Source organism: Arthrobacter sp. StoSoilB22, from assembly GCF_019977315.1.
Lineage (GTDB): Bacteria > Actinomycetota > Actinomycetes > Actinomycetales > Micrococcaceae > Arthrobacter.
Genome location: NZ_AP024652.1, coordinates 112,383 through 566,420, shown reverse-complemented (window position 1 = coordinate 566,420; position 454,038 = coordinate 112,383). Strand labels below are relative to the sequence as shown.

427 protein-coding genes, 5 tRNA genes, 6 rRNA genes, 1 pseudogene and 1 riboswitch (2 of these 440 running past the window's edge) are annotated in these 454,038 nt (G+C 62.5%); of the genes and pseudogenes, 197 read left to right on the top strand and 242 right to left on the bottom strand.

Features of this window, described 5'->3' with window-relative positions:
- The 28 genes from LDN70_RS02740 to LDN70_RS02605 form a co-directional block, all read right to left on the bottom strand.
- On the bottom strand, positions 1-32 hold the beginning of the coding sequence (locus LDN70_RS02740) for a phosphotransferase family protein (protein ID WP_223941659.1). 847 nt of this gene lie to the left of the window's left edge; 32 of the gene's 879 nt are visible here — the first part of the coding sequence; its start codon is at positions 30-32; the stop codon falls past the left edge of the window.
- Positions 29-667, bottom strand: coding sequence for a flavoprotein (locus LDN70_RS02735; protein ID WP_223941658.1), 639 nt, complete (start codon positions 665-667; stop codon positions 29-31). Before LDN70_RS02735 ends, LDN70_RS02740 begins: the two co-directional genes overlap by 4 nt.
- A gap of 109 nt (positions 668-776) precedes the next feature.
- Positions 777-950 (bottom strand): hypothetical protein, encoded by a 174-nt coding sequence (locus LDN70_RS02730; protein ID WP_165450137.1) that lies wholly within the window; start codon positions 948-950, stop codon positions 777-779.
- A 92-nt stretch (positions 951-1,042) separates the two neighbouring features.
- A complete protein-coding gene (locus LDN70_RS02725; protein WP_165450138.1) occupies positions 1,043-1,216 on the bottom strand; it encodes a hypothetical protein in 174 nt (57 codons plus the stop codon).
- A 112-nt stretch (positions 1,217-1,328) separates the two neighbouring features.
- On the bottom strand, positions 1,329-2,330 hold the full coding sequence (locus LDN70_RS02720) for a T3SS effector HopA1 family protein (protein ID WP_223941657.1): 1,002 nt from the start codon (positions 2,328-2,330) through the stop codon (positions 1,329-1,331).
- A complete protein-coding gene (gene lxmK, locus LDN70_RS02715; RefSeq protein WP_223941656.1) occupies positions 2,327-3,436 on the bottom strand; it encodes a class V lanthionine synthetase subunit LxmK in 1,110 nt (369 codons plus the stop codon). Before lxmK ends, LDN70_RS02720 begins: the two co-directional genes overlap by 4 nt.
- A gap of 187 nt (positions 3,437-3,623) precedes the next feature.
- Complete coding sequence (locus LDN70_RS02710) at positions 3,624-4,538, bottom strand: ABC transporter permease (RefSeq protein WP_223941655.1); 915 nt, start codon at positions 4,536-4,538, stop codon at positions 3,624-3,626.
- Positions 4,535-5,509, bottom strand: a complete 975-nt coding sequence (locus LDN70_RS02705; RefSeq protein WP_223941654.1) for an ABC transporter ATP-binding protein — start codon at positions 5,507-5,509, stop codon at positions 4,535-4,537. The genes LDN70_RS02710 and LDN70_RS02705 overlap by 4 nt, the downstream gene beginning before the upstream one ends.
- 109 nt (positions 5,510-5,618) lie before the next feature.
- Positions 5,619-6,743, bottom strand: a complete 1,125-nt coding sequence (locus LDN70_RS02700; RefSeq protein WP_142936836.1) for a thioesterase domain-containing protein — start codon at positions 6,741-6,743, stop codon at positions 5,619-5,621.
- Positions 6,744-6,758: 15 nt separating this feature from the next.
- Complete coding sequence (pyrE, locus tag LDN70_RS02695; RefSeq protein ID WP_166841239.1) at positions 6,759-7,331, bottom strand: orotate phosphoribosyltransferase; 573 nt, start codon at positions 7,329-7,331, stop codon at positions 6,759-6,761.
- Between the two features lie 5 nt (positions 7,332-7,336).
- Positions 7,337-8,320, bottom strand: coding sequence for a LacI family DNA-binding transcriptional regulator (locus tag LDN70_RS02690; RefSeq protein ID WP_223942580.1), 984 nt, complete (start codon positions 8,318-8,320; stop codon positions 7,337-7,339).
- A 39-nt stretch (positions 8,321-8,359) separates the two neighbouring features.
- Positions 8,360-9,643 (bottom strand): multiple monosaccharide ABC transporter permease, encoded by a 1,284-nt coding sequence (gene mmsB / locus LDN70_RS02685; protein WP_223941653.1) that lies wholly within the window; start codon positions 9,641-9,643, stop codon positions 8,360-8,362.
- A gap of 5 nt (positions 9,644-9,648) precedes the next feature.
- Entirely contained in the window at positions 9,649-11,178 is a 1,530-nt protein-coding gene (mmsA, locus tag LDN70_RS02680; RefSeq protein WP_142936839.1) for a multiple monosaccharide ABC transporter ATP-binding protein, read from the bottom strand.
- A gap of 129 nt (positions 11,179-11,307) precedes the next feature.
- Positions 11,308-12,432 (bottom strand): multiple monosaccharide ABC transporter substrate-binding protein, encoded by a 1,125-nt coding sequence (chvE, locus tag LDN70_RS02675; RefSeq protein ID WP_347877617.1) that lies wholly within the window; start codon positions 12,430-12,432, stop codon positions 11,308-11,310.
- 313 nt (positions 12,433-12,745) lie between these two features.
- Positions 12,746-15,016 (bottom strand): gluconokinase, GntK/IdnK-type, encoded by a 2,271-nt coding sequence (locus LDN70_RS02670; protein WP_223941652.1) that lies wholly within the window; start codon positions 15,014-15,016, stop codon positions 12,746-12,748.
- A 7-nt stretch (positions 15,017-15,023) separates the two neighbouring features.
- Positions 15,024-16,253 (bottom strand): D-mannonate dehydratase ManD, encoded by a 1,230-nt coding sequence (manD, locus tag LDN70_RS02665; RefSeq protein WP_142936842.1) that lies wholly within the window; start codon positions 16,251-16,253, stop codon positions 15,024-15,026.
- A 78-nt stretch (positions 16,254-16,331) separates the two neighbouring features.
- Positions 16,332-17,690 carry a glucuronide transporter gene (gene uidB, locus LDN70_RS02660; RefSeq protein WP_223941651.1) on the bottom strand — a complete coding sequence of 453 codons (1,359 nt, stop codon included), beginning with the start codon at positions 17,688-17,690 and terminating at the stop codon, positions 16,332-16,334.
- A 332-nt stretch (positions 17,691-18,022) separates the two neighbouring features.
- Positions 18,023-19,387 (bottom strand): mannitol dehydrogenase family protein, encoded by a 1,365-nt coding sequence (locus tag LDN70_RS02655; RefSeq protein ID WP_223941650.1) that lies wholly within the window; start codon positions 19,385-19,387, stop codon positions 18,023-18,025.
- Positions 19,384-20,790, bottom strand: a complete 1,407-nt coding sequence (gene uxaC / locus LDN70_RS02650; RefSeq protein WP_223941649.1) for a glucuronate isomerase — start codon at positions 20,788-20,790, stop codon at positions 19,384-19,386. The genes LDN70_RS02655 and uxaC overlap by 4 nt, the downstream gene beginning before the upstream one ends.
- A 92-nt stretch (positions 20,791-20,882) precedes the next feature.
- The gene (locus LDN70_RS02645) at positions 20,883-21,929 is read right to left on the bottom strand and encodes a LacI family DNA-binding transcriptional regulator (protein ID WP_223941648.1); all 1,047 of its coding nucleotides are present in this window, start codon (positions 21,927-21,929) and stop codon (positions 20,883-20,885) included.
- Between the two features lie 78 nt (positions 21,930-22,007).
- The gene (locus LDN70_RS02640; RefSeq protein ID WP_223941647.1) at positions 22,008-23,174 is read right to left on the bottom strand and encodes a Gfo/Idh/MocA family protein; all 1,167 of its coding nucleotides are present in this window, start codon (positions 23,172-23,174) and stop codon (positions 22,008-22,010) included.
- A gap of 42 nt (positions 23,175-23,216) precedes the next feature.
- Positions 23,217-24,077: a sugar phosphate isomerase/epimerase family protein gene (locus LDN70_RS02635; RefSeq protein ID WP_223941646.1), complete on the bottom strand. Its 861-nt coding sequence runs from the start codon at positions 24,075-24,077 to the stop codon at positions 23,217-23,219.
- A gap of 63 nt (positions 24,078-24,140) precedes the next feature.
- A complete protein-coding gene (locus LDN70_RS02630; protein ID WP_223941645.1) occupies positions 24,141-25,028 on the bottom strand; it encodes an ATP-binding cassette domain-containing protein in 888 nt (295 codons plus the stop codon).
- Complete coding sequence (locus LDN70_RS02625; RefSeq protein ID WP_223941644.1) at positions 25,025-26,941, bottom strand: dipeptide/oligopeptide/nickel ABC transporter permease/ATP-binding protein; 1,917 nt, start codon at positions 26,939-26,941, stop codon at positions 25,025-25,027. Before LDN70_RS02625 ends, LDN70_RS02630 begins: the two co-directional genes overlap by 4 nt.
- The gene (locus tag LDN70_RS02620) at positions 26,938-27,879 is read right to left on the bottom strand and encodes an ABC transporter permease (protein WP_166841229.1); all 942 of its coding nucleotides are present in this window, start codon (positions 27,877-27,879) and stop codon (positions 26,938-26,940) included. Before LDN70_RS02620 ends, LDN70_RS02625 begins: the two co-directional genes overlap by 4 nt.
- Positions 27,880-27,885: 6 nt before the next feature.
- Positions 27,886-29,424, bottom strand: coding sequence for an ABC transporter substrate-binding protein (locus LDN70_RS02615; protein WP_223941643.1), 1,539 nt, complete (start codon positions 29,422-29,424; stop codon positions 27,886-27,888).
- A gap of 167 nt (positions 29,425-29,591) precedes the next feature.
- A complete protein-coding gene (locus tag LDN70_RS02610; protein ID WP_166841227.1) occupies positions 29,592-30,599 on the bottom strand; it encodes a Gfo/Idh/MocA family protein in 1,008 nt (335 codons plus the stop codon).
- Positions 30,600-30,647: 48 nt separating this feature from the next.
- Positions 30,648-31,493, bottom strand: a complete 846-nt coding sequence (locus LDN70_RS02605) for a sugar phosphate isomerase/epimerase family protein (protein ID WP_223941642.1) — start codon at positions 31,491-31,493, stop codon at positions 30,648-30,650.
- 226 nt (positions 31,494-31,719) lie between these two features.
- On the opposite strand from LDN70_RS02605, the gene LDN70_RS02600 reads away from it, so the two are divergent.
- From LDN70_RS02600 to LDN70_RS02535, 14 genes are all read left to right on the top strand, one after another.
- Entirely contained in the window at positions 31,720-32,739 is a 1,020-nt protein-coding gene (locus LDN70_RS02600; protein ID WP_166841225.1) for a LacI family DNA-binding transcriptional regulator, read from the top strand.
- Between the two features lie 68 nt (positions 32,740-32,807).
- Positions 32,808-33,629, top strand: coding sequence for an NAD(+) synthase (nadE, locus tag LDN70_RS02595; RefSeq protein ID WP_166841224.1), 822 nt, complete (start codon positions 32,808-32,810; stop codon positions 33,627-33,629).
- Positions 33,630-33,851: 222 nt separating this feature from the next.
- Entirely contained in the window at positions 33,852-34,490 is a 639-nt protein-coding gene (locus tag LDN70_RS02590; RefSeq protein WP_223941641.1) for a PadR family transcriptional regulator, read from the top strand.
- A 77-nt stretch (positions 34,491-34,567) separates the two neighbouring features.
- Positions 34,568-35,326 (top strand): MerR family transcriptional regulator, encoded by a 759-nt coding sequence (locus tag LDN70_RS02585; RefSeq protein WP_223941640.1) that lies wholly within the window; start codon positions 34,568-34,570, stop codon positions 35,324-35,326.
- Between the two features lie 234 nt (positions 35,327-35,560).
- Entirely contained in the window at positions 35,561-35,698 is a 138-nt protein-coding gene (locus LDN70_RS02580) for a hypothetical protein (RefSeq protein WP_160147613.1), read from the top strand.
- 49 nt (positions 35,699-35,747) lie between these two features.
- Positions 35,748-36,719 carry a ThiF family adenylyltransferase gene (locus LDN70_RS02575; protein ID WP_142936854.1) on the top strand — a complete coding sequence of 324 codons (972 nt, stop codon included), beginning with the start codon at positions 35,748-35,750 and terminating at the stop codon, positions 36,717-36,719.
- Positions 36,709-37,818, top strand: coding sequence for a hypothetical protein (locus LDN70_RS02570; RefSeq protein WP_166841220.1), 1,110 nt, complete (start codon positions 36,709-36,711; stop codon positions 37,816-37,818). The genes LDN70_RS02575 and LDN70_RS02570 overlap by 11 nt, the downstream gene beginning before the upstream one ends.
- A 56-nt stretch (positions 37,819-37,874) precedes the next feature.
- Positions 37,875-38,939, top strand: coding sequence for a SagB/ThcOx family dehydrogenase (locus LDN70_RS02565; RefSeq protein ID WP_166841219.1), 1,065 nt, complete (start codon positions 37,875-37,877; stop codon positions 38,937-38,939).
- The gene (locus LDN70_RS02560) at positions 38,936-40,189 is read left to right on the top strand and encodes a hypothetical protein (protein ID WP_223941639.1); all 1,254 of its coding nucleotides are present in this window, start codon (positions 38,936-38,938) and stop codon (positions 40,187-40,189) included. Before LDN70_RS02565 ends, LDN70_RS02560 begins: the two co-directional genes overlap by 4 nt.
- 4 nt (positions 40,190-40,193) lie before the next feature.
- Positions 40,194-41,549, top strand: coding sequence for an MFS transporter (locus LDN70_RS02555; protein WP_166841217.1), 1,356 nt, complete (start codon positions 40,194-40,196; stop codon positions 41,547-41,549).
- Between the two features lie 135 nt (positions 41,550-41,684).
- The gene (locus LDN70_RS02550; RefSeq protein ID WP_223941638.1) at positions 41,685-42,272 is read left to right on the top strand and encodes a TetR/AcrR family transcriptional regulator; all 588 of its coding nucleotides are present in this window, start codon (positions 41,685-41,687) and stop codon (positions 42,270-42,272) included.
- An 89-nt stretch (positions 42,273-42,361) separates the two neighbouring features.
- A complete protein-coding gene (locus LDN70_RS02545) occupies positions 42,362-42,697 on the top strand; it encodes a hypothetical protein (RefSeq protein WP_105693734.1) in 336 nt (111 codons plus the stop codon).
- Between the two features lie 11 nt (positions 42,698-42,708).
- The gene (locus LDN70_RS02540; protein ID WP_223941637.1) at positions 42,709-43,629 is read left to right on the top strand and encodes a hypothetical protein; all 921 of its coding nucleotides are present in this window, start codon (positions 42,709-42,711) and stop codon (positions 43,627-43,629) included.
- A 273-nt stretch (positions 43,630-43,902) separates the two neighbouring features.
- On the top strand, positions 43,903-44,775 hold the full coding sequence (locus tag LDN70_RS02535; protein WP_223941636.1) for a VanW family protein: 873 nt from the start codon (positions 43,903-43,905) through the stop codon (positions 44,773-44,775).
- Positions 44,776-44,894: 119 nt separating this feature from the next.
- Here the strand turns inward: LDN70_RS02535 and LDN70_RS02530 are convergent, their stop codons facing one another.
- Positions 44,895-46,481: a molybdopterin-dependent oxidoreductase gene (locus LDN70_RS02530; RefSeq protein ID WP_223941635.1), complete on the bottom strand. Its 1,587-nt coding sequence runs from the start codon at positions 46,479-46,481 to the stop codon at positions 44,895-44,897.
- Positions 46,482-46,607: 126 nt separating this feature from the next.
- Here LDN70_RS02530 and LDN70_RS02525 point away from each other — a divergent pair, with 126 nt between their 5' ends.
- From LDN70_RS02525 to LDN70_RS02515, 3 genes are all read left to right on the top strand, one after another.
- A complete protein-coding gene (locus LDN70_RS02525) occupies positions 46,608-48,119 on the top strand; it encodes an aldehyde dehydrogenase family protein (protein WP_223941634.1) in 1,512 nt (503 codons plus the stop codon).
- Positions 48,120-49,772, top strand: a complete 1,653-nt coding sequence (locus LDN70_RS02520; protein ID WP_223941633.1) for a GMC family oxidoreductase — start codon at positions 48,120-48,122, stop codon at positions 49,770-49,772. It abuts the gene before it with no gap.
- Positions 49,773-49,916: 144 nt separating this feature from the next.
- Entirely contained in the window at positions 49,917-51,479 is a 1,563-nt protein-coding gene (locus LDN70_RS02515) for an APC family permease (RefSeq protein WP_223941632.1), read from the top strand.
- A gap of 36 nt (positions 51,480-51,515) precedes the next feature.
- Here LDN70_RS02515 and LDN70_RS02510 read toward each other — a convergent pair whose 3' ends face one another.
- The 3 genes from LDN70_RS02510 to LDN70_RS02500 form a co-directional block, all read right to left on the bottom strand.
- Entirely contained in the window at positions 51,516-52,802 is a 1,287-nt protein-coding gene (locus LDN70_RS02510) for a glycosyltransferase (RefSeq protein WP_223941631.1), read from the bottom strand.
- Between the two features lie 4 nt (positions 52,803-52,806).
- Complete coding sequence (locus LDN70_RS02505) at positions 52,807-53,436, bottom strand: TetR/AcrR family transcriptional regulator (protein ID WP_223941630.1); 630 nt, start codon at positions 53,434-53,436, stop codon at positions 52,807-52,809.
- Between the two features lie 62 nt (positions 53,437-53,498).
- Complete coding sequence (locus LDN70_RS02500) at positions 53,499-54,716, bottom strand: acyl-CoA dehydrogenase family protein (protein ID WP_223941629.1); 1,218 nt, start codon at positions 54,714-54,716, stop codon at positions 53,499-53,501.
- Positions 54,717-54,849: 133 nt separating this feature from the next.
- Here LDN70_RS02500 and LDN70_RS02495 point away from each other — a divergent pair, with 133 nt between their 5' ends.
- Complete coding sequence (locus tag LDN70_RS02495; RefSeq protein WP_223941628.1) at positions 54,850-56,568, top strand: AMP-binding protein; 1,719 nt, start codon at positions 54,850-54,852, stop codon at positions 56,566-56,568.
- A 42-nt stretch (positions 56,569-56,610) separates the two neighbouring features.
- Positions 56,611-57,120 carry a MarR family winged helix-turn-helix transcriptional regulator gene (locus LDN70_RS02490; RefSeq protein WP_024819327.1) on the top strand — a complete coding sequence of 170 codons (510 nt, stop codon included), beginning with the start codon at positions 56,611-56,613 and terminating at the stop codon, positions 57,118-57,120.
- Between the two features lie 23 nt (positions 57,121-57,143).
- On the opposite strand, the gene LDN70_RS02485 is transcribed toward LDN70_RS02490, so the two are convergent.
- Positions 57,144-58,532, bottom strand: coding sequence for an HNH endonuclease (locus LDN70_RS02485; protein ID WP_223941627.1), 1,389 nt, complete (start codon positions 58,530-58,532; stop codon positions 57,144-57,146).
- A gap of 182 nt (positions 58,533-58,714) precedes the next feature.
- Between LDN70_RS02485 and LDN70_RS02480 the strand changes: the two genes are divergently transcribed.
- Entirely contained in the window at positions 58,715-59,911 is a 1,197-nt protein-coding gene (locus LDN70_RS02480; RefSeq protein WP_223941626.1) for an MFS transporter, read from the top strand.
- Positions 59,908-60,417 (top strand): cyclophilin-like fold protein, encoded by a 510-nt coding sequence (locus LDN70_RS02475; RefSeq protein ID WP_223941625.1) that lies wholly within the window; start codon positions 59,908-59,910, stop codon positions 60,415-60,417. The genes LDN70_RS02480 and LDN70_RS02475 overlap by 4 nt, the downstream gene beginning before the upstream one ends.
- 42 nt (positions 60,418-60,459) lie before the next feature.
- Here the strand turns inward: LDN70_RS02475 and LDN70_RS02470 are convergent, their stop codons facing one another.
- Both LDN70_RS02470 and LDN70_RS02465 read right to left on the bottom strand, forming a co-directional pair.
- Positions 60,460-61,356: a helix-turn-helix transcriptional regulator gene (locus tag LDN70_RS02470; RefSeq protein WP_142936882.1), complete on the bottom strand. Its 897-nt coding sequence runs from the start codon at positions 61,354-61,356 to the stop codon at positions 60,460-60,462.
- Positions 61,357-61,451: 95 nt separating this feature from the next.
- Positions 61,452-62,327 (bottom strand): universal stress protein, encoded by an 876-nt coding sequence (locus LDN70_RS02465; protein WP_166841199.1) that lies wholly within the window; start codon positions 62,325-62,327, stop codon positions 61,452-61,454.
- Between the two features lie 106 nt (positions 62,328-62,433).
- Between LDN70_RS02465 and LDN70_RS02460 the strand changes: the two genes are divergently transcribed.
- Entirely contained in the window at positions 62,434-63,099 is a 666-nt protein-coding gene (locus LDN70_RS02460; protein ID WP_223941624.1) for a TenA family protein, read from the top strand.
- Here LDN70_RS02460 and LDN70_RS02455 read toward each other — a convergent pair.
- On the bottom strand, positions 63,096-63,452 hold the full coding sequence (locus tag LDN70_RS02455; RefSeq protein ID WP_223941623.1) for a dihydrofolate reductase family protein: 357 nt from the start codon (positions 63,450-63,452) through the stop codon (positions 63,096-63,098). The two genes, LDN70_RS02460 and LDN70_RS02455, sit on opposite strands and share 4 nt — an antisense overlap.
- Positions 63,453-63,514: 62 nt before the next feature.
- Here LDN70_RS02455 and LDN70_RS02450 point away from each other — a divergent pair, with 62 nt between their 5' ends.
- Entirely contained in the window at positions 63,515-66,142 is a 2,628-nt protein-coding gene (locus tag LDN70_RS02450; RefSeq protein ID WP_223941622.1) for a GH32 C-terminal domain-containing protein, read from the top strand.
- A gap of 69 nt (positions 66,143-66,211) precedes the next feature.
- On the opposite strand, the gene LDN70_RS02445 is transcribed toward LDN70_RS02450, so the two are convergent.
- Positions 66,212-66,505, bottom strand: a complete 294-nt coding sequence (locus LDN70_RS02445) for a putative quinol monooxygenase (RefSeq protein WP_223941621.1) — start codon at positions 66,503-66,505, stop codon at positions 66,212-66,214.
- A 50-nt stretch (positions 66,506-66,555) separates the two neighbouring features.
- Entirely contained in the window at positions 66,556-67,554 is a 999-nt protein-coding gene (locus LDN70_RS02440) for a LacI family DNA-binding transcriptional regulator (RefSeq protein WP_223941620.1), read from the bottom strand.
- 171 nt (positions 67,555-67,725) lie between these two features.
- Between LDN70_RS02440 and LDN70_RS02435 the strand changes: the two genes are divergently transcribed.
- The 4 genes from LDN70_RS02435 to LDN70_RS02420 all read left to right on the top strand — a co-directional run bounded on the left by LDN70_RS02435 (position 67,726) and on the right by LDN70_RS02420 (position 71,855).
- Positions 67,726-68,835 (top strand): substrate-binding domain-containing protein, encoded by a 1,110-nt coding sequence (locus LDN70_RS02435; RefSeq protein WP_223941619.1) that lies wholly within the window; start codon positions 67,726-67,728, stop codon positions 68,833-68,835.
- An 86-nt stretch (positions 68,836-68,921) separates the two neighbouring features.
- The gene (locus LDN70_RS02430; RefSeq protein WP_223941618.1) at positions 68,922-69,968 is read left to right on the top strand and encodes an ABC transporter permease; all 1,047 of its coding nucleotides are present in this window, start codon (positions 68,922-68,924) and stop codon (positions 69,966-69,968) included.
- Positions 69,965-70,759, top strand: coding sequence for an ATP-binding cassette domain-containing protein (locus LDN70_RS02425; protein ID WP_223941617.1), 795 nt, complete (start codon positions 69,965-69,967; stop codon positions 70,757-70,759). The genes LDN70_RS02430 and LDN70_RS02425 overlap by 4 nt, the downstream gene beginning before the upstream one ends.
- Positions 70,760-70,898: 139 nt before the next feature.
- Entirely contained in the window at positions 70,899-71,855 is a 957-nt protein-coding gene (locus LDN70_RS02420; RefSeq protein ID WP_223941616.1) for a carbohydrate kinase family protein, read from the top strand.
- Positions 71,856-71,911: 56 nt separating this feature from the next.
- Here LDN70_RS02420 and LDN70_RS02415 read toward each other — a convergent pair whose 3' ends face one another.
- From LDN70_RS02415 to LDN70_RS02380, 8 genes are all read right to left on the bottom strand, one after another.
- Positions 71,912-72,691, bottom strand: a complete 780-nt coding sequence (locus tag LDN70_RS02415; RefSeq protein ID WP_142936886.1) for an enoyl-CoA hydratase — start codon at positions 72,689-72,691, stop codon at positions 71,912-71,914.
- Between the two features lie 42 nt (positions 72,692-72,733).
- Positions 72,734-73,654 (bottom strand): 3-hydroxyisobutyrate dehydrogenase, encoded by a 921-nt coding sequence (gene mmsB / locus LDN70_RS02410; RefSeq protein WP_223941615.1) that lies wholly within the window; start codon positions 73,652-73,654, stop codon positions 72,734-72,736.
- An 11-nt stretch (positions 73,655-73,665) separates the two neighbouring features.
- Positions 73,666-74,730 (bottom strand): enoyl-CoA hydratase/isomerase family protein, encoded by a 1,065-nt coding sequence (locus tag LDN70_RS02405; protein ID WP_223941614.1) that lies wholly within the window; start codon positions 74,728-74,730, stop codon positions 73,666-73,668.
- Positions 74,730-76,229, bottom strand: a complete 1,500-nt coding sequence (locus tag LDN70_RS02400) for a CoA-acylating methylmalonate-semialdehyde dehydrogenase (RefSeq protein WP_223941613.1) — start codon at positions 76,227-76,229, stop codon at positions 74,730-74,732. The genes LDN70_RS02405 and LDN70_RS02400 overlap by 1 nt, the downstream gene beginning before the upstream one ends.
- Positions 76,230-76,369: 140 nt before the next feature.
- Positions 76,370-77,764, bottom strand: coding sequence for a cryptochrome/photolyase family protein (locus LDN70_RS02395; RefSeq protein ID WP_223941612.1), 1,395 nt, complete (start codon positions 77,762-77,764; stop codon positions 76,370-76,372).
- A gap of 93 nt (positions 77,765-77,857) precedes the next feature.
- The gene (locus tag LDN70_RS02390; RefSeq protein ID WP_142936891.1) at positions 77,858-78,196 is read right to left on the bottom strand and encodes a hypothetical protein; all 339 of its coding nucleotides are present in this window, start codon (positions 78,194-78,196) and stop codon (positions 77,858-77,860) included.
- 171 nt (positions 78,197-78,367) lie between these two features.
- Complete coding sequence (locus tag LDN70_RS02385) at positions 78,368-79,777, bottom strand: ferredoxin reductase (RefSeq protein WP_223941611.1); 1,410 nt, start codon at positions 79,775-79,777, stop codon at positions 78,368-78,370.
- Complete coding sequence (locus LDN70_RS02380; protein ID WP_142936893.1) at positions 79,774-81,075, bottom strand: aromatic ring-hydroxylating oxygenase subunit alpha; 1,302 nt, start codon at positions 81,073-81,075, stop codon at positions 79,774-79,776. The genes LDN70_RS02385 and LDN70_RS02380 overlap by 4 nt, the downstream gene beginning before the upstream one ends.
- A gap of 162 nt (positions 81,076-81,237) precedes the next feature.
- Between LDN70_RS02380 and LDN70_RS02375 the strand changes: the two genes are divergently transcribed.
- Positions 81,238-82,170 (top strand): LysR family transcriptional regulator, encoded by a 933-nt coding sequence (locus LDN70_RS02375; RefSeq protein ID WP_166841191.1) that lies wholly within the window; start codon positions 81,238-81,240, stop codon positions 82,168-82,170.
- A gap of 28 nt (positions 82,171-82,198) precedes the next feature.
- Here the strand turns inward: LDN70_RS02375 and LDN70_RS02370 are convergent, their stop codons facing one another.
- Positions 82,199-82,879: a GntR family transcriptional regulator gene (locus LDN70_RS02370; protein ID WP_223941610.1), complete on the bottom strand. Its 681-nt coding sequence runs from the start codon at positions 82,877-82,879 to the stop codon at positions 82,199-82,201.
- A 117-nt stretch (positions 82,880-82,996) separates the two neighbouring features.
- Between LDN70_RS02370 and purU the strand changes: the two genes are divergently transcribed.
- From purU to LDN70_RS02325, 9 genes are all read left to right on the top strand, one after another.
- Entirely contained in the window at positions 82,997-83,911 is a 915-nt protein-coding gene (gene purU, locus LDN70_RS02365; RefSeq protein WP_223941609.1) for a formyltetrahydrofolate deformylase, read from the top strand.
- A 57-nt stretch (positions 83,912-83,968) separates the two neighbouring features.
- Positions 83,969-86,461 carry a GcvT family protein gene (locus LDN70_RS02360; protein WP_223941608.1) on the top strand — a complete coding sequence of 831 codons (2,493 nt, stop codon included), beginning with the start codon at positions 83,969-83,971 and terminating at the stop codon, positions 86,459-86,461.
- Between the two features lie 3 nt (positions 86,462-86,464).
- Positions 86,465-87,091 (top strand): cyclodeaminase/cyclohydrolase family protein, encoded by a 627-nt coding sequence (locus tag LDN70_RS02355; RefSeq protein WP_223941607.1) that lies wholly within the window; start codon positions 86,465-86,467, stop codon positions 87,089-87,091.
- Positions 87,088-87,987 (top strand): bifunctional 5,10-methylenetetrahydrofolate dehydrogenase/5,10-methenyltetrahydrofolate cyclohydrolase, encoded by a 900-nt coding sequence (locus LDN70_RS02350; RefSeq protein ID WP_223941606.1) that lies wholly within the window; start codon positions 87,088-87,090, stop codon positions 87,985-87,987. Before LDN70_RS02355 ends, LDN70_RS02350 begins: the two co-directional genes overlap by 4 nt.
- 10 nt (positions 87,988-87,997) lie before the next feature.
- Positions 87,998-90,316: an FdhF/YdeP family oxidoreductase gene (locus LDN70_RS02345; RefSeq protein WP_223941605.1), complete on the top strand. Its 2,319-nt coding sequence runs from the start codon at positions 87,998-88,000 to the stop codon at positions 90,314-90,316.
- A gap of 159 nt (positions 90,317-90,475) precedes the next feature.
- Positions 90,476-91,693, top strand: a complete 1,218-nt coding sequence (gene fdhA, locus LDN70_RS02340; RefSeq protein WP_166841187.1) for a formaldehyde dehydrogenase, glutathione-independent — start codon at positions 90,476-90,478, stop codon at positions 91,691-91,693.
- Between the two features lie 112 nt (positions 91,694-91,805).
- Positions 91,806-93,035, top strand: coding sequence for a molybdopterin molybdotransferase MoeA (locus LDN70_RS02335; RefSeq protein WP_223941604.1), 1,230 nt, complete (start codon positions 91,806-91,808; stop codon positions 93,033-93,035).
- A gap of 164 nt (positions 93,036-93,199) precedes the next feature.
- Entirely contained in the window at positions 93,200-94,006 is an 807-nt protein-coding gene (locus LDN70_RS02330) for an IclR family transcriptional regulator (RefSeq protein ID WP_166841185.1), read from the top strand.
- Between the two features lie 309 nt (positions 94,007-94,315).
- The gene (locus LDN70_RS02325) at positions 94,316-96,256 is read left to right on the top strand and encodes a BCCT family transporter (protein WP_223941603.1); all 1,941 of its coding nucleotides are present in this window, start codon (positions 94,316-94,318) and stop codon (positions 96,254-96,256) included.
- An 88-nt stretch (positions 96,257-96,344) separates the two neighbouring features.
- Here LDN70_RS02325 and LDN70_RS02320 read toward each other — a convergent pair whose 3' ends face one another.
- A complete protein-coding gene (locus LDN70_RS02320; RefSeq protein WP_142936905.1) occupies positions 96,345-97,025 on the bottom strand; it encodes a fasciclin domain-containing protein in 681 nt (226 codons plus the stop codon).
- Positions 97,026-97,233: 208 nt separating this feature from the next.
- Here LDN70_RS02320 and LDN70_RS02315 point away from each other — a divergent pair, with 208 nt between their 5' ends.
- On the top strand, positions 97,234-97,824 hold the full coding sequence (locus tag LDN70_RS02315) for a GNAT family N-acetyltransferase (RefSeq protein ID WP_142936906.1): 591 nt from the start codon (positions 97,234-97,236) through the stop codon (positions 97,822-97,824).
- 44 nt (positions 97,825-97,868) lie between these two features.
- Here LDN70_RS02315 and LDN70_RS02310 read toward each other — a convergent pair whose 3' ends face one another.
- A complete protein-coding gene (locus LDN70_RS02310; RefSeq protein WP_223941602.1) occupies positions 97,869-98,642 on the bottom strand; it encodes an IclR family transcriptional regulator in 774 nt (257 codons plus the stop codon).
- Between the two features lie 180 nt (positions 98,643-98,822).
- Between LDN70_RS02310 and LDN70_RS02305 the strand changes: the two genes are divergently transcribed.
- From LDN70_RS02305 to LDN70_RS02295, 3 genes are read left to right on the top strand one after another with little or no spacing between them, the layout of a single operon-like run.
- Entirely contained in the window at positions 98,823-99,554 is a 732-nt protein-coding gene (locus LDN70_RS02305) for a CoA transferase subunit A (protein ID WP_223941601.1), read from the top strand.
- Between the two features lie 19 nt (positions 99,555-99,573).
- Positions 99,574-100,284, top strand: a complete 711-nt coding sequence (locus tag LDN70_RS02300; protein WP_223941600.1) for a CoA transferase subunit B — start codon at positions 99,574-99,576, stop codon at positions 100,282-100,284.
- Positions 100,281-101,495, top strand: coding sequence for an acetyl-CoA acetyltransferase (locus LDN70_RS02295; protein WP_223941599.1), 1,215 nt, complete (start codon positions 100,281-100,283; stop codon positions 101,493-101,495). Before LDN70_RS02300 ends, LDN70_RS02295 begins: the two co-directional genes overlap by 4 nt.
- Here LDN70_RS02295 and LDN70_RS02290 read toward each other — a convergent pair whose 3' ends face one another.
- Complete coding sequence (locus LDN70_RS02290; protein ID WP_223942579.1) at positions 101,496-102,239, bottom strand: ankyrin repeat domain-containing protein; 744 nt, start codon at positions 102,237-102,239, stop codon at positions 101,496-101,498.
- 32 nt (positions 102,240-102,271) lie between these two features.
- Positions 102,272-102,844, bottom strand: coding sequence for a GlcG/HbpS family heme-binding protein (locus tag LDN70_RS02285; RefSeq protein WP_223941598.1), 573 nt, complete (start codon positions 102,842-102,844; stop codon positions 102,272-102,274).
- Positions 102,845-103,039: 195 nt separating this feature from the next.
- Here LDN70_RS02285 and LDN70_RS02280 point away from each other — a divergent pair, with 195 nt between their 5' ends.
- The 5 genes from LDN70_RS02280 (at position 103,040) to LDN70_RS02260 (ending at position 107,299) form a co-directional block, all read left to right on the top strand.
- A complete protein-coding gene (locus LDN70_RS02280; protein ID WP_223941597.1) occupies positions 103,040-104,290 on the top strand; it encodes a sensor histidine kinase in 1,251 nt (416 codons plus the stop codon).
- Positions 104,287-104,913 (top strand): response regulator, encoded by a 627-nt coding sequence (locus LDN70_RS02275; RefSeq protein ID WP_142936911.1) that lies wholly within the window; start codon positions 104,287-104,289, stop codon positions 104,911-104,913. The genes LDN70_RS02280 and LDN70_RS02275 overlap by 4 nt, the downstream gene beginning before the upstream one ends.
- A 28-nt stretch (positions 104,914-104,941) precedes the next feature.
- Complete coding sequence (locus LDN70_RS02270) at positions 104,942-105,508, top strand: HdeD family acid-resistance protein (protein ID WP_223941596.1); 567 nt, start codon at positions 104,942-104,944, stop codon at positions 105,506-105,508.
- A gap of 62 nt (positions 105,509-105,570) precedes the next feature.
- Positions 105,571-106,377, top strand: a complete 807-nt coding sequence (locus LDN70_RS02265; RefSeq protein WP_223941595.1) for an exodeoxyribonuclease III — start codon at positions 105,571-105,573, stop codon at positions 106,375-106,377.
- A 34-nt stretch (positions 106,378-106,411) separates the two neighbouring features.
- Complete coding sequence (locus LDN70_RS02260; RefSeq protein WP_142936914.1) at positions 106,412-107,299, top strand: DUF8083 family protein; 888 nt, start codon at positions 106,412-106,414, stop codon at positions 107,297-107,299.
- 32 nt (positions 107,300-107,331) lie between these two features.
- Here the strand turns inward: LDN70_RS02260 and LDN70_RS02255 are convergent, their stop codons facing one another.
- The 4 genes from LDN70_RS02255 to LDN70_RS02240 all read right to left on the bottom strand — a co-directional run bounded on the left by LDN70_RS02255 (position 107,332) and on the right by LDN70_RS02240 (position 111,862).
- Positions 107,332-108,381 (bottom strand): LacI family DNA-binding transcriptional regulator, encoded by a 1,050-nt coding sequence (locus LDN70_RS02255; RefSeq protein WP_142936915.1) that lies wholly within the window; start codon positions 108,379-108,381, stop codon positions 107,332-107,334.
- 113 nt (positions 108,382-108,494) lie between these two features.
- A complete protein-coding gene (locus LDN70_RS02250) occupies positions 108,495-109,457 on the bottom strand; it encodes a carbohydrate ABC transporter permease (RefSeq protein WP_142936916.1) in 963 nt (320 codons plus the stop codon).
- A complete protein-coding gene (locus LDN70_RS02245) occupies positions 109,454-110,419 on the bottom strand; it encodes a carbohydrate ABC transporter permease (RefSeq protein ID WP_142936917.1) in 966 nt (321 codons plus the stop codon). Before LDN70_RS02245 ends, LDN70_RS02250 begins: the two co-directional genes overlap by 4 nt.
- A gap of 96 nt (positions 110,420-110,515) precedes the next feature.
- Complete coding sequence (locus LDN70_RS02240; RefSeq protein WP_223941594.1) at positions 110,516-111,862, bottom strand: ABC transporter substrate-binding protein; 1,347 nt, start codon at positions 111,860-111,862, stop codon at positions 110,516-110,518.
- A 260-nt stretch (positions 111,863-112,122) separates the two neighbouring features.
- On the opposite strand from LDN70_RS02240, the gene LDN70_RS02235 reads away from it, so the two are divergent.
- On the top strand, positions 112,123-112,524 hold the full coding sequence (locus LDN70_RS02235; RefSeq protein ID WP_024819271.1) for a helix-turn-helix domain-containing protein: 402 nt from the start codon (positions 112,123-112,125) through the stop codon (positions 112,522-112,524).
- Between the two features lie 9 nt (positions 112,525-112,533).
- Here LDN70_RS02235 and LDN70_RS02230 read toward each other — a convergent pair whose 3' ends face one another.
- The 11 genes from LDN70_RS02230 to LDN70_RS02180 form a co-directional block, all read right to left on the bottom strand.
- Positions 112,534-113,175: a DNA alkylation repair protein gene (locus tag LDN70_RS02230; protein ID WP_223942578.1), complete on the bottom strand. Its 642-nt coding sequence runs from the start codon at positions 113,173-113,175 to the stop codon at positions 112,534-112,536.
- A 148-nt stretch (positions 113,176-113,323) separates the two neighbouring features.
- Positions 113,324-114,151: an anti-sigma factor domain-containing protein gene (locus tag LDN70_RS02225; RefSeq protein WP_223941593.1), complete on the bottom strand. Its 828-nt coding sequence runs from the start codon at positions 114,149-114,151 to the stop codon at positions 113,324-113,326.
- On the bottom strand, positions 114,138-114,752 hold the full coding sequence (locus tag LDN70_RS02220) for an RNA polymerase sigma factor (protein WP_142937113.1): 615 nt from the start codon (positions 114,750-114,752) through the stop codon (positions 114,138-114,140). The genes LDN70_RS02225 and LDN70_RS02220 overlap by 14 nt, the downstream gene beginning before the upstream one ends.
- Before the next feature lie 16 nt (positions 114,753-114,768).
- Positions 114,769-115,464, bottom strand: coding sequence for a class F sortase (locus LDN70_RS02215; RefSeq protein ID WP_223941592.1), 696 nt, complete (start codon positions 115,462-115,464; stop codon positions 114,769-114,771).
- Positions 115,465-115,601: 137 nt separating this feature from the next.
- Complete coding sequence (locus tag LDN70_RS02210) at positions 115,602-116,468, bottom strand: DUF4397 domain-containing protein (protein ID WP_142936921.1); 867 nt, start codon at positions 116,466-116,468, stop codon at positions 115,602-115,604.
- Between the two features lie 109 nt (positions 116,469-116,577).
- Positions 116,578-117,189 (bottom strand): hypothetical protein, encoded by a 612-nt coding sequence (locus LDN70_RS02205; protein ID WP_223941591.1) that lies wholly within the window; start codon positions 117,187-117,189, stop codon positions 116,578-116,580.
- Positions 117,186-117,833 (bottom strand): DUF6286 domain-containing protein, encoded by a 648-nt coding sequence (locus LDN70_RS02200; RefSeq protein WP_223941590.1) that lies wholly within the window; start codon positions 117,831-117,833, stop codon positions 117,186-117,188. Before LDN70_RS02200 ends, LDN70_RS02205 begins: the two co-directional genes overlap by 4 nt.
- Complete coding sequence (locus LDN70_RS02195; protein ID WP_142936924.1) at positions 117,830-118,210, bottom strand: hypothetical protein; 381 nt, start codon at positions 118,208-118,210, stop codon at positions 117,830-117,832. The genes LDN70_RS02200 and LDN70_RS02195 overlap by 4 nt, the downstream gene beginning before the upstream one ends.
- Positions 118,207-118,398 carry a hypothetical protein gene (locus tag LDN70_RS02190; RefSeq protein WP_142936925.1) on the bottom strand — a complete coding sequence of 64 codons (192 nt, stop codon included), beginning with the start codon at positions 118,396-118,398 and terminating at the stop codon, positions 118,207-118,209. Before LDN70_RS02190 ends, LDN70_RS02195 begins: the two co-directional genes overlap by 4 nt.
- On the bottom strand, positions 118,395-118,841 hold the full coding sequence (locus tag LDN70_RS02185; protein WP_142936926.1) for an Asp23/Gls24 family envelope stress response protein: 447 nt from the start codon (positions 118,839-118,841) through the stop codon (positions 118,395-118,397). Before LDN70_RS02185 ends, LDN70_RS02190 begins: the two co-directional genes overlap by 4 nt.
- A gap of 92 nt (positions 118,842-118,933) precedes the next feature.
- Positions 118,934-119,077, bottom strand: coding sequence for a hypothetical protein (locus LDN70_RS02180; protein ID WP_223941589.1), 144 nt, complete (start codon positions 119,075-119,077; stop codon positions 118,934-118,936).
- 468 nt (positions 119,078-119,545) lie between these two features.
- Here LDN70_RS02180 and LDN70_RS02175 point away from each other — a divergent pair, with 468 nt between their 5' ends.
- Both LDN70_RS02175 and LDN70_RS02170 read left to right on the top strand, forming a co-directional pair.
- The gene (locus tag LDN70_RS02175; RefSeq protein ID WP_223941588.1) at positions 119,546-120,013 is read left to right on the top strand and encodes a DUF6318 family protein; all 468 of its coding nucleotides are present in this window, start codon (positions 119,546-119,548) and stop codon (positions 120,011-120,013) included.
- A gap of 235 nt (positions 120,014-120,248) precedes the next feature.
- Positions 120,249-120,974: a PKD domain-containing protein gene (locus LDN70_RS02170; RefSeq protein WP_223941587.1), complete on the top strand. Its 726-nt coding sequence runs from the start codon at positions 120,249-120,251 to the stop codon at positions 120,972-120,974.
- Positions 120,975-120,991: 17 nt separating this feature from the next.
- Here the strand turns inward: LDN70_RS02170 and LDN70_RS02165 are convergent, their stop codons facing one another.
- The 10 genes from LDN70_RS02165 to LDN70_RS02120 form a co-directional block, all read right to left on the bottom strand.
- Positions 120,992-121,828, bottom strand: coding sequence for a carbohydrate ABC transporter permease (locus LDN70_RS02165; protein ID WP_142936929.1), 837 nt, complete (start codon positions 121,826-121,828; stop codon positions 120,992-120,994).
- The gene (locus LDN70_RS02160; protein ID WP_223941586.1) at positions 121,822-122,793 is read right to left on the bottom strand and encodes a carbohydrate ABC transporter permease; all 972 of its coding nucleotides are present in this window, start codon (positions 122,791-122,793) and stop codon (positions 121,822-121,824) included. Before LDN70_RS02160 ends, LDN70_RS02165 begins: the two co-directional genes overlap by 7 nt.
- An 11-nt stretch (positions 122,794-122,804) precedes the next feature.
- Positions 122,805-124,130 (bottom strand): ABC transporter substrate-binding protein, encoded by a 1,326-nt coding sequence (locus tag LDN70_RS02155; protein WP_223941585.1) that lies wholly within the window; start codon positions 124,128-124,130, stop codon positions 122,805-122,807.
- Between the two features lie 210 nt (positions 124,131-124,340).
- Entirely contained in the window at positions 124,341-125,450 is a 1,110-nt protein-coding gene (locus LDN70_RS02150) for a LacI family DNA-binding transcriptional regulator (protein ID WP_166841170.1), read from the bottom strand.
- A gap of 67 nt (positions 125,451-125,517) precedes the next feature.
- Entirely contained in the window at positions 125,518-126,408 is an 891-nt protein-coding gene (locus LDN70_RS02145) for a PfkB family carbohydrate kinase (protein ID WP_223941584.1), read from the bottom strand.
- An 84-nt stretch (positions 126,409-126,492) separates the two neighbouring features.
- The gene (locus tag LDN70_RS02140; protein WP_223941583.1) at positions 126,493-127,494 is read right to left on the bottom strand and encodes an SIS domain-containing protein; all 1,002 of its coding nucleotides are present in this window, start codon (positions 127,492-127,494) and stop codon (positions 126,493-126,495) included.
- A gap of 243 nt (positions 127,495-127,737) precedes the next feature.
- Complete coding sequence (locus LDN70_RS02135; protein WP_223941582.1) at positions 127,738-128,526, bottom strand: hypothetical protein; 789 nt, start codon at positions 128,524-128,526, stop codon at positions 127,738-127,740.
- Positions 128,527-128,746: 220 nt separating this feature from the next.
- Positions 128,747-128,822, bottom strand: a tRNA-Phe gene (locus LDN70_RS02130).
- A gap of 46 nt (positions 128,823-128,868) precedes the next feature.
- Positions 128,869-128,942, bottom strand: a tRNA-Asp gene (locus tag LDN70_RS02125).
- Between the two features lie 84 nt (positions 128,943-129,026).
- A tRNA-Glu gene (locus LDN70_RS02120) sits at positions 129,027-129,099 on the bottom strand.
- 316 nt (positions 129,100-129,415) lie between these two features.
- Between LDN70_RS02120 and LDN70_RS02115 the strand changes: the two genes are divergently transcribed.
- A complete protein-coding gene (locus LDN70_RS02115) occupies positions 129,416-130,378 on the top strand; it encodes a DMT family transporter (protein WP_223941581.1) in 963 nt (320 codons plus the stop codon).
- Here LDN70_RS02115 and LDN70_RS02110 read toward each other — a convergent pair.
- A complete protein-coding gene (locus tag LDN70_RS02110; RefSeq protein ID WP_142936936.1) occupies positions 130,375-131,298 on the bottom strand; it encodes a carbohydrate kinase family protein in 924 nt (307 codons plus the stop codon). The genes LDN70_RS02115 and LDN70_RS02110 overlap by 4 nt on opposite strands.
- A 91-nt stretch (positions 131,299-131,389) precedes the next feature.
- Here LDN70_RS02110 and LDN70_RS02105 point away from each other — a divergent pair, with 91 nt between their 5' ends.
- The 9 genes from LDN70_RS02105 to LDN70_RS02065 all read left to right on the top strand — a co-directional run bounded on the left by LDN70_RS02105 (position 131,390) and on the right by LDN70_RS02065 (position 147,463).
- The gene (locus LDN70_RS02105; protein ID WP_223941580.1) at positions 131,390-131,884 is read left to right on the top strand and encodes a metallopeptidase family protein; all 495 of its coding nucleotides are present in this window, start codon (positions 131,390-131,392) and stop codon (positions 131,882-131,884) included.
- Positions 131,885-131,894: 10 nt separating this feature from the next.
- Positions 131,895-132,815 carry a cation diffusion facilitator family transporter gene (locus tag LDN70_RS02100; RefSeq protein ID WP_142936938.1) on the top strand — a complete coding sequence of 307 codons (921 nt, stop codon included), beginning with the start codon at positions 131,895-131,897 and terminating at the stop codon, positions 132,813-132,815.
- A gap of 156 nt (positions 132,816-132,971) precedes the next feature.
- Entirely contained in the window at positions 132,972-133,247 is a 276-nt protein-coding gene (locus tag LDN70_RS02095; protein WP_142936939.1) for a hypothetical protein, read from the top strand.
- 81 nt (positions 133,248-133,328) lie between these two features.
- On the top strand, positions 133,329-143,843 hold the full coding sequence (locus LDN70_RS02090; RefSeq protein ID WP_223941579.1) for a non-ribosomal peptide synthetase: 10,515 nt from the start codon (positions 133,329-133,331) through the stop codon (positions 143,841-143,843).
- Between the two features lie 72 nt (positions 143,844-143,915).
- On the top strand, positions 143,916-144,128 hold the full coding sequence (locus tag LDN70_RS02085) for an MbtH family protein (RefSeq protein WP_142936941.1): 213 nt from the start codon (positions 143,916-143,918) through the stop codon (positions 144,126-144,128).
- Positions 144,125-145,105, top strand: coding sequence for an ATP-binding cassette domain-containing protein (locus tag LDN70_RS02080; protein ID WP_142936942.1), 981 nt, complete (start codon positions 144,125-144,127; stop codon positions 145,103-145,105). Before LDN70_RS02085 ends, LDN70_RS02080 begins: the two co-directional genes overlap by 4 nt.
- The gene (locus tag LDN70_RS02075; protein ID WP_223941578.1) at positions 145,102-145,902 is read left to right on the top strand and encodes an ABC transporter permease; all 801 of its coding nucleotides are present in this window, start codon (positions 145,102-145,104) and stop codon (positions 145,900-145,902) included. Before LDN70_RS02080 ends, LDN70_RS02075 begins: the two co-directional genes overlap by 4 nt.
- A complete protein-coding gene (locus tag LDN70_RS02070; RefSeq protein WP_223941577.1) occupies positions 145,899-146,672 on the top strand; it encodes a 4'-phosphopantetheinyl transferase family protein in 774 nt (257 codons plus the stop codon). The genes LDN70_RS02075 and LDN70_RS02070 overlap by 4 nt, the downstream gene beginning before the upstream one ends.
- A gap of 23 nt (positions 146,673-146,695) precedes the next feature.
- Positions 146,696-147,463 (top strand): type 1 glutamine amidotransferase domain-containing protein, encoded by a 768-nt coding sequence (locus tag LDN70_RS02065; protein ID WP_223941576.1) that lies wholly within the window; start codon positions 146,696-146,698, stop codon positions 147,461-147,463.
- 313 nt (positions 147,464-147,776) lie between these two features.
- Here LDN70_RS02065 and LDN70_RS02060 read toward each other — a convergent pair whose 3' ends face one another.
- Positions 147,777-148,814 carry a universal stress protein gene (locus LDN70_RS02060; protein ID WP_223941575.1) on the bottom strand — a complete coding sequence of 346 codons (1,038 nt, stop codon included), beginning with the start codon at positions 148,812-148,814 and terminating at the stop codon, positions 147,777-147,779.
- Between the two features lie 418 nt (positions 148,815-149,232).
- Here LDN70_RS02060 and LDN70_RS02055 point away from each other — a divergent pair, with 418 nt between their 5' ends.
- Positions 149,233-149,925, top strand: coding sequence for an NAD(P)/FAD-dependent oxidoreductase (locus LDN70_RS02055; protein ID WP_223941574.1), 693 nt, complete (start codon positions 149,233-149,235; stop codon positions 149,923-149,925).
- A 162-nt stretch (positions 149,926-150,087) separates the two neighbouring features.
- Here the strand turns inward: LDN70_RS02055 and LDN70_RS02050 are convergent, their stop codons facing one another.
- Both LDN70_RS02050 and LDN70_RS02045 read right to left on the bottom strand, forming a co-directional pair.
- Positions 150,088-150,885, bottom strand: coding sequence for an NlpC/P60 family protein (locus LDN70_RS02050; RefSeq protein ID WP_142936948.1), 798 nt, complete (start codon positions 150,883-150,885; stop codon positions 150,088-150,090).
- Between the two features lie 3 nt (positions 150,886-150,888).
- Positions 150,889-151,056, bottom strand: a riboswitch (cyclic di-AMP (ydaO/yuaA leader).
- 174 nt (positions 151,057-151,230) lie between these two features.
- Positions 151,231-151,866 (bottom strand): copper resistance CopC family protein, encoded by a 636-nt coding sequence (locus LDN70_RS02045; RefSeq protein ID WP_223941573.1) that lies wholly within the window; start codon positions 151,864-151,866, stop codon positions 151,231-151,233.
- Positions 151,867-151,981: 115 nt separating this feature from the next.
- On the opposite strand from LDN70_RS02045, the gene LDN70_RS02040 reads away from it, so the two are divergent.
- The 5 genes from LDN70_RS02040 (at position 151,982) to LDN70_RS02020 (ending at position 155,646) form a co-directional block, all read left to right on the top strand.
- Entirely contained in the window at positions 151,982-153,424 is a 1,443-nt protein-coding gene (locus LDN70_RS02040) for an NCS2 family permease (RefSeq protein WP_142936950.1), read from the top strand.
- A 74-nt stretch (positions 153,425-153,498) separates the two neighbouring features.
- The gene (hutG, locus tag LDN70_RS02035) at positions 153,499-154,446 is read left to right on the top strand and encodes a formimidoylglutamase (protein WP_223941572.1); all 948 of its coding nucleotides are present in this window, start codon (positions 153,499-153,501) and stop codon (positions 154,444-154,446) included.
- Positions 154,447-154,509: 63 nt separating this feature from the next.
- The gene (locus LDN70_RS02030) at positions 154,510-154,974 is read left to right on the top strand and encodes a hypothetical protein (protein WP_223941571.1); all 465 of its coding nucleotides are present in this window, start codon (positions 154,510-154,512) and stop codon (positions 154,972-154,974) included.
- A gap of 217 nt (positions 154,975-155,191) precedes the next feature.
- A tRNA-Cys gene (locus tag LDN70_RS02025) sits at positions 155,192-155,265 on the top strand.
- 159 nt (positions 155,266-155,424) lie between these two features.
- Entirely contained in the window at positions 155,425-155,646 is a 222-nt protein-coding gene (locus LDN70_RS02020; RefSeq protein WP_223941570.1) for a hypothetical protein, read from the top strand.
- A gap of 126 nt (positions 155,647-155,772) precedes the next feature.
- On the opposite strand, the gene LDN70_RS02015 is transcribed toward LDN70_RS02020, so the two are convergent.
- The 3 genes from LDN70_RS02015 to hutU all read right to left on the bottom strand — a co-directional run bounded on the left by LDN70_RS02015 (position 155,773) and on the right by hutU (position 159,543).
- Entirely contained in the window at positions 155,773-156,021 is a 249-nt protein-coding gene (locus tag LDN70_RS02015) for a hypothetical protein (protein WP_142936953.1), read from the bottom strand.
- A 198-nt stretch (positions 156,022-156,219) separates the two neighbouring features.
- Positions 156,220-157,812 (bottom strand): histidine ammonia-lyase, encoded by a 1,593-nt coding sequence (gene hutH / locus LDN70_RS02010; RefSeq protein ID WP_223941569.1) that lies wholly within the window; start codon positions 157,810-157,812, stop codon positions 156,220-156,222.
- Positions 157,813-159,543: a urocanate hydratase gene (gene hutU / locus LDN70_RS02005; protein ID WP_223941568.1), complete on the bottom strand. Its 1,731-nt coding sequence runs from the start codon at positions 159,541-159,543 to the stop codon at positions 157,813-157,815. It lies immediately after the preceding gene.
- A gap of 162 nt (positions 159,544-159,705) precedes the next feature.
- Here hutU and LDN70_RS02000 point away from each other — a divergent pair, with 162 nt between their 5' ends.
- Positions 159,706-160,143: an SRPBCC family protein gene (locus LDN70_RS02000; protein ID WP_223941567.1), complete on the top strand. Its 438-nt coding sequence runs from the start codon at positions 159,706-159,708 to the stop codon at positions 160,141-160,143.
- 7 nt (positions 160,144-160,150) lie between these two features.
- On the opposite strand, the gene LDN70_RS01995 is transcribed toward LDN70_RS02000, so the two are convergent.
- Positions 160,151-160,957, bottom strand: coding sequence for an IclR family transcriptional regulator (locus tag LDN70_RS01995; protein ID WP_142936957.1), 807 nt, complete (start codon positions 160,955-160,957; stop codon positions 160,151-160,153).
- Positions 160,958-161,140: 183 nt separating this feature from the next.
- Positions 161,141-163,198, bottom strand: a complete 2,058-nt coding sequence (locus LDN70_RS01990) for an ALF repeat-containing protein (protein WP_223941566.1) — start codon at positions 163,196-163,198, stop codon at positions 161,141-161,143.
- A 268-nt stretch (positions 163,199-163,466) separates the two neighbouring features.
- Here LDN70_RS01990 and LDN70_RS01985 point away from each other — a divergent pair, with 268 nt between their 5' ends.
- Positions 163,467-164,927, top strand: a complete 1,461-nt coding sequence (locus LDN70_RS01985) for an amino acid permease (protein ID WP_223941565.1) — start codon at positions 163,467-163,469, stop codon at positions 164,925-164,927.
- A gap of 70 nt (positions 164,928-164,997) precedes the next feature.
- On the opposite strand, the gene LDN70_RS01980 is transcribed toward LDN70_RS01985, so the two are convergent.
- Together LDN70_RS01980 and LDN70_RS01975 are read right to left on the bottom strand one after the other, a co-directional pair.
- Positions 164,998-166,443, bottom strand: coding sequence for an HNH endonuclease (locus LDN70_RS01980; protein ID WP_223941564.1), 1,446 nt, complete (start codon positions 166,441-166,443; stop codon positions 164,998-165,000).
- 94 nt (positions 166,444-166,537) lie between these two features.
- Complete coding sequence (locus tag LDN70_RS01975) at positions 166,538-167,401, bottom strand: SDR family oxidoreductase (protein WP_223941563.1); 864 nt, start codon at positions 167,399-167,401, stop codon at positions 166,538-166,540.
- A gap of 105 nt (positions 167,402-167,506) precedes the next feature.
- Here LDN70_RS01975 and LDN70_RS01970 point away from each other — a divergent pair, with 105 nt between their 5' ends.
- Positions 167,507-167,884, top strand: coding sequence for a winged helix-turn-helix transcriptional regulator (locus tag LDN70_RS01970; RefSeq protein WP_142936962.1), 378 nt, complete (start codon positions 167,507-167,509; stop codon positions 167,882-167,884).
- A gap of 12 nt (positions 167,885-167,896) precedes the next feature.
- On the opposite strand, the gene LDN70_RS01965 is transcribed toward LDN70_RS01970, so the two are convergent.
- Both LDN70_RS01965 and LDN70_RS01960 read right to left on the bottom strand, forming a co-directional pair.
- Positions 167,897-168,646: a 3-hydroxybutyrate dehydrogenase gene (locus LDN70_RS01965; protein WP_223941562.1), complete on the bottom strand. Its 750-nt coding sequence runs from the start codon at positions 168,644-168,646 to the stop codon at positions 167,897-167,899.
- 4 nt (positions 168,647-168,650) lie between these two features.
- Positions 168,651-170,042, bottom strand: a complete 1,392-nt coding sequence (locus LDN70_RS01960) for an MFS transporter (RefSeq protein WP_166841149.1) — start codon at positions 170,040-170,042, stop codon at positions 168,651-168,653.
- A gap of 137 nt (positions 170,043-170,179) precedes the next feature.
- Here LDN70_RS01960 and LDN70_RS01955 point away from each other — a divergent pair, with 137 nt between their 5' ends.
- From LDN70_RS01955 to LDN70_RS01945, 3 genes are all read left to right on the top strand, one after another.
- Positions 170,180-171,076, top strand: coding sequence for a LysR family transcriptional regulator (locus tag LDN70_RS01955; RefSeq protein WP_223941561.1), 897 nt, complete (start codon positions 170,180-170,182; stop codon positions 171,074-171,076).
- 71 nt (positions 171,077-171,147) lie between these two features.
- Positions 171,148-172,935: an ABC transporter ATP-binding protein gene (locus LDN70_RS01950; protein WP_223941560.1), complete on the top strand. Its 1,788-nt coding sequence runs from the start codon at positions 171,148-171,150 to the stop codon at positions 172,933-172,935.
- Positions 172,932-174,686 carry an ABC transporter ATP-binding protein gene (locus LDN70_RS01945; RefSeq protein WP_223941559.1) on the top strand — a complete coding sequence of 585 codons (1,755 nt, stop codon included), beginning with the start codon at positions 172,932-172,934 and terminating at the stop codon, positions 174,684-174,686. The genes LDN70_RS01950 and LDN70_RS01945 overlap by 4 nt, the downstream gene beginning before the upstream one ends.
- Here the strand turns inward: LDN70_RS01945 and LDN70_RS01940 are convergent.
- Positions 174,669-175,595, bottom strand: a complete 927-nt coding sequence (locus LDN70_RS01940; protein WP_223941558.1) for a spermidine synthase — start codon at positions 175,593-175,595, stop codon at positions 174,669-174,671. The genes LDN70_RS01945 and LDN70_RS01940 overlap by 18 nt on opposite strands.
- 117 nt (positions 175,596-175,712) lie before the next feature.
- Here LDN70_RS01940 and LDN70_RS01935 point away from each other — a divergent pair, with 117 nt between their 5' ends.
- Positions 175,713-175,898: a hypothetical protein gene (locus LDN70_RS01935; RefSeq protein ID WP_142936968.1), complete on the top strand. Its 186-nt coding sequence runs from the start codon at positions 175,713-175,715 to the stop codon at positions 175,896-175,898.
- 69 nt (positions 175,899-175,967) lie between these two features.
- Here LDN70_RS01935 and LDN70_RS01930 read toward each other — a convergent pair whose 3' ends face one another.
- A complete protein-coding gene (locus LDN70_RS01930; RefSeq protein ID WP_223942577.1) occupies positions 175,968-176,873 on the bottom strand; it encodes a ferredoxin family protein in 906 nt (301 codons plus the stop codon).
- Between the two features lie 44 nt (positions 176,874-176,917).
- Complete coding sequence (locus tag LDN70_RS01925) at positions 176,918-178,123, bottom strand: cupin domain-containing protein (protein ID WP_223941557.1); 1,206 nt, start codon at positions 178,121-178,123, stop codon at positions 176,918-176,920.
- Between the two features lie 14 nt (positions 178,124-178,137).
- Here LDN70_RS01925 and LDN70_RS21110 point away from each other — a divergent pair, with 14 nt between their 5' ends.
- Positions 178,138-178,686, top strand: coding sequence for a hypothetical protein (locus tag LDN70_RS21110; protein WP_286198875.1), 549 nt, complete (start codon positions 178,138-178,140; stop codon positions 178,684-178,686).
- Positions 178,687-178,692: 6 nt separating this feature from the next.
- Here the strand turns inward: LDN70_RS21110 and LDN70_RS01915 are convergent, their stop codons facing one another.
- Genes LDN70_RS01915 through LDN70_RS01905 form a run of 3 tightly spaced genes read right to left on the bottom strand, consistent with a single transcriptional unit; the run spans position 178,693 to position 180,244 of the window.
- Positions 178,693-179,196: a GNAT family N-acetyltransferase gene (locus LDN70_RS01915; RefSeq protein WP_223941556.1), complete on the bottom strand. Its 504-nt coding sequence runs from the start codon at positions 179,194-179,196 to the stop codon at positions 178,693-178,695.
- A gap of 3 nt (positions 179,197-179,199) precedes the next feature.
- Entirely contained in the window at positions 179,200-179,871 is a 672-nt protein-coding gene (locus tag LDN70_RS01910; RefSeq protein WP_142936971.1) for an O-methyltransferase, read from the bottom strand.
- A gap of 40 nt (positions 179,872-179,911) precedes the next feature.
- On the bottom strand, positions 179,912-180,244 hold the full coding sequence (locus LDN70_RS01905; RefSeq protein ID WP_223941555.1) for a thiamine-binding protein: 333 nt from the start codon (positions 180,242-180,244) through the stop codon (positions 179,912-179,914).
- Positions 180,245-180,336: 92 nt separating this feature from the next.
- On the opposite strand from LDN70_RS01905, the gene LDN70_RS01900 reads away from it, so the two are divergent.
- Positions 180,337-180,966 (top strand): TetR/AcrR family transcriptional regulator, encoded by a 630-nt coding sequence (locus LDN70_RS01900; protein ID WP_142936973.1) that lies wholly within the window; start codon positions 180,337-180,339, stop codon positions 180,964-180,966.
- Positions 180,967-180,973: 7 nt separating this feature from the next.
- Here LDN70_RS01900 and LDN70_RS01895 read toward each other — a convergent pair whose 3' ends face one another.
- The 4 genes from LDN70_RS01895 to LDN70_RS01880 all read right to left on the bottom strand — a co-directional run bounded on the left by LDN70_RS01895 (position 180,974) and on the right by LDN70_RS01880 (position 183,451).
- A complete protein-coding gene (locus tag LDN70_RS01895) occupies positions 180,974-181,285 on the bottom strand; it encodes an AzlD domain-containing protein (RefSeq protein WP_142936974.1) in 312 nt (103 codons plus the stop codon).
- Positions 181,282-182,034: an AzlC family ABC transporter permease gene (locus LDN70_RS01890; protein ID WP_223941554.1), complete on the bottom strand. Its 753-nt coding sequence runs from the start codon at positions 182,032-182,034 to the stop codon at positions 181,282-181,284. The genes LDN70_RS01895 and LDN70_RS01890 overlap by 4 nt, the downstream gene beginning before the upstream one ends.
- Positions 182,031-182,465, bottom strand: coding sequence for a DoxX family protein (locus LDN70_RS01885; protein ID WP_142936976.1), 435 nt, complete (start codon positions 182,463-182,465; stop codon positions 182,031-182,033). The genes LDN70_RS01890 and LDN70_RS01885 overlap by 4 nt, the downstream gene beginning before the upstream one ends.
- Positions 182,466-182,563: 98 nt before the next feature.
- Complete coding sequence (locus tag LDN70_RS01880; RefSeq protein WP_223941553.1) at positions 182,564-183,451, bottom strand: glycerophosphodiester phosphodiesterase family protein; 888 nt, start codon at positions 183,449-183,451, stop codon at positions 182,564-182,566.
- A 50-nt stretch (positions 183,452-183,501) separates the two neighbouring features.
- On the opposite strand from LDN70_RS01880, the gene LDN70_RS01875 reads away from it, so the two are divergent.
- The gene (locus tag LDN70_RS01875; RefSeq protein ID WP_223941552.1) at positions 183,502-184,848 is read left to right on the top strand and encodes a DUF445 domain-containing protein; all 1,347 of its coding nucleotides are present in this window, start codon (positions 183,502-183,504) and stop codon (positions 184,846-184,848) included.
- A gap of 40 nt (positions 184,849-184,888) precedes the next feature.
- Positions 184,889-185,317, top strand: coding sequence for a VOC family protein (locus LDN70_RS01870; RefSeq protein WP_142936979.1), 429 nt, complete (start codon positions 184,889-184,891; stop codon positions 185,315-185,317).
- Positions 185,318-185,407: 90 nt separating this feature from the next.
- Here LDN70_RS01870 and LDN70_RS01865 read toward each other — a convergent pair whose 3' ends face one another.
- The 3 genes from LDN70_RS01865 to LDN70_RS01855 are packed head-to-tail and all read right to left on the bottom strand — an operon-like array spanning position 185,408 to position 187,804.
- Entirely contained in the window at positions 185,408-186,217 is an 810-nt protein-coding gene (locus LDN70_RS01865; protein WP_223941551.1) for a 5-oxoprolinase subunit C family protein, read from the bottom strand.
- A 35-nt stretch (positions 186,218-186,252) separates the two neighbouring features.
- Entirely contained in the window at positions 186,253-187,002 is a 750-nt protein-coding gene (locus LDN70_RS01860) for a LamB/YcsF family protein (protein WP_223941550.1), read from the bottom strand.
- The gene (locus LDN70_RS01855; RefSeq protein WP_166841135.1) at positions 186,986-187,804 is read right to left on the bottom strand and encodes a hypothetical protein; all 819 of its coding nucleotides are present in this window, start codon (positions 187,802-187,804) and stop codon (positions 186,986-186,988) included. Before LDN70_RS01855 ends, LDN70_RS01860 begins: the two co-directional genes overlap by 17 nt.
- A 199-nt stretch (positions 187,805-188,003) precedes the next feature.
- Here LDN70_RS01855 and LDN70_RS01850 point away from each other — a divergent pair, with 199 nt between their 5' ends.
- Complete coding sequence (locus tag LDN70_RS01850) at positions 188,004-188,171, top strand: hypothetical protein (protein WP_165450140.1); 168 nt, start codon at positions 188,004-188,006, stop codon at positions 188,169-188,171.
- A gap of 78 nt (positions 188,172-188,249) precedes the next feature.
- Complete coding sequence (locus tag LDN70_RS01845) at positions 188,250-189,566, top strand: MFS transporter (protein ID WP_223941549.1); 1,317 nt, start codon at positions 188,250-188,252, stop codon at positions 189,564-189,566.
- 31 nt (positions 189,567-189,597) lie between these two features.
- Here LDN70_RS01845 and LDN70_RS01840 read toward each other — a convergent pair whose 3' ends face one another.
- Positions 189,598-189,978: an META domain-containing protein gene (locus LDN70_RS01840; protein WP_223941548.1), complete on the bottom strand. Its 381-nt coding sequence runs from the start codon at positions 189,976-189,978 to the stop codon at positions 189,598-189,600.
- A gap of 368 nt (positions 189,979-190,346) precedes the next feature.
- Here LDN70_RS01840 and LDN70_RS01835 point away from each other — a divergent pair, with 368 nt between their 5' ends.
- Positions 190,347-190,640, top strand: a complete 294-nt coding sequence (locus LDN70_RS01835; protein WP_142936985.1) for a hypothetical protein — start codon at positions 190,347-190,349, stop codon at positions 190,638-190,640.
- Positions 190,641-190,654: 14 nt separating this feature from the next.
- Here LDN70_RS01835 and LDN70_RS01830 read toward each other — a convergent pair whose 3' ends face one another.
- Positions 190,655-191,392, bottom strand: coding sequence for a GAF and ANTAR domain-containing protein (locus tag LDN70_RS01830; protein ID WP_142936986.1), 738 nt, complete (start codon positions 191,390-191,392; stop codon positions 190,655-190,657).
- A 135-nt stretch (positions 191,393-191,527) separates the two neighbouring features.
- Here LDN70_RS01830 and LDN70_RS01825 point away from each other — a divergent pair, with 135 nt between their 5' ends.
- Positions 191,528-191,737 (top strand): hypothetical protein, encoded by a 210-nt coding sequence (locus tag LDN70_RS01825; RefSeq protein ID WP_142936987.1) that lies wholly within the window; start codon positions 191,528-191,530, stop codon positions 191,735-191,737.
- A gap of 70 nt (positions 191,738-191,807) precedes the next feature.
- Here LDN70_RS01825 and LDN70_RS01820 read toward each other — a convergent pair whose 3' ends face one another.
- Entirely contained in the window at positions 191,808-192,029 is a 222-nt protein-coding gene (locus LDN70_RS01820) for a hypothetical protein (protein ID WP_142936988.1), read from the bottom strand.
- A 248-nt stretch (positions 192,030-192,277) separates the two neighbouring features.
- Positions 192,278-193,540: a helix-turn-helix transcriptional regulator gene (locus LDN70_RS01815; protein WP_223941547.1), complete on the bottom strand. Its 1,263-nt coding sequence runs from the start codon at positions 193,538-193,540 to the stop codon at positions 192,278-192,280.
- 138 nt (positions 193,541-193,678) lie between these two features.
- On the opposite strand from LDN70_RS01815, the gene hxlB reads away from it, so the two are divergent.
- Complete coding sequence (gene hxlB, locus LDN70_RS01810; RefSeq protein ID WP_223941546.1) at positions 193,679-194,275, top strand: 6-phospho-3-hexuloisomerase; 597 nt, start codon at positions 193,679-193,681, stop codon at positions 194,273-194,275.
- 75 nt (positions 194,276-194,350) lie between these two features.
- Positions 194,351-194,974, top strand: coding sequence for a 3-hexulose-6-phosphate synthase (gene hxlA / locus LDN70_RS01805; protein WP_142936991.1), 624 nt, complete (start codon positions 194,351-194,353; stop codon positions 194,972-194,974).
- 128 nt (positions 194,975-195,102) lie between these two features.
- Here the strand turns inward: hxlA and ilvD are convergent, their stop codons facing one another.
- Complete coding sequence (ilvD, locus tag LDN70_RS01800; RefSeq protein ID WP_223941545.1) at positions 195,103-196,965, bottom strand: dihydroxy-acid dehydratase; 1,863 nt, start codon at positions 196,963-196,965, stop codon at positions 195,103-195,105.
- Positions 196,966-197,051: 86 nt separating this feature from the next.
- Here ilvD and LDN70_RS01795 point away from each other — a divergent pair, with 86 nt between their 5' ends.
- Entirely contained in the window at positions 197,052-197,885 is an 834-nt protein-coding gene (locus LDN70_RS01795; RefSeq protein WP_223941544.1) for a helix-turn-helix transcriptional regulator, read from the top strand.
- Positions 197,886-197,907: 22 nt separating this feature from the next.
- Here the strand turns inward: LDN70_RS01795 and LDN70_RS01790 are convergent, their stop codons facing one another.
- Both LDN70_RS01790 and LDN70_RS01785 read right to left on the bottom strand, forming a co-directional pair.
- Positions 197,908-199,455, bottom strand: a complete 1,548-nt coding sequence (locus tag LDN70_RS01790) for a family 43 glycosylhydrolase (protein ID WP_223941543.1) — start codon at positions 199,453-199,455, stop codon at positions 197,908-197,910.
- 165 nt (positions 199,456-199,620) lie between these two features.
- Positions 199,621-199,776, bottom strand: a complete 156-nt coding sequence (locus LDN70_RS01785) for a hypothetical protein (protein WP_223941542.1) — start codon at positions 199,774-199,776, stop codon at positions 199,621-199,623.
- 195 nt (positions 199,777-199,971) lie between these two features.
- Between LDN70_RS01785 and LDN70_RS01780 the strand changes: the two genes are divergently transcribed.
- From LDN70_RS01780 to mptB, 14 genes are all read left to right on the top strand, one after another.
- Positions 199,972-201,231 (top strand): ROK family transcriptional regulator, encoded by a 1,260-nt coding sequence (locus LDN70_RS01780; protein ID WP_223941541.1) that lies wholly within the window; start codon positions 199,972-199,974, stop codon positions 201,229-201,231.
- A 314-nt stretch (positions 201,232-201,545) separates the two neighbouring features.
- Positions 201,546-203,063 carry an ABC transporter substrate-binding protein gene (locus LDN70_RS01775; RefSeq protein ID WP_223941540.1) on the top strand — a complete coding sequence of 506 codons (1,518 nt, stop codon included), beginning with the start codon at positions 201,546-201,548 and terminating at the stop codon, positions 203,061-203,063.
- 81 nt (positions 203,064-203,144) lie between these two features.
- The gene (locus LDN70_RS01770) at positions 203,145-204,080 is read left to right on the top strand and encodes an ABC transporter permease (RefSeq protein WP_223942576.1); all 936 of its coding nucleotides are present in this window, start codon (positions 203,145-203,147) and stop codon (positions 204,078-204,080) included.
- On the top strand, positions 204,077-205,912 hold the full coding sequence (locus LDN70_RS01765; protein WP_223941539.1) for a dipeptide/oligopeptide/nickel ABC transporter permease/ATP-binding protein: 1,836 nt from the start codon (positions 204,077-204,079) through the stop codon (positions 205,910-205,912). Before LDN70_RS01770 ends, LDN70_RS01765 begins: the two co-directional genes overlap by 4 nt.
- Positions 205,909-206,796, top strand: coding sequence for an ATP-binding cassette domain-containing protein (locus LDN70_RS01760; RefSeq protein ID WP_223941538.1), 888 nt, complete (start codon positions 205,909-205,911; stop codon positions 206,794-206,796). Before LDN70_RS01765 ends, LDN70_RS01760 begins: the two co-directional genes overlap by 4 nt.
- Before the next feature lie 52 nt (positions 206,797-206,848).
- Positions 206,849-208,402 carry a GMC oxidoreductase gene (locus tag LDN70_RS01755; protein WP_223941537.1) on the top strand — a complete coding sequence of 518 codons (1,554 nt, stop codon included), beginning with the start codon at positions 206,849-206,851 and terminating at the stop codon, positions 208,400-208,402.
- Positions 208,403-208,409: 7 nt separating this feature from the next.
- Positions 208,410-208,814, top strand: coding sequence for a C-glycoside deglycosidase beta subunit domain-containing protein (locus tag LDN70_RS01750; RefSeq protein WP_223941536.1), 405 nt, complete (start codon positions 208,410-208,412; stop codon positions 208,812-208,814).
- Complete coding sequence (locus LDN70_RS01745; RefSeq protein WP_223941535.1) at positions 208,811-209,704, top strand: sugar phosphate isomerase/epimerase family protein; 894 nt, start codon at positions 208,811-208,813, stop codon at positions 209,702-209,704. The genes LDN70_RS01750 and LDN70_RS01745 overlap by 4 nt, the downstream gene beginning before the upstream one ends.
- Positions 209,701-211,242, top strand: a complete 1,542-nt coding sequence (locus tag LDN70_RS01740; RefSeq protein WP_223941534.1) for an MFS transporter — start codon at positions 209,701-209,703, stop codon at positions 211,240-211,242. The genes LDN70_RS01745 and LDN70_RS01740 overlap by 4 nt, the downstream gene beginning before the upstream one ends.
- Before the next feature lies 1 nt (position 211,243).
- Positions 211,244-212,272, top strand: a complete 1,029-nt coding sequence (locus LDN70_RS01735) for a Gfo/Idh/MocA family protein (RefSeq protein ID WP_223941533.1) — start codon at positions 211,244-211,246, stop codon at positions 212,270-212,272.
- Positions 212,273-212,431: 159 nt separating this feature from the next.
- A complete protein-coding gene (locus LDN70_RS01730) occupies positions 212,432-214,069 on the top strand; it encodes a GH35 family beta-galactosidase (protein WP_223941532.1) in 1,638 nt (545 codons plus the stop codon).
- A 25-nt stretch (positions 214,070-214,094) separates the two neighbouring features.
- Positions 214,095-215,057 carry an alpha/beta hydrolase gene (locus LDN70_RS01725; protein WP_223941531.1) on the top strand — a complete coding sequence of 321 codons (963 nt, stop codon included), beginning with the start codon at positions 214,095-214,097 and terminating at the stop codon, positions 215,055-215,057.
- Between the two features lie 50 nt (positions 215,058-215,107).
- On the top strand, positions 215,108-215,995 hold the full coding sequence (locus LDN70_RS01720; RefSeq protein ID WP_142936994.1) for an SGNH/GDSL hydrolase family protein: 888 nt from the start codon (positions 215,108-215,110) through the stop codon (positions 215,993-215,995).
- 186 nt (positions 215,996-216,181) lie between these two features.
- The gene (gene mptB / locus LDN70_RS01715; protein ID WP_166841131.1) at positions 216,182-217,789 is read left to right on the top strand and encodes a polyprenol phosphomannose-dependent alpha 1,6 mannosyltransferase MptB; all 1,608 of its coding nucleotides are present in this window, start codon (positions 216,182-216,184) and stop codon (positions 217,787-217,789) included.
- On the opposite strand, the gene LDN70_RS01710 is transcribed toward mptB, so the two are convergent.
- From LDN70_RS01710 to LDN70_RS01700, 3 genes are all read right to left on the bottom strand, one after another.
- On the bottom strand, positions 217,786-219,018 hold the full coding sequence (locus LDN70_RS01710; RefSeq protein WP_223941530.1) for a glycosyltransferase 87 family protein: 1,233 nt from the start codon (positions 219,016-219,018) through the stop codon (positions 217,786-217,788). The genes mptB and LDN70_RS01710 overlap by 4 nt on opposite strands.
- Before the next feature lie 64 nt (positions 219,019-219,082).
- The gene (locus tag LDN70_RS01705; RefSeq protein ID WP_223941529.1) at positions 219,083-220,387 is read right to left on the bottom strand and encodes a glycosyltransferase family 87 protein; all 1,305 of its coding nucleotides are present in this window, start codon (positions 220,385-220,387) and stop codon (positions 219,083-219,085) included.
- 114 nt (positions 220,388-220,501) lie between these two features.
- On the bottom strand, positions 220,502-221,602 hold the full coding sequence (locus tag LDN70_RS01700) for an EAL domain-containing protein (RefSeq protein WP_223941528.1): 1,101 nt from the start codon (positions 221,600-221,602) through the stop codon (positions 220,502-220,504).
- A 188-nt stretch (positions 221,603-221,790) separates the two neighbouring features.
- Between LDN70_RS01700 and LDN70_RS01695 the strand changes: the two genes are divergently transcribed.
- On the top strand, positions 221,791-222,594 hold the full coding sequence (locus LDN70_RS01695) for a CPBP family intramembrane glutamic endopeptidase (RefSeq protein WP_223942575.1): 804 nt from the start codon (positions 221,791-221,793) through the stop codon (positions 222,592-222,594).
- A gap of 42 nt (positions 222,595-222,636) precedes the next feature.
- On the opposite strand, the gene LDN70_RS01690 is transcribed toward LDN70_RS01695, so the two are convergent.
- Positions 222,637-223,236, bottom strand: coding sequence for a MarR family winged helix-turn-helix transcriptional regulator (locus tag LDN70_RS01690; protein WP_142937000.1), 600 nt, complete (start codon positions 223,234-223,236; stop codon positions 222,637-222,639).
- 103 nt (positions 223,237-223,339) lie between these two features.
- On the opposite strand from LDN70_RS01690, the gene idi reads away from it, so the two are divergent.
- Genes idi through LDN70_RS01660 form a run of 6 tightly spaced genes read left to right on the top strand, consistent with a single transcriptional unit; the run spans position 223,340 to position 229,166 of the window.
- Positions 223,340-223,894 (top strand): isopentenyl-diphosphate Delta-isomerase, encoded by a 555-nt coding sequence (idi, locus tag LDN70_RS01685; RefSeq protein ID WP_166841126.1) that lies wholly within the window; start codon positions 223,340-223,342, stop codon positions 223,892-223,894.
- On the top strand, positions 223,891-225,027 hold the full coding sequence (locus LDN70_RS01680; RefSeq protein ID WP_223941527.1) for a polyprenyl synthetase family protein: 1,137 nt from the start codon (positions 223,891-223,893) through the stop codon (positions 225,025-225,027). Before idi ends, LDN70_RS01680 begins: the two co-directional genes overlap by 4 nt.
- Complete coding sequence (locus LDN70_RS01675; protein WP_166841125.1) at positions 225,024-225,959, top strand: phytoene/squalene synthase family protein; 936 nt, start codon at positions 225,024-225,026, stop codon at positions 225,957-225,959. Before LDN70_RS01680 ends, LDN70_RS01675 begins: the two co-directional genes overlap by 4 nt.
- Complete coding sequence (crtI, locus tag LDN70_RS01670; protein ID WP_223941526.1) at positions 225,956-227,608, top strand: phytoene desaturase family protein; 1,653 nt, start codon at positions 225,956-225,958, stop codon at positions 227,606-227,608. The genes LDN70_RS01675 and crtI overlap by 4 nt, the downstream gene beginning before the upstream one ends.
- The gene (locus tag LDN70_RS01665; protein WP_223941525.1) at positions 227,608-227,964 is read left to right on the top strand and encodes a lycopene cyclase domain-containing protein; all 357 of its coding nucleotides are present in this window, start codon (positions 227,608-227,610) and stop codon (positions 227,962-227,964) included. The genes crtI and LDN70_RS01665 overlap by 1 nt, the downstream gene beginning before the upstream one ends.
- Entirely contained in the window at positions 227,961-229,166 is a 1,206-nt protein-coding gene (locus LDN70_RS01660) for a prenyltransferase (RefSeq protein WP_223941524.1), read from the top strand. Before LDN70_RS01665 ends, LDN70_RS01660 begins: the two co-directional genes overlap by 4 nt.
- On the opposite strand, the gene LDN70_RS01655 is transcribed toward LDN70_RS01660, so the two are convergent.
- On the bottom strand, positions 229,161-229,700 hold the full coding sequence (locus tag LDN70_RS01655; RefSeq protein ID WP_208096357.1) for a MarR family winged helix-turn-helix transcriptional regulator: 540 nt from the start codon (positions 229,698-229,700) through the stop codon (positions 229,161-229,163). The two genes, LDN70_RS01660 and LDN70_RS01655, sit on opposite strands and share 6 nt — an antisense overlap.
- Before the next feature lie 124 nt (positions 229,701-229,824).
- On the opposite strand from LDN70_RS01655, the gene LDN70_RS01650 reads away from it, so the two are divergent.
- A complete protein-coding gene (locus LDN70_RS01650; protein WP_223941523.1) occupies positions 229,825-230,640 on the top strand; it encodes a TspO-related membrane protein in 816 nt (271 codons plus the stop codon).
- A gap of 151 nt (positions 230,641-230,791) precedes the next feature.
- Positions 230,792-232,338 (top strand): annotated as a pseudogene (locus LDN70_RS01645) (HNH endonuclease).
- A gap of 41 nt (positions 232,339-232,379) precedes the next feature.
- Here the strand turns inward: LDN70_RS01645 and LDN70_RS01640 are convergent.
- Positions 232,380-232,715, bottom strand: coding sequence for a hypothetical protein (locus tag LDN70_RS01640; protein ID WP_166841119.1), 336 nt, complete (start codon positions 232,713-232,715; stop codon positions 232,380-232,382).
- Between the two features lie 75 nt (positions 232,716-232,790).
- Between LDN70_RS01640 and LDN70_RS01635 the strand changes: the two genes are divergently transcribed.
- From LDN70_RS01635 to LDN70_RS01615, 5 genes are all read left to right on the top strand, one after another.
- Positions 232,791-233,186, top strand: coding sequence for a hypothetical protein (locus LDN70_RS01635; protein ID WP_166841118.1), 396 nt, complete (start codon positions 232,791-232,793; stop codon positions 233,184-233,186).
- A 63-nt stretch (positions 233,187-233,249) separates the two neighbouring features.
- Entirely contained in the window at positions 233,250-233,738 is a 489-nt protein-coding gene (locus tag LDN70_RS01630; protein WP_166841117.1) for a MarR family winged helix-turn-helix transcriptional regulator, read from the top strand.
- Between the two features lie 85 nt (positions 233,739-233,823).
- On the top strand, positions 233,824-235,293 hold the full coding sequence (locus tag LDN70_RS01625) for an MFS transporter (RefSeq protein WP_223941522.1): 1,470 nt from the start codon (positions 233,824-233,826) through the stop codon (positions 235,291-235,293).
- A gap of 65 nt (positions 235,294-235,358) precedes the next feature.
- Positions 235,359-235,679: a hypothetical protein gene (locus LDN70_RS01620; protein WP_142937014.1), complete on the top strand. Its 321-nt coding sequence runs from the start codon at positions 235,359-235,361 to the stop codon at positions 235,677-235,679.
- Positions 235,680-235,844: 165 nt separating this feature from the next.
- Complete coding sequence (locus LDN70_RS01615) at positions 235,845-236,252, top strand: hypothetical protein (RefSeq protein WP_223941521.1); 408 nt, start codon at positions 235,845-235,847, stop codon at positions 236,250-236,252.
- 44 nt (positions 236,253-236,296) lie between these two features.
- Here the strand turns inward: LDN70_RS01615 and LDN70_RS01610 are convergent, their stop codons facing one another.
- The 5 genes from LDN70_RS01610 to LDN70_RS01590 are packed head-to-tail and all read right to left on the bottom strand — an operon-like array spanning position 236,297 to position 240,659.
- Positions 236,297-236,677: a RidA family protein gene (locus LDN70_RS01610; protein WP_223941520.1), complete on the bottom strand. Its 381-nt coding sequence runs from the start codon at positions 236,675-236,677 to the stop codon at positions 236,297-236,299.
- 47 nt (positions 236,678-236,724) lie between these two features.
- Positions 236,725-237,489 carry an amino acid ABC transporter ATP-binding protein gene (locus LDN70_RS01605; protein ID WP_284705371.1) on the bottom strand — a complete coding sequence of 255 codons (765 nt, stop codon included), beginning with the start codon at positions 237,487-237,489 and terminating at the stop codon, positions 236,725-236,727.
- A complete protein-coding gene (locus tag LDN70_RS01600; RefSeq protein WP_223941519.1) occupies positions 237,489-238,412 on the bottom strand; it encodes an amino acid ABC transporter permease in 924 nt (307 codons plus the stop codon). The genes LDN70_RS01605 and LDN70_RS01600 overlap by 1 nt, the downstream gene beginning before the upstream one ends.
- 17 nt (positions 238,413-238,429) lie before the next feature.
- The gene (locus tag LDN70_RS01595) at positions 238,430-239,371 is read right to left on the bottom strand and encodes an ABC transporter substrate-binding protein (protein WP_223941518.1); all 942 of its coding nucleotides are present in this window, start codon (positions 239,369-239,371) and stop codon (positions 238,430-238,432) included.
- Between the two features lie 10 nt (positions 239,372-239,381).
- On the bottom strand, positions 239,382-240,659 hold the full coding sequence (locus tag LDN70_RS01590; protein WP_223941517.1) for an alpha-hydroxy acid oxidase: 1,278 nt from the start codon (positions 240,657-240,659) through the stop codon (positions 239,382-239,384).
- Between the two features lie 127 nt (positions 240,660-240,786).
- Between LDN70_RS01590 and LDN70_RS01585 the strand changes: the two genes are divergently transcribed.
- A complete protein-coding gene (locus tag LDN70_RS01585) occupies positions 240,787-242,481 on the top strand; it encodes a PucR family transcriptional regulator (RefSeq protein ID WP_223941516.1) in 1,695 nt (564 codons plus the stop codon).
- Between the two features lie 17 nt (positions 242,482-242,498).
- Here the strand turns inward: LDN70_RS01585 and LDN70_RS01580 are convergent, their stop codons facing one another.
- The 4 genes from LDN70_RS01580 to LDN70_RS01565 all read right to left on the bottom strand — a co-directional run bounded on the left by LDN70_RS01580 (position 242,499) and on the right by LDN70_RS01565 (position 247,485).
- Complete coding sequence (locus tag LDN70_RS01580) at positions 242,499-244,853, bottom strand: glycoside hydrolase family 65 protein (RefSeq protein WP_223941515.1); 2,355 nt, start codon at positions 244,851-244,853, stop codon at positions 242,499-242,501.
- Between the two features lie 31 nt (positions 244,854-244,884).
- Entirely contained in the window at positions 244,885-245,616 is a 732-nt protein-coding gene (locus LDN70_RS01575; protein WP_223941514.1) for an HAD family hydrolase, read from the bottom strand.
- A gap of 8 nt (positions 245,617-245,624) precedes the next feature.
- Positions 245,625-246,626 carry a LacI family DNA-binding transcriptional regulator gene (locus LDN70_RS01570; protein ID WP_223941513.1) on the bottom strand — a complete coding sequence of 334 codons (1,002 nt, stop codon included), beginning with the start codon at positions 246,624-246,626 and terminating at the stop codon, positions 245,625-245,627.
- Positions 246,627-246,858: 232 nt separating this feature from the next.
- The gene (locus tag LDN70_RS01565; RefSeq protein ID WP_166841113.1) at positions 246,859-247,485 is read right to left on the bottom strand and encodes an alpha/beta hydrolase; all 627 of its coding nucleotides are present in this window, start codon (positions 247,483-247,485) and stop codon (positions 246,859-246,861) included.
- A 47-nt stretch (positions 247,486-247,532) separates the two neighbouring features.
- On the opposite strand from LDN70_RS01565, the gene LDN70_RS01560 reads away from it, so the two are divergent.
- Positions 247,533-247,973: a helix-turn-helix transcriptional regulator gene (locus LDN70_RS01560; protein WP_223941512.1), complete on the top strand. Its 441-nt coding sequence runs from the start codon at positions 247,533-247,535 to the stop codon at positions 247,971-247,973.
- Positions 247,974-247,992: 19 nt separating this feature from the next.
- Positions 247,993-248,394: a VOC family protein gene (locus LDN70_RS01555; protein WP_142937022.1), complete on the top strand. Its 402-nt coding sequence runs from the start codon at positions 247,993-247,995 to the stop codon at positions 248,392-248,394.
- 79 nt (positions 248,395-248,473) lie between these two features.
- Here the strand turns inward: LDN70_RS01555 and LDN70_RS01550 are convergent, their stop codons facing one another.
- The 3 genes from LDN70_RS01550 to LDN70_RS01540 all read right to left on the bottom strand — a co-directional run bounded on the left by LDN70_RS01550 (position 248,474) and on the right by LDN70_RS01540 (position 251,104).
- Entirely contained in the window at positions 248,474-249,613 is a 1,140-nt protein-coding gene (locus LDN70_RS01550) for a glutamate--cysteine ligase 2 (RefSeq protein WP_223941511.1), read from the bottom strand.
- 38 nt (positions 249,614-249,651) lie between these two features.
- Entirely contained in the window at positions 249,652-250,110 is a 459-nt protein-coding gene (locus LDN70_RS01545) for a hypothetical protein (protein ID WP_223941510.1), read from the bottom strand.
- Between the two features lie 220 nt (positions 250,111-250,330).
- Positions 250,331-251,104: a GAF and ANTAR domain-containing protein gene (locus tag LDN70_RS01540; protein ID WP_166841111.1), complete on the bottom strand. Its 774-nt coding sequence runs from the start codon at positions 251,102-251,104 to the stop codon at positions 250,331-250,333.
- Positions 251,105-251,792: 688 nt separating this feature from the next.
- Here LDN70_RS01540 and LDN70_RS01535 point away from each other — a divergent pair.
- Complete coding sequence (locus tag LDN70_RS01535) at positions 251,793-252,020, top strand: hypothetical protein (RefSeq protein WP_223941509.1); 228 nt, start codon at positions 251,793-251,795, stop codon at positions 252,018-252,020.
- 215 nt (positions 252,021-252,235) lie between these two features.
- On the opposite strand, the gene LDN70_RS01530 is transcribed toward LDN70_RS01535, so the two are convergent.
- The gene (locus tag LDN70_RS01530) at positions 252,236-252,376 is read right to left on the bottom strand and encodes a hypothetical protein (RefSeq protein ID WP_223941508.1); all 141 of its coding nucleotides are present in this window, start codon (positions 252,374-252,376) and stop codon (positions 252,236-252,238) included.
- A 69-nt stretch (positions 252,377-252,445) separates the two neighbouring features.
- Between LDN70_RS01530 and LDN70_RS01525 the strand changes: the two genes are divergently transcribed.
- The 4 genes from LDN70_RS01525 to LDN70_RS01510 all read left to right on the top strand — a co-directional run bounded on the left by LDN70_RS01525 (position 252,446) and on the right by LDN70_RS01510 (position 256,616).
- Positions 252,446-253,237 carry a DeoR/GlpR family DNA-binding transcription regulator gene (locus LDN70_RS01525; RefSeq protein ID WP_142937027.1) on the top strand — a complete coding sequence of 264 codons (792 nt, stop codon included), beginning with the start codon at positions 252,446-252,448 and terminating at the stop codon, positions 253,235-253,237.
- A complete protein-coding gene (locus LDN70_RS01520; protein WP_223941507.1) occupies positions 253,234-254,226 on the top strand; it encodes a 1-phosphofructokinase family hexose kinase in 993 nt (330 codons plus the stop codon). The genes LDN70_RS01525 and LDN70_RS01520 overlap by 4 nt, the downstream gene beginning before the upstream one ends.
- Complete coding sequence (locus LDN70_RS01515) at positions 254,223-256,256, top strand: PTS fructose transporter subunit IIABC (RefSeq protein ID WP_223941506.1); 2,034 nt, start codon at positions 254,223-254,225, stop codon at positions 256,254-256,256. The genes LDN70_RS01520 and LDN70_RS01515 overlap by 4 nt, the downstream gene beginning before the upstream one ends.
- Before the next feature lie 84 nt (positions 256,257-256,340).
- Positions 256,341-256,616: an HPr family phosphocarrier protein gene (locus LDN70_RS01510; RefSeq protein WP_014920471.1), complete on the top strand. Its 276-nt coding sequence runs from the start codon at positions 256,341-256,343 to the stop codon at positions 256,614-256,616.
- An 82-nt stretch (positions 256,617-256,698) separates the two neighbouring features.
- Here LDN70_RS01510 and LDN70_RS01505 read toward each other — a convergent pair whose 3' ends face one another.
- The 4 genes from LDN70_RS01505 to LDN70_RS01490 form a co-directional block, all read right to left on the bottom strand.
- Positions 256,699-257,286: a TetR/AcrR family transcriptional regulator gene (locus tag LDN70_RS01505; protein WP_142937030.1), complete on the bottom strand. Its 588-nt coding sequence runs from the start codon at positions 257,284-257,286 to the stop codon at positions 256,699-256,701.
- Positions 257,287-257,295: 9 nt separating this feature from the next.
- Positions 257,296-257,847 (bottom strand): hypothetical protein, encoded by a 552-nt coding sequence (locus LDN70_RS01500; protein ID WP_223941505.1) that lies wholly within the window; start codon positions 257,845-257,847, stop codon positions 257,296-257,298.
- 79 nt (positions 257,848-257,926) lie between these two features.
- Entirely contained in the window at positions 257,927-258,886 is a 960-nt protein-coding gene (locus tag LDN70_RS01495) for a DNA topoisomerase IB (protein WP_223941504.1), read from the bottom strand.
- A gap of 42 nt (positions 258,887-258,928) precedes the next feature.
- Positions 258,929-259,408, bottom strand: coding sequence for a Dps family protein (locus LDN70_RS01490; protein WP_024819119.1), 480 nt, complete (start codon positions 259,406-259,408; stop codon positions 258,929-258,931).
- Positions 259,409-259,716: 308 nt separating this feature from the next.
- On the opposite strand from LDN70_RS01490, the gene LDN70_RS01485 reads away from it, so the two are divergent.
- Entirely contained in the window at positions 259,717-259,887 is a 171-nt protein-coding gene (locus LDN70_RS01485; protein ID WP_018778938.1) for a hypothetical protein, read from the top strand.
- Between the two features lie 62 nt (positions 259,888-259,949).
- Here the strand turns inward: LDN70_RS01485 and LDN70_RS01480 are convergent, their stop codons facing one another.
- Positions 259,950-260,171 (bottom strand): hypothetical protein, encoded by a 222-nt coding sequence (locus LDN70_RS01480; protein WP_223941503.1) that lies wholly within the window; start codon positions 260,169-260,171, stop codon positions 259,950-259,952.
- 116 nt (positions 260,172-260,287) lie between these two features.
- On the opposite strand from LDN70_RS01480, the gene LDN70_RS01475 reads away from it, so the two are divergent.
- Together LDN70_RS01475 and LDN70_RS01470 are read left to right on the top strand one after the other, a co-directional pair.
- Positions 260,288-260,809 carry a DUF6328 family protein gene (locus LDN70_RS01475; protein WP_142937035.1) on the top strand — a complete coding sequence of 174 codons (522 nt, stop codon included), beginning with the start codon at positions 260,288-260,290 and terminating at the stop codon, positions 260,807-260,809.
- A gap of 17 nt (positions 260,810-260,826) precedes the next feature.
- A complete protein-coding gene (locus tag LDN70_RS01470; protein ID WP_223941502.1) occupies positions 260,827-261,528 on the top strand; it encodes a DUF6766 family protein in 702 nt (233 codons plus the stop codon).
- 23 nt (positions 261,529-261,551) lie between these two features.
- Here the strand turns inward: LDN70_RS01470 and ku are convergent, their stop codons facing one another.
- Positions 261,552-262,418: a non-homologous end joining protein Ku gene (gene ku / locus LDN70_RS01465; RefSeq protein ID WP_166841101.1), complete on the bottom strand. Its 867-nt coding sequence runs from the start codon at positions 262,416-262,418 to the stop codon at positions 261,552-261,554.
- 38 nt (positions 262,419-262,456) lie between these two features.
- Here ku and LDN70_RS01460 point away from each other — a divergent pair, with 38 nt between their 5' ends.
- The gene (locus tag LDN70_RS01460) at positions 262,457-265,003 is read left to right on the top strand and encodes an ATP-dependent DNA ligase (RefSeq protein ID WP_223941501.1); all 2,547 of its coding nucleotides are present in this window, start codon (positions 262,457-262,459) and stop codon (positions 265,001-265,003) included.
- Positions 265,004-265,113: 110 nt separating this feature from the next.
- Here LDN70_RS01460 and LDN70_RS01455 read toward each other — a convergent pair whose 3' ends face one another.
- Together LDN70_RS01455 and LDN70_RS01450 are read right to left on the bottom strand one after the other, a co-directional pair.
- Positions 265,114-265,362, bottom strand: coding sequence for a hypothetical protein (locus LDN70_RS01455; protein ID WP_142937039.1), 249 nt, complete (start codon positions 265,360-265,362; stop codon positions 265,114-265,116).
- A gap of 49 nt (positions 265,363-265,411) precedes the next feature.
- Entirely contained in the window at positions 265,412-265,612 is a 201-nt protein-coding gene (locus LDN70_RS01450) for a hypothetical protein (RefSeq protein WP_142937040.1), read from the bottom strand.
- Positions 265,613-265,900: 288 nt separating this feature from the next.
- Here LDN70_RS01450 and LDN70_RS01445 point away from each other — a divergent pair, with 288 nt between their 5' ends.
- Positions 265,901-266,734 (top strand): putative protein N(5)-glutamine methyltransferase, encoded by an 834-nt coding sequence (locus LDN70_RS01445; protein WP_502773757.1) that lies wholly within the window; start codon positions 265,901-265,903, stop codon positions 266,732-266,734.
- A 229-nt stretch (positions 266,735-266,963) separates the two neighbouring features.
- The gene (locus LDN70_RS01440) at positions 266,964-268,592 is read left to right on the top strand and encodes an MFS transporter (RefSeq protein ID WP_142937042.1); all 1,629 of its coding nucleotides are present in this window, start codon (positions 266,964-266,966) and stop codon (positions 268,590-268,592) included.
- Positions 268,593-268,704: 112 nt separating this feature from the next.
- Here LDN70_RS01440 and LDN70_RS01435 read toward each other — a convergent pair whose 3' ends face one another.
- Positions 268,705-269,064 (bottom strand): hypothetical protein, encoded by a 360-nt coding sequence (locus LDN70_RS01435; RefSeq protein ID WP_223941499.1) that lies wholly within the window; start codon positions 269,062-269,064, stop codon positions 268,705-268,707.
- Positions 269,065-269,178: 114 nt separating this feature from the next.
- On the opposite strand from LDN70_RS01435, the gene LDN70_RS01430 reads away from it, so the two are divergent.
- Both LDN70_RS01430 and LDN70_RS01425 read left to right on the top strand, forming a co-directional pair.
- Positions 269,179-269,397, top strand: a complete 219-nt coding sequence (locus LDN70_RS01430; RefSeq protein WP_223941498.1) for a VOC family protein — start codon at positions 269,179-269,181, stop codon at positions 269,395-269,397.
- Between the two features lie 63 nt (positions 269,398-269,460).
- Positions 269,461-269,637: a hypothetical protein gene (locus tag LDN70_RS01425; protein ID WP_223941497.1), complete on the top strand. Its 177-nt coding sequence runs from the start codon at positions 269,461-269,463 to the stop codon at positions 269,635-269,637.
- 87 nt (positions 269,638-269,724) lie between these two features.
- Here LDN70_RS01425 and LDN70_RS01420 read toward each other — a convergent pair whose 3' ends face one another.
- Entirely contained in the window at positions 269,725-271,140 is a 1,416-nt protein-coding gene (locus LDN70_RS01420; RefSeq protein ID WP_223941496.1) for an aminotransferase-like domain-containing protein, read from the bottom strand.
- On the opposite strand from LDN70_RS01420, the gene LDN70_RS01415 reads away from it, so the two are divergent.
- Genes LDN70_RS01415 through LDN70_RS01405 form a run of 3 tightly spaced genes read left to right on the top strand, consistent with a single transcriptional unit; the run spans position 271,139 to position 273,143 of the window.
- The gene (locus LDN70_RS01415) at positions 271,139-272,071 is read left to right on the top strand and encodes a DMT family transporter (RefSeq protein WP_223941495.1); all 933 of its coding nucleotides are present in this window, start codon (positions 271,139-271,141) and stop codon (positions 272,069-272,071) included. The two genes, LDN70_RS01420 and LDN70_RS01415, sit on opposite strands and share 2 nt — an antisense overlap.
- 28 nt (positions 272,072-272,099) lie before the next feature.
- On the top strand, positions 272,100-272,723 hold the full coding sequence (locus LDN70_RS01410) for an FMN-binding negative transcriptional regulator (protein WP_223941494.1): 624 nt from the start codon (positions 272,100-272,102) through the stop codon (positions 272,721-272,723).
- 18 nt (positions 272,724-272,741) lie between these two features.
- Positions 272,742-273,143: a VOC family protein gene (locus LDN70_RS01405; protein WP_142937125.1), complete on the top strand. Its 402-nt coding sequence runs from the start codon at positions 272,742-272,744 to the stop codon at positions 273,141-273,143.
- Here the strand turns inward: LDN70_RS01405 and LDN70_RS01400 are convergent.
- Complete coding sequence (locus LDN70_RS01400) at positions 273,140-273,658, bottom strand: GNAT family N-acetyltransferase (RefSeq protein ID WP_223941493.1); 519 nt, start codon at positions 273,656-273,658, stop codon at positions 273,140-273,142. The genes LDN70_RS01405 and LDN70_RS01400 overlap by 4 nt on opposite strands.
- Positions 273,655-274,140, bottom strand: a complete 486-nt coding sequence (locus LDN70_RS01395) for an SRPBCC family protein (protein WP_223941492.1) — start codon at positions 274,138-274,140, stop codon at positions 273,655-273,657. Before LDN70_RS01395 ends, LDN70_RS01400 begins: the two co-directional genes overlap by 4 nt.
- 74 nt (positions 274,141-274,214) lie before the next feature.
- Between LDN70_RS01395 and LDN70_RS01390 the strand changes: the two genes are divergently transcribed.
- On the top strand, positions 274,215-275,342 hold the full coding sequence (locus tag LDN70_RS01390) for an FUSC family protein (RefSeq protein ID WP_223942573.1): 1,128 nt from the start codon (positions 274,215-274,217) through the stop codon (positions 275,340-275,342).
- On the opposite strand, the gene LDN70_RS01385 is transcribed toward LDN70_RS01390, so the two are convergent.
- The 3 genes from LDN70_RS01385 to LDN70_RS01375 all read right to left on the bottom strand — a co-directional run bounded on the left by LDN70_RS01385 (position 275,339) and on the right by LDN70_RS01375 (position 278,568).
- Positions 275,339-275,770, bottom strand: a complete 432-nt coding sequence (locus LDN70_RS01385) for a hypothetical protein (RefSeq protein WP_142937050.1) — start codon at positions 275,768-275,770, stop codon at positions 275,339-275,341. The genes LDN70_RS01390 and LDN70_RS01385 overlap by 4 nt on opposite strands.
- 68 nt (positions 275,771-275,838) lie before the next feature.
- Positions 275,839-277,587, bottom strand: a complete 1,749-nt coding sequence (locus LDN70_RS01380; protein ID WP_223941491.1) for a sigma-70 family RNA polymerase sigma factor — start codon at positions 277,585-277,587, stop codon at positions 275,839-275,841.
- Between the two features lie 201 nt (positions 277,588-277,788).
- The gene (locus LDN70_RS01375) at positions 277,789-278,568 is read right to left on the bottom strand and encodes an SDR family NAD(P)-dependent oxidoreductase (RefSeq protein WP_223941490.1); all 780 of its coding nucleotides are present in this window, start codon (positions 278,566-278,568) and stop codon (positions 277,789-277,791) included.
- A 58-nt stretch (positions 278,569-278,626) separates the two neighbouring features.
- Between LDN70_RS01375 and LDN70_RS01370 the strand changes: the two genes are divergently transcribed.
- Positions 278,627-279,931 carry a BNR-4 repeat-containing protein gene (locus LDN70_RS01370; protein ID WP_223941489.1) on the top strand — a complete coding sequence of 435 codons (1,305 nt, stop codon included), beginning with the start codon at positions 278,627-278,629 and terminating at the stop codon, positions 279,929-279,931.
- On the opposite strand, the gene LDN70_RS01365 is transcribed toward LDN70_RS01370, so the two are convergent.
- The 7 genes from LDN70_RS01365 to LDN70_RS01335 form a co-directional block, all read right to left on the bottom strand.
- Positions 279,928-280,704, bottom strand: a complete 777-nt coding sequence (locus tag LDN70_RS01365) for an NUDIX hydrolase (RefSeq protein WP_223941488.1) — start codon at positions 280,702-280,704, stop codon at positions 279,928-279,930. The two genes, LDN70_RS01370 and LDN70_RS01365, sit on opposite strands and share 4 nt — an antisense overlap.
- On the bottom strand, positions 280,701-281,840 hold the full coding sequence (locus LDN70_RS01360; RefSeq protein ID WP_223941487.1) for an AAA family ATPase: 1,140 nt from the start codon (positions 281,838-281,840) through the stop codon (positions 280,701-280,703). The genes LDN70_RS01365 and LDN70_RS01360 overlap by 4 nt, the downstream gene beginning before the upstream one ends.
- A gap of 1 nt (position 281,841) precedes the next feature.
- Entirely contained in the window at positions 281,842-282,507 is a 666-nt protein-coding gene (gene pnuC, locus LDN70_RS01355; protein WP_223941486.1) for a nicotinamide riboside transporter PnuC, read from the bottom strand.
- A 162-nt stretch (positions 282,508-282,669) separates the two neighbouring features.
- On the bottom strand, positions 282,670-284,514 hold the full coding sequence (locus LDN70_RS01350) for an IucA/IucC family protein (RefSeq protein ID WP_223941485.1): 1,845 nt from the start codon (positions 284,512-284,514) through the stop codon (positions 282,670-282,672).
- Positions 284,511-285,101, bottom strand: a complete 591-nt coding sequence (locus LDN70_RS01345) for a GNAT family N-acetyltransferase (RefSeq protein WP_223941484.1) — start codon at positions 285,099-285,101, stop codon at positions 284,511-284,513. The genes LDN70_RS01350 and LDN70_RS01345 overlap by 4 nt, the downstream gene beginning before the upstream one ends.
- Complete coding sequence (locus tag LDN70_RS01340) at positions 285,098-286,441, bottom strand: lysine N(6)-hydroxylase/L-ornithine N(5)-oxygenase family protein (protein WP_223941483.1); 1,344 nt, start codon at positions 286,439-286,441, stop codon at positions 285,098-285,100. The genes LDN70_RS01345 and LDN70_RS01340 overlap by 4 nt, the downstream gene beginning before the upstream one ends.
- Positions 286,438-288,000, bottom strand: a complete 1,563-nt coding sequence (locus tag LDN70_RS01335) for a pyridoxal phosphate-dependent decarboxylase family protein (RefSeq protein ID WP_286198874.1) — start codon at positions 287,998-288,000, stop codon at positions 286,438-286,440. The genes LDN70_RS01340 and LDN70_RS01335 overlap by 4 nt, the downstream gene beginning before the upstream one ends.
- A 288-nt stretch (positions 288,001-288,288) precedes the next feature.
- Here LDN70_RS01335 and LDN70_RS01330 point away from each other — a divergent pair, with 288 nt between their 5' ends.
- Complete coding sequence (locus LDN70_RS01330; RefSeq protein WP_142937061.1) at positions 288,289-288,660, top strand: hypothetical protein; 372 nt, start codon at positions 288,289-288,291, stop codon at positions 288,658-288,660.
- 61 nt (positions 288,661-288,721) lie between these two features.
- Here the strand turns inward: LDN70_RS01330 and LDN70_RS01325 are convergent, their stop codons facing one another.
- Both LDN70_RS01325 and LDN70_RS01320 read right to left on the bottom strand, forming a co-directional pair.
- Positions 288,722-291,679, bottom strand: coding sequence for a CLIPPER-2 domain-containing protein (locus tag LDN70_RS01325; RefSeq protein WP_223941482.1), 2,958 nt, complete (start codon positions 291,677-291,679; stop codon positions 288,722-288,724).
- A gap of 205 nt (positions 291,680-291,884) precedes the next feature.
- Positions 291,885-293,504, bottom strand: a complete 1,620-nt coding sequence (locus LDN70_RS01320; protein ID WP_223941481.1) for a sigma-70 family RNA polymerase sigma factor — start codon at positions 293,502-293,504, stop codon at positions 291,885-291,887.
- Between the two features lie 118 nt (positions 293,505-293,622).
- Between LDN70_RS01320 and LDN70_RS01315 the strand changes: the two genes are divergently transcribed.
- Complete coding sequence (locus tag LDN70_RS01315; protein WP_223941480.1) at positions 293,623-294,201, top strand: hypothetical protein; 579 nt, start codon at positions 293,623-293,625, stop codon at positions 294,199-294,201.
- Between the two features lie 4 nt (positions 294,202-294,205).
- Here the strand turns inward: LDN70_RS01315 and LDN70_RS01310 are convergent, their stop codons facing one another.
- Positions 294,206-294,562: a GNAT family N-acetyltransferase gene (locus LDN70_RS01310; RefSeq protein ID WP_142937065.1), complete on the bottom strand. Its 357-nt coding sequence runs from the start codon at positions 294,560-294,562 to the stop codon at positions 294,206-294,208.
- A complete protein-coding gene (locus LDN70_RS01305; protein WP_142937066.1) occupies positions 294,559-295,914 on the bottom strand; it encodes an acyltransferase family protein in 1,356 nt (451 codons plus the stop codon). The genes LDN70_RS01310 and LDN70_RS01305 overlap by 4 nt, the downstream gene beginning before the upstream one ends.
- 155 nt (positions 295,915-296,069) lie before the next feature.
- Between LDN70_RS01305 and LDN70_RS01300 the strand changes: the two genes are divergently transcribed.
- A complete protein-coding gene (locus LDN70_RS01300; RefSeq protein WP_223941479.1) occupies positions 296,070-296,489 on the top strand; it encodes a VOC family protein in 420 nt (139 codons plus the stop codon).
- 67 nt (positions 296,490-296,556) lie between these two features.
- On the opposite strand, the gene LDN70_RS01295 is transcribed toward LDN70_RS01300, so the two are convergent.
- The 5 genes from LDN70_RS01295 to LDN70_RS01275 all read right to left on the bottom strand — a co-directional run bounded on the left by LDN70_RS01295 (position 296,557) and on the right by LDN70_RS01275 (position 301,931).
- A complete protein-coding gene (locus tag LDN70_RS01295) occupies positions 296,557-296,949 on the bottom strand; it encodes a DUF1304 domain-containing protein (protein WP_142937068.1) in 393 nt (130 codons plus the stop codon).
- A gap of 38 nt (positions 296,950-296,987) precedes the next feature.
- Positions 296,988-297,863, bottom strand: a complete 876-nt coding sequence (locus LDN70_RS01290) for a class II fructose-bisphosphate aldolase (RefSeq protein ID WP_223941478.1) — start codon at positions 297,861-297,863, stop codon at positions 296,988-296,990.
- Entirely contained in the window at positions 297,863-299,329 is a 1,467-nt protein-coding gene (locus LDN70_RS01285) for a GntP family transporter (RefSeq protein ID WP_223941477.1), read from the bottom strand. Before LDN70_RS01285 ends, LDN70_RS01290 begins: the two co-directional genes overlap by 1 nt.
- Positions 299,330-299,500: 171 nt before the next feature.
- A complete protein-coding gene (locus tag LDN70_RS01280; RefSeq protein ID WP_223941476.1) occupies positions 299,501-300,403 on the bottom strand; it encodes an NAD(P)-dependent oxidoreductase in 903 nt (300 codons plus the stop codon).
- 25 nt (positions 300,404-300,428) lie between these two features.
- On the bottom strand, positions 300,429-301,931 hold the full coding sequence (locus LDN70_RS01275; RefSeq protein ID WP_223941475.1) for a four-carbon acid sugar kinase family protein: 1,503 nt from the start codon (positions 301,929-301,931) through the stop codon (positions 300,429-300,431).
- A gap of 129 nt (positions 301,932-302,060) precedes the next feature.
- Between LDN70_RS01275 and LDN70_RS01270 the strand changes: the two genes are divergently transcribed.
- From LDN70_RS01270 to LDN70_RS01255, 4 genes are all read left to right on the top strand, one after another.
- Positions 302,061-302,864 (top strand): alpha/beta fold hydrolase, encoded by an 804-nt coding sequence (locus LDN70_RS01270; RefSeq protein ID WP_223941474.1) that lies wholly within the window; start codon positions 302,061-302,063, stop codon positions 302,862-302,864.
- A gap of 75 nt (positions 302,865-302,939) precedes the next feature.
- A complete protein-coding gene (locus LDN70_RS01265; protein WP_223941473.1) occupies positions 302,940-303,641 on the top strand; it encodes a FadR/GntR family transcriptional regulator in 702 nt (233 codons plus the stop codon).
- Between the two features lie 71 nt (positions 303,642-303,712).
- Positions 303,713-304,330 carry a nucleotidyltransferase domain-containing protein gene (locus tag LDN70_RS01260; protein ID WP_223941472.1) on the top strand — a complete coding sequence of 206 codons (618 nt, stop codon included), beginning with the start codon at positions 303,713-303,715 and terminating at the stop codon, positions 304,328-304,330.
- Between the two features lie 42 nt (positions 304,331-304,372).
- Positions 304,373-304,714 (top strand): hypothetical protein, encoded by a 342-nt coding sequence (locus tag LDN70_RS01255; RefSeq protein ID WP_223941471.1) that lies wholly within the window; start codon positions 304,373-304,375, stop codon positions 304,712-304,714.
- Positions 304,715-304,721: 7 nt separating this feature from the next.
- Here the strand turns inward: LDN70_RS01255 and LDN70_RS01250 are convergent, their stop codons facing one another.
- Positions 304,722-305,645, bottom strand: a complete 924-nt coding sequence (locus tag LDN70_RS01250; RefSeq protein ID WP_223941470.1) for an AraC family transcriptional regulator — start codon at positions 305,643-305,645, stop codon at positions 304,722-304,724.
- 206 nt (positions 305,646-305,851) lie between these two features.
- Between LDN70_RS01250 and LDN70_RS01245 the strand changes: the two genes are divergently transcribed.
- From LDN70_RS01245 to LDN70_RS01215, 7 genes are all read left to right on the top strand, one after another.
- Entirely contained in the window at positions 305,852-306,001 is a 150-nt protein-coding gene (locus LDN70_RS01245) for a hypothetical protein (protein WP_223941469.1), read from the top strand.
- A gap of 124 nt (positions 306,002-306,125) precedes the next feature.
- A complete protein-coding gene (locus LDN70_RS01240) occupies positions 306,126-306,914 on the top strand; it encodes an SDR family oxidoreductase (protein ID WP_166841045.1) in 789 nt (262 codons plus the stop codon).
- Positions 306,915-306,958: 44 nt separating this feature from the next.
- A complete protein-coding gene (locus LDN70_RS01235; protein WP_223941468.1) occupies positions 306,959-308,200 on the top strand; it encodes a styrene monooxygenase/indole monooxygenase family protein in 1,242 nt (413 codons plus the stop codon).
- Between the two features lie 27 nt (positions 308,201-308,227).
- On the top strand, positions 308,228-309,982 hold the full coding sequence (locus LDN70_RS01230) for a flavin reductase (protein ID WP_223941467.1): 1,755 nt from the start codon (positions 308,228-308,230) through the stop codon (positions 309,980-309,982).
- A 25-nt stretch (positions 309,983-310,007) separates the two neighbouring features.
- Complete coding sequence (locus tag LDN70_RS01225; protein WP_223941466.1) at positions 310,008-311,654, top strand: phytoene desaturase family protein; 1,647 nt, start codon at positions 310,008-310,010, stop codon at positions 311,652-311,654.
- 7 nt (positions 311,655-311,661) lie between these two features.
- The gene (locus LDN70_RS01220; RefSeq protein ID WP_166841037.1) at positions 311,662-312,453 is read left to right on the top strand and encodes a cyclase family protein; all 792 of its coding nucleotides are present in this window, start codon (positions 311,662-311,664) and stop codon (positions 312,451-312,453) included.
- On the top strand, positions 312,450-314,126 hold the full coding sequence (locus LDN70_RS01215; RefSeq protein ID WP_223941465.1) for a thiamine pyrophosphate-binding protein: 1,677 nt from the start codon (positions 312,450-312,452) through the stop codon (positions 314,124-314,126). The genes LDN70_RS01220 and LDN70_RS01215 overlap by 4 nt, the downstream gene beginning before the upstream one ends.
- Before the next feature lie 68 nt (positions 314,127-314,194).
- On the opposite strand, the gene LDN70_RS01210 is transcribed toward LDN70_RS01215, so the two are convergent.
- The 3 genes from LDN70_RS01210 to LDN70_RS01200 are packed head-to-tail and all read right to left on the bottom strand — an operon-like array spanning position 314,195 to position 317,657.
- Positions 314,195-315,202 carry a LacI family DNA-binding transcriptional regulator gene (locus tag LDN70_RS01210; RefSeq protein WP_223941464.1) on the bottom strand — a complete coding sequence of 336 codons (1,008 nt, stop codon included), beginning with the start codon at positions 315,200-315,202 and terminating at the stop codon, positions 314,195-314,197.
- Between the two features lie 17 nt (positions 315,203-315,219).
- Positions 315,220-316,800, bottom strand: coding sequence for a glycoside hydrolase family 43 protein (locus LDN70_RS01205; protein ID WP_223941463.1), 1,581 nt, complete (start codon positions 316,798-316,800; stop codon positions 315,220-315,222).
- Positions 316,797-317,657, bottom strand: a complete 861-nt coding sequence (locus tag LDN70_RS01200; RefSeq protein ID WP_223941462.1) for a DUF6807 domain-containing protein — start codon at positions 317,655-317,657, stop codon at positions 316,797-316,799. The genes LDN70_RS01205 and LDN70_RS01200 overlap by 4 nt, the downstream gene beginning before the upstream one ends.
- A 298-nt stretch (positions 317,658-317,955) precedes the next feature.
- Between LDN70_RS01200 and LDN70_RS01195 the strand changes: the two genes are divergently transcribed.
- The 5 genes from LDN70_RS01195 to LDN70_RS01175 are packed head-to-tail and all read left to right on the top strand — an operon-like array spanning position 317,956 to position 324,652.
- A complete protein-coding gene (locus LDN70_RS01195) occupies positions 317,956-319,266 on the top strand; it encodes an ABC transporter substrate-binding protein (protein ID WP_223941461.1) in 1,311 nt (436 codons plus the stop codon).
- 33 nt (positions 319,267-319,299) lie between these two features.
- Complete coding sequence (locus LDN70_RS01190; RefSeq protein WP_166841027.1) at positions 319,300-320,250, top strand: carbohydrate ABC transporter permease; 951 nt, start codon at positions 319,300-319,302, stop codon at positions 320,248-320,250.
- 9 nt (positions 320,251-320,259) lie between these two features.
- Positions 320,260-321,156: a carbohydrate ABC transporter permease gene (locus tag LDN70_RS01185; protein WP_062070981.1), complete on the top strand. Its 897-nt coding sequence runs from the start codon at positions 320,260-320,262 to the stop codon at positions 321,154-321,156.
- Positions 321,157-321,204: 48 nt separating this feature from the next.
- A complete protein-coding gene (locus LDN70_RS01180) occupies positions 321,205-323,187 on the top strand; it encodes a pectinesterase family protein (protein ID WP_223941460.1) in 1,983 nt (660 codons plus the stop codon).
- A gap of 1 nt (position 323,188) precedes the next feature.
- Positions 323,189-324,652, top strand: coding sequence for a pectate lyase family protein (locus tag LDN70_RS01175; RefSeq protein ID WP_166841023.1), 1,464 nt, complete (start codon positions 323,189-323,191; stop codon positions 324,650-324,652).
- 60 nt (positions 324,653-324,712) lie between these two features.
- On the opposite strand, the gene LDN70_RS01170 is transcribed toward LDN70_RS01175, so the two are convergent.
- Positions 324,713-325,144, bottom strand: coding sequence for a universal stress protein (locus LDN70_RS01170; RefSeq protein ID WP_011773004.1), 432 nt, complete (start codon positions 325,142-325,144; stop codon positions 324,713-324,715).
- Between the two features lie 160 nt (positions 325,145-325,304).
- On the opposite strand from LDN70_RS01170, the gene LDN70_RS01165 reads away from it, so the two are divergent.
- Both LDN70_RS01165 and LDN70_RS01160 read left to right on the top strand, forming a co-directional pair.
- A complete protein-coding gene (locus tag LDN70_RS01165; protein WP_223941459.1) occupies positions 325,305-326,111 on the top strand; it encodes an SDR family oxidoreductase in 807 nt (268 codons plus the stop codon).
- Between the two features lie 109 nt (positions 326,112-326,220).
- A complete protein-coding gene (locus LDN70_RS01160) occupies positions 326,221-326,430 on the top strand; it encodes a dodecin (protein ID WP_011773002.1) in 210 nt (69 codons plus the stop codon).
- A gap of 62 nt (positions 326,431-326,492) precedes the next feature.
- On the opposite strand, the gene LDN70_RS01155 is transcribed toward LDN70_RS01160, so the two are convergent.
- The gene (locus LDN70_RS01155) at positions 326,493-327,374 is read right to left on the bottom strand and encodes a helix-turn-helix transcriptional regulator (RefSeq protein ID WP_166841019.1); all 882 of its coding nucleotides are present in this window, start codon (positions 327,372-327,374) and stop codon (positions 326,493-326,495) included.
- 186 nt (positions 327,375-327,560) lie between these two features.
- On the opposite strand from LDN70_RS01155, the gene LDN70_RS01150 reads away from it, so the two are divergent.
- The 5 genes from LDN70_RS01150 to LDN70_RS01130 are packed head-to-tail and all read left to right on the top strand — an operon-like array spanning position 327,561 to position 332,293.
- Positions 327,561-328,382 carry an aldo/keto reductase gene (locus LDN70_RS01150; RefSeq protein WP_223941458.1) on the top strand — a complete coding sequence of 274 codons (822 nt, stop codon included), beginning with the start codon at positions 327,561-327,563 and terminating at the stop codon, positions 328,380-328,382.
- Positions 328,383-328,414: 32 nt separating this feature from the next.
- Positions 328,415-329,386 carry an aldo/keto reductase gene (locus LDN70_RS01145; RefSeq protein WP_223941457.1) on the top strand — a complete coding sequence of 324 codons (972 nt, stop codon included), beginning with the start codon at positions 328,415-328,417 and terminating at the stop codon, positions 329,384-329,386.
- Positions 329,383-330,420: an NAD-dependent epimerase/dehydratase family protein gene (locus tag LDN70_RS01140; protein WP_223941456.1), complete on the top strand. Its 1,038-nt coding sequence runs from the start codon at positions 329,383-329,385 to the stop codon at positions 330,418-330,420. The genes LDN70_RS01145 and LDN70_RS01140 overlap by 4 nt, the downstream gene beginning before the upstream one ends.
- Positions 330,417-331,247 (top strand): aldo/keto reductase, encoded by an 831-nt coding sequence (locus tag LDN70_RS01135; RefSeq protein ID WP_223941455.1) that lies wholly within the window; start codon positions 330,417-330,419, stop codon positions 331,245-331,247. The genes LDN70_RS01140 and LDN70_RS01135 overlap by 4 nt, the downstream gene beginning before the upstream one ends.
- A gap of 2 nt (positions 331,248-331,249) precedes the next feature.
- Positions 331,250-332,293, top strand: coding sequence for a lactonase family protein (locus LDN70_RS01130; RefSeq protein ID WP_187697069.1), 1,044 nt, complete (start codon positions 331,250-331,252; stop codon positions 332,291-332,293).
- Between the two features lie 74 nt (positions 332,294-332,367).
- On the opposite strand, the gene LDN70_RS01125 is transcribed toward LDN70_RS01130, so the two are convergent.
- Together LDN70_RS01125 and LDN70_RS01120 are read right to left on the bottom strand one after the other, a co-directional pair.
- Positions 332,368-332,598, bottom strand: a complete 231-nt coding sequence (locus LDN70_RS01125; protein WP_142937095.1) for a hypothetical protein — start codon at positions 332,596-332,598, stop codon at positions 332,368-332,370.
- Complete coding sequence (locus tag LDN70_RS01120) at positions 332,595-332,792, bottom strand: hypothetical protein (protein ID WP_142937096.1); 198 nt, start codon at positions 332,790-332,792, stop codon at positions 332,595-332,597. Before LDN70_RS01120 ends, LDN70_RS01125 begins: the two co-directional genes overlap by 4 nt.
- Positions 332,793-333,183: 391 nt before the next feature.
- Here LDN70_RS01120 and LDN70_RS01115 point away from each other — a divergent pair, with 391 nt between their 5' ends.
- The gene (locus tag LDN70_RS01115; RefSeq protein ID WP_223942571.1) at positions 333,184-335,901 is read left to right on the top strand and encodes an alpha-amylase family glycosyl hydrolase; all 2,718 of its coding nucleotides are present in this window, start codon (positions 333,184-333,186) and stop codon (positions 335,899-335,901) included.
- A gap of 82 nt (positions 335,902-335,983) precedes the next feature.
- Here the strand turns inward: LDN70_RS01115 and LDN70_RS01110 are convergent, their stop codons facing one another.
- Both LDN70_RS01110 and LDN70_RS01105 read right to left on the bottom strand, forming a co-directional pair.
- Positions 335,984-337,024 (bottom strand): hypothetical protein, encoded by a 1,041-nt coding sequence (locus LDN70_RS01110; protein WP_223941454.1) that lies wholly within the window; start codon positions 337,022-337,024, stop codon positions 335,984-335,986.
- Positions 337,025-337,029: 5 nt separating this feature from the next.
- Positions 337,030-337,539 carry an RNA polymerase sigma factor gene (locus tag LDN70_RS01105; protein ID WP_142937099.1) on the bottom strand — a complete coding sequence of 170 codons (510 nt, stop codon included), beginning with the start codon at positions 337,537-337,539 and terminating at the stop codon, positions 337,030-337,032.
- 155 nt (positions 337,540-337,694) lie between these two features.
- Between LDN70_RS01105 and LDN70_RS01100 the strand changes: the two genes are divergently transcribed.
- Positions 337,695-338,672, top strand: coding sequence for a serine hydrolase domain-containing protein (locus LDN70_RS01100; RefSeq protein ID WP_223941453.1), 978 nt, complete (start codon positions 337,695-337,697; stop codon positions 338,670-338,672).
- Here LDN70_RS01100 and LDN70_RS01095 read toward each other — a convergent pair.
- The 8 genes from LDN70_RS01095 to LDN70_RS01060 all read right to left on the bottom strand — a co-directional run bounded on the left by LDN70_RS01095 (position 338,650) and on the right by LDN70_RS01060 (position 345,126).
- On the bottom strand, positions 338,650-339,684 hold the full coding sequence (locus LDN70_RS01095) for a HoxN/HupN/NixA family nickel/cobalt transporter (RefSeq protein ID WP_223941452.1): 1,035 nt from the start codon (positions 339,682-339,684) through the stop codon (positions 338,650-338,652). The two genes, LDN70_RS01100 and LDN70_RS01095, sit on opposite strands and share 23 nt — an antisense overlap.
- Positions 339,684-340,604 (bottom strand): urease accessory protein UreD, encoded by a 921-nt coding sequence (locus LDN70_RS01090; RefSeq protein WP_502773756.1) that lies wholly within the window; start codon positions 340,602-340,604, stop codon positions 339,684-339,686. Before LDN70_RS01090 ends, LDN70_RS01095 begins: the two co-directional genes overlap by 1 nt.
- Positions 340,605-340,728: 124 nt before the next feature.
- Positions 340,729-341,346 (bottom strand): urease accessory protein UreG, encoded by a 618-nt coding sequence (ureG, locus tag LDN70_RS01085; protein WP_223941451.1) that lies wholly within the window; start codon positions 341,344-341,346, stop codon positions 340,729-340,731.
- A 21-nt stretch (positions 341,347-341,367) separates the two neighbouring features.
- A complete protein-coding gene (locus LDN70_RS01080) occupies positions 341,368-342,039 on the bottom strand; it encodes an urease accessory protein UreF (RefSeq protein WP_223941450.1) in 672 nt (223 codons plus the stop codon).
- Between the two features lie 198 nt (positions 342,040-342,237).
- Positions 342,238-342,711, bottom strand: a complete 474-nt coding sequence (ureE, locus tag LDN70_RS01075) for an urease accessory protein UreE (protein ID WP_223941449.1) — start codon at positions 342,709-342,711, stop codon at positions 342,238-342,240.
- Positions 342,712-342,719: 8 nt separating this feature from the next.
- A complete protein-coding gene (gene ureC, locus LDN70_RS01070; protein WP_223941448.1) occupies positions 342,720-344,450 on the bottom strand; it encodes an urease subunit alpha in 1,731 nt (576 codons plus the stop codon).
- On the bottom strand, positions 344,447-344,815 hold the full coding sequence (locus LDN70_RS01065; RefSeq protein WP_142937135.1) for an urease subunit beta: 369 nt from the start codon (positions 344,813-344,815) through the stop codon (positions 344,447-344,449). The genes ureC and LDN70_RS01065 overlap by 4 nt, the downstream gene beginning before the upstream one ends.
- A gap of 8 nt (positions 344,816-344,823) precedes the next feature.
- Positions 344,824-345,126: an urease subunit gamma gene (locus tag LDN70_RS01060; protein ID WP_142937136.1), complete on the bottom strand. Its 303-nt coding sequence runs from the start codon at positions 345,124-345,126 to the stop codon at positions 344,824-344,826.
- Between the two features lie 194 nt (positions 345,127-345,320).
- Between LDN70_RS01060 and LDN70_RS01055 the strand changes: the two genes are divergently transcribed.
- A complete protein-coding gene (locus tag LDN70_RS01055; RefSeq protein WP_223941447.1) occupies positions 345,321-345,842 on the top strand; it encodes a flavin reductase family protein in 522 nt (173 codons plus the stop codon).
- 45 nt (positions 345,843-345,887) lie between these two features.
- Here the strand turns inward: LDN70_RS01055 and LDN70_RS01050 are convergent, their stop codons facing one another.
- From LDN70_RS01050 to LDN70_RS01040, 3 genes are all read right to left on the bottom strand, one after another.
- Positions 345,888-347,708, bottom strand: coding sequence for a glycoside hydrolase family 2 protein (locus tag LDN70_RS01050; RefSeq protein ID WP_223942569.1), 1,821 nt, complete (start codon positions 347,706-347,708; stop codon positions 345,888-345,890).
- Positions 347,709-347,840: 132 nt separating this feature from the next.
- Positions 347,841-348,941: a D-TA family PLP-dependent enzyme gene (locus LDN70_RS01045; RefSeq protein WP_223941446.1), complete on the bottom strand. Its 1,101-nt coding sequence runs from the start codon at positions 348,939-348,941 to the stop codon at positions 347,841-347,843.
- A gap of 32 nt (positions 348,942-348,973) precedes the next feature.
- A complete protein-coding gene (locus tag LDN70_RS01040) occupies positions 348,974-349,978 on the bottom strand; it encodes a LacI family DNA-binding transcriptional regulator (RefSeq protein ID WP_223941445.1) in 1,005 nt (334 codons plus the stop codon).
- Between the two features lie 173 nt (positions 349,979-350,151).
- Here LDN70_RS01040 and LDN70_RS01035 point away from each other — a divergent pair, with 173 nt between their 5' ends.
- Positions 350,152-350,526: a hypothetical protein gene (locus LDN70_RS01035; protein WP_142937140.1), complete on the top strand. Its 375-nt coding sequence runs from the start codon at positions 350,152-350,154 to the stop codon at positions 350,524-350,526.
- Between the two features lie 16 nt (positions 350,527-350,542).
- Here LDN70_RS01035 and arfA read toward each other — a convergent pair whose 3' ends face one another.
- On the bottom strand, positions 350,543-352,069 hold the full coding sequence (gene arfA, locus LDN70_RS01030; protein WP_223941444.1) for an arabinosylfuranosidase ArfA: 1,527 nt from the start codon (positions 352,067-352,069) through the stop codon (positions 350,543-350,545).
- Between the two features lie 234 nt (positions 352,070-352,303).
- Positions 352,304-352,376: transfer RNA gene (locus LDN70_RS01025), tRNA-Lys, on the bottom strand.
- 230 nt (positions 352,377-352,606) lie between these two features.
- On the opposite strand from LDN70_RS01025, the gene LDN70_RS01020 reads away from it, so the two are divergent.
- Positions 352,607-353,266, top strand: a complete 660-nt coding sequence (locus LDN70_RS01020; protein WP_142937142.1) for a hypothetical protein — start codon at positions 352,607-352,609, stop codon at positions 353,264-353,266.
- Between the two features lie 234 nt (positions 353,267-353,500).
- Here the strand turns inward: LDN70_RS01020 and LDN70_RS01015 are convergent, their stop codons facing one another.
- On the bottom strand, positions 353,501-354,235 hold the full coding sequence (locus tag LDN70_RS01015) for a hypothetical protein (protein ID WP_223941443.1): 735 nt from the start codon (positions 354,233-354,235) through the stop codon (positions 353,501-353,503).
- A gap of 194 nt (positions 354,236-354,429) precedes the next feature.
- Here LDN70_RS01015 and LDN70_RS01010 point away from each other — a divergent pair, with 194 nt between their 5' ends.
- Both LDN70_RS01010 and LDN70_RS01005 read left to right on the top strand, forming a co-directional pair.
- On the top strand, positions 354,430-355,047 hold the full coding sequence (locus LDN70_RS01010) for a DUF47 domain-containing protein (RefSeq protein WP_043469600.1): 618 nt from the start codon (positions 354,430-354,432) through the stop codon (positions 355,045-355,047).
- Between the two features lies 1 nt (position 355,048).
- Positions 355,049-356,065 carry an inorganic phosphate transporter gene (locus LDN70_RS01005; RefSeq protein WP_223941442.1) on the top strand — a complete coding sequence of 339 codons (1,017 nt, stop codon included), beginning with the start codon at positions 355,049-355,051 and terminating at the stop codon, positions 356,063-356,065.
- 117 nt (positions 356,066-356,182) lie between these two features.
- Here the strand turns inward: LDN70_RS01005 and pstB are convergent, their stop codons facing one another.
- The 4 genes from pstB to pstS all read right to left on the bottom strand — a co-directional run bounded on the left by pstB (position 356,183) and on the right by pstS (position 360,326).
- Positions 356,183-356,962: a phosphate ABC transporter ATP-binding protein PstB gene (gene pstB, locus LDN70_RS01000; protein ID WP_223941441.1), complete on the bottom strand. Its 780-nt coding sequence runs from the start codon at positions 356,960-356,962 to the stop codon at positions 356,183-356,185.
- 67 nt (positions 356,963-357,029) lie between these two features.
- Complete coding sequence (pstA, locus tag LDN70_RS00995) at positions 357,030-358,133, bottom strand: phosphate ABC transporter permease PstA (RefSeq protein WP_166840987.1); 1,104 nt, start codon at positions 358,131-358,133, stop codon at positions 357,030-357,032.
- Positions 358,134-359,066, bottom strand: a complete 933-nt coding sequence (pstC, locus tag LDN70_RS00990; protein ID WP_024819033.1) for a phosphate ABC transporter permease subunit PstC — start codon at positions 359,064-359,066, stop codon at positions 358,134-358,136.
- Positions 359,067-359,204: 138 nt separating this feature from the next.
- Positions 359,205-360,326 carry a phosphate ABC transporter substrate-binding protein PstS gene (gene pstS / locus LDN70_RS00985; protein WP_223941440.1) on the bottom strand — a complete coding sequence of 374 codons (1,122 nt, stop codon included), beginning with the start codon at positions 360,324-360,326 and terminating at the stop codon, positions 359,205-359,207.
- Positions 360,327-360,575: 249 nt separating this feature from the next.
- Between pstS and LDN70_RS00980 the strand changes: the two genes are divergently transcribed.
- From LDN70_RS00980 to LDN70_RS00960, 5 genes are all read left to right on the top strand, one after another.
- Positions 360,576-361,703, top strand: a complete 1,128-nt coding sequence (locus LDN70_RS00980) for an FUSC family protein (RefSeq protein ID WP_142937147.1) — start codon at positions 360,576-360,578, stop codon at positions 361,701-361,703.
- A gap of 50 nt (positions 361,704-361,753) precedes the next feature.
- Positions 361,754-363,127 (top strand): DNA repair protein RadA, encoded by a 1,374-nt coding sequence (gene radA / locus LDN70_RS00975; protein ID WP_223941439.1) that lies wholly within the window; start codon positions 361,754-361,756, stop codon positions 363,125-363,127.
- 56 nt (positions 363,128-363,183) lie between these two features.
- Positions 363,184-363,807 carry a Pr6Pr family membrane protein gene (locus tag LDN70_RS00970; protein WP_142937149.1) on the top strand — a complete coding sequence of 208 codons (624 nt, stop codon included), beginning with the start codon at positions 363,184-363,186 and terminating at the stop codon, positions 363,805-363,807.
- A 133-nt stretch (positions 363,808-363,940) separates the two neighbouring features.
- Positions 363,941-364,468, top strand: coding sequence for a hypothetical protein (locus LDN70_RS00965; RefSeq protein WP_223941438.1), 528 nt, complete (start codon positions 363,941-363,943; stop codon positions 364,466-364,468).
- Positions 364,392-365,300, top strand: a complete 909-nt coding sequence (locus tag LDN70_RS00960; protein WP_160147618.1) for a zeta toxin family protein — start codon at positions 364,392-364,394, stop codon at positions 365,298-365,300. Before LDN70_RS00965 ends, LDN70_RS00960 begins: the two co-directional genes overlap by 77 nt.
- Here the strand turns inward: LDN70_RS00960 and LDN70_RS00955 are convergent.
- The gene (locus tag LDN70_RS00955) at positions 365,297-365,998 is read right to left on the bottom strand and encodes a TetR/AcrR family transcriptional regulator (protein ID WP_223941437.1); all 702 of its coding nucleotides are present in this window, start codon (positions 365,996-365,998) and stop codon (positions 365,297-365,299) included. The two genes, LDN70_RS00960 and LDN70_RS00955, sit on opposite strands and share 4 nt — an antisense overlap.
- Before the next feature lie 227 nt (positions 365,999-366,225).
- Here LDN70_RS00955 and LDN70_RS00950 point away from each other — a divergent pair, with 227 nt between their 5' ends.
- From LDN70_RS00950 to disA, 6 genes are all read left to right on the top strand, one after another.
- Positions 366,226-367,767 carry an amino acid permease gene (locus LDN70_RS00950; RefSeq protein WP_223941436.1) on the top strand — a complete coding sequence of 514 codons (1,542 nt, stop codon included), beginning with the start codon at positions 366,226-366,228 and terminating at the stop codon, positions 367,765-367,767.
- Positions 367,768-367,821: 54 nt separating this feature from the next.
- Positions 367,822-368,715, top strand: coding sequence for an urea amidolyase associated protein UAAP1 (locus LDN70_RS00945; protein ID WP_353618859.1), 894 nt, complete (start codon positions 367,822-367,824; stop codon positions 368,713-368,715).
- Positions 368,712-369,368: an urea amidolyase associated protein UAAP2 gene (locus LDN70_RS00940; protein ID WP_223941434.1), complete on the top strand. Its 657-nt coding sequence runs from the start codon at positions 368,712-368,714 to the stop codon at positions 369,366-369,368. Before LDN70_RS00945 ends, LDN70_RS00940 begins: the two co-directional genes overlap by 4 nt.
- Positions 369,365-373,039: an urea carboxylase gene (gene uca, locus LDN70_RS00935; protein ID WP_223941433.1), complete on the top strand. Its 3,675-nt coding sequence runs from the start codon at positions 369,365-369,367 to the stop codon at positions 373,037-373,039. Before LDN70_RS00940 ends, uca begins: the two co-directional genes overlap by 4 nt.
- On the top strand, positions 373,036-374,892 hold the full coding sequence (atzF, locus tag LDN70_RS00930) for an allophanate hydrolase (protein WP_223941432.1): 1,857 nt from the start codon (positions 373,036-373,038) through the stop codon (positions 374,890-374,892). Before uca ends, atzF begins: the two co-directional genes overlap by 4 nt.
- 234 nt (positions 374,893-375,126) lie before the next feature.
- A complete protein-coding gene (disA, locus tag LDN70_RS00925; protein WP_011772955.1) occupies positions 375,127-376,203 on the top strand; it encodes a DNA integrity scanning diadenylate cyclase DisA in 1,077 nt (358 codons plus the stop codon).
- A gap of 39 nt (positions 376,204-376,242) precedes the next feature.
- Here disA and LDN70_RS00920 read toward each other — a convergent pair whose 3' ends face one another.
- Positions 376,243-376,926, bottom strand: a complete 684-nt coding sequence (locus tag LDN70_RS00920) for a hypothetical protein (protein ID WP_223941431.1) — start codon at positions 376,924-376,926, stop codon at positions 376,243-376,245.
- Between the two features lie 135 nt (positions 376,927-377,061).
- Between LDN70_RS00920 and LDN70_RS00915 the strand changes: the two genes are divergently transcribed.
- Both LDN70_RS00915 and LDN70_RS00910 read left to right on the top strand, forming a co-directional pair.
- Positions 377,062-378,012 (top strand): iron-sulfur binding domain-containing protein, encoded by a 951-nt coding sequence (locus LDN70_RS00915; protein WP_223941430.1) that lies wholly within the window; start codon positions 377,062-377,064, stop codon positions 378,010-378,012.
- 123 nt (positions 378,013-378,135) lie between these two features.
- The gene (locus LDN70_RS00910; protein ID WP_166840972.1) at positions 378,136-378,618 is read left to right on the top strand and encodes a hypothetical protein; all 483 of its coding nucleotides are present in this window, start codon (positions 378,136-378,138) and stop codon (positions 378,616-378,618) included.
- A gap of 139 nt (positions 378,619-378,757) precedes the next feature.
- On the opposite strand, the gene LDN70_RS00905 is transcribed toward LDN70_RS00910, so the two are convergent.
- On the bottom strand, positions 378,758-379,570 hold the full coding sequence (locus LDN70_RS00905) for an AraC family transcriptional regulator (RefSeq protein ID WP_166840971.1): 813 nt from the start codon (positions 379,568-379,570) through the stop codon (positions 378,758-378,760).
- 78 nt (positions 379,571-379,648) lie between these two features.
- Between LDN70_RS00905 and LDN70_RS00900 the strand changes: the two genes are divergently transcribed.
- Positions 379,649-380,161, top strand: coding sequence for a VOC family protein (locus tag LDN70_RS00900; protein ID WP_142937162.1), 513 nt, complete (start codon positions 379,649-379,651; stop codon positions 380,159-380,161).
- 29 nt (positions 380,162-380,190) lie between these two features.
- Here LDN70_RS00900 and LDN70_RS00895 read toward each other — a convergent pair whose 3' ends face one another.
- The 8 genes from LDN70_RS00895 to LDN70_RS00860 all read right to left on the bottom strand — a co-directional run bounded on the left by LDN70_RS00895 (position 380,191) and on the right by LDN70_RS00860 (position 386,045).
- Complete coding sequence (locus tag LDN70_RS00895; protein ID WP_166840969.1) at positions 380,191-380,550, bottom strand: VOC family protein; 360 nt, start codon at positions 380,548-380,550, stop codon at positions 380,191-380,193.
- Positions 380,551-380,553: 3 nt separating this feature from the next.
- Positions 380,554-380,814 carry a DUF4235 domain-containing protein gene (locus LDN70_RS00890; RefSeq protein ID WP_142937164.1) on the bottom strand — a complete coding sequence of 87 codons (261 nt, stop codon included), beginning with the start codon at positions 380,812-380,814 and terminating at the stop codon, positions 380,554-380,556.
- A 104-nt stretch (positions 380,815-380,918) separates the two neighbouring features.
- Positions 380,919-381,095, bottom strand: a complete 177-nt coding sequence (locus LDN70_RS00885; protein ID WP_035760998.1) for a CsbD family protein — start codon at positions 381,093-381,095, stop codon at positions 380,919-380,921.
- A 90-nt stretch (positions 381,096-381,185) separates the two neighbouring features.
- The gene (gene dhaM / locus LDN70_RS00880; RefSeq protein WP_223941429.1) at positions 381,186-381,878 is read right to left on the bottom strand and encodes a dihydroxyacetone kinase phosphoryl donor subunit DhaM; all 693 of its coding nucleotides are present in this window, start codon (positions 381,876-381,878) and stop codon (positions 381,186-381,188) included.
- Entirely contained in the window at positions 381,875-382,537 is a 663-nt protein-coding gene (gene dhaL, locus LDN70_RS00875; protein ID WP_223941428.1) for a dihydroxyacetone kinase subunit DhaL, read from the bottom strand. The genes dhaM and dhaL overlap by 4 nt, the downstream gene beginning before the upstream one ends.
- A 2-nt stretch (positions 382,538-382,539) precedes the next feature.
- Positions 382,540-383,541 carry a dihydroxyacetone kinase subunit DhaK gene (dhaK, locus tag LDN70_RS00870; RefSeq protein ID WP_142937167.1) on the bottom strand — a complete coding sequence of 334 codons (1,002 nt, stop codon included), beginning with the start codon at positions 383,539-383,541 and terminating at the stop codon, positions 382,540-382,542.
- A gap of 376 nt (positions 383,542-383,917) precedes the next feature.
- Positions 383,918-385,366, bottom strand: coding sequence for an FAD-binding oxidoreductase (locus LDN70_RS00865; protein ID WP_223941427.1), 1,449 nt, complete (start codon positions 385,364-385,366; stop codon positions 383,918-383,920).
- Between the two features lie 169 nt (positions 385,367-385,535).
- On the bottom strand, positions 385,536-386,045 hold the full coding sequence (locus LDN70_RS00860; RefSeq protein ID WP_223941426.1) for an amino-acid N-acetyltransferase: 510 nt from the start codon (positions 386,043-386,045) through the stop codon (positions 385,536-385,538).
- Between the two features lie 147 nt (positions 386,046-386,192).
- On the opposite strand from LDN70_RS00860, the gene LDN70_RS00855 reads away from it, so the two are divergent.
- Positions 386,193-387,059 carry a hypothetical protein gene (locus LDN70_RS00855; protein WP_142937171.1) on the top strand — a complete coding sequence of 289 codons (867 nt, stop codon included), beginning with the start codon at positions 386,193-386,195 and terminating at the stop codon, positions 387,057-387,059.
- Positions 387,060-387,110: 51 nt separating this feature from the next.
- On the opposite strand, the gene LDN70_RS00850 is transcribed toward LDN70_RS00855, so the two are convergent.
- From LDN70_RS00850 to lysS, 6 genes are all read right to left on the bottom strand, one after another.
- Positions 387,111-389,213 carry a S9 family peptidase gene (locus LDN70_RS00850; protein ID WP_223941425.1) on the bottom strand — a complete coding sequence of 701 codons (2,103 nt, stop codon included), beginning with the start codon at positions 389,211-389,213 and terminating at the stop codon, positions 387,111-387,113.
- Between the two features lie 129 nt (positions 389,214-389,342).
- Entirely contained in the window at positions 389,343-390,560 is a 1,218-nt protein-coding gene (locus tag LDN70_RS00845) for a glycosyltransferase (RefSeq protein WP_223941424.1), read from the bottom strand.
- Positions 390,561-390,716: 156 nt separating this feature from the next.
- The gene (locus LDN70_RS00840) at positions 390,717-393,209 is read right to left on the bottom strand and encodes an ATP-dependent Clp protease ATP-binding subunit (protein WP_026541632.1); all 2,493 of its coding nucleotides are present in this window, start codon (positions 393,207-393,209) and stop codon (positions 390,717-390,719) included.
- Between the two features lie 363 nt (positions 393,210-393,572).
- Positions 393,573-393,899 carry a histone-like nucleoid-structuring protein Lsr2 gene (locus LDN70_RS00835; protein ID WP_014920382.1) on the bottom strand — a complete coding sequence of 109 codons (327 nt, stop codon included), beginning with the start codon at positions 393,897-393,899 and terminating at the stop codon, positions 393,573-393,575.
- Positions 393,900-394,027: 128 nt separating this feature from the next.
- Complete coding sequence (locus LDN70_RS00830) at positions 394,028-394,201, bottom strand: hypothetical protein (RefSeq protein ID WP_223941423.1); 174 nt, start codon at positions 394,199-394,201, stop codon at positions 394,028-394,030.
- Between the two features lie 2 nt (positions 394,202-394,203).
- On the bottom strand, positions 394,204-395,733 hold the full coding sequence (gene lysS / locus LDN70_RS00825; protein WP_223941422.1) for a lysine--tRNA ligase: 1,530 nt from the start codon (positions 395,731-395,733) through the stop codon (positions 394,204-394,206).
- A gap of 75 nt (positions 395,734-395,808) precedes the next feature.
- Between lysS and LDN70_RS00820 the strand changes: the two genes are divergently transcribed.
- The 4 genes from LDN70_RS00820 to LDN70_RS00805 all read left to right on the top strand — a co-directional run bounded on the left by LDN70_RS00820 (position 395,809) and on the right by LDN70_RS00805 (position 399,562).
- Positions 395,809-396,720, top strand: coding sequence for an alpha/beta fold hydrolase (locus LDN70_RS00820; RefSeq protein WP_223941421.1), 912 nt, complete (start codon positions 395,809-395,811; stop codon positions 396,718-396,720).
- Positions 396,721-396,729: 9 nt separating this feature from the next.
- The gene (locus LDN70_RS00815; protein ID WP_223941420.1) at positions 396,730-397,584 is read left to right on the top strand and encodes an alpha/beta fold hydrolase; all 855 of its coding nucleotides are present in this window, start codon (positions 396,730-396,732) and stop codon (positions 397,582-397,584) included.
- Positions 397,585-397,655: 71 nt separating this feature from the next.
- Positions 397,656-398,489 (top strand): alpha/beta fold hydrolase, encoded by an 834-nt coding sequence (locus LDN70_RS00810; RefSeq protein WP_142937177.1) that lies wholly within the window; start codon positions 397,656-397,658, stop codon positions 398,487-398,489.
- A gap of 179 nt (positions 398,490-398,668) precedes the next feature.
- Positions 398,669-399,562, top strand: coding sequence for a glucose 1-dehydrogenase (locus LDN70_RS00805; RefSeq protein WP_223941419.1), 894 nt, complete (start codon positions 398,669-398,671; stop codon positions 399,560-399,562).
- A 160-nt stretch (positions 399,563-399,722) separates the two neighbouring features.
- Here the strand turns inward: LDN70_RS00805 and rrf (LDN70_RS00800) are convergent.
- The 3 genes from rrf (LDN70_RS00800) to LDN70_RS00790 all read right to left on the bottom strand — a co-directional run bounded on the left by rrf (LDN70_RS00800) (position 399,723) and on the right by LDN70_RS00790 (position 405,248).
- A 5S ribosomal RNA gene (rrf, locus tag LDN70_RS00800) occupies positions 399,723-399,839 on the bottom strand.
- A gap of 157 nt (positions 399,840-399,996) precedes the next feature.
- A 23S ribosomal RNA gene (locus LDN70_RS00795) occupies positions 399,997-403,137 on the bottom strand.
- Positions 403,138-403,727: 590 nt separating this feature from the next.
- Positions 403,728-405,248: ribosomal RNA gene (locus tag LDN70_RS00790) — 16S ribosomal RNA — on the bottom strand.
- A gap of 511 nt (positions 405,249-405,759) precedes the next feature.
- Between LDN70_RS00790 and LDN70_RS00785 the strand changes: the two genes are divergently transcribed.
- On the top strand, positions 405,760-406,353 hold the full coding sequence (locus LDN70_RS00785) for an HhH-GPD-type base excision DNA repair protein (protein WP_223941418.1): 594 nt from the start codon (positions 405,760-405,762) through the stop codon (positions 406,351-406,353).
- 201 nt (positions 406,354-406,554) lie between these two features.
- Here LDN70_RS00785 and rrf (LDN70_RS00780) read toward each other — a convergent pair.
- The 14 genes from rrf (LDN70_RS00780) to ftsH form a co-directional block, all read right to left on the bottom strand.
- A 5S ribosomal RNA gene (gene rrf / locus LDN70_RS00780) occupies positions 406,555-406,671 on the bottom strand.
- A gap of 157 nt (positions 406,672-406,828) precedes the next feature.
- Positions 406,829-409,969, bottom strand: a 23S ribosomal RNA gene (locus tag LDN70_RS00775).
- 593 nt (positions 409,970-410,562) lie between these two features.
- Positions 410,563-412,083 (bottom strand): 16S ribosomal RNA (locus LDN70_RS00770).
- Together the 16S, 23S and 5S rRNA genes form the textbook arrangement of a ribosomal RNA operon.
- Before the next feature lie 930 nt (positions 412,084-413,013).
- Positions 413,014-414,531 (bottom strand): DHA2 family efflux MFS transporter permease subunit, encoded by a 1,518-nt coding sequence (locus tag LDN70_RS00765; protein ID WP_223941417.1) that lies wholly within the window; start codon positions 414,529-414,531, stop codon positions 413,014-413,016.
- A 106-nt stretch (positions 414,532-414,637) separates the two neighbouring features.
- Positions 414,638-415,540 (bottom strand): pantoate--beta-alanine ligase, encoded by a 903-nt coding sequence (panC, locus tag LDN70_RS00760; protein WP_223941416.1) that lies wholly within the window; start codon positions 415,538-415,540, stop codon positions 414,638-414,640.
- 5 nt (positions 415,541-415,545) lie between these two features.
- Positions 415,546-416,454, bottom strand: a complete 909-nt coding sequence (locus LDN70_RS00755) for a Rossmann-like and DUF2520 domain-containing protein (RefSeq protein ID WP_223941415.1) — start codon at positions 416,452-416,454, stop codon at positions 415,546-415,548.
- Entirely contained in the window at positions 416,447-418,015 is a 1,569-nt protein-coding gene (locus tag LDN70_RS00750) for a PH domain-containing protein (protein WP_223941414.1), read from the bottom strand. Before LDN70_RS00750 ends, LDN70_RS00755 begins: the two co-directional genes overlap by 8 nt.
- Entirely contained in the window at positions 418,012-418,524 is a 513-nt protein-coding gene (locus tag LDN70_RS00745) for a PH domain-containing protein (protein WP_166842697.1), read from the bottom strand. The genes LDN70_RS00750 and LDN70_RS00745 overlap by 4 nt, the downstream gene beginning before the upstream one ends.
- Positions 418,505-419,026 carry a DUF3180 domain-containing protein gene (locus LDN70_RS00740; protein WP_142937185.1) on the bottom strand — a complete coding sequence of 174 codons (522 nt, stop codon included), beginning with the start codon at positions 419,024-419,026 and terminating at the stop codon, positions 418,505-418,507. The genes LDN70_RS00745 and LDN70_RS00740 overlap by 20 nt, the downstream gene beginning before the upstream one ends.
- Complete coding sequence (folK, locus tag LDN70_RS00735; RefSeq protein ID WP_223941413.1) at positions 419,023-419,568, bottom strand: 2-amino-4-hydroxy-6-hydroxymethyldihydropteridine diphosphokinase; 546 nt, start codon at positions 419,566-419,568, stop codon at positions 419,023-419,025. Before folK ends, LDN70_RS00740 begins: the two co-directional genes overlap by 4 nt.
- The gene (gene folB / locus LDN70_RS00730) at positions 419,565-419,924 is read right to left on the bottom strand and encodes a dihydroneopterin aldolase (protein ID WP_142937187.1); all 360 of its coding nucleotides are present in this window, start codon (positions 419,922-419,924) and stop codon (positions 419,565-419,567) included. The genes folK and folB overlap by 4 nt, the downstream gene beginning before the upstream one ends.
- 12 nt (positions 419,925-419,936) lie before the next feature.
- Positions 419,937-420,842 carry a dihydropteroate synthase gene (folP, locus tag LDN70_RS00725; RefSeq protein WP_166842696.1) on the bottom strand — a complete coding sequence of 302 codons (906 nt, stop codon included), beginning with the start codon at positions 420,840-420,842 and terminating at the stop codon, positions 419,937-419,939.
- A gap of 5 nt (positions 420,843-420,847) precedes the next feature.
- Positions 420,848-421,483: a GTP cyclohydrolase I FolE gene (folE, locus tag LDN70_RS00720; RefSeq protein WP_026005412.1), complete on the bottom strand. Its 636-nt coding sequence runs from the start codon at positions 421,481-421,483 to the stop codon at positions 420,848-420,850.
- Between the two features lie 9 nt (positions 421,484-421,492).
- Entirely contained in the window at positions 421,493-423,562 is a 2,070-nt protein-coding gene (gene ftsH / locus LDN70_RS00715; RefSeq protein ID WP_223941412.1) for an ATP-dependent zinc metalloprotease FtsH, read from the bottom strand.
- A gap of 539 nt (positions 423,563-424,101) precedes the next feature.
- Here ftsH and LDN70_RS00710 point away from each other — a divergent pair.
- Positions 424,102-425,079, top strand: coding sequence for a type IV toxin-antitoxin system AbiEi family antitoxin domain-containing protein (locus tag LDN70_RS00710; protein ID WP_223941411.1), 978 nt, complete (start codon positions 424,102-424,104; stop codon positions 425,077-425,079).
- A gap of 13 nt (positions 425,080-425,092) precedes the next feature.
- On the opposite strand, the gene LDN70_RS00705 is transcribed toward LDN70_RS00710, so the two are convergent.
- The 5 genes from LDN70_RS00705 to dacB form a co-directional block, all read right to left on the bottom strand.
- Entirely contained in the window at positions 425,093-425,920 is an 828-nt protein-coding gene (locus LDN70_RS00705) for a hypothetical protein (protein WP_223941410.1), read from the bottom strand.
- Positions 425,921-426,122: 202 nt separating this feature from the next.
- Positions 426,123-426,674 carry a hypoxanthine phosphoribosyltransferase gene (gene hpt, locus LDN70_RS00700; protein ID WP_011772910.1) on the bottom strand — a complete coding sequence of 184 codons (552 nt, stop codon included), beginning with the start codon at positions 426,672-426,674 and terminating at the stop codon, positions 426,123-426,125.
- A 31-nt stretch (positions 426,675-426,705) separates the two neighbouring features.
- A complete protein-coding gene (gene tilS, locus LDN70_RS00695) occupies positions 426,706-427,776 on the bottom strand; it encodes a tRNA lysidine(34) synthetase TilS (RefSeq protein ID WP_353618942.1) in 1,071 nt (356 codons plus the stop codon).
- A gap of 113 nt (positions 427,777-427,889) precedes the next feature.
- Positions 427,890-429,011 carry an Rv3626c family coenzyme F420 biosynthesis-associated protein gene (locus LDN70_RS00690; RefSeq protein WP_142937192.1) on the bottom strand — a complete coding sequence of 374 codons (1,122 nt, stop codon included), beginning with the start codon at positions 429,009-429,011 and terminating at the stop codon, positions 427,890-427,892.
- Between the two features lie 60 nt (positions 429,012-429,071).
- Positions 429,072-430,517 carry a D-alanyl-D-alanine carboxypeptidase/D-alanyl-D-alanine endopeptidase gene (gene dacB / locus LDN70_RS00685; protein WP_223942707.1) on the bottom strand — a complete coding sequence of 482 codons (1,446 nt, stop codon included), beginning with the start codon at positions 430,515-430,517 and terminating at the stop codon, positions 429,072-429,074.
- 147 nt (positions 430,518-430,664) lie between these two features.
- On the opposite strand from dacB, the gene LDN70_RS00680 reads away from it, so the two are divergent.
- From LDN70_RS00680 to LDN70_RS00650, 7 genes are all read left to right on the top strand, one after another.
- Positions 430,665-431,156: an inorganic diphosphatase gene (locus LDN70_RS00680; protein ID WP_039239147.1), complete on the top strand. Its 492-nt coding sequence runs from the start codon at positions 430,665-430,667 to the stop codon at positions 431,154-431,156.
- Between the two features lie 223 nt (positions 431,157-431,379).
- Positions 431,380-432,360: a hypothetical protein gene (locus LDN70_RS00675; RefSeq protein ID WP_166842693.1), complete on the top strand. Its 981-nt coding sequence runs from the start codon at positions 431,380-431,382 to the stop codon at positions 432,358-432,360.
- A complete protein-coding gene (locus LDN70_RS00670; RefSeq protein ID WP_223941409.1) occupies positions 432,357-433,163 on the top strand; it encodes a hypothetical protein in 807 nt (268 codons plus the stop codon). The genes LDN70_RS00675 and LDN70_RS00670 overlap by 4 nt, the downstream gene beginning before the upstream one ends.
- 74 nt (positions 433,164-433,237) lie before the next feature.
- Entirely contained in the window at positions 433,238-433,873 is a 636-nt protein-coding gene (locus tag LDN70_RS00665; RefSeq protein WP_223941408.1) for a hypothetical protein, read from the top strand.
- Positions 433,860-434,495, top strand: coding sequence for a hypothetical protein (locus LDN70_RS00660; protein ID WP_223941407.1), 636 nt, complete (start codon positions 433,860-433,862; stop codon positions 434,493-434,495). The genes LDN70_RS00665 and LDN70_RS00660 overlap by 14 nt, the downstream gene beginning before the upstream one ends.
- A 71-nt stretch (positions 434,496-434,566) precedes the next feature.
- Complete coding sequence (locus LDN70_RS00655) at positions 434,567-435,166, top strand: hypothetical protein (RefSeq protein ID WP_142937197.1); 600 nt, start codon at positions 434,567-434,569, stop codon at positions 435,164-435,166.
- 16 nt (positions 435,167-435,182) lie between these two features.
- Positions 435,183-435,659: a DUF8821 family protein gene (locus LDN70_RS00650; protein WP_142937198.1), complete on the top strand. Its 477-nt coding sequence runs from the start codon at positions 435,183-435,185 to the stop codon at positions 435,657-435,659.
- Positions 435,660-435,738: 79 nt separating this feature from the next.
- On the opposite strand, the gene LDN70_RS00645 is transcribed toward LDN70_RS00650, so the two are convergent.
- The 3 genes from LDN70_RS00645 to LDN70_RS00635 are packed head-to-tail and all read right to left on the bottom strand — an operon-like array spanning position 435,739 to position 437,701.
- Entirely contained in the window at positions 435,739-436,335 is a 597-nt protein-coding gene (locus LDN70_RS00645; protein ID WP_142937199.1) for a DUF3618 domain-containing protein, read from the bottom strand.
- Positions 436,332-436,763, bottom strand: a complete 432-nt coding sequence (locus LDN70_RS00640; protein ID WP_142937200.1) for a phage holin family protein — start codon at positions 436,761-436,763, stop codon at positions 436,332-436,334. The genes LDN70_RS00645 and LDN70_RS00640 overlap by 4 nt, the downstream gene beginning before the upstream one ends.
- Positions 436,760-437,701, bottom strand: coding sequence for a hypothetical protein (locus LDN70_RS00635; protein WP_223941406.1), 942 nt, complete (start codon positions 437,699-437,701; stop codon positions 436,760-436,762). Before LDN70_RS00635 ends, LDN70_RS00640 begins: the two co-directional genes overlap by 4 nt.
- A 183-nt stretch (positions 437,702-437,884) precedes the next feature.
- Between LDN70_RS00635 and LDN70_RS00630 the strand changes: the two genes are divergently transcribed.
- Positions 437,885-438,967 (top strand): FUSC family protein, encoded by a 1,083-nt coding sequence (locus LDN70_RS00630; RefSeq protein ID WP_223941405.1) that lies wholly within the window; start codon positions 437,885-437,887, stop codon positions 438,965-438,967.
- Positions 438,968-438,969: 2 nt separating this feature from the next.
- Here the strand turns inward: LDN70_RS00630 and LDN70_RS00625 are convergent, their stop codons facing one another.
- Together LDN70_RS00625 and rfaE2 are read right to left on the bottom strand one after the other, a co-directional pair.
- Complete coding sequence (locus LDN70_RS00625; protein WP_223941404.1) at positions 438,970-440,004, bottom strand: NAD-dependent epimerase/dehydratase family protein; 1,035 nt, start codon at positions 440,002-440,004, stop codon at positions 438,970-438,972.
- A 13-nt stretch (positions 440,005-440,017) separates the two neighbouring features.
- Positions 440,018-441,595 (bottom strand): D-glycero-beta-D-manno-heptose 1-phosphate adenylyltransferase, encoded by a 1,578-nt coding sequence (rfaE2, locus tag LDN70_RS00620; protein ID WP_223941403.1) that lies wholly within the window; start codon positions 441,593-441,595, stop codon positions 440,018-440,020.
- Between the two features lie 158 nt (positions 441,596-441,753).
- Here rfaE2 and LDN70_RS00615 point away from each other — a divergent pair, with 158 nt between their 5' ends.
- Positions 441,754-442,929, top strand: coding sequence for a glycosyltransferase family 9 protein (locus LDN70_RS00615; RefSeq protein ID WP_223941402.1), 1,176 nt, complete (start codon positions 441,754-441,756; stop codon positions 442,927-442,929).
- Here LDN70_RS00615 and LDN70_RS00610 read toward each other — a convergent pair.
- The 7 genes from LDN70_RS00610 to LDN70_RS00580 are packed head-to-tail and all read right to left on the bottom strand — an operon-like array spanning position 442,895 to position 449,706.
- Positions 442,895-443,590: an SDR family oxidoreductase gene (locus LDN70_RS00610; RefSeq protein WP_011772894.1), complete on the bottom strand. Its 696-nt coding sequence runs from the start codon at positions 443,588-443,590 to the stop codon at positions 442,895-442,897. The genes LDN70_RS00615 and LDN70_RS00610 overlap by 35 nt on opposite strands.
- A gap of 28 nt (positions 443,591-443,618) precedes the next feature.
- Positions 443,619-445,046, bottom strand: coding sequence for a PfkB family carbohydrate kinase (locus LDN70_RS00605; RefSeq protein WP_223941401.1), 1,428 nt, complete (start codon positions 445,044-445,046; stop codon positions 443,619-443,621).
- Positions 445,043-445,729, bottom strand: coding sequence for a D-sedoheptulose-7-phosphate isomerase (locus LDN70_RS00600; RefSeq protein ID WP_223942706.1), 687 nt, complete (start codon positions 445,727-445,729; stop codon positions 445,043-445,045). The genes LDN70_RS00605 and LDN70_RS00600 overlap by 4 nt, the downstream gene beginning before the upstream one ends.
- Positions 445,730-445,743: 14 nt before the next feature.
- Positions 445,744-447,012 carry a glycosyltransferase gene (locus tag LDN70_RS00595; protein WP_223941400.1) on the bottom strand — a complete coding sequence of 423 codons (1,269 nt, stop codon included), beginning with the start codon at positions 447,010-447,012 and terminating at the stop codon, positions 445,744-445,746.
- Positions 447,009-448,022: a glycosyltransferase gene (locus LDN70_RS00590; protein WP_223941399.1), complete on the bottom strand. Its 1,014-nt coding sequence runs from the start codon at positions 448,020-448,022 to the stop codon at positions 447,009-447,011. The genes LDN70_RS00595 and LDN70_RS00590 overlap by 4 nt, the downstream gene beginning before the upstream one ends.
- Entirely contained in the window at positions 448,019-449,107 is a 1,089-nt protein-coding gene (locus tag LDN70_RS00585) for a glycosyltransferase family 9 protein (protein WP_223941398.1), read from the bottom strand. The genes LDN70_RS00590 and LDN70_RS00585 overlap by 4 nt, the downstream gene beginning before the upstream one ends.
- Entirely contained in the window at positions 449,104-449,706 is a 603-nt protein-coding gene (locus LDN70_RS00580; RefSeq protein WP_223941397.1) for a D-glycero-alpha-D-manno-heptose-1,7-bisphosphate 7-phosphatase, read from the bottom strand. Before LDN70_RS00580 ends, LDN70_RS00585 begins: the two co-directional genes overlap by 4 nt.
- An 86-nt stretch (positions 449,707-449,792) precedes the next feature.
- Here LDN70_RS00580 and LDN70_RS00575 point away from each other — a divergent pair, with 86 nt between their 5' ends.
- Positions 449,793-450,755: a glycosyltransferase family 9 protein gene (locus LDN70_RS00575; RefSeq protein ID WP_223941396.1), complete on the top strand. Its 963-nt coding sequence runs from the start codon at positions 449,793-449,795 to the stop codon at positions 450,753-450,755.
- 42 nt (positions 450,756-450,797) lie between these two features.
- Here LDN70_RS00575 and LDN70_RS00570 read toward each other — a convergent pair whose 3' ends face one another.
- Positions 450,798-451,574 carry a sigma-70 family RNA polymerase sigma factor gene (locus LDN70_RS00570; protein ID WP_223941395.1) on the bottom strand — a complete coding sequence of 259 codons (777 nt, stop codon included), beginning with the start codon at positions 451,572-451,574 and terminating at the stop codon, positions 450,798-450,800.
- A gap of 141 nt (positions 451,575-451,715) precedes the next feature.
- On the opposite strand from LDN70_RS00570, the gene LDN70_RS00565 reads away from it, so the two are divergent.
- On the top strand, positions 451,716-452,456 hold the full coding sequence (locus LDN70_RS00565) for a GAF and ANTAR domain-containing protein (protein ID WP_223941394.1): 741 nt from the start codon (positions 451,716-451,718) through the stop codon (positions 452,454-452,456).
- A 30-nt stretch (positions 452,457-452,486) separates the two neighbouring features.
- Here the strand turns inward: LDN70_RS00565 and LDN70_RS00560 are convergent, their stop codons facing one another.
- The 3 genes from LDN70_RS00560 to LDN70_RS00550 all read right to left on the bottom strand — a co-directional run.
- Positions 452,487-452,882 (bottom strand): DUF1761 domain-containing protein, encoded by a 396-nt coding sequence (locus tag LDN70_RS00560; RefSeq protein ID WP_142937211.1) that lies wholly within the window; start codon positions 452,880-452,882, stop codon positions 452,487-452,489.
- Positions 452,883-452,962: 80 nt separating this feature from the next.
- Positions 452,963-453,844 carry a helix-turn-helix domain-containing protein gene (locus LDN70_RS00555; protein ID WP_223941393.1) on the bottom strand — a complete coding sequence of 294 codons (882 nt, stop codon included), beginning with the start codon at positions 453,842-453,844 and terminating at the stop codon, positions 452,963-452,965.
- Between the two features lie 128 nt (positions 453,845-453,972).
- Positions 453,973-454,038: the 3' end of an HAD family hydrolase gene (locus tag LDN70_RS00550; RefSeq protein ID WP_142937213.1), read on the bottom strand. Its footprint extends 780 nt past the window's final position; the window shows 66 of its 846 coding nt (coding positions 781-846); the start codon falls outside the window, past its right edge; the stop codon is at positions 453,973-453,975.

Below are 454,038 nucleotides of genomic sequence, written 5' to 3'. Positions count from 1 at the left end.
GATTTCTGCCGGGAATCCATCGCGGCGCTCATACAGTAGCCGCCTCTTTGGTCATCCCCGCACGGAGGAGCCGTTCCTCTTCCAGCCGGCGCAGCACGGATGGGAACGACGGCGGCACCCAAGCCAGGGCGACGTCGCTGGACTCGCTGGGGCCAGGGACGGGGTCAATGACCAGGAAGTTTTCCGGCATGCGCAGTTTCCCGAGGGTCTCGGCGACGATAGGGCTCGCCAAGGCACGGGGCGGCAAGGCCGGAGCGATGCAGACCTGGGCTTCCGTTGTCATTGCTGCCAGCAAGGACGGCGAATCGGCTATGCCGTGAGCCAGGCGCGATGAGTAGTCAAGGGTTGCCGGGTAGACCAGGATCAGGTCCGCCCACTCTGCCAAATCGATGTGTGCAGCAATGAGCTCTTCCCCCCAGATATCGGCCTGTACACGGGATTTCAAGCGGGACTCAATGCTGTGACGGGTGATGAAACGCTGTGCGGAATCCCGCATGACCACCTTGAATTCCGTTTCCGGCGCCGCTGAAACCGCCCACTCAATCCAGAACGGCATAACTTGGGTGACTGCCGAGCCTGTGAGAATCAGGGCAACCTTGGAGTATCCGAAGGCTTCGAGGGTGAGGTCCGCCCATATTGGACGAGGACTGCTGTCAGTGGTTGTCATGGCAGGTCTCAGCATTCACGAGGGGTGGGTGGGTCAGTTATGGGTCAGGAGGCGCCGGCGTGATGATGTTTCCACCACCTCGCCGGCGCCTTCCCCGTGTTTGAGTTGCCTAGCAGCCCATGGTCAGGGTTGCGCCGATGATCACCCCAGCACAGAACGGCGTGGTGGCCGGCGCGTCGGTGGCAGCGTCGCCGCCGAGCTCGTCAGCAGCCGTGAAGGTGCTGTGCGCACGGGCCAGGTCCGTGAGGTCGGCCTGCGGGATGTTGGTGATGGCGTGAGTCATGCTGGTGTCTCCTTTTGATGGCACCACGTGGTTGGGTGCGTCCGGGGTTGCTACTGGGTGAAAGCTTTTGTTGCGGTGGTGCCAGGGGTGACTTAGCAGCCGGCACCGAGGGTGGCGCCAACAATGATGCCGATGCACAGCGGTGAGGTTGCCGGAGCTTCGGTGGCAGCGTCGCCGCCGAGCTCGTCGGCAGCCGCGAAGGTGCTGTGGGCGCGTGCCAGATCGGTCAGGTTGGCCTGGTGGAAGTTAACAACTGCGTTGGACATGGTGTCTCCTGTTTTCTTTGCTTCCCACTCAGTGGGAATGGGTTTTTTCTTTTTGGGTTCCTCATGGGAGGTTTTTGGGTGCCGGGCAGCGGCGGGCCGCTGCCCGGTTTCATCACTGGCCGGCGTTGTATCCGGGCTGGTGAGGGTTGATGCAGGCCGCCTGGGCTTCCAGAACCCAGGCGGCTTGGAGGTCGGTCTTTTCCACAGACGCACGGAGTAGCGCGTCCGTCAGTACCCGCGAGCGGTGTTGTCCGAAGCTGAGCCCCCGGTACCCCGGCCGCGGATCGTTTGGTTCCATGGCAAGTGCCAGGCGGTCGTGGACGCTATGGGTGAAAACCGAGGCAGGGGCGTCCCGCCCGGACAAGGACCTCAGGGCAGGACGAACAAGGGAAGCCACGGCGTCCGCATGTTTGGCTGACATGTAAATGACCATCGCGTCACTGCGGGGGAAAGCAAGGGACGAGGAGAGGGTCTTGACCTGATGGCCTAGCCCGCTGGCGGCAAGGGCTCCAAGAATCTTCGGCCACATTTCAAGAGCTTCTGCTGCCGTGGAACAGGACAGATAGAGCCTTGAAGCGGCCGCAGGGTTCACGGATCCGTGGGCACCGAGCGCAAGGAGGAATCCGGGGGTGGTGCGGCTTCGCCAACTGGGAACACGCACCCCCACGATCTCATCCAGGGGGTTGCGTATCAGGGCCTCCTCGGGAAAGAGGACCTTCACTCCGGATAGCTCCACCACCTGGTGCGGAATGCCTTGGACCGAAGTCCCCAACTTCGTCCTCTTCGACGCTGCCTGAACGGATGCCTGTCCTGTCGCTGCCTGAACAACCGTGCGGTGCTGGATGCCTGCAATCAGCGCCGCGGCCAGGTCCTGGTGGCCTGTACCCGGCACGGTCTCGATCCCTGGGTGCCCGATGTGCAGATGGGTGTAGATCGCTCCGGCCAGTTGCGAGCGCAGCTCGGTGTGGCTGGTGGCTCTGAGTCTGGTGGCGTCTATGGTGGCGGTGAGCTCGCGAACATCGATGGAAATCCGGTGTTTCAGGACCTGCAGTACCTGTTCGAATGAGACCTGCTCGAATGTAGTCTGTGTGGGAGCGTTGAGCATGACCGTCATCGAGGTGTCCTTTCGAAACCGAGGGCTTTGACATAGTGGCCAGGTGTTAGCAGTGCCTCGCGCCCAACACCCGCAGCAGCCCGTTCGATGCCAGGGAGCCGTGAGACCATCGGGGCCCGGGTGATGGTTCGGTCCACCAGATGCCATCCCAGGTGGGCGGTAGCCCGAACCGGCAGGTCCGGGTCGTCATAGTTGGCATGATCGGAATAGGAGGTCCACATCCGACGGATTGAGGGAACAATGGCTGCCATCCGCTCGGCGATGCGTGCCGAGGCGCTCTCGTCGTCGAACCTGGCAGGGGGTGCGGAGGCTCCTCCGCGGGTGGTGACCGTGTCCAGGACCGCCCGGTAGATCCATTCGCCTGCCAGCATTCCCAGGTCCCGGGCGGGATCGCCGAGTCCGAATTCTTCCCAGTCGAGGACGCATAGCTCTCCGTTGTGGAAGTGGAACTGGTCAAGTCGCAGGTCGCCATGGATGGGACGTTCCTGGTGTTTCCGTTCCGTGGCCCTTAGCAGCCCCGCAGCGGCGACCAGTTCCCGATCGTTCTGCAGTTCAGCCCAGAGGGCCATCTCCGCCATGGTGAAGTCGAGGTAGCGAGCGTGCGGAACGCCTACTGCGAGCATTTCCACCGGCGGGCTGGGAGGTGCGGAGCGCTCCAATCCGACTGCGGGCCCGGAGTGGAGCCGGGCGAGCAACGCGCCGGCTTCCTCCGGGAAGCTGTCCGGCATGGTCTCCTCCACCAGCAGCTGCGCCAGGCTGGTTCCTGGGCAGTGCTCAAAAACCAGGAGGCCGTTCCCGGTGTCGCTGCCAATGAGCTGTGGCGTTGCCGGCGCGAAGTGGGGGGACTGCTCTGCAAAGGCGGCGAAGGCTACCGAGCGGTCAAAGGCCGCCGGGCCGGAGGCCTGTGCGGAGATCTGCTTGACGAAGACCTTTTCCCCACTCCGCAGCTTCATGTTCCAGGTGCCGTTGCGGCCTGCAAAGGCGGCCGGGGTAATCTCTTCCACTGCCTCCCTGCCGTGGCGTGCAAGGACGGTGGTGGCCACATCGGCCGCGCGGAGGGCGGCCGGCGTGATGGACTGCGGGTGCGGGGCTGTGTCAATCATCATGAGGGTCTCCTTCAGAGCAGCAGGGCGGTTACCGCGTATGCGGCCAGGACACCGATCAACAGAAGGGCCACGTTGCGGAGAAGCTTTTTGGTGGCCAGTGACTGGTTGCGCTTGTTGTCAGACATGGTTTTTCCTATCTGGAGAGACCCAATGATTCGGGCTTGTGGACTAAGTGACGGGGTGGGGGCTAGGCCATCTCGTCGGAGGTCAGGGATTGCTGGAGCGAGACACGGGAGCCGGTGCGCAGGGCGTTGTTCCGGTAAATCACGGTTGCCAACCAGAACAGGGCAGGTATCGCTGCCACCGATACGCCGGCGGCAAGCACCATCTCCCAGGTGGACACGTCTTCCAGTGCGAAGCGCATCGGCATGAGGTAGGAGGAGAACAGCGGCACGAAGGACAGTCCTTCCAGCCACGGGTTCCCCATGTTCATGGGCAGGACGTAAAGGGAGACCACCAAGAGCACCATCTGCAGGACGGACAGCGGCATGACCGCCGTGCCCAGGTCTTCTTGCCGGGACACAGTAGAAGCCAGCGTGGTGTTCAAAGCTGCGAATATCACGTAGCCCAGGAGGAACCAGAGGAGGAACCACAGCAGGCTCGGGCCTACGGCGACGTTGATCAGGGACCAGCCCCCCACCACGCTGAACCCCACCACGGCGGTTCCGCCGATCGCCAGCAGCTGGACAAGGGTGACCAGCCCTATGCCGATCATCTTTCCGGCCAGCAACGGGACAATGCCGATCTTGGTGAGGAGGATCTCCACGATCCTGGATGACTTCTCCTCTACCACCCCGGAGGTCAGGCTCGATGCCGAGTAGACCAGGGAGGCCAGCAATGCGCTGATCATGGCGGTGGCGAAGATGGCCCGAGGATCAAAGTCCATTGCTCCAGCCCCACCCAGCGAATCCACCAGGAACCATCCGCCGATCCCGGCAGCCGCGCCGGCGAAAAGTGCCAGGAGTCCTGTTGCCGTGAGTATTGTGCGGTTACCCAGCCTGGTGAGGACCTCGCGCCGTATGATCAGGCGCGTCTCGCGTAGCCCACTGCCGGACGAGGGAGCGGCGCTGCGGGTGGTGCGATCAAATGTTGTTGTGCTCATTGCGATACTCCAACTTTGTCGAGGGAGCGCTCCGCCCCCGGGGTGGTACCTGGATGGGACAGCATGAATTTGCCGGCAAGCAGATCTGCCAAAGACCTCTGCGCGGACACGATGCTCTTCAGCCCGCCGTGCCGTTGCGCTGCTGCGAGGATTTCGCCGGGCACATCCCGCCCTGAGCCGCCCACGGAGACGAGCACCGTAGTACGGTCGGCCGCAGAGATCTCCACGTTGACGCCGCGGGCCATGGACACTTCGGCGGCGAATGAATCTGCCGCCCGGGAGAAACCGAGTTTCCAGCGGCTCTTTCCGTCATCCTGCAGCTCTACGACGCTGCCGCTTGCCGTCACTCGACCGCGGTCCAGAATGCATACTTTGTCGCACAGGCGCTCTACGAGCTCCAGTTGGTGCGAGGAGAACAGAACTCCGACGCCCCGGTCTGCTTGCTCCCGGATAAGGCGGGACATCGTTTCGACGGCGAGGGGATCCAGTCCCGAGAATGGCTCGTCAAGCACCAGCAGGGCCGGGTTACCAACCAGGGCGACCGCCAGCTGGACGCGCTGCTGATTTCCCAAGGAGAGGTCCTGAACCAGTGCCTGCTCACGGCCTTGGAGGCCAAGGGAGGCTATGAGTTCGTCTGCAACCCCACGCGCGGCTTCGGGTTGGTGCCCTTCCAGCAAGGCGAAGTGAATGATCTGATCCCTCACCGGCATCTGGGGGTAGAGGCCGCGTTCCTCGGGCATGTACCCGATGCGCCTCCGGTCCCTGGCCGTGATGGGCAAGCCCTCCCAGGTGACTTCGCCGTGGTCCGGGGTCAGCAGACCAAGGATCACGCGCATGGTGGTGGTCTTACCTGCACCGTTGCCGCCGATGAATCCCACGATCTCCCCGCGATGGACCGTGAGGTCCACATCGTGGAGGACCCTGCGGTCACCGAAGCTGCGGCTGATGCCCGTGAGCTGTAGGCCGTTCATACTTCGCTCCTCGAAATTCGTTCTTATTTCCTGTCAAGAACGACGCTACGGAGGATCGGGTATATCCACCCTGTACTCGAGTACAGAGCTCACTTGTACAAAAGTTCACCTAGGCCGGGCGGATGACCTTGCCATTCGGTTCTTGGTATGACGGTTCCCGGGGCTCAGGCGGGAGCGGCTGGAGCTCATCCTGGACGCGTTCCAGCAGTGGCCGGTAGATGCCCCCGTTCCACTGCGGGCTGGCGTGGGCGGGCCGGGCGCCTTCCGTACTGAGCGTGGGCATCACCATGTTTGGCCCGAAGACCTTGCTCCACCCCGCACGCGCCGACTCATAATCCACGGTGGCGTCCTTGGCATTGCCAATGAAGGCCATCTTGGCGCCACCGATTTTTCCTGCCAGCCGGAGGCCGTCAAAGTGGTAGATGTACGCCGATTCCGTCTGTATCAGCACGCTGGAGGGGGCGATCGGCGAGAGCTGCTCCAAGGATTGATCGAGGATTTGCCGCCACGTCCGCTCATCCTTATGCGCCACGCGCTCCCCCAGTTCATAGCCGCCGCGCAGGACCGATGGGATGCGGAAGCCATTCTCGTAAAGAAACACCACGCCGTCGAACCAGCTCTGGTCCAGGACGTCGGCGCGGCTGAAGGGACTCGAATCCAGGACGATCAATTGCGTCTCGACGCCGTGCAGCTCCAGCAGGCGGGCAGCTACCTGGGTGGCGAGCATGCCGCCAAAACTGTGGCCGTAAAAGTACAGCTTCTCCAGTTTCAGCTCACGGACGTGCAGGATGATTTCGCGGACAATTTCGTCCACGTCCAGTCCCAGGTTGGAATATCCGACGGCGGCAAGGCGGCCCCGCTGATGCAGGGCGGGGCGCAGCGAGTTGAGGATCCATTGAGCCTCTTCCCAACTGGTTTTGTACCCCGGGAAGAGGATCCAGCTGGCTTTGGGAAAGTAAACGTCCGAGTACGGATCCGGCACACGGAGGATCTTGGTGGCTCGCCGCTCGGCCTGCACACGACGGGTGAAAAGCATGTCCGCGGCGAGCGCCCCCGACGCCCCGGCGGTGATGAGGAAGTTACGGCGGGACGTTTTCTTCAACCGGGCAGCGTAGGGAAGGATCCGGGCCCATGAGCCCGGATCCGCTGCCTTCTCCGGTTCCTCGCTCACCGGTGCGGGGAGGTTTTCAGTCACCTCCGGCGGCGCCGGGAGCTTCCCTACCTGAACGTCCACGCAGCAAGCATAGGCTTAGTCGAGGCCCAGTTCATCCTTGCCGAAGGCGAAGAGGTACGGCACTCCGGTTTCGGCTTCAATCTTCTCTTTGGCGCCGGTGTTGCGGTCAACGATTACCGCTACAGCTACTACGTTGCCGCCCGCCTTGCGGACACCTTCGACGGCGGTCAGTGCGGACCCGCCGGTGGTGGATGTGTCCTCGAGGACCACTACGTTGCGGCCTTCAACCGAGGGACCTTCCACTTGGCGGCCCATGCCGTAGGACTTCTGGGCCTTGCGGACAACGAAGGCGTCCACGGCACGGCCGGCGTCGGCAGCAGCGTGCATCACGGCGGTACCCACGGGGTCGGCACCCATGGTGAGCCCGCCGGCGCACTCAACTGAAACGCCGGCGTCGTCGATCATGTCCAACATGACCTGACCCACCAGCTTGGAGGCTTCGTGGTGCAGGGTGATGCGGCGGAGGTCGATGTAGTAGTCCGCTTCCTTGCCGCTGGAGAGGATCACCTTGCCGCGGACCACCGCCAGTTCTTTGATGAGTTCAAGAAGGCGGGCGCGGGCTGCAGCAGTATCAGGCGTGGAAGTCATGGCTCCTAGTTTAGTGGGGCCGCCGTAGTTGCGCGGATCACTAAGCGGGGGTTGACGATCTGGTCGCCCGCTCCCCCGTCCCCGTCCAGTTGCTGCAGCACGGCCTCCATGCATCGGCGGCCGAGTTCCTCGAAGTCCTGTTTGATGGTGGTGAGCGGCGGCATGAAGAACTCAGCCTCGGGTTGGTCGTCGTAGCCCACCACGCTGAGGTGTCCCGGGATATGAAGGCCGGCTTCCTGGACGGCGCGGAGTACACCCACCGCCATCTGGTCGTTGGCGACGAACACGGCAGTGACGGGGTGCTGCTGTATGAGCTCAAGGCCGGCGCGGTAGCCGGAGGCCGCATCCCAGCCACCCCGCAGCAGGACGTCGGCGTGCAAACCGGCATTTTTCAGCGACTCCTGCCATCCCGTGATGCGCTCGGCGGCGTCGATCCAGTGGGGCGGGCCGGAAATGTGCGCAATACGGCGGTGGCCCAGGCCGATCAGGTGATCAACCGCGAGGCGGGCTCCCAGCCGCTGGTTCAGGGACGCCCCCGTCAACTGGTTTCCGGCACCGGCCCCGACGGCCACAATCGGCACGGAAAAGGAAACATCGCGCAGGGCAGCGAGGACGTCCGGGTGTGGGACCAGAATGACAATCCCGTCCACGGACTGGTTCCTGAAGTGCGCGATGGCGTCGTTGACGCTCTCGTCGGTCACTTCCCGGAGGTTCGCAATGCTGACGAAGTAGCCCGCTTCCCGACCCGCTTGTTCCACCCCCAGGAGCGTGTTCGCGGGTCCGAACTGGCCCGTCTCGCAGGCAAGCACCCCGATGGTCCGGGAGCGCCGGGTCACCAGACTGCGGGCTGCGGTGTTCCGGCGGTACCCGAGCTGCGCGATGGCCGATTCCACGCGCTGCTTGGTCCGGACACTGACGTTGGGATGGTTGTTCAGGACACGGGAAACGGTTTGGTGCGAGACTCCCGCCATCCTGGCAACATCACCCATGACGGGAGCTCGCGCCGCTCCCCCTGTGGACATGTGCGGCTACTTCGCGTCGACCGCGACGGGTTCAGCCTTTGCCGGCGTGGAGGTCTCGGTTGCCGGCGGGGTGGTCTTCCATTTGAACCGGCGGCCCATGGTGGAGCCTCCACCGGAACCGGTGCGGTTCTTGTTGAAGATGTCGAAGCCGACGGCGAGCAGCAGCACCAGGCCCTTGATGAGCTGCTGGTAATCGGTGCCCAGGCCAAGGATGGACATGCCGTTGTTGAGGACGCCCATGATCAGGCCGCCAATCATGGCTCCGGCTACTGTTCCGATGCCACCCTGCACTGCGGCGCCACCAATGAAGGCCGCAGCGATGGAGTCGAGTTCGAACCCGGTACCACCTGCGGGCTGCGCCGAGTTCAGGCGGGCCGTGAAGACCAGCCCGGCCAAGGCCGCGAGGACACCCATGTTGACGAAGAGGCGGAAGGTGACCTTCTTGGTCTTGATGCCCGAGAGCTCGGCTGCGTGGAGGTTGCCGCCGATCGCGTAAGTGTGGCGGCCAAAGATGCTGTTGTTCATCAGTGCCGAGTACACGATCACCAGGACAGCAAGGACGATCAGGACGATCGGGGTGCCACGGTAGCTGGCCAGGAGGAAGGTGATGATGAGCATCAGGACTGCGATGAACCCGTTCTTGACGGCAAACCAAGCCATCGGTTCATTTTCAAGGTTGAACTTGCGGCGAACCCGGCGTTCCTTGAGGGCCTGGAAAAGAATGGCTGCAGTACCGCCGACGCCCAGGATCACTGTCAGCCATTCCAGGACGGACGTGCCGCCGGAGATGTCAGGCAGGAAGCCGCCGCCCAGGGCACGCAACTCGTTCGGGAACGGGGTGATCTGCTGGTTTTTGAGGGTAATGAGGGTCAGGCCGCGGAAGATCAGCATGCCTGCAAGGGTGACGATGAAGGCCGGGATACCTACATAGGCAATCCAGTAGCCTTGCCACGCACCCACCAACGCACCCACCAGGAGGCAGGCCGGGATGGCGAGCCACCACGCCCAGCCCCAATGGACGATCATCACGCCAGCAACAGCGCCGATGAAGCCTGCGATGGAACCGACGGAGAGGTCGATGTGCCCGGCGATAATGACCATCACCATGCCGATGGCCAGGATCAGGATGTAGCTGTTTTGGACCACCAGGTTGGTGACGTTCTGCGGCTGGAGCAGGATGCCGTCCGTAAGCACCTGGAAGAGGATGACGATCAGGATCAGGGCGACGAAGATGCCAACCTGGCGGAGGCGGCTTGTGAGGAAGCCAAGGGATTCTCGTAGGGCGGACATGTTCGCTATTCCTTCTCTTGGGTCATGAAGTGCATGAGGGTTTCCTGGGTGGCTTCAGCGATGGGGACTTCGCCGGTGATGTGGCCTGCGGACAGGGTGTAGATCCTGTCGCAAATGCCCAGGAGCTCCGGAAGCTCAGAGGAGATCACTATGACGGCTTTTCCTGCCGCTGCAAGCTCCGCGATGATGGTGTAAATCTCAAATTTGGCGCCGACGTCGATTCCACGGGTTGGCTCGTCGAGGATGAGGACGTCGGGGTCTGAGAACATCCATTTGCTCAGCACCACCTTTTGCTGGTTTCCGCCTGAGAGCTTGCCGGTGATGGCAGCAACGGAAGGAGCCTTGATGTTCATGCTCTTCCGGTAATGGTTGGCGACGGTGGTCTCTTTGTTGCCGTCCACCCAACCTCGTTTGGCCAGCTTGTTCAGTGCAGCCATGGAGATATTCCGTTTGATGTCTTCGATCAGGTTCAGGCCATAGTGCTTCCGGTCCTCGGTGGCATAGGCGATCCCGTGGTCGATTGCGTCAGAGACAGTGGAGGTGTCGATTTCCTGGCCGTACTTGTAGACCTTGCCCGATACTGCCCGCCCGTAAGTCCGGCCGAAGACGCTCATGGCCAGCTCGGTCCGGCCGGCGCCCATGAGGCCGGCCAGGCCAACCACTTCACCCTTGCGGACGTTGAGGCTGGCGTTGTTCACCACCATGCGGGAATGGTCCTGGGGGTGCTGGACGGTCCAGTCTTCTATGCGGAGGACTTCCTCGCCGATGTTGGGGTTCCGGTCCGGGTACAGGCTCTCCAGGTCGCGTCCCACCATGCCCCGGATGATGCGTTCCTGGGTGATCTGGCCTTGGTCCAGGCGCAGTGTCTCAATGGATTTGCCATCGCGGATAATGGTGACGGCATCAGCCACCTTGCGGATCTCATTGAGCTTGTGGCTGATGATAATGCTGGTGACGCCCTGGCCCTTGAGGTGCAGGATGAGGTCCAGCAAGTGGTCCGAGTCTTCGTCGTTCAACGCAGCGGTGGGCTCGTCCAGGATGAGGAGCTTCACCTCTTTGGACAGCGCCTTGGCGATTTCCACCAGTTGCTGCTTGCCCACGCTGATGTGCTGGATGGGGGTGACCGGGTTTTCACTGAGGCCAACACGTGCCAGCAGTTTGGCGGCTTCAAGGTTGGTCTTCCGCCAGTCCACCCAGCCGTTCCTGGCAAGCTCATTCCCGAGGTAGATGTTCTCGGCAATCGACAGGTACGGGCTCAGGGCCAGTTCCTGGTGGATGATCACGATGCCGCGCTTCTCGCTATCGGTGATGCTCGAAAATTCGCAGGGTTCGTTCTCAAAGAGGATGTCGCCGTCGAAGGTGTTGTGGGCGTAGACCCCGGACAACACTTTCATGAGGGTGGACTTCCCTGCTCCGTTCTCGCCGCAAATGGCATGAACCTCACCACGGTTGACGTCCAGGGTGACGTCCTGAAGGGCTTTTACCCCGGGGAAGGTCTTGGTGATTCCTCGCATTTGAAGAATGGGTACGTTCATCGTCAATTCCCGCTGACTGGTTGGAACTTGGCCCGGGCCGAGGACTCGGGCAGGCTCTATGGGAGGCTGTGGCCCCGCCGCACTGCGTACAGCAACACAGAGGTTTGGGGCCACAGACCGGGGACGTGATTACTTGACGTCGGCTTCCTTGTAGTAGCCCGAGTCGATCAGTTCCTTTTGGAAGTTGTCCTTGGTGATGATGACGGACTTCAGGAGGAAGGCCGGGACAACCTTGACCTTGTTGTTGTAGGTCTTGGTGTCGTTGGTCTCCGGTTCGGTGCCCTTGAGGACGGCGTCAACCATCTTCACGGCCTGTGCGCCGAGCTGGCGGGTGTCCTTGAAGATGGTGGAGTACTGCTCGCCGGCGATGATGGACTTCACGGAGCCCTTCTCCGCATCCTGGCCGGTGACTACCGGCAGGTTGCCGGTGGAGTAGCCGCCGGTGCTGGTCAGCGCGGAAATGATGCCGATGGACAGGCCGTCATACGGGGAAAGCACACCGTCCAGCTTGGTTCCGGAGCTGTAAGCGGAGGTGAGGATATCTTCCATGCGCTTCTGGGCAACAGGTGCCTGCCAGCGCAGGATGGCTGCCTGCTCGAACTTGGTCTGGCCGCTGGGAACCTTCAAGGTGCCTGCATCCATGTAGGGCTTCAGGGTGTCCATGGCGCCGGTCCAGAAGAAGTTGGCGTTGTTGTCATCCGGGCTGCCCGCAAAGAGTTCAACGTTGAACGGGCCCTTGCCTTCAACTTTGTTGCCGCTGGCGTCAACCAGGCCCAGGCCGGTCAGCAAGGAAGTGGCCTGCTGAACACCCACGGTGTAGTTGTCGAAGGTGGTGTAGTAGTCAACGTTCGGCGTTCCGTTGATGAGGCGATCGTACGCGATCACCTTGACGTTCTGCTCTTTGGCCTTGGCCAGGACGTCTGTCAGGGTGGTGCCGTCGATCGCTGCGATGATGAGCGCTTTGGCGCCCTTCGTCAGCATGTTCTCGATCTGCGAAACCTGTGTGGGAATGTCATCGTTGGCGAACTGGAGGTCCGTCTTGTAGCCAAGGTCCTTCAGGGACTTCTCAACGTTGGCGCCATCGGCGATCCAACGCTCGGACGTCTGGGTGGGCATCGAAATGCCAACCAGCGAATCGCTGGGATTTGCACTACTGGTGGACTCGGCCGAGCCCCCGCGACTACCGCAGCCAGTGGCTCCAACAGTCAAGGTAAGGACAACCGCTACGGCGCCCAGGAGTTTCTTCAATCTCACGATGCTCTCCTTCCGCGGCAGCATTGCCGCGAACTCTGATGCAGCCGGAGCATCTGCGCGTCCGGCACGGTGAAGCGATATATGGTCTGCGGCCAGTTGAATGCCGCATGCCACGAATATGTAATGCGAATGCCATTGTGAACGCTAACAATACCGCTGGTCAAGTGCCGTGGATCACAAAATGATTGCAGACTAGAACCGCTCCCAAGACTCTTGACATGAAACGTTGTTAGCGTTCACAATTGGCGGTTTCACCGAGTAACGCAAAAAGCCCGGCACCGCCTTGTGGGCAGTACCGGGCTAACGCCTGCTGTCAGAGGCGGGTGTCGAACGAATCGCAGAACACGTTCTGGTTGAACGTCCCCTGGAATCCGGACTCACCCTGGATCTTTTGGATCGTTGCGCGAATGGCCTCGCGTGTTGCTGCGTGGGCGTGAATGGCGGTCTTGACCATAGGCACATCGATCAAGTGGTTCGGCTGGTTCAGTGAGACAAACACCGTGGGAACCTCCGTGGCGTACCAAGGGATCTCGGCGGCCATGGGCGAGGACCACTTGATCCGGATGGAGGCCTCCTGCGCGAAGCCCTTCACATTGGCAAAGACGAAGGCGGCGTCGTATCGCTCCGCATAGTCGCCGGTGGCTTCCTCGGACAGGACCCGCATGAAGTTCATGCCGGCCTCTCCCGCGGCCTCACGCTGCTCAGCGGTCTGGAAGACGCTGACCTCAAAACCTGCGGCTTCCAGTTCTTCCCGGACGGTATCCAGGTAAGCCAGAGGATCTGCGCGGGTGAAGTCGGCGCCCCCGGAGATGCCGTAGAGACGGATTCGCGGATGGGTCCGAGGCGTGATCGGCAGGTTGCGGGCAGTGTCCTTCACCAGCGTGACGGTCTTGTCAGCGATGTCAGCAGCTATGGCCCGGTGGGCCTCGCTGCCGATAACAGCCAAGGCTTCGGCCGCCGGAACCAACCGTTCCCGCGAAACGAGATGCAAGCCCAGGCTCGCCTTCAGGCCAAGGATCCGCCGCAGGGCATCCTGCAAACGTCCCTCGCTGATGACACCGGACTTGTAGCCATCCAGCATGTACCCGAAGTCCTCCTCGGGGTTCCGGAAGAACAGGAACATGTCGCAGCCCGCTGCGATGGTGGCAGGAACCAGGTCCTTGCGCTTCATGGTCTGAGTCAGGCCCACCATCAGGGACGCATCCGTGAGGACCAGCCCGTTGAACCCGAGTTCCCCACGCAAGAGGTCCTGCAACAACTCCGGCGCCAGCGTGGCAGGCAGGATGTCAGCGTCCGACAAGCCTGGCCGGAAATGCCGGGACACCTCGGGAGCACCAATGTGACCCACCATGATGGACTGCACGCCATGCCCGATCATTTCGCGGTACACGTGCCCGTAGCTGGCGTTCCACTCGTCGTAGCCCAGGGTGTTGTAGGACGTGACCACATGCTGGTCCCGCTCATCAATACCGTCACCGGGGAAGTGCTTCATGGCGCAGACGGTGGGTGATTCGCTGATGCCGTCGAAGTACTCTTTTGCCCGTTCCACCACTATGTCCGGGGTGTTTCCAAAGGCCCGCGTGGAGATGACCGTGTTCCGCCAGTTGTAGTGAATGTCCACGATTGGCGCGAAGGCCCAGTTGCAGCCCAGCGCAGCAGTTTCGACGCCGGCCACCTGGCCCATCTGCCGCGCAATGGTCTTGTCCGGGTGCGAGCCTGCCTGCAGGTGCGTGGAAACGAACGTGCCGTCGTCGCAACTGCCGGAGCCCCCCATTTCCGGATTGGAGGCGATCAGCAGCGGAATGCGGGTTTTGGACTGGGCGTAGCGGATGTGTTCCTGCACGGCTGCAGAGGGCCCCGGCCGGTACCGCATGCCGCCTACGTGGAAGTTCTCCAGCACGCCGTCGAGGTACTCCGGGGAGTAATCGTTGTTGTGGTTGATGAAGAGCTGGCCGATTTTCTCTTCCAGCGTCATGGAACCGATGGTGCTCTCCACCCACTCCACCGCGGCGTCGTCCAGGTTGTAGGGAGCAGCCGTCAAGTCCACCAGGTGCGGCCCGGCAGACGCAGCGGACTTGCCTGCCAGTGCGGCATGTACGTCATTCACGATGTCCTCCACAGGCAGTGCGATGTCCACAACGATCCCGGCTTCGTCGTCCTCGAGCGGTTCCAGCGTAGCCAGCTGTGAGTCCAGCAGCGAGGCCGGCATGAAGTGCCCGGGACGGGCAGTCATGCGGGCATTTAGCAACTCCCGGGTGCCGTGCAGGTGCACGAACACCACGGATGGATCGGCGCTGCGGATGATGTCCCGGTAGGAGCGCTTGAGCGCGCTGCACGCGATGACAAGAGCAGAGTTCGACGCCGGGAATCGCCTGCCGATTTCGGCCAGCCACGGTGCGCGGTCGTCGTCGTTCAGCGGAATACCCGAGGCCATCTTGCTGATGTTCGCCTGGGGGTGCAGCGAATCGCCGTCGAGGAATCCAGCACCAAGCCGCTCGGCCAAGGCGGCACCTATAGTGCTTTTGCCGCAGCCGGCCACCCCCATGACCACAATGTGGTGGCGGGGTTGCGCTATATCAGTCATGACCTCTCTACCAGTCATGAACCGTGCCATCCACGAGGCGGTTGTACGGCAGGTAGGCCTGCTGGTACGGGAACGCGGCGGCGGCTTCTTCGTTGAATTCGACGCCGATGCCGGGTTCGTCGCCGGGGTGCAGGTAGCCGTCCTTGAAGGTCATGGACTGCTGGAAGACCTCGTTGGTCTTGTCCGAGTGCTGCATGTATTCCTGGATGCCGTAGTTATGGATGGCCAGGCCCACGTGGAGCTGGGCGGCGAAACCTACGGGCGAAATATCGGTGGGGCCGTGGAAGCCTGACTTGATCTGGTACTGGGCCGCGAAGTCCATGACCTTTTTCAGCGGTGAAATGCCGCCGAAGTGGGTGGATGCAGCACGAACGTAGTCGATCAGCTGTTCTTTGATGAGGGTTTGGAAGTCGAACACGGTGTTGAAGATTTCACCGATGGCCAGCGGCGTGGTGGTGTGCTGGCGGACCAGGCGCAAGCCTTCCTGGTTCTCGGCCGGGGTGCAGTCCTCCAGCCAGAAGAGGTCGTAAGGCTCCAGGGCTTTGCCGAGCTTGGCGGCTTGGATGGGCGTCATACGGTGGTGGCCATCGTGAAGCAGCGGGATTTCCGGGCCGAACTCGTTCCGGACGGCTTCAAACACGGTGGGCAGGTGGCGCAGGTAGGCGCGGGTGTCCCAGTCCTCTTCCTGCGGGAACGCGCCACGGCCGGCGGGCTCGTAGTCATAGCGTTCGCCCGAGGCCTGCGCCTGTGCGGCCACACCGTATACGGCTTTGATGCCGGGGATGGCGGTCTGGATGCGGATGGACTTGTAGCCCAGTTCCAGGTGCTCACGAACGGAGTCGAACAGCGAGGGAATGTCAGCGCCGGACGCGTGGCCGTAGGCCCGCAAACCGTTGCGGGAAGCGCCACCCAGCAGCTGGTACACCGGCATCCCGGCGATCTTGCCCTTGATGTCCCACAGCGCCATGTCGACGGCGGCAATCGCCGCCATGGTCACGGGGCCGCGGCGCCAGTATGAGCTGCGGTAGAGGAACTGCCAGGTGTCCTCGATCCGGTGCGGATCCTTGCCGATGAGCAGCTGCGCCACGTGTTCCTTGAGGTACGCTGCTACGGCCAGTTCACGGCCGTTGAGCGTGGCGTCACCGATGCCGGTGACACCGTCCTCCGTGGTGATGCGCAAAGTAACAAAATTACGGGACGGGCTGGTCACAAAGACTTCAGCGGCAATGATTTTCACAGCTTTTCCTTTCGGGATGTGGCTGGTTGAGATTAAGTACGATTTTAGGTTGGATTGCATCCAGTGGCAACCGGTTGCCTAGCTTTTTTGGCTGAGCTGCAAGGCCTCCTCGGAACGGCGAGCGCGGATCTCCCCCACAATCTGCGCATGCACTGCGTCCGTGAGCTTGTATTTGGCCATCACCGCTATCGCCAGGATGGTCATGATGGCCGGCAGCGCTCCGGCGGCGAATTGGATTCCCTGCATGGCTTCCGCACTCTGAGCCGCCCCCGACTTGTACCCGCCCACGGCGAGGCAATAGGCGGCCAGGGCGCCGCCCACGGCTTGGCCGGTCTTACGGGTGAAGGAAAACAGCGCGTAGGTGATTCCCTCGGTGCGGACTCCGGTTTTCCACTCGCCATACTCAACGGTGTCGGCCTCCAGGGCCCACACCACGATATTCACTGCCATCACGCCCATCAGGCTGACTACCAGCCCGGTGAATCCAACCCAGACCATGGAGGGAGGAGAGAAGAAAACAATAGCTCCGCCCACCATGGAGAGCGCTCCGGCAACGATGTACACGTTTTTCTTGCCCAGCTTGCGGACCATCCGCGGCATCAGGGGTGCCATGGCCAGGGTCATGACAAGCTGCACGATGGCCAGCACGGGGTAGAGATCCAAGCGACCCAGGACATCACGCAGGTAGTAGAGCTGCACGGAAGACAACGCCATATAGCCGGTCAGGAAGAGGAGGGAACTGAGGCACAACATCAGCAGCGGGCGGCTGGTCTTCAGGGTGTCCATGCTCTGTTTAAAGGAAACGTTGGGCACCGAGCGGTGAACACGTTCCTTGGCGGTGAGCACGGTGAAGAAGTACAGCGCCGCGCCAACCACCACAAAGACCAGCGTGATGGTGGTGAAAGTGGCTTGGAGGTCAGCCCCCGGCTTGATCAATGGAGCAACGAAGATGCCCAGAGCGGAACCCACCAACAGTGCACCCACCGTGCGGGCGGAGCCCAGCTTGGCGCGGTCCCCCGGGTCCTGCGTCATGGCCCCGGCCAGCGAGCCATACGGGATGTTGACCAGGGAGTACGCCAACCCCAGGGCCGCGTAGCTCACATAGGCGTAGAGCAAGGTGCCCGCCTCACCCCACTGCGGCACGGAGAACGTGGCCACGCTGAGGAGCAGGAGCGGAATGGAGCCGAACATAATGAACGGCCGGAATTTCCCAAAGCGTTTGCTGTAGGAGCGGTCAACCATACGTCCGGCGAAGACGTCGGCGAACGCGTCAAAGATCCTCACCACCAGGAGCAGTGTGCCGGCTGCGGCCGCCGAAATTCCTGCGACGTCCGTGTAGTACACCAGCAGGAACATCGTGGCGGTGGTGAAGGCAAGATTGTTGGCGGCATCGCCGGCACCATAGCCGGCGATGCTGAGTTTGCTGAGCTTTTTCAATGCGGGCTCCTTTACCCTTCGCGTCATTGCGGTCCGAGCCGACTCGACAGTGGATGGAACCTCTGGGACCGGCTTGTGCAGCTGATGTAACTCTAGTCACCTTGGCAAGCGTTTGGCAATCGGTTGCCGCCATATTTCATTGAAAGTTACACCAAATCTCTTCCCTTGTAAGGCCCGCTCTGCGCCCCAAGATCGCGTCGAGGCACGCAGAGTGGGCCCCACAACGCATGGGTTTGCGGTGTTGGACGCTAAGGGTGCCAGTCGACCACGTTAAACGACCGTGGCCCGGGCACCTGAAACCTCAGGGCCCGGACCACCTCGCATATAGATTCCTACGCCGCAGTACCAGCGTTAGCTGAAACTTCGGGCGCAAAGCTACTGCCGAGCTGATGAATGAGCTCAACTACCAAGGAGTCCCGGGCGAGCTCAGCATCCAGCAACGCCACCAGGGCAGCAAGGCGGTCGAGACCGGAAAGCTGGTTAGCCACGGCCACTGCCTCCGACTGCGGGTCCTGCAGCCCGGGGTTCGACTCCACGTAGGCAGCCCACACGGCGATCATCCTTGCCGCAGCCTCGCCGGTTCGCCCTGCTGCGCGTTCGGCGCGGAGTACAGGGACGGCCCTCATGCGCAGCTTGGTGCTGGCATCCATGGCGATCTGGGCCAAGTGGTGCGCAATCCGGGAGTTGCCAAAGCGATCCAGCAATGCCGCCCTGTACTCAGGAATGCCCAAGTCGTCGCCGGCAAGGTGGCGGGATGCTTCATCCCAGAACTCCTCCACAGCTTGCAAGCACACGGGATCAGCCAGGGCTTCGGCAACGGTTGTGTGCCCGCGAAGCTGTCCGGCATAGGCCAGGATGGAGTGCGCACCATTGAGAAGCCAGAGCTTCCGGTTCTCGTAAGGCTCTATGTGGTCCACGAAGAGCGCGCCGGCGTCCTCCCAACAGGGGCGCCCGGCGGGGAAGTCGCCGCTGAGCACCCAGTTGCGGAAGGGCTCGGCCACAACCGGCGCTTCATCCCGGTAGCCGCACTCGCGGGCTACCAGTTGAATGTCATCGGGGGTGGTGCGCGGAGTGATCCTGTCCACTGAGGTGCTCACGAAACTGACGTTGGCCTCAATCCAGTCCGCCAGAGCGACGTCGAACTCCCGGGCAAGGTTCGCTACCGCTTGGCGCGCTACGTTTCCGTTGTCCGAGAGGTTGTCACAGGAAACGACGGCCAGAGGGCCGGCGTCGGCGTCCCTGCGCGCGGCGAGTCCCAAAACCAAGCGGCCCAACGGCGTCGTGGGCTTTGCCCCGGAAACCAGCAGCGGGGCGTCGTCGGTGCCAAGGCCGTACGCCGCTTCCGTGATGGTGAGGGTGACCACAGCGGTCTGGGGCGCGGCGAGCAGTTCAACCAGCCGGCCCACGTTGGCGCCATCTACGGCTTCGACGATGCTGCCCACTACCTCGAAGGAATCGCCCGCGTCGGATCGCTCCACCACTGTGAACAGCCCATCCTGTGCAGCGAGGACTTCCGCGGCGTCAGGACGGCGGCCGGTGAACGAAGCGATGCCCCACTCCCCCGCGTCGCCGGCATGCTGCGTGTACCAGGCTTGGTGGGAGCGGTGAAACGCCCCGAGGCCCAGATGCACAATCCTGATCGGTGCTTGGCCGGCAGGCGAAACAGCGCGGCTAAGGCGCGGCAGTTCGGCGGTCATAGCTTGAACACCCTGCGTGGCGAGGAATCGACGACGTCGAGGATCAACTCGTGCGCGCGGTCTTCAGTAACGCGGTGCTCGGCCACAAGGCGCGCGAGGAAGGAGGCTTCGATCCTGCGGGAGGCGTCATGGCGTGCGGGGATGGAGCAGAAGGCGCGGGTGTCATCGATGAAGCCCGAGGACCGCGAGAAACCGGCGGTCTCCGTAACTGCTGAGCGGAAGCGCAACATGGCATCCGGCGCATCGAGGAACCACCACGGTGCGCCGATGTAGACGGATGGGTAAAAGCCGGCCAGGGGCGCGAGTTCACGGGAGAAGACAGTCTCGTCGAGGGTGAAGAGCACCAGGTGGAAATCCTTGGCCGTGCCGAAGTCCTGCAGCAACGGACGGATGGCCTCGGTGTAGTTCACGGCGAACGGAATGTCGTGGCCGGTGTCTGCCCCGAAGGACTTGAAGGTGGGCTCATGGTGGTTCCGGTAGGAGCCCGGGTGAATGGTCATGACCAAACCGTCGGCCACCGACATGCGCGCCATCTGGTACATCATGTGGGCCTCGAACGCGTCGCGGTCCTGGGCAGTTGCCTTTCCGGCCCGCGCCTTTTCGAAGAGCGCTTCCGCATCCGCGGCATCAAGTTTGAGGGTGGCCGGGGTGCGGACGCCATGGTCCGCCGATACCGCCCCATGCTCCACAAAATACCGACGGCGGTTCTCAAGCGCCGCAATATAGCCCGCGTAGCCTGTGGCACCATCGCCTGCAGTTTCGATCAAACGGTCAACATTGCTGCTCCACTGCGGATGCGCCACGTTCAGGTAGGCATCCGGGCGGAATGTGGGGAGCACGCGGCCGTTGAAGCTGGGATCCTCGGTGAGGGCCTTGTGGCTGGCAAGGTTGTCCAAGGGATCGTCCGTGGTGGCCAGGACCTCAATGTTGAAGTCCTTGAAAAGCTGCCTGGGACGGAAGTCCGGCTCCACCAACTTCGCGGCAATCGCGTCATAGCTGGCGTCTGCCGGCATCTCGCTGAGGTCTGCGCCGAGTTTGAAAACGTCGTTGAACTGGGTGCGCAGCCAGTACCCGGAGGCCGTGCCCTCGAACAGCGGCCATGACTGGACAAACTGCCTCCAGATCTCCCGGGACTCCGGCGCAGAGGCCGTCCCGGCCAGCAACTGATCCATCGGAACACCGTTGGCGTGGATCAGGCGTGTGACGTAGTGGTCCGGGCTGACCAGAAGTGCTGCGGGGTCGGGAAACGGCGTGTTTTGCTCGATGACTGCGGCGTCAACGTGGCCGTGCGGGGAAATGATGGGCAGGTCCTGGACGCGCTCCAACAAAGAGCGCGCGATGCTGCGCGTCCCGGGATCTGCGGGCAGGAGCCTGTCAGGGTGTGCGGCGATGGACTGTGACATAGGTCAATCTTGCGTTCCGGTTCGGCACTTTGTCAACCGGTTGCCAAAAATTGCCACTCTGTTGCATCCCGTTGCGCAGCGGCGTACTGAGCCTAGGCGAGGAGCCGTCCGCTGGACCCTCGCACCACGAGTTCCGTCTCCACCCGGACCGCTTCGTCCGGGGCCTCCTGGCCCTGCAGCATATCCAGCAGGATGGTGACGGCGCGGGTGCCGCACTCCCCCAAGGGTGAGCGCACGGTGGTCAACGCGGGGGTGGTGAAATCGGCTCCAAAAATGTCGTCAAAGCCAACAATGCTGATCTGGTCCGGGACTCTCATCCCGCCGGCCTGCAGCTCCTGCATCAAGCCAATGGCGAGGAGGTCGTTGTAGGTGATCACCGCCGTCGCCCCGCTTTCCAGGACGTCGCGCGCTACTTGCCTGCCGCCGTCGACGGTTGGTTTGGAGGTCTCCAGGCGGACCGCGCTGAGCTTGGACCATTCCGCGGCAGATTTGACGCCTTCCCATCGGCGGGCGGTCATCCATGACTGCTTGGGGCCGGCGACGTAGGCGAGCTTCTCATGGCCGTTGGCGGCCAGGCTGCGCACGGCCTCGCTGATGCCCTTGTTGACGTCCGGCACCACGCACGGAACCCCGGTGATCTCACGGTTAATAACGGCAACCGGCTTGTCCGCAGCCAAAGCCCGGATCTGGTCATCGTCCATGCGGGGACTGGCCAGGATGAGACCGTCCACGGTGCTCAACAGACGCCGGGCCGCTGTTACTTCGGTTTCCGGTGACTCAGCGGACTCGGCCAGAACCAGCGTGTAATCGCGGGCCGATCCCGTGGTTTCCGCGCCGCGGATGATGTCAAAGAACGTGGGGTTGGTGATGTCCGCCACGATCAACCCGATGGTCTGGGTACGGCCGGTAGGGAGGGCGCGAGCGAAGGGATTCACTTGATAGTTCAGCTCCGCCGCCGCGTCCTCAATGATCTTCTGCGTCTTGGCACTCACGCGGCCCGGTTTACTCAGGGCGCGGGACACTGTAGAGGGATTCACGCCCGCGAGCTTTGCGATGTCGTAAATCGTGGCAGAGGACTTCTCACCCCGGCCTCGTTTGGTGGGGGTGGTTGCTGCTCCAGTGCTCGTCAGGTCAGTCACCGCTCCATCGTAGACCGCATGGCAACAAAACAAGCCGGTTGCCAAAAGAATGTTGACAACCGGCCCGCTTCGAAGGGGCTAGGAACGCTCGGGGAACTTGCCCTCTTCAGCGATGCGCTTGTTTAGCTCCTGCAGGAATTCATCCTCATCAAAGTCCAAGGACACTTCCTTGCCGGTCCAGCTGGAAAGGTGGATGGCGTTGGCCAGGCGAACACCGTTGATACCGTCCGAACCCGGAGCCAGTAGAGGAGTTCCGTCCAAAATGTTGGCCGCAAAGTTCTCCAGGACGCCGGCATGCTGGCCACCCCACGCAGACTCGAACTCGATGACCTCGCTGCTGTACAACTCTTCGCGGTTCAGCTGGCCCATGAAGAGCTTGCGGACGCCATCCATATCCATCGAATCACTGATTTCCCGCTCAGGTTTGACCAACCGGGTGACCGTGGCAACCTTGCTGTCCTCCACCACGATTTTGCCGAGGTCGCCAAGGATTTCGAACCTGTCGGTTCCCACGATGTCGTGGGTTGCTGTCACGAAAACGCCCGTGGCGCCGTCGCCATAATCCACCACTGCAGTGACTTCATCCTCGACGGCGATGTCCCGGCGGAAGCCGTACGCCACCTTGGAGTACACGGACTGCGGGACGCCACAGATCCACTGCCACAGGTCCAGCTGGTGCGGTGCCTGGTTGACCAGGACGCCACCGCCCTCGCCGCCCCAGGTAGCACGCCACTCGCTGGAGTTGTAGTACCCCTGCGGGCGCCACCAATTGGTGATGATCCAGTTGGAGCGGCGGATCTTGCCGATCTCGCCGTTATCGACGATTTCCTTCAGCTTCTTGTACAGCGGGTTGTTGCGCTGATTGAACATGATGCCGAAGGAAAGCTCCGGCTTGGAGGCGGCGAACTCGTTCAGTTCCTTGACCTGCTTGGTGTAGACGCCGGCGGGCTTCTCCACGAGCGCGTGGATGTTGCGCTTGAGTGTTTCGATGCCCATCTCCGGGTGCAGGAAGTGCGGCACGCAGGTGACAATCGCGTCTACGGATCCGCTCTCAAGCAGGGTGATGTAGTCGTCGTAGAACGGGACATCCGGATACTGCGAGGCTGCGAGTTCCTTCTTGGCGGGATCAACATCGCAGATTGCGCCGATCTCCATATTGGGCACCAGGCCGTCCGTGATGAACTTGGCGTAGGCGCCGCCTTGCTGGCCCAGGCCGATGATGCCGAGGCGTACTTTCTTGCTCATGAATGCAATCTCCTGTGTTGAAAACCGGGAAGTGGCTGAAATCTAGAAAAGGTCGGCGTGGCCCATGGCCACCAAGTTGTCGTACGAGGTCTGGAGCGCATCCCACACGGTCCGCCCATAGAGTTCGTCCTGCTCCACCAAGAGGTAACGGGCTCCTGCGGCGACGGCGGCCGGAATGATGGAGGGGAAGTCCAGGTTGCCCTCGCCCACTTCGGCGAACTGCACCACGTTGCGGAACTCGGCCATGAACCCGGGGAAGTCGCCCTTCTCCAGGAGCCCGAAGGACGATTCCGGCATCTGGCCGATCCTGTAATCCTTCAGGTGCACCATGGCAGTATTGCCGGCGTACTTTTCCAGGGTCCGCACGGGATCGAGGCCGCCGCGCTGCACCCAGTGGACGTCGATTTCCATGCCCATGGCCGGGGAGTTTTCGGCGATGATGTCCAGCATGTACTTGCCGTCAAACTTCGCGAACTCGATGTGGTGATTGTGGTAATACAGGCTGATGCCGTGTTCCTGGAGCCGTTCGGCGTAACCGTTGGCTTGCTTGGCGAATTCAACCACCGAGTCCAGTGACTTCATGGCCCCGAACGGAAGCATCCCGATGCGCAGCAGCGAGCTGTCCAGCCGCTTGGCGTCGTCCACGATCTTGTCGAAATTGTCCGCCAGTGATTCCACGGGCATGCCTTTGCGGCCTTCAATGTTGACCGAAAGCGCGGCGATGTCCATGCCCAGCTCCGAGCGGGAGCGGTCCAGCTCGTCCACGTTCTCCGGCGTCATGGGGATCTGCGAAATTTCGACGGCGTTATAGCCGATCGCACTGACCTTGCGGAGCGTTTCGAACGCTCCAAAGTCAGCAAAACTGTCCTTCAGCATCATGGCTTGGACGCCTATTGTGGCCACTTTTTCCTCCGGGGGTTTCCGGGCCCTTCCGGACCCTGGATGTTCTGTGTGATGCCTGGCTGTTCAGGCCACGGCACCTTGCTGTTCGATTTGGTTGTGCTGGTTTGCGAGTAGGCGGTGGCGGTCTGCCCGGCGTTGTTCCTGCCGGTCAGGGTCGGGCACCGGCGAGGCAAGCAGCAGCCGCTGGGTGTAGGGGTGTTCGGGATCGCGGGTGACAACTTCGGCGGGGCCTTGCTCCACGATTTCACCGTGATACATGACGGCCACACGGTGGCTGATGTGCCGCACGACGTCGAGGTCGTGTGAGACGAACAAGTACGAAACGCCGGTGTCCTTCTGGATCTGCAGGAACAGGTCCAGCACGCGGGCCTGGGTGGAGAGGTCCAGTGCGCTGACGGGTTCGTCGCAGACAATCAGCTTCGGGGACAAGGCAAGTGCCCGCGCGATCGCAACGCGTTGGCGCTGCCCGCCGCTGAATTCGCGCGGCAAACGGTGGATCGCGTCCGTCGGCAAGCCCACCTGGTCCAGCAGTTCCTTGACTCTTTTCTTGGCCGCAGCAGGCTCCATCCCCTGCACGCCGAGGGGCTCGGCAAGGATGTCACCAATCTCCAGCGCAGGGTTCAACGAGGTGTAGGGGTCCTGGAAGACCACCTGCAGGTCCCGGCTCAGGGTACGGCGTTCCTTCCGCGAAGCGTTGCTGATGTCGTTGCCTTCAAAGATCACCTTTCCTGCGGTGACCGGGGCAAGGCCCAGGACGGCGCGGCCAAGAGTGGTCTTGCCGGAACCGGACTCCCCCACCAGGCCCAAGGTCTCGCCTTGGCCGATGGTGATGTTGATGTCCGTCAGCGCCCGGAAGGGCTTCGCCCGGAACCGCTTGCTGGGGTATTCCACCACCAGGTTCTCCACTGAAAGGAGCGGAGACTTCTGCGATGAATCAAGAGAGGTGCTCATGCCACCGGCTCCTTCTGTGCTGCTGATCCGGACTGTGCTGCCGATCCAGGCTTGGATACAAGCATGGTCATGGGCGTCTTTCCTTCGAGCATGGACCCCAGCAGGGTCTGTGTGTAAGGCTCTTTCGGGTTCCGGAGAATGTCCCGGACGGTCCCTTCTTCCACCAGCCGGCCGTTCTGCATCACGGCCACGCGGTCGCAAAGGTCGGCCACGACACCGAAGTTGTGGGTCACCAGGATGACCCCGATGTTGAGGCGCTGCTGCAGTTCACGCAGCAGGTCCAGCACATCGGCCTGCACGGTGACGTCCAGGGCGGTGGTGGGTTCGTCCGCGATCACCAGGTCCGGTTCGCAGCTGATGGCACCGGCGATCAGCACGCGTTGGGCCATTCCGCCGGAGACCTCATGCGGGTAAGCATTGAAGGTGAGTTCCGGGTTGGCAATTCCGACGTCGGTAAGCAGCTTGAGGGCGCGTGTGCGGGCTTCAGCCTTGGAGATTCCAAGGACTCGAACCATGGGTGTGACCAGCTGGTAGCCGATGGTAAACGCCGGGTCCAGGTTGCTCATGGGCTCCTGGGGGATGTAGGAAATCCGTTTGCCGCGTAGTTTGGACAACCTCTCCTGGCTGACGCGGTCTTCACCGGGGGCCACCGTGTAGTTGCCATCAAACTGGATGGAACCACCCACAATCCGCGCGTTGTCCGGCAGCAGGCCCAGGATGGAAAACGCGGTTTGGGACTTGCCCGAACCTGACTCGCCCACGATGCCCAGGATTTCGCCGCGGTCCACGTGGAAGGAAACGTCATCCACTACCTTTTTGATGGACCCGTCAGCCTGCGGATAGCCGACCCCCAGGTTGGTCACCTTGACCAGGTGGTGCTCGGTTCCGGCGTCGACGGCGGCCACAAACTTCCGTGACTGGCGCGCCTTGGCGGGGTCCGGCGTCGTGCTTGCAGAAGAACTTGTGCTTTCGGCTGTTGCAGCCGCACGCTTCTTGCGGTGTTTGATCTTTTCGCCGTCTTCCAAGGCGTCGCGGATGGCGTTGCCCAGCAGGACGAGTCCGCCGATGGTGAGCGCCATGGCCAGTGCCGGCCAGAGCAGCAGAATCGGGGTCAGGTAGACGTTCTTGAAGCCTTCGGAGAGCATGACGCCCCAGGTGGCCTTGGTGGGATCGCCCAGGCCAAGGAACTCAAGCCCGGACTGAATGGCGATGGCAACACCGGCGATTGCGGCGGTTTGGATGATGATGGGTGCGCGGACCACGGAGAAAATGTGGCGGGCAATAATGCTTAGATCGGACAGGCCCGAAACCCGGGCAGCGTCCACGTAGAGCTCGTTCCGGACCGACTGCACCGCGGTGCGGGTGAGCCGGAAGTAGGAAGGACTGATCAGCACACCGAAAGCGATCATGGAGATCCATACGGACGGGCCGAACGCTGCACGGATGGTGAGCAGGACGATCAGGCCGGGCAGGCTCATGAGGATGCTGACCACCCAGTTGGAGACTGCTTCGAATTTACCTCCGTAGTAGCCGGCAATCAGGCCTGCCGGAAGTCCGATGGCAATCGCGACGCCTGCGCACAGCAGCGCGGACAAGAGGGTGAGCTGCGCACCAAAGAGCAGGCGGCTCCAGGTATCGCGCCCTGCGCTGTCCGTGCCCATGATGTTGACTGAATCCGGAGCGGCCAGGGTCTTGGAAATGTTGGCGAAGTTCTCTTCGAAAGGGGCGATCACCGGCGCCAGGATGGCCAGCACAGCGATCGTCAGGAGGATCACCAGCGAGGCGATGCCCATGGGGTTCTTCAGGAGGCGGCGCATCACGGTGGACCGGACCACCGTGCCGCTCTGGCCTGTTTTTGCCGCGACGCCCATGGAGTCTGCGGATACTGCTGCTGAATCTACGGAGTCGCTCATGAGACACGTACTTTCGGGTTGAGCCAACCATTGAGGATGTCCACCAGGAGGTTCACGACGATGACCACCACCACGGTGTACATCACCACTCCCATGACCACGGGAAGATCGGTTTGGGTGGTTGCTGCCACAGCCAGCGGACCCATTCCAGGAAGGGCGAAGATCTGCTCGATGATCACCACGCCGCCCAGCATGCCGATCAGTTGCAGGCTCAAGACGGTCAAACCTGCAGGTGCGGCGCTGCGGAGCACATGCTTGAAGAGGATTTCGCGTTCTCCGATGCCACGGCTGCGCAGCGTCCGGACGTAGTCCCGTTCAAGCTGCTTGATGACGGCGGAACGGATCTGCTGCGCACCGCCGGTCACACCGTTGATCAGCAACGCGATCACCGGAAGGGTCATGGAGTAGACCCAGGCCTCCGGGCCCACCTCCGGGGAGATGGTGCTGGTGGCGGGGAAGAAACCCAGCTGGATGGCCAGGATGGTTACCAGGAACACGCCGATCACATACCCGGGGATGGAGTCCCCCACGATCGCGCCGATCTGGACCACCCTGTCCACCCAGCCGCGCTTCACGGCTGCGGCAACACCGATCAGTGCTGCGCAGATGGCGATCAGGATCATTGCGGTGAAGACCATGGTCATGGTGACCGGGATGCGGGTGGCCAGGGAGCTGGCTACCGGCTCCGAGGTGAACCAGGAGGCACCGAGGTTACCTGTGAGGGCATCGCCCAACCACGCGAAGTAGCGGACGAAGAGTGGCTGGTCGAGTCCCAGTTCCTGTTCCTTCAGAGCAACCTGTTCAGGTGTTGCCTGATCCCCCAAAATGTTCTGGGCGATACTTCCGCTGGAGGTGTACAGCAGGGTGAAGGTGAGGACCGAGACGACGAACAACACCACCAGACCACTGCCCAGTCTTTTCGCAATGAACTTGATCATGGGTTCCTACTTGGCGGGCGAGTAGTTGTAGATGGACGGAACGGCCTGCTGGACCTGCGGGGTGACGTTCACTTTGTCGTTGTGGTAGTACATCTGGTTCACGCGGAACAGCGGGGCGAACCAGGCTTGCTCCACCACGTATTTGTTGACTTCCTGGGCCAGCTTGCCGGCGTCGGCGCCACCGGTGCGCACGGCCGCGATCTTGGCTTCAAGCTCAGGGGTGGTGGTCTTGAACGGGTTGTACAGGGCCTTGGTGGAAACGATCTGGTCGATTGCCACGGTGGGCTGGCCTTGGAAGAGGTTGAAGAACAGGGCCGGGTACTTCTGCGCGGCAACGTCCGCGGTGAAGGTGTTGGTGATGGCCGCACCCGGGTTCAGCGTGATTCCCACATCTGCGAGCTGCTGCTTCATGACCGAGATGAGGGTTTCAGCACCGGGAAGTGTGGGAACGTCAATGCTGACTTTGCCTTCAAAGCCGGAATCCTTCAGGAGCTGCTTGGCTTTCTCGGGATCGTAGCTGTAGTAGTTCTCCAGTTCCTCGCTCCAAGCGCCGCTGTCCTTGCCGAAGGGCTGCGTGGTGGGAGTGCCCTGGCCCAGCATGACCTGGTCCAGGATGGTCTTGCGGTCAAAGGCATGGTTGATGGCCTGGCGGACCTTGACGTTTGCCAGGGCCGGGTTCTTGGTGCCGTCACGGTCCAGCAGGAGCAGTCCGGACCAGTCAACCTGGTTGGTTTCGAGCTTCATCTTGGCGCCCTCGGCCTGCTTGCCGTTCTTGGGATCCAGCAGGGTTGCGTCAATCTGGCCGGAGACCAGTGCGTTGGTGCGGGCGGTGGGGTCCAGGAGGACCTTGAGGGTGAGCTTCTTGTACTTCTGGAGGTCCTTGTTCCAGTAACCCTCGCGAGCGTTGAAGACCGTCTGGGAGTCCTTGACGGAGGCGGCTTTGTCCATCACATAAGGACCGGAACCTACGGGCACGGTCTTGATGGCGTCCGTGCCCAGTGCTGCGGGGCTTCCCATCAGGCCTGCGGCCTGGCTGAGGAAGTATTCGAGGGCCGGTTCCGGTGCGCTGAGGTTGATGTCGATCGTGTCGGCATCCACTACTGCGACGTCGGAAACTGACCCCAGCTGGGCCATTTGCGGGCCGTTGGCCTTCTTGAAGTGGTCCATGTTCGCCTTGGCGGCAGCGGCGTCGAACTTGGCTCCGTCGCTGAAGGTGACATCCGTGCGGAGGTCCACGGTGAGCTTGGTGTTGGTGTCGTTGTACTTCCACGCGGTTGCCAGCATGGGGCTGAGCTTGCCGTCCGGTTCGCGGAGGATCAGGGAGTCGTAGGCTGCCTGATACGGCTGGAGCGCGTGGCCTACGTGAGCCTGTGCCGGGTCCCATGAGGTGAGGTCCCGGAGGGTGCCCAGCGTCAGTGCGGTGACTGTCTTAGCTCCTGAAGTGGAACCCGCTCCGGCGCCGGCATTCCCGCCGCCACATGCGGTGAGCGCCAGGGAGGCGCTAAGTACGATGGCGGCTGCTGCCGCCTTGGGACCTAACTTCATTGTTGGCTCCTACTGAGTCATAGCCTGATGCGAGTCAGAGCTTGAGTGTGTGGCCTGCGCCACACTTTTCTTGGGTGTGAGATTTACAGTACGGAATTTGCGTGATCTTGGCAACCGATTGTCAAAAGTTTCTTAGATTGTTGCCAAGATGGCATAACAGGCGCCGATCAACCCACCCGGTCAGCCATCTCCGGGTAGCTTTGCGCGTAGATATCCTTGATGATCCTCAAGGATTTTCCGGCCTCGGCAGGGTTGATCCAGAAAGGCCCGGCATCCTGCAGCTTGTTGTAGAAATCCGCGATTAGAAGCTCATGGGACACGCCCCAGTAGGACCTGCCACCACTCTCAGCCACCCTCTCCGGGATGACGTCCACCGTGCCGTCGGCGTAGCTCACCGTGAGGTCGCCACGCAGGCTGAGCGTCGCCTTCTCTGTGACGATATCCAGGGTCACCGGCGCATTCACCGCGTTGGCCAGCGTTGAATAGAAGACGCTGCGCGCGCCGTTGACGTGCTCGGCAACGAACTCCGCGGTGTCCTCCACCTCTATCACGCCGCCCAGGGAACGGGTGGACGCATGGCCCTCCACCTTGGCAACATCGCCCACCAACCACTGCAGCAGGTCCACGGTATGGATGGCCTGGTTCATCATCAGCCCACCCCCGCCTTCCGCCCAGGTCCCCCGCCATGGGCGGTTGCGGTAGTAGCTGGCGTCCCGGTGCCACATGACAGTTGCCGAGGCGCCGATCACCTGGCCCAGCGTGCCGCCGTCGAGCAGTTCATGCATGGCTTGCGAGGTCGCGTTGTACCGGTTCTGGAAGCAGACAGCGATCTTCGCTTCGCTCCGCTCCGCCACCTCAATCAACCGCTGCCCCTCGGCCAGGGTGTGGGCCAGCGGCTTCTCGACGATCACGTTGACGCCGCGCTCCAGGCAGTCAGCGGCAACGGAGGCGTGGAGGTGGTGCGGCGTACAAACATGCACGACGTCGGGACGCACCTTCTGGAGCATGTCCAGGTAGTCCGCGTAGCCAGGGACGCCGTGGGCGGCTTCCGCCGCTTGCAACCTGTCCGGATCGGTATCGCAAACCGCCACCAATTCGGCATTGTCCATGGTGGCCAAGGCCGCGAAGTGGATGGTCGAGATGTCGCCGCAACCAATAACTGCTGCTGTAGGCATACCTGCTCCTTCGAAGGTTAATGCTGGGGTTGTCTTGGTGCCGCGCTTTTAGACCAGGTCCACGCCATTCTTGGCGGCAAGGCCCGCAAAGGCCCGGGCCGCGATTCCGAAAGCAACCGGGCCGGAGTAACCGCCGAGCTCGTGGGCACTGGCCAGGTGCGGCTCAAGTGAGGCGAAGCCGGTGTAGCCATCGGCAGCGAGGGCGCTGATGGTGGCATCCAGTTCACCGTCTCCTTCACCGGCGGGAACTACTTCACCGGTTGTGGCGATGGCATCTTTAACCTGAAGGTATTCGAGGTATGGACGCAGGATGGCATATCCCTCGGTGTAGGGCTTGACGCCTACCTGGACGAAGTTGGCGTTGTCCCATGCCACCCGGAGCGCCGGCGAGTTGACTGTCTCCATAATGTCCAGGACGCGATCCGGAGTATCACCGTAGATGCCCTTCTCGTTTTCATGCAGCAGGACAATGCCATGAGCTGCGGCTTCCGCAGCAAGAGCGGACATGCGCTCCATGACTGCCTCCCGGATCTCCTCCTGCTCTTGGCCTTCGCCGCGGTAGAAGGAGAAGATACGGACGTACTTTGTGTCCAGGGCCTTCGCCACAGAGATGATCTGACGAAGCCGGGTCACCTCATGCTCCACGGGGAGGCTGACATCCACTTTGCCAATGGGGCTGGCAACAGCTGAAACCTTGAGGCCTTTGTCGTCCAGGATGGCTTTGAGCCTCACCACAGCGTCGTGCTCAAGTTCTGAAACGTTGGTCCCCCACGCGCTGCGGACTTCGATGTGGCTCGCACCAAGGGCCAGCAGCACGGCGGCCTGGACGGCGGGATCGGGGTCTACTTCGTCGCCGAAACCGGACAGGCTCCACACGGCACTGGGTTGAGTCACGAAATCTCCTAGGTAGTCCTGTTGCGGCACCCGAGGGTCGCGGTGACGCACTTCACAGGCGAGTCTTGTCCCTTGAGTTTAGCCAGCTTGGCACGCAGTTGACAACCGATTGCCATTCCCTGCCATCCTGTGTCATCCTTATTCAACGGTGTGGCAGTAGTCACAGCCGGATGATCTTGTCGTTCCGGGAGGAACGCCCATGTTTGCTGTTCAGAGAGGAACGCCCATGGCGACGCAACCCATGGCAACAGGCCGGCCTGCCACCATCCATGACATCGCTGCGCACTGCGGCGTCGCAGCGTCCACCGTTTCGAGGGCCCTCGCCAATCCGGAGCGCGTCAATATCCGCACCCGCGAGCGGATCCAGGCCGCCGCCGTCGAGCTTAATTACACGCCCAACTCCCAGGCGAAAGCATTGAGCTCCGGCCGGACAGGTGCCGTGGGCGTCCTGGTTCCGGACATTACCAACCCCTTCTATTTCGACCTCATCCGGGGGACACAGCTTCAACTGAAGGCGGCCGGCTACACGCAGCTGCTGGTTGATACGGAGGAATCGGACGAGGTTGAGGCCAGCACGCTGGAGCAGCTGCGCAAAAGTGCCGACGGCGTCATTGTGGCGGCGTCCCGCCTCAACGACGAAGCACTTGCCGCTGCCGCGGCCAGGATGCCCATGGTCACCGTTAACCGCGACGTCGACGGCGTTCCTGCGGTTCTCATCGACACCCCCTCAGCCATGCCGCAGGCTTTGGACCACCTGATTTCCTTGGGCCACACGTCAGTTGCGTACGTCTCAGGTCCCGCCGTTTCGCAGTCCAGTGCCCGGCGGTGGACTGCCTTGTCCGAAGCCGCCGAGGAACGCGGAGTCGATGTCCGCAGAATCGGACCCTTCGCACCCAAAACCCAATCCGGCGCAGCCGCAGCAGACGCAGCCGTGCACAGCGGGGTCACTGCGTGCATCGTCTTCAACGACCTCATTGCAATCGGCATGCTGCAACGGCTCCGTGAACGCGGCCTGCGGGTGCCGGAGGACATGAGCATCGTGGGCTGTGACGATATCTTTGGCGCGGACTTCTGCAACCCACCCCTGACCACCATGAGCTCGCCCATTGAACAGGCCGGACGCGTGGCCGTGTCCATGTTGCTGGCCCAGCTGAATCCCCTCGCCGGCGGCGGAAACCGCAGCCGCTCAGTCATGCCGACCCACCTCACCGTCCGCGGCTCCACAGGTCCGGTGCCCTCTAAATAACTGACACGTGGGCTGGAAGTCCGCAATATGGTTGAGCGTCCGCAGCCGGGCTGACTAGTGTGGAATACATGCGCGAACTCCAGGCCAAGATCATTGAAGAAATGGGCGTCCAGCCCCGGATCAACCCCGCAGAGGAGGTCCGCAAGCGCGTCGCTTTCCTGAAGGACTACCTGAAGGCGACCAACACCAAAGGATTCGTTCTTGGCATCTCCGGAGGCATCGATTCCTCCCTTGCCGGCCGCCTCGCCCAGTTGGCCGTTGAGGAACTGGAAGCCGAGGGCGTGGACGCAAACTTTGTAGCCGTCCGCCTCCCCTACGGCATCCAGCACGATGAAGACGACGCTCAGGCAGCCCTCGACTTCATCAAGGCCAAGACCGAGTGGACCTACAACATTTCCCAGGCTGTGGACGGCTTCGAGGACGAGTTCGAGAAGACCACCGGCGCTCCCATCTCCGATTTCCACAAGGGCAATACCAAAGCACGCGCGCGCATGATCGCCCAGTACGCCCTGGCCGGTGAACACAACTACCTGGTGATCGGCACGGACCACGGCGCCGAGTCCGTGACGGGCTTCTTCACGAAATTCGGCGACGGCGGCGCGGACATCCTGCCGCTGTTCGGCCTGAACAAACGCCAGAACCGCGCACTCCTGGCAGAGCTTGGCGCACCATCAAGGGTTTGGGAGAAGGTTCCCACCGCCGACCTCCTGGACAACAAGCCCGGCCGTACCGACGAAGACGAGCTCGGTATCACCTACGACACCATCGACGACTACCTCGAAGGCCGCGACGTTCCCGAGGACGCGGCAGAGCTGCTGGAACAGAAGTACCTGCGCACGCGTCACAAGCGCACCGTTCCGGTCACCATCTTCGATACCTGGTGGAAATAGCTACGTCGCTTTAGACCATTCACGACGGTGGGTGCCGGCTTCCCTACGGAAGCTGCCACCCGCCGTCGTGCTTTAACAACGCTCTCTCACATCCCCCGGGCTTTTCGGCGTCGCTCTCTCACATCCCGATTTCGGGTCTTGACGTCTCGATAGTTACCGATATATCGTTAACTATCGCCGATACTCCTTCGGCGTAACAACAACCGAAAGGACGATGCTGTTATGAAAGGCATCAACGAAAACAACAACTCATTCCCCGAGCACGATCACGGACATCCCGAACACGGACAGGGCCGAGGCCGTTTCAACCGAGGCAAGGGCCGGCGCGGGCCGGGCGGACACGGCGGCGGCGGATTTGGTCCCGGTGGCTTCGGCCCAGGCTTCGGACCCGGATTTGGGCCTCGGGGCTTCGGTCCCGGTGGAACACGCAGGGCCAACCGCGGCGACGTCCGGGCAGCAATTCTCTCGCTCCTGGCCGAAGCCCCGTCCAACGGCTACGGCCTGATCAAGACCATCGCCGAGAAGACGTCCGGTGCATGGCGTCCCAGCCCCGGCTCGGTCTACCCGACACTGCAGCAGCTGGTGGATGAGGAACTCATCGTGGCTGTTGGCGAAGGACGCCGCACCGAGTTCACCCTTACGGATGACGGCAAGGCATATGTCGCCGAACACGAGGAAGAACTCGCCAACGCCTGGAACACAGAGGCTGATGGAACCGGTGCAGCATTCCACCAAAGCGTCGGCAAGCTCATGGGCGTCATCCACCAGTTCCGTGCAGCCGCTACCGACGAACAGCGTCAAGCTGCCATCGAGAAACTGGACGAAACCCGCCGGGCGCTCTACCTGATCCTGGCCGACTAAGTGCTTGCCACCATCCCCTTGACCTTGACGTAACGTCAACCTCTACTGTCGAAGAACAAGCACAGGACGGAGGACGTATGGACTGGTCAATTCAGGAGATCGCCAAGATCGCAGGCACCACCAGCCGCACGCTGCGTCACTACGACGACATCGGGTTGCTGAAACCAAGCCGGACCGGTCATAACGGCTACCGCTACTATGACGGTCCGGCCCTGGTTCAGCTCCAACGCATCCTCCTGCTCCGGGAGCTAGGGCTGGGCCTTCCGGCCATCGCCGAAGTTCTTGACCGCGAGACCGATACCGTCAAAGCGCTGAGCAGCCATCTGGAATGGCTTGCCCAGGAGCAAGACAGGCTGACCCGGCAGATCGCCTCCGTTCGGCAAACCATCGACACAATGAAAGGGGATGGAAAGTACATGGCACAGAACATGTTTGACGGCTTCGACCACACTCAGTACAAGGACGAGGTGGAGGAGCGCTGGGGCAAGGATGCCTACGCCGCCGGTGATTCGTGGTGGCGCGGGATGAGCGCCGACGAAAAGCAGCAGTGGAAGGACCGCGTCCGGAAATTGGGCACGGATTGGATCGCCGCCTCAGAATCCGGGGTTTCACCTGACAGTGCTGAAGCGCAGGACCTCGCGCAGCGCCACGTCGAGTGGCTCCGCGGCGTCCCGGGAACCCCGACGGCGGCACCTGGCGGAGACGCCAAGGGTTACGTCACGGGGCTCGGAGAGATGTACGTCGCTGACCCGCGGTTCGCAGCCAATTACGGCGGCGAATCAGGGGCCACCTTCGTCAGGGATGCCCTGCGGATCTACGCAGAGAAGAACCTCTAGCTGCCCAAACCAGCTGTACGGCTTGACTTTTATTTCGCAAACTCATGTGCAAGAATACGCGACCATTTGTTCATAATGGCCGCATTCTGAATGAATGATGATTTTATTGACACAGGATTCAAATAAATTGATAAATTCTGTCATTTTGCTCTAGCCTCACCAGCGGAGTTGCCCTAGGCTCATGCTCGGGGATGCAGAAAGCATTTTCCGTCCGATAACGAACGGGAGCATATTATGCAGAATCTTGAAGTGGCAACTGAAGCCGGAGCGCTCGAAGCGCTCGAGAATGGTTTGAAGGGCATCGAGTTTGACGAGTTCTTCGAGACAACCACAAGCTTTGATCCCAGCGAATTCGTGATGCGCCGCTGCTGATCGAAGAAGACAGGGAGCGGCGGGTGCCTTCGGGCGCCCGCCGCATCTTATGTTCCACTACGAATTTCACCCCGCAAAAGCCGTCGCATTCGACGAGGAAACCCTGACCATCGAGGACGAGTACAGCCGCCGGACAGTGGCTCTACTTCAACACGACGCCACTGCGAGTCTGCTCCATGCAGCAATGGCGGATCCGTCCACAGCGAACGCCGCAATGCGCAAACTGCTCAACGCGCTCGTGGAGCGCCACGTCATCATTGAACGCCATCCTCACGTTGAAGTGGACGAGCGTCAGAGTCGATCCCTCGGATATCTGGCCACGCGTTCAAAGGCTCCACAGCTTGCGCAGCAGCAGATCGGTGATCAGCGCGTCCTGGTACTCGGCGTCGGCGGAACAGGAACGGTCCTGATCCAGCACTTGGTCGCAGCAGGCGTACGCCGCTTCGTCCTGGTCGATCACGACGCCGTAGAGCTCTCCAACTTCAACCGTCAATTCCTTTGGCGGACGTCCGACGTTGGTGCCGCCAAACTGGACACGACGAAGGCTTGGATCTCGGAGCGAGTGGAGGACGCTGACATCCAAACCGTCGATCGCCGGATTTCCAGTGAGAGCGACGTGGCACTATTACTCGGCGAATATCCGTCAGTCACCGTCGTGGCGTCGTGCATCGACTCACCGGCTGGGATTGAACAGCAAGTGGTTACTGCGTGCCTGTCCGCTGGCTTACCAGTGATGACCGGCGCCGTGGGCGTCGACCTTGGCCATGTGGGCCCCTTCTTCAGTCCCCGCCAAACAGTATGTTTGGCGTGCTGGTACGGGTCCCGGGCTGCGAAGCAAGCCGTGACCCCGTGGTCCCATGGAGTCACCAATACTTTGGTGGGTGCCCTCATGGCACAACGTGTCCTTGACTGGGCCGTGGCCCCGGACACCGATAGCGAGCCGACCCGAATGACTCTTGAGTTCGATTCGTTGACAATTCACCGCTCACTCGCCCGGGACTGTGCGCACCATGATGCTTAGTGCCGAAGCTGAACTTCCGCTGCGGCGGGTGACCTTCCCCCCACACCTTGACCATGCCTGGGCCTTCACCACATCAGCTGTCCACGCCCGCCCTTTTCTCCTCCGCCCCAACGGATCGATCGTTCCCCAAGGAGCCTGTCTTGAACAGGTCGAAGAGAACGTGACCGCACTGTTTCCCGCCGAAGACACGACGTGGACGGATGGCCACAGAGTAACCGTCGCGGAACTCGAGCGCTGCGTCGCACGCGGCCTCGCAGTAACGGCAAGTCAGCGCTCAGGGAATGTCGAGCGCCAAACGGACAGGCTGCTGGTAAACAGTCCCCTTCCGGTTGAACGCCTACAGACACTCCTCGCCACCGCAGCATTTTCACTGACTCCCTGTATCCGGGACAGCGCGACGCGGCACACGAGCGGACCCTATGTCATCGATGACATCGGCGCTGGCGGCAGGACAGTCAACCTGCGGCGTCGCCGAGGTTCGAAAAGTCAGGGAGTGGACAGCATCAGCATCATTTCCACTGAATCCGTTGACGAGGGAGAGGCGATGTTTAGGCGAGGTGAACTGGACCTGACCAGAGTGTTGGGCGGCCGCCCGTTCCGTAGGGACAAAGACCTAAACCGCAGCGTTGATCTGGTGATGGGGCTGAGGTTTGCGCGGGGGTCAACGGTTTCCCAAGGGTTCGCGGCGAGCCTCGATCCCTTGGAACTGGCCGCCGTGACTGGGGGGACGTACACGGAACTGCCCGCTGCTCACACAACAATGACTGGCAATGGCGGATTCGGGACGATAACCATCCAATACACCGATTTCCATCCGAACAAAACAGTCGCCACGAATATCAAGCAGCAGCTATCCCGGCAGAGTATTTCCTGCCATCTGCATTCAGTGGACTACAACGAATACTTGCGGGGAGATGCTCCCTTACATGGTGCACAACTGGAGATTATTGACACGGCATTCGGAGTCGGACATGGATTTGTGCCACTCTTACGGGCAGTTTCGACTCTCAGCAGCAGTGGCCGCATTAGAGTGGACCGGCCCGTTGTGAACGCCAGGGCTGAAGTTGATTGGGAACAAATTCAATGGGGAGAAGAATGAACGCCAGGGTCCGTACTGCCCACCGGTTGACCTTTCGGTTTCGTGATGGGAGTGTGGTGGGCGCCAACCCATCGAACGGCGCCGTCCGCCGAATTCCGCAGCCGATCTGGAACATCCTGCGGCAGAGCACCGAATGGACGGAGTCGGACCGGATCCGCAGGCAGCTTGATGACGGCGTGGGCGACAACCAACGGGCAGATGAAATCCTGAACGCGCTGGTGTCGGATGGATTCCTCCTGGAAGAAGGCTCCGAGGCAGAACAGGCAGAAGCCACTTTCAGCAGCAACTGGCCCTTTGGCGAAACCACGGCAGACCACCACCTGGTCACTCGAAGCCTCCGATTCAGCGATGATCGAACCGAAGCGATGGACTTCGGCCGGGCTCTCCGCGATCATGCCGGAGACGACCTCGCCCCCGGGGTGCCGGAGGGTGCAACGGCCGTGGGTCTGCCTACCGGTTCCCTGGGTTCTGGACTCACGTCATCACTTGAACGACGTCGGAGCCGGCGCGATTTCATCCAAGAAGCAGTGAGCCTCCAGGACCTCAGCAGTGTGCTCTGGGCAACTGCTGGAATCCAAAGCTACCGGAAAGCCCCCATGCGTCCGCCCCTGCCACTTTCATTTGCACCCAGCGCCGGTGGTCTTAACGGCGCCGATTGCTATGTCATCGTCCAGAATGTCGAAGGAATATCGCAGGGCGTATACCGCTACCGGCCAACATCCAATGCCCTTGAAGTGGTGTCCGTTGATATCCGCACCAATGCGATGCGACTGCTCGGGAACCAACGGTGGGCGGACACCGCGGCCGCGATCATCGTCATAGTTGGGGCGGTGTCTCGTACCGCGTGGAAGTACAACGCCGCGTCCGGCTTCAACGCTCTGTTGCTTCAGGCCGGGCACATGTCCCAGAACGCCTTGCTCGCTGCTGCGGACAAGGGACTGGGAGCCGTGCCGTCAAATGCCATCCATGCCGCAGAGATGGAGGCGGCACTTAACCTGTCACCCGGTGAACAGATTGTCCTGACCAGCGTCAGCATCGGGCATATCAATGGTGCCACGTCGAGTTATCAGGAGTACGGTGACCAGCATCTGGACCTCCTGCAGAAAGCGGCCTCGAAGTGACCGCCTGGGAGGCCCCACCGGTCACTGGCGGGTCCTTGGTGCCAGCGGTCATCGACGCCTTCTTCGAGGACGCCCACTACGTCTGGAGTGCCATACCCCCGCTGAACATTCAGATCGGGGCCGGCATCACTTTCATCACCGGCCCCAGTGGCTGCGGTAAGTCTGCGATTCTGCGGCAGGTCCAATCTGTTGACCCCTCGTGGAGCCTTCTCCCTGACCTCGCACCGGATGTGCCGCTGATCGATCAGTTCACAGGAAGCCTTGGCACCCGCATTGCGCTCCTTGCGCGGTTTGGTCTTGGTGATGCCCAGGTTGTCATCAGACCGGCATCGTGGCTCTCGGATGGGCAGCATTTCCGTGCCCGTCTCGCCGCGGCGATTGCTGGCGGCTCCCGCAGGATACTGGTGGACGAGTTCCTGTCCACTGTTGACCGGACGGCGGCATCAGTTGTCGCTTTCAACCTGCAGCGGACCTGCCGAAAGCGCAACATCGATCTCTTGGTTGCTACTGCCCACGATGACATCGAAACCGCGTTGGCACCGGACCGCACTATCCGCGTCCGTGCCAACGACTCTCCGAGGGTTCTAGAGCATAGTGGCGCCCGGTCATGGCCGCTTGGCGAGAAGATCGACGTCGGGCATGGCACCTTTCCCGACTACGCCGCCCTGCAGCGCTTTCACTATTATCCCAAGCTCGATTTCGATCCGGAGCAGCGTGAAGTCAGCATCGTGGCAGCGAAGCTAGACGATGAGCCGGTTGCCGCGCGTCTCTACTGCGCCCCTTACCCCACAGCGTGGGCTGATGCGATGGAGGAGTTCGCAGACGTTAACAGCTCCCTCACCCTCGGCCAACGCCTGGTGGTGCACCCTGTCTATCGAGGGATCGGACTGGCCCGGAAAGTGACCGCACCTCAGTGGGCGCCCCGCGACCTGGTTTACACCAGATCGGTCATGAGCCGGTATACCGACATGCACACCTCGCTCGGATACCAGCGTCATGACCCTTTGACAAACAAGCTCCCCCAGCAGCGAACAGGTACCCTTCGCGAGGACGCCCTCCGGACCCTCGTGACGGAATACGCGGACTATAAGTTGGTCATAGGCTCCCCCGCCAGTGAGCAACAAATTGCTGCTGTGGCTTCCTGGTTCGCCCGGACGCTGGGCCGGCTCCCCGAAGATCAGCTTGCGGCCAGCACCACCACTACGCTCATGGGCGGCTACGTCCTCAGGAAACACAGCACACAGGAGTGACCTCTTGGTCGAAACAACATCAACAGACGCCACCGACGAACAACAGGCGCAGCAGAACCACAGTCTTGCCCGCACCGGCTTCTACCGGCTGTGGGTAGGCGACTTCGTGTCGAATGCCGGATCAGCCATGATGGCCTTCGCCGTGCCGGTGATCGGCGTTACTGTCCTTGGGCTGGACGCCACCCAGGTCAGCTGGGTGGTGGCTGCCGGACTGTCGGCTCCGCTGTTCATTTCGCTGTCTGCAGGTGTCATAGCGGACCGCTCCCGGCGCCACGTCCTGCTGCATGTTTGCAACAGTGGCAGGTTCATTGTGTTCGCCGTGGTTCTTGCCCTGATGCTGGCGGGTTCCCTGAATTGGCAGATTCTTGCCATTGCACTCTTTTCGGTAGGCGTCCTGACTTTGCTGTACGAGAGCGCCATGGCTGCAGCGATCCCTTCGGTGGTTCCGCGAAAGCTCCTTATCCGCGCAAATTCGTGGATCGAAGGGGGGATGTCTGTCACTGAGTCAGGCGGCGCAGCTGTTGCTGGAATCATCATCAGCACCCTCGGGGCGCCCTTTATTGTTGCCATCAATGCCGTCACTTATGTCTTCAGCTCGTTGATGCTCATCAAGCTTCCGCTCGACCGCTCATCAAGGGAAGCGGAGGATCATGACGTCGCGCAACAAAACGCTGTTCGCGGGCATCTTCGCGAAATCCGGTTGGGCTTCAGCCTGTTATGGAAGCAGACGCCGCAAAGGGTGGTGTTACTCGCTGCCACGGCGTACAACTTTTTCGACTCGTGGATTCTGGCGGTGTTCTCCGTCTACGCGCTCACAGTGCTTGGCATGAATCCGGCACTCCTGGGGCTGGTGTTCGTTATACCTGCTGTCGTTGGAATCATCGGATCGGCCTTGACGGACCGAATCACGCAGCGGGCACGTCTGGGACAGGTTCTCACTGTCTCCTTCAGCATTATTGCCCTTGCCGGGCTCTGCCTTCCCTTGACTGCGGCTACACACGGGGTAAGCGCCGCCGTGATTACGTCGATTGTTTTCGCCGTTTTTGAATTGTGCATCGTCGTCAACATGATCATTGGGCGCTCGATGCGACAAGCGCTCTTTCCAGAACGCCACCTGTCCAAGGTTGCCGGAACGGCACGCTTCGTCTCTTGGGGCGTTGATCCCATCGGCGCCCTCATGGGTGGTGCAGTTGCTGCCATCGCAGGGGTTCAAGCATCGGTAGTAGTGGGTAGCTGCGGGTTCGTGGTCGGCGCGCTGATCTGCCTCTGCAGCCGTCAGCTGCGCAGCTTTACCAGATTGCCCGTACATGACGGCCTGGACGAACCGCCGTCAGGGCCCGTTCAGCCAGCGAAGGCCTGACAAACGCAGAATAGCCCGTCGCTGCACCGGCGAATCAGTGGCCATCTTCGTCAGGGATGCCCTGCGGATCTACGCAGAAAAGAACCTGTAGACGGTCAGGATGCGTTGATCAGGCTGAGGCAATAGTCTGGCCGGATGGGTACAAGCACCGTAAAGTCCGGCGAACAGGTCGATAGGCAGAAACGCATTCTCGACGCGGCCTTGGAACTGCTCTCCCGCCACGGCATTTCAGGCATTAACATGCGGGCTGTGGCGCGTGAAGCCGGCGTCGCGCTGGGGCTTGTGAACTACTACTACGAAGACAAATCGAGCCTGATCCGAGCGGTACTCCACCAGATCGAAGAGCACGACCTCCTGCTGGTGGAGCCGAAGGCTACCTCAACCCCGGACGAGCAACTCCGGGAGTCGCTGCGACGCGTTGCGGATCCCGGTCTTCTGACCACACCATACCTATCCCTCCGACTTCATTTGTGGGCCCTCGCCCAGGCGGATGAGGACTTTGCACGCATCAATGCCGCAGCCTTTGAGAGGTATCTTCAAGGGCTCGCGGCCTTGATCGGCAACGCCGTTCCCGGGCTGTCTCCTGAGGAATGTCGGGACCGAGCGGCCGACGTTGTTGTGGTGCAGAACGGAATGTGGCTCACCACGCTCTTGGGAATCGACAAGGCGGCCATCCAGCGCGGCATTGCCCGCACGGAAGAGATCGCTTTCGCCTCTCGCTGAGCACAACACGTGGGTAGTTCGCCCCATAGCGCGAGGACCGGGCGTGCCCGAGTATCAAGGGACTACCTAACCGACCCCGGGGGAACACCATGAAGATTGCTAAAAAAATTCTTGCTGCCAGCGCTGCCCTTGCCTTCATGGGAGGGGCATTGCTCACGGCTCAACCTGCGTTGGCTAACGATGGCTATGCGAACTGCAACGTCTGGATCCACTACGAATACAGTGTGGGAGGCAGTTGCAATTCCGATGCGCCGGGCACTGAGTATCAGGTTGCGGGCAAGTGCCGTCATGTCCCCACCGGTCATGAGGCTATCGTGACCGGGCCCTGGAGGTGGCAGATGCCTGCCTCACAAGGCTTCAACACCTCCTACGCCAACTGCCCGGCAGGCACCAGGGCCGTTCAGGTTTGGCGCAACGTCCGATGAGCAGTCCGCATATGAAACTCACCACTAAGCTGTTCGGGTGCCTCGCCGCCTGCGCACTGGCACTCTCCGGCGCCGCTCCCGCCAGCGCTGCCACGGCTTACCCCACTCCCACCCCGACGCCCGCCGACTGCTTTGGCGGCCTGCTGAGCGTCGAACCGAACGGGAATCTCGGTGCCATCTTCCTCAGCGGCGGCAAGCTCCGCTGGGAGAACAAGAGCTGGTCCTCGCCTGTACCGTTCGATGCGACTTACCTGACGCAAACCGGCGGGATGGGTGACGAGACGTTCGGCAAGTTCTCCTACTTCGGCACCTCCTCTGACGGCAAAGCGAAGTTCTACAACCAGCGGCAGGACCTCCAGGCGGACGGCACCTGGAAGCACTCCATAGACGGACCGGTGACCACCATCGGGAACGGCTGGTTCCAAAAGTCCATCACCACCGCCTACAGCGGAACAGCGGACGTCCGGGGCCAGCAGTTCATTTTCCGGCTCACCAGCGGCGGCGAACTCTACCGCTACAACCTCGACACGAACGCCCGAACCATCACCGGCACGGTCAAGGTGTTCGGCGGAGGCGCCTCCATCACATCCATCGGCTCAGCGCCTTCAATCGCCATCAACGGCAAGCCCGTTGCCGTGTTGATGGCCACCCTCTCCACCGGCGAACTGCGCCAGTACATCATCCCGGACGCCACCCCCACCCAGTGGAGCTCCAAGACCATCCGCCCGGCGGCGGGGAACGGCTGGCAGAACTTCACGGCCATCACCGCCAGGAACTGCGATAGCAAGGGGCAGATAGTGCTCGGATACATCAAGCAGCGCTTGGTCGCCGCCTACTACGACCCCACCGGCCTGACCGCCAACGACAAGGACCTCGGCGGCGGAGCCTCCTCCATGCCCGCGATGCCTGAAGGCACCCGGGTGTTCGGCTAGCGCCCACTCACTGACTGGATGAGGAGGCCGACGACGGCGGCAGCACCCGCCGTCGTCGGCCTCCTACCGTGGCGCGATTGTCAGCATCCCTGGCGAGAGTGACTCCCCTAGAGGGACATTGGTGTCCTCCTTGGCTGGAGGAGTACGGCCTTGGGGCCTGACATCCAGAAACTCATGATTTCGGATTTTCTCCAACGTCTGTAAAGATATGTCCCGACACCGATCCTTCCGGGCGTCAGGCTGCCCGTTGGTGGGCTCGTTATTGGGGAAACAATGCCACGAAGACTGTTCTGTGAAATCTCGCCGTTGACCTACCGTCTGTCGGTTCAGCGAATGATCGTCACCCGCAAAGTCCGCGACTTCTTCTCGCCTACTGCATTCGCCAAACGACAACCTCATGAGGTCCTGCCCGAGGTGGTCTACCGCCACAATTCGCTCATCAGACGGAAACTCGGCAACGTCGATCTGCACCTGCAGGAAAATAAGGCCGTCAGCCTGGGAATCGCCGCACCCTTGGTCAACTCGGTGATGATTCGTCCCGGGGAGACGTTCTCTTTCTGGAAGCTGGTGGGCAGCTGCACGGAGGCCAAGGGCTATTGCGAAGGCTTGGTCATCAACCACGGACGGCCCGACTCAGGAATCGGCGGAGGCCTATGCCAGTTCACCAACCTGCTGCATTGGATGGTCCTGCACAGTGAACTTACGGTGGTGGAACACCATCACCACGGAGACCTAGATCTGTTCCCGGACTTCAACCGCCAGATCCCCTTCGGCTCAGGTACATCGATCATCTACAACTACCTGGACTACAGGGTCCGCAACGACACCAACCAGCCATACCAGTTCCTTGTCAGCACCACCGAGGAACACTTGCGCGGTGAACTCCGCGCAGAAAGAGTCCCCGACAAGAAGTTCCACATCCGCGAGGAAGACGCCTACTTCCACGAAGCGGACGGTAAAATCTATCGCCACAACAAAGTGGTTCGCCTGACCCGCGACAAGCGGACGGGACTCGTGACATCCAAGGAACAGATCATCGAGAACAACGCCCTGGTGGTCTACGACCGCTCGCTGATCAACGCACCCATCCTCTCAGAGCGTCCGCTTCAGGGAACCGACGATCGCCTCGCGGGAGCAACCGCCTAGAGACAATCACCGATGCCGCACCTCGGCCGAAGGACCGAAATTTCCGGAGAATCGACGCCTCCGAGGTGAACGTGAGCATCCGCCCGGAAGCCGGTCCCAGAACGAGCCAGGCCGGTCAGTTACTCCACCGTCACTGCCACCGACTGCCAGCCCGAGGCCCCGTCAGGTACGGGATCGGCGCGCTTGTCTGTCTGAACTTCCCCGGTGCTGTCGGTTGCGCGGGCCTTGACGTAGTGCATGCCGGGCGTGGCATCCCATTCGTAGGACCACTGGCGCCATGTGATGGTGGATGCTTCGGTGGAAAGCGTTGCTTCCACCCAGTCGCCGTCGTCGATCTGTACTTCCACCTTGGTGATTCCGCGGGTCTGCGCCCATGCGGTGCCACCCACGGCCACTTTTCCTGCCTTCAATTTCGCGAAGGACCCGGGCACGTCTACACGTGCCATGGTCTTGATGGGGCCGCGCTCTGACCAGCCGCGTTCCGTCCAGTAGGCCTTGCTGTCCGCGAAGCGAGTGACTTCCAGGTCCACTACCCATTTGGTGGCGGAGACGAATCCGTAGAGTCCCGGAACCACCATCCGTACGGGGTATCCGTGCTCGATGGGAAGGGGCTCCCCGTTCATGCCGATGGCCAGCATGGCATCGCGGTCATCTTGCAGGACCTCCAGAGGTGTGGAGGCACTGAACCCGTCGATGGATGTTGAGAGCACCATGTCCGCGCCATCTTTTGGTTTGGCCATGGCCAGGACTTCGCGGATGGGCATTCCCAGCCATTTGGCGTTTCCGGCGAGCTTTCCGCCCACCGGGTTGGAGACGCAGGTGAGGGTGACGTGCGATTCGATGAGATCGGCGTCGAGCAGGTCCTGGAAGGTGAGGGTCACTTCCTTCTCAACCATTCCGTGCACCCGCAGTACCCAATCTTCGACGTTGATTTCCGGGACGCTCAGGGCGGTATCAATGCGGTAGAAATCGTTGTTCGGTGTCAGCCATGAGGAGACTCCTGCCACCGGGGACTGGACGCCGGCTGGAACAGGGGGCGCTGCCTTCAAAGGCGACGGCAGCGTGAGAGCATCACGGGCCTGAGCTATGTTGTTGCGCGCGGCTCCGAGCAGCCGCCCACCGGTCGCCGCGATTCCGGCAGCTACCGCGGTGATACCGGCAGCAGCGAAGAAACGACGGCGGCTGGTGCCGGCGCCGCCAACCTGGCTGTCGGCGTCGGCTGCTACGTCAGCGGGGGCTTCCGGCCACGACTTCATTCCCCACAACGGCTTGATGAGGAGGCGCAGGACGAAGAGGCCTGCGATGGCGCCCACGATTGAGGGGATGGCGTCGGCGGGTCCAACGCCGGCCCGGGTCAGGACGCTGGCCACAATCACGGCGCCCATGAACAGCACACCCAGGACGCCAAGCGCCCACTTCTTGTAGGCCACAACGCCCAGAACGCAGGCAAGCAGGGCGATGGTGACCCCCATCCCCACAAACAGTGCGGCTTTGTCGTTCGTACCGAACGTGGCGATCGCAAAGTCCTTCATCCATGACGGCGTGAAGTCGATGAAGGTGGATCCCAGCGCGAACACCGGGGTTGCCCTGGCGGTGAAGAACGCGCCGATCAGCTCGGCTACGGCCAGCACGACGGCGGCAGACACCACGCCTGCCAGCGCTGCCATGGTTTCGGGGCCTTTGGTCCGGAGTCCGAGCTTTTTCATGTGAGGAGTTCGTAGCGGGCGGGACCGGGGATGGGTGAGAGTATCCGGCCGACACACAAGCCCACTTTGAACATTTGTTCACATTTTTCCTTGAACAGATGTTCAAAGTGCACTAGCCTGCCTCGTATGACCCAAGCCACATTTTCCGATTCCGCCTCCACACTTTTCATCAACGGCGTGTGGGAACCGGCCTCTTCCGGCGCGGTGCGCGAGATCCGCAACCCGGCCGACGGCGAACTGGTCGCCACCGTCTCCGAAGCCGGCCGCGAGGATGCCGAGCGAGCCATTTCCGCCGCCCGCAATGCCTTCGATTCCGGCGTGTGGGCAAACGTCCCCGCTCCCGAGCGCGGCGCTTTCCTGCTCAAGGTCGCCGCGGAACTGCGCGAGCGCCGGGAAAAGTTCGCCCGCGCCGAATCCCTGGACACCGGCAAGCGAATCATCGAAAGCCGCATCGACATGGATGACATCGCCGCCTGCTTCGAATACTTCGGAAGGCTCGCCGGGCAGTCGGCGGGCCGCGTAGTGGACGCCGGGGACCCCGCCGTCGTGAGCAAAATCGTGTACGAGCCCGTGGGCGTCTGCGGCTTGATCACGCCGTGGAACTACCCGCTGCTGCAGGCAGCCTGGAAGATCGCGCCGGCACTCGCGGCTGGTTGCACGTTCGTCCTGAAGCCTGCCGAGCTGACCCCGTCCACCGCGATCCTGACCATGCAGTTGCTGCAGGACCTGGGTCTCCCGGACGGTGTCGCAAACCTGGTGACCGGCGCCGGCCCGCAGGCAGGCGCACCACTTTCTGAGCACCCGGACATTGACTTGGTTTCCTTCACCGGTGGCCTGGAAACCGGCAAGCGCATCGCCGCGGCCGCAGCCGGCACGGTGAAAAAGGTGGCATTGGAACTCGGCGGCAAGAACCCCAACGTCGTGTTCGCTGACGCTGACTTTGATGCCGCCGTCGACAACGCATTAAATGGCGCTTTTGTGCACTCAGGCCAGGTCTGCTCCGCCGGTGCGCGGCTGGTGGTGGAGGAATCCATCGCGGAGCGCTTCGTGGACGAGCTGGTCCGCAAGGCTCAGGGCATCCGCATCGGAGGCCCGTTCGATGAGTCCGCCGAAACCGGGCCGCTGATTTCCGCTGCCCACCGGGAGAAAGTGGACGCTTACGTTCAGCGTGGCGTGGCTGAGGGCGCGCGGCTGCGGTGCGGCGGCGCCGCCCCTGAGGGCGAAAAGTTCGACGCCGGGTTCTACTACCAGCCCACCGTTCTGGACCGCGTGACCCGGGGAATGTCGGTAGTGGTCGACGAAGCCTTTGGCCCGGTAGTAACAGTGGAAACGTTCCGCACGGAAGACGAAGCCGTAGCCACCGCCAATGACACCATCTACGGACTGGCGGGCGCGGTCTGGACCCAGGATGCCGGAAAGGCCCAGCGGGTTGCGGGCCGTTTGCGCCACGGCACGGTGTGGATCAACGACTACCACCCCTACCTTCCGCAGGCCGAGTGGGGCGGTTTCGGCCAGTCCGGCGTAGGCCGCGAACTCGGCCCCACGGGACTGGGCGAATACCAGGAAGCCAAGCACATCTACCAGAACACCAGCCCGCAGGTCACCGGCTGGTTCGCAGACCACGGCAAGGAGAAATAGATGCACGTTGACAACATCCAGAACCTCAGCGAGCGCGGGTTCGATTACGTCGTCATCGGTGGAGGATCTGCCGGAGCTGCCGTCGCTGCACGGCTCAGCGAGGACCCTGCCGTCACCGTTGCCCTGGTGGAGGCGGGTCCGGACGACCGCAACCTGCCCGAGATCTTGCAGCTGGACCGCTGGATGGAGTTGCTGGAATCGGGGTACGACTGGGACTACCCGGTTGAACCGCAGGAAAACGGCAATTCCTTCATGCGCCATGCGCGCGCCAAAGTCATGGGTGGCTGCTCCAGCCACAACTCCTGTATCGCTTTCTGGGCTCCCCGCGAAGACTTGGACGAGTGGGAGTCAAAGTACGGTGCCACCGGCTGGAATGCTGCTGCCGCCTGGCCTTTGTACCAGCGCCTGGAAAGCAACGAGGACGCGGGTCCGGACGCTCCCCACCACGGCCACGACGGCCCAGTGCACTTAATGAACGTGCCCCCGGCAGATCCAGCGGGCGTCGCGCTCCTGGATGCTTGCGAACAGACCGGTATCCCCCGGGCGAAGTTCAATGACGGCACCACTGTGGTCAACGGCGCCAATTTCTTCCAGATCAACCGCCGCTCGGACGGGACACGATCTTCGAGTTCCGTCTCCTACATCCACCCCATCATCGATCGCGAAAACTTCACGCTGCTGACCGGCTTGCGGGCCCGGCAACTGGTGTTCGACGCGGACAAGCGCTGCACCGGCGTCGATGTTGTGGACTCGGCCTTCGGCCGGACGCACAGGCTGAACGCGCATCGCGAAGTCATTCTGTCCACCGGCGCCATTGATTCCCCCAAGCTCCTTATGCTCTCCGGCATCGGTCCGGCCGCGCACCTCAAGCAGCATGGCATCGAGGTTCTGGTGGATTCCCCCGGTGTGGGCGAGCACCTGCAGGACCACCCGGAAGGCGTGGTGCAGTTCGAGGCCAGGCAGCCCATGGTGCAGACGTCCACCCAGTGGTGGGAAATCGGCATCTTCACCCCCACTGAAGAGGGCCTGGACCGGCCGGACCTCATGATGCATTACGGCTCCGTGCCCTTCGACATGAACACCCTGCGCTACGGCTACCCCACCACGGAGAACGGCTTCAGCCTGACTCCGAACGTCACCCACGCCCGTTCCCGCGGGACGGTTCGCCTGCGCAGCCGGGACTTCCGCGACAAACCCATGGTGGACCCCCGCTACTTCACCGATCCCGAGGGGCACGACATGCGCGTCATGGTGGCAGGCATCCGCAAGGCCCGGGAAATCGCGGCTCAACCAGCCATGGCCGAGTGGACCGGGCGGGAACTCTCCCCCGGCATCGAGGCCCAGAGCAACGAGGAGCTGCAGGACTACATCCGCAAAACACACAACACTGTCTACCACCCCGTTGGCACCGTCCGCATGGGGCCTGCGGACGACGAGATGTCGCCCCTTGATCCTGAACTGCGGGTCAAGGGCGTGACAGGACTCCGCGTGGCCGATGCTTCGGTCATGCCGGAACACGTCACCGTGAACCCCAACATCACCGTGATGATGATCGGCGAGCGCTGCGCAGATCTCATCAAGGCCCGCCTCAGTGCCCACCGGACGGAGGAAACCACGACGGCGGAAGCCGGCTTTAGCTTGTCCCACGCCTAAGAAGGCGCCTGCTTTTAGACCAACGCAACAAAAAATGGGGGAAACGGCCGTACGCACACCGTGGTGCCCGGCTTTTGATATCCACTGCGTCCAATGGCGGCCGCGGGCTATCACCATTCATGCATGTCTGAATTAGGAGTTCGAATGTTAGAACCCAGCAAAATAGGACCCTGCAAGAGCGATGCAAGCGGTATGGACGAGTTTGGCTACGCCCAAACCCTTGACCGCAGCATCGGAAAGTTTGCCAGCTTCGCCGCCGGCGTCAGTTACATCTCCATCCTCACCGGCGTTTTTCAACTGTTTTACTTCGGATTTTCGACGGCGGGACCCGCCTACGCGTGGTCGTGGCCCATTGTTTTCGTAGGCCAGCTCATGGTGGCCCTGTGTTTTGCGGAACTGGCCGGACGATACCCTGTGGCCGGATCGGTTTATAACTGGGCCAAAAGGCTTTCCACGGGAACGTGGGCCTGGTTGGCGGGCTGGTTACTACTGCTCTCCTCCATCATGGCGTTGGGATCTGTTGCCTTGGCCCTCCAAATCACGTTGCCGCAGATTTGGAGTGGCTTCCAGCTGGTGGGCGATGGCACCGGCCCCTACGACTTTGCGGTCAACGGAGTCATCCTGGCTAGCATCATGATCGGCATTTCCACGCTCATCAATGCCTTCGGCGTAAAGCTCATGACCATGATCAATAGTGTGGGCGTTTTTGTGGAACTGGTTGCCGCTGTTCTGCTCATTGCGGCGCTCATGTGGCACTCGGTGCGGGGACCTGAAGTCCTCCTCGATACCGCTGGATTCGGCCAAGAACATCCGATGGGCTTCTTCGGAGTATTCCTCATCGCCGCCATGGCTTCCGGTTATGTCATGTACGGATTCGACACCGCCAGTTCCTTGGGTGAAGAAACCAAGGACCCCAAGAAAACCGCACCCCGCGCCATTCTCCGCGCTGTCACGGCATCCTTCCTCCTGGGAGGTTTGCTCCTGCTGGGCGGAATCCTGGCGGCCCCCGATCTTTCCGATCCCAAGCTTGGAGCGGCCGATGGCGGGCTGCAGTACATTGTGCTGTCAGTGCTGGGTGGCCCCTTCGGCAAGGCGTTCCTGGCGTGCATCGTGGTAGCTGTTGTGGTCTGCACGTTGGCCGTGCACGCGGCAGCTATCCGGATGATGTTTGCCATGGCCAGGGACAACAACCTTCCCTTCAGCCGTCAGCTCAGCAAGGTGCATCCCACCCGCAAAACCCCCACGGTGGCTGCAATCGTCATCGGTGTAGTGGCAGTGATTCCCCTGATCGTCAACATCTCCCAGCCAGCCATCTTCACCATTCTGTCCAGCATTAGCATCGTCCTGATCTATCTGTCCTACCTCCTGGTGACCGTGCCCATGCTGCGGCAAAGGTTCCTGAAAAAGTGGCCCCTGAAGGACGACGAGACAGAACCGGGATTCAGCCTCGGCAAATGGGGTGTCCCCGTCAACATCCTGGCCGTGCTGTGGGGTGGCGCCATGACGCTGAACCTGGTCTGGCCTCGACCGGAGATCTACAACTCAGTGCCGCCGTTTGAGTGGTATCTGCAATGGGGCGGCGTCATGTTCGTTGCCGCGGTGATCATCGGCGGAACCCTGCTCTACCGTCTCCGCATCAGGCACCACACCGGAGTTCTGGCCGAGCATGCGGCGGCTGGACCACGCATCTTGACTCGCGTGCAATGAGGAGGCCGGCGTTGGCTCCTGCGCTTGGTGAAACTCCTAGGAGCGCTGGCGTGGCTGGTTCGGCTTGCTTGCCAGGGACCCAAGTTCTTCCACCAGCCGGCTGGACGCAAGCTCGGCAGTAATGGACGAGGAAAGTTGGGCAGCCGCGAGCCGGTAGCTGTCCCGTTCCAGCACTTCCGCCACTGCACGCCGGATTTTCTCCGCCGACGCGTTGGGAGCCAGCCGTACGCCGGCACCGTGGTGGACGATCCTGGCTGCTGTGTCGTCTTGGTCCCGTCCCATGGGCAGGCAGACCATGGGCACGCCAGCGGCAAGGGCTTTCAGGGCAGTGCCGTGCCCGCAGTGCGTCACCACCAAGGCAGCTTTTTCCATGATGGGTCCGTGGGGCACCGCACGCACCACGCTCACGTTGCTGTTTGCTGTCAGCGCATCAGGGTCGATCATCGGTCCGGTGGTCACCACCGCACGTACAGGCATGGTGGAGAGGGCATCGATAATGCGTTGCAGCAAGTCTCCCTGGTTCTGGAACGTCGAACTGAGGCCCACAAGAATCAGGGGCCGAGCGTCATCCTCTGACCAGGGCGGGACCCATGGCACTGCCCACTGAGGTTCGTCGAGCACCGGCCCGGCGTAGCTCACATTCGCCGGCACAAACGGCGATGCGTAATCAAAGGTGGAACTGGAGAGCACAAAAATACGATCGACACCCAGGACCTGATCATAAAAGGACTGAAGGGGCCGCAGCCCGTGGCGGTCGCGCACCTGGTTGAGGGCCGGCAATCCCTTGGCGAAAACCCGGTTTACGAGGGCGATGAGCATGGCGTCGCGGACACGTCCGGGAACGCCCTGCGCCAAGGGGAAACCGGCGGCGATCGGCGGAACGCCGCGCACGGGCAGCGCCCAGATATTGGGCATCACAGCGGCTACTGGCAGCCCGGCTCCTTGCGCCGCGATCATAGCGCCAAACATGAAGTAGTCCGCCATGAGCGCGTCTGGTGAATAGTCGCCAATCTGCTCGGCCGTCTCGCTCGCCACAAGCTCCGCGGGTCCGCCAATGAGCCTGTCACGCATTCTTCGCAGGCCTTCGAAGGGCGTCCGCACCTCCCAATCCTTCACCACGTCCCCGGACGGATCGTTTGAAGTGCGATGGGGAGCCCGAACCCATGGACTGAACGTGGCACCCACCGCGGCCACCTGGGCGCGCAGGGTTGGGTCGGCCAGAACCCTTACCTGATGGCCATTCTCAATGAGTCGCCTGGCAACTCCGAGCTCCGGCGCCACGGCTCCTCCCCCGTCCCAGATAGCGAACAGATAGCGGCTCATGTTCCTAATCCTTTCCGGCTGAACTTTCGGATGAACGTTTCTCCGGACTCCCACCCAACACTCCGTGGACCAGCCGGAGGATCGTTGCTTCAGTCTCCGTCCTGGACTGCCCAAGGTCGCGGCGCAGAAGCTTCCAGAGGGTGACGTCGGTGGCAGCATAGAGCGCCAGGACCAGCCTTTCATCGCCGGTCACACCGGGGATCAGCGTGCGTTCGATCCACTCACGGTGACCTGCCCGGGAGATAGTGAGCAAGTGGTCGATCGCAGGCACTCGACCTTCGAGTTCAAGCATGCGAATGTTGGCGTTGCCCATGGTCTCGTAGCGGTCCAGAAGCTTGGCGATTGCTCCGTCAGCATCTCCGGGCGTAGCTTCGCGGAGGGCGTCCTCACCGGGTTTCTGCCAGTCGGCTACCGCGAACGCGAGTTCGTCCTTGGTTCCGAAGTGGCGGATGACAGTCTGCCTGGACACTCCCGCGATTTTGGAGACGGCATCAATGGAAACCTGGTCGTAAGGACTCTCCAGCCACAGCTCGTAGGCGGCGGACAGTATCCGCTCACGGGTTGCGGCAACGGCTTCCTGCCTTGCGTTCATCCGATAAGCACGCGGCCCCGACTCCCGATCAGGCGCTTTCATGTTACATATTGTAACACCAATAGGATCTGCCCAGTGGGTGAGAAAGCACCGCCGGCGGATCCCTAAACGAACGCCGACTTCCCCGTCACCGCGCGGGCCACGATCATGGAGTTGATCTCGTAGCTGCCCTCGTAGGTGTAGAGGATTTCGGCGTCGCCAAAGAGCTTGCCCATCTCGTAGTCCGTGGTGATTCCGTTCCCGCCCAGCAAGGAACGGCCCATCGCCACGGACGAGCGAGCCAGCCGGGTAGTGGTGGCCTTGCACATGGCGGCCTGCACCATTTCGAGTTTCCCGGCCTGCTGGATCCGGGCTAGCTCCACCATCATGGACAGCGAAGCGTTGGCATTGCCCAGAATGTCGGCAAGCTGCTGCTGGACAAGCTGGAAGCGTGCCAGTTCCTTGCCGAATTGTTTGCGCTGCAACGCGTAGGAACGGGCTATGTCAAAGGCTGCCAATTGGATCCCCGCGGCCTGCCATCCCACCCAGGCACGGGAATCGCGCAAGAGATCATTGGCGCGGGAGAACTCAGTGGCGCCGGGCAGGAGGTTCTCCGAAGGAATGCGGACCTCGTCCAACACGATGTCCGCATTCTGCATGATGCGCAGGCCGATCTTGTTCGAAATCTTGGTGGCCGCATACCCGGGGCGGTCGGTCTCCACGATGAAACCCTTGATGTGCCCGTCGGATTCATCACGAGCCCAAACCAAGGCGAAGTCGGCAATCGTCCCTGCCCCTATCCAGCGCTTGGCACCGCTGATGACCCATTCGCCGCCGTCGCGCCGCGCCGTCGTCGAGAGCCCTCCGGCGATGTCCGAGCCGTGGTCCGGTTCGGTGAGCGCGAAAGCGCCCAGCTGGGTGAAAGCCTCAAGCCCGGGCAACCACTTGCGCTTCTGCTCGGGGGAACCTAGCTCATCAATCATGCCGACAATGAGCTCGTTGTGGATCCCCACCAGCGCTGAAAGAGACACGTCCGCGCGGGCCACCTCGGTGTACATGAGGCCCTTGAACAGCTTTGAGGAACCGTCGGTTTGAAGCCCGCCCAGCCCGAACTTAGCCATGTCCGCCAGCAGCCCGAACGGGAATTCCTCCCGGTTCCAGTAGTCGATGCTCGCAGCCCGGATCCGCGCCTGCAGGAACTCCCTGATCTCCAAGTACCGGGCACGCTCCTCCGGGGGGAGCAGGTCAATAACATGCATCAAGTCCGCCTCCGGGTAAGGAGGCAGGATGCGTTCTGATGCCGCACCGTTGGTAACGGTGCCGGCAGCTTTTTCGTCGAGCATTAGACCCCTTCGTCATGTCCCGCATAGGCTCTTCCAAACCCTTGGATGTCCTAGTATATTGCAAGGTGATGTGGATCACTAGGCGGGATGCTTCGGCGAAGGTGCCAGGGAACCCGAAAGCGAAAGGTGGACTATGACAGTCACAGACGACTTCCGTGCGGCCCGGGACAGGCTGCTGGAACTGCGCGAAGACTACAAACTGGCTCACGCCGAGTTCCAGTGGCCACGCTTTGAGGAATTTAACTTCGCCCTCGACTGGTTCGACCAGATCGCGGCAGACGAGACCAGAGGCAACAAGCCCGCGCTGGTGATCGTGGAACAGGACGGCAGCTCCACGCGCCGCACGTTCAAGGACCTCTCGCAGCGCTCCTCCCAACTCGCCAGCTGGCTGCGCGACCAAGGCGTCAAACGCGGCGACCACATGATCATCATGCTCGGCAACCAGGTTGAGCTGTGGGAACTCATGCTGGCAGGCATCAAGCTGGGCATTGTCATGATCCCCACCACCACCCTCATGGGCGCCCGCGATCTTCAGGACCGGGTGGAGCGCGGCGGTGCCACCTGGGTGGCGGTCGGGAGCGCAAACATCGGCAAGTTCGCCGACGTCGAGGGCGGCTACACGCTGATCGAGGTCGGATCCGAGAGAACCACCGCCGAGGCAAGACAGTACGCAGACTCATACGACGCCGGCACGGAATTTACGCCCGACGCCCCCACCCTCGCTGATGACACATTACTCCTCTACTTCACCTCCGGAACCACCTCGCGCGCCAAGCTGGTGGAACACACGCACACGTCCTATCCGGTGGGTCACCTGTCCACCATGTACTGGATTGGGCTGGAGCCTGGCGACGTCCACCTGAACGTCGCCTCTCCCGGCTGGGCGAAGCACGCTTGGTCCAACGTCTTCACACCGTGGATCGCCGAGGCCACCGTCTTCATCTACAACTACCAGCGCTTCGACGCCGCCGCCCTCATGAACCAGATGGGCAAAGAAGGCGTCTCAAGTTTCTGTGCCCCGCCCACCGTCTGGCGCATGCTCATCCAAGCCGACCTCACCCAGCTCACTCACCCTCCGCTTAAGGTGGTCTCTGCCGGTGAGCCACTCAACGCGGAAGTGATCGGCCAGGTGGAAAAGGCCTGGGGCGTCACCATCCGCGACGGATTCGGTCAGACCGAGTCAACGGTCCAGATCGCCAACACGCCTACGCAGCCGGTCAAAATCGGTTCCATGGGACGGCCGCTCCCCGGATACGACGTCGTCCTGGTGGACCCGGTCACCGGGGAGGAAGCCGACGACGGCGAACTCTGCTTGCGCTTGGACCCCCGGCCCGTGGGGCTCATGAAGAGCTATTTCGGAGACGAAGCCAAGACGGCCGAAGCATTCCGGGATGGTTACTATCACACGGGCGATATGGCCAGCCTGGATGCCGACGGCGTCATCACCTATGTGGGGCGGGATGACGACGTTTTCAAGTCCTCCGACTACCGTTTGTCTCCCTTCGAACTCGAAAGCGTCCTGATCGAACACCCCGCAGTGGCCGAAGCCGCCGTCGTTCCTTCGCCTGATGCCGTGAAGCTGTCTGTGCCCAAGGCGTTCGTCGTGTTGGCCGCGGGCTATGAAGCCGGACCGGCGGTGGCCGAGGACATTCTTCGCTATTGCCGGGAGCACCTCGCGCCGTTCAAACGGATCCGGCGGCTGGAATTCGGCGAACTTCCCAAGACGATTTCCGGCAAAATCAGGCGCGTGGAACTGCGCGGAACCGAGGTCGCCCGGCACGGCGACGGCCCGCTGCCCTCCGGATTGGGCGTGGAATACACGGAGGAAGAGTTTCCGAACCTGAGAGACTAGCCACCCGGGACACTAGGCCGATCATGTAACCGAAGGAGGCCCATGGGCACCCCTCTCCCCCGCGACCCCATCGCCGACGCCCAGCGCAACTGGGAACGGCATGGCTGGGGCGATGTCGCCGCGCCCATGGCCGCCATCACTGCGATCATGCGCACGCAACAGATTCTGCTCGCGCGCATCGAAACAGTTCTGAAACCGTTCGGGCTGACGTTCGCGCGCTACGAACTGCTGGCGCTGCTGAGTTTCGCCCGCAGCGGCGCACTTCCCATGAACAAGGCCAGCGCGCTGCTGCAGGTCCATCCCACGTCGGTAACCAACGCCGTGGACCGCTTGGAAAAAGCCGCCTTGGTGGCTCGTTCCCCGCACCCAACAGACGGCCGCACCACCCTGATCGAGCTCACCGCAGAGGGCCGCACCTTGGCGAAGAAAGCGACGGCGGCGCTTAACGCCGAGGTTTTCGGCAAGTCCGGCTTTGGGCCCGACGACGTCGATCACCTTATCCGCGTCCTGGGCACCTTCCGCAGGGATGCCGGGGATTTCACGGAGGAATAGAGGGTTCACACCCTCGAAGCGTTTTACGTCCTGGAGGGCTGATGCCCTGGAAGGGGTGGGGCTTTGGATTGATAGGTGTGACCGGTGGGGGTGCGGATTTCCAGGGTGTGCACGCTGTAGTTTTCGCCGGGCAGGGATGTAGTGCTCCAACCGGGGTGTTCCTTGGTGTGATTGCACGCCTCGCACAACCCCGCGGCGTTGCTAAGGTTCGTTTTCCCTCCTGAACGCCACGGAACCACATGGTCGATATGCCGGATGGGCGCATCACAGTAGGGCGTCCGGCAGGTATCGTCGCGAGTCTCAACGAACCGCCGTAACCTGCCGGTGAAGAGCCGGGCCTTGGAATCGGTGGCAAGGAGTTCTCCCGTGGACGGTGCTGTGTAAAGCCGGCGAAGCCACACAGCGAACTCTGTGTCCGGCGGTGGCTGTGCTGCCTGTCCTGCCCGTGCCTGTGGTTCGTCCACTGCCCGCCCGGAACCGGGCCGCGGACTTGGGCTTCCGGCCGGTCCCAACCCCAGCAGTTCCCTCCCCCACTCTGCCGGGACGATTCCGTACCCCTTGAGCCGGGCCGGTTCACTGTCCCCTTGAAAGAGCGTCCGGTCGGTCATGACAAGATCCAGGTTGATCCCAGAAAACCCACCCGGCGTGCCGGTAACCCGTTCAACCAATGTGTCCGCCATGACCTGGCCACGGGTCGGGGCTACTCCACCAGACCCGACACCCCCACCAGTACCAGCACCACCTGTGGAACGGGCAGTATCAGCAGCCCGGGACAACGCAGCATAAACCGCCACCCCCTGAGCCACCGGCAACAGCGCCGTCAAATACGTCATGGTATCCGGCGCCGGACGCAGACTCACCGTCCGCTCAGCAGCGGCGCGACTGGCACGACCCGCCACCGAGCGCGGATCACGCCGATACGCAGCAGCCTTCACCGCCGCAACAATGGCCCTGTCGCCCTTGCCATCAAAGGTTCCGGTGTCCGCAGCCAACTCCTCGTCCACCGCAGTCCGGTCCTCAACAGACAAACACGCAGTTTCCTTCACAAGGAGAGTGGCCCGCCATTCATTCAAGAGCCCGGCCCGCAACGCAGCCAAAGTGTGGGGCATCTCCACCACCAACGCCTTTGCAAAGCCAAGCAACCTGGACCCGCGGTTCGGGGACTCCCGCCTCGCCAACGCCACCTGAGCACCCACCCCCTGACCACGCTCGGACGCAGGAACACCAGCTTCGGCCTGCTCGGCGCGCTGGGCAAGATCAAAAGCCACAGCAACCCGCGCCTGCAACGCGGTGATCGCCGACTTCATCTCCTCCAACACCCGCAACTGTTCGATCAAATCACCACTGACGGTGCTGGACGGAGCCGCGTGCTGAACGTTCGCAGGGGAGATAGGAACAAGGGCACGAGACATCCCTGCCGCCACTCGACTTTCCCCAATCCGTTCCATGAACCAACCATGTCAGGAGGCACCGACAATATAACGTCGTTGATCGCCCGGGCGCCCTAGTTGGGGCAGCTCACCGAGGGAGTCCCTCAGAGGACCTCCCTTAAGCGGGACTCCCTAAAACCCCGTAGACCTGATGTTCTGAAGTCATGACCACCACCATTTCCACCGTCAAGACCCGGCGTCTGCCACTGGTGACGTACGTTCTGGCTGCGGGTGTGTTCCTGATGGGAACCACCGAGTTCATTGTGGCGGGGATCCTGCCTGAGATTGCGGGCGACCTTGGGGTGTCCGTAGCCAACGCCGGCCTCATGATCACGGTCTTCGCCGTAGGCATGATCGTTGGAACGCCCACCATGTCAATCCTTACGCTTAAGCTGCCACGACGCCTGACGCTAAGCCTTGCACTGCTGGTCTTTGCGGCTGGCCACGTCGTGGTGGCGCTCACGTCTGACTTCACACTCATTCTTGGCGCACGTTTCCTCACGGCTTTGGCGACGGGCGCTTTCTGGGCGGTAGCCGCCGTCGTGGGTGCTAAAGCCGCAGGTGCGGCGTCAGCTTCTCGGGCGTTGGGCGTGGTGTTGGGCGGTGGGATGCTGGCAAATGTTGTTGGCGTACCGCTGGGTGCTTTCGCAGGTCAGGTGATTGGCTGGCGAGGCCCTTTCTGGGGTCTGGCACTTCTTGCGCTGGCGGGGGCTGTTGTGGTGTACCGGCTAGTCCCGGTGGGGCCGGAATCCGGGCCCATACCGTCCGTTCGCGCTGAGCTCGCCAGCATGCGCGACACGAGGGTTTGGCTTGTCCTGGCCGGCTGCGCGATCGTTTGCGGCTCGTCCCTGGCTGCCTACAGCTTCATTTCGCCACTGCTTACTGAGAACACCGGAATGGCCGCCTCGGTGGTGCCGCTGGTTCTGGTGGCGTACGGTGTGGGAGCCTTCATTGGCTCCAATCTGGGAGGTCATTTCGGCTCTCACCGCCCCTATCCGGCGCTGTTCGTCGCGGCAGGTATGACCTTCCTGGTGTTGGGTGCCCTTTCCTTCCTCTCCCATAACGCCGTGGTGACAGTGGTCCTGATCTTCCTGCTGGGGCTCTTCGGCATGGCCACCAATCCGATTCTGATCGGCAAAGCCGTAGGTTACGCGGGGCACGCACCCACGCTGGCTTCAGCTCTCAGCACCTCAGCGTTCAACCTCGGCACAGCCGTGGGATCGTGGATGGCCGGTTACGCCTTGGAATCCGCACTTGGTGCCACAGGCCCCGTGCTGGTGGGAACAGGAATCGCCGCGCTCTACTTCGTCCCACTTACGCTATTGATGCTCAAGGACCGGAAGGAAGGTTCCCAGTCATGAAGCCCCCCATCGCCGGAATACTGCTGCTGGTGGCGTTGGCACTAGTCAGCTGCAGCCCATCCCCCGCCGTGGAGACGACACCGGGTTCGGCCAGAGGGACCTCAAAACCCAGTGAGGCAACCACCTCCGCCGCCCACAACGTAGTAGGTACCGTGGTGCACTTCAGCGCCGGTTCGGCGTCACTGGACGTCACCATTGGGGAGGATAATCCCGCCACCCGGGACTTCCTGAGCATGCTGCCGCTCACCCTCAGCATGGAAGAGTTCGCCGGCCGGGAGAAGATCGCGGACCTGCCCAGGCCCCTCCACTATGAAGGGTCACCTGGGTCCGACCCCGAGGACGGTGACCTGATCTACTACGTCCCCTGGGGAAACCTCGGTTTTTACTACAACGCGTCAGGCATCGAATACTCAGACCAAACCATTCATTTGGGACGATCCAAAGCCACCCGGGAAGAGCTTGCGCGCTTCGAAGGCCAGGAAGTCCGCGTAGAAGTCAATTGCTGACCGTCTGCCATCGGCGGTAGCGCGCGGCAGCACCGCCGGCGGTCAGCTGTCCGTTCGGGTCTTCTCCGACGCCGGGCGAACGCCTTGGGCGTATTCGCTCGCCGCCCAGGAGGCCAACAGTTGGAGGCGCTCGGCCGACGGCGACCCGGGTTCAGCTGCGTAAATGGTCAGGGTCAATCCTGGTTCTGCGGCCATTTCCAAGCCCTCGAAGGCGAGCGTCATTTCGCCCACCACCGGGTGATTGAACGTCTTGAAACCCGTGCCGTGGTGCCGGACGTTATGTGCGCCCCAGCGAGTGCGGAATTCCTCGCTGCGGGTGCTGAGCTCACCAATGAGATCGTGCAATTCCTTGTTGTGCGGGTCCCGTCCGGCCTCCGTGCGGAGAATGGAAACCGTTATTTCCGCAAAAGCGTCCCAGTCCGGGTAGAACTCGTGGGCACGCTGGTCCAGGAACGTGAACCTGGCGATGTTGGGCGTCTGGCCCGGCATGTCGTAACAGTCCTTGTAAAACGCCCGGGCCAAGGGGTTCACGGCCAAGAGGTCCATCCGGCCGTTCCGGACAAACGCGGGTCCGGCCGTGACAGCATCCAACGCCCACTGCAGGCTCTGGTGGGGCACATAGGATTTCGAGTTCCGGCGCCGTGGCGGCCGGGCAACTGGACTGGCGGCATGCGCAAGGTCGAACAGGTGTGCGCGTTCAGCGTCGTCCAAGTTCAGCGCGCGGGCGATGCTCTCAAGAACCTGCGGGGAGGCGCCGCTAATGGCGCCGCGTTCCAAGCGGGTGTAGTACTCAACGCTTAAGCCGGCAAGGGTGGCCACTTCGCTACGGCGCAGACCCTTAACCCGCCGGTTGGATCCCGCGGGCAGCCCCACCTGCTCCGGGGCCACGTGGGCACGCCGGGAGATCAAAAATTCGCGAACTTCCGCCCGATTATCCATGCCCTCCACCATAAGTCCGGTTCATCGCCGGAGGGAGTCCCTGTGAGGGCCTCCGACGACCAACCAGCTCTGCGGTCTCCAGGGAAGACTGAGCCCTAAGAAGCTTCGGAGCCTGCCTTGCGACGGGAGACCAACACGGGACTATGGGCGTGGTGGAGTACTGCGTGTGCCGTTGAACCTATGGTGCCCTTGATCAGTCCATGTCCTTTGGTCCCCACCACTGTGATGCGTGCCGCTTGTGAGGCCTTGACCACGGCACGGGAGAATGAAGCATCCACCAGCAGCTCTCCGCTCACCGCGCTCCCGGGAGCTTTGTGGCGGGCCCGGCTCAGCACGGCATCGAGCATCGCTTCTGCCTCGGGATAGGCTTCCACCGGCTCTCGCAACCGCCGGTATCCTTCGGGTTCGTGCAGGACGTGAATGATCCTGAGCTCGGCACCCGTTGCGGCCGCGAAAAGGCAGGCGTCGTCCAGGGCTGCCGGTGATCCAGAGTCATCAACAGCCAGCAGCACTGGACCCTCAGGGTGGTCATCGGCACGAATCACTGCGACGGGGCACTCTGCGGTTGCCGCCATCTCCAAACTCACGGACCCCACCAGCAAGCCCATGAACCCACCAAGGCCGCGGCTTCCAAGGACCAACATCTCCGCGCCGGCCGAAACGTGCGCAAGATGATCGCGCGGCATTCCGTGAAGCAAAGTGGCGTGGACCTCCAGATCGGGCACGGCCTCCTTTGCGAGCGCCGTCCCTTCTTCAAGGACTTTCTGGGCGGCCCGCTCCAAACCACTATCGGCGATGCCAGGAACGGGGCCCCTGTTTTGGGATAGCAAGACCCACAGGGAACAGTGCACAACGTGCAGTGAGCAGTTCCGCAGGATGGCGTGATGTGCGGCCCATTGGACGGCCCGGTGTGATTCTTCGGATCCGTCATAGCCAACCACGATCGTCTTCGAAGCGTGCTCGTTCGTCATGGCCAGAGCCTACGCTGGCGCCGGGACCGGCACCAGAGCGTAACCCCCGCCGGTAGGGCGCAATACGCTGCTAGGCTCCGATGCTGACACCTCAGGAGGAAACACCGTGGGCTTTGCCGAAGAACTCAAGAACCAGTGCGCCGAGGATTGGGACGCCGCCGTCAACCATCCTTTTGTGGACCAGCTGCTGGACGGGTCCCTTTCCGATGACCACCTGCGCCGCTACCTTGTTCAGGATTACCAGTTCTGCGATGCCTTCACAGCACTCCTCGGGCAAGCCGTCGCATCGGCGCCTTCGCTGCCTTCGCGTCTGGTGTTTGCCGCGGTTCTTGGGGCTTTCGCTTCGGACGAGAATACGTACTTCCAGGATTGCTTCAACGATCTCGATGTTCCGGAGGCGGACCGAACCGCACCCGCGCTGGGACCAGCAACCAGCAACTTCGACCACCTGATGCGGAGCGCCCTCGCTACCCGTTCCTACCCGAAAGTCCTGGCAGTGCTGCTGGTTGCCGAGTGGCTCTACGGAGACTGGGCTGCCCGCGCTGGCGATCCCGCCAGCTGGCCGGCGCACGCTAAGCATTCCGAGTGGATCCGCCTCCACAACAACCCCGAGTACAACGCATGGGTGACGTGGCTACGCGAGGAGTTTAACGCCGTCGAGCCTGTTGACGCCGCGGAACGACAGGGTGTTGCCGCGACCTTCGCGGAGGCCGTGCGGCTGGAGCGGGCTTTCTTTGACGCTGCCTTGGTGCCCGCGGGCGCTTCGGTTTAGGGGCGTTTCCGGACTGTGTAGCTCAGCTCCACCAAGCCTTGGTCGTAGCTGTTCACTTCCTGCAGTTTCAGCAGTGCGGGGTTGTGTCCTGCCGGGAACACGCCCCTGCCTGAGCCTTGGCCTCCGAGCGTCACTACCAGCCGGACGGCGTCCTTCGCGGACTGCCGCTTGATGCGACGGATCGCCTCTATCGCGTCGCCGGATTCAAGGTTCGACGGCGGGAAGTCACCCCAGGGGGCTGCCTTCAGGCGGCGCGAAGACAACGATGTCCATTCAGCCGAGCTCGCGGAATTGTGTTCAAGGGCGTCGCTAAAACCGTTGACTTGTCCACTGGACTTATCGTAGCTTTTCAACCACTGACAACGTTGTCTAAATGGGGATGGGCACGCGCAATGAAGTGCGAACGAGGAGAACAATGACGAAATCCACTATGAACAGAATGCGGGCGGCGACGTCTGCGTTGACGCTGGCTGGCCTGACACTTTCGGGAATCATGGGCGGCATTGCGCCGGCCTCTGCTGCGCCTGAGGTAGGAAGCGAGGACTTTCGACCTGCCTACCATTACACGCCAGCAAAGAATTGGATGAACGATCCCAACGGGATGGTCTTCCATAAGGGCGTCTACCACCTGTTCTACCAGCACAATCCCTCCGGCAACACGTGGGGAAACATGTCCTGGGGTCATGCAACGTCCAAGGACTTGGTCCATTGGCAAGAGCAGCCGTTGGCCCTGTCCACCGATGCGCAGGAAGATGTGTTCTCCGGCAGCATTGTGGTTGATAAGGACAACACCACGGGCTTCGGAACCAAGGAAAATCCGCCGCTGGTGGCCATCTACACCAGCGCCTACAAGGAACCATCCCCGTACCGGGGCCTGCAGGCGCAGTCCTTGGCATACAGCTTGGACGACGGAAAGACCTGGACCAAATACTCAGGAAACCCTGTGCTGAACCGCAATTCAGCCAACTTCCGGGACCCAAAGGTCTTCTGGTACGACAACCCGGCGGGCGGTGGTTACTGGGTCATGACCGCAGTGGAGTCCCAGGATCACAAGGTTCTCCTGTACAAGTCCAGCAACCTTAAGGATTGGACTGCACTCAGCGAATTCGGACCCGCCAACGCGACCGGCGGCCAGTGGGAATGTCCTGACTTGTTTCCCCTCGCAGTGGATGGGGACAAGAACAACGTCAAGTGGGTCATGGTAGTCAATATCAACCCCGGCGGCGTCGCGGGGGGCTCGGCCGGACAGTACTTCGTGGGTGACTTCGACGGCACCACTTTCACCTCGGAAACCACCGAACCAGCAGCCCAAGCGCCGGCCGGCACTGTCCTGGCAGGCTTCAACGACGGCAGCTATAACGGCTGGGCCGTGAACAACGAACCAGGAAACTGGAAAAATGGTCCGTTCGGCGACACCCCGGCCGCCGGCTCCCTGCCCGGCCAGAGTCCCGTCGCCGGATTCGGCGGACCAGGACTGATCAATTCATTCAACGACGGCGACTGGCCGCTGGGTTCCATGCAGTCGCCAACCTTTACTGTGACTGACGACTACCTGAATTTCCTCGTCGGCGGCGGCAAGCACCCCCGCGTCTCTGACAAGCTGGACAACACCCCGCCTCCGGGCGAGCTGAAGTTTGACGGCTTCGAAGTTCCGGAAGGCACATCATTGGCCAATGCAGGCTGGACAGGGACAGGAGACCTGACCCCCAATTACCAGCCGGCTACCAGCGGTGGGGACTTCTACATTGGTGCCAAACGCATCAACACCTTTGAAACCGGCACCGTGCCCGGCGATGACCGCCAGGGCACCCTGACTTCCCCGGGGTTCCCGATCACAAAGAACTTCATGTCCATGCTGGTGGGCGGCGGCAACCGCGCAGCGGACTCCGGCCAGACCTTGGCCGTCCAGTTGCTTGTCAACGGCAACGTGGTCCGCTCGCTGGCCGGTGACAACGCCGGCTTGTTGAACTGGAAGGGCTGGGATGTCTCGGAGTTCGCGGGACAGAACGCACAGTTGCGGATCGTTGACGAAGCCACAGGCGGGTGGGGCCACCTCACGCTCGATCACGTCATGCTCACTGACACAGCCGCCGTCCCCAGGTCCGATGAAGAAACGGTGAACTTGGTGGTCAACGGGAAAGTGGTCCGCACAGCCACCGGCAACGACAGTGAAACCCTGGATTGGACCTCCTGGGATGTCAAGGAATTCGTTGGCCAGCAGGCACACATCAAGGTTGTCGATAACAACAGATTCGGCTGGGGACACATCCTCGCAGATGAGTTCACGGCGAGCTCCACGGCAGCACAGTCCCGGCTGGAGGCCTATGACTGGCTGGACTATGGACGCGATTACTACGCGGCCGTTTCGTTTGCGAACATGCCCGATAACAAGCGGGTCATGCTGGGTTGGATGAACAACTGGGACTACGCCAACAACATCCCCACCAGCCCTTGGCGCAGCGCCATGTCCCTGCCCCGCGAGGTGAAGCTGACGCAGACTCCGGACGGACCTCGCCTTGCCCAAAGCGTGGTCAAGCAAGTGGACAAGCTCGCGAAGAAGCCCAGCTACACGGACAAGAAGGGCGGCATTATCAAGGCTGGAACAACACCGCTGCCCGCGGCTGCTTCAGGGCAGGTCCAGCGAGTGGATATCACGTTCGCACCCGGCACGGCGACAAAATCAGGCATCACCGTACTGGGCGACGGCAACTCTTCCACCGTCATTGGCTATGACTCCACCACAGGCAAGGTCTTCGTTGACCGCACAAACTCCGGTAACACCACGTTCCACCCGGCATTCGCCTCCGTTGAGGACGCCCCGGTTACACTGGACAAGAAGGGCAATGTCACCTTGCAGGTGTATGTGGACCGCTCATCAGTGGAAGTATTCACCGCCGACGGTCTCCGGACTATCACGGATCAGGTATTCCCCAATGCCGGCGCTGACAAGATCGCCCTCTTCGCGGAGGGTGGAACCGCACAACTGAAGTCCCTCACAGTAACCCCCATGGAAGGATCGATGTTCCTTCCCGGGAAGAAGTAGGCAACCATTGACTAACAGGGACGGCGGCCGGCTTTCGCCGGCCGCCGTCCCTGGGGTTTTAGTGCGTGGTTACATCAATGGTTTCAGCCAGGTCAGGACTGAACCATCGCCTTCAATGTGATCGGCAAGTTCGGCGTTGAACTCCCGGCCGTAGTCTGCGCCGATGTGATCCTGAAAAGCCTGCTCGTCCCGGTATACCTCGAAGACGAAGTACTCACGGGGGTTACTTTCCCGCGTATAGGGCAGGAACATTACGTTCCCCGGTTCGTTACGGACGTGCTCGGTAAGGGTTGCCATCATTTCCGCGACGCGGGTTTCGCTGCCTTCTTTGACGGTGAACTCTGCATACAGTGTTTTGCTCAAGGCCAGTCCTTTGCTCAGTTGGTTTCGGGTTGCACTGCTGTTTGTACGGATTAGCTGGAGGGCCGGATTTCGCCGGAACCCCGCTGGATAAGTTCGGTTGGGATGACATAGGTTCGGGCGGGGTTATCGTCGCCGTCGATCCTTGCAAGGATCCGCTCAGCCGCCAGCTTGCCGATGCGTTCAGGGTGCTGGGCGATCACCGTGATCCCGGGGTCCATCATGTCCGCCAGAGTGAAATCATCGAACCCAATGAGGGCGATCTTTTGATGGAGGCCGAGGGCTTTCAGGGCACGCATGGCGCCAAACGTCACGAGGTTTTGACTGGAAAAGATTGCCGTTGGCGGGTTCTCTGAGGTGAGCAGTTCGTGAGCCGCCCGAGCTGCGGTTTCCTCATCGTGCAGGTTCTCACGGATGGCGACATCAGAGGTGGAAATGCCTGCCCGTCCAATGCCGTCCAGGAACCCTGCCCGGCGTCTTGCGGCAGTCTGGATATCAGTGCGGTCACCAAGGTAAGCCAGGCGGGTGTGTCCATGCTCAATGAGGTGGGCCGCTGCCCGTGCCGCGCCAACTTCGTTGTCAGTGACCACCGCGTCAGCCTCAATACCCGCAGGCTCACGGTCAATGAACACCAGCGGCAGATCGCGGGAGTGCTCCGGAATCATGTAAGCCTGGCTCTTGGCGATGGTCGTCAGCACAAGGCCGTCCACGCGGCGCCCAAGGAAAGCTGAAATGAGCTTCCGCTCCCTGTCGGGATCGTCATCCAGGCTTGCCGCGAAGACCGCAATTCCACGCAGGGCCAAGGCATCTTCCATGGCTCTGTGGATCTCCCCGCTGAACGGGTTGGATACGCTCGGGAGCAGCAAGCCGATGGACTGGGTTTTGCGTCCGGAACGCTTCAGGCTGCCCGCTGTGATGTCCAGTTGGTACTGCAGTTGTTCCGTAGCCCGCATTACCCGTTGCCGGGTGGCCTCGGAAACCCCCGGCTCGTCGTTTACCACTCGAGAGACTGTTTTAATCCCAACCCCTGCAAGATCAGCCACGTTTTTCATTGTCGGGCGCTTACGGGGCTCGGACTGGTAACGATTAGACATCGTTGTCAACTTGCTGCTCCTCACTCGAATTAGTACTTGACTCTATCGTGTGAGCTTGCTTACATGTTACCTGACAACGTTGTCAGTCGCAGAAATGCACCGCCAACAGCCACAAAAACAGGAGTTTCAATGTTGAGTTCCAAAGTCACGCGGTCCACCCGGACCCGCATTCTTGCCGCCGGTGCAGTCCTCACCCTCGGCGCACTTAGCCTGACAGCCTGCGGAGGCAGCTCCTCCCCTTCATCCAGCGGTGCTGAAGAGAAGATCGGTGTTTCGCTGATCGTCAAGACCACCTCCAACCCGTTCTTCGTCTCCATGCAGGATGGCGCGAAGAAGGCCGCCGAAGCGGACGGCGTCGATCTGAAGCTTGCGGCCGGCAAGGCCGACGGCGACGAGGACACCCAGATCCAGGCCATTGAAAACGCAATCTCCAAGGGCGACAAAGGCATTCTGATCACCCCCAACGGTCCCTCAGTGGTGGACGCCCTGAAGAAGGCCAAGGATGCCGGGTTGTTTGTCATTGCCCTGGACACACCGCCGGACCCGGCTGATGCAGCTGACATCACGTTCGCTACCGACAACTTCAACGCCGGCGAACTGATCGGCAAGTGGACAGCCCAGCAACTGGCGGGCAAGAAGGCCGTCATCGCCCTCATCGACCTCTTTGACGACAAGGTTGTCTCGGTGGACTACAACCGCGACCAAGGCTTCCTGACCGGCCTCGGCATCGATACCGCGGACAAGAAGAAGAACGGCGACGAGGCCAAGTCGGGAACCTACACCGGCGGCAAGGGCGGCGACTACGAAATTGTCGGCAGCCAGGCTTCCCAGGGCGCTGAAGACGGTGGACGAACCGCTATGGAGACACTTCTGGCCAAGAACCCTAATGTCAACGTTGTCTACACCATCAACGAGCCCGCAGCCGCAGGTGCCTTCGAAGCTCTGAAGTCCGCAGGCAAGGAAAAGGACGTCCTGATCGTCTCCGTCGACGGCGGCTGCACAGGCGTGAACAACGTCAAGTCCGGTGTCATCGGCGCAACGGCACAGCAGTACCCGGTCAAAATGGCTGAGATGGGCGTAAAGGCCATTGTTGACCTGGCAAAGACCGGCAAAAAGCCCGCCAACTCCGAGGGCCTGGACTTCTTCAACACCGGCGTGGAGCTCGTCACTGACAAGCCCGCTGACGGCGTAAAGAGCATCACCACCACCGAAGCATCCCAGGTCTGCTGGGGCAAATAGGACCTCACCGAACGCGGGGAGACGAGCCAAGCAGCGTCTCCCCGCGCCCAGCAGTTACAGAACATGGAAGTTCAGGAGCAATCTAAGTGACCCAGCAACAGACCGCCGGCCCCCCGAGCGCCGCGCATGCTGACCTGGCCGAGGAATTCCTCGACCGCCAGACTCCCCTCAGCAGAATCCGCAATATTCTCCACCGATACCCAGCCCTCAGCCCGGCCATCGTCCTGCTGATCGCAGTGGTGGTCTTCGGACTCCTCAACGATCGGTTTCTGCGCGTTGAGAATCTGTCTCTGATTACCCAGCAGGTGGCCGTGGTGGGCACCCTGGCAATCGCCCAGACCCTGATCATCCTGACCGCCGGAATTGACCTGTCCGTCGGTGCAGTGATGATCCTGTCCTCAATGGTGATCGCGCAGCTCGCGGTCAGCAACGGAATTCCAGGGCCGATCGCGCTGATTGCCGGTCTCGCTGTCGGATTGGGATCCGGTGCTCTGAACGGCTTCCTCGTCACAAGATTCCGGCTCCCACCGTTCATCGTCACACTGGGAACCCTGAACATTTTCATCGCCCTGACGCTCTTGTACTCCGGTGGAAGCACCGTGCGTGGCTCCGCTATGCCGGACATGCTCACTTGGCTTGGCAGCACCTTCCCGATCGGACCTGTCCGGATCTCCACCGGCGTGGTCATGATGCTCCTCCTCTACGTTGCCATGGCCTACATTCTGGGCAAGACCGCTTGGGGACGGCACGTCTACGCTGTGGGAGATGACAAAGAAGCTGCCAGACTTGCCGGTATTCCCGTCAACCGTGTCCTGATGAGCGTCTATCTTGCCGCCGGTGCCGTCCTCGCCATCGGTGCGTGGATCCAGATCGGCCGCACCAACGCCGCCAGCCCCAACGCCGGCGTCGATTTGAACCTGGACTCCATCACCGCCGTCGTGATTGGCGGCACCAGCCTCTTCGGCGGCCGTGGCTCGATCTGGGGTTCGCTGCTCGGAGCACTGATTGTTGGTGTCTTCCGCAACGGTCTCTCGCTCGCCGGCTTGGACGTGCTCTATCAGACCCTCGCCGTAGGCATCCTGATCATCATTGCCGTGTCCGTCGATCAATGGATCCGAAAGGTCAAGTCATGACCACCACAGAATTTGAAGCCCCCGGAACCGAAACCCGCGAGCCCATCCTTAAAGCCAGGAACCTCGTAAAGACCTTTGGCCGCGTTGTTGGTCTGGACGGCGTCAGCCTGGACCTCTACCCCGGCGAGGTTCTGGCTGTCATCGGCGACAACGGCGCCGGTAAGTCCACGCTTATCAAATGCCTCACCGGTGCTGAAATTCCCGACACCGGCGAACTCTTCGTCTCCGGACAGCAAGTGCACTTCAAACGGCCGCAGGATGCCCGCGTCCACGGCATAGAAACCGTCTACCAGAATCTTGCCGTTTCGCCGGCCTTGGATGTCGCCTCCAACCTGTTCCTCGGCCGCGAAGAGCGTCTCCCCGGACCTTTGGGAAGCCTTTTCAGAATGCTCGACACCAAAGGCATGCGCAGGAAAGCCAAGGAAGAGCTGAGCAGGCTGGGCATCTCCACGCTCCAGGACGTCACCGTGCCGGTGGAGAATCTCTCCGGCGGCCAGCGCCAAGCCGTCGCGGTGGCCCGTGCAGCGGCTTTCGGTTCCAAGGTGGTGGTTCTCGACGAACCAACAGCCGCTTTGGGAGTACGCGAGTCCAACCAAGTACTTCAGCTGGTCCGGGACCTCCGCGACCGAGGCCTGCCGGTGATCCTGATCAGCCACAACATGCCGCACGTATTTGACGTCGCAGACCGCATCCACATCCAGCGCTTGGGCAAATGCGCGGCGACTATCACCCCGCAATCGCACACCATGACCGATGCTGTCGCCATCATGACAGGTGCGGCCAAAGCCTAAGGGCCGCGCCGGATCTACCGTTCCATTCGGACCCCACGAACCCCGTCCGCGGACCTGCCCACAGGTCCGCGGACGGACCCATACCTCTGCCGCCGCACAAAGCCACACAAATAGGCGGCAACCTGACGAAAGTACCAAGATGCACAACCTTCACCCGGGCAGCTCCGCCCACGACCAACTCGACGTTCTTGTGATCGGCGAAGCCTTGGTGGACATTGTGAACACCCGGGAAGGAAGCATCAGCTACCCCGGCGGTTCCCCTGCGAACGTGGCTTACGGCTTGGGCCGTCTGGGAGTACCCACCGGGCTGCTCACGGCAATCGGCGACGACGAACACGGCACCTCCATCGCCGCTCACCTTCACAGCGCAGGCGTCCGGCTGCTTCCAGGATCACAGTCCCTCGAGCGCACCGCCACCGCCACCGCCACACTCGCCACGGACGGTTCGGCCAGCTACGAGTTCGACATCCGCTGGGACCTCGCACCCGTAGCACCGGCCTTGATCCCGAAAGTCCTCCACACCGGATCCATCGCCACGTTCCTGGCACCGGGAGCTGCCACCGTGCGTAGCCTCCTCGAACAAGGCCACAACTCCTGCCTGGTTACCTACGACCCCAACATTCGCCCGGCCCTGCTTGGCAGCCACGCCGAAGCATTGCAGATCTTCGAAGATCTGATTCCCCTCACTGACGTCATCAAGCTCAGTGACGAAGACGCTCATTGGCTTTATCCCACGTTGTCGCCGGACGACGTCGCATTCAGGCTCCTCAAACAGGGAGCACGGCTGGCAGTTATCACCCGGGGCGGCGAAGGCGCGCTCCTTGCAATCCCCGGTACACGCCTTAGCGTCCCCTCAGCGAAGACCAACGTTGCAGACACCATCGGTGCCGGCGACTCATACATGGCCGCCCTCATCTTCGAGCTACTGGCCAGAGGTGAGAACGCATTTGCGGCATCGGCCCTTGAGATGATTGGACAGACCGCAGCCCTTGCTGCCGCAATCACCGTCAGTCGGCCCGGTGCCAACCCTCCCACCTCGGCAGAGCTTCAAACGCGGCTGGACGAACACCAACAGGCGCCTCTCGCCGCTGTGTAGTTCGGCCGGCAAAGGGAACGAACAGCACGACGGAGGCCTGTTTTTCGCGAAACCAGCTACCTGTGCTTGAACTCCGGCTGGCGCTTCTCGCTGAACGCTGCCATGCCTTCCTTCTGGTCCTCCGTGGCGAACAGGGAGTGGAACACACGGCGCTCAAACAGCACACCCTGTGACAGGCCCATCTCGAAGGCTGCGTTCACGGCTTCCTTGGCCACCATCGCGGCGGGCTTGGACTTGGAGGCAATGACCTCGGCGGCCTTGATGGCCTCATCAACCACCTCAGCGGCAGGAACCACACGGGACACCAGGCCGGAGCGTTCGGCTTCTTCGGCGTCCATGAACCGGCCGGTCAGGATCATGTCCATTGCCTTGGCTTTGCCCACGGCGCGGGTGAGCCGTTGCGAACCGCCCATTCCGGGAATCACTCCGAGGTTGATCTCGGGCTGGCCGAACTTTGCGTTGTCGCCGGCAATGATGATGTCGGCCATCATGGCCAGTTCGCAGCCGCCGCCCAATGCAAAACCGGACACTGCCGCGATTACGGGTATGCGCAGCCGGGTGAGGTCCTCCCAGTGCCGGAACCAGTCCGCTGCGTACATGTCCATGTAGGTGTTGGAGGACATCTCCTTGATATCGGCGCCGGCAGCAAATGCTTTGGCCGATCCCGTGATCACCACAGCCCCAACGTCCGGATCAGTGTCCATCAAAGAAACAGCGTCCACGAGTTCGTTCATGAGTGCAGTGTTGAGCGCGTTCAGCGCCTCAGGCCGGTTCAACGTCACCAAGCCCACGCGTCCCCGACGTTCCACCACAATGTTCTGGTACTGCTCCGTCATGCTTTCCCTCTCGTAAAAACGCTCAAGTACACGGACAATCTGTCACACCGACTTATCGCGGATCTCCGTGATGATCCCCGAGAAGTCCCTCCCGGCACCTTCCCCGGCGGCGAAAGCGTCGTAAATCCGCGAGGCCAAGGGACCCATTTGGGCAGCAACCCCCGTGCTTTCCAACGCGTTCAGAGCCAGGCGCAGGTCCTTGGCCATCAACGCACCGGCGAAGCCAGGCTGATAGTCGCGGTTAGCGGGGCTGGTGGGAACCGGACCCGGAACTGGGCAGTTGGTGGTCAGCGCCCAGCATTGGCCGGACGCGTTGGATGCGACGTCGAACAGTGCCTGGTGCGTGAGCCCCAGCTTCTCACCTAGAACAAACGCTTCGGCAACGGCGATCATGGACACACCCAGGATCATGTTGTTGCAAACCTTCGCGGCCTGACCGGCCCCATGATCACCGCAGTGAACGATCCTCTTGCCCATGAGCTCCAGAACGGGCCTCACGGTCTCGAAATCCTGCGGCAAGGCACCCACCATGAAGGTCAAGGTTCCGGCCTCAGCCCCCACAACACCACCGGACACGGGAGCGTCCACAGATCGGTGACCGGCATCCACAGCAAGAGCGGCCGCCTCGCGGGCTTCATCCACGTTGATGGTGGAACAGTCCAGGAACAGCGTGTTCGGTTTGGCGATAGACAGCAGCCCCGGCCCGTCCACGCCGCGGTAAGCGTCCAGCACGTGCTTGCCGCTGGGCAGCATGGTCAACACCACTGCGGCCTCCGCCGCAGCCTCATGCGCCGTGGAAGCCATGGGAATTCCGTGGGCCAAAGCAGCCTCTACGGCCGCTGGAACGGGGTCGTAGCCAATCACATCGTGCCCGGCCTTGATCAGGTTAGCCGCCATGGGGCCACCCATATGCCCCAGCCCAAGGAAGGCGATGAGTCCCGTTGCCGCTGCGTTTTCTGTCATGATCGTCTCCTTCAATTCGCTTGGACTGGACTGGCTGAAAGCCCCAGCTCCCGTTCGCCGAGCGGCGCAAAGTAGCCCTCGACGTCGGACTCCCGGACTTCGGCCAGGGTGGCCGGCTTCCATTGCGGGTTGCGGTCCTTGTCCACCACTTGCGCGCGGATGCCCTCCCTGAAATCCGGCCCGGCCCGGCATCGCAAGCCCACGCGGTATTCCTGGTCCAGGGCTTCCTCCAGAGAGAGCCCGCGGACGCGTCTCAGGGATTCCAGGGTGACTTTGACCGATGTGGGCGACTTCGCCTCGATGGTCTCGGCTGCCTCAACGGCTTCACCCGGGCCGGTGCGCAGGCTTCGGACGATCTCCTCGGCATCGTCATGCGCATAGGCTGCGTCAATCCAGTCCCGCTGTGCCGCAAGTGCCGAGTCCGGCGCCGCTTGGGCAAAGTGCTCGACGGCGGCCTCCGCCGTCGAGCTTTCCAGCGCTTCCGCCAACGCGGGGAGGCTTTCGGACGGGACGAAGTGGTCCGCGAGCCCCAGGAACAGGGCGTCCGCGCCAGACAGGTGCGCCCCGGTGAGGGCTGCGTGCGTGCCCGCCTCCCCCGGTGAGCGTGAGAGAAGAAGGGTGCCGCCGACGTCGGGAACGAAGCCGATGGTGGTTTCCGGCATGCCGGTCCGCGTCCTTTCGGTAACCACGCGAACGGAGCCGTGCGCCGAAACGCCCACCCCGCCGCCCAGCACCAGTCCGTCCATGAACGCGACGTAAGGCTTGGGGTAATGCGAGATCAGTGCGTTCAGCCGGTATTCGTCAGCCCAGAACTCGGCTGTCTCCGTGCCACCGTGCAACATGTCCTTGTAAATCGCCACGATGTCGCCACCGGCGCACAGCCCACGGTCGCCCGCACCACGCACCAATACGGTGGCAACGGCGTCGTCGTCAGCCCAAACGGTCAACTGACGGAGCATGGCTTTGACCATTCCCACGTTCAACGCATTGACTGCCTTGGGGCGGTTGAGGGTCACGATGCCGAGGTGGCCGCGACGCTCAAACAGGACTTCTTCCTCTACCTCTTCAGACCCCATCAGCTGCCAGCCGGCATCACGAAGCTTGCACCTTGGCGAATGCCGGAGGGCCACCGCGACGTCACGGTTTTGGTCTTGGTGTAGAAGCGGAAAGCGTCGGCGCCGTGCTGGTTGAGGTCGCCGAAACCGGACGCCTTCCAGCCGCCGAACGTGTAGTAAGCGATGGGCACGGGGATGGGGACGTTGATGCCCACCATGCCTACCTCCACGCGGCTGGCAAAGTCCCGGGCGGAGTCGCCGTCGCGGGTGAAAATTGCGACGCCGTTGCCGAACTCGTGCTCGCTGCAGAGCCTGAGCGCTTCGTCATAGTCAGCCGCACGCAGAACGCTGAGGACGGGACCGAAGATCTCTTCCGTGTAGATCTTCATGTCCTTGGTGACGTTGTCGAAGAGGGTGGGGCCCACCCAGAAGCCGCCGTCGTATCCATCCACGGAGAGGCCACGACCATCGGTGACCAGCGTTGCGCCCTCGTCCACGCCGGACTGGATGTAACCCTCGATCCTCTCCTTGGCAGAAGCAGCCACCACGGGTCCGAAGTCCGAATCCTTGTCCAGGCTGTGGCCAACTTTCAGGTCCTTGACGCGTTCGGTCAGCTTGGCCACCAGCGCGTCAGCGGTTTCCTGCCCCACCGGCACGGCAACGGAGATCGCCATGCAGCGTTCGCCGGCGGAACCGTACCCGGCACCAATCAGGGCGTCGGCTGCCATGTCCAGATCGGCGTCGGGCATGATCACCATATGGTTCTTCGCACCGCCGAAGCACTGCGCACGCTTGCCGTGTGCTGCAGCAGTTGCGTAGATGTACTGGGCGATGGGCGTGGAGCCCACAAATCCAATGGCTTTGACCCGCGGATCTTCCAGCAGCGCATCCACGGCTTCCTTGTCGCCGTTGATCACGTTGAAGACGCCGTTGGGCACGCCGGCCTCGCTGTACAGTTCCGCAAGGCGCAGGGGAACTGACGGGTCCCGCTCGGAGGGCTTGAGGATGAACGCGTTGCCGGCTGCGAGCGCCGGGCCGGACTTCCACAGCGGGATCATGGCCGGGAAGTTGAAGGGAGTGATGCCTGCGACCACGCCCAGCGGCTGGCGGAGCGAATGGACATCGATCCCCTGCCCGGCGTTGTCCGAGAATTCGCCCTTGAGCAGGTGCGGCGCCCCGGCCGAGAACTCCACTACCTCGATGCCGCGCTGGATATCGCCCTTGGCGTCCGCGAAGGTCTTGCCGTGCTCGGAGGACAAGAGCTTGGCAAGTTCGTCCATGTTCTGGTTAACCAGGTCCACGAACTTCAGGAGGATGCGTCCCCGGCGTTGCGGGTTCATGGCCGCCCATTCGAGCTGGCCCTTTTCTGCATTTGCGACGGCGTTGCGAACCTCGTCCGCGCTGGCCAGCGGAAGCCGTGCCTGAACTTCGCCCGTGCAGGGATCGTAGACATCACTGAACCGGCCGGACGTGCCGTCGATCCTCTGGCCGTCTACGTAGTGGGAAAGCTCGCGCACCATGGTGAAATGCTCCTTTGCATCGGTGAATGACTGCCGTGCCGCCGGGTGCTGTGACCGTTGCCGAACACGTGACCAACTGTGATCCAGGTCATCTCTGAATCCGAATATACTCGGACTTCCTACTAATTTCCAGAGGGGTACTAGTGGACCTCCCTCATCTCCTTGTACGCCTCCAGCGCTTCGGCCCGCGTGGTTTTGAGGTCCACGATTTCCTCTGCGTACTCCGGTGTCCCGAACTCCGGAATCCAGCGGGCGATGTACTTCCCTTGAGGATCGAATTTGACGCGCTGAGCCTCCGGATTGAAGATCCTGAAGAACGGTGAAGCATCCGCGCCGGAGCCGGCTACCCACTGCCAGTTGGCGGGATTCGATGCAGGATCCGCATCCACCAGGGTGTCCCAGAACCACTGCTCCCCCAGCTGCCAATGGATGCCGAGGTTCTTCACCAGGAAGCTGGCGGCAACCATGCGGACGCGGTTGTGCATCCAGCCCGTATGCCACAGCTGCCGCTGCCCCGCGTCCACCATGGGGAAACCGGTGCGGCCCTGCTGCCAGGCCCGGAACTCCTCGGGTGCCGACTCGTGGCCGGGATGCTTGTTACTGCCATTTTTGTCGCTACCCGGCCACGCCCACGGGAAGCGATCAAACTCAGTGCGAAGGTTGGCCGTTGCCAACTCCGGGTTGTGGAAGTACTGGTGCCAGCAGAACTCACGCCAGCCCAACTCGGAAGCATAAATAGAGGCGCTTTCGGAGCGTCTGGACCCCAGGGCATGCCACACCTCGAACGGGCTGAGCTCACCCCAGCGAAGGTAGGGCGAGAGACAACTGCTGCCATCGGTATCGGGGCGGTTGCGGCCCTCGCTGTAGTTGGACAGGCCGTCATCCACGAACTTGGCGAGCCGCTTGTGCCCGGCAGCAGCTCCCGGCGTCCACATCTCGGCCAGCCCACCTGACCAGTCCGGCGTTGTGGGCAGCAGATGCCACGAATCCAGCTGCTCGTAGGCGGGCAGCTTTCCCGTGAATCCGTGGCCCGCTTGGGGGACAGCCAAGGGCTCGCGGAAATCCTGCGCAGAAACGGTCCGCCAGAAAGGGGTAAAGACCTTGTACTGTCCGCCTGTTTTGGTGGTGACTTCCCACGGCTCATGAAGAAGGGAGGCCTGGAAACTCGAGACGTGCAGTCCCGCCTCGCCCGCCCAAGCCTTAATGCCGGCGTCCACCGTCCGCTCAGCGGAACCGTACCGCCGGTTCCAGTACAGCCCGCCGGCACCAATCGCCGTCGTGGTCTTCTGCACGATGTCCGCCGCCGGGCCACGGCGGAGGAGTAATGGAACACCGAGCTTGTCCAGCTCCTCACGGAGGCTGGTCAGCGAGTGGTGGAGCCACCACCGCGAGGCCCCGCCGTGAGGGCGGATGCCCGGCGATTCTTCGTCAAGGACGTAGAGGGCAACGGCCGCACCGTCGTCGACGGCGGCACGCAAGGCCGGGTTGTCGGCGACCCGCAGATCGTCGCGAAACCAAACAATGGACGGCTTCATGAGTACCTTTCAGCGAAAACCCTGGGAAACAGGAACAGCCCATGCCCCCTAAGAAATCCTAGGGGCATGGGCTGAGAGCTCGCTGGTATGAAATCAGGCGATGGATGCCAAGGCTTGCTGGCGGATCTCGGAAACCGGGATGTCGGTGGCAGTTTCGGTCCACATCGGGACACTATTTACCACGTAGTCCCTGGCGGCCGGCCCAACCATGGTCATGCCCGGGTAAATCCGCCGGCCATTTTCCTTTACGGGCTTGTGGCCCTCGAGTTCCAGAGCGGTCTTGAAGGCGGAGTCGGGAATGGGGATTTTGCGTCCGAGGACGCACCAGCTGATGTACAAGCCATAGAACGTGTCAAAGTCCAAGCCGTTGTCAGTGTCGTCCTCAAACACCACACAGTCGCGAATAAAGCTACCAATTTGGGTGTCGGTCATTACGGGGCCTCCGGCGTCGGAAGAAATATCGGGCCGCCGGTCTGCATCAGCGAATGTCCTGTTCCCTCACTATAGACCCGTTCCGGGGGTCTGAACGAGGAAATGAGGTTAACTCTGGGTTGCACACGGCCAAATGCCCGTGCTAATGCGGGAAAACAGGGATGATTAGGACTAAGCGTCAATCACCATATCGGTCCGCGCGGTGGAGCAGCAGGGAAGGAACTTGCCTGCATCAATCTCACGTGCCCGGATTCCGCCTTGGTGGTTCATCTCCACTTCACCCGAAAGTTTCACCACCTTGCAGGAGCCACACATGCCCTCTTTGCAGTTGGCACCGATCCTGACGCCGGCACGCTGGGCAGGGCCCAGGATGTGCTCAGTGGGATCCACGCGCACGTTGATCCCCGTGCGCATGAAGGACAAGGTGAGGCTTCCCGTGCCTACTGTCTCGAAACTCGAAGCATCGGGAGTTGAGACCTCCGCCCCCGCATCCGAACCGTCGTCAGAAGCTTCAGGTGCATCCGGGTCAACCGTTTCCAGCGGCATCCCCGTGGCCTGCAGGGTCCCCTCGGCGTCGTAGCCGGGCTCGTAGAGCCCGAACGCTGCGGGCTGGCCCTCATAGTAGTCCTCCGCGGAATCCGCGATTTCCTCTGCGATCTCCTCAGCAATGTCCACCGCAAGGGCCAGCTCTGCCTGATACTCAAGGATGGTCTGGCGGTCCCCGGTGAAGAACTCCATATGGATGGAGGTGTCATCCACTCCCACGTTCCCCAACAGTTCGGTGGCCGTGTTCAGGTAGCCCTCGGGGCCACATGCGTAGACCTGCCGCCCGTTGGCGTCCGGCGCAACCTCGTTCAGCATGGCCGCCGTCAGCCGTCCGCTCAGCCCTTCCCAATCCGCGGGTTTGGCGCGGTCGCCCAAGGAGTAGAAGACCCTAATGCGCGAGTCCACCGAGGCGATGTAGGCGAGCTCCTTATTAAAGGCAAAACCCTCGTCCGCCGCCCCGTGGTACAGCACAACCACATCGGCCTGTCCGGGCAGCGAGTGGATGGTCCGCACCATGGACATGATCGGCGTGATGCCGGCGCCGGCGGCCAGCAGGAGGTAGCGTGCCCGCCGGTCAGCGTCGGGCAGGTGGAAGGCACCCACGGGTCCCAACATCTCAAGGACAGTGCCGGGCTTGATGTTCTGGTGCACCCACGGCGAAACCAGTCCTGTGGGATCGCGTTTGACCGTGATGTCGAAAGTCCACGGCTTGGTGGGTGCGCTGGACAACGAGTAGCTTCGGTCCGCCGGATCCTGGTCCTCGCCGTTCACGGGGAAGGCAACGTTCACGTACTGGCCGGCCCGGAACGCCAGGGGCGCACCGTCGCAGCGGCGGAACACGAAAGTCATCATTCCACCCACTTCGGGAACGATTTCCACGCATTCGGCCATGAACTCCTGCGGATGCCAGGGACCCAGGGCGCGGGCTGCGCTGGCGGGTCCCTCGGTGCTGCCCATCACCCTGTTCCACGGCATTTCAAGACCGCGAATGCGATGTGGCTCCTGGACGATGGTCTCAGTGAGGAGTTCGGTCATGCCAGGTGCTCCTGGACACGCTGCACGTACCAGTTGATGAATGCCTCCACCTGGTATTCGCTCTTCATGTACGGGCCGGGCTCGTAGGCAGGGCTGCCGGCTCCGGTCTGGCACAGTTCCACGAACGCTTTGTCCTGCAGGTTGGTCTGCTTCCAGGTGTAGGTGAGTTTCTCCAGGTCGTAGTCCACGCCTTCCACTGCGTCGTCAGCTACCAGCCAGGTGGTGCGAACCAAGGACTGGTGTTCGTTGATGGGGAAGACACCGAACGTGATGACGTGATCGCTCTGGAAGTGGAACCAGCTGTTGGGCTGCAGGTGCATCGAGCAGCGGCCAAGGCGGAAGTCCGGCAGATCACCAAGCAGTTTCTTGGAAAGCCTGCGCCCGTCGGCCGAGAACGATTCGCCCTCACCGTCGAGGGATTCACGTGAAATACGGATTCCTGCAATGCGGGTGTCCAGCTCCTCCACCACCTCGTAGGGAAGGCCATAGCGGCGGCAACGCTCCTCAAGCGAGGATTGTGCTTCCTTGTTGCGGTCCCACACTTCCTCGAGGTGGGCCGGGATCAGGCCCTCCGTCAGTCCCCACGTGGGAAACAGCGAACAGGCGAGCTCCGGGTGGCCGTCGCAGTGGTAGCACTCACGGTTGTTCTCCATGACGAGCTTCCAGTTGCCCTCCTCGATGATGTTCTGCTGGTAGGCAATCTTCGTCTTGGACAGATCGTGGGGCGCAAGGTACGGCTCAAAGATCCTTGAGGTTTCGTCAAAATCGGTGGGCGGCTCATCGGCAATGCAGACGAAGATGAGCCCGGCAACCTCGCGGCCGTGTGCCCGCTTCAGGGCGAAGCAATTCTTGTCGAACTTGGCCTCGCCGGGAGCGGAGGCATGGATCAGGTTGCCCTCGGGGGAATAGGTCCAGGAGTGGTAGCCGCACACCAGGTTTCCAGTGGCCCCTGCAGCCTCGGTGAGGACCCGTGCGCCGCGGTGGCGGCAGACGTTGTGCAGGACGTTCACGCCGCCGTCGTCATTGCGCAGAACGATCAGGGAGTAAGGACCGTAGTCAACCGTGATGTAGTCGCCCGGCTCCGGTAGCTCGGCGACGCTGCCGGCAAAGATCCAGTGCTGGCCAAAAATGGCTTCCATGTCCATCTTGAAGATCGTGGCATCGGTGTAGAAGGGCGCGTCGAGGGAATAACCCTTGCGCCGGAACTCGAACAACGCGCTGATCTCTGCCAGCTGCTCTGCAGGCAAAGAAGAGGCGAGTTTTCCGCGTGAGTTGAGGGGCAAGACTGGAGCAGACATATGTTTTCCTCCCGGGAGGCGTGGGTCAGAGTGTGTTTCGTGGGGAGCACTGCTGCTTGGGGGGCGAGCGGCGATGTCGAAAACCTTGTAATCATGAGATTAGGGATCATTGAACCACAACAAAAGCGCAAGATTCAGAAGATAACCGTGCACAATAGGTGCATGATCGATGCGAGGCTCATCACACTCCGGGTGTTTGCCCGCTGCGGCACCATTGGCGCCACCGCGGAGCTCACCGGATACTCTCCTTCCGCCGTCTCCGCTCAGCTGCGGGAGCTCCAGCGCATGCTGGGAATGCAGCTACTGACCAAGGACGGCCGGGGCGTGCGGCTGACCGCCACGGGCCGCTTTCTGGTGGCCGGTTCGGACACCCTCATTGCCGAATGGGAGAGCCTGCGCGCAGCGGCGATGGAGGCCGGCGATCAGGTGCAGTCACGTTTTGGGCTCGGCGGCTTCTCGACGGCGGCCGCCCAGTTGCTGGCGCCGCTGGCCGCCACCCTTCGCTCCACGCGTCCCCTGCTGGAGGTGCAGGTGCTGGAAGCAAATCCGGCCCGCTGCTTCGATTTGCTGGTGGCCGAGCGAATAGACCTTGCAGTGATTGTTGCCATGCAGTCAGACACCTACGTGGAGGACGATCCCCGGTTCGAACAGACCGTCTTGCTGGACGATCCCCTGGACGTCATCATTCCCGGTACCCACCGGCTGGCATCACGGGAAACTGTGACCCTTGAAGAACTGGCTGCAGAACCATGGATCACAGAAGCCGCCGGATCCACGTACCACGCCCTCTTTACAGCGGCCTTTACGGCTGTAGGTGTAACACCGCGAGTAGCTCATGAGGCCGTTGAATGGGAAACCCAAATCGCTTTCGTGGGCGCAGGGCTGGGCGTTGGCCTGCTGCCGCGACTCGCACCCCTGCATAATGCCGAGAACGTGGTCCGGCTACGCATTACCGGTAAAGGCAAGCCCGCACGCCGAATTGTGGCAGCGGTGCGCAGGGGCAGCATCGCGTCGCCTTTGATCCAGGAATCGCTGGGCATCCTGCAGGAGAGCGCACAGAGGATCCTCACGGCCCGGCCGGAAGACGACCGCTGACAATCCGGCGCGAGGCTGCAGACGGTAACTACGCCGCGAAAAGGGCCTGACGTACAGCATGCTCAAAGCCACTGACGTGCACGCGGGCCAGCTCTGCAGCCTTGTCCTCTTCACCGTCAAGGACAGCCTTCAGCAGATCCAGGTGCTCACGCACGTGGTGCTCAAGATCCGGCAAACGATCCAGGACCATGCACCAGATCCGGGTTGCCAGATTGTCGTAGCGAATCAGGATGTCTTCGAGGTGCGGGTTCGCGGCCGCCGCGTAGATTCCCCGGTGAACGCTGGCGTCGAGCCGCAAAGTTTCGACCACCGACGCAGCATCGACGTCAAAGTCCTCCACTGCGCGCATCACTTCACGAAGATGTTCTTTGGTGGCAGCGGATGCAACGCGAGCCGCCCTCGCAGCAGCGAGGGGTTCCAATTGTGCCCGGATCTCGGAAATAAAGGCCAGGTCAGTCACATCCACGCGCGTGGCAAACGTCCCCCGCCTTGGATAGGTAATCACCAGCCGGTCCAGCTCCAGGCGTTTCAATGCTTCCCGCACCGGAGTCCGACCTACCTCCAGGTCTTTGGCCAGCTGATCGTCGTTGAGGAGGTCGCCGGGCTTGATGTCCAACATCAGGAGCCGGTCCCGGAGGCGTTCATAGGCGATGTCGGCCAGGGATTTCTTCGTGTCGTCACCGGCGATTGCCAGAGTTCCAAAAGTCACGGCGCCTTCTCCTTCCAACCAAAAGAAATCTATTGACCTGCCTGAATGACCAGTATACGCTGAATCCAATCCTAATATATCAGTTCGGGACTCAGGAATATATCTAAAGGAGGCGACATGACCCTCATGGCGACAGACTCACCCGTAAGCACACTGCCCAAGCCGGAAGCGCTCAAAGACGAGCAGGCACAGAAGTTCGTACTCACATTGTCGTGCGTCGAACGGGCCGGGATCGTTCAGGCAGTCACCACCTTCCTGTTCGAGCGCGGTTTCAACATTGAAGAACACCAGCAGTTCGACGACGGCCTCCGCCAGACGCTGCACCTGCGGACCGCTTTCTCCGGACCACTGTCCTACTCGCCGGAGCGGCTCGAAGAAGAATTTTGCGCAATTGCCGACCGCTTCGAGATGAAGTTCAGCTTCCACGACCAAACCAAGAAGCGGGTCCTGGTGATGGTGTCCAAGTTCGGGCACTGCCTGAACGATCTCATCTTCCGTTGGCGGGGCGGCAGCCTCGGCGGTGACCTGGTGGTGGTTGCCTCAAACCATGAGACCCACCGCGCCATGGCAGAAGCCGCCGGCCTGCCCTTCGTCTACATTCCCGTCACGCCTGACACCAAGGCTGAAGCCGAGCAGCAGCTCCTGGACCTGGTGGAGGAGTACAACGTGGACCTCGTAGTACTGGCTCGCTACATGCAGGTACTCTCGGACGACTTGTGCCGCGCCCTCGAGGGACGCGCCATCAACATCCACCACTCCTTCCTGCCGGGATTCAAGGGCGCCCGCCCCTACCACCAGGCCTACGACCGTGGCGTGAAGCTGGTGGGTGCAACCGCCCACTACGTCACCGCGGACCTGGACGAGGGACCCATCATCGAGCAGGAAGTCATCCGCGTCGATCACAGCTACGGCCCCACCACCCTCTCCACCGTGGGCCAGGACGCCGAAGCCCTGGCGTTGTCCCGCGCCGTGAAGTGGCATTGCGAACACCGCGTGCTGCTGGACCAGACCAGCACAGTGGTTTTCCGCTAAACCACGCCCCAGAACACCAGCAGACTCACCCCTTTTTAACTTCAGCAGGAGAACCCCATGGCATCCACGCCTCGCATTGTCATCATTGGAGCTGGGATTGTTGGCACCAACCTCGCCGACGAACTGGTCACCCGCGGTTGGAACAACATCACTGTCCTGGACCAAGGACCCCTGAACATGCCCGGTGGCTCCACGTCCCACGCACCGGGCCTGGTTTTCCAGACCAACCCGTCCAAGTCCATGGCACTGTTCGCCAAGTACACGGTGGAAAAGCTCCTGTCCCTCACGGAGGATGGCCAGAGCTGCTTCAACCAGGTGGGTGGACTGGAAGTAGCCACCACGGAGACCCGCCTGGCTGACCTGAAGCGCAAGCTCGGCTACGCACTGTCATGGGGCATCGACGGCAAGATCCTCTCCCGCGAGGAGTGCAAGGCGCTCTACCCGCTGATCAACGAGGAAGACATCCTCGGTGGCCTGCACGTCCCCACCGATGGCCTGGCGCTTGCAGCCCGTGCCGTGCAGCTGCTGATCAAGCGCACCGAAGCTGCCGGGGTGAAGTACATCGGCAACACCGAGGTCACCGGAATTGAGCAGACCAACCGCCGCGTGACCGGCGTCGAAACCGCCGACGGCGTGATCCCCGCGGACATCGTGGTTTCCTGCGCCGGTTTCTGGGGCGCCAAGGTGGGCGAGCTGATCGGAATGTCCGTTCCGCTCCTCCCGCTGGCTCACCAGTATGTAAAAACGACGCCGGTTCCCGCCCAGAAGGGCAAGAACGAACTGCCCAACGGCGCCCAGCTGCCCATCCTGCGTCACCAGGACCAGGACCTTTACTACCGCGAGCACGGCGAGCGCTACGGCATTGGCTCTTACGCTCACCGCCCCATGCCCGTGGACCTTGACGAGCTGGGTAGCTACGAGCCCAGCAGCATCAGCGAACACAATATGCCCTCCCGCCTGGACTTCACGCTGGAGGACTTCCTTCCTGCGTGGGAGGCCACCAAGCAGATCCTGCCGGCACTGCGCGAAAGTGAAATCGAGGATGGTTTCAACGGCATCTTCTCCTTCACCCCGGACGGTGGCTCACTGGTGGGCGAGTCCAAGGAAGTGGACGGGTTCTTCGTTGCAGAGGCCGTGTGGGTGACCCACTCCGCCGGCATTGCCCGCGCTGTGGCCGAACTGCTGGTGGACGGAAAGTCTCAGATTGATCTGGGAGACTGCGACATCCACCGTTTCGAAGAGGTTCAGCTGACCCCCGAATATGTCAGCGAAACGTCCCAGCAGAACTTCGTGGAAATCTACGATGTGATGCATCCGCTCCAGCCCAAGCTCTCCCCCCGCAATCTTCGCGTCAGCCCCTTCCACGCCCGCCACAAGCAGCTGGGCGGCTACTTCCTGGAAGGCGCCGGCTGGGAACGTCCGTACTGGTTCGAAGCCAACGCTGAACTCCTCAAGGAAATGCCGGACGATTGGCAGCCCCCGGCCCGTGACGCCTGGTCCGGAATGTTCAGCTCGCCCATTGCCGCAGCTGAAGCCTGGAAAACCCGCACAGCCGTTGCCATGTATGACATGACGCCACTGAAGCGCCTCGAGATCTCCGGCCCGGGAGCCGTGAAGTTGCTACAGGAACTGACCACCGGTGACATGTCCAAGAAGCCCGGCGCGGTCACGTACACGCTCCTTCTGGACGAGGCCGGCGGCATTCGAAGTGACATCACGGTGGCCCGCCTCAGCGAAGACACCTTCCAGCTGGGCGCCAACGGCAACATGGACACCGCCTACTTCGAGCGGGCAGCACGGCACCAAACGGAGAACGGCGACGCCGGCGACTGGGTCCAGGTGCGTGACACCACTGGCGGCACCTGCTGCATCGGCCTGTGGGGTCCGTTGGCCCGCGACCTCATCAGCACCGTCAGCAGCGACGACTTCAGCAACGACGGCCTGAAGTACTTCCGTTCCAAGAAGGTCACCATCGGAGGGGTCACCGTCACTGCGATGCGCCTTTCCTACGTGGGCGAACTCGGCTGGGAGCTCTACACCAGCGCAGACAACGGGCAGCGCCTCTGGGACGCCCTGTGGAAGGCCGGCCAGCCGTTCGGCGTCATTGCCGCAGGCCGTGCCGCGTTCAGCTCGCTGCGACTGGAAAAGGGCTACCGTTCCTGGGGCTCGGACATGACCACCGAGCACGATCCTTACGAAGCGGGCCTCGGGTTTGCCGTAAAAATGACCAAGGAAAACTTCGTCGGTAAGGCCGCTTTGGAAGGCCGCACCGAGGAAGGCTCAGCCCGCCGCTTGCGCTGCTTGACCGTCGACGACGGCAGGAGCCTGGTGCTGGGCAAGGAACCGGTGTTCTACAAGGACCAGGCCGTGGGTTATGTGACCAGCGCCGCCTACGGCTACTCGGTCCGCAAGCCGATCGCCTACGCCTACCTGCCCTCTGCAGTGTCCTTGGGGGACTCCGTGGAAATCGAATACTTCGGCCGCCGCATCCAGGCAACCGTCACCGAAGATCCGCTGTACGACCCCACCATGAGCCGGCTCCGGGGCTAATCCATGATCAGTTCAGAAGCCATCAACGATTACCTCTCCAGGCTTGCCTCACGCCAGCCCACCCCCGGTGGGGGCGCGGCCGCAGCCCTGCATGCCGCCCAAGGTGCCGCTTTGGTAGCCATGGTGGCCAGATACACCACCGGCGCAAAGTATGAGGAACACGCCGCTCTGGTCAACCGGATCACCAGCGCCGCCGACCACCTGATGGTGGAGTCCTTGCGCCTGGCGGACGCCGATGAGCACGCTTTCCAGTCCGTCATCGACTCCTACAAGCTCGCGTCAGACAGCGATGAACTTAAGGCAATAAAGTCTGCTGCCATCCAGGAAGCGCTGGTCCAGGCGGCCCACACTCCCGCGCAGTTGATCAACGTTGCCGGTGAAGTGGTGGACCTTGCCACCGAACTCTTTGATGTGGCCAACCCCAACGTCATCAGCGACGTCGCGGCTGCCGCGGACGCAGCACGCGCAGCTGCAACCACGGCCCGGGTCAACATCGACATCAACGTCGTGGCCATTAAACACGGCCAAGCCCGCTCCCGCCTGGCAGAACAGACGGACGGGATTGAGGAAAAGGTGGTGCTGGCGGCAGATGCCTTGGCGAAGCGCGTCCGCGAAAGGATCCTCTCATGACCGCAGTGCAAGGGAACACCGAAGTACTTTCCGGCAAGCCGCTCGCTGCCCTCATCCAGCAGCGGGCCCAGCAGGAGTCAACCCTCCTGGACGATGAGGGCCTCCACCCGGTGCTGGCTGTTGTTGTGGCAACGGACGATGAGTCCACACACTGGTACGTTCGGTCCATTGAACGTGCAGCCGGGCGGGCAGGCATCGGCTGCAGGATAGTCGATCTTGGCCACGACGCCACCGAGCAGGTCCTGGCCAATGTCCTTACGGACCTCAGCGCCGAACCCACCGTTCACGGCATCATCCTGCAGACTCCCCTGCCCGCTGCCGTGCGACCTGACCGGCTGGTGGGGCTCATCGCCCCGGATAAAGATATCGACGGCGCCAATCCCCTCAGTCTCGGTCGCTTGGCTGTGGGACAGCCCGCCTTCGCCCCCGCTACCGCCCGGGCAGTGGTGGAACTGCTGGACCACTTCCAGATCCCGGTAGCGGGACGGAACGTGGCCGTCGTCGGGCGTTCCGCCGTGGTGGGCAAGCCGCTGTCTTTGCTGCTCCTCGCGAAAGACGCGACCGTCACCGTCTGCCATTCCAAATCCGGGGCGCTGGAACACTACACCCGGCCCGCCGACGTCGTGGTTGTTGCTGCTGGGCGGACCGGGCTCTTGACCGGGAATCACGTCTCGGAGAAGACTGTGGTGATCGACGTCGGCACGAACGTCCTGGCCGACGGTTCCCTGGTGGGAGACGTTGACGAGGCCAGTGTCACCGGCGTGGCGGCCGGGCTGAGTCCGGTCCCGGGCGGGGTGGGATCAGTGACCACCGCGCTCCTGCTCCTGCACACTGTGGAAGCCGCCCGGCAGCAGTCCCACAGCGGGTTGCTGGCCGCTTCCACTTCCCGGATCTGAAGGGGTTCCCATGCATTCCAAAGCTCCACGCGAGAACATTGACGAGTCAAAGCTGACCGTCACCAAACCCAAGACCAAGGCCGTTGGCATCCCAGCTGTTGCCAACGCCCTGAAAATTTCGCTGGAACAGATGGGACCGCTGCGAAGCGTTCAGACCCTTCTAGCTGTGAATCAGCTGGACGGGTTCGACTGCATGGGATGCGCCTGGCCCGAGCATGAAAAGCGTAATGCGGCAGAGTTCTGCGAGAACGGCGCCAAGGCAGTGGCTGAGGAAGGCACCCGCCGCCGCGTCACGCCGGAGTTCTTTGCCCACCATTCCGTTGCTGAGCTCAAAACCCGCGATGATTTCTGGCTGGGCCAGCAAGGCCGGATCACCCACCCGATGTTCCTCGATGAAGGCGCTACTCACTACAGGACCATTGAGTGGGAAGATGCCTATGACCTCATGGCCGAAGAGTTGCGGGCCATGGAACACCCGGACGAAGCGGTTTTCTACACCTCCGGCCGGACCTCCAATGAAGCCGCGTTCGTGTACCAGCTCTTGGTTCGCGGCCTGGGCACCAACAACCTCCCGGACTGCTCCAACATGTGCCACGAATCCTCCGGCTCCGCACTGGTGGAAACCATTGGCATCGGCAAGGGTTCCGTCAGCCTGACGGACCTGGAGACGGCGTCACTGATCTTCGTCGCTGGACAGAACCCCGGCACCAACCACCCGCGCATGCTCAGCGCCTTGGAAAAGGCCAAGAAGAACGGCGCGATCATCGTGTCCGTCAACCCGCTTCCCGAAGCCGGGCTCCTGCACTTTGAAAACCCCCAGCACCTGGCCGGAATGATTCAAGGGACCCAGCTGACGGACGACTTCCTGCAGATCCGTGCCGGTGGAGACCAAGCCCTGTTCCAAGGACTGGGCAAATACCTTCTGGAGGCCGAAGCTGCGGGACGGAACACTCCGGGCCTGGACACCGTGCTGGATCACCACTTCATCAACAACCACACCGTGGGTCTCGATGACTACCTGCGCTACCTGGAGAAGGTGGAGTGGGATGACATTGTGGAGGCAACCGGCCTGACCCTGGAGCAGATCCATGCGACGGGTGAGCGCTTGCTCGCCTCCAGCGCCACCATCGTGTGCTGGGCCATGGGACTGACCCAGCACAAACATTCCGTCCCCACCCTCCGCGATGTGGTCAACGTTCTCCTGCTCCAGGGCAATATCGGCAAGCCCGGCGCCGGCGTGTGCCCCGTGCGCGGGCACTCGAACGTTCAAGGCGACCGCACCATGGGCATCTTCGAGAAGATGCCTCCGACGTTCCATGACCGGCTGGACCAGGAATTCGGGTTCCGCTCTCCCCGGGAGCATGGCTACGACACCGTGGCAGCCATCCGCGCCATGCGCGACGGGAAAGTCCGTTTCTTCATGGGGATGGGCGGCAACTTCGTGCGGGCCGCCCCCGATTCAGAGGTTACCGAGCAGGCCCTGGCCAACACTGGCCTGAGCGTGCAGATCTCCACCAAGCTGAATCACTCACACCTGTCCACGGGTCGGCGGGCTTTGATCCTGCCCACCCTCGGCCGCACCGAGAAGGACACGCAACGCACGGGCGACCAGCGGGTCACCGTGGAGGACTCCATGAGCGCCGTCCACGCCTCACGGGGACGCCTCAAACCTGCAAGCGACCACCTCCACTCGGAAGTGGCGATCGTCTGCAATCTCGCGGACAGGTTGTTTACGGACGGTCACGGGCACCTGCCCAACACGCCCCAGGCATCCTGGCTGGCCATGCGGGACGACTACACCCTGATCCGGAAGCACATTGAGGCCGTCTTCGATGGTTTTGAGGACTTTGAAGCACGCATCCAGCACCCCGGCGGCTTCGTGCTGCCACACCCACCGCGCGACGCCAGGAAGTTCCACACCGCATCCGGGAAAGCACACTTCACGGGCAACGAGCTGGAGTTCATCAAGATCCCGCCCGGCCGGCTGGTCCTGCAGACCCTGCGCTCACATGACCAGTACAACACCACCATCTACGGCAAGGACGACCGCTACCGCGGCATCCATGGTGGCCGGCGCGTGGTGCTCATCAACGCCGACGACATCACCGAGCTGGGATTCTCCGACGGCGACATGGTCCACCTGATTTCCGAGTTCCAAGGGACGGACCGGCGGGCCGAGAACTTCCGCATCGTGTCCTATTCGACGCCGAAAGGGTGCGCCGCCGCCTACTACCCGGAAACAAACGTCCTGGTGCCCTTGGATTCCGTGGCCGATACCAGTGGAACACCCACCTCGAAGTCGGTGATCATCCGGCTGGAGAAAGCGTAGATCCAGAGCAGATTTTCCACTTGTCAGTTTTTTACCCGTCCGGTGGGCCGTAATTGGTGCTTCGGTGCCTGAAACCTGGGGAGGTATTTCCTCATCGAAGCACCGTTTTCGGTCCATTGGGCAGCAATGTCAGTAACAGCCAAAGAATAGGGAGTGACCATGTCAGGAAACAGAGCAGTCGCCTACAAGGAACCCGGTGTCGTTGAGATCATCGACACTGACTACCCAACGTTTGAGCTCAAAGACGGACCAGGCGTCAACCCTGCCAACGTCGGAAGGAAAGTACCGCACGGCGCGATCCTCCGGACGGTGACCACCAACATCTGCGGTTCGGACCAGCACATGGTCCGCGGCCGCACCACGGCTCCGAAGGACCTGGTCCTCGGCCACGAAATCACCGGCGAGGTGGTGGAGGTGGGACCCGACGTCGAGTTCATCAAGGTAGGCGACATCGTCTCCGTGCCGTTCAACATCTCCTGTGGCCGCTGCCGGAACTGTAAGGAACAGAAGACCGGCATTTGCCTCAACGTCAACCCCGACCGCCCCGGCAGCGCCTACGGCTACGTTGACATGGGCGGATGGGTAGGCGGACAAGCAGAGTTCGTGCTGGTTCCCTACGCTGACTGGAACCTGCTGCGCTTCCCGGACCGCGATCAGGCCCTGGAAAAGATCATGGACTTGACCATGCTCTCGGACATTTTCCCCACCGGCTTCCACGGCGCGGTTACTGCCGGCGTGGGCGTAGGATCCACGGTTTACATCGCTGGTGCCGGGCCTGTGGGCCTTGCCGCCGCCGTCGGCGCCCAGTTGCTTGGCGCCGCCGTCGTGATTGTGGGCGACATGAACGAGGACCGGCTGGCGCAGGCGCGATCCTTCGGCTGCGAAACCGTCAACGTCTCCAACGGCGATCCCAAGGAGCAGATCGCACAGATCCTTGGAGTTCCGGAAGTGGATTGCGGCGTGGACGCTGTTGGTTTCGAAGCCCGCGGCCACGGCAAGGATGCCTCCCACGAGGCTCCGGCGACCGTGCTGAACTCCCTCATGGACATCACCGCCGCCGGCGGCTCCCTGGGCATCCCGGGCCTCTACGTCACTGGCGATCCGGGTGGAATCGACGAGGCAGCCAAGCACGGCTCCCTCTCACTGTCCCTCGGTACCGGCTGGGCAAAGTCCCTGTCCTTCACCACCGGCCAGTGCCCCGTCATGAAGTACAACCGCCAGCTGATGATGGCCATCCTCCATGACAAGGTCCAGATCGCCAAGGCCGTCAACGCCAAGGCCATCCCGCTCGAGGACGCTCCGCGCGGCTACGCCGAGTTCGACGCCGGATCGGCAACAAAGTTCGTGCTGAACCCCAACGGCTACGTGAAGGGTTAATACAGTACGCATCAACTGATACCGGGGACTGCGCGGCACGCATTACGGGAAGGCCGTGCAGTCCCCGGTATCTGCGTTGGAACAGCAGCACTACCCCAGGAAGCGAAGAACCATGCTCACCCAAGAAAGAGTCGCCCCCGGCACCACCCATGTCCGGCGGCATGCGCCTACCTGGGCCGAAGCGCGGCAGCTGTCCTACACATGCGCCACGCCGCTACCCTCCGTGGCAGTTACCCTCCGCGAAGCAATCGGCGGCACGCTCACCAGCCCCGTCACCGCGCCACGAAATCTCCCGCACTATGCCTCATCTGCCATGGACGGTTGGGCCATTAACGGCGGCGGCCCATGGAAGTTAACCACGCCGGGTGGGCCGCTCGCCGCAGGGCAAGCCAGCGCTATCGCCACCGGAGGGCTCGTCCCCGCAGGTGCCACGTCCATCCTGCGTAAGGAGAGCGGCCGCGTCTCCGACGCCGGGCACCTCACCCTCAGGCCCGATTCAACGCCCGACGAAACACTCCCCGGCCGTCACATTCGTCCGGCCGGAGAAGAAGCCACCACCGGCGACGTCCTCATACACGCCGGCACCCTCCTCAACCCGGCACACATCGCCCTGGCCGCTGTAGCAGGCCACGATCACGTCCGGATACAACGCAAGCCGAGGGTCGCCGTCGTGCTTACCGGCTCCGAAGTAGTCACCTCAGGTGAGCCTGCACCGGGACAGGTCCGCGACGCCTTCGGTCCTCAATTGGATACTGTCATTTCGCAACTGGGCGGGGAGCCTCGCGGACAGCAAAGAATCGGCGACTCGTATGACGAGTGGATGGCGGCACTGAGCGGCGCTCCTGAAGGCTCAGTTCCCGACGCCGAGCGGCCGGACGTCACGATTACCACCGGCGGAACAGGGAAATCAGGCACGGACCATTTCCGCGACGCCGTTGCGGCGCTGGGCGGCAGGCTCTTACTGGACGGGATAGCCATGCGCCCGGGACATCCGGCAGTGCTGGCGGAACTTCCTGATGGTCGGTTCATCATCGGGCTTCCGGGGAACCCGCTGGCGGCCATGATGGCGCTGATGACCCTTGGCGAACCCCTGCTGGCTGCGCTGGGAAACAGGCCCCTCACTGAAGCCAGCCCCATGACGTCCGGGGCTGACATTGAACCGGACCCACGGCGAACACGGCTAATTCCTTGCACCGTAGTTCATGACCTGGTGTTCCCGGCCTCCCACACGGGTCCGGGAATGATGCGTGGGCTTGCCTGGGCACATGGATACATGGCAGTGCCTCCTGAAGGCGTGGCAGCCGGAGCGCCCGTGCCGGTGCTGCCGCTGCCCTGGACTTAGCCGTTCGCTGCCCATGGTGTGAGTCGAGGCCCGTGGTGTGAATGGGTCCGTGGTCCGAGTCGAGGCCCGTGGAAAACTCCGTCTAGGATGAGGAAAGACGAGGGTGCAGGCCGAACATGGCTACCGGCTTACGGCGGCCTGCTTGGACAATGACACGAGGCACCATGGCCGCAAACAACAACCCGGACCCTGACAAGGACGTGGACGCCCCAAATGGCGGCGTGCAATCGGTGGACCGTGCGCTCCAGATCCTGGAAATCCTGGCCCGCGAAGGCGATGCCGGAGTGAGTGAAATCGCCGAGGAAATGGGCATCCACAAATCCACGGTGTCCCGGTTGGTGGGGTCCTTGGTCAGCCGTGAGATCGTCCGGCAGAACAGTGAACGCGGCAAGTATCAGCTGGGTTTCGGAATCCTCCGCCTCGCATCGTCCATTCCTGGCAGGCTCAGCGTGGTGCACGAGGCACGCCAGGTTTTGGAGTCGCTGGCCGCCGAATACAAGGAGACGGTCAACCTCGCCGTCCTGCGGTCAAACTACGCCGTCAACGTGGATCAGGCCATGGGGCCCTCAACGCTGGCCACGTACGACTGGGTGGGAAGCCTGACGCCGCTGCACGCCACCTCCAGCGGCAAAGTCCTTCTTGCGGCTTTGACCGCCGATGAACGAGCCCAGGTTTTCAAGGCAGTGGGCCTGCCCGCACGGACGCCTCGAACTGTCACAAACCGCGGCGAGCTGGAGAAGCAGCTGCTGGACGTGGCCCGGAACGGGTACGCCACAGTCCACGAAGAGTTTGAAATCGGCCTTACTGCCATTGCCGTGCCGATCTTCAACCACGCTGGCAGCGTCATAGCCGCCGTCAGCATTTCCGGGCCGTCGTTCCGCTTTTCTCCGGAGGAACAGCCCGGACTCATTGAGGGCCTTCGGGAGGCCGGACTGACCATCAGCGCCCGCATGGGTTACAGGTACCGCTAGCCCTTCGGCCATAACCTCACCACCGTCCGGGAAGACTGCTTACCTCGGCGCCTTTTCCGATGCGCAATTCGCAACGGAGCCCATGATACGCAACATACTTACTTTCAGCCAATTGATATATCAATCTGCTGTTAAAGAGCGAAAATCCCTTGACTTTGCATGTGACCGAGCGCACTCTGTTGCATAGCGCGGATGTTGTTGATTCCTGCGGAACACTCCGCGAAGCACCCCCCACCTCCCCATCCAATCCATTAACCAAGGCCCCGTAAGAAACGCAGCCTCATGACACGCCGAGCAAAGGACCCGCTCATGGCTATAAACAGTGACACAAAACCGCTGACACCCGAGGAATTACCTACCGACCCCGAAACCACCTTGGCCGCGCTCAACGCTGAGGACGGAGGCGCAGAGGCACTTCCTGATTCCGCAGAACACGAACAGATCATGGAGGAGCTGCGCCACGCCAAGACCGAGCAGGCTGTTTCAGCCCGCCGGAACCGCAAACTTACCCTGGACAAAGTCACCTTCGGGATCACGGGCGCCATCGCCGTCGCCTTCGTGATCTGGGGCTTTGTGGGACGCGACAGCCTCTCCGATACCTCCAAAGGTGCCCTGAACTGGGTCATGGAGTACACAGGCTGGCTCTTCATGGTCCTCGCCTCCTTGTTCGTCGTCTTCGTCCTGTGGCTCGCCCTGGGCAAGTTCGGCAACATCCCACTGGGCAAGGATGGTGAGAAGCCCGAGTTCCGAACCGTCTCCTGGGTGGCCATGATGTTCGCCGCCGGCATGGGAATCGGACTCATGTTCTATGGTGTGGCCGAGCCGCTCTACCACTACATTTCGCCACCGCCGGGAACAGTGGACGGCCGCACACCGGCCGCAATCCAGACTGCGATGGCCACATCCATCTTCCACTGGACCCTGCACCCCTGGGCCATGTACGCAGTAGTCGGCATCGCCATGGCATACGGCACCTACCGGCTGGGACGCAAGCAACTGGTCTCCGCAGCCTTCACCTCACTCTTTGGCATTCGCATGGTGGAAGGCCCGCTGGGCAAGTTCATCAACATCCTGGCCATCTTCGCCACGCTCTTCGGTACCGCCGCCTCACTGGGCCTCGGTGCCCTGCAGATCGGCAGCGGCATGACCTCCAACGGCTGGCTGGGTGAAATCGGCACCCCCGTGCTGGTGGTCATCGTTGCCATCCTGACGTTCTGCTTTGTGGCATCAGCAGTATCAGGCATCAGCCGCGGCATCCAGTGGCTGTCCAACATCAACATGGTGCTGGCGGTAGTCCTGGCCCTCATTGTGTTTGTTGCAGGCCCCACCCTGTTTATCCTCAACCTGATTCCCTCGGCCGTTGGTGACTATGCCCGCGATCTGGCTGAAATGTCCTCACGCACCGAAGCCGTGGGAGACGACTCCCTGCGCAGCTGGATGACCAGCTGGACCATCTTCTACTGGGCATGGTGGATCTCCTGGACGCCCTTCGTAGGAATGTTCATCGCCCGCATCAGCCGTGGACGCACCATCCGCCAGTTCGTCACCGGCGTGCTGCTGGTGCCCAGCGTAGTTAGCGTGATCTGGTTCGGTATCTTCGGCGGCGCTGCCTTCCACGTTCAGCAGGAAGCGGACAAGGCCGGCACTCCCGGGCTGGTGACCATGGTGGACGGCGCTCCCTCCATCAACTTCGACGGCGCTCTCTTCGACCTCGTGAAGAACCTGGGGATGCCTGGCTGGCTGACCGCAGCCGTGATCGTCCTGGCCATGGTCCTGGTGGCGATCTTCTTCGTCACCGGCGCAGACGCTGCCTCCATTGTGATGGGATCCCTTAGCTCCAACGGTGCTGAGCACCCGCGGCGCGGAGTGGTGATCTTCTGGGGAAGCCTCACCGGCGCCGTGGCAGCAGTCATGCTGCTTGCCGGCGGCGACAAACCCTCGGAAGCATTGTCAGGCCTTCAACGAGTGACCATTGTGGCTGCCCTGCCATTCATCATCGTCATGCTGCTGCTCTGTTTCGCGCTGGTCAAGGACCTTCGGCGCGACCCCCTGCAGTTGCACAAGCGCTTGGCCACCTCGGTGGTGGAACGAGCCATTCGGACAGGCGTTGAGCAGCACGGCGGCGTTCAGTTCGACCTCGTCACCAGGCACGAGTGCGCTGAAAAGTGCACTGAGACCGAATGCGTCGGAGGAACAGGTACGGGCACCATCCCCTTGGTTGGCAAACCTGAGCAAGACACCAACAGATAGTCCCCGACACAACAAAGCAGGCGCCGGATTCCGGCGCCTGCTTTGTTGTTGGTATTGCTTTGTTGCTTGTGTTGCTAAGCCCTATGGCTTATTTGGGCATCAGCACCGAGTCGATCAGGTAAACCGTGGCGTTGGCGGTCTTTACGCCACCGCAGATCACGTTGGAAGCTCCGTCAACCGTGAGGGCATCCTTGGTGCCGGCAACCGTCACTTCGCCACCCTGGACAGTCTTGTGGGTGCCGACGATCTGGTCCGGGCTCAGCTGACCGGGGACTACGTGGTAGGTGAGAATCTTGCTCAGCAGGGCATCGTCCGTCTTGAGCGTCTCGATTGTTGCGGGGTCGATCTTCGCGAAAGCATCGTCAACGGGTGCGAAGACCGTGAATTCGCTGCCATTCAGGGTGGAAACAAGATCAACCTTGGGGTTGAGCTTGCCGGAAACAGCGGAGGTCAGTGTCTTGAGGAGCGGGTTGTTCGACGCTGCCACGGCTACCGGATCCAAGGCCATGCCGGCTACCGAACCGGCACCGTCCGGAACCTGTGCGGCGTAGCCGGCGCAGCCGGGGCCCACCAGGTTAGCGGCCGGATCCATGGCTGCGCTGCTCATGGGGGAGGAGGACGGCGACGGTGCCGCCATGGAGGTTTCCGGAGCAGCAGAGGAAGCTGCCGGGGTGCTGGTGGTGCTTGAACCACCACAGGCAGTAAGTCCGAGAAGGGCGGCTGCAGTGAGGCCAACGAAGGCGAGGGCGGGGCGCTTTGTGGACAACATGTCATTCTCCTTGTTTTTGGAACCAGGGCGTTGGATCCATTGGTTGGTGGGACGCGGGTTGCAGGTGCTGCTTTTGCTTCACCTGCGGTTTGTGTCTCACCAGCTATTCGGAGGGTGGGACGGGGTGGATGGGTCCGGATTGAAAAAGTTTTGAAATTTGTTCGGATAGGCAGAACGCAGGCCCACCGCGGGTGACAGGATGGTCCGCATGGCTATCGAGGTTCGCCCCGCAACGGTGTTCGATGACGTGAAGACGATGGTGGGGCCCAAGAGCCCCGATTCCAACGTGTGCTGGTGCCTGAGCTACAGGATCCCGTCGAAACTGAACCAGGAGCTCCAGAAACAGGAGCGCGGGAAGTTCGTGAAGAAGCTGGTGGCCGAGGATCCTCCTCCCGGCGTTTTGGCGTACGACGGCGACCAAGTAGTGGGGTGGGCAGCGGTCCACCCTCGCGCGGACACCACTTTCGCGAAGAACCGAAAGATCCCCCACGTGGACGAAACCAACGTGTGGTCCGTGTGGTGCATTCGGGTGCGCCCCGGACATCGAGGCAGAGGGATCTCTCACGAGCTGCTTCGCGGGGCAATCGACTTCGCCAAGAGCCACGGCGCGCCCGCCATTGAGGGTTATCCCGTGGATAACAAGGGCTCCAAAGTGGACCTGACCATGGCCTACGTGGGCACCCGCAGATTATTCGAGAAGGCTGGCTTCAAGAAGGTGACCGAGACGACGTCGGTCCTTAATGGCTTCCCACGAGTCCTGATGCGCCTGGACCTCACCCAACCCACCCCAACCAGGTAGCAGCACAGCGCGTTTTGAGCGCTCAAAACGCGCACAAATGCGACTCAGTTGGGTCCGGTGGCCTGCAACCGCGCGCTCATTCGGTGTGCTTCCTCGAGCAGAAGCTTGCCAAGGAAATCCTGGCGGTCCGGGCGGAACCTGGGTTCGATTCCCGTCAAGGACAAAGCCCACGCCGGCCGTCCCTGCTGGTCGAATACGGCAGCACCCATGCCCCAGCTACCTTCAAGGATTAGCCCGGGATTGACGGAGTAACCGGTCAGCCGGGTCTGTTCCAGGTTTCGCCGCACCACCTCTGCAGGATGTCCCACGGCGAACTCCCCGGCATGCGCTGGCCACTCCCCCAATAGGAGTTCCTGCTCATCGGGAGGCAGGAAAGCCATGATCGCCGTCCCCGCTGATGCCACACCCAACGGAAAGCGCACGCCTTCGTGCAGCACGAAGGACCGTACCGGGAAAGAACCTTCCTCGCGCAGCACGCACACTGTTTCGTTTCCACGTCGGATGGAAAAGAAGGCACTCTCCCCTGTCTCGGCAGCCAACCGGCGCAGCGACGGCCGAGCAATGTCCTCCATGGGGAAACGCGCAGCAGCCACCGAACCCAGCAGAAAGATCTCCGGCCCCAGAACCCACTTTCCAGAGCCCGAGTCGTGTTCCAGCAATCCCTCAGCAGCCAGCGACGTCAGCAGCCGGTGCACTGTTGGCCGGGTCAACCCGGACTCGCGTACCAAGCCTGCCAATGACGTGCCTTCGGGCTTCCGTCCCACCAGCCGCAGCAGCAGGGCTACCCGGCCCACCACCTGCGCTCCCTGAACCACCATGAGACCCCCTCAAGAAGAAATCATCCACAATATGGACAGCTTTCAGTGTACCGTCCATACCCTGAGTCTCCTTCCACGGTGAAGATTGACCGTCCTGCTAAGCAAAACTAGGCTCCTTCTCAAGAGACAGCACAGTCCACAAAGTGGATCACCTGAAACGAACTCAAAGAGGAGCCCAGCATGGCCAAGATCCAACAAAGCGCAGCCCAAGCGCTCCATGACCTGATGGCAGACGGCCTCACCATCGCCGTCGGCGGTTTTGGCCTGAGCGGCATCCCCGCAGACTTGATCGACGCCGTCCGGGAATCGGGCGCCAAGGACCTCACCATCGTGTCCAACAACATGGGCGTGGACGGCAAGGGTCTTGGAGTCCTGATTGAGGCGGGCCAGGTCCGCAAAGTCATTGCTTCCTACGTGGGCGAGAACAAGCTCTTCGCTGAGCAATACCTGGCTGGCCAACTCGAAGTCGAGTTCACCCCGCAGGGCACGCTGGCCGAACGCCTCCGCGCGGGCGGTGCCGGCATTCCCGCTTTCTACACGCGCACCGGGGTGGGCACCTTGGTTGCCGAAGGCAAGCCGCTGGAAGAGTTCGACGGCGTAACTTACGTCCGCGAGCGCGCCATCACCGCCGACGTCGCGCTGGTTCATGCGCACACCGCGGACACGGACGGGAACCTGATCTACCGCTACACCGCGCGGAACTTCAACCCTGTGGTGGCCACGGCAGGCACAGTGACCATCGCCGAGGCGGAGGTCATTGTGCAGCCGGGCGAGCTGGACCCCAACCACATCGTCACCCCGGGCGTCTACGTCCAGCGGCTTGTCCAGGCAACCAACCGGGTCAAGGACATCGAGCAGCGAACCGTCCGCCAACGCCCGGAAGCACAGCGCGCTGAAGCACTGACGGTCTAAAGCAAAGGAGCACATCACCATGGCATGGACACGTGACCAGATGGCCGCCATCGCGGCCGAAGAATTGAACGACGGCGACTACGTCAACCTCGGCATCGGCATCCCCACGCTGGTGGCCAACAACCTGCCCCACGGCGTGCGGGTGGTCCTCCAGAGCGAGAACGGCCTGCTTGGAATGGGCCCCTTTCCCTATGAGGGCGAAGAAGACGCGGACCTCATCAACGCCGGCAAGCAGACTGTGACCATCACCCCCGGCGGCAGCATTTTCGACTCCGCTACCTCGTTCGGCATGATCCGCGGCGGGCACGTGAAGGTGGCCATCCTGGGCGCCATGCAGGTGTCCGGCAGCGGCGACCTTGCCAACTGGACCATCCCCGGCAAGATGGTCAAGGGTATGGGCGGCGCCATGGATTTGGTGGCCGGGACACCGCGGGTGGTGGTCCTCACCGAGCACAATGCCAAGGACGGTTCGGCCAAGATCGTCACCGAATGCACGCTGCCCCTCACGGGACTGCGCTGCGTGGACCGGATCATCACGGACCTGGCCGTTTTCGACATCGTGCCTGACGCTGAAACGCACGACGGCGGCACGCGCCTGCTGCTGACACGCCTGGCACCGGGCGTCACGACAGAAGAAATCCGTAGCAAGACCGAGGCCGAGTTTGCGCTGGCGCTTGCCTCTGAAGAACCCACCTCTGAGGAACACACGCTTGAAGGAGCCAACGCATGAGCCTGAAAGACCAGTTCGGCAAAGACATCCTGCTCACCGGCTGGGGGCACAGCAAGTTTGGGAAACTGAGCGATGAGACGTTGGAGTCGCTGATCGTCCAGGTTGCCGGCGAAGCCATCAGCAACTCCGGCCTGGACCCCAAGGACATCGACGAGATCTACCTTGGACAGTTCAACTCCGGCATGCAGCCTCTGGGATTCACGTCCTCTTTGGCGCTTCAGTTGTCCGCGGACCTGGCCAACGTCCCGTCCACGCGTACCGAGAATGCGTGCGCCTCCGGATCGGCCGCCTTCCAGCAGGGAGTCAAGGCCGTCCTCGCCGGAACTGCCCGCAACGTCCTGGTGATCGGGGCCGAGAAAATGACCGACGCCGGCGCGGACGTCGTGGGAGCAGCCCTCCTTGGTGCTTCGTACGAGATGGCCGGCAAAGCGTCCTCCACCGGGTTCACGGGCCTGTTCGCAGAGGTGGCCAAGCACTACGGCAAGCGTTTCGGGGCAGGAATCAGCGGCACGGGCTTTGAAGGCGGCCTCGGCGACGTCCTCGGCTCCATCGCCGCCAAGAACCACCACAACGGCATGGACAACCCTTACGCCCAAATGCACCGGGATTTCGGCGAAGAGTTCTGCCGCACTATCTCCGAGAAGAACCCCATGGTGGCCGAGCCCCTGCGCCGCACTGACTGTTCGCCGGTCTCGGACGGCGCTGCCGCCGTCGTGCTTTCAACGTCGGCTACCGGCGGCGCAACTGCACCTGTGCGTCTTGCTGGTTTCGGTCATGCCAACGACTTTTTCCCGGCGGAGAAGCGCGACCCCACCGAGTTCGCCGCCACCCGAGCCTCGTGGGAGCGCGCCTTCACCATGGCGGGCGTGGGCATTGAGGATCTGGACTTCGCCGAGGTGCACGACTGCTTCACCATCGCCGAGCTCATCATGTACGAGGCCATGGGTCTCACTCCGCGCGGCGAGGGCGCGCGTGCCATCCAGGAAGGCTGGGTTTATAAGGACGGCAAGCTTCCCGTCAACGTCTCCGGCGGACTCAAGGCGAAGGGGCATCCGGTGGGTGCCACTGGCGTGTCGCAGCACGTTATTGCCGCGATGCAGCTCAGCGGGACCGCGGGCGACATGCAACTAGCGAACGCCCGCCGCGGAGCTGTGCAGAACATGGGCGGCGTGGGCATCGCCAACTACGTGAGCGTGCTGGAAGCGCTGTAGCTAGCGCGCCCGGATCAGCGCCGCGATCTCCGTGAATCCGAGCCGCTCTGCGTTCTGCAGGGCGGTTCGGCCTTGGGGGTCGCGGATGTCCGGGTTGGCTCCGGCTGCCAGGAGTTGCCGGACCACGTCCTGCTGATTCGGACCGCCATTGTTGAGCAGGATGGCTTCCTGCATGGCGGTCCAGCCCAGGTTGTTGACGTGGTCCACGGGCACGCCCGCTGCGATAAGGATCCGCACAGTGTCCGTATGCCCATGCTCGCTCGCCGGGATCAGGGCCGTGCCGCCGTACCTGTTGATGCTGCGAACGTCCGCTCCCGCAGCCAGCGTCAGTTGCAGGACCTCGTTGAAGCCCTCAGCACCGGCATAGAGGAACGCGGAGTCCTGGATGTCGTCCTTGGCGTTGACGTTGCCGCCAGCCGCGATCAGTTCGCGCACCCTCGCAGCGTCGTTGGCTTTCGCGGCAAGGATCAGGAGTCGGTCAGTTTCCAGTTGGGCCTCCGGTGACAGTTCCGTTGATTGTTGAGCCGGTACAGCAGCCGACGACGACGGGACGGGACTTACGCTCGACGGCGCGGCTTGGGTGGGGGCTGATTGAGTCGGCGCCGGGCTGGAAGGCGCAGCCGGGCTGGAAGGCGGGGACGCCGCCGTCGTACATCCGGACAGCAGCCCGAGCACCAGCACGCCCGCCCCCACCACCCGCGTTTTTGTACAGATAACGCCCCTAAAACGCTCCCATAAGGGCATCATCTGTACAAAAACTCCAAGGGGGTTCATGGCTACTTCGCTGCCACGGCCAAGGCATCAGCGCCAGCGGTTGCACAGGCTTCGTCGAGGGCGCCGTCGGGAGCACCGCCCACACCGATCCCTGCAACGGAAACGCCGTTGACCTTCAGCGGAACGCCGCCGGACAGGAACAAGGTGCCCGGGAGGTCGGCGATGGAGGGGCCGTTACCGTTGATGCGCTTGGCCAGCTCGCTGGTGGGAGCACCGAAAGCTGCGGCTGTGTAGGCCTTCTGCTTGGCGGCTTCGATGGTGTGCTCGGCGGCGTTGTCACCGCGGAGCAGGGCCTGAACGGTGCCGAAACGGTCAACCAGGGCAACAGTCACGAACGGCAGCTTGTCTGCCTGGCACTTGGCGAGCGCGGCGTTGACGGCTGCGCTTGAGGCGCCCACGGAGATGCGGTTCTGGGCTACAACGTTCTCCGGTGCCGGCTGAACTTCTGCGGCAACTTTCACGGGCGCGGCGGGTGCGGCGGCTGGTGACACGGCGTTGGCCACAGCAGTGACACCGCCGGTGAGCAGCAATGCTCCGGCAGCGGCGGCGGCAATCATCTTGTTGGACTTCTTCACAAGGTTCTCCTGGTAGTTGGCATCGGGTACATCTCCATGCTTTCGCGAGCGCCCCCACGCCGCATCGGCCGGGCGCCGCTCCCGGTCTCAGCCTTTCCGCCACCTGCATCAGCCAAAAGGTGGAGAGACCAATGACTGCGTGGGATCTAGCATGGAAAGAACGCCTTCCACCCAAACCCGGAACGGGAACCACCCATGCCAACTGCTCATCCAAGGCTCGAACCTGGCAACCAGCTCAGCAGCCGGATTGATGGCCGCATTGATGCTGTGGTGCACTTGGGCTTCGCCGTCCTGATGGTGGCCTCCGCAGTCCGGTACGTTATGCGACACTCCCCCGCGGACAACCTGTGGACCGTTGCTTTGGCCGTGGCCGTGTGCGCGCTGTATGCGGTGACCGCGGTGCTGGCTCACCGCCAACCACTGGCTCACCGGCAGCCGCCGGGTCAACGCACTCACCGGTTGTGGATCCCCTGGATGGTGGCGTTGGTGGCTGCGTGGGCCGCGTTGGTGGTGGTCGCTCCGAGCTTCGCCTGGTGTTCCTTCGCCATTTTCTTCCTCACGCGCACGGCCTTCCGCGGTTGGGCCGGCTACGTGGCGGGAGGCGCTACGGCGGCCGCTACCGCCGTCGGGCTCTTCCGCATGAGCGGCTGGACGGACATCGCCATGCTGCTGGGGCCTCTCGCGGCGGGCGCCCTGCTCACGCTGATCTACGACAAGATTGAGCGCGATGCGGCACTGCAACGCAGGCTCTTCAACGACGTCACCCAAGCCCAGGAGCAACTCGCCTCCAAGCAACGTGAAGCCGGAATCGCCACCGAGCGCGAGCGGGTTTCCCGTGAAATCCACGACACCGTCACCCAAGGCCTGGCCAGCAGCCTGCTCCTCCTTGAGGCCGCCCAACGCTCCTGGCCAGCCGAAACCGCCCACCATGACGTCCGCAAAGCAACAGATTTGCTCAGGCGCAACCTCGCAGACACCCGCAGCCTGGTGCACGAGCTCTCCGCTCCCGGCCTTGAGACCGGGCCGCTCCCGGAAGCCCTGGAACATGCGGCACGGCAATACTTTGAGACCGTCAGCATCCACGTCACCGGTGAGCCGCGGACCCTTCCATCCGAGGTGCGTCATGCCCTGCTCCGCGTCACCCAAAGCGCCGTGGCCAACATCAAACTCCATGCCCGCGCGGACCATGCCAGCGTGACGCTCGGTTACCTTCCGGATGCGGTCACCTTGGACGTGTTCGACGACGGTCGCGGCTTTGATCCTGCATCGGTACCTCCGGCGTCGGCCAACGGAGGGTACGGCCTCCGTGCCATGCGGCAGCGTGTTGAGCAGTTGGGCGGAGAATTGTCCGTGGAAAGCTCGCCCGGCGAAGGCACCATCATCGCGGCGCAGTTCCCACTGACCCAGCCAGCTGATCCGGCCCATGCTTTGAAGGAGGCCCTGTGAACACTATCTCGGTGCTCCTCGTGGACGACCATACGGTAGTTCGGAGCGGACTCAAGGCGCTGCTGGGCACCCAAGGTGACATCGCCGTCGTCGCGGAGGCGTCCTCCGGCGAGGAAGCCCTGAAAGCCACCCAAGAGCATTCACCCGCAGTAATCCTCATGGACCTGGCAATGGGCGCTGGAATGGATGGCATTGAAGCCACCAAACAGCTGCGACAGCGGAACCCGAAGCAAGCCATCATCGTGTTCACCACCTACGATTCGGACGCTGACATTGTGCGGGCCGTGGACGCCGGTGCCATGGGCTATTTACTCAAGGATGCTGCGCCGGAAGAAATTTTCGCAGCCGTTCGTGGCGCGGTGCAGGGGAAAAGCGTGATGAGTGCGCCGGTAGCTTCCCGCCTGTTCCAACAATTACGGAATCCGGACGAAATTCTCACGCCCCGCGAAGCCGAACTGCTCAGCCTCCTAACCCAGGGCCTCAGCAACCGTGATCTCGGGAAAAGACTGTTCATTTCCGAAGCGACAGTCAAAACCCACCTCGCTCATATCTACGCCAAACTCGGCGTCGAAACCCGTGCCGCAGCAATTGCCACAGCTATCCGGCGTGAGGGGATGCGGTAAAGGTACGCGGTTGGTTACGCTGAGCCGTATGGACGATGCAGCGGATCGCAAAATGTTCAAAAACCCGGGAACTGCTTTGCTGGTCCGGGGAGCCCTTTCCATAGTTTTTGGCCTCTTGATCTTTGTTGTGCCCAGTGCCACCGCTTTGGTGGTGGTTGTCATGTTCGGTGTTTTTGCGATCATTGACGGCATTACCAGCGTGGCCCATTATTTCTACGACCCCGCCGGCCGATCCCGCTGGACCATAGTTGGTGGGCTCATCTCCATAGCAGCCGGCATTGTGGCCATTGCGTTGCCGGGAATTACCGCGGCAGCAATCGGTGTGCTGATCGGATTGTGGGCCCTTGTTCTTGGCCTTTCCCAAATTATCCTTTCGCTGGCCGCGAGGACCTTCATCCGAAGCTGGGGCGTCTGGTTCCTTACCGGCCTGATCACCACGGTGTTCGGGATTGTGGTGCTGGTGAATCCGGGGCTGGGCCTCCTGGGCCTGGTGTGGATGTTGGCCGGATTCGCGATCGTTACCGGGTTGCTCCTAATCGCATCGGGCATCGGGCTCCGCAAACTCACATCCTCCTCCGCACTTTACGCCCGCTAGTTCGTCAAGGTAAAAACCCGTCAGGGGATGCGCTCAGCCCCAAGTTCGGTAAGTTAGTGGCTGTGAAGATAGCTACCTGGAATGTGAACTCCCTCCGCGCCCGTGCCGACCGCGTTGAGGCCTGGCTTGAGCGCAGCGACTGCGATGTCCTGGCCATCCAGGAGACCAAGTGCAAGGACGAGAACTTCCCGTGGGAGCTCTTTGAGCGCATGGGTTACGAGGTTGCGCACTTCGGCGTGAACCAGTGGAATGGTGTAGCCATCGCTTCGCGCGTGGGTTTGGAAGATGTGCAGCGCACCTTCCTGGACCAGCCCGCGTTCGGTAAGGCCGGCAAGGATCCTGCTCAGGAAGCCCGGGCCATCGCTGCCACCTGTGGCGGCGTCCGTATCTGGAGCCTGTACGTTCCCAACGGCCGCTCGCTGGACGACGAACACATGCCGTACAAGATCAAGTGGCTGGACGTCCTGCAGGGCCACGCGGCTGAATGGGTCAAGTCCGAGCCCACCGCCCAGATCGCCCTCATGGGTGACTGGAACATCGCACCGTTCGATGAGGACGTTTGGGACATCGAGCTGTTCCGCAACAACAACTACACCCACGTCAGCGAACCCGAGCGCGCCGCCTTCCACGCCTTCGAAACCGCCGGGTTCACCGACGTCGTCCGTCCCTACACCCCGGGCCCCGGCGTCTACACCTACTGGGACTACACACAACTGCGCTTCCCCAAGAAGGAAGGCATGCGCATCGACTTCTGTCTCGCCTCCCCTGCCCTGGCATCACGGGTCACAGGCGCCTCCATCGACCGCGAGGAACGCAAGGGCAAAGGCGCTTCGGACCACGCTCCGGTCATTGTGGAGCTGGCGGACTAAGTACAAGGCTCACTGACGAAAAGGGGCGGTTGATATGACTGGAAACCTGTATCGGGGCCAGGCGGGTCTGCCGTTCTCTTCGTCACTGCGCATTTACGAGCCCATCGAGGCGTTCCCGCCCGAACAGCAACGCCAGCTCGTGGCGGAAGGCACCAAGAACGGTTCCCGGGCCGCCGTCGAAAATGCGGAGCTCCAAGCCTCCCTGGGACGCATCACGCGTTCCGGCGGCGACCCTTTCCCCACCGGCCGAACGGACTTGGTACGCATGACGCGCGTGCCCACCGGACGGCACGCTGCGGCCCAGGATACGGAAGATCACGACGCCGGGCGGCTGCTTTTCTGCCCCAGCCAACTGGTGATTCGGGCTGGCTTGGCGGCCAACGCGCTCATGGATGGCGTGCACAGTCCGCTGGCCGATCTTCTCATCCCGGTCTCGCAGCGTGACAAGCACCAAGCCAGGATCGATCGCATCAACGCCGGGGAGGCCGCAAAACGGGTGCACACCCGGGCTTCAACGTGGGGCATTCCGTTTAGCTGGTTCTCCCTTTTCAGTGAGTCGGACCGCAAGGACGTGGTGGAGTCCGAGGGGCGCATCCTCACCGTCCGGGTATGGACACCCATTACTGAAGCCTTGGATAGGGCCCGCTTCGCCGTGGCCCATTTGGCTTTGGCTGCGCCTGATTTGGACATGCTGGATGACCTGACACAGCTCACGGAGTGGCTGGAACTATTCCACGTCCAGTCCATGGTGGAGCTGGATTATGGTGCCGTGGCTGACAAGGTGTATCCGGACGAGTCCCCCATGGATGTCCGGCTCGGCATCGAGTGCCTGGCTGAAGGGGACATGACCGGAGCGGCCGCCGCCTACCGCAGGCTCGCCTCGCGGTGGATTCCCATCCGGCAACTGGCGCGGGCCTCCTAGCTGGGCTCGTGCTGTTAGCTGGGCTCGTGCCTTTAGCTGGGCGGGGCCGTTGTCTCGCGGACAATCAGCTTGTGGGGGGCCACCTCTGAATGAACCGCTCCCGGGTTGCCATCCAATTCGTCCAGCAGCATCTTGGTAGCCAGCTCTGCCTGGTTGTCGGGCCGCTGGCCCACGGTGGTCAGGCCAATGGATGACGAGAAGTCGTGGTCGTCAATCCCGATGACGGAAAGGTCTTCCGGCACCCTGACGCCATGACGGCCCGCCTCAAAAATGACGCCCATAGCCATCTCGTCCGAGGAGCAGAAGATGGCTGTTGGTTTGCGGCCGGGTTGGCTCCAGAGCCGGTTAAACGCCTGCTGTCCGCTGGCGACAGTGAAGTCACCCCACTGGTCCCACTCGGGGCGGACTTCCAGGCCGGCGTCGGTCATGACTTCCTGGAAGGCGCGGATACGCACGCGGGGAACGTCGAAGTTCAGGTCCGTTTCGTCGTCGCCATGGAGCAATGCGATGTCCTTGTGGCCCAGGTCCAGCAGATGCCGCACGGCGGTGGACGCGGCGTCGTAATCGTTGATGCCGATGTACGCGCAGTCCTCAACGTGGCCACCCACCACAACCAGCGGGATGTCGATTTTGTGGAGGTGTTCCAGCTCTTCCTCTGTCAGGGACATACAGAGCACCAACAGTGCGTCGATTTGTTTGTAGACCATGGTGGAGCTGAAGAGCCGCTCACGGTTGCTGCCGTGGCCGCCCAGGTTGAAGAGGGAGAGGTTGTACTTGCGTGAATGGAGTTCCCGGTCCGCGCCCTCTATGGCTTTGGAGAAGAACCACCGGCTCACAAAAGGTGCCAGGACTCCGATGGTGCGGGTGCGGCCCGTCGCCAAGCCTGATGCCGATGACGACGCAACATATCCCAGTGAACTGGCAACTTCGAGGATTTTCTCGCGGGTGGCGGGAGACACCCGCGGTAGTCCCCGCACGGCGCGTGAAACGGTGGCCGTGGAAACTCCGGCGGCTGCAGCTACGTCCTCAATACTGACGCCGGTATGGCCGCCGCGTTGGGATCTACCCGTTGTTTTTGACACAGGCTCCCCTCTCCGGCCGCCGTTGCTCCGCCTTCAAACCCTAAATGTGTATTTGTAGATTGCCGCCTCGGTTACGCAGGCGCGTAATGCGCTGCGTAACCGAGGCCGCAGTCCTAGCCCTTGAGGCCGCCGGACAGCAGGCCGCGCACAAAGTAGCGCTGCAATCCGAAGAACACCAGGAGCGGGACGATGATGGAGACGAACGCTGCTGCCGGGTTCAGGTAGTCCCTGGCACCGCGGGTACCGGAGATCTCAGCCAGACGCTGCGTAATGGGTGCAACGTCTGCCGTTCCACCGGAGAACACCAACGCCACCAGCAGGTCATTCCAAACCCACAGGAACTGGAAGATCGCCAGCGAGGCGAGTGCCGGTACCGACAGCGGCAGGATGATCCGCCAGAAGATGGTGCTGTGTCCGGCGCCGTCCACCCTTGCCGCCTCAATGACTTCACCGGGAATTTCGGAGATGAAGTTATGCAGCAGGAAGATGCCCAGCGGAAGGCCGAACATGGTGTGGGCAATCCACAGCTGGGCGTACGAACCCGCCGGGAGCTGCAGGGTCTGCGTAAAGAACTGCAGCAGCGGAATCAGGGCCATCTGGAGCGGGATGATCTGCAGGGCAAAGACGAAGATGAAGAGAGCGTCACGGCCCTTGAACTTGCCCCACGCGAAAACGTACGCAGCCATGGACGCCAGGACCAGCACGAAGATGGTGACCGGGATGACGATCGCGATGGAGTTGACGAAGTATTGCGAGAGGTTGGCGGATTGCGACCCCGCCGGGGTGAGGACATCCGCGTAGTTCTTGAACGTGAACTGCCAGTCGACGAACGCATTCCACCAGCCGTCGGACCGGGGACCTACCTGCTTGGCGGCAGGACGGAACGAGGTAACAAAGAGCCCGAACGTCGGCACGGACCATACGACGGCGATGATGATCGCTGCCGCTGTTGCCCACTTGGAAGTGAGCTTGGTCTTGACGCGGCGCATGATGGGCTGGGCGTCCTCCGTGGGGTCGGATCCAGGACGCTGCCGGGTGGCCTTCGAGGCCTCTTTCGGGGCTGGCGTGGCTGTCAATGGATCTCCCTTTGCTTGCGAAGGACTCGAGCGTTGTACACGACGATCGGCAGCACCATGAGGAACAGGATCAGGGCCAACGCGGCACCCCGTCCGGGCTCACCGGCGCGGAAAGCCTGCGTGTACATTTCGTTGGCGACCACGGAAGTGTCGTAGTTGCCGGCGGTCATGGTTCTCACGATGTCGAAGACCTTCAGCGTTGCGATGGTAATGGTGGTCAGGACCACCACCAGGGCTCCACGGATGCCGGGGACTGTGACGTTGCGGAACTGCTGCCAAGCGTTGGCACCGTCCAGGCGGGCCGCCTCGATGAGTTCCACAGGGACACCCTTGATGGCCGCAGACAGGATCACCATGGCGAAGCCGGTCTGGATCCAAACCATCACGATGATGAGGAAGATGGTGTTTTCCGGGGCATCCAGCAGGAACTGCTTGGGATCCATCCCCAGGGCGACCCTGAAGAAGTTGATGACACCGGTCTGCTCGATGTTGGGGCCACGGTAGTCGTAGACGAGCTTCCAGATGATGCCGGCGCCCACAAAGGAGATGGCCATCGGCATGAAGACCAGCGATTTGAGAACCCGCTCGCCGCGGGCCTTATCAATGAAGACTGCGTAGGCGAGGCCGAAGCTCGTCGACAGCAGTGGAACCAGGACGGTCCAAATGACGGTGTTCCGCAGCGTGGTCAATGCCTCAGGCTGCGTGAACATCCACACGAAGTTATCAAAGCCGTTGCCATTGCCGCTGGCATCCGTGAAGGCCAGCATTGACGTGCGGATGGCCGGATAAACCAGACCCACCAGCATCAGGATTGCCGCAGGAGCAAGGAATCCTGCCACCGTGACTTTGTCTTTGACTGACTTAGGCGCCCTGTCCACCAGCAACATGATGAGGCCGATGACCGCTGCGAATATCGCAAGGGCTATCACTACTTGTAGGAGTTTTTCTCCAATAAATTCCATACCCAACCTCCGGGGCGTGAGTGAATCACTAAGTTCCGGGAAAAGCACTGCCTCCCCGGCTGGGTCAACCAGTCAGGGGAGGCAGCACTCTGGGAGTTAGCTCTTAGGCCAGCTGGATTCGATGCTGTTGGCAACATCCTGGGAGGACGTGCCGTTGATCCACTGCACGATGCCCTTCCAGAAGGAGTTGGAACCAACTGCGCTCGGCATGAGGTCCGAACCGTCAAAGCGGAACACGGTTTCCTTGTCCTGGAGGATCTGGACGGTCAGCTTGTCCAGGTCAGACTGTGCGTTGTTGGGGTCCAAGCCCTTGTTGGCACTGACCACGCCGCCAAGCTTCACGCGGTTGTTGGCGAAGTCGGCGCTGGCCAGGTATGCCAGGAACGACTGAACTTCAGCGGTGTCCTTGTAAGCACCAACCATCTCGCCACCACCGGTGACTGCCTTGCCCTTGCTTTCGTCAATCGGCGGGGTGATGAAGGCCCAGACGTCGCCGTCTTCAGCCACGTTGGTTCCTGCAGGCCAGTTGGCGGCCTGGAAGTTGGCCTGGTGGTGCATGGCGCAGGTGCCGTCGAGGACCGGCTGGCCGGCCTGGGCGAACCCGGTGCTGAGGATGGAGCGAACGTCACCGAAGCCGCCGTTCACCATGTCCGAGTTGAGCAGGATGTCGCCGGCCTTGTCGAAGGAATCAACAATCTTGGGGTCATTGAACGGAATCTGGTGAGCCACCCACTGGTCGTAGACCTCGGGGCCGTGGGCGCGCAGGACAACGTCTTCGATCCAGTCCGTGCCGGGCCAGCCCGTTGCTTCTCCGGACTCGAATCCGGCACACCACGGCTTCATGTTCTTGTCATCCGCGGCGATCTTCTTGGACAGCTCGATCATTTCGTCCCACGTCTTGGGGACTTCCCAGCCTTTGTCCTTGAAGGTCTTGGGCGCGTACCAAACAAAGCCCTTGACGTTCGCGAGCATCGGAGCGGCGTAGAACTTACCGTCCACCGTGCCGTACTTCTTCCAGTCCGGGGACCAGTTCTTGTCCACAAGGTCGGACACGGTCTGCGGTGCGGGCTTCAGGTAACCGGCCCGTGCCTGGGTGGCCAGAAGGCCGGGCTGCGGGAAGATCGCAACGTCCGGGGCGGTGCCGGACTGGGCACGCACGCCGATCTGCGTTTCGAATTCCTTGCTGCCCTCGTACTTAATGGTGATGCCGGTGCAGGATTCGAACTGCTTCCAGGATTCCTCGAGATTGGTTGCCTCGACGTCGACGATGGTGGAGTAGACGGAGACGGTCTTCCCGTCATGCTTGCCATAGCTTTCGTAGGCGGAGCAATCATCCGAGCCGGCGGTGGATCCCCCACCGCCACCATCTCCGCTACAGGCGGAAAGGGTAAGTGCCAGAACACCGGCGGCTGCGACCGGTAGCAGGTACTTGGTTTTCTTCATGCTAAAGACTCCTCGCTGAGTACAAAGATTCGGCGGCGCAATTGATGTGGTGACGCTCACACTAGCCATGATTCGCCAGTCAATGCAAGCGCTTACACATAACGTGATCGCATTGATACCAAGCAGCCTGCGCTTCTCCGCGGGCGGCGGTCCTCGAGCGCTCGGTGAGCTGGTTGACGGCCTGCTCCGCGCTACTCCACGCGGCCTGACGAGCCTCGCTGATTTGATTGCCTACTATTGCCTATGGAAAAGTAGGAATCGTGGATGAACTTGAAGCACTGCAAACCATAGGCCGCCTGATCAAAGAAGAACGCTTGGCACAAGGGCTGAGCCAGGTTCAGCTGGCCAAGCAGGCAGGTACTGCCATCAAGACGGTCCGCACACTGGAATCCGGGACCCGGCGAACGCAGGAGATCAACCAACGCAAGCTTGAGCACGCCTTGGGCTGGAGGGCAGGTTCGGTGTCCGAAGTCCTCAAAGGTAAATCGAACTTCGCTCCGGAAATGATCACCCCCGACGACATGCGCTCAGGCGACGAATCACGGCAGGGACCTCCCCGGGTTACCGTTCCCAGCGCTCCCATTGCCCGGGCCTCGCACCTCTCCGATGAAGAGCTGCTCGCCGAGCTCACCTACCGGATGATGCACCGCAACCGAGGCTGATCGGCCACACTACAGTGCCTGGCGACGCACCATCTCATTGATCCAGGCCGGCGCGAACGGCGACGTGCAATTGGGCGGTGTGGGATAGTCCTTCAGCACTTCCAACCGCTCTCCGATGTCCAAGGCCCTGGTCCTTTGCTCCGGGAATTCAATCCCGATTTGCGCCAGGCAGTGGTTCATGGCCCACTGAAGGCGGTCCGGGGCTTCCTTCATGTGGCTTTCAATAACGTCCAGCAGTTGCACAAGATCCAGGCCTTCGGGCTTCTTGACGACACGCTCGGAGGTCAGCGCCCAGCCAGCGCTTGCCACCACGGGATCGGAGTCAGCGAACCAGGTAACCCGCAATTCTTCGGAATGCGGGCTTTTCTTGACGACGTAGTTGACAAGCCAGTCCTGGACTTTGGGGGTCCGTGCTTCCCGCAACATGCTGTCCAGTTCGTCCCGGTCAAAGGCCTTGGGCCGGCATATCAGGAGCGCCAGCAATCTGGCTGCGGTGTCACCGGTGTTCCACAGCTCGCGGGAGAGCTCCTGCTGGGTCTTCAACCTCTTCGCGATGGCACGCAGCTTGCTGAGGTTTACCCCGTGGTCATCGCCGTGTTTCTCGTTCACTTCGCGGGCCCGGGGCTCTTCCAATGCCGCAAGTTCCGCCATGAGACCGGACACCGTCGCTTCGAGCGTCAACTCTTGGGCCGCCGTCGTTTGAGCCACCGTGGCCTCCTTTCCTTCGGGTGTGGGATTCAGGCTACCCGTTGCTGAATGCGAGGGCAGCGCACGGCTGCGCATCAACCGCTTGGACGGCTCAGGAACTTAGCGAACCCCTCACGATGCTCACACTGGAGTGGCCGGGATTTCCATCCAGCGGTTCATCAGAGACGTCGACGATAGGAAAATCGTCCAAATTCAGATCTGACGGAAGCGGGAAGGTCCCTGAATCCGAGCTCATGATTCCCAGACTGATCAGCCGTTTAAGGTCCGTGCCGATGAGCCAGACCTCCTGGTAGCCCTGTGCTTCATCTTTGCTCAGCTTCACTTCCAGGTTTCGTGATCCGTCCGCGGACTCAAGGACTGTCGCTGATCCTGTGGCAGTGTGCTGTGCGAGTGGGGACAACTCTGCCCGCGCCAATGGCGTTGCCGCTTGATTGAGGTTCCACAGCGTTCCACCCGCGATGACCAAGGCCCCCGCCGCAGCAACTGCCAACCAGGTCCCACGGCGTTGCCACCCCAAGGGACGCTTCTTGACGGAACGTATGTCTGTGGGTGGCGCCGGGGGGTGCCCTGGTTCGGGCGGATCGGTGTGGCCGGCTTTGCTGGTTTCAGTCCCAGTTGCAGAGCCAGCTGCAGATCCCGTTGCGGAGCCCGTTGCGGAGCCCGTTACGGAGCCTAGGGGGTCCGCCCGGGTTGCATCGGACAGACTCAGTTCCCGGTGAATCCCGCTCCACACGTTGGGGCCGGGCACCTCAAAGCTTGTGCTGTCCGGTGTGGTTTTCATGGCGTCCACGGCGCGGCGCAATGCGGCGTACTCCGCCGAGCAGGCATCGCAGCTATTGAGATGCCGTAGGCCCTCCTCATCGAGCCAAGCACCGTACAGCGCCAGGAGGCTCAACTCTTCCGGATCAATGTGCGGCACGGTCAACCTCCAGTCTGCTTCTTAGGTGGATCAAGCTGCGTCGAATGTGGCTCTTGACGGTACCAAGGGGTAGTTCAAGCCTGCGGGAAATCTGCTCATGCGTCAGGTCCTCGTAGAACGCTAATTTCATGATGGCGCCCTGCGGTTCACCAAGCCGGTCCAGTTCTCCGTCCAGAAGCAGCCTGTCGGCCACTACCTCAACCGCTTCCCCTGTTGGAGATGCCCCGCCAGTGTCCTGGACCTGGGCGACGGCAAGGATTCTGCGAACTTCCCGGTTAGAGGCAGAATGGGCGTCCGCAATGGCGTGGCGTGCAATGCCCACTATCCAGGCCGGCAGTCGCGAGACCTCCGGGTGGAAGGTGTCGCGGTGTCGCCAGACCCTAATGAAGACCTCTTGCGTGACGTCGTCGGCTGCCGAACGGTCTCTCAAAGACCTCAAGGCGAGCGTGTGCACCAGCGGGGCGAACTCCCTGTAAGCGGCCACAAGTGCGGACTCATCCCCCGCCATAAATGAAGTGGTCAAAGCATCGTCCCACGCGGATGAAACCTCGTTTGGGGATACCAAAGGAGACTCCTTCCCGGCGTCAGCGACGAGGACCACGGCCGGGTTGGGGTACTTATTCAAGGACCGCGGTGACAATGACATTGTCGCTGTAGTCCATTCGTTCGTCCAGCCACCTGCCCCCGCACGTGACAACCTTGAGTTCGTGCGGACCCGTGCGACGGAACAAAGATTCGCCGTCGAAGGCGTCCTTGGCCATCAACGTGACGGAAACAACCCGATAGTTGAGTGCGGGAGCACCCTCCCGTCCTACGGTGATCAAGGTTCCGGCCGGCAAGGATTTCAACTGGGAGAACGGTGCTTGGTCGGAGGTGGTGTCGATGTGTCCGGCAAGCACAGCCGAGCCTTCCGCGGCTCCGGGCGCTGGCCCGAACCGATACCAGCCTGCCTCATAGAAGGTTTCCGGTATCTCCATAGCACCACCGGGCGCGACCCCCACGGGTACTACGCCCATATCAATGGACGTACCAGCCACTTGGAGTGACACAGGAGGGGGAGTCGCCGCGGGCTGCGTTGGAGTTGTGCCCCGCAGCTTGACTTCGACAGGTGGCGCAGAAGGCTCGGCGGGAGGCATCGACGGTTGAGTCTGCTGCACGCTGGGGATCGAGTCGTTTGCCTCACTGGAGGCACTCGGTGCCGTGGACGGCGTCGGGGTCCCGCAGGCCGTCAGAAAGAGCACAGCTACGGCGGCCAGCGCTCCCATCCATTGGTGCGCACTGCGACGGCGGCCTGTACCGCTTTGGAGGCGCATAGGGCGACTTTGGTGTGGCTCACTTGATGTCATCACGCGTTTTCCTGGGGGTCTCCGGCTAGATGCTGCGGCTGCCGTTGTTGATGCGGGGCACGCCCTGGCCATCGCTGCGGACGGCCAGGACGTGTTCCAAGGACTTAGGACTTGATCCCGGAGGTGACAGCACGAGCCCTACGAATCCCCAGAGCGATCAGCAGCAGCGTTGCCGCAGCGAGGCCACCGCCCAGCATCAGCTGTTCTGTGGAGACATCACCTGCCGAGGCACCTGGAGACAAAGCGCCCGATGAGCCGTCCAGTGCGCCGGGTACCGATCCTGGTGCCGAATGCAGTCCGTCAATGGTCTGCACCGCCAATTGAAGATTCTTGTCGGTGAGACTTCCCCACGCGTAGACGATGGTGTGCGTTCCTTCGGTCACTGTCACATCCGCAGGGCCAATGACAGGTGCCGTGGTGCCCGCTGCAGCCACTGCGGCTGAGACCGTACCGGGGTCCAGTGTGAGTGTTTGCTCGTTAGGGTTGGCCAGATTGCTCACAACGGCCGTGCCGCCGGCCAGCACATCCACAGCAGGTGCCGCTGCAGTGTGTCGGACGGTCAGCTTGCCTTTGCCTGCATCGATGCGCGAGACGTCGTTCGTGAAGAAGTTCGCTGTTGGCTTTCCTGCCGCATCGAGGTTGGCGACGGCGGTGTAGTTGCCGTTTGCAGCCAAAGTCACCGTCACGGGCCCAATAACAGGGGCAGAGGCATCGGCGGCGTCCGAGGCAGTAATTGCGAGATCGTACGCTCCCGGCGGAAGTGCCAACGGGCCGGCCAGTGTGCCTGGAGTGAAGTCGTCCAAGGTTCGTGCTCCGTTGACCCAAACGTCAACGGTCAACCCAGGCACACCGTGAAGTACAGACAAATGTGCGTCGCCCTCCGCCGCTTGCGCGGGGACAGCCAAAACGATTGCTGCTGCCAGTGCCGCGGCACTGGCTCCTGCTCCTGCCGTAAGTATTCTGCTGCGCATGTCCTTCTCCTCGATCGGCCCGACGTGCGGGGTTTTTGCTGATACCCCTACTACCGACATGAGGATGGTTATGGATGCGGATGCACTCGATTTTTTGAGGGTGTGTTTCTCAGCGGACCCTCTCGGCCTTGGTAAACCTTGCCCGGGCACCGGAAACCATGTGCACCAGGACGGGGGTCTTCTGACCGATGACCAGGTCCAACGCTTCAACCAGCTGAGACACTTCCGCAGCCAGGATATGCGGCGCCACACCCTGCCGTGGTTGGATGCGGATGCGCAGTCCGGGCTGGCCCTTCACTTCGAGTGTGGCAACGGAGGCGCCGGCGAGGTCCGTCCTTTCAGCCAGGGCGGACCTGAGCGCCTGCTCGGCCACGCCACCACCGATCCGGACTTCGCCGTCAACCGCGCTGTCATCGCCGCTCGCCACCAGAAGGTTGGCGCGGCCTTTTCCTTGCTGGGAAACCCAGGCGATCATCCCAATGATGATGGCCACCAGGACGACGCCGGCCACAATCCACAGCCAGCTCTCTTCACGTCCGGGGAGGTGAGTCTGCCTGAAGGCATTCTCAGCGCCCGCCCATACTGAAGCAGACCAACCGTGCCACCATGTGGCCACTGCAGGCACGGTGGCCAACAGCACGAGAAGCAGCCCGATGGCCAGCAGCTTCACACCAATGATGAAAAGAAGTATGCGGTTAAGGGTCCGCGGTGTTCCGTTCACGCTCCGATCACCCCCGAGGACGCCAGATTTACCCTGACAGCTGGCATAGGCACCGGCGACATTTCCTCAAGTTCGGCCTGGACGGCAGTTAATACTGCTTCTTCGCTGACACGGCTGCCGGACGTTGGCCGCACGTTCACCACCACCAGTTGCCGTGAGACCACCACCATGACCTGTTCCTGGGTGACGTTCGCGGCAGTTCGTGCCCGACGTGCCAGTGCCGAGGCCAGGACCTCGTCATCAACCACGACGGCGGTGCGCGGGTCCCTGAGCAAGTGGCGGGCGCGCCTGCCCGGCAGGACGGCGTGCAGCAGGAAGAACAGCCCCACCATGGCGATTACCACACCACTGGCCCCAAGCAGCAGCGGTGAGATGCCTTCCGGGAGGGCGATAATGCGCTCCGCGGCCGTGGTGGGATCGATAAGCCATGGCGGCTGCCCTATGGCGCGAACTCCTGATTCGAGCAAAGCGTAACCGCAGAGCACGATCACCAGAACGGCCGCGATCACGGACGCTCCCGCGCGGGACGAATGCGTCTCACGGCGCAGGATACGGCTCATGCTCGGGTCTTCCCCGGCCACCGGGCTTGCTCCCCTGTTCGGATCCGCTGCGTTCACTGGCTGTGTTTCCTGATCCTGGGTCACTGGACGCGGCCTCCCTCAGTGACGTGAGCTCCGCTGATTCTGATATCCACCCTGCTCAGTTGGGATCCGCTGAGCTGGGTCACGGTTTCAAGAACGAACGCCTTGGCTGCCACGGCGCGGTCCCAGATGGAGCCTCCAAAGCCTTGGACCCGCTGCGGATCACGCAACACCTCTGTCAAAGCCGGGACGCTGATAGGTGCCACGATGGACAAAGCCAACAGGCCGTCGTCGTCCGCCCAATCAGCGCGGATGTGGCTGGCGTCAACGCCGAGCGCCTGCGCTGCAGCGGCCCGAGCCAACGATGTCAATGCCTGGGTACTGATCCGGTTATGGCCGGCCAGGCTGGTGGTGTTCTCCACAGCCTCAGCCACGCTCATGACGAAGAGCGCCGGCCCGTAATGGCGTCCAGCACACTGCGAAGATCCAGTTTGCCCTCAGCCGCGCGGCCGAGCAGGGCGCCTATGCCCATGAAAAGCAGGGAGATCAGGAAACCCCATAGCCCGAACGAGAAGGACATGAAAGCCACGAAAGCGCCGATACCAATTCCCACCACGGTCATGCTCATTGGAGTGCCTCCCTTTCCACTACCACTGCCTTGCTTCCGGCGGGTTTCGCCGGCGGTGCAATGAAAACATCAGTGATTTCGATATTGACCTCAATCACTTGAAGACCAACCAATTCCTCCACGGCGCGGTATACAGCGGCGCGGACTTGGTTGGCGACGCCGTGCAGGGGATGACCGTAGAGCGCAACCAAGGTGATGTCCACCGCCACTTGGGTTTCCCCCACCTCGGCGCGAACCCCTGCTGCATGGTCCGAGCTGCCGACGGCGTCGCGAATAGCGCCCAGCGCTCGGGACGGAGCGGAGCCCAAGGAGTAGACGCCAGGCACTGTGCGGGCAGCGATACCCGCAACTTTGGCGACGGCGGCCTCGGAGATGATGGTGCGTCCGGTGCCAGGGATTTCGCCCCCGGGCACGGGATCAAGCTGCACATTCTGGTCTTCCATGGAGCACTCCCCTTCTCTTGATTACCACCCTAGCGTCTAGCTCCGACGCTTTGGGAGAAGCGTCGGAGGGAAGGGAACGCGCCCGGCTCCCGCTACGTGCAGTTCTTATCGATCCTGTCCTGGACGGGCTTCATAAGTTCCTCAAACTGCCCGTCACCGTACTTCCTGAAGTCCGAGCCGGCGGACTCCCTGAAAGCACGAAGTTCCTCGGAGGCTGGCTTCAGTTCTCCGGGCATTTTGCCCTCCATTTGCGACAATTCCTGCTCCCGTGGATGCACTCGGGTTCACGCTGGGATTCACGCCTAAGTCTGCATTCGAGGACACTTCTGCTGCGCGCGCCTGCCATGCCAGCGACGCAAGAATGCGCCGGTGACCTTTGCGGCGATCATAGGAAAGTTATCCACAAGCGAGAATTTCCGGCTGGGTTGCCAATGTTTGACCCACCTAGACTGACGCACAGATCACCGAAACAGCTGCTGGGGAGCCGCACCATGCCACGCCAAACGTTTATGTCCTTTCCTTCTGTCCGCGTCCGGCAGGCAGTAGCGGCTCTCGCCTTCGCAGTGCTTCTATGCGGTTGCCAAGGCAGTATCACGCCCGGCAGCCCAGCCTCCCCAACAGGCACGACGACGGCGACACCCACCTCGAGCGCTTCGTCACCGATTGCTCTGCCAGGGAGCGCGACCACAGAGACGGCGCCTGCCTTGTACAAACCCGCCGATGCCAAGGGGAAAGCACAGAACGTGCCCGTTCCCGTCATGCCCGACCTGGCGAAGGAGAACTCGAAGGCCGGACTGGAGGCGTTCATTGGGTACTGGTACGCGCAACAGAACTACGCTGCGGAGACCGGCGATCAATCTATGTGGTCCCAACTCAGCGCACCCGAGTGCCAGACCTGCAAGCGGATAGAGAAAGGCATCAGTGATAGCCACATCCATGGTCGGTGGTCGGTCGGCGGCAGCATCTCTATCCCGGCCATTGAGTCCCTGTGGTTAGACGGAGCAAGGAACCAACAAGCGAAGGTCCAAGTCATCCAAGAGCAGATCGACTACTTCAACGCTGATGGGACTCCGGGGCGTGCCTCGGAAGCGGCCACAAACTCTGCTTTTGGCCTATTCGCGACATATGGTTCCGCAGGTTGGACGGTGACCAACCTTGGCATCATCAACTAATCGTCCCGCTTGGCTAGTGCGCACGTCCTCAGTCGTAGCGATGTCGACCGTCATACTTTCACTCACGATATTCGGTCCCGCGCAGGCCGACACGGATTCCTGGGCAGGCTACAACAATCAGCAAGATGCCATTGACCTAACCAGCAGGTTCACAATCGACCCTGCAAGCGGGCAGCTAGAACCTCGTCTCGGCGGAACTTCAACCTCGCCCGCAGCCGACGACCCCAATCAGTACATGGCCGATACCCATTGCCGGGCCGACGGTCCCGATACGAAGGACCCTGGCTGCGATGCCCTCGAATGCCCGGCCACCGCGCCCGGAGGCGAGGAGGGCACACCGGTCATTTGGAAGGAGGCCCCCAAAGCAATCACCAATCCGGGCTGGACGGACTGGATCCCGGTCAGCGGCCCGACGTGCCTCTATGACCCCGAACCCGAAAACGTCCTGCCCAAAATCGCCGCGCGGATCCTCACCGACTTCCGCCAACTACCCGTCAACCCCGGAACCCTCCAAGCCCAACCCTTCCCCCACACCCTCAAAGGCGGCCCCACCAACTTCTACACCACCACCACCGACCAAGCCTTCGACCTCACCATCCTCGGCCAAACAGTCCACCTAACTGCCACACCCACCAACTACACCTACACCTTCGGCGACGGCACCACCCTCGGCCCCACACCAGCCGCCGGCTACTCCATCCCCGAAGCCGAATGGCTCAACAACCAGACCCGCACCAGCCACATCTACGCAGAAACCGGCAACTACCAAGCAGCAGTCACCACCAGCTTCACCGGAACCTACTCCGTCAACAACGGCCCACCACTACCCATCAACGGCACCCTGGACATCACCACACCCACCAAAACCATCCACGTCTGGAAAACAGAAAGAGCACTCGTCGCCGACACCTGCCAGGAAAACCCCAACTCCTGGGGCTGCCCCGGCACGGAATCTCGCTAAGCCCAGTACGCACACGTCTACTTGCCCACTCCATCCGCGAGACCACGGATGAAATACCTCTGCCCCGCGAAGAACAGCACGATCACCGGAATTGCCGCAATGGCCATACCTGCGAAAACCACGGGGTAGTCCGTGCCGTGCTTGGACATCAGATTGGTGAGCCCCACGGGAAGGGTTTGTAGCGCTCCCCCGCTGGTGAACACCATGGCGAATAGGTATTCGTTCCAGGTAAACAGGATGTTCAGGAGAACCGTCGAAACCAAGATCGGCTTGCACATGGGCAAGATGACTTGCCAAAACGCGCGTGCCTTTGAGGCCCCATCCACTGAGGCGGCTTCATCCACCTCTGCGGGCAGATCCATCATGTAGGCCCGGATGAGGAACGTCGTGAAGGGAACACGGAAGGCTGTGTACAGAATCAGAAGCGCCCAGAGATTGTTGTACAGTCCCAAGCTCTGGAACATCTTGACCAGCGGGATCAGTGCCACTGTGGGAGCGAGCATCAGGCCGCCAAGGATGAGAATCAGCACCACCCTGTTGAACGGGATATTTACCCGGGTCAGTCCATAGGCAGCCCAAGCGCTGATAAATACCGTGGCAATGGTGGAAGCAACAGTGACCAAGACGCTTGTAGTGAGATAGTCGCCCACCCCTCGGTTCCATGCGGTGACGTAGTTGTCCCATTTCCACGCGACCGGCAGGGCGAAGGGATTGGAGAACAGTTCGGAGTTGGACTTCACGCCGTTGAGCAGCATCCAGACCAACGGATAAACAACCACGACGGCGAGTGCAATGAGGAACGCTTTGACGAGGACCCTACCGAGCACCAGCAGCACAGCTGAGCGCGTCACCATTGGACCCTCCTTTTCTTGGAGATACGAAGCTGTATGACGGCCAGGACCAACGTGATGATGAAGACAGCAGTGGCGACGGCGGCCGCGTAGCCAAAGTCATTGCGGACGAATCCGCTTCTGTAGAGCCACGTGCCAAGGACCTGGCTTGAATTGTTGGGGCCTCCACTGGTCATCACCATGACTTCGTTGAACACTTGAAAGGCCCCGGATACGGTGACGATCATCATCAGCCCGGTCATTTCCCTGACGAGTGGCAGGGAAATTGAGAAGAACCGCTGGAGGGGACCGACGCCGTCGATGGACGCTGCTTCATACAGTTCGGAAGGGATCCGCTGCAGTGCCACGGAGAACAGAAGCGTGCAATACCCGAAGCCTTGCCATTGGCTCATGGCGATGATGGCAAAGATGGCCGTGTTCTCCTGTCCCAGCCATGCCTGAGTGAAGTTCCCCAGGCCAAGGACATCCAGCGCCGCGTTAAGGATGCCCATCTCTGGTTCGTAGATGAAGTAGAACAAGAGGCCTGCCACCGTCAGTGAGATAGCAGAGGGTACGAAATAGACGGCTCGAAGGATTCCCCGCCACCGCTGGCTTCGTAGTCCCTCGATCATCGCTGCAAGGATGATCGCCCCGAACACTTGGAAAGCAATGGAGATGATGGCGTAAAGGGTGTTGTTAAGGAGTGACTTCCAGAAGATGGGGTCGTTAAGCATGCGGACGTAGTTGTCAGCGCCAACAAAGGTCTGGCGGCCACTGTAGATATCCCACTTGAGGAAACTGAAGCCCAGATTCTGTACCAGTGGCAGGTAAGCAAAGACGCCTAGAAGCAGGACCGCTGGCAACACCCAAACGAAGTTGCGCCAGCGACGCGACCGGGCTGACTTGTTGGTGCGGTTTCGAGGCGACTTAGCGGAAACGGGCGCCGGCGGCGAAGCCGCGGGCTTCCAGGCAGTATCGGAAACAGTCATGACGTTGCCGGCTACTTTGCTGCACTGGAAGCAGCCCGAACAGAGGCAAGAACCTGATCCGGGGTTTGCGTTCCAGCCACCAAGGCCTCCCCACCAGCCAACCAGGCGTCAGCAACAGCAGGAACAGTAACCGAGTCCAGCCATGTGATGGCTGCGGAAGCTTCGTTCACCTGCTTGATACCCTCGATGACGGGTCCGGAAGAGTTCTCCGTGGAAACCGCGCCTTTGACCGCACTGGGCTGGCCGTACGGCGGGGCAGAGAGCTTGGCAGCGTTCTGGCTGTTGGTAACGAACTTCATGAAATCAGCTGCAAGTGCGGCGTTCTTGGAACGGGCATTGATGATGTAGCCCTCAGGGGAACCTTCGATCGCTTGTGTATCGCCCTTGGCATCTGCTGCGGCGGGGAGCTTGAAGATGCCCAACCCGTCCTGCTTGAGTTTTGAGTCGGCAGAAGCAGTGGAGTCGAATTCAAGGATCTCCTGGTAATACATACCTGATTTACCCTCAGCCAAGGCCTGCTGCGCCGTGGTGTAAAGGACTCCGTTGGAGTCCTTGCCGCTGCCGGTGCACTCGTTGACCAAACGGGTGAACTGGTCCATTGCCTTGAGGTAGCCCCGGTCCTCCAGCTTGGCCGTTGCCGGACTGAAGTCGGCTTGCAGCGTATCGGCCGGCACTTCGTAGGCGAACAGTTGCTGCAGGTAGTGGAGCCCCGGCCAACCGTCCTTGTTCCCGAACGAGATCGGCTCGTAGCCTGCTCCCTTCAGCACGGAGCAGGAAGAGATCAGTTCATCGAATGTGGACGGCGGTGTCAGGCCCAGCTCTTTGAAGATGCGCTGGTTGTAACCCATGAACTTGCCGTTGTTGTAGAGCGGAACTGCGAAGTACTTGCCGTCCTTGGCGAACGCCTTGAGCGCGGACTCGCCAAAGTCATTGCCCCACTCCGTCCCCGGGGCAATGATCGGGGTCAGATCTGCTGCGAGTCCCCCATCAATGAAGTTGTTGGCCCAACTGCCAGCCCATGTGAAATAGATGTCGGGCATGGCCTGGGAGGCAGTCAACGTCTTGGTCTTGTCCTTGATGCTCTGGTCCGTCTCCTGGATGAGCTCAAAGGACACTTCCGGGTGTAGCTTCTTGTACTCCGCAGCTAAATCCTCAAAGTACGGCTCAAGCGGGTCACCGCCGAACTTTGTGAGAATGCTGAGCGTTCCCGTGTACTGGGGTTCAGCGTTTGGGTCCAAGGCAGCGGCCGGCTGGCTTCCGCCGTCGGAACAACCAGTAAGCGCCAAAGCGGCGGCGGCCAGCAATGCCATCAGTGATTGGGTGCTTTTACGCATCATTTCTTCTTTCGGTAGAAGGGCCGATTCAGCCGTGTCCCCTACGGGAGTGGGAAGTCACGCCCGCCGTTGGGGGTGCACTTCACCGCTGACGGGCTGAAGGGGTAAGTCCTGAGTTGGAACAGGGAGGTTGGAACTTGTGATACCGGTACCACAGTGAATCATGATTTGGCTCAGCGTGGAAGAGACCTAACGGAAATTAAGGGAGCGAATTTACGAGTCGCCGCGAGCAGCGCGCACAGGGCCGTCTGATGAACGGGCCACGAGCTGCGAGGGCAGAACGTGCTTCTTCGGTTCAGAAGTGTCGCCGTCGATCCTTGCGATGAGCTGCTGGGAGGCGACAATGCCCATCTGGCGCATGGGCTGCTGGATCATAGTCAACGGAGGGTCCATGACGGCCGCCCAAGGGCTGTCATCAAAGCCGATGAGGGAGACATCCTTCAGTACACGCAGGTTTTTGGCACGCAAAGAATGAAGAGCCCCCACCGTCGCTTCGGTTTCGGTAGTGAAAATGGCAGTGGGCGGATCCGCGAGGGCCAACATTCCGCTAACAGCCCGCGTCGCCTGGCCCTCATTCTTGAGAACGTGGGTGATGAGCGCGGTGTCGAAAGGAATTCCTGCCTCTTCCAAGGCATCGAGATAACCCCTCAGCCGCTCACCATCACTCCACAGCGCTTCATCCAGGATGCTATGCATCTGCTTCAGGTCCGTCGCCGGACTGAGGGTGACGGGCCCCCATGCGAACGCTATCCGCCGGTGACCATTCTGTATAAGCGATGCAACGGCAGACCGTGCAGCCTCCCGGTTGTCGATCACCACCGAATCCGTCTCCAGCTTGTCCACCAAACGGTCTATGAGGACTACAGGAGTCCCGCGATGAATGGCATTGGATAGATGTGAAACGTCATCGCTTCGACCTGCAGCAGACGCCACCACCAGGCCGTCCACTTGCTTTGCCAGCAGGACTGCGATGGCGTCGCGCTCCAGCTCAAGCTTCTCGTCAGTGCTCAGGATGATGGCGTCGTAGCCAGCCATTTTGGCTGTTTCCGAGATGCCCTTGAGCACGCCTGAGAAGAACGGGTTGGCCACATCCGCCAGCACAATCCCAAGGGTTTTGGTGACTCCCGTGGTCATGCTGCGCGCCAGAGTGTTCGGCTGATAACCCAGCTTTTCGGCCGCCCGCATCACCTTGGCGCGGGTGGCTTCACTGACCGATCCATAGTTTCCGAGGGTTCGAGCCACCGTTGCCCGTCCCACTCCAGCAGCTGCTGCTACTTCGGTAATGGTGGGGGCAGCCGGGTGGTTCTGATGATCCGTCGCCATCCGGCCCCCTTCAGTTGTGGAATCCGCGCCCGCAGTTCCGTCCGTTGATTTGTCCCTGCATCAGATCCTAGTTGCTCCCTCTACGACTAGTTGCTACCTCGACGGCCCGGCCGTAACCGAACGCGCCCTCCACATAACACTGCGCCGCGGCATGCTCAGCTCCTCGGGCCAACGCTCTCTGTAAATCGTCTGCCGGCGGCCGGTACGTTCGGCTCCAACCGGAGCCAAGCAAACTGACCACGAGTCCGGCCAGAAAAGCATCACCGCAACCCATCGTGTCCGCAAACCGGCGTGGATCAGTAGGTGCCGCTGCCTGCGTGAGGAAGCGTTCGCCGTCGTACATCATTGCCCCTGACGGCCCGCGCGTCCCCACCGCGAGCGGAACGCCCGCTGAATGTACTCGCCTGAGGTCATGCTCGACGGCGGCAACAGTCATGTTTCCGCACGACAAAAGGGCCAGGTCCACGTAGGGCGCCGTTAGTTCCAGATAGGAGTCTGATCGACGTTCCGGCTCCGACGAGTAGTCGAAACTGACTAAGGCACCAGTGCTGCGGACCGCCGGTAACTGGGTCTCCGACGCGGAATAGACGCTCGAATGCACCAGATCGGCGGAGGCCAAGTACCTGAGGTGTTCAACGTCAAGCATGAAGGGATCACTTGTGGTGACGCCCCCTTCATTCCATCCCAGGAAGATACGGTCGCCGTCCACTACCTTGATTTCAGTGACGCCATTGAGGCCGTCACGGATGATGCACTTGCTGGTATCAACACCCTCCGAATCGATGGCGTTCCGGACAAAAGCACCCAAGGGATCGGAGCCGAAAACGCCCAGATAGGCGGACTCGATGCCCAACCGATGGGCAAATACCGCGACGTTAACGCAGTTTCCCCCGGGGTACATCACTTTGCGGTCGAGAAAACGGTCCACAATGTTGTCCCCGAATCCGATTACTTTCATGCTCTTCCTGTCTCGAATCTGCGGGCCCGGACAGAGCCGGGCCCGCAGCGTGGCGATCCTACCCTTTCGGGGTGCGGCGAACGGTCAGTACTCCACCACTCGGTAGTAGCGGCGCAGATCCAAGGAGTGGTTTCGGACGCGTTCGAGGTGCTTGCTGAACCTGTCCAGGACGGTATCCAGAACCAACGGGGACAGGAGCGCACGGAAACGGGGGCTGACGCCCGGCAGATCGTAGTCCTTGCTGTCCAGCAAGGTGGTGTTCTTGTTGTAGTTTTCGGCGAATTTGGCAACGCGGTCCATCAGTGGACGCGTCTCGTCCTCACCCACCAGCAGCATGAGGCTGGTGTCTTCTTCGATGAGTTCCAAGGAGCCGTGGAAGAACTCAGCACCGTGCACGCGGGTGGTCCGGAGCCACTGCATTTCTTCCAGGATGCACATGGAGTAGAGGTAGGTGAGGCCCCACAGGTTTCCGGTGCCCACCAGGAAGTGATAGTCAGCGTCTTTGTTCTTCTCCGCAAAGGCTTCTGCCACTGATTCTGCTTGCCGGGCGACGCCCACCAGGCTCTCGGGGACGGTTTGCAGCTCGGCCGCCAGTTCTTCGTACCCCTCAAATTCGCCGCGAGCAGCAAGGAGGCGGGTGCTCAAGAGAATCATGGGGATATCAAAGGGCCAGGTTTTAGGTTCGGTAACCAAGGCAACGTCGAGGGCTTTAGCAAACGGGCTATCCGCGAATCCGGTGAAGCCTATGGTGTAGGCGCCCTTGGCCTTGGCAAACTCGATGGCCTCGATAACGTCTTCGGTGGTGCCGGAGACGGAAGCGAAGACAGCTACGGAGCCGGGGCCGAACGTGGGATCCTCGGCCAACATCAGCTCTTTGCCGATGGATGCACGGACAGGCAACGTGGACCGGGATCGGATGAAGTGCTCGTACGGCAGCATCGCGGCGTAGGTTCCGCCGGCACCAATGAGGAACATGTTGGTCAGCTGCCGTTCCTGGATGGAGTCGACTACCGATTCGATCTGCCCCTGCAGCGCCAGAGCACTACGGGTCTGCGTGAGGAATTCCTCTTCTTTGAAGCCAAGCACGGATGGTCCTTTCGAACGACAACTTTTGGAGTGTTGGAACATGTTGATACCGGTATCAATATGTGGTCATCATGCTGTCATGGGAATTCTGAAGCGTCAATAGTTTCTTCGGAAAGGGTTCCGAGGCGAAAGGACATGACCGCGGGGCTCTGAAAGGTGAGGGCCTACTCGATACCCTCCAGGATGTTGCGTTCAGGGAAGGAGTCGGAGCCCGGGGGCGGGATCGCTTATCGGATCAGCTGGTCACTTGTATGACCCGAACACGATCGAGTCGAAGACGGCGCGCGCCTCTCTTATCAGCTCCGGATTGATCGATTCGTCGACATAGCCCACAGCGACGACAGCCCGCTTGCCGTTCAGGTCGACTACCCGGTAGGTTTCGTGTTCATTCTGAGTCGAGTACCAGTGTGTGCAGTGGTACATCATTTCTGAGTGGATGCAGAACTTGCCGCTGTCGCAGGCCGGGATGTCCACGTCGCCCTCGACGGAGTGGTCGAACTCGAAGCCGGGGTAATCGCCCACCATGATCTTGACGGGAGGAGTGCTTGCCGTTGACGATTGCGCCGCCATAGCCCTAGTGAAGGCCCAGTCCGCAGGACCGACATCGGCAAGGGCACCCCTCCAGTTGCATGCGTCCTGCGACACATAGAACGCGGACCCAAGGGTCAGGTGGACGGCCCATGCAGCCGGGTGATCCGGGTCATCCTTGCCCAAGCTGTTACCGTCGAGAGCAGACCAGCCGCCTGGAACGGTGATCTCGAAAGGCTCCTTGTAGCCGTCGACGGGGACCAGATATGTGCCGGCGTCGATATCGCCACTCTCCGGCAGCGATGAGACCGTGCGAGGGTCGCGACTCTCCGGCAGCGGTGAGACCGTGCGAGCCTCCGTCATCGGAGAACTGGCAGACGGCAGGGATGCGTCGTCGGACTCATATTCGCACCCGCCGAGACATCCAATCAGTGCGATAGTCAGCAAGGGCAAGAGATGGCGAGAACGCTGAGCGGCCTTTTCGATGGGTGTCATGGAACTCATTGATCCACCAGGCCGCTACAAGGCGCTGTGAGGCCCCGCAGCCGGGTGGCCTCGCAGGCGGTCCGAGATGGGATGCCGTCGCCTCAGTCTCCTCCGGTAGAGAACCCGTGACAATGAAGAAAACGACGGAGGTCAGGTCATTGGGTCTTCGTCCGCGCCGGCAAGGTCATCGCATGTTAAAGAAGAAAAGCACCAGTTCCGAAGAACTGATGCTTCCCAGTGGTGGCTCCGACCGGCGTCGATCCGGTGACCTTTCGATTTTCAGTCGAACGCTCTACCAACTGAGCTACAGAGCCTAGGTGACATGTCACCTTGAGAACCGAATTTCTTCGGCGCTCAGAGCGACCCTGACGGGACTTGAACCCGCGACCTCCGCCGTGACAGGGCGGCGCGCTAACCAACTGCGCTACAGGGCCTTGCGTTTGCAGTATCTCTACCGCGTTTTTTTCAAGGCTTCTAGCTTACCAGACTTTTTTCATCCGGTTTACCACTTCCTTGCGTACCCCCAACGGGATTCGAACCCGTGCCGCCGCCGTGAAAGGGCGGTGTCCTAGGCCGCTAGACGATGGGGGCCTGAACTCAATTCGGATTTCGCAAAGAAAAGGGACGCTTTACGCGTTCTTTCCGTGTCTCGCTCGTCCGAACTGGACTCTAAAACTTTAGAGCATAGATGGCGATATTCCCAAATCGAGGTCTGCGCAGTGTTCCGGGCCACAAACTGAAGGCTCACCGAGGGGCGACGTCTCACCTCAACCAAGCACCCAAAGAGTCGAGAGCTCACCCCTCGCCAGTACGGCAAGGTCGCGGGCTGGCGACATTGGCAGGATCTTGCCCTGACGTGTCTGAAAACCGCCAGCCACCTCCGCCGCGTGCCGGATAGATTTGCCCTATGACAACCACCACCCCGGCCGAACCCGGCCAGCCTTCCCCGGGCCTGCCCCAGCGCACCACCCCCGCGCCGGGAGCACCCATCAGCAAACTCGGCATCGCGGCCGTCATCATTACGGTGGTCCTGTGGGCTTCGGCCTTTGTGGGCATCCGCGCAGTGGGCCCAAGCTTCTCCCCCGGTTCCTTGACGCTCGGACGCTTGGCGGTTGCCGCCGTCGTGCTTGGAATCGTGGTGCTGCCCACGCTGAAGGTCTGGCCGAGCGGCCGCGAGTGGTTGCCGATCGTGGCGTACGGGGTGATGTGGTTCGGCGGCTACAACGTGGCGCTGAACGCCGCAGAGCACATGCTGGACGCCGGCACCAGCGCCATGCTGATTAACGTCTCCCCCATCCTCATCGCGATTCTTGCCGGCATCTTCCTCAAGGAAGGCTTCCCGCGGTGGTTGCTGATCGGCAGCGGCGTGGCCTTCTGCGGCGTCGCCATGATTGCCTTGGGTTCCGGACAGCGTTCGACGGCGGACGTGGCCGGTGTGCTTTTGTGCTTGCTTGCCGCTGTGCTCGCCTCGGTGAGCGCGATCCTGCAGAAACCCGTTCTGCGGAAGTTCACCGCAGGGCAAGCGACGTGGTTCGGCATCATGGTAGGTGCCATCTGCTGCCTGCCATGGACGGGTCAGCTGATCGCAGAAGTCCAGGTAGCGCCGCTTCCCGCCACCCTGGGGCTGGTGTATTTGGGTATCTTCCCCACAGCCATCGCCTTCACCACTTGGGCTTATGCGCTTTCCCTGATCTCGGCTGGAAAGCTGGCCGCCACCACCTACCTTGTCCCGGGCACCACCATCCTGATTTCGTGGGCGGTACTCCAGGAAGTCCCCACCATTTGGGGATTGATCGGCGGCGTCATCTGCCTGATCGGCGTCGGGTTGACGCGACGCCAGACCCGGCAGCCCCGCCAGCCCCGCAGTTAGCGGGCCATTCCCATCAGTAGTTCGCGGTGCGTGGGCGGGTTTGCACCCGGCCGGCCCACAGCAATGGAAGCAGCCATGGAGGCGATGGTGCCGATCCGTTCCAGCACCGTGGGCGCCAGGCCATCGCTGCCCCGCAGCAGCAGCCCCATGATGAGCGCTGCCGTATAGGAGTCTCCGGCGCCGATGGTGTCCGCCACGGTAGCCGGAACGGCCGGAACGTTGAGTTGAATGTGTTTGGTGGCCATGAGCGAGCCCTTGACTCCTTGGGTCACCACAGCAAGCCCTGTGCCAAGGGCCAGCAGGTGGCTCGCGGTGTCCTCAAGCGCTTTGCCAGGGTAGAGCCACCGGGCGTCGGAGCCGCTGAGTTTAACTACGTCCGTCAGGGGCACTATTTCCTCGAACAGTGAGAGTGCCTCGTGGTGGCTTCCCAGAAGGTCGGGACGGATATTGGGGTCGTACGTGACCATGCACCCGCCCTGGGCCTGTTCCAACAGGCTCCGGACAACGCTTGCACCGGGCTCCAGGAACGTGGCGATGGAACCGGTATGCAGGATTCTTGGCGCATAGGGCAAAGCGAGTGGAGCCAGCGCCCAGTCGATGTCGAAGGTGTAATCTGCTGAACCATCGGCGGTTATCCTGGCTGTCGCCGTCGCTGTCTTGCCCGCGGACATGGAACCGGGCAACAACACAACACCTGCTTTTTGCAGGTGCGCAGCGATGGCGTCACCCCGCTCGTCACGACCGATCGCTGTGAGCAGGCCCGTTTTCACGTCCAACAAGCCAAGGCCATAGGAGACATTCGCCGGCGAACCGCCGGGGTACTCCTTCTGCCCGTTCGTCGACTGGACGATGTCGATCAGGGCCTCACCCACTACGACGACGTCGAGGGGCTCAGGTGCAAGGGAAGCGGTGCCGGTCATGCGGTTCCTGTGTCTGTCGAAAAGAGGATTGAGTTCAGTATCTCCCATCACACACGGAGCCATTGCTGCGTTCGCGGACTAAAGTCGAATCATGCCCGCGAATCTTCCTCCCGGCCTGCCCATCATTCCCGACGGCGATCGCCCCTCCTCGCCGCTACGGGAACGGAACGCAGTGCACAGTCCCGTCGAAAACAGGCGTGTTGATGATGTTCCAGGGCCTTACGAAATGTCGGCCGAAGATTTTGAAGAAGCCGTCAGTGACGCCCTGCAGCTGATCCCGCCCAAAGCGGCCAGCGCCATGGACAATGTGGCCATCTTCATCGAGGACGACTACACACCACAACCCGGAGAAGATCCTGGCACCGTGTTGCTGGGGCTCTACGAGGGAGTTCCGTTGACCGAACGGGATTCCTGGTGGGAAGCAGGCTCCCTCCCTGACCGGATCACGATCTTCCGCCAACCCATCCTGAACATTTGCAGCACCCGCGAAGAAGTTATTGATGAGGTGGCCATCACCGTGGTGCATGAGATAGCTCACCATTTTGGGATAGACGACGACCGCTTGCATGAACTCGGCTGGGGCTAGCCTTGTAGGCATGGGGCACGACCACAACCACTCCCACGGAGTCACAGCAACCGGCAAGCACCGGAAGCGGCTTATCGCCGTCCTGGCCATCACCTTAGGGGTGGTGGGCATCCAGGTGGTTGGCGCCGTCGTGTCCGGATCCTTGGCGCTGCTGGCTGATGCCGGACACATGCTTTCTGACGCCGCTGGGGTGTTCATCGCCCTGATGGCGGCGTGGATTGCCACGCGCCCAGCGAGCGACCAGCGAACATACGGCTACCAACGAGCTGAGGTTCTGGCCGCGCTGGCCAATGCCCTGATCCTGATTGTGATCGCTGTGGTGATCATGATCGAGGCCATTCGCCGCTTCGGCGAACCCACGGAAATCCAAACGGACGTCATGCTGTGGGCTGCCATTTTGGGTGCTGTGGCCAACCTCGTTTCCTTGCTGATCCTCCAAGGGGCGCAGAAGGAAAGCCTCAATGTCCGCGGCGCCTACCTTGAAGTCCTGGGCGACCTTCTTGGCTCCATCGCCGTCATCGTTGCGGCCGTGGTGATCATGACCACGGGATTCAGTGCTGCTGACCCGTTGGCATCGGTACTGATTGCCCTGATGATCATTCCGCGTGCCTGGCATCTGCTCCGTGACGTGGTGGATGTGCTTTTGGAAGCCACACCCAAGGGCGTTGATGTAAACATGATCAGGGAACACATAGTTGCCGTGGACGGTGTGGTTGATGCCCATGACATCCACATCTGGACCATCACATCCGGCGTTCCCGTATTCTCAGCCCACGTGGTGGTGGAGGATGCGGTCCTGAACGCGACGGGGGCGGACAACATCCTGGACCAGCTGGGCTCGTGCCTTGGCCGGCATTTCGACACGGAGCACTGCACTTTCCAGTTGGAGCCAGTGAGCCACTCCGAACACGAATCACACCAGCACGCCTAGGCCCTGATGTCCCGGGGCGGAACCAACCTGAGGGGCTCCGGTGTCCTGCCCCGGCCAGAGACGATCCCCATCCACGCGACCCGCAGCTCCGAATAACTGATGGCGCGTCACCCCGTGACGCGCGGACAACGTCAGCTATGTACTGGAGAAGATCCCGTGAACAAGCCCACCAAGAACGCCGCACGTTTCGCAGTCGGAACCGTCCTTGCAGCCTCCGCCTTCACCCTTGCTTCCCTCCCCGCACAAGCAGCAACAACAGCTCCTGCAGCCACTGCCGCTCCCGCCAGCACCAGCGCCCTCAACGGCGGCTTGTTTAACGGCCTGCTGGGTGGCGGCATTCTGAACGGCGGCCTCATCAACGGTCCGCTCATCAATGGACCCCTGATCGATGGAGATGTGCTGGGCCCCCTTCAGCTCGGCCAGTTCCAGTAACCCCACCTTCACGACGCGGCAGTCCTGATTCCCAGGGCTGCCGCTGCTTTTCCACGCCTCCCCCCACTGCAGAGAAGGATCATGAACTTCCCTATCCCCGCCTCCCCTGACCAGCCCGGCACTCCGGCGCACCAGGCACCAGCCCGGATGGGTTTATCTGCCGCGCAGCGGGGCATCTGGTACGCGCAGAAGTTGGCGCACAGCAGCCCCATGTACCAGATCGGGCAATTCATCGAAATCTCCGGGCCTTTGGATGTTTCACGCCTGGAAGCGGCCGTGGGCAGGGCAGTTTCAGAGACACCGGCATTGAACCTGGCATTCGGTGAGGACGACGACGGTCCGTTCCAGTACGCCAAGGCCATGGATGCCTCGGTGCAGTTCACCGACCTCACCGGTTGCGGCGACGAGGCAGCGCGCGAAAAGACTGCACGCGACTTGATGGACACGGATATGGCGCAGGCACGCAGCGTGGAAGACGGCGCGCTGCTCCACACGGAGGTCATCAGGCTCTCCGAAGGCCGGCACTTTTTCTACCAACGCGTCCATCACCTGCTTCTGGATGGCTACTCCGCGGTGCTGGTACTGCGTCGTGTCGCCGCAGTCTACGAGTCTCTGGGCACCGCTACTGAAGCCGCCGAAAACCCGATCCTCGATTTTTCTGCGCTGAATGAGCTGATTGCGGACGATCAGCAGTATCAGGGCTCCGCCGCGGCTGCAGCCGACGCGGAGTTCTGGGCTGCAGAGCTGGACGGACAACCGGCACCCGCTGGGCTCTCTGGCCGCCCTTCGGGAACGGCTGAGGCTTTGCTGCGATCAACCAAGACGCTCCCAAGGTCCGCGGCGGAGGCTCTTCAGTCAGCTTCCGGGAGTGCGCCTGCATTGATCCTGACGGCAGCGTCCCTGTACCTGCACCGGATGACCGGCGAGCAGCACGTCTCCTTGGCGCTCCCTGTGACAGCGCGCCGCGGGAAACTGGCCAAGTCCACAGCGTCCATGCTGTCCAACATCGTCCCCATCCGGCTGGACATCAACCCCGGAGCCACTGTCCAAGACATGGTGGCCACCACGGGCGGCAAGCTGCGTGGAGCGCTGATCCACCAGCGGACCCGCTACGAGTCCATGACTGGACAGGGCAGCTACCTGGGACCATCGGTCAATATCCTTCCGGTTCTGGACGACATCGCTTTCGGTGAAGCCACCGGCACCATGCACATCCTGTCCACCGGCCCCATTGATGACCTGTCCGTCATTGTCCATGGCCTCGGGAACATCGCCTCCGACGGCGTCACTGTGCAGTTCGCCGCCAACGCCAGCCTCTACACCCAAACAGACCTGGACAAGCACCTGACGCGCTTTGCCCAGCTTCTTGGCGAGCTTCTGGCCAACCCGGAAAATCCGACGGCGGCACTGTCAGTGACGTCGACGTCGGAGGAACGCTCCCTGCTAGCCGAGGGCGACGCAGAGTCGATGGACCTGCCGGGCCACACGGTTGTGGAAGAGTTCCAGGCCGTGGCGTCGGCCGCACCTGGGAGAACTGCCGTAGTGGCTGCTGACGGCCGCCTGAGCTTTGCCGAACTGGAACAGCGCTCCAACCAACTGTCCCGCTTTCTCCGCGAGCGCGGCGCCAAGCCCGGGAGCACGGTGGCCGTCAGGTTGGACCGCAGCGTCCTGCTGCCCGTCGCTATCCTGGCCATCCTGAAGGCGGGCGCCGCCTATGTTCCCCTGGATCCGGACTACCCTGCCGGCCGGGTGGAAGGCATGGTGGAGGACGCTGCACCGGTCCTCCTGCTGACGGAAACGGCCGTGAATGGGGACACTGACCAGGGACGGCCCCGCACCAGTGTGCCCGTGACTGTACTGGATTCCAGCGTGGTGTTGGCCGAGCTGGACAGCAAGGACCCGGCCCCGCCGGCGCCCGTAGCGGGCCAGCATGATCTTGCGTACGTGATTTTCACTTCCGGCTCCACCGGCCGCCCCAAAGGCGTGGGTGTGGAACACCTGGCCCTGCTGAACCTGCTGACCTCGCATCGGGACAGGATTTTTGATCCTGCCTCATCGCGGCTGGGCCGCAGCCTCCGGGTGGCCCACACCGCGGGATTGTCATTCGATGCCTCCTGGGATCCCATCCTGTGGCTCCTCGCCGGGCATGAGCTGCACATGGTGGACAACCAGACACGGCGCGATCCCGAAGCCCTGAGCTTGTTCCTGGCCAGGGAGCGCATCGATTCGATTGAAACCACGCCGTCATTTGCCAAGGCGCTGCTGGCCGGCGGCCTTTTCGATCAGGACACGCACCCCTCCGTGGTGGCTCTGGGTGGCGAAGCCGTGGACCCGGCAACATGGCGTGAGTTGGCCGCCCATGAGGGTGTGGTGGCCTACAACTTCTACGGTCCCACCGAAACCACAGTGGACTCGCTGACCGCAGTGATGGAGCCCGGCACGGTCGTCACCCTGGGTGGATCGGTGGCCAACAGCCGGCACTACATCCTGGACTCGGGCCTTAACCCGGTCCCCACCAATGCCATCGGCGAGCTGTACGTCGCCGGTCCCAACCTCGCACGCGGCTACCTTGACCAGCCTGGGCTTAGCGCAGGCAAATTCGTGGCCGATCCCTTCGCGCTGGACGGCACACGCATGTACCGCACAGGGGACGTGGTGCGCCGCCTGGACGATGGGACCCTTCAGTTCCTTGGCCGGATGGACCAGCAGGTGAAGATCCGCGGGTTCCGGATTGAACTGGCGGAGATCGAAGAGGTCCTCCGCGGCATGGAAGGGGTGGCCCAAGCCGCGGTGACGGTGACCAAGAACAAGGCCGGCTACGACCAGCTGCTCGCCTACGTCACCGCCTCCCACCCGGAGCAGGAATCCGGGGGCAGCACAGCCCTGGACTCCGCAGCCATCCGCAAGGAGGCCCGCAGGACGCTGCCGGACTATATGGTGCCCGCAGCGGTGATCGCCATCGAATCCATACCCCTGACAGCAAACGGCAAGCTGGACACCCGCGCCCTGCCAACGCCGGAACCCGAGGCCGCCACCAGTGCGCCGCGCACACCGGCCGAGCGTGTGGTGGCTGATGCTTTCCGCGAAATCCTGGGCCTGGAATCCGTTGGGATTGAGGACGACTTCTTCGAGCTGGGCGGCCACTCGCTGCTGGCCACACGCCTCGCCGCGTACCTGCGCGACGCCACAGGTTCTGCTCCCGCCCTCCGCACCATCTTCGAAGAGCCCACGGTGGCGGGACTCGCCGCGGCATTGGAGAACGACGGAACAAGCGCTCCCGTGCTGAGTGCGAAGGAGCGGCCGGACACCATCCCGCTGTCCTTTGCCCAACGCAGGCTGTGGTTCCTGAACCGTCTGGATCAGCAGTCGGGTGCTTACAACATTCCCATTGTGCTGACGTTGAAGGGCCGTTTGGAGGTGGGTGCCCTGGAGGCTGCGCTCACCGATATTGTGGACCGTCACGAAACGCTGCGCACCATCTATCCCTGGTCCGACGGTGAACCGCGCCAGGAAATCCTGCCGCCGGGAACCATGCCCGCCAAGCTCCTGGCAGTGCAGTGCGATGCGGGGAACCTGGACCGGGCCCTGGCGGCAGAGACCCAGCGCGGTTTCGACATCACAGCGGAACTCCCAGTCCGGACTGTTCTGTTCCAACTGGCACCGGACCACCATGTCCTGGCCATCACGTTGCACCATGTGGCCGCGGACGGATGGTCCCTGGCTCCGCTGGCCCGTGACCTCTCCGAGGCCTACACTGCACGGCTGAACGGAAGGGAAGCTCCCTCCAACCAGCTGCCCGTCCAATACGCCGACTACACCTTATGGCAGCGCGGAGCCCTGGGGCAGGAAGAGGATCCTTCCAGCCCCATTTCACGGCAATTGGAGTTCTGGGCCCGCGAGCTCAAGGGATCCCCGGAGGAACTCCAGCTGCCGTACGACTTCCCGCGCGGAACCCGCGAAGGCGACCTCCCGGCGTCGTCGATTCCCTTGGAACTGGACGCCGGCACCACAGCGGGCCTGAACGCACTGGCGAGGAAGCAGAATGCCAGCCTCTTCATGGTGCTCCAGGCTGCGCTTGCTGCGCTGCTGACAAAGTCGGGCGCCGGAGAGGACATCCCGCTGGGCACGCCGGTGGCAGGCCGCACCGACACGCAACTCAACGAACTGGTGGGCTTCTTCGTCAATACCCTGGTGCTGCGGACCAACACGTCCGGCAACCCCACCGCATCCGAGCTGGTGGAAAGCGTCCGGTACACCAACCTGCACGCCTACGGAAACCAGGACGCCCCTTTCGAGCGCGTCGTGGAGGAACTCAACCCCACGCGATCGCGCCACCGCCATCCCCTGTTCCAGGTGATGCTGACGCTGCAAAATACCCCCGACGCGTCGCTGTCCATGGAGGGCCTCGAAGCCACTGCGGACATGGGGAGGGAGCCGGGCGGGGCGAAGTTCGATCTCCTCCTGGACCTGGCCGAAACGGCCAGCGCCGGCATTTCCGGCTCGCTGGCCTATAACCCCGCGCTCTTCAGCCGGAGCACCGTGGAGCGGCTTGTTGAAGGGTTCATGCTGGTTGCCGGGCAGTTTGCCGACCACCCTGCTGTGACACTGGACCGCTTGCGTATTCAGACCCCAAGCCAGCATGCAGAAGTCCTGGCACACAGCTCCGCCACGAAACTCGACGTTCCGTGGCCCACCATCCTGGACGCCTTCGCGCAGACCGCCGCTGCGAATGCGTCCCGCATTGCTGTGGTGGCTGAGGGAACGTCGTGGAGCTTCCATCAATTGCAGGACCGGGTGGAAGCCATCGCCAAGGGACTCACTGCCAGGGGCGTCCGTCCCGGTGATCGCGTGGCCGTGGCCATTCCGCGATTAGCGGACGTCGTGGCCGCTGCCCTGGGCGTGCTGACTGCCGGTGCCGTATACATACCAATCGACCTCGCCTATCCCTCCGAACGGATCAGGATGATCCTGGAGGACAGCAGCCCGGCGGTAGTGATCGTTCATGGCCAGGCGGGTACCGGCGTCGAACCTTCCAAGGCGGTGACCCTCGCCAACCTGCTGGCGGCCGGGGAAAATGCCCCCGGAACGGCAACGGCAGAGTGCGCCCCCGGCGACCTCGCCTACGTGCTGTACACCTCGGGTTCCACCGGAAGGCCCAAGGGCGTTGCCGTGACCCACGGTGCCTTGGCCAACCTCTACGCACACCATCACCGCACCCTGTTTGCGCCGCGCCTTGCCGCGGACGCGGGAAACCCTGTTGCCGTGGCACACATCGCCGGGCTGGGCTTCGATGCTTCCTGGGACCCGATGCTCTGGATGGTGGCCGGCGCCGAACTGCACATGGTGGCCGACGCGGAGCGCGGCGACGCCGAAAGCCTCAGCCGATACTGCCTCCAGCACGGAATCGACGTCCTGGAAACAACGCCGTCGTTCGCCGCGCAATTGCTGCAGTATGGCCTGCTTGACCAGCACCGCGAACAGCCACTGATCCTCGCCCTGGGCGGCGAGGACGTATCCGGTGCCCTCTGGGAGCGCCTGGCCTCAGACCCTTCCGTCCAGGCGTTGAACTTCTACGGCCCCACCGAGTTCACTGTTGATTCGGTGATGGCGGAGATCACCGGCACCAAGCCAGTGATTGGCAGGGCCGCGGGAAACACATCCGCGTGGGTGCTGGACGCGTACCTCCAGCCGGTCCCCGCTGGGGTTCCCGGCGAGCTGTACCTGGCCGGCGACGGGATGGCGCAAGGTTATGACCAGCGCCCTGCCGAGACGGCCTCGCGTTTCGTGGCGAATCCCTTTGCGGCCGACGGAAGCCGCATGTACCGGACCGGCGACCTGGTGAGGCGTGACGCCACAGGTGTGCTTGAATTCCTTTCCCGGACCGATGACCAAGTGAAGGTCCGCGGGTTCCGGATCGAACTCGGTGAGGTGGAGTCTGCCCTGTCCAGCCATCCGGAGGTGCAGCACGTTGTTGCCGTCACCGATGGTGTTCCTGCCCAGCGAATCGTCGCCTATGTTGTGGGCGCAGTGGACACGGCCGAGCTACGGGCACACGCGGCCACCAGGCTGCCTGACTACATGGTCCCGGCCCTGATCATGCCCATTCCGGCGCTTCCACTGACCTCCCACGGAAAGCTGGACCGCAAGGCCCTTCCCGCACCCGCGGCAACGGGCGCAGGCGAAGGAACGGCTCCGTCCACTCCCGAGGAGCACGTCATGGCCGGAATCTTCGGTGAGGTTCTCGGGCTGGAGACGGTGGCCATGGATGATGACTTCTTCCTGCTGGGGGGACACTCCCTCCTGGCCATCACCATCATGGGAAAGATCCGGGAAGCCTTTGGCGCTGCCCTCCCGTTGCGGACGCTCTTCGATCAACCGACTCCCGGGGCGCTGTTGGGCGCGATCTCTGCCGGACGATCAGTCGGGTCAACGCCCGACGACGGCCCGGCAGCTCCCGCTGGCCAGGCACCTCATGCTGAGCTGGCATCTCATGCCGACCCCGCCCAAGAGACCGGCCCGACGCTCGCTGAGTGGCTGGAAACCGGAACGGCACGCCGCCATGGGAACCCAGCCCTGTCCTTCGCCCAGCAACGCATGTGGTTCCTCAATCAGCTGGATCCAGGCTCCGCCGACTACAACATCTCCCTGGCCGCCCAACTGGAAGGCGACGTGGATGAGCAGGCCCTCTCCGCCGCCGTCGATTCCTTGGTGGCCAGGCACGAGGTCCTGAGGACCAGCTACCCGGCAACTGCCGGCACCCCCCACCAGCTGGTCCACCCGGCCGGAGATGCGGGTGGGCTGCTGCGGATCATCCCGGTGGGCAGCGAGGATGAGCAAGCCTCCATTCTGGAAGCGGAAGCACGCACGGGCTTTGACGTCACCAGCGACCTCCCCCTGCGCGCGGTGCTGCTGCGCCGCGGTGACGGCCCCCGGCCTGCATGGATCCTCCAGCTGGTGATCCACCACATCGCCAGCGATGGTGCGTCCCTGGCACCGCTTGCCCGGGATCTTTCCGAGGCCTACTCGGCTGCTGTGACAGGAACCGGGAACAGCCGCGCCCCGCTCAGCCTCCAGTACGCAGACTTCAGCGCGTGGCAGCAGGAAGTCCTTGGTGCCGCAGGAGTGGCGGACAGCAAGGTCCGGTTCTGGCAGGAAACCCTGGCGGGCATACCCACCGAGCTCACCCTTCCAGCCGATCAGCGCCGCCCCCGTGAGGCCCGGCAGCCCGGAAAACAGCGCATCTTTGAGCTCAGTACCGAAACTTTGAAGGCCCTGAACTCCCTGGCGGCTACCTCCAACGCGAGCCTGTTCATGACGCTCCATGGCGTCCTGGCCGGATTCCTGCAGCGCATGGGGGCCGGCGATGACATCGTGATCGGCTCACCCACGGCAGGGCGCGCGGACCCGGCCCTGGCGGACCTGGTGGGATTCTTCGTCAACACCTTGCCGCTGCGGATCAGCGCCGCCGGTTCTCCCACCGTGCGTGCCATGGTTGACCGTGCCCGCACCAGCGTGCTGGCAGCGTTCGATCATGACGGCGTCCCGTTTGAACGGCTGGTGGAGGTACTGAACCCCGCCCGTGAGCTGGGACGGCACCCCCTGTTCCAAACGATGCTGACGGTGGACAGCTCCCCCGCTTCCGTTCCGGAACTGCCCGGTGCAACAGTCACTGCGCTGCCGGACGACGGGTCGGGCGAGGCGAAGTTTGACCTCTCCTTCACCTTCCGTCCCGCCACCGCTGGTCTTTCAGCCACGCTGGAGTACAACGCGGCAATGTTTCAGGACGCCACCATCGAACGGCTGGTCAAAACCTTGGTGCGTTTCGTGGAGCGGGCTGCCGCTGATCCGGAGACCCGTGTGGCGGAGGTGCCCCTGCTTCACCCCGAGGAAGCCGACGCGTTGGCGGGGCTGACAGCGGGACGGGGTTCCGGCGTCGTACATCACCCGGAAGAGTCCGACGGCGTCCTGGCCGCCTTCGCTGCCAGTGTCCAGTCCGCCCCGGACTCCGTAGCGCTGGTCAGCGGGGACAGCAAGGTCACCTTTGCTGAGTTGGCAGACTCCGTGGTGCGTGTGGCGGACGGACTTCACATGGAGGGGGTGGCCGCGGGCGATGTTGTCTCGGTGTTCCTGCCCCGGTCCGCCGGAACCGTCCAGGCGTTGCTTGGCGCAGTTGCAGCCGGTGCGGTTTACAACCCGATCGATACCGAGTACCCGGATGACCGTGTGGTGGCCATCCTGGAGGATGCCGGGCCTGCCGTGGTGGTCAGTTCCGAATCGGAAGCGGACCGCATGGCCGCTTTGCTGTCCACGGTTGCTGCCCGGAACCCTAGCCGTGCTGTTCCGCGCTTGGTGTTGCTGTCCGGACTCCTTGAGACGGCGGGGGCCACGGGTTTCGGCTCGCCCCAGGAACTTCTTGAGCGCCAGCCGGCAGGACGCAATCTCGCCTACGTCATGTTCACCTCGGGATCCACGGGGAGGCCCAAAGGAGTGGAGGTCAGCCACGGCGCGTTGGCAGCTCTGCTGGAATCGCACGGTGAGACCCTCTTTGCGGGACTCGATCCCCACACCACCGGGGCTCAGCAGAAGGTGGCCCACACCACCGGAGTTGGCTTTGATGCATCGTGGGATCCCATCCTGTGGATGGTTGCCGGGCATCAACTGCACATGGTGGGCGAGGACATCCGGCGGGATCCCGCCGCGTTGGCAGGCTACTTTGAAGGGCAACGCATCAGCGTCTGGGAAACAACGCCCGCGTACGCGAGGCATTTGCTGACCGAGCCGGCGTTCACCAGGGTGCTGGACGGAGACGGCTTCAGCCTTGCCTTGGGTGGCGAAGCCTTCGATCCCGCCCTCTGGGACACGCTGTCCACCAAGGACAACGTGACCGCCTGGAACCTTTATGGTCCTACGGAAGCCGCGGTGGATACCGTGCTGGCGCGCGTCAGTGACCACACGGCCCCGGTGCTGGGAGCTGCCACGTCCCGGACCGCGCTGTATGTCCTTGACCCTTTGCTGCAGCCGGCGCTGCCCGGAGTTTCCGGCGAGCTCTACATCGCGGGCAAGCAGCTGGCCAACGGCTACCGGGGCCAGCCGGGACTGACGGCTGAACGCTTTGTGGCCGATCCCTTCAGCGCAGATGGTGGGCGTATGTACCGCACCGGTGACCTGGTGGTGCGGCACGCTGACGGGAGCATCGTCTTCTCCGGACGCAACGACAATCAGCTCAAGATCCGTGGGTTCCGTGTGGAGCCCGGGGAGATCGAGCAGGCCGCCACCACTGCGGTGGACGTCCAGGCCGCCGTGGTCCGGGCGGTGCCTTCCGGGGACAGCGTGCGGTTGGTGGCTTGGGTGGTCCCCACGGCCGGCGTTCCCGTTGACACTACGGATGGCGCGGCGGACTTCGCTGACGGCGTGCGCGCCCACCTGCGGAACATGGTGCCGGATTACATGGTGCCTGCGGCCGTGGTGGCCATCCAGGAGATCCCCCTGACCCATCACGGCAAGGTGGATTTTGCTGCCCTGCCGGAAGCGGACAGCGCGCCGCGCACGTCCGGCAAGGCTCCGCGGACTCCACGGGAGCAGACGGCGGCCGCCATCTTCGCGGATGTGTTGTCCCTGGACAAGGCAGGAGTGGACGAATCGTTCTTTGAACTGGGCGGGCATTCGTTCCTGGCGCAACCGTTGATTGCCCGGATCAATGCAGCGCTGGGAACATCCCTGCAGGTCCAGGCCTTGTTCCGTGCGCCCACGGTGGAGGGGCTTCTGGCCGAAGCCGATCGGAGCGTGGACGATGGCGCCGCCGCAAGCCTGCGCCAGGTTCTTCCCCTGCGCACCAGCGGCACCAAAGCGCCCCTGTTCGCCGTCCACCCGGCGTCGGGTATCGCGTGGGGCTACGCTTCAATGCTGGGTTCGCTGGATCCGGAGCGGCCCCTGATCGGGTTGCAGATGCCGGGCATGGAACCGGGCGCAACCCACGCCGTCACCGCGATGGACCTCACGGAACTCGCGGACAGTTACATTGCCCGCATCAAATCCGTTCAACCCTCCGGCCCCTACCATCTCCTGGGCTGGTCCTTTGGTGGGCATGTGGTCCACCGCCTGGCTACCCGGCTCCAGGAACGTGGCGATGAGGTTGCGTCACTGGCCATCCTTGACGCGTTCCCCGGAAACCAGGAGAGCAACGATGATGTGGGGGCAGGTGTCGGAATTTGGGCTGCCTTCCTGGAGGCACAGGGCTACGCCCTGGACGAGTCCGACTACGAGGATCTTGGCGCTGCAAAGGCCCAGGAGATCCTCCGTAGGAACCACAACCCGCTGGGTACCGTTCCACTGGACGCCGTTCAGGCCATGGTGGAGAACTTCCCCGTGCTGGCGCGGCTGATCAGGGAACAGGAACCTGCAATTTTCGACGGCGACCTGCTGCTCTTCCGGGCCACCGTGGAGGTTCCTGAGGGCACGCCGCGAGCGGATGCCTGGGAGCCGTACATCACCGGTCGCGTGACCGCCGTGGACGTGCCGGAAAGGCACTCCCGGATGTTAAGTGACGCAGCTCTCCCGGTAATTATGCCCGCCCTGGCCATCCAGCTGGGGGGTTGAGTCCGAACCACTGGAAACGCTCCGGAACCCGGGGCATTGTTTACGCCGGAACAACCCGAAAGGTCAATCCCCGTGACGAACCCGTTTGATGACACCTCAGCAACCTTCTCCGTCCTGGTCAACGAATACCAACAGCACTCCCTGTGGCCTTCCTTCGCGGCCACACCCAAGGGGTGGGTAGCCATGTTTGGCCCGGACAGCCGGGAAGCCTGCCTGGATTACGTGTCTCAAACGTGGACCGACATGGCGCCCCGCAAGGTTGCCGAGCTGGCTGCCAGCCAGTGATCCGCGTAGACAATGTCCGTAAGTCCTACGGCTCGTTCACGGCCTTGGATGGCTTGTCCCTGGACGCCCCCGAAGGCACGGTGCTGGGATTGCTGGGGCCCAACGGCTCCGGCAAAACCACCACCGTCAAGGTGCTCACCACCTTGCTGACCCCGGATTCAGGGGACGCTTGGGTGGCCGGCCACTCGGTCCGCACCGACCCGGAATTGGTCCGCCGCAACCTCGGCCTCTCCGGGCAGTACGCCGCTGTGGATGAGAAGCTCACGGCTTTTGAGAACCTCCACATGGTGGGGCGCCTCTACGGAATGAACCGCCGGAATGCCACGGCACGTGCGCATGAACTGTTGGCAGATTTCCGCCTTACGGACGTGGCCGGCAAACGGGCCGGGGCTTTCTCCGGCGGCATGCGGCGGCGGCTGGACCTTGCCGGCGCGGTAGTGGCCCGGCCCAAAGTCGTGGTGCTGGACGAGCCCACCACGGGTTTGGACCCGCGGGGCAGGCTGGATACCTGGGACGTGGTGGCCGGGCTGGTATCGGGTGGAACTACTGTCCTCCTGACCACCCAGTACCTTGAGGAAGCAGACCGGCTGGCGGACCACATCGCCGTGATCAACCACGGCTCCGTGATTGCCGAAGGCACTGCCAGCCAGCTCAAGGACCGGGCCGGTTCAGAACGGGTGGACGTCACCGTGAAGAATGCGGCCGATCTGCGCAGCGCAACCTCCGTGCTGATGGAGGCAACCGGCGGAGTTGTCATTCCGGAGGTGGACGAGGCCGCGTTGAGTGTGTCCGTTGCTGCCCCCGGCGGCCATGGCGTGCTGGTCCGGGTCCTGGCCGAGCTGGATGCACGGTCCCTTCCCGTGACCGAAGCATCCCTGCGCCGCCCCACCCTGGACGACGTCTTCCTCCAGCTCACCGGAGGCTCAACGCAAACCCCCCACCAGAACAGCGAAGACAAGCAAGGGGTGCCCGCATGAGCGTCATCACTGCCGCTGTCCGGGACAGCTCCGTCATTGCCCACCGCAACCTGCTCAATGTTCTCCGCACTCCCGGCGCCCTGGTCACCGGCGTCGTGCAGCCGGTCATGTTCGTCCTTCTCCTGGGCTTCGTCTTCGGCGGCTCCCTGGGTGGCGACCAGTACCGCAGTTTCCTCATTGGCGGCATCCTCGCCCAGACCCTGACCTTCAACGCGTCCTTCACGGCTGTGTACCTGGCCAAAGATCTCCAACTCGGACTCATTGACCGTTTCCGCTCCCTGCCAATGTCCCGGGTGGCAGTGATCCTGGGACGCACTACCTCGGACCTCTACACCAGCGTCATCTCCATCGCGGTGACCCTGCTGTGCGGGATCACCGTGGGGTGGCGGATGAACACGGGGGCCCTGCAACTGCTCGCTGCACTGGGCGTCCTGCTGCTCTTCGCCTTCGCGGTGTCCTGGATCGGGGCACTGATTGCCCTCACCGCCCGCAGCGTGGAAGTCGCGCAAAGCCTTGGCCTGGTGTGGCTCTTCCCTGTCACCTTCGTGTCGGGGGCCTTTGTCTCCACCGCGTCCTTGCCGGGTCCACTGCGTGCCATCGCCGAATGGAACCCTGTGACGTCCGTGGCCACGGCCGTGCGTGAGCTCTTCGGAAACGCCGCACCGTCAGGCTTCGTTGCGCCGGGCGGGTGGCCTGCTGACAACGCCCTGCTCTACGCCGTCGCATGCAGCCTTGCCATCATCGCGATCTTCGCGCCCCTGGCGATCATGAAGTACCGGCGCATCAGCAAGCTGTGAACAGCAAGGCAGGGACCCCCAGCGTCGGGTACTTGATCATGCGCTCCGCCGACGTTGAGGCGGCCTGTTCCGGCGCCGGCGGCATGGACCGCTTCCTCACCTCCGAAGAAAAAGACGCACGACGCCGGTACCGCACCTCTGCGGACAGCCGCGACTATGCGGCGTCCCATGTACTGCTTCGCCTGCTCGCCGCACACCGGCTCGGCCTGGATGCCCTCGATTCGCCGGAGCTGGACATCACCCGCCAATGCCCTGGATGCGGCAGTTCAGCCCACGGGCGGACGACGATGCCTGGGATGTCGCTGAGCCTTTCCCGCAGCCATGGCTTGGTCATGGCGGCCGCGGGTCCGGCCGCAGCCAGGGTGGGTGCGGACGTGGAACTGGTACCTTCGGCTCTTTTCGACGGCTTCGATAGCTACGTCCTTTCCCCCGGGACAGCGGCCGCCATGGATGTGCGGGAAAAGATGGGTCAGTGGGTTGCCAAGGAAGCCATCCTGAAAGCGGCTGGGCTTGGGCTCAGCATCCAGCCGTCCACCGTGGCACTGCTTTCCGACGGCGAGTCGCGCGGGGTTCTTCGGGCGGAGTGTCCGGGCCAGCCTCTGGTGCACGGGCTCAGGGTCCATCCCGTCCCGGCCGCCCCAACCCACCTGGCTGCAGTTTCTGCCAGGACCATCGACCCGCCTAGGTTGATGAATGCCGCCGAAGTGCTGCCTGCCGGCAGTGCCCGGCAGGCTCCATGGAGCTTGCAAATGAGCAAGACACAATGTTGAACACCGACGAAAAGGAGCATCTCATGAAGAAAATCCTCATGGTACTGACCAGCGTTTCCGAGATCGGCGATACCGGAGAAAAGACCGGCTACAACGTGGCCGAGGCAGCACACCCCTGGAAGGTCTTCAAGGATTCCGGGCATTTCGTCGATTTTGCCTCCATCAAGGGGGGCCAGCCGCCCCGTGACGAAGTGGACACGGATGACCCCATCCAGGTTGCGTTCACCGAGGACGAGACCACCCGCGCCGGGCTGTACAACACCGCACGCGTGGACGTTGTTGATCCCGGCCAGTACGACGCCGTCTACCTGGTGGGCGGCCACGGCACCATGTGGGACTTCCCGGACAGCGAAGGGCTGCAGAACCTGGTTGCCAGCGTCTACAACGCCGGGGGCCTGGTGGGTGCTGTATGCCACGGACCGGCAGGCTTGCTGAACGTGGAATTGGATAATGGCTTCCGACTGGTGCAGGGCCGCGACGTGGCCGCCTTTACCAACGACGAGGAAGCGGCCGCAGGCAAGGACAAGGTCATCCCATTCTTCCTGGCAGACCGATTGGAAGAACAGGGTGCCCGCCACGTTTCCGCCCGTGTCTTCGAGGAAAAAGTGGTCGTGGACGAGCGCTTGGTAACTGGCCAGAACCCGGCCTCCGCCGCGGGAGTTGCCAAGGAGATGGAGAAACTCTTCGCGGAGGTCATCCATCAGGAAAAGGCCGAGGAGCAGCACGAGGCCGAGGCCGTGCGCGCCGAGAAGGACGCCCGCAAGCAGGCAGCGGCAGACGCCGAAAACTGACCTGTTTTTCAGCGGGGTCTAAGGGTCGGGTTGAACCGCGGCAGTCCTCGCAGCCGTTGGCTGATCCCTTCGATGGGGGCAGCCATCGCGGCCTCGGCCGCGGACATTTCACCGGATACTGTCTCCATGCCGCGACTGATGAAGCACCGTAGACGCGTTCCAGGTCCGGCCGCAGAGTTCGCACATGTTCTGGCATGCTCGTTGAGCTGACTGCCGTGGCGGCCCCCGGGGTCCGGACGGATGTCTGAGGTGCAGACGGCCGCTTGAGGTGGGCCCGAGTCCAGCCAGCTCCGGCCCACCGCTGCTGCTGAAGCTAGGTCACACCCAGCATGGGTCCAAACTTGTGACGGTCCGCCAGCCGGGGATCATCCCTGTCCGGAACAACCAGCACTGGCCCCTTGGCGTGGTGCAGGACTCCGTCTGATGTTGACCCCAGCAGCATTCCCGCGAATCCGCCTCGGCCACGGGTTCCCAAAACAACCAGCTCGACGCTGCGGCTGGTTTCCACAAGAACATCAACGGGCGAGCCATCCCGGAGGTCCGTCTCAATAGCCAACGAAGGGAAGTGGCTTCTGAGCCAGGCAACACCGGCGTCAAGCTGGACCCTGATATCGGCGAATAGGGCATCGCGGTCCAACGGAGCCGGAACCCACGCCAGGGAACCGCTGTACTGCGGAACAGCGCAGATGACGCGCAGTGTGGCTCCCATACGCTGCGCTTGCTCGGCAGCTTCGAGCACAGCAACGCGTGCTTGCTCGGAGCCGTCAACGCCTACTGCAACCACGTTTTCCACAGTGCGCGGGCCCGTTCTGGCGTGCTCGGCCTTGATGTGTTTGTCCTCGGTGTTCTCACCGAGGCGGTCAGCGCAATAGAGCGGGACCGTCACCGTGGGGCATTTGGCGTGCGCGGGCAGGGCACTACTCACCGAACCCAGGAGGCGCCCGACGAACCCACCGCGACCCCTGCTGCCGAACACCAGCAGCGCGGCCTCCTCGGAAAGGTCCAACAAGACACCAGCGGCATCACCGTTTTCCACGGAAGCATCGACGTCAATGGCATATCCGGAGACTTTGTCCAAGGCTTGACGAACGATCGCATCAGCGCCTTCGCGGATGACGGAATCGTCAACTGTTGCGTAGCCACCGTCCAAGCCGGAGGCCGCGAAAATTGGCACGGAGTACGCCGTGACAATATGCAGCGGAAGCTGGCGGCGCTCCGCCTCCCGTGCGGCCCAAACCAAGGCGCACTGACCGTGCTCTGAACCATCCACCCCGACGACGATGCCACCAGGTTCCACAACCTGGTCCTGGCCGTCCGGTGACTCTTCACTGTGTCTTCCGTGCTGGTCCATGGGGGCCTGCCTCTCCACCTACTGCTTGATGTTCCGGCTATTCTGCCAGAGGATCCCGGCCTAGAACTTCCAGACTGTTTTGTTGCCAACAGCCGGGGCAGGAGAAACCCGGAAATTCCTCCTCCCAATGCTCACTATTCTCGGTCAGCAGTGGCGAATCAAGACGACATTGGGCTATGTGCATAACGGTCAGGGCTCGGTTCCCGGCGGCCCCTGGGGTGCTCGCGGCGAAGAGACAAAACGCGCAGGCGGAGAGGCTATCCATGGCCGAAAAAGTTCGGTAGTGTTCGAGTCACCGAATGGCCGGAAAACGTGTCTCACACCACACGCCCCGGTCATTTACTTGCGGCCGCTTGGGGAACTCGGACGCGATCCCACGCGATGCCGAAAGGCACACACGTCAAGGAGGAACCAAGCAGTGTCACTCACGCCTGATTCCGGCACGGAACGCACCACCACCGTGATCATCGGAGCCGGCCTGTCCGGCTTGGCAGTTGCCAGCGAACTCAGCCGCTACGGCGTGGGTTCGATCGTGGTAGACGGGTTCGGCGCGTTATCCACTACTGGACCGTCCGTCCATACAGGCATGCTCCAACGCACCGACGCCGCAGATCCGGCAGCAATGCAGGAACGCAACGAAATCCTTCGCCACCTGAGGAACTACGCTGCCAGTCATCACCTGGACGTTCGCAACACCACTCGCGCTGTCCGCTTGGATTTCCTGGGCTCAGATCCCTCACGGCATATCGGATACGGTGTGGCCGCCAGCATGACAACCACAGGCCTGAGGACCGGGCTCCACGCATCCGGCCCCCACGAATCCCATCCTCGCCAGTGGGCAATCCACACAGCCCAAGGCGTTCTCCTGGCAGACCACGTAGTAGTGACACGCTGCGCCCAGAGCCAGCTACGGCGCATGCTGGCCGAACTTGGCATAGCAGTCGGCCAGAATCTTGCCGCGGCCATGCGGGCCGTAGGAATGCACCTGGTGGGCGTCGGAGACCTCATCACTCCGTCCCCCAAGGAAGTGCTGCGGCAAGCCAAGGCAGTGGGTCAGGCCATCTCCTCCAAGGTTGCCCTGCCGGCGGGTCCCGGCGTCGCCATCGCCTAGGAAGTCCCGCAAGCAAACGCGCTACCACCCCCGCAAGCCGGCCAAGTCCGCCGTCGTACGTCCCGCACTGAACTTTTACGAACAGAACTTAACGCCAAAGGCCGGTGCCTCCGGAGACATAAGTCTTCGAAGGCACCGGCCTTTGAACTGAAGCGTGAGGCTTTATGCGCCAGCGCGTACGTAGGTCAGGGGACCCGTTGCGGTCAACCAGCTGATCGGGTGGATGCCCGTCTGGTTGCCGTTGATGCCACCGCTGATGGCCTGGCCGTTGCCGATGTAGATAGCAACGTGGCCGGACTGGACGATCATGTCACCGGGCTGAGGATCGCTGACGACCTTGCCGTAGTTCATGAACTGCATGGGACCGAGGTCGCCTACCGGGATGCCTGCGGAACCAAGGGCCTTTTCGACCATGGCGGTGCAGTCCTGGAAGATACCGATCTGTGCGTAAGCCGAAGCAACCATGGCTGCGTTGACGCCGCCGGCGGCGGGGGCAGCTGCAGGAGCAGCGGCAACCGGTGCAGGTGCGGCAGCAACAGGAGCAGCAACCGCGGCCTGAGCGGCAACGGGAGCTGCAGCAGCAGCCGTGGTGACAGCTGCCTTCTTGGCTACGGGGGCCTCAACAACGGGGGCCGGCTTTTCGATGACCGGAGCTGCTACGGAAGCAACTGCGGGACGCTCGAAATTGACGGTAGCCGTCGACAGGGCGGTAACAACCTTGGTGGGTGCCTCGGAAACGGTCTCAGCAACCGTTGCGGGGCTGGAATCGCGCTGAACCGGGGTCTCAGCTGCGTGAGCAGCAATGGAACCGGTCAAAACGAGGCCCGAGGCTGCTGCGATAACAGCTGCCTGACGACCAGCGCCTGAAGCGTTGCTGGCAACTGCCTTCGAGATGGAGATGAACGGATTAGGACGTACGCTGTCCGCCTTACGACGGCCGCGAAGAATGCGTGAAGACATGAAAGAGCCTCTCCCGATGCCTGCGAGGTTAGCTGTCGGATTCGGATGGGAGTCACCCGGCCACTATCTCCCGCTGTTCAGCGAAAGCATCGTGACTTCACCCCAAGGCACGCTCGAAAGCGACCTAAATTGGGTTCCCCGTCTCTGCCGTAGGTTTGTCTGCGAACGGATTCCGGACTGCGGCAGAGCTAGGCAATCAGGCCGGAAGTGCCCGCTACGTGGAACAGGCACAGGAACTACGGTACGCGATGATTCTCCCGAAGTCACATTTAAGTAACGGGAAGTGGGCTTCTGGCGTGTCGCGGTAACCGATTCGAGATATTCGCAGGTACGTAGAAAACCGCGCTATTCCGCGGGAGTATCGCCCTCTGAGTCGTTGGACGCCGCCAATTTCTTCCGTGCGGTAACGGCGAGATAAATTACGAGACCCACAGCCACAACAGCCAGCCCCACAATGCTCCAAGGGAAAGGTTGGGAGGCGTCGGCGGCTGGCTCATTGTTACCGGCAGTCCCTGGTGCGGCGGTGCCCACTGTTGGTACCGCAGCTGAGGAAGCCGAAGCCGCTGGTGAGGCACCCGCCGTACCACTCGCCGACATCGAGCCTCCTGCGGCGGCTGTGAACGTGAAGGTGCCCTCAATCGGGTGCGAGTCGGAGCTGACCACGCGCCATACCACTGTGAACTCGCCGGCAGGGGCGCCCTCGCGGAGCTTCTGAACGGCCTGGTTGTCGATGATTTCGACCGGACCGTCCGCCCAGTTCTCGCCGCCGGCCGTCACCGTTACGCCCGAACCGATCGCGAGCGGGCGGTTGTTGAACGTAATGGAGACCGACGCCGGGACTTCCGCAACGCGGGCACCGTTGGCTGGCGCTGTGGACTCGGCGACGTCGTGCGCGGACGCCGGTGCCGCTGCAAACAGCAGGGCGGAAGCAAAAGCAAGAGCAGCGACGACGGCGGCCAGAAGCGGGCGGATGGTACGCATGGGGCGGTTTCTCCTAGTGTTGGCTTCCTTACAGACTAGGCGAATCGTTGGGAGGGCCCGCACCGGACAACATAGGATTTGAGAGCAAACTCCCCCTCGATCCCCGGAGACCTTCATGCTTAAACAAGGTTCTGCAGTCGACCGCTACTTCAAGATCTCCGAACGTGGATCCACATATTCGCGGGAAATCCGTGGCGGCTTCGCGACCTTCTTCGCCATGAGCTACATCGTGGTGCTCAATCCACTGATCCTCTCCGGACCCGATTCGAGTGGCGCGTCGCTGGGTTTCACCGCCGTGGCAGCCACCACGGCGTTCGTTGCCGGCATCCTGACCATCCTCATGGGAGCCTGGGCCAAGCACCCGTTCGCCGTGGCTACAGGCTTGGGCGTCAACGCGTTCGTCGCAGTCACGGTGGCATCGCACCCCGGGCTGACATGGCCGGACATGATGGGACTCGTGGTGCTTTCCGGCATCACCATGCTCATCCTGGTGCTGACCGGATTCCGGACTGCAGTGTTCAAGGCGGTGCCCGAAGCCCTCAAAACGGCAATCGTTGTGGGCATTGGCCTCTTCATCGCCCTCATCGGCCTGGTTAACGCCGGTTTCGTCCGGCGCATCCCCGACGCCGCCGGAACCACCGTTCCACTCGGTCTGGGCGTGGACGGCAAGCTCCTTGGCTGGCCCACCCTGGTATTCGCAGTGGGCCTGATCCTCACCATCGCGCTGGTGGTCCGGAAGGTCCGCGGAGCCATCCTGATCGGCATCGTGGTTTCCACCGCGCTGGCTGCCATCCTCGAGTTCACTCTCCACATTGGCCCAAGCTTTGACGGCACCAACGTCAACCCCCGCGGCTGGTCCCTGGTGGCCCCCAAGCTCAGTGAATGGGGCGCACCGGACCTGTCCCTGATCGGCAAGGCCAACCCGTTCGGCGCCTTTGAGCACCTCGGTTTCATCGGTGCAGCTTTGCTGGCATTCGTGATCCTGCTCAGCATCTTCTTCGACGCCATGGGCACCATGGTGGGCCTGGCCAACGAGGCCGGGACAGTGGATAAGGACGGGAACATCCCCAACGTGGACCGGGTGCTCCAAGTGGACGCGCTCGGAGCGATCGTGGGTGGTGGGGCCTCTGTTTCGTCCAACCAGATCTTTGTGGAGTCCGGTGCAGGAATCGGCGAAGGTGCACGAACCGGGCTCGCCTCGATCGTCACCGGCGCACTCTTCCTGGTTGCCATGTTCTTCACTCCCCTGATCAACCTGGTGCCGTTCGAGGCCGTGGCCCCCGCCCTGGTAGTGGTGGGCTTCATGATGGTCTCCCAGGTGGGCAAGATCGACTGGCAGGACTGGGGCGTCGGAATTCCCGCGTTCCTGACCATCGCGCTCATGCCGTTCACCTACTCGATTGCCAACGGCCTCGGCGCCGGCTTCATCTCCTACGTCCTGATCCGCACCTTCCAGGGCCGCGCCCGCGAAGTCCACCCGCTGATGTGGGCTGTGGCTGCTGCCTTCCTGCTGTTCTTCGGCATCGGAACCGTGGAAGAGCTGCTGGGCGTCAAGTAGCCCAGTCCGGGATTTCAGACACTCCCGGCGCTGGGTCACTGGTTTTTGGGCCCCGCGTCGGGTGTGCTGGAAGCATGGAAACAAGCGCCCCCACCGTTGACGTCAATCCCACACCGTGGACCGGCCGCTTTGATGGGGACGGCGCCGAGCACCGCCGCTGGTGGCAAGCTGTAGCACCCCACACCGTTTCCGGCACCGCAGCAGCCTCGCGCCCCGCCGTCGTGCTTGGTTTCTGCAGCGACGCCGGCGTCCTCCGCAACAAGGGCCGTGTGGGCGCCGCCGCCGCACCAGCCGCCATCCGTGCGGCTCTGGGTCCGCTGGCTTTCCACCTTGACCGCGACGTGTTCGACGCCGGTGATGTGGTTGTGGAGGACGACTCACTTGAGGCTGGCCAAGAGCGCGCCGGGCACGCCATTTCGGGACTGCTCGACGCCGGCAACCTCACCGTGGTGCTGGGCGGAGGCCACGAAACCGCGTTTGCCAGCTACCTTGGCGTAGCCGGTTCTGACGCTGTTCGAGGCAAGCGCGTGGGTGTGCTGAACCTGGACGCCCACTTTGACCTGCGCGACGAACCCACGCCGAGCTCGGGGACGCCGTTCCTGCAGATGGCCCACGCGGAAGCTGCCGCTGGGCGCCAACTGCAGTACGCCGTCGTCGGAATTTCAGAGCCGAACAACACACGAACGCTCTTCGATACGGCCAACCGGCTGGGCGTGAAGTACCTCCTTGATGAGCTCTGCACGCCGGAAGCCGTGGAAGTGTTCGTTGCTGATTTCCTGGCCGGCGTTGATGTGCTGTACCTGACCATCGATTTGGACGTAATGCCGGCGTCGGTGGCGCCCGGAGTGAGTGCCCCCGCTGCTTATGGCGTGCCGCTGCCGGTGATCGGCGCCATCTGCCGGCAGGTTGCTACGAGCGGAAAGCTGCTCCACGTGGACGTCGCAGAGTTGAATCCGGAGTTCGACATCGATTCCAGGACCGCGAAGGTTGCGGCCCGCTTAGTCAACACTTTGCTTGCCTAGATTTTCCCCGCCCCTTTTCCAGCCTTCCTCTTCCACTTAGCCTGTGGGGAGGGAAGGACGGCAATGAGCGCAACTCCTGTGCAGGACAAGTGGGCTTGGGTAGCCGGGCCGGTGGCTGTGGCCCTGGGACTTGCAGCGCACATGGTGGCCGGCGGAAGCGCTCCGGCCATCCCCGTCCTCGTGGCCTTCGCCGCCATCGGTGCGTTGGCTGCCCAGGTCATGGCCCGTTGGATCCACGGGCCTCTGCTGTTGCTGCTGGCGTCCGGGGTGGCGCAGCAACTCCTTCACTTCGGCTTTGCCGCGTTCGGGGGCTACTTCCCCGGCAACGGCGTACTGGATCACCTGCACGGCGGCCAGGACCTGGCGGGCGTGCCCGCCGGGGCAGCCGCCAGCGGGGGCAACGTTCATCTCCTTCTCTACACGCACATGGCTGCTGCCATCCTGACGCTGCTCCTTGCTGCGGGAGTTTCAAAGCTGGCGGCACCGAAACGTGATAGGCCGCTCGGGCGGGCAACCCAAAGTCTTTAAACAACCATCGGGAGGGTGGACCAGGCGGACGCGCCGATCTCGGTTTTCCACTTACCCAGTGAGACTCCCAACGAGCACGCGATTTTGCTTCGTAATGAGCCTTTTACGATGCTTACGGCTTCACGGGCAGCAACCTTTAGCAACGGTTCGTAGCCCTGCGAAAGGCGGGGACACCAACTTTGCCCGGCCCGCGTTCAGGCACCTAGTGTCGTTTGCACGTGGTGTACCCAAGAGGCCAGGGAGCTGCCTGCAAAGCAGCGTACGCGGGTTCGAATCCCGCCACCACGTCCATGGGTTCAAGAGGGCGCCCCCCCTTCGCGAGATGTCACCAAGGCGGACTTCAGGCGGAGACCCACGTCACTCGCCTGCCGGTCATCTTACAAATTTTCAGGTCCGGCAACTATGATTGATGGGTCGCCCTCGCATGCGGCACGTAATAGGAGGCCCCCAATGACCCCTGCAATGACTGCAGAACGCGAAATTCGCCTGTCCTTTTCGAAGGCAGACGAGATCCACGACGGACTCGACCGCGCCGTGGATGCCCTGATCGAAGGCGCAGCAGCGGATGCTAGCTGTGGAATTCTGGTGACCCGGCACGAGCCCGGCACCTACACCGTGGCTCTGGACGAATCCGTTCCCTTCGGTCAGACCCGCGAAGTTATCGCTGCCTGATACCCCCAACGTATTTCCGGGGCAGCGACGCCAAAAACCGGGGCCCGTTCCTTTCCGCATCTACTACCCGCGGAAGGGAACGAGCCCCGGTTTCTGTTAAACAAGTACCTCGGGCGGAACTGCCGCCTACGCCCGGCGGAGAGTGACGCCGTCGGACTTCATGAACAGTTCCTTGCCCTCTTCGGTAACGCCCGGCCCGGAGTGCTCAAGCCACACCACGTTGCCGCTGCTGGATACTTCCTCGATCAGACCGGCGGCGATCACGTGGGCGTACTTGACCACTTCCACCCGCTCGCCAACTTTCAGCGTCTTCCAGTCGGTAACCGTAGCCGTGTGAGCGCTTCGCCTGGACAGGACTGCTCCGCGTGCCTTCATTGAACTTCTACCCCTTTGTGGATGTTCTCTGTTGTGTATTGAGTTATTGAACGGTTGACCGTCAAGCCCACGACATCGTTGGCGTGGACGTGACGTACACCATAAGTTCTACTACATTTGCCACGCCCCGGTGATTGCGTTGCGAACAAAGACCGGGACGTGACAAATATGCCCATCAAATGAGCGTTTTTATCGACGTCAGGCCAAAATCCCGACGGCGGATTCGGCGGCCGCACGGACCGCACCGGAGCCAACCAAACGGTCAGCCGCTTCCAGTTCCGGCGACAGGAACCGATCGGTGCCCGGGCCCTGAACCACGTCACGAAGCACCTCAAGCACGGCCGTGCCGGCAGGCCCCGGGGTGAGTTCGCCGTCGGACAACTGCGTCCGCATGTCAATGGCGCGGGCGCTGGTGACAAGCTCGACGGCGAGCACCCGGCGGAGGTTCTCCACGGCCTTGCGCAGCTTCCGGGCAGCGTGCCAGCCCATGGATACGTGGTCTTCCTGCATGGCGGAGCTCGGGATGGAGTCCACGGATGCCGGAACGGCCAGCCGCTTGTTGTCCGAGACGAGGCCGGCCTGCGTGTACTGGGCAATCATCAGGCCGGAGTCCACGCCGGGATCCGCAGCGAGGAACGCCGGGAGACCGTGTGAGCGGGCCGGGTCCAGCATGCGGTCCGTACGGCGCTCGGCGATGGAGCTGAGGTCCGCGACGGCGATAGCCAGGAAGTCCAGGACGTACGCCACGGGTGCGCCGTGGAAGTTGCCGTTGGACGTGACGCGGCCATCCGGGAGGACCACAGGATTGTCGATCGCTGCGGCGAGTTCGCGGGAAGCCACCAGCGCTGCATGGTCCACGGTGTCGCGGACAGCGCCGGCGACCTGAGGTGCGCAACGCAGTGAATATGCATCCTGAACCTTGGTGTCGTTGATCCGGTGCGAGGCCACGATGGGCGAGTTGGAAAGTACCCGGAGCATGTTGTCCGCGCTGGCGGCCTGGCCGGGGTGCGGCCGCAGTGCTGCGTGAAGCTCCGGCAGGAACACCTGGTCTGTACCCAACAGGGCCTCGACACTGAGCGCCGCGGTGACGTCCGCCGTCGCAAGCAACAAGCGGATATCAGCGATGGCCATCAGCAGCATGCCGAGCATGCCTTCAGTGCCGTTGACGAGGGCCAGGCCCTCCTTCTCGGCGAGGGTGACCGGCTCGATGCCGTGCTGCGCGAGCAGCTCAGCAACCGGCGGCTGGCCAGCGGTTCCGTACAGTTCGCCGTCGGGACCCGTAGCTTCGCCTTCACCCATGAGGACCAAGGCGCAGTGTGACAGCGGCGCAAGATCGCCGGAGCAGCCCAGCGAACCGAACTCGCGGACCAGCGGGGTGATGCCGGCGTTGAGCACGTCCACCATGGTCTGCAAGACCACCGGACGAACACCCGTGCGGCCCGATGCCAGGGTCTTGGCGCGGAGGAACATGATGCCGCGGACCACTTCGCGTTCAACAGCCGGGCCCATGCCAGCAGCGTGGCTGCGGATCAGCGACTTCTGCAGCTGGGTGCGGAGATCGTTGGGAATGTGGCGGTTTGCCAGGGCGCCAAAGCCTGTGGAGATGCCGTAGGCGGGGACATCGCTGGTGGCCAGGTCATCAATGTGGGCACGGACCTTGGCCACGGTGTCCAGGGCATCCTGGGAGATGGTCACCTTGGCGTCGTGGCGGGCGACGGCGACGACGTCTTCCGGGGTTACGCCGCTGGAGCCGAGGGTGACGGTGAGGGGTTCATGGGTAGTGATAGTCACTTACTTGCCTTCGTTCATAGGAATACGGACGCCGCGTTCGTTGGCGACCTCGACGGCGCGGTCGTAACCGGCGTCGACGTGGCGAATGACGCCCATGCCGGGGTCGTTGGTCAGGAGCCGTTCAAGTTTCTCCGCGGCCAGGTCGGTGCCGTCAGCGACGGAGACCTGTCCGGCGTGCAGGGACCGGCCGATGCCGACACCGCCGCCGTGGTGGATCGATACCCAGGTGGCACCGGAGGAGGTGTTGATCAGGGCGTTGAGCAGCGGCCAGTCAGCAATCGCATCCGAGCCGTCAGCCATGGATTCGGTTTCCCGGTACGGGGAGGCCACGGACCCGGAGTCCAGGTGGTCGCGGCCGATTACGATGGGAGCCTTGACCTTGCCCTCTTTCACCAACTGGTTGAACAGCAGGCCGGCCTTGGCGCGTTCGCCATAACCGAGCCAGCAGATACGTGCCGGCAGGCCTTCGAACTCCACCCGGTCCGCCGCGGCGTCGAGCCACTTGTGCAGGTGCTTGTTTTCCGGGAACAGTTCCTTGATGGCCTTGTCAGTCACTGCAATGTCCTCCGGATCACCGGACAGGGCAACCCAGCGGAACGGGCCGAGGCCCTCGCAGAACAGCGGACGGATGTAGGCCGGGACGAAGCCGGGGAACTCGAACGCACGCTCGTAACCGCCCTTGCGGGCCTCGTCACGGATGGAGTTGCCGTAATCGAAAACTTCGGCGCCGGCATCCTGGAACTCCACCATGGCCTGTACGTGGCGGGCCATGGAAGCCTGGGCCTTCTTAGTGAACCCTTCCGGGTCAGCTTCGGCTTCGGTGTGCCACTCGGCTACCGTGATGCCCTCGGGCAGGTAGGAGAGGGGGTCATGCGCGGAGGTCTGGTCGGTGACCACATCGAAGGTGATCTCCCCGGCCTTGTGGCGGCGGAGCAGCTCCGGGAACACCTCTGCAGCGTTACCGACGTAGCCAACAGACCAGCCCCGGCGTTCCTCCTTGGCCTTCTGGACCTTCGCGATCGCGGTATCCAGGTCCGGTTCGACCTCGTCCAGGTAGCGCTTGCCGGCGCGGCGACGCAGGCGGGTTTCGTCGACGTCGACAATCAAGCAGGCGCCATCGTTCAGCGTGACGGCCAGCGGCTGCGCGCCGCCCATGCCACCGCAACCACCGGTCAGGGTCAGCGTCCCCGCCAACGGACCTTCGTTTGAGCCTTCAGCAGCAGGCGCCGGGTGGCGCCCTTCCGCAGCGAGCTTGTTTCCGACGGCGGCAAAAGTTTCGTACGTGCCCTGCAGGATGCCCTGGGTCCCGATGTAGATCCAGGAGCCAGCGGTCATCTGGCCGTACATCATGAGGCCCTCGGCTTCGAGGCGGCGGAACTCGGGCCACGTTGCCCAATCCCCCACCAGGTTGGAGTTGGCCAGCAGCACACGGGGAGCCCATTCGTGGGTGCGGAACACACCCACCGGCTTGCCCGACTGCACCAGGAGGGTCTCGTCCTTCTCCATGGTTTCCAGGGTCCGGGTGATCGCATCAAACGCGGCCCAGGACCGGACTGCACGGCCAGTTCCGCCATAGACCACAAGATCGTCCGGACGCTCAGCGACCTCAGGATCAAGGTTGTTCATCAGCATCCGCAGCGGAGCTTCGGTCTGCCACGACTTGGCAGTGAGTTCAGTACCCCGGGCGGCCTTGACCGGACGGGCACCAGTGGTGAAATCGGCGGGTGCCATGGTGACTCCTTCGTCTGTGGGAAGTAGGTGGTGGAAAGATCTTCTGCTTCTACTAAAGCCCCTTTATCACGCGGCCGGAACGGCTTTTGGAGTGGCACCGTCCGGGATTACAGACATCTCCAACCTCTCGCATTTACGCCACAATGAGCGCATGCTGGACCCATGGGAACCTACCGGGTAACAACGCTCGTCGCGGCACCGCCTGAGCGGGTTTTCGCAATGTGGACAGACCTGGACCGGTTCAAGGAGTGGATCGGTGGGGTCACCCGGGTGACTGACCGCGTCGGTTCAATGGATGAGGCAGGCAGCCGCTACACGGTGTGGTTCGGCAGGATGAAAAGCCCCACCGAAATCCTCGCAGTGGAACGGCCTTGGCACATCCGCACGCGGTTCGGCAATGCGATCCTCAAGGGCGAGTCAGATGTGCGGTTTGCGGCCGAGGGCGACGGTACCCGTATCCGGCAGGAGTTCGTGACCCGCGGATTCGTCGCCGCCATTTTCGGGCGGCTATTCGCCATGGGCTCCTACAAGGGCAGCTTCAAAGGTGAACTGGAGACCTTCCGCAAACTCGTGGAGAAGGAAGCCACGGGGCGAAGCTAGCGCCAGGTTAGGCTCCAGGCCGCCCGTGGATCCGCACCGATAGTTCGTCCGCCGCTTTCCGAATGCGCGCGGCAAGGACCGGCCATTGCTCAGCCGGCACTTTGTCCTCGAGGAACGTGACGGCGACTGCCGCCGTCGGCCATCCAACATGGTCCGTTACTGCGGCGGCGATGGAGCAGAATCCCGGCGTGATTTCGCCGTTTTCCGTGGCGTAGCCGCGCTGCCGGACCTGGTCCAAGTGCGACGACAACGCCGAATACTTCATGATGGGGAACTCCACCTCATGTCGCGAAGTGAAGGCGGCGGCATTCGGATACAGCGCACGAACCTGCGACTTTGGCAGGGCGGCCAGGATCGCGCGGCCCGACGCCGTGAGATGGCTGGGCAGGCGGACCCCGACGTCGGTCACCAGGCTGGGGCGGTTCTTGGCGCGTTCCTCCACAATGTAGAGCACGTCACGGCCGTGAAGCACCGCCAAGTGCGCGCTCTCGCCGATCACGTCCACCAGGGCGGCGAGCATCGGCCGGCCCAGCCGGGACAAGGGTTCCTGGCGCGAATACGCCGAGCTGAGTTCGAAGGCGCTGATGCCCAGCCCGTAGCGCTGCTCTTCATGCAGGTGAAGGACGAACCCGTTCGCCTCCATGACACCGAGCAAGTGGTACACGCTGGATCGCGGCAGGCCGAGCGCGGTGGCAATGTTCGACGCCGCCATGGGACCGCGGCGCGAAGCCAACAGTTTCAAAATCCGCAGCGTATTTTCGGCCGCCGGGACTTTGGACGTGGCTTTGCCTGGTGCGGTTGGCGTGGTTGTCATGGTTCCTCGCTGCTCGGGCTGCTTGCGGGATTATTCCGGTGTATACAGGTACCGCTGTCCGGTATCCCGTACTCAAGCGTGCACCCTCGGAGAGTCAATCACCAGCGCGAATGCATTGATCGGTGTCTGGGATGCCGGACTCCCTTAGCGAGCCCGAATCTCTACCACTAGGCAACGCGGCCCTTACGCGGAAGCGGCACCCTTACGCCGAAGCAGGAACGTGATGGCTCCGGCCGCAGCCAAGACCAGCGCCACGATGAGGCCAATGGTCCAGCCGCTCATTCCGGCAGACGAAGCGGCCAACGGGGTGGCTGCCTCCTGCGATTGCGAATCAACCGACGCGGCATCATTGTCAGCCGACGCGGCCGGCGGCACTGAAATGCTGGGCATGGCCGACGGAGTTGCCGCAGGTGTTGCCGCCGCTTCGGCTGGCGTACCGGTTTCGGCGAGCCCGACGGCGGGAGCATAGTCGCGCGGCCAAGGAACGACGATCGGGGCTACTCCGGTTCCGGAGTGTTGCGAAACGTCGACCTGGCCGGCTGCAGCCTGCCCGGCCTGTCCACCAGCAGCGGCCGCGGCAGCTTCCGCCTGACGGGCAGCTTCAGCTTGACGAGCCGCTTCCGCTTCCGCGGCTTTGGCAGCGTCAGCCGCCTTACCGGCGTCGACGGTTGCAGTGTCTGCCAAACCGGCAAGCTCGGCGATCATGGCGTCGATGGAGGCAACGTGGGCAGTGGTTGCCGCGTCTCGATTCGCAGCCGCGGCCTGGCCTGTGGTCATGAAGGCCTCGAGATCTGCGCGGCTGCCGTCAAGAGCAACGCTCGCTGCCGCACGAACCTCCGGCGTCGAATCCAACGCATAACTGGTCTGGATGCGATTATCCAGATTCCGGGCTTGATCAAAACCGTATTCCAGGAAGTAGCGGACGTCTGCGTGACTGACTGATTCGAGCGCTTTCTTGGCGGCCTTCTCCACAAATTCGCCTCCGACTGCCAGAAGCTGGAAAGAGCGTTGTCGATCCGCGGTGAATGCCGACGGCTTAATGGCGTCCAGCTCTATAGCTGCTGCGTGGCCTTCAATGATGAAAGCTTTTACGGAAGTATCTCCACCCGACAGCGCCGTTTCCGCGGCTTCCCGAACTTTGGGTGTCCCCACCAAGGCAAGATCCAAGGTGGCCTGACGGGCTTCGCTGATCAGCGCGTCAAGGTCGGTTCCGGGGGCATCCAGCTTGGTAAGGAGCTCCGGAATTTCACGGGCCGCCTTTGCAAAGGCGGCCTTCGCCGGCTCCTGCGATGCCATTTGAGTTTCGTCCGCGATCCGTCTCGGTGTGGCCTGCGATGAGAGGAGGTCCCTGTCTGTCGCGAGCCGCGATGAGTCTGCCGCCCTTGCCGCAGAGGCGGTGCTCCGGGCTTGTTCGACAGCGGTCTTCGCACGGTCCGCGACCGCAGCGGTGCCGTTGGGGTTCGAAGCAATGTCTGATCTGACCTTTTGAAGGAGCGCGGCAACAGCCGTCGACTCAGCGTCCCGGTCGGCTGCAACGAGCTGCCCGTAGCGAAGGAAATCAGCAACGATTTCCCTGTCGTCCGTCATGACCGCTGCCTTGGCCGCAGCGCGGACACCCACAAAAGGAGAATCAAAGAGTTGGAACGCAGCCTGGCGGTCGTCTATCTCTGCGGCTTCCAGCCAGCCCCCGAGAACGAACTCCTCAATTGCTTGGTCGCCTTTGTCCAAACTGTCGGAGGCCTGCGTTCGGATTGCGCCGTTCAGAGTTAGAAACCTGTAGGCAGTGATATCAAGGTCAAGCTGCCACGCTCCGGCCCAACCTGTCGAGAGAAAAGCATCGATGGCCGCCGGGTCGCTTAATGCCAGGATCTTTTGCGCAGATGAGCGAACATGCGCACTCCCCCGCGTCGTCAGCTCGGCGACCAACTGCTTGCGGTCCGCGGCGAGAGTGACGTCCTGTCCGGCGTCGAGGAATGCTTGAAGCGCATCTGCGCCACCCACCAGCGCGGTCGCAGCAGCGGCACGGGTTGCGGGGCCACCTGTCTTCCACAGCTCAACAACGCCGGCAGTATCAGTAGCCCGCTCCACGAACGGAACGGGGGCCTGCGCGGCGTGGGGCACCTCGAATTCGGGAATGTCATAGGCCTGGGCTGGCGCAGCGAAGAGCAGAGAAGCCCCAGCTACAACGGCTATCAGGGCAGCAGAAACACGGCGCCGGGTAGCGCGGAATGAAGAAAACAAGGGTCCCCCAAGTAACGGATGCGGCGGCAGCACGGAGTTCAATGGGGGCGACGCGGATGCGAGGGATGCCTGACCGGTGACGAGCTGTCCGCGGTCATCATATCCGACTGGGAACTATGACTTTTACCACTGTGAATGTCGACGCCGAAAGTCGACACCACTGACTGTCTGCGATCAAAGACACCAAAGGCCCGTGAGTCCCATCACAAGTCGTCCAAAAGTGATCTGCTGGATAGCGATCCCTTCCCAAAGACGAGAAGGTTTTACTATGCAACAAACCAAGCTGGCTGTGGAGAGCTCTGTCCTCCACGCCGCGGGTACGGCGCTCAGCCGAGGCCTCAACGTCCGTCACATTCGCTTCATGGCGCTCGGATCCGCGATCGGCACCGGCCTTTTCTACGGTTCCGCCTCCGCCATCCAAAAAGCCGGGCCGGCCGTCCTGCTGGCCTACATCATCGGCGGCGCGGCCGTGTTCATGGTGATGCGAGCACTGGGCGAGATGGCCGTCCGACACCCCGTATCCGGGTCCTTCGGCCAATACGCGTCCAAGTACCTGGGACCGTTCGCAGGTTTTGTGACCGGGTGGACTTACGTGTTCGAGATGGCCATTGTGGCCATCGCCGACGTCACGGCCTTCAGTATCTATATGGGTTTCTGGTTCCCACAGGTGGACAGATGGATTTGGGTACTCGCAATCATCCTGTTCCTGGGCGCCATGAACCTGCTCAGCGTGAAGGTGTTTGGCGAGCTCGAGTTCTGGTTCTCGCTGATCAAGGTGGTGGCGATTATCGCCATGATCGTCGGCGGTGCAGCGATCGTCGTGTTCGGCTTCCAAACGGGCGACGGCGGCGGCGTGGCACCGGGACTCGGGAACCTCGTGAATCACGGCGGGTTGTTCCCGAACGGTTTTGAAGGGCTCCTGGCCGCATTCGCCGTCGTGATGTTTGCCTTTGGCGGGATCGAGACGATCGGTATCACGGCTGGCGAGGCCACGAACCCCAAGAAGGTCATCCCGCAAGCAGTTAATACAGTGCCCGTCCGCGTTTTGTTGTTCTACGTACTGACGTTGGGCGCGCTGATGAGCATCTTCCCGTGGAACGAAATCGGCAGCAGCGGTAGTCCATTCGTGCAGATCTTTGATGGCTTGGGGATCCCGGCCGCACCGCATATCCTCAACGCCGTGGTCATTACCGCAGCGCTCTCGGCGATCAACAGCGACATCTTCGGTGCCGGACGTATCCTCTTCGGACTTGCCCAGCAGGGTCACGCACCCAAGAGTTTCAGCAAGATCTCCCGGCATGGCGTCCCTTGGATGACCGTGTTGATGATGGGCGGCATCCTGCTGGTGGGCGTCGTGTTGAACGCCGTGATTCCGGAGGACGTGTTCGTGCTCATTGCCTCGATCGCTACCTTCGCCACCGTGTGGGTTTGGGTGATGATCCTGGCTTCGCACGTTGCCATGAAACGGGAGATCAAGCGCAAGGGCCTGCCGGCGTCGGAATTCGGTTCGCCTCTGTGGCCTGTCGCTTCCATTCTCACCATGGCGTTCATGGCCATGGTGATCGTGATCCTGGGCGTCTTCGAGGACACGCGTGTTGCTTTGTACGTTGGTGGCACCTGGCTGGTGTTGCTGTTCGTGGCCTACAAGATGTGGGTCCGCGGTGGCGGGCTCCGCCGGGCCGAGCTGGTGGACGAGACGGCGCAAATGCCAATGGTGAAGGCAACCTAGTTTGCTGGCTGCGCAGAAGTTTGCTGGCTGCGCTGTAGTTCGCTGGCTGCGCAGTAGTTGCCGGCTTCGTCTAGTTTCTCAGGCGTGTGGACTTGCTTCCCGGCAGAGGTGGCGCTTTGGATTTGTAGCTGTGCCCGGTGGGAGTGCTGACGCGGATCGTGTGCACATCACCGGGCATGCTCTTTGCGGTCCAGCCCGGAGTCTCCTTGGTGTGGTTGCAGGCTTCGCAAAGCCCGGCCCCGTTGTTGAGGTGGGTGCTGCCTGCAGAATGCCAGGGAATGACGTGGTCTATGTGCCGGATAGGCGCATCGCAGTACGGAGTACGGCACGTGTTGTCCCGAATGTGGATGAAGCGTCTCAATTTTTGGGGGAAGAACCGTGCTTTTGAGTCCATCGTCAGGAGCTCGCCGCTGCTGGGAGCTGTGTAGAGGCGGCGGAGCAGCACTCTAAATTCGCTGCGGTCCGTGGGCTCCAGGTTCCCATGAAGCTGATCCTCATACCCGGATTGTTCATCAACCAGAAGTGCCCTTGCCCATTCAGCGGGTACGATTCCGTAGCCTTCGAGCCGAGCGGGCTCGGGGTCCCCTTGAAAGAGTGTGCGATCGGTCATGACGAGGTTGAGGTTGATGCCCGCAATGCCACCCGACGTGCCCGTTACGCGTTCAGTCAGGGTGTCAGCCATGACTTGGCCACGGGTCCGCGCGTCCCCGCTGGAACGGACGGAATCAGCTGTCCGAGTCAGCGCTGCATAGACGGCCACGCCTTGGGCGACCGGGAGTAGTGCGGTGAGGTACGTCATGGTGTCCGGCGCAGGACGGAGGCTGACCGTACGTTCCGCAGCCGCACGGCTGGCTCGCTGCGACACAGACCGCGGGTCACGACGATATGCGGCGGCTTTTGCAGCGGCGATGATGGCTTTGTCGCCCGTGCCGTCGAAGGTCCCGGCGTCCGGGGCGAGTTCCTCATCCGCCGATGCCCGGTCCTCAACGGACAGGCAAGCTGTTTCCTTCACGAGCAGCGTGGCCCGCCACTCGTTCAACTGACCCGACTCCAGTGCTGCCATGGTTCGCGGCATTTCCGTAACTAGCGCTTTGGCGAAGCCAAAGAGCCTGGACCCCTTATTGGGTGATTCCCGCCGCGCCAACGCCACCTGTGCAGCAACGCCCATGCCACGCTCTGCCGCAGGAACCCCGGCCTGGGCCTGCTCGGCCCGCTGCGCCAGATCAAACGCCACTGCAATCCGGGCTTGCCGGGCTGAAATGGCAGACTTCAGGTCTTCAAAATCGCGTAACTCATCGATCAGCGCCGAGCTATCGGCGGTGATCGGAAGTGACCCCAGCTCAAAGACGAGCTCCCGGATGCTCCCTCCGCTGACTGCCACTCCGGACGCAACCGCCACGGTAGGTGCAGAAGCCACTACACCGGCAGAAACTAGTGGGGGCGAAGCCACTGTTGCCCGCTGCGATCGCCGAATTCCGTCCATGAAGCCACTCTTCCAGCCACCTTCGCCGGACATCAGACCCAAAGTTGCCTATGTGGAAAACCCAAGAGACAGTTGGTTCCAATGTTCTCGCCGAACATTGGAACCAACCACCAATCGGAGGGTTGTTCTAGAGGGAGGCAGCGGCGGAACGTACGGCGTCGGACAGCGGAGTCGAGGGGCGGCCGATCAGCTTCTGGAGATCACCGCTTGTGACCAAAAGATCGCCACGGGCAATTCCCAGATCAGAGTCGGCAAGGATTTCGGCGAAGGCGTCCGGCACGCCCACGCCCACCAGGATTTGCTGGTATTCGTGGGCAGGAAGATCGTTGTAGGTCACCTCTCGCCCGGCAGCGGAGGAAATTTCAGAGGCCAACTGGTCCATGGTGAACGCGTGGTCCCCACCGAGTTCGTAGACCTTCCCGGCCTGGTCATCCGCCACCAGGACCGCCGCCGCGGCGTGCGCGTAATCTGCACGCGCGGCTGCGCTGACCTTGCCCTCGCCGGCACTTCCTGCAATGGCACCCTGGGCAAGGGTTCCCGGGAGCTGCTCGGTGTAGTTCTCCAAGTACCAGCCGTTGCGCAGCAGGACGAACGGGATGCCGGAGTCCTTGAGAAGCTCCTCCGTTGCCTGGTGCTCGGCGGCCAGCTTCATGCCCGTGGTGTCCGCGTTGGCAATGCTGGTGTAGGCCAGCAGTTCCACGCCCTCCGCCTTGGCAGCCTCAATAACCGTGCGGTGCTGCGCCACGCGCTGGCCCACTGCACTGCTGGAGATCAGCAGCACCTTGGTGGCGCCCTTCAGTGCCGCGGCGACTGATGCCGGGTTTTCGTAATCCATCTCCTGGACTGTGACGCCACGTTCGGCGAAGTCAGCCAGCTTCTCCACCGAACGCCCGGTGGCCACAATGTCCCCCGCCGGAACGTTGCGCTCCAGGAGCGCCTCTACAACGTGGCGGCCAAGCTGTCCGGTTGCTCCAGTGATAACGATGCTCATGGGTGGTTCCTTTCAACGGAAGTCTTGCTCTGTCATGGTGGACAACGAGCCCTACATCCAGAAACTTCCCAAAAGTTAGTACGCACTTTAAGGTAAGGTACTGACATGAAAGTAAGTGACCTTCCAGCGCGGTTGCCGGCAACCATCGCCGACGGCGTTTTCCCGGCAGGCTGCCCCAGCCGGACAGTCCTGGATCACATCACCAGCAAATGGGGTGTGCTGATCCTGCTTTCCTTATCCGAAGGCGATCAACGCTGGAGCGAACTGCGGCGCCGGGCTGAGGGCATCAGCGAGAAAATGCTCGCCCAAACCCTGAAGACACTGGAGCGGGACGGGCTGGTCCGCCGCGACGCACAGCCCGTCATCCCGCCCCGCGTGGATTACAGCCTCACCGAACGCGGCCGCGAGCTCAGTACGCTGCTCATTCCCTTGGTGACATGGGCCTTCGACAACGCCGACGCCATCATCGGCGGCCAGAACTAACCCGGCGGCGCCTTACCTGGCCGACCAGCCGCCGTCCATGGTGTAGCTCGCGCCGGTGACCATCCCGGCGTCGTCGGAGGCCATCCAGGCGGCCAACGACGCCACTTCGTCCACCTCCACCAACCGCTTCACGGCGGACTCTGTGAGCATCACCTTGGCCAGGACCTCCGCCTCGGGGATCTTGTGGAGCCGCGCCTGATCGGCGATCTGCTTCTCCACCAGGGGCGTGCGTACATAGCCCGGATTGATGCAATTCGAGGTGACACCGCGCTCGCCACCCTCCAGGGCAGTAACCTTGCTGAGGCCCTCGAGCCCATGCTTGGCCGAGACATACGCACTCTTGTAGGCCGAGGCCCGCAACCCGTGGACCGACGAAATGTTGATGATCCGGCCAAACCCGTTGGCGTACATGTGCGGGAGCGCGGCCCTGATGAGGAGGAACGGGGCCTCCAGCATCAGGGCCAGAATCCGCCGGAACTCCGCGGGTTCGAACTCCTCGATCGGCGCAACTTTCTGGATGCCGGCGTTGTTGACCAGGATGTCGCAGTCGAGGCTCAGCGCGGCCAGTGAGTCCACATCCAACAGATCCACCGTCCAGGCAGTGCCGCCCAGCTCGTCGGCGAGGGCCGCAGCTCCGGAGGCATCGACGTCGGCCACTACTACTTTCGCCCCGCGGGCGGCGAGCGCACGGGCGCAGGCGGCCCCGATCCCGCTGGCACCGCCGGTCACCAGTGCTTTGCGTCCGTTCAAGGAGTTGTCCATGGAACTAGCCTTTCGAGGTTGCGGAGGCCGGTGTCAGACCGTGCCGGATGGCGTCGGCTTCGTCCACCTCTTGCAGCGCGATGCCCTTGGTTTCCTTGAGCGAAACGACTGCGACGACGGTAATAGCGCAGGCGACCACCAGGTAGATCGCTGTGGGAACCCAGGATCCGGTGTCCTTGAGCCACTGGGTTGCCAGCAGCGGGGCGAGTGAGCCGGCGAAGATCGAGGTAACTTGCGAGCCGAGCGAAACACCGGAGTAGCGCATGCGGGTGGGGAAGAGCTCGGACATGATGGCCGGCTGCCCTGCGTACATGAAGGCGTGCAGGCACAGGCCGATAGTCACGGCGAGCACGATCACCACGGCGTTCTTGGTATCGAACATGGGGAAGGCGAAGAACGGCCAGGTTGCGCCGGTAATAGCACCCACCAGATATACGGGCTTGCGTCCCCACGAGTCCACAAGGCGTCCAACCTGCGGGATGACCAGGAAGTGGATGACGTGGGCGATCAGGAGTGCCAGCAGGAGCGAGGACGTGTCGTACTTGTGCACGCTCTTGAGGTAGACGATCGCGAAGCTCACCACCAGGTAGTACATGATGTTCTCCGCGAAGCGCAGACCCATGGCCTGAAGGATGCCCTTGGGGTACTTGCGGATGACCTCGCCTACGCCGTAGCTGATGGCCTTGGACTCCTCCACCTGTGCCTTGGCTTCGAGGAAGATGGGAGCTTCAGTGACGTGGGTGCGGATGTAGTAGCCCACAAAGACGATCACTGCGGAGAGCCAGAACGCGACGCGCCAGCCCCAGCCGAGGAACGCTTCGCTGCTCAGCGTGGAGGACATGACGAAGAGGACCAGCGTGGCCAGAAGGTTGCCCACCGGTACTGCAGCCTGCGGCCACGACGACCAGAAGCCGCGGGACTTGTTGGGGCTATGCTCAGCCACCAGCAGCACAGCGCCGCCCCATTCGCCGCCGAGGGCAAAGCCCTGGATGAAGCGGAGAGCCACCAGCATGGCCGGCGCCCAGTAGCCGATGTCCATGAAGCCGGGGAGGCAGCCCATCAGGAAGGTGGAAACACCCACGATCACGATGGTCAGCTGCAGGGTGGGTTTGCGGCCCAGCTTGTCGCCGATCTGGCCGAAGACGATTCCGCCGAGCGGACGGGCCACGAAGCCGACCGCGTAGGTGATGAAGGCCTGAATGATGCCGTCCAACTCATTGCCGGTGCTCGGGAAGAAGTACTTGCCGAAAACCAGCGTGGCGGCGGTGGCGTACAGGAAGAACTCGTACCACTCCACCACGGTGCCCACCATTGACGCCGCGACGATCTTCTTAAGTCCGGAACCCTCGCCGGCGCCTTTCCCTGCCCTTGATGCGGAGCGCTGCTCTACGCTCATATCCATCTCCTCAGTGTCCTCTTTGACCCTTGTGAACGTGATGTGATCCACAACACGACATGCTCCACTGAGTATTGCTGCAGATTCTTCCGCACTCAATGACCAAAGTGGCACTGAGTATGTGCAAAATTGCAGATATGAATCCAAACCCCGACGACCTTCTCATCCTCCTGGCCGTCTCACGCTCCGGGAAATTTACGACGGCGGCACAAGCCTTGGGACTGAACCACACCACCGTTTCGCGCCGGATAGCGGCGCTGGAAAAGGCTCTGGGCGGCAGGGTCCTCGCGCGTGCGGCCGGTGGTTGGGAGGTGACGGAGCTGGGAGCCGAAGCTGTGTTGGTCGCGGAACGGATCGAGGCTGCGGTGGGCGCGCTGGGCCCCAGCCACCGGGCACCCGACCCCATTACCGGCGTCGTACGCATGACCGCGACTGATGGCTTCAGCGCGTATATCGCGGCTCCGGCCGTGGCGCGCTTGAGAAGCCAGCACCCCGGCCTCAGCGTTGAGATCGTCACAGTAACGCGCAGGGCGTTGCAACAACGCTCGGGGCTGGACATCGAAGTAGTGGTGGGGACGCCGCAAGTGCACCGGGCTGAGGCCATCAGACTCGGCGAATACCGGCTGGGGATGTATGCCTCACGCGCTTACCTGGCAGACAACGGGACACCCTCAAGCATTGAGGAGCTCACTCAGCACCAACTGGTCTATTTTGTTGATTCGATGCTGCAAGTGGACGATCTGGATGCGCCCCGCCGGCTGGTCCCCACCATGCGCGACGGCCTGAGTTCAACCAATGTGTTCGTCCATGTTGAGGCAACCCGCGCCGGGGCCGGCGTCGGGTTTCTGCCGTGCTTCATGGCTGACCGGCACGCTGATTTGGTGCGGCTCCTGCCCTCGGATTTCGCCGAGCTCCTCCCCTACTGGATGGTCCTCCGCCCGGACTCCATGCGCCGCCCCGCAGTTGCCGCCGTCGTGCAGGTCTTGCGGGAGGAGACGGAGAGCCGGCGGGAGGAGTTGCTGGGGGCTAAATAGCGTGCCCGGGGTGGCGGGCTTGGTGGGCCATCCGACGTTCTCGATGTTAGGCAAGCCTTACTATGTTAAGCATGCCCTCCGGTTCTGCCACTACGTCCTGCCCGCCCGGGCTCAAACAGCGAGCACCTTGGACTGTTTCCCGTCTCTTCACCCTCACCTTGTTCGCCAATCGCCGCTGGAGGCTATTGCTTGTGGGCTGCGCCGGACTTGCCCTGCATCAGATCAGCGAGGCTTTGGTGCCGGCAACTATCGGCGCCGCGGTGGACAACGCCATTGAACCGAACGACGTCGGCGCCCTCCTGAGATGGTTGGGCGCCTTGGCTGTGGTGTTCGTTGTGCTTGCTTTGTCGTGGCGCCTGGGCACGCTGGCCACTGAGCGATCCTTCAATTACGGCTCCCATGACCTCCGGCAACTGGTGGTGGAACGGACACTTCACCACCGCGGCATGGCCGCGCGGCGGGCACCCGGCGAAATTGTGGCCATTGCTTCTTCCGACGCCGACAGGGTGGCCGGGCTGTCCTGGCTGATCAGCGGTGGTCTGGCTGCCGCGGCCGGGGTGATCACCTCGGCCGTTACCCTCCTGTTAATCTCGGTACCCCTGGGCCTTGCCGTTCTCCTGGCAACCCCGGTCATGCTGCTGGTGATGCACCGGCTCACTAAACCGCTCGAGAACCGCAGCGACATGGAGCAGTCCACGGCTGCTCGGGCCGGCGCCCTTGCCACCGATTTCATCACCGGATCGCGACCCCTCAAGGGCCTTGGTGCCGAGGATGCGGCCATCGCGCGCTACCGTGCCGCGAGCCGGGAATCCCTCACTTCCGCCCTGAAAGCCATTCGCGCCAAGTCCGCTTACACAGGAGCCAGCACAGCCCTGTCCGCAGCTTTCCTGGCCGGTATCGCCTTCTTCGCAGCCTGGTTCGCCGTTCAAGGAACCATCACAGTGGGGGAACTGGTGGCCGTTGTTGGCGTGGCCCAATTCGTTCAAGGACCCATGGCGTCATTGGGTTTCCTCAGCGTGGAACTCGCACGCAAACGCGCTTCGGCCGCACGCATCGCAGTCCTGCTTGAGGAACCAAACGCTGTACCCGCCCGGAACGCGGAAGAACGTACGACGGCGGCAGTTGGCTCAGCGGCAACACTCACCTCGCCGACGGAACCAGCGCCATACGGGGACCCAGCGCCGCTGCTCGAACTCAGCGGCAAGGCAGACAACAGCGTGTTCCCGCCCTTTACTGCGTCAATCGGCGAAATCGTGGGCGTCGTTCTTCCGGACGGTGACCAAGCGCGGAAACTCGTTGACACTCTCGGCTTCCGCACACCGGCTCCCCCGGGTCTGATATCCATCGATGGCCGCGATGCCGCCCATCTTGACCCCCAACACGTTCGTTCACGGGTCTTCGCCGACCGCCACGATGGCGTCCTGTTCCGCGGCAGTGTCCGCGAAAACGTGGCGGTGGCCAGCACGGAACTTGAGGAACGCGCCCTGGTGGCTGCCGCCGTCGAGGACTTTGTCTCGCAACTACCGGAAGGCACGGAAACTGTTCTCACCGGGCACGGCCAGAGTCTCTCCGGAGGCCAGCGGCAGCGACTGGTGCTCGGCCGCTCGCTGCACCAGAAGCAAGCGGTGATTGTCCTGCACGACCCCACTACCGCCGTCGATACCGCTACCGAAGCCGTCATTGCCGATGGCCTGCGCAACTTCCCGGACAAGGCCCTGGTGCTGGTGACCACGAGCCCCACACTGCTGGGCATTTGCCATCGGGTGGTGGTGGGCGGAGCCGATGGGCCACCGGAAACCGGAACGCACCGGGAGCTTCTTGCCACGTCCGCCGGCTACCGTGCAGTGGTGGGCTCATGAGCGCGGAAATCCTGCCCATTGCCACGCCACGTGAGACCCGGAGGGCCATGTGGCGCCTGTTGGCGCAACGCCCGGCCAGGCTCACGCTGACCATTGTGGTGTTGCTGGCGGCGTCCTGTTGCGGATTGGCGGCCCCGGCAATTTTGGGTGTGATGGTCAACATCGCGGCCTCTGGCGGGGACGTCATGCCCCTGCTCTGGCTGGCAATCGGGCTGCTGGTTGCTGGTGGACTCGGCGCCTTGCTGGGCATTCTGGGCCAGAACCTGCTGGCGCGGATCTGCGAGGAAGCCCTCGCCGGACTGCGTGAGGAAGTGTTCTCCGCCGCCGTCCGGAAGCCGCTCGCCCAGCTGGAAAAGGCGGGCATCGGCGACGTCGTGGCCCGCGTGTCCGGCGACGTTGAAGCCGTCAGCGAGGCCATCTCTGGCGTGCTGCCGGCGTTCACCAGCGCTGCCTTCACCATCGCCGTGACGCTGCTGGGCCTGGGCGTGATCGACTGGCGCTTCGCAGTGGCCGTGCTCGTGGCGGCACCCCTGCAGGTCTTCACCCTGCGGTGGTTCCTCAAGCGAACCGCGCCCATCTACCGGACCGTTCGTATCACTGAGGCCAACCGGACCGAGCAGATCATTGAGACCGTGCACGGTTCGCCGTCTGTTGTGGCGCTGGGCCTTGGCTCTCGCCACGCTGATCTGGTGGCGGCCGCGTCCCGGGAGAACATCGGCCATTCGCTGCGCGGGGTGGGTTACCTGACCCGCTTCTACAATCGCCTCAACTTGGCCGAACTCATCGGCTTGTCCGCAGTCCTGGTGGTGGGGTTCTGGCTTCACGCCGAGGGAACCGTGACCATCGGCGCGGCCACTGCTGCGGCGCTGTACTTCTACCGGCTGTTCGATCCGATCGGGCTGGTTCTGGGGCAGTTCGATGAGCTTCAGAAAGCCGCGGCCGGATTGGGCAGGATGTTTGGGCTCACCATGGCTGCAGGGCCAACCACCGCCCGATCCTCGTCACCGGCCTCTGATGCCGGCATCGTCCTGGACAACGTCACCTTCGCCTACCCCGGTCAGCGGCCCGCTCTCCACGGAGTCTCCCTCACGGTGCAACCCGGGGAGCGAGTGGCCATTGTGGGCACCTCAGGCGCGGGGAAGACCACCCTCGCCAAAGTCATCATGGGCTTGGAACACCCTTACAGCGGGACAGCATGGGTGGGCAGGCTGGACTCCGCCGCTGCTGCCCCGTCAGAGCTCCACGAGCGCATCGCCATGGTCAGCCAGGAGGTGCACGTCTTCTCGGGCACACTCGCCCAGGACCTCAGGCTCGCCAAACCGGACGCGTCCGCCGATGAACTTACGCAGGTGCTGGAGGCAGTTGGGGCTACTTGGGTTGAAACGCTCGACGACGGACTGGAGACTGCCGTGGGCGCGGGGGGCCACCAGCTCACTCCCGAGCAGGCGCAGCAGTTGGCCCTTGCACGTTTGATGCTAAAAGACCCACCCTTGGCAGTCCTGGATGAAGCTACAGCTGAGGCCGGAACGGGATCGGCCCACATGTTGGATCAGGCTGCCGAAGCAGCCTTGGCCGGAAGGACCTCAGTGGTGATCGCGCACCGGTTGTCCCAAGCAGCCTCGGCTGACACCGTGGTGGTCATGGAGCAGGGGCGGATGGTCGAGTCGGGTTCCCATCAGGATCTGCTGGCAGCCGAGGGCCGCTACGCCCACTTGTGGGAAGCCTGGAACAGCTCACTCAGCCGAAGCTGAAGGGCCCTCCCCCAGCGTCTCCACGGTAACGGGATCGTGCCGCACCGGGATTCCCTGGGCAAAAGCACGGACTTTGGCGTCGTCCCAGATGTGTGCCGGGACCCCGCCACCCAGGAGCCTCCGGGCCAACGTGGGGTCGTCGCCGAACGGCGCGTGGCTGCCGGCCATGATCATGTTGCCGTAGCGTCGCCCCTTGAGCATGGCGGGATCGGCAATGATCATGGTGTGCTCGAACGTGTCCGCGATGGTGGCGGCGTCGGCCCGGGCGTTCTTGAGGTCAGGGGCGTCGCCGGAATTGACCACATACAGTCCATCGGGGGCCAGGACTGAGTCCGCATGAGCTGTGAACTCCCTGGTGGTCAGGGCGCGGGGTGTGAAGGCCCCGGCGAAAACATCCCGGATGATAAGGTCCCGGCTGTCCGGGGTAAGGGACTCGGTGACCTGCCGTGCTTCACCCACACGGATCCGCAGCATAGGTGCTTTGGGGAGGTCGAACCAGCCACGCACATATTCGGCCAGCTTCCCATCGAGCTCAACAACCACCTGACGCGCTTCCGGATAGGCGGCATGGAAATACCGCGCCATGGAGCAAGCTCCCCCGCCCAGGTGCAGGGCACGCAATTTGGGTTTCTGCTCCCGGGGCCACCGGGATTCCACCAGCGCCGCAATCCAGCGCATGTACTCAAAATCGAGGTACAGCGGATCCGAGAGGTCAATGTGCGAGCTCATGACGCCGTTGATCTTGAGCAGCCAGCCATTGGAGTTGTCCTGGTCCTGAAGCAACTCGCAATCGCCGGTATCGATGTAGTAGACCCCCGCCACCGGACCGTCAGGCCGGGTGCCTGTGGGCACCTCGACGACTCCCGCCGTCGACCTTTGCGACTTACTGATCCTGCCGCGTTTCGCCACTACTTTCGTCCTGCCTGAGTCATGCTCCAAGCCTAGTGGAGCGCTGCATGACCTCTACCCGTCACAACAAAGTAAGGCTACTTACAGTTTTGCCTGTAAGAGCCATATGATCTCTACATGGAACTCGGAGCATCGGTATGGGCGGAGGTGTTGACCGTGGCGGTCGCTTGGCTGACGGTGGTCTGCCTCCTCCTGGCACGCGTGCCCAAACCACCCAGCCTGCTCGACACGTCACTGGACGGCTCGCCCCTGGACGGCTCGCCCCTGGACATGGATCGACCCGAGGAAACGAAACCGCGCTGAGGCTCCGGGGAGAAGTGAGGCCCCCAGGAGAGGTGAGGCCCCCCCAGGGAGAGGCTGACGGCCGTTTCGTCAGGCAGACCGGACTGACGTCGGCTCGTAAACCACAACAGAACCCGTCGACGGCGCCAAGCACGTGAGCTGGCTCGGCACGGAGCGGCGGGCCAGCAGGTCCACCGTGATATTCGCCGGGCGGGGCGGCCTGCCGGTGATCTGAACACGCCACAGTTCGCCGTCGCGCACGGTTTCCGTGACCACATAGTGGTGCCGGCCGGCAGGACCGAAACGGGCCAGCACGGCCACAATGGCCGCTTGTTGCACCGGGGAAAGGTCCGTGTACCCGCGCAAATACTCTGCGTGGATGCGATCGGAGAAATGACTCTCAATCGTGGCTACGGACGACTCGGCGTCCAGACCTCCGTAATACACACCGTCCGGAGCCAGCACGGCGTTCGCAGCGAACCTGTCACCGCCAACATGGGAGCACTCCCACACCAGGTCCGGCCAACGCTCGCCCAGCGCACGCCCCACCGGCCGGCCACGCACTGCGCAACAGGGATCATGCCGGCCATGCGCGCAGATCAGGATGACCGGCGGGAGTCCAGGGTCTCCGGGGGATGCCAATGCAGGAACGATCCCCGCGAGGTCCGCATCCTGCTCCCACGATCCCCAGAGCTGCCGATGGGCGCCGGAGCTCTCATAACGCAGTACTGCCCAACGTTTTGGACCGTGCCGCGGGCGGGGGCCTGGACGTCGCACTAAGAGGACCCTTGCACCAGCCGTCCGGGCTGCCGTGGAAACGAGGGCTTTGGTTCCGGCCTCAAGATCAAGGCCTTCGAAACCACTGGGCGGCCATCCGGCCCGATGCTCTATGAGGATCCAGACCGTGCCCGGTGACGCCGTGCCTGCCATCGAGTCGCCGCGCACGCGGGCGCTGTTGGCACAGAAGAAACCTGGAGCTGCAGCCACCGGGGACATCACGGCTCACCGTCCCTGTTCATCAATATCAATGTTCATCAATATCAATGCTCAGCGGGGACGAGGACTCCTGCGCGCAACAGCCTTTCCACGAGTTCAACCCCTAGATCCTCTGCCAGGTGCTCTCCTCCGTCCAGCAGGCGTTTCACGGACGGCAAATCGGCCTCGGGGAAGTCGAGCCACCCCACGCGGGTATTCAGCCGCGAGCCCTCGAGCCGGGCTTCCAGCGCGTCCCGGAGTCGAATCAGCGATCCTGGCCCGAGGCGCTGAACAGCTGCGAGCTGGGCCACCGGACCAAGCGGGGCCGGACGCCCCTGCCCCCTCCGTGCGCGCTGGAACTGGGAGCTGGTATCAGCCTCAAGCACGGCGGCGGCAAGGCGTTCACGGATAGCAGCGAGTTCCCCCTCGGGTCCATCCACGCCCAGGGGCAAAGATCCGCGCATCTCCGGGTCATCGCACAGCGCAGCAAGCGCGGCCTGCGCGAGCTGTTCGGCCAGCGCATGGCGAGTCCACGTGTGGACTCCCAACGTGAGGTGAATCGAAACTTCGCCCTGTGCCTGAGCCGCATGCAACCAACCACGCGGGAGATAAAGGACATCGCCGGGCTCGAGGACCGTGTCAATGTAAGCGGGGCCTTGAGCAGCCTCGACGACGTCCGAGCGGCGATCGGTCCACGGCTGGCTACGCAACGGGTCCACGTGGACAGGCTCGTGGATAATCCAGCGCTTGGTTCCTTCGATCTGCAGGACGAAAACGTCGTGAACATCGTAGTGGTCGTCGAAACCGCGGTTCTGAGGCGGCGTGATGTAAGCGTTGGCCTGCACAGGATGCCCCAACTCGGTGCTCAACTGAGCACTGAAGCGTGAAACTGGATCCCACGTTCGATGCAACGCCTGCAGAACGAGGGTGGCTCCGTCAGAAAATTTGCGCCACAGAGCAGTGTCATCAAGCTGGTCCGAGATGGTGGCCCCAACGCCCGCCGGGGACGTGAAAGAGGATTCGGGAAGCGTGGAGCCGCCCTTGGCGACGCGAAGAAAAGGGGTGCGCAGACCGCGACGCGAAATCAGTTCGTCAACGGCGCAGGCAGAAAACACGTCGGAGAAGTCGCTGACGCCACGGCTAAGCAGCGCGGTGCGCCCCCAGACGTTGCCGGCAAACTTTTCAAGGCCGACGTCGATCAGTCGTGTTTCCAGGACCCCGGCGCCCTTCACTGCGCCGGGCTCCTGGAAATCAGTGCTGGTAGAGCTCAAATTCAGCTGCCCTGTTGTTCGGCGCCGCCATCGGCACCGCCATCAGCGCCGCCGTCGGCACCACCGTCAGCACCGCCGTCGTGAGTGCCGGGGACGCCAGCCGCGCCACCGTCCGCGGGGCCTTCAGCACCGCCATCGGCACCGCCGTCGGCACCGCCGTCGTGAGTGCCGGGGACGCCAGCCGCGCCACCGTCCGCGGGGCCTTCAGCACCGCCATCGGCACCGCCGTCGGCACCACCATCAGCACCGCCGTCGTGAGTGCCGGGGACGCCAGCCGCACCACCGTCCGCGGGGCCTTCAGCACCGCCATCGGCACCGCCGTCGGCACCACCATCAGCACCGCCATCGTGAGTGCCGGGGACGCCAGCCGCGCCACCGTCCGCGGGGCCTTCCTGCTGGTTTGGATCCTGCTCTGGATCAGTCATGCTTCCTCCCGAGAATCGAATGGCGTACTCAGGCTCCGATTTCGGCGCCCGCTTTCAACCCGGGCGATCTTCAGCCGCACCGCCCGTGATCACCATATCCATATGGGTCAGCTGTGGGAACAGCTTGGGCGGATGTGATTCCAGCTAAGACACGACGCCGGGACGCACCATCCGATGTTCCGGCAGGGAGTACCAGGACGGGTCGCAGAGTTGGCGCTTTCCGTCCGGCACAAAACCGTTGCGCCGATAAAAAGCCTGGGCGCGAGGGTTGTCATCCAACACCCACAGGTAAGCAGGTCCGTCGCCGATCAAGGCCTTCACCAACGCCTGCCCCACACCCCGTCCATGAATGCTTTCCAAGGTGTAAAGCATGAACAGCTCCCGTTCGCATGGTCCGTCCTCGTCTTGTCCGGGACCTGCGGCGCCAAGGCCCACCAAGTGACCGTCGGGGTCATGGGCCAACATCCGGGTGTGGCCCGCAGCGATGAACGCCCGGTACCGTTCGATGCGGTCCGGCAGTGCCGCTTCCTGCTTCTCGAAGAACTCCGGAGGCAGCAAGTGCCCGTAACTCTCCTTCCACGACTGGACGTGCATGTGGGCCATGGCCTCGGCATCGTCAACCGTTGCCGGGCGAATCGTGAAATCCATCGGCTACCGCACCCTGGCTATCGCGAAGCCGTCCCAGCCCTTGCTGCCGACCGTCTGGATGGCCGTGGCATCGAGGCGCGGATCCTGGCCCATCTTTTCCAGCATCGCCACGATGCCCGGCGCGTTATCGGGGTCACGTGCAGGCTCCAGGATGGCCCCGTCCCAGATGACGTTGTCCACCACAATCACCGTGCCTGAGCGCCCCAAGCGGATAGCCCAGTCGAGGTAGTTGGAGTCGTTCTCTTTGTCGGCGTCAATGAAAACGAAGTCGAACGCTTCCTGCCCCGCCAAGGTGGGAAGGGTGTCCAGGGCAGCGCCCACCCGGATATCCACCTTGTGGCCCACACCGGCGGCATCAAGGTTGGCGCGTGCGACGTCCGCGTGCTTTTGGAGGAATTCGCACGTCACTATCCTGCCGTCGTCGGGCAGCCCCTGTGCCATCCACATACTGCTGAACCCTGCCAGGGTCCCGATCTCCAGCACCCGCCTTGCACCGGACATCTGCACGAGCATCCGGAGGAGCTTTCCCGCGTTGGGGGCGACTTCGATTGCCGGCATGCCGGCCTCCACGGCGGATGTCACGGCGCGCTGATGCGCAGGATCAGGACGAACGACGACGTCAGTGAGGTAACGCTCTACGTCCACCCAACCAGGCTCGGTTACGTGTTCAATCATGGCCCCCAGTCTGGCACTCACCGCACCTTGGGGGAAGGATCTAGTCCGTGGCGGAAATGGCCTCTTCGAGCCGTTCAACCTTGCCGGTCAGCTCACCGCTGTAACCGGGCCGGATGTCTGCCTTGATCACCAGGGAGACGCGGCTGCCGTAGCGGCCAACCGCCTCGGTGGCGCGCTTGACGACGTCGAAAACCTCGTCCCATTCGCCTTCGATGGTGGTGAACATGGAGTCCGTGTGGTTGGGCAAACCTGACTCGCGGACAATCTTGACCGCGGCAGCGACGGCGTCGTGCACGGAAGCGTCAGGGGTTGGTCCCCCGTTGGCGGCGGAAGAGGGCTGGCCCGAAGGGGCGACTGAAAATGCAAGCAACATGAAATCCAGTGTTTCATGTACCGGTTTGTCATATAAGAACGTACTCCCGCGTAACAACGGACCCGAGGCGCTCCATTGCTACCCTGACAAGCATGGAACAGCCCTCTGAACGCAAGCCCCTCAGGGCCGACGCCGCACGAAACGTGGACAAAATCATCACTGCCGCCCGGCAGTGCTTCCGGGAACACGGCCCGGAAGTACCGCTTCAGACCATTGCCGCCACCGCTGGAGTTGGCCCCGCAACGCTGTTCCGCAACTTCTCGGACAAAGAGCAACTGGTGCTCGCAGCACTCTCACGTCAATTGCGGCTGCACGTAGACCCGGTAGCCGCTGAAGCAGCGCAAGGTATGGACGCTGCCGAAGGACTCATCAAAGTCATCGACGCCGTGATGCAGGTAGCGAGCGAGGACGCGAACCTTCTTGGCGCCGTTGCCGGCAGACGCGGGCTCCTGATTGGAATCACCCGGGGCATCATCGGTTCCATGGAATTCCTCCTCAAGCGCGGTCAGGACCAAGGCTCCCTGCGGCGCGATATCACCATTGAGGACATGGTCCGGCTCGTCGCCATGCTGATCGGCGCCGTGGACACCATGGAACCTGGATCAGCGGCGTGGAAGCGTCCCGTGGCATTGATTGAAGACGCTATCCGGACCGAGCGGCCGTCCCGGCCTCTTCCGGAACAGTCCGCCATACCCGGCGTGACGCTGACCGAAGTTCACTAACCGCGTTCTACCCCCAGCCCAGCAGCCGCAGCAATGCTGCGGCTGCTGCACCTGAAATCACGACGACGAGGAACGGCGCGCGCAGCCACAGCGCGACGGCGGCAGCAACCAACGCGCCCATGCGGGCATCGAGGACCAGGCCTTGTCCCGACGCCACGGCGTTCACCACGGTCAGGGATGCCAGCAAGCCAATGGTCATGGTCCCGGCGACGTGCATGATCCTCGGGCTCTCCAGTAACTTGGCCGGAACAAAGTAGCCCACCAGCTTGGTCAGATACGCCAGCGCACAGGCAATGAGGATCCACAGCCAGAGGTTCATTTTCCGCCCCCGCGCTGGTGCTTCTCCGCATACGGATCCACGTCCGGTTCCAGACCTTCATCCAAACGTGCGTGGCTGAACCAGCCGATCACTCCGGCCACAACTGCGGCCACCAGAATGGGAACACCCGAAGGAACAAACGGCACGGCCAGGATAGTCGCAAGCGCACAGGCAGCGGCGATCGCCCAGGGTTCGCGTCCCTTCAAGCGTGGCCACAACAGAGCCAGGAACGCCGCAACGGCAGCCCCATCCAAGCCCCACTGTTTGGGATCACCCATGGCGTCACCAGCCAACGCACCAATGGCCGTAAAAATATTCCACAAGATGAATATTCCGATTCCGGCTGTCCAAAACCCGCGTCGTTGTTCGTCGGGATCCGACTGACCGGACGCCGTCGCCGTCGATTCATCTATGGTGATGTGCGCGGAAACGTAACGTTTCCACCCGCTGGGGCGGAGCATGGCGTTGATCTGCATTCCGTAAATGCCGTTGCGAAGACCCAGCAACGCGCTGGCTGTCATGGCCGCAACTCCGGAGCCGCCGCCGGCAACCACGCCAATGAAGGCGAACTGCGAACCGCCGCTGAATAGCAGGAGGCTCAGCACCATCGTCTGCCAGAAATCAAATCCCGACGCCACCGCCAGGGCACCGAAAGACACCCCGTAGAGGCCGGTCGCAATGCTCAGGGACAGCGCCACCTTGAAGGCCGGTGATTCCCTGAGCTTCATGGGAGGAGCACTGCTGCTCATTTCCGCAGGCTCCAGGACCACAGGATGAGCGGAATCTGCAGAGGCAAGCGGAGTGTGTGGATGCGCCGTTCGGCAGCCGTGCCCTTCGGACCGTAGGCGCGTCGCAGAGCGTCTATATGCCCCGCAAGGAATGCAGTGAACATCGCTGTAGTGGCATCCGCGGCAACCTTACGGGTGCCGGGGATCAGGAGGCCGACGCCGGCAGTCACCTCAAGCAGGCCCGACGTGGCGATCCATTCCTCGCGTGACATCACTGCCAGCGGGCCGTTCGGACGACTGCCGGGCTCATCCTTGCGGCACAGGTAATCCGGAACCACCGGGTAATAGAACCTGGGCGTGCGGAAGTGCTTCGCGGCGCTGGCCAGAAGCAATGCGCTCAGAGCGACTGCGGAGGTGGTTCGGGTTGCTTGGGCTGACCAGCGAAAAGACATGAGACCACTCAATCACAGGCAGGGTGGCACCCAAAGCCGGACCCAACTGAGTCGCAGCAGAGCGCGTTTTGACCGCTCAAAACGCGCTCTGCTGCGATCTACTTGGACACCATCAACTGTGCGAGCACCTGGGCCGGCTTGTTGGTGGTGATCTCGTGGATGCCGAGTCCCTGACACAGGGCCACGTCCTTCTCCGAGTCAACGGTCCACACCCGGAAGATGCGGCCCGCCTCCAACCAGCGCTGAACGTTGCGCGCGTGCTCACGTACGTACTCGATGCCAGGGCCCGCAATACCTACCAAGCCCTCATCCAGTACACGCTCCGCATCCTCTTGAGTTGCCCTCATGACGTTGGCTACAGCCCCGCCGGTAAAGAATCCCAGACCAAACTCCTCACGAATTTCCTTCGCCGTGAAATTGTCCACCAACTGGCAGACGTGCTTCCCGGGAACGGTCTCCAGCAGGCGCCCCACCGAGTCCGAGTCGAAGCTCATGAAGGAGATGTGGATGTTTTCCAGCCGTGACTCCTCCGGCGTCCAGCCCTCCTCTTCCAACAGGGCAAGAACACGATCTTCAAGTTTCAGTCCGTAGGGACTCGGGTGTTTGAGTTCAATGGCCAGGCCAATTTCGCGTCCAGCCTCACACAAAATGTCCAGCAGGTCCGGCAACGTGAGGAACTGATCCGACACACCCCCATAAGCCTCAGGGATCCGCGCACCCTTCCATGAGGAGAAGTCCAAGGCGCGAAGTTCCTCAAGAGTGCGCTCCGCAACCGGGCCTGTCCCGGTGGACGTGCGGTCCAGGTCTGCGTCGTGGAGCAAGACGAGATGCTGGTCCCGGGTCAGGTGGATGTCGCACTCCACGCCGTCGGCGCCATCGGCAATGGCCTTCAAATAGGCGGCCCGGGTGTGCTCGGCAAACGCAGCACTGGCGCCGCGATGTGCGTAGACCTTGGGCCGGCTTGGGGCGAAGTCGTCGCTAGTCATGCAGACACGTTAGCCCACACCGCTGCATGCTCGGGGGCTACGCTGGGCTAATGCAGGTGAACTCTGAACGAATCCCAACCGAAGACCTCACCAACCCCAATTCCACGGCAGGTTCCGCTTCCGCACGCGGCCGTTCCGCCGTCGTCGAACTGTCCGCTGGCGACATGGAAAAAGCGGCCGCGTTGCTCCGCATGAAACGGTTGGCCTTGGCGCTGCTGATCGCGATGGCGGTGATCTTCACGGTGGCGTTCGCGTTCCAGAAGCAGTATCCGTGGCTGGAATACGTCCGGGCGGCGGCCGAAGGCGGCATGGTGGGCGCACTGGCCGACTGGTTCGCCGTCACCGCGCTGTTCAAGTACCCCATGGGTCTGAAAATTCCGCACACAGCCATCATTCCGCGTCGCAAGGACCAGATCGGTGAATCGCTCAGCGACTTCGTGGAGAGCAACTTCCTGTCCCAAGAGGTTGTGCAGGACAAGTTGGCGAGCATTGACATTGCCCGCAAGGCAGGCCGCTGGTTGTCGGCCCCGGGCGGTGCAGAGCGCGTGGCCAAGGAAGGCGGCGCGGTGATCCGTGGCGCCTTCACCGTACTGAATGACGACGATGTACAGGCGGTCATCGAGGGCATGGTCCGCAAGCACCTGCTCACCCCGCCATGGGGACCACCCGTGGGCCGCATGGCCGAACGGATCTTCGCTGACGGCCACCACCACACTTTGGTTGACCTCCTGGTAGACCGTGCGGCCGACTGGGTGGACGCCAACCATGCAACGGTGAACCGGCTCGTCTCGGATCGCTCACCCCTGTGGGTGCCGACGTTCGTGGACGGCCTGGTTGGTGACCGGGTTTACGTGGAACTATCCAAATTTGTTCGCGCTGTGCAGGCGGACCAAAACCACCAAGTACGGCAATCGATCGACGCCTACCTTGCAGACCTGGCCCAGGACCTGCAGCATGATCCCGCCATGATCGAGCGTGCCGAGTCCATCAAGGCACAGATCCTTGGCGACCCCGAGGTCCGCGAACTGGCGTCCCGCACGTGGGGAACGGTAAAGACTGCGCTGCTCAACGCCGTCGACGATCCCCACAGCGAACTGAGCCAGCGCTTCAAGAGTGCCGTCCGCGACTTTGGCACGCGCCTGGTCAACGATGACGAACTGGCCGGCAAGGTGAACACCTGGATTGGCGATGCTGCCGGGTACCTGGTGAATACGTATCGCTCGGACATCGCTGGCGTCATCTCCGATACCGTAGCCCGCTGGGACGCCGAGGAAACATCGCAAAAGATCGAGCTTCAGGTGGGCAAAGATCTTCAATACATCCGCATCAACGGAACCGTGGTGGGCGCCCTGGCCGGCTTGGCGATCTTCACTGTGGCGCATCTGCTCTTTGGCTAAGGCGCTGGAGCTATGAAGTCTGCCTTGGTAGCTTCAACGCATGCCTATCAAACTTGAAAACGTCGGTATTGCGGTTCGGGATCTCGAAGAAACCATCGCCTTCTTCACGGATCTGGGGCTCACAGTCTTGGGCCGGGATACGGTCAGCGGTCAGTGGGCCGACACCGCCGTGGGGTTGGACGGCAACCACGCAAAAATCGCGGTGCTCCAAACCCCGGACGGCACGGGCCAACTTGAGCTCTTCGAATACCTGCACCCTGACGCGATAGAGACAGATCCCACCCTTCCCAACGAGATCGGCATGCATCGCGTGGCTTTCTCGGTTGACGACATCGACCACGCCCTTGAGATAGCCGCCAAGCACGGATGCCACCCGCTGCGCGGTGTGGCGAACTACCAGGACGTCTACAAGCTCACGTATCTTCGCGGCCCCAGCGGGATTCTGGTCATGCTGGCGCAGAAACTTTAAAGGGAGACACGTCCATGCCACGCACCCTGATTGGGAACATGTGCTGTGGCACCCGGACGCGGTTCTGTGGGCGGAGCTGAGCTTTCCCCCTCAGCCCAAAAGATGCACCATTTGTCCAGGCCTGGCTTGGCCGATCAGGTCCAGGTCCTCATCCCGGACCACTGCGATGACCGGGGACTCGGCAGTACCCGGGTGGCCGGCCAGGGCAACAACAGGAAGGCCCGACGGCGGCAGCAGGACAGAGCCCGATATTCGCGGTTGGGGTTGGCCTGATTCCGTAGCGGCATCCAAAGAAGCGGCAGCACCGTCAAGTGGTCGGCCAGCGAGCCGCGCACCCACCCGATCCGATTTCGGCGAGAGAATCCAGGGTTCACTGGTCAATCGAAGCCACGTACCGGCGTCGAAGTTCGTTGCCTGCGGCCCGCGCGAAATCCTGACCACCACCGGGCGTTCCGGATCCAAAGCACGCCGGGCAGGGTGGTTCACGTCGGGGAAACCATAACCATGCGGGCGTCCGAACTTTAAAGCCGCACCAGCGCGCAGCGCCTTTCCTTGTGGGGCCTCTCCTTGCGCCGACAGTCCGCCCTGGACCGCCAGGTAGTAGCGAATACCAAACAGGGCAGGGCCGAACTCAAGTACTGCTCCGGGCGGGACCCTAACGGCTTTGTTCAGCGGAAGTTCGTTGCCGTTGAGGGTTACCAGGCCCTCGGCACCGGTGACCGCCACAGCCGAGCCCGTCACGAACCTCAGCTTCAGCCCGCCCAGCAGCACCTCAAGTCCAGTGGCGGAGTCCGGGTTGCCCAAGAGGGCATTGGCCAAGCGCATGGACGCGCGGTCCAGTACGTGTTCAGGACCGAGAACCAGCGTGCTCGATCCCGGCTCCACCACCACCGCACCCATCGGACCTCCCCAGTCACACGTTTACGGACACGGATTTATGCGAACGCTTCAATCTCAACGCCGGCCTTCTCCAAGCCCTCCCGAACCGCAGCAGCCATGTTCACCGCGCCGGGCGTATCGCCGTGGATGCACAGCGAATCGGCCTGCACTGGCACCACTGTTCCGTCGATGGCCAGCACTTCCTTGCGTGTTGCCAGCCGCACGGCCTGGGCCACCACGGCTGCGGGGTCTTGCAGCACGGCGCCTTCCTGCGTACGCGGTACCAGGGTCCCGTCCGGCAGGTAAGCCCGGTCCACGAATGCTTCGCGGAACACCGGGTGCCCGGCTTCTTCGGCGAGCGTCAGCCACGCTGACCCTGGCAATCCGAGAACCGGCAGACCGGGATCGTAAGCATGGACGGCCGCCACCACGGCTTCTGCCTGCTCAGCGTCGCGGACAATCCTGTTGTAAAGCGCGCCGTGGGGCTTGACGTAGTCCACCGATGCTCCCACCGCGTGGGCCATGCCGTCGAGGGCACCAAGTTGGTAGAGAACGTCTCCGAACAACTCGTCAAAAGTCATGTCCATGGAACGCCGCCCGAAGCCGGCCAGGTCCCTGTACCCCACATGGGCGCCGACGCGGACATCCAGTTCGAACGCCGCACGGCAGCTGTCCAGCATGGTGAGGGGATCCCCGGCGTGAAATCCGCAGGCCACGTTGGCGCTGCTCACGATGCGGAACATCGAGGCGTCGTCCCCCATGGTCCAGGAGCCGAAGGACTCCCCGAGGTCAGCGTTCAGATCCACTGCTACCGCCTTCCAAAGTCGGGTTGTTCACGGTGTTCCTGGGAGCGTTTGGGAGCAGCTCGCCAGGGACGGTGTCCGGTAACGGGCCGAACGCTTCCTTGGCGGTGGACACCACAGCACGGCCCATCATCAGGTTGCCGCCGCCACCCACTACGGCGCCTATGCCGAACGGCAGGGCGCGTCCGAGGAACGCGGTTCCTTGCCGCTTCAGGAGGTTCTTCAGGAACGCACGCTGGATGGAGTCCCGGATGACTCCGAAGCCGCTTCCTGGAATCTTCTTGGTCAGCGTCCGGCCCCAGGCATTGGTCACGCCTTTGCCGCGCCCCAGCGATTGACCGCTCAGGGCACCCAGCATGGACGTGCCTTCTTCTCCCAGCATGATGGCCATGACCATGGTTTGCGCGCGCACAGGATCCGTCAGCCGAATGCCGTGCAGCTCCGCAAGCGACGACGCGTAGAGCGCTGTGGTCTCCAGGAAGCCCACGGTTGCGAGCGCGGATAGTCCCAGCGACGCCGCGGTTCCAATACCAGGCACGACGGCGGTAGCACCCACCGCCGCGCCCCCGCCGGAGATGGCCAGCAGGTAGTGGCGCTCCAGCTTGGCGGCCAGCTGCGCCGGTGAATCATTGGGGTGCCTCCGTTGGAGCCGGCGGAGGTTGGCCAGGACCAGGGGTCGCTGGACTTCCACAGCCTTCAGCAGCATATTGTGCACTCCGGGCTTGGTGTTGCCTTCAGCGTCAAAGACTGCGTTGTGGGCTGTTTCCTGGGCGATCTTCACCGCCGGGTTGGGGCGCTTGGGCATCTTCACCTCTCCTTGGCAGTTAGTCGTTTCACGGGGAACTGCTTGCTTCAGCCTATGCCACGCCCTCGCTTTGCGAGACACGGTAAAGGCCGTATGTGGACAGTATTCCGCGGAGAGCGGACCCCCATCGACCATCCTCCGGGCGTAAACTGGGATGCACTCACGGAAGCAGTCCAATCAAGGACAGGGAGTATCCGTTATGAACGCCTCGGACAGGAACGAACATGCCGTCCGGCACCACGCCGACACACCGGCGGAGGGTGAAACTGAAGGCTGGGTTCCGCACGATACCGGTTTGCACAGCCAGGACCCCGCAGAAGGTGCGGACATCGACGACGACGACGCGCCGCCGTCGGGCGCTTCCTAACTGGAGTTTCCTCCCGGACCCGGGTTCGGTAACCGGGGTGCCAGGCACGCCACCAACACACAGGTTTAGGCTAGTGAAATGGCCTCGCTGAGAGCGTTGCGTCCCTTTGCACACCGGGAATTCCGGGTGTTGATTTCCGCGCTGTCCATTTCCATCTTCGGCTCCGGTATGTGGGCGGTGGCGATGGTTTATGAGGTGATACACCTTGGCGGCGGCCCGCTTGAACTGTCCTTGGTGGCCACCGCAGCCAGCATCGGGTTGGTGGGCTTCGTCCTGGCCGGTGGCATCGCGGCGGACCGGTTCCCGCAGCGGCTCCTGATCATCGCGGTGGAGGGCGCCAATCTGGCTGTCATTGCCACCATCACAGCGCTTGCCATGTTCAATGTCATTGAACTGTGGCATCTGGCCGTGGGTGCTTTCGTCATAGGTGTGGGCCAGGCATTCTTCTTCCCCGCGTATTCGGCCATGCTCCCGCGGATCCTGCCCGCCGACGATCTCCTGGCGGCAAATGGCCTGGAAGGAACAGTTCGGCCGGTTTTGCAGCAGGCGGCCGGTCCGGCCATCGCGGGAATCCTGGTGGCAGTGCTGTCCCCGGCCCATGCAGTGGCCGGGGTGGCCGTTTGCCACCTGCTGGCGTTTGGGATGGTGAACCTCCTGAGCCGTCAAGCGCCACTCGCTCCAGGCCGGGGTGACGCTGGACCGGACGCTGCAGCGACTGGCAAGTCCTCACTATTGAAGGACCTTCGGGAGGGATTCAGCTATACCATCCGCACGCCGTGGCTTCTGTGGACCCTTATCTGGGCGTGTTTGTCCGTGCTTTTCCTGATCGGTCCCATCGAGGTCCTGCTTCCGTTCGTGGTCCGCGATCAATTGGGCGGCGACTCGAGGACGTTCGGCTTCCTGCTGGCAGTTATGGGAGTAGGCAGCGCCGCGGCCGCGCTGGCCACGGCAACGTTCCGCCTTCCCCGACGCTATCTGACCGTGATGGTGGTGACGTGGGGGTTGGGAAGCCTGCCGGTTGCCGCGATCGGATTCATGGACAATTTCTGGGTGCTCGGCGCCGCGATGCTCGTCTTCGGTGCCACCGAGGGAGTTGGCATGGTCATCTGGGGGACCCTGCTGCAACGGCGAGTGCCACGGCATTTACTGGGCCGGATTTCGAGCCTGGACTTCTTCGTTTCGCTGGCCTTGATGCCGGTGTCCATGGCGCTGGCCGGGCCCATGGCCGAGGTAATTCCTATCTGGCTCATCTTCTTCGTTGCCGGTTTGGTGTGCCCCATCATGGCCTTCGTGGCGCTCTTCGCAGCACGCATGATGACCGACGAGATTGAGAACCCCTTGTCCTCCAGCACCGCGGATCCGGAATCTGCAGACACCCAGCCGGACTCCGTATAGTTCGCTGCCTCGGGCTCCAATCGGGTTTCGGTTACTTGCCGGGAGCGAGCGTCCCGATCACATCCCCGCCCTGGCCGAACACAGCCAACTTTCCGTCTTCCTGGATCTTGGCCGTCGCGGCCTGCGAAAGCCAGGTATCGACGCCCTCGCAGGCCATGCGGGTGGACGCGAAACCTCCGAACGAGATGGTCTTGCCGTCCTCTTTCCACGTTCCCATGAGCCTGTTGCAGCCATCTGTTCCGGTGGCACTGCCATCTGAGGTGAGGTCCAGGGAGGGTTGCTTGGAATCGCTGGTGTCACCCCAGACACCGACGAAAGGACTGGTGCCGCTTCCGGCGCAGCCTGCCATCACGATGGCTGCAATGAATGCCAGGGAAACAGCGCGGAGGATGCGGGGCTGGGTGTGCGCCATGCGGTCAGTCTAGGTTTGCGCAATCCGGCCGTCTACCGGATCGTGCGGTCGGCCGCGACTCAGACGACCGACCGCACTAGCCCGGTTTACGCAGTGATGGCGCCCCGGGCGGGCCCCAGAACCCGCCACACCCACCACTGCTAACTCCGTCGGTGAACCGCAACGCGGCCGAAAAGGGCAACGGCGCAGAGCGCGATTCAACGACATGGGCACTGGATATGTGCTCTGACCTGCGGAAACGTGATGCAGAATTCGGATTAAAGTTTCAGCTCCAAAGAAACACGCCAAAATTGCCGACACTTTCCGGCTTTTCACAACACTCATCAGCAGTAGGAAAAGTGAGTAAATGACGCCCCGCAGGAGCAAATATGAAACTATCTCAAAGTCCGGCCTTCGTAACCACCCTGTCATTGACGGAACAGTCGGACATCCACCTTCTGTTCATGGCCGGTTTGGTCTTCGTTGCAGGCCTCGCCGGGTTGGGCACTGTTAGCCTGCTCCTGCTGCTTGCACCTTTTGCCACGCTCTTTCTGGGGCGCACCAGGCCCCGCAGGCTTGCCACAGTTTCCACCGCCCCTGCCCGCAAGCCCGACGGCGGTGCGCCGCGACCGCCGTCGTCACTTGGCGGCGGCAAGCAAGGGGCCGCTTGCACTGACCACTAGTCGTCAGAGCGCAACTAGTCGTCAAAGCGCAACTGATTGTCAGTACTGCCACTGAGGTTGGCGATGATTTCCGAGGCAACGGCGTGCAGTTTTTGGTTTCGGTGGCTTGACGCCTTGGTCAGCACGCTGAAGGCTTCGTCCTGGTTGCAACGGTTCTGGGCCATGATGACACCACATGCGAGGTCAATGACTGTTCTGGAGGACATCGCCGTCTTGAGGTCGGCGTTGAGCTGCTCCACCGCTTCGATCCTGATGGCCAGACGCAACGTGCTGCCCACTACATCGGCGAAGGCGGTAGCTTCAGCAATCACAGCATCCGTAAAGATGCCCGCTGTGGGTGCAAAGAAGTTGATGACCGCTTGAGATGTCTCGCCCAAGTCCATGGGAACGCCCAACGCACTGCGGACGCCCTCAGCTGCGAGCGCTCTGCTGTAAAGCGGCCATTTTGTGTCTGTGGCGACGTCAGCCAGAAGCACAGGATGCCCGGCGTCGAGGGCTTCCAAACAGGGTCCCTGCTGAAGTTCCTGTTCGATTTTGTCCAGCTGCACGGCCCTCTCGCTGCTGCCGGCAACTGTGGCGGTGCGTTTGCGCCGGCGCAGCGTCAAAGCGCAGTCGATGTTTTCGCCTGCTACCTTGCTCATCGCATCGCGGGCAAAGCCGGTCACCGCGTTCAAAATCCCGTGGATGTCGGAACTACCGACCACCAGCTCGTGCAGGCTTCTGATGTGTTCAGCATTTGCAGTGGGTTCCATGAGCCTAATCGTAGGAACACTTCGGCTTCCCGTCACCCATTGCCCGGGAATCCGAGCAGAAGGTATGGTTCATAAGTAAGGAACCTGATTAATCCACTCCGAGAGCGACCCGCCGCTTGCAACGGGACACCTGCCATGGAAGATCCACGCAAAACAGCGAGAGAGCTCATACGAAACCGGACCATAGATCTCGAAGACCTATGGATCAGGTACTGGGCCGAGGGAGGGAATGCTCCCGTCCTCGAGCTTGACGCCTACGTCTTTGAGATTCAGGAACGGCACCCCTTCGAGCTGCGGATATTGTCCTGGGCACTCGAAGACCTCGGCATCGACGCGCCACTCTGACCGGAAGCACCGTAACAGTCAGCGGACGACGGCGGGGACCTCCCGCCGTCGTCCGCTGATGCGGTGCGAGTTAGCCGGCTTTACCAGCCAGCGCGACCAGCACGCCGGCGGTGGCGAAATACTTATTGCTCCCGAGGTCCCTGACGGTCTTGATACCCAGTTCAGCGAGAAGTTCGCTGTGCTTGTCGGTAAGTCCGGCGAGCGCCGACGGCGGGGCCGCCAGGATTTCGTCAAGGGTGGAGTTCTCGTAGGCTTTATCGAGTGCTTTGCCCAATTCAACAGAAACAGCCAAGGCATTTCCTTTCATCGATACGGAACAATTGCAAACGTGCTGTAGAACATTAGCCCCTTTAGCTAAGCAACCTGCCAATTGAGGCAATGCGCCAATTGACGATCCGGGGCCGCATAACGATCAAGATAGCCCACAATGAGGCGCATTTGACCCCCGCGCCCCAAGGGAAATAAATATTCTCTGCCATCACCGGTCGGCGAATCGCTCAGCGTGTCCGCAGATGCGCCGACGCAAGGAAGTAAGTACAGCTAGCGAAGTCCGGCCGAGTGCGCCAAGGCAATCGCCTCTGCCCTGGAACGCACGTCGAGTTTTCGGAAGAGGTTACGGATGTGAAACTTCACCGTGTTTTCGCTGATATGAAGAGCGCCCGCGATGCTCCGGTTCCGCTGCCCAGCGGTGAGCAACTGCAGAACTTCCAGCTCCCTCGGCGCCAGATCCCAGGCGGCAACGTCACCAATGGGCGCTGCCGGCGGGTCCAGCGGCAAGACCACGGAGATATCCGCACCCCACCCCTGCATCACGTCAAGGGACATCCGCCCATCAACGGCCTGCACCCGCTGCTGCAACCGGGTGATGCTGGGCGAGTCCGGAGTGAGGGCTCCAAGGCCGTCGTCGCGCACGTTGATCAGCAGGTTCTCACCGTCGCAGTCCCACTGCGCACGGACGCGCCGGACATCCGGCTGCTCCGCGATGGCCAACACAAGGCCGCGAACGACGGCGCGGGCAGCATGGGCTACTTCGCCAGGCAGAGCACGCCCGTTGGCGGGCGGCTCGATGAACTGAATGTCGATATTGCTGAAGTGCATCAAGGGCCGAAGATCCTCGCGAAGCCGCTCGAACGCAGTCACCACCGGCTCTTCCACAAGATCGCTGGTCCGGTCGCTAACCGTCCGCAGGTCCACCAAAGCCTTGACCGCGAGGTCCGTCACTGAGGTTCGGGCCGCGGCGTCGTCCATGGAGGTCGACCGCAGGGCCGCCAGCAGGGTTTCCAGAGTGGTGGAGTGCTGGTCGATCAACTCGGCCGTCACACGGATCCGCTCAGCGGATGCCGCCCGCGATTCCAAAAGGTACGACGGCGGCGCGTCGGTTACTTTCTCCTGGATGCGTCGGGCGGTGAGTCGCCAAAGATAGCTGAGCAGACGAAGTGCCTCCTCTTCCTTTTGCGGTCCTTCAACCGGCGAAGGGTCGGTCAGGACCAGGAGCGCCTGACTGGGCCCATAGCCCAAGGCGAGAACTTCCCGTTCCTCACCGGCGATGAGCGCGGAAGTGCGCCATGGGACCTCGCCGGGCATCGCCGACCTCAGCCGGTCCAGTTCGGCGATGGATACGCGGCTGACCACGCCTTCATCACCCGCCTTCTTCTGGGGCCGGCCGGTGCAGTCCTCGGTAAAGATCACCAGGGCACTGCTGGCGAGGAACGGGAGTGTGGCGGTGCGGAGGGCTTCGGCGATGCGGTTCAGCGGCGCGGCTGCCAGATCGCTAATGGAGTGGAGGAGTGCCCAGTTCTGCATCCGGCCAGCATACGTGCCCAGCCCCGGCAGAAACTACCCAAAGGGGTGGGAAGAGCCATCCCAAATCAGCGTTACGCCCACCCGGTTACTGCACCAAGCTGGAAGGGAAGCAGAACCACGGCAAGTAAAGGAGAGAGTGTGGACGCCGTAGTAGACAAGCCCTCCCTGAGCGCTACACCAGCCCAGGCCGCCCTCAACCTGTCCCTGATCCAGGACGAAATAGTGAGCACCACCAATGCAATCGACGCCCACCAGCTGGCGGCCCTGGCGGGCAGGATCCGCAGGGCGGAGCGGATCTTCCTTGCCGGCGCCGGCCGCAGCGGGTTGGTTCTCCGCATGGCGGCCATGCGCCTCATGCACCTGGGCTTGACGGTCCATGTTGCCGGGGACACCACCACACCTGCCATCACCTCCGGCGACCTCCTTGTGGTGGCCTCCGGCTCAGGGACCACCTCAGGCGTGGTCAAGGCAGCCGAAACAGCCATCGCCGCCGGCGCGGACGTGGCTGCTCTGACCACCAACCCGGGATCACCTTTGGCCGGCATGGCCGATGCATTGGTGATCATTCCCGCAGTGCAAAAGACCGATCACGGCTCCGGCCTTTCCCGCCAATACTCCGGCAGCCTGTTTGAGCAATCCCTCTTCCTGGCAACCGAAGCAGTGTTCCAAACCCTGTGGGAGAACACCGAAGAGCCCGCCGAGCAACTCTGGCTGCGCCACGCCAACCTCGAATAGCTCGCGCCAAAACCCGCTTCGCCCCAACACTCACCATCCGTTCCAAACGAAACCCTCCGAAAGAAAGAAGAACCCATGAAACTGCAGGTAGCACTGGACCTCCTCACCGTCGAGGACGCCCTTGACCTGGCCGGCAAGGTGGCCGAGCACGTGGACATCATCGAGCTCGGGACGCCGCTCATCAAGGCTGCCGGTTTGACCGCCGTCACCGCCATCAAGGATGCCCACCCCACCAAGATCGTCTTCGCCGACATGAAGACCATGGACGCCGGCGAGCTCGAAGCGGATATAGCGTTCAAGGCTGGAGCGGACCTCGTTTCGGTCCTGGGCACCGCTGACGACTCCACCATTGCCGGCGCGGTGAAAGCCGCCAAGGCGCACAACAAGGGCATCGTGGTAGACCTGATCGGCGTGGCGGACAAGGTGTCCCGGGCCAAGGAAGTTCGCGCGCTGGGCGCCAAGTTCGTCGAGTTCCATGCAGGCCTGGATGAGCAGGCACAGCCCGGTTACAACCTGCGCACCCTGCTCAACGCGGGCGAGGAAGCACGCGTCCCGTTCTCCGTGGCCGGCGGGGTGAATGCTGGGACCATCGCAGCAGTGCAACTGGCGGGCGCCGACGTCGCCGTCGCCGGCAGTGCCATCTACAGTGCCGCAGATCCGGAGCTGGCCGCGAAGGAACTGAAGGCAGCCATCAACTGATCCAGCCCTCAACGAAAACCGTCGACCTGCCCATCCGGGCAGGTCGACGGTTCTGTTGGCGCCGCACCGGCGTCGTACGTTGGTGAAGTACGACGACGGCAGGCGGCTTTCTGTTGAAAACGAAACCCTTAGAGGTTTTCCACCAGGGAGACGTCGCGGACTGCGCCCTTGTCTGCGGACAGCGCCATGGCGGCGTAGGCGCGCAGTGCGGGAGACACGTGGCGTTCGCGGTCCTTGGGCTTGTAGCCGCCGTTGACCAGGAGCTTTTCGCGGCGTTCGGCGAGGATCTCGTCGGAGACCTGCAACTGGAGGGAGCGCTGGGTGATGTCGATGCTGATGATGTCGCCGTTCTCCACCAGGGCGATGGTGCCGCCGGAGGCAGCTTCCGGGGAGATGTGCCCGATCGACAGGCCGGAGGTGCCGCCGGAGAAGCGGCCGTCCGTGATGAGGGCGCACTTCTTGCCCAGGCCGCGGCCCTTGAGGAACGAGGTTGGGTAGAGCATTTCCTGCATGCCGGGTCCACCTCTAGGTCCTTCGTAGCGGATCACCACCACGTCGCCTTCCTTGATGGTCTTGTTCAGGATCTTCTCCACGGCTTCGTCCTGTGACTCGCACACCACTGCGGGGCCTTCGAAGATCCAGATGGACTCGTCCACACCGGCAGTCTTCACCACGGCGCCGTCCGCTGCGACGTTGCCGCGCAGCACAGCCAAACCACCGTCCTTGGAGAACGCGTGCTCCACCGACCGGATGCAGCCATCTTCAGCGTCCGTGTCCAGGGAGGTCCATACGTTTGACTGCGAGAAAGCTGTGGAGGAACGGACGCCACCGGGAGCGGCGTGCCACAGCGCTTTGGCTTCTTCCGTTGCCTTGCCGCCGCGGACATCCCAGTCATCCAGCCAGCCGTCAAGGTCGTTGGAGTGCACCGAGTGGACGTTCTTGTGCAGGAGGCCGCCACGATTCAGCTCACCCAGCAGCGCCGGGATGCCGCCGGCACGGTGCACGTCTTCCATGTAATAGGTCTTGTTGCCGGCAACGTTCGGAGCCACCTTGGCCAGGCAGGGAACCTGGCGGGACTTGGCGTCCATTTCGGCCAGGCCGTAGTCCACGCCTGCTTCCTGGGCCGCAGCCAGCAAGTGCAGGATGGTGTTGGTGGAGCCGCCCATGGAGATGTCCAAGGCCATGGCGTTGTCGAAAGCCTCGGCAGTGGCGATGGAGCGCGGCAATACGGACTCGTCGTCGCCGTCGTAATAGCGCTTCACCAGCTCAACAATTGTTGAACCGGCTTTCTCGTACAGCGCTTTGCGGGCGGTGTGGGTGGCCAGCACGGAACCGTTGCCCGGCAGGGCCAGCCCGATCGCTTCGGCCAGGCAGTTCATGGAGTTGGCGGTGAACATGCCTGAGCAGGAGCCACAGGTGGGGCAGGCGTTCTCTTCGATCAGGTTGATGTCTTCATCTGAGATGGATTCGTCCACGGCGTCGGCAATCGCGTTCACCAGGTCAAGGGAGCGGACGGATCCGTCTGTCAGGGTCACGCGGCCGGCCTCCATGGGACCGCCGGAAACGAACACCACGGGGATGTTCAGGCGCAGGGCGGCCATGAGCATGCCCGGGGTGATCTTGTCGCAGTTGGAGATGCAGACCAGGGCATCAGCGCAGTGCGCGTTGACCATGTACTCAACGGAGTCGGCAATCAGGTCACGGGACGGCAGCGAGTAGAGCATGCCGGAGTGGCCCATGGCGATGCCGTCGTCCACGGCGATCGTGTTGAACTCGCGCGGCACGGCGCCTGCGGCGAGGATCGCGTCGGAGACGATCCGGCCCACTGGAGCGAGGTGGGTGTGGCCGGGGACAAACTCGGTGAAGGAGTTGGCGACGGCAATGATCGGCTTGCCGATGTCCGTGTTGGCAACGCCGGAGGCACGCAACAGCGCGCGGGCTCCGGCCATGTTGCGGCCGTGGGTGACAGTTCTTGAGCGTAGTGCAGGCATGAATACCATCCTGCTGTCGTTCGTCACAGCGCGGAAGACGGTGCTGCTACTAGTACTGAAAGTACCAGAGTAATAGTGTTGAGCTCGTGAAAGATGAGAGACGCAAAGAACTGGGACTGTTCCTCAGGACGCGCCGGACCCAGGCCCTGCGTTCCGATTACGGGTTGCCCCCGGTGGGCAGGTCCCGGGAACGCGGTCTCCGACGGGAAGAGATCGCCTTCCTCTCCGGGGTCAGCGTCACCTGGTACACCTGGCTGGAGCAGGGCCGGGACATCAGTCCCTCGCGGCAGGTCCTGGAATCCATAGCCCGCGCGCTGCACCTCTCGGACACCGGCCTAAGCTATGTGCTGTCCCTGGGTGGCTACTCCTCTGCCCTGCCCAAAGGACCCGTGGCGGCCGATGCCCCCGCCCATGTGCAACGGCTTCTGGACGCGCTGGACCCCAACCCCTCCTATGCGTTGTCCCCGGACTGGGGCGTGGCCGGGTGGAACCACGCCTATGAGGCGCTGTACCCCAACATAGGAACGTTCGACGCCGCGGACAGGAACCTGTTGTGGTTGGTGTTCACTGACCCCTATGTCCGGGACCTGCTCCCGGACTGGGACGTCACCAGCAAAAGGTTCCTTGCGGAGTTCCGGGCAGAAACCGGGCAGCGGCTGGGAGACCCGGACGTGGCCTACCAAGTGGAGCGGCTCAAGGAAGCCAGCCCGGAATTCCAGGAAAGTTGGGACCGCTACGACATCCTGGGCTTTGAGTCCCGCGAACGGCAGTTTCACCATCCCGCCGTCGGAGTGCTGCAGATGGAGCACCACCAGGTCTCGCCTTCGGACAGGCCGGACCTGCACATAGTGGTCTACACCCCGGCGCCGGGGAGCGACGCCGGGGAGCAGATGCAGCGGTTGATGGGGATGGGCACGTGATGGCTTTGGTGGTGGCGTTACTTTAATCCTTCAAGGCACGGTAGGAGAAGTTCTTGAACCGCACTTCCCCCTTCCCGGCAGCGAACAGTGCAGGGCGCAGGCTGAGGAGTTCGTCGGCGGTATTCGTGTTGTAGCCCTGCACGTTGAAACGGAGTCCATGTCTGGTCCAGTCGCTTCCGTTCAGGCTGTAGTACTGGGTGACAATGTGGTTGTCGTTGACAATTCGCAGGTACATTTTCGCGGACGCGGGCGCAGGCTCGCGCCAGTATGGAATGGCCCTGCCGGCGCGGTAGCTGGTCATGCGACCACCGTCATGGCCCATGCCGCAAAACAGGCGGTCGCTGTAATACAGCAACAGCCCGCCCTGGGCGCCGTCACTGATTTCCATCTCAACGGTGATCTCATAACGCCGGTCGCCGACGATGCACGTCAAGGGTGAGCTGTCTGACGGTCCTGATCCGCGGGCTTGCAGAACCAGTCCGTCGTCGAAGGAGGCCCGAAGATATTCGTCCTTGGACGGGGCATGAAACGACCATTGGGTTCCGAAGCGCTCGGTGGAAAAATCATCGGATAGCGCCAAACCGTGGGTCTGATCTGCTGCCCGGGAAACGGCCGGCAGGGGTGCCGGCAGTGGAACCGAAAGATCTCCCCCACCCGCTCTGGGCCAGCCCTGTTCGTCCCATTCGATGGGTTCCAAGAGGGTTTGTCGGCCAAGGGTGGCGAACCCGTTTTCGTAGCCGCGATAGATGCTCCACCATTGGCCGTTGGGGCCCTCAAACAACGTGGCATGGCCTTTGCTCCACCACGGCTCGTCCGCGTCGCATGTCCTGATGATGGGATTGCGGGGGCAGTCCTCCCACGGGCCGTCAATGGAACGGGCGCGGGCGACGGTGACCATATGGCCGGTGGGCGGACCGGAGGTGCCGCCCACCGCCGTCGTGAGGTAAAACCATTCGCCGCGGCGGGTCAGTTTGGGCCCCTCAAGCGCGTAGGCTTCAACCACCCAGTCATCGGGGTAGCGCCAGCCATCGTAGACGTGCTCCACGGGTCCGATTGTTGCTAGTCCGTCGTCAGTGAGCCGCACACGGCTGACACCGCTGAGGAACAGGTAGCGGTTGCCGTCCTCTCCCACCACGTGCCCGGGATCAATATGCCCTTCGATGCCCAGGTTGATCGGCTCGCTCCAAGGTCCCGCCATACTCTCCGCATGAATGACATACGTCAGTACAGGCGCGGATGGATCCGGGGAGACGGCAGTGGGAATGATCGGTATGTAGATGAAGTACCGGCCGTCCACCTTGCACATATCTACCGCGAACACGCATCCAATGGGCGCGGAAAGGGCCGGTCCCAGCGGTTGCCAGTTCAACAGGTCCGTTGAGTGCCAGATAATGAGTCCGGGCGTGGACTCAAACGACGAGAAGGTCAGATAGTAGTCATCGCCGTCGCGCAGGATGGCCGGGTCCGGATGGTCCCCCGCGAACACCGGGTTCAGGTACGTGCCATCGCCAAGGTCGGCACGGCGCTGGCCTTCCAGGCTCACAGCGGGAGTCGTTGTTTGGTTTGTCATACATCCAGTCTTTTCGATAGTGGAGAATACGGGCGGTGGTTATAGACCAGGCTCAGTAGCAAACCTGCCGGAAGGATTTCGGCTTCTTCGGTGAAGGTCTTCCCGAATGCCCTCGAGTTCTACGATGCCGTCCATCCAGTGCCACCACGCGCGGGGCCGTGCCGTTCATGCCAGCACCCCGGATTCTTTCCAGGAGATCGGCGCAAGGCTGAGGCCGGCCCCGTAGGAGTAGAGCGGATCTTCGTACGGGTCCAACACTCCATCTCCGTTCACGTCGCGGTATTGGACACCGTTCTCAGTGGTCCTGACCGATCGCCGCACGCGACCTCCTTGTGTGATGGGTTCCATAAAGTTTATCCGACTACCGGAAAAAGTTATAGACTTGGACCTGTTCAGCGCAAGCTAAAGTTGCAACGGGTGACCAAAGAGCGCCGTAACCGTCAGCCGGACGGTGGCGTGATCTGGCCATCGCCGCGGGTCGCGTCAAGGCGCAGAAGGCGCTCGGAGGGAAAATCAATGGCCATAGAGCGATACACCGGACTGGCATCAGTGCTGGAGACCATCCGTTGGCAGGACGGCATTACGCAGGCCACCCTGACCGATCAAGTAGGGCTTGGGCGGAGTGTCGTTGCCGAGCGGGTTGCAGAACTCGAACAGATCGGGCTCATCCATTCCCCCGGCCGCGCACCGTCCACCGGCGGCCGGACTGCCAAGCTGCTGTCCCTCAACGCCCAGGCCGGTTACGTCGTTGGCGTGGACATCGCATCGAATGAGATGGTTGTCAGCGCATCCGATCTTGCCGGCGCCCTGCTCGGCACCCGCCACCGGGAACTATGCGACGTCGGCGATGGGCCCGCGCGGATCCTGGACCAGGTCAACGCGATTATTGAGAAAATTCTCAGGGAGCAAAGCAGCAACAACCTCCTCGGGATCGGCGTAGGCCTCTCGGGTCCCGTCAACTTCGACACCGGCACTCCCGTGGGCGTGCCCGTCCTGCCCGGTTGGGCCGACTTCCCGGTGCGGGAAGAACTATCAGAGCGGTGGCCGGTTCCGGTATGGGTGGATAATCGCGTCAACCTTCTGGCCTTGGCTGAGATAGAAAGCAATCCACGGGCCGCCAAAGCCAAGCATCTGCTCTACTTCGGCGCCGGTGCCGGGGTTGGGGCCGCTCTCATCACCGACGGCAGGCTTTACCGGGGCTCCCATGGCCTGGCCGGCTCCGTTGGCCACGTGGCCGTGCCCGAGGCGGGCGTGGTTGCCTGCAGGTGCGGGCGCACGGGATGCCTTGAGGCCGTCACCAGTGGATGGGCGATTGAGCGGGATGGCTTGATGCTGGCCGAAACCGGACGCAGCATCTACCTCGCGCAAGTCCTCAAAGAGACCGGCCGCATCCGCGCCTATGACGTCACGCTTGCCGCTGAGCACGAGGATGCCGCCGCGAAGGAACTACTCAACCGGACAGCGGCGCTCCTTGGAAGCAGCCTCGCCACCCTGGTAAGTTTCTTCGCTCCTCACATGCTGGTTGTTGGCGGCGGCATTGCCCGGGCTAAAGACATTGTGCTCAAGCCCATACAGCAAGCCGTCCTGGAACGGCTGCCCTCAACAGGCGCGCCGGACCTACTCGTGGAGCTGTCCGCGATTGACGAGCAGATAGGCGGCGTCGTAGGAGCTGCTCAACTCGTTCTTGGGGAGCTCTTCTCCAAGGACAACCTCCCCGGGCTCCTCGAGCGGCTGACCCAACCCCTGAATCAGGGCAACGAAGGGCTCTCTGCCTAATATTCCGAAGACCGGAAGAAGTTGTTGACTTATTCCGGTCACCGGATTATCGTTGTAACAGGCGCCACAAAGCGCTCTACCAGCAACATAACCTCGACGGCGAGGGAGACCGCATGGAGCACACCCTCTGCTTCCGGTGGCCCTGCGCCGGCAACGCATTCATGGAATCCGCGGGATTCCGTGTGAAGCAAGGCGCCTTTCCAAGGCATTTCAGCCACCACTCACCGCAATACCTATCGGTCTCCGTAGCGTTGTCGCCGGAGAACAGTCGGATCACTCGAAGTTGAGCTCTCGACACCCTGTCTAGGAGAAACATGCGCAAATTAGTCGGCATTGCCGCCGTCACAGCCGTCTTGGCGCTTACTGCCTGCACCGGCTCTTCCCCTGGCGGTTCCGCCGCCCCCACTGAGTTGGACATTGCAGCCATTGCGCCGCCCGAGTCCTTCTCTCCGGGCAACTTCGGCACCGGCCCCACCGCCCAGTTCCTTCAGCCCGTCTACGACTCCCTCTTCCGGAACACCAACGAGGGAGAGCCTGCCGAGAACATCGTGACCAAATGGTCTTACGATGACGCCCGGACCAAGCTCTCACTCACTATCAGGGAAGGCGTCAAATTCACCGATGGGACCCCCCTGGATGCCGCCGCGGTGAAGGCCAATCTTGATTCCGCACGCAAGGGCACTGGTGAAGCCGGTGGGCAGCTGCGCTTCATCCAGGAGGTCGCCGTCACCGACGCCACCAACCTCATGGTCACGCTCTCCGCTCCGGACCCATCGCTCGTGCCGAACCTGGGCGGAACTGCCGGTGTCCTTGCCAGCCCCAAAGCCTTGGGAACACCGGAGTTGGACACCACCCCCGTAGGTTCCGGCCCATACATTTTGGACGCAGCAAAGTCCCAGACCGGCATCAAGTACACCTATACGCGAAACGCTGACTACTGGAACGCCAAAGACTTCCCGTTCGACACCGTCGAAGTCACGGTCTTCAACGACAACAATGCCATCCTCAACGCACTGCGCGCAGGCGAAGCCGACTTCGCAGTGGTGACCGATAAGGATGCAAACAGCCTTAAGTCCGCAGGCCTGAACATCCAAACCAGCCCGGCTTACACCACCAGCGGCTTGTACCTGTTCGACCGCAAGGGTTCTCTGGTTCCTGCGCTTGCCGAGCCCAAGGTTCGCCAAGCGATCAACATGGCCATGGATCGCGACGCCATCCAGGCACAGGTCTACGGCGGTAAGGGAAAGGCCACCAGCCAGGTCTTCAGTTCCAGCAGTGATGCCTACATCCCTGAGCTGGATCAGAAGTACCCCTTCGATGTGGCAGCCGCAAAAAAGCTCCTTGCCGACGCCGGCTACGCCAACGGCTTCACACTCCCCATGCCGGATGTATCACCCATCTATCCCGATCAGCAGGCAGCCGTCACGGAAGCGCTCACAGCAATCGGAGTCACACCCCAGTACCAGCCTGTAAACGGCCAGACCTTCATTTCGGATTTGTTGGCAGGAAAGTACCCCGCGGCAATATTCCAGCTCACCAGTCCTCGCCCATGGGATTTCGCCCAGATCGCGCTCACTCCCGAATCACTCTGGAACCCGTTCCGCGTCTCCGATCCCACTGTGGTTGAGCTGATCAATAAGGCTCAAGGCGAAACCAGTGATGCCCAAAACGAAACGTTCCGTCAACTGAACACCTACTTGGTGGAGCAGGCCTGGTTTGCGCCCTACATCCAGTCCGAGAACGTCTTTGCCAGCAGCGCCGAAATCACGGTTACACCGCAGCGTTATTCCACCCTGCCGCCGCTTTGGGGCCTAACTCCCTCGAAGAAGTAGCAGGTGGGCGGCCGGCCCATCCCGGGCCGGCCTCCCCTACCCATCCCTCATCTTCCCGAAGCCCAAGGAGCTGCCGTGCTGATGTTTATACTTCGCCGCCTGGCCTCAGGACTGGTGCTCATGTTCGTTATATCCACTGCGACGTTTTTCCTCCTGAACCTCACAGGGCAAGACCCTGTCCGTCAGGTTTTGGGGCCAGTGGCTTCGGTCGAACAGGTAGAGGCCAAGCGCCAACAACTGGGCCTGGATGAACCGTTGATTACCCAATACTTCCAGTGGCTCGGAGCAGCCGTCCGTGGAGATTTGGGGCGGTCATGGTTCACCAACCAGCCAGTGGGAGAACTACTCTCCCAAACACTCCCTCCCACCCTGTCCATGGTGATCGGATCACTGATCCTCGCCGCCTGTTTCGGAACGCTGATAGGGGTCACTGCTGCCTTGCGCCGTGGACGACTCGACCGCGGTCTCCAAGTGGCGTCCACCCTGGTTCAGGCAATTCCCGGCTTCCTGGTGGCACTTGTTTTGGCTCTGGTTTTCGCAGTCCAACTGCGCATGTTCCCCGCTACCGGGTTCACGGCTTTCACCGATTCTCCGGGCAAGTGGCTCGCTTCGATCACACTCCCGGTGGTTGCGCTGGCGTTGGGTTCTTTGGCCTCCATTGCCCTGCAGGTCCGGGGGTCGATGATCGATGTCATGCAGCAGGACTTTGTCCGGACACTGCGCAGCCGGGGCCTGCCTGAGCGAAGCGTCGTGGTCAAGCATGCCTTGCGCAGCGCCGCCGGGCCGAGCCTCACCACGGTATCTCTGATGTTCATCGTGGCCATCTCCAGTTCGGTGATTATTGAGAAAGTTTTCAATATCCCCGGAATCGGCACCCAGGCCAATAATTCTGCCAGCCGCGGCGACCTGCCCGTTGTGCTCGGAATTGTCCTGGTCACGGTGGTGCTCGTCGTCGTCGTCAATCTTCTCGTCGATCTGGCGCAAGGCTGGATCAATCCGAAAGTCCGTGTCTCATGACCGATAACCTTGTCACCGGTACCCGCAAGTCGCTGGAAGTGGTTGCCTCTGCGCCCCAAGGCGACAAATTGATCAAGAAGTTCCTCCGTGAACCTGCAGCAGTGATTTCGCTGGTGTTCCTCGCCTTGCTCGCTGTAGTGGCCATCCTCGCACCGTTGATCTCCTCCTACGACCCCACCGCCACACGCCTCGCCGATGTCCTCGCGCCCCCTTTCACCCCTGAGCATCCGCTCGGCGCAGATGGAGTGGGCCGCGATGTGCTGGCAAACCTCGTCTACGGCGCGCAAACCAGCCTTTCCAGCGCCGCGATCGTCATCGCAGTGAGCTTGCTCATTGGAGTACCCGCCGGGCTCTTGGCAGGCTACCGCCAAGGGTGGATCGACGGTGTCAGCATGTGGATCAGCGGTGCCCTCCTTTCACTGCCGGCAATCGTTGTGCTCCTGGTAGTACTGGCGCGGGTAGGACGCAGTACCTCACTTGCACTGGTGGTGTTCGGCGTACTGATCGCCCCTTCGGTATTTCTCCTCATCCGTGGCTCGGTCCGGGCTGTACGGGAAGAGCTGTATGTGGACGCAGCCCGGGTCTCCGGCTTGAGCGATGTCCGCATCATGGTTCGCCATATCCTTCCGGTGGTCATCACGCCCACCATCATCCAAGCGGCACTGTTGGCAGGTGCCGGCATTGGAATCGAAGCCGGCATTGCCTTCCTTGGCCTTGGCTCGTCCGACAAAGCCAGTTGGGGCCTGATGCTCAATGACGCATCGCAGAACATCTTCAATGCTCCGTGGCTGCTGATCTGGCCAAGCATTGCACTGGTTTTGACGGTTATGGCCTGCACCTTGGTGGGTAACGGCTTCCGCGACGCCTTGGCGAACTACGGATCATCCGCCGGCCCCGCCAAAAAAGTAAAAGCTGCCAAGCACCCCAGTCCAACTCCTGGGCCTGCACGGCCGCTGGAGAAGGCGCCTGTGGATCCGGGAGACACACTCCTGGTCATCAACGATCTCCGCGTTTCCTACCCCCGCCCCAACGGTGGGAAGTCCGACGTGGTCAAAGGCGTCTCCCTGAGAGTGGAGCGCGGCCAGATCCTCGGCCTGGTGGGGGAATCAGGCTCGGGTAAGTCGCAGACAGCCTTCTCGATCCTGGGACTCTTGCCCGGGCAAGCCGACATGACTGCGGGAACTTTGAGTTTCGCCGGAGTAGATCTGCTCGAAATGACACCGAAGGAGCGCAATCGCTTGCGCGGCGCACGGATCGGTTACATCCCCCAGGAGCCCATGAGCAACCTCGATCCCGCCTTCCGCATAGGCTCCCAACTCACCGAGCCAATGCAACATCATCTGGGAATCTCAGCGAAGGCGGCAAAAGATGAAGCCCTCAAACTCCTGGCCCGCGTAGGCATTCCTGATCCTGAAAGGGTCTTCAAGTCCTACCCGCATCAGGTCTCAGGCGGAATGGCGCAGCGCGTGCTCATTGCCGGAGCCGTTTCCTGCAATCCGGAGCTCCTTATTGCTGACGAACCCACCACAGCCCTCGACGTCACTGTGCAGGCCGACGTGCTGGACCTCATTCGCAGCCTTCAGGCGGAACGCGGCATGGGCGTGGTCCTGGTGACCCACAACTTCGGCGTCGTCGCGGATCTGTGCGATCAAGTGGCCGTGATGCGCAACGGAGAAATTGTGGAGGTGGCAGCAGTGACTGAGCTGTTCAGCAATCCCCGGGAAGAATACACACGGCTCCTCTTGGACTCTGCACTCGATTCAACATCCAAAACACCGGCCAGCAAACCTATCGACTCTGACCTGACCACCCAGACAGAAGGTGCACGATGACGTCCGCAGCCCAAAACGCCGTGCCGGAAGCAGAACCCCTGCTGCGGATCACCGATCTTAAGGTCGACTACAGAATCGGCGGGCTGGCCCGGAAGCGGACTTTCCGGGCCCTGCAGGGCGTGAGCCTGGACATCAAACCCGGGGAAACTTTGGGACTCGTGGGCGAGTCCGGCTCAGGCAAGTCGACCATCGGCCGCGCCGTGCTGGGTCTTGCCCCGGTGAGCGGTGGCGACATCCGTTTCAATGGCAGGTCAATCACCAAACTCAGCAAGAAGGAGCGCCGCGTGCTGAGCAGCGACATTCAGGTGGTTTTTCAAGATCCGTATACATCCTTGAATCCGTCCATGACCATCACCGACATTTTGTCGGAACCAATGCAGGTTTCCGGGACGTCCAAGGTTGATGCTCAACGCCGGGTTCGCGAGCTGCTTGATGTAGTGAACCTGCCCTCCAACGCCAGCACCCGCTATCCGCGCGAGTTCTCCGGCGGCCAGAGGCAACGCATCGCAATCGCCCGGTCCTTGTGCCGAAATCCCAAACTCATCGTGTGTGACGAGCCCGTCAGCGCACTGGACCTATCCACCCAGGCACGGGTCCTCCAACTGTTCGCGGACATACAAGAGCAGACCGGTGTTTCGCTCCTTTTTGTCACTCACGATCTGGATGTGGTGCGGCACATCAGCCAGCGCGTGGCAGTGATGAGACGCGGAGAAATTGTGGAGACAGGCATCACGGAGCAGGTTATTGCTGAGCCGCACCATTCCTACACAAAGGCCCTCCTCTTGGCCTCACCTATCGCCAACCCGGCCCGGCAAGCCGAACGTCGCCGCGAACGTCGACTTTTTCTTGACGCTCAACCCGCACTGTCCACAGTTGCCCGCTGAGCAAACCACCAGGGCGTGAAGCCCTCCCTTCTACAGACTCCTGGAGAACAGCATGACCACCACAGCAGTACCTTCAGCGCGCCCTTATCCAGCCGTCGTTGACGTCGCAATCATCGGCAGCGGCCCCGCCGGCGCAACGTATGCACGCATCCTTTCCGAGCTCAGCCCCCAAGCCAACATTGCCATCTTCGAGGCGGGTCCGACCATCAGTGATCCTCCCGGATCCCACGTAAAGAACATCTCAAGCGTGGAGGACCGCGAAGCTGCCCAGCGCCGATCGGAAGGAAAAGTCAGCGCCCTGCCGGCCGGCGGGAACCTCGCTGACTACGCACGCGACGTCGCACGCCCGGTTCGGCCCGGCACTTACCTCCTCGACGACGGCTGGCAGCAGCCCGGTGAGGCCGGACTGCCGGGCCTTGCATTCTCCAGCAACGTTGGTGGAATGGCTGCGCATTGGACCGGGGCGTGCCCGCGTCCGGGTGAAAGCGAGCGTATTGCGTTCCTTCCGAACATGGACGAGCTCCTGACCGAGGCAGAACGCCTCCTCTCCGTCAGCGCGGACGCCCTGGCCGACGCTCCTCTGGCTGATCTGGTCCGCTCACGTCTGGCAACGGCGCTCGACGGCGGCCGCGCACCTGAACGCCGGGTACAGCCCATGCCGCTGGCGGTCCGCCGTACTGACGACGGCCGCTTCATCTGGTCTGGAGCTGACGTGGTTTTCGGCGACGAAACGCGAAATAACCCCAAGGCCCGCCTGTTCGACGAAAGCGTGGTGGTGCGGGTGCTGACCAGCGGCGGTGAGGTCAGCGGTGTGCGGGTACGCGACGAAAGGACCGGAGATGAGCACGAGGTTGCGGCCCGGCACGTCGTAGTCGCAGCCGATGCCCTCCGTGGTCCGCAGCTACTGTTCGCGTCCGGTATCCGCCCCGAAGCACTTGGCCGGTACCTGAACGACCAGCCACAAATTGTCCATGCTGTCCGCTTGACCGGCGTCGCAGATGACATTCCCGCAGCCTCATCACGCGACACCACCATCACTGCCCAGAGTGGCGTCAGCTGGGTGCCCTTCACCGATGAACAGCCCTTTCATGGGCAGGTCATGCAACTTGACGCATCGCCGGTGCCAATCTCAGGGGACGTCATCCCGGGTTCGATCGTGGGCCTTGGGTGGTTCTGCGCCAAAGACCTTCAAGCGTCCGACCGCGTTGAATTCTCCGAAGACACCACGGACGCCTACGGGCTGCCGGCGATGAACATCCACTACACCTTCACAGAACGCGACGAGCGCACCCTTTCAGCAGCACGCCAATCGGTGGTCGCCGCTGCCCGGTCCCTGGGCGAGCCGCTGGGCGATGAACCGCTCACCTTCCCTGCCGGTGCCTCACTGCACTACCAAGGCACCCTGCGGATGGGGACATCAAACGACGGAACCTCCGTGTGTGACCCCACCGGACAGGTGTGGGATGTCCAGGGATTGTTCGTTGCCGGCAACGGTGTCATTCCTACCCCCACAGCCTGCAACCCCACTTTGACCGGGGTGGCTCTGGCCGTCGCCGGTGCACGCCACATCGCCGAATCAATCAACTCCACGTCCACAAAGAAGTGAGGAAACCATGGTCCTCGAACGAGAACTGATCCAAAGCCGGGGCTTTCGCAACGTCCAGGAAGGAACCGACACAGTCGGTTTCGAGATAGCCCTCCGCATGCCCAACTACCGAGGCCTCTGGGGAAGCCTCATCGACGGCGTAGCTGTCACCGTTGACGGTCAGGAGTGGAGTCGGGAAATACCGCGCTGGACTCTTCAGGGCCGCACTTTCAGCATCGAGGAACTGCGCCGGTCCACGGACGTCCGTTGGCAGCTCGATGAACTGGCCACCGTCATGGTTCCGCTGGCAGGCGGCCTGGAAGTTGGTGTCCACGACGTTCGCGTTGATATTGCGCTGCACGCACCCTACATCCCTGCAGAATTCCAACCGTCAATCTTCACATCCCAGCGAAAGGTCACGGTCCTCGCATGAGCAACCTCAAGTACGGTGTGTCCCTCTACAGCTACACCGGAGACATCAATACTGTCCTCACCCTCGAAGACGCCATGGCACAAATAGCTGATATCGGCGCAACCGGGATCGAGATCCTCGGCGAAGGTCATGTGCCCAACTACCCGGAGCCGACCACCGCATGGATTGACCAATGGTACGGATTGCTCGAGAAATACCAACTGGAGCCCACCAACTACGGGTCCTGGATCGACTCAAGCATGTGGCGCGACCGCGACCTCACCGCCGATGAGGGTGCTGTGATGCTGGCGCGTGACCTTCGGCTCGCCCATCGCCTCGGATTTACTTCAATCCGCCCCAAGATCGGTGTGGTGTCAATGGACCTGCGCCCCCATCCGATCTGGGAGGAAGTGATCGAGCGAAACCTCGATCTCGCAGCCGAGCTGGACCTCATCATTTGCCCGGAAATCCATGCGCCCACTCCCATCAAGCACCCGGTGGTGGACGAGTACATCGCATTCATCGAGCGAACCGGATCGAAGAACTTCCGCTTGCTCATCGACACCGGCATCTTCCAAAGGGCAATCACCACCGCCAAGCATGACGGACTCAGTGAAGAAGCACAGGAAGAAGGCTGGCGGAAACCCCTAGCCGTTCCCATGCCGGACCTCGTGGATGTCCTCCCCTATGTGTCGTTCATTCAGGCCAAATTCTTCGACATCGACGAGAACCTCGTTGATGGCCAGATCCCCTGGCGCGAAATCCTTCAAACTCTGAAGGAGAACGAATGGTCGGGGTACTTGTCCAGCGAGTACGAAGGCGATCGACTGCCTTACCGTTCCATCGAACAGGTACGTCGGCAGCATGCCCTTCTGCACCGCCTGGAGGCCGAGATCGCCGGAACGCCGTGACCGGAGTCCGCCGCCGCAGCACGGTCCCGATTTCTCCCACACGCCTCCGGCTCCTCATGGCAGCACTGCTGGCGGTGTCGTTCCTTGGAGCACTGGATCACACCGTCGTTTCGACGTCGTTGGCCACTGTCGCCGGAGAACTTGGAGCCCTCCAGCACATGAGCTGGGTGGTGGTGGGCTACACGCTCGCCAGTACCGTCCTGCTCCCGGTCCTCGGAGGGCTGGGCGATCGGGTCGGTCCGCGGATGGTCTTTCTTACTGCGCTCGTCGGATTTGTTGCCGCTTCCTTCATGTGTGGCCTCGCGCAAGACATGACCCAACTCGTCGTCGCGCGAGTCCTTCAGGGCATGAGCGCCGCAGGCCTCCAACTGATGTCGCAGACAATCGTTGCCGAGGTCACGACGTCAAGGCAACGTCCCCAATACCTCTCACTCATCGGTGCAGCCTTTCCGGTTGCGATTCTGATCGGGCCGCTCCTCGGAGGTCTGATCACAGACCACTGGGGGTGGCCCTGGGTGTTCTGGATCAACGTCCCGGTGGGGCTGGCCGCGTTTCTCCTGGCAGTCATGGCCGTTCCACACATCAATCCAGCGGGCAAAAGACGGTTCGACGTCGTTGGAGCACTACTGCTCACCGCTGTCCTTGTGGCGGTGGTGCTGGCAGTTACGTGGTTCAGCTCAGGAACCTCATCAGCATGGATCGCAGTGGGTGCAGGCGTAGCAGCGCTGGGCGGGCTTGTCGCCGTCGAGCGCCGCCAACAGAACCCCATCATCCCGGTTCAGCTATTTCGCAACCGCACCTTCAGTGCAGGCGTGGGGCTCTCGGCAGTCATGGGTGCCGGGCTCATCTCAGCTACGGCGTACCTGCCAACGTATTTCCAGATGGCTTATGGCGTGAGTGCCACCATCTCAGGACTGGTGCCCATCGCAACCGTGCTGGGTATGTTGGCCGGCAACCTGGTGACCGGCTGGCTCGCTTCAACGACAGGCCGTTACCGTGTCTTTCCGATCGTCGGTACGGTGATGGGAACACTCGGACTCGTGGCCATGTCCCTGCTCCCGGAGGGTGCGCCGCTGTGGGTCCCGGCGTCGATCATGGCGTTCGTCGGCCTCGGCACGGGAGCGTTCATGAGCCTCGCCATAGCAATCGTGCAAAGTGCTGCGCCACGCAGTGAACTGGGCACCGCAACCGCCACTGCCGGTCTGAGCGGCCAGATTGGGTCAACCATAGGCTCTGCCGTAGTAGGCGGAGTGGTGGGGTTCGGCGTCGCCTCGCTCCTGCCAAGCGGGCTTGACTCCCACACCCTCACGCCTGCTTTGGTCCACGCCGCCAACCCCGCGCTGCAGGCAGAGATCGCGTCGATCTACCACGACGTGTTTTCTCCTGTGTTCCTTGCACTGGCCGGCGTCTATGTTCTGGGCTTCATCGCAGCATTGTTGCTGCCCGATGGACGCCTTTCGGATGAAGCGGCCTTCCCCGCGGACGAAGCTGACGGCCTGGCCGACCCTGCCAATCTGGCCCTGCAAGGAAAGGATTGACGTGCCCAGGAACAACATCGTGAGATGGGGGCTCGCCGGCACCGGAACCATTGCCCGTGAATTCGCGCAGACCCTTGCTGAAGTCCCCACAGCCATTCTTGCTGCGGCAGCGTCCCGAACCGCGGCTGCCTCAGGGAAGTTCTGTTCCGAATTCGACATCCCGAAGCAGCACCTGTCCTTTCAGGACCTCGCCCATGACCCCACCATTGATGCGGTGTACGTTTCCACCCCTGCAGGATTGCATCACGAGCATGCCAGGCAATTCCTGGAGGCGGGCAAACACGTCCTAGTGGAGAAGCCGTTTACCGCCACCCATGCCGAAGCCCTCGACCTGGCCCAAACCGCCAAGCGATCCGGGACAGTGCTGATGGAGGCCATGTGGTCCCGGTTCCTGCCTGCCTACGTTGAGCTGAAGCGGCTGGTGGACGATGGTGCAATCGGCGAGGTGCGCAAGGTTGAAGCGTCCTTCGGTTTCCCGATTCCGGACGCCGGGCCGCGGGCGCGGCCACAGTTGTATGATGCCGCATTGGGCGGTGGAAGCCTGCTGGAGATGGGCGTTTACCCTGTGCAACTGTCGCACTGGCTCTTGGGCGATGAACCTAACGTGGCCGCGTTCGGCCGCAGCAGCAGCGGGGTGGACCTGGACACGACGGCGCTTCTGTCCTTTAGTGACGGCGCAACCGGATACATCAGCTCATCAATGTCCACGGTGCTTCCCAACAACGCGCGGATACTGGGGACCGAAGGCATCATTGAGCTGCCCGCCCCGCACCATTGCCCCAATGAGCTCACTGTGTCACGTTACAACCCCTCGGGGCCGGGACTTCAACAGTCCCACGTGATTCAGGCGCCCATTGTTGGCAGCGGGCTCCGGTACGAAATTCTCGAGTTCCATGCCCTCCTCGAGTCGGGTAGCCCGCAGAGTTCCGTGATGCCCTTGGGCGACTCTCTGGCTGTCATGCACACGCTGGACCTCATAAGGCACCAGGTCCACAATCCATCCCAGGAGGATCCTCACCGTGAAAGTTAATGTCCAGCCGGATACATCGTTGAACCCGGCGATTTCCGGGTAAGGATTGGGAACGGCCTGTCCTTCCAGGAATTCAGCCTGTCCGCCACTCCCAGTGCCCCTTGAACCCGTAGCCGCGCCCACCGTTTTCCGCCCAGCAAGCATAAAGGACCCATCACCATGCCACACCAGAACCCTCCCCGACTTGAGCGGACAGGCAGCCACACCCGCCTCATTGTTGAGAACAAGCCGTTTCTCTGCATTGGGGGTGAGCTGCACAATTCGAGCGCTTCCGATCGCAACTACATGACGCCCATCTGGGCAAAGATGGCCGCTTCAGGGGTCAACACCGTGATCGCCCCTGTTTCCTGGGAACAAGTTGAACCGGTTGAAGGACAACTCGACTTCTCGATCGTGGACGGGCTGGTAGAGGACGCACGTTCCGCCGGCGTCCGCCTGGTCATGATCTGGTTCGGTGCATTCAAGAACGCTTTCTCCACCTATGCCCCCGGCTGGGTGCGTGCTGACCGTGAACGGTTCCCGCGCGCGGACAGGGGGGCCAAACCCCTGAAGACCCCCTTCTCTTATCCGGGATCCATGCCGCGGCCAAGCCTGTCCGTTTTCTCCCACGACCTCTTTGAAGCGGACCGGACTGCCTATGTCGCCCTGTTGAAGCATCTGGCCAAGATCGATCCTGACCATACAGTCATCATGGTTCAGGTTGAGAACGAGGTTGGGCTATTGGGGGCCGGAAGGGACCACAGCGCCCTCGCCGAAGCCGCATGGAACGCACAGTTGCCCGAGAAACTGATCACTGCGGTTTCCGAATCTCCCAATTCCTTTGACCAGGAGTTTGTGCGCACCCTGGCCACACATCCGGAAAGCAACTTGAGCTGGGCCGAACGCTTCGGCGATGACAACCCCGTTGCTGAGGAGACGTTCATGGCGTGGGGATTCGCATCCTTCGTTGGAGGTCTGGCAGCCGCCGGAAAGGAAATATTGCCACTGCCTGCCTACGCAAACGCCTGGATCGGGCCCCAACGTGGTCAGGACCTGCCCGGCCAGTACCCAAGCGGCGGTCCAACGGCCCGCATGGTCCCGGTGTGGCGGGCCGCAGCGCCGGCGATCGACTTTCTGGCGCCGGATATCTACGTTCCAAACTCGGAAGAAGTCATGCGCCAATACGCGTCCGATTCCAATCCGTTGTTCATCCCTGAAGCGCGTTTCCGCGCCGGAGACGCCTTTCTGGCAATTGGCGAATTCGGAGGCCTCGGCTACAACGTCTTCGGTGTGGAAGAAGCCAGGGAGGGCAACCAGTTCAGCACAGCCTGCTCCATCATCACTTCCCTCACCCCGGAGATTGTGGATGCCCAGCGCGACGGTCGGGCTTTTGGTTTCGCTCTCGACCCGGACCAGGAATCCACCAGCACCGAGCTGGCGGGCATCGAAATTACTGTTCGCAATTCAAGGAAGCTCCTCGAAGGCATGCTCCTGGACGCAGGCGTGAGGGTTCCTCCTGCGCCGGAGCTCCTTGAAGAAACGGTTGCTGCTACCCACGGTCCTACCCCAGGGGACGGGCGTCCCTTTGGAATGGTCCTGGCCATCAATCCCAACGAGTTCATCGTGGTGGGCCAAGGAGCCCAGGTGGACTTCCACAAGCCCGGATATGAGGTTGAAGTTGATGCCGTGAGGGAGTTGGTAGTAACAGAAGCCGGGTTACGAAAAGGACGATTCCTCAACGGGGACGAGCGCCTTGAGATCCTCTCCGACAAGTACATCAGTGCGGTGAGGGTTAGTCTCCTCGTCACCGCCAACTGAAAGCCACGGACCTCGAAAGGAAGCTATGCCGTTTCACCCCGACATCGCCGCTCGGCTGCCCTTGCTGGAGGGCATTCCATCCTTGGAAGCCGGCCTTCGCGAGCCGTCCATGAGGGCACAGATGGAGGCATTTGATGCCTACCTGGACGCGCCTCCCCCTCCGTCTGCCGCCACCCAATTGATCTCTGTTCCCGGCCCGCATGGCACGGTACCACTTCGCATTTACACCCCTTTAGAACCGAGTCAGGTAGCTGGTTCCCCACACGCCATGGTGTGGATGCACGGCGGAGCCTTCCAATTCGGGGATCTGGACACGAAAGAGGCCGACTGGACTGCAAGGCAGTTGGTGCAGCGGGCATCAGCAACAATCGTGAGCGTGGACTACCGGCTAGCCGTCAATGGCGTGCACTACCCAGTACCACTGGATGATGTGGTTGCCGCCATTCGCTGGGTCCGAGCGAATATGACGGAGTGGGGCATCACATCGATTTCCTTGGGTGGCGCCAGCGCTGGTGCGAATTTGGCCGCTGCCGCCGCGCTGCGGCTCCGGGACGAGGACGGGTGGGTGCCGGAGCATCTTGTGCTGGTGTACCCGTTGATGCACGCCGAGCCCCCTGTGCCGTCGGAGTCCCTGCGGCTCGCTTTGGCGGAGTTGCCCAATGCCATGAGGCTGACACCTCGGATGATCCACTCGGCAACAGAGAACTACCTGGGCACCTCACATGATCTCCCCGTTCCGGGATACGCAATGCCCGCCAACGCAGACCTGGGTGGCCTCGGACCTACATTGGTGCTGAATGCCGAATACGACGAGTTGCGGGCGTCCGGCGAATCATTCAGTGCCCTACTTGCAGCCCAGGGTGTTGACGTGGAGCAAGTGAAAATTCATGGCATGCTTCATGGCTTCCTGAACCTGCCGGCAACTTTTGCTCCGGTCAACGAGGCGCTGGAACGAATCGCCGTCAGGTTGCGTCCGAAAAGTTGCTGACGCCCAGGCCACCCATGGCGCAGACGGCCCGGTAAGCGCACTATGGGGAGATGAACGCCCAATATACGGATGGCTCGGGGCAGGCCGGTTCCGGAAGTTTCCGGACCGGCCAGCACCCGTGGAGCCGTTATGTGGCTTTGGGCGATTCGTTCACGGAAGGTTTGGGGGATCCCGAACCGCGGAGCCCCGGCGGCCTCCGAGGCTGGGCGGACCGGGTTGCCGAGGAATTGAGCACTGGTCATGAGGATTTCGCCTACGCCAACCTGGCCATCAGCGGAAAGCTGCTCCACCAAATACTCGACGAGCAGGTGGGCCCGGCAATCGAGCTGCGCCCTGATCTGATCACCCTCAACGCCGGCGGAAACGACATCCTCTTCCACAGGAGCGATCCGGACAAGCTCGCCCTCGAGCTGGACGCGGGTGTTGAGCGGCTGGCAGCTACCGGCGCAACCATCCTGCTCTTTGCCGGGCCGGACTTTGGCGCTACCCCTGTGCTGGGGCTCGCCCGCGGCAAAGTGGCCATTTTCAACGAGAACATCAGGGTCGTTGCGGCACGGCATGATGCCCTGATCGCCGACCTCTGGGCATTACGCCAACTCACGGACCCCCGCATGTGGAATGCGGACCGGCTACATTTTTCCCCGCTGGGTCAACACACCATTGCCATCATGGTGCTCGATTCACTCAACGTCCCGCATTCCCTGGAACCGCTGACGCCCAAGGCCCTGCCTGAGCGGAACTGGCGTGAGGCGCGCGCGGGCGACATGATCTGGGCGCGGGAGCACCTGTTTCCGTGGGTGGTGCGCCGCTTGACGCAGCGAAAGGCCGACGACGGGCGGCACGCAAAGCGGCCGGAGCCAGGCCCCGTATTCGGAGCAAGCATGCCTCCAGGAGCATATATAGGCCGGGACCCGGGGACCATTCCTCAGCAGTCATGACATCAGGGGAATATTCCGCGGCATAACGGTGCACGGCTATGGAGTCCGTCACCCTTTGCCGCGCCTGTGGTGGTGTTGGCTGGATCGACGCTAAAATTTCACTTGCCGCAAGTACAAGCTCTTCGGCTTCAATCCGCGTTTCATTTCTTGGAAGCGCCATACCGTGAGTGGGGGAACCGACCAGTCATGACGGCAGGCAGTACCCCCAGTCCACATCCAGAGACCTCAGCAGCAGCAAGCCCGTCTACCTCCACTGCTACCAAGTCCCCGAAACCAACAACACCAGCAACAAAGCCCGTTGCGTATCCCGCTATTTTGCAAGGGTTCCTTGGCTCCTTGTTCATGTTTGCCGGTTCTATTGGCATCGGCTGGATCGCCAATGGCTCCCCCATGATCCGCCATCCCATAGTCATTGCCCTGCGCACTGAGGGCTGGGGCGTCACGGTCTCCGCTGTCCTCTTGACCGTGGGTGCCATGTTGCTGGTGCGTTCCTGGCTGCGTTTGGGCCAACGGATGGGCAGCTGGGAGGGGAACTCCCTCAAACCGATTGTCGCTGCGATCGGAGCCTGGTCGCTTCCCCTGCTGTTCGCTGTGCCCGTCTATTCGCGTGACGTTTATGCGTACATAGGCCAAGGCCGGCTGATGATGGAGGGCCAGGACCCTTACGACGTCGGCATCTCGGCTTTGAACAACTGGTTCGCCTTGGGCGCGGACCCGGCGTGGGCGGAAGCCCGTACTCCGTACGGGCCGTACTTCTTGTGGATGGCCCACGCGGTGGTTGCCATCACGGGCGCCCAACCGGACGTATCAGTCCTGCTGTTCCGGCTACTTGCCGCAGGCGGGGTGCTGTTGTGCGTCATTTATGTGCCCAAGCTCGCGGAGCTGCACGGCATCAACGGTGCTCGGGCGCTCTGGATCGCGGTGGCCAATCCACTCTTCCTCATCAGCTTCGTGGCCAGCGCCCACAACGACGCCATCATGGTGGGCTTCGCCGTTGCGGGAACCTACTTCGCGGCCACCAAGCGGCCTCTCCTGGGCATCCTGCTGGTGACACTGTCCATCGGGATCAAACCGGCCACCGTTCTGTTGCTGCCCTTCATTGGTCTGATGTGGGCAGGCGCAGGGGCCTCCTGGCCGCGTAAGTTCGGAATCTGGGCAGCAACGGCAAGCATCAGCTTCGCCATCCTGGTGGTCAGCGGTGTCCCTTATGGCCTGGGGCTGGGCTGGGCGTGGGCTATCACGGATCCCACCCCGGGCTTTACGGGCTACTCGCCGTCCGGCTTCATAGGCCAGCAGATCGAGTTCCTCGGCAACGCCTTGGGGCTTCCCGGCAATGCCATGGCGGACATTCTGCGAGCCGCCATGAAGTGGGGCGCTGTGGCCTTGGTGCTGGTGCTGATGTTCCGCGGGGACCATTCCAGGGTGGTTCGGAGAATGGCGCTTGCCTTCGCGGCGATCGTGCTGCTCTCCCCCATCATCCAGCCGTGGTACATCCTGTGGTTCGTCCCGTTCCTGGCTGTGACGGGGATCAGGGATGACTGGCAGATGCGGTGCCTCTACGTGGGGGTGACGTTCTTTGTGGTGTTCGGAGCGCAGGATCAGTTGTCGGTATGGTCCTTTGTGGAGGTCTCCGTGGACCTGTCCTCGCTGGCATTCGCCATTGCGCTGCTATTCGCGTTCTACCTGGTGTTCCTGGACATCCATACCCGCAGGCTGCTGGTTCAAGGCAAGTTATCGCGCTGGGTGGGGCAGACTGACCGTCGCCTGCTCCACCGCCCTCCGACTATCCGCTAGAGCGCTTTCGGGACCACCGGGGCGTCGTCGTGCTTTACTCGCCGCCCGAGTTCCACTGTCCGCTGCACCGACCACCACAGCAGTACCACCAGCAGGACGTTCCGGGTGGTCAGCACCGCAGCCATGACCGGGTGGGCGTGAATGAGCGGGGTGTAGAACAGCGGATAAATCACGAACGTGGTCATGGCAATGGCCATCAGCAAGGCTGCCGGCACCTTCCAACGGTTCCAGTCGTGCGTCAGCCCGGCAATGATCACAGGGGCCAGCCAGATGATGAACTGCGGCGAGCCCACCTTGTTGAACACGATGAACGCGGTAGTCATCATCAAGGCGCCCTCGAGGAACAGTTCCTCGCGCTCCGCTCCCCGCCTCAAGGCACGGATGAGAAGGATGGCGGCCGCGATAGCGGCAACTATCAGCAATGGCTGCATCAGGAACGCAGCAACCTCGGCACCGGGCCCGTAAACCTCCGTGGAGTTGATGGCCGTATTGTCCGCCATTTTGGATCCGGCAATGTTGAAGACACTGAGCCACACCCAGGGCGTGGAGAAAGTAGCTTCCAGTTGCATGCCGCGCTCACCCTGGTTGATCAAGAAGTCCAGGATGTGGCTGAAGCCACCGGCGAGGTACGTTCCAAGGCCTACGACGACGGTGACGCCCACCCCGGCAGCGACCATCTGCAGCCGGTTCTTCGAAGCAATGATCATGGGTGCCAGCACTGCTGCCGGCCACACTTTGATCCACGTCGCGATGCTCAGCAGAACTGAGGCAACAACGGGCCTTTGGGCTGCGCAGATCAACGCGATCAGCACGATGGGGGCTGTGATGCCCTCAACCCGGGCAAAGCTGAGATACCCCATGAACACGGTGAAGAACAGCCACCACCATGCGGGCGCGATCCCGGTAACACGCCGTGGGCCGCGCGTCAGGTACCAGAGGCCCAGGGCGTTGAGGGCAGTGATCCCCAGGGTCCACATCAACAAGTAGAGATCCGGACCGGCAATGCCTGCCAGGAAGATGGGAATCTGGGCAAGTACGGGGTAGACCCACGGACTGATTTTCCCGCTGAGGTTCTCCGGGTTGTAACCATCCATCGCCCACTGACGGTACTGCTCAGTGTCGCTGAAGGTGTTGCCGTTGAGGAAGAAGGACGCCATCCAGCACAGGAAGTAGAAGTGGACCGCAGCGAATCCCCACCACACACTGGAGGGGCGGGCGAACCACGCCACAACGGCAGGGGGCAGGACCCGGCTGCGGATTTGGACCAGCCGGTCGAAGAACGTCGCTGAAATCTTAGTGCTCCTTGCCTGCAGGTGCCGTGACCACGGATGGCTTACGGCCCAGGGAATACAAGCGACGCGCTGACCAGAAGAAGAGGACCACCAGCAGGACGTTACGGATAGTAAGGACCAGCGCCATCCACGGATTGTTGTGGCTCAATGCATCGTAAAAGAGCGGATAAATGAAGTAGGTGGCAACCGCGATCACTATCAGCATGGTGGCCGGCACACGCCACTCTTTCCAGTTGTGCGCAAGTCCCACAGCCACGGCCGGAGCGAGCCACACCATGAACTGTGGTGAACCCACCTTGTTGAAAACGATGAAGGCGGTCACCAGGGTGAGGGCTCCTGAAAGGAGGAGTTCCGTGCGGTCCACGCCTCCGTTGAGCTTCCCCTGGTGCAGTGCCCAGAAGGTTAGACCGGCGACGGCGGCCGCAGCCAGGAGCAGGAGCGGCTGCATCAACACGGACATGAGCGCCGTGCCGGGTCCGTCAACCTGCATGGAATTGATGTCGGTGTTCATGTACATGCGCGAATCCCCGACGCCGAGGACCGACAACCACAACCATGGAGTGGTGAAGGTCGCTTCGAGCTGCATGCCACGGTCTCCCTGTTGTGTCAGGAAGTTCAGCAACTTGGGCACGGCGCCAACTGCCGCGGCCAGCCCAACCACCACCGCCGTCGTCGCAATTCCTGCCGCCACAACGTGCAGGCGTTTCCTGACCACCGCGAACAGGGCCAGCATGACGGCCGCGGGCCACACCTTCACCCAGGTGGCGACGCTCAGGAGGATCGACGCGACGAAGGGCCGCGTGGCGCCGTAGACCAGTGCCACCAGCACTATGGGGGCAGTCAGCCCGTCAACACGGGCGAATCCCAACCAGCCCATGAGGAAGACGAAGACCAGCCACCACCAGGCAGCCGGAATTGCTTCCTGCCGACGGCCGCGGTCAGTGAGTTTAAGAACCGCCCAGCCGTTCAGCAGTGTGGTCAGCAGAACCCACAGGAAGAAGAAGGGGCCGGGGCCGGCAACTGCTGCCAGGCCCATGGGAATCAGCGCCAGGATGGGGTACACCCAGGGGCTGGGACCACCGCTCAGGTTGGCATCGTTGAATCCTGCGAGCGCCCAGTCACGGTAGATAAAGGTGTCGCTGAAGGCCTCCCCGCGCAACGACAGCACGGCGGCGAAGGCCAGGAACACCAGGTGAATCACCACGAAGCCCCACAAAAGGCCCCGCGGGGAGTTCATGCGTGCCGCCAACCTCGCTGGGATTGTTTTATCGCGAAGATCCGCGAGCATACTGAAAAAACTGTCCATCAACGAAGAACTTCCTGGCTAGGTGGGTCCCTGCCTTAGCAGTCCCCGATTTTTTGGGACCGAAAAACCCCCGCATGCTACTTTACGCGAGTCACCCAAATGCCGGGCAGTTGGCTAGCCTGCGGGCTGTGCTTCGGTCTGCGCACGGATGCTCCACGCGGACCAGTCCAAGGGGTGAACCGAAGGGCGGCCCAGGAGGTAGCCTTGCGCCGCAGAGACCTTCAGCTCGGTGACCTCGTTAAGCTCAGCAGCTGTTTCGATGCCCTCGGCAATGATGTCCGCACCGATTTCGCGCGCGAGCTCCACGATGGCCCTGGCCCGGATTTTTTGTCCGTCGCTGCTTTCAATACCTTCAATCAAGTGTCGATCCAGCTTGATGATGTCCGGGCGCAGCTGTTCAATCCGTTCCATGGAAACCAAAGCGGCTCCGGACGCGCTGATGGCCAGGCGCAAACCCAGGGTGCGCAGTGGGCCCAGCCCGTCGTCGCCGGTTTGTCCTCCAACGGCATCCAAGCTGCCGGTCAGTTCAACAATGATCCTGTCCGGGGCGAGTGCCGCAGCGGCCAGTAGGTTCCGCACGCGGGGGTCGCTGGACGTTGCGGGAGTGAGGTTCAGCGCAACGGACATGTTTTCGGGGACATCGTGTGCGGCCGTCAGGGCGCAATGCAGTGCCGCAATTTCGAGTTCTGTGCCCAAGCCGGCTGCCGCTGCCTCGTTGAACCACACATCTGCACCGGCGCCATCTTCACCGACGAACCTGGTGAGCGCCTCCACACCCACCACTTCGCCGCCGGGCAGCGCGTGAACAGGCTGGAAGGCTGTCAACAGGAGCTTGTCCGCGAGGATGGATTGGATACCTTCGCGGACTTCATGACTGACGGGGACCGATACGGTCCGGGCTATGTCCGAGGACTCCAAGTGCAGGCTGGCTGCTTCACGCTGGACCGGTACCTTGGCCGTTGAGCCCTGCGTCTTGCGGGTCCCCAGCAAGTGCTCCAGCAGAACGCGCTCCGGGTCTTCGGGGCGTGCATCAAGCAGCGCGCGAAGATTGTTCCTGACGCCTTCGCTCCGCGCATCGCTGTCGGCAAGGATGGATTCGATGATGTCCAGCACTTGTTCGCGCATGGTCATGTCTTCTCCGGCCGGTGATGCCTCAGCGTCACCCTTTGTGGAGTCGCCGCTTTCCGGTCGTGAAGAGCCCGCGTCTTGAGCCATAAATTATTCCTTTGTGTGTCCCCCACTGGGCAAAGCCAGCCATGACCGGCCCCACGAAAACATGTGGGCCCTGTCACGAATCTTACAGACGAATCGCTGCACCTGAGACACCGGGATGACTCCTGACGAGGGAAAACATGTTGCCGGACACGAACCCCTGACATGCTGGAGGGGTGACAACCATGTCCATGGAATTGCCCCGGACCGCCCTGACCTGGAAGCTGCTGCCAGCGGCGCTGCTTTCCTTGTCCGGCGTGCCGCTCTTTGCCTTGGGTAACGGGCTGCTCGGTTACGGCTTGCTGGTGGCCAGCGTACTGACTGCGGCGTTCATCGACCACCGGCTGATGCGGCACCTCGCCTTGATCGCGGCCGGCATGACCATCTTCAGCCTGGTGCCCCTCAACGCTGACCTCAGCACAGAGCACATGGCACTCATGGGTGGCGCCCTGGCGTTGGCTGTGCTGCTGCCGTGGCTCGTGTCGCGGTTCCTCTACCGGGAAGACATCATCAGATTCCCGGTGAACACGGGCCGCAAGTGGCCGCTGGCCGCGAAGCTGTACCTCATAGGCGTGGTTGCACTCGGGTACTTCATCCTGCCGGTGTACCTGATCAGGACGGGCGTCTACCAAAACTGGCCGGATGCTTCCGATCCGGAGATCTTCTGGAGGCTCTTCCTTGGCGTTAACGCCGTGGGAATCTGGGACGAACTGTTCTTCATCTGCACCACGTTCACCCTGCTGCGCCAACATTTTCCGGACTGGCTGGCCAACCTCCTGCAAGCAGTGGTCTTCTCGTCATTCCTGTGGGAGATCGGCTACCAGTCGTGGGGTCCGCTGCTGACCTTCCCCTTCGCCCTGCTCCAGGGGTATACGTTCAAGCTCACCAAATCCTTCACCTACGTGGTGTCCGTGCACTTGCTCTTCGACTTGGTGCTGTTCCTCGCGCTGGTTCATGCGCACAACAGGGACTGGCTGCCGATCTTCCTGTACTGAGATTCCTGAACTGAGCGTCCAGCACTGGGGCCGGGTTCCGTCCTAAACCCCGGGCTGCGCCCCAGAACCAGCCCACGCTTCACCGGAAACCTCGATCTCTTGCGCCATGTCATCCAAGAAGCGCGCAACCGTCTTCCGTTCGGAGGGGGTGAGGCGTGCTGCGGCCAGGAACCGCTTGGCTTGCTGCCGGCCGACGGTCTTCATGGCGGCCGCGTGCGTTTCGGGAGTAATGGCGATGGCGAGCGCGCGGCGGTCGGAGGGGTGGGCGTGTCGTGTGACGTGCCCGGCGCGTTCCAGCCGGTCGAGCAGCTTGGTGGTTGACGCCGTCGAGATGTGCAATCTGGACGCGATGGCGCCGGGTGTGGCAATAACACCGTGATTGGCGCAGACAATCAGATAGTGCAGTGCGCGCATGTCCGATTGGTTGAGTTTCATGTATCTGAGCGAGGCGTCGGAGAGGCGTTCTTCGGCCTCGCGCAGCCGTCCCAGCGCTGCCATGAGTTCGCTGATCTGCTCAACGTCCTCGCCGGAAAGGCCGGAGCGATCCACCAGTTCCTGATGTGGGTCATTGGCGTCCAGATGATAAATGCCGGCAGATACCGGGGTCCCGGCTTCTTCGGGTATATCTTCAGATCTGGACATGATTGGTATGTTACACCTAACTTCCTACATGGTAGCCTTTCTTCTAGCTTGTCTAGCAATATTCAGGTTTAGGCAGAAACGAAGGTGTGGAGGAAGGCGCAACATGAACGCGACAGAGATGGTAGTCCTCCTTGACGACGAAGGAACGCCCATTGGGCAGGCTCCCAAAGCAGGAGTCCACACACTCAACACCCCCCTCCATCTGGCATTCTCCTGCTACCTGCTCAACGAGGTCGGGGAAGTTCTCCTCACCCGCCGTTCACCCGAGAAAAAGACGTGGCCCGGGGTGTGGACCAACAGCTTCTGCGGCCACCCCGGCCCCGGCGAGGAATTCGAGGACGCCATCCTCAGGCGGGCACAGTTCGAACTCGGAGTAGACGTCACCAGGATTGACCTGGTCCTCCCGCACTTCCGTTACAGGGCCGTAGACCCCCTGGGGATCGTCGAGAATGAAGTTTGCCCCGTATACACAGCCCGCATCGCCGGGGTGTTGAAGCCAAATCCCGCCGAAGTTGCGGACTGGGCCTGGATCTCGCCTGCGCTGCTCGCCGACGCACTTGAACACACGCCGGCCGCGTTCAGCCCCTGGCTTGGACTTCAATTCCCACAGCTCCTCGAGGCCGACGCCCTGCCACTCCAAGCCGGAGCCCAAGCATGACCATCACCTCAAACACCGTCCGCGGCCGGACCGATCTCTGCACCGCGATCGAAAACGAGCTCAGCGGGCTGATCGGCAAGAGGGCCAGCGCAGCAACAGCCTACGGCCCGGACTTCGCCAGACTCTGGGCGCTCGCCGGCCAAAACGTCCTCGGCGGCAAGTTCGTTCGGCCCCTTCTGCTGATGGAGACCTACGACGCCCTACAGCAGGAACACCGCCGTTCCGCACAACCACGCCACCGCGAAACCGCCATCAGCATCGCCGCCGCCATCGAACTCCTGCACTACGCCTTCCTCCTGCATGATGACGTGATCGACGGCGACCTCGTCCGCCGCGGACACCCCAACCTGATCGGATCCCTCCTCGCCGAAGCCGGCGAAACCGCCCGCGCCCAAACCGCCGGCGCCCAAACCACCGGCGAAGATAGCGCCCGATCCGGCAACGGCCTTCATTGGGCCCAGACCGGCGGCATCCTGATGGGCGACATGCTCCTTGCGGCCACACACCAGTCCTTTGCCCGCGCAGACCTCCCCCACGAGCTCCGCCTGAGGCTGCTGGACCTCCTGGAACACACCATCAACGAGACCGTAGCGGGCGAACAATTGGACGTGGGCCTGGGCGACGGCATTATTGCCCCGGACCTCCAGACCATCCTGGTGATGTGCGGCTACAAGACAGCGACCTACACGTTCGAACTTCCGCTACGAGCCGCCGCTACGCTGGCCGGCGCCGACTTCGGGATCGAAAATGCGCTGGCAACAGCCGGCAGGCATCTTGGCCTCGCCTTCCAACTCCAGGACGACCTCCTGTCCACTTTCGGGGATCCTCGCCGGCACGGTAAGGATCCCTTTTCGGACCTCCGCGAAGGCAAGGAGACGGCCATCATCGCCCACGCACGGACCACCATCGCGTGGACGGATATCCAACCCTTCTTCGGCATGCCCGAACTCAGCGTCGGAGACGGCGAGCATGTCCGCCGGCATCTCACCGACTGCGGGGCCGAGGCATTTGTCCAAAGCCTCATCGAGGAACAAATGCAAGCTTTCAACCATCAACTGACCAGCACCATCCCGGAAAGTGTCCGCAACGTGATGCTCAATCTCGCGGGACAGCTGGAGGGACGGCAATCATGAGCGTCGCGACGGATACCTCATTCACGCATTTCACCCGCACGGCCGAACGTGCCGCCAACCAGGTCATCTCCGCTTACTCCACCTCGTTTGGCCTGGCGTGCAGGCTCCTGGGTTCCCGGCACCGCCAGCACGTCCGCAACATCTACGCCCTGGTGCGGGTGGCCGACGAACTCGTTGACGGAGTGACGGCCGAAGCCGGCCTGAGCTACCAGGAGCAGTGCGACGCCCTGACCCACTTCATTGACGAGACACACAGGGCCGTCCAGCTCGGCTACAGCAGCGACCTCATCATCCACGCGTTCGCCCAGACAGCCCGCACCGCAAGGATTGATGACTCGCTCATCGATCCGTTCTTTGACTCCATGCGCATGGACCTTGGCGAGCACACTGAAGGCTCGCCCGTTGTAGCCCCACAGCAGGCCCCACAGCAGGCCCCGCTGCGCTTCGACGCCGACGCCCACGACGGCTACGTTCACGGTTCCGCCGAGGTGGTGGGGCTGATGTGCCTGCGCGTCTTCATGCGGGATGAGAGCATCGACGACGGCGACGCCGCGGCTTTGGAGTACGGCGCCAGCAGGTTGGGTGCTGCTTTCCAGAACATCAATTTCCTGAGGGACCTGGCCGACGACACAACCCGCCTGGGCCGAAGCTACCTTGGCACCTCGGACCATCTTGAGGACCGCGAGCGCATGGAATGGGTCCGCACCATCCGTGCGCAGCTGGCCGATGCCAACGCCGTCATTCCCCTGCTGCCGCGTGACGCCAGGGCCGCCGTCCGGAGCGCCTCAGCACTGTTCCAGGCACTGACGGACAGAATTGAGCAGACCACTGTGGACGAGCTCTACCGATCCCGGGTCCGGGTACCGGACACGGTAAAAGCCGGGCTCGCCGCCCGTGCCGTCGCCTCAACATGGATGGAGCTCCAGCGATGACCCGGACAGTGGTGATCGGTGGTGGCATCGCTGGGCTTGCCACCGCCGCACTCCTCGCCCACGAAGGACACGAGGTCCAGCTCCTCGAACAACGCCACCAAGTGGGTGGCCGCGCCGGAAGCCTCGAACGCGACGGCTTCCGCTGGGACACCGGCCCCTCCTGGTACTTGATGCCGGGCGTCTTCGATCACTTCTTTGAGCTGCTCGGCACCAGCACCGCCGAACAGTTGGATCTGCGCACGCTCAGTCCCGCGTACCGCATCTTCAGCGAGCCAAACCACGACGGCGTGCGGCCGGACCCGCTGACCATCCCCCTTGGCAGCGACCAGGTTCTGGGCACTTTCGAAAGCGTTGAGCCCGGCAGCGCCAAGGAACTCCGTTCCTACCTCGCTTCGGCGCAACACACCACAAAGATGGCTGAACGGTTCTTCCTCTACAACCCGTTCACCAAACTGCAGGCACTGCTTCAACCGGACGTTGTGCGGAGCCTGCCCAAGCTCGCCCAGCTACTGCTGACGCCCTTGGACAAATACGTCTCGCAGCGCTTCCAGCACCCCGTCCTTCGCCAGGTCCTCGGTTACCCGGCGGTCTTCCTGGGCACCAGCCCGTCCGCTGCTCCGGCGATGTACCACCTGATGAGTGCCTTGGACCTGAGCGACGGCGTGCAATACCCAATGGGCGGTTTTTGGGCGCTGGTTGAACGCCTGGAAACCCTAGCCATCGACGCGGGAGTCAGGATCCACACGGGGGCCGAAGCCCTCAAGATCACCACCCGTGAGGCGGCCCACCCCAAGAAGATCGGGCGTTTTGACGGCCTGGAACTTCCTGCATGGTTTACCGGCAAAGACAGCCGGGAAGTCACCGGCGTCAAGTGGCGCGACAGTTCCGGCGCGGAGCACTACAGCGTTGCCGACCAAGTAGTATCCGGCGCCGACCTCCACCACACCGAGACACAACTACTCGGAGTCCAGGACCGGAGCTACAACAAGAAGTACTGGCAGAGCCGGACCAGTGGGCCCGGCGCAGTCCTGGTGATGTTGGGCGTGAAAGGTTCCCTGCCGGATCTTCCCCACCACTCCCTGTTCTTCACCCGGGATTGGGAGGCCAACTTCGCCTCAATCTTCGGGGACGACCCCAGCATCCCGGATCCCGCCTCCATCTACGTGTGCAAACCCAGCGCCACCGACCCCGGCGTCGCACCCAAGGACCACGAGAATCTTTTTGTTCTGGTTCCCATCCCCGCCGACCCCTCGCTGGGAGCAGGCGGACCCGACGGTGCGGGCGATGAACTCATCGAACGGACCGCCGACGCCGCCATCGACCAGATCGCCCAGTGGGCCAACATTCCGGATCTCCGCGAACGAGTGGTGGTCCGGCACACCATCGGACCGGCCGACTTTGCCCGGGACTACAACTCGTGGCGCGGCGGCATGCTGGGACCGGCACACACCCTGAAGCAAAGCGCCATGTTCCGGGCCCAGAATGCTTCCAAGCGTGTTCGCGGCCTGTACTACGCCGGGGCTACTACCGCTCCTGGCGTGGGCGTGCCCATGTGCCTCATCAGTGCCGAGCTGGTCCTGAAGCGGATCCGCGGCGATCACAGCACCGGCCCTACCACTGTGAGGCCTGTAGCTAGCAGGATTGGCTGATGGGTTTTCTCTACTTGGCGTCGTTAGTCATGGGCATCACCTGCATGCTTCTGCTCGACCACCGCTTCCGCCTGTTCTTCTGGCGGGACGCAAAAGCGGCGGCGATCGTGACCGCCGTCGGGGTCTTGTTCCTGCTCGGCTGGGACGTGGCCGGCATCGGCCTGGGGATCTTTCTGCGCGGCGAAGGCACTATCGCCACCGGGCTGCTCCTGGCACCAGAACTGCCAATAGAGGAACCCGTATTCCTGCTTTTCCTGGTGCTGTGCACCATGGTTTTGTACACAGGCGCACGGCAGCTTCTTGACCGGACTCCGGCCAAACGCAGTGAAAGAGCACGGGAGCGTGAGAACGTATGACCTACCTGTGGCTCGCGCTCGCTTTCATCGCCGCGGCAGTCGCCGCGGGTGTGATCTTTGCTCGTCAGGGCGCCCGTCCTGGTGAAAGCGGCAAACACTGGAAAGCCGTTGGCCTCGCGCTCGCTGCGCTGGCCGTCCTCACGGCGGTGTTCGACTCCGTCATGATCGGCATGGAACTCTTCCACTACGACTCCGCACACATCCTTGGCCTCAAAGTAGGCCTGGCACCCATCGAGGACTTCGCCTACCCCTTGGCCGGCGCCGTGGCATTGCCTGGTCTGTGGATGTGGCTGACGCGCAAGCGTTCCGGAGAATCCAACCGTGGGGGTAACCTCAAAGGCCTTATCCCACAGGCGTTACTCGCATCACGGCCGGTCAGCTGGATCAACACGGCCTACCCGTTTGCCGCGGCCATGCTCCTCACCACGCGGGAAATCGACTGGGTGTTGATCGTGGGCACCTTCTACTTCCTGATCCCCTACAACCTGGCCATGTACGGGATCAACGACGTCTTCGACTACGAGTCGGACCTCAAAAACCCGCGCAAAGGCGGCATGGAAGGCGCGCTCCTCCAGCCGAGGCTCCATCGCCCCATGCTGTGGCTCGCAGCCATCACCAACGTTCCCTTCCTGCTGGTGTTGGCATTCGCCGGCGGGCCTGCGGCATGGATCAGCCTGGCCGTCAGCGCCTTCGCCGTGGTGGCCTACTCCGTCGCAGGACTCCGCTTCAAGGAACGCCCTGTCTTGGACTCGCTGACGTCCAGTACGCACTTCGTGAGTCCCGCCGTCGCCGGACTGGCCTTGGCGGGGGCGGACGTGACACCCGGCTTGGTGGTCCTGCTTGTGGCGTTCTTCCTGTGGGGTATGGCGGCCCATGCGTTCGGCGCCGTCCAGGACATCGAACCCGACCGTCAGGCCGGGATCGGCTCCATAGCAACAGTCATCGGCGCCCGCCGGACGGTGAGGCTCGCCGTCGTGCTCTGGCTGGTTGCCGGACTGGCCATGCTGGCCACTCCGTGGCCCGGACCGCTCGCGGCGATCATCGCCGTCCCCTACATCATCAATTGCGCACGCTATTGGAACGTCACGGACACGACGGCGGCACGCACCAATGTGGCATGGCGGCGGTTCATCTGGCTCAACTACGGTTCAGGATTCCTGGTGACGCTCATTTTCATCCTGCAGTGGAGCCTCACGTCATGACTGGGCGGGCCCCTCAGGATGCGCACCGTCTTCAGTCTCGTCATCAATCGTGTCGAGTGCTTCGCGCATGTGCTGCAGGAAGCCCACCACCACCCGGGAATCTTCGGGGGTCAAAGCGCAGGCCGCATCCAGCATCCTCCGATGCATGCCGCCCAAGGTATGCCGTACTTCCTGGTCCGAGCCAGGCGTTGCCTTCAGGATCAGTGCCCGGCGATCGGTGGGGTGGGGTTCCCGCCGAATATGGCCGGACTCCACCAAACGGTCGATCAGGGTTGTCATGGACGCCGACGTTATGCCGAGCTTGTCGCCCAGATCCTTCGGCTTCATCACCTTGCCGTCGGCCTCGGCTTCGAACAGATAACGCAGCGCCAGGAGGTCCTTTTCGCCCATGCCCATGGACGAACGCGTCCTGCGCCGCATCGCTTGCTCGGAAGCACGGTAATCCCGCAGGGCGTTCAGCACGTCGATGGCTATGGCCTTTTGACCAGGGTCCTTGCCGTACCAATAGCCCTTTGCGTGACTTTGAGCGTCCATCCCGTGTTCCTTCGATAAGCGTAAAGCTCGTTTCACTAGCAATTTGATAGTAAGTCACGTACCCCCTGAATGCATGACCCCGCACATCCCACCCCCGTATAGCACCAGGAAAGAGGCACTGCACATGGCAACCCAAAGCCCGGATCTTCGGCGGCAGATCGCAGTCACTGTGAGCTTGGTGATCTGCATTGTTGGTTCCATGATCGGCGTCGGAGTCTTTGGCGGGACACCGATCGCGCAGGCCGCCGGCGGCGCCCTGGCCGCCGACTCAACCCTGCTGGCGCCAGCCACGCCTGCCTTCTCCATATGGTCCGTGGTGTACACCGGGCTTGTTGCTTACACGGTGTGGCAATGGTTGCCCTCGCAGCGGTCCTCGGAACGGCAGCGCTCCCTTGGCTGGATCGTTGCGGCGTCCATGATTCTCAATGCGGCGTGGATCCTGTCCGTGCAGGCGGGTCTTCTTTTGGTCAGTGTTGTGGTGATCCTGGCCCTGCTGGCGACGCTCGTGGTGGCATTCCTCCGCTACAGCCAGACCCGCGCTGGCTCCTGGGTTGAAGCTGTGGTGGTGGACGGGACCCTGGGCCTCTATCTGGGCTGGGTCAGTGTGGCCACATGCGCCAACATCGCGGCGGCTCTGAAGGCATCTGGTTTTCAGGGCTTTGGGTTGCGTCCCGAAATCTGGTCCGTGGCTGTGCTGGTGGTGGTAGCCGTGGTTGGAATCGCTTTGGCAATCAAGGGTCACGGCCGGCTCGCGTTGGCGGCTGCAATCGCGTGGGGCCTCTTGTGGATCACCGTGGGCCGCAGCGCCGACGCACCCGAGTCATTCCCGACGGCGGTGGCCGCGGCTGTTGCTGCTGCTCTAGTTCTCGGGGCAGCCGTCACGGTGCGGGCCAGGAGCGTGATGGCTGGGGCTGGAGTTGGAGTTGCGAGCGACCGCTGAGGGGCGAGATCTCAACTCTTTGCCGACCGGGCACTTGTTTTCCTCCAGGGCACTGTTTTCCGCACGGGCACTGTTTTCCACATAGGGCGTGGTTTCCACATACGGAAGTTGTGGTCTTATAGCGCCTGCTGCGTGCTGGAAGAGTTGGGGCATGGAGCAGATCCGGGCCACGCAGACGCCGTCACACGATGATGAGCTCGGGCGCGCCTGGGAAGCACTACCCCGGCCCTCCTACTCCGCACTCCCTGCCGCGGGGCCTCTGCCAGGCTATTCAGTGCCCCGGGTGTCTGACCTCGTCGTGCTCCTTGGCTCTGTTCCGCTTGCCCGCTCCAGTGGAGAGCTGATTGACCAGCTCCGGGGGTTGGAGGACCTGAAGTCCGCCATCACCGGTCTGCAGGCGCGGGCCGCTGTGGCGTTTGATCTTGCCCAGCGGGCCGAGCAGGCCGCTGCTGGTGTTCCTGCGTCCGAGCAGGGTCAGGGTGTCGGGGCCCAGGTGGCGTTGGCCCGGCGGGAGTCCCCGAACCGTGGGTCCCGGTTATTGGGCTTCGCGAAGGCTGTGGCGACGGAGATGCCCCGCACCCTGGCTGCCCTGGAATCGGGCCAGCTCAATGAATGGCGGGCCATGCTGCTGGTGAAGGAAACAGCGTGCCTGTCCGTGGAAGACCGGTGCGCGGTGGATGAGGAACTCGCCCCGGACACCGGGACCTTCGAAGGGAAAGGCGACCGTGCCATCATCGCCGCGGTCAAGGCTGCCGCGTATCGTCGTGATCCCCGCTCGGTGGCCCAACGCGCCAGTCACGCAGCCACCGAACGGACCGTGAGCCTGCGACCCGCCCCGGACACCATGACCTACCTGACCGCCCTCCTGCCAGTGGCCCAAGGCGTCGCGGCGTATGCGGCCCTGACCCGTGAGGCTGATACTGCCCGGGCCGGCGGTGACTCCCGTTCCCGCGGTCAGGTCATGGCTGACACCCTGGTCGAACGCGTTACCGGAACCCCGGGCGGGGTCGCGGCATCAACCTCGATCTGGTGATGACGGACCGGACCCTGTTTCAGGCAGACAGCGAACCGGCCCGGCTCAAAGGCTATGGAATCGTCCCGGCCCAGTGGGCACGGAAACTACTTCGTGAACCTCAGGCAGACGAAGCAAGTGGTTTGGCGACCGGCCAGGCAGGCTCACCAGTTCCGGACCGCGACTTCACCGTGTGGCTGCGGCGGCTCTACACCGCACCCGGAACGGGCGAACTCCTGAAAATGGACTCCAAAGCCCGACTCTTCCCACCCCGGCTCCGACGATTCATCGAAGCCCGGGACGACACCTGCCGCACCCCCTACTGCGACGCGCCCATCCGGCACATCGACCATGTGGTCCCCTGGCGCTCCGGCGGAACCACCACACCTAACAACGGCGCAGGACTCTGCGAAGCCTGCAACCACACCAAAGAAAACCCCGGATGGAACAGCAAACCGCTCTCAGGAGAGGTCCACACCATGGAGCTCAGCACACCAACCGGGCACACGTACCAATCCACTGCGCCACCATTGCCGGGCTATGAGCGTGCCTCAGGAGGCGAAAGCGACCCCAATTCATCGGGTGACGCGTCATCATCGGATGGCGAACCATCAGGTACCGAGAGGCCCCCGCCTTCAAGACAGGAACCGCCTCATCGTGCCCGCCGACAACTCGTCCGCACCTAGATGCGAATCATTGGGATGCCGGGCGCTTCGGGCACCAGTTACTACGGTGCGCAGGCATCCTTCAATGCCTGGACTGACTCAGCCGGCACTTCGTCTCCTGCTTCCGCGATCTGGTTCAACGGCGTCGTAATCTCTGCGGGGACACCGGCAGCTTCGGCGGCCGAGACCAAGCCGACTAGGAGTTGCTTGTCCTGAACGCTGACCAAGCCGTCCTGAACTACAGCACAGACCTGCTTGGTCACTTCATCGGCGGCGGCCGTGGCCACCTTCGAGGCGGCGTCGCTGGCAGCGTTTGTGGCAGCTTCCTCCACGGCTCCACACCCGACGAGCAGCAACAACAACGGGGCGGCGGACAGGGCGGCTAGGCGACGGGTCATGAGTCCAGCCTAGCAATCGGAACGTGCTGGCAGATATCCCTATGCCATCATCTCCATGGTTGGTACGCTCACCGAATGCGGATCCGCCCGATCGATCTTGTGGATGTCCTGGTCTATCTGGTGGTGTTGGGCGTTTTTATCCAATTACTCCCGGCTGTTATTTCCGAGTCGTTCCTACTGGCCCTGCTGACGGCAATCCTGCTCAAGATCGTGCTTGAGATTGTGCTGCTCGCCAAGAAAAAGATCGTGGGGCGAATTCGGGGCGGGAAGACCGTCGTTGTCCGGGTCATTAGCATCGTGGCGCTGCTCCTTATCCTGCCAGGGAGCAAGTTCCTGGTTCTCGAGCTGGTGGCGTTCGCCTTTGGTGACGCCGTTCAGCTCGGCGGATTCTTCGCAGTTACTGCACTCATCATCGTCCTGATGCTGGCGCGCGGAGGCATGCGGCGCCTGTTCGGGCAAAAGGATGAATGACTAGGGCGGGCTACCTACCGCGAGCAAGACGGGCCGGCGATGCGCCCCACCTATGCTTGACGAATGGGAGAAAAGCCAGTGAACTTTGCGGCGTTGGCCGTCTGCATGATTGACATTTCGTCAGATATCCGGCGCAAGTCACTCAATGAGACCGGCCTGCCACCCATCTCAAACGGCGTCCTGGAAATTCTTCGCGTGGTGGAAGGCCACCCGGGCGTCACGGTGGCGGAAGTCGCTGCACGCCTGGGACGCCAACTCAGCAATGTCAGTGTCCAGCTCCGTGAGTTGGTTGCTGCCGGGCTGGTCACGCGCGTAAAAGACGCATCGGACAAGCGCTACGTTTCCCTACACCCCACGCCCGAATCCAAGAGGATCAAGGCCCTCTTGGACGGGGTGTGGGCCAGCGTTCTGGACAGTGCCAGCGAGCGACTCACCCCCGAGGAACGGGCACTCATCCAAGCCAGCCTTCCGGCGTTGCAGAAGCTGGCGGGAATACTATCCGAGCCTGAGCACCACGTGAACGGCCCCGCCACCAAGTCCACCCGGGCGTAAGCGACGTCACGCCACCTACGCTTACCGTCATCTCCAAAAGTACTTATACTTTTGTAAGTATTACTACTTCGATGATTGGTGCCCCGTGACCTCACAACTGCTCGATAAGACCACTCCCTCGGGGGGACCGGACGGGAAGAAAGCGATGGGTTGGCGGGCCCTGCCGTTCCTCGCGCTTGCCCAGTTCATGGTGGTCCTGGATGGAACCATCGTGAACCTGGCACTCCCCCGGCTTCAAATGGAAATGGGCATCAGCGACTCCACCCGAGCATGGGTGGTCACGGCCTACGCACTGGTTTTCGGCGCGTTTCTGCTCCTAGGTGGCAGGATCGCTGATTTTTGGGGCAGGAAGCGGACCTTCATCACCGCCTCCGCGGGCTTCGCGATCGCCTCACTCATCGGTGGCCTGGCCCAGCAGCCTTGGGAACTGATCGGGGCCCGTGCCCTGCAGGGTATCTTTGCTGCACTCCTGGCACCCGCAGCCTTGGCCCTGCTGACGGTCGCTTTCCCGGGAGGCAAGGATCGCGGCACCGCATTCGCCATCTTCGGTTCCATCAGCGGGGTGGGCGCGGCCGCAGGCGTCTTGTTTGGCGGCTTCCTCACCGAGTTCGTTTCGTGGCGCTGGTGCTTCTTCGTCAACGTCCCCATCGCCATCATCGCCCTCGTTGGCGTCTGGACCCTGGTGAGCGAAAGCAAAGCGGGCGGCTCCACCAAATACGACTGGCCCGGCGTCGTTCTTGCCGCGTCCGGCCTGGGCGCCCTCGTCTACGGTTTCGCGAATGCCGAACACGGCTGGGCGGCTATCGAGTCATGGGGCTTCATCGCCGCAGGCGTGGCCCTGCTGGTCCTGTTCGTCGCCGTCGAGCGAAAGGTCAAGAATCCACTGCTGCCGTTGCACGTCGCTACAGAACGCAACCGGGCGGCTGCCTTCCTGGCCTCATTCTTGGCCGGAGCGGTGCTGATTGGCGGCATCCTGTTCATCAATTTCTATCTGCAGATCGTACTGGCCTTCGCGCCCTTCGCAGCCGGAATCGCTTCGCTACCCATGACCGTGGTCCTGATCGTCACTGCTGGCCTTATTGCGAAGAACCTCCCCAAGCTGGGGGCAAGGATCCCCAGCGCGTTGGGGCCTATCTTCATTGCTGCAGCCATGCTGTGGCTTACCCAAGTCACTCCCGGGGGAACATACGCCGTCAACATGCTGCCGGCCCTCATCCTCATGGGCGTAGGCCTCGGAATGGTCTTTGTCCCCATGCAAAACCTGGCCCTGTTCGGAGTGGGCAAGGACGATGCCGGCGTCGCGAGCGCGCTGGTCAACGCATCACAGCAGATAGGCGGCTCGCTGGGCATTGCGCTTTTCAGCACCATCGCGGCGGCGGCCACAGCAGCGCTCGGCGGCGGGACGCTGGCTGCGCTGACCTCGGGCTACTCGCTGGTGTTCCTGTGGGCCGCCGGAGTGGCGCTGCTGATCGTCCCCGTCGCACTGCTCCTGATCAGGATCGACCGTAGGACCTTCAGCGGAACAAGCGATACCCCGCACGTTCACCTGGGTTGAGCCTCAGGGCCATCATCGTGTCGATGCTTTGTGGCGAAATACCTCTTCCGAAGGAGAATGGGACCATGCACAATCGAGAGCTGCCCGGCCTGGACGAGTTGCTGGCGGACGGCGAACTCCTGACCGTGGCGAAGGTAGCGGAATACCTCGCCGCGCATCGCATGGCGACCGCGAACTGGTTCGGTCCGACCGGCCGTTCACAAAACTCCACCTGGATCGACCGCGACGGCACGGGCTGGCGGGTGTGGGACACCGACGAACGAGCCGGGATCATGGACTTCACCATCCTTCGCACCCAGTCGGAAACAGAGGCGCTGCGCAGCTTTCTCCGCCGGGCGCGGCATCACCGCGACCTGGACAGCACGGCGGTCCGGCGCAACTATTGATGCGGTGCCGCACACAGGACACGGGGGGCCGCCGCGGCGGAACGGTTCTGCAATGACGACGGCGGATATCTCCCGTTAATATTGACATGACATAAGTCACATTCTGTAAGCTAATTCCACAGTCAGGCATCCGGCTTCCTTCGCCCTACCCGGGGAGGTCCTCACATGGCCCCGAATTCACTTAAGGCCGAGAATCTCATGGCCCATGGCGTCGCGCTGTCGGCGGCCACGATCGCCAGGCGACGGGCCGCCGCTCAGCACGGCAATCATGTAGTGGCAAACAAGCCCGATGCCCTCCTCGGAGCAATAGCCGTCCGGCAACTGTTCCACCGCTGGCCCTTGGTGCCCTCCCGCGAACTGGAACGCATCCGACACGTGCTGATCCACTGCGACCAACTTGGATCACCGGACACTCATCACTTATCCGAACCGGCGCAGGCGCTGCTGGATTTGATCAACTGCGAGTTGGAGCGTCGGCGCCTGGCAGGTAGCCAGGCGTCCGGAACGGCGCCGGTCGGTGACGCAGTGGTGGAAGGACAGCCGCCATCCGCCCCGGACAAGGATGCCGCCTGAGGCAGGCAGGCACCCTGGCCCCGACATTCCTGAGGGTGCGGTTGCTACGGGACGGCCGCTACGACGTCGATCTCCACCAAGAAGTCGCCCAGGAACGAACCCACGGTGGTGCGCGCCGGGTATGGGGCAACAACGTACTTTTCGTAGATGGCGTTGAACCCGTCCAAGTCGCGCCCCGGGTGGTGCAGGTGCACGGTCGCCTTGACTACGTGGGAGAAGTCCAGGCCGTGGGCACCCAGGACTTCGCCCACGTTCTTCATGGCCTGAATGGTTTGTTCCTCGATGGTGATCCCAACCCGCTCGCCCGTGATGGGGTGGTGGGGTGTTTGTCCCGCCGTGAACAGGAATCCGTTGGCCACGATGGCCTGGGAATAGGGGCCGGCCGGGCTTGGTGCGAGGTCCGTAGTGACTTGGAGTCGGGTCATGATGGTGATGCCTTTCGTCGTGCTTGGAGTTCTTACAAAACCGATGCTTACAAAACCTTGGAGAGGAACGCCTTGGTGCGTTCGTGCTGCGGATTGCCCAGCACTTGCTCGGGCGGGCCGCTTTCGACCACCACGCCACCGTCCATGAACACCACCTGATCGGCCACCTGCCGGGCGAATCCAAGCTCGTGGGTCACCACCACCATGGTCATTCCTGCTTCAGCCAGGGACTTCATGACGTCCAGGACCTCGCCCACCAGTTCGGGATCCAGCGCGGACGTGGGTTCATCAAAGAGCATCAGTTTGGGCTTCATGGCCAGCGCCCTGGCGATCGCGATGCGTTGCTGCTGTCCACCGGAGAGCTCCTGTGGGTAGGAGTGTCCGCGGTTGCCCAGGCCTACCCGGTCCAGAAGTGCCTGCGCTTCCACCACAACCTCGCGCCGGGGCCGGCCAAGCACATGCACGGGGGCCTCGATGATGTTCTCCAGCACCGTCATGTGGGGGAAGAGGTTGAAACGTTGGAACACCATGCCCGCGTTGAGCCGCGAACGGGCCGTTTGGCGTTCCTTCATTTCGTAGAGCTTGCCGTTGCGTTCGGCGTAGCCCACCAGGTGCTCGTCAACATAGAGGCGGCCGGCGTCAACCTTTTCAAGGTGGTTGATGCAGCGCAGGAAGGTGGTTTTGCCGGAACCGGACGGGCCGATCAAACAGGTCACCGATCCCTTTTCAACCCTAAGGTCAATGCCTTTCAGGATTTCAATAACGCCGAAGTTCTTCCGGACTCCCCGGGCTTCCACCATGGCGGTAGTCATCATGCTGTCCTTGTCTTAGGCTTGCGGATCCGTCGCGGCGCTGAGTCGAAACCACGGCCGTACCGGCGTTCAAGTTTGTTTTGGAAGAAGCTCAGGACGGTGGTCATGAGCAGGTACCAGAGGCTCGCAACGATCAGCAGCGGAATGGTTTGGTAGTTGTTCGCATAAATGATCTGGGCGGAGTAGAGCAGGTCCGAGATCGCCAGGACGCTCACCAAGGACGTGCCCTTCAGCATCGAAATGACCTGGTTGCCGGTGGGGGGAAGGACCACGCGCATGGCTTGCGGCAGAATCACCCGGCCCATCAGCTTGCCACCGCTCATGCCCAGGGCCCGGGCGGCGTCGTACTGGCCTTTGTCCACCGAGCCGATGCCGCCACGGATGATCTCGGCCATGTACGCAGCCTCGTTAAGGGACAACCCCAGCAGTGCCGCACCCAGCGGGGAGATCAGCACATTTGCCGATCCCAACACCACGGATGGTCCACCGAAGGGAAGCCCGAAAGCGATCACCGGATACAGCGCCGCAATGTTGTACCAAAAGATCAACTGGACCAGCAGCGGCGTTCCGCGAAAGAACCAGATGTAGCCGCGGCTGATGGTGCTCAGGATCGGGTTGTCGGAGAGCCGCATGATGGCCAGCAGCGTTCCCAGCGCGATGCCCACGGTCATGGAAACTACGGTCAGCAGAAGCGTCAGCCCTGCACCGGCGAGGATCTGTGGGGCGAACAGGTAGGACACCACAACGTCCCAGCGGTAGCGTTCGTTCACTGCGACATCCCAGGCAGCACCCAGCGCCACCAGAATGAGGACGATCGCCAAGGCCAAACGGACCGGGTGCTTCAGGGGCACCACCGGGATGGAGTCACCGGCCGCTGATGTGGCCGGCTCCTTGGTATCGGGGGCTGAGGGTTGCGTATTCATAGCAGTCACCTCTTTCACTACTGGGCGAAGTTGACGCGGGCGTCGGTGATGGCACTGGATTCAAGGCCGTACTTCCCGAGGACCTTGACGTAGGACTCGCTCTTGATCACGGCATCCAGTGCCGCGGATACGGACTTCACCAGGCCGGATTCCTTCGGCACGCCCACCCCGACGGGAGCGAACTCGTATGTCCGGGCAACCTCGATCTGCGGGTTCTGGGTGGCGGCGTAATTCAAAATGGGCGAGTCAGCCAGCACCGTGTCCAGGCGTCCGCTGGTCAGTGCGGAGATGGCCTGCCGGGTGTCCTGGAATTCGCTCTTTTGAATGGCGTCTTTGCCGGCGGCTGTGCAGGCTTGGTCATAGGTAGGGACATTCACGGTCAGCTGGTAGGAGCCCGTGAGGAGCCCTACTTTCTTGCCACAGAGTGCGTTCTCATCCTTGATGCCACCGGGATTGCCTTTGGGAACGGCAATCGCATTACCTATCTGCATGTAGTCAACAAAGTCCAGGACTTCCATCCGCTTCTCCGTGGGCGTCATGGAGGAAACAGTCATGTCGTAACGGTCAGCTGCAAGGCCCGGAATGATGGAATCGAAGTTGGCCACCTGGATGTCCACGGTGACACCCAAAGCCTGGCCGATCAGACGAGCCACGTCCGGGTTGGTTCCGGCCATATCCTGGGTACCCTCGAGGTAGAACTGCGTCGGCGGCTCGTTGGTGGGGATGGCAACGCGCAGCACCTTGGAAGCCTTGATGGACTCCGGAAGAAGGTCGACGGCGGCCTGGTTGACTTCCAGCGCAGGGACACCGGTACCCGCTGCGGCAGCGCCGCCGGACGGGTTCGACGCCGATGCGTTGCCGGCGGGGCTGCACGCCGTCACTGACAGCATCAGCGCTGCAGTGACAACGGCAACCGGAAGGCCGAGCTTGGTTCGTTGTAGCGTTGGGGAATTTTTCATGTCAGGATGCTCATTTCTGCAAAGCCCAGGTGGGCTCCGTGGGTTGGGTGCGGGTGAACGCTTCATTGCGGTGCCGGATCAAATCCCGGCCTTCAGTGCGCAGTTCTTCGATGGTGGACACTCCCAGGAGCATCATGGTGCGGGTCATTTCTGCCCGGAACAGGGTCAGGACGTGGGCCACCCCCGCCTCGCTGGCGGCAGCCAGCCCATACAAGTAGGGGCGCCCGATGGAGCAGGCATCCGCGCCGAGAGCCAGCGCCTTGACGACGTCGGAACCCCTGCGGATGCCGCCGTCGACGATGATTTCCATCCGGCCGGCAGTCCTCTCAACAATGTCGCCAAGGACATCCAGCGGGGCCGCCATATGGTCCAATTGCCGTCCGCCATGGTTGCTGACCTGGATGGCGTCGATTCCCATGGAAGCCGCCAACGCGGCGTCGTTCGGGTAGACAACGCCCTTGAGGACGATCGGCCCGTTCCAGCGTTCCCGCAGGTCCCGGATGTCATCCCAGTCGGTGGGCTCATACGAACCGGCAAGAAGCGTGCGCCACATGTCCGGCGAGCTGGCCAAGGGACCGGCCGGAACCTCAGCGTCCAGGTTGGGGAAGGCAATTGCGTCATTGGCCAGGAACCCCAGCGCCCACGCAGGGTGCAACATTCCCTCCACAACCGTCTTCGGCTTGATGGACGGCGGGGCGGTAAACCCGTTGCGGTAATCGCGCTCGCGGTGTCCGATGGCCCGGCAGTCCACATTGACCAGCAAGGCTTCGTAGCCGGAATTGGACACCCGATCCAGGACGGCCTGCAGGAGGCCCTTGTCCGAGGTTGGTTCCAGGTTGAACCACCGGCGAAGTCCCGGCGCCGCGGCACTGACGTCTTCCATGGTGGTGGTGCTCAGGTGCGCCAAGCCGTACGGGATGCCGGCGGCGAGCGCTGCGCGGGCGACGGCGGACTCACCTTGTGGGTGGAACAGCCGGGTACCGCCTGTGGGCGAAAGGGTCACCGGCATGGAAACCGGTCCGCCGAGGAGGGTTGAGCTGAGGTCCAAGTTGTCCACCGAACCCCATTTTGGGAGGAAGGACCAATCGTCGAATGACGAGCGATTGCGGCGCAGCGACACCTCATCTTCGCCGCCGCCTTCGATGTATTCGAAGATGCTCTTGGGCAGGCGCTTGGCTGCCAGCTTCCGCATGTCCTCCACGCTGTAGCACTTACGTGACAGGCGCTCCGAGACGGTTCGGGCCGGTCCCTGCACCGAGGCGAGCGCCTTGATGTCCTTGAGTTTCATGGTGTGTCCTTTGAGTTCCTGCTGGGTTACCCGTCCAGCTTCTTTCCCAATAGTGACGCAGATCTCCTCCACTCAATATGTGAATTCCTCCATAAGATAAGAAATAGGCTTGTGATAACGTCCAGCTATGGATCCAGCAGAGACGCTTCCAGAGCCCCAAACCACCGAGCGCTCCCAGGCCCTGACGCAGCAGTCCGGCATGCAGCAAACCACTGTCCGGTTATCCGATTGCATCCAGCTCATGCAGGCCGATCTGGTGCACGCCAACCCCACGCCTGAGAACCTGGGGCATCCAGTGTCAGACGTACTGATGTACGACCCCTTGGACAACTGGTCCAGCGTGGACGACCGCATCATCCTGGCCGTGGGGTGCACGTACGGATCCCCTGATTTTGACCAACTCCTCCACAGGGCAGCGAACAGCAGCGCAGCGGCGGTGATCGTCAAAGCGCACGGGGCCCGGATGGAGGAGTTGCGTGCAGCGGCAGTCCGGCACAGCCTGTCACTGCTCGTGGCGCCGGATCATGCCGACTGGACCCGATTGGTGGCGCTAGCGCGGGCCTCGGTGATGGGCGCTGCCGCAGACTCGGTGTCCGGGGTCCGGTTGGGTGACCTCTACGCTTTCGCCAATGCCGCGGCTTCCATGACCAACGGCGCGGCAAGCATTGTGGATCCGCTGGGACGCATCCTGGGCTATTCCACACTGCCCGGGCAGCCAATCGATGAACTCCGGCGCATCACCACGCTGACCCTGCAGGAAACCATCCAGCCAGCTTTCGACCAGGATTTCAAGATGGTCTACGACGCCCCGGGAGCGGTGATGGTACCGGCGCTCGACGACGGTATGGCGCGACTTGCGCTGGCCGTCCGGGCAGGCGGAGAGCTGCTGGGTTCCATCTGGATCATCGACCCCGGCGAGGAGAAACGCGTCACGGCTTTGAATGCTTTGGACCGGATGGCGCCCTTGGCCGGGTTGCACATGCTCCACGCCCGCTCGGCCTCCGACTTTGGGGAACGACGCAACGCCGACCTCATCCGGACGCTCATGGACGACACCCCGCACGCATCGTTCGCGGCCGCGCAGTTGGGATTGGATACCGTAAATGGCCTGGCCGTGGCAGCATTTTCAATTGTCCGTCCGGAGACCGGCAGCCTGGAATCCGTGCGCGACATCCACCGGCTGCTGCACTTGGTAACAACGGTATGCAACGTGCAGTTCGGCACCAGCCACAGTGCCCTGATCGGGTCGGTGGTTTATGCACTGCTGCCCTGTAACGGGGCTGAGCCGCGAGCTGCGCACGGGCGGATCATCCAGGAAATCGAAGCATATTCGCACACCATCAGCTCGTTCCCCGTTATCGCTACAGTGGGTGGCATCGCCCACGACATCGAGCACCTGCCCCGGTCCAGGTCCGAGGCAATCCAAACCCTGCATTACCTGCTGAAGCTCAAGTCGAGTCAGGGGAAGTCGCGGCAGGGCAAGTCGCCTGGCGTGGCGCTCCATGAGGACTTCCAGATCCCCCTGAACCTGTTGAAAATCGGGGAGTTCATTGAAGACAACGGGCTGGGCGGCGCGGACCAGATCGCCAGGATTCAAGCCCGCGATGCCGAGCAGCAAACGGACTACCTGGACACCCTCCGCGCCTACCTTGCCACCAACGGGAACATCTCCGCCATGGCCGCTGAACTCCATGTACACAACAACACCGTCCGTTACCGCGTGGCCCGCCTGGCCGGGGATTTCAACCTGGACCTGGCGGACCCGCAGAACCGCCTGTGGTTGTGGCTGCGCCTGACCACCATGGACCTCGCCGCAAAGTAGCCCCGCGGAAGCCGGAACTATCGGATGATCGGAAGGCCCGCCGTCGGAAAGACGCTGGGGAAGATCGACGGCGGCGGGACGGGTACGGTGTCCAGCGGCACCGTGACGGTGTCCGCACCAACGGTGACGTTGTCCCCCCGCACGTCAATGCGCAGTGGCTCCTGGCTGTAGTCCTCCCCGGATACAAGTGTCAGGGCGATGGAACCCTGTGCGAGATCCACGGCCAACAAACGTCCCTGCACCTTAAGCCGGAAGGACAGGCCTTCCCACTCCACAGGCAGGCGGGGATCGAAGCGCAAAACTTCGCCCTGGTCCCGCATACCAGCGAAGCCGCATACCAAGGAGCTCCAAATACCGCCCGTGGAGGCGATGTGGACGCCGTCGATGGTGTTGCCGTGCGAGTTGTCCAGATCAATGAACAGTGCCTCGGTGAAGTGCTGCAACGCGACGTCACCGTAGCCCACCTCGGCCGCCATGATGCCCTGCACACAAGCGGACAGGGTGGAGTCGCCGGTTGTGATGGGATCGTAGAAGTCGAAGGCGCGTTGCTTCTCCTCAGCCGTGAAGTCCTGCCACTGCAGGAACATCGCCAGCACCGTATCGGCCTGCTTGAGGACCTGGTGCCGGTAGATCACCAACGGGTGGAAATTCAGCAGCAGCGGGTACTTGGACTTGGGCGTGTTCCAGTCCCACGGCTCCAGGGTCATGAAGTCGTTGTCCTGGCTGTGCAACTGCAGGTGCGGATCGTAGGGCAGCGACATCCGCTCGGCCGCCTGCCGCCACACCAGACGCTCGGTATCGCTGACGCCTTCGTCTTCCAGCGCAGCTGCAGCCCGAAGGTTAAAGCGCGCCATGACGTTGGTGTACAGGTTGTCATTGACCACAGCCGTGTACTCATCCGGACCCGTAACGCCATGGATATGGAACAGTCCGTCCTTGCCGAAGAAACCCAGCGAAGCCCACATGCGGGCCGTCTCGATCAGCAGGTCAGCGCCCAGTTCCCCACGGAAGGTGGCATCTCCGCTGGCCCACTCGTAACGGTTGGCTGCAAAGGCGATGGCAGCAGCAATGTGGAACTGGGCCGTTCCGGCTGCGTAGTAGGCGCTGGCTTCCAGGCCATTGATGGTACGCCACGGGAACAGCGCACCGTCCACACTGAGCTCCTTGGCCCGCACCCGGGCGTCGGGCAGCATGGCGTGACGTGATTCCAGGACCTTTCTGGCACCACAAGGGTTGGTGTAGGTCAGATACGGCAGGAGGTAGATTTCCTGGTCCCAGAAATAGTGGCCCTCGTACCCGGAACCGCTCACTCCCTTGGCAGGGATACCAGCCACACCGGCACGCGCAGTGGCCTGCGCCAGCTGGAACAAGCCCCAGCGCACGGCCTGTTGCATCTCCGGCTGTCCCCCAATGTAGACGTCGGCCGTGGTCCAGTACTCGGCATAGTGGGCCTTGCTCTGGGCCAGGATGTCGGCGAAAGGCACGAGGTTTGCTTCGGCTTCCGTCGCGAGGCTTTCGCCGCGGTCCTCGGCGTCCGAAGACCCGGCCACCACATAGCTGACCGACTTCTCCAAACGGAACGTGTCGCCGTCGTGGATGGCCAAAACGTAGCGGACAGAGGAGTCATCCTCAGCCACCAAGGTCTCAAAAGGCTGGCCTTCAGCGGAGATCCAGTGATCCACGCCCATGGCCACACGCTGGCGGGACTCGGACGTCTCCCAGGCGAGGCGAAGTGAGCCGTCGGCACCCTGGAGGTGCAGCGGCAGCAGGACCCGGCCCGCGTGCCGGCCGGAGCGGCGCGGGTCATGGACCGAGTGGTCCTCCACAGGCTGGTCCTGGCGGTTCACGACGCCGGAGGTGATGTCCGCAGACACGTCCCGGTCCGCTGTCAGCGACAGCTCCAGGCCAAGACATCCGCGGGAATCGAAGCCCACAGCGCGGCGCTCTACCGTGGTGACGGTGGCGCCGGAACGGCAGGCCCAGGTGATGCTTTCCTCGTAGACGCCTGTGGAAAAGTCCACACTACGGTGGTAGTCCAACACCGTGGATTCGGCCAGGCTCAAGGCCTCGCCATCAATGGATACGGTGAAATTGTTGGCGTCCGGCACATAGACGATCCTCTGGCCCGTCCGGGCAAAACCGTAGGCGTTCTCGGCGTGCTTGATGTCCCAGATCTCATGGAAACCGTTAATGAACGTTCCGGGAAGCTCGCCGTCGCCCGCTGTTGAATGTGAGCCACGGATGCCAAGGTGGCCGTTGCCAAGCGCAAACAGCGTTTCCAGCGTTCCCTCGTCACCGGGGACGTGGATGTTTTCCACGAGCTTCCAGGGCTCGCAGGGGAAGCGAAGCCGGTCGGAGCTGATGAGTGCCATGGGCAGTTGTTGTCCTTCGTAGAAAGTAGGGTCAGAGAAGATCGTTGAGGTCGTCGACCACCAGCGTGGCGCCGGCGTCCAGCAGGGTCTGGCGGCCGGCTCCGCGGTCCACGCCGATCACGGCATAAAAATTGGCACCTGCGCCAGCCTGAACGCCGGATACTGCATCCTCCACCACGATGCATTCCTCCACAGGCACGCCCAGCAGACCCGCCCCATAGACGTAGGTGGCCGGGTCCGGCTTACCGGGCAGTCCGACGCCGGCGGCAACCATACCGTCCACCACCACCTCAAAGTGGTGGTCAAGCCCGGCGGCCTTCAGAACCGCAGGCGCGTTCCGGGAGGAAGAGACGACCGCGACCTTCAGCCCCAGCTCCACCGCAGCATTGATGAACTTGACCGAACCCTCGTACGGCTCAACACCGCGGGAATCCACGATCTCGTTGAAGATGGCATTCTTCCGGTTGCCCAAACCCTGCACGGTTTCGTTGTCCGGGTGGTCATTCACCGGACCTTCAGGGAGGGCAATCCCGCGGGACGTCAGGAAATCACGGACACCATCAAAGCGGGGCTTGCCATCGATGTGATCGAAGTAGTCGCTCTCCTGGTAACCCTGCGGGTGGCCCCTACTGGCCAGATAGCCATCGAAAAGTTCCTGCCAGGCCTGTTCGTGCACCACGGCCGTGGGCGTCAGCACGCCGTCGAGGTCGAACAACAGCGCCGAGGCGCCGGTCCAAGCATTACGAAGATCAGTCATGTGCATTGTTCCGTTCAGCGCTTGTGGCGCGTGGTCTTGCGTTCGATGAGCTTGGTATCGAGCAGGTGGTTGGAGGGTTGATGGGGGGATTCAGTATTCAGCAGGCGTTCGCACAGCAGGTTTGCTGCGAAGGCGCCTTGGTCGGCAACGGGTTGCGCCACAGTGCTCAGGCCAAGGAACCAACTCATGGGGTGATCGTCTATGCCGATCACGGACACGTTCTTGGGCGCGGAAAGGCCGTGTTCCCGCAGCGCCATCAGCGCACCGAACGCGGCCTCGTCACAGTGAGCGAACACTGCAGTGGGCCTCCCGCCACGGGTCATGAGTTCAGTCATGGCCCGTCTGCCGTCGTCGATGCTTGGCCCGGTTCCCACCACAAGGTCCGGGTGGACGGTGAGGTGGTGTTCATCCAGCGCACGCCTGAAGCCGCGGAACCGTGGCGTCTCAGTTACAACGGGGTGTTCATTGCTCGAAAGAACGGCCAAGTCCCAATGGCCCAGCCCCAGCAGGTGTTGGGTAGCCTGCCAGGCTGCGTGCTCGTCATCGATACCTACATTGTCCCACGGAACATTTCGCATGCCCACGCTGGCAACTGCGAGCCCGGAGGCCTCCAACGCTTCCAGTTCATGGGGCGCGAGGTCAACGTTGAGCAGGAGCAGTCCGTCCACTCTTTGCGCGAGGTTTCCAAGATCCGCAAAGAACTGCGTCCGCACGCTGGCTTTGTTGCGCAGGCTGATCAGGACGGTGTCGTACCCGCTGTCTCCGAAGACTTCCTCGGCGGCTTCCACAGCCTGGGCGAAAAACCAGGCCGTGGCTGTCGGGGCGACGATTGCCACCGATCCCGTGCTTCCACCGGCGAGCCTGGACGCTGCGGCTGAGGCTTTGTAGCCAAGTTTGCTGGCGGCTTCCGCCACGTGTCGTTGTGCTTTTTCAGAAACATTGGGGAGATTCCTGAGAGCCCGCGACACCGTGCAAATGGACAATCCGGACAAGACGGCAACGTCCTGGATTGTCACCCTGTGAGTCCTAACCATGCAACACGGCCTCAACCCTTTCCATCCTCGCCTGACGTCTTGGCGTATGCCCCGAGCCGGGTCACCAGCCAAAAGTGTAAGCGCTTACAATTTTGTCATTCAATAGAGTGCGCTCGAATGCGAAATTGTGACGCGAATCTCACCGGAAGCTTGATTCCGGAGGCTTCATGCCTTCTAATCCGGTGTGCCGGCCCTCATGCGGGGCTCGCGCCCGTTACTTGTCGCCGTCCAGAACGTAGTACTTCAGGAACGCGCTCACATCCACCAGTTCCGGCGGTTCGATCCTGTGCCCCATCCCGGGGTAGGTGCGGGCCGTCAGGGCTACATTGGCGTTCAGCCACTCCTCGGTGTGGGCTATGGCATCCTCATTGATCACGGGATCGGCCTTGTCCCGCCCCCAGAAGAACGGAGGCGGAACATCGAAGGACTCACTCAAGGCCAGGAGATCGTTGTCCAGCACGAACCCGGACAGGCCGACGGTGGCCTTAAAAGCGCTGGGCCGCAGGCGGAGGAGGGTGCTGGCCATGGCCATGCCCTGCGAATAGCCCAGCAGGCTGACGCTGCTGTGATTGTCCTTGACCGAATTGATCCAGTTGAACACCGCATTGGTGGACGCCATAACATCCGCGAAGTCGTTGGTGAGGAAATAGTCAAGCAGGAACCAGCCATAATCGTCGCCGATGACCTTGGGACCTCGCAGCGCTGCGCAGGTGAACTCGCCGGGGAGGTTCGGAAAGAGGTTTACCATCCGCTGCTCGCTGGTCCCATAACCGTGCATCATCACCAGCAGAGGCGTGCCCTTGCGCTGGTTCCCGGGCTTTGACCACACCACTGATTCCATGGGCACGAGCCTAGTGGACCGTGCCCAAGACTCCGTAGACTGTGCCCATGACTCCGCAGGAACTGGCCAACCTGGCCCATCTGCGGCGCGCCCGCGACTTCATTGACCGCGAATACGCGCGTCCCCTGGACGTGCCCACCATGGCCGCCGGCGCCCTGATGTCCCCCGCGCATTTCTCACGCCAGTTCAAGGCCGCCTACGGAGAATCGCCGTACAACTACCTCATGACCAGACGGATCGAACGGGCTATGGCCCTGCTCCGGGCGGGAACTTCGGTCACCGACGCCTGCATGGAAGTCGGTTGTACATCGCTGGGCTCCTTCAGCACGCGCTTCACGGAGATCGTCGGCATGAACCCCAGTGAATACCGTGCCCGTGAGCACCATGCCGTCAAGGCCATGCCCAGCTGTATTGCCAAGCAGCACACGCGTCCTGAAAGAAGCGGCAGCAAGAACATGAGCAGGATTGAAGAAGCGCCCGCATCGTAGCTGCCATAGCGTGTGATTCATGAACATTTCATTGAAATACGCACACGTCACTGTCAACGATGTTGATGAGTCCCTTGCCTTCTACCGGGATGCCCTCGGTTTCGAGGTCCGGAACGACGTCGGCTCGGACGGTCAGCGCTGGGTCACGCTCGGCAGCGACGCCCAGCCTGATCTTGAACTGGTCCTTTCCCCGCCGCACGCCGGCCGCTCACAGGCGGACGGCGACGCCATCCAGGAGCTGCTTACCAAGGGCGTCATGCCCATGCTGGTTTTCACCACCGATGATCTTGACGCCACCTTCGAAAAGCTTCGTGCATCCGGCGCCGAAGTACTCCAGGAACCGATCGACCAGCCATGGGGTCCCCGCGACTGCGCTTTCCGTGACCCTTCCGGCAACATGATCCGCATCAACCAGGGCTGATCATCAAGCGCGACGGCGGGAGGTCACCCCGGTGGGGCGTCTCCAGCGCTCGAGGTGACCTCCGCCGTCGTCGTACTTCTTAGCGACTTAAGAGGCCGGCGTCGGATCGCTCACCGTAATTGTGGGTGGAGGCAATGGCGGCGGAGACGACGTCGGACAGTCGCCGCCGCTGGCCGTAGGCCTGTCGCTGCAGCCGTTCGCCGGTCCCTCGCCGGAGGATGTTCGCCACCCCTGTCCGCGCGAGCGCCAGGTCCCCGGATGCCGTCAGGGCGCCACGGATGTGCCGAAGCAGGGCACCCGCCACGTCCGCGGCAGCATAAGGGGCCTGCTCCAGCAGATGCAGCAGCTGGTTGTTGACGCCAAAACGGCTGGCTTTCCAGTTGGCCATGCGGATCACCGGAGTCAAAGTGCTCGACGGCGGTCCGCCCTTGCGCCATTCGCCCGCCGACGTTTCCACCAAGGCACGGGCGAGGAGCGCGATAGTGAGCGCATCCTCGGCGTAGAGGCAGACATCGGCGATCCGGAGTTCCACGGTGGGGTGCCCTCTGGACAGGCGCGCGTCGAAATAGATCATTCCCTCGTCCAGCGGAACTCCTGTGCCCAGCAGTTCCGCAAGTACCGCCCGGTATCCGGCAGCTGAGCCGAAAACATCCATGGGACCTGCGGTGGGCCACCTGTTCCAGATCTGCGTGCGGTAACTGGCGAACCCCGTGTCAGCACCCATCCAGTAGGGTGAATTCGCGCTGAGGGCCAGGAGGACCGGCAGCCAGTGCCGCATCCGGTCCAGCACGGCTACGCCCTCGTCCGGCGACTCGATGGACACGTGGATGTGGAAGCCGCAGGTGAGTTGCTCGCGGGAAATCAGGCCGAATTCCTTGCCCATGGTGGCGTAGCGCTGGTTTCCGGTGGTGGGGGTCGCGTGAAACACCGGAGGCGTGGCCAGCGCAGCAACGCGTGCTCCCACCGCCCGGGCTGCAGAGTCGGCCAACGCCCGCCCTGAACGGATTTGAGCCCGCAACTCCTGGGCGGTCCGGCACGGGAGCGAGTTAACCTCAATCTGTTCCTGCTTGAACTCGGACTTCAGCGACGGCCCACCGCCGGCATCCCATTCCGCGTGGGAGGGGGCGGCCACAGCCAGGAGTCCGGAGGCCAGAGCCAAGGGCAACCCGTCCTCAGGATCTGCGATCAGCAATTCTTCTTCGACGCCAAAGGTACGCATAACCCCCCTCCCAACCGTTAGTTTTTTAGAGACGGCGGTTAGCCAACGTGGCGCGGAACCTCCATTTGAAAACCGCAACGGCAATGGAGCACCTGCGTTTGCAGGTACACCTCAAGCAGGCTGGGGCTCTCCGGATCGTCAGTGGTCCGGGGCGCCTCGATGACGCGCTCCGTGGGGCGCCCCAGGGTCATGGGATCGCCGCAGTGGGTGCAGCTGAACCAGAGCCCGGCTGCTGAAGTGGAAAGAAATTCACTTTGGATGGCGGGAACCAGCGCGTCCAGGCGGACTGCGTGGGCGTAGAACGTATCGCATTCGCTACAGGTGTAGCTGACTTCGACGATCTCCGACTGATTCGGTGTTGCTTCCACAACCGTCTCTACGAAAACGTAGGAATCAGTATTGCAAACGGTGCACCACGGGCGTGCTCCGGTATCAACTGTTGCAGGTGCCCGTCGGCTTGCAGGCTGCGGGGCGGGAATTGGGGATCCAAGCGTCATTGCCATTCTCCTTGTGCTCCTTCAAGGAGCCTGCATGGAGGCACGCTGTGAGCCGGCCGAAAGGGGCCACGGCTAAAAAGGTGCAGTTCTTGGACCATCGCGGATGGCTCCAACTCATGAGGCTCCAAGGGCTATCTGCTTAACCCATGTATGAATGTAGTTCACCAGTGGCAGCCGTCACAAGAGATGAGACTGCTGCCAATCCGCTAGCGGGAGCGCACTAGGCCTCGAAATGGGCCACGGGAGCTTCCCTGGCCACACTCTTGACGAGGGATTCCGCGACGTCCCGCAGCTTCTGGTTGCGGGTGCTGGACGCTTTCTTCAGGATCTGGAACGCTTCCTCCTGCGTGCAGCGGTTTTGGCCCATGATGATTCCACTTGCCAAGTCGATCACCGTTCGCGTCCGCATGGCATCCTGGAGGTCCTCAGCGTGCTGCTGCTTGACGCCAATCCGGACGGCCAGTCTCAGCGATCGCTCGGCCTGGCTTGCATAGAGTTCGCAATTCCGGATGGTTGCTTCATCGAAGGCGTTGGCCTGCGGCGCGAAGAAGTTAAGCGCCGCCGTTGCACCCTCATCCAGTTCCAAGGGAACGCAGAGAGCGGACAGATGTCCCCGCTCGGCAATGACTGAGCAGTACTCGGACCACCTCTGTTCCGTGGAGGTGTCAGCAACATGCTGCGTTACGCGGCTGCGCATGGCCTCCAAGCACGGACCATCACCGTACGCCTGCTGAACCTCATCGATCAGCCTGGCCTCGTGGTTGCTTCCCGCCACTGTGGCGGTGCGATGGCGACGGCTGAGGGTGATGCCGCAGAGCACGTCCAAGCCCACGGCCTGTGACACCGCGGATGCCGAAAAGACCGCGAGCTCATGCAGGAACCCGCCCACATCTTCGCTGTCTATCACCAGATCCTGCAGCTGCTCAGGCACCGAAGTATCGTCGGGCGCAGAGACAGCATCAGGCACCGCAAAATCCACGCTCATTTCGTCCATGCCTTATTTTACGTTCGCCTCACACCAACTCGTCACCCTTTGGACAACGGAAAACAGAATCCTTGCATCTGCGGTGCACCTATGTGCACAATCGACACATGGTCCGGATCACGGGCCCAGGCTATTGAGCTCATGCAGACGGGCGTCCCTCACTTTTTGATGCAGAGGTACAAACCCATGCCGGCTCAGCCAGCGTCCAGAGTCCCGGACGAAGCACATCCGCCACCCGATGAACCCCTCTGGTGCTCGCGCTGCAATACAGATCAGCATCTTCTGGTGAACTCCATCCAGTCCCACTATCCGCCGGCACCCAACATGGTGGACGTTGCGTATGAGTGCCATGTTTGTAGGTACTCGTATGAGCACGTTGCTTCCGTTCGGCGCGTTGCAGCAGTCCTGAACCGTCCGGGTGCCCCTCAAGGCGTCCTGCAGTTCGGCGGTCAATACCTGCACTGCGGGGAACCGATGAAGACAAAGAGTTGCGAGCTGCGAAGGATCCAATCGCCCTTGGTCCTGTCGCCGGGCGCGCAGCAACGGATGTATGAGGTACTCATCAACACGCGCATTCTCGGGTGTCATTGCGGCTTCCGCATGGAGATGCCTGACTGAGGCCGGTTGGCCATGAGGAGCTACACCAAAATTTCCGGAGCTACCGAGAGGGACAGCATGCACGCAGAATCACAACGAAATGAGCCTCAAACCACGGGCAGCAAGCCCGGCCAGGCCGGTAAGCGCAGCCTCCCTGATCCGCCGGATCCGGACAATCTTCCCATCGACTATCCGGGCTCTGGGTGGAACTCGAGCAGATACCCCTCCGGCGATCCCGGACGACTCCGGCCACAGCACGCCACTCACCGGCGGAGCGCCTGATCATGAGCGGTTCGCCACCGAATCCCTCGTACCCCGCGCACCCTGACCCCACCCGCGAAACGGGTCCCATGCCCGAGCCGGTTCCATTGCCGGAGCCGGGACCACCACCCGTAGCAGAGCCCACGCCAGGACGCCCAACGCCGGGTGAACCAGGGCGTTTGCCGTAGGCCTGCCCACCAGCACATCAGGCACCGCCTGCTTACTCCCATGAACAGGGTCCCGCTACTCCCCCAGTCGGGATCCGAATGAGGGCATGCCGCGCTACAGGGAGCGCGGCATGCCTTTTTCGTGCCCCGGACCGCCGCGCTCCTCCGGATCTTCGCCCAGATCTTCCCTGCCTAAATCTTTGTTTATGTTGATTTCTATTGACTTACCAACATAAACAAAGATAGAGTCAAGCAATTCCACATCGTTGTGACAGCAGTCACTGATGTGGCTGCACTGCTAAGCAGCTTGACCAATGGAGGGTAAGTGTTCGCCGAAGAGCGCCAGCATCTGATCTCCGCACTCGTCGCAGAGCGCGGACGGGTGAGTGTCACAGACCTCGCCGACCGTTTCAGCATTACCACTGAGACAATCCGCCGCGACCTCGCGGCCCTGGAGGTCGCCGGCAATCTCAGGCGCGTTCACGGCGGCGCCGTCCCTTCGGACCGCCTCAGCACCCGCGAGGAGAGCATCCTCGAGCGTGCCGTACAGCGTCCGGAGGAAAAGCTCCGCATCGCCAACGCAGCACTCGCCCTGATCCCCCAGCTCACCACGGGAAGCATTCTCCTGGATGCGGGCTCCACCACTGAAACCCTCGCAGACCTACTGGCCCAGCAAACGCCATCGGCGAACGGAAACGATGAACTCGTGGTCATCACCCACGCCATCCCCATCGCCGGCAAGCTCTCGTCCACCCAAGGCATAGCACTCCAGATCCTTGGCGGCCGTGTCCGCGGACTGACGCAGGCCGCCGTCGGGCAGTCCACCGTGGAAGCTGCTTACAAACTTCGCCCGGACATCGCATTCGTCGGAGCCAACGGTATCCACGCAACGTTCGGACTCAGCACCCCCGATCCCGAGGAAGCCGCGGTCAAAGCCGCATTCGTCACCTCAGCCCGGCGCGTGGTTGCCCTGGCCGACTCTTCCAAGCTGGACGCCGAAACCCTGGTCCAGTTCGCCACCCTGAAGGATGTTGACACCTTGATTACTGACCAGCAGCCCTCGGCTGAACTAGCTGCGGCTTTGGCCGACGCCGGCGTTGACGTGGTGGTCGCATGATCGTCACTTTGACCGCCAACCCCAGCCTGGACCGCACGGTGGAACTGCCAGGAGCCTTGGCCCGCGGCGAAGTGCAGCGCGCCGTCGCTGTCCACCAGGAATCCGGCGGGAAGGGCGTCAATGTTTCCCGGGCGCTCGTGGCCTCCGGCCTGGACACCCTGGCCGTTCTGCCGGGCGCCGACTCGGACCCGGTACTTTCCGGACTGCACGACGGCGGTGTACCGTTCGCGGCGCTGCCCATCGGTCAGGTGCTGCGCAGCAATGTCACGCTCACCGAACCGGATGGCGTCACCACCAAGATCAACGAACCCGGCCCGGAACTGAGCGGTGAACAGCAGGAGGCCCTGATCGGGCTGCTGCTGGAACGCTCGCGTGGCGCCAGCTGGGTGGTTCTCGCGGGATCACTTCCACCAGGAGTGCCCGCGGATTTCTACGCCACCATCGCTCGTCGGCTCCGGTCGAACACGGACGGAACGGCCTCCCCAAGCATCGCCATTGACTCCTCCGGGGCGCCGCTCGCGGCCGCTGTGGTGGGCGATGCCGCAGGGAAGCCGGACCTTCTCAAGCCGAACGCGGAAGAGCTCGCAGAGCTTGCCGCCGCTATCGGCTTCACCAACGTCTCCACAGCTGACGAACTGGAAGCGGATCCGGCCAAAGCCGCCCAAGCCGCTGCCGCCGTCGTCGCCAGCGGTGTGGGCGCCGTTCTCGCAACACTCGGGTCCAAGGGCGCAGTCCTGGTGACCGCAGACGGGGCGTGGTTCGCCACGCATCCGCCCATCAAAGCCGTCAGCACGGTGGGTGCCGGGGACTCTTCACTGGCCGGCTACTTGTTGGCTGCAACCCAAGGCGGCTCCGCGCAGGACTGCCTTCGTCAAGCCGTGGCACATGGTGCCGCTGCTGCTTCGCTGCCGGGCTCCACTGTCCCGGCAGTCCACCAGACAACCCCCAATGCCGTAACCATCACGGCCCTCCAGAAGGACTCACAGTGACCCAGCTGATCACAACCCAATTGGTCACCCTCGACCAAAACCTGGGCGACTCCCCTGCCGACGTCATCCGCGTCCTGGCCGGCAAAGTTGCCGCAACCGGCCGCGCCTCCGAGGTTGAAGGGCTCTTTACCGACGCCTTCGCCCGCGAGCAGAAGACCGCAACCGGCGTCCCCGGCGGCATCGCGATCCCGCACTGCCGCTCAGCCGCCGTCCAGGAGCCTGCCTTGGCCATGGCCCGGCTGTCCCACAAGGTGGACTTCGGAGCCAAGGATGGTCCCGCTGACCTCATCTTCTTCATCGCAGCCCCGGACGGTGCGGATCAGGAACACCTGAAGCTGCTCTCCAGGCTGGCACGTTCGCTGATCAAAAAGGACTTCACGGCAGCGCTGCGTGCGGCTGCCACTGAGCAGGACATTGTTGACCTCGTGGATGGCGCGCTGGCCGATAAGCCGGCTGCTGCTCCCGCTTCTGCCGCAGCACCCGCAGAGTCCGCACCCGCCGCTGCCGCCGCCGGCACGACGACGACTGCCGCACCAAAGCGCATCGTGGCCGTCACCGCGTGCCCAACGGGCATTGCGCACACCTACATGGCTGCAGATTCGTTGGTTGCCGCGGCCAAGGAAATGGGTGTTGACCTTCAGGTAGAGACGCAGGGTTCCTCCGGCGCCAAACCGCTGGATCCGGCAGTCATCGCAGCCGCCGACGCCGTAATCTTCGCCGTGGACGTTGACGTACGCGGCAAGGAACGCTTCGCCGGGAAGCCGGTCATCAACGCACCGGTCAAGCGTGGCATCGACGAACCCACCAAGATGGTGGAGGAAGCTCTGGCAGCCGCCACGGACCCGCACGCCCGCCGCGTTCCGCACTTTGGTGCCGAAGAGCAGGCTGAGCGCGCCCAGGAGGAAAAGGGTGAGCACATTGGCCAGAAGCTGAAGCGCGCACTCCTCACGGGCGTCAGCTACATGATTCCGTTCGTGGCCGGTGGCGGGCTCCTGATTGCCTTGGGCTTCCTGCTGGGCGGCTACGAAATCACTGAAATTGCGGACAAGGTAGTGCTGGAGAACAACTTCGGCAATCTTCCCGAAGGCGGACTCGCCATCTATCTTGGTGCGGTCTTGTTCAAGATCGGCGCCCTGTCCATGGGATTCCTTGTCCCGGCACTGGCTGGCTACATTGCGTACGCCATCGCCGACCGGCCGGGCATTGCGCCGGGCTTCGTCGCCGGTGCCGTATCAGGTTTCATGGGCGCAGGCTTCCTGGGCGGCATCGTGGGCGGTCTCCTGGCCGGCTACATCGCGCATCTCATCGGAACCTGGCAGGTACCCCGCTGGCTCCGTGGCTTGATGCCGGTTGTCATCATTCCACTGCTGGCTTCCATCGTCGCTTCGGGCTTGATGTTCCTGGTCCTTGGCGGTCCCATTGCCGGCCTTACCGTGGCTCTGAACAACTGGCTGACGGGCATGAGCGGCGCCTCTGCCGTAGTCCTCGGCATCATCCTGGGCCTCATGATGTGCTTCGATCTCGGCGGCCCGGTCAACAAGGTTGCCTACGCCTTCGCAGTGGCAGGCCTGAGTGCCGGCAGCGCTGACAACCAGGCTCCGTGGCTCATCATGGGCACCGTCATGGCGGCAGGCATGGTTCCGCCGCTGGCCATGGCCCTTGCTACGGTCCTGAACAAGAAGCTCTTCAGCCTCGCAGAGCGCGAAAACGGCAAGGCCGCCTGGCTGCTGGGTGCCTCGTTCATCTCCGAAGGTGCCATCCCGTTCGCAGCAGCCGATCCGCTGCGCGTCATACCGGCCAGCATGGTGGGTGGCGCACTGACGGGCGCACTCTGCATGGCTACCGGGGTCACCTCCCAGGCTCCCCACGGCGGGCTCTTCGTCTTCTTTGCCATTGGCAACCTGCCAATGTTCATCGTCGCCATCGTGGCCGGAATGGTGGTCAGCGCGCTGGCCGTCATCGCCCTCAAGCGCTTTGCAGTCAAGAAGCCGGTGGAAGCGGAAGCCGCCCCGGCCACCGTCAGCGTCTAGGCTCTCCACCGTCCAGGCCCCACGGTCTAGACTTCCCACAAAGCCATCTCCCCTAACCGCCACCCTTCATAAAAAGGAGCACCAATGCCAGAACGTACAGCCACCATCGCAAGCCGCGTGGGCCTCCACGCCCGCCCTGCAGCCATCTTCGCCGAGGCAGCAGGTGACCTGGACATCGACGTCACCATCGCACGTCAGGGCGAGCCCGCCGATGACGCCATGGACGCCGCCAGCATCCTGTCCCTCATGAGCCTGGGCGCTTCCCACGGCGATGTTGTGGTGCTGCGCGCCGAAGGTGAAGGCGCGGATGCAGCCCTGGACAGCCTGGTGAAGATCCTCGAAACGGACCACGACGCCTAATAGGGACACCCAAACCCCTCAGCGCCACGCAAAGAGCCTGGTGCCACCCGGATACCGGTGGCACCGGGCTCTTTGCGTCTCTCTAAGGGTTTGCGAGTTCGTCGAGATGACGTGCGAGCACCAGGAGCATGGGACCCGATTCCAAGAGGTCCCCGCTCCACAGCCCGTGCATCGCGATCCCATCCAAGAGCGCACGCAACCGCTGAGCTTCATATTCGGGGTCCCGCTCCTGATGGAACTGACCCCCTTCCGCCAGGATCTGCACGGCTGCGCGGCATACGCGTTCCACTCCGTCGCTGAGCCTGATCGCTGCGGGACGAAGCGCAGCGTCATTCAGTGAAAGGACGCCGAGCTGGACCTGTGCAACCAGTTCCAGACGCCGTTCCCTGTCCAGAGGCAGCAATTGCAGGAGCAATTCATCAACCAGTTCCCGGCCCGAGAGCTCAAGTGCAGCCATTCGCGCTGTGACCCGGTCTTCAATGAGTTGCAGGCAGAACTCACGCAGAGCGTGTTGCGTAGCAAAGGCGCGTCGTAGTGAAGCGGCGGCTATACCCGCTTCTGCCGCCACCCCGCGCACCGAAAGGCCCGACAATCCATCCCGTTCAAGGACACGCAAGGAAGCTTCCGCAATTGCTGCGCTACGCGCCTCTGCATCGATTCTCCGGGGCATGGTTCAGCTCTACAGAGCGGTAGGTGACAGGGCGCGGGCGGGCTTCTTCGGCCAGATCGTATAGCTCACGGCCCACAGGAAGTCGATGGCGAGGATGATGCCCAGGATACGGAAGAAGTCCCAGAGGGCTGCGGTTCTTTGGGCGTCGTTGACGAGGAGAATGATCGCCCCCAGTGTCGCCGCTGCGATGGCTACTGCCAACGCCGTGAGCAGCACATCCCGCCAGCATTTGATGGTGTAAGGCTTTCCCGTGAGCCGTTCCGGCGCCGGTCCGCCGGCGAACCGGTGCTGGAAGTGGGCATCCGCCCACGCCACCATGCGCTTGCCGTAAGCGACGGAGATCCCAATGTAGATTGCAGCCAGTCCATGGTGCCACGAGGCCGTGCCCCCGCCGAGCAGATCCACCGCCACAAGGCACAGCAGGATGGCATCGATCACCGGGGCAAGGATCAGCAAGACCCCGCCAAGGCGCGGGCGACGCAGCAGATACCGCGCTGCGAGCCCTCCGAGAATCGCCACCCAGAAAGCAACTTCACACACCACGATTGCCAACAAAATCATTTACGCCCCCAGACGCCATGAACCCCTAAAAACTTTATTAGTACGAGTGTACTCATAAAATTCCCTGGTGCGGTCTGGCCTACTTTGGCGCCTCTTCGTTCAAGTAGGCAGCAATGGACGCTTCCGTTGGCTTGACGTCCTTGAGCTCCTCGGACAGGTATCCCTCGATAATCCGTGGATCAACATAGGACGAGCGCGCCACCGAAGGCGTATTGCCCAAGAGGTCCGATGCCTCTTTGATGGCCCGCACAATGGCCTGCCTGGGAGTTCCCTTATGGCCCGACTTGATGAGGCACATGGCAGCAGCCGCCGTCCCCTTCCACGTCCGGAAATCCTTGGAGGTGTAAGCCTCTCCGGCGACTCCGCGCAGGTATTCGTTGATCATGGACGCGTCCACCGATACCCAGGAGCCCTTGGCTTGGTAGGCCAGCAGGCGCTCTTTGCCCGGCCGCCCTGCCAGCGGTTCCAGGAACGCGGCAAGGGCGGGATCGTGAATGGAGGTGTCCCACAACTGACCGCTCTTGCCGGGGAACTTGAGGAAAACGTCCGGCCCTTCCACGCGGGCGTGCCGGCATCGAAGCGTCGTGAGCCCATACGAGCCGTTCTGCTTCATGTAGATCTCGGAACCGACGCGGAGCGCACCGAGGTCCATGAACCGCACGGCGGCAGCAAGGGTCTGTTGTCGGGGATCGTCGGAATCCCGGAGATGCACGGTCACGTTGCGGCGTACCGCAGGCAGGACCAAGCCCAGCTTTGCGGCCCTGATGAACTTTTCGGTGTCCTTCCGCTCCCGCCAACCCGGATGGTAGATGTATTGGCTTCGCCCGGCAGCGTCCACACCAGTAGCCAGAATGTGCCCATGCTCGAACGGGCTGATCCAAACATCGGTCCACGCGGGCGGGATCGCCAGCGCATTGATGCGCTGGCGATCCTCCTTGCTGACCAAGCTCCCGTCAGGGTGGCGGTAGCTGAACCCCTTGCCTACCCTGCGGCGAACTATGCCGGGTTTGGAAAGGTCACTTCGCTTAAGCCTGGGCACGGCCTGCCTGCCTAGGTTGCAACAGCCGGAGCCGGGTTCCCGCTACGCCTCGTCCGGATCCGTCACGGCGGCGCCGGCGTTCATGATTTCGGCGTTGATCATCCATACCAGCTGCTCAAGGCGGGAGATGAAAGCGTGCAGAAGGTCCGCCGTCGTGGGGTCTTCCTCGTCCACTTCGTCATGGACATCGCGCATGGTCTGGACTGCGCGCTCAACGCGGTCGGTGACCAGCTTGACGGCGTTCTTGGTGTTGACCAGTCCTGCCGGGAATTCCTCCAGGCGAGTGCCCTTGGCGATGGTGGCACTGCGGCCATCCGGGAGTGCGTGGAGGGCTCGCATACGCTCGGCGGTGTCGTCAGCGAACTCGCGTGTAGCCACTACCAGCTCGTCCAGCTGGAGGTGAAGATCGCGGAAGTTCGGCCCCACGATGTTCCAGTGCGCCTGCTTTCCTTGAAGCTGTAGCTCAATAAGGTCCGTCAAGACGATCTGAAGGTTGTCTGCAAGCTGCTGTGACGCTTTCATGTGTTCCTCTCATAGACGTTCATGTGAGCCAAAAACGTGCCGCACAGTTTCTGCGGCACTGCCCAATCATCAAGTGACGACTGCAATAACCCTTTCATAAGGAAGCTTAGTAGTACAATGAGGAGTGTTACTGTTCACGACTGGCGAACTTCCCCTTCGGGCGCGGATCGCCTTAGTGGTACACAAAAAGGCACTTGGATCCGTAGAACGCAACCAAGTACCGGCATAACTAAATCGAAGTAACTCGGAATGCATACTCGGGAATCGGCGGTTCATCAAAGATTCCCGCGGAAAGGAATGTGCTGACCATGAATACGCTTCTGATCATTGCTGGTGTAGTAGCAATTGTTCTCCTTCTTGTAGGTGGCTTCTCGCAAGCCCTTAACTGGCTGCTGTGGGTAGGCGTCGTCCTCCTCGTTATCGCAGCCATCGGCTGGCTGCTGAGCTTCATGTCGGGTCGCAGGGGACACACGGTATAGGAGACCGAACGAGGATCGAACGCCGGGGGCAACGCCCCCGGCGTCCCTACACCCCGGTGTAGTTAGGCCTCTTCCCCACGGCTCCCGGTTGCCGAGGGCGGTGGGGCCGCATCCGGATCCAAAGGTGTGGGGAACTCGTCACCCGGGGCCTCGGGAACTCCCTGGGCCGGCCGTTCCGGCGTCTCGCGCTCATCGCCCTGACCGGGCATTTCCTGCTCAGGCGTGGGCGTGCCGTAGCCGCCGGGCTCGCTTTCCGGGTCCACGCGGTGTTCGTCCTGACTCATAGCTTCCTCCTTGGATTTCCGATGAGGCCCCGTTCAAAAAGATCGAGGAATGCTGACAGTTCGACCGTAGTCCCGCGCAGGGTCGTCGTCCACCAAAACCACACGGAGGTGCACAGATGGTAGAACCGGAGCAGGCCCCCAGGATCGGCAGGAACGAGTCCACCGAGGAACGAATGGACCGGAACTGGATGGAACTGATCCAGGAGTTACGGGTTCTCCAAACAGGGGTGCAGATCCTTGGCGGTTTCCTGCTCACGCTGCCCTTCCAAGAACGCTTCGAACTCCTGGACGACTGGCAACGGAGCCTCTACCTCTTCAACGTGATGGTGGCAGCAGTGACCACCGTGCTGATAGTGCTCCCCGTCAGCGTGCATCGCCGCTTGTTCCGCAGGGGGCTCAAGGCCACCCTGGTTTCAAGTGCCGATGTGGTCACCAAGTGGGCGCTGGCTGGTGTGGCTTTGTTGATCGTTGGCTCTGCCACCCTTGTTTTCGACTTCACCGCCGGCCGGACGGCCGGACTTGTAGCTGCAGGATTCATCATCCTGGTGCTGCTGCTCCTGGTGGTGGGGACACCCCTATGGCTGCACCGTCGCGCAGTCCGAAACAGCGACGACAACGGAACTCCCAGGGAAGAGTGAGCCCGATGCTCAGACCCATGAAGCACCCCGGAACATCCAGCAAGGACAAAGATCCCGCGCGCCATTGGGTCAAAGACCACGGCTTGCTGCTGGTCAACGCAGGCCTGTTCGTCGTCTTCCTCGGGGGAATGATCATCTCGGGAGCGGCAACTTACAGCGAGGAACAACAGGCTCACGGCCAGCCAGCCACCGGTATCACGGATTTCCTGACATCAGGCAGCTTCTGGGAAGCCGTCTTTGAAAACTGGGAATCGGAGTTTCTTCAAATGGCCATGTACGTGGTCCTTACCGTCTTTCTGTTCCAGAGGGGTTCCTCGGAGTCAAAACCCGTGGACAAGGAAGCACCCCAGGATGAAGATCCCCGCGATGCCAGGAAGTCACCCAAGACCCCGTGGCCGGTAAGGCGCGGCGGATGGGTGCTGAAGGTCTACGAGCACTCACTCTCCGGCCTGCTGGGCCTCCTGTTTCTGACCTCCTTCACATTGCACGCGGTAGGTGGCGCAGCCGCCTACAACGAGGAACAGCTCAGCCATGGCCTGCCCGAGGTCTCCACCTGGGAATACATGGCTTCCAGCCAGTTCTGGTTTGAGTCCTTCCAGAACTGGCAAAGTGAGTTCCTCGCTGTCGCCGTCCTGGTAGGAGCCTCCGTGTACCTCCGTGAACGTGGTTCACCCGAGTCCAAACCGGTGGCGGAACCGCACTACGAAACCGGCGCCTAACCCCTAGGCGAAGGCAACACGACCTAAGCCTTCTTCTTGGCCCGCGCCTTTGGTTTGCTGGCAGTTTTGCTGGCGGCAGCAGCGTCGTCGTCCGCTTTTTCCTTGCCGCGCTTCTTGTCCAGGCTGCGCTTGAGGGCTTCCATGAGGTCGATGACGTCGCCGCCCTCGCCCTCACCTTCCACCACGCCAAAGGTTGCCTCGGTGTCCAGGGCCTCGCCCTTCTCCAACTTGGCCTCGATCAATGTTCGAAGCTGCGCTTGGTAGTCATCGGTGTATTCGTCGGGGTCAAAGTCGTGCGCCATGGATTCCACCAAGGCGGAGGACATCTCCAGTTCCTTGTCCGAGATCTTGATGTCCGTCTCCAGTGACGGGAACTTGGCCTCGCGGACCTCATCGCCCCACAGCAGCGCCTGGAGCAACAGCACGTCCCCACGCACCCGCAGTGCCCCCAGACGGGTCTTCTGCCTCAGGGCGTACTGGACAATTGCGATTCTGTCAGTGTCCTCCAACGTCTGCCTGAGCAGCATGTACGCTTTGGGCGATTTGGAGTCCGGCTCCAGGAAATAGCTGCGCTCATACATGATGGGGTCCAGCTGCTCGGCGGGGATAAATTCCACCACCTCAATTTCGCGGCTGTTCTCCTCCGGCAACGACTTCAATTCCGCAGACGTAAGGACCACGGTGCGGCCTTCTTCTTCGTAAGCTTTATCAATATCCTCGTACGCAACAACGTCGCCGCAAATTTCGCATTTCCGTTGGTACCGAATACGCCCGCCGTCCTTATTGTGGACTTGGTGCAGGCCAATATCGTGATCCTCCGTGGCACTGTAGAGCTTCACTGGTACGTTGACCAGACCGAACGCGATAGATCCCTTCCATATGGCCCTCATGCACCCAGTCAACAGCACAACACAGCGGAGGAGAAGAGGTGGCAGGCAAGCAACAGGAGCGGGTGAACGTGGAAGGCCACGAGCTCACTCTCACCAATCTGGGCAAAATCATCTACCCGGAAACCGGCACCACCAAGGCCGAAGTGCTGGAATACTACGCCGCAGTGGCACCTTTCCTGATCCCCGCTGCTGCCAACCGGCCCGTCACCCGCAAGCGTTGGGTCAACGGAGTGGGTACCGCCGAAAACCCCGGGCAAGTCTTCTTCCAGAAGAACCTGGAGGACTCCGCGCCAACGTGGATTCCCCGCGCCACAATTCAGCATTCGGACCACACCAACGTCTATCCCCTGGTCAACAACCTTGCGACGCTCACGTGGATGGCCCAGATCGCCTCCTTGGAAATTCACGTTCCTCAGTGGCAAGTGGACCCTTCCGGGAAGCCGCTCCGCCCCGACCGTTTCGTCCTGGACCTCGACCCCGGGCCCGGGGCAGGTCTGCCCGAATGCGTTGAAGTGGCCAAGCTGGCCCGTTCCATCCTGCAGGACATGGGAATGTACCCGGTCCCTGTTACCAGCGGCAGCAAAGGCATCCACCTCTACACCGGCCTGGACGGGACACTGAAGTCCGAGCAAGTGTCCGCCTTCGCCAAAGAGCTGGCCCGGGCGTTGGAATCGGACCACCCCGATCTGGTGGTCAGCGACATGAAGAAGTCCCTCCGCCACGGCAAAGTGCTGGTGGACTGGAGCCAGAACAGCGGAAACAAGACCACAATCGTCCCCTACTCCCTCCGCGGACGCGCCATCCCCACCGTGGCGGCGCCGCGCACGTGGCGGGAGCTCTCCTCCGCCTCGTTGGAGCACTTGGACTACCGGGCCGTGATGAAGCGCGTGAAGACCGGCAAAGACCACTTCGCACCGATCTCCGAACGGCACCTGCCGCCTCATGGGGAGGATGAGAAGGACGACGGCGGTGCTCACGGAAGCGGTTCAGGCACCGGCCGTTCCCGCGAGCGGGTGGTGACAGTCGAGAACCGTCTCGCCAAATACGTCGGGATGCGCGATCCGGACAAAACCCCGGAGCCGTTCCCGTCGTCGTCGGGCGCTTCTGCCACACCGCAATCCGCGGGTTCCTCCTCCGCCCAGCCGAAGCCCGGCGACCCTCCGCCGCCCGGCGGCATATTCGTCATCCAGGAGCACCACGCCCGCCGCTACCACTTGGACCTGCGCCTGGAGCACAACGGAGTCCTGGCCTCGTGGGCGTTGCCGCGGGGCATCCCGGAAACCTCCGACCGAAACAACCTAGCCGTACATACCGAGGACCACCCCATGGAATACGCGAACTTCGCGGGCGTCATTCCCAAGGGCGAGTACGGGGCCGGGACCATGACCATCTGGGACCGCGGCGAGTACACCTGCGAGAAGTGGCGCGACGGCAAGGAAGTGATCGCCACCCTTACAGGCGAGCCGGGTGGTGGCCTTGGCGGCACCAAACGGTTCGCGCTCATCAATACGGGTCAGAACTGGCTGATCCATCTTATGAAGGAACAGCCGGGTGTGCGTCGGGGCAGCCCGGCTGCGGCCAAAACCGCGGCGCCCAAGTCCGATCCACCTCAGCCGCAGCCCATGCCGAACTACACCCCCATGCTGGCCACCGCCGGAACCGCCGCTGATCTCCGCGGCGACGATTGGCTCTTTGAACTGAAGTGGGACGGAATCCGGGCGATCATCACCGGTACGGAGGGCAAGATCCGGCTCATGAGCCGCAACGGAAACGATCTTACGGCCGCCTATCCCGAACTGACGGACCGCACATGCTGGCCCGACGGAGACTTCGTTGCGGACGGCGAAATCGTGGCGCTCGGCAAAGGGTCCAGGCCTGACTTCGGACGGCTGCAGCTAAGGATGAATTTGGTCAAAGGTGCGGACATCGAGCGCGCCCGGGCTACGGTTCCGGTGCAGCTCATGCTGTTCGATCTTCTGTACGACGACGGTAGGGACCTGAGCGGGCTGCCGTTCCGCGAGCGCCGCGAGAGGCTTTCCGGGTTTTCGGAGCGTCTTCGTAAAGGTTGCCCCCTTCACCTTTCCGCCGTGCTGGACCACGACGTGGAAGACCTCATGACCAGCGCCGCCGAGCTTGGCTTGGAGGGTGTCATGGCCAAGAAAGCCGACAGCAGATATGTGATCGGACGTCGCAGCAGGTCGTGGATCAAGCTCAAGCTGGAGCAAAGCCAGGAAGTAGTGGTGGGAGGTTGGCGGCCCGGCGCGGGGGCCCGAAGCGGGACTTTCGGCGCGTTGCTGCTGGGCATCCCCGACGGCCACAAGCTGCACTACGTGGGCCGGGTGGGCACCGGATTCAAGGACTGGCAGCTCCGGGATGTCATGGAGCATCTTGAACCCCGGGTGGTAAGCGAATGCCCTTTCACAGACATACCCCGCGAAGATGCAGCGGGTGCCACGTGGGTGAGCCCTGAGCTGGTGGCCGAGGTATCCTTCGGCGAATGGACGGGGCCCGGCCGGCTCCGTCATCCGGTGTGGCGGGGCTGGCGTCCGGATAAGTCTCCTAACGACGTGAGCCAGCCCAACTGAGTCGCATTTGTGCGCGTTTTGAGGGCTCAAAACGCGCTGTGCTGCTCCTCAGTTGGGCTGGCTACGCAGGTGGTGCGGGTTCGTTCGGGTTTGTTTGGGTGGCCGGGTTATTAGGAGGAGTGCGGCATCTGCGGGCGGCTGGTCCGGTGGACCGCCGTCACAGCTGCTCCCTGGCCCATGCGGCCGTGGGCTTGTCCCCGTTCCTTCGGGTGGCGTCGTTTACCGTTACCGTCCGGCCACTGCCTGCTTTGGTCGGCGCCCAACGCGACCGCGATGGTGGTCGGTTCGGGCATGGGCGCCATGTCCATGGACTCCACCAAATGGCTTGCAACCTCAGGATTGATGCGTTCAGCAGTCATGGTTCTTCCTTTCCAGTGTGCCTATTTTTCAGTGTGCCTGCCCGCAGGTTTACCAGCGGACCTTCTTCTCGGTCTTAGCCTGCTTGCCGCTGGCGGCGGTGGGCTTGTGCCCCTTGCCAGTGCTTTGCCAGCCCGCTGGAGCACCGCCCCCGGACTTGCTTGCCAGCATGGCCTTCTGCGCGTCGGTCAGCTTGGACTTGATACCGCCGGCGGCCGGGGTCTTTTTGTTTTCGGAAGGGTTGGCAGTCATATGTGGACTCCTAAAAGTGTGAGTCCTGAAGAGACACGTATCCTATGTCGTTGCGGTTCGGGAAGAAGACGTCGAGAACGGGAACGGCATGGAGGCAGGGCCTCAACAGGCGTGGATTTTTGTCAGGTGAAACTCGGCTGTGCCGCGAGGGGCAGAGGCCGGTCTACTCAAAAATCAGTGTTCCCATGCCTCATACCCTAGCTAAGTCCCGGCAGATTTGTGAACCCCTCACCTGCAGCAACTTTGAATCCCGGCGCCCAACCCCTTCGGGATTCGTCCTCGGCTAGCATGGCAAACGTGACCCGGAGAGCATCCATCGCCGCCGCATTGCGTGCCGCCGGCTGCGTTTTCGCGGAGGACGAAGCCCGACTCCTCATCGACGCCGCCCGCCATCCGGACGAGCTCCACCGTATGGTGGACCAGCGGCTCAGCGGATTGCCTCTGGAACACATTGTGGGCTGGGCGGATTTCTGCGGAAAGCGCATGGTTGTCAGCCCGGGGGTGTTCGTGCCCAGGCGTCGCACGGAGTTCATGGTCCGGAAGGCCGCGACCATCGCCAAGCCCGGAGCCGTCGTCGTGGACCTTTGTTGCGGTTCCGGGGCTATAGGAGCGGCGCTCCACGATCTTTTGGGGAGCTGTGAGCTGCATGCCGCGGACATCGACGCCGCTGCGGTCCGTTGCGCGCGATACAACGTCGAGCCCCGTGGCGGACGCGTCCACCACGGGGATCTGTTTGAAGCCCTCCCTAAGACGTTGCGCGGGACGGTGGACGTGCTGCTCGCCAACGCGCCGTATGTGCCCACGGAGTTAATAGGCATGATGCCGCCGGAGGCGCGACTCCACGAGCCGAGAGCAGCGCTCGACGGCGGCGCTGACGGTTTGGCGGTACAGCGTCGGGTAGCGCTGGGCGCGGCTCAGTGGCTGGCGCCGGGTGGGTTCCTGGTGATGGAAACCTCGGGGCAGCAGGCGCTGGCGACGGCAGGGATTCTCGGCGAGGCGGGGTTCATCGCGGAGGTGGCCTCGGACGAAAGGGCAGACGCAACCGTGGTGATGGGTACCCGCGCGCCTATCGATTCATCAGCTTCCGGGACCCAAATTGCCCCGTTAAGTGGGCTCAGCTAAACAATTTGGTAACAACGTGCTCTGGAGGGCAAAAACGGAGGCGGATCCGCATGGTAGCGGGGCAACAGCGGGTAATGAGATGCAACACAGCTAGGCAATTTGCACCCAAAAACAGCCCAAAAATCGGATCTCAACTCGGGTTTTCGGCCTAAAACCCGTAAAATTGAAACCCTGCCCAGAGCGGGGCAGCAGAAGTCGCAAGCAAATGACCTCCCTAGGAGAAGCCCAAATGCCCACAGACCAAAGCAACACCGTCTCTCCGGATGGCGCAAGGAACGCCACCGGGAACCAGGTATTGGCAGGCCCCACCCCGGCCGCCACAAACGCAGCAAACGCAGTAAAGAACGCAACGAAGAAGCTTCGCCCGAAGCGCCGGCTCAAAGAGTCCGACGTCAACGTGGTGAATAAGCCGATGCTGCGCAAAGCACTCGGCGGCACCATCGTCGGCAACACCATGGAATGGTACGACGTCGGTGTTTTCGGCTACCTCATCACCACCATGGGTCCTGTCTTCCTCCCGGAGGCAGACCCCTCGGTCCAGACACTCTTCCTGCTGGGAACCTTCGCCGCAACCTTCATCGCCCGCCCCCTCGGTGGAATCGTGTTCGGCTGGCTCGGCGACAAGGTGGGCCGCCAGAAGGTGCTCGCCGCAACACTGATGCTGATGGCGGCAAGTACGTTCGCCGTCGGCCTCCTTCCCGGCTATGCGCAGATCGGCATCTGGGCCGCCGCGTTGCTGGTGATCCTGAAGCTCATCCAGGGCTTCTCCACCGGTGGCGAATACGCCGGTGCCACCACGTTCGTGAGTGAGTACGCTCCAGATAAGCGCCGCGGATTCTTCGCCAGCTTCCTGGACATGGGCAGCTACATCGGCTTCGCCTTGGGCGCCGCCCTGGTTTCGGTCCTGCAACTCACGCTGGGACAGGCCGCCATGGAGGAGTGGGGCTGGAGGATTCCGTTCCTGATCGCTGGTCCGCTGGGCCTCATCGCGGTGTACTTCCGTAGCAAGATCGAGGAATCCCCTCAGTTCCAGGCCACCCTTGATGCCCAGGAGGCATCGGCCAAGGACGCAACAGCGCAGGATGCCGCTGCTGCCAAGGGACCTGTGGGCATCATCAAGGCCTACTGGCGCCAGATCCTCCTGGCCATGATCCTGGCTGCTGCAGCAAACATTGTTGGCTACGCACTGACGTCCTACATGCCCACGTACCTCACGGACTCCAAGGGCTACGATCCCGTCCACGGCACCCTGCTGACCATCCCGGTCCTGGTGATCATGGCCATCTGCATTCCCCTTACCGGCCGCCTCTCGGACCGCATCGGCCGCCGGCCAGTCCTGTGGGTAGGCGCGGGCAGCACAGTGGTCTTCTCCATTCCCGCCTTTATGCTCATTGGCATCGGCGAGATCTGGTCCACGCTTGCAGGCCTGGCACTGATCGCCTTCCCGGTGACGTTCTACGTGGCAAACCTGGCCTCGGCACTGCCCGCCCTGTTCCCCACTTCCAGCCGCTACGGCGGAATGGGCATTGCCTACAACTTCTCCGTGGCGATCTTCGGTGGCACCACCCCGTTCATCGTTCAGGGACTCATTGAAGGCACGGGCAACGACATGATGCCCGCCTACTACCTGATGGGTACCTCGATCATCGGCGCCATTGCCATCTTCTTCCTGCCGGAATCGGCCCGCCGCCCGCTGCCGGGCTCCATGCCCAGCGTGGACACCCAGGCAGAGGCACGTGAACTGGTGGAAACGCAGGACACCAACCCGTTGATCAACCTAGATCAGATGCCGTTCGACGGCCGGCCCATCGATGATTCATCGCTCGGCAAAGGCAACAAGGACCTGACTCCGGCTTAGGAACTCACTGCCTGCAACTTCTGCATAGCGATTCAGTTAGTTCGCGGCAGCTTGCCGCCCACCGTAGCCACCAGCCCCAAGGCGCTCTCCTTGGTGTTGGTGGCTGCTGCGTTTAAGGGTGCACGACGGCGGCCGGTTCAGGGTTCGTGGCAAAGTAGAGCCAGGTGCGGGATAGCCAGGCTGCAAGTTGCTGTTGGTCCCATCCCATGGCCGTCCGGATCAGGAGATACGTGTCCGCTGCGCCAAGAAGCGCGGTGGTATCGGCCACCCAGTCCACGTCGATCCCGCTGCCGATCAGGCCGTCCCGCTCCAGTCCGCGCCACATGCGCCGGGATGCGGCGATGGTGTCCCTGCGCGCGGCGTCGAAGGCTTCCCGGATCAGGGGTTCGCTGGCTTCGGCCTCGCGGGCAACGGCAAACAGCGGTCCGGTCCGGATCATGGTTGCAGCTATGTTGTTGGCCAGTGCCTGCAATCGGGCTTCCAAGGTATCCGGCGTCGCGTTCGCTGAGCCCGGCGTCGTTGGTCCCGGCTTGTCTGCAGTATAGGTGTACTAATTCAGTGACGGTGCATTAGGAGGCGTGTTGTTATGGAAGAATCCATCCCACCGCTGAACGGCCTGCTGGGAACCAAGCTGCCGGTCAGGGACCTTGCGGGGACGTGCAGTTGGTACTCCCGTGTGTTCGGCTGGGAGGCGGTCATGGAGTTCCCCGGTCCGGACGGAACAATCGCCGGTGCCGCCGGCCGCTTGCCCGGCGCCAACCCCACCGGCCTTTCCTTCCGGGCCAATCCCGCGGCCCAATCCTAGGAGGGCCTGGAACTCGCTATCGATATTTCGCACCGGGAAGACCTGGAGGCCTGGCTGGAGCACTTGGACAGGGAAGGTGTTCCGCACTCCCCCGTCATTGATGCTTCGGTGGCCTGGCTTGTGGTCCTTAAGGATCCGGAAGGCCACGAGATCCATCTCATGACCCGCGAACGGCATGGGTTCGATCAGACCGGTCGCGCAGGCTACGGCCGTACGGTGGCCGAAACACCTGCAGGCTGACCGGCGCAACCCCGGCGCAACCCCGTCGCTCCCCCGCGCCTGCGTCGCTGCCCCGCGACGGAATAGCGGGCCGGCAACGGGAAAGCGTCAGGATCCCAGCAACCCCCGCACCGCCTCGCCCATGATCCGCATACCTTCAGGAAACGCTCCCGGGTTGGGACCGGCATAGTTGAGCCGGACATAGGGCCCCTCGGGTTCCGCGGGGAACCACTCCGTCCCTGCGGCAATGAGCACCCCGGCCGCTTCGCAATCCTTGGTGAGACGTTCGACGTCGAACCCGTCCGGCATCCTGAGCCACAGGTTCAAGCCGCCCTTGGGCAGATGGCTGAGATGGGCTTGCGGCACATGCTCCCGCAGGCTGGTCACCAGGAGGTCGCGGCGTGACTGGAGCTGGTGCTTGAGGCCGCGCAAGTGCGTCTGCCAGCCCGGCTGCGTGACCACGTCCAAGGCTGCCGCCTGCAGCAGGCCGCTCACGTACATGGACTCGGCCGCCTGCGCACCCATGATGCGTTCACGAGCCGGGCCGCGCGCGATCGCCGCTGCGATCCGAATGGACGGTGACACGCTTTTAGTCAGCGAGCGGATGTACACCACGTGCCCGGAGTCGTCCTTGGCAGCTACCGGGACGGAGGGTGCCGTGATGCCGAAGTCGTGGGCCCAGTCGTCCTCCACCAGGAAGGCTCCATGCCTGCGAACAATCTTCAGCACTTCCTCGCCACGACGCGCCGCCCACTGGGCACCCGTGGGATTGGCGAAATTGGGCTGCGCATAAAACAGTCTGGCACCGGACTCCTCAAAGGCCCTGTCCAGCTCTTCGGGATCCGGCCCCTCCGGGCCGCTGGGAACAGGAATCACCTTCACGCCCGCCTGGCCGGCAGCCAGCAGCGCACCCCAATAGCTGGGCGATTCCACCAGCAGTGGCTGTCCGTGGCCCACCAGCCCGCGGAAAATCGAGCTGAGGCCGCTTTGGCTGCCGGGAAGAACCACGACGTCGCTGGGCTGGGGTGGCGTGACGCCCACCGGCGTTGAGGTACTGAGTTCCTGCGCGAACCAGGTCTGCAGTTCGGGGATACCCTGCGCCGGCGGCCGGGACAGGGCTGCCTCGCCGCGGGCTGCGCGGGTCAGTGCTGCACGGACCAGACGTTCCGGAAGCAGTTCGCGGTCCGGATACCCCGAGTGGAACGCGATGACGTTGTTGGAAGCGCTCCGCATCGCGGCGGAGTTCAGCGGACGTGCGGTCTGGGCTGATCGCAGGGCAGCCGTCTGCCAGCCGTAGTCCGACGGCCTCGCTGTCCGGAATGCGCGGACGAATGTTCCAACGCCGGGGCGGCTTTCAATCAGGCCTTGCGCCGTGAGGGTCCGCAGGGCTTTTTGGACAGTCACCGGGCTCGCTTGGTACTCGGCCACCAGGTGCCGGGTTGATGGCAGCTTTGCCCCGGGCGCCGCATCAGCGATCCACTCCTTCAATCGCAGGGCGATCCGGGAACTGCTATCGTTGTTCATGAGTCACAATAGTAGCGCTACTATGCATTCGCGGGCAGTGATATCCGCCCGGACGTCCACCGGAATCTGGTGGGGCCTGCTGGGCGTCCTGGCCTTTTCCTTCACAGTTCCCTTCACCCGCGTGGCTGTTGAGGGCATGTCTCCCCTGTTCATTGGAGCCGGCCGGGCCGTGGTCGCCGCACTGCTGGCGGCATTGGCCCTGGGCATCACCAGGCAGCGGTTGCCCCGCGCTTCCCAATGGTTGCGTTTGGCCGTGGTGGCCGGAGGTGTGGTTGCCGGCTTCCCGCTGCTGACAACTTTTGCCCTCACCAGCACCTCAGCCAGCCATGGAGCGGTGGTGATCGCGCTGCTCCCGGCTGCCACGGCCACAGCGGCCGTGATTCGCGGACGGGAACGCCCGCGTCCCTTGTTCTGGGTCCTGACGCTCACCGGAGTGGTGGCGGCCTTGGTCTTTGCGCTGGTCCAGTCCGGAGGGTTCGGCTCGCTCCACTGGGCGGACTTGCTCCTGCTGGCTGCCGTGCTTGCCGCTGCTGTTGGCTACGCAGAAGGTGGCATGCTGGCCCGCGAACTCGGATCGTGGCAGACCATCTCCTGGGCGCTGGTGGTCGCCTCGCCAGTGATGATCATCCTGACTGCGGTTTCGCTCAGCTCCGGACTGCCCTCCGCATCCGGCGCCCAGTGGCTCTCCTTTGCCTATTTGGGGGTGGTGAGCATGTTCCTGGGCTTCTTTGCCTGGTACCGGGGCCTCGCGATCGGCCCCATGGCCCAGGTAAGCCAAATCCAACTGGTCCAACCCGTGATGACCATTGCGTGGGCCTGGATGCTGCTGGGCGAGTCCATCACCTGGATCACCGTGGTAGGTGGCCTCGCGGTGATCATCTGCGCCGGCGCCGCCGTTAGCGTGCGCCTCAACCCGCCGTCGAACTCCTGATTATTCCGGTTCTGAAAGGACGTACTCCATGTACACCCCAGCACACTTTGCCGCATCACCGGAGGCTGTTGACTCGCTCCTGACCGGAGCCCGCGCAGCCAATCTGGTCACCACGTCAGAGCATGGACTGCTCGCCACTCTTCTGCCGTTTGTTTACGAGCCCACGGTGGGTGAGCACGGCGCCTTGCACGCACATATGGCCCGTAATAACACTCAGTGGTCCTCGCCTGCGATCGGCGAGTCACTGATGATCGTCCAAGGTGCCGACGCCTACATTTCGCCGTCCTGGTACGCCTCCAAAGCGGAGCACGGCCGGGTGGTGCCCACGTGGAATTACTCCACGGCACACGTTTACGGTCAGCTTGTTATCCACGACGATGCCGACTGGCTGGGCAGGCACGTCCGCCGGCTCTCCAATCACCACGAGGCCGGGATGCGGGACCCGTGGAGCGTGGAGGACGCGCCCCAGCGGTTCATCGCCGGCCAACTGAGGGCGATTGTCGGCGTCGAACTCTTGATTTCCCGGGTGGAGGCCAAGGCCAAGCTGAGCCAGAACCGTCCTGCCGCGGACATCGACGGTGTGATCGCCGGGCTCCGTGAACGTGGTGACGCTGCGAGCGCCGCCGATGTGGAACGGGCCCGGACCTCGTAGACTCGGCGCATGCCTGAGATCGCCGCCGCCCCTGTTGGTTCCATCCACCACCTGGAAATCTGGGTGCCCATCCTGGAGCGGGCCAGGGAAGAGTGGGGTTGGCTGCTGGGCGAGCTCGGCTATGAGCCCTTCCAGGAGTGGCCCACCGGGTGCAGTTGGAAGCTCGACGGCATGTACGTGGTGGTGGAGCAGACCGATGCCATTACCGGTACAACCCACCGCCGCACTGATCCCGGGGTGAATCACGTGGCCTTCCATGCAGGCACCCGGGAGAACGTGGACAGGATCCGGACGCTCGGCGCGGACGCAGGCTGGTACGAGATGTTCGAGTCCAAGTATCCGCACGCCGGCGGCCCGGACCACTACGCCGCGTACCTGCTCAACACGGACAGCTACGAGGTGGAGCTGGTGGCGGGCTAACTACCTGGCGGGACCGCGGCGCGCCACATGGCAACGCGCGGCCAACGGGTCAGGCCCAACTCAACCTCGTGCTCCATCAGGTGGGCCAGCTGCGGACCCCAGCTGCCGGCGTCGAGCACTTCAAAACCAAGGCGGCGATAATACGGGGCGTTCCACGGCACATCCCGGAACGTGCTGAGGGTTTGCCTGTGCATTCCGTGGCCCCGCGTCCAGACGCGCGCGGCATGCAGCAGTTCCCGGCCAAGGCCCTGGTGCGCATGATCCGGATGAACGCTGACTTGCTCCACGTGGCCTTCGCCGTCCACGATGTCCGCCAACAAATACGCCACCGGGTAGTCGAGCCCATCCACAGAAACCCATGCGCGCCCGGCTGTGGCATAACTGTTCAGCTCATGGATGGAGAGCGGCTCGTCGTCCGCGATGGAGTCCATCCCTAAAGCCCGGAAAGCCTGGCCCGCGGCACGCTCGATCTCCTGCAGAATCAGCAGGTCGTCCGCATGCGCGAGCCTGATCATTGCCGCGGGTCCTGGGCTTTAGGGGTTTGGGCTGGCTGATACTGGGCAATAAGAAATTCGTTGCGCTTCTCAATCAGGTTCTGCAGGTAGCGGGCCAGGACCAGCTTCTCCACCAGCCTGCCCAGCGGACCGAACGGCGCCGCGAATTCCACCGTATCCACCATGAGGGTCCCGCGGCCTTCGGGCCGGAACTCGTGGGTGTGGCGGAGGTACTTGAAAGGGCCCTCCACCTGCTCATCAGAGAACGACGACGGCGCCTCCATCCGCGTGATGCGGCTGGTCATGCGGAACCGGACTCCCAAGTGCCACGCCTGCCAGGTGACAGTCTCACCTTCGGAGATCAGCCCGGTGGTGACGCCGCCGATTGCTTTCTCGCGGCTCTGGGTCATGGACCCCACGTGGGCATCGATGTTGCGGGAAAGATCGAACAGCTCCTGCGGTGACATGGTGGAGCGGGTGCGGCAGACGAAAGCGACGGGCATACCTCGATCTTCCCAGACCTTTCCCCGTACGCGCGCCCAAGCCCACTACGGGTTGTGACCGGGCTTATGGCGGCCTGGGCGGCGACACTGCTAATTTGCAAAGACAACCCCTAGCCGATTGGTGGTGTTCCTCTGTGACCGGATTGATGGTCCACGCCCGCGAACTCCACCGGTTGGGCCCTGCCAACAACGATCGCCTCTCGGCTGTGCGGGTGGCCCTGAGTGTGGCAGTACCCGGGCTGTTCCTCATTCTCATAGGCCGCCCGGATCTCATGATGTACGCCGTTTTCGGTGCGCTGACCGGAATGTACGGGCGCAACGAAACACATCAGCTGCGGCTCAAGCACCAAGCCCAGGCGGCCCTGTTCCTGGTGGGCGGGCTGGCCATCGGCGTGTTCCTTTCCGTCAACCACATCCACTCCTGGTGGCTGGTACTGGTGGCCACCCTGTTTGCCGGCGTCGGGTCGCTATACGCCGACGCCGTGCGCCTCAAACCGATCGGCCCGTTCTTCGGCATCCTCGCACTGGGCGCCTGCGCATCCGTGCCCACCAATGTTCCGTTCACGACGGCGGTACTCATCGCGGCAGCGTCCGCCGCCTTTTCCATGGTGGTCGGTTTTACCGGCTGGTTCCGGCGACGCACGTGGGACTCCGGCGCTGCCCGCGACATCCCCGTCCTCCGCGGCCCGCTGCGTCAAGCCGCTCTGGTCCATGCCGCCCGCTATTCCCTGGCGGTCAGTGCCGCGGGCGCCATCGGCGTCCTCAGCGGAAGCGGCCACCCGCACTGGGCCATGGCCGCCGCGGCCGTGCCCCTCGCCGGTGCCGACCTCCCAAGCCGCGTCCACCGAGGTATCCACCGGATTGTGGGGACGTTCCTCGGGTTGGCGGTTGTCGCCGTCGTACTTTTTCCCAGTCCGCTATCGCCGCTTCAGTACTTCCCCGGTCAAACCGCGGTGGTACTGGCTGTGCTGGTGGTGCTGTGCCAGTTCCCCACGGAGTTGTTCATGGCACGGCATTACGGGTGGGCCATGGTGTTCTTTACCCCGGTGATCCTGCTGATCGCCCAGCTGGCCTCCCCCATGGATCCGGGCGTGCTGGTGATGGAGCGTGCCATCGAAACGTTCGTGGGAGCCGTGGTTGGCATCGCGGTTGCTGTGCTGGTGCGGGCACCGCGGGGCCGGGTTCCTGAGAAAACGGGCTAGTTCGTTACTACCAGGATGTTCGGGTGGATTTTCGTCAGGCCGCTCGATTCCAACTGCTTGGTGTCGTAGCCATCGGACACCAGAACGGCGGATTTCTGGTCGGGGCCACCAATCCTCAACAACTCTCCCTGGATGGAATCGCTACAGCCACTATGCGAGAAATACGCGTCGGCGGATCCTACGATCAGGCACGTCGGCCGGTGTTGCTTGCCTTCCCCCAAGTAGTACTTTTTTCCGTTAGCCTCAGCCACCAGAAGGATCTTTTCCAGCTCAACTTCGCCCATGGTCAGCCCTTCCGGGGCCGTGTCTGCCTCCGTCGCCTCCCGTTGCAACGCCTCCAAACCGGAGTAGCTGGTACCTGAGCAGCCGCTCAGCAGCAGTCCCCCTGCAACCATTGCCACCGCGAATGTCAAGGATCCGTTCTTCATAGCACTGCCCCCTCAGGCTCGAATGAAGTGCCATAGTAACCCGATGGGCGCTAAGGGCCCTGGTCACGTCAGAAGGTGTTGGAAAAGGTCACCGTCCCTATGCCTGTGCCGCTGAATGAGTAGTCGAGCGTAGCCACCTCCGCCTCGTCCTGCTTGGACACTCCGAGCAGGAACGTCAGGTCATCCGGGTCCACGGCGGTGCTGGTGCAACGGAATTGCGTTGTGGCAGCAGCCTCCTTTAAACAGGTCCAGCCCGCCGGTTCAACGAGCTTGCCCGGGATCATGTCCGTGCCGGCGGAAATCGTAAAGACCACCTCGGCGGACGCGGGCACCGCCGTTTGGTCCTTGAGGCGGAAAGTGACAGTGACGTTGGTGTCCGACGCCGTTGTGCCCGGCACAGCGGTGAACGTGGCCGTCACTGCAGGCAAGGGAGCCGGCGTTTCGCTGGGGCCGGGGCTCGGCGTGGGGATGGGCGTTGGGCTTGCTGTCGGGTTCGGCGAAGGACTTACGGAAGGTGCCGGCGTGGGCTGCAGCGGCGGCAAGGTGGCAGGGTCCGAAGGTGCAATGGTAGGCAATGGCTGAAGCGCTGGCGGCAGAGTTTCACCCGGCGATGGCCACGGACTGGGTAAGGGGCCGGGGTCTGGTGTGGTGCTGGGCGGGAAGGGGTAGAAGGCCGGCTTCTCGGGGCTGCCTTGGGACGGATCGCTGAAGTCCGGTAATAGCGGATACTCCTCCGAAATGTCCTCAGCAACCGGTGGGATCAGCGGATTCGTGGGCTCACCCGGGGATGGCGATGCACCCACAATCGGCGGCTCGGAGGTGGTGGCGCCCGCAACTCCCAGCGCCATGGCGGCACTCGCTGCCACTGCTGCCACCGCCAAGACGCCAGCGCCCACTTTCCAGGGCAGGGAAATTCCCCGGGGTTCCACCCCGCGGATGACGGTGCCGCCTGGTGCCGACCCAGTGCCACCGGCTCCCCCGCCTCCGCCTGCGAGCGCAGGGAAGGCCGAGCTGAAGGCTACCCCTGCTACCAGCGGGAAGATCCATGCGCGCATGGCGGACTGAACGTCACTGAGGTCAAGGAGCAGGGCGGTGCATTTGGGGCAGCCTTCCAGATGTTCCTGCACCCGGGCTTGCTTGCGCCGGCTCAATCCTTCGCGCGAGTACGCACCCAATTGCGTTGAGTATTCCTCGCAATCTTCCCCTGCCGATGTACTGATGTGGTTTTGGAGGTACGCCTGGCGCAGGCCCTCCCGCGCCCGGAGTGCGAGTGCGGACACTCCATTGGGCGTCAGGCCCAGGAGCGGCGAAGCGGCTGCAGGCTTCAGCCCTTCAATGTCCACGTACCAAAGGACTTCCTGCCAGCGTTCCGGTAGGGACCGGAACGCCTGAGCCACCGCCGCAGATTCGAACTTCGCTACGGCGGGATCATCATGGGCATCCACGGTATCCAGAATGTACGATTCGGATGTCGGGCTGGTACGGGTCGCGTCCCGGTTGACGCGGTGGGCCACACGCCGAACCGCAGTCAGCAGATAGGCGCGGAAAAAGGAATCGGGCCCCTTCCCGGCAGCCAGGGACTGATAGACCGAGGCAAACGCATCCGCCACAACATCGTCAACATCAGCAAAATTATCCAGCTGGGCGGCGGCCACGGTTCGAGCCATGGGCTGATGCCGCGCATAGAGCGTCTCGAACGCGGCCGTGGTTCCTGCTCGGACAAGAAGCACCAGGCGTGCGTCGCTGTCCTCGACGGCGACCGTTCCGCCGTCGTGTCCTCCCTGTCTGGAGCCGTCCGTGGGAGCTGCCTCGTCCATGCGTTACCTGCTTCGGACACGGCATGGTTCGCGGGAAAGCGGGACGACTCGCGGGCCCCGTTTGCGGGACCACGCTGCTGTAGCCCCAGCGCAGCAGCCGCGCCCGGTGCCGCACTCCAGCATCAGCCTAAAGCCAGCCACCCCGTCAGGAAAGCAGCCGCAGGACAATTTTTGGGGCTTATGGTTCCAACGGCCGGCGAGCTAGGGTTCCAACCGCCGGCGAGGCGGGCCGGACGTGAGCTTCGCCGGGAGGACACGGGCGAAGAAGCTGACCACCTTGTACCGACGCGTCGGAATGGAGACTGCCTTGCCTTTGGCGTTGTCCTCCAGCCCTTCGCGCACTACGCGATCGGCTGTCAGCCATAGGAATCGGGGTGCAACGGATTTGTCCATGCCCATGCGATCGTGGAATTCGGTGTGGGTGAAACCGGGGCAAACGGCCGTGACCTGCACGCCGGATTTCGCGTAGGCGGTGTTGGCCCACCGGCTGAAGGTCACTTGCCAGGCTTTGGCCGCCGAGTAGCTGCCCCTATTGGCGAACGCTGCCACACTGGCGACGTTAATGATCCGTCCCTTCCCCCGGGCCAGCATGACTTCCAATGCCGCGTGGCTCAGCTCCATGGGTGTCTGGACGTGGAGCCGCAGGTGCCGGCGTTCCTCGTCCAGCTCATTCCGTTCGAACGACTTCAACAGCCCGATTCCGGCATTGTTAACAAGGACATCCACAGGCCGTGAAGCGTCCCGCAAACGGTCTGCGACGGCTGAGACGCCGACGTCGGTGGTCAAGTCCGCGGAAAGGACCTCCGCCGAGATACTGAAGTCGCGTTCAAGTTCCTCGGCTGTTTCTTTGAGGCGCTGTTCATCCCGGGCGACCAGGATCAGGTGGTGTCCGGCTTCGGCAAGTTGGCGGGCGAATTCTGCACCGAGACCGGCGGTGGCCCCGGTTACCAAGGCTGTAAGTTCGTTGGCTCGAGTGGTCATGCGCCTAGACTAGTACCCACACCGGAATTGAAACGATGCAAAGCGGCAAAGGATTCCCATGGTCAACTCTTTCCCCCAAGAGCCACTTGTCCTCAACAACAACGGGGCGTGGTGTTGGTTCCAGGACGAGCGCGCACTGATCGACCCCGCAAACAACACCTTGCTGGTGGGCTCGGTCGCTGCACCTGAAGGACAGGGTGGTGCGGAACGTGGCGGCAACATTGAAGTTGCGGTGGTGAACCTTGCTACCGGTCAGAGCCGCGTCCACGTACTCCATGAAAGGTTGGAGTCCGATGACCACAACACTCCCGCCCTCCTCATCCGGCCCGACGGCCACTATGTGGCAATGTACGCCAAGCACAAAACGGACAACTACTCCCGCTGGCGCGTCTCCACCAAGCCGCACGACGCTTCCCAGTGGGAACCGGAGCAGCAGTTCGATTGGACGGAACTCGCCGACGGTCGCGGCGCCACCTACTCCAACCTGCACGCTCTAAGCACCGAAGGCCGGGTCTACAATTTTGTCCGCGCCATCAACGACGACCCCACGCTGATGATTTCCGAGGACCACGGCAGCACCTGGAGCTACGGCGGCAAGCTCTTCACCAGACCCAAAATCGGTTACGTCAACGGCTACACCCGCTATGCCGGCAACGGCACGGACCGGATCGACCTCATCACCACGGACCACCACCCACGCGACTACAACAACAGCATCTACCACGGCTACATCCAGGGCGATGCGCTCCACGACGCCGAGGGCAAGGTGGTCAGCAAGCCCGTGATCGGCTCAGCCGGGATCAACCAGACGGCCCTCACCACCGTTTTCGAAGCCGGGCTAACGCTCGACGGCGATGTCCTCACCCATGGCTGGACTACTGACCTTCGCCGGCAAGGCAAGGAACTCGCGGCGATCCTCACGTGCCGGGCCAACGACGTGAACGGTCCGCTGCAGCGGGAGCAAAGGCTCGACGTCGACGATCACCGCCTGCTGTACGCCCGCTTTGATGGGTTGCGCTGGAAGCTGCATCCCCTCGCCGTCGCCGGTCCCGGCTTGCTACCGCACGAGCAGGACTACACCGGGCTGGGTGCTGTGGACCCGAACAACCTGGATCGCGTCTACATCTCCGCACCCGTGGACCCGCGAACCGGTGCAACCACTGCGCACTACGAGATCTACCGGGGCCGGACTTCCGATTCCGGCGCCAGCTGGACATGGGAAGCCATCACCGAGGGATCGGATGTGGACAACCTCCGGCCCATGGTCATTCCCGGCGATCCCTCGGTCCACGCAGTGTGCTGGTTCCGGGGATCAATGAGCTCGTCGCAGAGCTACTCCACGGAGGCAATGCTGCTTCTCTAACGCGCTAGATGGGTTGTTGGGTTTGCCAAGTTCGTTGGGTTCGCCATGGGCGGATGGATGTGCCGGTCAGTGGCGGTGAACAGCGCTGCCGGGGCACCACCGGTAGCCGCCCTCGCTTTTCGGCCTGTGTCAGTCAGGTGGGACATCATCTTTCGGGTGAAGTTTCCCGCCGGAAGGGTGGTGTCCCACACTGCGTCGTAGACGGTGCGAAACTGCGTCAGGGTGAACTCGTGCGGCAGCAGGCGGGCTGCGACCGTGGTGTATTCCATCTTGCCGGCCAGCCGCCGCAGACCGTCCTGCAGGATTTCGAGGTGATCGAAGGCCAGATCGTTGCTGCGCAGGACGTCGTGGACAGGGTGCCATGCAGCAGCTGCGGCGTCGGACCCTGCGGCAATCCCCGGTAGTACGCTCCCGTCCGTCGCGAGCAGGGCCAGGTGGGCAACGGAAACCACTCGCATCCGCGGGTCTCTATCCGGGCTGGTGTACGTGGCCAACTGCTCGATGTGTACCGGCAACTTCCCAAGGTCCAGCCCCGTCTCTTCTACGAGCTCCCGTTGTGCCGCTTGTTCGGCAGACTCCTTAGGTCCGACGAAACCACCGGGCAGCGCCAGCTCATCCTTAAACGGATGCCCGCCCCTGCGAACCAGCGCCACGTTCAAAGCGCCCGCGGACACCGCGAAGACCACCAGATCTGCGGTGAGGGCCACGGAAGGGTAATCCCCGGGGTTATAGCTTTGGAGGAATTCCTTCGCGGACTGTGAATTCGCCGTCATGCCGATGCCCTTTCCAGAACGGATGGGGCCACAACGGATGGGGCCAGAACGGTTCGGCTTGCCCACGGCGGTGAAGTGAATCCGCTCCGTTGCGCAAGGATGAGGTCAATCGTCTCGACGGCAGTCTTCACACGCCGATCATGGTCACCTGTGACCAGAATCCAGGAATGCCCCTCCTCGGTCAGGGTTTCCTTGAACCACTCGGTCATTTCTGCCCGCCGGTGCTCGCCTTCACGCCACCCGTCGTCTTCAAAGTCCACGCCCTCGTGATCGGTGATCAAGTACAGATCCCTGCGGGGCAGAACATCTGCCGCGTGGAAGGAGCCAAAGCTTCCTTCGCCGAGGTAGTACCGCTCCCACAGCGTGGTGGCCAGGGCATCGGTGTCTGCTATCACCAAGGGGCAGGCATCCGCTGCCGCGTTTTCCATCGCGTTCTGCCGTGCGCCAATCAAACTGAAGTCCTCGGCGGTCCACACCATGTCCTCTATACCGGCGTCGGGCGTCTCCGAGCGGAGGCGGTGGAACTTCTCGTAGGTGAACTGACGGCCATACTCGGGGACGTCGGCAATCCGGGGGAACCTCGGCCGGTAATGTTCGGTCAGCGCGTTGGCCAAAGTGGTGGTGCCAGTGGACTCGGCGCCCACCACGATGATCCGCGTTGCCAGTTCCTGGCGGGCGGGAGCGATGATGTACGGCCATGAGGTGCCGAGGTCCTCCCTGCATATGGTGCCGCTGATCGGATAGGCCTGCCGGGACGGGTCCACCGGCACGTGCTCTGCTCCGAAAGCCGCAGCAAGGCGTGAACCGTATTCTTCGGAGCTGAAGACCGCGTCGATTGTTGTCACACCATGGCTCTTCAAGGCCAGCCGCATCAGCTCGTTCTGGGCAGTCCAAATTTCGTCCGAGTGGTAGTCCTCGGGGCAGTCATTGCGCATTCCGAAGATTTCCACTCCGTGGACGTCATCGAATTCAGCGGCCAGCCACCTGACCCGTTCATCAATAGTGATGGACTCAAAACGGCTGCCAAGTACCAGGACGGCAACCTTCCGGGACTGGGCCGCGGCGGTGGCTATCAAATGTGCGTGGCCCGCGTGCGGCGGGTAGAACTTGCCGATGACCATTGCTTGCTTGTACATCTCAGGCTCCTGCCTTGATGGCTTCGGGGGTGGCCGGCGTTGCAGCGCTTCGGGTGCGCTTCCAGTCGATGAGTCCATAGACGCAGAGAGCGAGAAACCCGAGGTAGAGGATGGCGGTCAACGTCAGGCCGCGGCTGAAGTAGAGCGGGATGGAGACCACATCGATGAAGATCCACACGTACCAGTGCTGGAAGATCTTTTTGGCCTGCCCGTAGGTGGCCACCAGGGATGCGGTCAGCACGAAAGCGTCCGGCCAGGGAACCTGGGAATCGGTTCCGTGGGTGAGGACCATCGCCACAACTGCAGTACCGATCGCCGTGGCCCCGAGGCCAAGGAAAAGCTCTTTACGGCTGGCATCCCGAATGGGGAGGTCGTTCCGGCTGTCCGTACCGGTATTGCCGCGGATCCAGTTGTACCAACCGTAGACAGCGACAGCGGCGAAAATGACCTGCAGGACGGTTTCACCGTACAGACCGGCTCCGAGGAACAGGATAATGAACGCGATGTTGTTCAGGATTCCTATGGGCCAGTTCCACAGCTTCTGCTTCGCGACTCCATAGACGCAGGCTGCGCCGGTGACGAACCCAATGATTTCGATCCAGCTCACCGGACTGCCGAAGAGGTTGGGAAGTGCCGCAGAGTTCATCCAGTCGAGCAGCGCCATCATCGTCATCCTTCAGTTCGTTATTATCATTCTGACAATAATGACTGTAGCAGGGTTATCGTCACTTTGACAATAACCCTGTGGGGGGCGATGACGGCAGGGACCGCAGGAAGTGCCACAGCCCTGCGGTCCCCAAGCTTCCCCTAGGGCTTCCCCAGGGTCTGCCTAAGCAAACTTAGCCAAGGGGTTGGCCAAGCGGCCGGCCATCTGGAGCCCGCCGGAGGGATCGGAGATGTCCAGCATCTGCTGGTTGTTCCTCAATTGCAGGCGATTGAGGCAGGACAACTCAAAGTCCGGCGCAAAGAGATCGTGCATAGCGAACTGGTCAGCAAGCTCCGGGTGGCGCTGCTGGTACTCCCGCAGTACGGAGGCAGCGGTCCCCCAGAACTCGTCCTCGCGCAGCGTCCCGTCCTCAACAAGAATGGCTCCGAGGAAGCGGAAAATGCAGTCGAACACGTCCGTGAAAATGGCCAGGACCATTTCCTCGGCAGGGATTTCAGCCTTGACGCGGGAGACTTCCTCCGGAAGCTCCAGCCTGTCCCCCATGACCACGATTTCCTCGGCGATGTCCTTCATGATCGCCCGGACGGGCACGCCGTTTTCGAGGATCAGAATGACGTTCTCACCGTGCGGCATGAAAGCGAGCTCGTACTCATAAAGGCAGTGGACCAGCGGCACGAGGTAGGCCTCGAAGTAGCGGCGAAGCCACTTGGTGGGCGCCAGGCCGGACCGGGAAATCAGGGCAGAAACCACGGAGTTTCCGGACGAATCCACGTGCAGCAGCGATGCCATGGTGGCCAACTGCTGGCCGTCCTCCAGCAGCGGCAGCGGACTTTCCCTCCACAGGGCAGAGAGCATCTTGCGGTAGGGCGAACCCTTGGCCGAGGCAGCCTCGTAGTAGTGGTTGTGGTACCCGATTGCCGCGGTTTCACGGATCATGGCCAGGCCCCGGTTCTGGAGCTCCTGGTCATTGCCGATCAGTTCCTGCAGCCAGTCATTGATGGCCGGAGTTGCCTTCATATACTGCGGAGACAACCCGCGCATGAAGCCCATGTTCAGCACAGACATGGCCGTCTTGACGTAGGCCTTCTCCGGGAAATCGGTATTGAAGAACGTACGAATGGACTGCTGCGCCTGGTACGAATCTTCGCCCGTACCAAGGTTCACGATGTGGCGCTGGGCGATTTCTGCCGCGAACGTCACCGTGAGCTTGTTGTCCCACTGCCACGGGTGGACGGGCATGAGGAGGTAGTCCTCCGGATCCAGCCCGGATGCGGACAGTTCCGCGTTGAACCACGCAAGAGTGGCCGGCCCCAGTTCAGCCTCGAAGTGCGTCCGGTAATCCAGCCCAGCACTCGATGTGAACACAGCCTTGCTGCGGTGCACGGCTATCCACTGCAGCTTCACGGTTGCACCGGTCTCCGGAGCGAACGCGTGGTAGTCCGCAATCCCGAATCCAAGCCTGCCGTTGTTGGCCACGAAACAAGGGTGGCCCTCGGTCATGCTGTGCTCAATGGCCTGGAAATCAGCGGCCCGGTCAGTCCCACCCGTGATGCCCGCGGCCAATTCGGCCGAGCTGAACGGCTTGCCCTGTTTGTAGGCATGGCTGGCCAGCGTGCTGCTGATTTCCTCCAGATACACGGGCAGCATTTCCTGGCGGATGGCCAGGGCCTCGTGGAACTCGGCAATGAAGTCCAAGGCATCCACAGGGAGCTCTTTGCCGTCCCGCAACCGAACGATGGATTCGGCGGTGACGGACCAGTGCTCCAATTGCAGCAGCTTGGCGCGGAAACGGTATTCCGTAGCGTCGTCATCGCTCACCACCTTGTAAAGCCCCACGCCGGCGCCCTCCTGGCGGATCAGCTCCGGGACCAGGATGCGCTCGTGCGAGAATTCGGCGATCGCCTTTCGGACCAGGTGCCGGTTGGCGGCTGCCCAGCGTTCCGGGGTCAGGTGGGACACGGAATCAACAGCCGCAGTGGTGGTGGCGTTATCGGCAGTGGTGGTCACAGGAATTCTCCTCTGGTCGCCGCGGCAGGCGCGGCCAGAATCGGGGTCAGGGTAGCGAGAAAATCCTCACGGGTGCAGAAGCTCAGCAGCCCTTGCTTATGGTCTTCGGCGGGGTCGACGGCGGGAAGGGTCACCACGCCGTGCGGCCGGAAACCGACCTTCTCGTTCAGGACATGGATTTTGTGGTTGCGGGCGTCAGGCTCGACGACGACCCGCCGGGTCACCGGGTCGGCGAACAGTTCCGCCATCACGGACTGCATGACGCCGGTGGTAAAACCAGGCTGGGGATCGCCTGCGGGCGGTGACACCAGAAGGTGCATGCCAACATCACCGGGTTGGACCTCGTAGACGTCTGCCAGCGGCGAGGACTCCGGCCGGTACCGCTCCATGAGGAAGGCGGGGACGCCGTCGTCGAGCCCCAAAAAGGCTTGGTGATGGCCCGATTCGGCAATCTTGGAGTACTCCTCCACAACATCCTGCTCGGTGGCCGAAACCATGCCCCAGAATCGCGCGTATGCCTGACTCACCCAGCTGTGGAGGACAGGTGCGTCCGCTACGGGATCGATGGGCCGGAAGGTGAAGCTCATACTGTTGCCCCCGCTGTCTCAGCTACGCTGGCAGGCACGGCAGCAGGCGCGCCGAACTGCTGGAACGCGATGCTTCGCTCGATCGGATACACCTCGCGGCCGGTGATTTCGCGCAGGATGCAGGAGTTGCGGTAAGCAGCCATGCCGAGGTCCGGGGTGACGAAGCCGTGGGTGTGCAGCTCGGCGTTCTGGACGAAGATTTCGCCAGCCTCCACACCGGTGCCGTAGTTCCGATCGACGTCGAAACGGCCCTTGGAGTCGCGGCGGATCCGGTCCTGGATACCGGCCAGGAAGGCGGGCTCCTTGTAGCTGTACCCGGTGGCGAGGACCACGGCTTCGGACTCCAGGCTGTAGCTCTTCCCGTGCTCCTCGTGGTGCAGCTGGAGCGTGTGGGTGCCCGTGGCAGCGTCCCACTCCGCGGCGGTGAGCGACGAGTGCGTGTGCAGCTGCGTGTCCACCATTCCGGAGAGGCTCTTGGTGTACAGGAGATCGTAGATGTCGTCGATCAGGTCCGAGTTGATGCCCTTGTAGAGGTTCTTCTGGCTCTTGATCAGGGAATCGCGCTGCTCCCCCGGGAGCGAGTGGAAGTAGTCAACGTACTCCGGCGAGGTCATCTCCAGGGTGAGCTTGGTGTACTCCAACGGGAAGAAACGGCCTGAACGGGTTACCCAGTTGAGCTGGTAGCCGTACACATCGATTTCCTGAAGCAACTCGTAGTACAGCTCCGCAGCACTCTGGCCGCTGCCCACTATGGTGATGCTGCGCTTGGACTGCAGCTCACTCTTCCTCGACAGGTAATCGGCGTTGTGGAGGACAAGTCCTCCGGCGTCCACTATCCCTGCACAGGAATCCGGAACATAGGGCGAGGTGCCGGTGCCCAGGACCAGCTTGCGGGCGCGAAGCACCTCGGCCCCCTCCGGGCCTTGCACCGAAAGCCGGTACACGCCGTCGTCGTACGTCACATCCAGCACATCCGTGCTAAAACGAACAGACTCAAGCTGCCCGGCCACCCACTGGCAGTACTGGTTGTACTCGGCACGCAGCGGGTAGAAGTTCTCCCGGATATAGAAGCGGTACAGCCGGCCGGTCTGCTTCAGGAAGTTCAAGAAGGAGAACGGCGACGTCGGATCGGCGAGCGTCACGAGGTCCGCCATGAACGGAACCTGCAGGTGCGCCGGCTCCAGCATCATGCCAGGGTGCCAGTCGAAGGACTCACGGCGGTCCAGGAACACGCAGTCGAGGTTCTCCACAGGCTCGCTCAGCGCGGCCAGGCCCAGGTTGAAAGGCCCGACGCCGATCCCTGCGACGTCGTAGATCTTGCCGTTGTCTTGGGTGCTCACGCTGCAGCCTCCGTGGTGTTCGCCAGCAGCTCGCTGCCCGTCCGGCGGATAAGTTCGATGATTTCCTGGATGTCCCTCAAGCTCGCCTCGGCGTTGAGGAGGGTGAACTTGAGGTAGTGGCGGCCAGCCACCTTAGTGCCGGCAACCACGGCCTCGCCTGAAGCGAAGATCGCTGCGCGGATGGCGGGATTGAGGGCGTCTGCAGCGTCGTCGTCGAGGGCTGCACCGTCCACCATCGGGCGGTAGCGGAATACCAAAGTGCTCAACTGCGGTGCGGCGGCGAGCTCAAACTCGGCGTCCTCAGCCAGCAAGGTCCCTACCCGGGCGGCGAGGTCGATAGCTTCGTCGAAGAGCGCCCCGATTGCATCCGCACCCATGATCCGCAAGGTCAACCACAGCTTCAGGGCATCGAAGCGGCGGGTGGTCTGAATGCTCTTGTCCACCTGATTGGGAATCTCGGCCTTCGCAGCGCTTTCCGGGTTCAGATAGTCCGCGTAGTACGTGACATGGCCCATCATGGAGCCGTTACGGACCAGGACTGCGCTGGAGCTGACCGGCTGGAAGAAAGTCTTGTGGAAGTCCACGGTGACAGAATCCGCCAGGTGAATCCCCTTCAGGAGGTGCCGGTGACGGCCGGACACGATGAGGCCGCCACCATATGCGCCGTCCACGTGGAGCCAGGAATCGTAGGCACGGACCAGTGCCGCCAGCTCGGAGAGCGGGTCAACCGAACCGAAGTCCGTGGTCCCGGCAGTGGCCACAACCGCCATCGGCACCAGACCGGCGTCGTGCGCTTCTGCCAAAGCAGCCGCGAGTGCAGCGGGGTCCATGCGGTGGTCTTCGGTGGTGGGCACGGCAATCACGGCGTCGAAGCCGAGGCCCAACATGGACGCGGACTTCTGGATGCTGAAGTGGCTGTCCGCGGACGTGAAAATCCGGAGCCGGTCCAGCAGGTGCGGCAGGCGGGCGTCCCCGTTCGTCGCCCGCAGCTTGGCGACCGCGTGGTTGCGGGCAATCAGCAGCGCTTGGAAGTTGGACTGGCTGCCGCCGGAGGTGAACACGCCATCAGCGTCGGCATCGAAACCAATGCGCTCCGCGGTCCAATCGATGAGGCGGCGCTCGATCATGGTTGCACCCGCGCTCTGATCCCAGGTGTCCATGGACGAGTTCACGGCCGAGAGCACGGCTTCACCTACCAGCGCGGGGATGACCACCGGGCAGTTCAGGTGTGCGGCGTAGCGGGAATCGTGGAAGTAGATGGCGTCCTTGAGGTAGAGATCGTCCAGCTCTTCCAGGGCAGCGGCCGTGTCCGGCAGCGGTCGCTCCAGGTCCACGGCACCAACTTTGGCTTTCAGTTCTGCATGCCCGACGCCGGTAAACGGCTGGGAGGTCCGCTGGACCTTGGTGGAGACCGCATTGACCCCTTGGAGGACCTGAGCGACGTAACTGGGTGAATTTCGTGCGTTGAACAGCTGGTTTGTGGCAGCGAGGGCCAGTTCCACTTTGGAGCCAAAATCCTGCTCCTGAGCGATCCGCTCTTCGACACTAGGTGACGTCACGTCAGCTTCCTTCCATTGCGTTGGGGCGCTTGTTAGCAAGGTAAGCCTTACTTAGGTAAGCCTTTCCGTCAAACTTTTGTGACCTATTTCGCCTAGAAGGCGGTTTCTCGCGTTTTTCCCGCCCGGGACCGCGTCATTGACTTTCCATCCAGCGACATTGGGTGCAAAATGTGGCTCGCTTTTCGGCCACCCGAAACGTCCACAGCCACCAGCAGCTGCCACCTGCGGCTCGCATCGGGCAGGGAGTAGAGTGCAAGGACTATCGGCAACAAGCGGTTGGGGGACCTCATGCAAGACCACGTTCACGAACGCATCGGTTTCCGCGAAATCGACGAGCACGGCAACGCCATGCCCGCCGTCAGCCCTGACGCGCCCGAACCCGCAGACCCCGCGCATAAACGCGCTTCGCCCAACCCCTTCATCATTGCGCTGTGGGTGCTGGATGCAGGGCTGTTGGGCTTCGGGTTCTGGGCCTTGACCGAAGCAGCGGCAGCGATGGCAGGACCAACACAGTTCAACACATCGGCGCAGCTCAGCTTCATGCTGATGTCCTACACCCCGTACGTACTCCTGGGCGGCCTGCTGCTGGCCGCCGCCCTGCTCTTCTGGCACGCAGTGCAGTGGCAACGTAAGAGACCCTCACCAACAAACTCGGTATAACCGACACAGCATGCGGCACCGGGGATGGGTCCCGGCCGCCGCGCACTTTATGCCCTATGCCCTATGCCTTGGAGCGCTTGCGGCGTCCACTGAGGAGCATGAAAAGCCCCAACCCGGTAACCAGCAGACTGATGGGTAGCACCGTGAGGACAGCCCCGGTGCTGGCCAGGAATCCCTCAGGCTGGCCAGGGACATCCGAAGTCCCGGGGGCATTGGCGGCCCCCGCAGGAGTGGTTGCCGGCGCCGGGTCATCCCCGGCCCCGAACGTACCCGATGGAGGATGCGTACCCGATGGAGGATGCTTACCCGATCCCGGATTGGTACCCGCCGCAGGAGACGTACCCTCCGGGGGCGCCGCCCCATCCGGGGAGACCGGAGGAAAAGTCACAGTAACCCTCGCTGGTGGAGTGATCACCGGGAGTTCCCGCGGAGGCGTACCAGTTGCCGTGGCCGAATAGGTGACGTTTCCGGAGTCGGTATCGGCCTGGGTGACCGCATAACGTGCCGTAGCGGTGACAGTTTCACCGGGTAACAGGGTTCCTGCGGCACCGGGCCAGGCGTAGTCCAGATCCGTGAGAACCTGCCTCTGATGGGCCACTGCCACAGCCGTCAGTGGCGCACTCCCGGCGTTGTGCAGCGTGAACCTGTACACGATCATCTCGCCCACCCGCGTCGGGTCTCCCAGCGCGGAAGCGTCCCCGGTTATCCCGAACTCCAACGTCGAGATGGTGTTCAGCGTAGTGCCTGTTTCACTCTGCGGCGGCGTGACGGAAGGGCCCACGGGAGGAGTACCCGTGGCGGACGCGCTGCTGACCACGCGGCCGGCGTCGATATCCGCCTGAGTGAGCGTATACGTTGCCGCGGCCGTCACGGATTGGCCGGGGAGAATCACGCCCGGAGTACCCGGCCAGTTGTAGTCCAAGGAGGAAAGGCCAACCAGCGGAGCATCGATCTCCACGTCCTTGAGCGTGACGTTGCCGCTATTGGTCGAGGTGAAGGTGTAGGCGATGACATCGCCCACTTTCGACACCTCAGCATCGGGTTTCCTTGAAGACCCGGTGAACTGCATGGCCGGCGCCATCACCAAGGGAGTGTCTGCAACGCCGGTATGTGGAGTGACAGGCGGACCCGCGGGAGGGTTCCCGGTAGCCCAAGCACTGTTGGCGACGTGGCCGGCGTCGATGTCGGCCTGGGTAATGGCATACGATGCGGTCGCTACCAGCAGCTGGCCGGGAAGAAGCTCCCCCGGAATGCCTGGCCAGTTGTAGGCCATGGCAGAAAGGACAGGCTTCGAATCGTTGATCACTACGTCGGTCAGTGTGACGTTTCCCGTATTCCTTACCGTCAACGAGTACCCGATCCGGTCCCCCACAACTGCAGGAGACCGGACGGCGGAAGCGTCGGCCAGGACAGTGACCTCCATGTCCGGCGCCGAGTCGGCCGTGGCGGTCACCACACAGCTGATGTCGGCACCGGCGACGGGAACGATGGCAAGCCAACCGGGGAAGGCCGCGCCGTTGGGTAGGTCCGGCTGCAGTCCGTGGGCGTCGGCACAAGTGATGTTCTTGTCATAGCCGGACAGGTTTGTGCCCGATTGAGTGAGGTAATACGTGGCGCCCGCTGCGGCAACGTACTGGCCAGTGGTGCCGGAACCCGCAGTGACCGTGGCACCGGACCCCGTGGTGGTGGAGTTCACGCTACTGCCCACCACCGGCCCATCGGCCGAGCCTGCCCGGATTTCAGTGGTGAACTGGTCCGAATTCTGCAGGCGTGTCGCATTCAGAGCCGTGCTCATTTCCAGGCGCGGGGCGCGCACGGTCAGGGCAGCGTTCGCTGGCGGGACCAGGTTGGTGGCCATAGAGGCAGGACCGTCAGCGTACGTTCCCTCTACAGCAGCGGTGACGTCCACCGTGATGGTGCACGACGACATGCCCGGCGCCATATCACCGCCGGTCACGGAAATCGAGGGACTTCCGGCCGCCGCAGTCCGCAGCATCGGGCTGGTCCCTGTCGACTGTTCACACGTCCCGCCGAGGTTGGGGGTAGCGGCCACCACAACTCCGGTGGGGAGGGTGTCCGTGAAGAACCAGTCATTCTTCGCTGCCAGTTCATCGGTGTTGGTGACCGTCAGGGTCATTCGGGACGTACCGCCAGGACCCACCAGGGAAGGAGTGAAGGCTTTGTCCAGCTGCGGTGTGACGTCCACAATCTGCGGGAGGTCGAACGCCACATCATTGCCGGCTCCGGTAGTGGTCTCATTCCGGAGTTCCAGACCAAGGGTGGGGTTGATGGTGCCAGCCGGGATTTGGTAGGGAACGGATTGCAGTTTGGTGACGTGAACGCTGGCCTGGGTGCTGCTGCCACACGGATCAAGCCCGGCGCTGAGGACTTGCCGCGTCCCATTGACGAGGAGGCTGAAGGTCTGGCTGGCGTGTGCTGCATGGCAGTTCACTTGGGCGAAGTATGCGGACACAGCGTAGTAGTGGCCCGCTATTGCCGGAACAGCGTTCCCCTCTGTACGGAACTGCACACCGGCCGCGATGCTTCCGGCGGCACTGTTGGTGTACTCGGACAACACCTGATTTCCGGCAGCTTGCTCCGGGCTCTGCCCCTGTGCCAAGCCGAGCTCTACGGCCATCTGCTGGACCTGCGCCCAACCGGCCGGCTGGTTCCTGAGGCAACCGGAGTCAGCCGTGGGCAACGGAGTGAAGGAGTTCAGAATCCAGCCGTCGCATTCGCCGCCCGCCGGCGTGTAAGGCGTGTCAGCTTCATAGCTTTCATGGGCTGCTGCTGGACCGCCCTGATAGTCCAGGATGCCGATGGCCCCGGCCGTGGCGTCCTCGTTGGAGAAGTCCTCAACGTAGACAGTAGTGCCTGCCTGGGCCACGCCAGGTGTTCCAGGTGCCGTGGCCCAGGCAGGCTGCGCTGAGGCTCCACCAAACCCCAGCGACATCACGGCCGTCATCAAAGCCGTAGCGATCATGCCCGCAAGAAGCTTGCGTGGACGTACGTCCTTCATGGGTTTTCCTCAGTGCGCTCAACCAGATGTTCTTGTCGTTGAAAAATCAATGCATCCAACGGGGGCACCGAAAACACAGGAGACCCGAACTTAAGGTGAGGGCAGCGGCCGAATCATGACGCGGAAATCCGAAAAACTTTTTGGGAATCCATCATTTGCCGCGCCAAGGACAAGCCGTCAAGCACAAGCAGTGGGCACAAGTTGCCTAGTGATAGGCGTTGGCGAAGGACTTGTTGGCAATGCCTCGGCCGCCAAACTGGTAATTGAGCATCCCTCCGCGGGCAGCATCCGGCAGGGCGACGCCAAGCCGGAACGCAAGATCGTGAGCGGCCATTGAGGTCGTGACGCAACGGACTTGACGGGGTTGGGAAGCCGTTCCGGCGCACGTCCACCCAGTGGGAGCAGCAGTCCTGTCCGCCACGAAAGTCGCCTGGTCCGGGAGGGTAAAGACCACTTCTCCCGTTGTGGGCGACCCCTCGCCGTCCACCGCGAACTCCACACGGAGCTCCCGTTCCCCGGAACCGGAGCCGGCAGCTGAGGCGAACGTCGCATCGACCGTTTGCGTTTCAGGTGCCGTAGGGCTGGAAGCCGCGGGCGCCGCCGTCGACGACACCGTCCCGGAGTCCACCACCACGGCACTGCGCTTCCCCTCCGCTGGCTGAGTCTCGACGGCGGTGGGTTTCGGCTCGGCGGCCACGGGCGTCTCTGCAGCGGGAACCTGGGCAAGACCCGGTGACACCCCGGTAGCCTCGACCCCCGGCGTTGGGGGTGGCGAAGGCGTTGTAGTTGGCGAGGGTGTTGTGGCTGGAGCTGACGTCGCGTGGACCGGAGGGACTTTCGCACCACCGTCCCCAGCAGCATCGGACTCGGTGGCGGCAGTGGGTTGAAGCAACCATCCGAGGACTCCCACCAGCGCCAGTACTCCCACCACGATCGCCGCCGCTATCTTCCACACGTGGCTGACGCTGCGCGCCGCGATGGTCCCTGGGGTTATGGCTGCTGATCCAAGCGACGCATACGCGGCCGGACTGAAGGCGATGCCCGTCACCAAGGGGAACAGGATGGCCCTCATGCCGCCTTGGACGTCGTTAAGTTCCATCAGCAGGGCAGTGCACTTGGCACAGCCGTCCAGGTGAATCCTGACTCTCTCCGCAGAGGTGCGTCTCAGGGCGTTGCGGGCGTACTTTCCCAATTGGCTGGCGTACTCTTCGCAGCCGTCATCCATCGTCTGGCTGATGTGCTGCTGGAGGTAGGCCTGACGCAGTCCTTCCCTCGCCCGGAGGGCCAACGACGAGACGCCATTGGGAGTGAGCCCCACCAGCGGAGCCGCCGCGGCCGGCTTCAGGCCTTCAATGTCCAGGTGCCAGAGTACGGCCTGCCAGCGTTCGGGCAAGGACTTGAACGCCCTGGCCATGATGCTGGACTCGAGGTCGTTGAGGACGGGGTCGCTGTCCAATACAGCGGAATCCAGGACGGCGTCGTCGGCAGCAGTCGGCATTCGTCGGGCCCTGCGGTTCCGGTCGTGAGCCGTGCGGCGCACCACGGTCAGGAGATAGGAACGGAAGAACTCCTTGGGCCCCTTGCCTTCGGTCAGCAACTGGAAGACTGTGGCAAATGACTCAGCAACAACATCGTCGGCGTCACTGGGATTGTCGGTCTGGGCACGAGCCACATATTGGGCAATCTTCAGGTGCCGCTCATAGAGGACGTCGAAGGCTTCCGTAACCCCCTGACGCACCATGGAAATGATGTGGGGATCGCTTTCAGCGGCCATTGCGAGGGCTGAGGCGTCCCCGCCGCCCTTTACCGAAGTTACATGATCCATAAGCAGTAGTGTGACATCAGATTCCGCGTGACTTGAATCGCGCTCGTCATACCTGTAGAGAACTCATGTTTTTGCATTTTTCGCGTCACGATTCCGTACTTGGCAGCACTAGTGAGTCATGACCTTCCCAACCGCCGCACTGAGCCGAGGAAATACCGGCGTCCGGCGCCCCCTCCTGAAGTTGACGCGCGCACTCCACCAAAAGGCCCACCGGCGTCAGGGGGCCGTGGTTCGGGGATTGCCGCACTGCCGCTCCGGACTGCTTGCCCGCAAGAAGAACGCGGGACATGTCGCCTTGGTCTACGGCGCGGACAGGACTTGGGCCATTCCGGGCGATACTGTCATTTTCACGGCATGGATCACCAACGACTCGGGCAGTTACCTGCGGGACATCGCCTTGATACCGCGTTCCTTCACCAACGAGGGCATGGAGGTACTCCACTACACCACTGAACCTGTCCATCGGGATCTTGAAATCAGCCGCCTGGCCCCTGGCCAATCAGTGATGCGGAGCTTCTCCTACCTGGTCACGGACTCCGATCACCTGCACGGCGGAAGCCTGGTCAGTGCAATGCAGGTCCGGGCCACGTGTCGGGGACAGCTCATCGCCGATGAGCATGACGCCTTGGTCTCCCTCAGCGGAACACCACCGATCTGGCCGTTCCAGACCACCACGGTCCAACGCAAAAAGAGCTGAACGTCTACTCGTTGTTCGGTTGGCCCACAGGCTTCTCAGCAGGCCAATCAACGTCCTGTTCGTAGCCCTCGTGCTTCTTCAAGTACGCGGCAATGTAAGGGCAATGCGGGATGATCCGCTTTCCGGACGCCACCACATCATCCAACGCAAAGTGCGCCAGTACTTTCGCCAGGCCCTGGCCGTTGAACCCCGGCTTCGTCTCAGTGTGAATGAAGTCAATATGACCGGGCTTGTCCATGAACTGGGAAATCACGGCCAACTCTCCGTCCACATGTAGCTCATAGCGGTGAAATTTGTCGTTGCGCACTGTGGTGACGCCAGGGCGGAACGACTCTGCCAGTGAATCCGTGTACTCGGTCATGTTTCGAGATTGGCACGTAAATCCGGCTCTGGCAACGTCCGCAACCGCTCCACGGATACTTCCGCGTCCTCCCGCAGCGGCGGTTGCACCACCGGCGTCGGAACCCTTCCGAGAAGAAGGACGGCAAGGGCGAAGCAGGCCGCTCCCCCGCCCAACAGTGCCAGCGTCAAACCGTTCAAGGCGGCATCAGCCACCGGGACTAAAACCACGACGCCGGCCGTCACCACAGCGGAACGCAACGGACCGCGGGCGTGGCTGGCCGCCGTCGGACGGTTCTCCAAGCGACCAAGAAGCCACACCACAGGGACCAACAGGGCTACAACCGCGAAAAAGACGGGTATTCGCGCCCACCACCACTCTGCGGTCCCGGCCGACGGCTTGGGAACATTAGTGAGCAGCAGCAACCCGGACATGCCCACCAGAAGCGGAAGATGCCACAGATAGATGGTCATGGAGTGCCGTCCTGCAACGGCTATGACTGCCTGGATCCAACGGAAGCCGGCGATCGCCCGAAGACCGGGGTGCAGCAACTGGAGTGTTGCGGCTTGGGAAATGCCCAAGAGGAGCAGGCAGAAATTGGGCGGGTTCAGGTTAACCACCATGTTCCCCGGGTACACGGCCACACCGGTCACCACGCCGAGCAAGAGGTTGCTGGAGACGATGGCCCCAACCAGCCAGGTGCGGCTCCTGTGCTCGAAGAAGCCGTCAGCCATCAGAAAGCCCAGGTGTTGGACGGCGCACCAGAGGAAGATCATGTTCGCGAACGCCAGGACGGGAATGGCGCCGCGAAGGGAATCGACTGTAATGATCAGGGCCACCAGGGCGGCGAATGTCAGAAGTGGCGCGCGTTCGTGAAATCGGGCCATCAGGGGAATGCTGAGTTGCGCTGTGAGGTAGGCCGCCAGGAACCAGAGCGGCATGGCGGCGCCGGCGGTCATTAACTGGATGACCTGCGGGTGGACACCCAGCAGCAGCGCGATCCACAGCCCTCCCCACATGATCGCCAGCAAAGCCATGGCCGGACGCACCAAGCGCAGGAGCCGCACCTGGGCGAAGTCGAATCCAGTCCCGCCAAGCGCCTTCAGCCGACGCCATGATTGCAGACCTGTCACACCGCCCAGGACGAAGAACAACGGCACGATCATGAGTCCCCAAGCCACAGGGGTGAACCAACCCTGCTCCATCAGCACGTTAACGGTAGTGACCGTCCCGTCCTTGTGCAGGACCGGGCTGACCATCATGCAGTGCGCGGCCACCACCAGGAGCAGGCAGGTGAACCGGACAAGGTCGATCACCGGGTCCCGTTGCACAGCCGTCGCCTTGCCGGCGGTAGGATTCGCATCCATCTCCATGGCTCCCCTGCAGTGGCACGCATTTGCGTGCTGACTTCATTGTCCGCCCGGCTGAGGTACGGGACCAGCAGGCGGGGCGCCTGTCCCTTCCGGAATATCAGCTACCGCAGAATTGCCTCTGGACGGCTCATGGAAACACCGGCAGGATCAGAGGCATGACTACGTCGATTTTCGTCAACCTGCCCGTCAGCGACCTTGAAGCATCCAAGGCCTTCTACACGGCCCTTGGCTACACCATCAACCCTAATTTCACCGATGACACTGCAGCCTGCGTGGTCTTCAGCGACACCATTTATGCCATGCTCCTGACCCATGCCAAGTTCAGCGAATTCACCAAGCAGCCCATCGCGGACACGCACAACACGACGGCGGCCATTGTCGCCATTTCTGCCGATAGCCGTGAAGACGTGGATGCCTTGGCCGCCAAGGCGCTCGAAGCCGGCGGGTCCGAAACCTACGACGCCCAGGACCTTGGTTTCATGTACAGCCGCGCATTCCGTGACCTGGATGGCCACCACTGGGAAGTCCTGTGGATGGACGGCGCAGCGGCACAATCCGGTCCCCCGGAGTCCTAAGCCCGCGAGTTTTTGTACAGCAGATGCCCTTCAGAAGGCGTTTTCAGGGCATCTGCTGTACAAAAACTCAGGAGGTTGTAACGGCGATGATTCCAAGCACGACGGCGAGCAACGGCGTTGTGCCTTGGAGCGTTGCTGCGCGGAGGTACTTTTTTCCACTGGCGGCGAGGACGAGTGCCGCGAGGAGCATGGAACCACAGCTGCTGAAGACGAGGGTCCAGCCGACCTGGGTTGCACCCATGGCTACTGCGACGATGCCGATCAACGCGCCAATGGCAAGGAACAGATTGTAGAAGCCTTGGTTGTAGGCGAGCGGCTTGGTCGTTTCCGCGTCGGCCTGAGAGGTGATGCTGAACGTTTTCCAGGTCTTGGGCTTGGTCCAGGTAATGGACTCCATGGTGAAGATGTAGACGTGGAGCAGGGCGGCTATCGTCGCAAAAATCAGGGAGGCCAGGATCATGGTTTGATCCTAGCCTCCCTGTGTTCTTGAACTTGACCCTAGGCGCTGAGCAACTCCAGCGTGGCGCCGGCGAACGTGGCAGCCGAGCCGTTCCAGCGGGCCAGCAAACCCTGCAGATTCTCACCGTCGGCCCGGTGTGCAGCGGTTTCAGCTTCGAGAGTGGACAGGATTCCCGTGCGCAGCTCCGTGTTGAAGTTCACCTTGCCCACCTGCAGAGAAGGGGCCTTCGCGAGCTCATCCGCTGGAATGCCCGACGCACCATGGAGTACCAGCGGCACCTCGGTGTTATCAGCAACTTCCTGCAGCACGTCCCAACGGATGTTCGGCTCGCCCTTGTACTTTCCGTGCACGTTGCCCACCGCGACGGCGAGCAGCTGCGCACCCGTTCGCGCCACGAAGTCAGCCACCTGCGTGGGGTTGGTGAGCCCCGCAACTGAAGTGCCGGCGTCGTGCGCTGAATCTTCGGCACCAAACGCCTTGTCCTCGTCACCCGCAAGGCCGCCGAGTTCAGCCTCGATGACGACGTCGGAGGCGCCTTGGGCGTCCAGCGCGGCTCGGACTTCGCGAACCAGGGCGATGTTGTCCTCGTAGGGCAAGGACGAACCGTCAGCCAGGACCGCGTCTGCACCGGCGGCCACCGAGTCGAGGATGACCTTGAGATCCGAAGCGTGGTCCAGTTGGACCGAAACCGGGACGCTGGCGTCGTCGGCGAGGCCGCGCAGGGCTGCAATGAGGCGCAGGCCGTTGGGTGTGGACGCAGTTTTCGGAGCCACCAGCAGGATCACGCCGAGCCGGGCTTCCTCCGCCGCCGACACTACAGCCAAGGCGGTGGTGAAGTCGTAGCAAGTGAAGGCGGGAACGGCCGAGCCGGAGGCCAGGGCGGAGTTGACCAAGTGGTCGAGTTTGGTGCGCATTAGTGGCCCAGGCCCCCCACCAGGATCCAGGCGACATACGTCAGCGCAAAGCCGGCCAGGCCCAGGATGGTGGTGAGAACGGTCCAGGTCCTGAGGCCGTCGGAAACCGTGAGGCCGTAGTAGCGGATCACGGTCCAGAAGCCCGCGTCCGTGACGTGGGACAGGCCCAGCGAGCCGAAGCCGATGGCAATCACGATCACGGCGATCTGGGCCGGCGAGTAGCCGCCCTCCATCACAGCGGAGGTGAGCAGGCCGGTGGTGGTCACGATGGCCACTGTGGCCGAACCCTGCGCGGCGCGCAGTGCCAGGGAGATGATGAATCCGAGGACAATCACCGGAAGGCCCAGGCTGTCCAGCGTGTGCGACAGTGCGGCGCCGATGCCCGAGGTGCGGAGGACTTCGCCGAAGACACCGCCTGCAGCAACCACCATGAGGATGGACGCGATGGGAGGCAGTGCACCTTCGAAGATTTCGCCGGTTTCCTTGAGCGACCAGTTACGGCGAACGGCCAGCAGGAAGAAGGACAGCGCCACGGCCACCAGGAGCGCGAAGAACGGGTTGCCGATGAACGCAGCCACGCCGTACCAGTAGTTGTCCTTGGGAAGGGTCAGCGTGCCAACGGTGCCGAGGAGGATCTGGACGATCGGAGCGGCGATCAGGAACATGATCAGGCCTGGGCGGGGAGGTGCGATTGCGCGGGCGCCGGGGCCGTCGTGGCCCACGTGGACCAGGGATTCGGAACCGAATTCTTCCACCTGCTGCTTCACACCGGGGAGGAGCTCGTACTCCTTGCGGTTCATGATGCTGGCAACCCAGTAAGAGAGGAATCCGAGGGGGATGCAGATGATGAGCGAGATCATGGTGATGAGCCCGATGTCCGCGCCGAAGACGCCGGCACCGGCCACGATGCCCGGGTGCGGCGGGACTGCGACGTGGATGGACAGCATAATGCCGGCCATGGGCAGGCCGAACTTGATGGGGTGAACGTTGGCGATCTTGGCGAAGGCGTAGACGATGGGGACCAGAACGATCACGCCAACCTCGAAGAACACCGGGATGGCCACCAGGAAGCCCACGGCCGTCAAAGCGACAGCAACGCGCTTGGCACCGAGCTTCTCCGTGAAGTGCGTGGCCAGTGACTGCACGCCACCGGACACCTCGATCATGCGGCCAAGGATGGCGCCGAGGGCGATCAGCAGGGCGACCTTGCCCATGGTGCTGCCAACGCCGGTGGTCACCACGGTGAAGATGTCCTTGAGCGGGATCTGGGCGGCGACGCCCACCAGGATGCTGACCGCCAGCAGGGCAACAAAGGCCTGGATCTTGAAGCGGATGATCAGCACCAGCAACAGGGCGATCCCGGCCGCGGCGATGGTCAGCAGAAGCGGTGTTCCCAGCTCCACTGCGGGCTTGATGGCGGGGGCATCGGCCGCCCGAACCATCAGCGAGTTGACGAGGGGGTTCATTGGGGGTGTCTCCTTTGACATACCAGTCTAGGCAAGACCGGCGGAGGTAGCGACGACGGCGAAGGGGGGACCGCCGTCGTCGCGGGTTCTTGTTGGGGGTGTGGAGTTTTTGTACAGCTAATGCCCTTCTGGGCTGCTCATGAGGGCGTTAGCTGTACAAAAACTCCGGGGTTAGGCAGTGCGCTTGGAGGGCGCAACAACCTTGATGACGGCGGAGTCGTCGGCGGCGGCGAGGCCCTGGGCCTGGCCGAGAAGGTAAAGCTGTTCAGCAGCGGCAGCAACGGGTGCGGCGAGGCCGGCGGCCCGGGTTGCCTTACCCACAATGCCCATGTCCTTGACGAAGATGTCCAGGCGGCTGAGGACCTCGGCACCTTCTTCGGTGTAGGCCTCGAGGATGCGCGGCCCGCGGTTGGAAAGCATGAAGGAACCGGCGGCGCCTGCTTCCAGGGCGGCGAGGGTCTTGGCCTGGTCGAGGCCGAGGGCGTCGGCGAGAGCCATGGCTTCTGCGGCGGCGGCGATGTGGACGCCGCACAGGAGCTGGTTGACGGTCTTCAGTGCCTGGCCGTCGCCGGGCTTGTCGCCCACGATGCTCAGGGTGGACGCCAGCAGTTCCAGTGCGGGGCGCGCCTTTTCGAGTGCCTCGGGCTCGGCGCCAACAACGATCAGCAGGTCACCTTCGCCGGCACGCTTGGGTCCACCGGACAGCGGGGCATCAACCAGCGCGACGCCATACTCGGCCAGCTTGGCTACCGTTGCGGGAATGGCTTCGGTGCCAACGGTGCTGCCCAGGATCACCACGGCGCCCGGCTTCAGTACCGAGGCCACGCCGTTTTCGCCGAAGAGGACATCGTTGAGCTGCTCGCCGTTGCGGACGGCCAACAGCAGCGCATCGGCACCTTGGGAAGCTTCGCGGGCGGAGTCGAAGGTCTTGATGCCGGCCGCTGCTGCGAGCTCCAGGCGCGGCTCTGCGATGTCGAAGCCGTGAACGGTCAGCTCGGAGGCAAGGCGGGTGGCCATGGGCAGGCCCATGGCGCCGAGGCCCAGGACGGTGATGGTGTAGTTGCTGCTGGTCATGGTGTTCTCCATTGAATGTGTGCTTTTAGAAAGTGGCGCTGAGCTTGCGGGTAACCTGGGTCAGGGACTGGTCGTCACCCACGTTGCCGGCGAAGACGATGTAAGGGATGCCCTTGGCGGGACCGTCCACCGGCTCCCACAGCGAGACGATGCCCGGCAGCATGGGTCCGCGGACAATCGCGTGGCGGATTTCCAGGCCGTGCGCCGCCACGTCCGAGGACGTGATGCCGCCCTTGGCGATGACGAACCGCGGCGGGAAGGTCTTGAGTGTCCGGTTCACCACGGCCACGACGGCGGCCGAAACCGTGCGGGCGATCTTCAGGCTCGCTGCGGCGTCGTCGGTTTTGATGAGCAGGCGGCTGGTGTGGACGATCACGTCGCCCTTGTGAAGGGCGTCGACGACGTCGGACACAACGGTTTCGATGTAGGCGTCGGCTTCTGCTTCGCCCGAGGTTTTGGTTCCGGCAATGAGCTTCTCGACGTCGATCTCGATGATGCGGGCCGAGCTGTGCTGCGCAGTGAGGTCATTGAGTTGCCGGGTGGTGACGCCAACGTGGGAGCCCACCACAATCAATCCACCGGTTGAGGAGGGAGTGTTGCCTGCGAAGGCTTCTTCCGAGGTCAGCGCAGTGCGAATTTCCTGGCCAATGCGGCCCCTGACAAAGGGCGGGCCCACGCGGTAGAGGAGTTTCTTGCCGCGGCGTTCTGCTTCCTCCAAGCCCAGGGCGAGGGCACGGAAGTCGTTCTCGGTGACGATGTCAGCCACGATCGGCGTGGAGTTGGCGGCGGATTCCAGGGCGTCGGCGATCGCTTTGGCGGAGATGGTGGGATCTTGCGCTGACGCTCCGGCGCGGATGATGTTCAGGTCCAGGACAATCACGTCGCTCGCGGGGAACCGGCCCTGCGACTTCTCCTCCACATACTTGGCCATCTCGGAGTTGGCGAAACCGAAGCTCGCGTCCTTGGCGAATTCCGTCTCAGCCACGGGAGTCAGTGCGCCGGCGTCGGCGCGCATGTAGTGCACACCGCCGATGGTGATGCGGCCGGCGTCGGGGAATGCCGGAACGATCACCACGCCGTCGGTGGGTTCGCCGGTTTCTGCAGCGACGGTGGCGGCGATGACGTCCGGCTCCAGCGGGTAGTGGCCACGGAGGGTGGAGTCGCTGCGGCTCACGAAGCCCAGCTTCACGTGGCCGGCGGCTGCGGCAGCCAGAGCGTTGCGGACGATTTCCTCGTTGCGCGCTGCGGCTTCGGCCGGGTCAAGGCTGCGGGTGTTGGTGAGGACGTAGACCGCGGGCTTGGTCTGGTTCGCACGGATGTGGGTGAACGCCCAGGTGAAGTCCTCCACGTCCCAGCGGGTGAGCACAGCGAGATCCGCAACTGACTGCGTTCCCGTGGGGTCGTCGTCGAGGACCACCAGGATCTTTGGTGCGTCCGCGGCAGACGCCGCAACGGCGTCGGCAACCAACTGAGCAGGAATCTGGACTTCCGCCGGGAAAGCGGCCAGAACGTCGGCTTCAAGGGTCACTATGCACTCCATCGTGGGAAATCTCTGTTGCGGTTTAGTGAATGTAAGATGTCAGACATCTAACATTTGAATTAGTGTGACACACGGCTCCTCACCGCGCAAGGTGCTGCGCATCACTAGGCTGAGAGGATGGCTGGCAGCGCTGTTCCACTCCCCTTCGTGAACGTCCTCACCCCTGACGTTCCCGCAGGTCAGCCCATTCCAGCAGTCCTGATCCATGGCTGGGCGTCCGGTTCCGTGTATTGGGAACCCCTCGCAAATAAGTTGCTCGACGCCGGCAGGGAAGTCTGGATTCTGGACCTCCCCGGCTACCACCCGGGTGAGACCTTGCCGCCGGACTTCGAATGGACCTTGGACTCGGCAGCGGCTTCCGTGGCCGCGGCCCTTGATGCCCGGGCCAGCGGTCCGGTGCATATGGTGGGACATTCGATGGGTGGCAGTGTTTCGTTGACGCTTGCGGCAGCCCGCCCCGGCTTGGTGGCTTCATTGACCCTTGTGGGCATGGCGCCGGTGCCGCAGAATCAGGGGTTCAAGGAGGTGCTCAGGACTCAGCTGGATCAGGGGTTCTTCGACGCCGGGACCGTAGTGAAGCTCATGAACGCCTGGTATGGAGAGCTGGCCGCAGCAGACATGGCGCGGCTCAGCACAGGGTTCGACACTCCGTTTCCGATTCTGTCCGCCAGCGCGGTGGCGGCCATGACCGGCGTCGAACCTTCAGTGCCTGGGCGCGTCCGCGCGCCACTACTGGTGATCGCCGGTACTGGAGATCGGGTGCGCCCTATCGAGCAAATGCGCGCGTTCGTGGCCGCAAGCCCGGGTCGCCGGTTGGCGGCCATTCGCGGCGCCGGCCACAACGTCCACTGGGAACAGCCCGAACACTGCGCAGAGGCGCTCCTTGAATTTTGGGAAACAAGCTGGCCACCGCCAGCGTAAGATGTCTGACATCCGCCCGCCCCGAGGGTAATCCACGGGGACCCGGGCGGTCTGAAGGACAGGAAATGGGGACACATGGCACGCAAGTCATTGGTGGGCGTCGTGGCCGATGAGCTGCTGGACAGGATCATCGCGGGCGAATTTCCGCCCGGAACAGTGGTACCGGGCGAGCTGGAGCTCAGCGCCAAACACGAAGTAAGCCGCATGACAGTGCGCGAGGCCATGAAAACCCTTGAGGCCCAGAGAATCCTCAGCGTTGAACGCGGCCGCGGAACGTTTGTTAACCCCCTCAACCAGTGGGCCTCCTTGGAAGCCGTGTTGCGTGCGGCGTCTGAAGGAACCAAGGACGCGGCGGCTGCGATCCATTTGATTGAACTCCGCCGCATGCTCGAAACCGGCGCCTGCGAACTCGCCGCCGAGCGCATCTCCGATGATGAGCTCGCCGCACTCAGGGACCACGTGGAAAAGATGCAGACCTCCCACGAAGTCAACGATCTCGCCGGGTTTGTCGAAGCCGACCTCGCCTTTCACGACGTGATCCTGCACGCTTCAGGCAACGTGTTTGTGGCAGTGCTTTTCGAACCCCTGCACAGGGTCCTGGAAGCCCGGCGCGCCGAGACTTCAGCCTTCCCGGAGATCCAGGAACACGCGATCGGGCACCACCGGAAGATCGCCGCGGCTTTGGAATCGCGCAATCCCAACGAGGCCCGTCTCGCGATGGACGCGCACATGCAGCAGACGCTGGACGATCTGAAGACGTACGTTCTGGAGGCGTAGCTGGCACCGGCACTCGCCGCGAGGTCTACTATTGTGTCTATAAGTGCACAATAGTAGACATAGGAGGAATCTTGCGCCTGCAGAACCCCTTGACTGCCATCAGCCCGTCGCTGGATATGGGTGCGCTGTACGTCCTTGCGCGGGCTGATGCCGACTTCACCGCCCCCGGCATCTGCAGCCTCCTTCCCGAGCCCAGCTCACTCGCCGGAGTCCGCAAGGCACTCGCCCGCTTGGTCGATCAAGGCATTGTCCTAGAGAAAGTTGCCGGAAGAACCCACATTTTCCGCCTCAATCGTCATCACCTCTTGGCCAAAGCAGTCGAGGAGATGGCCAGCGCAAAAGACCATCTCATCGAGCGCATTCGGACCGAGATCGAGTTGTGGGAATTCGCGCCGATTGTCGTCACGATTTATGGCTCGGCCGCACGTAATGACATGCGAAACGATAGCGACATAGACCTGTTCATCGCCCTTCCGAACGACGTCAACGAGTTGCAGGCCGAAACCAGAATAGCCACTCTGGCCGGCGAAATCAGCGCCTGGACGGGCAACGACACGCGGCCTTTTGTCTTCCTGGAGTCGGAAGTAGCGCCTTCGTCGATTTTCGAGTCCATCATCGATGAGGGCGACACACTTTTCGGCGATGGAACGTGGTTGCGCCGCGTTCTCCGCGCTGGCAGTGGCGCTTAGATGAGGACCACACCGGGAAGCGAAAGTATCCGCCGAGGTCGCTTGAGCAAGGCCGCGCAGTTCCAGCGGGTGGCCATGGATGCCCTCGAACTTGCTGAAGAACACTACGAAGTTGCCGACGCCGTGGCAACCCTCTGCATCCACGCAGGAATCGCCGCCTCTGAGGCCATCTGCATTGCTCGGCTCGGTCACTTCGCGCAGGGCCAGGACCACAATGACGCGGTAGCTCTGCTCAAGTCAGTGGATGGGGGCGCCGCCAAACACCTCACCACATTGCTGGGTATGAAAACCCGCGCTGGCTACGGGTACAACCCCATCAATGCGGAGCAGCTCAAGAAGGCGGTTCGGGCCATGGGGCCGCTGTTGGATTATGCTCGCCGATAGCTTTCCGTCATCGGCGCAGGCTCTCGCTGGGTAGCTCTCCGAAGGCCTTTACGTAGAGCGCAGAGAAGCGCCCTTGGTGCGTGAAGCCGCAGAGTTCCGCGATGGCCGTGACACTCTGCTCGCGGGGGCTCGCCTCCAGGAGCATCTCCCGGGCACGGTCCAGCCGGATACTCCGCAGCAACTCCGACGGCGTCGCTCCAGTTTCCGCCCGAAGTGCCGTTTGCAGCGTTCGAACCGAGACACCCAAGCACTCGGCGATGTCCGGCACGGTGAGTTCTTCGAAAGCATGCCGGTCCAACAGCTCGCGGAACTCCCGGACCAGGCGGCTTTCAGATTCCGCGTCCCGGGTCTCATCACCGGGCAACTCCATGGCCATCAGCAGGCGTGACACCATGCTGTCCGCCAGCAGCCCCTGCACAAACGCGGGAGCAGTGGTACGTGGCTGGCTGATCATGTCGTCATGAAGCTCGACGACGGACCTCAAGAACGCGCGGCCGGCGGCACCTGAAAGGTCCATGCCATAGCCCAGATCAACGGTGTCATGGCCATAAAGCTGACCCGCCACCCGCTCAACCGCTGAACGACGCACGTAGACAATGAGGTGCGGACTTCCGCCGTCCCAGCTCATGGAGAAGGGCCGGTGGAGCGGAGGAACAGTGGCCATCCGGGGACCCGACTCCACCGTGCTGGCACCCACCTTCATGGATGCGTGCCCTGCCAACGGGATCTGCACCAGGTGGAAATCCTGCAGGCCCTCGGGCTCAATCCGGACGTCGGCTCCGTAGTCCAGGAACTCGATCCCCACGTCACCCCGGTGCAGGGAGCGCAACTTCATGTCCACCGAGGACTGGTGCGTCAGTGGTGCAAGCTCGTGGCTGCAGAACAGTTCGGCGATCCTGGCGTGTGCCTCGTCCACGTCAGTGGTGGCCATGATTGGGCGGCCCCGGAGCACATCACGGGGAAGAATCCTCACCATCCGCCACCTACTTCACAGGGTCTTGTGCAGCTTTTCGCTTATCGGACGATCCTCGCGCCAACTGGATATTCCGGAGTCCAACGGCTGTCTAGAGTCGCTTTTGAGACAAGTATGACGCAGCTCACAGCACCATAACAGCGACGGAAGCGGGGTGAGGACCAGTGAAGAACATCAAGGTGGCACATGACCGCAGAGACGAATGGGACAGGAGCCACTTCGAACTCTGGGCGGCGGAGCTTCGGGCCAGGGAAACCCACCTCACTTCCGCGGCATGGGTGGGTTGGCACGAGGAAGAGGAAGAACCTGCGTAATTCGGATGATCACTGCGCCAAGTGGATATTCCGCCGGAGAAGGGCAACCTAGAGTCACTTCAAGAGTGAATATGACGCACGTCATATTTACGTAACACAGCACGCGAGAGAAAGGGTTCGGCAGATGTCAGCACTCGAAGGCAGGACGGCAATCGTCACCGGTGGGGCCACCAAGGTGGGGCAAGGCGTGGTGACCTCATTGCGCGACGCCGGAGCCACGGTGGTGGTTGCGGATATAGCTCCCGACGGCGACACCCTCACCAAAGCTCTCGGGGAAGGGATTCACTATTCCCACACGGACATCACCGACGATGCCGCAGTCAGCGAACTGGTGGAGGAAACCGTGGCCCTCTACGGCGGGCTCGGCGTCCTGGTAAACCTCGCCTGTACCTACAAGGACGACGGCGCAGCCTCCGGGCGAGCCGACTGGCTCGAAGCACTCAACGTCAATCTGGTCAGCGCCGTGGTGGCGAGCAATGCGGCCCGACCCTACCTCAAGGCGTCCGGCCACGGTGCCATCATCAACTTCACCTCCATTTCCAGCTCGGTGGCCCAGACCGGCCGATGGCTCTATCCGGCCAGCAAAGCAGCCCTGGTTCAGGTGACCCGCAGCATGGCCGTGGACTTCGCAGAAGACGGCATCCGCGTGAATTCCGTCAGCCCCGGCTGGGTCTGGAGCAACATCATGGACTCCCTCAGCAACGGGAACCTCCAAAAGACAGACTCGGTTGCGGCCCCCTTCCACGCCCTCAAGCGGGTCGGCCGCCCGCACGAGGTGGGTGACGTCGTCGCTTTCCTCGCCAGTGACCAAGCAAGTTTCGTCACCGGTGCCGATTGGGCCGTTGACGGCGGCTATTCCGCCTTGGGACCGGAACGAGCCGAAGAGGCTATTCCCCTGCTCGCAGCAAACTAACGCCAAGCTTCACAACAACCTCCACCAGAGAGAAAGGCAACGCCATGACGCAACGCCACATCACCATCGTCGGGGCCGGCCAGTCCGGGCTTCAGCTGGGCATCGGACTCCTGGACGCCGGCTACCAGGTGACCACCATCTCCAACCGCACGTCCGAGGAAATTGCTGGCGGCAAAGTAGCCTCCAGCCAATGCATCTTCCACAACGCACTTGAGAACGAGCGGGCCCTCGGCCTGGACTTCTGGCCCGATGCTCCCACCGTGGACGGCATCTCCTTCACCATCCCCCACCCCGAGCTGCCGGGTGAGAAGGCGATCAGCTGGGCCTCACGACTGGACAACCACGCCAAGTCCATCGATCAGCGGGTGAAGTTCCCCAAGTTCATGGAAGAGTTCACAGCCCGCGGCGGCGAGCTGGTCTTCGAAGATGCCGGTTTGGCTGAGCTGGAAAAGTACACGCAGACCTCGGACCTGGTGATCGTGGCGGCCGGCAAGGGTGAGATCGCCCAACTGTTCACCCGCGACGCCGAACGCAGCACCTACGATGCCCCGCAGCGCGCCCTGGCCTTGACCTATGTGACGGGCCTGAAACCCCGCGAAGAGTACTCGGCGGTCTCGTTCAACCTCATTCCGGGCATAGGTGAGTACTTCGTGTTCCCCGCGCTGACCACCACCGGTCCTTGCGAAATCATGGTCTTCGAAGGCGTGCCCGGCGGCCCGATGGACACATGGAAGGGGCTCAGCCCGGAGGAACACCTGGAGAACTCCAAGAACATCCTCTCGAAGTTCCTGCCGTGGGAAGCCGAGCGTGCCACGAATGTGGAACTGACCGATCCCAACGGTGTCCTTCAAGGCCGGTTCGCCCCCACCGTCCGCCACCCGATTGCCACACTGCCTAGCGGCAGGCAGGTACTGGGCCTGGCCGACGTCGTGGTGTTGAACGATCCCATCACCGGGCAGGGCTCCAACAACGCGAGCAAGTGCGCGGCGTCGTATCTGGACAGCATCACCCGGCACGGCAATGGCGCCTACGATGCGAGCTTCATGCAGGCAACCTTCGAGCGCTATTGGGATTACGCGCAGCACGTTGCACACTGGACAAATGCCCTCCTGGCCCCGCCTCCGCCGCATGTCCTGGAGCTGCTGGGTGCTGCGAACAGCGAACCGGACATCGCGCACCGCTTCGCCAACGGCTTCAACCATCCTCCGGAATTCCAGGATTGGTTCATGTACCCGGACAAAGCCGCGGGCTACCTCGCAGACCTTTCCGCCGCCAAAGTTTCGTAGCGCAACCCTGCTAATAAGGACTCAACCATGCGAAAAATAGCAATCGTAGGGGCCGGCGAATCCGGCGCCCAGCTGGCATTGGGCCTGCAACGGGACGGCTTCGCGGTAACGCTCCTGTCCGACCGGTCCGCAGCCCAGATCCGCACCGGCAAGATCATGTCCAGCCAGTGCATGTTCTCAACCGCCCTCGACGCCGAAGCCCACATGGGAACGGCGCTCACCGAATTCTACGAATCCGGATCCGTCCCTGGCATCACCTCCATCCGGCTACGCGTGGATGCTGATGAACCCATCGAGTGGGAAGCACCCCTGGACGGTCCCGCCCGGTCCATTGACCAGCGCATCAAGAGTGCCCTCTGGATCGAGACGTTCGTTGCAGCCGGTGGCGACTTCCGCATTGAGAAGGTCACCCCGAGGATGCTCGAAGAACTCGCCCATGACTACGAACTGGTCATTGTCAGCACCGGCAAGGGCGAAATCGGCCAGATCTTCCCGCGGGACAAGGCAAAATCGCCCTTCGACCGGCCGCAAAGGGTTCTGGCGCTGAACTATGTCACGTCCGACGGCGGTGCTTCCGCCGGCTCGTCCGCCACAGGTACCGACGGCGGGGGCGACGCCATCCGCATGTCCATGGCACCCGGCGTCGGCGAATTCTTTACCTTCCCCGGCCTGACCGTCTCCGGCCCGTGCCGCATGATGGTGTTCGAGGGCGTGGTGGGCGGCCCTATGGACCGCTGGACCGACGTCGGGACCCCCGAAGAGCAGCTCGAGCGTTCGCTGGAAACCCTGCGCGAGCATTTCCCGCACGAGGCCGAAAACTTCGCCGACGCGGAGCTGACCGATAGCGGTGCCACGCTCCTGGGACGCATCACGCCCACGGTGAGGTCCGCCGTCGGGGAACTCGGCAACGGCACGTTGGTGTTCGGGCTGGGCGACGCCGTGGTCCTCAATGATCCCCTCACCGGGCAGGGATCCAACAACGCGACCCTGGCTGCGAAGTACTACCTTGACGCGATTGTTCGCCGCGGCCAGCAACCTTTTGACCGCCCATGGATGGAGCGGACGTTCGACGAATTCTGGCGCGGCTGGGGGCAATGGGCCGTGGAATGGACCAACGATCTCCTGAAGCCGCGGCGTGATCACCAGAGGACGCTCCTCCGTGAAGCCGCTGACCATCCGGCCCTGGCAGCAAGCATCGTGAGCGGTTTTGATGACCCCCGGACGTCGTACCCTTGGTGGTTCGACTCCGCAGCTGCCGCGGACTTCATGCAGGCCAAGAAAGAAGAGGACACGTCGGTGTTTGATGTCCGTGATTTCCGCAGCGCCCTGGGTCAGTACGCCACGGGCGTCACCGTGGTGACCACTGTGGCGGCGGACGGCCGAAAAGTGGGCATGACCGCCAATTCCTTCACCTCAGTGTCCATGGAGCCGCCGCTGGTGCTCTGGTGCCCCAGCAAACGGGCGCCCAGCCTGGGTGATTTCGAGGACGCAACGCACTTTGCCATCAACATCCTGGCCAGTGACCAGCACGTCCTGTCCCGGCAGTTCGCAACACCTGCCACGGACAAGTTCGTGGGCGCGGAAACCACTGAAGGAATTGCCGGCATTCCGCTGCTGAACGGCGCTGTGGCAACCTTCCAGTGCCGCACCGTTTCGCGACATGACGCCGGGGACCACGTCATCTACGTGGGTGAAGTGGAAAGCTACAAGCACGACGGCGGTGCTCCCCTGGTGTTCCACGGCGGCAAGTACCACGCCACGGCCAGCCATCCGGATTTCTAGGCACACCCTTATGAAAGGTGCGGTTATGGACGATTCAGTTGACGTAGCGATCATCGGTTCAGGCATCAACTCCCTGGTGGCGGCGGCAGAATTGGCCTTGGCCGGGAAGCGCGTGTGCATCATCGAGCGCTCTGACCGTCTTGGTGGCTTCATCCATTCCGCCGAGCGGACCCTTCCGGGCTTCATCCACGACTCCTTCTCCTCCTGGCACCCGTTGTTCGTGTCCGGCGGTGCCTACGGGGCGCTGGGCAAGGAGCTGCACGCCAGGGGCCTGGAGTATTCCAACACCTCCGGCCCGGTGACAGCGAGCGTTGCCGCGGACCCGGCCACCGGAGCCCACCGCGTGGTCATCGCGGAGCGGGACCCGGCCACCACAGCTGCTGCGTTCAAGGAACCCGGCGACCAAGCTGCGTATCTGGCAATGCTTGATGATCTGGGCCGCAACGCAGGAACGGTGTTCGGGGCTTTCGGAGCAGAGCTTCGGTCTTTTGGGGAAGTGGCAAAGATTGCTTTGGGGGCCTTACGACGCGGGCGCTTCCAAGGGACGGAAGCCTTCGTCCGCGATTCCGTGATGAGCGGACGAAACTATGTCCGCAGCCGTTTTGATGGCTGGGAAGCGGACCAGCTGTGGTCACCCTGGCTTCTGCACGCAGGGCTCGGCCCGGACCAAGCCACAGGCGGCGTCATGCTGCCAGTAATGGCCATGAGCATGCACAGCTTTGGGCTCCCCTTGGTTACGGGCGGTGCTTCGCGGTTTGTGGGTGCGTTCGAGTCGTTGCTGCGCGACAACGGGGTGCGGATCATGCTGGGCGCGGAGGCCGAGGAAATCGTGGTGTCGTCCGAGGTTTCCGGCAAAGATGCCGTCACCGGCGTCCGCACATCCCAAGGCGTGGTTTCAGCCGGCACGGTGCTCGCGAACGTTTCGCCCCAGGCCCTCTACACCCGGCTCCTCCGGCAACCACCCGCTGGTACGGCCCAGGCCGCCGAACGCTACCAGAACGGCCGCGGTGCCATGCAGATCCACCTTGCTGTGGACAAGCCTGTGGAATGGCTCGATCCCAGGCTCAACACCGTCCCTCTGGTTCATATCAGCAATGGCTCTGACAGCACCGGAATCGCCTGTGCCCAGGCTGAAGCGGGTCTGCTGCCCAACGAACCTACCGTGGTGGTGGGCCAACAGTGCGTCCTCGATCCGTCGCGGGCTCCGGAGGGCAAAGCCACGTTGTGGTTGCAGCTCCAGGAAGTCCCGTTCACGCCCGTAGGTGACGCAGCCGGCCAACTGGACGTTGCGGGCGGCTGGACTGACGAGCTGAAGCACGGCTATCTGGAACGGGTCCTGGCCCGGTTGGAGCAGTTCGCCCCGGGAACCAGGGCAACCGTCCTGGCCTCGGAGGTTTTGGCACCGACGGATCTGGCCGCAGCCAATCCCAATGCCGTCAACGGCGACCCCTACGGCGGCTCCGCGGAACTCTTCCAAAACCTGCTCTGGCGGCCCTTCCCCGCAGCGGCAGGACACCAAACCGCCGTCGAAGGTCTCTGGCACATCGGCGCGTCGACCCATCCCGGCCCCGGACTTTCCGGCGGTTCCGGACACTTGGTAGCCCAAAAGCTGACCGCACTACCCTCACCACTTTCCCGCCTTCAAGCAGCACTTAAACCAAGCAAGCGATAGGAGAACAATGTCTGTTCTGGCCGGGCTCACTGCAGCCCTCTCGAGTGGTTCCGTGGAAATCATCGATCTCACCACGCCGCTCAGTTCCGAGACCCCCATCCTGAACCTGCCGCAGCCGTTCGCGAACACCGTGGGCTTGTCGGTTTCACCGGTGAGTAATTTCGACGACGCCGGTCCGGCTTGGGCGTGGAACGACGTCACAGTGGGCGAACACGCAGGCACGCACCTGGATGCACCGGTCCACTGGATCACGGGCAAGGACGGCAAATCCGTGGACCAGATTGAACCACACCGCCTGGTGGGGCCGCTGGTGGTGATCGACAAGACCGCTGAAGCTGCCGCGGATCCGGACTTCCTTCTGGAACCGGAGCACTTTGAACAGTGGCAGCAAGAGCACGGCGCGTTCCCGGAGAACTGTTGGGTCATCTTCCGGACGGGCTGGGCGGCTCGAGGCGCTGACGCTGCGGCTTTCGTCAACGCGGACGACGCCGGACCCCACACTCCCGGGGTCTCCGCCGCGGGTGCCAAGTGGCTTGCCGGTAACGCCTCGATCAGTGGCTTTGGCGTGGAAACCGTGGGCATCGACGCCGGTCAGGCAGGTGGCTTGGATCCGATGTTCCCGGTTCATTCGTTCCTGCTCGGCGCTGACAAGTATGGCGTCACCTCGCTGCGGAATGTAGATCGACTTCCTGTCACCGGTGCCACGTTGGTGGTTGCTCCGTTGCCGATCGTGGGCGGCACGGGTAGCCCCAGCCGTGTGTACGCACTGGTGGAAAAGGGCACGGTGGAGCGAGCATGAGCGCGGAAGTAAGGGTCTCCACCCTGGTGGGCAGGACGCTGGCGAAGCTCGGCGTCGGGCACGTTTTCGGCGTGGTGGGCTCCGGTAACTTCGATGTCACCGGCACGCTCATGGCGGAAGGTATTCCGTTCACGGCGGCCCGCCACGAGGGCGGTGCCGCCACTATGGCCGACGCCTATTCGCGGATGTCCGGCAAGGTGGGTGTGGTCACTACCCATCAGGGCTGCGGACTGAGCAACGCCATCACCGGGATCGGGGAGGCAGCCAAAAGCCGGACGCCGATGATCGTGCTCACCGCCGATACCCAGGCCGCTGCCATCCGCTCCAACTTCAAGATCGACCAGGACGCCCTGGCCCGCAGCGTAGGAGCCGTGGCCGAACGGATCCACTCCCCCGCCACAGCTGTGGCGGACACCGTCAGGGCTTACCGCACCGCGGTGAATGAGCGTCGCACGGTGGTTTTGAGCCTGCCGCTGGACATCCAAAGTGGCACTGCGGCAGATGAGGTGAGTGCCGTCGTCGTGCCTGAGCCGTTGAAGATCCGCCCTGACGCTGCCGCCGTTGAGCAACTGGTGGCACTCATTGCCGCCGCGGAACGGCCCGTGTTCGTTGCCGGACGCGGAGGACGGGGTGCCCGGGACGAAATCCTGGCACTGGCACAGCATGCCGGCGCGCTGGTGGCAACCTCGGCAGTGGCGAGCGGGCTATTCAACGGCGACTCCCACAACCTCGGCATCTCCGGCGGTTTTTCCTCGCCTGCCACGGCGGAGTTCATCAGCGGTGCGGACCTGATTGTGGGCTGGGGTTGCGCGCTGAACATGTGGACCATGCGCCACGGTCGGCTCATTTCGGCTGGCACCACTGTGGTGCAGATCGACGTCGAAGATGCCGCCCTGGGTGCCAACCGGCCCATCACCCTGGGTGTGCTGGGTGATTCGGCGCTGACGGCTGCGGATGCCCTGACGGCGCTGCGGACCGTGCAATCCGAGCCCGCTGGGAAGTATCGCACCGAAGCCAACGCTCTGGCCATCAAACAGAGCTCACGGTGGCGGGACGTTTCCACAGCGGATCTGTCCACGGCAACCTCCATCGATCCCCGAGTCCTCACCCGGGAACTCGATTCGATGCTCCCATCCGAGCGGATCGTGGCCGTGGATTCGGGCAACTTCATGGGCTACCCCAGCCAATACCTTGCTGTGCCGGACGAGTTCGGTTTCTGCTTCACGCAGGCATTCCAAGCCATCGGGCTGGGCCTGTACACAGCGATTGGTGCTGCCCTCGCGCAGCCACACCGGCTGCCGGTACTGGGCGCCGGTGACGGCGGGTTCCTCATGGGAATCAGCGAGTTGGAGACCGCCGCGAGGCTGAAACTACCCCTGGTGTGCATCGTCTACAACGACGCCGCCTACGGGGCCGAGGTCCACCACTTCGCTTCGGAGCACTCGGAGGCCGAGCTCTCCAGCGTCGTGTTCCCGGAAACGGACATCGCCGCGATCGCGCGCGGATTCGGCGCCGAAGGCGTGACGGTGCGGACCGTGGCGGATCTGGAAGCGATTCGCCCGTGGATTGCCGTCTACGAAGCCGGGACCCAGGACCGGCCCCTGGTGATCGACGCAAAGATAGCGTCCGACGGCGGATCGTGGTGGCTGGCCGAGGCCTTCCAGGGCCACTAAGCCCCGCCTCACCCAACTGAGAAGCAGCAGTGCGCGTTTTGAGGGCTCAAAACGCGCTCTGCTGCTACCTACATGGGTGGGGCGGTGCTTCCCCGCACCACCAGCTCCGTGGCGACTTCCAAGGCAGCCGAGGAACTACTTCCCTGTTCGATCTGCTCCGTGAGCATGCCCACGGCCATCGACGCGAGCTGGGCGAGGGGTTGCCTGACAGTAGTGAGGGGCGGTGACGTGAGTGCTGACTGGGCGATGTCGTCAAAGCCCACAACGCTGAGGTCGCCAGGGATTTTCAGCGATCGCTGGGCCGCCGCGTTCATGACGCCCAAGGCCTGCAGGTCGCTTCCCGTGAAAATTGCCGTGGGTCGCTCCGGCAGGTCCAGAAGTTCTCCGCCGAGCCGAAGCCCGGACTCGATACTGAAATCGCCGTCGCGCACGAACTCGGGAAGTACCGGCAGCCCGGCTTCATGAAGGGCGGCCGCGTAGGCTGCGTAGCGGGCACGCCCATGACCCGGGCTGTGGACGCGGCCGGTAATGATGCCGATGCGCTCATGCCCAAGTTCCAGAAGATGGGACACCGCCCGCAGCGCTCCGGAGAACGAGGCCGGGCTGACGCTGGGAATCTGCAGGCCTTGGGAACCTTCAGGGTCTATGGCAACAGCGGGGATGTTCAGCGTACGCGCCAGCTCTACCAGTGGTGATCCCTGCCGTGGAGCCAACAGCATCACGCCGTCGAGCCGGTTGCCGGAGGGCTCACGCAATTTCTGCCAGTTCCCGGCAGTAGCATTTACGGCCCGCGTGTAGGCCACGGTGTAGCCGAGCCGCGCAGCAGCAGCTTCCACTCCCTCCATGGTTTCCAGGACCCATGGAGAATCAAAGTTGTTCACCACCAATTGCAGCAATCCGGGTTCGGTGGGCGACTGCCGCTTGGTGTAATCAAGGTCCTCCAAGGCCTGCTGAACACGGGCGCGCGTTGCCTCGGAGACGTGGGAGCGGCCGTTCAACACCTTGGAAACAGTGGGGACGGAGACGCCGGCGGCGGCAGCCACGTCTGCGATCTTGGGGCGCGGAGTGGCGGTCAATGGGGCGGTCCTTGAACTCATGGGGATACGGGGGCGGCAACGCGCTGGGCGGCCGCCCGGCGGACCGGCGCAGTGTCCACCCGCACGGGACCAACGATAACACTCCCGCGTTGACGCGAGCCCAAGGGCGACGCCGCGAAAATCCCCAGCTCAGCGCCGATCCAGCGGCCCTCAACAACATCGAAATCCCAGATGGGAATCTGCCACGGATCCGTGGGACCCACCCGCCAGGCAAACGTGGCCTGCGGAGTTTCATCTATGCGGATCTGCAGCTCAATACGCGGCCCCGGAAGGGCCACGGCGCGCCCTATCGGCTGCTCGCGCGGACCTTCGCTGCCGGTTCCGCTACCCAGGACGTAGCCGTCCGGGGTGCGTACGATCCCCAGCCAGGCGTACCGCTGACCCAGAACCACGACGCCGGCCCGGGTACCTGGAGCCACATCGTCCAGTTCCAGGGTGGTGGTGAATGTGGACGGTTCGCCGGGGAGGATCTGGCCCAAGACGTTAGGGAGCTCGCGGAGATTGATGGGATCGTTGGCTTGCGGACGGAGTACCAGATGTCCTCCTCCACAGGTGGACAGCCATTCGTCCCGGGGGTTGGCCTGCCAGTGCCACTGCGGGCCCAGGCCGGGGGACGTGAAGTTGTCACCGGCGGGTGGTGCACAGTTTTCGGGCGAAGTACCGCGCGGGTAGGGGTGGCTCGAAACCGGGGTTCCCGGTCCGCCGTCGTCCGCTGTTTTGCCCATCCACGGCCAGCCGTCTTCACCCCAGCCCATGGGCTGGAGGTGAACCACGCGTCCGTACGGCCCCCGGTCCTGGAAGTGCAGGAACCAGTCTTCGCCCTCAGGAGTAGTGACCCAGGCGCCTTGATGCGGGCCATTCACGGGCGAATCGCCCTGCTCCAGGACGCGCCGTTCCTCGTAAGGTCCGAACGGCGACCGCGAGCGGAAAACCGACTGCCATCCTGTAGCAACGCCTCCCGCCGGCGCGAAAATCCAGTACCAGCCGTCGCGCTGATAGAACTTGGGCCCCTCCAGGGTTGAGAAGCCCGGCAGGTCTTCGCCGTTGATGACGTGGGTTCCATGGTCCAGGAGCCGGGAGGCGTCCGGGCTCATCCGGTGCACAGTGAGCCGGTTCTTGACTCCGATCCGGCTCTTGGCCCAGCCGTGGACCAGGTACGCCGTGCCGTCTTCGTCCCACAGCGGGCAGGGGTCAATGAGGCCGCGACCGGCGTAGAGAAGGTGAGGTGCACTCCACGGACCTTCCGCCTTCTCCGCGCTGAGTACAAAGATGCCGTGGTCCGGGTCCGGGTAGAAGATCCAGAATTTGCCGTCGTGGTAACGCAGCGCCGGAGCCCACACGCCGCTTCCGTGCCGCACCAGCGAATAGTGGCTGGATTGTGGCAGCTCCCGGAGCGCATGCCCGGCGTGCTCCCAGTCCACCAGGTTCCGCGACCGCAATACCGGCAGGCCGGGAACCCTGTTGAAGCTGGAGGCGACGAGGTAATAGGTGCCGTCAACCTGTACCGCGTCAGGATCCGGCCAGTCACCGTTGAGGATGGGGTTGTTGTAGACGGGGGTGCGGTGTCGGGTTGTCATGGTGTCCTGTCGGGTGAGCTGCTGAAGTGGTGGAGAAGGAGTTCCTCGACATGCTGGGGGCTGGTTAGGGAGCCGTCGTGGACCACTGCGTGGAGACTGAGCTTGAGCGGATTGCCCCGGTCCACTGTTGCCGGGTGGTCCCACGCGACGGCCGGACCCGCGCCTACATAGCCGTCAGTGCGCACAAACCAAGGGCGCAACGCGGAGGTGTCTTGAGCGAGGATGACACTGACGTTTTTGCCCTCATGCCGGGTTTCCATCGCGAGCCAAGGGGAAAGTGATCCATGGGCTATGCCCGTCCCTGTTCCTCCTGAACACAGCACTTTGGCCGGGACATCACCCGACGGGAAGCGCCAGAATATGCCGCCGTAGCCAGCGCCGCTACGCCCTTTGACGGCAGACGACGACACGGACAACTGCTCCACGTCAACGGCAGGCTGAAGCAGGGATTCGAACGCAAGGCTCCACGTGTTTGCGGCAGGGTGCGCTTGGTATCGGTAGCTCCGCCCCTCCACAGCCAACGGGTCTCCGCTCTTGTCCAGCCACACCACCGTCCCCTTCCCCAGCCCCTCCAGGGACAGCCATTCCGCGAGCACTTGACGTCCGTGGTTGGGAAGGATTGCCGGGCCATTTTCGGTGAATGTGGATCCACCCCAGAAGTTGGTTCCGTTCAGGTCCGAGAAAGAGAGCGACAGACCGAGGTGGTGCGGGTGATCAACTGGACCAGCTTCCGTCACCGCCACTCCGGCCAGAGTCCGTACAGGGTGGAGGTACGGCCTGGGAGACAGCACGGTTGCCAGATCGCCGCCGGTGTTCATCTCCAGCACGGTTGCGCCGTTGAGTTGGAAGCTTCCCATTCGACCTCCTTGTGATGGGTTCCGCTGCGTGGGAATCAGCATAAACAGACCAGAAAGAGTTCGGCAACTACTTATGAAAGTTTCTTTGAACTATTTTCCGGTATTGAGTTGTGATGTGTTGACAGTCACAGCCATTCGTTGCTAGAAATCGTTTACTCAGTAATTTTCACCTCACTCTTGGGTCGCTGTGATGGTCTAAGCAATGCTGCCCACGCCCGTACACCGGAAAGTTTCCGTCTAAATATTCAGCGAGTTTGTATCCATGCCCGAAGATCGGGCACCAGAAAGGCGTCATTCGATGAAGAAGACAGCAAGCACTCCTATCCCGCGCAGGCTGGTCCTGGGCGCCGCGGTGGTCGCGGCCGGGTTGGCCCTGAGCGCCTGCGGAGGAGGTGGCGCAACCTCCTCCGGAAGCGGCGGCAACGTGGAACTGAACTTCGTCTTCTGGGGCGATGCCAACCGGGCCAAGATGACGGAAGCTGCACTGCGGATCTTCGAAAAGAAGAACCCGGGAATCACCGTTAAAACCGAATACCAGGACAGTGCCCCTTACGCAGACAAACTGGCCACCCGATTCGCAGGCGGCAACCCGCCTGACGTCCTGGCGATGGCCAACCGCAGCCTCTTGGAGTACGCCCAGCGCGGCACCCTCGCCGACCTCAAGTCCTTCCCCGAGCTGAACCTGGACAAGGTTCCGGAAACCACGCTGAGTCGCGGCGAGGTTGACGGCAAGCTCTACGGTCTCGCCACCGGAGTAACCACCATCGGCATGGTGGTCAACAAGACCATCACGGACCAGGCCGGCGTCACCATCCCGGACGACAAAACCTGGAGCTGGGAGGATTACGCCAAGTTCGCCACCGAAGTCACCCAGAAAACCGGAGGCAAGGTCTACGGCGCCGGTTACGACGTCGCCACGGAAACCGGGCCCATCATTCTGGCTCGCCAACGAGGCGAAGATTTCTATACGAAAGACAACAAGCTCGGCGTCAGCGAAAAGACCATAGAGGACTGGTTCCAGTACAGCGTGGACCTCCGGAAGTCAGGCGGATACCCACCAGCTGGCTTCTTCGAGCAAATCGGGGGATCCCCCGCGCAGTCCTATCTGGCAAAGGGCACAGTCGCCTCCCAGATCATCCCCATCAACAACTTCCGGGGCTACAACGAGGCCGTGGAGGGCGAAGTGGTCTTGCTCCGCATTCCAGGTGAAACCACGGGCGAGCGCCGCGGTTACTCCGCAGATCCCACCATGCTGTGGTCCATCGCTGCCAAGTCCAAGCATCCCAAGGAGGCCGCCAAGCTGGTGGACTTCCTGACGAACGACGCTGAAGGTGCCGCCGAAGTCCTCACGCAGCGCGGTGTCCCCATCAACCCTGAGGTGGCGGACGCCATCACGCCCAAGCTGAGCGCTGACGATAAGACGTTTGTGGACATGATGGCCTCCATTCAGGAAGACGATCTGCCGCCCGCCTACGTCTATCCGAAAGGCGCAAGTGTTGTAGCCGATACCCTCAAGCAGCTCACCACTGAAGTGGAGTTCGGCCGGATCAGCCCCGCGGATGCGGCCAAGACCTTCATGGAGAAGAGCAATGCAGCAATCAACAAGTAAGCCTGCAGCTATTCACGAGGGGGTCGTGGCGCTATGTCGGTTCTGATCAAACAACCATCTGGCGCCGCCCCGGCCGCAGCCGCAGCGGGCGGTAAGCAGCGCATCCGCCCGTCCCGGCGCAGGAAGCAGCGCTCCGGGTATCTTTTCCTGCTTCCCTGGTTTCTGGGGATGCTTTTTACCGTCATCCCATTCTTTGCCTCGCTGTACCTCGCCTTCACGGATTACAACCTCTTTACCGAGCCCAACTTTGTGGGGCTGGCGAACTTCCAGGCGATGTTCGAGGACCCCAGGCTCATTCAGTCGCTGAAGGTCACGTTCATCTACACCTTCGTGTCGGTGCCCATATCCCTCGCTGTTGCTTTGCTGGTCGCCTTGGTGCTGAACCGGGGCCTTCAAGGACTTTCGATCTACCGCTCCGTGTACTACCTGCCCTCCCTCTTGGGAGGGAGCGTCGCAATCGTGATGCTGTGGCGTTACATCTTCGGTAACGACGGAATCGTCAACGGGTTCCTGGGATTATTCGGAATCCAGGGCCCGGCGTGGGTGACCGACCCCCAGTTCTCGCTGAGCACCCTCATTGTGCTGAATGTTTGGACCTTCGGCTCCCCCATGGTGATCTTCCTTGCGGGCCTGCGGCAGGTCCCCGGGATGTACTACGAAGCTGCCTCGATTGACGGGGCGTCCAAGTGGCGGCAGTTCCGCAGCATTACGCTGCCCCTCATCAGCCCCATTATTTTCTTCAACCTCATCATGCAGCTCATCGGCTCGTTTCAGACGTTCACCCAGGGCTATGTGATGAGCGGGGGTACCGGAGGCCCAGCGGATTCCACGCTGTTTTACAACCTTTACCTGTACCAGAAGGGCTTCACCGAGTTCGAGATGGGGTATGCCTCGGCCATGGCCTGGCTGCTGTTGATGATCATCGCGATTTTCACGGCCATCAATTTCATCGCATCCAAGTTCTGGGTCTTCTACGACAATTAAGGCAACCCCATGGCACTCCTTGATTTACCTCTCAAGCGCAAGCTGGCCAAGCAGGATCAACCCGAAGACGCCCTGACGGGAACCCCGGTTTCCCGCTTCTCACGGCATCTGATTCTCTGCCTGGTGGGGCTGGTGATGCTCTATCCGTTGATGTGGCTGATCTCCAGCTCGATGAAGCCCAGCAACGATATTTTTAGGCAGCTGGGTCTCTGGCCCGAAAACTGGGACTTCTCCAACTACGCCCAGGGCTGGACCGCGCTGGACCAGCCGTTCCACGTCTACCTGATCAACTCCATGATCGTGGTGATTTTCTCCATCGTCGGCAACATCTTCTCCTGCGCACTGGCCGCTTACGCCTTCGCGCGGATGGAGTTCACCGGGCGGAAGCTGTTCTTCGCCCTCATGCTGGGAACACTCATGCTGCCAGGCCACGTTCTTCTGGTTCCGCAGTACATCATCTTCTCCCAGCTCGGCTGGCTGGACACCTACCTGCCGCTGATCGTCCCCAACTTCATGGCCACCAATGCCTTCTTTATCTTCCTCATGGTGCAGTTCATGAAGTCTCTTCCCAAGGAATTGGACGATGCCGCCCAGATTGACGGCTGCGGCCCGTTCCGAACTTTCATCCGCGTCATTCTGCCCCTCTGCGTGCCGGCCATGGCCACCACGGCTATTTTCACGTTCATCTCCACATGGAACGAGTTCTTTGGTCCGCTGCTCTACATCCAGAACCAGGACCTCTACACCGTTCCCTTGGCCCTTCGCGCCTTCATGGACTCGGAAGGACAAAGCATGTGGGGCCCCATGTTCGCCATGTCAGTGGTGTCCATCGCCCCCATCATCGGTTTCTTCATTGCAGGGCAGAAATACCTCATCAACGGAATTGCCACCACCGGCCTTAAGTAGGCCCCTCCCCCAGAGCAACACCAACAAGACAAGACAAAGGAGTTTTGCATGCGCCTGCGACGCCTGCTCGGCGCGGCCACCGCCGTCGTCATTCTTGGAAGCTTTACCGCTGTGCCTGCCAGGGCGGAGCCCATCCACAGCGGCACAGAATCACCGGCGGCACCGGCGGCCCTGTGGAAGCAACGTCCGGACGGTTTCGCGTCCCTTCCCGGCAACGGCCTGGACGGCACCACCGGAGGCCAGGCGGGGAGGCACGTGAGCGTGTCCTCGCTGGAGGAACTCACAGCCTATGCCGCTGCCGAGGAGCCGCTGGTGATCTTCCTCAAGGGCAGCATCATGGCCCAGGATTACGTCAAGATTCCGGTCGCATCGAACAAGAGCTTCATCGGTACGGGCGCGGGCGTGGAGCTGGTCAATGCCGGCTTCAAGCTCATCAACGTGTCCAACGTGATCTTCAGGAACTTCACAGTGCGCGATTCCTACATTCCCGGCGACTGGGACGGCAAACGCCCGGACAACGATCGTGACGGGATCCAACTCGACACCTCACACCATGTCTGGGTGGACCACATGAAGTTCGAGCGCATGGGCGACGGCATGATCGATACCCGCAAAGACTCGGACTACCTGACCTACTCGTGGAACGTGTTCGCGGACAACAACAAAGCCCTGGGCGTTGGCTGGACCAGCAACGCGGTCACCAAAATGACCATCCATCACAACTGGATCCGCAACACTGTCCAGCGGAACTTCAGCCTGGACAATACAGCGGCTGCGCACGTTTACAACAACTACCTGCAGGACATTGGCCAGTACGGAATGATGGGCCGCAACGCCGCCAAGGTGGTCCTGGAGGGCAACTACTTCACCTCGGTTGCCGATCCCGTGGTGGCCAAGGACCCTGCCACGGAAATCGTCAACCGTGACAACGTTTTTGATTCCACCCGCGGCCGCAAGGATAACGTGGGCATCGCGTTCGACCCCACACAGTTCTATTCATACGCCAAGGACGACTCCTCCAGGGTTCCCGAACTGGTCACCGGCAGTGCCGGACCCCGCGAAAACAAAGCACCCAGCACGACGACGGAGGTCACGGTCGCGCTGGACGGCACCGGCGATTTCGGCAGCGTACAGGCGGCCATCGGTTCGATTCCTGTGGGCAACACACAACCCCGGACCATCACCATCGAGCCCGGCTTCTACCGGGAAGCGGTGAATGTCTGGGCCGACCGGCCCAACGTGACGCTGCAAGGAGCAACAGCCAACCCGGCCGACGTCGTCATTTCCTACGACACCCCTGCAAACGGAGCAAAGTTCTTCGGCGGAACCTGGGGTGCGGCCGGAAGTGCCACCCTCAACGTCCTGGCCGAACACACCACGGTCCGGAACCTCACAGTGGAAAACGCTTATGACGAGGCCGTTCACGGCGGTAGCCAGGCCCTCGCGGTGCGGACGGTGGCAGACAAGGTCATCTTCGACAACACCAGGTTCCTCGGCAACCAGGATACCTACCTCGCTGACACCACCGGCCGTGACGCCACTGCCCGCACCTACCTGAAAAACTGCTACATAGAAGGTGACGTGGACTTCCTTTACGGCCGGGGCACCGCAGTGTTTGAAGGCTGCACCATCCATTCGCTGGACCGCGGCAGCGACACGAACAACGGTTACATCGTGGCACCCAGCACCAAGGACTCCAACCCTTACGGCTTCCTGATCGTGGACAGCACCCTCACTTCGGACGCCGCACCCGGGACCGTCAGCTTGGGACGCCCTTGGTTTGCCAGCAGCGACCCCAACGCGCACCCCATGGCCGTCATCCGGGACTCGAACCTGGGCAGTCACATCGCTAAGCAGGGCTGGTCAGACATGAGTGGGCATGCTTGGACCGAGGGGCGCTTTGCTGAGTTCAACAACACCGGGCCGGGTGCATACATCAACGAGTTCCACCCCCAACTCACTCCGGAAGAGGCCCTGAAATTCACGAAGGACAGGTTCCTCGGTGACTGGACCCCGGCGGCAGGCGCTTGAGATGGCGGACGCACAGAAACCGAACATTCGACGCCGGACCCTCCTAACCGCTGGACTCGCAGCTGGCACTCTGGCCTCCACCGGCCTCTTCAGCCCAGCAGTGGCGGCGCCGGCCACTGATGGTGCCCCATCCGGCGTCGATCCCCACGGTTGGGGCGAAGCCAGGTTGCCGGTGAACCGCGGGAGCGGAGGTTCCTGGACGTCGGCACCCGAGGGTTTCGCCGGCGTCGCAACCCACGGCCGCGACGGCACTACTGGTGGTGCGGGCGGCACGCTGGTCCACGCCAGAACCTCGGAACAACTCCGGGCTTTCGCGAAAAGTGCCGAGCCGCTGGTGGTGATCCTGCACGGCGAACTGGTGTTCGCGGAGTACGAGAAACTGACAGTGACCTCCAACAAGTCCTTCCTCGGCGCAGGCGCAGGGGCCGCAGTAGTCAATGCGGGTTTCAAACTGGTCAATGTCGCCAACGTCGTGTTCAGAAACTTCACGGTCCGGGACTCCTACATCCCCGGGGACTTTGTGGGGAAACGGCCTGACAATGACAGGGACGGGATCCAGGTGGACACCAGCACACACGTCTGGGTGGACCACATGCATTTCACCCGGCTGGGCGACGGCCTGGTGGATATCCGCAAGGACTGCGACAACGTCACGCTGTCCTGGAACGTCTTTTCAGACCACAACAAGGCCCTCGGAGAGGGCTGGACGCAGAACGTGGTCACCCGGGTGACGCTGCATCACAACTGGATCCGGAACACGCACCAGCGCAACGCCAGCCTGGACAATACGGCAGCCTCGCATGTCTACAACAACTATCTGGAGAACATCTCCAGCTACGGCATGCTCGGGCGGAACGCTGCCTTGCTGCTGGTGGAAGGAAACTACTTCCGGGATGTCCGGGACCCGCTTCACCACCAGGGGCCCGGCGGTGCGCTGGTGGCCCGTCATAACGTATTCGAGGAGTGCACCGGGAACACCGGCCAGGAACGGGGCATGGCGTTCGACGTCCCCTACTCCTATGACCTGACGCCCACCAAGGCCGTTCCGGCGCGGGTACGTGCTTTCGGAGGACCGTTGGGCGGGACCGAGCCGGCGCTTCGGGACGTCATCACCGTGGCGTTGGACGGAACGGGCGATTTTGCCAGCATCCGGGCGGCCGTTGGCGCAATCCCTGCGAATAACCCACGAGCTGTCACGGTGCTACTGCAACCGGGAATTTACCACGAGCCCTCGGTTATCTGGGGTGACCTCCGGAACATCACCCTGGCCGGGGCAACGGGAAATGCGGAGGATGTGGTCCTGAGCAACAGCGAAGGCGTTACCTTGCTGGTGGCTGCGGACGGTTCCGCCCTGCGGGACCTCACCGTCACGTCCGACACCCCTCAGCCCGGGCATGTCCTGCTGGTCAGGGGCAGCGGAGTGAGCCGTTCCAACGTGGTGGTGCTGAACGGCACGTCCAACTAAGTAGCAGCAGTGCGCGTTTTGAGGGCTCAAAACGCGCACTGCTGCTACCTACATGGGTGGCTACGCCTCGACGTCGGTGTTCACGATGTACACGTCGCAGGGAGCGCCGTGCGCCACGCTGTTGGCGATGCTGCCCAGGACGCGGCCGAGGCCCTTCATGCGCTTGTTGCCCACCACGATCAGCGAGGCGTTGTTGGTCTCGGCGTAGTTGATCAGGGCGTTGGCCGGAGTGCCGCGGGCTGCGAAGTACTTGATGTTGCCGGCAGGGACGTCCAGCTCTTCGGAGACCTTGCGGGCAACGTATTCCGCGGAGTCGGCCGAGGAAACGGTGATGCGGTCGCTGCCGCTGCCGAATTCTTCGATGCGGTCATCGGAGAAGCCGCTGATCACATGCAGCTCGGCGCCGAGTGCCGTGGCGAGCTTCGCTGCTGCCACTGCTGCGCGCTTGGCCGTCTCGCTGTTGTCAACGCCGACCACAATAACTTCTGACATGAGTACTCCTGGTTGTGGGGATTTGCTGGGTGCTGCTGCAAGAAATCTACACTCGATCACCCTGCACCGGGATGACCCTTTTGCGCCGGGAGTGTTTACGGCCGGAATCACGGGGTAGGGATAAATCATCGGAACGACTACCCGACCGAAAGGCAACGCCATGAGCGACGAACCATTTTCCCCGCAGACCGCAATCGTCACAGGATCGGATTCCGGCATAGGAAAGGCCACCGCGGTGGCGTTGGCCAAGGCGGGCATGGATGTGGGGATCACTTGGCACTCGGACCAACAGGGCGCTGAGGAAACTGCGGAGGAGGTCCGCGGTCTGGGCCAGAAAGCAGTGGTGCACCAACTGGACACCAGGGATGCCCGTGGAACGGCCGCAGCAATTGACAATCTGGCTGAGGAACTTGGCGGCGTGGACGTCTTCGTCAACAACTCCGGAACCGGGGACGGCACCAAGTTCCTGGAGTTGGACTACGACACGTGGATGTCCACGTTGGATACCAACCTCAACGGCGCTTTCGTGGCCATGCAGACGGCAGCAAAGCGCATGGTGAAAGCCGGCCGAGGTGGGCGCATCATCGCGGTCACCAGCGTCCACGAGTTCCAGCCGAGAGTTGGGGCTTCGGCTTATGACGCGTCCAAGCATGGCCTGGGCGGCCTGATCAAGACCATGGCATTGGAACTCGCCCAGTACGGCATCACCGCCAACAACGTGGCACCCGGCGAAATCGCGACTCCCATGACGGGCCAGGAAGACGAGGATCCGAGGCAAAAGGAACGGCCGGGAGTCCCGTTGGGCCGACCCGGAGATGCCCGTGAAATCGCCGCCGTCATCGCGTTCCTCGCCTCACCGGCCTCCAGCTATGTCAACGGCGCTTCGTGGCCAGTGGATGGCGGAATGCTGCAGATGGGACCGCAGGCAGGCTCGCACATCACCAGCAACGACTGGCGCGAAAGCTAAGCCTGCACCACCTCTGGCCGCACGGTGATCCGTGGGCTAGTCTGCATGAACGGCCTGCCTGGCGGGCCTGAAATTTCCAAAGATTCGTATGACGTTGATGAGGAGCACCATGGCCGGCCACACCTATAGCGTTTCCGAAATTGTAGGAACTTCCACCGAAGGCGTTGACGACGCGATCAAGAATGGCATCGCAACAGCCTCCCAGACCCTGCGGAACCTGGACTGGTTTGAGGTCAAGGAAATCCGCGGCCACCTTGAAGACGGCGCAGTAGCCGACTGGCAGGTCACCATCAAACTCGGTTTCCGCCTGGAGCGCTGAACAGCCTAAGCGCTGATGACCTTCTCCACGAGACGGCAGTTAGTGACAGTTCCGGATTGTCATTAACTGCCGTCTCGGCGTGCGGGTTCGGGTGCGTTGACGGGCTCGGTGCCTACGTCACCCAAGCTGAGAAGCGTTAAAGCGTCCGACGACGGCGAGCCGGCCTTCGCGGAATAGATCCTCAGCATCTGGTCGGGGTCGTCCGGGAGACTCAGCGTCTCAAAGTTCAGTTCGAGGTCGCCCACGATCGGGTGGTGCAACCGCACAGTGCCTGCGGATCTGGAGGCCACCCTGTGCCCGGCCCACCATTGCCGGAAATGCTCGCTGTGCACGGCGAGCTCTCCCACCAGTTGGTTGGTTTGGGGATCGTTGGGGTGGCGGCCCACATCCATGCGCAGGGCACCCACAGCTTCAGCAGCCACGGTCTTCCAATCCCTGAACAGCTGCCCCGCCGCGGGATCCAGGATGATCCAGCGCGTCAAATTCCGTTCCGGAGCCGGAAGTGACGGAAAGTCGGTGAAGAGCAGGTAAGCAATCCGGTTTCCGGCCAGCACGTCCGCCCGCCGCCCCAACACCATGGCTGGTACGTCTCCCACGGCGTCCAGCAACTGCCGGAGTGCGGGCCTCACCTTTTGAACCGGGCCTGGGTTGCCTGCGGAACTGGCGCAGTGCTCCAGCAGGTCCATCATGTGCGCATGCTCCCCCGCGTCCAGTCGAAGTGCCCGGGCCACCGAGTCGAGGACCGCTTTGGACGGGTGGATGTTGCGGCCCTGCTCCAGACGTGTGTAGTAGTCGGTGCTCACTCCGGAAAGCCGGGCCACTTCCTCACGTCGGAGTCCGGGCACCCTGCGGGCACCACTGTTCTCCTGCGCTCCGGCGTCCTCGGGCGAGAGGCGGGCACGCATGACTTTGAGGAACTTACCGAACTCGGCGCTTTGACCCATCCGTCCATTCTGCCGTTCGAGGCGTGTGAAAGACCACCATTGTGGGTAGGACTACCAGACCTAGGAAAAACAGGATCACGCTGGGTTGCTGACTCTGACCCCAAAAGTGAATAGGCTCGGTACAGAGCCTCCGAAAACGCTTTCTGGAGTGTCACCACCGTAATCGTTCCGTCGAAGGAGACCGTCATGCCAGAGCTGACATTGAACAACGGCGTCACCATTCCCCAGCTTGGATTCGGCGTCTTCCAAGTAGCTGCAGGAGAAACGCAGAAGGTAGTGGAAGACGCCCTGGAAGCCGGCTACCGCCACATCGACACCGCAGCCGCGTACCGCAACGAGGCCGGAGTAGGTGCTGCTGTTGCCGCCTCCGGCATTCCCCGGGAGGAACTTTTCATCACCACCAAGCTCCGCAACGGCGAGCAGGGCGAGGCATATGACGCCTTCCAACGCAGCCGCGACGCCTTGGGCCTTGAGGTCATTGACCTGTACCTGATCCACTGGCCTGTCCCTTCGCAGGGCCTCTACACGCAGGCGTGGAAGGAGATGGAGAAGCTGCATCAGGACAAGCAGATCCGGGCCATCGGCATTTCCAACTTCCTTCCCGACCACGTGAACGCACTGCTCAAGGAGGCAGAGGTGGTCCCGGCCGTCAACCAGATCGAAGTCCACCCAACGTTCCAGCAGGCCGAACTCGCCACCAAGTGCCGCGACCTGGGCATCGCCGTGGAGGCATACAGCCCGTTGGGCCAAGGCAAGGACCTGAACGCGGAGCAAGTGGCGCTGGTAGCCGCCGCCCACGGCACTACTCCTGCACAGGTGATCCTGGCCTGGCACCTCGCCCAGGGGACCATCGTGATTCCCAAGTCCGCGGACTCCAAGCGGATGCGTGAGAACTTCGGCGCAGCCGATCTCACTCTCACCGAATCGGAGCTGGCAGCTATTACGGCACTGGAGGCAGGCGCGCGCATCGGCTCCGATCCCGCCGTCGCAGCTTTCACCCAGCTCTAAAGCCCCACGAACAAAGCAAAGGACTCAACCACATGCAGTACACCCACCTGGGCCGTTCCGGCCTGAAAGTTTCCCGTCTTTGCCTGGGCACCATGAACTTCGGTCCGCAGACGGAGGAGGCAACGGCACACGCCATCATGGATTCCGCACTGGACTCGGGCATCAATTTCTTTGACACCGCCAACGTGTACGGCGGCACCGAGCACCGCGGCTGGACAGAGGAAATCATCGGCCGCTGGTTCGCCAAGGGCGGCGAGCGCCGCGAGCGTACGGTCCTTGCCACCAAGTTGTACGGCACTATGACGGACCGGCCCAACGAGTCCAAGTTGTCGGCACTCAATATCCGCCGGGCACTGGATGCGAGCCTTAAGCGGCTGCAGACGGACTACATCGACATCTACCAGTTCCACCACATTGATCGCGATACTCCGTGGGACGAGATTTGGCAGGCAATCGAGGTGGGCGTCCAGCAGGGCAAGATCCTCTACTCTGGCAGCAGCAATTTTGCCGGCTGGCACATCGCCCAGGCGCAGGAAGCGGCGCGCCGGCGGAACTACACCGGGCTGGTCAGTGAGCAGTCCATTTACAACCTGTTCCGGCGCGAAGTGGAGCTTGAGGTCATTCCGGCTGCGCAGAACTATGGCCTGGGCCTGATTCCTTGGTCTCCGCTTCAGGGCGGGCTGTTGGGTGGCGTGCTGAAAAAGGAAGAGCAGGGTGTTCGCCGCGCTGAGGGCCGGGCATTGGAGACCCTCAAGAAGCACGAGGAGCAAATCCGCCAGTACGAGGATTTCGCGGACGAACTGGGCCACGCACCCGGGGATGTTGCGTTGGCTTGGCTTCTCCACCAGCCTGCGGTCACGGCCCCGATCGTTGGGCCGCGTACCCAGGAGCAGCTGGATGCGGGCATCCGCGCCTTGGACGTGACCTTGAACGAGGATGCCCTCAAGCGGCTGGATGACATCTTCCCGGGCCACCGCCCCGCCCCCGAAGATTACGCCTGGTGAGCGATCCCGCAAGCAGCCTGCAGCCTGCGGCGGACACCGTCTCACCACGGAACATCCTGTTCATCGGCGGCACGGGAGTCATCAGTGCGGCGGCGGCTGAACGCGCCGTCGCACTGGGCCACCGGCTGACCATCCTCACCAGGGGACGGTCAGCCGGGCGGCCGGTCCCCGACGGGGCGGAAGTGCTCCACGCGGATGTTCGGGATGCCGCCGCTGTACGTGAGGTACTTCAGGGAAGGGAGTTCGACGCCGTTGCGGACTTTATCTCCTACACCCCGGATCAGGCGCGGGCCGGGTTGGAATTGTTCCGCGGGCGGACCGGACAGTACGTCTTCATCAGTTCCGCTTCGGCCTACCAGAAGCCGCCCACAACACTGCCTATCCGGGAATCGACGCCCCTCAAGAACCCGTTCTGGCAGTATTCGCGGGACAAGATCGCCTGCGAGGAGGTGCTGTACGAGGCCTACCGTGAGCTGGACTTCCCGTTGACCGTGGTCCGGCCCTCCCACACCTATGACCGGACCAAGATCGCGATGGTGGGCGGTTGGACCGATATTCACCGGATGCGTGCGGGGATGCCCATCATGGTGCACGGTGATGGCACGTCGCTCTGGACGCTGACTCACAGCCGGGATTTCGCCAAGGCCTTTGTTGGTCTCTTGGGGCGGCCCCAAGCTGTGGGCGAGAGCTACACCATTACCTCGGACGAGTTCCTGCCGTGGAACCAGATTTACCGCCTGTTTGCTCGGGCAGCCGGGGTGGACGAACCGGAGCTGTTCCACGTTTCTTCGGACACGATTGCAGCCCACAGTCCCGAGCTCGGCCCCAACCTGTTGGGTGACCGCTCGCACTCCGTGGTGTTCGACAACTCCAAAATCAAAGCCCTTGTCCCTGATTACCGGGCCACGATTCCGTTCGCGGACGGTGCGCGAGAGATCGTGTCATGGCATGATCAGCATCCTGAGCTGCAGGTGGTTCTCGAGGACTATATGGAGCTATGCGATCGGCTTTACGAAAGGAATGTGCGCGCATGACATCTGCCCCGCTCATTGAACTCAACGACGGCCACAAGATCCCCCAACTGGGCCTTGGCACGTGGCCGTTGAATGATGCCCAGGTTGCCGATGCCGTGGTGGAGGCGGTGTCGCACGGCTACCGGCACGTGGACACCGCAAAGAAGTACGGCAATGAGAAGGGCGTGGGCAACGGCATCCGTGCCTGTGGGGTGAGTCGCGAAGAACTCTTCATCACCACAAAATTAGATGGTGAATTCCAGGGTTCCGGAAAGGCCGTTGCAGGGCTGGACGGCTGCTTGAAACGCTTGGGCCTGGAGTATGTAGACCTCCTTTTGATCCACTGGCCGCTCCCCCGCCGCGGTGAGTTCGTGTCCACCTGGAAGACCTTTGAGGAGCTGCAGAGCTCGGGCAAAGTGAGATCAATCGGTGTCTCCAACTTCAAGCCGGCCCACCTGGATCAGCTGTTGCGCGAAACGGATGTGGTGCCCGCGGTCAATCAGATCCAGGTCAGCCCCTCCATTCCCCGTACGGCTGCACGGGCTTTCAACCAGTCACATGGCATCATCACCGAGTCCTACAGCCCGCTGGGTGCCAGCAGCGATCTTTTGAATGCTCCCGTGCTGGCCGGCATCGGCGAAAAGTACGGTAAAACACCCGGCCAGGTGGTGCTGCGCTGGCATGTCCAGCAGGGCTTGGTGGCCATCCCCAAGACCTCCAATCCGCAGCGCATGAGGGAGAACCTGGACATCTTCGACTTCGAACTGGACCCCGATGACCTCACCAGGCTTCAAACCCTCGACGCCGGTCCGGACGCCGGCGTGGACTCCGACGTTCAGGGCCACTGACCATGGTTAGCCAGGAAACACTGATCTGGGTTGGTTCGTACACTGCCGACAGGAATGGCAAGGGCGAGGGCATCGCCGCACTTTCGGCTGATGACAATGGCCAGCTGACGTCCCTTGGCCTGGCGGTCCCCGCCAACTCACCATCATTCCTCGCACTGCATCCGACGCTCCCGGTGGTCTACGCCGTCGCCGAGGAAGGTAAGACCGTGCGGGCGTACCGCCGGACCGGCGACGCTGAGTTGGAGGCCTTCGGCGATCCTTGGCCCGCCGGTGAAGCAACGTGCCACGTGGCGGCTGATCCACAGGGACGTTTCATTGTGGCAACGTGCTGGGGCGACGGTCAGGTCATCCTTTACGAACTGGACGACGACGGCGCCATCACCTCGCGCACCAACGCGGCAGCCGCCGTCGATCCCCACTCTGCAACGACTCCGGACGGGGAGCGACCCAGCCGCGCGCACTCAAGCCTGATGCTGCCGGATGGCCGTGTGATGACCACGGACCTGGGACATGACCTGGTGAGGGTGTGGCGGTACGCGCCGGGCGAAGGCCTGCAGTTGGATCATCAGGTGATCCTGCCCAAGGGTTCCGGGCCACGGCACATGGCCCGCCATCACAGCGGAACCGTTGTGGTGGACACCGAATATTCAGTGGAAGTGGCAGCACTTCAGATGGAACCGGACGGTACTTACAGGCTGGCAACCATAGTTACGGCGAGCGCCACGGGTGCCAAAGAAGGCGACGCCGGAGCGGAGATCGCGTTGTCTCCCGACGGCCGTTTCGCGTATGTGGGCGTTCGCGGGTCCAACTCCATTTGCGTGGTGAAGGTATCCAACGGCGGGGCTGAACTGGAGCCCGTCGGGGAGGTACCGTGCGGCGGTGAGTGGCCGCGCCACCACTTGGTCCGCGAAGGCTGGCTGTACGTCGCCAACGAAGGCTCGGACGACGTCGTGAGCTTCAGGCTGGACCCGGCAACCGGACTGCCGGACGGTCCCGTGAGCCGTGTGGAGACGGGCTCTCCCAGCGTTCTGGTCCCCGCCGGTTAACTGACGCCGAGATGGCACTTGATGACAATCATCCGCTCAGACATTGTCATGTTGTGCCATCTCGGCGGGTCTTTTCAGGCTGTCCAGACCTCGACGTCGTCCGTTCCACAGATGAGCCTGCGGCCGGTTGGTTCGAGGATGACCCAGAGCAGTTCCTGGTGCTTGGAAACATCGTCCACGCGGCCGGTCCCGGCGCCCCACGCGACGTCGTAGATCCATACGGGATCGCCCGCGGCGAGCTCAGTCCACTCGGCCGCCGGCACGTGGCGGTAGTCGGCGGGCCTGTTCAGGATGGTGCTGGTCATGCCGACGCTTCAGCGGCGGTGCGGCGCCGCCAGACGGTGGGTACACCCTGGTGGGCCGGGAGGATGTGGCCTTCCGCGAAAACCTGGACGGCATCCGGATCGGAGTCCGGGCTCCAGAGACCCGACGCCGGGCAGTGGGAACCGGTAGGCATGACGCGGGTGGCTCGTTCGCGCAGGAGGGCGATGCTCTTCATCGTTGAAACTCATCCTTGGGGATAGATCGGGGGTGTTTTGTGAAGCAGATCTCTTCAACCCTATGCAAGTCACACGGGCTTGGTTATGGACGGATGCATAGCGTTTTGGAATGTGGCCATGCAAAGGCACAGTGAAAATCCTGCACAATTTCGGGTAGAGCGCATGCAAACGCTTCCAGAAAAAGAGTTTTAGCGGGGTCCTTCACAATTCGAAATACCCGCAACCCGTGGATTAAGCATACGGAAGCGCTTACAGTTGTGACTTGTCCCACAACACCTAAATGCCACAGCACTGTCGCTTAGCGGAAGGTTTCATCACTTGCTATCTCGCAGCTATAGATCCAACGACTGCCCCCAGCGCCCACCACTGAACCGGATCGCCGCCGTCCTCATGACGACGGCGGTACTTACCGCCTCGGCCGTCCTCCCCGCAGACGCCGCTCCCGTCCCCACGCCCGACCCCGCCGCCCAGCACTCCATCCGCGGCGGCATCAGCGATCAGAACTTCTACTTCGTCATGGCCGACCGCTTCAACAACGGCACAGCCGCCAACGACGACGGCGGGCTGGGTTCCGATCCGATGGTGTCCGGCTTCGATCCCAGCCGTAAGGGGTTCTTCAACGGCGGGGACTTGAAGGGTCTCCAAGACCAGTTGGACTACATCCAGGGGCTGGGCACCAACTCCCTCTGGCTCACACCAAGCTTCAAGAACAAGGCGGTGCAAGGCGACGGCACCCTGGCGAACAGTTCAGCCGGTTACCACGGGTACTGGGTCACGGACTTCACGCAGATCGACCCCCACCTTGGCACCAATGCCGAGCTGAAGACGCTCATTGACGCCGCCCACGCCCGTGGCATGAAGGTGTACTTCGACATCATCACCAACCACACCGCGGACGTCATCCAGTACCAGAAAACCGCCTCGGCGCCCTACATCTCCAAAGAAACCGAGCCCTACCGAACCGCTGCGGGCGAGGTCTTCGATGACCGCGACTACGCGGGAACGCAAGACTTCCCGGCCCTGGATGCCGCAACGTCCTTCCCGTACACACCTGTGGTCCCGGACGCGGAGAAAGAGGTCAAGGTTCCGGCCTGGCTGAACGACCCCACGCTCTATCACAACCGCGGCAACACCAACTTTGCCGGCGAGGACTCCCTTTATGGCGACTTCTTCGGCCTGGACGACCTCTTCACCGAGAACCCCAAAGTGGTCAACGGAATGATGGACGTCTACAAAACCTGGATCCGCGACTTCGGGATCGACGGTTTCCGCATCGACACCATGAAGCACGTCAATGACGAGTTCTGGCAGCAGTTCGGACCCCAGGTTCTCAGCTACGCCAAGGAACAGGGCAAGGACGAGTTCTTCATGTTCGGCGAGGTCTTCGATACCTCCAAGAGCATCACGTCCAAGTTCACCACCAGGAACCAGATGCAGGCCGTGCTGGATTTCGGGTTCCAAGGCGCAGCCCGCAGCTTCGCGTCCCAGAGCAGCAAAGCCACCGGCTTGGCGGACTTCTTCAACGGGGATGATTGGTACACGGACGCCGACTCCAACGTCTACCAATTGCCCACCTTCCTGGGTAACCACGACATGGGCCGCATCGGCACCTTCATCGCCCAGGACAACCCGGGAGCGTCCGACGCCGAACTGGTGGAACGCGACGAGCTCGCCCATGAGCTGATGTACTTCTCGCGCGGCAACCCCGTGATTTACTACGGCGACGAGCAAGGCTTCACCGGGGCCGGCGGAGACCAGGACTCGCGGCAGACCATGTTCGCCAGCAAGGTCCAGGAGTATCTGGATGATGATCTCCTGGGGACCAGCTCCACGCACGCCACTGACAACTTCGACACCCAGCACCCGCTGTACAAGAAAATCAGTGAACTCGCGGCCCTCGCAGCTGAACACCCCACGCTCCGAAGCGGTGCCCAGCAAAACCGCTACGCAGCCGACGGCGCCGGCATCTACGCGTTCTCACGCATTGATGCCAAAGAGCAGCGCGAGTACATCGTGGCAGTGAACAACAGCGAGACAGCCCAGACCGCGGCGATCCCCACATATGAAGCGAAACAGCCGTTCAAACTGGTTTATGGTGACGCCGCCAAGAACATCAAGACCGGACAGGACGCCACACTGGCCGTTACCGTACCGCCGCTTTCCGCTGTGGTGTATGAAGCATCGGGGCGACTGGCCAAGTCCAAGGCAGCGCCCGGCGTCGTGCTTAAGAAGCCGGTCACCGCAGCTGGTGACGCCAGCCGCCTGAAGGTAACGGCCGACGTCGACGGTAACTCGTTCTATGAGGTCACGTTCCAAGCGCGCACGGCTGGTGGTGAGTGGACGGCGATCGGCACGGATGACAACGCCCCCTATCAGGTGTTCCATGACGTGTCATCCCTGGAGCCGGGGGCCTCGGTGGAGTACCGCGCGGTGGTGTTGGACAACCGCGGGCAGACGTCGGCGAGCGAGCCGAAGAGCGGCGTGGTGGGTGAGCCGACGCAACCTGAAACTGTCACCGTGGCCGGCAGCCTCAACACCGAGTTGGGCTGCACCGAGGACTGGCAGCCCAGTTGCGAACAGGGGCTCATGAGCTACGAGCCGACGCATCGGCTGTGGCAGCTGAGCGTGCCCAACCTTCCCGCGGGAACGTACGAGTTCAAGGCTGCGCTCAACGGCACCTGGGACGAAAACTACGGCGCAGGCGGTGAGCTCGACGGCCCCAACGTGGCGTTCACGCACACAGGCGGCGCCGTCACGTTCCTGTACGACCACGCCACCAATCTCATCAGCGCAGTCACCGCGGGCCAGCAGCCTGCAGCCGTTTCCGTGCCGGGAAGCCTGAACTCCGAGCTCGGTTGCGCTGGCGATTGGATGCCCGATTGCGCCCAGGCCCAGTTGTCCTTGGACGCCGCTGACGGACTCTGGAAGCTCTCCGTGCCCAACCTGGCCGCCGGCAGCTACGAGTTCAAGGCCGCCATCAACGGCTCCTGGGCTGAGAACTACGGCCTGGCCGGAGCCCCCAACGGCAGCAACATCGCGTTGAAGCACGACGGCGGCCCGGTCACCTTCCGGTACGACCCCGCCAGCCACCTGGTGACTGTCCGCTAACCCACCTGTCCGCTAACCCAAGTAAGTAGCAGTTGAGGCCGTTTTGAACGCTCAAAACGGCCTCAACTGCGACTCAGATGGGCTACTTGTAGCTCAGGCTGAGCAGCATGGACTTGAGTTGGGCATACTGGGTGCTGCCCATCCAAGCCTTGGCCGCCTCCGGGGTTGCGAAGGCTGGCTGCTTGGCGGGATCGAACACCGCGTAAGCACTCATGATGCCGTTTGGTACGCGGACCTGGTTGGTCCCGGAGGAACTTACTCCGGCCTTGAGCTCGGAGGACACCCGTACATCCATGATGTACGTCGGAGGTCCATCGGCAGGTCCCGTTCGGGGTGAGGGCATTCCCTCGTAGGGGGGCCCTTCGTAGGGAATGTACTGTGACTGGTTAGAGGAGAAACCGAACTCCACCAGCTCACCCGAGTTGTCGCGAACGCCGGGCACTACAGCCCGGTCCAGAATGGTTCGGTCCACCAAACCAGCAGTCCCATCCGCGTAGTTTCCATTGAACACACGAGCTACCTCAGCCCCAGCGGCATCAAAGACAGTCACAATGCGCGAGGCTTCCGCAGTCCCAGGAGGATCGAATGGTCCTTGGTCCGCCCGGATACTCCAGCCGACCGGATAGGTGAAGGACAAATGCCCGTCCGGGAAGGTATAGGTCTGGCTGGTCGGCGCCTGCACGGGTGGCACCACTGGCGCCGAGGCCACTGCTGGCGGTGTGGTGGGTGCGGGCGGGGTGGTCACCGGCGCGGCCACCGTGGGCGTCGCTGACGGCGTCGCCGAAGGTGTCGCAGTGGGCGTGGGCGTCGGGGTGACGGTAGGCGTGGGCGTGGAGCTTTGGAGTGTCACAGCGGGCAAGGGATTGGAACTGACTGTCTCGAAGCTTGAGGCAACCAGCACCCCCGCAATCACGGCAGCAGCGCCGAGCAACAGTCCGCCCGCAATCTGGGCCTTGCGGCGCCTGCGCTGTTCCAGGGACGTCACTGCCGCGAGTGGGCTGTTGTCGCTGAACACGGTGGTGCCGGAAAGGATTTTGTGCAGCGCTTCTTCGCCGTTGGGTTCCGCCACGGGATCGATAGTGAGCGGGTCAATCGCTGATATCTGGTTCTTGATCGGATCCATTGTCTTCAGACCCCCATCTTCTGTGTAGTCGAGTTGGCCCCTGCAGGCAGATGCTTCCGGAACGCAGTGCGGGCCCGGTGAAGGCGGACTTTTGCCGCCGATTCGCTGCACTGCAGCACTTTCGCGATGTCGGCAATCCCCAGGTCGTCCCAGTAGGCCATCTGCAAAATGTCGCGGTCCTTTTCCCGCAGTGCTTCCATTGCGTCCTGGACAGCAACATTCTCGGAGTCGCCACCAAAGCGCTGGACCGCCGTCGTCCGCAGCTTTTCCTGCAACGCCAGGCGCCTGTCGCGGCTCCTGTACGCATTTCCCACAAGGTTCCTTGCAACCGTCAGGAGGTACGGAAGGTCCGGGTGTGAGTCATCGCTCCACTTCTGCCATACGACGCGGAAAACGTCGGCCGCGATTTCCTCAGCTACGTCCGCGGATTCAACACGTCGGCAGACGAACTTGAACACGGATGGGTAGCTGTCTTTGTGAATGGCGATGAACGCCAATTCGCGCTCTGAAAGCACGATTGTTCCCCCTGGTAATTAGAGCCCTGAACTGCAGGATACTTGTATAGTTTCCGGCCGGGCTGCCAAGGTTACATGGGTGGCAAGTTTCTTCCGGCGTCCACGATAGATTCGATGCAGCAACCCCGGACCCCGAACGAAGGCGTGAACAGGCAATGGTGGAAATAGGACCCGCAGCGGACTGGGCCCGCAAGCAGGTAGAGCTCAAACGCGTGCCGGTCGCGGTGCTGGGCATTGCCTCAAGCCAAGGCATTGAGGACATTGTGGCGTTTGGTTCCGACGACGGCCGGCAGGCTGCAGTCGATGATCACTTTGCGCTGTTCTCGGTCACCAAACCGATCACGGCCCTGACGGTCATGCGGCAAGTTGAGTTGGGGAAACTCTCGCTTGGCGCCTCGCTGGGTGACGCCCTGCCGGGCTTTGGCACCGGCCGCACGGATACCGTGACGCTTGAGCAGCTACTCAGCCACCGATCCGGAATCTCAGACCCGGCGCTCGACGGCGGCACTCCCCTCCGCGAAGCCCTCACCGCCGCGGATCAAGCCTTTTACGCCGGATCTCTGGTGCAATACTGCAACATCGCCTTTGAGGGTGCAGCGGCGATGGCCGAGTGGTCAGGCGGAGTTCCGTTCGAGAACCAGCTCCTGGCTTTGGCCGCCGATACCGGGGCGCACGGGCTCACGTTCAACACGGATTCCAACCCGCACACCGTCCACGGCACGGACGCAGCGGGCCTGGACGTCCAGGAGATGTACAAGCACAGGCATCCCGGGGCAGGGCTCTTCGGCACGGCCGCAGATTTGCTCAGTCTTGGTTCCGAGCTCTTACGGGGTTCCGGGAAAGCCGTCCGTCCCGCAACTCTTGCCGCCATGCGCCGCCCCCGGACCACAGAGGTTTCGCACATCACCACCCGGCCCCAGCCCCTACGCCACACCGGACTGGGCTTCCAGATGCCCGCCAATGAGTCCGAGCTGTTCGCGCAGGGGATTTATGGGCATCCGGGCTGGTCAGGCACTGAGTGGTGGATGCTCCCCGAGCAGGACCGCTGCGTGGTGTTCCTGACCAACGTGCTGGACGCCCCGGACCTTGGTGTGGACACCAACGAGCTTTTCAACGCAGTGGCGGTCTCCTAGCTGATACGGCCCAGACGATCACGAACAGTCCCACCAGGATCAGGCCCGCGTCGCCAAGGTCAATGCTGCCGAGCCACGTGGTCAGCGGATCTTCGAGTTCAAAGGCGGCGTTGATGAAGCCACCCAGTGTGATCACGGAGATGAAGAGCGCAGAAACAGCAGAGATGCCGGTGATCAGGGCGTTGAAGCCGAGCTTGCGCCGCGGGTTGTGAATGGCTGATTTGTACATCTTCATCATGGCCACGCCGTTGGCGGAATCGCACAGGGTCATGGCGGCGGTGAACGCGAGCGGGAGGGCCACCAGGGCGAGGGGCGAGACACCGGCGAGTGACGCCGTCGTGGTGATGACCAGCAGTCCGATGGTGGTGGCAGTGTCGAACCCCAGGCCGAACAGGAAACCGATCACGTAGATGTTCCGCGGCCGCTCCACTTTGGACAGCGGTTTGGCGAGCAGCCGGGCAACAAAGCCTTTCGCTTCAAGGTCTTCGGGCCGCACATCACCTCCCCGCTGTACCTGACGGTATACGCTGGTCGCCCGCACAAACGCGGAGCCGTTGAACAAGCCCATCGCCAGCAGGAACAACCCCGAGACTCCACTGCCGATCAGGCCCAGCACCTTGTTACCGGTGGTGCCGTCCTCCATGAACTGCCCGATCAAGGTGGCACCCGCCACCACCAGCAGCCCGGCCAGGATCACCACGGAGCTGTGACCCAGGCTGAATGCAAAACCCACACTCACGGGGTCTCTGTGCTGCGCCACGAATTTGCGCGTGGAGTTATCTATGGCGGCGATGTGGTCCCAGTCGTAACTGTGCTTGATACCGGCAACGTACGCGGTGATCACCAGCCCGAGCGCCAGCGGCTGCGCGCCACCTGCGGTGCCAACAAGCAACAGCACGACGGCGGCAAGATGCAAAGCGGCTACGGCACCGAAAGTGAACAGCAGCCGGGTCCGCAGGGACAACGTCTCCCGCTCCCGGTACATGGTGGCGAACTCGGTCAGCGCAGTCATCAGTACTTCCTCAGGTTCAAGGGCGCCTGCCCATACCAACGTTCCCGCAGGACGCCGGTGCACGCACCCAGCAATTTGTTGAGTTCCTCAGTGCTGTTGGACAACGATCGCAGCACAAGCCCCGCACTTCCGGCAATAGCCGCCGCTAAAGACACCCCGGTATAAGCGTCAAAGTCACGGGCTATCCGGTCCAGTTCATCGGCAAGCCCTTGATCAACCCGCGGATCCACCACCACTAACGAGCCCAGATGGCTGAAGCCCTCCATGAACCCCATCCCGGTCACGTCGTTGAGAGGTGGCCTGATCAGGAGGTTGTCCAGCGCCAACAGCTTCGCACCGTTCTCCCCCTCTACCCAGATCTCGTTGCGCAGCCGCACCTCCTCATACTTGAAGGACGCGCCGTCCGGCGACCACCCCGGCGTGATGACCTCAGCCATGACGAGGCTCGACGTCGGGTGGAGACTGATGCGCGAATTCTGCCGATAGCTCGCCTCCCGGTACGCGATTAACTGATCCGGCATCAACTCCAGCCGCGAGCCCTCCCCCATTTTGATGGTCATCCGCTGCTCAGCGAATGAGCCCGGAGTCCTGTACACCTTGGTTGCCGACTGCGTGGTCAGCAACAGCTCAGCCCCCGCCTCAACCTCCACGTCAATAACAAACAGATCGGCCCCAAGATACGCACCCCCGGGATTGACCATGACATAACAAACCTGCCCGCTCTGATCCAGGTAATGCGGCCTGAGCACCCTCAAAGCCCCCTCATGGAACTGCCGCGAAGCAACGGACCTACCGCCCCGCACAGAAACCCCAAGCTCCAACCGCCCCCGCACCCCCCGCTCCCCCAAAATCAACGCGGAGTCAGGCCCCACGTCCCCCACAACATCTGAGCCGAATTCGACCTGCGTCGTCGTGTTCATAGGCGCATCTCCGGTGGTGACGAAACCGTCGAGGCGGCCGAGCCGGATTTTTGGGCCGCGGCGTGGCGGGCATCGCGAAGCGGGCACGGCCCAAAATCCGGCGCGGGCGCCGCCCCAAGAACCCTCACGGTGTTAGATCGAGCATCAGGACGTCGCGGCGGATCCAGTTCAGGACCTCGTCCAGGCCTTCGTCGGTCTTCAGGTTCGTGAAGCAGAACGGCTTGTTTCCGCGGAATTCCTTGGAGTCCCTCTCCATGACGGCGAGGTCTGCCCCTACGTGGGGTGCCAGGTCTGTTTTGTTGATGATGAAGAGGTCGGATTTGATCATGCCTTGGCCGGCTTTGCGGGGGATTTTTTCGCCTTGGGCTACGTCGATGATGTAGATGGAGAAGTCGACGAGTTCTGGGCTGAAGGTGGCGGAGAGGTTGTCGCCTCCGGATTCGACGAAGATGACTTGCAGGTCAGCATGCCGGGTTTTGAGTTCTTCGATGGCCGCAGTGTTCATGGAGGTGTCTTCGCGGATGGCGGTGTGGGGGCAGCCGCCGGTTTCGACGCCGATGATCCGGTCTTCGGGGAGGATGCCGTTGGCGGCGAGGATTTTGGCGTCTTCGATGGTGTAGATGTCGTTGGTGATGGCGGCCATGGAGATGTCGCGGCTCATGTGCCGGGTGATGCGTTCAACGAGCTGGGTTTTGCCTGCTCCGACGGGCCCGCCGACGCCGATTTTGATGGGTTCTGTCATGTTGTCTGTCCTTTGCACTTGCTAGCTCATGAACATGCGGGCACGTTGCCGTTCGTGCCGCATTTGTGAAATTTCGAGGCCGGGGCTGACGGCCCCAAAGTCGTCCCAGCACAGCTGTGCTACATCGTGGATAGCGGCAGCGACGGCGTCGTGCGCGTCCCGAAGTACCCGCTGCCCGGCGTTCTGCCCGAGCGGTATGGCCCGCACGGCGTTCTGCGTCAGCGAGGTAACGGTGGCAAACAGATAGGCAGACAACGCCGCCTCAAAGGGAACCCCCAAAGACCGCGCAATGACGCCAAAAGCCAGAGGTTGATGCCCCGAGGCCAACCCCGCCCGAACGAGCCCCCGATACTCTTCCAACTCAGCCGACGGGAACACCTCCCCGCCAATTTCCAACAACCGCCCACCCATTTTGAGCGAAGCCTCCCGCACTTCCCGAGCCAACAACTGCGAAGACAACACCCCATCCAGCAAGCCGACATCCACCCCCTCATAAAGAAAGCGAACGGCCAACCCCTCGGAAAAGACCAACTGCTGCCCCACAAAAGCACCCAACCACTTCCCAAAAGTGATCTCATCACGAACCAACTCACGGTGGATGTAGCTCTCAAACCCCAAAGAATGAGCAAACGCCCCCGTAGGCAAAGCTGAGTCAGTCAACTGTTGAAGAGCAAGCTGATATGTCGGGCTCAAGCCGCACCGCCGCCGGTGCGGTCTGTGCGCTGGAGCGGAGCTGGGAAGGGGGCCGCGGTGTGGAGGGCCCCGCGGGGGGCCCACTGCCGCGAGGGCCCCGACCTGAGCTTGCGAAGGTTGGGAGCGGCTGGGGACGGGCACGGCCCCCTTCCCAGTGGAGCGCAAGCGCGCGCACCCAACCTGATGCGACGCATGACTCTAGTGCGAATGCTCTGCATGGCGGAATGGCACCGGCATGACCCGCTCTTGCCTGTCGTAGGGGACGCCGACGCTCTTCAAATAGTCTTCGACCGTGTGGTCGTACTGGCACACCATGACTTCGGCCCCGTATTCAGACGCAGCGTCGAAGAATTGTGCCTGCAAATGCCGGTTGCCGAGCGAATGTGCCACGACGCCCATTTCGTGGATGCTCCGTGGCCCGATCACCAGGACGTCGGTGGGCAGTACTGAGATGACGATGAGGTTGGTGTCAGTGACGGCAAGGATGTCGCCGTCTCGGAGGTCCCCGGTGCCGCTGGGGAGCCGGATGCCGAGTTCTTTGCCGTGATCGGTGGTGACGCGTTGGATGCGTTTGACGAGGAGGGCGCTGGGCAGCACTACTTTTTCTTTGTGGTGGCCTGCGTAGTCAGCGGGTTGTTCGTGGAGGTTGCCCAGGATTTTTTCGATGATCATGGTGGCTCCTAGAAGAGGAAGTAGCGCTGGGCCATGGGCAGCACGTCGGAGGGCTGGGAGGTGACTTCGACGCCGTCGACGGTTACCTTGTAGGTTTCGGGGTCGACGGCGATGTCCGGGGTTTCGCCGTTGTATTTGAGGTCCGCTTTGCTGAGGCTGCGGATGCCGGTGACTGGTTTGATGATGCGTTCCAGGCCGAGCTCGGCTGGCGCTCCGGCGTCGATGGCGGCTTGGGACAGGAACGTGATGGATGTTTGTTGGAGGGCTTTTCCGTACGTGGCGAACATGGGCCGCATGGTGCGCGGTTGCGGTGTGGGGATGGAGGCGTTGGAGTCTCCCATGAGTGCGTAGGCGATTTGGCCGCCTTTGATGACGAGTTCGGGTTTCACACCGAAGAACGCGGGGTCCCAGAGGACCAGGTCTGCGAACTTGCCTTCTTCCACGGATCCGATGACGTCTGCCATGCCTTGGGCGATGGCGGGGTTGATGGTGTATTTGGCCACGTAGCGCTTGAGCCGGAAGTTGTCGGATTCGGCGGATCCGTGGGTGGTTCCGGATGGATCCTTCAGTACGCCGCGCTGGCGCTTCATGGCATCGGCCACCTGCCAGGTACGCGTGACCACCTCGCCGACGCGGCCCATGGCCTGGGAGTCGGAGGATGTGATGGCGAAGATGCCGAGGTCGTGGAGGACGTCTTCGGCGGCGATGGTTTCGGCGCGGATGCGGGAGTCGGCGAAGGCCACGTCTTCGGGGATGTCCGGGTTGAGGTGGTGGCAGACCATGAGCATGTCCAGGTGCTCTTCGATGGTGTTTTTGGTGTAGGGCAGCGTGGGGTTGGTGGAGGCAGGGAGCACGTTGGGCAGCCCGGCGATTTTGATGATGTCCGGGGCGTGGCCTCCGCCTGCGCCTTCGGTGTGGAACGTGTGGATGACCCGTCCATCGATCGCCCGGATGGTGTCTTCCACGAAGCCGCACTCGTTGAGGGTGTCCGTGTGGATGGCTACTTGGACGTCGTATTCGTCGGCAACGCGCAGGGACATGTCAATAGAGGACGTGGTGGAGCCCCAGTCCTCGTGGACTTTGAGCCCCACTGCACCGGCGCGGATCTGTTCTGCGAGGGGCTCGACGGCGGATGCGTGGCCCTTCCCGAACAGGCCGATGTTGACGGGGAGCCCTTCGGCGGCTTGCAGCATGCGCGAGATGTGCCAGGCGCCGGGGGTGATGGTGGTGGCTTTGGTTCCTTCGGCGGGGCCGGTGCCGCCGCCCACCATGGTGGTGATTCCGTTGCACAGGGCTGCGGGGACCTGCTCCGGGGAGATGAAGTGGATGTGGGTATCGATGCCGCCGGCTGTGAGGATCTTCCGTTCGCCCGCGATGATTTCCGTGCTGGCACCGACCACGATGTCCACGCCGTCGGCGATCTGTGGGTTGCCGGCCTTGCCGATTTTGAAGATGTGGCCGTCTTTGAGGGCGACGTCGGCTTTGTAGATACCCGTGTAGTCCAGGACGATCACGTTGGTGATCACGGTGTCCGGGATGTCTTCAGCCCGCGTGAGTTGGCCGTTCTGACCCATTCCGTCGCGAATCACTTTGCCGCCGCCGAACACCACTTCTTCGCCGTAAGCCGTGTAGTCCTTCTCAATCTCCAGGAACAGCTCGGTGTCGGCAAGACGGATGGCGTCGCCGGTGGTGGGGCCATACAGTTCGGCGTACTGCTTGCGGGGAATCTCGAAGCTCACTGGTGGTCCCTCTCCGCTGCGACGCCCGGGCGGGGTTCCCCGGTTACTGAAGTTCCGCCGTCGAGCTTTCCGTTAACTGCGTTGCTGAGGCCGTGCACCTCGCGCGTCCCTGCGAGTTCGATCAGGTGGACCGTTTTCCTGTCCCCCGGCTCGAACCGTGCGGCAGTACCTGCGGGGATGTCCAGCCGACGGCCGTAGGCGGCTTCTCGGTCGAATTCCAGGGCCCTGTTGGCCTCGGCAAAGTGATAGTGCGAACCGACCTGCACGGGGCGGTCACCGCGGTTCACAACCTCGACGGCGATCGCCTGGCGGCCGCTGTTACACACGACGGGACCGGGCTGGAGCCTGTATTCACCGGGGATCATGGGGGCTCCTATCGGATGGGGTTGTGGACGGTGACCAGCTTGGTGCCGTCGGGAAAAGTGGCTTCGATCTGGACGTCGTGGATCATCTCAGGCACGCCTTCCATCACGTCTTCGCGGCGCAACAGGGTGCTTCCGTAGCTCATGAGTTGGGCGACTGACTTGCCGTCGCGGGCGCCTTCGATGAGCTCGTAGCTGATGATCGCCACAGCTTCGGGGTAGTTCAGTTTGAGCCCCCTCCCTTGGCGACGCCGTGCGAGGTCGGCGGCCACCACGATCATGAGTTTCTCCTGCTCACGGGGCAAAAGATGCATGGTTACTCCTGGGACGCCGGGCACTTGGACATTGTGTTCAGCGTAGGGAGCGGAAGTTTCGGCTACGTTTCCACGGCGTCACGGGCGGGGGTCGATTTCTCAGGAATTGACCTCAACCATTGTTGAGGTTCTAGCATCAATGAGGTGTGCGTCTGAGAGGCCGCCATCCCCGCCAGCCCCATGAAAGTGCGTTAATGACCCATCCCAAGCCCGTGCCATCCGAACCAGTCGGCGAACTTTTCAGGGCCGCGTTCCGCGCCCATCCGGCAGGAGTCTCGATTGTCACAGCAACGGGTCCAGAGGGAGCAGTGGGGCTGACGGCATCATCGGTGGCATCTGTGGCCGTGGATCCGGCGATACTCGCTTTCTCTGTGACCGGCGGGCGATCAGCTTCCGTCATCGCAGCCGCGCAAACAATCTTGGTCCATCTGGTGGGCGCCGATCAGCTGGAGCTCGTCCGCGCCTTCGCGGACCCATCCGCCCCGCGATTCACGGACACCATGGAATGGGAGGTCCTGCCCACAGGAGAGCCCCTGCTCAAGGAGGCCGTCTGGGCATTACGGTGCGAAATTATCCATCGGGCGCCGCTGGGGGGCTCAGTGCTGCTGGCAGCGAAAGTTGTGGACATCCGGGCTAACCCGTCCGGTTCAGCTCCACTGGTTTATCACAACCGGGAGTTCCACACGCTGCTCGCGAGTGTTCCAGCCGGGGCTTAGCTGCGGCTTAACTGCGAGGTTAGGTCTTCATGAGTGCCACGTAGCCTACGCCCACCGGGTTTCGATCGCGGCAGGCCGCAGCTGGCTGGCGCGGATCCTCTCCAGATCGAACTTGTTGCTGCGGTCGAAGTTGAAGATGCCGTTCTTCTCCTGGAACACATCCGTCAGCTGCGTGTAGCAGTAACCGAACATATCCTCGTTCTCCAGCAATACGGCACAGAGTCCATCGAAGCGGGTGTAGAACTCTTCCTCACTGCTGACGCGCTGGCCGTAGCCCCATGAAGAGGCGACGTCGCTTCCGTCCACGGCCTGGCGGGCCTCAAGTTCGTTCCACCAGATCCCGCCGAATTCGGAGACGAAGTAGGGCTGGCCTGCATAAGGCACTGAATACTCCTGGCCGTCCGCCGTGCGGTTGATGTACGGCTTTCCGTCCGCAAGGCCCTGTTGTTCCATGCGGAACCGGTCCGGATCCTGTTCATACGAGTGCGAGTCGTAAATGTCGGTCTCCCGAATGCGATGTGAGTAACCGGAGGCATCGATGACCGGACGCGTAGGATCAGCGAGCTTGGTGGCAAGGAACATGGCTTCCGTGACGTCATCAAGTATCGTGGGGCGATCGTGCATCACTTGGTGGGTCTCGTTGAGAGGGCACCAACCAATGATGGAGGGGTGGTTGAAATCGCGCTTGAGCACCTCCAGCCATTGCGCCACGAAGCTCGCTGTGGGCTTTTGATTGTGACCCACCGTTCCGCCACCGGAGACACCCCAGTCGCCGAACTCACCCCACACCAGGTAACCCAGGCGATCGGCGTGATAGAGGAAGCGTTCCTCAAAGACCTTCTGGTGCAGCCGGGCACCATTGAAGCCTGCGGCCATGGACAATTCAATGTCCTTGACGAGGGCAGCATCGTCCGGCGACGTCATCAAGGACTCCGGCCAGTAGCCCTGATCCAGGATCAGCCGTTGGAAGACTGCTTTGCCGTTGATGCGGACCACTTTGCCGTCCAAGGCAACCGATCGAACCGCTGCGTAGCTGCTGACCTGATCAATCACATTGCCGGAGGAGTCGCGGACACTGACCTCCAGGTCATAGAGGAAAGGATCTTCGATGGACCAAGGGCGCAGTGATTCTGCAGGGATTTCCAGTCGAAGGGAGGGCGTGAGATCCAGGTCGGCTTTGGCCGTGGCTTCTACACGCAGCTCGCTGTCATCGCTGAGGACGGCGGTGACAGAATGTCCACTTCGGTTCTGGCTGACCGGCACCTCCAGGGTGATGCTGGAATCGGCAAGGTTGGGCGTCATGCGGAGGCGTTTGATGTGAATCTCAGGCACCGCTTCCATCCAGACGGTCTGCCAAATTCCGGTGGTCCGCGTGTATTGGCAGTGGGTGTTGTTGTACCAGGTGGCTTGCTTGCCCCGGGCCTGCATCTCGTGCCGTGAGTCTCTGGCTCGAACCACAACCACAGCGTCCGTACCGGGCTCTGCCGCTCCCCCGAGGTCTGCCGTGAAAGGCGTGAACCCGCCACGGTGACGGGCTACTTCCACGCCGTTTACCCACACCGTGGCGTCGTGATCCACCGCGCCAAAATGCAAAAGGACGTTCTGTCCGGCCCACTCCTGAGGGATGGACACGGTGCGCCGGTACCAGACGGCTTCCATGAAATCTACGTGCTCAATCCCCGAAAGGGCGGACTCCGGTGCGAACGGAACCAGGATCCGGCTGTTGAGTTCACGCGTGGTGAGTCCGCGCTCCAAACCGGAGTCACCGGCGTCGATCTCAAATTCCCAGGTGCCGTTGAGGTTCAGCCATTTGTCACGGACCAGCTGTGGACGGGGATGCTCGGGCTTGGGGAGGGAAGGAATCACATCAGAGTACGTCAAGGCCTGTCCTTCAAAAGCGGGATAGAGGAGTCATTCCAGTGAAGCGCATGCCATGGAAATTTGCACTGGCACCAGGAATCGTGCCATTCCTCCACCTCATCCTGGTCAAGAATCGGCCTAGTTGTTTCGGCCCCGAGCCGCAACGCTCCACTGCTCCACCACAGCCCCGCCGCGCACCACAGTGACCTCGTCCACCAGATTCATAGTGAGGCACACATGGTTGGGGATGACTCGGAGCCGTGTGCCCAGGGGCGGCAGTTGCGAGGAGTCCGGCCACACAACCGTGGCGTGGTGCTCGGACAACGCCGTGACGCGAGCCTCAGGGAATTCGGGGAGCCGCCCGTACCCGGTAGCCCAGTCCGGGCGGTCACTGCCCAGGATCTTGCTGCCGGCGTCCACCACAACCCGGCGCACGTTCCCGCCACGGGCTTCGTGCCTGCTGACCACTGTGGCGGCGACCGTCAGAGCGATGTCATCCCAGCCGCAGCGCTCCAGTTCCAGTTGCTGGGCGTCGCCGAACACGTAAACTCCGGGACGCAGTTCCGTGGCTGCGGATTCACCGGTGATCAGGGCCGTGGGCGTGGACCCCCCGCTGATGGTCCTCACGTGGAAACCAGCGGAAGTCAGCGCCGTTGCCGCAAGACCCAGCGCTTCATTCTCGTTACCCGCAGCACCTGTGGGCATGCCGGGCTTGTAGCTATGCCCCGGGAAGGTGAAAACACCGGCCACGGCCAAACCCGCCGCCGTGGCTGCCCTGGCAACATCCACCACCTCGTCCGGCAGGACTCCGCTTCGGTGGTGCCCGCTGTCCACTTCGATCAGCACCTCAATACTGCCGGCATCCGCGCCAAGTTGGCCGCCCATCGCCGTCGCGCTTTCCGCCGAATCCACGCCGACGGCGAGGCGGCACGTGGCCGTCAACGCGCGAAGACGTTCCGCATGCGGCGCTTCAACCCAGAGGGGGTAAGCGATGAAGATGTCCTTCACGCCGTCCGCAGCGAAGACCTCGGCCTCCCCGATCGTGGCCACAGTGATGCCAACGGCTCCCGCGGCGAGCTGCTTGCGCGCAATCTCCAGCGTTTTGTGCGTCTTCACGTGCGGACGGAGTCCCAGCCCGCGCCCGCGCATGCTCGCCGCCATCCGTTCGATGTTCCGGTCCAGGACATCGGTGTCGATCATGACGGCAGGGGTGATGAGGGCGGCAGGAATAGCGTTCATTCATAAACCCTAGCGGCCGGGACAATGACGACCTACGGAGCGGACTGCCTGACCCGCATTTCGAACGCCGCCGCCGGCTGCTGGACGGCACGCAGCGCATCTTTGCTTTCGATCCGCTGGATGAGGAGTTCGACGGCCCGCTCCGCAATTTCCGCCCGCCCCGGCGCCACAGTAGTCAACGACGGCGACGCGAACCGCGACTCGTCAATGTCATCGAACCCGGCCACGGCAATCTCCTCCGGGACTTTCCGGCCACGGAGCAGGAGTTCGTGCATCGCCCCTAAAGCGAGGGCATCGTTGAGCCCGAAAACGGCGTCGAATTCCACGCCGCTGTCCAGCAACCGCGCGGTGGCGTCAGCACCGCCGTCGCGCCTCCAATCGCAGGGGACCACCAGCGCCGGGTCATGCTCCACCCCGGCGTCAGCGAGCGCAGCCCGGTAACCGCGAAGGCGGAGGCCGTTGCTGCCGGCTTCGTCGCCGTCGTGCGCGCCCAGGACGGCTATACGACGGCGGCCGCCCGCCAGCAGGTGCGTGGTGACGGCGGCGGCAGCCTCCTGGTTTTGGATGAGGACCATGTCCAGCCGGGGGTCCTGCACGAATTCGCCCAGGAGGACCAACGGTTTCTTGCCGGCGGAGGCGATGATCTGCTCGGCTTGCAAGGCCAGTGGGATGAAAAGGAGGCCGTCGGTGAGGCTGCGGAACTGGCCCTGAAGCGCAGCTTTCTCGTGCTCTGCCTCGTTGCCGGATTGCTCCACCAAAACCCGGTAGCCGCGGGCCCAAGCGGCCTTCATGATGTCCGAGGCCAGCTCGGCATAGTACGGGATGGAGAGGTCGGCCAGCACCAGCCCGAGCATGTTGGTCTTTCCGGAGCGGAGGCTTCGGGCCGTCAGGTTTGTTTGGTACCCGAGCTCATCAATAGCATCAAGGACCCGCTGCTTGGTGGCGGGCCGGATGAACTCGTAGTTATTGATGACATTGGAGACCGTCTTCAAGGACACTCCTGCCGCGCGTGCGACGTCGTTCATGGTCACGGCCATGCAGGGCTCCTTCTGGTTCATTTCCGGCTCGGTATACATCGTTGCAGATGTAGTGAGGTGTCCGCGCCTGCGCCCCGCCACCTGTCACATTCCGCTCATCCCCGTGCAACGCGCCTGCAACATAGATGCGCAATGCTGGGGGCAACGGACGGATACAGCTGAGGGGAGCAGACATGAGCATTGCAAACAGGGATCTATTTCAGGCACTGAAAACGCAGGCCAGCCTGGCGCAGGCATTCGGCACCATGCCGGGTAGCCAGGACGAGCCACACGCACTGAAGCCGGGTGAATACGTTGAGGCTTGGCACAACGGCCGCCTCTATCACCGGGGCACCGTGGTCAAAACAGTAGTGGGCACGGACCTCTTTTGGCTCCAGGACGAAACCGGCAGCCGACGCCTGCTGGACATGGAATCCATGGAGATCGTGACCGGTGACCAGCCTGCCCCGGCGCCCGCAACGCAGGCACCGGAGCCGACCCTGTCAGCCACTGTGACACCAATTTCTGCGTACCCCATGTTCCACGACGGCACGCAGCAGATCGCCTAGCTCTCGTGGGACTTGCCTAGGAGTCCAGCGACAACCGGATCATGCTCCAACTCACGGCCGGAAGTTCTGCGGTGAGCCGACCGCCGTCGAGCTTTGCACTGACGTTTTCGGACGGCAGGACTGACGTCGAGTCGTCAGCCGTTGCCTGCCAGTACGGGTCCTTGTTCGTGTAGGTCACGGCCTCGATGACTTTGCTTGCGCCGAGGCTTCCGACGGCGGCATCCAGCGTCAGCGCGTCCGTCGCCGAGCGGTTCACAGCGAAGACCACGGCCTCGTTGGCTTCAGCGTTATAGGTCCCCACAGCTGACAGTGACGTGAAACCGGACGTCTTTTCACTGTCCAGCAGCGGGGACTCGACGGCCAGATTCAGCACCGTGCCCGAGGCATGCCGGGAGGTAAGCGCGAACGGGTGGAATGTGGTCTGCTTCCAGGCTCGGCCACCCGGCTCGGTCATGATCGGTGCGATCACGTTGACCAACTGGGCCAGGCTGGCAGAATGCACCCGGTCCGTGTTCCGCAGCAGCGTAATGAGGAGATCGCCCACCACCACGGCGTCCGCCACGGTGTAGCGGTCCTCGAGCAGCACCGGCGCCACAGGCCAGTCATCCCCTGTAGGTGCCTTGGATTCGTCGCGCGACATGTGCCAGACGTTCCACTCATCAAAGGAAATATTGACCTGCTTTTCGGACTTAGTGGACGACTTCACATGATCGATGTGTGAAACCAGGTCCTTGATAAAGGCCTCCATCCGGTGCCCGGCAGACAGGTGTTCCTGCAGGTCCCCGAAGTCCTCGAAGTACTGGTGCGCGGAAATCAGATCCACCAGCTCGTACGTCTCGTTGAGGACCACACGCTCCCATTCGCCGAACGTGGGCATGGTGGGCGCCGAGCTCCCGCAGGCCACCAGTTCCAGGTCCGGGTTGACCATCCGCATGGCCCGGGCAGTCTCCGCCGCGACCCGTGCGTACTCGCCGGCCTTTTTGTGGCCGATCTGCCAGAAGCCGTCCATCTCATTCCCGAGGCACCACATGGTGATGTTGTGAGGCTCGACGGCGCCATTCGCCTTGCGCTGTTCGGACAGGGCCGTCCCACCCTTGATGTTGGAGTATTCCAGCAGATCCAATGCTTCCTGTGTGCCCCTGGTGCCCAGATTCACGGCCATCATGGGTTCGACTCCGGCCTTCGCTGACCATTTGGCGAACTCGTCCACACCCACCAAATTGGGGTCGCTGGAGTGCCATGCGAGGTCGAGGCGCGTGGGGCGGTCCTCCTTGGGCCCTACCCCGTCTTCCCAGCGGTAGCCCGAGACGAAGTTGCCGCCCGGATAGCGGACCGTGGAGACGCCGAGTTCCTTGGTGAGTTCCAGGACGTCGGTGCGGAAACCGTCGTCGTCGGCTTTGGGGTGCCCGGGTTCGAAGATGCCCGTGTACACACACCGGCCCAGGTGCTCCACGAAAGCGCCGAACGTCTTCCTCCTGACAGGGCCCACGACGAACGCGGGGTCGATGGTGATTTTGGCCGTAGGGTTTTCTGGGTTTCCCAAAGGGTGGGTCCTTGTCTGCTGGTTATTGCGGGTTTCTACAACGTTATAGAAACCATGCTGGCGTTACGCAGGGGTGGGAGTCAAGAGATTTTTTTCGGGAAACCCCGCCCAACGGACAATTCACCCTGGCACGCGGCGGTGATTTGTCCGTTGACGGGGGTCAGAGCGCCCGCGCGTCCGGGCGGAGACAAAAAACAGGCCGGAGACTCAAGGTCTCCGGCCTGTCTAGGAGGGTGGGCCCTGTGGGGATCGAACCCACGACCCACGGATTAAAAGTCCGATGCTCTACCAACTGAGCTAAAGGCCCCTCCAGCTGTTGAAACAGCCATGAATACTGTACCCCAAGGTCAAGGCCTGCGAGGAACTGAAGGTGATGTGCGCCGTCGAGACCCACTCTGAACCGCGGACGACGACGGCGGGAGCCTGGGGCGGCGTGTCGAACCCTATGCGGCGCCAAAGTAGGTGGTGGCGGCACCGGGCGCCGACTGGCCAGGGTCCTCACTCGACCCCACCAGAGCACAGGAGTACGGTGAACTCATGAGCGAACAGCCAGGATCACGTGCGTACGGCGGAGCGAACAGGCACCACAAGCCCAAGCCCTTCGCGCCCATCGATTTCGAACCGTTCGCAGGTGGTGCCGACCCCGCGCGGGTCTCGGAAGCAGCCCACCTCGCCGCGCAGGCGCTGGTCAGACGCGGCCGCGACAGCGACGATCCCACGGTCACAAGCCGGCTGGTGAAGCTGGCTGATGAGCAGGGCCTCGAAGCCATCGCCGAGATGTGGGCCGAAAGTCCCGCGCGCTCGTTGCCCGGCGCGCTCTGGAGGCTCTATGCCCTCCGCGCCGCCACCATTCAGAATCCCGAGAGGATCTCCGTCTACTTCAGAGCCGGTCGCGACACCGCGCAGGTGTCCAACGTGGTGGCAGGTGCCGCTGAGCCGCCGGGAGCCGAGGAAATGAAGACCATGGCTGACGCCATCTTGTCCGGCGCTTTCGACGGCGAGTTCGACGTCGCGCTGGAACGTTCCGCCGCTTTCTGCCGCGTAGTGGCGCTGGGCCAAGCGACTCTTGCCGACGGCGCGGAGCACAGCAACGAGGGCCATGCCAGCAAGCTAACCCGCAATTCACACCAGCTGGTGAAGACCGCCGAAGACCTTGAGCACGCGGCCAATGCGTGGCGCCTGGGTGAGCTGGACTAGCCGGAAAAAGGGGCCAAACCTACCCACGTCGGGCCCGGCCTGTCAATGTTGACTTAGCCCGCCTGACGGTGAAAACTAAAGCTGGTGTCGAACCGCGAAACCCCCGGGCTTCAACATATAGCCGCTTCGAGCGGCCTACCGCCGAGAGGCGTATCCGGTTCGGCACCATTTTTATGCCCAAACGCCGAAGGCCCGGACTGGCAGTGATGCCGGCCCGGGCCTTCGCGGTAAGAACTACTTCAGCGTGACCGTGGTCTCAGCTGTTTCCTTCTTGTCATGATCAAGGTCGCCGGCAGCATCCTGCGGCGTCATGGTCACCTTGATTTCGGTTTCCTTACCGGCCGTGTAGGCAAAGTTCTCCGCAATGTTGAAGGACTCACCCGGCTTCAGCACGAACGGGTCCTTCTCCTTCAGCTTCACGCCGGAGCTGGAAAGTCCATGCTTCTTGTACCCATCGCTGCTGGAGTCCGAAGGCATTCCGCCGAGGTACTTCCAGTCCGTGTACTTTGCGTTGGGAGTGATCAGCGAGTGGCTCAGGGGGATATCAGCTGAAGAGGTGTTGGTCACCACGTAGTTCAGGTACACCACGGGGTCGCCCTTCTTGAGCAGGTTTTCCTTGGTTTCTTTGTCCACGAACATGCTGTCCTTGGATGCAACGTCAGTGGCAACCTGGTAGACGTCCACACTGAAGCTGTCGCCCTTGATGGTGCCCAGCTTGTCCCCTGCCTCGGAGATGGGCAGCGCCCAAGCGGCCACCTTGTAGGATCCCGACGAAGTACCGGCGCCCTCGGACGAGGTGGAGGCCAGCGGGGACGCAGACGCGGACGCGGACGGTGAAGCCGCGGCGGAGGAGGACGACGACGGTTCGGAACCCGTCGTGGAGCCTGCCGTGGTCCCACCACAAGCCGTCAGAGCCAACAGGCCGGCAGCGGCGATACCGGAAATTTTCATGACATAGTTCAAGCGCATGCTTCCCCCATTGAGTGGATTAATTGGTACTTGACCAAGTGTCGCATGGTTGCGGAGGCACAGCGATGGGGAGAAGTACCCGCAACGCTGCGTGAACTTCGCAGACCTCGCGGCAGTGCCGGTAAAGTTGGGACCGAAACGGGCGGCGTCAAGTCATACTGCCCGTGCCCACCCGTCCCCAGCCCGGAAGCGACATGAAGCTGCGCCTTTTTCCCCAGGAACCTGCCGGGCTCGTACTGCTCGCGCAGATGGCCGGCGTCATTGTTGCCGCGACTGGAACGCTCTCGGAAATACTCGGCGCGCCGGCCAGTGAGCACCAGCGCCTCGCCGAAGAGCTGCACGAGCACGAATCCAAATCCTTGGACCTCCATTTCGCGCTGCTGACGCACATGCGGACCAGCTTCGTGAACCCGCTCCCCCGCGAGGACATGTACACCCTCTCCCGCCACCTCAACGAGGCCATGGAGAAGCTCGACGCAGCCGGGGACCTCGTAGCGCTCTACAAGCTGGATCGCCTCCCCAAACGTGCCGCAGACCAGTTGGAGATCATCAGCCGGCAGGCCGAGCTCACCGTGGATGCGATGCGAAAGCTCGAGGACCTGGACGAGCTTGAGGACTACTGGATCGAAATCCTGAGGCTCGCCAAGCGTGCAGAACGCTCCCACCGGATCTGGGTTGCCGAGATGCTCAAGGACATGAAGTCCACGCAGTATGCCCGGCATCGCGACATCGCCAACCAATTGGTGGAAGTTACCAAGGACATGCGGAAGGTCGCCACCCAGGTGGGCAGCATCATCGTCAAGGAATCATGACGTGACCCTCGCCTTCCTGGTCCTCGTCGTTGCTTTGGCCTCCGGGTTCGCGTTCCTCAACGGCTTCCGCGACGTCTCCAACGCCGTCGCGCTTTCCACCCGGACCCGCGCCCTCACGCCGTCGATTGCTGTGCTGCTGGCGGCCATCTTCAATTTTGTGGGTGCCATGCTCAGCGGCACCTTCATTCTCGCCTTCACGCAGTCGTGGATCACCCTGCCCAGTGGGACCAGCGGCCTCACCATACTGGCCTCCGCGCTCACCGCCGCCATCTTGTGGGGCGTCTACGCGTGGTGGCGCGGCATTCCCTTGTCTTCGACGAACTCGCTGGTTGGCGGCCTGATTGGTGCCGGCGCCGCGAGCATTCTTGTGGGCGGGAACGCGGTGGGCGGCATGGACAACGTGCTGCTCGCCCAAGTTGCCCTGCCCCTGCTGCTCTCGCCCGTGATCGCGTTCGTGGCTGCGTACCTGCTGGTTTGGCCAGTGACGTGGGCTGCACGCTACACGCAACCGAACGTGGTCAACCGGCGGTTCCGCCGGGCGCAGGCCGTCTCCACCGCAGCTGTGGCCTTCGGCCATGGCCTCCAGGATGGTCAGCGCACGGCAGCTGTGATGGTGCTCGCGGTCGTGGCCGCGGGCCTGTCCAGTGGCAGCGACGTGCCCCTCTGGACCCTCCTGCTCACCGCCGTCATGCTCACTGCGGGGACGATGTTCGGCGGCTGGCGGATCTCCCACACCCTTGGACACAAACTGATTCGGGTTGATCCACTGCGAGGTTTCGTGGCACAAACCTTGACGTCCGTGATGCTGTTCGTGGGCGCCATAGGTCTTCACCTGCCACTCTCCACGACGCACACGCTGACCGCGTCCGTGCTGGGCGCCGGCGTGAACCAGCGGTTCCACGCTGTGAATAGGCGCCTGGTCCGGAGAATCCTGTTGTTCTGGGTGGCAACGCCGTTGATCACGGCCGCAGCGGCCTTCATCCTGGAGCTGGCGTTCTCGCCCCTGGCGGACCTCTGAACTTCACGAACGAACCCAACTAGTTAAGAAAAAACGACGGCGGCCGTACCCCCAAGGCGACGGCCGCCGTCGTTCTGTGCCGACTCCCCCCATAGAAGCCGGAATCTGCAGGACCCCTTATCCGAAGCGGCCGGAGACGTAGTCTTCCGTGGCCTTATGTGCGGGGTTGTTGAAGATGCTGGTGGTGTCAGCGAATTCGATGAGCTTGCCGGGCTTGCCCGTGCCTGCGATGTTGAAGAACGCGGTCTTGTCGGACACGCGCGCAGCCTGCTGCATGTTGTGGGTAACGATCACCACGGTGTACTGGTCCTTGAGCTCGTTGATGAGGTCCTCAACAGCCAGCGTGGAGATGGGGTCCAGGGCGGAGCAGGGCTCGTCCATGAGGATCACCTGGGGCTCAACGGCGATGGCGCGGGCGATGCACAGGCGCTGCTGCTGACCACCGGAAAGGCCGGAGCCGGGCTTGTCCAGGCGGTCCTTGACCTCGTTCCACAGGTTGGCGCCCACCAGGGACTTCTCCACCAGGGCATCGGCTGCACCCTTGGAGATCTTCTTGTTGTTCAGCTTCACGCCGGCCAGCACGTTGTCGCGGATGGACATGGTGGGGAACGGGTTGGGCCGCTGGAAGACCATGCCCACCTGGGTGCGGACCGTTACGGGGTCCACGCCGGGGCCGTAGAGGTTGTCGCCATCCAGGAGGACCTCGCCCTCGACGCGTGCGCCGGGGAGGACCTCGTGCATGCGGTTCAGCGTGCGGAGGAAGGTGGACTTGCCGCAGCCGGACGGGCCGATGAAGGCCGTAACGGACTTGGCCTGAATGTTGATGTTGACGTCCTCGACGGCCAGGAAGTTGCCGTAGTAGACATTGAGGTCTTTGACGTCGATGCGCTTGGACATGGTGTTCCTTTGTTCCTTGGGGGTTTGGAAGTGTGAAGGGGCCGCCGTCAAACGGCGGCTGGCCCGGCTAGCGGCCCGTTTTGGGCGCGAACAGACGGGCGATGAGGCGGGCTCCGAGGTTCAGGAGCATCACCAGGATGATCAGCACCAGCGCCGCGCCCCAGGCCCGCTGATCCGACGGCTCAGGGTTGGACGGCGACGTCGGGTTGAGGATCTGCGTATAAATGAACGTGGGCAGCGAGGCCATCCAGCCGCTGAAGACGTTGTTGTTGATGGTGGTGGCGAAGCCGGCGGTCACCAGGATGGGCGCGGTTTCACCGATCACGCGGGCGATCGCCAGGGTGACGCCGGACGCGATGCCGGAGATCGCCGTCGGGATAACCACTTTGGTGATGGTGCGCCATTTCCGGACGCCCAGGGCGTACGATGCCTCGCGGAGCTCGTTGGGGACGATCTTGAGCATTTCCTCGCTGGAGCGGACAACAACAGGGATCATCAGGACTGAAAGCGCGACGGCGGCTACCGCACCGGTCTTGGTGCCGGGGCCCACGATGGCGAAGAAGAACGCTGCCGCGAAGAGGCCGGCCACGATCGAGGGGATGCCGGTCATGACATCCACGAAGAACGTGATGGCGCGGGCCAACGGACGGCCGTTCCCGTATTCCACCAGGTAGATGGAGGTGAGAAGACCCACGGGTACGGAGATGACCGTGGCAAGGAGCGTGATCTGGATGGTGCCCAGCAGTGCGTGGTAGATACCGCCCAGGACCGGGGCGCCTTCCTCCACTGCCTTGTTGTCATACGCGCCGGTGACACCGTTCATGGACGTGCCCAGGAAGCCGGGAGTGATGAGGCCGGGAATGCCGTTGACCAGCACGGTGAAGATCACCGAGATCAGGGGCAGGAGTGCAATCAGGAACGAGCCCACCACAAGGCATGTGGCGAGCTTGTCCTTGGCCTTCCTGGAGCCTTCAACGGCCCCGCTCCAGGAAACCAGGACCACGGCAAACAGGATGGCGGAGACGATGCCCCAGCCGAAGGCGTTGAAGCCGATGAGCGCCATGATGGCCGCGCCCACAATGAGTGCGACGGCCAGGACAATGTAGGGCGCGAACTTGGGCAGCTGGCCCTTGGTGAGCGCTGAGCGCTTGCGGACTACTGTGGCGGACATTTAGTTGGCTCCCGAGAATTCTTTGTGCCGGGTGATGATCCAGCGGGCGATCATGTTCACGCCCAGGGTGATGACGAACAGCACCAGGCCGGCGGCGATCAACGTGTTGACCTTGATACCGCTGGCTTCCGGGAAGTTCAGTGCGATTTCCGCGGCGATGGTCTGGTTGCCGGACTGGATGAGACTGGCAGTGAGGACACCGGAGGAGAGCACCAGGGCAACGGCCATGGTCTCGCCAAGTGCCCGGCCCAAGCCCAGCATGATGGCGCTGATGATGCCCGGACGGCCGAAGGGCAGCACGGCCATCTTGATCATTTCCCAGCGGGTGGCTCCGAGTGCCAGCGCGGCTTCCTCGTGCAGCTTGGGGGTCTGCAGGAAGATTTCGCGGGACAGGGAGGTGATGATGGGCAGGACCATAACGGAAAGGACGATGCCGGCGGTCAGGATGGTCTTGCCGGTGGCGGACGCCGGTCCTTCGAAGATGGGGATCCAGCCGAGGTAAGTGGCCAGCCAGTCATAGGCCGGGGAGATCTCCTTGGCCAGGAAAGCCGCACCCCAGGCGCCGTAGACAACGGAGGGGATGGCTGCGAGCAGGTCCACCACGTAGCCCAGGCCGGCAGCGAGCCGGCGCGGAGCGTAGTGGGAGATGAACAGTGCCACGCCGATTGCCACGGGGGTGGCGATGACGAGGGCGATCACGGCGGCAATCAGTGTGCCCACCACGATCGGGGCGATGTAGGCGAAGAAGCCGTTGCCGCCCTGGATGTCCTCGGCCGGAGCGGTCAGGGCAGGGATTGCCTGCACCACAAGGAACAACGCGACTCCGAAGAGGACCGCGAGAATCAGGCACCCTGCGGCCATGGCGGCCCCGGAGAAAACCTTGTCCCCGGCGCGTCCTGCGCCTTGGGAGGTTGTCAGGGAGTTGGTGGTCACTTCACGTTCCTTCAGTCTGGAGTGAACTGGTCTTACATGGCTAAGTTCCCTGCCCCGCGCCGGTGCCGCGGTGGCCACCGGAGAGCGGGACAGGGAACTTCAGTGTTCAGCCGGGTTCAGCAAACCCGCCGGGAAACCTTAGGCCTTGGCCTTGATGGTTTCGATAGCCGCCTTTGCCTTGTCCTGCAGCGCCTTGGAGAGCGGTGCGGACTTCGCGGCGTCAGCTGCGGTCTTCTGTCCTTCGTCAGAAACGACGTAGCTTTCGAAGCCCTTGACCAGGTCAGCAACTTCCTCGGTCTCGTAGGTGGTGCAGACAACGTGGTACGAGACCAGGACTACGGGGTAGGCGCCCGATGCGGTGGTCTTGCGGTCCAGCTTGATGGCAACATCGTTGGCGGCGCGGCCGTCAACGGGCTTGCCGGCTTCAACGGCCTTGGCAGCGGCTTCAGCGGAGATCTTGACGAATTCGTCGCCCACCTTGATGGAGGCGGTGCCCAGCTTGCCGGAAACGGCGGAGTCATCAGCGTAGGTTACGGCGCCCGGGGTGTCGGTGACGGTCTTGACCACACCGGAGGTGCCCTTGGCGTTCTCGCCTGCCAGGGTTGCGGGCCAGATGCCGGCAGCCTTGTCCGTCCAAACCTCGGGAGCAGCAGCTGCGAGGTAGTCGGTGAAGTTGGTGGTGGTGCCGGAGTCGTCAGAGCGGTTCACGGGGGTGACCTTGAGGTCCGGCAGGGTGACGCCTTCGTTGAGGGCGGCGATTGCGGGATCGTTCCACTTGGCGATTTCGCCGCGGAAGATCTTGGCGACGGTCGCGGCGTCGAGCTTGAGGTCCGTGACGCCGGGGACGTTGAAGGCAACAGCGATCGGGGAGATGTACACCGGGATGTTGATGGCGCCGTCGGGGCCGCACTTGGCCTTGGAGCTCTCAAGCTCTTCGTCCTTCAGGTAGGCATCGGAGCCGGCGAACTGTGCCGAGCCGTCGATGATGGCCTTGCGGCCTGCGCCGGAACCGTCCGGGGAGTACTGAACAGTCGCGCCGGAGTTTGCGGCGGAGAAGCCGGCCTTCCAAGCATCCATTGCTGCGCCGGTGGAGGACGCGCCGATGCCGGTCAGGGTGCCGGTGACCTTGGGGCCGGTAGCTGCCGACTGGGTGCCCCCAGTGGTGCCGGTTGCGTTGTCTGAACCGCAAGCAGTGAGCGCGAGAGCGCCGGCTGCGATGACCGCGATTGCCGCGTTGCGGCCGAAGTGAGTTGCCTTCACTTGGATGTGCCCCTTCCAGGGATTCTTCGATGCGGGCCGAACGGAGATTTCGGCGTGCGCGAGCTGTGGACCAATGTGTTCCTTTACTGAAGGTAAGGAGCGCAGGTAACGGGATCTGCGGTGCAAGGTGAACGGAAGATGAACGACGGCGGACCATTGGGTTATGTGGCGCGTGCCACCTTGAGGGGTGCCTGGCTTGAGGTAGTTGCTCTTCGTGGGAACGCCGGCCGGGCAAATAGACTGGAACGCATGGCTGCCGCAAAGGGATTTACTGCAAGCAAGAGGTTCCTGCGCGCCAGAGTCAGGACCGGATTGGTTCGCAGCCGGAATTCGTTGACACCGGCCATTCAGATGACGGTGTGCGCCGTGGGTGCCTACGCTTTCGCTGAGTACGTGCTGGGCCACCAGGGTCCTTTGTTTGCCGCTACTTCTTCCTTGATTGCCCTCGGTTTCTCCCGCGATCCACGCCTGCGCCGGGTGATCGAGGTGGGTCTTGGCTGCACGCTGGGCATCGTGGTTGGTGACCTGCTGCTTCACTGGCTGGGCGCTGGGATCTGGCAGGCCGCCGTCGTGCTTCTTTTTTCCATCCTGCTGGCCAGGTTCCTGGACAGCGGCACCATCTTCACTACCCAACTGGGCTTGCAGTCGTTGCTGGTGGTCCTGCTGCCGGCGCCGGCAGGTGGGCCGTTTACCCGAAGCCTGGATGCCGTGGTGGGTGGCGTTTTTGCGCTGCTGGTGACATTCCTGGTGCCGAAGGACCCGCGCCGGGAGCCCCGTAAGGATGTCCAGAAGATCCTGCATGAGCTTTCGGAGGTGCTGCGTGAGTGTGCCAAGGCCATGATCGACAGCGATTCCACCCAGGCCTGGCATGCCCTGATCCGTGGCCGGAACTGCCAGCCTTTGGTGGATCGGATGCGGCAGACTCTGCGGGCTTCCGGTGAGGTCGCCACACTGGCACCGGCACATCGGAGGCACCGCGATGAGCTTGCCGACTTGGAGCACTCCCTGGAGTACATCGACCTGGCGTTGCGTAACAGCCGGGTGTTTGCCCGGCGCCTCACCAGCGCAATCAACCATGCCGCGTTGTCCGACGAAGCGATCGAGAGCATCTCCGAAGTCCTTCAGGAAACTGCCGCGGCGATCGACGAGATGACCATTGGGTTGTCGGAGCAGAGCGAGGGCACACGGCGGGTGCATCTGCGCCGGGCCCGGAACGAACTTTCAGACATTGCGGCGCGCCTGCATCCCAAGATGCTGGACGTGCAAAGGCTCGAGGGAGAAACCGTGGTGATGCTGTTCCGGCCACTCATGGTTGATCTGCTGGAGGCGAGCGGCATGGAACCGGACGAGGCCCGGGCGGTGCTCCCGGCGCTGTAGCGTCCACCCGGTGGCTAATACTGTCAGTCCCCGCCACTACGCTGGAACCCATGGCTTCCAAGACCTCCCGCGCTTCCAAGACACCCGCTTACAAATGCGCCGAATGCGGCTGGACCGCCATCAAGTGGGTGGGCCGCTGCGGTGAGTGCCAGGCCTGGGGAACCGTGGAGGAGTACGGCGCCACGGTAGCGCGTACGACGGCGGCCGCAACAGTTTTGGAGCCGGCCCGCCGGATCGCTGAGGTGGATGGGACCACCGCGGCGTTCCTGCCCACGGGAGTGGACGAGTTGGACCGCGTCCTGGGAGGAGGGTTGGTCCCCGGTGCCGTCATCCTGCTGGCTGGGGAACCCGGCGTCGGGAAGTCCACGCTGCTGCTGGATGTAGCTGCGAAATTCGCGCGCACGGGACAGGATGTCCTGTACATCACGGGCGAGGAGTCGGCGGCGCAGGTGAAGTTGCGGGCCGAGCGGATCGACGCCGTGGCCCACACCCTTTATCTTTCGGCTGAAACAGATCTTGGCCAGGCACTGGGCCAGGTGGAGAAGCTTGAACCCAAGTTGCTGATTGTGGACTCCGTTCAGACGCTAAGCAGCGCGGACGTGGAGGGCAGCGCGGGCGGTGTGTCCCAGGTTCGTGAGGTGGCGGCGTCCATCATCTCTGCGGCCAAGCGACGCAACATGACCACGCTGCTGGTGGGCCACGTGACCAAGGAAGGCACCATCGCCGGCCCGCGTTTGTTGGAACACCTGGTAGACGTGGTGTGCCAGTTCGAAGGCGAGCGCCACTCCCGTCTGCGCCTGCTCCGCGCCGTGAAGAACCGCTACGGTGCCACGGACGACGTCGGATGCTTCGACCTCAACGAAACGGGCATCGAGGGGTTGGCTGATCCCAGCGGTTTGTTCGTTTCACGGACCCGTGAGCCCGTTTCGGGCACCTGCATCACTGTGACCATGGAGGGTCGCAGGCCGCTGCTTGCAGAGGTGCAGTCGCTCCTTGCCGAGAGTCCCAACTCGCAACCCCGCCGTGCTACCAGCGGGCTGGAGAGCTCCCGGGTGGCCATGCTGCTGGCCGTTCTTCAGCAGCGTGCCGGCTGCGTGTTGCACAAGGACGATTCCTATGTGGCGACCGTGGGCGGCGTGAAGCTGACCGAACCGGCCACGGACCTGGCTGTTGCTTTGGCCGTAGCTTCGGCGAAGTCCCGCAAGGCACTCCCCCAACGACTCATTGCTTTCGGCGAAGTTGGCTTGGCGGGCGAGGTGCGCCCCGTGCCGGGGATCAACCAGCGCATCCAGGAAGCCCACCGGCTCGGCTTCACGCACGCCATTGTCCCGGCGAGCCCTGCGGGTGCAGGTGTAATCCCGGAGGGCTTCTCGGTGCGCGAAGTGGGCCACTTGGCCGAGGCCCTGGAACTGCTGATCACCTGATCCTGCCCCGGGGTGTCGGGGCGGTTCAGGGTGTGCAGTCAGCGAGGATGAGAGGCATGACCAAACGGAATGTGCTTATCGGGGGACGCTTTTTCTTTGGCCTTCTGACGTTGGTGGCGGTGGGAACACAGCTGACGGTTCATCTTGGCCTGGGCTATGACCTGTGGAACTTCTTCAGCTACTTCACCAACCTGTCCAATATCTTCGCTGCGTTGGTGCTGCTGATCAGTGGGTACCGGGTGTTGGTCCGGAAACGGCCTACCGAGGCGGACGATGTTACGCGCGGCACGGCCACCATCGCCATGGCCGTGGTGGGGCTCGTCTTTGGTGCGCTATTGGCGGGTGAGGACCTCGGCTCGCTGCTTCCGTGGGTCAACTTTGTGGTGCACTACCTGATGCCAGTGGTGATGGTTGCGGACTGGCTGTTTCAACCGCCGCGCGCCACCCTGCGCCCCAAGCACATTTGGTATTGGCTGCTCTACCCTGTTGGCTACCTGGTTTACAGCCTCATTCGCGGGGCTTTGGTCAACTGGTACCCGTACTGGTTCATTGACCCTGCCCGGGCCGGCGGTTGGGGTGGCGTGGTGGTGTTTGCCCTCGCTATTTCCGTCGGTTTCCTGGTGGTGAGCCTGGCGATGCTGTGGCTGGGGAACAAGATGAAGCGCCAGGTGGATTACTAAACAACCGAGGCAAGACTCCGCTCCCGGGACGAGCAAAGTGACGTAGCTCGTGTTGACAGTGCGCAGCCGCAGGACAAGACTGAGGTACAGCTATACATTTGGTATAGCCTTCGGCGGAAGGAGAAACCCAATCATGCCGACGAACCTGAGGCCTCTTCAGATCGCCTACGCGCAGAAGGAACTGGCGCGCTTGGATCACATTCGCGCGGTGATGGCAGCGCACAAGGACGGCGCCTCCCAGACGGCAATAGCCAACGATGCCGGGATTTCGCAGGCAGAAGTTTCCAGAATACTGCGGCGTGTTGAGGCAGTGCCTGCCGCGATCGCCAGGTCTCCTCGTGAGGTGATCCTGCGGCACGCTGCTGGCCAGTTGGATCACGCGTCCATGCTGACCGAGCTTGTAAGCTGGAACTACAGTTTCGCGCAGGATGCTCAGCCGGAAAATCCGCTGAGCATTCGAACCTCAGGCTCTTGGGAGCAAGTCACAGATGCGCTTCACAGAGGCCTGCTGAGTGACGACGACTTCGACTACCTCTTGGAGCATGTTCGCAGGTCCTCCGCGGACACTACCAAGGGGGACCTGGATGACGGCAATGGACGCGCGGTTGCGCACCGAGCGCGAGTTGATTCGTCTGTCACAGCTTGGGTCCTTTCTTCATAAGGACTCCCACCGATCAACAGCGGTCTTTTATGACGCACGGGATAAGTTGCGCCGTAAATTCCATTCTGAGCTGATCGAGAGCTACACATCAGACGCCGCAGACCTTGGTAAGGATGGGTCTGCGGCTCTCATCACTGCTGGTCCACCCGGCGCCGGGAAGTCAACCGAGGTGAAAAAGCTTGGGCTTACGGGATATCGGGTCATCGACCCGGATGTCATCAAGGAGCATCTTCTTGAAACTGCTTGCACCGACGGCATATTTGACGATCTCCTCGATCTTCAGCTGCCGGACGGGCGCGCGCTATTGCCCAATGAGTTGGCCTCGCTTGTCCACACGGAATCTGCCGATCTAGCGAACGCGGTTTTGCGGCGATCGATTGAAGACGGCGTGAACGTTGCCATTGAGGGCACTTTTTCGTGGCCAAACCTCAAAGACCGCTACCTCAAATGGCTCCTGACCGGCGACTATAGCCATCTCACTGTCGTCGACGTAGAAGTGAGCCGCGAGACTGCTAAAGCGCAGGCCCGCGAACGCTGGTGGGGTGGTCGCGAGCAAGCGTTTGCGGGCACGGGCTCCCATCTTGGCGGACGGTTTACACCTCCGGAGGCGATCGACGGCCTCTATGTAGCTGGCGCGACGACAGCCAGCACGTGCAATGCCAATGCCGTGGCCCTATTCAACGACCCCCTTGCCGACCTCTTCGACGAAGTAACGCTGTACGTCTATGACAGGACGGGCATCAGTGATGAACGCAGTACTTACGTCGCAAGAAACGGAGTCAAGGAGGGAGACGCTCCCGTTCCTCTGGATGTGGCACCAAGAACGACTTAGCCGGCGAGAGATTCGGCTGGCGCCCGCAAGGCAACCCCTCCAAAGCGGAGGATGAGCTCCTTGCCTGCAGCCCTCACTGCCGGGAGATCGCGCCTCAGCCCGGCCAGCGTCAACACGGTATCGGCGGTGGTGGATGCCGAATCTTTTGCGATCAGCCCGTCCGCGCGGAGGTTGATCAAGGACTCCACCAGCCGGAACGCGGCGTCTCCCAGGCCCGGGTCGGCGTCACAGATGGCCGCCAGTTCCCGCCCCAACTCGCCGTAGATAGTCCTGAGTTCCTTGCGGGCTGCCATGAAGGGTCGGAAGATCTCTGCCCTGGCTTCCGGGAGGTGGTAGAGCACCCCCAGGTTCCAGCGCGAACTGCACAGCTGTGAACCGTCAAACGACACCACCGCGTGCAACCGTGCCGCAGCCAGGCCGGCGTCGTCGGAATGATCCCGCACAGCCCGGGCAAACGCCAGGCTGGTGGACACCGTCCCGCCGAGCAGCTCACCCAGGATTTCGTCCTTGGTGGAGAAGTGGTGATAGAGCGACGATTGCCGTATTCCCACGGCATCGGCGATTGCCCGGGTGGAGGTGTTCGCGAACCCCTGGCCCGTGAAAAGCTCGGCTGCCGCATCCAGTATCTCTTCGCGGGCGGTGGCCCCAGGGCGCACCGCCTGCTGCTTACGGGGGCGTCCCGGTCCGGCTGTAGTCACCCTTCATTCTTGCACCGCGCCAACCCCAAAGTTCCCGTTCACGGCCGCCTCCCGTGGTGGTGAGTTTTCATTTACGCCCCGGAAACACGCGGTAACCCAGGCTTTACATCTGCGAAACGCTGCGGGGACACCGTGCTGGAAAACTATCAAGTGACCGATATTCCGGACGGGTGATCATAAGCCTCTCCGGGCTGGTTCCACATCCCGTTCCAGACACGGAGAAACCGATGACTTCCACCCTTTCGACGGCGGCCGGCCGCACTGATGATGCAGACCTGACAGCACTCGGCTACCAGCCCACCCTGCATCGCAAGCTGGGCCGCTACGCATCGTTCGCCGCAGGTTTTTCGTTCGTCTCCATCCTCACCACCATCTTCCAGCTCTTCGCCTTTGGCTACTCCTTCGCCGGTCCTGCTTTCTTCTGGACCTGGCCGGTGGTGCTGGTGGGCCAGCTCCTTGTGGCATTGAACTTTGCAGAGCTCGCCGCCCGGTACCCGTTGTCCGGCGCCGTCTATCAGTGGTCGCGCCGCATGGGCGGTGAAGTGGTGGGCTGGTTCGCCGGCTGGTTCATGTCCATCGCCCAGGTCATCACTGCTGCCGCAGCAGCCATCGCACTCCAAGTGGTCCTTCCCCAGCTGTGGGATGGCTTCCAGTTGGTGGGCGGCGACCCCTCTCTGACCTCCACCACGGGTGCGGCGAACGCCGTCATCCTTGGCGCCATACTCCTGGTGGTTACTACCGTGATTAATTGCCTGGGCGTGAAGCTCATGTCTCACGTCAACTCCATCGGCGTCACCTGCGAGATCGTGGGCGTCGCTGCGGTAATTCTTGCCCTGTTCTCAGCAGCGCAGCGCGGCCCGGAGGTGGTAGCGGACGTCAGTGTTGTCACAACCTCGGACCTGGGCGCCGTCGGCGCCTTCCTGGTGTCCGGGTTGATGGCCGCGTACGTCATGGTGGGCTTCAACTCCGCCGGGGAGCTCTCGGAGGAAACCAAGAACCCCCGCAAGACGGCCCCGCGCACCATCCTCTCGGCACTGATCATCTCCGGTATTGGCGGCGGACTCATGATCATCGCCGCTCTGATGGCAGCGCCAAGTCTGGACGACGGCCGGCTCGCCACCGAGGGGCTGCCCTATGTGCTCACTGCCGTGCTGGGTACGTTCTGGGGCAAAGTGCTGCTGGTTGACGTGGCCATCGCCATCTTCGTGTGCACTTTGGCCATCCAAACGGCGGGTTCGCGGCTGGTCTTCTCCATGGCCCGCGATGGCAAACTGCCCGCCTCGGCCCTGCTCTCCACGGTCCACCCGCAGCGTGGAACCCCCATGTGGCCCTCCATCGCGATTGGCGCCCTGGCGGTGGGCATCCTTGCCATCAACATCGGCAACTCCGCCCTCTTCACCACCCTTTGCAGTGTGTGCATCGTGATGGTGTACCTGGCGTACCTGATGGTCACGGTTCCGCAGCTGCTCAGCCGTTTCCGCGGCGATTGGAACCGGGTGGGTCAGACCATGCCGGCCGGGCTCTTCTCCCTGGGCCGTTGGGGCTTACCGGTCAACATCCTCGCCGTCATGTATGGCGCACTGATGGTCATCAACCTGTCCTGGCCCCGCCCCGAAGTGTATGACCCCTCCGGTGAACACGGGATCCTGCTCTACTCCGCCCCCATCATGGTGGGCGCCGTCCTGCTCCTGGGTATCTGGGTCCGGCGGAACATCCGGGTTCGGGAGGACAAGGCGGCGCTGGCCGCGGAATCCGCCAACGCGGGCTGACCCGCCCAACATCAGACCACTTCACGTTCAAGCACAGACAGTTCAAGCACAGAAATGATTGCCATGACACAGACTCTTGAAACACGGACCCCTGAAGGCACCGCCACAACAGCCGGCGCCAAGCTGCACGCACGAGCCCAGCACGGGCGTACGGCCGAAACCATGATCCACGTCCCGCCAGCTTCTGCCCCGGCCCGCCTGATCGAAAACCTCCCTGCCGAGGCGAAGGACTCCCTGACCTGGGCGGAGACCCTCGCCTTCGGCCGCTACACCCATATGGAACTGGCCCGCGGGACGCGCCTGAGGCTCACGGACCTCGACGGCGATGCTTGCGTTCACGCTGTCATCCTCCGAAGCGGTGCCCAACATGAGCGGCTCAACGTTGCGGACACGGTCAAAGTCCCCTGGCAGGCCTACATGACCACGGGCCACCCGCTTCTTTCCGACGCCGGACGGCTCATGGCAACCGTTGTGGCCGATTCCTCCGGTAATCACGATGCCCTCACCGGCACCACCAACGTGGCTGGTAACACTGCCAAGTACGGTTCCGGATCAGCCCATAGCCCGTCACCGGCAGGCCGCGAGCTCCTCACCCTCGGCGGCATGAAACACGGAGTCAGCCAAAGGCAACTACCGCCGTCGTTGTCGTTCTTCAAGGGCGTCACCGTGGACCCGGACGGCCGCATTCAGTTCGCCGGGAGCGCCGGCGCCGGAGCCGCCGTCGAGCTTCTCCTCCACATGGACTCTGTGCTGGTACTGGCCAATACCGCGCACCCCCTGGACCCGCGTCCGGAGTTCACAGGCAGCGCTGTGGACATCGTCGCGTGGCGTGCGCCGCAGGACCTCGCCGCCTTGGTGGACGGAACCTCCACTGTTGACCTTGGCCCGGAAGGGCGTCTTGCCCTCCACAACACTGAACTCGACTACAACGCAAGGACTTCCGCATGAACGCCATCGCAGAAATCAGCCCCGCGCTCATAGAGGGGAAAGTGGTACTGGACGAGCTGGTGGAAGCCCGCGGCCCATGGTCGGCCGTAGTGGCTGCCGGCGACGTGCTCACCATCGTGGACCTGGACGGTAACCAGGCCGTGGATTGCATCCTCTACGCAGCACATGACACCGGCACGCGATACTCCGCCGCCATGACAATCGCCAGCCAGGGCTCGATCTTCCTCACCACCGGCTCGGTTCTCCGTTCGGACAGCGGCCAGGAACTCATGACCGTGGTGGCCGATGAAGTGGGCATCCACGACACCATCGGGGGCGCCTGCTCGCAGGAATCCAACACCCTCCGCTACGGGCAGCACACCCATGAACAGCACGCCTGCGTGGAGAACTTCCTCATTGAAGGCGCCAAGTGGGACCTGGGCAAAAAGGACCTGGTGTCCAACATCAACTGGTTCATGAACGTGCCGGTGGACCCGGATGGCGCCCTGGGCATCGTGGACGGGTTGTCCGCACCGGGTAAGCGGGTGGCACTCCGCGCCGAGGTGGACACCCTGGTGCTGGTGTCCAACTGCCCTCAAATCAACAACCCTTGCAACGGTTTCAACCCCACGCCGGTGCGCATGATCGTCACACGTCCGGAGGCCCGCGCATGACCCGTTTCGACACCCTCCTCATTGCCAACCGCGGCGAGATCGCCTGCCGGATCATCGAATCGGCACGCAAGGCGGGGCTGCGCACTGTCGCCGTTTTCTCCGAGGCTGACCGTGGCGCCAAGCATGTGAAGCTCGCAGATGAGGCCGTCCTGCTGGGACCAGCACCGGCCAAGGAGTCCTACCTGAAGGTTGAAGCCATCCTCAGTGCGGCGGCTGCCACCGGTGCCGGCGCCATTCACCCCGGCTACGGATTCTTGTCCGAGGACGCTGCGTTCGCGGAAGCCGTGGAGGCAGCAGGGCTCGTCTTTGTGGGGCCTACCCCCCAACAGCTCCGAATCTTCGGGACCAAGCACACCGCGCGGGATGCTGCTCAACGCGCCGGGGTTCCCATGATTGCGGGATCCGGCCTGCTTGACGACGTGGACCAAGCCGTGGCCGCGGCGGAAACCATCGGTTACCCGCTCATGCTCAAGGCAACCGGCGGTGGCGGCGGAATCGGCATGGCAGTGTGCCGCGACGAAGCCGACCTCCGCAGCAATTACTCCCGGGTGGCCCGCTTGGCCAGCTCCAGCTTCGGAACCGCCGGGGTCTTCGCTGAGAGGTACATCGAGCACGCCCGCCACGTGGAAGTCCAGGTGTTCGGCGACGGTGAGGGCCGCGTCGTAAGCCTCGGCGACCGTGACTGCTCACTGCAACGCCGGCACCAAAAAGTACTCGAAGAGGCACCCGCGCCGGATCTCCCGGACGCTTTGCGGGAGGAGCTGCACCGCAGCTCACGCGCACTCTGCGCCTCCGTGGGCTACCGCTCTGCAGGCACAGTGGAGTTCGTCTACGACCCCGTCCGCCAGGAAGCGTCCTTCCTGGAAGTCAACGCCCGGCTGCAAGTTGAGCACCCCGTCACCGAAGCCATCACCGGCGTGGACCTGGTGGAGTGGATGCTTAATCTGGCCCAGCAGGAGCCAGTGCTTGATGGCGTGCCGGACAGCGTGCCCGTCTCAGGACATGCCGTGGAAGCCCGCATCTACGCAGAAGACCCCGCCCGGAATTTCCAGCCCAGCGCCGGAACCGTCACCAACGCGCAGTACCCGGCCTCCGACGTCGTACGCATTGACGCCTGGGTGGAAACCGGCAGCGAAGTCTCCACCAGCTACGATCCCCTGCTGGGCAAGGTCATCACGTCCGGTACCACCCGCGACGCCGCCTTCGACGCCCTGGCCACTGCGCTGGCAGAGACCCTCATTGATGGCATTGAGACGAACCTGGGCATGCTGCGTGCCGTGGCCGGAATGGACGTGGTCCGCTCGGCCGGGCATTCCACCGGAACCCTGGACACCGTAGGCGATCCGGAACCGCGGATCACCGTTGAGCGGCCGGGCCTCCAGACCAGCGTGCAGGACTGGCCGGGCAGGACCGGACTGTGGCAGATCGGCGTGCCGCCCAGTGGTCCCATGGATGATTTGTCGTTCCGGCTGGGCAACACTGCCCTGGGTAACCCCGAGGGCGCGCCCGGGTTGGAGTTCACCATGGCCGGGCCGGCGCTTCGGTTCACCCACGCCACCACGGTGTGCGTCACCGGCGCTGACGTCGCCGTCACCGTCAACGGCAACGCGGCCGGCACCTGGGAGCCCATCACCGTCCCCGAAAACGGCCTCCTGGACGTCGGGTCAGCAGACGGATCCGGGCTGCGAGGTTACATTCTCTTTGAAGGCGGGCTGGATATTCCCCGATACCTCGGCAGTGCGTCCACCTTCACCTTGGGTCAGTTCGGTGGCCATGGCGGCCGTGTGCTGCGGGCCAGCGATGTGCTCCGCACGGCCAGCGACCGCCTCCCCGAAACCGTCCCCGGCATAGTTCCGGAGGAGAGCCGCCCGGCACTCACTTCCGACTGGGAGCTGAAAGTGGTGGAAGGGCCGCATGGCGCACCGGAATTCTTCCAACGCGAAGACATTGAAGAGCTCTATGCCGCCGAATACGAGGTCCACTTCAACTCCGCCCGCACCGGCGTCCGCCTGATCGGGCCCAAGCCGCGCTGGGCGCGCAATGATGGCGGCGAGGCCGGACTGCACCCCTCCAATATTCACGACACCGCCTACTCGGTAGGCGCCCTGGACTTCACCGGCGACACCCCCATCCTGCTGGGCCCGGATGGTCCCAGCCTTGGCGGTTTTGTCTGCCCCGTCACCGTGGTGACCGGCGAGCGCTGGAAGTTGGGGCAGTTGCGGCCCGGCGACAAGGTCCGTTTCGCGCCGATCCGATCGGTTGATGCACCGTCCGTCAAGGAACTCGGCACTGCACGGCAGCTGATACTCCCGGGCGGAACGGACTTCAGCAGCAGCGCAGCCGGGGTGCTGCGCGGAGACGGCGACGACGGCGTGCTGGGCCGGGTGACCGAAGGCGAGGGCCGGCCTGCGGTCACCTTCCGCCGTTCGGGTGATGACAACCTTCTGGTGGAATACGGGGATATGGTGCTGGACCTTGGCCTCCGCGCACGGGTCCACGCCCTGCACCAGGAACTCGAACGCCTTGGTGTCCCGGGCATCGTGGATCTGACCCCGGGCATCCGGTCCTTGCAGATCAAGGCCGATCCGTCCCTCCTGCCCACGTCCAAACTGCTGGGCCTTGTGCGCGAGGTGGATGCTTCACTGCCTGCTAGTTCGGAGCTGGTGGTGCCCAGCCGCAGCGTCCGGCTCCCGTTGTCTTGGGATGATCCCGCAACCCGTGAAGCCATTGAGCGGTACATGGCCGGTGTCCGCGACGACGCCCCCTGGTGCCCGTGGAACATCGAGTTCATCCGCCGTATCAATGGCTTGGACTCCGTGAACGACGTTTTTGATACCGTCTTCAACGCCGAGTACCTCGTGTTGGGACTGGGCGACGTGTACTTGGGAGCTCCGGTGGCAACGCCCTTGGATCCGCGGCATCGGTTGGTCACCACCAAGTACAACCCCGCCCGCACGTGGACACCGGAGAACGCCGTGGGCATTGGCGGTGCCTACATGTGCATTTACGGCATGGAGGGTCCCGGTGGTTACCAGTTTGTTGGGCGGACCACGCAGGTATGGTCTCGTTACGCGGGTGCCGCACCTTTTGAGCCAGGTTCCCCGTGGCTGCTCCGGTTCTTCGACCGTATTTCCTGGTACCCCGTCAGCCCTGAGGAACTGTTGGACCTCCGCGCGGACATGGCAGCTGGCAGGGGCCGGGGCGTAGAGATCGAGGAAGGCACATTTTCTCTGGCCGAGCACGAGGAATTCCTGGAACGCAACAGCGTCTCCATTGCGGAGTTCCGTGAAACACAGGCGGCCGCATTCGCCGTTGAACGTCAGGCGTGGGAGGAAGCCGGCGAGTTCGATCGCGCAGAGCAGGCTGTTTCCCTGGCCCCGCCGGCGGACGACGTGGTGGTTCCCGACGGCGGCACCTTGGTCACGTCCCCGTTCGCCGCGAGCGTGTGGAAAGTGGACGTGGAACCTGGCGACGTGGTGGTAGCCGGCCAGTCGTTGGTCTCCCTGGAGGCCATGAAGATGGAGACGGTCATCCAGGCTCCGGTGGATGGTGTGGTTCAACGAGTCCTGCCCACGGCCGGCGCGCAGGTGGTAGCAGGCGAGGCTTTGGTGGTGCTTGAGCCTGTGGATGTCCGGGAACCGGCACTTGTGCTGGAAGGAAGCGCACTATGATCAGCCCCAAAGTCACCACTGCGGAACGCGTTGTTGCCGCGCTTGAGGCGATTGACGCCGTCGACCGTCCTGAAATCTGGATCCACCTGCGGGGGCGGGATGAACTGCTCGCAGAGGCGGCCCGGATCGACGCCGCTGCTGCCGCCGGGGATGACCTGCCGCTTGCGGGTCTCCTGCTCGCCGTGAAGAACAACGTGGACGTTGCCGGTGTGATGACGACGGCGGCGTGCCCCGGTTTTGGCGAGGTGCCCGCCCGGGATGCGGTGCCGGTTGCGAGGCTCCGCGCTGCGGGGGCGTTGGTGCTGGGAGCTACCAACCTGGACCAGTTCGCCACGGGACTGGTGGGTACCCGCAGCCCGTATGGAGCTGTGCGCGATTCGCGGCGTCCTGACCGAATTTCCGGCGGTTCGAGTTCGGGTTCTGCCGTGGCAGTGGCCTTGGGCCTGGTGGACCTTGCCATCGGGACGGACACCGCCGGTTCGGGCCGGATTCCCGCAGCGCTGCAAGGAATTGTGGGAATCAAACCAACCCTGGGCGTGGTGTCCACCGACGGCGTAGTTCCGGCGTGCCGTTCCTGGGACACCGCCACGATTTTCGCGCGCGACCTCGCCACGGCCGAGCTCGCCATGGGCATCATGGCCGGTGAGGGCCGCAGCTGGCCCGCGGACGTCAAGCTCGCTGCGCCGGCCACACCGCGGGTGGCCTACCCCGCTGCCCTGCCTGCCCTCCCGGACGCGTGGGCGCTCGAGTTCAAGGCACAGATCGAACGGCTGCGCTCCACGGGCGTGGTGGCCGAAGCCATCGAGCTGGACGTCTTCCTTGAGGCTGCACGGCTGCTGTACGACGGCGGATTGGTGGCCGAACGCTATGCCGCCGTCGGCAGCTTTGTTGACACGGTGCAGGACGGAGGGGTTTCCGCCACGCTCGACCCCACTGTGGCCGGGATCATCACAGCCGCGGGCACGGTCCCTGCGCACAAGTACGTGACTGACACCGGGGCCCTGGAGCGGCTCCGCCGTGAGGCCATGCTGCGACTGGAGGGCTTCGATGCCCTGATCGTGCCAACCGCACCTTTCCATCCGACGCTGGCAGAGGTCGCGGCCGATCCCGTGGGGGTCAATTCCCGGATGGGTACGTATACCAATTTCTGCAACCTTTTCGACCTCAGCGCTGTGGCAGTGCCGGCCGGGACTGTCACTGACACCGCTGAAACCGGGGAGTCAGGGAGCGTCTCCCAGTTCGGTCTCACTGTGGTGGCCCGAACTTTCGAGGACGGCGTGGCCGCGGACATTGCACGGCGGATCGAGCTCACCCCGGAGAAGCCGGGACTGTTCGCTGCCGGAGCTGCCAGCGACGCCGCGCCAAAGGTTCCCTGGCCGGTTGCCGCGGGCGCCGTCGTCGTACCTCTTGTGGTGGTGGGCGCCCACCGGAAGGGCCAGCCGTTGGCAGCGGAACTTGAGCGGCGTGGAGCCTTTTGGGATGGCCTGGTAGCCACTGCGGCGAGGTACCGCATGGTGGCGCTGGAAACCACGCCCCCTAAGCCGGGCGTAGTTCGATCTGAACAGGGAACCGGGCTGGTGGCAGAACGGTGGTTGCTTTCCGAGTCCGCCCTGGGGTCTTTCCTCGCTGACTTGCCCGAACCCATGCTGCTGGGGTCCATCACCTTGGACGATGGGAGCACGGCAGTGGGATTCGCATGCGATGCCGTAGCTGCGGCCAGTGCGCGGGACATCAGCGAATACGGCGATTGGATTAAATATCTGGAAGAAAGTACCTCCTTGCCGGGCAACCAAGGACTGTGGCGGGAGGCGGGCAGCGCCTTGCTGACAGGCCTTGGCCGCGGCCAGCGCTAGCGCGGTGGGCGGCCGGTTGACGGAAATAGGGTTTCATCAATCGGCAGCCAAACCACTCTCGAGGCAGCACCGAACATCACGAAATGACCCACTTTGGGGCTTGCTGGTGCGGTTAACGGTGTCCGGAAGCCCTATCATTGTGCTTGTCGTCATGTGGGCATTTTTGGGAGTGCTCGCTGACGCCGGATTCAGCTTGTCTGTGAGCCATGGCTTGCACCTTCGAAGGGAAACCCTATGGCCCGGAGCCCGGAAGAGTCGCTCAAGGCGACCCTTGCCAGAGTCGCACCCGGAACTCCGCTGCGTGACGGCCTTGAACGCATTCTTCGTGGACGGACTGGTGCGTTGATCGTGCTGGGCTACGACCGCACCATCGACTCCATCTGTTCCGGCGGATTCGACATCGGCATCGATTTCTCCCCAACACGTCTGCGCGAACTGGCCAAGATGGACGGCGCCATCATCTGTGACAAGGATGCCAGCAACATTGTCCGGGCCGCCGTCCAACTGGTTCCCGATTCCAGCATCGAAACCCAGGAATCAGGCACCAGGCACCGCACCGCAGAACGTGTAGCCATCCAGACCGGCGTTCCCGTTATTTCCGTCAGCCAATCCATGCAAATCATCGCCCTCTACGTGAACGGTTTGCGCCACGTCCTGGAAGGCTCCGAAAAGGTCCTCGCCCGCGCCAACCAGGCCCTGGCAACCTTGGAGCGGTACAGCGCCAGGCTGGACCAGGTCACCAGCTCACTTTCGGCCCTGGAGATCGAAGCACTGGTCACGGTCAGGGACGTTGCAGTCACCCTGCAGCGCCAGGAAATGGTCCGCCGTATCTCCGAGGAAATCGCCCAGTACGTGCTGGAACTCGGCGAAGACGGCCGCCTGCTCTCCCTCCAGGTGGAAGAACTCACCGTAGGCCGCGGCCCGGGGAGCGAAGTCATCATCCGCGACTACTCCGATCCCGACGCCACTCCTGAGCAGATCGAGGAAGCCGTCCAGGCTCTCCTCAACCTTGGCCCCACGGAGCTTATCGACCTCAGCCGCATTGCCCACATCATTGGCTTCGCCGGCGGAGTGGAGCAGCTGGACGCCGTGGTTCAGCCGCGCGGGTACCGTCTCCTGTCCGGCCTCAAGTCCGTTCCTAAGGCAGTGGCCGACCGTTTGGTGGACTACTTCGGCGGACTTCAGAACCTCATGGCTGCCACCATTGACGACCTCATGACCGTGGACGGAATCGGCGATCAGCGAGCCCGCACAGTCCGCGAAGGCTTGAGCCGCATGGCCGAAGCGAGCCTGCTGGACCGTTTCCTTTAAAGGCGACTGCCGCCGTCGGGCCCTATTTTCGGACGAAAACTAGTTCAGCTGGAAGGCGACCTTGGGGCTCGCCTTGTTCCCCAGGCGGGCTTCGAACGTGTAGTAGGCGCCGCCCGCGCCCGGCGTGGCCGCGATGCTGGCACAGCCTTCCAGCGTCCGGTTGCGCTGCCACGGGAAGTTCGCCGTCTCGCTCTTGCCGGGCTGGATGGTCTTGATGAGATCCTCGCCGCCCGTCTGGCAGTCCTTGGAGGAGAAGATCCGGTCCGAGCCGCTCATCAGCAGGTACTCCATTTGGGAGGTGCCCACGTTGACCTCGCACGGGGCCGTGCCGCCATTGGTGATGGTCATGGTCAGCAGCGGCTTTTCCTCCGGACCGTAAGCGGGCTTATCGGTCTTGGCGGCGACAGTCATCAAGTTCAAGTCGCATACGGGTGTGGGCGACGGCGATGCCGCCGCTGTGCCCGTCGGTGTACTTCCCGGCGTCGGCGCCGTTGATGCCTGGGACGTGCTGACGGCCTGCGGCTCCGGATTCCCGGAAAGCGCGCCGGTGAGGGCCACGACGCCGCCGATCACCACTACGATAACCAGCAGCAGGGCGCCGAAAAACACTTGCCGACGGCGCCGGTACACGGCGGGGCTCGGCCGTCGCTTTGCGCTGGGGGAAGCGCCCTTCGCCGCCGCTGATGTGCGCGCGGTCGGCGTCTGCTTACCCTTGTTGGCCATGGTTCTAGGCTAGGCTCGCAGCCGCATGGGGACCTAACCTCCACGCCGAACGAGCCTCATGCCGGCCTGTGTGACGTCGGCCATGGCCACTCCCGGACGGCCATGCCTCCGGATTCCACTACAGTGGATGGCAGCATGACACTTCCCGATTCAGGCCAGCTGGCAGGCCTCCACCAAGCCCTTGATCAGTGGTTCGCTGAGACGGCCCGCGACCTCCCGTGGCGCGAGCCGGATTGCAGCGCGTGGGGCATCCTGGTTAGCGAAGTGATGCTTCAGCAAACACCCGTTGTCCGCGTGCTGCCGGTCTGGCTCGACTGGATGGAACGCTGGCCCACACCCGCCCACCTTGCCGACGAACCGTCGGGCGCAGCCGTCCGCCATTGGGGGCGGCTCGGTTATCCACGCCGGGCTCTGCGGCTGCACGCGGCCGCCGTCGCAATCCGTGATCAGCACGGCGGCAAGGTTCCTGACACTTTTGACGAGCTCCTGGACTTGCCGGGTGTAGGCAACTACACGGCGGCCGCCGTCGCGGCTTTTGCGTTCGGCCGGCGCGAAACAGTGGTGGACACCAACATCCGGCGCGTCCAGGCGCGGCTCATCTCCGGCAGCGCGCTCCCGGCGCCGGCCTTGACCGCAGCGGAGATGCGGCTGGCCGAGGCCCTCATGCCCGAGGACCAGGAGTTGTCCGTGCGCTGGAACGCTTCGGTCATGGAACTCGGCGCCATGGTGTGCACCGCCCGCAGTCCCAAATGCGGTGAATGCCCGGTCCGTTCCAGTTGCGCCTGGCTCGCCGCCGGCGAGCCGCCGCCGTCGTACACTCCAAAGGGGCAGTCCTGGCACGGCACGGACCGCCAGGTGCGCGGTGCCGTGATGGCCGTCCTCCGCGAGGCGGCCACCCCGGTGCCCCGCGAAATGTTCCAGCAAGCACCGGCGGATCTCGGGTTCGCGCCGTCCGGCGTCGGAATCCCGCTCGCCGCACTGCACCGGCTCAACTCCGCGCCCGAGCAACTCGAGCGCGCCCTTGAGGGCCTGTTATTGGACGGTCTGGCTGAAATGCACGACGGCGGTTTGCGGCTTCCGGCGTAGCTTTGGCCGGGTGCGGTATCGGTTGGGCAACAGGCTTCCAGGATCAATAACAATGCAGGCGCCTTTTGCGCTGCTGCGGCGGCATTCCCGCGACACCCACTAAGTGCAGCACTACCCTGAAGCATGGGCAGAATCGGATTGGCGTTGACCCTTGCCGGGACCGCAGCATTGCTTCCCGGTTGCTTGGCCGAACCAGTGGGCTGCCCGGCGATCGGACACGTGGCCGGCGTATCCCTGACCGTGGCGGCGGACTATGCCCCGGACGTCGCTTCGCTTCGATTGAAGGCATGCCAGGATGGCATCTGCACTGAAAAGGAACTGATGCTGAACCCCGGGGCCACCTCCGTGGACCAGGGCTGCACCCCGGATGGCGTGTGCTCCGCGACATCCTCGCCTGACGGGACGCTTCACGGGTTTATGGAGCTCCCCGCACTGTCCGAAAGTCCTCTTGAGGCAACCGTGACTGGCTTTTCCCCGGCCGGTGTCGCGTTGCCGACGCGTACCCTGACCTTCACTCCCCGAGGTGAGTACCCCTACGGCGAGCAGTGTGGGCGGGTCATTTCGGCTGGCCTGACGCTGGACGGAGCAGGTTTGCGGCAGCGGTAGTGCTGGCTATGCACCTGCGTCGATGATGAGCCTCGAACCGCCGGAGTCGTCTTCGTCCTTCCCGCAACGTGTGCAGCGCCTGCAGCTGCCACGTGAACCGGCTCCTAGTCACCATGAGCGAGCCGGGATCGGGCGAAGACTAGCCCGGTGGTCCCCCAACAGCCTTCCGGTAACCACTTGGCGTGAAACCCAGGTACTTACGGAAGTCGTTCGTTAGGTGCGCATGATCTGCGTAGCCAAGTTCGACGGCGATCGCCGCAAGGTCCGCTGTTGGGTTGGACCGGGCACGCTCTGCGGCATCCTGCAATCTGCGGCGCCGTATGAGGGCGGAAGGGCTCAACCCGACGTACTTTGCAGCGATTCTTTGCAGGGTTCTGGGTGATACGGCAAGACGGGACGCCACATCCTCAATCAAGAACACATCGGGCTCGGATGCGATCACATCCATCATCCGGTTCGCGAGCAGGGCTTCTTCGTCAGCAACGCACTCCCGCGAAACCAGCCACGCAACAAAGGCTTCCACTGCCCGCTCTCGGCGAGCGCCGCCGTCGTGCGTGTTGCCACCTGAAGTGGCCGTCATGGCTGCCGACACTGCCTTCTGAAGGTGGGCGAAGTCCAGCACCACTTCCTGATCGCGGAGAGCGGCGGGGTTGTCGGTGAAAAGCGGCACTGCTGCGGGCCGGAGTAGTGCGCCCACGGCCCAGCCCTGGCCTGTCAGGTCGCGGTAGGCGGCGCGGGTGGTTGGCCCGGAGAACTCCACCGCATCGCCTTGCACCACCAGGTTGGATGTGGGGTAGGCGATCACATGTTGCCGTGATGACCGGCCGGGTTCGATGTCCCACTCCGGAATCCAGAACCACTGCACCAAATGGGACACAGAAGCCGGAGCCGGGATGCGATGGAAGGTGGGCAGTCGCGCCGGATACAGGATGCCCTTGAACGAACCTTCCATTGGAGCCTCTCCACTGAGGATCAAAGCTGTCGCAAATCTCCAAGCGCAACAGGGCAAGGTGCCCGTAGCGTCATAACCATGACAGATACTACAAGCACAGAGTCCATCACAGCAGCCCACGGCGAGCACACCACACATGGCATCCCGATCGGCCTGACAAGCCTGACGCCGTTCCTCTCGGTGCCCAACGCCAAGGAAGCCATTGCGTTCTACCGTGATGTGTTCGGGGCCAGGGTTGTGGGCGAGACCGAGATGGGAGGGGTGGTTGTCCACGCCGAACTCGACTTCGGCAACGGCCACCTTCAACTCGGCGAGCCCAACCCGGAATACCATCTGGTGCCGGCGCCAAGCGGCGAGGACGATTGCTACTCCCTCGGCCTGTATTGCCAGGACGCGGACGGACTGGTCAAGAAGGCCGAACATGCTGGGGCAACTATCCGCGAGCCGCTGTCCACGTTCGTCTCAGGTGACCGTTACGCGAGCATCCGCGATCCGTTCGGCGTGCGCTGGTCCATCATGACGCGGGTTGAGGACATCTCCGAGGAGGAGAGCAACCGCCGCGTTGATGAATGGGCCGCGCAGCAGGGCTGAGCCTTGGAGGCCCGGCTTTCGTGAATGCCTCATGTGAGGCAGAGGCAGAAAGGGTGCCCGGCCGGATCAAGGAGTACCCTGAACGTTTCGCCTGGCTGGTGGTCGGATTTGCTGGCGCCTAGGGAAAGGGCAACTTCCTCGCCCTTGTCCAAGTCCTCCACGATCATGTCCAGGTGCATTTGCTGCGGGATGGTCTGGCCGGGCCATTTGGGCGCCTGGTACACCTCCACTTGTTGGAAGGAGATGCAGTTGCTGCCATCGCTGGGTCGGATATCAAACCAGTCACCTTTGTCCTCCACTTCCCAGCCGAAGAGCTCGCCATAAAAGGCGGCCAAGGCGCCGGCATCAGGACAATCGATAACCACACTCGGGTATTTAGCTATAGCCATGTGTTAAACCTCGTCAGCAGTTTTCTTCATGCGGGCAATGGCGCTCTTGGTGCCGCGCTGGGTGAGAACGTGAACTATTGCGCCCACGCCTGCGGAAACAACGGCGAACACAAGCACGCCCGGTAGTGAATCGTTGAGGTCCGTGCTGTCTTTGGGGGCAGGTTTGCCGGTCTTCTTCTCCCAGAGGCCTTCGAGCGTTTTGTTTGCGAGCGTGCCGGCTCCAAGGCCAATTGCCAGGCCAAACACTTTTACCAGTATGTTCACCAAGATCCTCCATAAGATAGGGCGCCGCCAAGCGACGTCTCACACAACAACCGCCTCAGAAACAAGGCAGGGCCGCTGCAATTGCAGCGGCCCTGCCTGGATTCTTAATCCTTCTTGAAGGCATCTTTCAGCTTCTCGCCGGCACCTTTGAGGTCGGCTTTCGTCTGGTCGCCCTTGCCTTCGGCTTCCAGACGCTCGTTGTCCGTCAGCTTTCCGGCAGCTTCCTTAGCCTTGCCGCCCAGCTTCTCGCCAGCGTTCTCCATCTTGTCGTCAGCACCCACGTTTCGTACCTCTTCCTTGTAGTGAACCTGTACCTCTACAACATCACTAATCAGTGTACTTAGCAATATTTCGGAGAAAATTGTCAGAACCTAGAGTTCTCCAAACCCTTCCTCCACAAGCCGCCCCACGTACTCCACGGCCTTCGAGGCGTCCTTGCCGCTCGCTTCAACGCGCAGGGTGGAACCCTTGCCGGCGGCCAGTGCCATGAGCGCCATGATGGACATGCCATCAACGCCGTTGACCGTCACCTCCACATCCAGCCCGGACAGCCCGCCGGCGATTTTGGCCGCCGGCCTGGCATGCATTCCCAAGGGGTTGATGAGCTCGAATTCACCGCTTGCATCCGGCTCATGCTTGACATCAGGGGCCTCCGGGCCCGCATCACCTGCGGGCGTGTTGCCGAACGCCACAGCTTCGGCTGCTTTGCGGACATCCTCGACGCCGGCACCTCCCTGAGCGGCGACGGCCGCAGCAACGAGCCCCTCAACCAGCGGCGCATCGGCGATGAGGACGGCTTCGGGATCGCTGGCGAACTCCACCGCCGACTCGGCTGTCATCACAGCAGAACCAAGATCGGTCAGCACCACCACGCCGTCGCCCCCGGAATCAACCAGGGACTGCTCGACGGCGGCCAGCACCTTCTCCAGGCTGGTTCCGATTCGATCGTCGTCAGTTCCCCCGGCGGCGGCGAGTTCGACGTCGGGTGCCATCTGCGCGGCGAGTTCCACCGCACCCTCAGCAATCTTGCTGCTGTGCGACACCACCACAATCCCCACGGTCATACGGCGTCGGTTCCTGTATCGCCAGTGGAACCGGCGGCAGCTGCTGCGGCCGCGCGGAGGAGCAGCGCGGTGGAAGCGGCGCCGGGGTCGCGATGGCCTGCACTGCGCTCCCCCAGGTAGCTGGCCCGCCCCTTGCGTGCCACCAAAGGATCGGTGGCCACGGCCCCGGTTTCGGCAGCGTCCGCAGCCGCTTCCAGAACCGCCAGCACGCCTGCACCGCTCGCGGCCGCCTTTTGGGCAGCTTCAACCGCCGGCGTCCAGGCGTCGATCATTGTCTTGTCGCCGAGCTCGGCTTTGCCCCGGGCCACCACGCCATCACGGGCGGCCACGAGGGCAGCGGCTAACGCCTCCGCTTCAATGTCGTTCGCGTCCCCCAGGGAGGTTGCTGCCCGCAGATACGCCGTGCCGTAAAGCGGTCCGGCAGCTCCGCCCACCTTGGACATGAGCGCCATCGCTGCAGCCTTCAACGCCGCTCCGGGAGTCTCGGGCGAGGTCTCGTCGAGCTTCTGCAGCACAGCTTGGAATCCCCGGTCCATGTTCTCGCCGTGATCAGAGTCGCCGATCGCCCGGTCCAGCTCAATGAGCTCAACCCGATGTTCGTCCATGGCTTTAGCGGAGAGTTTCAACCATTCCAGCGCCCACTGAACGTCCAAACCCATGCTCAGGCTCCCCACCGCAGGGCTGCAGTGTGGACGGGCGCGTCCCACAGCCTGGTCAGCTCGTCATCGAGGCGCAGCACGGACACTGAGCACCCTTGCATCTCCAGGGAGGTCACGTAGTTCCCCACCAGCGAGCGCTCCACGGTGGCGCCGCGCTCGGCCAGAACTTGGGCAGCGCGTCGGTACACGATGTACAACTCGCTCTGCGGGGTGCCGCCCATGCCATTGACGAAGAGCAGGACCTTCTCGCCTGACGCGAGGGCCAGGTCCTCCAGCACAGGCTCCAGGAGGCGGTCCGTGATGGCGTCAGCACTTTCCATCGCAATCTTGTGCCGTCCAGGTTCGCCATGAATGCCGATGCCGATCTCAATCTCATTCTCCGCGAGTTCAAAACTCGGCGTACCGGCGTGCGGAACCGTGCAGCCGGACAGGGCAACACCCATGGTCCGCACATTGGCCACTACGCGCTCAGCGATGGCGGTGACAGCGTCAAGGTCGTCGCCTCGCTGGGCGGATGCACCGGCGATCTTCTCCACCAGGACCGTTCCACCAACCCCGCGCCTGCCAGCCGTGTACAGCGAGTCTTCCACCGCGACGTCGTCGTTGACCAACACTGAACGAACGCGCACGCCTTCAGCCTGCGCCATTTCGGCGGCCGTTTCGAAATTCAGGACATCGCCGGTGTAGTTCTTCACAATATGGACGACGCCGGCGCCTGAGTCCACGGCGACGGTTGCCGGGATGATTTGGTCCGGTGTGGGCGAGGTGAAAACTGCGCCGGGGACCGCGGCGTCCAACATGCCGAGGCCTACGAAGCCCGCGTGCAGGGGCTCGTGGCCACTGCCGCCACCGGAGACAAGGGCTACTTTGCCCGCTACGGGAGCGCCTTTCCGGACGACGTATTTGGGGTCGGGATGGACGTCCACGATGTCGGCATGGGCCATGCCGAAACCTTCAACGGACTCGTCCACCACGGCGCGTGGATCATTAATGAGCTTTTTCATGTGATGCTCCTGGGCGTGCTGTGGCTGGTGCTCTGACCCTACTACCGGGGGCTGTTGGCACGGTAGGCCTGAAGCGCCGGTTGTGCATAAATAACGCTAGGACCACCCTCTTAATGACCGGAAGGGACAGCCCCCAATGACTATCCCTTCCGGTGATGCTGCTTTTCGGTCCGCTAATCCTCGGCCGCTTGGGTTGTCACCGCCTCGGGTTTACTTCCGGCCTGATACTCGGGCCAGAAGGCGGAGTACAGATCAGGGTTCGAGTGGCCCGCGTCCTGCAAAGAGGTTTCGTGGGGCCATGATCCGTAAGGCATATCGATCTGGAATGCGGAGAAATCGGGGAACGTGACCCTGGGGTCCATTGTTCGCATCCCCCTTAGCTATTCAGGACGGCGTCGCCGCCGGTAGAGACAACGTCCTGCAGCAGCACCGTCTGATCGATGACCGGAAGCCCTACAACGTGACCGAAGCTGAACATATTCTTCGGATCCAGCTCCGCTTTCGCCTTCCTGAGCCGTTCGCGTGCACCGGGCAGCCACGGCCTTTCCCTGTCCTCAGCATCCACAAAGTGGCCGTGCAGATTCACGAACGTCCCCGCATTGGCAGCCGGACGAAGGTCTTCATGAACCGAGTTAAAGACTGTTGGCAGGATGTCCAGGACCGGCGGGACAGCAATGGCTCCCATAAAGAAGCTGAACGCTGCGTCACGGCCACCCACAATGTCTTCTCCGTCCGCACTCTTTGCCAGGGCGCCGCCCAGGAGCCGCAGTTCCGCCAACAACACAGGACTGTCCACCCCGGGACCAAAGTGCCGCAACAGGGCATCTTCGGTTTGTTCGTCCAGACGATCCAGCAGGAAGCCATGCTCCCGCACAGGCACCGGCTGGTCCGGGTCCTGGTGAATGGTGTCGAATTGGGTGGGGCTCAAAGGCCCGGTGGCGTCCATCATAAAGGGTGCGCAAGTGCGCATTGGCTCCAGGACTTCCGAGGCGGTTGCCGGATCACCTTGATAGGCGTAGCGGAGATGGATGACGAACTTTCCACGCAGTGGCTCCGGAATCATTTCCATCTCCGGGAGGCGCAGGAACGCCATGGACGCTGATGCCTCCACCGGCAGCGAAGGCACCCACTCCCGGAATGCCCGCAGGACCTCAGGCGCATGTCCGCCGTCGAAGTACAACCCGCCGGCGTAAAGATCGTCCGCCGGGAAGAGATGGAATTCCATGGCCGTGACGATGCCAAGGTTTCCTTTGCCGCCACGGAGAAGGTAGAACAACTCCGGGTTCTCGTCTTTGGTCACCCGGCGCTGCGTGCCGTCGGCGGTGACGAGTTCAAAGGCAATGACGTGATCTGAGGCGAAACCATATTTGCGGCCCAGGATGGGCAGGCCGCCGCCCAGGGTGTAGCCCACCACCCCAACGTCGGTAGTGGAACCGCAGAGGCCCATCAAACCGAAGGTCGCGGCGAGATCCACCACGGCCTTCCAACGGACGCCCGCACCAACGCGGGCAGTTTTCTCGATGGGGTCAATGCTCAGCTCCAGCATCCGGCGGGTGCTGATGAGCAGGCCGCCCTCAATGGCATTGGTGGCGCCGTGACCGGTGGACTGGACGGAGACGGGCATACCGCGCTCAGCCGCCCAGCGAACAGCCGCGGAAACGTCCTCAGCATCGAGGGCGCCGAAGGCAAGATCAGGTTGGTGCTGTGTAGAGAGGTTGAAAGCCGCTACTTCGGGAGCGAACCCCGGATCGGCAGGCGTGAACACGGGGCCGTGCACGCTGAGTTGGAGTTCTGAAACATCTGAAAAGGACGCGTGGGACTGCATGATCTTCTCTCAATTGACCGATGTGGTGGAAGCTTCCCCAGCAAGCCACCATCAGTTTATCCATCAAGTGGATATAAGAGAAGGGAAAATAAATCACGCATAATCGGGCAGGCCTGAGCCACTTGGCCTTGGTGGCGGAAATTAAACCGCAAGAGTGCTGCGGCGGGTGTTAGAGCTGCTTGATCATGCGCGTGTTGCCCAGGGTGTTGGGCTTTACGCGGGCAAGGTCAAGGAACTCGGCAACGCCTTCGTCATGCGAGCGCAGCAGCTCCGAGTACACCTGCGGATCAACCACGGACTGGTCAGCCATGACTTCGAATCCGTGACGCTTGAAGAAGTCCACCTCGAACGTCAGGCAGAACACGCGGCTCACGCCCAGGGCTCGCGCCTCTTCCAGAAGGTTCTCCACAAGGACGTGACCCACTCCGCGCCCGCGCCAGGAGTCGGCTGCGGCAAGGGTGCGGATTTCCGCCAAGTCTTCCCACATGACGTGCAGGGCCCCGCAGCCGATCACTTCGCCATCGTCGGATTCAGCAATCCGAAATTCCTGGAGGCTCTCGTAGTACGCCACAGTCTCCTTGGCCATGAGGATCCGCTCCTCGGCCAAGGGGGCCACAAGCCTCTTGATCGCCGCCACGTCGCTGGTGCGGGCAGGGCGGAGGCTGAAGGTCGAATTCACTCCCCCATCCTAACGAGGCAAACAGGTCCCGGCCGCGCACACAGCACCACATGGTTCGCGAACGGATGATCCGGAGTCCGGTCGTCGGACAGGACGCCAGGGAGGAACTAGTCTCAAGTGGTGCCACCCAACTGGAAAGGTATTGAGATGAAGAAGGCCGTTCTCACTCTGGAGGGCACCCTCAGCGATGTTGTCGCCGTCTCGGAAGCGGCAGCGAAGGCCATTGCCGTAAATGACAGGGTTCGGCAGCGGCTGTACCGCGAGTTGCATAGGCTGCACGAGCGTCGTGGTGCATTAGCAAAAGCCCCCGACATTACGAGGGGACGAAAGCGAATCCTGTGGCAGGCATTGTGGGGCTTCCTCCTCAGCGCCGGCTTGTCGGCCGCACTGACAGCAGCCGTGATGTTCGGTCCTTCAGATCGCAAGAGCACCTATATCACCGCGGAGCAGGCAGCTTCGGTAGCCTCCCCTGCCGCGGTGATCGGAATCGTGCTCCTGGCAGTTGCACTCTTCCTCCCGGTGCCCGCAAGGCCGGCAGCACGATACGGAACCGTGTGCACACTGATTGTGGGACTTTTCGTCGTCGGCCTCGTGACCTTCAGGGCTGCCACGGGCGTCGCCGATGATCGAGGATTTGATACCGGGCAGGTCGCACCGTGGCTCATCAAGATGACGCTGACACTTGCACTCCTGGCCCTCCTCGCTTGGCGCCTGAACCGCAAACGATTGCTGGAACTCCAGCGGGACCTCAGTCCCGCAGCTCGCAAAGAGGCTATGCGAAACTTACGGTCGGCGGCTGAACACCTTGCGGCAACGTCGGTTGAACATTGGGACCGAGGAGCCAGCGGCTCGGTATCAGCGGCATGGAAGGCACAACTGAAGCAGCTGGAGCAACAAGGGACACCCTCGCATGTCATCGCTCAGGCACAAGCGATCGGGCCGATCGCATGGCTTGCCCGGTTTGTCTACGGCGGCGATTTCAACGGGGACCTGCGCAGAATCCTGTCCCGATAACACCAAGACAAACGGTAGCGGCGGCCAATGAGGGTTCCCGCGTCACCGGATCTACACTCCCAGCTCCACCGGCAAAGGAACGTCCTCGCCCAGCACCTGCTTGGCCAGGAAGCTCTCAACCACTCCGTACCAAACCTTCGCGTGCTGAGGCTGCAGGATCCAGTGGTTCTCGTCGGGGAAGTACAGGAAGCGGTGCGGGCTTTGGCCGTTCTCATCGGCCGGCAGCTGGGATGAGGACAGTAGCTCGTACCAGAGGCGGAGGCCTTCGCCGATGGGAACTCGATAATCCTTGTCACCGTGGATGACCAGCATGGGAGTTTTGATATTGCCCACGTTCCGGTGCGGCGAGTTTTCCATCGCCATTTCCACGGTCATTTCCTTGAGCCAGTACTGGGCGGCGTCGGTGGTGGGGCCGAATTGGTCCAGTGCCCACAGGCTGGCGTGGGTGACGATTGCCTTGAAGCGGTCGGTTTGCCCGGCAACCCAGTTGGCCATGTAGCCGCCGAAGGACCCGCCCATTGCTGCTGTCCGCGATTCGTCAACGTCCGGCCGGGCAGCCACGGCGTCCGTAATGGCCATGAGGTCCGTGAAGGGCTTCTTTCCCCATTCGCCCCACCCGCGCTGGATGAACTCCTGGCCGTAGCCGGTGGACAGGGCGGGGTCGGGAAGGAGGACGGCATAGCCCTTGGCTACAAGCAGCCACGGGTTCCAGCGCCACGTCCAGGCATTCCACGAACCCAATGGCCCGCCGTGGATCCACAGCAGGAGCGGTGCCGGGTTGTCCCTGGACGCGCCCTCAGGGACCGCCAGGTATGCAGGAATACGGGAGCCATCTTCGGCAGTCGTTTCCACACGTTCCAACTTGCCCTTGAAAACAGGCCGCTCCGCCGGCGCCTGCAACCGGACCACCTCACCGGTGGAGAGATTAATCCGTACAGCCTCGGCGGGGAACTCGTACGAGCTTCGGAGCGCATACGCCGTGGTTCCGTCCGGAGAAACCACGACGTCGGAATAGGCGGAGGCGTCTTCCGTCACCCGAGTGACTGCTCCATCCGCGACGCTGATCCGGAAAACCGGCGACGCGCCGTCGTCGTCCGCTGTTACCAGCACGGCGCTGCCGTCGGGGAGCCAGGCGACGGGGTTGGCCCAGCGGTCCCATTGGTGCGCGAGCGGCTCCAAGTCGGTGGTCTCGCCGCCGGCGACGTTGAGCATGTGGAGTTTCACTTGGGGAGCCTGCGCGGGTGTTGTGTCGCTCTCGCTCTGCACCACCAATGTCCGGTTGTCCGGGCTCACCGGACCGGGGAAGTAGCTCATTCCCGGGTGGTCCAGCAGGACCTTGACGGTCCCGGTCGCGACGTCGACGGCGGCAAGCACCTCGCGGCTGTCAGCCTTCGCGAGCGCTTTGGTCATGCTGGTGTAGATGGTCTTGCCGTCCGGGCTCACCACTGTCTTGGCTTCGCGCAGCGATCCGCCGACGCCGGGTGTCAGGTTCCGGAGGCGCAGCGGCGTTGACGCATCCACGGTGGACGGCTTGCCGGGGGCTTCTTCTTCGCCCTGCTCCACAGCGAAGATCCGCGGCTCGGCCGGACCGAGGTCGGCATCCCAGTAGCGGACCGGGTAGCCGCTGTGCAGAATGGCCGAGACCTTGTTGTCCTTGCGGGCTTTGCGTCGTTCCTCGTCGTTCTCCTCGTCCGCGGATCCAGCCAGGACCTCAGCGTTGACGAAGGTGGCATGGGCGTCCCGGGCGGCCATGACCGAGCCAATGCCACCCGAACGTGAGTGGACCACGCGGGCCTCTCCCCCGTCCGCGGGCAGCAGCCACAGTGCATTCACGGGGTCCGCGTCGGGGCTTTCCGGATCGGGACGGGCCGAGGTGAAGTACAGGTCGCCGTTGGCAGCGAAGACGGCACCGGATTCGCCTTTTGAGCTGCGGGTGATGCGGCGCGCGTGTTTCCGGCCGCTGGGGTCCAGCTCCCAGAGCGCAGTGGCGAACTCGGTTCCTTTGCCGTTCAGCGTGGTCACGGTGGTGACCAGTCGCTTGCCGTCCGGACTGAGGGTGAGGCCACCGACCCGGGGGATGGCGAGGTAGTGGTCAATGTCGTGGAACGGGGTTTCGGGCTGCTCGGCCCGTGCATGAGTGTCAGCAGAGTCCATGGTCCGATTCAACACGGATTGTGCACCAGATCACAGAGTGGTTCACTCACAGTGAAACAGTACTTTCACATATTCACCCAACTGAGTCGCAGCAGAGCGCGTTTTGAACGCTCAAAACGCGCTCTGCTGCTACTTACTTGGGAGGTCTTCCAGGGCTTGGAGCACGGGCGCGGTTCCGTCCTCCGCTGCGATGGCCGCCGCCACTTTCGCGGCGCGGTGCGCGTACGACGGCGTGCTGACAGCTTGTGCGATCGCGTCACCAAGGCGCTCCGGAGTCAGCTTCTTATAGGGCATCGGCTGGGGACCCACTCCGAGTGATGCAACGCGGGCCGCCCACAGCGGCTGGTCCGTGTAGACCGGGACGCCAATGGCAGGCACTCCCGCACGAAAGCCGGCCGCAGTGGTTCCCGCCCCGGCGTGATGAACCACTGCCGCCATCCGCGGGAACAGCCACTCATGCGGAACGCCCCCAATGCCAATCGCATCGTCACCCAGGGCTCCGTCCGCTCCCTGTACAACAGCCCGCACTCCGGCACGGCGGGTGGCCTCGAGGATGAAGGCGGGATCGATGTGGGCGCTGCTTCCAAAACCGACAAAAACGGGCGGTGGGCCTGCGGCAAGGAAAGCCACGAGTTCCGCCGAAGGCTGCCAGTCCGCCTTCACGGCCGGCCACCAGTATCCAGCCATCACCAAGCCCGAGTGCCAATCTGCAGGCCTTGGCAGAACTGAAGGACTGATGCCGTGAAGAATAGTGGCGTGCGCTTTTCGACGACGGCGCTCACCGGCCGCGCGACTCTGCTTGCCGAGCCCCAACTCCTTGCGCAAGCGTGCACTGGGCGCGTCATAGGGAGCTGGACCCGCAGCTGCGCGCTCACCGATGATCTTGTTTCCCAGAGCGCCAAGGCTCCGGGCAGAATTCATGAGAACCGGCGGATATGCCGCGCTCGGCTCCGTGGGCTGCAAATGTGCGCCGATGGCCGGAATGCCCATGGCTTCGGCGATGTCGTACGCATAGGGCGCCACTGAATTAGCCAGGATCACGTCGGCGCCGGCCTCAGCCGCAGCCAAGGTACCGGTGGCGGCGTCGTCCATATATTCAGCGAGCTTCCCCCAGAAGGTGAGCACACTTCCGGATGACGCCTTGGCGCCGGGCGCTGGTTGCCTGATCAGTGCCTCAAGATCTCCGGGGAGCGGCCTGAACTCGCAACCCGACTCAACCACCAGAGGCGCATAGGCAGGGTTGGCCGCGACGGCAACCTCGTAACCCAGCCCCTGCAAGCGGCCCCCTAGCCCGGCAATAGGTGCAACATCGCCCCGCGTACCTGGACTGACCATGAGTACCCGCAAGTTGTCCCCGCTTTCCTTCTTCGGAGTTTTTGTACATGTAACGCCCTTATGGAGCCACCTTATGGGCATTACCTGTACAAAAACTCGGCACGCTCCAACGCAAAAGCCCCGCCCGCTCCCTTGTGTGGAGCAGGCGGGGCTTAGTTGCTATTGCGCTTACGCGGTCGGAGCGATCTCCGGGATTCGCGGCTTGGCGTTGCCTTCGAATGTGAACTTGGCGTCGTCACCTTCGCCGTCAACGTCCACCACAACAATGTCGCCGGAGTGGAGTTCGCCGAACAGGATCTTCTCGGACAGCTGGTCCTCGATCTCGCGCTGGATGGTCCGGCGCAGAGGCCGGGCGCCCATGGCGGGATCGTAACCACGCGTGGCCAGCAGAACCTTGGCGGCGGGCGTGAGCTCGATGCCCATGTCCTTGTCCTTGAGGCGACGCTCCAAGCGGGTCACGAACAGGTCCACGATCTCGATGATCTCGTCCTGCGTCAGCTGCGGGAACACCACGACGTCGTCAACACGGTTGAGGAACTCGGGGCGGAAGTGCTGCTTGAGCTCCTCCGTCACGCGGGCCCGCATCCGGTTGTAGCCGGTCTGGGTGTCCGTACCGGACTGGAAGCCAGTGGCCACGCTCTTGGAGATATCGCGGGTACCAAGGTTGGTGGTCATGATGATCACCGTGTTCTTGAAGTCCACCACGCGGCCCTGGGAGTCGGTCAGTCGGCCGTCTTCCAGAATCTGCAAGAGAGAGTTGAAGAGGTCCGCGTGGGCCTTTTCCACTTCGTCGAACAGGACCACGGAGAACGGACGCCGGCGGACCTTCTCGGTCAGCTGGCCGCCTTCTTCGTAGCCGACATAGCCCGGAGGTGCACCGAAGAGACGCGAAACCGTGTGCTTCTCGGAGTACTCGGACATGTCCAGCGTGATGAGGGCGTCCTCTTCACCGAACAGGAACTCGGCAAGTGCCTTGGCAAGTTCGGTCTTGCCGACGCCGGTGGGCCCGGCGAAGATGAACGAGCCGCCAGGACGCTTGGGGTCCTTCAGGCCTGCACGGGTGCGGCGGATGGCCTGGGACAGAGCCTTGATGGCCTCGTCCTGGCCCACAACGCGCTTGTGCAGTTCGTCTTCCATCTTGAGCAGGCGCGAGGACTCTTCCTCGGTGAGCTTGAAGACCGGAATGCCCGTGGAGTTCGCAAGAACTTCCGCGATCAGATCCTCGTCAACCTCGGAGATGTCGTCCATGCCGCCGGACTTCCACGTGCGTTCCTTCTCTGCGCGTTCGGCAATGAGCTTCTGCTCCTTGTCGCGCAGCGAGGCAGCACCCTCGAAGTCCTGGGCGTCGATTGCCGATTCCTTCTCCATCTTGACGTCAGCAATGCGCTCGTCCATGGCCTTGAGCTCCGGCGGAGCGGTCATGCGGCGGATGCGCAGGCGTGCGCCGGCTTCATCGATGAGGTCGATCGCCTTGTCCGGAAGGAAGCGGTCCGAGATGTAACGTTCGGCCAGCTGTGCCGCCGAGGCGAGGGCGCCGTCGGTGATCGTTACGCGGTGGTGTGCCTCGTAACGGTCCCGGAGGCCCTTGAGGATCTCGATCGCGTGCGCAACAGAGGGTTCCTTGACCTGGATGGGCTGGAAACGACGCTCAAGCGCAGCGTCCTTCTCAATGTGCTTGCGGTACTCGTCAAGGGTGGTGGCACCGATGGTCTGGAGTTCACCACGGGCAAGCATCGGCTTGAGGATGGATGCAGCATCGATGGCGCCCTCGGCAGCACCTGCACCAACGAGCGTGTGGATCTCGTCGATGAAGAGGATGATGTCGCCGCGGGTGCGGATTTCCTTGAGAACCTTCTTCAGGCGCTCTTCGAAGTCACCGCGGTAGCGGGAACCGGCAACCAGGGAACCGAGGTCAAGCGTGTACAGCTGCTTGTCCTTGATGGTCTCCGGGACATCGCCGCGGACGATCGCCTGGGCGAGGCCTTCGACGACGGCAGTCTTACCGACGCCGGGCTCACCGATCAGGACGGGGTTGTTCTTGGTACGGCGGGAGAGGACCTGCATGACGCGTTCCATCTCCTGCTCGCGGCCGATCACGGGATCGAGCTTGTTCTCGCGGGCAGCCTGGGTGAGGTTGCGTCCGAACTGGTCAAGCACCACCGAACCGGCAGGAGTACCTTCCGGCTGGCCCTGGCCCGAGCCGCTGCCAGCGGTCTCCTTGCCCTGGTAGCCGGAGAGCAACTGGATAACCTGCTGACGGACCCGGTTCAGGTCCGCCCCAAGCTTCACCAGCACCTGGGCGGCCACGCCTTCGCCTTCGCGAATGAGGCCGAGCAGGATGTGCTCAGTACCGATGTAGTTGTGGCCGAGCTGCAGTGCTTCGCGGAGGGAAAGCTCAAGCACCTTCTTGGCGCGCGGGGTGAAGGGGATGTGACCGGATGGGGCTTGCTGGCCCTGACCGATGATCTCCTGCACCTGCTCACGAACGCCATCGAGCGAAATGCTCAGGGACTCGAGCGCCTTGGCAGCAACGCCTTCACCCTCGTGGATCAGACCCAAGAGGATGTGCTCGGTACCGATGTAATTGTGGTTGAGCATCCGTGCCTCTTCTTGGGCAAGGACGACCACGCGACGGGCACGGTCCGTAAATCTCTCAAACATTTCGCCACACTCCTAGCTACGACGTACTTTGATGCTACGTGTCTGAGAAGCACTTTTGGGGCGTGTTCGCCACAGGGGAAACATGACGTGATTGCGGAATAAATCCGGCTCCAGCCCTTGACCTCGGCTAGCCGCCGGTGTCACCCTGTCGCCTTGCCGGGCATCACACAGTGGCGCCGGGCCGGAAGCATTTCCGGCCGCCCTTGGCCGCGAGTTAGTTGAAACCCCATTCATGCCGGTATTCGAACCTTGCTACTCCTGGGGATTCACAGGATATTCCAAGGCTTGGGAGGGACTCCCGCAAACTTCCGCCTTAAACGCCAATGCCCCGGCAAGAGACTGCCGGGGCATTGCAGCGGTTAATCAGGAATTGGCCTTTTGGTAGGCTTCCTGAATTTCAGCCTGAATACGACCGCGGCTGTTGACGGTGTAGCCGTTGTCACGGGCCCACTGGCGGATTTGCGCGGAATCCTGGTTACGTGCGGCTGTTGCACGGCCCCTGGTTGCGCGGCCGGAAGAAGTCTTCCTAGCCTTTGCGACGTAGGGCTCCAATGCCTTGCGCAGCGAGGCTGCGTTGGCAGTGGACAGGTCCATCTCGTAGCTCACGCCATCGAGGCCAAAACGGACAGTTTCGTCCGCGGCGCCTTCATCCAGGTCATCGACGAGGATGATTTTTACTTTCTGTGCCATGAGGTGCCTCTCATTTGGAGGGTTGGATATTCAGAAATTCCCCGGATTCCTTTGATGATTATCGTTCACGGCAAGCATGCACGTCAAAGCGTAATTGGATTCTCTTCAGTTAGCTGAACCCAATTGAGCTATTTAGCTGCCGGCCCCTCGGAGGCAGGTCCCGAGTTTTTCAAATTCGCTTCGGCCTGCGCCTTGGCTTCCGCCTGACGTTCTGATTTGTCCGCATTGAAGATCGACCTCATGGCAAACCAGAAGATCAATCCCACCACAATGGATGGCGCCAGGACTGCGATGTACTCCATAATCAGTGACCTTCAGGCTTCAACAACGGGAACAGGATGGTTTCGCGGATACCAGCACCGGTAAACAGCATCACCAGGCGGTCAATACCCAACCCGATGCCACCCATGGGTGGTGCACCGTATTCAAGGGCCCTCAGGAAGTCCTCGTCCAGCTGCATGGCTTCCTCGTCGCCTGCAGCGGAGCGACGGGACTGCTCTGTGAGGCGCTCACGCTGGATCACGGGATCAATGAGCTCGGAGAACGCTGTTCCCCGCTCCATGCCCCCAATAATCAGGTCCCAGGCCTCAATGAGCCGGCCGTCTTCACGGTGCGGGCGAGCCAGCGGCTGGGCGGACGGCGGGTAGTCGTAAACAAATGTGGGGTTCAGCAGGGTTGGTTCCACGATCTCACCGAACAGTTCCACAACGATCTTCTCGGCGTCCCATTTGGGGTCCACCTTGACCTCATGCTTGGCAGCAATTGCCAGCAGTTCATCTACCGCGGTGTCCGGAGTAATTTCAATCCCCACAGCTTCGGAAATACCCGGGTACACCGAAATCCACGCCCATTCGCCGTCGAGGTTAATTTCCCCGGCGTCCGTCTGGATGGTGCGCGTCCCCACGACGTCGGCCACGTTCAGGATGATTTCCTTCATGCGCTCGGCCATGACGAACTGGTCCGCCCACGCTTCGTAGCATTCGAGGGTGGTGAATTCGGGGCTGTGCGTGGAGTCCACGCCTTCGTTGCGGAAGACCCGGCCCATGTCATAGACGCGGTCAATGCCGCCAACAACGGCGCGCTTGAGGAAGAGCTCAGTGGCGATGCGCAAGGTCATCTTCTGGTCGAAAGCGTTCATGTGCGTCTCGAACGGACGTGCGGTAGCTCCGCCGTGGACCAGCTGCAGGATGGGAGTCTCCACCTCCACGTAACCGTGGCGGTCAAGGGTGTCGCGGACCGAGCGGGTGATGGCTGCACGCTTGTAGACCATTTCGCGGGCTTCGTCGCGGACCATGAGGTCAACGTAGCGCTGGCGAACACGGGTTTCCTCATTCAGTTCCGCGTGCAGGACCGGGAGCGGACGCAAGGCCTTGGATGCCATGGACCAGGAGTCGGCCATGACAGACAGCTCGCCGCGGCGGGAAGAGATGACCTCGCCCTTGATAAAGACGTGGTCTCCAAGGTCAACAAGGGCCTTCCAGTCAGCGAGCGCTTCCTCACCGACATTGGCCAGGCTCAGCATTGCCTGGAGGCGCACCCCCTTGCCGTCCACCCCGCCCTCCTGGAGCGTGGCGAAGCACAGCTTGCCGGTATTGCGGACGAAGACGACGCGGCCGGTGATGCCCACGGTGTCTCTCGTGGTTTCATCGGCTTCCAGGTGTGCGTACTTCTCGCGGATCTCGCTGAGGGAATGGGTCCGTTCTACACCCACCGGATAGGCCTCGGTGCCGCGCTCCATCAGCTTGGCGCGCTTCTCCATACGGATGCGCATTTGCTCGCTGGCATCGATGGGCTCTGCGGAGGTGTTCTGGGCGGGGGTGTTTGCGGAAGTCACAATCCTTAAGTTTACCGGTGATTACGGGCCTTTACTTCCGGGGGCCCAGATCGGGGAAACGCATAGACTCAGGCTGTGGAAACGTGGACGGTTGAAACGAACGACGGCGGCGGGCAGCTTGAGGTGCACACCTTTCGGCCTGCCGATTCTGCAGGTGCTTCCCTTCCGGGTTCGAAGGCACCTGCTGAACCAGCCGGCGTCGTACTGGTTCATGGCACCTTGGTGACCGACGCCCTGTACTGGCCGTTCGCGCGGACGCTGAGCGTCATGCTGGGGCGTCCGGTGCACAGTTATAACCGGCGCGGGAGGGGACATTCCACACCACAGCCGCCCGGTTATTCTGTGGGCACCGAGATCGCGGACCTTCAAACCGTCATGGAACGCACCGGCTCCACGGATGTGGTGGCACACAGCTATGGCGGTTTCGTAGCACTGCAGGCCGCGCGCCAAGCCAGAATCAACAAGCTGGTGACGTACGACGCCGCCGTGTCGCTCTCAGGCAACCTCAGCAGCCGGTGGCGGCCCGAGCTCGAGGAAGCTGTAACCTCCGGCCAGCTGGATCACGCTTGGGCCCATCTGGTGCAAGGACTGGGAACGGCGGGGCCGATTTCCTATCTGCCCATGGGTGCGCTGCGTGCGCTCAGTGTCCTCTCCGCCCGGACCCGGCTGGGTTTGGAGATGCGCTCCCTCCTACCCACCGCCGTCACGGAAATGCGCGCGGTACTGGACGCGGACGCCCACCTTCACGATTTCATGCACCTCTCCACCCCTACTCTCATGCTCAGCGGCGGGTGGAGTCCGTCGTATTTCGCCGAGACCGGCCGGATTCTGGCCGGTGCCGTGCCGGCCATCACCTTCGCGGTGGTGCCGCTTCAGTTCCATGAGGGTCCGCTCCGGCCCGGGAAACGGCTCGCGTCGCGGATCGCCCGGTTCCTGTCGGGTAGTCCCGGTAGTCCCGTGGAGGACGAAACCGACAGCGCCCCCTAGGATGTTCCGGTGAGGGAACGGGACATCAAAACGCACGACGGCGGCAATCTCGCCTTGTACAGCTACGGCACGGAAGAAGCGCCCGGGGAGCGCCGTGTGGTGCTCATTGGAGGCGCATTCCTCACTGCTCTGATCTACCGTCCTTTTTCCATAGCCCTATCCAAGGGACTGGGCGAAGGCTGGGCCGTGGATGTGTACGATCGCCGCGGCCGGGGCCAGTCAACCGAGCAACCCCACAATTACTCCATGGCGACGGAAATCGCCGATGTCCGCACCATCATGGACGCCACGGGTGCCCGTAACATCATGGGCCATAGTTTGGGCGGCGCCGTGGCGCTCAACGCAGCCCAAGCCTTCGCAGGCACGCCCCACCAGCCGGACAAACTTGCCGTGTACGACGCCGCCGTAAACATTGACGGCAGCATGGATACCGGGTGGATCAAAGGGTTCGAGGACTCCGTCAATGCCGGTGAAATCAACCAGGCCATGGCAAAGATGAAGCGGGGCATGGAGGCTGGTACAGCACTTGCCCGCGTACCGGAACCCATTCTGGTCGGGCTCATGGCCGTGGTGTCACGAACCAAAGTCAACAAGCTCTTCCGCGACTTGCTGCCCACTGGCGTGGGGGAACTCAAAGCAGCCTTCGATGAGTCCGACACTCCGCGGGATTTCTCCGTCCTTCCTCCCAGCACGCACTTCATGGTGGGTAAGAAGAGCCCGCAGTTCTACAAAGTGGCAGCCGCACGCCTGAACCGGGCCGTTCCAGGCAGCACCTTGGAAGTCTCGCCCAAAGGCTTTCACGGCTCTGTTCCGGCCGCGGTCAATGAATTGGTCTCCGACATCTCGGACTACTTCAAGGGTTGATCCGTTCCCTGGTTATACACATAAGGGGCGGCATGCTGCCTGCATTCAGGTCGCTCGGTTAGGCTCGAGTTATGACGCGCGACATCATCATGACCCACGACGGCGGACACCTCGAAGTACTCACCACCGGCGGTGAACTGGCAGCAGCAGGCTCCGGCGTCGTCGTCGTTCCTGCCTCAATGGTGACTGCCACTGACTACCAGCGTTTCGCTCAGAAACTCAGCGAGGCCCTTGGCCGCCCGGTCCACACGTTCAATCGCCGTGGGCGCGGGGATTCGTCCCCGCAGTCGGAGGACTACACGCTTGAAGCGGATATCCGGGACCTCCACGACGTCATGAAGCACACGTCCAGCACTGATGTGTTTGGTCACAGCTTCGGCGGCGCAGTGGCGCTGCACGCGGCCCGGACCCTTCCGGTGGAACGCCTGGCGGTGTACGACCCCGCCGTGTCCGTTAACCACAGTGTCAAAGCTGATTGGACACCGGATTATGAACGCGCGACGGCGGCCGGTGACTATGATCGCGCCCTCGCCATCCTCATCAAGGGAGTTGAGACCGGCGGCGCCTTCGCCCGCATGCCCCTGTCCATGCTGACCTTGGCAAACAAACTTGCCGCCGGAACTCCATTGGGCAAGCAGATGCGTGAGCTGATGACTTGCGGTGTCCGCGAGATCAAGGCGGTCATCGCTGCGGACATGCCGGCCGAGCCGTTCGTTGAACTGCCTTTGGAGACTTTGATTGTGGTGGGCGAAAAGAGCCCCGCATACTTCGGCGTTGCGTGCGGCCAGATCCATGACATCCTTTCCGGATCCAGCTACACCATCCTGCCCGGCTCGGGGCATGACGGGCCCATCAAGGCTCCGGAAAAGCTGATCTCGGAGTTGTCAGAGTTCTTCTCGGGCTAGGGACCTTCGCTGGCATTCGGGCGGGCTCTACGTCCTTGAACCATGGTTTGGCAGAAACTTGTCCCCCGCTTAGGCTGTTAATACTAAGTCCCCTTACCATTTAGGGGGCGTGCGTTGACCGGTTCAGATTCCCGGCAGCTGCATGACGTGTTCCAGACCTCGGCAACAGGAGGACCACCATGACTGATCAGTACACATTCCGAAACCCCGTCACGGCCTACGAAAAAATCTCGCCACCCAAACAGCACCAGCCCGAGCCCGGCCTCGATGCTGAACTGACGCCCAAAGCCGACCTGGGTGAAGAAAGCTACCGCGGAACGGGACGGCTGGAAGGCCGCAAGGCGATCGTCACCGGCGCGGACTCGGGAATTGGTGCCGCCACGGCCATCGCCTTTGCCCGGGAAGGGGCAGACGTCGTTCTTTCGTACCTGCCCGAAGAGGAAGAAGACGCAGCCCGAATTGCCGGCATCATCGAGGCCGCAGGCCGCAAGGCCGTGAAGGTGCCCGGAGACCTCAAAGACTCTGCCATGTGCCAGGAAGTGGTGGACACCGCAATTGCCGTCCTCGGCGGTGTGAACATCCTGGTCAACAACGCAGGCAAGCAAGTGGCGCAGGAAGATCTCACCGAGATCACCGACGAACAGTTCGACCACACGCAGAAGACCAACGTGTACGCCATGTTCTGGCTGACCAAGGCAGCGCTCCCCCACCTGCCTGCCGGATCCACCATCATCAACACCACATCCATTCAGGCCTACAACCCGTCACCAACGCTGGTGGACTACGCCACCACCAAGGCGAGCATCAACAACTTCACCAAGGGACTCGCGCAGCAGCTGGCGCCCAAGGGCATCCGGGTCAATGCCGTAGCACCCGGCCCTATCTGGACCCCGCTCCAGGTCAGCAGTGGTCAGCCGAAGGAAGAACTTCCGGAATTCGGGCAATCCACACCCCTGGGCCGCGCAGGCCAACCCGCCGAACTGGCTCCGGCCTACGTGTTCCTTGCCTCAGCGGAATCCAGCTACGTTGTCGGTGAAACGCTCAACGTCAACGGCGGCAGCCCCACGCCATAATTAGGTCCCGCTCACCTATTCGGCGTGCGGCTTCTTAGGGGGCGAGCTTGTCACCGCCTATTCGGCGCAGGCTCGCTCCCGGGGCGGGCTGCTCAGCCTTGTTGTTGGTGGGTTAAAGTCGAAGAGCCCCAGCCGGTGGCTGGGGCTCTTCTTAATGGTTGTCCGGCGGTGTCCTACTCTCCCACACCCTCCCGGGTGCAGTACCATCGGCGCTGTGGGTCTTAGCTTCCGGGTTCGGAATGGGACCGGGCGTTTCCCCCACGCTATGACCGCCGTAACTCTGTTACCCGTCCCGGGTGTGCGGGCCCTTGTGGGGGCTGCTTTCCCGGGTGGGAAGACTGTGGTTACAACTGTGGTGTTGTGTATTCAGTTGTTGGTTCCGTGAACGGTTGTTGTTCGGGAACCACATAGTGGACGCGTGCAGTGTGTGTTGTGTGGTGTAAGTTGTTGGCCTATTAGTACCGGTCAGCTTCACGAGTCTTTAGTCCTCGCTTCCACATCCGGCCTATCAACCCAGTGGTCTGGCTGGGGGCCTCTCACACATAATGTGTATGGAAATCTCATCTTGAAGCGAGCTTCCCGCTTAGATGCTTTCAGCGGTTATCCCATCCGAACGTAGCTAATCAGCGATGCACTTGGCAGTACAACTGACACACCAGAGGTTCGTCCGTCCCGGTCCTCTCGTACTAAGGACAGCCCTTCTCAAATTTCCTGCGCGCGCAGCGGATAGGGACCGAACTGTCTCACGACGTTCTAAACCCAGCTCGCGTACCGCTTTAATGGGCGAACAGCCCAACCCTTGGGACCTACTCCAGCCCCAGGATGCGACGAGCCGACATCGAGGTGCCAAACCATGCCGTCGATATGGACTCTTGGGCAAGATCAGCCTGTTATCCCCGAGGTACCTTTTATCCGTTGAGCGACGGCCATTCCACAATGTACCGCCGGATCACTAGTCCCGACTTTCGTCCCTGCTTGAGATGTCTCTCTCACAGTCAAGCTCCCTTGTGCACTTACACTCGACACCTGATTGCCAACCAGGCTGAGGGAACCTTTGGGCGCCTCCGTTACTTTTTAGGAGGCAACCGCCCCAGTTAAACTACCCATCAGGCACTGTCCCTGACCCGGATCACGGGCCGAAGTTAGATGTCCAAAGTGACCAGAGTGGTATTTCAACGATGACTCCACCCGAACTGGCGTCCGGGTTTCAACGTCTCCCACCTATCCTACACAAGCCACTCCGAACACCAATACCAAACTATAGTAAAGGTCTCGGGGTCTTTCCGTCCTGCTGCGCGTAACGAGCATCTTTACTCGTACTGCAATTTCGCCGAGTTTATGGTTGAGACAGCGGGGAAGTCGTTACTCCATTCGTGCAGGTCGGAACTTACCCGACAAGGAATTTCGCTACCTTAGGATGGTTATAGTTACCACCGCCGTTTACTGGGGCTTAAATTCTCAGCTTCGCCCGTAAGGGCTAACCGGTCCTCTTAACCTTCCAGCACCGGGCAGGAGTCAGTCCGTATACATCGTCTTGCGACTTCGCACGGACCTGTGTTTTTAGTAAACAGTCGCTTCCCCCTGGTCTCTGCGGCCCACACCCGCTCACGGAGAGCAAGTCTCCATCACGGGGCAGGCCCCCCTTCTCCCGAAGTTACGGGGGCATTTTGCCGAGTTCCTTAACCATAATTCTCTCGATCGCCTTGGTATTCTCTACCTGATCACCTGTGTCGGTTTGGGGTACGGGCGGCTAAAACCTCGCGTCGATGCTTTTCTTGGCAGCATAGGATCACCGGATCCCCCCGAACGGGGGTCCCATCAGATCTCAGGATCGTGCTCGAAACACACAGGAACGGATTTGCCTATCCCTGACCCTACATCCTTAGACCGGGGCAACCATCGCCCGGCCCGGCTACCTTCCTGCGTCACACCTGTTAATACGCTTACCTCCCGGGATCAGATCCCGCGCTCGGCCAAAACCCACACACCACAAGGGTGATAGGGCAGGCTCCGGGCGGTTAGTATCCCCCGCTTGGCATGGACGGTTTTTCGCCGGTACGGGAATATCAACCCGTTGTCCATCGACTACGCCTGTCGGCCTCGCCTTAGGTCCCGACTTACCCAGGGCAGATTAGCTTGACCCTGGAACCCTTGATCATTCGGCGGACGGGTTTCTCACCCGTCTTTCGCTACTCATGCCTGCATTCTCACTCGTGTAGGCTCCACCGCTGGTTTCCACCGCGACTTCACTGCCCACACGACGCTCCCCTACCACTCCACACCCCTGAACCACGAAGGCTAGGGCAATATGTGAAATCCACAACTTCGGCGGTGTACTTGAGCCCCGCTACATTGTCGGCGCGGAATCACTTGACCAGTGAGCTATTACGCACTCTTTCAAGGATGGCTGCTTCTAAGCCAACCTCCTGGTTGTCTTCGCAACTCCACATCCTTTCCCACTTAGCACACGCTTAGGGGCCTTAGTTGGTGGTCTGGGCTGTTTCCCTCTCGACTATGAAGCTTATCCCCCACAGTCTCACTGCTGCGCTCTGACTTACCGGCATTCGGAGTTTGGCTGACGTCAGTAACCTTGTAGGGCCCATCGGCCATCCAGTAGCTCTACCTCCGGCAAGAAACACGCAACGCTGCACCTAAATGCATTTCGGGGAGAACCAGCTATCACGGAGTTTGATTGGCCTTTCACCCCTACCCACAGCTCATCCCCTCCATTTTCAACTGAAGTGGGTTCGGTCCTCCACGACGTCTTACCGTCGCTTCAACCTGGCCATGGGTAGATCACTCCGCTTCGGGTCTAGATCACGCCACTACACTCGCCCTATTCAGACTCGCTTTCGCTACGGCTACCCCACACGGGTTAACCTCGCGACGTAACACTAACTCGCAGGCTCATTCTTCAAAAGGCACGCCGTCACAGTAACAAGACTGCTCCGACGGATTGTAAGCACACGGTTTCAGGTACTGTTTCACTCCCCTCCCGGGGTACTTTTCACCTTTCCCTCACGGTACTGGTCCGCTATCGGTCATTAGGAAGTATTTAGGCTTATCAGGTGGTCCTGACAGATTCGCACGGGATTTCTCGGGCCCCGTGCTACTTGGGATACTCCCCAGGCCGTGCACAACATTACGGTTACGGGGCTCACACCCTCTCTGGCCGGCCTTTCAAGACCGTTCACCTATGCCTGCACCTCACCTCACTGGTCCGGCAGAACCAGAACGGAAAGTCCCACAACCCCGCCCATGCAACGCCCGCCGGCTATCACACATGAAACGGTTTAGCCTGATCCGCGTTCGCTCGCCACTACTAACGGAATCACTATTGTTTTCTCTTCCTGCGGGTACTGAGATGTTTCACTTCCCCGCGTTCCCCCCACGCACCCTATGTGTTCAGATGCGGGTCACACAATCACCATGACAGCGTTGTGCGGGGTTTCCCCATTCGGACATCCTGGGATCAACGCTCGGTTATCAACTCCCCCAGGCTTATCGCAGATTCCTACGTCCTTCTTCGGCTCCTAATGCCAAGGCATCCACCGTGTGCCCTTAAAAACTTGACCACACAAAGACCGGACTCTCATCCGGTCATGCATCATCTATTCGAGAGAACCACGACCACAAGGGCCAGGTTCATTCATAAGAAATTGCTGTAAGAACACACACACCAACCACCCCACCCAAAAAGGGATAGACGATCAGCCACATGCATGTTCTAGATGCTCGCGTCCACTATGTAGTTCTCAAACAACAACCCCGTCAACCAGACCACCACCCACCACAACCCCCACCAAAAAAGGGGAGCCATGCACACGAGCGGCCGTACCGGAAGCAGGAACAAAAGAAACACCAGAAGTGCCCCCTATGCATTGCTGCAAAAAGGTCCTGTTGCCTCAGGACCCAACAGTGCGCCAAACACAACCCCCCAACCACGCCCCAGCCACGTTCCACACAACCCACACCCCCAAAAGGGACACAGACCGCCGTACTAGCACCAGGACACAACCAGTCAAGGCCATGCCAAAAAAATTTGATTCGTTGATATTCCACCCATGAGCACCCACCGCAGAACAGACGCCTGCGCAATGGGCAACACTGACAACCACCACCACACCCATGCAGGCACAGCAACCAGTTGTTAGCAGCTCCTTAGAAAGGAGGTGATCCAGCCGCACCTTCCGGTACGGCTACCTTGTTACGACTTAGTCCCAATCGCCGGTCCCACCTTCGACGGCTCCCCCCACAAGGGTTAGGCCACCGGCTTCGGGTGTTACCAACTTTCGTGACTTGACGGGCGGTGTGTACAAGGCCCGGGAACGTATTCACCGCAGCGTTGCTGATCTGCGATTACTAGCGACTCCGACTTCATGGGGTCGAGTTGCAGACCCCAATCCGAACTGAGACCGGCTTTTTGGGATTAGCTCCACCTCACAGTATCGCAACCCTTTGTACCGGCCATTGTAGCATGCGTGAAGCCCAAGACATAAGGGGCATGATGATTTGACGTCGTCCCCACCTTCCTCCGAGTTGACCCCGGCAGTCTCCTATGAGTCCCCGCCATCACGCGCTGGCAACATAGAACGAGGGTTGCGCTCGTTGCGGGACTTAACCCAACATCTCACGACACGAGCTGACGACAACCATGCACCACCTGTAAACCGACCGCAAGCGGGGCACCTGTTTCCAGGTCTTTCCGGTTCATGTCAAGCCTTGGTAAGGTTCTTCGCGTTGCATCGAATTAATCCGCATGCTCCGCCGCTTGTGCGGGCCCCCGTCAATTCCTTTGAGTTTTAGCCTTGCGGCCGTACTCCCCAGGCGGGGCACTTAATGCGTTAGCTACGGCGCGGAAAACGTGGAATGTCCCCCACACCTAGTGCCCAACGTTTACGGCATGGACTACCAGGGTATCTAATCCTGTTCGCTCCCCATGCTTTCGCTCCTCAGCGTCAGTTACAGCCCAGAGACCTGCCTTCGCCATCGGTGTTCCTCCTGATATCTGCGCATTTCACCGCTACACCAGGAATTCCAGTCTCCCCTACTGCACTCTAGTCTGCCCGTACCCACTGCAGAACCGGAGTTGAGCCCCGGTCTTTCACAGCAGACGCGACAAACCGCCTACGAGCTCTTTACGCCCAATAATTCCGGATAACGCTTGCGCCCTACGTATTACCGCGGCTGCTGGCACGTAGTTAGCCGGCGCTTCTTCTGCAGGTACCGTCACTTACGCTTCTTCCCTACTGAAAGAGGTTTACAACCCGAAGGCCGTCATCCCTCACGCGGCGTCGCTGCATCAGGCTTGCGCCCATTGTGCAATATTCCCCACTGCTGCCTCCCGTAGGAGTCTGGGCCGTGTCTCAGTCCCAGTGTGGCCGGTCACCCTCTCAGGCCGGCTACCCGTCGTCGCCTTGGTAGGCCATTACCCCACCAACAAGCTGATAGGCCGCGAGTCCATCCAAAACCACAAAAGCTTTCCACCACCACCACATGCGTGGAATGGTCGTATCCGGTATTAGACCCAGTTTCCCAGGCTTATCCCAGAGTCAAGGGCAGGTTACTCACGTGTTACTCACCCGTTCGCCACTAATCCCCCAGCAAGCTGGGATCATCGTTCGACTTGCATGTGTTAAGCACGCCGCCAGCGTTCATCCTGAGCCAGGATCAAACTCTCCGTTGAAGTAAAACAAATCAAACAGACACAACCACACCCACCGGAAATAACGGCAAACACGGCTGCACAAAATTCGAAACCAGCTGAAAACCAGACCACCACACACGGGGGTGCGCAATGATCCAGCCATAATTTCAACCAATCAAAAAAACAATCGGTATCAACAAACTTGGCACACTATTGAGTTCTCAAACAACAGACCCTCCAAAACATCACCCACAGCACACCACAAAAGCAGCACACCCAACAGGGCCATTGGAAAAGAAGAGTTATTTTAGGCCGCCTACCGAACCGTACACACCTTCCGGCTTTCCGTTTCGCACCCGGCGACTCAGAAAACAATACACGCCCCACACCCCCAACGCAAATCCACCCCTAGCCACGGCCCCAACCACCCACAAAACGCGTGCAACACCGCCGTCGAACGCCATGAACCGCCGGTGAACCGCGGGCCGGGTCGCGGGGCGGAACAGCGCCGAACGGACCCCCGATGACGACGCCCCACTGTGATGGGAGGATGGTGAGCATGGAACTGCACATCACAGGCCATGCCGCCGCGGACCAGCTGCTCAGCAACGACGCCTTTGCGTTGTTGACCGGTATGTTGCTGGATCAACAAGTCACTATGGAGTCCGCGTTTGCTGGCCCGGAGAAGATCCGCACCAGGCTGGGCTCCCTCAGCCCTGGGACAATCGCAGAGTACGACCCAGCCGGCTTCGTTGAAGTCTTCAAGGAACGGCCGGCCGTCCATAGGTTCCCAGGCTCCATGGCCGCAAGAGTCCAGGCTCTGGCAGAGACAGTGCATCGTGAATGGGATGGGGACGCAGCTGCTATTTGGACCAGCGGGAACCCTGACGGCCCCGAAGTACTCCGCCGGCTCAAGGCCCTGCCAGGCTTTGGCGAACAAAAAGCAAAGATCTTCCTGGCATTGCTGGGCAAACAATGCGGGCTGCAGGCAGACGGATGGCGGGAAGCCGCCGGCCACTATGGCGAAGAAGGTTCCTACCTCTCCGTCGCTGACATTGTTGACCCGGACTCCCTAAGTAAAGTGCGCGCAAATAAGCAGGCAGCCAAGGCGGCAGCAAAAGCTGCGAAACCATCTGGCGCCTAACGCTGAACTCATACCATGCACTATTTCGTGCTCGCGGCGTAGTTCGGGTCGAACCCATGGCTCGTCCCGCCAAGGGCTGACAGCTCGCAACAGGCACGTGCTTTCGACGGCAAGTGATACCGGGGCGGGCTGCTCAGCCTTGTTGTTGGTGGGTTAAAGTCGAAGAGCCCCAGCCGGTGGCTGGGGCTCTTCTTAATGGTTGTCCGGCGGTGTCCTACTCTCCCACACCCTCCCGGGTGCAGTACCATCGGCGCTGTGGGTCTTAGCTTCCGGGTTCGGAATGGGACCGGGCGTTTCCCCCACGCTATGACCGCCGTAACTCTGTTACCCGTCCCGGGTGTGCGGGCCCTTGTGGGGGCTGCTTTCCCGGGTGGGAAGACTGTGGTTACAACTGTGGTGTTGTGTATTCAGTTGTTGGTTCCGTGAACGGTTGTTGTTCGGGAACCACATAGTGGACGCGTGCAGTGTGTGTTGTGTGGTGTAAGTTGTTGGCCTATTAGTACCGGTCAGCTTCACGAGTCTTTAGTCCTCGCTTCCACATCCGGCCTATCAACCCAGTGGTCTGGCTGGGGGCCTCTCACACATAATGTGTATGGAAATCTCATCTTGAAGCGAGCTTCCCGCTTAGATGCTTTCAGCGGTTATCCCATCCGAACGTAGCTAATCAGCGATGCACTTGGCAGTACAACTGACACACCAGAGGTTCGTCCGTCCCGGTCCTCTCGTACTAAGGACAGCCCTTCTCAAATTTCCTGCGCGCGCAGCGGATAGGGACCGAACTGTCTCACGACGTTCTAAACCCAGCTCGCGTACCGCTTTAATGGGCGAACAGCCCAACCCTTGGGACCTACTCCAGCCCCAGGATGCGACGAGCCGACATCGAGGTGCCAAACCATGCCGTCGATATGGACTCTTGGGCAAGATCAGCCTGTTATCCCCGAGGTACCTTTTATCCGTTGAGCGACGGCCATTCCACAATGTACCGCCGGATCACTAGTCCCGACTTTCGTCCCTGCTTGAGATGTCTCTCTCACAGTCAAGCTCCCTTGTGCACTTACACTCGACACCTGATTGCCAACCAGGCTGAGGGAACCTTTGGGCGCCTCCGTTACTTTTTAGGAGGCAACCGCCCCAGTTAAACTACCCATCAGGCACTGTCCCTGACCCGGATCACGGGCCGAAGTTAGATGTCCAAAGTGACCAGAGTGGTATTTCAACGATGACTCCACCCGAACTGGCGTCCGGGTTTCAACGTCTCCCACCTATCCTACACAAGCCACTCCGAACACCAATACCAAACTATAGTAAAGGTCTCGGGGTCTTTCCGTCCTGCTGCGCGTAACGAGCATCTTTACTCGTACTGCAATTTCGCCGAGTTTATGGTTGAGACAGCGGGGAAGTCGTTACTCCATTCGTGCAGGTCGGAACTTACCCGACAAGGAATTTCGCTACCTTAGGATGGTTATAGTTACCACCGCCGTTTACTGGGGCTTAAATTCTCAGCTTCGCCCGTAAGGGCTAACCGGTCCTCTTAACCTTCCAGCACCGGGCAGGAGTCAGTCCGTATACATCGTCTTGCGACTTCGCACGGACCTGTGTTTTTAGTAAACAGTCGCTTCCCCCTGGTCTCTGCGGCCCACACCCGCTCACGGAGAGCAAGTCTCCATCACGGGGCAGGCCCCCCTTCTCCCGAAGTTACGGGGGCATTTTGCCGAGTTCCTTAACCATAATTCTCTCGATCGCCTTGGTATTCTCTACCTGATCACCTGTGTCGGTTTGGGGTACGGGCGGCTAAAACCTCGCGTCGATGCTTTTCTTGGCAGCATAGGATCACCGGATCCCCCCGAACGGGGGTCCCATCAGATCTCAGGATCGTGCTCGAAACACACAGGAACGGATTTGCCTATCCCTGACCCTACATCCTTAGACCGGGGCAACCATCGCCCGGCCCGGCTACCTTCCTGCGTCACACCTGTTAATACGCTTACCTCCCGGGATCAGATCCCGCGCTCGGCCAAAACCCACACACCACAAGGGTGATAGGGCAGGCTCCGGGCGGTTAGTATCCCCCGCTTGGCATGGACGGTTTTTCGCCGGTACGGGAATATCAACCCGTTGTCCATCGACTACGCCTGTCGGCCTCGCCTTAGGTCCCGACTTACCCAGGGCAGATTAGCTTGACCCTGGAACCCTTGATCATTCGGCGGACGGGTTTCTCACCCGTCTTTCGCTACTCATGCCTGCATTCTCACTCGTGTAGGCTCCACCGCTGGTTTCCACCGCGACTTCACTGCCCACACGACGCTCCCCTACCACTCCACACCCCTGAACCACGAAGGCTAGGGCAATATGTGAAATCCACAACTTCGGCGGTGTACTTGAGCCCCGCTACATTGTCGGCGCGGAATCACTTGACCAGTGAGCTATTACGCACTCTTTCAAGGATGGCTGCTTCTAAGCCAACCTCCTGGTTGTCTTCGCAACTCCACATCCTTTCCCACTTAGCACACGCTTAGGGGCCTTAGTTGGTGGTCTGGGCTGTTTCCCTCTCGACTATGAAGCTTATCCCCCACAGTCTCACTGCTGCGCTCTGACTTACCGGCATTCGGAGTTTGGCTGACGTCAGTAACCTTGTAGGGCCCATCGGCCATCCAGTAGCTCTACCTCCGGCAAGAAACACGCAACGCTGCACCTAAATGCATTTCGGGGAGAACCAGCTATCACGGAGTTTGATTGGCCTTTCACCCCTACCCACAGCTCATCCCCTCCATTTTCAACTGAAGTGGGTTCGGTCCTCCACGACGTCTTACCGTCGCTTCAACCTGGCCATGGGTAGATCACTCCGCTTCGGGTCTAGATCACGCCACTACACTCGCCCTATTCAGACTCGCTTTCGCTACGGCTACCCCACACGGGTTAACCTCGCGACGTAACACTAACTCGCAGGCTCATTCTTCAAAAGGCACGCCGTCACAGTAACAAGACTGCTCCGACGGATTGTAAGCACACGGTTTCAGGTACTGTTTCACTCCCCTCCCGGGGTACTTTTCACCTTTCCCTCACGGTACTGGTCCGCTATCGGTCATTAGGAAGTATTTAGGCTTATCAGGTGGTCCTGACAGATTCGCACGGGATTTCTCGGGCCCCGTGCTACTTGGGATACTCCCCAGGCCGTGCACAACATTACGGTTACGGGGCTCACACCCTCTCTGGCCGGCCTTTCAAGACCGTTCACCTATGCCTGCACCTCACCTCACTGGTCCGGCAGAACCAGAACGGAAAGTCCCACAACCCCGCCCATGCAACGCCCGCCGGCTATCACACATGAAACGGTTTAGCCTGATCCGCGTTCGCTCGCCACTACTAACGGAATCACTATTGTTTTCTCTTCCTGCGGGTACTGAGATGTTTCACTTCCCCGCGTTCCCCCCACGCACCCTATGTGTTCAGATGCGGGTCACACAATCACCATGACAGCGTTGTGCGGGGTTTCCCCATTCGGACATCCTGGGATCAACGCTCGGTTATCAACTCCCCCAGGCTTATCGCAGATTCCTACGTCCTTCTTCGGCTCCTAATGCCAAGGCATCCACCGTGTGCCCTTAAAAACTTGACCACACAAAGACCGGACTCTCATCCGGTCATGCATCATCTATTCGAGAGAACCACGACCACAAGGGCCAGGTTCATTCATAAGAAATTGCTGTAAGAACACACACACCAACCACCCCACCCAAAAAGGGATAGACGATCAGCCACATGCATGTTCTAGATGCTCGCGTCCACTATGTAGTTCTCAAACAACAACCCCGTCAACCAGACCACCACCCACCACAACCCCCACCAAAAAAGGGGAGCCATGCACACGAGCGGCCGTACCGGAAGCAGGAACAAAAGAAACACCAGAAGTGCCCCCTATGCATTGCTGCAAAAAGGTCCTGTTGCCTCAGGACCCAACAGTGCGCCAAACACAACCCCACACCAACCACGCCCCAGCCACGTTCCACACAACCCACACCCCCAAAAGGGACACAGACCGCCGTACTAGCACCAGGACACAACCAGTCAAGGCCATGCCAAAAAAATTTGATTCGTTGATATTCCACCCATGAGCACCCACCGCAGAACAGACGCCTGCGCAATGGGCAACACTGACAACCACCACCACACCCATGCAGGCACAGCAACCAGTTGTTAGCAGCTCCTTAGAAAGGAGGTGATCCAGCCGCACCTTCCGGTACGGCTACCTTGTTACGACTTAGTCCCAATCGCCGGTCCCACCTTCGACGGCTCCCCCCACAAGGGTTAGGCCACCGGCTTCGGGTGTTACCAACTTTCGTGACTTGACGGGCGGTGTGTACAAGGCCCGGGAACGTATTCACCGCAGCGTTGCTGATCTGCGATTACTAGCGACTCCGACTTCATGGGGTCGAGTTGCAGACCCCAATCCGAACTGAGACCGGCTTTTTGGGATTAGCTCCACCTCACAGTATCGCAACCCTTTGTACCGGCCATTGTAGCATGCGTGAAGCCCAAGACATAAGGGGCATGATGATTTGACGTCGTCCCCACCTTCCTCCGAGTTGACCCCGGCAGTCTCCTATGAGTCCCCGCCATCACGCGCTGGCAACATAGAACGAGGGTTGCGCTCGTTGCGGGACTTAACCCAACATCTCACGACACGAGCTGACGACAACCATGCACCACCTGTAAACCGACCGCAAGCGGGGCACCTGTTTCCAGGTCTTTCCGGTTCATGTCAAGCCTTGGTAAGGTTCTTCGCGTTGCATCGAATTAATCCGCATGCTCCGCCGCTTGTGCGGGCCCCCGTCAATTCCTTTGAGTTTTAGCCTTGCGGCCGTACTCCCCAGGCGGGGCACTTAATGCGTTAGCTACGGCGCGGAAAACGTGGAATGTCCCCCACACCTAGTGCCCAACGTTTACGGCATGGACTACCAGGGTATCTAATCCTGTTCGCTCCCCATGCTTTCGCTCCTCAGCGTCAGTTACAGCCCAGAGACCTGCCTTCGCCATCGGTGTTCCTCCTGATATCTGCGCATTTCACCGCTACACCAGGAATTCCAGTCTCCCCTACTGCACTCTAGTCTGCCCGTACCCACTGCAGAACCGGAGTTGAGCCCCGGTCTTTCACAGCAGACGCGACAAACCGCCTACGAGCTCTTTACGCCCAATAATTCCGGATAACGCTTGCGCCCTACGTATTACCGCGGCTGCTGGCACGTAGTTAGCCGGCGCTTCTTCTGCAGGTACCGTCACTTACGCTTCTTCCCTACTGAAAGAGGTTTACAACCCGAAGGCCGTCATCCCTCACGCGGCGTCGCTGCATCAGGCTTGCGCCCATTGTGCAATATTCCCCACTGCTGCCTCCCGTAGGAGTCTGGGCCGTGTCTCAGTCCCAGTGTGGCCGGTCACCCTCTCAGGCCGGCTACCCGTCGTCGCCTTGGTAGGCCATTACCCCACCAACAAGCTGATAGGCCGCGAGTCCATCCAAAACCACAAAAGCTTTCCACCACCACCACATGCGTGGAATGGTCGTATCCGGTATTAGACCCAGTTTCCCAGGCTTATCCCAGAGTCAAGGGCAGGTTACTCACGTGTTACTCACCCGTTCGCCACTAATCCCCCAGCAAGCTGGGATCATCGTTCGACTTGCATGTGTTAAGCACGCCGCCAGCGTTCATCCTGAGCCAGGATCAAACTCTCCGTTGAAGTAAAACAAATCAAACAGACACAACCACACCCACCGGAAATAACGGCAAACACGGCTGCACAAAATTCGAAACCAGCTGAAAACCAGACCACCACACACGGGGGTGCGCAATGATCCAGCCATAATTTCAACCAATCAAAAAAACAATCGGTATCAACAAACTTGGCACACTATTGAGTTCTCAAACAACAGACACTAACCGGCACCACCAACACCCCCACAGGGGTCCAGGATCGCTCCGGAGCAACTTTTCAAACTTACCCGAACCAGCCGCACAAAGCAAACCACAACCCGGGCCTCCCACACCAACCAGAAGCACACAAAAGCACAACCGGAACCGGTAATTTGAAAGGGAGTCGGTCGCTATCTTTCCGCATCAGCGGCGGCGACTCGAATAACTCTACACGCGCCCAACCCCCACACCAAATCCACCCCAACACCACCCAAAAACCCCGCCAACACAAAGAAAACAACCCCAAACCACCCCCAAAACACACCCCAACCCCAACAAAAGCCTCCCGTGAAGCCCATCACACCCCCCACCACGCCAACCAAACACCAAAACCCAAGCACCGCCGTCGAACACCCACCCAACCCGCAAAACCTGAGAGAGCGACGCCCCCAAACCCGCCGGACGTGAGAGAGCGACGCCCAAAAACAGCAAATAAGTGAGAGAGCGACCGAAGGAGGCCGCGGTTATCCGGCAGCGCGCGTCCAAGGGAGGAACGACCGAGCGCACAGAGGATGACCGCCGCCAACCCCACCCGCCGCTCCAACCACACCCACCGCCACGCACCACCGCCATCGAACCCCACAACCAGCCGCCCGACACCCAACCCTTAAACAACAACGCTCCCCCACCGAAGTGAGAGAGCGTTGGGCCAAAACCTGAGGGATGTGAGAGAGCGTCGGAGGGGCCAAACGGAGGCTTAGTGACCGCCGTGGCCTCCTGCGCCTTCCGTCTTGCGCATCATGGCGCCAAGGACCACAGCCGCCACCGCGATAACGGTCGCGGCCAGGAATGCCGCCTGCATGCCTGCCACCAAACCGGATGATGCAGAAACCACAGCATAGATGGACACGAGCAGCGCAGTGCCGGCAGCACCCGCAACCTGCTGGGCCGTGCTGATAATCGCTGAACCATGGGAGTAGAGGTGCGGCGGCAGTGGGTTCAGGCCTGTGGTGAAGGCCGGCGTAAAGAGCAGGGCGAGGCCAAGGCTCAGTGTGACGTGCAGGGCAATAACCCAGCCAAGGGAACTTGCCTCATCCAGACGCGAGAACTGCCAGAGAGTCAGGACCATCAGCACCGAGCCTGTGACGGTCAGCGGCAGGGGACCAACTTTGTCGAAGATCCGCCCGATGACCGGACCCAACAAGCCCATGGCCAAACCACCCGGCAGCAGAGCCAGTCCGGTCTCCAAAGGCTGAAGGTGAAGAGTGTTCTGGAGGTACAGCGGCAACAGGATGACCCCGCCGAACAGGGCCATCATGGCGACGACCATCAGCAGCGTGGACACCGTGAACATCCGGAACTTGAAAGCGCGAAGGTCCAAGAGCGGGGCGTCGGACTTCTGGAGCTTGAGCTGCCGGAAGACAAACAGTGCAAGGCAGAGGACGCCTACTACCAGCGCGATGACGGGAACAACGCCAGCCTCGGCTCCACCGATCTGACTCAAACCGTAAACCAGCCCACCAAAGGCAGGGACGGTAAGGATGACAGAAGGCACGTCCAGCGTGGTCTTCTCCCGTTCGCCCACGTTGGTGAGGTACTTGGCGCCGATCGCAAACGCAGCCAGGGCAACCGGCAGCACGAACACGAACATGAAGCGCCAGGAGAAGTGGTCCAGGATGATGCCTGAAACGGTGGGTCCCATGGCGGGCGCCACCGAGATGGCGATGCTGACGTTGCCCATCACGGCGCCACGCTTGGACATCGGAACCAGCGTGAGGATGGTGGTCATCAGCAGCGGCAGCATGATGGCAGTACCACCTGCTTGTACTATGCGCGCCAGCAGCAACACCAGGAATCCCGGTGCCAGTGCGGCCAGCAACGTTCCACCGCTGAACAGCCCCATGGCCAGCATGAAAGCCCCGCGCGTACTCATCCGCTGCAGGATGAAACCCGTGGTGGGGATGACGACTGCCATGGTCAGCATGAAGCCCGTAGCCAGCCACTGCACAGTGGACGCGCTCACCTGGAGGTCCGTCATGAGGCGCTGCAGGGCGACGTTCATGATGGTCTCGTTGAGGATCACCACGAAGGTTGCCACCAACAGCGTGACAATGACCGTTACGGATTCGCGTGACATCTTCCCGGACACTGGGGCCTGGGACCCGGGAGCCTGGGCCGTCGGCACTACCGGGGGCGCCGCCTCGGTGGAGGTGACGGAGCCGGAAGCGCCCGAACTAGGCTTGCCGTTGGCGTCGGACGTGACGTCGGTAGACATGAGGATTCCCCAAGGGTTTGGATTTGGTGTCCGGCGATCTATGCCGGTGAAGACTAGAACAGTCTAAACTCCCATCCAATTCCCGTCAGTAGAAAAATTCCTAACGCTAGGAGAACAAAGGGGCGTTGTCGATGAGCCGCACCGGCCCCACTTTGGCGGCAATGATCGCCAATCCCTCACCGCGGAAGGGAGTCTCCTTGCAGTTCTCTGCGAGCGGCTCCAGTGTAGTGGGATCCACGACGTCGAAATAGTCCAGTTCCACCAGCGGCTGCGATTCAACAAGCGCGACGGCGGAATCGAGGTCAAGCGGTTCATGCGCGTTCGCGCGGGACTCAATGAGGCGCAAAGCCCGCGACAACACCAGCGCCGCTTCACGCTCTTCGTCGGACAGGAACCTGTTCCGGCTGGAGAGCGCCAAACCGTCCTCACTGCGAACGATGGGCACGGGCACAATCTCTACCGGGAAGTTCAGGTCCGAGACCATGCGCTTCACCAATGCCAACTGTTGTGCGTCCTTCTGGCCAAAATAGGCCCGGTAGGCCGCCGTCGTGCCGCCAGCCGCAGCACCTCCGGGGAGTCCGTAGTGCAACAGCTTGGCCACCACAGTAAGGGCGCCGTCGAAATGTCCCGGGCGCGAGGCCCCTTCCCACTTTTCACCCAGCGGACCGGATGTCACCCGTACTAAGGGCTGGCCGCCGGGATACACCTCGTCCACGGACGGCGCGAACACCAAGTCCACGCCTTCGGCATCAAGCAGGGCCATGTCAGCGTCGAGGGTGCGCGGGTAGCGGTCAAGGTCCACGGCATCGCCAAACTGCAAGGGGTTCACGAAGATGGTGGCCACCACCACGTCGTTCTCCGCCGCAGCGGTCCGGGCCAGCGCGGCATGGCCCGTATGCAAAGCACCCATGGTGGGTACAAGTCCTTGCGAATTTCCACCTTTGGCGGTCAGGAGCCGCGCACTCTCGGCCCGTAATTCCGCCGCCGTGGTCACGAGTTTGATGGCCATGCTGTTCAGTTTCCTTCCGGTGCCTTGGGTTCGGCGCCCAAGGCCTCGTCAATCTCAATCAGTTGTTCGGGACGCAGCAGCCCACGGTTTCCCGCCCTGCGCGCAGTCGCCCGGGCCATGGCCCGGTAGGCCTCAAGGACGTCGCCGCCTGCACCGCCGTCGTACTCTTTCAATGCCTGGGCGTGCGCGGAAACGGTACCCACATCCCCTCGCGCAACAGGACCGGTCAGCGCAGATTCGCCGGACGCGAGGGCGTTCTCGAGAGTTGCACGCAGCAGCGGACCAAGCATGGCCTCCGGGGTTTCGACGCCGATCTCCCGCAGCATTTGCGATGCCTGCGCCACCAGCGTGACCATATGATTCGAGCTATGCGCGAGTGACGCGTGATAGAGCGTGCGATCGGCCTCAGCAATGGCCACGGGTTCCGCGCCCATCTCCACCACCAGTGCCTGGGCGATCGGCAGCATGGCAGCATCCGCCGTGACACCAAACGTGCAATCCATGAGACGGGTTAGGTCCAGGCTCATGCCGGTGAAGGTCATGGCCGGGTGCAGCGCCAGCGGAATCGCACCCGCTGCCCGGACCGGGTTGAGGATTCCGACGCCGAACCGGCCCGACGTATGCGCCACCAGTTGCCCGGGCTGCCAGGCACCGAGCTTGGCCAACCCCGCCACCAATTCGCCGAGGGCATCGTCCGGGACGGCCAGCAAAACTAGCTCCGAGCGTTCCACGATGTCCTGGATTTCCAGGACCGGAACGCCGGGAAGCAGGTTCTCCGCACGCTCGCGGCTCGCCTCGGACACGGCAGAAACCCCGACGACGGCGTGCTCGGCCGCGCGCAAAGCGGCACCCAACACGGCACCCACCTTGCCGGCGCCGATGATCCCGACACCGAGTCGTCCTGGCCTAGCCATCGTGGCGGTCCTCCTGTTGCGGTGAAGTCTGGGGTGGTGCGGGCTGGGCGGGTTGTTCCGTTAGTGTGGCTGCGAGCTCCGGGGCTTGCGGTGCCACCTGCGCCAGCCATTGTTCGCTGGTTTGCCGCTTCCGTGCCTCCCGGGCCCGGGCAGCCTGCTGATCGAACAGCTCAACTGCCTGCTCCACGTCGGCTTGGAACACCCGCGGGGAAACCGGCCCTGCCGTAGTGTGGAGGACAAGATCGGCCACGCCGAATCGCCTCGCCCACGGGCCCTGGTGCAGTGCCATGGATTGTGTCCGTTGATGCGGAACCACCACAAGCGTGTGCCACCAGCGGCCGGAACGGATCAGCAACGCAGTCTTGGTGGCAAGGAAACCGTTGCGCCGCCAGCCAAGCGGGGCCAACAACCTTGCGCGGCGGGGAGTGGTGGTGAAGCCGTCACTCGTGGCGGTGTTGGGTTGAACCGGCCCAAGCCCATCAAGTCCCGCGGTGAAAACCCGTTCCGGATCCTCAACTCCAGGATCAGGCAACACCAAAGACATCATCCGCAACACCTCCGGCTTCAGTCCGACGGGAAGCAACATTGTTCGGGCGCCATCAGTACTGGCCGCCAGGCCGTAACCCGCCACGTTGACGTGAATCCGGTACCAGCCGAAGATTCTCCACAGGGGCGGCTGCGCCACCATGAGCGCCTGGATCCGCCCGGGCGGAAGAGTCTGCGCCTGCGTATCAAGAAGCCCATACCGGAGGCGGATGCCGTCCGGGGAAATCGCGGCGGTGAAGTTGTAGCCCTTGTTGAAGGAGCTCCAGTAAGACGCAGCGATACCCAGGATGCCGGGGATGAGCGCCAGGAAAATAGCGTTGTTGTCAAACAACACAGACGTTGTGACAACAACTGCGGCCCCAAGCAAAATGCCGACAGTCTGCTCGCTGAGCAGCAGGGAACCAATAAGCCGGGACGGCGGCACCGACAACACAACATGCTCCGGAGCTTCCGGGACTTCCGCTGGGGTTTCCGGTCCGCTGACTACACCCGCCGCCCGCGCAAGAATGGTGGCACGCAGCTGCTTAGCTTGGTCCAGCGGGAGGTAAGCGAGCCGCACGGCCGACTCACCGGCGTCGGCCACTTCAAACTTCAGTTCAGCGAGCCCGAAGATCCGCGCCAAAAGCGGCTGCACAATGTCGATCGCCTGAACGCGATCCAAACGGGCCTGCCGTTGCTGCTTGAACAGGAAGCCGGTGTTGACACGGACATACCCCTCCGCCACTTGGTAGCGCGTGAAGTACCAGCTAAGAATGAACCCGCCAACCGTCAACAGCAACACTACGGCGCCCCCGGCCAACAGCCACGGCGCCCGGCCGCTGAGGTTCGGATCCACGAAATCCCGGCCCTGCAGCGTTCGCTCGAAAGCGTCACGACCAAAGAAGAACCCGACGGCGGCAAGCGCCACCCAGCCGCGAACGAACGGTGACGCAGGGTGGACGCGGTTCCAGTCGCCGTCGACCGTTGGTTCCGGCTTGCCCGGCAGGCTCTCAGTGGCGTTGTTTTCCAGGCTCACAGCCCGGCCAACCTGGCTTCTCCGCGAGCCGAAAGCTGCTCGCGCAAGCGTGCCCCTTCTACTGCCGGAAGCCCAGGCAACTGCGCATTGGTTCCCGCAGAGGCCGTGTGAAGTTTGAGCGTGCACAACCCCAGGCTGCGTTCAACGGGCCCAACCGCAACGTCCACATATTGCATCCGGCCGTAAGGGACAACCATGGTTCGCTGGAAAAAAATACCGCGGCGGATAAGAAGGTCATCGTCGCGCTCGGCGTACCCGATTGCGCGAACTTGGCGCGGAATCAGCACCAGCCTCCACAAGGCCAACACCAGCACCACTGCGGGAACCGTGATCGCCAGCCACAGAGGCGGCCACCGCCACCAGCCGAGCAACACGAAAACGAGAGGCAGGCTGAGGATTACCAGCATCACAACGTTGCCGATAGCCCACTCCACTAAGCGAACGGTGACGTACTTTGGGGATACCCGCAGCCACTGGACGCCGGGAGGATCAATCGCCTCGGTATGCATACTCGCCTTCACCTTTAGTTTCGCCTCGACGGGTTTCCGGTCCGGCGGTCCCACCTTCCAGGTCCTCCGGCGGGATGCGGCAGAACCGCTCCACCACCAGACCAACCACAACCATCACTACGCCGCCGCCGCCCATCAAAAGGGCATTCCACAGAATTCCCTCGCCGCCACGCAAGCCACCAATACGGAGAAGGTCCGTGGCGATTCCCGCATGCCAACCCAAGAGCAGAGTCCCCGCGTAGGCGCAGGCTTGAGCCAGAATCAGCGTCCTGGCCGCGAGGATCGGATCAAGCAGGTTTTTCTTCTTACCGTTGCGCCAACGCAATACTCTGATACCCATGACCAGCGTCAGCCCGGCGATGACCGCCATGGTGATGAGCGCGGAAACGGGCAGCACAGGGGTTGGCATGCTGAAACGGTTGGTAGCCACCGTAGCCAACCAACCAATCACCGCAGCGATCACAGCGATGAGCATCAGAACCACGGGGCGCATTGCTTTCATGGCTGCTCCACTGCTCCGGCGGCTGGCACACCGGCTACGTCACCAAAACCGTCGAAGCGCCGAATGTCCGGCATGTCGGCGGCGACGGCGGCCAGTTCAGCCACGCTCCTGCCATTCAGTGTGGCGTGCGGATCCAGCAGGGACCACGGGTACAGCACGAAAGCGCGCTCCGCTGCCCGCGGATGCGGAATCGTCAGAACGGGGTCCTCGCTGGCGACGTCACCGAATACGATCACGTCCACATCCAGGGTCCTGGGACCCCATCGCACCTCGCGGGTACGGTGATGCTTCTGTTCCACTGCATGGCAGTGCTTCAAGAGTTCCAGGGGTGTCAGCGTGGTCTCCACCGCCATGACCATGTTCAGGAAATCAGGCTGGCCCTCCGGACCACCGACGGCCTTTGTCTGCACCACCGGCGAGACACCCAACAAGCGCACCTCCGGCGGGTCCACCAGATCCGCGACGGCAGTGGACAAGGTGTCGTTACGCTCCCCCAGGTTGCTGCCAAGGGCCAGGACGGCCTTGGTATAGCCGGACGTCATGATCGCTCCCGGTGGACGCTAACAGTAACGTCGCCGAACGGTACCTCGATGGGCGCCTTGGGCTTGTGAACTGTGACATCAACGGCGGCAACACTGTAGTTCTCGAGGATGCCCTCGGCAATCCTCACAGCCAGGCCCTCTATGAGGTTCAAAGGCTCGCCCTCAATGTGCTTGGTAATCAGCTCAGCCACTTCGCCGTAGTGGGCTGTGTACTGCAGATCATCCGTCTCAGCTGCCTTGGTGAAGTCCGTGTACAGCACGGCGTCCACCACAAAAGGCTGGCCGTCACGGCGTTCGAAATCGAACACCCCGTGATAACCGACGGCGGTGACGCCGGTCAGCGTGATCCTGTCCACAGCGGTATCCAATCAGCGGGAAATGCGGGCGGCGACCTTGACGGCGTCAAGGCTCGGGCCGACGTCGTGAACCCGGACAGCCCAAGCACCCTTCGTGGCGCTCAAAGCAGTGATGGCAGCGGTAGCCGCATCGCGTTCCAAGGGTGCAGCGGACTTACCCGCCACTGTGAGAAGCGAACCGAGGAACCGCTTACGGGAAGCAGCCACCATCACCTTGTGACCCAGCGAGAAAAGCTGGTCCAGGTTCTTCAGGATCTCCCAGTTTTGGTCCTCATTCTTGGAGAAACCGACGCCGGGATCGATGATGATCTGCTCCGGCGCAACACCCGCGGCGTACAGCTTGTCGCGGACGCCGCTGAGCTCAGCCACCACGTCCTCCGTCACGTTCTTGTAGTCCGTGAGGCTGTCCATGGTCAGGGCGTCGCCCCGGCGGTGCGTCAGGATGTACGGAACCTTGGTCCGGGCCACGAGCTCGGGCATGTCCGGTTCAATGGTCAAGCCGGAGACATCATTGATGATGGCCGCACCCGCCTCAATGGCAGCAGCCGCGGTGGACGTGTGCATGGTGTCAATGCTGACCAGCGCACCGGCCTTGACCAGCGCCTGGATCACGGGAATGACGCGGCGCTGTTCTTCTTCAGGGGAAACCGGTTCAGCACCCGAGCGGGTGGATTCGCCACCGACGTCGATGATGTCGGCACCTGCATAAAACATGCGCAGGCCGAGTGCGATGGCAGTGTCCGGCGTCCGGTGAGTACCGCCGTCGCTGAAGGAATCCGGGGTGACGTTGAGGATTCCCATAACGAGCGTGCGGTCCGTTGGCAGGTCCTCGAACCTGGCCGCGGGTCGCGGTTTGCGGAGAATCGGCAGAGGGCTTGTGGCCGGGCCGGTTCCGGGTGCTGCAGCGAGGGAGTCCATAGTGCTTACCTTCCGAGTATGAGGCTCATGGCCTCGGCGCGGGTGGCCGGGTCATGGAGTTGACCGCGCACCGCACTGGTGACGGTCTTCGCGCCGGGCTTGCGAATGCCGCGCATGGACATGCACATGTGTTCACATTCGACGACGACAATCGCGCCGCGCGGGTTGAGGTGCTTCACCAGCGCTTCGACGATCTGGGTGGTGAGGCGTTCCTGCACCTGGGGCCGCCGTGCATAAATATCCACCAGTCGTGCCAACTTGCTCAGGCCGGTCACTTTGCCGTCATGTGACGGAATGTAACCAACATGTGCCACTCCGTGGAACGGCACCAAGTGATGCTCGCACGTGGAGTAGAAGGGAATGTCCTTCACCAGGACAAGCTCTTCATGGTCCAGGTCAAACGTGGTGGAAAGGACATCCGCAGGGTGCTGGTGCAGGCCTGCGAAGACCTCGGCGTAAGCCTTGGCTACGCGCTTAGGCGTGTCCAGGAGTCCTCCGCGGTCAGGGTCTTCACCAATAGCCAGCAGGATCTCACGGACAGCCGCTTCAATGCGCGGACGGTCCACTTTGTGTCCGTGCTTGGAGCCCGCGGCGGAACCGTGGGCGGCGGCGAGGTCGTCGTCGTCGTCGAAATGAGTCACAGCAGAAGCTTAGCCGTGATGCGGGTGGTCGTTGCCGCCGTCGGGCTGCGGGGCCTGGAACGACTCCTGGCTGCTGACTCCCTGGGCATGCGGTGCCACGACGTCCAAAGGCTCATCCAATCGGGCCTGCTTGGCCTCTTCCTGGGCTTCGCGTTCAGCCTTCTCGGCGCGGCTCTCCACCGGAGGAATCGACTGCACCGGACGGGACTCCTTGGACAGCCAGATCTCGCGGAAATCGCGCTTCCGGATGTCGTGGAAGATGTCAGCGATTTCCTGCTGGTTCAGGGTTTCGCGCTCCAGCAACTCCAAGGCCAACCGGTCCAGGACGTCGCGGTTCTCCGTGAGGATGGCGTAAGCCTCGTCGTGTGCCTGGTCGATCAAGCGACGCACTTCCTCGTCCACAACATAGGCGATCTGGTCGGAGAAGTTACGCTCTTGTGCCGCGTCGCGGCCCAGGAACGGCTCACCGCCGCCCTGGCCCAGCTTCACGGCACCCACGCGTTCGCTCATACCGTACTGGGTGACCATCTTCCGGGCCGTGGCGGTGGCCTTTTCGATGTCGTTGGATGCACCTGTTGAGGGGTCGTGGAACACGATTTCCTCAGCGACACGGCCGCCCATGGCGTAGGCCATCTGGTCCAGCAACTCGTTGCGGGTGACCGAGTACTTGTCATCCTCAGGTATCACCATGGTGTACCCGAGAGCACGGCCACGGGGAAGGATGGTGATCTTGGTGACCGGAGCGGAGTTACGCAGTGCGGCAGCAACAAGAGCGTGGCCGCCTTCGTGGTACGCAGTGATCTTGCGCTCTAGTTCCTTCATGACCCGGCTGCGCTTCTGCGGGCCCGCCATGACGCGGTCGATTGCCTCGTCCAGCGCGCGGTCGTCAATCAGGTTGGCGTTTGAACGCGCCGTCAGCAGGGCAGCCTCGTTCAGCACGTTGGCAAGATCGGCGCCGGTGTAGCCAGGTGTCTTCTTGGCAACGGCCTTCAGGTCGATGCCCTGGGCCATGGGCTTGCCCTTGGCGTGGACGTTGAGGATCTGTTCGCGGCCGATCATGTCCGGAGCTTCCACGGTGATCTGCCGATCGAAACGGCCCGGGCGCAGCAGCGCAGGGTCCAGGACGTCGGGGCGGTTGGTGGCAGCGATAAGGATGACGTTGGTCTTGACATCGAAGCCGTCCATCTCAACGAGGAGCTGGTTCAAGGTCTGCTCGCGCTCATCGTTGCCGCCGCCAATGCCGGCACCACGGTGACGTCCAACGGCGTCGATTTCGTCAACGAAGATGATGGCCGGGGAACTCGCTTTGGCCTGTTCAAAAAGGTCGCGAACACGCGAAGCACCAACGCCGACGAACATTTCAACGAAGTCCGAGCCGGAGATGGAGAAGAAGGGAACGCCGGCCTCGCCAGCTACAGCGCGGGCCAGCAGCGTCTTACCAGTACCCGGAGGGCCGTAGAGCAGCACACCCTTGGGAATCTTTGCACCCACAGCCTGGAACTTGGCCGGTTCCTGGAGGAACTCCTTGATTTCCTGGAGCTCTTCCACGGCTTCGTCCGCACCCGCGACGTCAGCGAAGGTCACCTGCGGCATGTCCTTATTGACCAACTTGGCCTTGGACTTGCCGAACTGCATCACCTTGGAGCCGCCGCCCTGCATGCGGGAAAGCAGGAACCAGAACAGGACACCCAGCAGCAGCACCGGAATGAGCAGGGAGAACAGGCCGGAGAACCAGTTATTCTCCACCGGTTGGTCCGTGAAGCCCTTGTCCGGGTTGGCGTTGGTGACAGCCTTAACCACATCCGGACCGCGATCTGTGACGTAGAAGAACTGAACGTTCTTGCCCTTATCTTGGCCGTCCAGGTTCAGGTTGTCCTTGAGCACCAGGTCAACGCGGTTCTCGGCGTCGAAAATCTTGGCCTGCTCAACCTTCCCGCTTTGGGAAAGGAGTTCGAGGCCTTCCTTGGTGTCAATGCGCGTGGAACCGCCCGGAGCCAGCGTTGCGAATGCCACCAGGAGCAAGCCAACGACGACAACAATCCAGATGCCCGGGCCCTTGAAGAAACTCTTAGCTTTCATCTGATCGGGGTTTTGCCCCGTCCCTCCTGGTAGTGCTGCGAGGCGCAACTTCTGCGCGCGAGTGGTGCTGCTTCAGTTTCTAGCTATACACCGTTCCCAGTAACTCACGCATCGGAAAGTCCAAAAGTTCCCTCTGGGCGTACACAGGATACTCGCGTTGGGTGCGCTGGAACAGGGGTTATGCACTCTCGTTGGGTGCGGGTGCGGCGTCGCCTTGCTGCGTACTCGTTCACGCCATCCGCACCCCTTCCGCATCCGGCTCCCACCACCCCCACCGCCCGCGCACCCGTTCACGCCATCCGCACCCGTAACCTCTGGAGCGAACGGCGGAAAAGGGTGCGCACTTGTTGAAGAACAGGCGCGCCCGGCGGAAGAGGGTGCCGGCTTGGGAGGAGCTTGCGAACAACTGGGCCCCGTTGGTGTGCGCCATTTTGGGTCTCGTCCGAGTGGTCTCGATGCCGTTTTCCACATAGCTCGGCTTTCCACATACCTCGGACGGGTGCTTTCGCCTTCGCAGAAGAACAGGAAGCGTGGAACCTATGCTCATTCCGGAACTCATACTTGCTTCAGATGCGACACGCATTGGACAGGACGCGCGCCAGCTCGCGAAGCAGGCCAAACGTGGCGAGCTCGTTCGGATTCGACGCGGAGCCTATATTCGCGCTGCCTATTGGGCGGAATTGAACGAGCGTCAGCGGCACGGCCTCCAAGCCGCTGCGCTGGTCGATACGACCAATACGGCGCCCCTCTTCAACTTGCAGACGGCAGCGCTCCTCTGGGGCCTCGGCGTAGTGGGAGTGCCGCGGAGCTTATGCACCGTCACAGGCGACCCCCGGGGTGGCAGGTCAAAGCACGGAATTAGGAGAAGCCTGGGACCTCTCGACACTGGGGTAACCCAACTGGGCGGCTTCAAAGTCACAGACAAGGTCCGCACCACAGTGGAGCTGGCAGCTGCCCTGAACTTTGCCGAAGCCTTGGCCCTCGTGGACTCCAGCCGCCGAAACCAAAGGTGGGGCGACGCCTTTACGGCCGACGATTGGAACAAGGACAAGGCATGGGGTCCGCCGGCGCCAGTGGACGAACTGGTTGAAGCTGTCTCCGCTCTCACCAGCGTCTCAAGGCAGCGACGTGCCCAATCGATTCTGGATCTCTCCTCGGAAAAGCCCGAATCGGTGGGGGAATCCATGAGTCGAGCCCAAATGATCTTGCTCAACTTCCCCATGCCTAGCCTTCAGGGCTCTTTTACGTTGGGGAACGGGCGAACCGCCAGAACCGATTTCTGGTGGCCTGGACTCGGTCTTGTGGGGGAATTCGATGGGCACGGAAAATATTTGAGACACAAGTTACGGGGAAACCAGACCATCCAGCAGGCAATCATGGCAGAGAAGGCCCGCGAAAATGGGCTGCGGGCATTAGGCCTCACTGTGGTTCGCTGGGACTGGTCCGAGATGATGAACCCGCGAGCATTCGCACGCATTCTGAACGACGGCGGCCTGCGCTCCCTGCGGGCGGCCTGAGAGTCCGGTTGAATCAGGCCGCGACCGGGAGCACCAGCAAGTAACCAGTGGGCAGGTCTGAGCTCCAGCGCCGGGGCTCACGGACCACGAACTGTGTGGCAAGCTGCTCCGGAGTAAGCAGACTATTGGGCTCCGGAGAAGGGCCCCACTGCCCACTGCCATGGGGATAGAGCGGATCCAAGACACGAATCCCCGTCACTTGGAACTCCGCGAATTGCGTGGGATCACCCATGGACTCAAAGCCACTCATTACCCAGGCATGCCGACCGCTCCACATGACGAGCCCTACAGGCCGCCCGGTTTCGGCTATTGCACGCGCCGCCGTCTGCAGCGTGTCCTCGTAGGTGGCAATGCTGACCACCGCATGTGGGCCCATTCCAACCTCGGTCAAGACCTGAGCCCAGCCCCGCGGGTTGGCCCCGTTGAATGAATTCGATGACCGTGCACGGGCCATCTCCCACAGCTCGCTTTGCTGTGCGGAGGTTGCCCACGTTCCGCCGCCGGTGTCATCGACGAGGTTGTGTGCCATTTGGATGCTCGCCGCAACACACCAGTCAAAGGTGTACTGCGGGACAAAGTCCCCCTCTTGGTAGAGGTTCAAAGCGAAAGCCTGAGGAACAGCGGGCGGCGGTGGCGGCGGTGCGGGTTGCGGTGCCACAGGGGTCTGTGTGGCGCCCGTTGACGGGACCGCCTGGAGGTCACCCGTAGTCGGCATGGCGGAAGAGGACGCGATGGGCTGTCCGGCATCGGTCTCAGTGAGATCGACCGCAGGAGTGCAGGCCGTGAGAAGAGTCGCCATGACGGCGAGCCACGTCAAGAGACGGGCGGGAGCACCAATCATGGTCCAGTTTAGCGCGAGGAGCCGTTGCGGCGTCAGGCTTCGGGTCCCCTATGACCGCACCCGCGCCCGCCGGGCGCACCCCTTAAGCGCCAACGCCGCACCCACACCCGCCAAACGCACCAGAGGTTACGGGTGCAGACGGCGGGAAAGGGTGCGGCGGGACAAACAGGACAAACAGGGCTAACGGGCTAAGCGGAAGGGCTTACTCGTAAACGTGCGGGGCCAGGGTGCCCACGAAGTCCAGGTTGCGGTACTTCTCGGCGTAGTCGAGGCCGTAACCTACGACGAATTCGTTGGGGATGTCGTAGCCAACGTACTTCACGTCGATTTCCACCTTGGCGGCGGTCGGCTTGCGGAAAGCTGTGCAGATCTCGACGCTGGCCGTGCCACGGGATTCAAGGTTGGACTTGAGCCAGGACAAGGTCAGGCCGGAGTCAATGATGTCCTCAACAATGAGCACGTCCTTGCCCATCAGGTCGGTGTCAAGGTCCTTGAGAATCCGGACTACACCGGAGGACTGGGTGCCCGAACCGTAGGACGAGACAGCCATCCAGTCCATGCTGACGTGGCTGTGCAGCGCACGTGCGAGGTCAGCCATGACCATGACAGCACCCTTGAGGACACCGACAATAAGGATGTCGCGGCCTTCGTAGTCTTTGTCGATCTGCGCCGCGAGCTCCGCGATACGCGTTTGGATCTGCTCTTTGGTGTAAAGAACGTGCTTGAGATCTGCCTGGACGTCGTTTGAATCCACCAATGGCTCCTGTTTTGATGCTCGGGTGCGGCTACTGTTGGGACGATTTCTGATGCCGGAATACTAGCTTCCCACAGCGGGGGGCTAGTCGGGGAACGCCATCAGCCGCAGCGCCCGCCGAGAACGCGGACAAAGCACCCGCGGAAACAGGTCCTTCCTGCTCCAGATCGCTGAGGGACAGGCGGTACACACGGACGTGGCCGGGCAGCTCCACGGGCCCTGCCGAGCCTTGCCTGCGAAGCAGCGCTTCCGCAGCTTGGAGGCGCCCGTAGCCGGGTTGTTGACCGCCGGCGTCGGCCGCCGCCTTCGCGATCACACGGAACCTGAGCGCTGCGGGCAGCTCACGTACGGCGTCTTCAGGCAACCACGCGCCGTCGTCCACGCGCTGCACAAGTGAGAGATAGGTCTCGTTGGCCAGCTCTTCAAGAAAGTCCGCGTCCTGCTGCAGGATTGCCGCGGTCCGGGCCAGCGATTCTGCAACACCCGGGCCGAGTTTCTCTTCCAGAACCGGCATCACTTCAACACGCGTCCTGGAGCGGGCAAAGGCGGGATCGGAATTACTGGGGTCGTGCCAGGGGGAGAGCTCCTCCACCCGGCAAATTTCCAGCGTCTCCTCACGGCGGAGACCCAAGAAGGGCCGGAGCAGGCGTCCCCGTGCGGGCCTCATGCCAGCGAGGGATCGTGTTCCGGACCCACGGGCCAAGCCCAGAAGTACCTGTTCGGCCTGATCGTCCAAGGTGTGACCCAGCAGGATCGCATCACAGTCCAGCCGGGATGCGGCAGACTCCAACGCAGCATGCCGGGCGTCCCGGGCTGCGGCTTCCGGTCCAAAACCAGTGGCGGCGACTTCCACGGTCCGCACTTCGACCGGAGAAAGCCCCAGCTCGCGCAGCACAGTAGCGGTACGGGCAGCCACCTCCGCGGAGCCGGCCTGCAGTTGATGATCCACCACTACGCCCGCCACGGACACTGGATGCCCGTCTACATGGCCCCGCCTGGCAAAGTAGGCGGCAACTGCTGCCAAAGCCAATGAATCCGGGCCTCCACTGCAGGCTACAAGCACACGTGAGGGATAGCCGGCGGAGGACAGGGCGTTCTGCAATTGCTTCCGCGCCTTGCCGACGACAGGCGCCAAACGCCCGGGCCGACGTCGACCCTTGGCTACAGCGCCCACAGCGGACCCGCTGGCGGTACCACCAGAACCAACAGGAACGCTCAAAGTCCCATCCGCTCAAGCCACAGCTTGGAGTTGTGGATCTCTTCTTCGGTGGGGAGGTACTCGGCGGACTCCCACACCCGGTTGAAGCCCTCCATGCCGGCCACGGCAACTACTTCGCGGACGAACTTGGCGCCATCGGTGTACTGGCGCATCTTGGCGTCCAGGCCGAGGAGGTTGCGGATGAACTTCTCCACCACGCCGCGGTCCTTGCCCCGTTCGTTGAAGCGCTGGCGGATGGTCCTCACGGAGGGGACGATGCTCGAATCCACGGCATCCATCACCACGTTGGCGTGACCTTCGAGCAAGCTCATGACAGCCGTGATGTGGGAGAGGGACGCCTTTTCCTCCGGGTTCTGGAGGAGATCCAGGATGGCGCCACGGCCTGGCGTCTTCTCGGAAGGGTTACGGTCGCGCAGTGACTTGGCCACAGCGCCGGCGCGTTCAACCAACGTATCCATGTTGCCCAGAAGATTGCCGCTGAGCTTCTCGATCTCATCCAGCATGTGGTGCCGGAGCCAAGGCGCAGCCGCGAACTGGACCCGGTGGGTCTGTTCATGCAGGCATACCCAGAGACGGAAGTCGTCCGGGTGGACGTTGAGTTCGCGCTCCACGGAGATGATGTTGGGCGCCACCAGCAAGAGTCGGCCGCCCGGGGGAACATTCGAATCCGGGGCCAGCGCAGCAAAAGGGTCGTACTGGCCGAGGACTTTACTGGAGAGGAACGCCAGCACGGCACCGAGTTGAGTGCCAGTGATGGCGCCGCTGGCAGCAGTCGCAGCCGGGGTCATTGCCACCCCGCTGCGGCTCTCCAGCATCTTCTCCAGGGCGGGCTGGAGCATCACTGAGAAACTTTGCGTGTTGGCCTTGGACCATGAGGCCCTGTCCACCACCAGGACGTGCGAATCGCGCAGGTCCTTCGCGGCATCCAAGCCGGTGATGTCGTGCACGTGCGGGACGGAGATATCCGCGTTGAAGCGCAGATTATCCACGGCCTTGCCGATTTCCCCGGCGCTAAGCTCCGGACCTGGAGGGGCAAGCCGGGCAGCCGTAGAGGCGGCCAGGTCCCAATTGATCAGGGCCGGGGCCCCTGCTGACGAATCGCGGGCAGATGACACCATACGGTCCATCACACCACACGTCTCTGACAGTGAGCCTTAAGTTCGCTCCGCGCTGAGGATTCAGCCTTGGCAGCCGCACGCGGCAAGCACCGACGCAGAGCGGTCCAAGGCCACCTTGTTGCCCGCGGCTCCGGGATCCAGCCCATTGCCGATGAACGAAAACACCAGCAGCCGGCCATCAGCGTCCACAACGTAACCGCTCAATGCGAGCACGGTATTCAACGTCCCGGTCTTAGCGCGTACCAGCCCGGCGCCCTCGGACGTGCCGGCGTCCACATACCTGTTATCCAGGGTTCCGGTAAGTCCGGCTACCGGAAACCCATCGAGCGCTGTCCGTAGGGCAGGGTCAGGTCCGCTGGTGATGGCACGGACAACCTCGGCAAACTGGTGGGCGGTGACCTGATTCTCCAAGGCCAGGCCGGAAACGTCAGCCAACTGCATCGAATCCGTGGCGATCCCCAGCTCCCCCAGCCTTTGCCGCACGGCTGCAGTGGCGCCGTCGTACGTCCCTGCCTGGCCGGACGCCAAAGCGGTCATGCGCCCCAACGCTTCGGCGAGGAAGTTGTCCGAAGACTCGAGCATGAGGTCCACTTGCTCGCTGACGGTGGCCGACTCAGCAGCAGCCAACACCTTGGCGGGGAGGCCTTTGCCGCGTTCTACGCCGGGACTCACCGGGACGCCCGCGGCCGCCAACTGATCGGCGAACGCCTGGGCGGTGGTGATGGCGGAATCCTGGGGTCGGGGACCGGTCAAAACCTCAGGGTTATAGCGGCCGGAGTTCAACGCCAAGGAAAACAGGGGCGCGGTTTCGCCGGCAGCGACGTCGTCCAGGCTCCAGGCGGGATTAAGGGGCGCGCCGCTGAAGAGTGAGTCGTCAACTTGTACGGTAATCGGTCCGTTCACACCGGCCGAAGCCAGAGCGGCGGCCGTGTCCGCAGCCAACGATGCCAGGTCGGCACGGCCAAGAACGGCTGAGGGTTCGGAGGCGCCGGAACCCAGCAGCACATCCCCTCCCCCGGTCAGCACCACTGTTGAGGGATTGTCGGATGCGAGCACGCGGGTGGTGAACCGGGACTCTGGGCCCAGCGCCGTTAGCGCGGCGACGGCGGTCAGCAGCTTCATGTTCGAGGCCGGGATGCGGTTGGCGTTGGCGTCGCGATCAAAAAGGACTTGGCCCGTGGAGGCGTCCATCACCACGCCGCTGATGCTGCCGGCACCATCCGGTGTGAGCGTGGCGTTGAGGAGTTTTGCCACCTGGGCAGGCACAGGAATAGGAGCCTTCGCATCCAAGGGAAGCACACTGTTGACGTCGGATAGACGGTCCGGCACCTTATGCCAGGCGGGAACTGCAGGCATGGGCTTCGGGACAGTGATCAGGCCCGGAAACATCCCCACCACCACTACGGCGCCAAGGCATAACAAAACTGTGGTCAGTAGCAGCGGCCATGCAAAGCGCCCCCACACCGGCGTACCCCGCTTGCGGGCACCCCCGTTTTTCACGCCCATCATGGAAGTTGCTTGGTCCTGTCAGTCCTGAAATGTCCCCGCCGGTTCAAGAAACCCGGGCCTCTCGCTATATCCTCAATAGTAGTCGGCGGCGCCGGCCGTGCTTTTGCCTGCCGCGCCCCACCCACACCCGTCAAGGAGCATTCCATGAAGCACGACGTGACCATCGAGATCCCCAAGGGATCGCGCGTCAAGTACGAAGTTGACCACGAAACCGGCCGTGTCCGCCTGGACCGCGTCCTGTTCACCTCCATGCAGTACCCCACGCACTACGGTTTCTTCGAGAACACCCTGGGCGAAGACGGCGACCCGTTGGACGCATTGGTGCTCCTGCAGGACTTCGATCTCCACCCGGGCGTCATTGTTGAGTCCCGCCCCATCGGCGTGTTCAACATGACCGACGACGGCGGCGGAGATGCCAAGGTCCTCTGCGTTCCCGTGGACGCACGTTTCGACCACATCCAGGAAGTCAGCGACGTCAGCGAATTCCTGATCAAGGAAATCGAGCACTTCTTCACCCGCTACAAGGACCTTGAGCCGGGCAAGTGGGTCAAGGCTGAAGGCTGGGGCGACCGTGCCGCTGCCGAAGCCGAGCTGGAAGCTTCCATCAAGCGCTACGTCCCGGCTGCCGGACACTGATTCTTCCCCAACCGAGTCGCAGTTAAGCGCGTTTTGAGCGGTCAAAACGCGCATTAATGCGACTCAGTTGGGTCCCGACGGCGGTTGGTGCGGTTCCCTGCGAACCGCACCGGCCGCCGTCGTTCTTTTTTATGCACATGGGCATGTCTCCCCATCGCGGCAGCTCGCAGGTCCCTTTAGGCTGGGACGAGACTTTTCGATGCTTGTTTACAGGGGGTTCCACATGGCTGGGTTCTATGGCGCGGACATAGCGCAGCTTCGCAGTCTGGCAGGCGTGATGGGCAAAGCTGCCGACGCCATCAGCCTGCAAAGCACACAGTTGTCCAACGCGATCAACTCCACCACGGCATGGCAAGGCCGCGATGCCACCGTGTTCAAGGGTGATTGGAACTCCCAGCACCGGCAGAGCCTGGTCAAGGCCGCCAACATGCTCCGTGAGAACGCGAGCCAGCTGAAGAAGCACGCCAACCAGCAGGAATTCGCCAGCCACAATGACGGCTCCGGCACCTCGGTGGGTGTTCTCAAGGACGTCTATGACACAGCAATGGGCGTCAAAGGACTGGCCGCCCCGCTGTGGACGGCGTACAAATACCTCAAGCTTGGCAACGCCGAATGGGTGAAGACCCGCGAAGTCCTGACCAACTGGCGGGCAGGCGGGACCGTCATCCGGGACGCCATGACCGCGCTGCGCAACGGTGAGAAAGTCACCGACGTCCTCAACGACGCCAGGGCCAGCATCCCCTACAGCCAGGCATTCCAGGACGCCAGCAAGTTCTCCAAAGGCCTCCGGATAGCCGGAGCGCTGGCGGCACCGCTGAACATCGTTGGCGGCATCAGCGACATGATCAACCCCCAGCACGACGGTTGGCGCGGGACCGGCGATCGCGTGGCCGGCGGACTGTCCGTCGTGGGTGGCGTTGGCAGCATCATGCTCATGACGGCCGGTGGCGCAGCCCTGCTGGGCCCGATCGGTGCTCCGATCGTGATCGGCGCCGGCATTGTTGCCGGAGCCTGGGCTTTGGGCAACCTCGTGGCCGACAACTGGGACTCCATCAGCAACTTCGCCCGCAACCCGGGCAGCTACATTGCCGACGGCGCCAAGGAGGTGGCGGGCTTCGCGAAGGACGTAGGCAGTAAGGTGGCAGACGGGGTCAGTGACGCCGCCAAGTCAGTCGGAAACTTTGTCGGAGGGATATTCGGATGACCACCAGCACCATGAAATGGACCCAGCGGGACATTGAGGCCGCAGCGAAGGTCCTGGCTTCGGCCAGTGCAATCGGAGCGCCATTGCCCACACTGACCGATGAAGAGATTGTGGCACTGGACGGCGTTCAGCACGAACAGCTGGTGGCCCTGCCGTGGCTTTCGGCCCAGGACGCCAGCAAGGAGCTCATGTGCGCTATTGCCCTGCGCGGCCTGCTGGCCAAGGAACTCGTGTACCCGGTGGTCTTCGAGGGCGAAACTGAACCCTCGCGGCTGCACGCCACCGAGGAAATCACGGGCGCACTCACCCTCCGCCGCAGCGGAAGCAGCATCGTATCCGTGGAGCGCACCGTCTCCACCGGCAAGCGTTGGCTCTACAGCTACCTCCACGACGACGGCGTACTGCTGGAGGAAGTGGACGAGAGCGGACTGCACGGCTTCACGGTGATCACCCGCGAACAACTGGTACCGCGCCTGGCTGAATTCGTGGACCCGGAAAAGGCTGCCGCGCGCGACTCGGACCCTGCCCTCTACACGGAGGCCCAATTCGAGGCCCACGCAGCCACAGCCTTGGCTGACACCCAAGCCGCAAGCAACGTGGTGGCATTCAACTCCGACACCAACGATTTCCCCACCGTCACTGTGTATACCGGCCCGTCCGGCGTCCACGTGCTGACTCCTCGTGTGGAGGGCGCGCCGGAATCCGATCTGCCGGAGCAGGGCGGAGCCGTGACCTTCGAGTTGCAGGAAACTTCCGCCCCTTCCTTGGCCCGCGTCCTGGGCGGACTGGCCGGGCTGGCCTGACGTTCCGGTCCTGACGTTCCGCTCCAAAACGTGCCGTCCAAAGCCGCATCCCGCCGTCGAGCTGAAAGCCCCTCATGAGCACTCCTAAACCCTCAACTTCCACCGGCTTGGTGGATCCGCTGACCGGACGCCCTGTCCGCCGCCACACGGACACCGGCGCGTACTTCGTCAAGGCCAGCGGCACTGCGCACTTCTGGGGCCGTGTGTTGGATGCCGTGGTGTTCCTGGTGGGCTACGCGGTCCTGGCCGTGATCGCCGTCGTGATCCGGGAGGCCATGATGAACAGCGGCTCGGCCTTGGGATACAACGACGGTTTGTGGCTGACGCTCTACGTGGTCCTGTGGTTTGTTGGGCTTTTCATATACGGCATGATCTGGGGATCCGTGGGCAGCGTAGGCGACGCCGCGGGCGGTATGCGCTCTGTGCGCATCAAGAACGGCACGACGGCGGGAGCCTGGTTGGGCGGTTGGCGCGCCGTCTGCTGGTCTTTCTTCCCGTTCTTCGTGGTGATGCTCATTGCCTCCGCCATCAGCGGCGGCGGAGATGACACCTGGGACCCGAAGTTTGCAGCCATGGACCGGCGCTCGGGAATCGCGCAAGGCCAGCAGCCCATCCCGGACCCCAAGGTAGCGGCGGCAGAGCAGGCGGCTGCTGCAGAGCGGCAGAACCTGCCCAACCTTTACGGCCAGCGCCCGGATGCACGGCCGTAACTGGCTGGTTCGCCGGGTTGAGCGCAGGCTCGGCCCTGAACTGGGGCGGCTCCGCTATGTAGCCTCCTCGCGCAAGATCTTCTGGAAGGTCCTACTCCCCTGCCTTGTTGTGGGTTTCGTCTTCGGAACGGTGGCTGAGTTCATCAGTCCCATCCGCTCCACTCGGGAGGCCGGACACTTCAACGATCCCGCCTTCTTTGCGTTGACGAGCATCCTGACCGGCCTGCTGCTGTGGTCCATGACCTTCCTGGGGAGTTTCCGCAAACTCTTGGTGTTTGATGCCGGGGTGGTGGCCAAGTACTCGCAGAAACACACCACTTTGGTGCTCCGCTGGAATGACGTGGTGCCCGGCAGCATCAAAGCTGTCACCACCATCGATGGCACCGACCCCGATCACAGACTCGTGGCACGCAGCAAGGTTTCTCTGGGCGCCGGAGGCCAGTTTGCGGTGGTTTTCCAGGCCCGCGGCACCTTCTGGGTCTTTGCCTCCAACAACCACCCCGCCCCTTTGGTCCTAGTCATCCAAGGGGCCATGCAGGACGCCGGAATACCCGACGCCGCGCGGGCGGCGGCAGGTGCGCTGCCCGCCGTCGTACTGACGCGCCGCACGGCGCTTGACTGAGCGGATTCACTCAACCATGGGCAAATTTGGCCCTTGCAGACCGACTACCAGCCGGTAGCATGTGATCCACTATGTTCACTCTCACCATCAACCAACGCGACAGTCGCCACGACGGCGATCTTGTGCCGCAATTGCTCAAGGACCTGCGGCACATTCCTGCGCGGCTCGACTTTGACCGCTCGGTTGAAGACGAGGTCCAAGGCATCGTGGAGTGCAGCCATCAAGCCGTGGAGACGGCCCTGATCGCGCTCCGTACGGGCCAGTGGTACGTGGGGATCGGGGTGGGGCCCATTAACGAGCCCTTGCCCAACCTGGTCAAAGACGCCTCCGGACATGGCCTCGTTTACGCCCGCAGGGCGGTGGACCGTCTTCGCAACGGCAAAGAACGTGTTCCCGTGGCAGTGGACGGCCCCCTTGCCGCCCTCGCTTCAGAGGCTGAAGCCGTGCTGCGACTCCTGGGGCACATAGTGCAGCACCGGAGTGCAGCGGAGTGGCGGGTGTTGGATCTGCTCACCCCGGGCGTCCGGGGTCAACAGCGAGCCGTTGCCCAGGAGCTCGGCATCACCACTCAAGCAGTCAGCAAAGCGCTGGCGCGGGCACAGTGGGCAGAGGAACACGCCGCCCGTCCCGCAGCAGCCCGTTTGCTGCAGATGATTCTCGAAGTTCGCTGACTGACCAGGAGGGCCCATGCCGTACACCGTTGATTTCAAGACTGTATCCACAGTCGGCTTGGAATCGTCGCCGGTAGCCGAGGCTGCAGCTGGGTTGCGCGCCAATGAGGCCCGCTACTTCCACAATAAGTACAACCACGTATTTGAGGTGAGCCCGGCAAATGAGGTTCCGGACGTGGTGGACCGCGTCAGCCGGATCCTTCGCGAAGAACGCGACCTGGTCATTGAGTCCCGCCCCCTGGAAGCCACTGCGTTCCAGGTTGAAGACCTTCATATGGCCTACGTCTTTTACGAATCAGGCCTGGCCATCAACGTGATGTACAGCCTTGAAGACGGGAAAAGGGCGGTTGGTTTCAAGCTGGCCGACGGGATGGAGGTCCCTGCCGAGTTGGAAGCGAAGTTCAAGTTTGCCCGGCAGAAGTCAAAGCTTGCCGGGACTATCCGGGGTTCCTACTTTGTCATCAAGGGTGAGTACCCACCCACCCCTGCATAACCCAACTGAGTCGCAGTTAAGCGCGTTTTGAGGGCTCAAAACGCGCTCTGCTGCGACTCACTTGGGTCAGCGCGGGAGGTTACTGGTTGCTGATGTTGTCCTTGGCGGTGCCGGCGCGGTCCTGCACGTCAGCGGCAGCTGCCTGGCCTTCGTCCTTGACGTTGGCCGCGGCTTCCGTGGCGCTGTCCTTGACGTTCTGCATGGCATCCTGTGCTGGCTCGCGCAGGTGCTCGGCAACTTCCTGGGCCGCGTGACTCAGCTCATCGGTGAGGGGCTGAGCTGCGTCCTTGACCGCTTGGGCAGCTTCGCGTTCCTTTTCCGAAGCCGGGAACAACGAGGACACCAGCAAGCCCGCGCCGAAAGCGATTAGGCCGGCCGCGATCGGGCTGCCCTGTGCCTTGCGGGTGATGACCTGCGGGGCGTCCCCGATGTCCGAGACTGCACCGGAAACATTGCTGGCCACACCGGAAACAGCGTCTCCGGCCCGGTGTGCAGCGTTCCCGGCAGCATCACTGACGTCATCGCGGGCGCCGAACACAGCGGTTTTGATCTTGTCCACCCGGCGGTTGACGATGTGCGACGGCGTGACCTTGTCAGCCACGGCGTCAACGTTGGTACTGAGCCGCCGGCGAGTTTCTTCGATATCGGCGCGCAGGGCGTCGGGGTTCTGCGTCATCGTGTCTCCTCAGTGTTCGGTTTCAAAGCGGGGGGTATTTCTTTGACCGTCTCAGCGGTCTGGGGCATGCCTTTGATGGCGTTGAGTTCCTTGCGGCCCTTGGCAGCCAAAACGGCTGCGACGATTCCCCAGATGACCGCGACGATTACGGCGGACCATCCAAGGCCAACAAGCTGGCCCAAAGCCCACCAGAGGGCAATGGACAGGAACAGCACGGTGATGTGGCCGGCGTATGCAGCCCCACCCAGCATCCCTGCGCCCTTGCCTGCCTTGGTGGCGGACTCCTTGAGTTCCGCCTTGGCCAGCTCCACTTCCTGCCGCATCAACGTTGAAACATCACGCGTCAGGTCGCTCAGGAGCTCACCCAGGGGAAGGGTCTCCGCCTTCATGTGCGCTTCTGTGGGAGGTAGATCGGCGGGACTGCTCATCGGTGACCTCCATACTGGGGGTCATCGGGATGGAGCGGTCCTGCCAGCGGGTCGCCTTGGGCCTTAACGCCGCCAGCCTCGGTCTCCGGGTAAGGGAGCGTGGACCCGTCGTAGCCACCGGTGGTTCCCGCGTCGTAGCCGGTGGTGGTGGCCGAGCCGTATCCGGCGGTGGTGGCCGTCGGTCCGGGGAGGTCCACTGCCGGCGGAGTCACCGCACCCCCCTGGGTGGGGTAGCCCTGGGTGGGGTAGTACGCGGCGCGAGGCGTCTCCGTGGTGGCTGGCACGCCGCTTGTGGAGGCCGCATCGGAGGCGTTGCCTGCCATGCCCCGGCCCAGGCGGCCGGCAAGGATGCCAGCACCCGCAGCGATCATGAGGAAGGCTCCCGGCTTGCGACGTGCGAAGCCCTTGACTTCATCCAGCAGCGAGCCGGGATCCCGGCCTTCCAGCCACTGGGCAATCGAGGAGGATCGCTGCGCCGCCTGCTGGACCAGATCGGTTGCTACGCCACCGTTTTCAGTCGAGTTGGCCATGGTGGAAAGTTCGTCGGAGATGGACCGCAAACCTTCTGCAACACGCTGCTGCTGGGCCTGAGCCTGATCGGCCAGCTCACCCTTGGTCTGCGTCAGCAGTTGGCGGGCGTTGACCTTGACTTCGTGAGCCACGTGACCGGCCTCGGTCTTGGCGGTGTCCACGACTCCGCCGGCAGCCTCACCTACGGCGCCTGCGACTCCCGCAGCTTCTTCCTTGGCAGTATCCACCTTGCCTGAGCTGGCGGAACCTGAACCCGTGGGGGTTCCGCTGATTCCCGTGGTTCCTGCAGTTTGGGTCTCACCATCGGCCGAGTCCAAGTAATTTCCCGTGAACGGTTCGGTGCCTACATGGGCACCGGTGGTTGGCGCCGCGAAGCTTCCGTCCTGCGGCGATTTGCTCTCAGTCATTATCGCTCTCTTTCCACAGTTGGCAGGCTGCGGACAGCAGCCGGGATAGTAAGTATCGTTACTATCAATGGGTGTGTACCCGCCTGACCCGGTTCTAATCGCCTGAATCTGCAAAAGATGCCGTGGCCCACATTCGCCGCTTTTCGCTCGACACGGGAGGGCAGACCTGTCAACGTTGGTTTGATGAGCCAATTGCCCAACAGGCGACGGCTGATTCCCGCGCTACGAAAAACCGTGACCCGCCACCGCCTCTTGTTTGCCGCCAAAACGGCTGTTGCAGCCGGACTGGCCTGGTACCTCGCACCGTTTATGCCCGGACCGGCCGCCGAATATCCGTACTACGCACCACTGGGCGCCCTGGTGAGCATGCACCCCACAGTGGCCGACTCCGCCAAACATGGCCTACAGAGCCTGGCTGGGTTGGTGCTGGGCATCGGCATGGCCTTCGCCATCACCACCGTGGCCGCCCCTACTGCCCTTGCCGTCGCGGTGGTGGTGGGACTCGGCGTTCTCATCGGCGGCCTTCCCCGGCTTGGCACGGCTTCCGAGTGGATTCCCATGGCCGCACTGTTCGTGCTGGTACTGGGTGATTCAAATGCGGAGGGATTCTCGTTCGCCTATGTCCTCCAGATGGCCCTGGGCGTCAGCGTTGGATTCGCGGTGAACTGGCTCATATTTCCGCCCCTTCACCTGGATGACATCGATCCCGCCATCGCGGGGCACCAAGGCGCGTTGTCCCGCCAGCTCAAGGACATGGCCCGGGCCATGGAAGAGTCCTGGCCACCAAACCATGAGGCCTGGGCAAGCCGCAGCGACGAACTTTCACTCACGGCAGCCGGCGTCCGGACGGCGGTGCATCAAGCTGAACTGAGCGCCAAAGCGAACCCCAGGTCCCGCCGTCGTGCAACCCGCCTGCCCAGCGATCTAGCCGGTCTGCGCACCCTGGAACGTCTTACCTTCCACGTCCAGGACATCACCGACGTCCTGGCCAGCGCCATCTGGGAGGAGGGGGCAGGGACGGTCATCCCGGATGCCGTCGTGGGCCCCCTTTCGGAAGCTTTGGAGTCCGTGGCGGCGGTGGTCGATCACTGGCGCGACGCCGAAAACGGTGAGTTGGCCAACCGTCTGGCGCAAGCGAAGGACAGCATCGGCGTACTCAGCGACGCCGTGGCCGAGGCCGCCGCTGACCAATCCCCCGTCAACGCGCCGGCGTCCGTGGCCATGAGCCTGCGCCGGATCCTGACCGTGGTGCTGTCTGCCGAATAGGGCTACCGCGGCCTCAGCGGAGGAGACGCCTCCCGCCCCTTTCCTGCGCCGAGTCCATCCAGCATTTCTGCCAGTGACTCCAGCGAAGAATGCGTGGGCGACCAACCCAGAAGAGCGTGCGCCCGGGCGGTGTCCATGATTGGTGCGCTGGCCGCCATGTCCACCCAGCCGCTGTCGGTCACCTGCAGGCGGAGTCGCCAACTGACCTCGACGACGGCGCGCAGCACCGGCAGCGGGAACTGCATCACCCGCCGGGCGTTCATAATCCACGCCAAGGCGTTGGGGTCGATGACTGGCTGGGCGGCAATGTTGAATGCGCCTTGCGCTTTGCGCTCCACCACTCGCCAGTAGGCATCGGCGACGTCTGCCGTGTGGACTGCCTGGAACACCATCTCTTTGGGGACGGCGAGGAACGGCAACCAAGGCTTACGCGGAACCAGCCGGGGCAGAAACCGTCCCAGGAAGTAGCGGCCAACCTCGCTCCCCGCACCGGCACTAAACATCAGCGCCGGGCGGAGCCGTGCCACCACAATGCCGGGGTTTTCCTTGGCAAAACTGTCCAGAAGCCTTTCCTGCGCTGCCTTGTCCACGCTGTAGTGCGAGCTGCGGATCCCGCCGGCAGGCCAGTCTTCCGTGGTTCGTTGGTCCTTGGGGGCCGGGGAGTACGCTCCCACCGATGATGCGCACACCACGTGTCCCACTCCGGCCTTGCGGGCGGCGGCCAACACGTGGGCTGTCCCGGCTACGTTGGTCCGGCGAAGCATCTCCCGGTTGTGGTTCGGCTGGATCAGCCACGCCAGATGAACCAGTGCATCGGCCCCTGCCAACGCTGCTTCGAGGGCGGGTTGATCCTCAGCGGCACTGATGTCCAGGGTGTGCCACTCGACTCCGCGATACGGGGCGGCGTCCTGATCAGGTTGCCGCCGGACCACACCCACCAGTTCCAAGTCCGCGCCCTCTTCAGAACGTGCCCTCTGGAGCCGTTTCAGCAGTTCAGTACCGCCGTGTCCTGTTGCACCGATGATCACAATACGCATGTCTGCTTCTTCCTCAGGTCTGCGGGGCTTCGCCCGTGGAACGGATGCGTTCCAGGACCGCTGTGGTGGAGTGTTCGGGCACGTAGTCCAGGATGGTCACCGTGCCGCCGTAGCGTTCCACCGCCTCGGTTTCCTGGAGCATCTCCGGTGTGTAGTCGCCGCCTTTGGCATAGACATCCGGCCGCAGGAGATCTATGAGCGGTATGGGCGTGGGGGTATCAAAGACCGTGACATGGTCCACGCAACTGAGTGCCGCAATGACTGCCGCCCGGTCCGCTTCATGGTTGACCGGCCTGTCCGGGCCCTTGAGTTTCCGCACGGAGGAATCGCTGTTCAGCGCCACCACCAGCACGTCACCCAGTTGCTTGGCCTGGTTGAGGTACCGGGTGTGGCCGCGGTGGAGTACATCGAAGCAGCCGTTGGTCAGCACAATCCGTTTTCCCTGCCGTCGGTGCTCGTCCACCTGACGGGCCAACTCGGCATCCGTCAGTGCTGTATCGGCGAATCCCCGCAGGTGCTTTGCCAGTTCGACGGTGGTGCAAACGGAGGTACCTGGCCGGTGGACCACCACATCGGCGGCCGCTTGAGCCAGGTTCACGCTGCTGGTCAGCGGCATTCCCGCGGCCCGGGCGATAGTCAACGCCGCCACGAACGTATCGCCGGCACCCGAAGCTTGTTTCTCCGCCTGCGGCCGCGCCCAGGTCCGGTGGGTAGCCGGCTTTTGCAAGGTGTCGTTACGCCGGATCGTCAAGGTTCCCTCGCGGTCCAAAGTCACGACGACGGCGGCCGCACCTGAGGCGCGCAGGAGCTGGTCCGCGTGGGCTTCCACAAAGGGACACCTGGCAGCGCCTCCGGGAAACTCGGTCCCCAGCAGCCCGGCGGCCTCCTGCGCATTCGGGGTGGCTAGGTCCGGCTTGAGCCCGGCCCAACGTCCTGGATGGTGGGCGTCCACTACCAGCAGGGTGTCCTGCCGGGCATTGGCAGAGCCGGCTTCCGAGGAATCCGGTACGTCGCTTCCGGGACCCAGGTGATCGAAAATTGCATCCCGCACCGCACCGTCCAAAGCCCCGGCTCCGTAGTCGCAGAGAACCACGGCTGATGAGCCGCGGAGGGCTTCCGGAACAGCAGCGGCCATTTGGCGGAGGCCATCAGCGGGGAGCTCCTTGGCGGCATCGTCCAGGCGCAGCATCACCTGCCCGCCGCTGCTCACCCGGAATTTAGTGGTAGTTGTCATGCCTGCATGGGCGACGACGTGCGATACGTCCACTCCCGCCGAGCTGAGCTGCTCCAGAAGCGTGTGGCCTCCGGGGTCCTCTCCCACCAGTGAAACAAAGCGAACGTCCGCCCCCATCGCGGCGAGGTTCATTGCCGTATTGGCGGCACCTCCCGGGGCGAAGTCGCGGCGCTGGACCTGGACCACAGGGGCCGGGGCTTCGCGGCAGAATCGGTCTATGGTTCCATCCCACCAGCCATCCAGAATGGAATCTCCGATGACCGTCACAACAGGACGTTCCTCGGCCAAGCGACCTGGCAACCAGTCAGCCAAGCCTTCTTGATTGGCCAGGCCTTCTTGATTGGATAGGCGTGCCATGGGGTACCTTCCGGTTGGGCTTACAGTTTCCTGTTCCCCTCAGGTACCCCGCGGCACGGGCTTCACACGCCGAGCCCGGGAGTTTCCGCCCGGAATCACTACGGCCCCGGAGCTACGGAAGAACCAGCCCGCAGCATCGGCAGCGAAAGGAATCATCCATGGAGAAACCGCTGACGACTCCGAGCCCCGGCGTGGGTCCAATCCTGGAAAAGTTCAATGACGTCAAGCGAATTGCGATCCTCAGGGGCGGCGGTTTGGGTGACCTGATCTACACCTATCCCGCCCTCTCTGCGTTGAAGAACGCATACCCCGCCGCCACCATCACGCTCTTGGGCACACCCATCCACGCGGCAGTGGTGGCCGCAACGGAAGGTCCCGTTGACGACGTCCAGATGTTGCCCGTGGCGCGCGGCGTCCACGACGGTCCACGGAACGGCGAGCGCTTTGAGGACGATGCGGAGGATATTGCGGCGCAGGAGGCCTTTGTAGAGGCGATGCGGGCCAAGGAGTTTGATGTTGCGTTCCAGATGCATGGCGGCGGACGCTTCTCCAACCCTTTCCTGCTCCGCCTTGGTGCGCGCCACACAGTGGGCACGCGGACCAAGGACGCGGATCGGTTGGAGCGGAATCTGGACTACGTCTACTACCAGAACGAACCGGACCGCTGGCTGGAGCTCGCAGGTTTGGCCGGAGCTCCGCCGATCATCGCTCCTCCCCTTCGCCCGCTACCGGAACATCAAAGGAACATCGCGGGATTCAGGGACCCTCAACGGAGGTCTTTGGTGGTGGTCCACCCGGGTGCCACCGATCCGCGAAGGCGATGGCCGGCGTCGTATTTCGCTGAAGCGGTGGCCGCAGCAGCAGCCGAAGGGGCGCAGGTGTTGATCGTGGGTGACCGTTCAGAGAAGGCCTTGGCGCAGGAAGTGGCGGAATCGGCGGTCCGGCATCTCACTGAGGTGGACAGCAACGCCGTGCGCTCCGTGGCTGGCGAATTGGACATTGGAGACTTGGCTGCGCTCTTGGCGGACGCCACGGTGATGCTCGCCAGCGACAGCGGTCCGCGGCACCTGGCGCAGGCGTTGGGGACGCCTACGGTAGGAATCTTCTGGGTGGGCAACGCCCTGAACGCCGGTCCGCGCGGTCGGAGCCTGCACCGCGTCCACATGTCCTGGGTGACGCGCTGCCCGCGCTGTGGCTCGGACGTCACCCAAGTTGGTTGGACGGCACCGCATTGCGGCCACGACGACACCCTCATCAGGGGCATCGCCGTGGCCGATGTTGTTCAGGACGTCCTGGACCTTACGGCCACGAGCCTTCTTCTGCGGGGCAAATAAGGAGTTCGCGGACCTCGCTGCCGAACGGCTGGGAGAGGGCGAACACCACGGCCTGCGCCACGTTGGCGGGATCGTTGAGCTTGGAATCGTCCTGCGGTTTGTATTGTTCGTCGCGGTCATCGAAGAAGTGCGTTTTCATGCCGCCAGGGATGATGGTGGTGACGCCGATGACTCCCCCTGTTTCTGCGGCCAAGGCCCGGCTGAAGCCGATCACTCCGAACTTGGAGGCGCAGTATGCCGTGGCATCAGGCAGCGCCCGGAGCCCGAGTGTGGAGGCGATGGTGATGGCCCGGCCCCGGGATCCCTTGAGGTACGGCAAAGCTGCCCGGATGACGGACACTGTGCCTAGGAGGTTCACTCCGATGACCTTCTCCCACTCCTCTGCCGGAACGTCGCCCAACTTGCCGCAGCGATCAATGCCTGCGGCAGTGACCACCCCGTCCAGGCCGCCCAGGGTTTCGGCGGCCTCCTTGACGGCAGCTTCCACTGCTTCGCGGTTGGAGACGTCCACTTCCAAGGCTTTGGCGCCGGAGACGTTGCTGACGTCACGGTCGAAGACGAAGGGTGTGCCGCCGGCGTCGCGGATGGCTTCCACGATCGCAGCGCCAAGTCCGGAGCCGCCTCCAGTGACGATGACGCGGCCGGGTGTTTGCGTGTTCATGCGGTTCCTCTCGGTGATGGGTGATTGGTCAGCTGACCTTGGCAAGCGCTGCAGCCAAGCCGCTGGTGGATCGTGCCGGGTGGAAGGGCACTGTCACGCAGCGCCCTCCCCAGTCCGCCAACAAGCGGGCTTCCGGCAATTCTTCGGGCGTGTAGTCGCCACCCTTGACCCAGATATCGGGCCGGATGTCGCTGAGGCAGGCTTCGGGGGTGTCCTCGCCGAAGACCACCACGGCGTCAACGCATTCGAGTGCCAGCAGCAACTCCGCCCGGTCTTCGACACTGACGATTGGCCGGTGTGCGCCCTTGAGCCGCCGGACCGATTCATCGGAATTCAGGCACACGATGAGGCAATCGCCCATGCTGCGCGCGGCGGCCAGCGTCCGGGCGTGGCCGGCGTGGAGGAGGTCGAAGCAGCCGCCCGTGGCCACCACCGTGCCTCCGCTGCTCCGCACGGCCCGGGCCAGTTGGACCCCATCCGGATGCAGGTCACCGGGGTCCACCACTTCAAGACCCTTAAGTTCGACGACGGGACTCGCTTGGTTCCCGGAAGTTGACGCCGCCGCTTCGGTCACCACCGCCAGCGATGCCGCTCCGCCCGCTGCCAGGAATGCCGACGCATCCTCCACTGCCTTGGTGGCAGCCTGCGCGATGCCGAGCCCGAGCCCCAAGTGCACGGCGAGGCTTGCGGCGAGTCGGTCGCCGGCCCCGCAAGGATCACTGACAGTGGTCCTGGGTGCGGGGAAGCCCTGCGCCGTGCCATCGGCGGAGATCAGGAACGCCCCGTCTGCACCCTTGGTCACCAGAACGGCGCCGCTTCCCCACTTTTGGAGCAGGTGTTGGCCAGCTTCTTCGGCACCGGTACGGGACGGGTCCAAGCCTCCCGCTTTGGCAGAGGCCAACGCTTCGGCAAGGTTGGGCGTCACGACGGCGACCCCCTCCACGGGTTGGGAACCGGCAGGATGCGGGTCCCACACCACAGGGACGCGCTTGGCAGCATCTGTGAGGGCGGAACGAATCTCGGCGTTGGCGGCGATTCCTCGGCCGTAGTCGGCCACCACAATGGCATCCGCCGAGGCAATGGCATGGAGCATTTCTTCCGTACAGGCCGGGACGGGAGCCGGCGCGCATCCTTCGTCGAACCGGACCATCGGATGCGTCCCGATCCTCACGCGCGTCTTGGTGGGCGTCGGGGCGAGCGGGGCTCCGGCGAGCACAGACACGCCGGTCAGTGCTCGCCTGAGGTGGCTGGCGCCGTCGTCGTTCCCCAACGCGGTGACCAGCGCGACGTCGTGGCCGTCGTGCGCGAGCACGGTAGCCACCAGACCCGCACCACCTGCACGACGCCGGATGTCGGCCACGTCCACCACCGGCACCGGCGCGTCGGGGCTGAGCCGCGTGGCGGTCCCGTTGATGTCGACGTCGAGGAGGACATCCCCAACCACGGTGATCCTCAAGGCTGCCGCCCTCCGAAGGAGTTCAATGCCGAGCCGGCCCGTCGGGCTACCTCGGCATCAAAGGCCCGGCACACGGCGTGGACGGCAATGAGGTGGCCTTCCTGGGCGTTCGCGGCGATAGCGTCCACGGTGATGGCTTGATCGCAGGCCTCGGCGAGCGGGTTGGGGCCGGTGCCCGTGAGTGCCCAGGTGGTGATGCCGCGTTCCCGTGCTGCACGGACGGCTTTGAGCAGGTTGGGGCTGCGGCCACTGGTGGAGAGCAGGATAAGAACATCCCCGGCGCGGCCGTGGGCCCTGACTTGGCGGGCGAAGACTTCCTCAAAGCCGTAGTCGTTGGAGAGTGCAGTGACGGCGGAGGACTCTGCGTGGAGCGAGATCGCGGAAAAGGGCGCGCGCTCCTCGTCGAACCGGCCCACCAGCTCGGCGGTGAGGTGTTGCGCCTCAGCAGCTGAACCGCCGTTGCCAGCCGCCAGCAACCGTTGCCCGGATAGCAGCCTCTTGGCGAGTTCGGTGCCCCACTCGGATAAGCGTCCCGACTGCGAGCGCAGGGATTCCAGAGCGGGCAGGACGTTGTCCAGGTGTTTGGTGACCTCGGCGATGTGGTTGGAATTGCTGGCGTCCGGGGACCACCGGGCAGGCACGTTATCCGGGAGTGCCGACGGGAGGGTGGATTCTTGGGCCATAAGGCCTTTGATAGTCACAGTGCCGTTCCTTCCAATGGTTCCAAGCGTTCGCCGGCTTGCCGGGACAGTCCTGCCGCCAGAACGGATCGGTAGGCTTTCTCGGTGTCTGCGGCGATGCGTTCCCAGGAGTAGCGGGAACGGGCCCGCCGAGCACCGGCACGGCCCATGTCGGCGCGAAGATCAGGATCTGCCAGCAGCTTTCCCAGCGCCTCGGCCAACGCTTCGGGGTCACGGGGCGGGACATGCAGTCCGGTCTTTTGATCCACCACGGTTTCCCGCAGTCCGCCCACAGCTGCTGCCACCACAGGCACGCCGCAAGCCATGGCTTCAAGGGGCACGATGCCGAACGGCTCATACCAAGGAGCGCAGACCACGGCGTCGGCGCTGCGGAAAATTCCGGGCATCGCATCCCGCGGGACCTGGCCACGCATGCTCACTTTGTCCTCGACGCCAAGTTCCTTCGCCAAGGTATGGAGGCGCTGGGCTTCTGGGTCTTCTTCAAGCGTCAGGGCGTCACCGGAACCGCCCACAATCAGCAGTTCCACGTCGTTGAAGCCCGCCTCTGCCATCAGCGGCAGGGATTGGATGATCAAGTCCACGCCTTTGCGTTGCACCAGGCGTCCCACGCTGAGGATGCGATGCGTGCGGGACTTGGTTTCGGCGTCGGACGTTCCCGGGAACAACGTAAGATCCACACCGCAGGGTGCGACCGAAATTTTGGAGCGGCTGATGCCAAGGGCCTTGAGTTCGAAGACCTCATCGGGGCACGTGGCGATGACCCAGTCCGCGGTGCGTCCTACCCACGGTTCCAGCCATTCCCGGGCCGGCGGGCTGGTGTCCGCGGCCCCTTGGTGGCGGCGTTTCACCGATCCGAGGGCATGGAAAGTCTGCACCACTGGTACGGGATCCGCTGCTTGTGCCCGGCGGGATGCTTGGATGGCAGCGAGTCCGGACATCCAGAAGTGAGCATGCAGCACGTCCGGCAGGTGGCCGGCCCAGTCTGCGCAGATCCCGTCCGCCAGCTCTCCCATGTACGGCAGGAGATCGTCTTTGGGAATGCGCCGGGCCGGACCGGCATCCACGTGAACAACGCTGAGTCCCGGCCCAACCTGCACCTTTGCAGGTAGATCGGGGTCATCGCGCCGCGTGTACACCGTGACCTGATGTCCGCGGTCTGCCAGCGCTGAAGACAACGCCGCCACGTGGACGTTTTGCCCTCCGGCGTCAACGCCTCCCAAGGCGGCCAACGGACTGGCGTGTTCGGAGACCATGGAGATTTTCATGGGTGCGTCCTCTCTGTGTGGTGGCGGCGGCCGCCTTGGGGGAGGTCAGCCAGGAGTTGGTCCCAGGCGCCAAGAAACGTGTCCAGCCCATAGCGTTGCAGCGCGGCCTCGCGGGCCACCATGCCCATGGCGTAGGCGTCGTCGGGGTCATCCAGCAGCCGCCGGGCGAACCTCTGGAGATCGCCGACGTCGTTGGAGACCAAGCCTGCACCGCGCGGAATGGCGCGGCTCGCCTCGGTGGTGGCTAGTGCCAGGACGGGCATTCCTAGGTGCATGGCTTCCAGCAGCGCCAACCCGAGGGAGGTCCAGCGCAGGGGATGAAGGTACAGGCGGCAGCGGGCAAGTTCCTGGTGGAGTTTCGGGGCCGGGACGTCACCGGCGATGCGTAGCCTTTCCTCGCTGAGGCCGAATCCCTTGAGGTTCAGTGCTTCGGGCAGGGCCTCTGTCCCCATGCCGAAGACCCGCAGCGGCCCCACACCGGCAAAGCCCGGGAGCAGGTCCGTTCCCGTGACCCGCCCACGCCGGACAGGCTCGTTAACCACCACGCCCATCTCTTCCTGCTCCCCCGTGTACAGGTGTCCGGGGTCCGGGATGCCGTGCTCAATCACCGTGGTGGTTGCCGTTCCCGTGTCCCAAAAGAGTTGATTGAAATGGGTAACGTGGACCACGGGAATGGCGCCCTGGTCCGCCAAGGGGTGCAGGGTGAATGGGACGTCGCCCTTGGGGGTGTTGTGTTCCAGGTACACGGCCGGGAGGTCAACGCCGGGGCTGCGGCCAAGGGTTCGGGAAACTGCTGCGATTTCTTCCGGCCGCTGAAGGACAACAGCGTCAACACTGCCAGGGTCCAGGGTTTCCAAGTCCACTTCCTGCGCGGCGGCAGGCCACTGACGGCCGCCTCGCCCCAAACCCCACGCGCCGCCGTCGGACGTTTTCGGCAGTAGGTACTCATGCCGGCCGCGGACGAATGCCTCCATCCACCCGCCGTGGACGTGCCACACCAGGATCCTCATGGCTTCCACACCTTCCGTCGGGTGGACAGAGATGACACGCCACCCAGGAGCCGTTCAACAGCTTGCACAACCTGTTCCGGGGTCACTGAGCTCAAGCAGGGATGCCCGGCGACAGGGCAAACACGGGCACGGGAGTTCTTGCAGGGCGCCTCCTGGTCGCCCAGCAGTTCCAGCGGGACGCCGTACGGTGCCCATCGGATGGCTGGAACCACCGGGGCGAACAGGCACACTACCGGCGTTCCCACCGCTGCCGCCAGATGGGCGGGACCGGTATTGCCGGTGACTACGACGGCGGCTCCCGCCAGTACCGCTGCGAGCGTCCGGAGGTTGGTTCCACCGCCGAGGTTCCGGGCGGCGGGGCCGGCCACCGTTGCCGTGAGCGAAGTTTCGTCCGGGCCTCCTGTCACCACCACCCGATGCCCGTACGCCTCCAAAAGTTCCACAGCTGCTGCGTGGTGAAGTGCGGGCCATGCCCTTGCGGGTGCGGCAGATCCCGGATGGACCACAATGTACCGGCCCTCATCAGCCAGCTCATCAGCCACACCTTCAGGGTCCTCGCCGGTGGTGATGCGAAGCTTCCCATCATCCCCGTTGGGCAGCACATACCCGCCGGCCTCTGCGATGGTGAGCGCCCGGATCGCTTCCGGTTGATCCTCCGGGAAATCCTCGCCAGGTTTGAGCCGGACATCCAGGAGCGAACCAGCGTAGTCCGTTGATGCGCCCGTGATTTTTTTGACGCCGGCCAGGCGAAGGAGCATCGCCAGCGGAAGCGGGGACTGGTGGAAGGAGGTAAGAATGACCGCTTCCTGAATCCGCGAACTGCGGACGAAGTCGATCAAGCCCCGGGTCATCTCATCCGTGACAGGCGGCGCGGGATTCACAATCCACGGGCACGCCCACGTGTGCACTTGGGTGACTCCTGGCAGTAGCTCCGCTGCGCTCGATCCTTCGGGACCGCAGAGCAGAACCACGTCATTGGGTCGGCTGCCATCGGGGCGGCTTCCGTTCGTCACGGCCCGCAGGGCAGGTCCGGAAAGGAGGACATCGCCCATACTGTCCAGCCGGGCTACCAGGACGCGGCTCATACAGGGGCATCCTGCTCGTCCAAGGTCCGGTCCATAGTCCGGTCCGGAGTTCCGTCCATAGTCCGGCCCGGAGCCTCCGTCAGCAGGAGCTCCACTGCATGGCCCAGGTCCTCCGCAACACGGCCGGCCGCCTCGATCTCTTCGCGTCGCGTGACTTCCGTTGGCACCAACACAGCCTTGACACCGGCAGCAGCAGCCGCCTCCATGTCAGCACCAATGTCGCCAACGAAGGCCGCCTCCTCCGGGCTGATACCCAGGGTGTGGCAGGCTTCCAGGATCATTCCCGGCCGGGGCTTGCGGCAGGCGCAACCGTCCTCTGGTCCGTGGGGACAGAACTCCCACACGTCGAACGGTCCCAGTAACTGATCCACTCGGTGGTTGACGGAGTGCATCTGCTCCACGGTCAACAGCCCACGCGCCACGCCCGACTGGTTGGTTACCACTCCCGTGGCCAGCCCTGCCTGGCGTACTTTTTGCAATGCTTCACGGGCACCATCCATGGGTCGCACCAGCTGCGGATCGCCGTTATATGGCACGTCAACAACCAGTGTTCCGTCGCGGTCAAACAGGACCGCCTTCAACGTTACGGTTCCTCCCATACCCGCAACGTTCCCCGGTTCTCCCGGCGCTAAACAATGCGGCCCCGAGAAGTTTCCTGCAGCTAGACTCCTAGCGGGAGGCCTCCTTGGACACAGTTTTGGACAGTGACGAGAACAACCATCAGCCGCTGCTGCTTGCCTTGCGCGCCCTGAAATTGGGGGACCTCCTGGTTGCCGTCCCGGCACTGCGGGGCTTGCGCCGGGCGTTCCCCGAGCACCGGATCTTGTACGCCGCGCCTGCATGGATTGCCGAGGCTTTGGAGTTGGTGGGCGGCATTCACCTCCTGCCAACCCCAGGGCTCGATGACCCCCTGACAGTTCCCCGGGGCGCTGTGGACATCGCCGTGAACCTGCACGGAAACGGCGCTGAAAGCCGTTTGCGGATTGACGAACTCCAAGCCAACCGGGTGGTGGCGCATGCTTCACACGGCACTGAAGGGCCTGAATGGATCACCGGCATACCGGAGCGCGAGCGCTGGACGAGGCTGCTCAACTGGCACGGTATCGACGCCGATCCCCTGGACTATCGGCTGAACCGTCCCGCGATTTCGTCGCCGCGTCCCGGCGCCACCGTTGTGCACGTGGGGGCGGCCTATGGCAGCAGGCTGTGGCCGGTGGAACGGTTCGCTGAGGTTGCTGTGGAACTTGCCGCGGGCGGGCACGAGGTAGTTCTCACAGGAGGCACGTCAGAGCGCGGGCGCGCTGAGGAGACCGCAGCGTTGGCCAAACTCAAAGGAGTAAATCTCGACGACGGATTGCTGGCCGGGCGGCAAGGTCTCGCCGAATTTGCGGCCACCATCGCCGAGGCTCGCCTCGTGATCTCAGCAGATACCGGCGCGGCGCATCTCGCGTCCGCGTATGAGCGCCCCTCGGTAGTGCTGTTCGGCCCGGCGCCCGCCGAAGAGTGGGGGCCGCCGCCCGGACCGCACGTGGTGCTGACCGCAGTCGAACTCCGCCGTGGTGATGTGTTTTCAGCGGATCCCGATCCGGCGCTTTTGGCCGTCAGTGTCCGCGACGTTGTGGACGCAGTGGAGGGGCTGCGCTGTTAGAAACCCGCTTCCGGCGGTAACCCGGGTTGTCATTCCAGGCTTTTAGGGCGCCGTCCCGTCCTGCAGTTGGGCTTCTTCGTCCAACAGTTGTGTTTGGAGGGACACCAGGATTTTGGAGAGCTTGCGCGACACCTGCATCTGCGACATTCCCAACCCCTCCGCGATGGTGGACTGCGTTTCCTCCCGGTAATAGCGTCGGTACAGCAAGTGTCGGTCCTCAGCGCTCAGGCCGCGGATGGCGTTGCGCAGAGCCAGCACGTCCTCCAGCCGATCCGTGGGGCAGCCGAACGCTGAAAGCGATCCTTGGAGACCATCACGCCCCTCGGACGCGGGCACGTCGAGGGAATCCGGGCGCTTGCTGGTGCCGGCCATGAGTGCTTCGCGGGCCTGGCACGGCTCCAACTGCAAATCTTCGGCCACCTCCTCCGGAGAGGGGGTGCGTTGGAGTGTTTGGGTCAATTCCTCCGTCCGGGCCAGCACTTGGCGCCGGACATCCTGGATGATCCGTGGTGGGCGGACCACCCAGCAATGGTCGCGGAGGTAGCGTTTTACCTCGCCCGCGATGGTAGGTGCGGCGTAGGCGGGAAAACTGACCCCTTTTGCCTCGTCATAGCCGCGCGCCGCCTTGATGAGGCCCATGTACGCCACCTGCCTGACGTCGTCGAGGTCGTGAGTGTGGGCGGAATATCTGGCGGCTATGGACTTTGCCAGATTGAGGTGGTCCAGGACCAGGCTGTCCTGAAAGCTCTGGCGGATTCTGCCTTCCGGCGCTTGGGTGGGGGGACGTGTGGGGACGCCAAAGGGTGGGATCTGTCGCATGGGGCTTCAATCCTCGGACCTGCTGGTTAGGGTGAGCCCACGGCAAGACTCCTTAAAAAGAGAAGCACACTTACTATTAGCTTTCAACGGGTTCTCGGGGTTAGTCTCGAAAGGTAGCCAAATCAGGGATTGGAGTTCCGCATGGAAGAACCTCAGCTCGCCGAGCCGACTACAGTCGTGGCCGATATCCAAGACCTGCTGCTCGATACCCCTGACGTTGAAGCCTTCCTGGAGGAGCTGGCCAGGCACTCGGCCGGCATGTTCAGCACCCCCGGAAACGAGGTCTACTGCGGCATCACGCTCATGCGACACCGCTCCGCCGGGACGGTGGCCAGCAGCGGTGAGCGCGCCCGGATGCTGGATGAACTGCAGTACAACTTCGACGACGGGCCGTGCTTGCGTGCCTGCCGTGAAATCACCCAAGTGCACATACCTGATTTCGCCAAAGACAACACCTGGCCGGAGTACAACAAGATCGTCACTGAACACGGCATCCGGTCCGTCTTGGCAGTGCCATTCCCCCTCAGTGATGACACTGCAAGGGCTGGCCTCAACCTCTACTCCGAACACCCCAATGCCTTCGACCAAGCCGCCGTGCAGCGCGCCAACGACTACGTGCAGCAGGCGTCCAAGGGCCTGCGCCTGGCTGTCCTGATCGCCGAGCACAGCCAGACAGCCAACAACCTCCGGGCAGCCATGGAATCCCGTACCGTGATCGACGTGGCAACAGGGATCATCATCGCGCAGAACCGCTGTACCCAGGAGGAAGCGATTGAACTCATCAAGAAAGCCTCCAGCAACCGGAACGTCAAGCTCCGGGTAGTTGCGCAGGCCATTGTTGAATCGGCGGGCGGCGGGACCGTTCAGACATACTTCAAGTAACGCTGCTGCTTTGAGGCGCCACCCCAGCTCCTAGCCCTGCATCGCGCCTATGATGGCGCCCATGGCGGTGAACGTGACTACGTTGTAGCTGGCATTGATAGCGAACAGAGTCAGGCTTCGGCGTTCGAACAGATAGTTCACGCCGAGCGCTGTTGCTACCCATCCCAGTCCAGCGGCCAGGCCGGCGAAGGTTCCGAATGCGAGCCCACCACGGCCAATGAACGCGGCCAGGAAAACAGCCATCACCACGGCAAGAAGGAACGAGCCCACAAAGACGCGAACCGTTCCGGACTTCAGCTGCTCATCGCTGACACCGGCCGCCTTTTGCCATGGCTTGGCGAACAGCAGCGAGTACCAGAGTCCGCCGACCACGAACGTCGCCAGCGCAGCCAACAGCACGGCGAGCCAATTGATCTGAAGGTCCATCGCTGTCCTCTCAAGAGCGGGTAGATCCTGAGATGACTGTAAGTGCTTCAGCCCGCGGGGTCTTGTAAAAAAACCGCAGGCTAGCTGGTGACTTCCTCCAGCGGGACGAACGTGGCGTACTCCGCACCATAGCTCTGCACCACCTGCAGGTACTCCGTTGGCGTGTACCCACTGAAGCGCCTGAAGGACCGGATCAGGTGCGGCTGATCGTAATAGTCGGCCAAATGAAGAAGCTCGCGGCCCGGCACCGAGCCCTTCGGCAGGGCCGCCGCTTGGTTCACCATCCTGTTGAAGCGGCATACATCCGAATACGCTTTTGCCGTGGCTCCGCAGTCCCGCATCATGATCCGCTCCAGCGTGGGCGGGCTGACACCCAGATCCTTGGCCAGCACGCCGATCGCTACGTCCTCCTGCGCCAGGATTTCTGTAGCTTTCTCCACCCTGGGATCCGCCCGGTAGCTGGGCCTTAGCCGTTGGTGGAGGAAGGTGCTCAGGGCCCCGAACGCCTGCTCGGGTTCCGCGTCGGTGAGGTGCGTGCGTAGTTCCGAAAAACCCGGGAATACAGTCTCGGCGTCCACCACACGGTTCTGGAACAACGACGGCGGTTGGCTGGTGAACGCTGCCAAGCCAAAGGGAGTCAGGCGGGCACCAACGTTGAAGAGCTGGTCCGGGTTTTCGCTGATCAAGTAGCTGCGCTGAAGGCCCGCATAGAAACCCGTGGACACTTCAGTTGAGCCGGCTTCCGTCCGGGTGGTGCCCGTGCCGGCTTCCGGGACGTTGCCGGCTATTCCTGCTTCCGGCGGGCTGATGAGCCTGTAAGGGTCGGAGAGGTTCAGGATCAGGTGCGCAGACGGCCCGGGGAGGATCTTCTCGTACCTTGCCTGCGGCTCAGCGCGGACAAACCACAGCCCGGTGACGAACGGCTGGAGCCCGGGAGGTGGTGGGCATTCTTCATAGAACACAGGCCCAGTCTAGGCAGCTCAGCGCCTCGGAGCCCGCCTTTGTTCGCAACCCCCGCCGCTCAGCGGTGAGGGTTGCGAACCGGAGGTGTGTTGGCCACAGCGGTTCGCCCGGCTAAGACGAGCGGCAGTTACAGGAGGCTGCGCAAAACCTGTGCCGCGCCGTCGTCGAGCACTGAAGCGGTGACCTCATCCGC

Bases quoted from the DNA above. Each gene is read 5' to 3' on its own strand.
- LDN70_RS01150 (WP_223941458.1), top strand. From the start codon at position 327,561: ATGCCAGAGCTGACATTGAACAACGGCGTCACCATTCCCCAGCTTGGA.
- hutU (WP_223941568.1), bottom strand. From the start codon at position 159,543: ATGGCACCCGCCGATTTCACCACTGGTGCCCGTCCGGTCAAGGCCGCC.
- LDN70_RS01125 (WP_142937095.1), bottom strand. From the start codon at position 332,598: ATGACCAGCACCATCCTGAACAGGCCCGCCGACTACCGCCACGTGCCG.
- LDN70_RS01640 (WP_166841119.1), bottom strand. From the start codon at position 232,715: ATGACCCGTCGCCTAGCCGCCCTGTCCGCCGCCCCGTTGTTGTTGCTG.
- LDN70_RS01360 (WP_223941487.1), bottom strand. From the start codon at position 281,840: ATGTACAAGCAAGCAATGGTCATCGGCAAGTTCTACCCGCCGCACGCG.
- LDN70_RS01095 (WP_223941452.1), bottom strand. From the start codon at position 339,684: ATGACTGCGCTGACCGAGTTCGCCACCATGTACCGGGAGCGGGAGACG.
- LDN70_RS01865 (WP_223941551.1), bottom strand. From the start codon at position 186,217: ATGGGTGCGGTGGTGGTGGAGCCGGGATCGAGCACGCTGGTTCTCGGT.
- LDN70_RS01945 (WP_223941559.1), top strand. From the start codon at position 172,932: ATGAGCGCGGAAATCCTGCCCATTGCCACGCCACGTGAGACCCGGAGG.
- LDN70_RS02045 (WP_223941573.1), bottom strand. From the start codon at position 151,866: ATGCGTACCATCCGCCCGCTTCTGGCCGCCGTCGTCGCTGCTCTTGCT.
- LDN70_RS00645 (WP_142937199.1), bottom strand. From the start codon at position 436,335: ATGACGCAGAACCCCGACGCCCTGCGCGCCGATATCGAAGAAACTCGC.
- LDN70_RS01575 (WP_223941514.1), bottom strand. From the start codon at position 245,616: ATGCACATGACTGATCTTCGTAATGCTTGGACCGGCGCCTCGGCGCTG.
- dhaM (WP_223941429.1), bottom strand. From the start codon at position 381,878: ATGACCGTGGGGATTGTGGTGGTGTCGCACAGCAGCAAGATTGCTGAG.
- LDN70_RS01850 (WP_165450140.1), top strand. From the start codon at position 188,004: ATGAACGCCTCGGACAGGAACGAACATGCCGTCCGGCACCACGCCGAC.
- LDN70_RS01870 (WP_142936979.1), top strand. From the start codon at position 184,889: ATGCCTATCAAACTTGAAAACGTCGGTATTGCGGTTCGGGATCTCGAA.
- LDN70_RS01190 (WP_166841027.1), top strand. From the start codon at position 319,300: ATGTCGGTTCTGATCAAACAACCATCTGGCGCCGCCCCGGCCGCAGCC.
- LDN70_RS02145 (WP_223941584.1), bottom strand. From the start codon at position 126,408: ATGAAAGTAATCGGATTCGGGGACAACATTGTGGACCGTTTTCTCGAC.
- LDN70_RS01555 (WP_142937022.1), top strand. From the start codon at position 247,993: ATGAACATTTCATTGAAATACGCACACGTCACTGTCAACGATGTTGAT.
- LDN70_RS00585 (WP_223941398.1), bottom strand. From the start codon at position 449,107: ATGAGCCGCGTCCTGGTAGCCCGGCTGGACAGTATGGGCGATGTCCTC.
- LDN70_RS01830 (WP_142936986.1), bottom strand. From the start codon at position 191,392: ATGGAACCCACTGCAAATGCTGAACACATCAGAAGCCTGCACGAGCTG.
- LDN70_RS01935 (WP_142936968.1), top strand. From the start codon at position 175,713: ATGGAACTCGGAGCATCGGTATGGGCGGAGGTGTTGACCGTGGCGGTC.
- LDN70_RS01065 (WP_142937135.1), bottom strand. From the start codon at position 344,815: ATGATCCCCGGTGAATACAGGCTCCAGCCCGGTCCCGTCGTGTGTAAC.
- LDN70_RS01325 (WP_223941482.1), bottom strand. From the start codon at position 291,679: ATGAAGGACGTACGTCCACGCAAGCTTCTTGCGGGCATGATCGCTACG.
- LDN70_RS01300 (WP_223941479.1), top strand. From the start codon at position 296,070: ATGACTACGTCGATTTTCGTCAACCTGCCCGTCAGCGACCTTGAAGCA.
- LDN70_RS01520 (WP_223941507.1), top strand. From the start codon at position 253,234: ATGATCGTCACTTTGACCGCCAACCCCAGCCTGGACCGCACGGTGGAA.
- LDN70_RS02075 (WP_223941578.1), top strand. From the start codon at position 145,102: ATGAGCGTCATCACTGCCGCTGTCCGGGACAGCTCCGTCATTGCCCAC.
- LDN70_RS01760 (WP_223941538.1), top strand. From the start codon at position 205,909: ATGACGTCCGCAGCCCAAAACGCCGTGCCGGAAGCAGAACCCCTGCTG.
- LDN70_RS00710 (WP_223941411.1), top strand. From the start codon at position 424,102: ATGCTCATTCCGGAACTCATACTTGCTTCAGATGCGACACGCATTGGA.
- LDN70_RS01725 (WP_223941531.1), top strand. From the start codon at position 214,095: ATGCCGTTTCACCCCGACATCGCCGCTCGGCTGCCCTTGCTGGAGGGC.
- LDN70_RS02480 (WP_223941626.1), top strand. From the start codon at position 58,715: ATGACCACCACCATTTCCACCGTCAAGACCCGGCGTCTGCCACTGGTG.
- LDN70_RS00600 (WP_223942706.1), bottom strand. From the start codon at position 445,729: ATGGCCCAAGAATCCACCCTCCCGTCGGCACTCCCGGATAACGTGCCT.
- LDN70_RS02000 (WP_223941567.1), top strand. From the start codon at position 159,706: ATGGGAACCTACCGGGTAACAACGCTCGTCGCGGCACCGCCTGAGCGG.
- ureE (WP_223941449.1), bottom strand. From the start codon at position 342,711: ATGATCATCGAAAAAATCCTGGGCAACCTCCACGAACAACCCGCTGAC.
- LDN70_RS02670 (WP_223941652.1), bottom strand. From the start codon at position 15,016: ATGACTGATATAGCGCAACCCCGCCACCACATTGTGGTCATGGGGGTG.
- LDN70_RS00630 (WP_223941405.1), top strand. From the start codon at position 437,885: ATGAGCCAATTGCCCAACAGGCGACGGCTGATTCCCGCGCTACGAAAA.
- LDN70_RS02495 (WP_223941628.1), top strand. From the start codon at position 54,850: ATGACAGTCACAGACGACTTCCGTGCGGCCCGGGACAGGCTGCTGGAA.
- LDN70_RS01835 (WP_142936985.1), top strand. From the start codon at position 190,347: ATGAAACTATCTCAAAGTCCGGCCTTCGTAACCACCCTGTCATTGACG.
- LDN70_RS01280 (WP_223941476.1), bottom strand. From the start codon at position 300,403: ATGACCAGCAGCAACTACACCATCACCGTCCTGGGCCTCGGCGCCATG.
- LDN70_RS02110 (WP_142936936.1), bottom strand. From the start codon at position 131,298: ATGACCGGCACCGCTTCCCTTGCACCTGAGCCCCTCGACGTCGTCGTA.
- LDN70_RS00920 (WP_223941431.1), bottom strand. From the start codon at position 376,926: ATGGCCAACAAGGGTAAGCAGACGCCGACCGCGCGCACATCAGCGGCG.
- LDN70_RS02165 (WP_142936929.1), bottom strand. From the start codon at position 121,828: ATGGTGACGCGCTCAGCTGTGCTGCTGGTGCTCGGTAGGGTCCTCGTC.
- LDN70_RS00625 (WP_223941404.1), bottom strand. From the start codon at position 440,004: ATGCGTATTGTGATCATCGGTGCAACAGGACACGGCGGTACTGAACTG.
- mmsB (WP_223941615.1), bottom strand. From the start codon at position 73,654: ATGACAGAAAACGCAGCGGCAACGGGACTCATCGCCTTCCTTGGGCTG.
- LDN70_RS01310 (WP_142937065.1), bottom strand. From the start codon at position 294,562: ATGACCGAGTACACGGATTCACTGGCAGAGTCGTTCCGCCCTGGCGTC.
- LDN70_RS00560 (WP_142937211.1), bottom strand. From the start codon at position 452,882: ATGGACCTTCAGATCAATTGGCTCGCCGTGCTGTTGGCTGCGCTGGCG.
- LDN70_RS01225 (WP_223941466.1), top strand. From the start codon at position 310,008: ATGGACGATTCAGTTGACGTAGCGATCATCGGTTCAGGCATCAACTCC.
- LDN70_RS01100 (WP_223941453.1), top strand. From the start codon at position 337,695: ATGGTGGAAATAGGACCCGCAGCGGACTGGGCCCGCAAGCAGGTAGAG.
- LDN70_RS01880 (WP_223941553.1), bottom strand. From the start codon at position 183,451: ATGACTAGCGACGACTTCGCCCCAAGCCGGCCCAAGGTCTACGCACAT.
- LDN70_RS01665 (WP_223941525.1), top strand. From the start codon at position 227,608: ATGGGTTTTCTCTACTTGGCGTCGTTAGTCATGGGCATCACCTGCATG.
- LDN70_RS01265 (WP_223941473.1), top strand. From the start codon at position 302,940: ATGGCACGCAAGTCATTGGTGGGCGTCGTGGCCGATGAGCTGCTGGAC.
- LDN70_RS01595 (WP_223941518.1), bottom strand. From the start codon at position 239,371: ATGAAAAATTCCCCAACGCTACAACGAACCAAGCTCGGCCTTCCGGTT.
- LDN70_RS01175 (WP_166841023.1), top strand. From the start codon at position 323,189: ATGGCGGACGCACAGAAACCGAACATTCGACGCCGGACCCTCCTAACC.
- LDN70_RS01415 (WP_223941495.1), top strand. From the start codon at position 271,139: ATGAGTCACAATAGTAGCGCTACTATGCATTCGCGGGCAGTGATATCC.
- LDN70_RS01160 (WP_011773002.1), top strand. From the start codon at position 326,221: ATGGCCGGCCACACCTATAGCGTTTCCGAAATTGTAGGAACTTCCACC.
- LDN70_RS02545 (WP_105693734.1), top strand. From the start codon at position 42,362: ATGAAGATTGCTAAAAAAATTCTTGCTGCCAGCGCTGCCCTTGCCTTC.
- LDN70_RS02245 (WP_142936917.1), bottom strand. From the start codon at position 110,419: ATGGAATTTATTGGAGAAAAACTCCTACAAGTAGTGATAGCCCTTGCG.
- mmsA (WP_142936839.1), bottom strand. From the start codon at position 11,178: ATGAACGTACCCATTCTTCAAATGCGAGGAATCACCAAGACCTTCCCC.
- LDN70_RS02690 (WP_223942580.1), bottom strand. From the start codon at position 8,320: ATGGGTGATGTTGCCAGGATGGCGGGAGTCTCGCACCAAACCGTTTCC.
- ilvD (WP_223941545.1), bottom strand. From the start codon at position 196,965: ATGCCTGCACTACGCTCAAGAACTGTCACCCACGGCCGCAACATGGCC.
- LDN70_RS02485 (WP_223941627.1), bottom strand. From the start codon at position 58,532: ATGTCTCGTGCCCTTGTTCCTATCTCCCCTGCGAACGTTCAGCACGCG.
- LDN70_RS02385 (WP_223941611.1), bottom strand. From the start codon at position 79,777: ATGACCGAACTCCTCACTGAGACCATCGTCCAGGAGCCACATCGCATT.
- LDN70_RS02710 (WP_223941655.1), bottom strand. From the start codon at position 4,538: ATGAGCACAACAACATTTGATCGCACCACCCGCAGCGCCGCTCCCTCG.
- LDN70_RS01955 (WP_223941561.1), top strand. From the start codon at position 170,180: ATGAATCCAAACCCCGACGACCTTCTCATCCTCCTGGCCGTCTCACGC.
- LDN70_RS02345 (WP_223941605.1), top strand. From the start codon at position 87,998: ATGCATTCCAAAGCTCCACGCGAGAACATTGACGAGTCAAAGCTGACC.
- LDN70_RS02230 (WP_223942578.1), bottom strand. From the start codon at position 113,175: ATGGCGGAACTTGCGGCATTGGAAGAGCCCCGGGCCCGCGAAGTGAAC.
- LDN70_RS02100 (WP_142936938.1), top strand. From the start codon at position 131,895: ATGGGGCACGACCACAACCACTCCCACGGAGTCACAGCAACCGGCAAG.
- LDN70_RS00915 (WP_223941430.1), top strand. From the start codon at position 377,062: ATGACACTTCCCGATTCAGGCCAGCTGGCAGGCCTCCACCAAGCCCTT.
- LDN70_RS01420 (WP_223941496.1), bottom strand. From the start codon at position 271,140: ATGAACAACGATAGCAGTTCCCGGATCGCCCTGCGATTGAAGGAGTGG.
- LDN70_RS01755 (WP_223941537.1), top strand. From the start codon at position 206,849: ATGACCACCACAGCAGTACCTTCAGCGCGCCCTTATCCAGCCGTCGTT.
- LDN70_RS01180 (WP_223941460.1), top strand. From the start codon at position 321,205: ATGCGCCTGCGACGCCTGCTCGGCGCGGCCACCGCCGTCGTCATTCTT.
- LDN70_RS01775 (WP_223941540.1), top strand. From the start codon at position 201,546: ATGCGCAAATTAGTCGGCATTGCCGCCGTCACAGCCGTCTTGGCGCTT.
- LDN70_RS01545 (WP_223941510.1), bottom strand. From the start codon at position 250,110: ATGACGCTTGGATCCCCAATTCCCGCCCCGCAGCCTGCAAGCCGACGG.
- lxmK (WP_223941656.1), bottom strand. From the start codon at position 3,436: ATGATGATTGACACAGCCCCGCACCCGCAGTCCATCACGCCGGCCGCC.
- LDN70_RS02535 (WP_223941636.1), top strand. From the start codon at position 43,903: ATGCCACGAAGACTGTTCTGTGAAATCTCGCCGTTGACCTACCGTCTG.
- LDN70_RS01780 (WP_223941541.1), top strand. From the start codon at position 199,972: ATGGCCATAGAGCGATACACCGGACTGGCATCAGTGCTGGAGACCATC.
- LDN70_RS00610 (WP_011772894.1), bottom strand. From the start codon at position 443,590: ATGAACACGCAAACACCCGGCCGCGTCATCGTCACTGGAGGCGGCTCC.
- mptB (WP_166841131.1), top strand. From the start codon at position 216,182: ATGACGGCAGGCAGTACCCCCAGTCCACATCCAGAGACCTCAGCAGCA.
- LDN70_RS01855 (WP_166841135.1), bottom strand. From the start codon at position 187,804: ATGCCCAAGCGCCCCAACCCGGCGGTGAAGATCGCCCAGGAAACAGCC.
- LDN70_RS01400 (WP_223941493.1), bottom strand. From the start codon at position 273,658: ATGATCAGGCTCGCGCATGCGGACGACCTGCTGATTCTGCAGGAGATC.
- radA (WP_223941439.1), top strand. From the start codon at position 361,754: ATGGCTTCCAAGACCTCCCGCGCTTCCAAGACACCCGCTTACAAATGC.
- atzF (WP_223941432.1), top strand. From the start codon at position 373,036: ATGATCAGCCCCAAAGTCACCACTGCGGAACGCGTTGTTGCCGCGCTT.
- LDN70_RS01505 (WP_142937030.1), bottom strand. From the start codon at position 257,286: ATGCCCCGGAGAATCGATGCAGAGGCGCGTAGCGCAGCAATTGCGGAA.
- LDN70_RS01995 (WP_142936957.1), bottom strand. From the start codon at position 160,957: ATGACAACCACGCCAACCGCACCAGGCAAAGCCACGTCCAAAGTCCCG.
- LDN70_RS02395 (WP_223941612.1), bottom strand. From the start codon at position 77,764: ATGAAGCCGTCCATTGTTTGGTTTCGCGACGATCTGCGGGTCGCCGAC.
- LDN70_RS01395 (WP_223941492.1), bottom strand. From the start codon at position 274,140: ATGCCCGTCGCTTTCGTCTGCCGCACCCGCTCCACCATGTCACCGCAG.
- LDN70_RS01600 (WP_223941519.1), bottom strand. From the start codon at position 238,412: ATGAATACGCAACCCTCAGCCCCCGATACCAAGGAGCCGGCCACATCA.
- LDN70_RS01165 (WP_223941459.1), top strand. From the start codon at position 325,305: ATGAGCGACGAACCATTTTCCCCGCAGACCGCAATCGTCACAGGATCG.
- LDN70_RS01905 (WP_223941555.1), bottom strand. From the start codon at position 180,244: ATGTTGCTTGCATTTTCAGTCGCCCCTTCGGGCCAGCCCTCTTCCGCC.
- LDN70_RS01120 (WP_142937096.1), bottom strand. From the start codon at position 332,792: ATGAAGAGCATCGCCCTCCTGCGCGAACGAGCCACCCGCGTCATGCCT.
- fdhA (WP_166841187.1), top strand. From the start codon at position 90,476: ATGTCAGGAAACAGAGCAGTCGCCTACAAGGAACCCGGTGTCGTTGAG.
- LDN70_RS01745 (WP_223941535.1), top strand. From the start codon at position 208,811: ATGAGCAACCTCAAGTACGGTGTGTCCCTCTACAGCTACACCGGAGAC.
- LDN70_RS02630 (WP_223941645.1), bottom strand. From the start codon at position 25,028: ATGAGCACCTCTCTTGATTCATCGCAGAAGTCTCCGCTCCTTTCAGTG.
- LDN70_RS02020 (WP_223941570.1), top strand. From the start codon at position 155,425: ATGACCCCTGCAATGACTGCAGAACGCGAAATTCGCCTGTCCTTTTCG.
- uca (WP_223941433.1), top strand. From the start codon at position 369,365: ATGACCCGTTTCGACACCCTCCTCATTGCCAACCGCGGCGAGATCGCC.
- LDN70_RS00835 (WP_014920382.1), bottom strand. From the start codon at position 393,899: ATGGCACAGAAAGTAAAAATCATCCTCGTCGATGACCTGGATGAAGGC.
- LDN70_RS01840 (WP_223941548.1), bottom strand. From the start codon at position 189,978: ATGGCGCACACCCAGCCCCGCATCCTCCGCGCTGTTTCCCTGGCATTC.
- LDN70_RS02405 (WP_223941614.1), bottom strand. From the start codon at position 74,730: ATGGGGTCTGAAGAGGTAGAGGAAGAAGTCCTGTTTGAGCGTCGCGGC.
- LDN70_RS01900 (WP_142936973.1), top strand. From the start codon at position 180,337: ATGGAACAGCCCTCTGAACGCAAGCCCCTCAGGGCCGACGCCGCACGA.
- LDN70_RS01975 (WP_223941563.1), bottom strand. From the start codon at position 167,401: ATGAGCATCGTTATCACTGGAGCAACCGGACAGCTTGGCCGCCACGTT.
- LDN70_RS01315 (WP_223941480.1), top strand. From the start codon at position 293,623: ATGACCTTCCCAACCGCCGCACTGAGCCGAGGAAATACCGGCGTCCGG.
- LDN70_RS00850 (WP_223941425.1), bottom strand. From the start codon at position 389,213: ATGGACTCTGCTGACACTCATGCACGGGCCGAGCAGCCCGAAACCCCG.
- LDN70_RS00940 (WP_223941434.1), top strand. From the start codon at position 368,712: ATGAACGCCATCGCAGAAATCAGCCCCGCGCTCATAGAGGGGAAAGTG.
- LDN70_RS01885 (WP_142936976.1), bottom strand. From the start codon at position 182,465: ATGTCTTTTCGCTGGTCAGCCCAAGCAACCCGAACCACCTCCGCAGTC.
- LDN70_RS00745 (WP_166842697.1), bottom strand. From the start codon at position 418,524: ATGCATACCGAGGCGATTGATCCTCCCGGCGTCCAGTGGCTGCGGGTA.
- LDN70_RS01045 (WP_223941446.1), bottom strand. From the start codon at position 348,941: ATGAACGCTATTCCTGCCGCCCTCATCACCCCTGCCGTCATGATCGAC.
- uxaC (WP_223941649.1), bottom strand. From the start codon at position 20,790: ATGTCACAGTCCATCGCCGCACACCCTGACAGGCTCCTGCCCGCAGAT.
- LDN70_RS01690 (WP_142937000.1), bottom strand. From the start codon at position 223,236: ATGTCCAGATCTGAAGATATACCCGAAGAAGCCGGGACCCCGGTATCT.
- LDN70_RS02585 (WP_223941640.1), top strand. From the start codon at position 34,568: ATGGACTGGTCAATTCAGGAGATCGCCAAGATCGCAGGCACCACCAGC.
- LDN70_RS01510 (WP_014920471.1), top strand. From the start codon at position 256,341: ATGCCAGAACGTACAGCCACCATCGCAAGCCGCGTGGGCCTCCACGCC.
- LDN70_RS02380 (WP_142936893.1), bottom strand. From the start codon at position 81,075: ATGTCTGCTCCAGTCTTGCCCCTCAACTCACGCGGAAAACTCGCCTCT.
- LDN70_RS01365 (WP_223941488.1), bottom strand. From the start codon at position 280,704: ATGACGGCGAATTCACAGTCCGCGAAGGAATTCCTCCAAAGCTATAAC.
- LDN70_RS01500 (WP_223941505.1), bottom strand. From the start codon at position 257,847: ATGATTTTGTTGGCAATCGTGGTGTGTGAAGTTGCTTTCTGGGTGGCG.
- LDN70_RS02315 (WP_142936906.1), top strand. From the start codon at position 97,234: ATGGCTATCGAGGTTCGCCCCGCAACGGTGTTCGATGACGTGAAGACG.
- panC (WP_223941416.1), bottom strand. From the start codon at position 415,540: ATGGCCATCAAACTCGTGACCACGGCGGCGGAATTACGGGCCGAGAGT.
- LDN70_RS01430 (WP_223941498.1), top strand. From the start codon at position 269,179: ATGGAAGAATCCATCCCACCGCTGAACGGCCTGCTGGGAACCAAGCTG.
- LDN70_RS01185 (WP_062070981.1), top strand. From the start codon at position 320,260: ATGGCACTCCTTGATTTACCTCTCAAGCGCAAGCTGGCCAAGCAGGAT.
- LDN70_RS01020 (WP_142937142.1), top strand. From the start codon at position 352,607: ATGAGCGAACAGCCAGGATCACGTGCGTACGGCGGAGCGAACAGGCAC.
- LDN70_RS02415 (WP_142936886.1), bottom strand. From the start codon at position 72,691: ATGACGGAGCAGTACCAGAACATTGTGGTGGAACGTCGGGGACGCGTG.
- LDN70_RS02310 (WP_223941602.1), bottom strand. From the start codon at position 98,642: ATGGTGGTTCAGGGAGCGCAGGTGGTGGGCCGGGTAGCCCTGCTGCTG.
- LDN70_RS01200 (WP_223941462.1), bottom strand. From the start codon at position 317,657: ATGGGAAGCTTCCAACTCAACGGCGCAACCGTGCTGGAGATGAACACC.
- LDN70_RS01765 (WP_223941539.1), top strand. From the start codon at position 204,077: ATGACCGATAACCTTGTCACCGGTACCCGCAAGTCGCTGGAAGTGGTT.
- LDN70_RS02060 (WP_223941575.1), bottom strand. From the start codon at position 148,814: ATGGACCAGCACGGAAGACACAGTGAAGAGTCACCGGACGGCCAGGAC.
- LDN70_RS02515 (WP_223941632.1), top strand. From the start codon at position 49,917: ATGTTAGAACCCAGCAAAATAGGACCCTGCAAGAGCGATGCAAGCGGT.
- LDN70_RS01455 (WP_142937039.1), bottom strand. From the start codon at position 265,362: ATGACTGCTGAACGCATCAATCCTGAGGTTGCAAGCCATTTGGTGGAG.
- LDN70_RS02050 (WP_142936948.1), bottom strand. From the start codon at position 150,885: ATGTCTTCACGCATTCTTCGCGGCCGTCGTAAGGCGGACAGCGTACGT.
- LDN70_RS01700 (WP_223941528.1), bottom strand. From the start codon at position 221,602: ATGGCTCAAGACGCGGGCTCTTCACGACCGGAAAGCGGCGACTCCACA.
- LDN70_RS01985 (WP_223941565.1), top strand. From the start codon at position 163,467: ATGCAACAAACCAAGCTGGCTGTGGAGAGCTCTGTCCTCCACGCCGCG.
- LDN70_RS01375 (WP_223941490.1), bottom strand. From the start codon at position 278,568: ATGACCACTCGAGCCAACGAACTTACAGCCTTGGTAACCGGGGCCACC.
- LDN70_RS00895 (WP_166840969.1), bottom strand. From the start codon at position 380,550: ATGGCTATAGCTAAATACCCGAGTGTGGTTATCGATTGTCCTGATGCC.
- LDN70_RS01960 (WP_166841149.1), bottom strand. From the start codon at position 170,042: ATGAGCGTAGAGCAGCGCTCCGCATCAAGGGCAGGGAAAGGCGCCGGC.
- LDN70_RS01910 (WP_142936971.1), bottom strand. From the start codon at position 179,871: ATGATTGAACACGTAACCGAGCCTGGTTGGGTGGACGTAGAGCGTTAC.
- LDN70_RS01610 (WP_223941520.1), bottom strand. From the start codon at position 236,677: ATGACCCGACTCCAAGTCACTACGGACCTCGCACCAAGCCCGGCCGGC.
- dhaL (WP_223941428.1), bottom strand. From the start codon at position 382,537: ATGGGTTTGGACGTTCAGTGGGCGCTGGAATGGTTGAAACTCTCCGCT.
- LDN70_RS01130 (WP_187697069.1), top strand. From the start codon at position 331,250: ATGGTTAGCCAGGAAACACTGATCTGGGTTGGTTCGTACACTGCCGAC.
- LDN70_RS00655 (WP_142937197.1), top strand. From the start codon at position 434,567: ATGTTCACTCTCACCATCAACCAACGCGACAGTCGCCACGACGGCGAT.
- LDN70_RS02185 (WP_142936926.1), bottom strand. From the start codon at position 118,841: ATGGAAGACCAGAATGTGCAGCTTGATCCCGTGCCCGGGGGCGAAATC.
- LDN70_RS02610 (WP_166841227.1), bottom strand. From the start codon at position 30,599: ATGCCTACAGCAGCAGTTATTGGTTGCGGCGACATCTCGACCATCCAC.
- LDN70_RS01305 (WP_142937066.1), bottom strand. From the start codon at position 295,914: ATGGAGATGGATGCGAATCCTACCGCCGGCAAGGCGACGGCTGTGCAA.
- LDN70_RS02600 (WP_166841225.1), top strand. From the start codon at position 31,720: ATGGCGACGCAACCCATGGCAACAGGCCGGCCTGCCACCATCCATGAC.
- LDN70_RS01655 (WP_208096357.1), bottom strand. From the start codon at position 229,700: ATGGACGCTCAAAGTCACGCAAAGGGCTATTGGTACGGCAAGGACCCT.
- LDN70_RS01550 (WP_223941511.1), bottom strand. From the start codon at position 249,613: ATGCGTACCTTTGGCGTCGAAGAAGAATTGCTGATCGCAGATCCTGAG.
- LDN70_RS02530 (WP_223941635.1), bottom strand. From the start codon at position 46,481: ATGAAAAAGCTCGGACTCCGGACCAAAGGCCCCGAAACCATGGCAGCG.
- LDN70_RS01290 (WP_223941478.1), bottom strand. From the start codon at position 297,863: ATGCGCACCAAACTCGACCACTTGGTCAACTCCGCCCTGGCCTCCGGC.
- LDN70_RS02210 (WP_142936921.1), bottom strand. From the start codon at position 116,468: ATGCGCAGCAGAATACTTACGGCAGGAGCAGGAGCCAGTGCCGCGGCA.
- LDN70_RS02135 (WP_223941582.1), bottom strand. From the start codon at position 128,526: ATGAGTTCCATGACACCCATCGAAAAGGCCGCTCAGCGTTCTCGCCAT.
- LDN70_RS02355 (WP_223941607.1), top strand. From the start codon at position 86,465: ATGATCAGTTCAGAAGCCATCAACGATTACCTCTCCAGGCTTGCCTCA.
- LDN70_RS01250 (WP_223941470.1), bottom strand. From the start codon at position 305,645: ATGGCCACCACTGACGTGGACGAGGCACACGCCAGGATCGCCGAACTG.
- LDN70_RS01965 (WP_223941562.1), bottom strand. From the start codon at position 168,646: ATGGACAACTCCTTGAACGGACGCAAAGCACTGGTGACCGGCGGTGCC.
- LDN70_RS01630 (WP_166841117.1), top strand. From the start codon at position 233,250: ATGGGAGAAAAGCCAGTGAACTTTGCGGCGTTGGCCGTCTGCATGATT.
- LDN70_RS00855 (WP_142937171.1), top strand. From the start codon at position 386,193: ATGAAGAAGGCCGTTCTCACTCTGGAGGGCACCCTCAGCGATGTTGTC.
- LDN70_RS00960 (WP_160147618.1), top strand. From the start codon at position 364,392: ATGACGGCAATGGACGCGCGGTTGCGCACCGAGCGCGAGTTGATTCGT.
- LDN70_RS01590 (WP_223941517.1), bottom strand. From the start codon at position 240,659: ATGAAACTCAAGGACATCAAGGCGCTCGCCTCGGTGCAGGGACCGGCC.
- LDN70_RS00840 (WP_026541632.1), bottom strand. From the start codon at position 393,209: ATGTTTGAGAGATTTACGGACCGTGCCCGTCGCGTGGTCGTCCTTGCC.
- LDN70_RS01535 (WP_223941509.1), top strand. From the start codon at position 251,793: ATGAGCCTCAAACCACGGGCAGCAAGCCCGGCCAGGCCGGTAAGCGCA.
- LDN70_RS01730 (WP_223941532.1), top strand. From the start codon at position 212,432: ATGCCACACCAGAACCCTCCCCGACTTGAGCGGACAGGCAGCCACACC.
- rfaE2 (WP_223941403.1), bottom strand. From the start codon at position 441,595: ATGGCACGCCTATCCAATCAAGAAGGCCTGGCCAATCAAGAAGGCTTG.
- LDN70_RS02335 (WP_223941604.1), top strand. From the start codon at position 91,806: ATGCTCACCCAAGAAAGAGTCGCCCCCGGCACCACCCATGTCCGGCGG.
- LDN70_RS01845 (WP_223941549.1), top strand. From the start codon at position 188,250: ATGGCCTCGCTGAGAGCGTTGCGTCCCTTTGCACACCGGGAATTCCGG.
- LDN70_RS00590 (WP_223941399.1), bottom strand. From the start codon at position 448,022: ATGAGGATCCTGGTGTGGCACGTCCACGGCGGGTGGATGGAGGCATTC.
- LDN70_RS00965 (WP_223941438.1), top strand. From the start codon at position 363,941: ATGCCGACGAACCTGAGGCCTCTTCAGATCGCCTACGCGCAGAAGGAA.
- LDN70_RS00635 (WP_223941406.1), bottom strand. From the start codon at position 437,701: ATGACTGAGAGCAAATCGCCGCAGGACGGAAGCTTCGCGGCGCCAACC.
- LDN70_RS00810 (WP_142937177.1), top strand. From the start codon at position 397,656: ATGACGCGCGACATCATCATGACCCACGACGGCGGACACCTCGAAGTA.
- LDN70_RS00670 (WP_223941409.1), top strand. From the start codon at position 432,357: ATGACCACCAGCACCATGAAATGGACCCAGCGGGACATTGAGGCCGCA.
- LDN70_RS01895 (WP_142936974.1), bottom strand. From the start codon at position 181,285: ATGAACCTCTGGCTGTGGATCCTCATTGCCTGTGCGCTGGCGTATCTG.
- LDN70_RS02090 (WP_223941579.1), top strand. From the start codon at position 133,329: ATGAACTTCCCTATCCCCGCCTCCCCTGACCAGCCCGGCACTCCGGCG.
- LDN70_RS01345 (WP_223941484.1), bottom strand. From the start codon at position 285,101: ATGAGCTTCACCTTCCGGCCCATCGATCCCGTAGCGGACGCACCTGTC.
- LDN70_RS02420 (WP_223941616.1), top strand. From the start codon at position 70,899: ATGCACAACCTTCACCCGGGCAGCTCCGCCCACGACCAACTCGACGTT.
- LDN70_RS02190 (WP_142936925.1), bottom strand. From the start codon at position 118,398: ATGAGCATGACCGTGGTGGGAATTGGTATCGGCGCTTTCGTGGCTTTC.
- LDN70_RS00565 (WP_223941394.1), top strand. From the start codon at position 451,716: ATGGAAGAACCTCAGCTCGCCGAGCCGACTACAGTCGTGGCCGATATC.
- LDN70_RS01660 (WP_223941524.1), top strand. From the start codon at position 227,961: ATGACCTACCTGTGGCTCGCGCTCGCTTTCATCGCCGCGGCAGTCGCC.
- LDN70_RS00615 (WP_223941402.1), top strand. From the start codon at position 441,754: ATGGAGAAACCGCTGACGACTCCGAGCCCCGGCGTGGGTCCAATCCTG.
- LDN70_RS02290 (WP_223942579.1), bottom strand. From the start codon at position 102,239: ATGCCCTTATGGGAGCGTTTTAGGGGCGTTATCTGTACAAAAACGCGG.
- LDN70_RS02525 (WP_223941634.1), top strand. From the start codon at position 46,608: ATGACCCAAGCCACATTTTCCGATTCCGCCTCCACACTTTTCATCAAC.
- LDN70_RS02295 (WP_223941599.1), top strand. From the start codon at position 100,281: ATGAGCCTGAAAGACCAGTTCGGCAAAGACATCCTGCTCACCGGCTGG.
- LDN70_RS01790 (WP_223941543.1), bottom strand. From the start codon at position 199,455: ATGACAAACCAAACAACGACTCCCGCTGTGAGCCTGGAAGGCCAGCGC.
- LDN70_RS01565 (WP_166841113.1), bottom strand. From the start codon at position 247,485: ATGGAATCAGTGGTGTGGTCAAAGCCCGGGAACCAGCGCAAGGGCACG.
- LDN70_RS01970 (WP_142936962.1), top strand. From the start codon at position 167,507: ATGAAAGTAAGTGACCTTCCAGCGCGGTTGCCGGCAACCATCGCCGAC.
- folK (WP_223941413.1), bottom strand. From the start codon at position 419,568: ATGACGTCCGGCTATACCAAGGCCGTCCTGGCCCTTGGCAGCAACCTG.
- LDN70_RS01240 (WP_166841045.1), top strand. From the start codon at position 306,126: ATGTCAGCACTCGAAGGCAGGACGGCAATCGTCACCGGTGGGGCCACC.
- LDN70_RS01115 (WP_223942571.1), top strand. From the start codon at position 333,184: ATGACGACGGCGGTACTTACCGCCTCGGCCGTCCTCCCCGCAGACGCC.
- LDN70_RS01450 (WP_142937040.1), bottom strand. From the start codon at position 265,612: ATGACTGCCAACCCTTCCGAAAACAAAAAGACCCCGGCCGCCGGCGGT.
- LDN70_RS02040 (WP_142936950.1), top strand. From the start codon at position 151,982: ATGCTTAAACAAGGTTCTGCAGTCGACCGCTACTTCAAGATCTCCGAA.
- LDN70_RS02575 (WP_142936854.1), top strand. From the start codon at position 35,748: ATGTTCCACTACGAATTTCACCCCGCAAAAGCCGTCGCATTCGACGAG.
- LDN70_RS02505 (WP_223941630.1), bottom strand. From the start codon at position 53,436: ATGAAAGCGCCTGATCGGGAGTCGGGGCCGCGTGCTTATCGGATGAAC.
- LDN70_RS01410 (WP_223941494.1), top strand. From the start codon at position 272,100: ATGTACACCCCAGCACACTTTGCCGCATCACCGGAGGCTGTTGACTCG.
- LDN70_RS00785 (WP_223941418.1), top strand. From the start codon at position 405,760: ATGGTGAGCATGGAACTGCACATCACAGGCCATGCCGCCGCGGACCAG.
- LDN70_RS01485 (WP_018778938.1), top strand. From the start codon at position 259,717: ATGAATACGCTTCTGATCATTGCTGGTGTAGTAGCAATTGTTCTCCTT.
- LDN70_RS01385 (WP_142937050.1), bottom strand. From the start codon at position 275,770: ATGAAGAACGGATCCTTGACATTCGCGGTGGCAATGGTTGCAGGGGGA.
- LDN70_RS01330 (WP_142937061.1), top strand. From the start codon at position 288,289: ATGCAAGACCACGTTCACGAACGCATCGGTTTCCGCGAAATCGACGAG.
- nadE (WP_166841224.1), top strand. From the start codon at position 32,808: ATGCGCGAACTCCAGGCCAAGATCATTGAAGAAATGGGCGTCCAGCCC.
- LDN70_RS02360 (WP_223941608.1), top strand. From the start codon at position 83,969: ATGGCATCCACGCCTCGCATTGTCATCATTGGAGCTGGGATTGTTGGC.
- LDN70_RS01135 (WP_223941455.1), top strand. From the start codon at position 330,417: ATGACATCTGCCCCGCTCATTGAACTCAACGACGGCCACAAGATCCCC.
- LDN70_RS01650 (WP_223941523.1), top strand. From the start codon at position 229,825: ATGGCAACCCAAAGCCCGGATCTTCGGCGGCAGATCGCAGTCACTGTG.
- LDN70_RS01475 (WP_142937035.1), top strand. From the start codon at position 260,288: ATGGTAGAACCGGAGCAGGCCCCCAGGATCGGCAGGAACGAGTCCACC.
- LDN70_RS02620 (WP_166841229.1), bottom strand. From the start codon at position 27,879: ATGATCAAGTTCATTGCGAAAAGACTGGGCAGTGGTCTGGTGGTGTTG.
- mmsB (WP_223941653.1), bottom strand. From the start codon at position 9,643: ATGTCCGCCCTACGAGAATCCCTTGGCTTCCTCACAAGCCGCCTCCGC.
- LDN70_RS01635 (WP_166841118.1), top strand. From the start codon at position 232,791: ATGCGGATCCGCCCGATCGATCTTGTGGATGTCCTGGTCTATCTGGTG.
- LDN70_RS01770 (WP_223942576.1), top strand. From the start codon at position 203,145: ATGTTTATACTTCGCCGCCTGGCCTCAGGACTGGTGCTCATGTTCGTT.
- LDN70_RS02330 (WP_166841185.1), top strand. From the start codon at position 93,200: ATGGCCGCAAACAACAACCCGGACCCTGACAAGGACGTGGACGCCCCA.
- LDN70_RS02570 (WP_166841220.1), top strand. From the start codon at position 36,709: ATGATGCTTAGTGCCGAAGCTGAACTTCCGCTGCGGCGGGTGACCTTC.
- LDN70_RS01445 (WP_502773757.1), top strand. From the start codon at position 265,901: ATGGCAAACGTGACCCGGAGAGCATCCATCGCCGCCGCATTGCGTGCC.
- LDN70_RS02640 (WP_223941647.1), bottom strand. From the start codon at position 23,174: ATGAGCAAGAAAGTACGCCTCGGCATCATCGGCCTGGGCCAGCAAGGC.
- idi (WP_166841126.1), top strand. From the start codon at position 223,340: ATGAACGCGACAGAGATGGTAGTCCTCCTTGACGACGAAGGAACGCCC.
- folP (WP_166842696.1), bottom strand. From the start codon at position 420,842: ATGGACTCCCTCGCTGCAGCACCCGGAACCGGCCCGGCCACAAGCCCT.
- LDN70_RS01580 (WP_223941515.1), bottom strand. From the start codon at position 244,853: ATGGCACTCATCAGCTCCGACCGGCTTCGCTTCCCCTGCGAGCCCTGG.
- LDN70_RS02180 (WP_223941589.1), bottom strand. From the start codon at position 119,077: ATGCCCGGAGAACTGAAGCCAGCCTCCGAGGAACTTCGTGCTTTCAGG.
- LDN70_RS01235 (WP_223941468.1), top strand. From the start codon at position 306,959: ATGACGCAACGCCACATCACCATCGTCGGGGCCGGCCAGTCCGGGCTT.
- LDN70_RS01825 (WP_142936987.1), top strand. From the start codon at position 191,528: ATGGAAGATCCACGCAAAACAGCGAGAGAGCTCATACGAAACCGGACC.
- LDN70_RS01215 (WP_223941465.1), top strand. From the start codon at position 312,450: ATGAGCGCGGAAGTAAGGGTCTCCACCCTGGTGGGCAGGACGCTGGCG.
- LDN70_RS01035 (WP_142937140.1), top strand. From the start codon at position 350,152: ATGAGCATTGCAAACAGGGATCTATTTCAGGCACTGAAAACGCAGGCC.
- LDN70_RS00755 (WP_223941415.1), bottom strand. From the start codon at position 416,454: ATGGCTAGGCCAGGACGACTCGGTGTCGGGATCATCGGCGCCGGCAAG.
- LDN70_RS00765 (WP_223941417.1), bottom strand. From the start codon at position 414,531: ATGTCTACCGACGTCACGTCCGACGCCAACGGCAAGCCTAGTTCGGGC.
- LDN70_RS01815 (WP_223941547.1), bottom strand. From the start codon at position 193,540: ATGCAGAACTGGGCACTCCTCCACTCCATTAGCGATCTGGCAGCCGCG.
- LDN70_RS01470 (WP_223941502.1), top strand. From the start codon at position 260,827: ATGAAGCACCCCGGAACATCCAGCAAGGACAAAGATCCCGCGCGCCAT.
- dacB (WP_223942707.1), bottom strand. From the start codon at position 430,517: ATGGGCGTGAAAAACGGGGGTGCCCGCAAGCGGGGTACGCCGGTGTGG.
- LDN70_RS02260 (WP_142936914.1), top strand. From the start codon at position 106,412: ATGACTGGAAACCTGTATCGGGGCCAGGCGGGTCTGCCGTTCTCTTCG.
- LDN70_RS01015 (WP_223941443.1), bottom strand. From the start codon at position 354,235: ATGCGCTTGAACTATGTCATGAAAATTTCCGGTATCGCCGCTGCCGGC.
- LDN70_RS01560 (WP_223941512.1), top strand. From the start codon at position 247,533: ATGACTCCGCAGGAACTGGCCAACCTGGCCCATCTGCGGCGCGCCCGC.
- LDN70_RS01010 (WP_043469600.1), top strand. From the start codon at position 354,430: ATGAAGCTGCGCCTTTTTCCCCAGGAACCTGCCGGGCTCGTACTGCTC.
- LDN70_RS02475 (WP_223941625.1), top strand. From the start codon at position 59,908: ATGAAGCCCCCCATCGCCGGAATACTGCTGCTGGTGGCGTTGGCACTA.
- dhaK (WP_142937167.1), bottom strand. From the start codon at position 383,541: ATGAAAAAGCTCATTAATGATCCACGCGCCGTGGTGGACGAGTCCGTT.
- ureG (WP_223941451.1), bottom strand. From the start codon at position 341,346: ATGACAGAACCCATCAAAATCGGCGTCGGCGGGCCCGTCGGAGCAGGC.
- LDN70_RS02155 (WP_223941585.1), bottom strand. From the start codon at position 124,130: ATGATGCGTAAAAGCACCCAATCACTGATGGCATTGCTGGCCGCCGCC.
- LDN70_RS02030 (WP_223941571.1), top strand. From the start codon at position 154,510: ATGAGCGCAACTCCTGTGCAGGACAAGTGGGCTTGGGTAGCCGGGCCG.
- LDN70_RS01915 (WP_223941556.1), bottom strand. From the start codon at position 179,196: ATGGATTTCACGATTCGCCCGGCAACGGTTGACGATGCCGAGGCCATG.
- LDN70_RS01285 (WP_223941477.1), bottom strand. From the start codon at position 299,329: ATGAACCCCCTCGTCAACTCGCTGATGGTTCGGGCGGCCGATGCCCCC.
- LDN70_RS01720 (WP_142936994.1), top strand. From the start codon at position 215,108: ATGAACGCCCAATATACGGATGGCTCGGGGCAGGCCGGTTCCGGAAGT.
- LDN70_RS01320 (WP_223941481.1), bottom strand. From the start codon at position 293,504: ATGGATCATGTAACTTCGGTAAAGGGCGGCGGGGACGCCTCAGCCCTC.
- ku (WP_166841101.1), bottom strand. From the start codon at position 262,418: ATGAGGGCCATATGGAAGGGATCTATCGCGTTCGGTCTGGTCAACGTA.
- LDN70_RS02320 (WP_142936905.1), bottom strand. From the start codon at position 97,025: ATGTTGTCCACAAAGCGCCCCGCCCTCGCCTTCGTTGGCCTCACTGCA.
- LDN70_RS00970 (WP_142937149.1), top strand. From the start codon at position 363,184: ATGACCAAACGGAATGTGCTTATCGGGGGACGCTTTTTCTTTGGCCTT.
- LDN70_RS02725 (WP_165450138.1), bottom strand. From the start codon at position 1,216: ATGTCCAACGCAGTTGTTAACTTCCACCAGGCCAACCTGACCGATCTG.
- LDN70_RS00805 (WP_223941419.1), top strand. From the start codon at position 398,669: ATGACTGATCAGTACACATTCCGAAACCCCGTCACGGCCTACGAAAAA.
- LDN70_RS00910 (WP_166840972.1), top strand. From the start codon at position 378,136: ATGGGCAGAATCGGATTGGCGTTGACCCTTGCCGGGACCGCAGCATTG.
- LDN70_RS02065 (WP_223941576.1), top strand. From the start codon at position 146,696: ATGAAGAAAATCCTCATGGTACTGACCAGCGTTTCCGAGATCGGCGAT.
- LDN70_RS01605 (WP_284705371.1), bottom strand. From the start codon at position 237,489: ATGACTACCGCCATGGTGGAAGCCCGGGGAGTCCGGAAGAACTTCGGC.
- LDN70_RS02105 (WP_223941580.1), top strand. From the start codon at position 131,390: ATGCCCGCGAATCTTCCTCCCGGCCTGCCCATCATTCCCGACGGCGAT.
- LDN70_RS02655 (WP_223941650.1), bottom strand. From the start codon at position 19,387: ATGACCGCCGAACTGCCGCGCCTTAGCCGCGCTGTTTCGCCTGCCGGC.
- LDN70_RS02470 (WP_142936882.1), bottom strand. From the start codon at position 61,356: ATGGATAATCGGGCGGAAGTTCGCGAATTTTTGATCTCCCGGCGTGCC.
- LDN70_RS01370 (WP_223941489.1), top strand. From the start codon at position 278,627: ATGGTCAACTCTTTCCCCCAAGAGCCACTTGTCCTCAACAACAACGGG.
- LDN70_RS02540 (WP_223941637.1), top strand. From the start codon at position 42,709: ATGAAACTCACCACTAAGCTGTTCGGGTGCCTCGCCGCCTGCGCACTG.
- LDN70_RS00950 (WP_223941436.1), top strand. From the start codon at position 366,226: ATGACTTCCACCCTTTCGACGGCGGCCGGCCGCACTGATGATGCAGAC.
- pstA (WP_166840987.1), bottom strand. From the start codon at position 358,133: ATGTCCGCCACAGTAGTCCGCAAGCGCTCAGCGCTCACCAAGGGCCAG.
- LDN70_RS01195 (WP_223941461.1), top strand. From the start codon at position 317,956: ATGAAGAAGACAGCAAGCACTCCTATCCCGCGCAGGCTGGTCCTGGGC.
- LDN70_RS02325 (WP_223941603.1), top strand. From the start codon at position 94,316: ATGGCTATAAACAGTGACACAAAACCGCTGACACCCGAGGAATTACCT.
- ftsH (WP_223941412.1), bottom strand. From the start codon at position 423,562: ATGAAAGCTAAGAGTTTCTTCAAGGGCCCGGGCATCTGGATTGTTGTC.
- LDN70_RS01875 (WP_223941552.1), top strand. From the start codon at position 183,502: ATGCAGGTGAACTCTGAACGAATCCCAACCGAAGACCTCACCAACCCC.
- LDN70_RS02300 (WP_223941600.1), top strand. From the start codon at position 99,574: ATGGCATGGACACGTGACCAGATGGCCGCCATCGCGGCCGAAGAATTG.
- LDN70_RS01440 (WP_142937042.1), top strand. From the start codon at position 266,964: ATGCCCACAGACCAAAGCAACACCGTCTCTCCGGATGGCGCAAGGAAC.
- LDN70_RS00640 (WP_142937200.1), bottom strand. From the start codon at position 436,763: ATGAGCAGTCCCGCCGATCTACCTCCCACAGAAGCGCACATGAAGGCG.
- disA (WP_011772955.1), top strand. From the start codon at position 375,127: ATGGCCCGGAGCCCGGAAGAGTCGCTCAAGGCGACCCTTGCCAGAGTC.
- LDN70_RS02400 (WP_223941613.1), bottom strand. From the start codon at position 76,229: ATGGTGCGCGAGCTTTCCCACTACGTAGACGGCCAGAGGATCGACGGC.
- LDN70_RS02730 (WP_165450137.1), bottom strand. From the start codon at position 950: ATGACTCACGCCATCACCAACATCCCGCAGGCCGACCTCACGGACCTG.
- LDN70_RS00865 (WP_223941427.1), bottom strand. From the start codon at position 385,366: ATGCAGTCCCACGCGTCCTTTTCAGATGTTTCAGAACTCCAACTCAGC.
- LDN70_RS01270 (WP_223941474.1), top strand. From the start codon at position 302,061: ATGGCTGGCAGCGCTGTTCCACTCCCCTTCGTGAACGTCCTCACCCCT.
- LDN70_RS02015 (WP_142936953.1), bottom strand. From the start codon at position 156,021: ATGAAGGCACGCGGAGCAGTCCTGTCCAGGCGAAGCGCTCACACGGCT.
- LDN70_RS00580 (WP_223941397.1), bottom strand. From the start codon at position 449,706: ATGGGAGGAACCGTAACGTTGAAGGCGGTCCTGTTTGACCGCGACGGA.
- LDN70_RS02150 (WP_166841170.1), bottom strand. From the start codon at position 125,450: ATGGCGACGGATCATCAGAACCACCCGGCTGCCCCCACCATTACCGAA.
- LDN70_RS01060 (WP_142937136.1), bottom strand. From the start codon at position 345,126: ATGCATCTTTTGCCCCGTGAGCAGGAGAAACTCATGATCGTGGTGGCC.
- LDN70_RS02390 (WP_142936891.1), bottom strand. From the start codon at position 78,196: ATGACCGACACCCAAATTGGTAGCTTTATTCGCGACTGTGTGGTGTTT.
- purU (WP_223941609.1), top strand. From the start codon at position 82,997: ATGACCCTCATGGCGACAGACTCACCCGTAAGCACACTGCCCAAGCCG.
- LDN70_RS01230 (WP_223941467.1), top strand. From the start codon at position 308,228: ATGCGAAAAATAGCAATCGTAGGGGCCGGCGAATCCGGCGCCCAGCTG.
- LDN70_RS00830 (WP_223941423.1), bottom strand. From the start codon at position 394,201: ATGGAGTACATCGCAGTCCTGGCGCCATCCATTGTGGTGGGATTGATC.
- LDN70_RS02625 (WP_223941644.1), bottom strand. From the start codon at position 26,941: ATGAGCGACTCCGTAGATTCAGCAGCAGTATCCGCAGACTCCATGGGC.
- LDN70_RS02215 (WP_223941592.1), bottom strand. From the start codon at position 115,464: ATGCGCCTCCAAAGCGGTACAGGCCGCCGTCGCAGTGCGCACCAATGG.
- LDN70_RS02510 (WP_223941631.1), bottom strand. From the start codon at position 52,802: ATGAGCCGCTATCTGTTCGCTATCTGGGACGGGGGAGGAGCCGTGGCG.
- LDN70_RS01695 (WP_223942575.1), top strand. From the start codon at position 221,791: ATGGAATTGCCCCGGACCGCCCTGACCTGGAAGCTGCTGCCAGCGGCG.
- LDN70_RS02350 (WP_223941606.1), top strand. From the start codon at position 87,088: ATGACCGCAGTGCAAGGGAACACCGAAGTACTTTCCGGCAAGCCGCTC.
- LDN70_RS00650 (WP_142937198.1), top strand. From the start codon at position 435,183: ATGCCGTACACCGTTGATTTCAAGACTGTATCCACAGTCGGCTTGGAA.
- LDN70_RS02170 (WP_223941587.1), top strand. From the start codon at position 120,249: ATGGCCGATACCCATTGCCGGGCCGACGGTCCCGATACGAAGGACCCT.
- LDN70_RS01980 (WP_223941564.1), bottom strand. From the start codon at position 166,443: ATGTCCGGCGAAGGTGGCTGGAAGAGTGGCTTCATGGACGGAATTCGG.
- LDN70_RS00945 (WP_353618859.1), top strand. From the start codon at position 367,822: ATGATTGCCATGACACAGACTCTTGAAACACGGACCCCTGAAGGCACC.
- LDN70_RS02490 (WP_024819327.1), top strand. From the start codon at position 56,611: ATGGGCACCCCTCTCCCCCGCGACCCCATCGCCGACGCCCAGCGCAAC.
- LDN70_RS02435 (WP_223941619.1), top strand. From the start codon at position 67,726: ATGTTGAGTTCCAAAGTCACGCGGTCCACCCGGACCCGCATTCTTGCC.
- LDN70_RS02115 (WP_223941581.1), top strand. From the start codon at position 129,416: ATGACAACCACCACCCCGGCCGAACCCGGCCAGCCTTCCCCGGGCCTG.
- LDN70_RS02425 (WP_223941617.1), top strand. From the start codon at position 69,965: ATGACCACCACAGAATTTGAAGCCCCCGGAACCGAAACCCGCGAGCCC.
- pyrE (WP_166841239.1), bottom strand. From the start codon at position 7,331: ATGACTTCCACGCCTGATACTGCTGCAGCCCGCGCCCGCCTTCTTGAA.
- LDN70_RS01585 (WP_223941516.1), top strand. From the start codon at position 240,787: ATGGATCCAGCAGAGACGCTTCCAGAGCCCCAAACCACCGAGCGCTCC.
- LDN70_RS02720 (WP_223941657.1), bottom strand. From the start codon at position 2,330: ATGACGGTCATGCTCAACGCTCCCACACAGACTACATTCGAGCAGGTC.
- LDN70_RS00665 (WP_223941408.1), top strand. From the start codon at position 433,238: ATGAGCACTCCTAAACCCTCAACTTCCACCGGCTTGGTGGATCCGCTG.
- LDN70_RS00595 (WP_223941400.1), bottom strand. From the start codon at position 447,012: ATGAAAATCTCCATGGTCTCCGAACACGCCAGTCCGTTGGCCGCCTTG.
- LDN70_RS00705 (WP_223941410.1), bottom strand. From the start codon at position 425,920: ATGATTGGTGCTCCCGCCCGTCTCTTGACGTGGCTCGCCGTCATGGCG.
- LDN70_RS01890 (WP_223941554.1), bottom strand. From the start codon at position 182,034: ATGAGCAGCAGTGCTCCTCCCATGAAGCTCAGGGAATCACCGGCCTTC.
- LDN70_RS01950 (WP_223941560.1), top strand. From the start codon at position 171,148: ATGCCCTCCGGTTCTGCCACTACGTCCTGCCCGCCCGGGCTCAAACAG.
- hutG (WP_223941572.1), top strand. From the start codon at position 153,499: ATGGAAACAAGCGCCCCCACCGTTGACGTCAATCCCACACCGTGGACC.
- LDN70_RS00675 (WP_166842693.1), top strand. From the start codon at position 431,380: ATGGCTGGGTTCTATGGCGCGGACATAGCGCAGCTTCGCAGTCTGGCA.
- LDN70_RS02590 (WP_223941641.1), top strand. From the start codon at position 33,852: ATGAAAGGCATCAACGAAAACAACAACTCATTCCCCGAGCACGATCAC.
- LDN70_RS01090 (WP_502773756.1), bottom strand. From the start codon at position 340,604: ATGAACACGACGACGCAGGTCGAATTCGGCTCAGATGTTGTGGGGGAC.
- hxlA (WP_142936991.1), top strand. From the start codon at position 194,351: ATGAAACTGCAGGTAGCACTGGACCTCCTCACCGTCGAGGACGCCCTT.
- LDN70_RS02450 (WP_223941622.1), top strand. From the start codon at position 63,515: ATGACGAAATCCACTATGAACAGAATGCGGGCGGCGACGTCTGCGTTG.
- LDN70_RS02705 (WP_223941654.1), bottom strand. From the start codon at position 5,509: ATGAACGGCCTACAGCTCACGGGCATCAGCCGCAGCTTCGGTGACCGC.
- LDN70_RS02270 (WP_223941596.1), top strand. From the start codon at position 104,942: ATGGACGATGCAGCGGATCGCAAAATGTTCAAAAACCCGGGAACTGCT.
- LDN70_RS02160 (WP_223941586.1), bottom strand. From the start codon at position 122,793: ATGACTGTTTCCGATACTGCCTGGAAGCCCGCGGCTTCGCCGCCGGCG.
- LDN70_RS02280 (WP_223941597.1), top strand. From the start codon at position 103,040: ATGCCAACTGCTCATCCAAGGCTCGAACCTGGCAACCAGCTCAGCAGC.
- LDN70_RS00980 (WP_142937147.1), top strand. From the start codon at position 360,576: ATGGCTGCCGCAAAGGGATTTACTGCAAGCAAGAGGTTCCTGCGCGCC.
- LDN70_RS01490 (WP_024819119.1), bottom strand. From the start codon at position 259,408: ATGAAAGCGTCACAGCAGCTTGCAGACAACCTTCAGATCGTCTTGACG.
- LDN70_RS01155 (WP_166841019.1), bottom strand. From the start codon at position 327,374: ATGGGTCAAAGCGCCGAGTTCGGTAAGTTCCTCAAAGTCATGCGTGCC.
- LDN70_RS01110 (WP_223941454.1), bottom strand. From the start codon at position 337,024: ATGGATCCGATCAAGAACCAGATATCAGCGATTGACCCGCTCACTATC.
- LDN70_RS02440 (WP_223941620.1), bottom strand. From the start codon at position 67,554: ATGAAAAACGTGGCTGATCTTGCAGGGGTTGGGATTAAAACAGTCTCT.
- LDN70_RS00680 (WP_039239147.1), top strand. From the start codon at position 430,665: ATGAAGCACGACGTGACCATCGAGATCCCCAAGGGATCGCGCGTCAAG.
- LDN70_RS01615 (WP_223941521.1), top strand. From the start codon at position 235,845: ATGGCCCCGAATTCACTTAAGGCCGAGAATCTCATGGCCCATGGCGTC.
- pnuC (WP_223941486.1), bottom strand. From the start codon at position 282,507: ATGATGGCGCTGCTCGACTGGATGAACTCTGCGGCACTTCCCAACCTC.
- LDN70_RS02375 (WP_166841191.1), top strand. From the start codon at position 81,238: ATGATCGATGCGAGGCTCATCACACTCCGGGTGTTTGCCCGCTGCGGC.
- LDN70_RS02520 (WP_223941633.1), top strand. From the start codon at position 48,120: ATGCACGTTGACAACATCCAGAACCTCAGCGAGCGCGGGTTCGATTAC.
- LDN70_RS00690 (WP_142937192.1), bottom strand. From the start codon at position 429,011: ATGGTGTCATCTGCCCGCGATTCGTCAGCAGGGGCCCCGGCCCTGATC.
- LDN70_RS01675 (WP_166841125.1), top strand. From the start codon at position 225,024: ATGAGCGTCGCGACGGATACCTCATTCACGCATTTCACCCGCACGGCC.
- LDN70_RS02615 (WP_223941643.1), bottom strand. From the start codon at position 29,424: ATGAAGTTAGGTCCCAAGGCGGCAGCAGCCGCCATCGTACTTAGCGCC.
- LDN70_RS00660 (WP_223941407.1), top strand. From the start codon at position 433,860: ATGCACGGCCGTAACTGGCTGGTTCGCCGGGTTGAGCGCAGGCTCGGC.
- LDN70_RS00905 (WP_166840971.1), bottom strand. From the start codon at position 379,570: ATGGAAGGTTCGTTCAAGGGCATCCTGTATCCGGCGCGACTGCCCACC.
- LDN70_RS01055 (WP_223941447.1), top strand. From the start codon at position 345,321: ATGACCCATCCCAAGCCCGTGCCATCCGAACCAGTCGGCGAACTTTTC.
- LDN70_RS02580 (WP_160147613.1), top strand. From the start codon at position 35,561: ATGCAGAATCTTGAAGTGGCAACTGAAGCCGGAGCGCTCGAAGCGCTC.
- pstB (WP_223941441.1), bottom strand. From the start codon at position 356,962: ATGTCCAAGCGCATCGACGTCAAAGACCTCAATGTCTACTACGGCAAC.
- LDN70_RS01380 (WP_223941491.1), bottom strand. From the start codon at position 277,587: ATGGACGAGGCAGCTCCCACGGACGGCTCCAGACAGGGAGGACACGAC.
- LDN70_RS02195 (WP_142936924.1), bottom strand. From the start codon at position 118,210: ATGAGCGTGGCTGAGGCTGTGGAGAACACCACCAGCCTGGCCGGCCAT.
- LDN70_RS01620 (WP_142937014.1), top strand. From the start codon at position 235,359: ATGCACAATCGAGAGCTGCCCGGCCTGGACGAGTTGCTGGCGGACGGC.
- LDN70_RS01540 (WP_166841111.1), bottom strand. From the start codon at position 251,104: ATGGACGAAATGAGCGTGGATTTTGCGGTGCCTGATGCTGTCTCTGCG.
- LDN70_RS02735 (WP_223941658.1), bottom strand. From the start codon at position 667: ATGACAACCACTGACAGCAGTCCTCGTCCAATATGGGCGGACCTCACC.
- LDN70_RS00900 (WP_142937162.1), top strand. From the start codon at position 379,649: ATGACAGATACTACAAGCACAGAGTCCATCACAGCAGCCCACGGCGAG.
- LDN70_RS01170 (WP_011773004.1), bottom strand. From the start codon at position 325,144: ATGTCAGAAGTTATTGTGGTCGGCGTTGACAACAGCGAGACGGCCAAG.
- LDN70_RS01705 (WP_223941529.1), bottom strand. From the start codon at position 220,387: ATGGACAGTTTTTTCAGTATGCTCGCGGATCTTCGCGATAAAACAATC.
- LDN70_RS02500 (WP_223941629.1), bottom strand. From the start codon at position 54,716: ATGCTCGACGAAAAAGCTGCCGGCACCGTTACCAACGGTGCGGCATCA.
- LDN70_RS01295 (WP_142937068.1), bottom strand. From the start codon at position 296,949: ATGATCCTGGCCTCCCTGATTTTTGCGACGATAGCCGCCCTGCTCCAC.
- LDN70_RS01040 (WP_223941445.1), bottom strand. From the start codon at position 349,978: ATGGCCGTGACCATGAACGACGTCGCACGCGCGGCAGGAGTGTCCTTG.
- LDN70_RS01220 (WP_166841037.1), top strand. From the start codon at position 311,662: ATGTCTGTTCTGGCCGGGCTCACTGCAGCCCTCTCGAGTGGTTCCGTG.
- LDN70_RS01205 (WP_223941463.1), bottom strand. From the start codon at position 316,800: ATGACAACCCGACACCGCACCCCCGTCTACAACAACCCCATCCTCAAC.
- LDN70_RS01680 (WP_223941527.1), top strand. From the start codon at position 223,891: ATGACCATCACCTCAAACACCGTCCGCGGCCGGACCGATCTCTGCACC.
- LDN70_RS00740 (WP_142937185.1), bottom strand. From the start codon at position 419,026: ATGAAAGCAATGCGCCCCGTGGTTCTGATGCTCATCGCTGTGATCGCT.
- LDN70_RS02550 (WP_223941638.1), top strand. From the start codon at position 41,685: ATGGGTACAAGCACCGTAAAGTCCGGCGAACAGGTCGATAGGCAGAAA.
- LDN70_RS02465 (WP_166841199.1), bottom strand. From the start codon at position 62,327: ATGACGAACGAGCACGCTTCGAAGACGATCGTGGTTGGCTATGACGGA.
- LDN70_RS02240 (WP_223941594.1), bottom strand. From the start codon at position 111,862: ATGAAGAAAACCAAGTACCTGCTACCGGTCGCAGCCGCCGGTGTTCTG.
- LDN70_RS01145 (WP_223941457.1), top strand. From the start codon at position 328,415: ATGCAGTACACCCACCTGGGCCGTTCCGGCCTGAAAGTTTCCCGTCTT.
- LDN70_RS01930 (WP_223942577.1), bottom strand. From the start codon at position 176,873: ATGTCCCCGGTGGCTGCAGCTCCAGGTTTCTTCTGTGCCAACAGCGCC.
- LDN70_RS00570 (WP_223941395.1), bottom strand. From the start codon at position 451,574: ATGCGACAGATCCCACCCTTTGGCGTCCCCACACGTCCCCCCACCCAA.
- LDN70_RS01480 (WP_223941503.1), bottom strand. From the start codon at position 260,171: ATGAGTCAGGACGAACACCGCGTGGACCCGGAAAGCGAGCCCGGCGGC.
- LDN70_RS01750 (WP_223941536.1), top strand. From the start codon at position 208,410: ATGGTCCTCGAACGAGAACTGATCCAAAGCCGGGGCTTTCGCAACGTC.
- crtI (WP_223941526.1), top strand. From the start codon at position 225,956: ATGACCCGGACAGTGGTGATCGGTGGTGGCATCGCTGGGCTTGCCACC.
- LDN70_RS02305 (WP_223941601.1), top strand. From the start codon at position 98,823: ATGGCCAAGATCCAACAAAGCGCAGCCCAAGCGCTCCATGACCTGATG.